The 461,373-nt window shown below is 41.7% G+C and carries 473 protein-coding genes, 11 tRNA genes, 2 other RNA genes, 3 pseudogenes, 1 riboswitch and 4 other annotated features (2 of these 494 cut by a window edge); of the genes and pseudogenes, 88 read left to right on the top strand and 401 right to left on the bottom strand.

Features of this window, described 5'->3' with window-relative positions; all coding sequences use genetic code 11:
- On the top strand, nt 1-786 hold the end of the coding sequence (locus GTO83_RS04320; protein WP_180871899.1) for a sucrose-specific PTS transporter subunit IIBC. The gene continues 1,122 nt to the left of window position 1, outside the view; 786 of the gene's 1,908 nt are visible here — the last part of the coding sequence; its start codon lies beyond the left edge, outside the window; it ends in the stop codon at nt 784-786.
- Between the two features lie 832 nt (nt 787-1,618).
- Here the strand turns inward: GTO83_RS04320 and GTO83_RS04315 are convergent.
- From GTO83_RS04315 to GTO83_RS04275, 9 genes are all read right to left on the bottom strand, one after another.
- Nucleotides 1,619-2,563 (bottom strand): linear amide C-N hydrolase, encoded by a 945-nt coding sequence (locus GTO83_RS04315; RefSeq protein WP_180871898.1) that lies wholly within the window; start codon nt 2,561-2,563, stop codon nt 1,619-1,621.
- A gap of 11 nt (nt 2,564-2,574) precedes the next feature.
- Nucleotides 2,575-2,946 (bottom strand): iron chaperone, encoded by a 372-nt coding sequence (locus GTO83_RS04310; protein ID WP_180871897.1) that lies wholly within the window; start codon nt 2,944-2,946, stop codon nt 2,575-2,577.
- Between the two features lie 148 nt (nt 2,947-3,094).
- The gene (gene frr, locus GTO83_RS04305) at nt 3,095-3,655 is read right to left on the bottom strand and encodes a ribosome recycling factor (RefSeq protein WP_180871896.1); all 561 of its coding nucleotides are present in this window, start codon (nt 3,653-3,655) and stop codon (nt 3,095-3,097) included.
- A 1-nt stretch (nt 3,656) separates the two neighbouring features.
- On the bottom strand, nt 3,657-4,382 hold the full coding sequence (gene pyrH / locus GTO83_RS04300) for a UMP kinase (RefSeq protein ID WP_180871895.1): 726 nt from the start codon (nt 4,380-4,382) through the stop codon (nt 3,657-3,659).
- A gap of 76 nt (nt 4,383-4,458) precedes the next feature.
- Entirely contained in the window at nt 4,459-5,334 is an 876-nt protein-coding gene (tsf, locus tag GTO83_RS04295) for a translation elongation factor Ts (RefSeq protein WP_180871894.1), read from the bottom strand.
- Between the two features lie 96 nt (nt 5,335-5,430).
- A complete protein-coding gene (gene rpsB / locus GTO83_RS04290; protein ID WP_180871893.1) occupies nt 5,431-6,210 on the bottom strand; it encodes a 30S ribosomal protein S2 in 780 nt (259 codons plus the stop codon).
- Nucleotides 6,211-6,380: 170 nt separating this feature from the next.
- The gene (locus tag GTO83_RS04285) at nt 6,381-7,379 is read right to left on the bottom strand and encodes a D-2-hydroxyacid dehydrogenase (protein WP_180871892.1); all 999 of its coding nucleotides are present in this window, start codon (nt 7,377-7,379) and stop codon (nt 6,381-6,383) included.
- Nucleotides 7,380-7,500: 121 nt separating this feature from the next.
- On the bottom strand, nt 7,501-7,773 hold the full coding sequence (locus GTO83_RS04280) for a GIY-YIG nuclease family protein (protein ID WP_180871891.1): 273 nt from the start codon (nt 7,771-7,773) through the stop codon (nt 7,501-7,503).
- Entirely contained in the window at nt 7,763-8,515 is a 753-nt protein-coding gene (locus GTO83_RS04275; protein WP_180871890.1) for a tRNA1(Val) (adenine(37)-N6)-methyltransferase, read from the bottom strand. Before GTO83_RS04275 ends, GTO83_RS04280 begins: the two co-directional genes overlap by 11 nt.
- A gap of 94 nt (nt 8,516-8,609) precedes the next feature.
- Between GTO83_RS04275 and GTO83_RS04270 the strand changes: the two genes are divergently transcribed.
- Nucleotides 8,610-9,248, top strand: coding sequence for a 1-acyl-sn-glycerol-3-phosphate acyltransferase (locus tag GTO83_RS04270; RefSeq protein ID WP_180871889.1), 639 nt, complete (start codon nt 8,610-8,612; stop codon nt 9,246-9,248).
- A 52-nt stretch (nt 9,249-9,300) separates the two neighbouring features.
- Here the strand turns inward: GTO83_RS04270 and GTO83_RS04265 are convergent, their stop codons facing one another.
- Together GTO83_RS04265 and GTO83_RS04260 are read right to left on the bottom strand one after the other, a co-directional pair.
- On the bottom strand, nt 9,301-9,528 hold the full coding sequence (locus GTO83_RS04265) for a YneF family protein (RefSeq protein WP_180871888.1): 228 nt from the start codon (nt 9,526-9,528) through the stop codon (nt 9,301-9,303).
- Nucleotides 9,529-9,595: 67 nt separating this feature from the next.
- Nucleotides 9,596-9,847, bottom strand: coding sequence for a DUF896 domain-containing protein (locus GTO83_RS04260; RefSeq protein WP_180871887.1), 252 nt, complete (start codon nt 9,845-9,847; stop codon nt 9,596-9,598).
- Nucleotides 9,848-9,984: 137 nt separating this feature from the next.
- On the opposite strand from GTO83_RS04260, the gene lexA reads away from it, so the two are divergent.
- Nucleotides 9,985-10,611, top strand: coding sequence for a transcriptional repressor LexA (lexA, locus tag GTO83_RS04255; protein ID WP_180871886.1), 627 nt, complete (start codon nt 9,985-9,987; stop codon nt 10,609-10,611).
- Nucleotides 10,612-10,931: 320 nt separating this feature from the next.
- Here the strand turns inward: lexA and GTO83_RS04250 are convergent, their stop codons facing one another.
- Nucleotides 10,932-12,086 (bottom strand): hydroxymethylglutaryl-CoA synthase, encoded by a 1,155-nt coding sequence (locus GTO83_RS04250; protein ID WP_180871885.1) that lies wholly within the window; start codon nt 12,084-12,086, stop codon nt 10,932-10,934.
- Between the two features lie 353 nt (nt 12,087-12,439).
- On the opposite strand from GTO83_RS04250, the gene GTO83_RS04245 reads away from it, so the two are divergent.
- Both GTO83_RS04245 and GTO83_RS04240 read left to right on the top strand, forming a co-directional pair.
- A complete protein-coding gene (locus tag GTO83_RS04245) occupies nt 12,440-13,072 on the top strand; it encodes a hypothetical protein (protein ID WP_180871884.1) in 633 nt (210 codons plus the stop codon).
- 143 nt (nt 13,073-13,215) lie between these two features.
- On the top strand, nt 13,216-13,761 hold the full coding sequence (locus GTO83_RS04240; RefSeq protein WP_180871883.1) for a hypothetical protein: 546 nt from the start codon (nt 13,216-13,218) through the stop codon (nt 13,759-13,761).
- A 107-nt stretch (nt 13,762-13,868) separates the two neighbouring features.
- Here GTO83_RS04240 and GTO83_RS04235 read toward each other — a convergent pair whose 3' ends face one another.
- The 48 genes from GTO83_RS04235 to GTO83_RS04005 all read right to left on the bottom strand — a co-directional run bounded on the left by GTO83_RS04235 (nt 13,869) and on the right by GTO83_RS04005 (nt 45,307).
- Nucleotides 13,869-15,152, bottom strand: coding sequence for a GH25 family lysozyme (locus GTO83_RS04235; protein WP_255463168.1), 1,284 nt, complete (start codon nt 15,150-15,152; stop codon nt 13,869-13,871).
- Nucleotides 15,133-15,393 carry a hypothetical protein gene (locus GTO83_RS04230; protein WP_255463167.1) on the bottom strand — a complete coding sequence of 87 codons (261 nt, stop codon included), beginning with the start codon at nt 15,391-15,393 and terminating at the stop codon, nt 15,133-15,135. The genes GTO83_RS04235 and GTO83_RS04230 overlap by 20 nt, the downstream gene beginning before the upstream one ends.
- Entirely contained in the window at nt 15,383-15,712 is a 330-nt protein-coding gene (locus GTO83_RS04225) for a hypothetical protein (protein WP_180871882.1), read from the bottom strand. The genes GTO83_RS04230 and GTO83_RS04225 overlap by 11 nt, the downstream gene beginning before the upstream one ends.
- On the bottom strand, nt 15,709-16,110 hold the full coding sequence (locus GTO83_RS04220) for a hypothetical protein (protein WP_180871881.1): 402 nt from the start codon (nt 16,108-16,110) through the stop codon (nt 15,709-15,711). Before GTO83_RS04220 ends, GTO83_RS04225 begins: the two co-directional genes overlap by 4 nt.
- A gap of 102 nt (nt 16,111-16,212) precedes the next feature.
- Nucleotides 16,213-16,464, bottom strand: a complete 252-nt coding sequence (locus GTO83_RS04215; RefSeq protein ID WP_180871880.1) for a hypothetical protein — start codon at nt 16,462-16,464, stop codon at nt 16,213-16,215.
- Between the two features lie 2 nt (nt 16,465-16,466).
- Entirely contained in the window at nt 16,467-16,829 is a 363-nt protein-coding gene (locus GTO83_RS04210; RefSeq protein ID WP_180871879.1) for a DUF2977 domain-containing protein, read from the bottom strand.
- The gene (locus tag GTO83_RS04205; protein ID WP_180871878.1) at nt 16,829-17,581 is read right to left on the bottom strand and encodes a hypothetical protein; all 753 of its coding nucleotides are present in this window, start codon (nt 17,579-17,581) and stop codon (nt 16,829-16,831) included. Before GTO83_RS04205 ends, GTO83_RS04210 begins: the two co-directional genes overlap by 1 nt.
- A gap of 53 nt (nt 17,582-17,634) precedes the next feature.
- Nucleotides 17,635-19,515 (bottom strand): BppU family phage baseplate upper protein, encoded by a 1,881-nt coding sequence (locus GTO83_RS04200; protein ID WP_180871877.1) that lies wholly within the window; start codon nt 19,513-19,515, stop codon nt 17,635-17,637.
- Entirely contained in the window at nt 19,516-19,869 is a 354-nt protein-coding gene (locus GTO83_RS04195) for a hypothetical protein (protein ID WP_180871876.1), read from the bottom strand.
- A gap of 3 nt (nt 19,870-19,872) precedes the next feature.
- A complete protein-coding gene (locus GTO83_RS04190; RefSeq protein WP_180871875.1) occupies nt 19,873-22,131 on the bottom strand; it encodes a phage tail protein in 2,259 nt (752 codons plus the stop codon).
- Entirely contained in the window at nt 22,131-22,895 is a 765-nt protein-coding gene (locus GTO83_RS04185; protein WP_255463166.1) for a phage tail protein, read from the bottom strand. Before GTO83_RS04185 ends, GTO83_RS04190 begins: the two co-directional genes overlap by 1 nt.
- Nucleotides 22,892-25,123, bottom strand: coding sequence for a tape measure protein (locus GTO83_RS04180; protein ID WP_180871874.1), 2,232 nt, complete (start codon nt 25,121-25,123; stop codon nt 22,892-22,894). Before GTO83_RS04180 ends, GTO83_RS04185 begins: the two co-directional genes overlap by 4 nt.
- On the bottom strand, nt 25,124-25,507 hold the full coding sequence (locus GTO83_RS04175; RefSeq protein ID WP_255463165.1) for a hypothetical protein: 384 nt from the start codon (nt 25,505-25,507) through the stop codon (nt 25,124-25,126).
- Between the two features lie 53 nt (nt 25,508-25,560).
- On the bottom strand, nt 25,561-25,932 hold the full coding sequence (locus tag GTO83_RS04170; protein WP_180871873.1) for a tail assembly chaperone: 372 nt from the start codon (nt 25,930-25,932) through the stop codon (nt 25,561-25,563).
- Complete coding sequence (locus GTO83_RS04165) at nt 25,929-26,543, bottom strand: phage tail tube protein (RefSeq protein WP_180871872.1); 615 nt, start codon at nt 26,541-26,543, stop codon at nt 25,929-25,931. Before GTO83_RS04165 ends, GTO83_RS04170 begins: the two co-directional genes overlap by 4 nt.
- Nucleotides 26,544-26,553: 10 nt before the next feature.
- On the bottom strand, nt 26,554-26,943 hold the full coding sequence (locus GTO83_RS04160) for a DUF3168 domain-containing protein (RefSeq protein WP_180871871.1): 390 nt from the start codon (nt 26,941-26,943) through the stop codon (nt 26,554-26,556).
- 10 nt (nt 26,944-26,953) lie between these two features.
- The gene (locus GTO83_RS04155) at nt 26,954-27,319 is read right to left on the bottom strand and encodes an HK97-gp10 family putative phage morphogenesis protein (protein WP_180871870.1); all 366 of its coding nucleotides are present in this window, start codon (nt 27,317-27,319) and stop codon (nt 26,954-26,956) included.
- Complete coding sequence (locus tag GTO83_RS04150) at nt 27,319-27,567, bottom strand: hypothetical protein (protein WP_255463164.1); 249 nt, start codon at nt 27,565-27,567, stop codon at nt 27,319-27,321. The genes GTO83_RS04155 and GTO83_RS04150 overlap by 1 nt, the downstream gene beginning before the upstream one ends.
- Nucleotides 27,545-27,979, bottom strand: a complete 435-nt coding sequence (locus GTO83_RS04145; protein ID WP_180871868.1) for a phage head-tail connector protein — start codon at nt 27,977-27,979, stop codon at nt 27,545-27,547. The genes GTO83_RS04150 and GTO83_RS04145 overlap by 23 nt, the downstream gene beginning before the upstream one ends.
- Complete coding sequence (locus tag GTO83_RS04140; protein ID WP_180871867.1) at nt 27,979-28,860, bottom strand: hypothetical protein; 882 nt, start codon at nt 28,858-28,860, stop codon at nt 27,979-27,981. Before GTO83_RS04140 ends, GTO83_RS04145 begins: the two co-directional genes overlap by 1 nt.
- A 13-nt stretch (nt 28,861-28,873) precedes the next feature.
- The gene (locus GTO83_RS04135; protein ID WP_180871866.1) at nt 28,874-29,506 is read right to left on the bottom strand and encodes a DUF4355 domain-containing protein; all 633 of its coding nucleotides are present in this window, start codon (nt 29,504-29,506) and stop codon (nt 28,874-28,876) included.
- Nucleotides 29,507-29,597: 91 nt separating this feature from the next.
- The gene (locus GTO83_RS04130; RefSeq protein WP_255463163.1) at nt 29,598-30,542 is read right to left on the bottom strand and encodes a minor capsid protein; all 945 of its coding nucleotides are present in this window, start codon (nt 30,540-30,542) and stop codon (nt 29,598-29,600) included.
- A complete protein-coding gene (locus GTO83_RS04125) occupies nt 30,469-31,917 on the bottom strand; it encodes a phage portal protein (RefSeq protein ID WP_255463162.1) in 1,449 nt (482 codons plus the stop codon). Before GTO83_RS04125 ends, GTO83_RS04130 begins: the two co-directional genes overlap by 74 nt.
- A gap of 12 nt (nt 31,918-31,929) precedes the next feature.
- Nucleotides 31,930-33,195 (bottom strand): PBSX family phage terminase large subunit, encoded by a 1,266-nt coding sequence (locus tag GTO83_RS04120; protein WP_180871865.1) that lies wholly within the window; start codon nt 33,193-33,195, stop codon nt 31,930-31,932.
- Nucleotides 33,182-33,604: a terminase small subunit gene (locus GTO83_RS04115; protein WP_180872114.1), complete on the bottom strand. Its 423-nt coding sequence runs from the start codon at nt 33,602-33,604 to the stop codon at nt 33,182-33,184. Before GTO83_RS04115 ends, GTO83_RS04120 begins: the two co-directional genes overlap by 14 nt.
- Nucleotides 33,605-33,776: 172 nt before the next feature.
- A complete protein-coding gene (locus tag GTO83_RS04110; protein ID WP_180871864.1) occupies nt 33,777-34,286 on the bottom strand; it encodes a hypothetical protein in 510 nt (169 codons plus the stop codon).
- Between the two features lie 130 nt (nt 34,287-34,416).
- The gene (locus GTO83_RS04105) at nt 34,417-34,944 is read right to left on the bottom strand and encodes a hypothetical protein (RefSeq protein WP_180871863.1); all 528 of its coding nucleotides are present in this window, start codon (nt 34,942-34,944) and stop codon (nt 34,417-34,419) included.
- A 24-nt stretch (nt 34,945-34,968) separates the two neighbouring features.
- Complete coding sequence (locus tag GTO83_RS04100) at nt 34,969-35,307, bottom strand: VRR-NUC domain-containing protein (RefSeq protein ID WP_180871862.1); 339 nt, start codon at nt 35,305-35,307, stop codon at nt 34,969-34,971.
- Entirely contained in the window at nt 35,300-35,611 is a 312-nt protein-coding gene (locus GTO83_RS04095) for a MazG-like family protein (RefSeq protein ID WP_180871861.1), read from the bottom strand. Before GTO83_RS04095 ends, GTO83_RS04100 begins: the two co-directional genes overlap by 8 nt.
- 6 nt (nt 35,612-35,617) lie before the next feature.
- Nucleotides 35,618-36,079 (bottom strand): class I SAM-dependent methyltransferase, encoded by a 462-nt coding sequence (locus tag GTO83_RS04090; protein WP_180871860.1) that lies wholly within the window; start codon nt 36,077-36,079, stop codon nt 35,618-35,620.
- Between the two features lie 196 nt (nt 36,080-36,275).
- Nucleotides 36,276-36,425 carry a hypothetical protein gene (locus GTO83_RS04085; protein WP_180871859.1) on the bottom strand — a complete coding sequence of 50 codons (150 nt, stop codon included), beginning with the start codon at nt 36,423-36,425 and terminating at the stop codon, nt 36,276-36,278.
- 11 nt (nt 36,426-36,436) lie between these two features.
- Nucleotides 36,437-36,706 (bottom strand): hypothetical protein, encoded by a 270-nt coding sequence (locus GTO83_RS04080; protein WP_180871858.1) that lies wholly within the window; start codon nt 36,704-36,706, stop codon nt 36,437-36,439.
- Nucleotides 36,699-36,905, bottom strand: a complete 207-nt coding sequence (locus GTO83_RS04075) for a hypothetical protein (protein WP_180871857.1) — start codon at nt 36,903-36,905, stop codon at nt 36,699-36,701. The genes GTO83_RS04080 and GTO83_RS04075 overlap by 8 nt, the downstream gene beginning before the upstream one ends.
- Before the next feature lie 5 nt (nt 36,906-36,910).
- Nucleotides 36,911-37,138, bottom strand: a complete 228-nt coding sequence (locus tag GTO83_RS04070) for a hypothetical protein (RefSeq protein ID WP_180871856.1) — start codon at nt 37,136-37,138, stop codon at nt 36,911-36,913.
- Nucleotides 37,138-37,377: a hypothetical protein gene (locus tag GTO83_RS04065; protein WP_180871855.1), complete on the bottom strand. Its 240-nt coding sequence runs from the start codon at nt 37,375-37,377 to the stop codon at nt 37,138-37,140. The genes GTO83_RS04070 and GTO83_RS04065 overlap by 1 nt, the downstream gene beginning before the upstream one ends.
- 2 nt (nt 37,378-37,379) lie before the next feature.
- Nucleotides 37,380-37,580: a hypothetical protein gene (locus tag GTO83_RS04060; protein WP_180871854.1), complete on the bottom strand. Its 201-nt coding sequence runs from the start codon at nt 37,578-37,580 to the stop codon at nt 37,380-37,382.
- 7 nt (nt 37,581-37,587) lie between these two features.
- A complete protein-coding gene (locus GTO83_RS04055; protein ID WP_180871853.1) occupies nt 37,588-37,965 on the bottom strand; it encodes a helix-turn-helix transcriptional regulator in 378 nt (125 codons plus the stop codon).
- Between the two features lie 276 nt (nt 37,966-38,241).
- Entirely contained in the window at nt 38,242-39,516 is a 1,275-nt protein-coding gene (locus GTO83_RS04050) for a VapE domain-containing protein (protein ID WP_255463161.1), read from the bottom strand.
- On the bottom strand, nt 39,509-40,300 hold the full coding sequence (locus GTO83_RS04045) for a bifunctional DNA primase/polymerase (protein WP_180871852.1): 792 nt from the start codon (nt 40,298-40,300) through the stop codon (nt 39,509-39,511). The genes GTO83_RS04050 and GTO83_RS04045 overlap by 8 nt, the downstream gene beginning before the upstream one ends.
- A 60-nt stretch (nt 40,301-40,360) precedes the next feature.
- Nucleotides 40,361-40,945, bottom strand: coding sequence for a DUF669 domain-containing protein (locus tag GTO83_RS04040; RefSeq protein ID WP_180871851.1), 585 nt, complete (start codon nt 40,943-40,945; stop codon nt 40,361-40,363).
- Complete coding sequence (locus tag GTO83_RS04035; RefSeq protein WP_180871850.1) at nt 40,945-41,475, bottom strand: sigma-70 family RNA polymerase sigma factor; 531 nt, start codon at nt 41,473-41,475, stop codon at nt 40,945-40,947. The genes GTO83_RS04040 and GTO83_RS04035 overlap by 1 nt, the downstream gene beginning before the upstream one ends.
- Entirely contained in the window at nt 41,475-42,161 is a 687-nt protein-coding gene (locus GTO83_RS04030) for an AAA family ATPase (protein WP_180871849.1), read from the bottom strand. Before GTO83_RS04030 ends, GTO83_RS04035 begins: the two co-directional genes overlap by 1 nt.
- Nucleotides 42,161-43,555: a DEAD/DEAH box helicase gene (locus GTO83_RS04025; RefSeq protein WP_180871848.1), complete on the bottom strand. Its 1,395-nt coding sequence runs from the start codon at nt 43,553-43,555 to the stop codon at nt 42,161-42,163. The genes GTO83_RS04030 and GTO83_RS04025 overlap by 1 nt, the downstream gene beginning before the upstream one ends.
- Nucleotides 43,555-44,034 (bottom strand): siphovirus Gp157 family protein, encoded by a 480-nt coding sequence (locus GTO83_RS04020; RefSeq protein WP_180871847.1) that lies wholly within the window; start codon nt 44,032-44,034, stop codon nt 43,555-43,557. Before GTO83_RS04020 ends, GTO83_RS04025 begins: the two co-directional genes overlap by 1 nt.
- A gap of 1 nt (nt 44,035) precedes the next feature.
- Nucleotides 44,036-44,233, bottom strand: a complete 198-nt coding sequence (locus GTO83_RS04015; RefSeq protein WP_180871846.1) for a hypothetical protein — start codon at nt 44,231-44,233, stop codon at nt 44,036-44,038.
- 68 nt (nt 44,234-44,301) lie between these two features.
- Nucleotides 44,302-44,433: a hypothetical protein gene (locus GTO83_RS10940; protein ID WP_255463160.1), complete on the bottom strand. Its 132-nt coding sequence runs from the start codon at nt 44,431-44,433 to the stop codon at nt 44,302-44,304.
- 156 nt (nt 44,434-44,589) lie between these two features.
- The gene (locus GTO83_RS04010) at nt 44,590-44,907 is read right to left on the bottom strand and encodes a hypothetical protein (RefSeq protein ID WP_180871845.1); all 318 of its coding nucleotides are present in this window, start codon (nt 44,905-44,907) and stop codon (nt 44,590-44,592) included.
- Nucleotides 44,908-45,115: 208 nt separating this feature from the next.
- Entirely contained in the window at nt 45,116-45,307 is a 192-nt protein-coding gene (locus GTO83_RS04005; protein ID WP_255463159.1) for a helix-turn-helix transcriptional regulator, read from the bottom strand.
- A gap of 161 nt (nt 45,308-45,468) precedes the next feature.
- Between GTO83_RS04005 and GTO83_RS04000 the strand changes: the two genes are divergently transcribed.
- The 4 genes from GTO83_RS04000 (at nt 45,469) to GTO83_RS03985 (ending at nt 48,663) form a co-directional block, all read left to right on the top strand.
- Complete coding sequence (locus GTO83_RS04000) at nt 45,469-46,080, top strand: LexA family transcriptional regulator (RefSeq protein ID WP_180871844.1); 612 nt, start codon at nt 45,469-45,471, stop codon at nt 46,078-46,080.
- A 149-nt stretch (nt 46,081-46,229) separates the two neighbouring features.
- The gene (locus GTO83_RS03995) at nt 46,230-46,574 is read left to right on the top strand and encodes a hypothetical protein (protein WP_370524339.1); all 345 of its coding nucleotides are present in this window, start codon (nt 46,230-46,232) and stop codon (nt 46,572-46,574) included.
- A 24-nt stretch (nt 46,575-46,598) separates the two neighbouring features.
- Entirely contained in the window at nt 46,599-47,477 is an 879-nt protein-coding gene (locus tag GTO83_RS11090; RefSeq protein WP_180871843.1) for a DUF5067 domain-containing protein, read from the top strand.
- Nucleotides 47,478-47,574: 97 nt separating this feature from the next.
- The gene (locus tag GTO83_RS03985; RefSeq protein WP_180871842.1) at nt 47,575-48,663 is read left to right on the top strand and encodes a tyrosine-type recombinase/integrase; all 1,089 of its coding nucleotides are present in this window, start codon (nt 47,575-47,577) and stop codon (nt 48,661-48,663) included.
- Nucleotides 48,664-48,837: 174 nt separating this feature from the next.
- On the opposite strand, the gene GTO83_RS03980 is transcribed toward GTO83_RS03985, so the two are convergent.
- The 8 genes from GTO83_RS03980 to GTO83_RS03945 form a co-directional block, all read right to left on the bottom strand.
- Nucleotides 48,838-48,926 (bottom strand) — tRNA-Ser (locus GTO83_RS03980).
- Nucleotides 48,927-49,010: 84 nt separating this feature from the next.
- Nucleotides 49,011-50,264 (bottom strand): chloride channel protein, encoded by a 1,254-nt coding sequence (locus tag GTO83_RS03975; protein ID WP_180871841.1) that lies wholly within the window; start codon nt 50,262-50,264, stop codon nt 49,011-49,013.
- Between the two features lie 69 nt (nt 50,265-50,333).
- Nucleotides 50,334-50,780 (bottom strand): GAF domain-containing protein, encoded by a 447-nt coding sequence (locus tag GTO83_RS03970; protein ID WP_180871840.1) that lies wholly within the window; start codon nt 50,778-50,780, stop codon nt 50,334-50,336.
- Between the two features lie 79 nt (nt 50,781-50,859).
- On the bottom strand, nt 50,860-52,500 hold the full coding sequence (locus GTO83_RS03965) for an FAD-dependent oxidoreductase (protein ID WP_180871839.1): 1,641 nt from the start codon (nt 52,498-52,500) through the stop codon (nt 50,860-50,862).
- A 19-nt stretch (nt 52,501-52,519) separates the two neighbouring features.
- The gene (ahpC, locus tag GTO83_RS03960; protein ID WP_180871838.1) at nt 52,520-53,083 is read right to left on the bottom strand and encodes an alkyl hydroperoxide reductase subunit C; all 564 of its coding nucleotides are present in this window, start codon (nt 53,081-53,083) and stop codon (nt 52,520-52,522) included.
- Between the two features lie 188 nt (nt 53,084-53,271).
- The gene (locus GTO83_RS03955) at nt 53,272-53,778 is read right to left on the bottom strand and encodes a dUTPase (RefSeq protein ID WP_180871837.1); all 507 of its coding nucleotides are present in this window, start codon (nt 53,776-53,778) and stop codon (nt 53,272-53,274) included.
- A complete protein-coding gene (locus tag GTO83_RS03950; RefSeq protein WP_180871836.1) occupies nt 53,778-54,812 on the bottom strand; it encodes a hypothetical protein in 1,035 nt (344 codons plus the stop codon). The genes GTO83_RS03955 and GTO83_RS03950 overlap by 1 nt, the downstream gene beginning before the upstream one ends.
- Nucleotides 54,805-55,683, bottom strand: a complete 879-nt coding sequence (locus tag GTO83_RS03945; protein ID WP_180871835.1) for an exonuclease SbcC — start codon at nt 55,681-55,683, stop codon at nt 54,805-54,807. The genes GTO83_RS03950 and GTO83_RS03945 overlap by 8 nt, the downstream gene beginning before the upstream one ends.
- A 190-nt stretch (nt 55,684-55,873) precedes the next feature.
- Here GTO83_RS03945 and GTO83_RS10930 point away from each other — a divergent pair, with 190 nt between their 5' ends.
- Nucleotides 55,874-55,999 carry a hypothetical protein gene (locus tag GTO83_RS10930; RefSeq protein ID WP_255463158.1) on the top strand — a complete coding sequence of 42 codons (126 nt, stop codon included), beginning with the start codon at nt 55,874-55,876 and terminating at the stop codon, nt 55,997-55,999.
- 232 nt (nt 56,000-56,231) lie between these two features.
- Here GTO83_RS10930 and glnA read toward each other — a convergent pair whose 3' ends face one another.
- A complete protein-coding gene (gene glnA, locus GTO83_RS03940; protein ID WP_180871834.1) occupies nt 56,232-57,572 on the bottom strand; it encodes a type I glutamate--ammonia ligase in 1,341 nt (446 codons plus the stop codon).
- Between the two features lie 139 nt (nt 57,573-57,711).
- On the bottom strand, nt 57,712-58,629 hold the full coding sequence (gene miaA / locus GTO83_RS03935; RefSeq protein ID WP_180871833.1) for a tRNA (adenosine(37)-N6)-dimethylallyltransferase MiaA: 918 nt from the start codon (nt 58,627-58,629) through the stop codon (nt 57,712-57,714).
- A 111-nt stretch (nt 58,630-58,740) separates the two neighbouring features.
- Here miaA and GTO83_RS03930 point away from each other — a divergent pair, with 111 nt between their 5' ends.
- The gene (locus tag GTO83_RS03930) at nt 58,741-58,917 is read left to right on the top strand and encodes a DUF3042 family protein (protein WP_180871832.1); all 177 of its coding nucleotides are present in this window, start codon (nt 58,741-58,743) and stop codon (nt 58,915-58,917) included.
- Between the two features lie 63 nt (nt 58,918-58,980).
- On the opposite strand, the gene GTO83_RS03925 is transcribed toward GTO83_RS03930, so the two are convergent.
- From GTO83_RS03925 to GTO83_RS03890, 8 genes are all read right to left on the bottom strand, one after another.
- Entirely contained in the window at nt 58,981-59,397 is a 417-nt protein-coding gene (locus GTO83_RS03925; RefSeq protein ID WP_180871831.1) for a rhodanese-like domain-containing protein, read from the bottom strand.
- A gap of 34 nt (nt 59,398-59,431) precedes the next feature.
- Nucleotides 59,432-60,403 (bottom strand): ROK family glucokinase, encoded by a 972-nt coding sequence (locus GTO83_RS03920; RefSeq protein WP_180871830.1) that lies wholly within the window; start codon nt 60,401-60,403, stop codon nt 59,432-59,434.
- Entirely contained in the window at nt 60,400-60,639 is a 240-nt protein-coding gene (locus GTO83_RS03915) for a YqgQ family protein (RefSeq protein ID WP_180871829.1), read from the bottom strand. The genes GTO83_RS03920 and GTO83_RS03915 overlap by 4 nt, the downstream gene beginning before the upstream one ends.
- Entirely contained in the window at nt 60,640-61,296 is a 657-nt protein-coding gene (locus tag GTO83_RS03910; protein WP_180871828.1) for a rhomboid family intramembrane serine protease, read from the bottom strand. It abuts the gene before it with no gap.
- A 10-nt stretch (nt 61,297-61,306) separates the two neighbouring features.
- Nucleotides 61,307-61,861, bottom strand: coding sequence for a 5-formyltetrahydrofolate cyclo-ligase (locus GTO83_RS03905; protein ID WP_180871827.1), 555 nt, complete (start codon nt 61,859-61,861; stop codon nt 61,307-61,309).
- Between the two features lie 129 nt (nt 61,862-61,990).
- Nucleotides 61,991-62,140, bottom strand: a complete 150-nt coding sequence (gene rpmG / locus GTO83_RS03900) for a 50S ribosomal protein L33 (RefSeq protein WP_180871826.1) — start codon at nt 62,138-62,140, stop codon at nt 61,991-61,993.
- A 709-nt stretch (nt 62,141-62,849) separates the two neighbouring features.
- Complete coding sequence (gene wecB / locus GTO83_RS03895; protein WP_180871825.1) at nt 62,850-63,983, bottom strand: non-hydrolyzing UDP-N-acetylglucosamine 2-epimerase; 1,134 nt, start codon at nt 63,981-63,983, stop codon at nt 62,850-62,852.
- Nucleotides 63,984-64,060: 77 nt separating this feature from the next.
- The gene (locus tag GTO83_RS03890) at nt 64,061-66,121 is read right to left on the bottom strand and encodes a penicillin-binding protein 2 (protein WP_180871824.1); all 2,061 of its coding nucleotides are present in this window, start codon (nt 66,119-66,121) and stop codon (nt 64,061-64,063) included.
- 260 nt (nt 66,122-66,381) lie between these two features.
- On the opposite strand from GTO83_RS03890, the gene GTO83_RS03885 reads away from it, so the two are divergent.
- On the top strand, nt 66,382-69,000 hold the full coding sequence (locus GTO83_RS03885; protein ID WP_255463157.1) for a YfhO family protein: 2,619 nt from the start codon (nt 66,382-66,384) through the stop codon (nt 68,998-69,000).
- 120 nt (nt 69,001-69,120) lie between these two features.
- Here the strand turns inward: GTO83_RS03885 and greA are convergent, their stop codons facing one another.
- The 7 genes from greA to GTO83_RS03850 all read right to left on the bottom strand — a co-directional run bounded on the left by greA (nt 69,121) and on the right by GTO83_RS03850 (nt 75,848).
- Nucleotides 69,121-69,597 (bottom strand): transcription elongation factor GreA, encoded by a 477-nt coding sequence (greA, locus tag GTO83_RS03880; protein ID WP_180871823.1) that lies wholly within the window; start codon nt 69,595-69,597, stop codon nt 69,121-69,123.
- Between the two features lie 75 nt (nt 69,598-69,672).
- Nucleotides 69,673-70,323, bottom strand: a complete 651-nt coding sequence (gene udk, locus GTO83_RS03875) for a uridine kinase (protein ID WP_180871822.1) — start codon at nt 70,321-70,323, stop codon at nt 69,673-69,675.
- 22 nt (nt 70,324-70,345) lie between these two features.
- Nucleotides 70,346-72,775 carry a phenylalanine--tRNA ligase subunit beta gene (gene pheT / locus GTO83_RS03870; RefSeq protein ID WP_180871821.1) on the bottom strand — a complete coding sequence of 810 codons (2,430 nt, stop codon included), beginning with the start codon at nt 72,773-72,775 and terminating at the stop codon, nt 70,346-70,348.
- A gap of 4 nt (nt 72,776-72,779) precedes the next feature.
- Complete coding sequence (locus GTO83_RS03865) at nt 72,780-73,826, bottom strand: phenylalanine--tRNA ligase subunit alpha (protein WP_180871820.1); 1,047 nt, start codon at nt 73,824-73,826, stop codon at nt 72,780-72,782.
- Between the two features lie 249 nt (nt 73,827-74,075).
- Nucleotides 74,076-74,441, bottom strand: a complete 366-nt coding sequence (locus tag GTO83_RS03860) for a helix-turn-helix domain-containing protein (protein ID WP_180871819.1) — start codon at nt 74,439-74,441, stop codon at nt 74,076-74,078.
- A 16-nt stretch (nt 74,442-74,457) separates the two neighbouring features.
- Complete coding sequence (locus tag GTO83_RS03855) at nt 74,458-74,964, bottom strand: HD domain-containing protein (RefSeq protein WP_180871818.1); 507 nt, start codon at nt 74,962-74,964, stop codon at nt 74,458-74,460.
- Between the two features lie 98 nt (nt 74,965-75,062).
- The gene (locus GTO83_RS03850) at nt 75,063-75,848 is read right to left on the bottom strand and encodes an RNA methyltransferase (protein WP_180871817.1); all 786 of its coding nucleotides are present in this window, start codon (nt 75,846-75,848) and stop codon (nt 75,063-75,065) included.
- Nucleotides 75,849-75,896: 48 nt separating this feature from the next.
- On the opposite strand from GTO83_RS03850, the gene GTO83_RS03845 reads away from it, so the two are divergent.
- The 3 genes from GTO83_RS03845 to GTO83_RS03835 all read left to right on the top strand — a co-directional run bounded on the left by GTO83_RS03845 (nt 75,897) and on the right by GTO83_RS03835 (nt 77,670).
- On the top strand, nt 75,897-76,169 hold the full coding sequence (locus tag GTO83_RS03845; protein ID WP_180871816.1) for an acylphosphatase: 273 nt from the start codon (nt 75,897-75,899) through the stop codon (nt 76,167-76,169).
- A gap of 82 nt (nt 76,170-76,251) precedes the next feature.
- Nucleotides 76,252-77,190, top strand: coding sequence for a membrane protein insertase YidC (gene yidC / locus GTO83_RS03840; protein WP_180871815.1), 939 nt, complete (start codon nt 76,252-76,254; stop codon nt 77,188-77,190).
- Nucleotides 77,191-77,259: 69 nt separating this feature from the next.
- Nucleotides 77,260-77,670, top strand: coding sequence for a peptide deformylase (locus tag GTO83_RS03835; RefSeq protein WP_180871814.1), 411 nt, complete (start codon nt 77,260-77,262; stop codon nt 77,668-77,670).
- A 51-nt stretch (nt 77,671-77,721) separates the two neighbouring features.
- Here the strand turns inward: GTO83_RS03835 and GTO83_RS03830 are convergent, their stop codons facing one another.
- The 25 genes from GTO83_RS03830 to GTO83_RS03710 form a co-directional block, all read right to left on the bottom strand.
- A complete protein-coding gene (locus tag GTO83_RS03830) occupies nt 77,722-79,227 on the bottom strand; it encodes a HAMP domain-containing histidine kinase (protein WP_180871813.1) in 1,506 nt (501 codons plus the stop codon).
- Between the two features lie 12 nt (nt 79,228-79,239).
- Nucleotides 79,240-79,926 carry a response regulator transcription factor gene (locus tag GTO83_RS03825; protein ID WP_180871812.1) on the bottom strand — a complete coding sequence of 229 codons (687 nt, stop codon included), beginning with the start codon at nt 79,924-79,926 and terminating at the stop codon, nt 79,240-79,242.
- 165 nt (nt 79,927-80,091) lie between these two features.
- Nucleotides 80,092-80,271 (bottom strand): 50S ribosomal protein L32, encoded by a 180-nt coding sequence (gene rpmF / locus GTO83_RS03820; protein ID WP_180871811.1) that lies wholly within the window; start codon nt 80,269-80,271, stop codon nt 80,092-80,094.
- Nucleotides 80,272-80,326: 55 nt separating this feature from the next.
- The gene (locus tag GTO83_RS03815; protein ID WP_180871810.1) at nt 80,327-80,881 is read right to left on the bottom strand and encodes a DUF177 domain-containing protein; all 555 of its coding nucleotides are present in this window, start codon (nt 80,879-80,881) and stop codon (nt 80,327-80,329) included.
- 52 nt (nt 80,882-80,933) lie between these two features.
- Nucleotides 80,934-82,076: a nucleotidyltransferase gene (locus GTO83_RS03810; protein WP_180871809.1), complete on the bottom strand. Its 1,143-nt coding sequence runs from the start codon at nt 82,074-82,076 to the stop codon at nt 80,934-80,936.
- 12 nt (nt 82,077-82,088) lie between these two features.
- Nucleotides 82,089-82,832, bottom strand: coding sequence for a class I SAM-dependent methyltransferase (locus GTO83_RS03805; protein ID WP_180871808.1), 744 nt, complete (start codon nt 82,830-82,832; stop codon nt 82,089-82,091).
- Nucleotides 82,832-83,188: a ribosome silencing factor gene (gene rsfS, locus GTO83_RS03800; protein WP_180871807.1), complete on the bottom strand. Its 357-nt coding sequence runs from the start codon at nt 83,186-83,188 to the stop codon at nt 82,832-82,834. Before rsfS ends, GTO83_RS03805 begins: the two co-directional genes overlap by 1 nt.
- Nucleotides 83,181-83,804: a bis(5'-nucleosyl)-tetraphosphatase (symmetrical) YqeK gene (gene yqeK / locus GTO83_RS03795; protein WP_180871806.1), complete on the bottom strand. Its 624-nt coding sequence runs from the start codon at nt 83,802-83,804 to the stop codon at nt 83,181-83,183. Before yqeK ends, rsfS begins: the two co-directional genes overlap by 8 nt.
- Entirely contained in the window at nt 83,797-84,429 is a 633-nt protein-coding gene (locus GTO83_RS03790; RefSeq protein WP_180871805.1) for a nicotinate-nucleotide adenylyltransferase, read from the bottom strand. The genes yqeK and GTO83_RS03790 overlap by 8 nt, the downstream gene beginning before the upstream one ends.
- An 11-nt stretch (nt 84,430-84,440) precedes the next feature.
- Nucleotides 84,441-84,752 (bottom strand): ribosome assembly RNA-binding protein YhbY, encoded by a 312-nt coding sequence (yhbY, locus tag GTO83_RS03785; RefSeq protein WP_180871804.1) that lies wholly within the window; start codon nt 84,750-84,752, stop codon nt 84,441-84,443.
- Between the two features lie 15 nt (nt 84,753-84,767).
- A complete protein-coding gene (yqeH, locus tag GTO83_RS03780) occupies nt 84,768-85,883 on the bottom strand; it encodes a ribosome biogenesis GTPase YqeH (protein ID WP_180871803.1) in 1,116 nt (371 codons plus the stop codon).
- Entirely contained in the window at nt 85,876-86,406 is a 531-nt protein-coding gene (locus GTO83_RS03775) for a YqeG family HAD IIIA-type phosphatase (RefSeq protein ID WP_180871802.1), read from the bottom strand. The genes yqeH and GTO83_RS03775 overlap by 8 nt, the downstream gene beginning before the upstream one ends.
- A gap of 159 nt (nt 86,407-86,565) precedes the next feature.
- Nucleotides 86,566-86,919, bottom strand: a complete 354-nt coding sequence (rplT, locus tag GTO83_RS03770) for a 50S ribosomal protein L20 (RefSeq protein WP_180871801.1) — start codon at nt 86,917-86,919, stop codon at nt 86,566-86,568.
- A 57-nt stretch (nt 86,920-86,976) separates the two neighbouring features.
- Entirely contained in the window at nt 86,977-87,174 is a 198-nt protein-coding gene (rpmI, locus tag GTO83_RS03765; RefSeq protein ID WP_180871800.1) for a 50S ribosomal protein L35, read from the bottom strand.
- Between the two features lie 21 nt (nt 87,175-87,195).
- Nucleotides 87,196-87,708, bottom strand: coding sequence for a translation initiation factor IF-3 (gene infC / locus GTO83_RS03760; protein ID WP_180871799.1), 513 nt, complete (start codon nt 87,706-87,708; stop codon nt 87,196-87,198).
- Nucleotides 87,709-87,751: 43 nt separating this feature from the next.
- Nucleotides 87,752-87,882: a sequence feature (ribosomal protein L20 leader region), on the bottom strand.
- A gap of 50 nt (nt 87,883-87,932) precedes the next feature.
- A complete protein-coding gene (gene dnaI, locus GTO83_RS03755) occupies nt 87,933-88,880 on the bottom strand; it encodes a primosomal protein DnaI (RefSeq protein ID WP_180871798.1) in 948 nt (315 codons plus the stop codon).
- 14 nt (nt 88,881-88,894) lie between these two features.
- The gene (locus GTO83_RS03750) at nt 88,895-90,268 is read right to left on the bottom strand and encodes a DnaD domain protein (protein ID WP_180871797.1); all 1,374 of its coding nucleotides are present in this window, start codon (nt 90,266-90,268) and stop codon (nt 88,895-88,897) included.
- On the bottom strand, nt 90,261-90,743 hold the full coding sequence (gene nrdR, locus GTO83_RS03745; RefSeq protein ID WP_180871796.1) for a transcriptional regulator NrdR: 483 nt from the start codon (nt 90,741-90,743) through the stop codon (nt 90,261-90,263). Before nrdR ends, GTO83_RS03750 begins: the two co-directional genes overlap by 8 nt.
- 54 nt (nt 90,744-90,797) lie before the next feature.
- Nucleotides 90,798-91,391 (bottom strand): dephospho-CoA kinase, encoded by a 594-nt coding sequence (coaE, locus tag GTO83_RS03740; RefSeq protein WP_180871795.1) that lies wholly within the window; start codon nt 91,389-91,391, stop codon nt 90,798-90,800.
- Complete coding sequence (mutM, locus tag GTO83_RS03735) at nt 91,384-92,223, bottom strand: bifunctional DNA-formamidopyrimidine glycosylase/DNA-(apurinic or apyrimidinic site) lyase (RefSeq protein WP_180871794.1); 840 nt, start codon at nt 92,221-92,223, stop codon at nt 91,384-91,386. Before mutM ends, coaE begins: the two co-directional genes overlap by 8 nt.
- Nucleotides 92,224-92,368: 145 nt before the next feature.
- Entirely contained in the window at nt 92,369-95,038 is a 2,670-nt protein-coding gene (polA, locus tag GTO83_RS03730) for a DNA polymerase I (RefSeq protein ID WP_180871793.1), read from the bottom strand.
- 136 nt (nt 95,039-95,174) lie between these two features.
- Nucleotides 95,175-95,894, bottom strand: coding sequence for a Bax inhibitor-1/YccA family protein (locus tag GTO83_RS03725; RefSeq protein ID WP_180871792.1), 720 nt, complete (start codon nt 95,892-95,894; stop codon nt 95,175-95,177).
- Nucleotides 95,895-96,079: 185 nt separating this feature from the next.
- Nucleotides 96,080-97,387 (bottom strand): UDP-N-acetylmuramate--L-alanine ligase, encoded by a 1,308-nt coding sequence (gene murC, locus GTO83_RS03720; protein WP_180871791.1) that lies wholly within the window; start codon nt 97,385-97,387, stop codon nt 96,080-96,082.
- Between the two features lie 13 nt (nt 97,388-97,400).
- Nucleotides 97,401-98,042 (bottom strand): YtpR family tRNA-binding protein, encoded by a 642-nt coding sequence (gene ytpR, locus GTO83_RS03715; RefSeq protein WP_180871790.1) that lies wholly within the window; start codon nt 98,040-98,042, stop codon nt 97,401-97,403.
- Between the two features lie 126 nt (nt 98,043-98,168).
- Nucleotides 98,169-98,492, bottom strand: a complete 324-nt coding sequence (locus GTO83_RS03710; RefSeq protein WP_180871789.1) for a thioredoxin family protein — start codon at nt 98,490-98,492, stop codon at nt 98,169-98,171.
- 156 nt (nt 98,493-98,648) lie between these two features.
- Here GTO83_RS03710 and GTO83_RS03705 point away from each other — a divergent pair, with 156 nt between their 5' ends.
- Nucleotides 98,649-98,984, top strand: a complete 336-nt coding sequence (locus GTO83_RS03705; RefSeq protein WP_180871788.1) for a hypothetical protein — start codon at nt 98,649-98,651, stop codon at nt 98,982-98,984.
- Nucleotides 98,985-99,190: 206 nt separating this feature from the next.
- Here the strand turns inward: GTO83_RS03705 and trmB are convergent, their stop codons facing one another.
- From trmB to GTO83_RS03690, 3 genes are read right to left on the bottom strand one after another with little or no spacing between them, the layout of a single operon-like run.
- Nucleotides 99,191-99,841, bottom strand: coding sequence for a tRNA (guanosine(46)-N7)-methyltransferase TrmB (gene trmB, locus GTO83_RS03700; protein WP_180871787.1), 651 nt, complete (start codon nt 99,839-99,841; stop codon nt 99,191-99,193).
- 15 nt (nt 99,842-99,856) lie between these two features.
- The gene (locus GTO83_RS03695) at nt 99,857-101,056 is read right to left on the bottom strand and encodes an ABC transporter permease (RefSeq protein WP_180871786.1); all 1,200 of its coding nucleotides are present in this window, start codon (nt 101,054-101,056) and stop codon (nt 99,857-99,859) included.
- On the bottom strand, nt 101,056-101,787 hold the full coding sequence (locus tag GTO83_RS03690) for an ABC transporter ATP-binding protein (RefSeq protein ID WP_180871785.1): 732 nt from the start codon (nt 101,785-101,787) through the stop codon (nt 101,056-101,058). The genes GTO83_RS03695 and GTO83_RS03690 overlap by 1 nt, the downstream gene beginning before the upstream one ends.
- 106 nt (nt 101,788-101,893) lie before the next feature.
- Between GTO83_RS03690 and GTO83_RS03685 the strand changes: the two genes are divergently transcribed.
- The gene (locus GTO83_RS03685) at nt 101,894-102,319 is read left to right on the top strand and encodes an HIT family protein (RefSeq protein ID WP_180871784.1); all 426 of its coding nucleotides are present in this window, start codon (nt 101,894-101,896) and stop codon (nt 102,317-102,319) included.
- Nucleotides 102,291-102,512, top strand: a complete 222-nt coding sequence (locus GTO83_RS03680) for a hypothetical protein (protein WP_219634237.1) — start codon at nt 102,291-102,293, stop codon at nt 102,510-102,512. Before GTO83_RS03685 ends, GTO83_RS03680 begins: the two co-directional genes overlap by 29 nt.
- 131 nt (nt 102,513-102,643) lie before the next feature.
- On the opposite strand, the gene GTO83_RS03675 is transcribed toward GTO83_RS03680, so the two are convergent.
- The 16 genes from GTO83_RS03675 to GTO83_RS03600 form a co-directional block, all read right to left on the bottom strand.
- Nucleotides 102,644-103,573, bottom strand: coding sequence for a peptidylprolyl isomerase (locus GTO83_RS03675; protein WP_180871782.1), 930 nt, complete (start codon nt 103,571-103,573; stop codon nt 102,644-102,646).
- An 87-nt stretch (nt 103,574-103,660) separates the two neighbouring features.
- Nucleotides 103,661-104,599 (bottom strand): 3'-5' exoribonuclease YhaM family protein, encoded by a 939-nt coding sequence (locus GTO83_RS03670; RefSeq protein WP_180871781.1) that lies wholly within the window; start codon nt 104,597-104,599, stop codon nt 103,661-103,663.
- Nucleotides 104,600-104,658: 59 nt separating this feature from the next.
- A complete protein-coding gene (locus GTO83_RS03665) occupies nt 104,659-105,018 on the bottom strand; it encodes a YlbF family regulator (RefSeq protein ID WP_180871780.1) in 360 nt (119 codons plus the stop codon).
- A 47-nt stretch (nt 105,019-105,065) separates the two neighbouring features.
- Nucleotides 105,066-107,159, bottom strand: a complete 2,094-nt coding sequence (locus GTO83_RS03660; RefSeq protein ID WP_180871779.1) for a PBP1A family penicillin-binding protein — start codon at nt 107,157-107,159, stop codon at nt 105,066-105,068.
- A 119-nt stretch (nt 107,160-107,278) separates the two neighbouring features.
- Nucleotides 107,279-108,967, bottom strand: coding sequence for an arginine--tRNA ligase (gene argS, locus GTO83_RS03655; RefSeq protein WP_180871778.1), 1,689 nt, complete (start codon nt 108,965-108,967; stop codon nt 107,279-107,281).
- 268 nt (nt 108,968-109,235) lie between these two features.
- Nucleotides 109,236-109,306 (bottom strand) — tRNA-Gly (locus tag GTO83_RS03650).
- Nucleotides 109,307-109,357: 51 nt separating this feature from the next.
- Nucleotides 109,358-109,681: a hypothetical protein gene (locus GTO83_RS03645; protein WP_180871777.1), complete on the bottom strand. Its 324-nt coding sequence runs from the start codon at nt 109,679-109,681 to the stop codon at nt 109,358-109,360.
- A 427-nt stretch (nt 109,682-110,108) separates the two neighbouring features.
- The gene (gene folP / locus GTO83_RS03640) at nt 110,109-111,269 is read right to left on the bottom strand and encodes a dihydropteroate synthase (protein WP_180871776.1); all 1,161 of its coding nucleotides are present in this window, start codon (nt 111,267-111,269) and stop codon (nt 110,109-110,111) included.
- Complete coding sequence (locus GTO83_RS03635) at nt 111,244-111,852, bottom strand: non-canonical purine NTP pyrophosphatase (protein WP_180871775.1); 609 nt, start codon at nt 111,850-111,852, stop codon at nt 111,244-111,246. Before GTO83_RS03635 ends, folP begins: the two co-directional genes overlap by 26 nt.
- On the bottom strand, nt 111,834-113,114 hold the full coding sequence (locus GTO83_RS03630; RefSeq protein WP_180871774.1) for a folylpolyglutamate synthase/dihydrofolate synthase family protein: 1,281 nt from the start codon (nt 113,112-113,114) through the stop codon (nt 111,834-111,836). Before GTO83_RS03630 ends, GTO83_RS03635 begins: the two co-directional genes overlap by 19 nt.
- Nucleotides 113,101-113,679: a GTP cyclohydrolase I FolE gene (gene folE / locus GTO83_RS03625; protein ID WP_180871773.1), complete on the bottom strand. Its 579-nt coding sequence runs from the start codon at nt 113,677-113,679 to the stop codon at nt 113,101-113,103. Before folE ends, GTO83_RS03630 begins: the two co-directional genes overlap by 14 nt.
- A complete protein-coding gene (gene folK, locus GTO83_RS03620) occupies nt 113,667-114,176 on the bottom strand; it encodes a 2-amino-4-hydroxy-6-hydroxymethyldihydropteridine diphosphokinase (protein WP_180871772.1) in 510 nt (169 codons plus the stop codon). The genes folE and folK overlap by 13 nt, the downstream gene beginning before the upstream one ends.
- A complete protein-coding gene (folB, locus tag GTO83_RS03615) occupies nt 114,169-114,531 on the bottom strand; it encodes a dihydroneopterin aldolase (RefSeq protein ID WP_180871771.1) in 363 nt (120 codons plus the stop codon). Before folB ends, folK begins: the two co-directional genes overlap by 8 nt.
- A gap of 18 nt (nt 114,532-114,549) precedes the next feature.
- A complete protein-coding gene (locus GTO83_RS03610) occupies nt 114,550-115,230 on the bottom strand; it encodes a CPBP family intramembrane glutamic endopeptidase (RefSeq protein ID WP_180871770.1) in 681 nt (226 codons plus the stop codon).
- Nucleotide 115,231: 1 nt separating this feature from the next.
- Entirely contained in the window at nt 115,232-116,251 is a 1,020-nt protein-coding gene (gene rbsR, locus GTO83_RS03605) for a ribose utilization transcriptional repressor RbsR (protein WP_180871769.1), read from the bottom strand.
- 60 nt (nt 116,252-116,311) lie between these two features.
- Complete coding sequence (locus tag GTO83_RS03600; protein WP_180871768.1) at nt 116,312-116,920, bottom strand: hypothetical protein; 609 nt, start codon at nt 116,918-116,920, stop codon at nt 116,312-116,314.
- A gap of 96 nt (nt 116,921-117,016) precedes the next feature.
- Between GTO83_RS03600 and GTO83_RS03595 the strand changes: the two genes are divergently transcribed.
- The gene (locus GTO83_RS03595) at nt 117,017-117,649 is read left to right on the top strand and encodes a deoxynucleoside kinase (protein ID WP_180871767.1); all 633 of its coding nucleotides are present in this window, start codon (nt 117,017-117,019) and stop codon (nt 117,647-117,649) included.
- Between the two features lie 155 nt (nt 117,650-117,804).
- Here the strand turns inward: GTO83_RS03595 and GTO83_RS03590 are convergent, their stop codons facing one another.
- The 4 genes from GTO83_RS03590 to pepV form a co-directional block, all read right to left on the bottom strand.
- Nucleotides 117,805-118,977, bottom strand: a complete 1,173-nt coding sequence (locus GTO83_RS03590) for a glycoside hydrolase family 73 protein (RefSeq protein ID WP_180871766.1) — start codon at nt 118,975-118,977, stop codon at nt 117,805-117,807.
- A 152-nt stretch (nt 118,978-119,129) separates the two neighbouring features.
- Nucleotides 119,130-120,518, bottom strand: coding sequence for a L,D-transpeptidase (locus GTO83_RS03585; protein ID WP_180871765.1), 1,389 nt, complete (start codon nt 120,516-120,518; stop codon nt 119,130-119,132).
- A gap of 161 nt (nt 120,519-120,679) precedes the next feature.
- Nucleotides 120,680-121,174 (bottom strand): universal stress protein, encoded by a 495-nt coding sequence (locus tag GTO83_RS03580; protein WP_180871764.1) that lies wholly within the window; start codon nt 121,172-121,174, stop codon nt 120,680-120,682.
- Nucleotides 121,175-121,223: 49 nt separating this feature from the next.
- Complete coding sequence (gene pepV / locus GTO83_RS03575) at nt 121,224-122,624, bottom strand: dipeptidase PepV (RefSeq protein WP_180871763.1); 1,401 nt, start codon at nt 122,622-122,624, stop codon at nt 121,224-121,226.
- Between the two features lie 132 nt (nt 122,625-122,756).
- On the opposite strand from pepV, the gene GTO83_RS03570 reads away from it, so the two are divergent.
- Both GTO83_RS03570 and GTO83_RS03565 read left to right on the top strand, forming a co-directional pair.
- Nucleotides 122,757-123,563: a Cof-type HAD-IIB family hydrolase gene (locus GTO83_RS03570; RefSeq protein WP_180871762.1), complete on the top strand. Its 807-nt coding sequence runs from the start codon at nt 122,757-122,759 to the stop codon at nt 123,561-123,563.
- 14 nt (nt 123,564-123,577) lie between these two features.
- Entirely contained in the window at nt 123,578-124,438 is an 861-nt protein-coding gene (locus tag GTO83_RS03565; RefSeq protein ID WP_180871761.1) for an NAD(P)H-hydrate dehydratase, read from the top strand.
- Between the two features lie 245 nt (nt 124,439-124,683).
- Here the strand turns inward: GTO83_RS03565 and GTO83_RS03560 are convergent, their stop codons facing one another.
- From GTO83_RS03560 to GTO83_RS03420, 29 genes are all read right to left on the bottom strand, one after another.
- A complete protein-coding gene (locus GTO83_RS03560; RefSeq protein WP_180871760.1) occupies nt 124,684-125,988 on the bottom strand; it encodes a pyrimidine-nucleoside phosphorylase in 1,305 nt (434 codons plus the stop codon).
- Nucleotides 125,989-126,481: 493 nt separating this feature from the next.
- Complete coding sequence (locus tag GTO83_RS03555; protein ID WP_255463156.1) at nt 126,482-128,119, bottom strand: polysaccharide biosynthesis protein; 1,638 nt, start codon at nt 128,117-128,119, stop codon at nt 126,482-126,484.
- 86 nt (nt 128,120-128,205) lie between these two features.
- Nucleotides 128,206-128,481, bottom strand: coding sequence for a type II toxin-antitoxin system HicB family antitoxin (locus GTO83_RS03550; RefSeq protein ID WP_180871759.1), 276 nt, complete (start codon nt 128,479-128,481; stop codon nt 128,206-128,208).
- Between the two features lie 65 nt (nt 128,482-128,546).
- On the bottom strand, nt 128,547-130,967 hold the full coding sequence (gene leuS, locus GTO83_RS03545; RefSeq protein WP_180871758.1) for a leucine--tRNA ligase: 2,421 nt from the start codon (nt 130,965-130,967) through the stop codon (nt 128,547-128,549).
- Between the two features lie 319 nt (nt 130,968-131,286).
- The gene (locus GTO83_RS03540) at nt 131,287-132,537 is read right to left on the bottom strand and encodes a glutamate-5-semialdehyde dehydrogenase (protein ID WP_305066894.1); all 1,251 of its coding nucleotides are present in this window, start codon (nt 132,535-132,537) and stop codon (nt 131,287-131,289) included.
- A gap of 5 nt (nt 132,538-132,542) precedes the next feature.
- On the bottom strand, nt 132,543-133,328 hold the full coding sequence (proB, locus tag GTO83_RS03535) for a glutamate 5-kinase (RefSeq protein WP_180871756.1): 786 nt from the start codon (nt 133,326-133,328) through the stop codon (nt 132,543-132,545).
- Nucleotides 133,329-133,473: 145 nt separating this feature from the next.
- Nucleotides 133,474-134,673 (bottom strand): FtsW/RodA/SpoVE family cell cycle protein, encoded by a 1,200-nt coding sequence (locus GTO83_RS03530; RefSeq protein WP_180871755.1) that lies wholly within the window; start codon nt 134,671-134,673, stop codon nt 133,474-133,476.
- An 18-nt stretch (nt 134,674-134,691) separates the two neighbouring features.
- Nucleotides 134,692-134,916, bottom strand: a complete 225-nt coding sequence (locus tag GTO83_RS03525; RefSeq protein WP_180871754.1) for a DUF2969 domain-containing protein — start codon at nt 134,914-134,916, stop codon at nt 134,692-134,694.
- Nucleotides 134,917-134,926: 10 nt separating this feature from the next.
- Complete coding sequence (yidD, locus tag GTO83_RS03520; protein ID WP_219634236.1) at nt 134,927-135,172, bottom strand: membrane protein insertion efficiency factor YidD; 246 nt, start codon at nt 135,170-135,172, stop codon at nt 134,927-134,929.
- Nucleotides 135,162-136,178, bottom strand: a complete 1,017-nt coding sequence (locus tag GTO83_RS03515; protein WP_180871752.1) for a rod shape-determining protein — start codon at nt 136,176-136,178, stop codon at nt 135,162-135,164. The genes yidD and GTO83_RS03515 overlap by 11 nt, the downstream gene beginning before the upstream one ends.
- A 110-nt stretch (nt 136,179-136,288) precedes the next feature.
- Entirely contained in the window at nt 136,289-137,512 is a 1,224-nt protein-coding gene (locus GTO83_RS03510) for a hypothetical protein (protein WP_180871751.1), read from the bottom strand.
- 28 nt (nt 137,513-137,540) lie between these two features.
- Nucleotides 137,541-137,771 (bottom strand): DUF1146 domain-containing protein, encoded by a 231-nt coding sequence (locus tag GTO83_RS03505; RefSeq protein WP_180871750.1) that lies wholly within the window; start codon nt 137,769-137,771, stop codon nt 137,541-137,543.
- A 62-nt stretch (nt 137,772-137,833) separates the two neighbouring features.
- Nucleotides 137,834-138,256: a F0F1 ATP synthase subunit epsilon gene (locus GTO83_RS03500; protein ID WP_180871749.1), complete on the bottom strand. Its 423-nt coding sequence runs from the start codon at nt 138,254-138,256 to the stop codon at nt 137,834-137,836.
- 11 nt (nt 138,257-138,267) lie between these two features.
- Entirely contained in the window at nt 138,268-139,686 is a 1,419-nt protein-coding gene (atpD, locus tag GTO83_RS03495) for a F0F1 ATP synthase subunit beta (RefSeq protein ID WP_180871748.1), read from the bottom strand.
- A 23-nt stretch (nt 139,687-139,709) separates the two neighbouring features.
- Nucleotides 139,710-140,630 carry a F0F1 ATP synthase subunit gamma gene (locus GTO83_RS03490; protein WP_180871747.1) on the bottom strand — a complete coding sequence of 307 codons (921 nt, stop codon included), beginning with the start codon at nt 140,628-140,630 and terminating at the stop codon, nt 139,710-139,712.
- Nucleotides 140,631-140,662: 32 nt separating this feature from the next.
- Nucleotides 140,663-142,201, bottom strand: coding sequence for a F0F1 ATP synthase subunit alpha (gene atpA / locus GTO83_RS03485; RefSeq protein WP_180871746.1), 1,539 nt, complete (start codon nt 142,199-142,201; stop codon nt 140,663-140,665).
- Between the two features lie 33 nt (nt 142,202-142,234).
- Nucleotides 142,235-142,777: an ATP synthase F1 subunit delta gene (gene atpH, locus GTO83_RS03480; protein WP_180871745.1), complete on the bottom strand. Its 543-nt coding sequence runs from the start codon at nt 142,775-142,777 to the stop codon at nt 142,235-142,237.
- Nucleotides 142,767-143,276, bottom strand: a complete 510-nt coding sequence (gene atpF / locus GTO83_RS03475; protein ID WP_180871744.1) for a F0F1 ATP synthase subunit B — start codon at nt 143,274-143,276, stop codon at nt 142,767-142,769. The genes atpH and atpF overlap by 11 nt, the downstream gene beginning before the upstream one ends.
- A 44-nt stretch (nt 143,277-143,320) precedes the next feature.
- On the bottom strand, nt 143,321-143,533 hold the full coding sequence (gene atpE, locus GTO83_RS03470; protein WP_180871743.1) for a F0F1 ATP synthase subunit C: 213 nt from the start codon (nt 143,531-143,533) through the stop codon (nt 143,321-143,323).
- 24 nt (nt 143,534-143,557) lie between these two features.
- Nucleotides 143,558-144,268, bottom strand: a complete 711-nt coding sequence (gene atpB / locus GTO83_RS03465) for a F0F1 ATP synthase subunit A (protein WP_180871742.1) — start codon at nt 144,266-144,268, stop codon at nt 143,558-143,560.
- 405 nt (nt 144,269-144,673) lie between these two features.
- Nucleotides 144,674-145,942 carry a uracil-xanthine permease family protein gene (locus GTO83_RS03460; protein WP_180871741.1) on the bottom strand — a complete coding sequence of 423 codons (1,269 nt, stop codon included), beginning with the start codon at nt 145,940-145,942 and terminating at the stop codon, nt 144,674-144,676.
- Between the two features lie 165 nt (nt 145,943-146,107).
- Nucleotides 146,108-146,881, bottom strand: coding sequence for a YibE/F family protein (locus GTO83_RS03455; protein ID WP_180871740.1), 774 nt, complete (start codon nt 146,879-146,881; stop codon nt 146,108-146,110).
- Nucleotides 146,878-147,990, bottom strand: a complete 1,113-nt coding sequence (locus tag GTO83_RS03450; protein WP_180871739.1) for a YibE/F family protein — start codon at nt 147,988-147,990, stop codon at nt 146,878-146,880. The genes GTO83_RS03455 and GTO83_RS03450 overlap by 4 nt, the downstream gene beginning before the upstream one ends.
- Before the next feature lie 414 nt (nt 147,991-148,404).
- On the bottom strand, nt 148,405-149,040 hold the full coding sequence (upp, locus tag GTO83_RS03445) for a uracil phosphoribosyltransferase (RefSeq protein WP_180871738.1): 636 nt from the start codon (nt 149,038-149,040) through the stop codon (nt 148,405-148,407).
- A gap of 85 nt (nt 149,041-149,125) precedes the next feature.
- Nucleotides 149,126-150,148, bottom strand: coding sequence for an L-threonylcarbamoyladenylate synthase (locus GTO83_RS03440; protein ID WP_180871737.1), 1,023 nt, complete (start codon nt 150,146-150,148; stop codon nt 149,126-149,128).
- 20 nt (nt 150,149-150,168) lie between these two features.
- On the bottom strand, nt 150,169-151,014 hold the full coding sequence (gene prmC / locus GTO83_RS03435; RefSeq protein WP_180871736.1) for a peptide chain release factor N(5)-glutamine methyltransferase: 846 nt from the start codon (nt 151,012-151,014) through the stop codon (nt 150,169-150,171).
- Nucleotides 151,007-152,089, bottom strand: a complete 1,083-nt coding sequence (prfA, locus tag GTO83_RS03430) for a peptide chain release factor 1 (protein ID WP_180872109.1) — start codon at nt 152,087-152,089, stop codon at nt 151,007-151,009. The genes prmC and prfA overlap by 8 nt, the downstream gene beginning before the upstream one ends.
- A gap of 5 nt (nt 152,090-152,094) precedes the next feature.
- Entirely contained in the window at nt 152,095-152,688 is a 594-nt protein-coding gene (locus tag GTO83_RS03425) for a thymidine kinase (RefSeq protein WP_180871735.1), read from the bottom strand.
- Between the two features lie 191 nt (nt 152,689-152,879).
- On the bottom strand, nt 152,880-154,589 hold the full coding sequence (locus tag GTO83_RS03420) for an IS1182 family transposase (protein ID WP_180871734.1): 1,710 nt from the start codon (nt 154,587-154,589) through the stop codon (nt 152,880-152,882).
- 371 nt (nt 154,590-154,960) lie between these two features.
- Here GTO83_RS03420 and GTO83_RS03415 point away from each other — a divergent pair, with 371 nt between their 5' ends.
- From GTO83_RS03415 to GTO83_RS03400, 4 genes are all read left to right on the top strand, one after another.
- Complete coding sequence (locus GTO83_RS03415) at nt 154,961-156,298, top strand: Mur ligase family protein (RefSeq protein ID WP_180871733.1); 1,338 nt, start codon at nt 154,961-154,963, stop codon at nt 156,296-156,298.
- Nucleotides 156,298-157,029: a type 1 glutamine amidotransferase gene (locus tag GTO83_RS03410; RefSeq protein WP_180871732.1), complete on the top strand. Its 732-nt coding sequence runs from the start codon at nt 156,298-156,300 to the stop codon at nt 157,027-157,029. Before GTO83_RS03415 ends, GTO83_RS03410 begins: the two co-directional genes overlap by 1 nt.
- Nucleotides 157,030-157,041: 12 nt before the next feature.
- Nucleotides 157,042-157,335 carry a hypothetical protein gene (locus tag GTO83_RS03405; RefSeq protein WP_180871731.1) on the top strand — a complete coding sequence of 98 codons (294 nt, stop codon included), beginning with the start codon at nt 157,042-157,044 and terminating at the stop codon, nt 157,333-157,335.
- 79 nt (nt 157,336-157,414) lie between these two features.
- Nucleotides 157,415-157,912 (top strand): DUF1440 domain-containing protein, encoded by a 498-nt coding sequence (locus GTO83_RS03400; protein WP_180871730.1) that lies wholly within the window; start codon nt 157,415-157,417, stop codon nt 157,910-157,912.
- Nucleotides 157,913-158,144: 232 nt separating this feature from the next.
- On the opposite strand, the gene GTO83_RS03395 is transcribed toward GTO83_RS03400, so the two are convergent.
- Genes GTO83_RS03395 through GTO83_RS03380 form a run of 4 tightly spaced genes read right to left on the bottom strand, consistent with a single transcriptional unit; the run spans nt 158,145 to nt 163,214 of the window.
- Complete coding sequence (locus GTO83_RS03395) at nt 158,145-159,179, bottom strand: serine hydrolase domain-containing protein (protein WP_370524335.1); 1,035 nt, start codon at nt 159,177-159,179, stop codon at nt 158,145-158,147.
- Nucleotides 159,180-159,190: 11 nt separating this feature from the next.
- Nucleotides 159,191-161,029 carry an ABC transporter ATP-binding protein gene (locus tag GTO83_RS03390; protein WP_180871729.1) on the bottom strand — a complete coding sequence of 613 codons (1,839 nt, stop codon included), beginning with the start codon at nt 161,027-161,029 and terminating at the stop codon, nt 159,191-159,193.
- Nucleotides 161,022-162,761: an ABC transporter ATP-binding protein gene (locus GTO83_RS03385; protein ID WP_180871728.1), complete on the bottom strand. Its 1,740-nt coding sequence runs from the start codon at nt 162,759-162,761 to the stop codon at nt 161,022-161,024. The genes GTO83_RS03390 and GTO83_RS03385 overlap by 8 nt, the downstream gene beginning before the upstream one ends.
- 3 nt (nt 162,762-162,764) lie before the next feature.
- A complete protein-coding gene (locus GTO83_RS03380) occupies nt 162,765-163,214 on the bottom strand; it encodes a MarR family winged helix-turn-helix transcriptional regulator (protein WP_180871727.1) in 450 nt (149 codons plus the stop codon).
- 207 nt (nt 163,215-163,421) lie between these two features.
- On the opposite strand from GTO83_RS03380, the gene GTO83_RS03375 reads away from it, so the two are divergent.
- A complete protein-coding gene (locus GTO83_RS03375; protein WP_180871726.1) occupies nt 163,422-164,708 on the top strand; it encodes an LCP family protein in 1,287 nt (428 codons plus the stop codon).
- Nucleotides 164,709-164,830: 122 nt separating this feature from the next.
- Nucleotides 164,831-166,579 (top strand): IS1182 family transposase, encoded by a 1,749-nt coding sequence (locus tag GTO83_RS03370; protein ID WP_180871725.1) that lies wholly within the window; start codon nt 164,831-164,833, stop codon nt 166,577-166,579.
- Here the strand turns inward: GTO83_RS03370 and thiI are convergent.
- The 3 genes from thiI to ezrA form a co-directional block, all read right to left on the bottom strand.
- On the bottom strand, nt 166,542-167,744 hold the full coding sequence (gene thiI, locus GTO83_RS03365) for a tRNA uracil 4-sulfurtransferase ThiI (protein WP_180872107.1): 1,203 nt from the start codon (nt 167,742-167,744) through the stop codon (nt 166,542-166,544). The two genes, GTO83_RS03370 and thiI, sit on opposite strands and share 38 nt — an antisense overlap.
- Before the next feature lie 46 nt (nt 167,745-167,790).
- Nucleotides 167,791-168,939: a cysteine desulfurase family protein gene (locus tag GTO83_RS03360; protein WP_180871724.1), complete on the bottom strand. Its 1,149-nt coding sequence runs from the start codon at nt 168,937-168,939 to the stop codon at nt 167,791-167,793.
- A gap of 161 nt (nt 168,940-169,100) precedes the next feature.
- The gene (gene ezrA, locus GTO83_RS03355; RefSeq protein ID WP_180871723.1) at nt 169,101-170,807 is read right to left on the bottom strand and encodes a septation ring formation regulator EzrA; all 1,707 of its coding nucleotides are present in this window, start codon (nt 170,805-170,807) and stop codon (nt 169,101-169,103) included.
- Between the two features lie 294 nt (nt 170,808-171,101).
- Between ezrA and rpsD the strand changes: the two genes are divergently transcribed.
- Entirely contained in the window at nt 171,102-171,710 is a 609-nt protein-coding gene (rpsD, locus tag GTO83_RS03350; protein ID WP_180871722.1) for a 30S ribosomal protein S4, read from the top strand.
- Between the two features lie 284 nt (nt 171,711-171,994).
- Here the strand turns inward: rpsD and GTO83_RS03345 are convergent, their stop codons facing one another.
- Together GTO83_RS03345 and thiD are read right to left on the bottom strand one after the other, a co-directional pair.
- The gene (locus GTO83_RS03345; RefSeq protein ID WP_180872106.1) at nt 171,995-172,363 is read right to left on the bottom strand and encodes a DUF1304 domain-containing protein; all 369 of its coding nucleotides are present in this window, start codon (nt 172,361-172,363) and stop codon (nt 171,995-171,997) included.
- Between the two features lie 10 nt (nt 172,364-172,373).
- Nucleotides 172,374-173,198: a bifunctional hydroxymethylpyrimidine kinase/phosphomethylpyrimidine kinase gene (thiD, locus tag GTO83_RS03340; protein ID WP_180871721.1), complete on the bottom strand. Its 825-nt coding sequence runs from the start codon at nt 173,196-173,198 to the stop codon at nt 172,374-172,376.
- A 164-nt stretch (nt 173,199-173,362) separates the two neighbouring features.
- On the opposite strand from thiD, the gene GTO83_RS03335 reads away from it, so the two are divergent.
- Both GTO83_RS03335 and GTO83_RS03330 read left to right on the top strand, forming a co-directional pair.
- On the top strand, nt 173,363-174,091 hold the full coding sequence (locus GTO83_RS03335; RefSeq protein ID WP_180871720.1) for a fructose permease: 729 nt from the start codon (nt 173,363-173,365) through the stop codon (nt 174,089-174,091).
- Between the two features lie 30 nt (nt 174,092-174,121).
- Complete coding sequence (locus GTO83_RS03330) at nt 174,122-174,529, top strand: VOC family protein (protein WP_180871719.1); 408 nt, start codon at nt 174,122-174,124, stop codon at nt 174,527-174,529.
- Between the two features lie 120 nt (nt 174,530-174,649).
- On the opposite strand, the gene GTO83_RS03325 is transcribed toward GTO83_RS03330, so the two are convergent.
- The 4 genes from GTO83_RS03325 to GTO83_RS03310 all read right to left on the bottom strand — a co-directional run bounded on the left by GTO83_RS03325 (nt 174,650) and on the right by GTO83_RS03310 (nt 178,271).
- Complete coding sequence (locus tag GTO83_RS03325; RefSeq protein WP_180871718.1) at nt 174,650-175,492, bottom strand: helix-turn-helix transcriptional regulator; 843 nt, start codon at nt 175,490-175,492, stop codon at nt 174,650-174,652.
- Nucleotides 175,493-175,790: 298 nt separating this feature from the next.
- On the bottom strand, nt 175,791-176,924 hold the full coding sequence (locus tag GTO83_RS03320) for a D-alanine--D-alanine ligase family protein (RefSeq protein ID WP_180871717.1): 1,134 nt from the start codon (nt 176,922-176,924) through the stop codon (nt 175,791-175,793).
- Between the two features lie 74 nt (nt 176,925-176,998).
- Complete coding sequence (locus tag GTO83_RS03315) at nt 176,999-177,961, bottom strand: DUF2785 domain-containing protein (protein WP_180871716.1); 963 nt, start codon at nt 177,959-177,961, stop codon at nt 176,999-177,001.
- A gap of 10 nt (nt 177,962-177,971) precedes the next feature.
- Nucleotides 177,972-178,271 (bottom strand): glycine cleavage system protein H, encoded by a 300-nt coding sequence (locus GTO83_RS03310; RefSeq protein ID WP_180871715.1) that lies wholly within the window; start codon nt 178,269-178,271, stop codon nt 177,972-177,974.
- A 111-nt stretch (nt 178,272-178,382) separates the two neighbouring features.
- On the opposite strand from GTO83_RS03310, the gene GTO83_RS03305 reads away from it, so the two are divergent.
- Nucleotides 178,383-179,006 (top strand): phosphatase PAP2 family protein, encoded by a 624-nt coding sequence (locus GTO83_RS03305; protein WP_180871714.1) that lies wholly within the window; start codon nt 178,383-178,385, stop codon nt 179,004-179,006.
- A 48-nt stretch (nt 179,007-179,054) separates the two neighbouring features.
- Here GTO83_RS03305 and metK read toward each other — a convergent pair whose 3' ends face one another.
- Nucleotides 179,055-180,242, bottom strand: a complete 1,188-nt coding sequence (metK, locus tag GTO83_RS03300; protein ID WP_219634242.1) for a methionine adenosyltransferase — start codon at nt 180,240-180,242, stop codon at nt 179,055-179,057.
- A riboswitch (SMK box riboswitch) is annotated at nt 180,237-180,334 on the bottom strand. Its footprint overlaps the gene before it by 6 nt.
- An 85-nt stretch (nt 180,335-180,419) precedes the next feature.
- On the opposite strand from metK, the gene GTO83_RS03295 reads away from it, so the two are divergent.
- On the top strand, nt 180,420-181,151 hold the full coding sequence (locus GTO83_RS03295) for a hypothetical protein (protein WP_180871712.1): 732 nt from the start codon (nt 180,420-180,422) through the stop codon (nt 181,149-181,151).
- Between the two features lie 599 nt (nt 181,152-181,750).
- On the opposite strand, the gene GTO83_RS03290 is transcribed toward GTO83_RS03295, so the two are convergent.
- Nucleotides 181,751-183,175: an MFS transporter gene (locus GTO83_RS03290; RefSeq protein WP_180871711.1), complete on the bottom strand. Its 1,425-nt coding sequence runs from the start codon at nt 183,173-183,175 to the stop codon at nt 181,751-181,753.
- A gap of 113 nt (nt 183,176-183,288) precedes the next feature.
- Here GTO83_RS03290 and GTO83_RS03285 point away from each other — a divergent pair, with 113 nt between their 5' ends.
- Nucleotides 183,289-183,756, top strand: a complete 468-nt coding sequence (locus GTO83_RS03285; RefSeq protein WP_180871710.1) for a Fur family transcriptional regulator — start codon at nt 183,289-183,291, stop codon at nt 183,754-183,756.
- Nucleotides 183,757-183,784: 28 nt separating this feature from the next.
- Nucleotides 183,785-183,973 carry a hypothetical protein gene (locus tag GTO83_RS03280; protein ID WP_180871709.1) on the top strand — a complete coding sequence of 63 codons (189 nt, stop codon included), beginning with the start codon at nt 183,785-183,787 and terminating at the stop codon, nt 183,971-183,973.
- 280 nt (nt 183,974-184,253) lie between these two features.
- On the opposite strand, the gene GTO83_RS03275 is transcribed toward GTO83_RS03280, so the two are convergent.
- From GTO83_RS03275 to GTO83_RS03185, 19 genes are all read right to left on the bottom strand, one after another.
- Complete coding sequence (locus tag GTO83_RS03275) at nt 184,254-184,673, bottom strand: Hsp20/alpha crystallin family protein (RefSeq protein ID WP_180872105.1); 420 nt, start codon at nt 184,671-184,673, stop codon at nt 184,254-184,256.
- A 309-nt stretch (nt 184,674-184,982) separates the two neighbouring features.
- Nucleotides 184,983-185,720, bottom strand: a complete 738-nt coding sequence (locus tag GTO83_RS03270) for a LysM peptidoglycan-binding domain-containing protein (protein WP_180871708.1) — start codon at nt 185,718-185,720, stop codon at nt 184,983-184,985.
- A 366-nt stretch (nt 185,721-186,086) separates the two neighbouring features.
- Nucleotides 186,087-187,841: an IS1182 family transposase gene (locus GTO83_RS03265; RefSeq protein ID WP_370524333.1), complete on the bottom strand. Its 1,755-nt coding sequence runs from the start codon at nt 187,839-187,841 to the stop codon at nt 186,087-186,089.
- 410 nt (nt 187,842-188,251) lie between these two features.
- On the bottom strand, nt 188,252-189,073 hold the full coding sequence (locus GTO83_RS03260; RefSeq protein WP_180871707.1) for an aldo/keto reductase: 822 nt from the start codon (nt 189,071-189,073) through the stop codon (nt 188,252-188,254).
- A 127-nt stretch (nt 189,074-189,200) separates the two neighbouring features.
- A complete protein-coding gene (locus GTO83_RS03255; RefSeq protein ID WP_180871706.1) occupies nt 189,201-190,529 on the bottom strand; it encodes a uracil-xanthine permease family protein in 1,329 nt (442 codons plus the stop codon).
- A 187-nt stretch (nt 190,530-190,716) separates the two neighbouring features.
- On the bottom strand, nt 190,717-191,298 hold the full coding sequence (nrdG, locus tag GTO83_RS03250; RefSeq protein ID WP_180871705.1) for an anaerobic ribonucleoside-triphosphate reductase activating protein: 582 nt from the start codon (nt 191,296-191,298) through the stop codon (nt 190,717-190,719).
- The gene (gene nrdD, locus GTO83_RS03245; RefSeq protein ID WP_180871704.1) at nt 191,243-193,441 is read right to left on the bottom strand and encodes an anaerobic ribonucleoside-triphosphate reductase; all 2,199 of its coding nucleotides are present in this window, start codon (nt 193,439-193,441) and stop codon (nt 191,243-191,245) included. The genes nrdG and nrdD overlap by 56 nt, the downstream gene beginning before the upstream one ends.
- Before the next feature lie 767 nt (nt 193,442-194,208).
- Nucleotides 194,209-195,150 (bottom strand): Dyp-type peroxidase, encoded by a 942-nt coding sequence (locus GTO83_RS03240; protein ID WP_180871703.1) that lies wholly within the window; start codon nt 195,148-195,150, stop codon nt 194,209-194,211.
- A gap of 408 nt (nt 195,151-195,558) precedes the next feature.
- The gene (locus GTO83_RS03235; protein WP_180871702.1) at nt 195,559-196,395 is read right to left on the bottom strand and encodes an amino acid ABC transporter substrate-binding protein; all 837 of its coding nucleotides are present in this window, start codon (nt 196,393-196,395) and stop codon (nt 195,559-195,561) included.
- 7 nt (nt 196,396-196,402) lie between these two features.
- Nucleotides 196,403-197,047, bottom strand: coding sequence for an amino acid ABC transporter ATP-binding protein (locus GTO83_RS03230; RefSeq protein WP_180871701.1), 645 nt, complete (start codon nt 197,045-197,047; stop codon nt 196,403-196,405).
- 15 nt (nt 197,048-197,062) lie between these two features.
- Nucleotides 197,063-197,710 (bottom strand): amino acid ABC transporter permease, encoded by a 648-nt coding sequence (locus GTO83_RS03225; RefSeq protein WP_180871700.1) that lies wholly within the window; start codon nt 197,708-197,710, stop codon nt 197,063-197,065.
- Nucleotides 197,711-197,801: 91 nt separating this feature from the next.
- Nucleotides 197,802-198,134: a binding site (T-box leader), on the bottom strand.
- A 71-nt stretch (nt 198,135-198,205) separates the two neighbouring features.
- Complete coding sequence (gene mreD / locus GTO83_RS03220; protein ID WP_180871699.1) at nt 198,206-198,739, bottom strand: rod shape-determining protein MreD; 534 nt, start codon at nt 198,737-198,739, stop codon at nt 198,206-198,208.
- Nucleotides 198,740-198,750: 11 nt separating this feature from the next.
- Nucleotides 198,751-199,602 (bottom strand): rod shape-determining protein MreC, encoded by an 852-nt coding sequence (gene mreC / locus GTO83_RS03215; RefSeq protein WP_180871698.1) that lies wholly within the window; start codon nt 199,600-199,602, stop codon nt 198,751-198,753.
- A 106-nt stretch (nt 199,603-199,708) separates the two neighbouring features.
- Nucleotides 199,709-200,719: a rod shape-determining protein gene (locus GTO83_RS03210; protein WP_180871697.1), complete on the bottom strand. Its 1,011-nt coding sequence runs from the start codon at nt 200,717-200,719 to the stop codon at nt 199,709-199,711.
- A 165-nt stretch (nt 200,720-200,884) separates the two neighbouring features.
- Nucleotides 200,885-201,526 (bottom strand): JAB domain-containing protein, encoded by a 642-nt coding sequence (locus GTO83_RS03205; protein WP_180871696.1) that lies wholly within the window; start codon nt 201,524-201,526, stop codon nt 200,885-200,887.
- A 51-nt stretch (nt 201,527-201,577) separates the two neighbouring features.
- Nucleotides 201,578-202,891: a folylpolyglutamate synthase/dihydrofolate synthase family protein gene (locus tag GTO83_RS03200; protein ID WP_180871695.1), complete on the bottom strand. Its 1,314-nt coding sequence runs from the start codon at nt 202,889-202,891 to the stop codon at nt 201,578-201,580.
- Nucleotides 202,892-202,966: 75 nt separating this feature from the next.
- Nucleotides 202,967-205,618: a valine--tRNA ligase gene (locus GTO83_RS03195; RefSeq protein ID WP_180871694.1), complete on the bottom strand. Its 2,652-nt coding sequence runs from the start codon at nt 205,616-205,618 to the stop codon at nt 202,967-202,969.
- 38 nt (nt 205,619-205,656) lie between these two features.
- Nucleotides 205,657-205,870 (bottom strand) — a binding site (T-box leader).
- A 119-nt stretch (nt 205,871-205,989) separates the two neighbouring features.
- Nucleotides 205,990-206,484: a thiol peroxidase gene (gene tpx, locus GTO83_RS03190; RefSeq protein WP_180871693.1), complete on the bottom strand. Its 495-nt coding sequence runs from the start codon at nt 206,482-206,484 to the stop codon at nt 205,990-205,992.
- Between the two features lie 144 nt (nt 206,485-206,628).
- Nucleotides 206,629-206,701, bottom strand: a tRNA-Gln gene (locus GTO83_RS03185).
- A gap of 126 nt (nt 206,702-206,827) precedes the next feature.
- Here GTO83_RS03185 and GTO83_RS03180 point away from each other — a divergent pair.
- The 5 genes from GTO83_RS03180 to GTO83_RS03160 all read left to right on the top strand — a co-directional run bounded on the left by GTO83_RS03180 (nt 206,828) and on the right by GTO83_RS03160 (nt 209,605).
- Nucleotides 206,828-207,157 carry a hypothetical protein gene (locus GTO83_RS03180; protein ID WP_180871692.1) on the top strand — a complete coding sequence of 110 codons (330 nt, stop codon included), beginning with the start codon at nt 206,828-206,830 and terminating at the stop codon, nt 207,155-207,157.
- Nucleotides 207,158-207,204: 47 nt separating this feature from the next.
- Nucleotides 207,205-207,277: transfer RNA gene (locus GTO83_RS03175), tRNA-Glu, on the top strand.
- Nucleotides 207,278-207,533: 256 nt separating this feature from the next.
- Complete coding sequence (locus tag GTO83_RS03170) at nt 207,534-208,373, top strand: hypothetical protein (protein ID WP_180871691.1); 840 nt, start codon at nt 207,534-207,536, stop codon at nt 208,371-208,373.
- Nucleotides 208,374-208,392: 19 nt separating this feature from the next.
- The gene (locus tag GTO83_RS03165) at nt 208,393-208,917 is read left to right on the top strand and encodes a hypothetical protein (protein ID WP_180871690.1); all 525 of its coding nucleotides are present in this window, start codon (nt 208,393-208,395) and stop codon (nt 208,915-208,917) included.
- Between the two features lie 277 nt (nt 208,918-209,194).
- Nucleotides 209,195-209,605 carry a hypothetical protein gene (locus tag GTO83_RS03160; protein ID WP_180871689.1) on the top strand — a complete coding sequence of 137 codons (411 nt, stop codon included), beginning with the start codon at nt 209,195-209,197 and terminating at the stop codon, nt 209,603-209,605.
- A 96-nt stretch (nt 209,606-209,701) separates the two neighbouring features.
- Here GTO83_RS03160 and GTO83_RS03155 read toward each other — a convergent pair whose 3' ends face one another.
- The 58 genes from GTO83_RS03155 to GTO83_RS02875 all read right to left on the bottom strand — a co-directional run bounded on the left by GTO83_RS03155 (nt 209,702) and on the right by GTO83_RS02875 (nt 247,538).
- Nucleotides 209,702-210,994, bottom strand: coding sequence for a GH25 family lysozyme (locus GTO83_RS03155; RefSeq protein WP_255463155.1), 1,293 nt, complete (start codon nt 210,992-210,994; stop codon nt 209,702-209,704).
- Nucleotides 210,972-211,226 carry a hypothetical protein gene (locus GTO83_RS03150; protein ID WP_255463154.1) on the bottom strand — a complete coding sequence of 85 codons (255 nt, stop codon included), beginning with the start codon at nt 211,224-211,226 and terminating at the stop codon, nt 210,972-210,974. Before GTO83_RS03150 ends, GTO83_RS03155 begins: the two co-directional genes overlap by 23 nt.
- A complete protein-coding gene (locus tag GTO83_RS03145; RefSeq protein ID WP_180871688.1) occupies nt 211,216-211,542 on the bottom strand; it encodes a hypothetical protein in 327 nt (108 codons plus the stop codon). The genes GTO83_RS03150 and GTO83_RS03145 overlap by 11 nt, the downstream gene beginning before the upstream one ends.
- A gap of 120 nt (nt 211,543-211,662) precedes the next feature.
- Nucleotides 211,663-211,914 (bottom strand): hypothetical protein, encoded by a 252-nt coding sequence (locus tag GTO83_RS03140; protein WP_180871687.1) that lies wholly within the window; start codon nt 211,912-211,914, stop codon nt 211,663-211,665.
- Between the two features lie 2 nt (nt 211,915-211,916).
- Nucleotides 211,917-212,279 carry a DUF2977 domain-containing protein gene (locus GTO83_RS03135; protein WP_180871686.1) on the bottom strand — a complete coding sequence of 121 codons (363 nt, stop codon included), beginning with the start codon at nt 212,277-212,279 and terminating at the stop codon, nt 211,917-211,919.
- The gene (locus GTO83_RS03130; RefSeq protein WP_180871685.1) at nt 212,279-213,085 is read right to left on the bottom strand and encodes a hypothetical protein; all 807 of its coding nucleotides are present in this window, start codon (nt 213,083-213,085) and stop codon (nt 212,279-212,281) included. Before GTO83_RS03130 ends, GTO83_RS03135 begins: the two co-directional genes overlap by 1 nt.
- The gene (locus GTO83_RS03125; RefSeq protein ID WP_180871684.1) at nt 213,085-215,022 is read right to left on the bottom strand and encodes a metallophosphoesterase; all 1,938 of its coding nucleotides are present in this window, start codon (nt 215,020-215,022) and stop codon (nt 213,085-213,087) included. Before GTO83_RS03125 ends, GTO83_RS03130 begins: the two co-directional genes overlap by 1 nt.
- Nucleotides 215,023-215,493: a hypothetical protein gene (locus GTO83_RS03120; protein ID WP_180871683.1), complete on the bottom strand. Its 471-nt coding sequence runs from the start codon at nt 215,491-215,493 to the stop codon at nt 215,023-215,025.
- Between the two features lie 11 nt (nt 215,494-215,504).
- Nucleotides 215,505-216,908, bottom strand: a complete 1,404-nt coding sequence (locus GTO83_RS03115) for a hypothetical protein (protein ID WP_180871682.1) — start codon at nt 216,906-216,908, stop codon at nt 215,505-215,507.
- Entirely contained in the window at nt 216,901-219,123 is a 2,223-nt protein-coding gene (locus GTO83_RS03110; protein ID WP_180871681.1) for a phage tail protein, read from the bottom strand. Before GTO83_RS03110 ends, GTO83_RS03115 begins: the two co-directional genes overlap by 8 nt.
- Entirely contained in the window at nt 219,120-220,028 is a 909-nt protein-coding gene (locus GTO83_RS03105; RefSeq protein WP_180871680.1) for a phage tail domain-containing protein, read from the bottom strand. Before GTO83_RS03105 ends, GTO83_RS03110 begins: the two co-directional genes overlap by 4 nt.
- Nucleotides 220,025-223,690: a tape measure protein gene (locus GTO83_RS03100; RefSeq protein ID WP_180871679.1), complete on the bottom strand. Its 3,666-nt coding sequence runs from the start codon at nt 223,688-223,690 to the stop codon at nt 220,025-220,027. The genes GTO83_RS03105 and GTO83_RS03100 overlap by 4 nt, the downstream gene beginning before the upstream one ends.
- Nucleotides 223,690-223,893 (bottom strand): hypothetical protein, encoded by a 204-nt coding sequence (locus GTO83_RS03095; RefSeq protein WP_180871678.1) that lies wholly within the window; start codon nt 223,891-223,893, stop codon nt 223,690-223,692. Before GTO83_RS03095 ends, GTO83_RS03100 begins: the two co-directional genes overlap by 1 nt.
- A 74-nt stretch (nt 223,894-223,967) precedes the next feature.
- Nucleotides 223,968-224,495 carry a tail assembly chaperone gene (locus GTO83_RS03090; protein ID WP_180871677.1) on the bottom strand — a complete coding sequence of 176 codons (528 nt, stop codon included), beginning with the start codon at nt 224,493-224,495 and terminating at the stop codon, nt 223,968-223,970.
- Nucleotides 224,496-224,513: 18 nt separating this feature from the next.
- Entirely contained in the window at nt 224,514-225,164 is a 651-nt protein-coding gene (locus GTO83_RS03085; protein ID WP_180871676.1) for a phage tail protein, read from the bottom strand.
- A 2-nt stretch (nt 225,165-225,166) separates the two neighbouring features.
- The gene (locus GTO83_RS03080; protein ID WP_180871675.1) at nt 225,167-225,565 is read right to left on the bottom strand and encodes a hypothetical protein; all 399 of its coding nucleotides are present in this window, start codon (nt 225,563-225,565) and stop codon (nt 225,167-225,169) included.
- Nucleotides 225,558-226,109 carry a hypothetical protein gene (locus GTO83_RS03075; RefSeq protein WP_180871674.1) on the bottom strand — a complete coding sequence of 184 codons (552 nt, stop codon included), beginning with the start codon at nt 226,107-226,109 and terminating at the stop codon, nt 225,558-225,560. The genes GTO83_RS03080 and GTO83_RS03075 overlap by 8 nt, the downstream gene beginning before the upstream one ends.
- The gene (locus GTO83_RS03070) at nt 226,102-226,395 is read right to left on the bottom strand and encodes a hypothetical protein (RefSeq protein WP_180871673.1); all 294 of its coding nucleotides are present in this window, start codon (nt 226,393-226,395) and stop codon (nt 226,102-226,104) included. Before GTO83_RS03070 ends, GTO83_RS03075 begins: the two co-directional genes overlap by 8 nt.
- A gap of 1 nt (nt 226,396) precedes the next feature.
- On the bottom strand, nt 226,397-226,765 hold the full coding sequence (locus GTO83_RS03065) for a phage head-tail connector protein (protein ID WP_180871672.1): 369 nt from the start codon (nt 226,763-226,765) through the stop codon (nt 226,397-226,399).
- A gap of 10 nt (nt 226,766-226,775) precedes the next feature.
- Nucleotides 226,776-227,867 carry a phage capsid protein gene (locus GTO83_RS03060; protein ID WP_180871671.1) on the bottom strand — a complete coding sequence of 364 codons (1,092 nt, stop codon included), beginning with the start codon at nt 227,865-227,867 and terminating at the stop codon, nt 226,776-226,778.
- A 17-nt stretch (nt 227,868-227,884) separates the two neighbouring features.
- The gene (locus GTO83_RS03055; protein ID WP_180871670.1) at nt 227,885-228,559 is read right to left on the bottom strand and encodes a DUF4355 domain-containing protein; all 675 of its coding nucleotides are present in this window, start codon (nt 228,557-228,559) and stop codon (nt 227,885-227,887) included.
- Nucleotides 228,560-228,698: 139 nt separating this feature from the next.
- On the bottom strand, nt 228,699-228,995 hold the full coding sequence (locus GTO83_RS03050; RefSeq protein WP_180871669.1) for a DUF6275 family protein: 297 nt from the start codon (nt 228,993-228,995) through the stop codon (nt 228,699-228,701).
- A 10-nt stretch (nt 228,996-229,005) separates the two neighbouring features.
- Complete coding sequence (locus tag GTO83_RS03045) at nt 229,006-229,926, bottom strand: minor capsid protein (protein WP_180871668.1); 921 nt, start codon at nt 229,924-229,926, stop codon at nt 229,006-229,008.
- A complete protein-coding gene (locus GTO83_RS03040) occupies nt 229,926-231,605 on the bottom strand; it encodes a phage portal protein (RefSeq protein WP_255463152.1) in 1,680 nt (559 codons plus the stop codon). Before GTO83_RS03040 ends, GTO83_RS03045 begins: the two co-directional genes overlap by 1 nt.
- Nucleotides 231,602-232,900 (bottom strand): PBSX family phage terminase large subunit, encoded by a 1,299-nt coding sequence (locus tag GTO83_RS03035; RefSeq protein WP_180871667.1) that lies wholly within the window; start codon nt 232,898-232,900, stop codon nt 231,602-231,604. Before GTO83_RS03035 ends, GTO83_RS03040 begins: the two co-directional genes overlap by 4 nt.
- Nucleotides 232,881-233,351: a hypothetical protein gene (locus tag GTO83_RS03030; RefSeq protein WP_180871666.1), complete on the bottom strand. Its 471-nt coding sequence runs from the start codon at nt 233,349-233,351 to the stop codon at nt 232,881-232,883. The genes GTO83_RS03035 and GTO83_RS03030 overlap by 20 nt, the downstream gene beginning before the upstream one ends.
- A 109-nt stretch (nt 233,352-233,460) precedes the next feature.
- Nucleotides 233,461-234,051, bottom strand: a complete 591-nt coding sequence (locus GTO83_RS03025; RefSeq protein WP_305066897.1) for a nuclease — start codon at nt 234,049-234,051, stop codon at nt 233,461-233,463.
- A gap of 153 nt (nt 234,052-234,204) precedes the next feature.
- Nucleotides 234,205-234,606 (bottom strand): hypothetical protein, encoded by a 402-nt coding sequence (locus GTO83_RS03020; protein ID WP_180871665.1) that lies wholly within the window; start codon nt 234,604-234,606, stop codon nt 234,205-234,207.
- Between the two features lie 14 nt (nt 234,607-234,620).
- Nucleotides 234,621-235,274: a phosphoadenosine phosphosulfate reductase family protein gene (locus GTO83_RS03015; RefSeq protein WP_180871664.1), complete on the bottom strand. Its 654-nt coding sequence runs from the start codon at nt 235,272-235,274 to the stop codon at nt 234,621-234,623.
- A gap of 184 nt (nt 235,275-235,458) precedes the next feature.
- Nucleotides 235,459-235,528 (bottom strand) — tRNA-Trp (locus GTO83_RS03010).
- Between the two features lie 836 nt (nt 235,529-236,364).
- Nucleotides 236,365-236,856: a hypothetical protein gene (locus GTO83_RS03005; protein ID WP_180871663.1), complete on the bottom strand. Its 492-nt coding sequence runs from the start codon at nt 236,854-236,856 to the stop codon at nt 236,365-236,367.
- A gap of 14 nt (nt 236,857-236,870) precedes the next feature.
- Nucleotides 236,871-237,407, bottom strand: a complete 537-nt coding sequence (locus tag GTO83_RS03000) for a hypothetical protein (protein WP_180871662.1) — start codon at nt 237,405-237,407, stop codon at nt 236,871-236,873.
- A gap of 7 nt (nt 237,408-237,414) precedes the next feature.
- A complete protein-coding gene (locus tag GTO83_RS02995; RefSeq protein WP_180871661.1) occupies nt 237,415-237,717 on the bottom strand; it encodes a hypothetical protein in 303 nt (100 codons plus the stop codon).
- Nucleotides 237,704-237,958, bottom strand: a complete 255-nt coding sequence (locus GTO83_RS02990; RefSeq protein ID WP_180871660.1) for a hypothetical protein — start codon at nt 237,956-237,958, stop codon at nt 237,704-237,706. Before GTO83_RS02990 ends, GTO83_RS02995 begins: the two co-directional genes overlap by 14 nt.
- Nucleotides 237,951-238,376 carry a hypothetical protein gene (locus tag GTO83_RS02985; protein ID WP_180871659.1) on the bottom strand — a complete coding sequence of 142 codons (426 nt, stop codon included), beginning with the start codon at nt 238,374-238,376 and terminating at the stop codon, nt 237,951-237,953. Before GTO83_RS02985 ends, GTO83_RS02990 begins: the two co-directional genes overlap by 8 nt.
- Before the next feature lie 158 nt (nt 238,377-238,534).
- Nucleotides 238,535-238,816 carry a hypothetical protein gene (locus GTO83_RS02980; RefSeq protein WP_180871658.1) on the bottom strand — a complete coding sequence of 94 codons (282 nt, stop codon included), beginning with the start codon at nt 238,814-238,816 and terminating at the stop codon, nt 238,535-238,537.
- Nucleotides 238,797-239,252, bottom strand: a complete 456-nt coding sequence (locus GTO83_RS02975; RefSeq protein ID WP_180871657.1) for a RusA family crossover junction endodeoxyribonuclease — start codon at nt 239,250-239,252, stop codon at nt 238,797-238,799. The genes GTO83_RS02980 and GTO83_RS02975 overlap by 20 nt, the downstream gene beginning before the upstream one ends.
- Complete coding sequence (locus tag GTO83_RS02970; protein WP_180871656.1) at nt 239,245-239,511, bottom strand: DUF6275 family protein; 267 nt, start codon at nt 239,509-239,511, stop codon at nt 239,245-239,247. The genes GTO83_RS02975 and GTO83_RS02970 overlap by 8 nt, the downstream gene beginning before the upstream one ends.
- A gap of 2 nt (nt 239,512-239,513) precedes the next feature.
- The gene (locus GTO83_RS10865; RefSeq protein WP_219634235.1) at nt 239,514-239,618 is read right to left on the bottom strand and encodes a PGDYG domain-containing protein; all 105 of its coding nucleotides are present in this window, start codon (nt 239,616-239,618) and stop codon (nt 239,514-239,516) included.
- A gap of 20 nt (nt 239,619-239,638) precedes the next feature.
- Nucleotides 239,639-240,058 (bottom strand): hypothetical protein, encoded by a 420-nt coding sequence (locus GTO83_RS02965; protein ID WP_180871655.1) that lies wholly within the window; start codon nt 240,056-240,058, stop codon nt 239,639-239,641.
- Nucleotides 240,051-240,233: a RusA family crossover junction endodeoxyribonuclease gene (locus GTO83_RS02960; RefSeq protein WP_180871654.1), complete on the bottom strand. Its 183-nt coding sequence runs from the start codon at nt 240,231-240,233 to the stop codon at nt 240,051-240,053. The genes GTO83_RS02965 and GTO83_RS02960 overlap by 8 nt, the downstream gene beginning before the upstream one ends.
- The gene (locus GTO83_RS02955; RefSeq protein WP_180871653.1) at nt 240,234-240,464 is read right to left on the bottom strand and encodes a hypothetical protein; all 231 of its coding nucleotides are present in this window, start codon (nt 240,462-240,464) and stop codon (nt 240,234-240,236) included.
- Nucleotides 240,465-240,697: 233 nt separating this feature from the next.
- Nucleotides 240,698-240,871: a hypothetical protein gene (locus tag GTO83_RS02950; RefSeq protein ID WP_180871652.1), complete on the bottom strand. Its 174-nt coding sequence runs from the start codon at nt 240,869-240,871 to the stop codon at nt 240,698-240,700.
- Entirely contained in the window at nt 240,871-241,179 is a 309-nt protein-coding gene (locus GTO83_RS02945; protein ID WP_180871651.1) for a hypothetical protein, read from the bottom strand. The genes GTO83_RS02950 and GTO83_RS02945 overlap by 1 nt, the downstream gene beginning before the upstream one ends.
- 23 nt (nt 241,180-241,202) lie before the next feature.
- Complete coding sequence (locus tag GTO83_RS02940; protein WP_180871650.1) at nt 241,203-241,706, bottom strand: hypothetical protein; 504 nt, start codon at nt 241,704-241,706, stop codon at nt 241,203-241,205.
- Nucleotides 241,706-241,930, bottom strand: coding sequence for a hypothetical protein (locus tag GTO83_RS02935; protein WP_180871649.1), 225 nt, complete (start codon nt 241,928-241,930; stop codon nt 241,706-241,708). Before GTO83_RS02935 ends, GTO83_RS02940 begins: the two co-directional genes overlap by 1 nt.
- A 2-nt stretch (nt 241,931-241,932) precedes the next feature.
- A complete protein-coding gene (locus tag GTO83_RS02930; RefSeq protein WP_180871648.1) occupies nt 241,933-242,103 on the bottom strand; it encodes a hypothetical protein in 171 nt (56 codons plus the stop codon).
- The gene (locus GTO83_RS02925) at nt 242,103-242,903 is read right to left on the bottom strand and encodes an ATP-binding protein (RefSeq protein ID WP_180871647.1); all 801 of its coding nucleotides are present in this window, start codon (nt 242,901-242,903) and stop codon (nt 242,103-242,105) included. The genes GTO83_RS02930 and GTO83_RS02925 overlap by 1 nt, the downstream gene beginning before the upstream one ends.
- A gap of 12 nt (nt 242,904-242,915) precedes the next feature.
- Nucleotides 242,916-243,794 carry a conserved phage C-terminal domain-containing protein gene (locus GTO83_RS10925; protein ID WP_180871646.1) on the bottom strand — a complete coding sequence of 293 codons (879 nt, stop codon included), beginning with the start codon at nt 243,792-243,794 and terminating at the stop codon, nt 242,916-242,918.
- An 11-nt stretch (nt 243,795-243,805) separates the two neighbouring features.
- Complete coding sequence (ssb, locus tag GTO83_RS02915) at nt 243,806-244,243, bottom strand: single-stranded DNA-binding protein (protein ID WP_180871645.1); 438 nt, start codon at nt 244,241-244,243, stop codon at nt 243,806-243,808.
- On the bottom strand, nt 244,236-244,919 hold the full coding sequence (locus GTO83_RS02910; RefSeq protein WP_180871644.1) for a putative HNHc nuclease: 684 nt from the start codon (nt 244,917-244,919) through the stop codon (nt 244,236-244,238). Before GTO83_RS02910 ends, ssb begins: the two co-directional genes overlap by 8 nt.
- Entirely contained in the window at nt 244,919-245,662 is a 744-nt protein-coding gene (locus GTO83_RS02905) for a DUF1071 domain-containing protein (RefSeq protein WP_180871643.1), read from the bottom strand. The genes GTO83_RS02910 and GTO83_RS02905 overlap by 1 nt, the downstream gene beginning before the upstream one ends.
- Nucleotides 245,663-246,154 (bottom strand): hypothetical protein, encoded by a 492-nt coding sequence (locus GTO83_RS02900; protein ID WP_180871642.1) that lies wholly within the window; start codon nt 246,152-246,154, stop codon nt 245,663-245,665. It abuts the gene before it with no gap.
- Nucleotides 246,155-246,168: 14 nt separating this feature from the next.
- Nucleotides 246,169-246,348: a hypothetical protein gene (locus tag GTO83_RS02895; RefSeq protein ID WP_180871641.1), complete on the bottom strand. Its 180-nt coding sequence runs from the start codon at nt 246,346-246,348 to the stop codon at nt 246,169-246,171.
- 112 nt (nt 246,349-246,460) lie between these two features.
- Nucleotides 246,461-246,622 (bottom strand): hypothetical protein, encoded by a 162-nt coding sequence (locus GTO83_RS02890; RefSeq protein ID WP_180871640.1) that lies wholly within the window; start codon nt 246,620-246,622, stop codon nt 246,461-246,463.
- Nucleotides 246,623-246,660: 38 nt separating this feature from the next.
- On the bottom strand, nt 246,661-246,888 hold the full coding sequence (locus GTO83_RS02885) for a hypothetical protein (RefSeq protein ID WP_180871639.1): 228 nt from the start codon (nt 246,886-246,888) through the stop codon (nt 246,661-246,663).
- A complete protein-coding gene (locus GTO83_RS02880) occupies nt 246,885-247,211 on the bottom strand; it encodes a DUF771 domain-containing protein (protein ID WP_180871638.1) in 327 nt (108 codons plus the stop codon). The genes GTO83_RS02885 and GTO83_RS02880 overlap by 4 nt, the downstream gene beginning before the upstream one ends.
- A gap of 117 nt (nt 247,212-247,328) precedes the next feature.
- Nucleotides 247,329-247,538, bottom strand: a complete 210-nt coding sequence (locus tag GTO83_RS02875) for a helix-turn-helix domain-containing protein (RefSeq protein ID WP_180871637.1) — start codon at nt 247,536-247,538, stop codon at nt 247,329-247,331.
- A 152-nt stretch (nt 247,539-247,690) separates the two neighbouring features.
- Between GTO83_RS02875 and GTO83_RS02870 the strand changes: the two genes are divergently transcribed.
- From GTO83_RS02870 to GTO83_RS02845, 6 genes are all read left to right on the top strand, one after another.
- Entirely contained in the window at nt 247,691-248,023 is a 333-nt protein-coding gene (locus GTO83_RS02870) for a helix-turn-helix domain-containing protein (protein ID WP_255463150.1), read from the top strand.
- Nucleotides 248,024-248,035: 12 nt separating this feature from the next.
- The gene (locus GTO83_RS02865; RefSeq protein ID WP_180871635.1) at nt 248,036-248,326 is read left to right on the top strand and encodes a hypothetical protein; all 291 of its coding nucleotides are present in this window, start codon (nt 248,036-248,038) and stop codon (nt 248,324-248,326) included.
- Nucleotides 248,326-248,721: a hypothetical protein gene (locus tag GTO83_RS02860; RefSeq protein ID WP_180871634.1), complete on the top strand. Its 396-nt coding sequence runs from the start codon at nt 248,326-248,328 to the stop codon at nt 248,719-248,721. The genes GTO83_RS02865 and GTO83_RS02860 overlap by 1 nt, the downstream gene beginning before the upstream one ends.
- A gap of 96 nt (nt 248,722-248,817) precedes the next feature.
- Nucleotides 248,818-249,444 carry an SHOCT domain-containing protein gene (locus tag GTO83_RS10920; protein ID WP_255463149.1) on the top strand — a complete coding sequence of 209 codons (627 nt, stop codon included), beginning with the start codon at nt 248,818-248,820 and terminating at the stop codon, nt 249,442-249,444.
- A 9-nt stretch (nt 249,445-249,453) separates the two neighbouring features.
- Nucleotides 249,454-250,023, top strand: a complete 570-nt coding sequence (locus tag GTO83_RS02850; RefSeq protein ID WP_180871633.1) for a hypothetical protein — start codon at nt 249,454-249,456, stop codon at nt 250,021-250,023.
- Nucleotides 250,024-250,109: 86 nt separating this feature from the next.
- Nucleotides 250,110-251,204, top strand: a complete 1,095-nt coding sequence (locus tag GTO83_RS02845) for a tyrosine-type recombinase/integrase (RefSeq protein ID WP_180871632.1) — start codon at nt 250,110-250,112, stop codon at nt 251,202-251,204.
- Between the two features lie 214 nt (nt 251,205-251,418).
- Here the strand turns inward: GTO83_RS02845 and GTO83_RS02840 are convergent, their stop codons facing one another.
- Nucleotides 251,419-251,820, bottom strand: coding sequence for a hypothetical protein (locus GTO83_RS02840; RefSeq protein WP_180871631.1), 402 nt, complete (start codon nt 251,818-251,820; stop codon nt 251,419-251,421).
- A gap of 376 nt (nt 251,821-252,196) precedes the next feature.
- On the opposite strand from GTO83_RS02840, the gene trpX reads away from it, so the two are divergent.
- Genes trpX through GTO83_RS02825 form a run of 3 tightly spaced genes read left to right on the top strand, consistent with a single transcriptional unit; the run spans nt 252,197 to nt 254,851 of the window.
- Nucleotides 252,197-253,195 carry a tryptophan ABC transporter substrate-binding protein gene (gene trpX, locus GTO83_RS02835; protein WP_180871630.1) on the top strand — a complete coding sequence of 333 codons (999 nt, stop codon included), beginning with the start codon at nt 252,197-252,199 and terminating at the stop codon, nt 253,193-253,195.
- Nucleotides 253,195-254,097 carry an ABC transporter permease gene (locus tag GTO83_RS02830; RefSeq protein ID WP_180871629.1) on the top strand — a complete coding sequence of 301 codons (903 nt, stop codon included), beginning with the start codon at nt 253,195-253,197 and terminating at the stop codon, nt 254,095-254,097. The genes trpX and GTO83_RS02830 overlap by 1 nt, the downstream gene beginning before the upstream one ends.
- Nucleotides 254,090-254,851 (top strand): ABC transporter ATP-binding protein, encoded by a 762-nt coding sequence (locus tag GTO83_RS02825; protein ID WP_180871628.1) that lies wholly within the window; start codon nt 254,090-254,092, stop codon nt 254,849-254,851. The genes GTO83_RS02830 and GTO83_RS02825 overlap by 8 nt, the downstream gene beginning before the upstream one ends.
- 293 nt (nt 254,852-255,144) lie before the next feature.
- Here the strand turns inward: GTO83_RS02825 and GTO83_RS02820 are convergent, their stop codons facing one another.
- Nucleotides 255,145-256,134 (bottom strand): D-2-hydroxyacid dehydrogenase, encoded by a 990-nt coding sequence (locus tag GTO83_RS02820; protein ID WP_180871627.1) that lies wholly within the window; start codon nt 256,132-256,134, stop codon nt 255,145-255,147.
- A 2-nt stretch (nt 256,135-256,136) separates the two neighbouring features.
- On the bottom strand, nt 256,137-257,288 hold the full coding sequence (locus tag GTO83_RS02815; protein WP_180871626.1) for an aminotransferase class I/II-fold pyridoxal phosphate-dependent enzyme: 1,152 nt from the start codon (nt 257,286-257,288) through the stop codon (nt 256,137-256,139).
- 278 nt (nt 257,289-257,566) lie between these two features.
- Here GTO83_RS02815 and GTO83_RS02810 point away from each other — a divergent pair, with 278 nt between their 5' ends.
- Nucleotides 257,567-258,625 (top strand): PTS sugar transporter subunit IIC, encoded by a 1,059-nt coding sequence (locus GTO83_RS02810; protein WP_180871625.1) that lies wholly within the window; start codon nt 257,567-257,569, stop codon nt 258,623-258,625.
- A 359-nt stretch (nt 258,626-258,984) separates the two neighbouring features.
- The gene (locus GTO83_RS02805; RefSeq protein WP_180871624.1) at nt 258,985-259,941 is read left to right on the top strand and encodes a ketopantoate reductase family protein; all 957 of its coding nucleotides are present in this window, start codon (nt 258,985-258,987) and stop codon (nt 259,939-259,941) included.
- 92 nt (nt 259,942-260,033) lie between these two features.
- On the opposite strand, the gene GTO83_RS02800 is transcribed toward GTO83_RS02805, so the two are convergent.
- The 5 genes from GTO83_RS02800 to GTO83_RS02780 form a co-directional block, all read right to left on the bottom strand.
- Nucleotides 260,034-260,510 (bottom strand): S-ribosylhomocysteine lyase, encoded by a 477-nt coding sequence (locus GTO83_RS02800; protein ID WP_180871623.1) that lies wholly within the window; start codon nt 260,508-260,510, stop codon nt 260,034-260,036.
- Nucleotides 260,511-260,632: 122 nt separating this feature from the next.
- Nucleotides 260,633-260,869 (bottom strand) — a binding site (T-box leader).
- 47 nt (nt 260,870-260,916) lie between these two features.
- On the bottom strand, nt 260,917-262,902 hold the full coding sequence (locus tag GTO83_RS02795) for a translation factor GTPase family protein (RefSeq protein WP_180871622.1): 1,986 nt from the start codon (nt 262,900-262,902) through the stop codon (nt 260,917-260,919).
- A 153-nt stretch (nt 262,903-263,055) separates the two neighbouring features.
- Nucleotides 263,056-263,128, bottom strand: a tRNA-Arg gene (locus GTO83_RS02790).
- A gap of 48 nt (nt 263,129-263,176) precedes the next feature.
- On the bottom strand, nt 263,177-264,481 hold the full coding sequence (locus tag GTO83_RS02785) for a DEAD/DEAH box helicase (RefSeq protein WP_180871621.1): 1,305 nt from the start codon (nt 264,479-264,481) through the stop codon (nt 263,177-263,179).
- Between the two features lie 10 nt (nt 264,482-264,491).
- Entirely contained in the window at nt 264,492-265,502 is a 1,011-nt protein-coding gene (locus tag GTO83_RS02780) for a Gfo/Idh/MocA family protein (RefSeq protein WP_180871620.1), read from the bottom strand.
- A 162-nt stretch (nt 265,503-265,664) separates the two neighbouring features.
- Between GTO83_RS02780 and GTO83_RS02775 the strand changes: the two genes are divergently transcribed.
- Both GTO83_RS02775 and GTO83_RS02770 read left to right on the top strand, forming a co-directional pair.
- On the top strand, nt 265,665-266,027 hold the full coding sequence (locus tag GTO83_RS02775; RefSeq protein ID WP_180872101.1) for a DUF4828 domain-containing protein: 363 nt from the start codon (nt 265,665-265,667) through the stop codon (nt 266,025-266,027).
- Nucleotides 266,028-266,390: 363 nt separating this feature from the next.
- Entirely contained in the window at nt 266,391-266,960 is a 570-nt protein-coding gene (locus GTO83_RS02770; RefSeq protein ID WP_180871619.1) for a TIGR00730 family Rossman fold protein, read from the top strand.
- 319 nt (nt 266,961-267,279) lie between these two features.
- On the opposite strand, the gene GTO83_RS02765 is transcribed toward GTO83_RS02770, so the two are convergent.
- The 3 genes from GTO83_RS02765 to GTO83_RS02755 all read right to left on the bottom strand — a co-directional run bounded on the left by GTO83_RS02765 (nt 267,280) and on the right by GTO83_RS02755 (nt 270,936).
- Nucleotides 267,280-268,170 (bottom strand): hypothetical protein, encoded by an 891-nt coding sequence (locus GTO83_RS02765; RefSeq protein ID WP_180871618.1) that lies wholly within the window; start codon nt 268,168-268,170, stop codon nt 267,280-267,282.
- 15 nt (nt 268,171-268,185) lie between these two features.
- Complete coding sequence (locus GTO83_RS02760) at nt 268,186-269,682, bottom strand: glutamate--cysteine ligase (protein ID WP_180871617.1); 1,497 nt, start codon at nt 269,680-269,682, stop codon at nt 268,186-268,188.
- A gap of 156 nt (nt 269,683-269,838) precedes the next feature.
- Entirely contained in the window at nt 269,839-270,936 is a 1,098-nt protein-coding gene (locus GTO83_RS02755; protein WP_180871616.1) for an endonuclease/exonuclease/phosphatase family protein, read from the bottom strand.
- Between the two features lie 129 nt (nt 270,937-271,065).
- Here GTO83_RS02755 and GTO83_RS02750 point away from each other — a divergent pair, with 129 nt between their 5' ends.
- The 5 genes from GTO83_RS02750 to GTO83_RS02730 all read left to right on the top strand — a co-directional run bounded on the left by GTO83_RS02750 (nt 271,066) and on the right by GTO83_RS02730 (nt 274,197).
- Nucleotides 271,066-271,524: a YueI family protein gene (locus GTO83_RS02750; protein ID WP_180871615.1), complete on the top strand. Its 459-nt coding sequence runs from the start codon at nt 271,066-271,068 to the stop codon at nt 271,522-271,524.
- Between the two features lie 25 nt (nt 271,525-271,549).
- Nucleotides 271,550-272,806 carry a replication-associated recombination protein A gene (locus GTO83_RS02745; RefSeq protein ID WP_255463190.1) on the top strand — a complete coding sequence of 419 codons (1,257 nt, stop codon included), beginning with the start codon at nt 271,550-271,552 and terminating at the stop codon, nt 272,804-272,806.
- Between the two features lie 105 nt (nt 272,807-272,911).
- Nucleotides 272,912-273,099: non-coding RNA, 6S RNA (gene ssrS, locus GTO83_RS02740), on the top strand.
- Between the two features lie 249 nt (nt 273,100-273,348).
- Nucleotides 273,349-273,636, top strand: coding sequence for a hypothetical protein (locus tag GTO83_RS02735; protein WP_180871614.1), 288 nt, complete (start codon nt 273,349-273,351; stop codon nt 273,634-273,636).
- 75 nt (nt 273,637-273,711) lie between these two features.
- Nucleotides 273,712-274,197, top strand: coding sequence for a universal stress protein (locus tag GTO83_RS02730; protein ID WP_180871613.1), 486 nt, complete (start codon nt 273,712-273,714; stop codon nt 274,195-274,197).
- 1 nt (nt 274,198) lies between these two features.
- On the opposite strand, the gene GTO83_RS02725 is transcribed toward GTO83_RS02730, so the two are convergent.
- A complete protein-coding gene (locus GTO83_RS02725; protein WP_180871612.1) occupies nt 274,199-275,911 on the bottom strand; it encodes an IS1182 family transposase in 1,713 nt (570 codons plus the stop codon).
- A 273-nt stretch (nt 275,912-276,184) separates the two neighbouring features.
- Nucleotides 276,185-278,581 carry a phosphoenolpyruvate synthase gene (gene ppsA, locus GTO83_RS02720; RefSeq protein ID WP_180871611.1) on the bottom strand — a complete coding sequence of 799 codons (2,397 nt, stop codon included), beginning with the start codon at nt 278,579-278,581 and terminating at the stop codon, nt 276,185-276,187.
- Nucleotides 278,582-278,787: 206 nt separating this feature from the next.
- Between ppsA and GTO83_RS02715 the strand changes: the two genes are divergently transcribed.
- From GTO83_RS02715 to GTO83_RS11080, 3 genes are all read left to right on the top strand, one after another.
- The gene (locus GTO83_RS02715; RefSeq protein ID WP_180871610.1) at nt 278,788-280,365 is read left to right on the top strand and encodes an amidohydrolase; all 1,578 of its coding nucleotides are present in this window, start codon (nt 278,788-278,790) and stop codon (nt 280,363-280,365) included.
- Nucleotides 280,366-280,650: 285 nt separating this feature from the next.
- A complete protein-coding gene (locus tag GTO83_RS11085) occupies nt 280,651-281,067 on the top strand; it encodes a hypothetical protein (protein ID WP_370524329.1) in 417 nt (138 codons plus the stop codon).
- Nucleotides 281,064-281,741 carry a hypothetical protein gene (locus GTO83_RS11080; protein ID WP_370524328.1) on the top strand — a complete coding sequence of 226 codons (678 nt, stop codon included), beginning with the start codon at nt 281,064-281,066 and terminating at the stop codon, nt 281,739-281,741. Before GTO83_RS11085 ends, GTO83_RS11080 begins: the two co-directional genes overlap by 4 nt.
- A gap of 157 nt (nt 281,742-281,898) precedes the next feature.
- Here GTO83_RS11080 and GTO83_RS02705 read toward each other — a convergent pair whose 3' ends face one another.
- Nucleotides 281,899-282,348, bottom strand: coding sequence for an Rrf2 family transcriptional regulator (locus GTO83_RS02705; protein WP_180871609.1), 450 nt, complete (start codon nt 282,346-282,348; stop codon nt 281,899-281,901).
- 329 nt (nt 282,349-282,677) lie between these two features.
- On the opposite strand from GTO83_RS02705, the gene GTO83_RS02700 reads away from it, so the two are divergent.
- The 4 genes from GTO83_RS02700 (at nt 282,678) to tsaD (ending at nt 286,874) form a co-directional block, all read left to right on the top strand.
- Nucleotides 282,678-284,114: an amino acid permease gene (locus GTO83_RS02700; protein ID WP_180871608.1), complete on the top strand. Its 1,437-nt coding sequence runs from the start codon at nt 282,678-282,680 to the stop codon at nt 284,112-284,114.
- A 457-nt stretch (nt 284,115-284,571) separates the two neighbouring features.
- On the top strand, nt 284,572-285,291 hold the full coding sequence (gene tsaB / locus GTO83_RS02695; RefSeq protein ID WP_180871607.1) for a tRNA (adenosine(37)-N6)-threonylcarbamoyltransferase complex dimerization subunit type 1 TsaB: 720 nt from the start codon (nt 284,572-284,574) through the stop codon (nt 285,289-285,291).
- On the top strand, nt 285,275-285,835 hold the full coding sequence (rimI, locus tag GTO83_RS02690) for a ribosomal protein S18-alanine N-acetyltransferase (protein ID WP_180871606.1): 561 nt from the start codon (nt 285,275-285,277) through the stop codon (nt 285,833-285,835). The genes tsaB and rimI overlap by 17 nt, the downstream gene beginning before the upstream one ends.
- Before the next feature lies 1 nt (nt 285,836).
- Nucleotides 285,837-286,874 (top strand): tRNA (adenosine(37)-N6)-threonylcarbamoyltransferase complex transferase subunit TsaD, encoded by a 1,038-nt coding sequence (gene tsaD, locus GTO83_RS02685; protein ID WP_180871605.1) that lies wholly within the window; start codon nt 285,837-285,839, stop codon nt 286,872-286,874.
- Nucleotides 286,875-287,371: 497 nt separating this feature from the next.
- Here the strand turns inward: tsaD and GTO83_RS02680 are convergent, their stop codons facing one another.
- From GTO83_RS02680 to trxB, 13 genes are all read right to left on the bottom strand, one after another.
- Complete coding sequence (locus GTO83_RS02680) at nt 287,372-288,325, bottom strand: L-lactate dehydrogenase (RefSeq protein WP_180871604.1); 954 nt, start codon at nt 288,323-288,325, stop codon at nt 287,372-287,374.
- Nucleotides 288,326-288,506: 181 nt separating this feature from the next.
- Complete coding sequence (gene galE, locus GTO83_RS02675; RefSeq protein ID WP_180871603.1) at nt 288,507-289,517, bottom strand: UDP-glucose 4-epimerase GalE; 1,011 nt, start codon at nt 289,515-289,517, stop codon at nt 288,507-288,509.
- Between the two features lie 144 nt (nt 289,518-289,661).
- On the bottom strand, nt 289,662-290,618 hold the full coding sequence (locus GTO83_RS02670; RefSeq protein ID WP_180871602.1) for a Ppx/GppA family phosphatase: 957 nt from the start codon (nt 290,616-290,618) through the stop codon (nt 289,662-289,664).
- Nucleotides 290,611-292,863, bottom strand: a complete 2,253-nt coding sequence (locus tag GTO83_RS02665) for an RNA degradosome polyphosphate kinase (protein WP_180871601.1) — start codon at nt 292,861-292,863, stop codon at nt 290,611-290,613. The genes GTO83_RS02670 and GTO83_RS02665 overlap by 8 nt, the downstream gene beginning before the upstream one ends.
- Before the next feature lies 1 nt (nt 292,864).
- Nucleotides 292,865-294,358 (bottom strand): exopolyphosphatase, encoded by a 1,494-nt coding sequence (locus tag GTO83_RS02660; RefSeq protein WP_370524327.1) that lies wholly within the window; start codon nt 294,356-294,358, stop codon nt 292,865-292,867.
- 298 nt (nt 294,359-294,656) lie between these two features.
- Nucleotides 294,657-295,664, bottom strand: a complete 1,008-nt coding sequence (locus GTO83_RS02655) for a LacI family DNA-binding transcriptional regulator (RefSeq protein ID WP_180871599.1) — start codon at nt 295,662-295,664, stop codon at nt 294,657-294,659.
- Between the two features lie 398 nt (nt 295,665-296,062).
- Nucleotides 296,063-297,406, bottom strand: a complete 1,344-nt coding sequence (locus tag GTO83_RS02650; RefSeq protein WP_180871598.1) for a gluconate:H+ symporter — start codon at nt 297,404-297,406, stop codon at nt 296,063-296,065.
- 12 nt (nt 297,407-297,418) lie between these two features.
- Complete coding sequence (locus GTO83_RS02645) at nt 297,419-298,948, bottom strand: gluconokinase (protein WP_180871597.1); 1,530 nt, start codon at nt 298,946-298,948, stop codon at nt 297,419-297,421.
- A gap of 438 nt (nt 298,949-299,386) precedes the next feature.
- The gene (locus GTO83_RS02640) at nt 299,387-299,593 is read right to left on the bottom strand and encodes a hypothetical protein (protein WP_180871596.1); all 207 of its coding nucleotides are present in this window, start codon (nt 299,591-299,593) and stop codon (nt 299,387-299,389) included.
- 8 nt (nt 299,594-299,601) lie between these two features.
- Entirely contained in the window at nt 299,602-300,237 is a 636-nt protein-coding gene (locus tag GTO83_RS02635; protein ID WP_180871595.1) for a YfbR-like 5'-deoxynucleotidase, read from the bottom strand.
- 85 nt (nt 300,238-300,322) lie between these two features.
- Entirely contained in the window at nt 300,323-302,035 is a 1,713-nt protein-coding gene (locus GTO83_RS02630) for a phospho-sugar mutase (protein WP_180871594.1), read from the bottom strand.
- 86 nt (nt 302,036-302,121) lie between these two features.
- On the bottom strand, nt 302,122-302,892 hold the full coding sequence (locus GTO83_RS02625) for an HAD family hydrolase (protein WP_180871593.1): 771 nt from the start codon (nt 302,890-302,892) through the stop codon (nt 302,122-302,124).
- A 203-nt stretch (nt 302,893-303,095) separates the two neighbouring features.
- A complete protein-coding gene (gene trxB / locus GTO83_RS02620) occupies nt 303,096-304,028 on the bottom strand; it encodes a thioredoxin-disulfide reductase (protein WP_180871592.1) in 933 nt (310 codons plus the stop codon).
- Nucleotides 304,029-304,192: 164 nt separating this feature from the next.
- Between trxB and GTO83_RS02615 the strand changes: the two genes are divergently transcribed.
- Entirely contained in the window at nt 304,193-305,047 is an 855-nt protein-coding gene (locus GTO83_RS02615; protein ID WP_180871591.1) for a hypothetical protein, read from the top strand.
- A 326-nt stretch (nt 305,048-305,373) separates the two neighbouring features.
- A pseudogene (locus GTO83_RS02610) lies at nt 305,374-306,278 on the top strand (metal ABC transporter solute-binding protein, Zn/Mn family).
- A gap of 43 nt (nt 306,279-306,321) precedes the next feature.
- Here the strand turns inward: GTO83_RS02610 and pnuC are convergent.
- Nucleotides 306,322-306,594, bottom strand: a pseudogene (gene pnuC / locus GTO83_RS02605) (nicotinamide riboside transporter PnuC); the annotation flags it as partial.
- A gap of 60 nt (nt 306,595-306,654) precedes the next feature.
- On the bottom strand, nt 306,655-307,512 hold the full coding sequence (gene map / locus GTO83_RS02600) for a type I methionyl aminopeptidase (protein WP_180871590.1): 858 nt from the start codon (nt 307,510-307,512) through the stop codon (nt 306,655-306,657).
- Between the two features lie 113 nt (nt 307,513-307,625).
- Here map and GTO83_RS02595 point away from each other — a divergent pair, with 113 nt between their 5' ends.
- Together GTO83_RS02595 and GTO83_RS02590 are read left to right on the top strand one after the other, a co-directional pair.
- Nucleotides 307,626-308,075, top strand: a complete 450-nt coding sequence (locus GTO83_RS02595) for a flavodoxin (protein WP_180871589.1) — start codon at nt 307,626-307,628, stop codon at nt 308,073-308,075.
- A gap of 12 nt (nt 308,076-308,087) precedes the next feature.
- Complete coding sequence (locus GTO83_RS02590) at nt 308,088-308,522, top strand: GtrA family protein (RefSeq protein WP_180871588.1); 435 nt, start codon at nt 308,088-308,090, stop codon at nt 308,520-308,522.
- A gap of 117 nt (nt 308,523-308,639) precedes the next feature.
- Here GTO83_RS02590 and wecB (GTO83_RS02585) read toward each other — a convergent pair whose 3' ends face one another.
- Nucleotides 308,640-309,761, bottom strand: a complete 1,122-nt coding sequence (wecB, locus tag GTO83_RS02585) for a non-hydrolyzing UDP-N-acetylglucosamine 2-epimerase (RefSeq protein ID WP_180871587.1) — start codon at nt 309,759-309,761, stop codon at nt 308,640-308,642.
- A gap of 23 nt (nt 309,762-309,784) precedes the next feature.
- Nucleotides 309,785-310,588, bottom strand: coding sequence for a triose-phosphate isomerase (gene tpiA / locus GTO83_RS02580; RefSeq protein ID WP_180871586.1), 804 nt, complete (start codon nt 310,586-310,588; stop codon nt 309,785-309,787).
- Between the two features lie 125 nt (nt 310,589-310,713).
- Here tpiA and GTO83_RS02575 point away from each other — a divergent pair, with 125 nt between their 5' ends.
- Nucleotides 310,714-311,400, top strand: a complete 687-nt coding sequence (locus tag GTO83_RS02575) for a matrixin family metalloprotease (protein WP_255463148.1) — start codon at nt 310,714-310,716, stop codon at nt 311,398-311,400.
- Between the two features lie 304 nt (nt 311,401-311,704).
- Here GTO83_RS02575 and GTO83_RS02570 read toward each other — a convergent pair whose 3' ends face one another.
- The 3 genes from GTO83_RS02570 to murI are packed head-to-tail and all read right to left on the bottom strand — an operon-like array spanning nt 311,705 to nt 313,617.
- Nucleotides 311,705-312,226: a metallophosphoesterase family protein gene (locus GTO83_RS02570; RefSeq protein ID WP_180871585.1), complete on the bottom strand. Its 522-nt coding sequence runs from the start codon at nt 312,224-312,226 to the stop codon at nt 311,705-311,707.
- Nucleotides 312,226-312,819: an XTP/dITP diphosphatase gene (locus GTO83_RS02565; protein WP_180871584.1), complete on the bottom strand. Its 594-nt coding sequence runs from the start codon at nt 312,817-312,819 to the stop codon at nt 312,226-312,228. The genes GTO83_RS02570 and GTO83_RS02565 overlap by 1 nt, the downstream gene beginning before the upstream one ends.
- On the bottom strand, nt 312,820-313,617 hold the full coding sequence (gene murI, locus GTO83_RS02560; protein ID WP_180871583.1) for a glutamate racemase: 798 nt from the start codon (nt 313,615-313,617) through the stop codon (nt 312,820-312,822).
- Between the two features lie 153 nt (nt 313,618-313,770).
- On the opposite strand from murI, the gene GTO83_RS02555 reads away from it, so the two are divergent.
- Complete coding sequence (locus tag GTO83_RS02555) at nt 313,771-314,427, top strand: YslB family protein (protein WP_180871582.1); 657 nt, start codon at nt 313,771-313,773, stop codon at nt 314,425-314,427.
- Between the two features lie 313 nt (nt 314,428-314,740).
- Here the strand turns inward: GTO83_RS02555 and GTO83_RS02550 are convergent, their stop codons facing one another.
- From GTO83_RS02550 to GTO83_RS02535, 4 genes are all read right to left on the bottom strand, one after another.
- The gene (locus GTO83_RS02550) at nt 314,741-315,451 is read right to left on the bottom strand and encodes an EAL domain-containing protein (protein ID WP_180871581.1); all 711 of its coding nucleotides are present in this window, start codon (nt 315,449-315,451) and stop codon (nt 314,741-314,743) included.
- 358 nt (nt 315,452-315,809) lie between these two features.
- On the bottom strand, nt 315,810-316,124 hold the full coding sequence (gene trxA / locus GTO83_RS02545; RefSeq protein WP_180871580.1) for a thioredoxin: 315 nt from the start codon (nt 316,122-316,124) through the stop codon (nt 315,810-315,812).
- Between the two features lie 102 nt (nt 316,125-316,226).
- Nucleotides 316,227-318,599 (bottom strand): endonuclease MutS2, encoded by a 2,373-nt coding sequence (locus GTO83_RS02540; RefSeq protein ID WP_180871579.1) that lies wholly within the window; start codon nt 318,597-318,599, stop codon nt 316,227-316,229.
- Nucleotides 318,600-318,620: 21 nt separating this feature from the next.
- Nucleotides 318,621-319,148: a CvpA family protein gene (locus GTO83_RS02535; RefSeq protein ID WP_180871578.1), complete on the bottom strand. Its 528-nt coding sequence runs from the start codon at nt 319,146-319,148 to the stop codon at nt 318,621-318,623.
- 65 nt (nt 319,149-319,213) lie between these two features.
- On the opposite strand from GTO83_RS02535, the gene rnhC reads away from it, so the two are divergent.
- Nucleotides 319,214-320,119 (top strand): ribonuclease HIII, encoded by a 906-nt coding sequence (rnhC, locus tag GTO83_RS02530; protein ID WP_180871577.1) that lies wholly within the window; start codon nt 319,214-319,216, stop codon nt 320,117-320,119.
- Nucleotides 320,120-320,185: 66 nt separating this feature from the next.
- On the opposite strand, the gene GTO83_RS02525 is transcribed toward rnhC, so the two are convergent.
- The 24 genes and pseudogenes from GTO83_RS02525 to GTO83_RS02420 all read right to left on the bottom strand — a co-directional run bounded on the left by GTO83_RS02525 (nt 320,186) and on the right by GTO83_RS02420 (nt 348,865).
- Nucleotides 320,186-320,497 (bottom strand): DUF1292 domain-containing protein, encoded by a 312-nt coding sequence (locus GTO83_RS02525; RefSeq protein ID WP_180871576.1) that lies wholly within the window; start codon nt 320,495-320,497, stop codon nt 320,186-320,188.
- 9 nt (nt 320,498-320,506) lie between these two features.
- A complete protein-coding gene (ruvX, locus tag GTO83_RS02520; protein ID WP_180871575.1) occupies nt 320,507-320,944 on the bottom strand; it encodes a Holliday junction resolvase RuvX in 438 nt (145 codons plus the stop codon).
- Nucleotides 320,944-321,204, bottom strand: coding sequence for an IreB family regulatory phosphoprotein (locus GTO83_RS02515; protein ID WP_180871574.1), 261 nt, complete (start codon nt 321,202-321,204; stop codon nt 320,944-320,946). Before GTO83_RS02515 ends, ruvX begins: the two co-directional genes overlap by 1 nt.
- A gap of 93 nt (nt 321,205-321,297) precedes the next feature.
- Nucleotides 321,298-321,429, bottom strand: a complete 132-nt coding sequence (locus GTO83_RS10915; RefSeq protein ID WP_255463147.1) for a hypothetical protein — start codon at nt 321,427-321,429, stop codon at nt 321,298-321,300.
- Between the two features lie 386 nt (nt 321,430-321,815).
- The gene (alaS, locus tag GTO83_RS02510) at nt 321,816-324,464 is read right to left on the bottom strand and encodes an alanine--tRNA ligase (RefSeq protein ID WP_180872098.1); all 2,649 of its coding nucleotides are present in this window, start codon (nt 324,462-324,464) and stop codon (nt 321,816-321,818) included.
- A 383-nt stretch (nt 324,465-324,847) separates the two neighbouring features.
- Entirely contained in the window at nt 324,848-326,230 is a 1,383-nt protein-coding gene (locus GTO83_RS02505; RefSeq protein ID WP_180871573.1) for a DEAD/DEAH box helicase, read from the bottom strand.
- 23 nt (nt 326,231-326,253) lie between these two features.
- Nucleotides 326,254-327,201: a bifunctional oligoribonuclease/PAP phosphatase NrnA gene (locus GTO83_RS02500; RefSeq protein ID WP_180871572.1), complete on the bottom strand. Its 948-nt coding sequence runs from the start codon at nt 327,199-327,201 to the stop codon at nt 326,254-326,256.
- A gap of 130 nt (nt 327,202-327,331) precedes the next feature.
- A complete protein-coding gene (gene yajC / locus GTO83_RS02495; RefSeq protein ID WP_180872097.1) occupies nt 327,332-327,736 on the bottom strand; it encodes a preprotein translocase subunit YajC in 405 nt (134 codons plus the stop codon).
- Nucleotides 327,737-327,817: 81 nt separating this feature from the next.
- The gene (locus GTO83_RS02490) at nt 327,818-328,732 is read right to left on the bottom strand and encodes a tRNA-guanine transglycosylase (protein ID WP_180871571.1); all 915 of its coding nucleotides are present in this window, start codon (nt 328,730-328,732) and stop codon (nt 327,818-327,820) included.
- Nucleotides 328,729-329,754, bottom strand: a complete 1,026-nt coding sequence (gene ruvB / locus GTO83_RS02485; protein ID WP_180871570.1) for a Holliday junction branch migration DNA helicase RuvB — start codon at nt 329,752-329,754, stop codon at nt 328,729-328,731. Before ruvB ends, GTO83_RS02490 begins: the two co-directional genes overlap by 4 nt.
- 24 nt (nt 329,755-329,778) lie before the next feature.
- Complete coding sequence (ruvA, locus tag GTO83_RS02480) at nt 329,779-330,381, bottom strand: Holliday junction branch migration protein RuvA (RefSeq protein ID WP_180871569.1); 603 nt, start codon at nt 330,379-330,381, stop codon at nt 329,779-329,781.
- A gap of 14 nt (nt 330,382-330,395) precedes the next feature.
- Entirely contained in the window at nt 330,396-332,372 is a 1,977-nt protein-coding gene (gene mutL / locus GTO83_RS02475) for a DNA mismatch repair endonuclease MutL (RefSeq protein WP_180871568.1), read from the bottom strand.
- A gap of 9 nt (nt 332,373-332,381) precedes the next feature.
- Entirely contained in the window at nt 332,382-334,949 is a 2,568-nt protein-coding gene (gene mutS, locus GTO83_RS02470) for a DNA mismatch repair protein MutS (RefSeq protein ID WP_180872096.1), read from the bottom strand.
- A 255-nt stretch (nt 334,950-335,204) separates the two neighbouring features.
- Entirely contained in the window at nt 335,205-336,758 is a 1,554-nt protein-coding gene (rny, locus tag GTO83_RS02465; protein ID WP_370524326.1) for a ribonuclease Y, read from the bottom strand.
- 404 nt (nt 336,759-337,162) lie between these two features.
- The gene (gene recA, locus GTO83_RS02460) at nt 337,163-338,233 is read right to left on the bottom strand and encodes a recombinase RecA (RefSeq protein WP_180871566.1); all 1,071 of its coding nucleotides are present in this window, start codon (nt 338,231-338,233) and stop codon (nt 337,163-337,165) included.
- Nucleotides 338,234-338,315: 82 nt separating this feature from the next.
- Nucleotides 338,316-339,566 (bottom strand): competence/damage-inducible protein A, encoded by a 1,251-nt coding sequence (locus tag GTO83_RS02455; RefSeq protein WP_180871565.1) that lies wholly within the window; start codon nt 339,564-339,566, stop codon nt 338,316-338,318.
- A gap of 299 nt (nt 339,567-339,865) precedes the next feature.
- The gene (gene pgsA / locus GTO83_RS02450; protein WP_180871564.1) at nt 339,866-340,450 is read right to left on the bottom strand and encodes a CDP-diacylglycerol--glycerol-3-phosphate 3-phosphatidyltransferase; all 585 of its coding nucleotides are present in this window, start codon (nt 340,448-340,450) and stop codon (nt 339,866-339,868) included.
- 24 nt (nt 340,451-340,474) lie between these two features.
- Complete coding sequence (locus GTO83_RS02445) at nt 340,475-341,569, bottom strand: RodZ family helix-turn-helix domain-containing protein (protein WP_180871563.1); 1,095 nt, start codon at nt 341,567-341,569, stop codon at nt 340,475-340,477.
- 93 nt (nt 341,570-341,662) lie between these two features.
- The gene (gene yfmH / locus GTO83_RS02440; RefSeq protein ID WP_180871562.1) at nt 341,663-342,940 is read right to left on the bottom strand and encodes an EF-P 5-aminopentanol modification-associated protein YfmH; all 1,278 of its coding nucleotides are present in this window, start codon (nt 342,938-342,940) and stop codon (nt 341,663-341,665) included.
- 1 nt (nt 342,941) lies between these two features.
- On the bottom strand, nt 342,942-344,189 hold the full coding sequence (gene yfmF / locus GTO83_RS02435; RefSeq protein WP_180871561.1) for an EF-P 5-aminopentanol modification-associated protein YfmF: 1,248 nt from the start codon (nt 344,187-344,189) through the stop codon (nt 342,942-342,944).
- A 206-nt stretch (nt 344,190-344,395) separates the two neighbouring features.
- Complete coding sequence (locus tag GTO83_RS02430) at nt 344,396-346,552, bottom strand: KxYKxGKxW signal peptide domain-containing protein (protein ID WP_180871560.1); 2,157 nt, start codon at nt 346,550-346,552, stop codon at nt 344,396-344,398.
- 126 nt (nt 346,553-346,678) lie between these two features.
- Nucleotides 346,679-347,335: a peptidoglycan amidohydrolase family protein gene (locus tag GTO83_RS02425; RefSeq protein WP_370524346.1), complete on the bottom strand. Its 657-nt coding sequence runs from the start codon at nt 347,333-347,335 to the stop codon at nt 346,679-346,681.
- Nucleotides 347,336-347,464: 129 nt separating this feature from the next.
- A pseudogene (locus GTO83_RS10910) lies at nt 347,465-347,572 on the bottom strand (hypothetical protein); the annotation flags it as partial.
- A 45-nt stretch (nt 347,573-347,617) separates the two neighbouring features.
- Nucleotides 347,618-348,865: a KxYKxGKxW signal peptide domain-containing protein gene (locus GTO83_RS02420; protein WP_180871558.1), complete on the bottom strand. Its 1,248-nt coding sequence runs from the start codon at nt 348,863-348,865 to the stop codon at nt 347,618-347,620.
- 279 nt (nt 348,866-349,144) lie between these two features.
- Here GTO83_RS02420 and GTO83_RS02415 point away from each other — a divergent pair, with 279 nt between their 5' ends.
- Together GTO83_RS02415 and GTO83_RS11075 are read left to right on the top strand one after the other, a co-directional pair.
- Nucleotides 349,145-350,302, top strand: coding sequence for an ISL3 family transposase (locus tag GTO83_RS02415; protein WP_180871557.1), 1,158 nt, complete (start codon nt 349,145-349,147; stop codon nt 350,300-350,302).
- A complete protein-coding gene (locus GTO83_RS11075) occupies nt 350,253-350,513 on the top strand; it encodes a transposase (protein WP_180871556.1) in 261 nt (86 codons plus the stop codon). Before GTO83_RS02415 ends, GTO83_RS11075 begins: the two co-directional genes overlap by 50 nt.
- Before the next feature lie 71 nt (nt 350,514-350,584).
- On the opposite strand, the gene GTO83_RS02405 is transcribed toward GTO83_RS11075, so the two are convergent.
- From GTO83_RS02405 to GTO83_RS02325, 17 genes are all read right to left on the bottom strand, one after another.
- Nucleotides 350,585-351,085 (bottom strand): hypothetical protein, encoded by a 501-nt coding sequence (locus GTO83_RS02405; protein ID WP_180871555.1) that lies wholly within the window; start codon nt 351,083-351,085, stop codon nt 350,585-350,587.
- A gap of 155 nt (nt 351,086-351,240) precedes the next feature.
- Nucleotides 351,241-354,189 carry an alkaline phosphatase family protein gene (locus tag GTO83_RS02400; RefSeq protein WP_180871554.1) on the bottom strand — a complete coding sequence of 983 codons (2,949 nt, stop codon included), beginning with the start codon at nt 354,187-354,189 and terminating at the stop codon, nt 351,241-351,243.
- Nucleotides 354,190-354,255: 66 nt separating this feature from the next.
- Nucleotides 354,256-355,236, bottom strand: coding sequence for a glycosyltransferase family 2 protein (locus tag GTO83_RS02395; protein WP_180872095.1), 981 nt, complete (start codon nt 355,234-355,236; stop codon nt 354,256-354,258).
- Between the two features lie 35 nt (nt 355,237-355,271).
- Nucleotides 355,272-357,302, bottom strand: a complete 2,031-nt coding sequence (locus GTO83_RS02390; RefSeq protein ID WP_180871553.1) for a hypothetical protein — start codon at nt 357,300-357,302, stop codon at nt 355,272-355,274.
- 19 nt (nt 357,303-357,321) lie between these two features.
- Nucleotides 357,322-358,605 (bottom strand): DUF6056 family protein, encoded by a 1,284-nt coding sequence (locus GTO83_RS02385; RefSeq protein WP_255463146.1) that lies wholly within the window; start codon nt 358,603-358,605, stop codon nt 357,322-357,324.
- A gap of 34 nt (nt 358,606-358,639) precedes the next feature.
- On the bottom strand, nt 358,640-360,220 hold the full coding sequence (locus tag GTO83_RS02380) for a peptide chain release factor 3 (RefSeq protein WP_180871551.1): 1,581 nt from the start codon (nt 360,218-360,220) through the stop codon (nt 358,640-358,642).
- Nucleotides 360,221-360,235: 15 nt separating this feature from the next.
- Nucleotides 360,236-361,954 carry a hypothetical protein gene (locus GTO83_RS02375; protein ID WP_180871550.1) on the bottom strand — a complete coding sequence of 573 codons (1,719 nt, stop codon included), beginning with the start codon at nt 361,952-361,954 and terminating at the stop codon, nt 360,236-360,238.
- A 22-nt stretch (nt 361,955-361,976) separates the two neighbouring features.
- On the bottom strand, nt 361,977-362,924 hold the full coding sequence (locus GTO83_RS02370; protein WP_180871549.1) for a glycosyltransferase family 2 protein: 948 nt from the start codon (nt 362,922-362,924) through the stop codon (nt 361,977-361,979).
- Nucleotides 362,917-364,752: a DUF6020 family protein gene (locus GTO83_RS02365; protein ID WP_180871548.1), complete on the bottom strand. Its 1,836-nt coding sequence runs from the start codon at nt 364,750-364,752 to the stop codon at nt 362,917-362,919. Before GTO83_RS02365 ends, GTO83_RS02370 begins: the two co-directional genes overlap by 8 nt.
- 649 nt (nt 364,753-365,401) lie before the next feature.
- The gene (locus GTO83_RS02360) at nt 365,402-365,788 is read right to left on the bottom strand and encodes a hypothetical protein (RefSeq protein ID WP_180871547.1); all 387 of its coding nucleotides are present in this window, start codon (nt 365,786-365,788) and stop codon (nt 365,402-365,404) included.
- A 201-nt stretch (nt 365,789-365,989) separates the two neighbouring features.
- Nucleotides 365,990-366,514 (bottom strand): acyltransferase family protein, encoded by a 525-nt coding sequence (locus tag GTO83_RS11070; RefSeq protein ID WP_180871546.1) that lies wholly within the window; start codon nt 366,512-366,514, stop codon nt 365,990-365,992.
- A gap of 22 nt (nt 366,515-366,536) precedes the next feature.
- Nucleotides 366,537-367,637, bottom strand: a complete 1,101-nt coding sequence (locus GTO83_RS02350; RefSeq protein ID WP_180871545.1) for an AI-2E family transporter — start codon at nt 367,635-367,637, stop codon at nt 366,537-366,539.
- Nucleotides 367,634-368,566 (bottom strand): glycosyltransferase family 2 protein, encoded by a 933-nt coding sequence (locus GTO83_RS02345; protein WP_180871544.1) that lies wholly within the window; start codon nt 368,564-368,566, stop codon nt 367,634-367,636. Before GTO83_RS02345 ends, GTO83_RS02350 begins: the two co-directional genes overlap by 4 nt.
- A 127-nt stretch (nt 368,567-368,693) precedes the next feature.
- Entirely contained in the window at nt 368,694-371,138 is a 2,445-nt protein-coding gene (locus tag GTO83_RS02340) for a GH25 family lysozyme (protein ID WP_180871543.1), read from the bottom strand.
- Between the two features lie 87 nt (nt 371,139-371,225).
- On the bottom strand, nt 371,226-373,481 hold the full coding sequence (locus tag GTO83_RS02335) for a peptidoglycan DD-metalloendopeptidase family protein (RefSeq protein ID WP_219634234.1): 2,256 nt from the start codon (nt 373,479-373,481) through the stop codon (nt 371,226-371,228).
- Nucleotides 373,482-373,727: 246 nt separating this feature from the next.
- On the bottom strand, nt 373,728-374,531 hold the full coding sequence (locus tag GTO83_RS02330; protein WP_180871542.1) for a hypothetical protein: 804 nt from the start codon (nt 374,529-374,531) through the stop codon (nt 373,728-373,730).
- A gap of 137 nt (nt 374,532-374,668) precedes the next feature.
- Nucleotides 374,669-375,364, bottom strand: coding sequence for a hypothetical protein (locus tag GTO83_RS02325; RefSeq protein WP_180871541.1), 696 nt, complete (start codon nt 375,362-375,364; stop codon nt 374,669-374,671).
- Between the two features lie 353 nt (nt 375,365-375,717).
- Here GTO83_RS02325 and GTO83_RS02320 point away from each other — a divergent pair, with 353 nt between their 5' ends.
- Nucleotides 375,718-376,293: a winged helix-turn-helix transcriptional regulator gene (locus GTO83_RS02320; protein WP_180871540.1), complete on the top strand. Its 576-nt coding sequence runs from the start codon at nt 375,718-375,720 to the stop codon at nt 376,291-376,293.
- Between the two features lie 148 nt (nt 376,294-376,441).
- Here GTO83_RS02320 and GTO83_RS02315 read toward each other — a convergent pair whose 3' ends face one another.
- From GTO83_RS02315 to GTO83_RS02280, 8 genes are all read right to left on the bottom strand, one after another.
- On the bottom strand, nt 376,442-377,860 hold the full coding sequence (locus GTO83_RS02315; protein WP_180871539.1) for a flippase: 1,419 nt from the start codon (nt 377,858-377,860) through the stop codon (nt 376,442-376,444).
- Between the two features lies 1 nt (nt 377,861).
- Nucleotides 377,862-378,983, bottom strand: a complete 1,122-nt coding sequence (gene glf / locus GTO83_RS02310; RefSeq protein WP_180871538.1) for a UDP-galactopyranose mutase — start codon at nt 378,981-378,983, stop codon at nt 377,862-377,864.
- Nucleotides 378,984-379,073: 90 nt separating this feature from the next.
- Complete coding sequence (locus GTO83_RS02305; RefSeq protein ID WP_180871537.1) at nt 379,074-379,940, bottom strand: beta-1,6-N-acetylglucosaminyltransferase; 867 nt, start codon at nt 379,938-379,940, stop codon at nt 379,074-379,076.
- A gap of 9 nt (nt 379,941-379,949) precedes the next feature.
- Nucleotides 379,950-380,960, bottom strand: a complete 1,011-nt coding sequence (locus GTO83_RS02300) for a glycosyltransferase (protein WP_180871536.1) — start codon at nt 380,958-380,960, stop codon at nt 379,950-379,952.
- A 52-nt stretch (nt 380,961-381,012) separates the two neighbouring features.
- Nucleotides 381,013-381,657, bottom strand: coding sequence for a YveK family protein (locus GTO83_RS02295; RefSeq protein ID WP_180871535.1), 645 nt, complete (start codon nt 381,655-381,657; stop codon nt 381,013-381,015).
- A complete protein-coding gene (locus GTO83_RS02290) occupies nt 381,638-382,843 on the bottom strand; it encodes a hypothetical protein (protein WP_180871534.1) in 1,206 nt (401 codons plus the stop codon). Before GTO83_RS02290 ends, GTO83_RS02295 begins: the two co-directional genes overlap by 20 nt.
- A 12-nt stretch (nt 382,844-382,855) precedes the next feature.
- Nucleotides 382,856-383,626, bottom strand: coding sequence for a DUF4422 domain-containing protein (locus GTO83_RS02285; protein WP_180871533.1), 771 nt, complete (start codon nt 383,624-383,626; stop codon nt 382,856-382,858).
- A gap of 11 nt (nt 383,627-383,637) precedes the next feature.
- A complete protein-coding gene (locus tag GTO83_RS02280) occupies nt 383,638-384,288 on the bottom strand; it encodes a sugar transferase (RefSeq protein WP_180871532.1) in 651 nt (216 codons plus the stop codon).
- 525 nt (nt 384,289-384,813) lie between these two features.
- On the opposite strand from GTO83_RS02280, the gene GTO83_RS02275 reads away from it, so the two are divergent.
- Nucleotides 384,814-385,089, top strand: coding sequence for a DUF2922 domain-containing protein (locus GTO83_RS02275; protein WP_180871531.1), 276 nt, complete (start codon nt 384,814-384,816; stop codon nt 385,087-385,089).
- Here the strand turns inward: GTO83_RS02275 and GTO83_RS02270 are convergent.
- Complete coding sequence (locus GTO83_RS02270) at nt 385,086-386,036, bottom strand: glycosyltransferase family 2 protein (RefSeq protein ID WP_180871530.1); 951 nt, start codon at nt 386,034-386,036, stop codon at nt 385,086-385,088. The genes GTO83_RS02275 and GTO83_RS02270 overlap by 4 nt on opposite strands.
- Before the next feature lie 237 nt (nt 386,037-386,273).
- Here GTO83_RS02270 and GTO83_RS02265 point away from each other — a divergent pair, with 237 nt between their 5' ends.
- Entirely contained in the window at nt 386,274-386,480 is a 207-nt protein-coding gene (locus GTO83_RS02265) for a hypothetical protein (protein ID WP_180871529.1), read from the top strand.
- A gap of 46 nt (nt 386,481-386,526) precedes the next feature.
- The gene (locus GTO83_RS02260) at nt 386,527-386,754 is read left to right on the top strand and encodes a DUF2922 domain-containing protein (protein WP_180871528.1); all 228 of its coding nucleotides are present in this window, start codon (nt 386,527-386,529) and stop codon (nt 386,752-386,754) included.
- Between the two features lie 96 nt (nt 386,755-386,850).
- Here the strand turns inward: GTO83_RS02260 and rfbB are convergent, their stop codons facing one another.
- From rfbB to murB, 8 genes are all read right to left on the bottom strand, one after another.
- Nucleotides 386,851-387,882, bottom strand: coding sequence for a dTDP-glucose 4,6-dehydratase (gene rfbB / locus GTO83_RS02255; RefSeq protein WP_180871527.1), 1,032 nt, complete (start codon nt 387,880-387,882; stop codon nt 386,851-386,853).
- A gap of 19 nt (nt 387,883-387,901) precedes the next feature.
- On the bottom strand, nt 387,902-388,702 hold the full coding sequence (recX, locus tag GTO83_RS02250; RefSeq protein WP_180871526.1) for a recombination regulator RecX: 801 nt from the start codon (nt 388,700-388,702) through the stop codon (nt 387,902-387,904).
- 113 nt (nt 388,703-388,815) lie between these two features.
- Nucleotides 388,816-389,646 (bottom strand): YihY/virulence factor BrkB family protein, encoded by an 831-nt coding sequence (locus tag GTO83_RS02245; RefSeq protein WP_180872093.1) that lies wholly within the window; start codon nt 389,644-389,646, stop codon nt 388,816-388,818.
- A 343-nt stretch (nt 389,647-389,989) separates the two neighbouring features.
- Nucleotides 389,990-391,810: a glutamine--fructose-6-phosphate transaminase (isomerizing) gene (glmS, locus tag GTO83_RS02240; RefSeq protein ID WP_180871525.1), complete on the bottom strand. Its 1,821-nt coding sequence runs from the start codon at nt 391,808-391,810 to the stop codon at nt 389,990-389,992.
- Nucleotides 391,811-392,314: 504 nt separating this feature from the next.
- Nucleotides 392,315-393,664 carry a phosphoglucosamine mutase gene (glmM, locus tag GTO83_RS02235; RefSeq protein ID WP_180871524.1) on the bottom strand — a complete coding sequence of 450 codons (1,350 nt, stop codon included), beginning with the start codon at nt 393,662-393,664 and terminating at the stop codon, nt 392,315-392,317.
- Nucleotides 393,665-393,676: 12 nt separating this feature from the next.
- The gene (locus tag GTO83_RS02230) at nt 393,677-394,525 is read right to left on the bottom strand and encodes a YbbR-like domain-containing protein (protein WP_255463145.1); all 849 of its coding nucleotides are present in this window, start codon (nt 394,523-394,525) and stop codon (nt 393,677-393,679) included.
- A complete protein-coding gene (cdaA, locus tag GTO83_RS02225) occupies nt 394,522-395,352 on the bottom strand; it encodes a diadenylate cyclase CdaA (RefSeq protein ID WP_180871523.1) in 831 nt (276 codons plus the stop codon). The genes GTO83_RS02230 and cdaA overlap by 4 nt, the downstream gene beginning before the upstream one ends.
- Before the next feature lie 68 nt (nt 395,353-395,420).
- Nucleotides 395,421-396,320, bottom strand: a complete 900-nt coding sequence (gene murB, locus GTO83_RS02220; RefSeq protein ID WP_180871522.1) for a UDP-N-acetylmuramate dehydrogenase — start codon at nt 396,318-396,320, stop codon at nt 395,421-395,423.
- Nucleotides 396,321-396,525: 205 nt separating this feature from the next.
- Between murB and GTO83_RS02215 the strand changes: the two genes are divergently transcribed.
- Nucleotides 396,526-397,062, top strand: coding sequence for a 3'-5' exonuclease (locus GTO83_RS02215; protein WP_180871521.1), 537 nt, complete (start codon nt 396,526-396,528; stop codon nt 397,060-397,062).
- Between the two features lie 220 nt (nt 397,063-397,282).
- On the opposite strand, the gene GTO83_RS02210 is transcribed toward GTO83_RS02215, so the two are convergent.
- From GTO83_RS02210 to GTO83_RS02195, 4 genes are read right to left on the bottom strand one after another with little or no spacing between them, the layout of a single operon-like run.
- Nucleotides 397,283-397,786 carry a GNAT family N-acetyltransferase gene (locus GTO83_RS02210; protein WP_180871520.1) on the bottom strand — a complete coding sequence of 168 codons (504 nt, stop codon included), beginning with the start codon at nt 397,784-397,786 and terminating at the stop codon, nt 397,283-397,285.
- The gene (gene tsaE, locus GTO83_RS02205) at nt 397,773-398,240 is read right to left on the bottom strand and encodes a tRNA (adenosine(37)-N6)-threonylcarbamoyltransferase complex ATPase subunit type 1 TsaE (protein ID WP_180871519.1); all 468 of its coding nucleotides are present in this window, start codon (nt 398,238-398,240) and stop codon (nt 397,773-397,775) included. Before tsaE ends, GTO83_RS02210 begins: the two co-directional genes overlap by 14 nt.
- Nucleotides 398,241-398,247: 7 nt before the next feature.
- Nucleotides 398,248-399,222 carry a phosphate acetyltransferase gene (gene pta, locus GTO83_RS02200; RefSeq protein WP_180871518.1) on the bottom strand — a complete coding sequence of 325 codons (975 nt, stop codon included), beginning with the start codon at nt 399,220-399,222 and terminating at the stop codon, nt 398,248-398,250.
- Nucleotides 399,223-399,239: 17 nt separating this feature from the next.
- Nucleotides 399,240-399,929: a uracil-DNA glycosylase gene (locus tag GTO83_RS02195; protein WP_180871517.1), complete on the bottom strand. Its 690-nt coding sequence runs from the start codon at nt 399,927-399,929 to the stop codon at nt 399,240-399,242.
- A 135-nt stretch (nt 399,930-400,064) separates the two neighbouring features.
- On the opposite strand from GTO83_RS02195, the gene GTO83_RS02190 reads away from it, so the two are divergent.
- Nucleotides 400,065-400,637 (top strand): LURP-one-related/scramblase family protein, encoded by a 573-nt coding sequence (locus GTO83_RS02190; protein ID WP_180871516.1) that lies wholly within the window; start codon nt 400,065-400,067, stop codon nt 400,635-400,637.
- Nucleotides 400,638-400,753: 116 nt separating this feature from the next.
- On the opposite strand, the gene smpB is transcribed toward GTO83_RS02190, so the two are convergent.
- From smpB to GTO83_RS02160, 6 genes are all read right to left on the bottom strand, one after another.
- Nucleotides 400,754-401,227 (bottom strand): SsrA-binding protein SmpB, encoded by a 474-nt coding sequence (gene smpB / locus GTO83_RS02185; RefSeq protein WP_180871515.1) that lies wholly within the window; start codon nt 401,225-401,227, stop codon nt 400,754-400,756.
- A gap of 26 nt (nt 401,228-401,253) precedes the next feature.
- The gene (gene rnr, locus GTO83_RS02180) at nt 401,254-403,620 is read right to left on the bottom strand and encodes a ribonuclease R (RefSeq protein ID WP_180871514.1); all 2,367 of its coding nucleotides are present in this window, start codon (nt 403,618-403,620) and stop codon (nt 401,254-401,256) included.
- A gap of 115 nt (nt 403,621-403,735) precedes the next feature.
- Complete coding sequence (gene secG, locus GTO83_RS02175) at nt 403,736-403,966, bottom strand: preprotein translocase subunit SecG (protein WP_180871513.1); 231 nt, start codon at nt 403,964-403,966, stop codon at nt 403,736-403,738.
- A gap of 86 nt (nt 403,967-404,052) precedes the next feature.
- Nucleotides 404,053-405,048 carry a LacI family DNA-binding transcriptional regulator gene (locus GTO83_RS02170; RefSeq protein ID WP_180871512.1) on the bottom strand — a complete coding sequence of 332 codons (996 nt, stop codon included), beginning with the start codon at nt 405,046-405,048 and terminating at the stop codon, nt 404,053-404,055.
- A gap of 332 nt (nt 405,049-405,380) precedes the next feature.
- Nucleotides 405,381-406,256 carry a fructokinase ScrK gene (scrK, locus tag GTO83_RS02165; RefSeq protein WP_180871511.1) on the bottom strand — a complete coding sequence of 292 codons (876 nt, stop codon included), beginning with the start codon at nt 406,254-406,256 and terminating at the stop codon, nt 405,381-405,383.
- A gap of 97 nt (nt 406,257-406,353) precedes the next feature.
- Nucleotides 406,354-407,712: a glucose-6-phosphate isomerase gene (locus GTO83_RS02160; RefSeq protein WP_180871510.1), complete on the bottom strand. Its 1,359-nt coding sequence runs from the start codon at nt 407,710-407,712 to the stop codon at nt 406,354-406,356.
- A gap of 352 nt (nt 407,713-408,064) precedes the next feature.
- Here GTO83_RS02160 and clpP point away from each other — a divergent pair, with 352 nt between their 5' ends.
- Together clpP and GTO83_RS02150 are read left to right on the top strand one after the other, a co-directional pair.
- A complete protein-coding gene (gene clpP / locus GTO83_RS02155; protein ID WP_180871509.1) occupies nt 408,065-408,655 on the top strand; it encodes an ATP-dependent Clp endopeptidase proteolytic subunit ClpP in 591 nt (196 codons plus the stop codon).
- A gap of 147 nt (nt 408,656-408,802) precedes the next feature.
- Nucleotides 408,803-410,530 (top strand): IS1182 family transposase, encoded by a 1,728-nt coding sequence (locus GTO83_RS02150; RefSeq protein ID WP_180871508.1) that lies wholly within the window; start codon nt 408,803-408,805, stop codon nt 410,528-410,530.
- Here the strand turns inward: GTO83_RS02150 and GTO83_RS02145 are convergent.
- From GTO83_RS02145 to tadA, 12 genes are all read right to left on the bottom strand, one after another.
- Complete coding sequence (locus GTO83_RS02145; RefSeq protein WP_180871507.1) at nt 410,488-411,813, bottom strand: NAD(P)/FAD-dependent oxidoreductase; 1,326 nt, start codon at nt 411,811-411,813, stop codon at nt 410,488-410,490. The genes GTO83_RS02150 and GTO83_RS02145 overlap by 43 nt on opposite strands.
- A 12-nt stretch (nt 411,814-411,825) precedes the next feature.
- Nucleotides 411,826-413,454 (bottom strand): hypothetical protein, encoded by a 1,629-nt coding sequence (locus GTO83_RS02140; RefSeq protein WP_180871506.1) that lies wholly within the window; start codon nt 413,452-413,454, stop codon nt 411,826-411,828.
- Nucleotides 413,455-413,630: 176 nt separating this feature from the next.
- The gene (gene galU, locus GTO83_RS02135) at nt 413,631-414,539 is read right to left on the bottom strand and encodes a UTP--glucose-1-phosphate uridylyltransferase GalU (RefSeq protein WP_180871505.1); all 909 of its coding nucleotides are present in this window, start codon (nt 414,537-414,539) and stop codon (nt 413,631-413,633) included.
- 55 nt (nt 414,540-414,594) lie between these two features.
- The gene (locus GTO83_RS02130; protein WP_180871504.1) at nt 414,595-415,611 is read right to left on the bottom strand and encodes an NAD(P)H-dependent glycerol-3-phosphate dehydrogenase; all 1,017 of its coding nucleotides are present in this window, start codon (nt 415,609-415,611) and stop codon (nt 414,595-414,597) included.
- A 109-nt stretch (nt 415,612-415,720) separates the two neighbouring features.
- A complete protein-coding gene (gene lgt, locus GTO83_RS02125; RefSeq protein ID WP_180871503.1) occupies nt 415,721-416,524 on the bottom strand; it encodes a prolipoprotein diacylglyceryl transferase in 804 nt (267 codons plus the stop codon).
- A complete protein-coding gene (gene hprK, locus GTO83_RS02120; protein ID WP_180871502.1) occupies nt 416,517-417,476 on the bottom strand; it encodes an HPr(Ser) kinase/phosphatase in 960 nt (319 codons plus the stop codon). The genes lgt and hprK overlap by 8 nt, the downstream gene beginning before the upstream one ends.
- Before the next feature lie 13 nt (nt 417,477-417,489).
- Nucleotides 417,490-417,843 (bottom strand): phage holin family protein, encoded by a 354-nt coding sequence (locus GTO83_RS02115; RefSeq protein WP_180871501.1) that lies wholly within the window; start codon nt 417,841-417,843, stop codon nt 417,490-417,492.
- Nucleotides 417,844-417,993: 150 nt separating this feature from the next.
- A complete protein-coding gene (locus GTO83_RS02110; RefSeq protein WP_180871500.1) occupies nt 417,994-418,308 on the bottom strand; it encodes a PspC domain-containing protein in 315 nt (104 codons plus the stop codon).
- Between the two features lie 75 nt (nt 418,309-418,383).
- Nucleotides 418,384-419,500 (bottom strand): peptide chain release factor 2 gene (gene prfB, locus GTO83_RS02105; protein ID WP_180871499.1). Its coding sequence is split into 2 segments (ribosomal slippage): nt 418,384-419,427 and nt 419,429-419,500, totalling 1,116 coding nucleotides; the frame shifts between segments, so codons are not numbered across the junction.
- Between the two features lie 91 nt (nt 419,501-419,591).
- Nucleotides 419,592-421,958 carry a preprotein translocase subunit SecA gene (secA, locus tag GTO83_RS02100; RefSeq protein ID WP_180871498.1) on the bottom strand — a complete coding sequence of 789 codons (2,367 nt, stop codon included), beginning with the start codon at nt 421,956-421,958 and terminating at the stop codon, nt 419,592-419,594.
- Nucleotides 421,959-422,229: 271 nt separating this feature from the next.
- Nucleotides 422,230-422,316, bottom strand: an RNA gene (gene ffs, locus GTO83_RS02095) — signal recognition particle sRNA small type.
- Nucleotides 422,317-422,380: 64 nt separating this feature from the next.
- On the bottom strand, nt 422,381-422,875 hold the full coding sequence (tadA, locus tag GTO83_RS02090) for a tRNA adenosine(34) deaminase TadA (RefSeq protein WP_180871497.1): 495 nt from the start codon (nt 422,873-422,875) through the stop codon (nt 422,381-422,383).
- A 255-nt stretch (nt 422,876-423,130) separates the two neighbouring features.
- Between tadA and nrdH the strand changes: the two genes are divergently transcribed.
- The 4 genes from nrdH (at nt 423,131) to abc-f (ending at nt 428,547) form a co-directional block, all read left to right on the top strand.
- Nucleotides 423,131-423,355 carry a glutaredoxin-like protein NrdH gene (gene nrdH, locus GTO83_RS02085; RefSeq protein ID WP_180871496.1) on the top strand — a complete coding sequence of 75 codons (225 nt, stop codon included), beginning with the start codon at nt 423,131-423,133 and terminating at the stop codon, nt 423,353-423,355.
- Nucleotides 423,356-423,535: 180 nt separating this feature from the next.
- A complete protein-coding gene (gene nrdE / locus GTO83_RS02080; protein ID WP_180871495.1) occupies nt 423,536-425,707 on the top strand; it encodes a class 1b ribonucleoside-diphosphate reductase subunit alpha in 2,172 nt (723 codons plus the stop codon).
- A gap of 89 nt (nt 425,708-425,796) precedes the next feature.
- Nucleotides 425,797-426,798 carry a class 1b ribonucleoside-diphosphate reductase subunit beta gene (gene nrdF / locus GTO83_RS02075; RefSeq protein ID WP_180871494.1) on the top strand — a complete coding sequence of 334 codons (1,002 nt, stop codon included), beginning with the start codon at nt 425,797-425,799 and terminating at the stop codon, nt 426,796-426,798.
- Between the two features lie 270 nt (nt 426,799-427,068).
- Entirely contained in the window at nt 427,069-428,547 is a 1,479-nt protein-coding gene (gene abc-f, locus GTO83_RS02070) for a ribosomal protection-like ABC-F family protein (protein WP_180871493.1), read from the top strand.
- Between the two features lie 140 nt (nt 428,548-428,687).
- Here abc-f and GTO83_RS02065 read toward each other — a convergent pair whose 3' ends face one another.
- Together GTO83_RS02065 and GTO83_RS02060 are read right to left on the bottom strand one after the other, a co-directional pair.
- Complete coding sequence (locus GTO83_RS02065; RefSeq protein WP_180871492.1) at nt 428,688-429,557, bottom strand: transporter substrate-binding domain-containing protein; 870 nt, start codon at nt 429,555-429,557, stop codon at nt 428,688-428,690.
- 79 nt (nt 429,558-429,636) lie between these two features.
- On the bottom strand, nt 429,637-430,314 hold the full coding sequence (locus GTO83_RS02060; RefSeq protein WP_180871491.1) for an amino acid ABC transporter permease: 678 nt from the start codon (nt 430,312-430,314) through the stop codon (nt 429,637-429,639).
- Between the two features lie 139 nt (nt 430,315-430,453).
- On the opposite strand from GTO83_RS02060, the gene GTO83_RS02055 reads away from it, so the two are divergent.
- Entirely contained in the window at nt 430,454-431,920 is a 1,467-nt protein-coding gene (locus tag GTO83_RS02055; RefSeq protein ID WP_180871490.1) for an amidase, read from the top strand.
- Nucleotides 431,921-431,994: 74 nt separating this feature from the next.
- Here GTO83_RS02055 and adhE read toward each other — a convergent pair whose 3' ends face one another.
- The gene (adhE, locus tag GTO83_RS02050) at nt 431,995-434,613 is read right to left on the bottom strand and encodes a bifunctional acetaldehyde-CoA/alcohol dehydrogenase (RefSeq protein ID WP_180871489.1); all 2,619 of its coding nucleotides are present in this window, start codon (nt 434,611-434,613) and stop codon (nt 431,995-431,997) included.
- A 410-nt stretch (nt 434,614-435,023) separates the two neighbouring features.
- Here adhE and brnQ point away from each other — a divergent pair, with 410 nt between their 5' ends.
- Nucleotides 435,024-436,370, top strand: coding sequence for a branched-chain amino acid transport system II carrier protein (gene brnQ, locus GTO83_RS02045; protein ID WP_180872091.1), 1,347 nt, complete (start codon nt 435,024-435,026; stop codon nt 436,368-436,370).
- Between the two features lie 41 nt (nt 436,371-436,411).
- Here brnQ and GTO83_RS02040 read toward each other — a convergent pair whose 3' ends face one another.
- From GTO83_RS02040 to menB, 26 genes are all read right to left on the bottom strand, one after another.
- A complete protein-coding gene (locus GTO83_RS02040; RefSeq protein WP_180871488.1) occupies nt 436,412-437,149 on the bottom strand; it encodes an NADPH-dependent oxidoreductase in 738 nt (245 codons plus the stop codon).
- Between the two features lie 57 nt (nt 437,150-437,206).
- On the bottom strand, nt 437,207-439,729 hold the full coding sequence (locus GTO83_RS02035; RefSeq protein ID WP_180871487.1) for a M1 family metallopeptidase: 2,523 nt from the start codon (nt 439,727-439,729) through the stop codon (nt 437,207-437,209).
- A gap of 24 nt (nt 439,730-439,753) precedes the next feature.
- Complete coding sequence (locus GTO83_RS02030; protein WP_180871486.1) at nt 439,754-440,635, bottom strand: alpha/beta hydrolase; 882 nt, start codon at nt 440,633-440,635, stop codon at nt 439,754-439,756.
- A gap of 16 nt (nt 440,636-440,651) precedes the next feature.
- On the bottom strand, nt 440,652-441,326 hold the full coding sequence (locus GTO83_RS02025; protein WP_180871485.1) for a 2,3-diphosphoglycerate-dependent phosphoglycerate mutase: 675 nt from the start codon (nt 441,324-441,326) through the stop codon (nt 440,652-440,654).
- A gap of 83 nt (nt 441,327-441,409) precedes the next feature.
- Complete coding sequence (locus GTO83_RS02020; RefSeq protein ID WP_180871484.1) at nt 441,410-442,363, bottom strand: AEC family transporter; 954 nt, start codon at nt 442,361-442,363, stop codon at nt 441,410-441,412.
- 172 nt (nt 442,364-442,535) lie between these two features.
- Nucleotides 442,536-443,510: a mannose-6-phosphate isomerase, class I gene (gene manA / locus GTO83_RS02015; RefSeq protein WP_180871483.1), complete on the bottom strand. Its 975-nt coding sequence runs from the start codon at nt 443,508-443,510 to the stop codon at nt 442,536-442,538.
- A gap of 17 nt (nt 443,511-443,527) precedes the next feature.
- The gene (locus tag GTO83_RS02010; protein ID WP_180871482.1) at nt 443,528-444,493 is read right to left on the bottom strand and encodes a beta-galactosidase small subunit; all 966 of its coding nucleotides are present in this window, start codon (nt 444,491-444,493) and stop codon (nt 443,528-443,530) included.
- Nucleotides 444,477-446,357 (bottom strand): glycoside hydrolase family 2 TIM barrel-domain containing protein, encoded by a 1,881-nt coding sequence (locus tag GTO83_RS02005; protein ID WP_180871481.1) that lies wholly within the window; start codon nt 446,355-446,357, stop codon nt 444,477-444,479. The genes GTO83_RS02010 and GTO83_RS02005 overlap by 17 nt, the downstream gene beginning before the upstream one ends.
- A 342-nt stretch (nt 446,358-446,699) precedes the next feature.
- Nucleotides 446,700-446,785: transfer RNA gene (locus tag GTO83_RS02000), tRNA-Leu, on the bottom strand.
- A 50-nt stretch (nt 446,786-446,835) separates the two neighbouring features.
- On the bottom strand, nt 446,836-447,303 hold the full coding sequence (locus GTO83_RS01995) for a SprT family protein (protein WP_180871480.1): 468 nt from the start codon (nt 447,301-447,303) through the stop codon (nt 446,836-446,838).
- The gene (locus tag GTO83_RS01990) at nt 447,296-449,464 is read right to left on the bottom strand and encodes a Tex family protein (protein ID WP_180871479.1); all 2,169 of its coding nucleotides are present in this window, start codon (nt 449,462-449,464) and stop codon (nt 447,296-447,298) included. Before GTO83_RS01990 ends, GTO83_RS01995 begins: the two co-directional genes overlap by 8 nt.
- Nucleotides 449,465-449,790: 326 nt before the next feature.
- Nucleotides 449,791-450,615 (bottom strand): ammonia-dependent NAD(+) synthetase, encoded by an 825-nt coding sequence (gene nadE, locus GTO83_RS01985; protein WP_180871478.1) that lies wholly within the window; start codon nt 450,613-450,615, stop codon nt 449,791-449,793.
- A complete protein-coding gene (locus tag GTO83_RS01980) occupies nt 450,608-452,089 on the bottom strand; it encodes a nicotinate phosphoribosyltransferase (RefSeq protein ID WP_180871477.1) in 1,482 nt (493 codons plus the stop codon). Before GTO83_RS01980 ends, nadE begins: the two co-directional genes overlap by 8 nt.
- An 18-nt stretch (nt 452,090-452,107) precedes the next feature.
- The gene (locus GTO83_RS01975; protein ID WP_180871476.1) at nt 452,108-452,809 is read right to left on the bottom strand and encodes a GntR family transcriptional regulator; all 702 of its coding nucleotides are present in this window, start codon (nt 452,807-452,809) and stop codon (nt 452,108-452,110) included.
- A 222-nt stretch (nt 452,810-453,031) separates the two neighbouring features.
- On the bottom strand, nt 453,032-453,739 hold the full coding sequence (locus GTO83_RS01970; protein WP_180871475.1) for an aspartate/glutamate racemase family protein: 708 nt from the start codon (nt 453,737-453,739) through the stop codon (nt 453,032-453,034).
- Nucleotides 453,740-453,787: 48 nt separating this feature from the next.
- Nucleotides 453,788-454,453, bottom strand: a complete 666-nt coding sequence (locus GTO83_RS01965; protein WP_180871474.1) for a hypothetical protein — start codon at nt 454,451-454,453, stop codon at nt 453,788-453,790.
- 54 nt (nt 454,454-454,507) lie between these two features.
- Nucleotides 454,508-454,579: transfer RNA gene (locus GTO83_RS01960), tRNA-Gln, on the bottom strand.
- 9 nt (nt 454,580-454,588) lie between these two features.
- A tRNA-Tyr gene (locus GTO83_RS01955) sits at nt 454,589-454,671 on the bottom strand.
- Between the two features lie 142 nt (nt 454,672-454,813).
- A tRNA-Gln gene (locus GTO83_RS01950) sits at nt 454,814-454,885 on the bottom strand.
- 9 nt (nt 454,886-454,894) lie between these two features.
- Nucleotides 454,895-454,977 (bottom strand) — tRNA-Tyr (locus GTO83_RS01945).
- Nucleotides 454,978-455,061: 84 nt separating this feature from the next.
- On the bottom strand, nt 455,062-455,904 hold the full coding sequence (locus GTO83_RS01940) for a metallophosphoesterase (protein ID WP_219634233.1): 843 nt from the start codon (nt 455,902-455,904) through the stop codon (nt 455,062-455,064).
- Nucleotides 455,901-456,542, bottom strand: a complete 642-nt coding sequence (locus tag GTO83_RS01935) for a DUF421 domain-containing protein (RefSeq protein ID WP_180871472.1) — start codon at nt 456,540-456,542, stop codon at nt 455,901-455,903. Before GTO83_RS01935 ends, GTO83_RS01940 begins: the two co-directional genes overlap by 4 nt.
- A complete protein-coding gene (locus GTO83_RS01930) occupies nt 456,542-456,991 on the bottom strand; it encodes a DUF3290 domain-containing protein (protein WP_180871471.1) in 450 nt (149 codons plus the stop codon). Before GTO83_RS01930 ends, GTO83_RS01935 begins: the two co-directional genes overlap by 1 nt.
- 87 nt (nt 456,992-457,078) lie before the next feature.
- Complete coding sequence (locus GTO83_RS01925; RefSeq protein WP_180871470.1) at nt 457,079-458,578, bottom strand: peptide MFS transporter; 1,500 nt, start codon at nt 458,576-458,578, stop codon at nt 457,079-457,081.
- Between the two features lie 371 nt (nt 458,579-458,949).
- Nucleotides 458,950-460,365 (bottom strand): o-succinylbenzoate--CoA ligase, encoded by a 1,416-nt coding sequence (locus GTO83_RS01920; protein ID WP_180871469.1) that lies wholly within the window; start codon nt 460,363-460,365, stop codon nt 458,950-458,952.
- Nucleotides 460,366-460,371: 6 nt separating this feature from the next.
- A complete protein-coding gene (menB, locus tag GTO83_RS01915) occupies nt 460,372-461,193 on the bottom strand; it encodes a 1,4-dihydroxy-2-naphthoyl-CoA synthase (protein ID WP_180871468.1) in 822 nt (273 codons plus the stop codon).
- 32 nt (nt 461,194-461,225) lie between these two features.
- Between menB and GTO83_RS01910 the strand changes: the two genes are divergently transcribed.
- Nucleotides 461,226-461,373, top strand: the beginning of a protein-coding gene (locus tag GTO83_RS01910; RefSeq protein ID WP_180871467.1) for a PaaI family thioesterase. 218 nt of this gene lie beyond the right edge of the window; 148 of the gene's 366 nt are visible here — the first part of the coding sequence; the start codon lies at nt 461,226-461,228; the stop codon falls past the right edge of the window.

The following is a 461,373-nucleotide window of genomic DNA, read 5'->3' as shown; positions in this document are numbered from 1 at the left end:
TTACTTGGGATTACGGAACCAGCCCTCTTCAGGGTTAACTTAAAATTGAAATTTCCATTCTTCTGTGCTTTAATCGGTTCCTGTGTTGCCGCAACTTTAGCTGGTCTCTTCCATGTTATTGCAGTCTCCATGGGTTCCGCTGGATTCATCGGTTTCCTTTCTATCGATGCTCATTCAATCCCGCTGTACTTGGCTTGTGAATTAGTAAGTTTTGCAATCGCCTTTACGGTTACCTACCTTTACGGAAAGTCACACAATGCATTAGTCAACCCAGCGGTTTCTTCTACCACTACAGTTACCGAAAAAGATTTGAATACTGCAGTAACGACTGAATCTGCTACCATCGCTAGTCCAGTTACTGGAACGGCTGAAGATTTAAGCCAAGTCAACGATGAAGTCTTCTCTCAAAAGATGATGGGTGACGGGGCTGCTGTTCTCCCTTCTGATGGAACAATTTATGCTCCAGTTAACGGGACCATCACGGTTGCTTACGAAACTAAACACGCTTATGGTTTAACTGCCGATAACGGTGCTGAAGTCCTAATCCACGTTGGCCTTGATACGGTTAACTTGAAGGGAGAACACTTTACTAGTGAAGTTTCCCAGGGACAGCAAGTCAAAGCTGGTGACAAACTTGGAACAATTGATCTTGACGCTGTTAAAGTTGCCGGTTACGATACCACAGTTATGGTCGTAATTACCAATTCAAATGACTACAAGGATGTTAAACGCCTTGCTGATGGCAAAGTAAATCATGGTGACCAATTGATTGAAGTAGCTAAATAACATCTTCTGCTAAAATATAACCTAAGATTGAGGTTGGGAAGAGACTTTTTGTTTCTTCCCGGCCTTTTTTGCATCTCCGAATGTTACTCAGTAACTAAGGTCCAAAAGCACGGCCTTAGCGGATAAGTGCGAACGAAAGGCCGATTCAATGAATCAACCTTCGTCCTTCTTATCCCAACCAGGCCGTCAAGGAGCTTTTTCCCCAACCTCTTTGTTACCCTAAAGATCGAGCTAAAGTCGTTCTAGGTTCAGGGACTTCGAGTTCGAATTAAAAATGACTTCCGCTATCTGAGCTTTGATAGTTTGCTTTAAGGTTGTGGAACTACGAGTTCGTGTATAGGAAATGAATTACACAGTTTGATATTCGGCGTTATCAATCCATTCAAGGTGGCCATCTAGATCACATTAATAAACGGGAGAATCCCATTACCCGTAAACTTTTATATTTTGCGGTTGGCAATATGGTTCGCTATCAACACACCTGTCCTAATCACATTGTCTATTATTATTACCTTAAAGAAAAACGACCTTATCCCAGACAGAATAAGGTCGCCATGGTCGCTTGTATGAATAAAGCCCTCAAATGTCTTTTATCCATGATTAAGCACCATATCAAATATAAATACCATTATCGGTATACGAACTCGAAGTCCCTTGTGAAGATATAAATATCTCACAATTTGATTATATCACATTGTCCTGATTTTTAAATCACTATTTGAATCAGGTATTTTTAGTATACTCTCATTTTTGATACTTAATCCTTGACTAATCGTAGGAAAGAGGCCGGGAAGAAACACACGTTTCTGCCCGGCCTCTCGGCCTCGCTTTTTTATTGGTAAACCCGCGCTGTCGTTTGTGTAGCTAATTCAGGGGTTAATTGGAGAGCAGTCATAGCTAACTGCGAGTAAGCTTGGAAATAGTAGGTTTTTGTTTCTGCAACCATAATTGATCGGTAAACTGAGAAAGTTGGCCGATGTCCCCGACTTTGAGGAACCGTTACTGTATCTAACAAATGGCTCGTTGTTGCAATCCCAGTATTTAAATTAGTTGGCTGATCCGCAAATTCTTTCATATAGGCCGCACGAACAAAGCGCGCGCTCGGAGAATAGGCACCTGGTGGGGTCTTTTTCCCACTTAAGCGCCCGGTTGTGACGTGAAAAGTATTTAAGGGGACACTCCCCGCTTCAAACTGCGGAGTAAAGGTAACATAATCTTCCATTTTGCGAAGTTGCGCCTCAAAATTTGGATGATTCGTCAAAACACCTAATGGATTTTCCCGTAATTTCAACGGTGATTGGCTCGGTTCAATTACCACCATCCGACCGGTCGCATCCATTACGGCAAAATGTTGTTCCGCGTGGCCAAATTTAACATCACTATAAGTATCAGTCATTAATTCGATTTCATCTAAATGCGCCGCGATATCCGCAATTGAGGCAAAACGGCCTAAGAGATAAAGGGCTAACTCAAACGCTGCTAATTGAACTTTATCAGCGTGTCGTTCCTCCGTTAATTGACCACCATGGTCAAAGGTTAGTTTTTGGACCATTAATCCTTTTTCATTAACCCCATCACTGACGTCCGTTCGTTTTAGGTTTGTAAAGCCACCCCCAACTAAAGCATAGCGATTCCGATAGGTCCGGTGATCATAAATCGTTTGCCATTCAAAATTGCGTGGGAGAAATAAGGGACTTACTCGTAAGGTATCCCAATCCATCGTCCGGCCAAAAATATGATAATGATCTTGCGTCACAATACCAATACTTGTACACATCTTAATTCCACCTACCGTAGCCAAAAAGTTGTTGTCGCTCGCTTTAATTCCAAAGTTCGATCAATGATCCTTCCTAATAGCTCATATGGAACTTCCGCTTCAAAATTAACTTGGAAGGTTTTTTTACCGTGCTTAAGTTTCAATGCATTAATTGTAGGTAAAAATTCTTCAAAAACCACTTTTTCGGGGCCCACCGAAAAATGTTGCTTCGCCACAAAAAAGCCAAGAATAAAAGTGTCATGGGCAGTAAACATTGGTTGATTCCATTTAATTTGACCAACCAAGGCTTCATGATATTCACTTACCCATTGCATTATTTGCCGAAACTTTTCACGATAAACCGGATTTTCGATTTCCTCAAGATAGCGCCCAATTTCATCCATTACCCAAACCCCATTTCACTTATCTCTAATAATTTTATCATGGTAAAGTTTTTCAAGACAAGTTTATCGTTTATTAATCTATAAGAAAAAGGTAGGTAGAAAACCCTTATGGCTCTCAACCTACCTTTTTTCATTACCAAACTGACTCCTAATTTGACATCAATTCTTTTTCTTTTTCAGCCGCAATCGCTTCAAGATTCTTAATACCATCATCGGTTTCCGTTTGGACTTTCTTTTCAAGGTCGTGGAATTCATCATCGTTGAAATCGCCGTCCTTGTTACCTTTCTTCAAGGCATCCATAGCCTCCCGGCGAACATTCCGAACAGCAACCTTCGCCTTTTCGGTTTCAGCCTTGACTTCTTTAACCAGCTCTTTCCGCCGCTCTTCTGTCAATTGTGGAACAATTAATCGAATAGCTGTCCCATCATTTTGAGGCGTTAAGCCAAGGTTTGATTGATAAATTGTTCGTTCGATCTCTTCAAGCAAAGTCTTATCATAAGGCGTTACTAAAAGTTGCCGTGCTTCTGGAATTGAAATTGAAGCTACTTGGTTCAATGGCGTCATTGCACCGTAATATTCGACTTGAACCGGGTTTAACAAACTAGCATTTGCTCGGCCAGCCCGAATATCAGCCAAGGTCCGCTTTAATGCTTCCCCTGACTTCGCCATTTTTTCTTTTGCTTCCGCTAAAATTTCTTTACCGGTCATATTAATCCCCCTCAATCGTCGTACCGATTGCTTCACCCTTAACAACCTTCAAAATGTTACCAGGAGTATTAAGGTTGAAAACAACCAGCGGAATATCATTGTCCATTGATAATGAACTTGCCGTTGAATCCATAACGTGAAGTTGTTTATTAATAATATCCATATGCGTCAAACGGTCAAACTTAACAGCTGATGCATCCTTGTTAGGATCAGCAGAGTAAACCCCATCGACCCCGTTCTTAGCCATTAGGATTGCATCGGCATTAATTTCGGCAGCCCGCAAAGCGGCGGTAGTATCAGTTGAGAAGTATGGACTTCCCGTACCACCAGCAAAAATTACAACGCGCCCCTTTTCAAAATGCCGAATAGCTTTCCGCCGAATATATGGTTCGGCAATTTGCCGCATTTCAATTGAAGTTTGTACCCGTATTGGAACGCCAAGTGATTCTAAAGCATCTTGTAAAGAAAGAGCATTCATTATAGTTGCCAACATTCCGATATAGTCAGCTTGAGCCCTTTCCATTCCAAGTTTTTCACCGGTAACACCACGCCACATGTTACCACCACCAACAACGATCCCAACTTGCACTCCAAGGTCGTGAACTTCTTTAAGTTCCTTGGCAACCGTCTTTAATTCGGGAGGGTTAATCCCAAAGCCTTGATCACCGGCTAATGCTTCCCCACTTAATTTAAGAATAATCCGTTGGTATTTGACTGATTCCGTCATAATTTACCTCCTGGTTTACTTGCAAAAAAGGACGCACCGCCCCTTTAGTACAGTACGCCCCTCTGACGATTACTAATTACTTATTTAATTGTTCACTGATTTCTTGGGCAAGGTTAGTTTCCTTCTTTTCAATTCCTTCACCAACTTCGTAACGGATGAAGGACTTCAACTTGCCACCCTTGGAAGCAACGTATTGAGCAACCGTTTGGTCTGGGTCCTTAACAAAGTCTTGATCAGCCAGACAAATTTGGGATAAGAACTTGTTTAAACGTCCCTCAACAATTTTTGGCACGATCTTTTCAGGCTTACCTTCGTTTAGCGTTTCTTCAGTAAAGATCTTCTTTTCGTGTTCAATCCGGTCAGCCGAAACGTCTTCCCGCGTCATGAATTCTGGGTTAACAGCAGCAACGTGCATTGCAACGTCCTTGGCCGTCGTTTCATCAGCGCCTTCCAGGACAACTAAAGCCGCAATCCGACCGCCTTGGTGTAAGTAAGCACCAAAGCTGTCGCCATCTTCCTTGTTAACGATCGCAAACCGCCGAAGGGAAACCTTTTCTCCAGTCTTTTGAGTGGTAGAAATCAAGTCATCCTTCAAAGTTCCGTTAGCAGTTTCCAATGCTAATGCAGCATCAACATCAGCTGGTTGCTTTTCAACAAGCAAATTGGCGATATCCTTCAAAGCAGCCTTGAATGGATCAGAAGCAGCCACAAAGTCAGTTTCAGAGTTCAATTCAACAATTGCTGCTGTATTCCCAACAACTTCAATATCAGTTAACCCTTCAGCAGCAATCCGGTCGCTCTTCTTAGCAGCCTTTGCGATCCCCTTTTCACGAAGAAAATCCATTGCCTTATCCATGTCACCATCACTAGCAACTAATGCCTTCTTGGCGTCCATAATTCCGGCACCAGACTTCTTCCGTAATTCCATAACTTGCTTTGCGCTAATTGCCATGAGTATCTCTCCTTAAATTTTTTAAATTTCAAAAAAGCTGTTTTGCACTCAGGCCATCCTGGTCTAACTGCAAAACAGCCCAAGCATTAACTATTTTTAGTTGTTGCCTTCAACACTGTCCTTAAGATCCTTCAAAGAATCTTCAGTAACTTCAGCGTCTTCTGCCGGTGCTTCTTCAGATTGAGCATCGTCTTGACCTTGCTTACCTTCAATTACGGCATCAGCAATCGTAGACGTAATCAAACGAACCGCACGGATAGCATCATCGTTTGATGGGATGATAACATCGATGTCATCTGGATCAGTGTTGGTATCTACCATCGCAACGATTGGAATGTTCAACTTTTGAGCTTCCTTAACAGCGATTTGTTCCTTGTGTGGGTCCACGATGTAAAGAACATCTGGGATCCGTGGCATATCTTCAATCCCGCCAAGGAACCGTTCAAGCTTTTCACGTTGCTTAGTCAAAACAGCAACTTCCTTCTTAGGAAGACGATCAAAAGTACCATCTTCAGCCATCTTCTTAAGTTGCTTCAAACGGCTAATCCGGGATTGAATCGTCTTCCAGTTGGTCAAAGTACCACCAAGCCAACGGTGGTTAACGAAGTATTGACCAGCCCGAACCGCTTCTTCTTCGATTGAATCTTGGGCTTGCTTCTTCGTACCAACAAAAAGAACAACCCCACCATTAGCGGCAACATCCTTAACGTAATTGTAAGCGTGGTCAATCATCTTAACCGTCTTTTGTAGGTCAATGATGTAAATCCCGTTCCGTTCAGTAAAGATGAATGGCTTCATCTTTGGGTTCCAACGACGGGTTTGGTGACCAAAGTGGACACCGGCTTCAAGCAATTGCTTCATGCTAACTACAGACATGAATAATACCTCCAAATAGTTTTTTTCCTCCCCGCCTCTCTTCTGATTGGGGTACCCATAGGCACTTCCTCAACCATCAAGACGAGTGTGAATTGTGCTTTTTGCACCGTTAATTAGTATACCGAAAAAGAAAAGGGAAGGCAAGCCCTTCCCTTTGAAATTATCTGAATTTAGTCAAAGCTAACTTCCTTTTCTGAGTTACCAGTTTGAATTAATTCAAGATTAGCATCAAAACTTTGCTTAACCATATTCATTACCGCAACATCAGTGTAGAAAGCCGTATGAGGGGAGATTAAAACATTTTCCCGGCTATCGAGATTCCAAAATTCTGGATAATCCATATTTTTTCCTGCCATGTCATGGTTGAAAACTTTAGTTTCATCTTCGAGAACATCTAAGGCTGCCCCAGCAACCTTACCCGAATCTAAAGCTTCAATTAAGGCAGTTTCATCAATCAGCGGTCCTCGAGAAGCATTGATGATATATACCCCATCGTTCATCTTCGCGAAGGCAGCTTGATCAAGCATGTGTTCCGTTTCTGGGAACAATGGAATATGCAAAGTAATTACCGTTGCTTGAGCATAAAGTTCGTCTAAGCTATCAACATAAAGGCCTTCCGCTTCTAGTTCTGGGTTATGGAATTTATCATAAGCAATCACTTTAGCCCCAAAACCTTTATAAATGTTAATTGCTACCCGGCCGATATGTCCAGTACCAATCACCCCAACCACTTGTTGGTTTAATTCATGAGAAATTTCTGGTGCCCACCGGTAATCATGCCGTTCAAACTTATGGAAGTATTCTTTCGTTCGACGTAAAAGATTCAATAACTGAGTAACCGAGAATTCTGCAATTGCTGCTGGTGAATATACTGGCACATTTGTTACCTTAATCTTGTTTGCTTTCACGGCAACAGGATTTAAGTTATCAACTCCGACATTGCGTAAGGATAGATAATGAATTCCATAACCTGCTAAGGTTGCCAAAACGTTATCAGTATATGGAGCCTGTTGGAATGCAACTACCCCATCAAATCCTTGCGCTAAGTTAACTGTTTCATCAAGGAGTAAGTCTTCAACAATCTTAACTTCAACTTCAGGATGTTCCACTTGCCATTTTGCAACATAAGGTTTTTCATCTTTGCGAATTCCATAAGCAATAATTTTCATCTTAGTTAGCCTCCAAGTTTTCATTCGATATCGACTAGCAACAGACACTCAATACGGTAATTCAACCGCTTTCAAAGAGTAATACAAATTATAGCATATTATCAAAATTTTCGGGAGAATTTTACCATGTCACACCGTGATCCTTAAGGAAAGCTTCCTTTTTTAAACGTGTTTGATGTTTAAAGTGATACTCCGCTGAGAGAGCATCATGCTTATTGGTGAACTTCTCTTGGTAAATTAACTTAAGTGGGTGGCGCTTTTTTACCCGGGTATACTTTGCTCCTTTATATGCTTGGTGCGTGGCGAACCGTTGGTCAACGTCATCCGTGAAGCCACAGTAAAAACTATTATCTGCACACAATAGAACATACATGAAATAAGCTTTAGTAACCATTTAGCATCGCCATCACTTTAGGAACGTATTCACCCTTCTCATTTGCAACCACAAGCGGTGGTACAATCTTTAAGCCACCTTTTTTACCGTCTTTAATCGCCTCAATCAAAACCATATTAGCATCCCGGCCAACTTTGGGATAAATCAGCTTGAGGCGCTTTGGTTCTAAACGCAAACTTGTCATTAAGCTTAAGATTTCCGTTAACCGCTCTGGACGGTGAACCAAATAGGCCTTCCCGTTCATTTTCAAAAGGCCACTCATTTTTTCAATTACTTCTTTTAAATTAAGAGCAATTTCATGCCGGGCCAAAGCTAAGTATTGATTTGGATTTTTTTCACTTTGGGGGTGGTCCTTAAAATAGGGTGGATTGCAAACCACAATGTCTGCCGAATCTTTCGGTAAATAATTATAGATTTTTTTTACATCAACGTTTAAAACTTGGTAACGTTCGGCTAAATCGTTTAGTTGAACACTCCGTCTCGCCATATCAGCCAAGCGGTCCTGCAATTCTACTTCTATGATCTGACCGCCAAGTTTACGGTTTAAGAAGAGCCCAATCGCTCCGTTACCAGCACAAAGGTCAACCGTTTGCAAATTATGTTTTCGGTTAGGTCGAACGAAATCAGCTAGTAAAACCGCATCCAGTGAGAAAGCGAAAACTTCCGAACTTTGGATAATTTGAATCCCTTGGGCGGAAAGTTGATCAATCCTTTCGTTTGCTTGCAATAGATCATCTGCCACGATATTTAATTCCTCCAACTACTTGCATAAATAAAATTCAATCTTCTATACTTAGTAATGTATTTACAGTAAATTTTTCATGTGAGGTTTGTCAATGCTTTATAGTTTTTTAGTCCATGTGGTGGGACCGTTTCTAAATTTAATTAATGGGCGACCAATCGTAGTCGGTAAAGAAAACCTACCAAAAGGAAACTACATTTTGGTAGCACCACACCGTTCCTGGATGGACCCGGTTTTATTATCCTTAGCAATTTATCCAAAGAAATTTGCTTTTATGGCAAAAGAAGAAATTTTCCAAAGCAAGTTTGCCAATTACTTTTTACGGAAACTAAATGCCTTCCCCGTTAACCGAGTTCATCCTGGTCCGTCAGCGGTTAAGACTCCGGTTCGAATTTTAAAACAAACGGATTTGGCAACAATCATTTTTCCTTCCGGTTCACGCTATTCCTCAAAACTCAAGGGTGGTGCGTTAGTAATCGCTAAACTTGCTGGGGTTCCCTTAGTTCCAGCTGTTTACCAAGGACCACTGAAATTTAAGCAACTTTTTCGACGGGAAAAACGAAAGATTGCGATTGGAAAACCAATTACGATTGATCGAAAGATGAAATTATCAGAAGAAAACATGGCTCAGATTAGCCAACAAATGCAAAGTGCTTTTGATAACTTGGATCAACAATTAGACCCAAACTATCACTATCAGATGCCTGAAAAGCCTGCTGATGATCATTTTTAAAATAAAAAAGCGACTGGAAAATCCAGCCGCTTTTTTATTTTGTAGTACTCCACTACTTTTTGTTAGCTTTCTTAGCTTGGTTCTTCATGGTTTGCATCATCTGGTGCAACTTCTTATCAGAAGGCTTTTGTCCCATTTGAAGCATCATCGTCCGTAACATATCTGCCGAAATTGGCGGATTGTTACGCAGGTAGTTTTCCATGTAACGGCGTGCCCCGAAGAAACCAATGGCAATTCCGACAATTAATGCCAGAATTACTAAGGCGATTGTAAGACCCACTTGTCTTTCCCCCTTTATTGTTATCATATCTATGTTACACAATCTAGAGGAATTTTAAAAGTGATTTTTAATCGTCACGCAAACCTTTTTTCCGTTGAACTTGACGGACCTTTTCTGGGGTTACCTCTTTTCCGTCTTTATCATAAATTCGCATCATCTCGATGTTAGACCGAAAAGCTTCGCGGAAATTAGCTAGATATTGATCCCGTAGCTTCTTACGTTCTGCTTTTTCAGCTGTAGTTAAACCAACCGTTTTGTTTTTATGGGCCAATTCGTTAATGCGTTTTAACAATTGGTCTTGTTCATTTGATTCAGTCATCGTATCAACTCCTTAGAGAACTGAATTTAGCATACTCAAATCAAGACTTAAATGCAAGTAGAAAAGTTCGAACGCATGTTTTACATTTAGAAAAAATCATGTTAAAATGGAAAAAATTATAACAAGGAGTAATCACTATGCCAAGAAATTCCGAGCCAAAACAGCTTGAAGTCCTTGCTTTTATTCATCAACAAGTAACCGAACAAGGATATCCACCAACGATCCGCGAAATTTGTGATGCCGTTGGTCTTTCATCAACTTCAACGGTCCACGGGCATATTAACCGATTGATTAAACGGGGGTATTTACAAAAAGACCCAGCCAAGCCACGGGCCTTAGAAATCACTCAGGATGGTTTAGTAGCCATTGGGATTAAGCCCCACCAACACGAAATCCCACTTTTGGGAGTTGTTGCAGCTGGTCAACCGATTTTAGCAATCGAAGAAGCAACGGATTACTACCCAGTTCCGCCAACCATTCAAGATAACGATGACTTGTTCATGTTAACCATTAAAGGTAACAGTATGATTAACATGGGGATCTTAAATGGTGATAAGGTGATTGTCCGACAACAAGAAACTGCCAATAATGGGGATGTTGTGATAGCGATGACGGCCGAAAACGAAGTAACTTGTAAGCGATTCTACAAAGAAGCTCGTTACTACCGCCTTGAACCTGAAAACGATGATATGGATCCAATTATTCTTGACGATGTACGAATCTTAGGTCGGGTGATTGGTTTATTCCGGGATAGTATTTTCTAGAATTTATTCGGCAAACAAAAGAAGAGGGGCCGGGAAGAAACGCACGTTTCTTCCCAGCCCCTCTTTCATCTCCGAATGTTACTCAGTAACTAAGGTCAAAGCAGTAGCTGAAATGGTAGTTGCTTTCCTAACGGTCGCACCAACCTATTCAGCCTTGCATGGGCTCACAAACGCCAAACCAGTTGGCTGGTTCGCTCCAAAGAACGGCCTTAGCGGATAAGTGCGAACGAAAGGTCGATTCTAATCAATCAATCTTCGTTCATCTTATCCCAACCAGGCCGTCAAGGAGCTTTTCCCCATCCTCATTCCTTGTTTTTGTTTTACTTCCGTTGATAAACCCGTTTATGATCCGTTTGCCCAGCTAGGACAAATTCGGCTGGATCATGTGAAACATCAAAAGTGATATCTTCGCTCTTCATTCCTAATTGTTGATTAAATAACTGCTCATACTCAGCTACCGAAACTTGCCGCCGTTGATCCAAAAACTTATCTGGATGATCAATAAAGTTTTCAAACCCGGCAACCAATGTTCCCGTATAAAATTCACCTTCAGCCCCAGAACCATAACTGAATAATCCTAACTGGTTACCAGCCGCTAATTGACCGTTATTCAATGCGGAAAGTAAACTTAAGTAAAGAGAACCTGTGTACAAATTACCAACTCGTCGACTATAAATTTGACTAGCTGCCAAGATGTTCCAATAGCGGCTGGCAACTTCATCTTCTCGGTCACCTAACTCACTGACAAGCGCCTTCCGTCCCATCTTCGTAAACGGTAAATGGAAGAGAAAACCTTCAAAATCAGCTAAAGTCCGCCCGGTTAGTTGCCGGTAACGTTGCCAGCAAGCTTGGAAAAAATCAATGTAAACCTGGGTTGAGAACTTACCGTCAACTAAGGCTTCTGTCCGGTATAATGGCCGCCAGAAGTCCATAATGTCCTTCGTCATCACTACGTTCGTATCCCCAAAGACCATTACCCGGGGGTTAGCCGTCACCATCATCGCAACCGCGCCCCCACCTTGGGTAACTTCACCACCTGTTTCTAGCCCATAACGGGCAATATCTGATCCGATTACCAAAACCCGTTCATTCGGATTAAGGGCAATTAACCCCTTTGCAAATTGAAGGCCAGCCGTTGCTGAGTAACAAGCTTCTTTTAATTCGACCGTCCGAACAAAATCATCCAAGTCTAAGAGGTGCTTGACGTAAACTGCACTTGCCTTTGAATTGTCAATCCCTGACTCGGTTGCAACAATCAAGGTACTAACCTGTGCCAATTCAGCTTTAGGAAATTTAGCTGCTGCTTGAGTTGCCAAAGTTACTATATCTTGGGTAGGAGGAATCACCGCTTGTTCACTTTGACCAATCCCAATCAAGTATTTATTGGGATCAACACCCCGCGCAACTGCTAAACCTTTTAAATCCAGAAAAAGAGATGTGGTCGCAAAACCAACCCGGTCAATACCAATCTTCAAAACTATCCCTCCAGATATTCTTATTTACTATAGTGTAATTATTTTATCTAGTTTGCTAGAATTTGTAAAACAGAACAATTTATAAGCGTTCCCTAACACTTTTATCATATAACGTATAAGGCCGATTAAGCGTCATCTCTCTAACGCTTAATCGGCCTTATAATTAATTATTTAAAGGAGAGTACAGGCATTAAGACCATTGATATATCAGCGTTTAAGCATGTTTTGTGTGCAGTCTGTGTGCATCGAGAAAATATGGTAATCTTTTTTCTAAAAAATATTAAAATACGCTTTACTAAACTAGAGTTTAGTGTTACTATAAACATGTAATCAAATGAAGGAGGAATTTAATCATGAAAAATGAATTGAAATACGGCGCAATGGTACTCGCGAAGGAAAACTTGAAGCAAAAGATGGGGGTATCCGAAATCATCTTGACAAAGCAAGATGTTGAGATGATGAGCTCTGATCTTAAGGAAGAGTTTGAAGCAACCGGTAAAGCAGTTGCCGATACTAAGGATACTGATCTCTTTATCTACGCATACGGAAACGAAAAGTTTGTCCCTGTATTTGATGTAATCGGAAGTGATGCACTTATCGAAGATTACGCAGAAGAAGTAATGTTTGATGAAGACGAGGAAGCGGAACTCAAGAAAGCACGTGATCTTTTCTGTCAAATTGCTAACGCTGCTAGCGAAAAAGCGATCCTCGATCTAGTAGCACCACTTACCAAGCCTTATTTTAAGGTTTCAGTGTCAACTAAAAACTATGTATTAATTACTGCAATTGTCAGTGAGATTAACGCAAAGTACCTTGGTTATCCAATGCAGTTCAAGGCGATTTACGATCAAGATGGCTACCCCAAGCTGATGGTAAATAACACGACAATTGAGCAGGCGATTGAAGATGGTTTGCTAAAGGGGCTTGACCTTGACTATCTTGAAAATCAAGAAGCTAAGTTCAATGAGCTGTCTTTAGCAAAATAAAAAAAGGCGCCAAGCAATGGCACCTTACCCCCACTGACGTAGGGAAGAATATAAAGGTTGCGTATTTCTGAAAACGCTATCCGCAACATCCCCACTGACGTGAGGAACTAAGACTAGTGTAAAACTTAATAGAGGGAAAATCAATGATAATTGATGTAAATAAAATTGAATGGACGCTAAACAATAGAAATATCACTGCCTACCGCATCTCAAAGGATTCTGGGGTATCTCAGCAGTTACTTGGGAACTATCGGAATGGAATGATCGAAGTCGAATCAATGAGCCTTAAAATGGCCGAGAAGCTTTCTAAGGTGGCTCAAAAGTACTTCTACGATGAAATGGGAAAAGCTATCCGCTTCATCGAAAGTGGGAGTGCTGATGGCGTCATGTTAAGTAAGATCTACCCCGTCAGGGAACTTCGTGCCATCGTGATTGACGACCTGCAATCATCCGAAGGCGAGCGTACGCTTACCGGGGATGATGAGGACTTAAAAGAAATTCTTAAGGACTTGGAATCATACGATACCGGGTTCGCTTACGTCCTTGAAACTGCTGACCCCGACTTTGAGCAGCATGTGGTACCTTTCGACTTTGACCACATGCAAGAATTAAGCCAAGAGTTCCACAGTCTCCCGTCACTACACAAGCTACTAAGTGGCACTGCCGATTTACTGCCAGACTTGAATTAAGCTCCTGCCCCGTGCCGGGGCTTTTTTTATGTATTAAAAAACACCTCCACCGAAGTGAGGGCGCTTAAACAACTATATTACTGTCAGTACAGTTATTATACCAGATTTTATTTAAAAGTTCCGTAGGCTTCCCGCGTGTTCGCGTTGCGTACTGCAATATAAGCATATTGGCCGTTGCCCCGTGGTTGCCTTACATAGACAAAGCCATTGTGGACCGAGTACGCATCGTACTTAACTACTAATCCGGGACCTGCATACATCAAAGAAGTTGAGTAAGGCTTGGCGCCGTAGCGCAGGTGAAGCCAGGTATTTGAAATGAAAGTACCGTCTTCTTTGTACCAAGTATCGCCTAAATTGTCCGTCCAAGTAGTCGCTTGGCTTTGCTTTGGTTGGGCGATTGGTTGCGTAATCTTGCTCGTGACCGAGTTACCCTTACCGTTATCAGCGACCCGGAGAACTTGACCAGGATAGATAGTGTCGTTGATCGTCTTGCCGTTAAGTTGTGCTAAGGCGTACATGTCCATATCGTGATCATGAGCAATCTTCCACCAACTATCACCGCTCTTGACCGTGTAAGTATGCGTGTCTTGGTGGATTTGCTTCCCGGCTTGGACGGCTGGTGTCGTCGTCACTGGTTTTTGCGAGTTACCACCACGATAACCATTTTTGGTGATATCAACGCCACCAGGTGCAAGTGAGATGTTACCGTCATAACCTCCTGCCCGGTAAGTCGATGTAAATTGGTAAATTGTAACGCCATCCATACTTGGAAAGACACCCCAGTACGGTTGCGACCGGACATTGTAATCTGGGTATGCAGCAATCCACCCCGAATTAGGAAACTGTCGAATGACTTCTTGCCAGTTGACATGTGCTAAAGTATAAGGCTTGTAAGAATAATACACTGGCGTATATCCAGCATCCTTGATTCTTTGCATACCATGGATGATGTTGCGGGTATTTGCTTCAATATCACCACTTGCACCGGCTTCATAGTCAAGTGCAACGATTGAGCCTTTTGGCGTTTGAATCCGTGGCAGGAAGTAATCCAGCATTTGATCAGTCCAGTAAATGCTTGACCCGGTCTGATCCCATAAGTACGTGTGCATCCGCAAACCGTTAGCAATCCCAGTCTTAACTTGATTTGCGTAAGTATATTGCGTGTAAAGACGTGCACCATTAAAACCACCAATTTGAGCAATCCCAAACTCGTCTTGATTATAAATCTTGGTGGCGACAAAGCCTTGATACTTTGACAAATCTACCCCATAGGAGCGCCCTTCGGCGAGCACAGTTTGTGGATTTTCTCCAGTAGCACCGGAAACTAAAAAGGCACCTGCCATCGCAAGTGCCCCGTAAGTTATAACTTTACTACTTAATTTGCTTTTCATTCTGCTTAGCTCCTTCACTTGTAGTTACCGTCCCATCGCCTTCGATGAATCCTGCTACGGAAAGCACAGCAAGGATGGTGTTAATAATTCCGGCTACTTGATCCCAGTGACCGTAAGAAAAGCCAAAAGCTAGCATGATTTGCTGAATTAGTACGATCAAAAGCGTACAGAAACTCGCAATCACCGTCTTATTTAGCGTCCCGTCAGCGTTTAGAAACTTCTTTTGCAAACTATTTTTCATCTTCAATATCTCCCCTTGATTTGAGTTCTTCTGTAAGTTTGGCAACTTGCCGATTTAGTGCATCAATGACGCTGTTTAGACTATCCACTTGTGATTTAAGCGATGAAACTTGCGCACTAAGCTCGGTATTTTGCTTTTTCAACTCTTCTCGCTCGTCCGTCAGTCGATCCAGTCTCTCAAAAAGGTCAGGCATGTGGTCAGCGTAAACTTCTTCCCGTTGGGTCCGATCATCGCGACGACTTTGCATGTAAGTGAAAAGCCCCGTAATGCCTCCGCCGGAAAGGAAAGTTACCACAAGTGTTGCAATCTGTGTTTTCACTCGCTTCGCCTCCCGTGTCCAGGAAAGTCAAGCGCTTGAAGTAAGATCCGGATAAAGACAAAGCATGATAGCACCGTCCCTATCCGTAGTCCTGGCCCAAAGTGCATATCTTGGATAAAAAAGGCGACAAAGTATGTTAGCCATAAGCCACCATAAATTGAAAGTAAAATTGCGTCCAAGTACCAGTGGTGAATATGACCAAGGCTAATCACAATGCCGACTACCCCTAAAATAATCAGTAGTACCGCCCAATTCACATTACCGAATGCGTGCATAAAGTGAACTACATGGTCGTGGGGGTCATCTTGGAGCATTTTCCGGTTGACAGCCAAGACCAACCCTGCAACTAGTGTTTCCAATGAATCAACCACTAGATTAAGATCTCGTCGTTTACACATTAATCCTCCTCTCCCCCTTTCAATAAGCCGCCCATAATAAAAGCCCAACCATCTGGCAGGGCCTCATTATGTATTGTGCGTTTCGGAGGCGACTAATTAAATTTATTGAGTTACCGTCTGTGGGTTAGTCTCAGCTGGGGATTGACTATCTTCACTCGTAGACTGGGAAGTAGAAGTTGAAGCCGATCCGCTTGCACTTGAAGTTGGATCTGCATAGTCCTTGCCCGTAATTAGCTTATAGCCTTCTTTAGTCAAAACGATATCCCCAAGCTTGACGTACGGAACTAAGTCAAAGCCTGGCATCCAAGCATACATCGACTTACAGAAATCGAACATTTGTCCATATGGATACATAATTAGTTACCTCCTTGTTCTTTTGCTAGCAATTGTGCTACTTGCATACCTAAAGATGATGCAATTTGGCTCATCTCTTGATCGGATTTCTTTAAGCTTTGAATTTCAGTGGTCAGGTTAGCTACCTGTGCTCCTAGCTGATTGATAACTTTCTGCCCACCTGTAATTCCAATTCCCGGGATTGATGGCTTAGGCGCTTCATACTGATCGTTGATGATCACCTTCCCGTCTTGGTAAAGATACTTTTCACTCGCGAAATTATCTTGGAATTCAGTTGGCAAGTCACCAGTATACTCGATCGTACCAGGCAGATCTCCTACGCTACAGTATCCTATAATCAAATTTCCATTAACGACTAATTTCATCACTTCACCCCCATAATCTTTGTAATATTAATTTTCTGGCTACTCTCGCCTAAGTGAGCCGTATCGTCGCTTGAAGAAAGAAGGGTTATCGCTCGATTTCTTGTAACTTGAGCAGTAGTGCCTGTGGGAAAGACAAGCTCGGCATCGTAGAAATCCGCAATCTTTAAAGTGGGGTCGTTATTTAAATTTAATGCGTTGATATTCACTTTGCTCAAGTTGCCGTATGCTAACCCGCAATTTTCGGTATCGGTAGTGTATCTGACTAAGATGGAGTTATATAAAGGTGAACCATTCGGTAAAAACAAATTGCTATTTAAAGTTGCAGGTTCATCTAGTTTTGAGAAGCCACTCCACAGAGTCACCAATCCGTCATACTTAATCCACGCTCCTGTCCCAGAGTCTGGAGCACCGCCAGTATGGAGAGTTCGCTTCCAGAAGTAGCCATTTAAGTTATCCATAAGATAGATCATGCGCCGACCGTCAGCTCCATCAATCACATCGACATTGCTGATCCATGTCGTAGGTGTATCGGCAGTTGCAGTTGCAGGATGATTGGTAAATCCAGACCCTTCGTAGTATCCCGGAGCCAACTTTAAAAGATCGGCATTCGCCACCCACTTACGCTTAGTAAAGAGTTGCTGATCGTGCGCATACATATCTGGTGTGGCAAAGCCGGCATTGTCAGTGTCAACTGGAAGATGGACTGACTGCTCATTTGACCCATACCCATTAGAGCCGATGTGCTCCAGCAACTTTCGCTCCAGTTCAGAAACTGATTTTTCAAGGCTTAATTTATTTTTCGTCATTAGTAACTCACACTCCTACTTTGACTATATCCGAAACCGTGGATGTGGGCTTTTCGATTTACCGTATCAACTTGCACGATCGCAAAGCCGTCTTCACTCGGCGTATCTACAAAGCGTGATTTGAAGTTGTTGTAGAAGACTGAGCACGCCACTTCCACGATCGATAACCCATTGTATGTGGTGATTTCGTCTTGGTGGGTATGCCCACAGAAGTATCCAACCAAGTTCCGTGTACCTTGCTTAGTAAAGTCTGCTTCCAAATTAAGTGGAAAGTTAGCTTCAGTCGAGTTCAATTCAACTTTAGATCCGTCACGAAAAGCGCATAGCAAGTCTGCTACGAGCGTTAAATTGTGATAGCCGATGGTATCATTGTTTTTGATACCATCATGCCAACCACCATTGGCATTGGCATTAAGGGGCGTATGGCCCATCACGACCACGTGGTAGTCGGCTGGGACATTGGCTAGAGCGACATTGTATAGCCAATTCATCTGCTCTTGGCGAACTGTATGCGTGCCCCAGCGGTCAAATTTTTGTGAACCGCTATTGTCTAAAACTCCTTCAGCGATATCGTTTGTATTGATTAGGATGAAGCGAATTTTCTTTTCTGGATAATCCTTGTAGAAGTAGATGCTGCCATTATCACGTGTTTCGCCGTTTAGCAGTTGATCAGTTCGATATGCTTTACGGAAGTAAGCGTCATGTAAATAATTATCTTGTGCCAAGAACCGATTTAGTTGATATTCCCTTCTGGTCGAGCCGTCATCATGATTACCAAGTCCGATAAAGCGGTCCGCTTTTCCATCGGTCACTTCGTCAAAAAAGACATTAGTCAGAGTTTGAATATCGTGCTTTACTCCATCTAAACTAGCCGTATCAGAGTTTGTGTTATCGCCATTCAAGACGATCAAGTCACTGACATCTGAAAAAGCTAAGGCGTTTTTGACGTGGTTTAAAGAGCGGTAAGCTTCGGGCTTAACTCGTGTGATTGTCTCCCAGTGAGTATCATTCATTTGTGTAAAAGTAAAGAGCCCGGATTGCAATTCTGACTTCACCCGTGCAATTTCAGGCTTGAAGTAGTCCTTCACAAAGCCACCAGAAATTGCTGATTCGTCAACGTTAATTGCGCCAAAATTATTAATTTTTTCATTTAATTTAGTTTCTGTATCACTAAGTTGCTGAGTAATCGTATTTTCGATAGCTTGTGCTTCCGCCTGCGTAAAAAGCCCCGCTTGCTTCTCCTTTTCAGTCAAAGCTTCAATTTGGCTTTGCAGATCCGTCAGTAAAGTTGTAACTTGCATTCCTTGTTTGTTCAAATCGGCAATTGTATCGGCGAACTGCTTCTTCAAGTCACTAAGAATTTGATCGAAGCTAGTCGACTTATCTTTAAAATCTTGTAAGGCTTGATCAAGCAAGTCTTCCAGCGGACTAATATAATCCCGTGGTACTAGCCCACCGATTACTTTATCCGCTAAAACTTCAAGATCAAATTCTAGCGTAGCGACTGACTTACCATCTTTTACGATACGAAAAAAAGCTTGCCGGTATGACCCAGCAATTGCAAAAGCTTGTGCTGGAAAGTCATAGCGAAATTTACCGCTTTGCGGGTCAATTGGCACGAAGCCATGGTTGTCAATTACTCGGTAATCGTCTGTAGAATGTTCCGGCAGCCACCCTTCGAAGTAAACGTTGCTCCCGGTTAAATCTAGTGGCGTACCATCTTCGTGCTTGATGTTTACAAAAACTTGACGCATCCCGGCCTCGTATTGCCGAGCTTGGACCCAGTTTTTAGTTCCCGAAAAATCAATTCGAAAGTTCTGTACGTCCTCAACTAGTGCCCGTCGGTCAGTACCAAGTACATAATTTAAAGTTTGCGACACCTATATCAGTCCTTTCCCTTCTAAGATTTTAGTTACAACCAATTCGATCGTTTCTGGATCCGTCCCGAGCACGATATGCTTAACCCGCTCACTCCAATCAGCAATTGCTTCTTGATTATCACTGATTCGCTTATCAAGATTTTTTTGTATTTTGTCTAGTGTAGCTACTTGTTTCTCTAAATTATCATTTTTGGTTTGCAACTTAAAAACCTTATCCTCAGCATCTTTAAGTCGCTGATAAACCTCTCCTTTAACATCATCAAATTGCCGAACCGCTTCTGCCATCGCTTCTCGGACATCCTTACCAGTTGCCGCAGTGGCGATGGTTTGGGCTAACTCATCCATTGTTGCCATTAATTAGCTACCTCCTTTCAGTGCGTCGACTTGTGCTTTCAATTTATTAAATTCATCGACTGATACATAGCCAGTCGGAATTTGATCTTTGATCACTTTCTGCAGTTGAGTCATATCAAATTTTAGTTGTGATACATCTTCGCCAGTTCCTGCGTCCACGACTACAGGATTTTGATTGACCGCAGTATTAGCTTGGACCGCTGCCATTTGATTAACTAAGACCCTTACTCGCTCGAAAGCCTGTTGATTCCGATTAACTTCAAGTTGGTAGTCAGTCAAGCCAATCTGCTTATCGCCAATTGTCAGTGTCGAAGCATGTGGTTTCAGCAGATCAATCTCCTTTTGTACTACTCGCAAGAGCTGATCTTTAGCGACATATGGATTGATAAACATATAGCGGTCGCCGACTTTAAAGTGATTAAAGTTGGGTAACCCGACTTCGATCGCCGTTAAAGACCAACTTTCTGGGATTCTTTGCGCTTGGATCCAAGATTTTGCCTGTTGAAGCAGAGTGTTTGGATCATCAACATTGTCAAATTCTACCGTCCCTTCGATGATACCAAATTCCTTTTGTAAGTCTGGAATATCTAGATAATCCTTACCGCCGTTGACATCAGCGATCGTCAGCTTCGGTCGTGCTGAATCCTTATTGCTTACCTCTTGACTTTTATCAGACGCTTGGCTTCCGTCCCCACCATTCTTAATCAGTTGTTGAGGATCAAGCCAAGTCCCGTCATTGATAAAGGACTTTTGCACTGCTTTATAAAAATCGGTTTTGGTAACCCCGACATGTAGGTGATCTAAGTCACGCCAGCCAATGATATCGCCGGTTTTGATTTGATCGCCTACATTTACTCGAATTTTACTTTGTGAACTAAAAGCTTCTTGATAGACGATATTAAAACCGTCACTGGAGTGAGTAACAACATAATTGCCTAAACCACCCATGTAGCCTTTAAAAGTAACTGTACCACCGTGAATGGCGTGAACTTCGCTCCCCGGATGGTCAACTGAACCAAAATCAAGTCCATCGTGGAAGCTATTAGTCCGATAACCACCGTCATTACCAAAGCGCTGAGCTTGCATAAACGACCCTTCGCCCACGTTAGGGAAAGGCCAAGCCCAAGAACCACTTTTACTACCAGCATGCGCCGGCTTATCCATTCGCTTGCTCCCAGTTGGACCCCAACCACCAAGACGGATATCAGACCGCCAATTTGAGTTGTTGAAAAGGGCAAGTAGTTGGTGGAAGCCTACTCGGATATTTTCATATCCCAATACTTTGTAGCTGTCAAAGGTAGGTTGCGTATACTGTAGCAAACCGATTGACGGGTGACCCGCTGCGGCGTTGCTATCCCAGTTATTCTGGATCGTTTCGTTGCCATTAGATTCGTGCTGAATTAAGCTTTTGATCCGGTCAATATCGTTTTGGGAAAGGTCAGTAATACCCATCATATAGGCGGCATTTTTGATAGCTTCTGTCCAGTCGCCCTTAACTGCCTGAGTTACACCGGTGGTTGAACCGCTATCACCATCAACCGTCACCGTTTTCGGTTCCAGTGTCTTGCCAAGTGGTACCAGTCGAGTAATCACCTTGGTTGGATCAATCTGGACACTCGCTGACTTCATATTTCGTGACAGTTGAATTGGGGTGTCATTCTTGTGGTCTCGGCCAATATCTTTGAGGTAGTCCAGATAGTTAGGGCCACCCGGCTTATAGGTTGTAACCACATAGCCACCCAAACTTTGCAGAAGCTTATCCTTGATGGCGTCCCGAGTCTTTGGATAGTCGATTTGCCGATAAGCGTCGTCTTTGCTATCTGTAACTGTGACATTGCGCACTTCAAATTTCTGGAACTTATCAACTTGAGAATTGTGGACTTCGATCAGATGCTTTAGAAAGTCAATTGGTTTCTCGCCAACCCCTTCATAGAAGCGTTGGACGCTATCTAAGAGGTAAGCTTCAATATCTTCAAAAATGTATTCCCGTCGAAATTCACCAGAAGATTCCATTGATTTCTTTGGTTTGATCGCTCGCCCACGAAAAATCAACTCTTTATCGTCGTACACTTCTACATGTGTGTGGAAGGTTTTGACGTTGTCAAAGAGTGGATTATTTTTAGCGACCACCAGAGTTAAATCATCAATATCCGATTCCTTTAAGGTAAGCTTGCCTTCGATGACGGTTCGGCCAACTCGCTGATCTAAAATAACAAACCCCGCCGTATCGGTGGGTTCGTTATATCCAATAATTCGATACATTAAATCAATTCCTCTCGCCGAAAGACAAACTTAATCGAGCCATTGCCTGAAACATGAAAGTTATTTGCTCCCTTCTCCATTACAATGCTCTTATCCTTGTAATTATCCGCCGTCAAATCAATCGTATTACCATCAGCCGTCAATTTAATGTTCCCGGTAATAATAAAGTTACTTAATACCGGTCGTGAACCAATATTCTGCACTTTAATATCTCGATCGCCGCTTACATCAAACTTAACTGGTTGCCAGATCCAGTGGGCAAATACCACATCGTCCCAGTAATCTTCGCCTTCATCATGGTTGGTGTAGGCGAAGGGATAAGCCGTAAAAGTAACCGTTGCCGTTAAGCAATTGGTTTCCGCATCATCTTCAACTTCCACACTTTTACACTTAGCATTCCAGTAGTAAGCCGAGTCATGTGTATCACGGAGTTGTCCATAACCCAATGGCATTAACTGTCGCTTAAGTTCTTCTTCATAGCCACTTCGGCTCCGATAATTTCGATTGATTAGCAGTAGCTTATACGTGATCTCTCGCATCCCAAAAAACCGCTCCTCACCGAGCATGGAGAAATCAAGTTCCCCTTGCATGTAAGGCACGGTTTCAGTAATTGTTTGTTCACTTGGCGTTGGGGCATTCCGATCTAAAAGCCAGTAGCCGGCGGTCATGGAATTAAAATCGCCAAACTGAAAGCCTTCATCCGGCAGATTAATTTCAATCCCCGCATCAGTTTTTGTCACTTCACGGAACTTATATTCCATCATGACCACCTCCCATTCAGCGCTACGTTCTGCCCAAGATTACGGTCATATGCGCCTGCTGTTGCACCAACTAAAGCGCCACTATCCATTACCATTGTGGTGTCCTTATTAGCGATCGCTTCAAGCAATTGAGCAATTCGATTCTGTTGAGCATTATTCTCAATCGTCATCGTCCCGGCAATTGTCGAGGTCATAGAGCTATTTAAATTGCTTAAGCCAGCCGCATAGCCATTTTGTGTATTTGCGACTAGACTTTGGATTCTACCGGCCATGGTCGAAACGTTATCTTGGACAATCCCGAATCCATCAGTCAGCCCGGCATTCAGTCCTTGCATGATTGCTTGACCAGCTGGGATTAAAAGCTTCCGGTCGTAGCTGATTGGCCCTTTGTGCCGCTTTATCCATCTGGCAATGTTGCCGACAAAGCTTTTAACGCTTTCCCAGGCAGATTTTAAACCATTTAAAAATGAGTTCATGATTGCGCGTCCGGCGCCACTTAGATCCACATGGACGACTGATTTTATAAATCCCATTCCAGCACTAAATACGCCTTTTATTGTTCCCCATACACTGGATACCACTGATCGTAAGCCGTTCATCATGCCATTCCAGAAAGCTCGTAAACTTGCCCCAATTGATCGGACGACACTAACGGTTCCGCCCCAAATCGTTGACACTACACTTCTTATAGCATTCCAAACAGTTGAAGCAACCGTTACTAACCCGTTCCAAGCGGCAGAAGCAGCACTAACAATTCCTTGCCATAAACCGCTAAAGAAAGCGGCAACCCCGTTCCAAGCGGCTTTAAAGGAAGCGACGATTGCACCGACTTGTTGCCCTAAGGCGTTCCAGATCTCCGTAAAAATTTGCACAATTGCATTATTCAAATTCTGCCAGAACTGTTGGAACCCTGTCAAAGCGCCTTTTAACCAGTTAATAAAGTTTGACCATAATTGACGACCAGTTTTGGTTTGAGTAAAGAAGTAAGCTAATGCAGCAACGACTGCTACAATCCCAACAATTAACCAAGTCATTGGACTTAGAGATTGTGCAATGTTCAAAGCAGTTTGAGCAGCGGCGGCAAGTTTTAAAGATTCAGCTAAATCATCTAAGCCCTTAACCGCAGTTTCTAAATCACTAGCTTTCTTGATCGTCTTAAAAACTTTAGAAGCTGTTTCTAATTGGCCGAAGATAGTAATTGCTCCTTTAATTACCTTCACTTGCCCGACAAAGGTTAAAATTCCAACTGTAAGCGGAGTTAGCCAATCTTTATTTTGATTAACAAAACCAATTAGTGACTTCAACCCGACCAAAATTACTTTCGTGGCATTCGTCACGATTGGTGCAATTACGGCAAAGGAAGCGTTGATTGCTACCTTCATGTTATCCAATACCTGCGCAATTGAGCCGAAACCAGCTTGTTGAAAACCTTGGTTTATTGCCGTTAGCATGTTAGCCATGTTTTTAACCACAGCGTTTTTCAAGTTAGCAAAAGAGGTTGCGATCCCTTGCGAGTTTTTTCGGGCTAAGGAAGCAAAACCGTTTACTCCGCCATTTAATTTAATAAAGCGATCATTCAGCTGGTCAACTGTAATTTGTCCACTTTGTAATGCAGAGTAAAGGTCTTGCTCCGCTGATTTACCTGTGAAGCCGAAAGAATTAGCAACTTTCCGTAAGGCAATCGGCATGGTTTCCATTAAAGTTCGGTATGACATTAAATCTACCTTACCGGTTGACAGCATTTGTGTATATTGCTGTAGCCCACGAGAGGTATCAGCCACCGATGCACCAGAAGCCAAGAAGGCATTGTTCAGAGCAATCGCCGATTTAGCGGCCTTATTGGCACCACCGGTTAATGGTCCAAGTTGTTGAGCAATTCCAGTAATTTCATCCAAAGATGTCGGCAAGCCGTCAATTCCCTTCTGGAGAATTTGCGACGATTTAGCCACATCCCGGGTAGAATATCCTAAGGCATTCATTACAACTGGATATTTGTTCAAGGTATCAAACCGGCTAATTGCTCCGCCAAGGGAATCTTTAATAACCCCAATCGCTTTGCCAGTCACTACTGCGGCGGCACCCATCATGGCACCACTTCTAATCATCCCACTGCTAGCTTGCTGATTAGCTTGCATAACCTTACTCAGAGAGTCCACGGCAGATTCCATAGTTTTGGTGAAGTTTTCATCAACCGCACTCAAAATCGCTTCCACGCTCATTGATTCTGCCATTTAATCACTCTCCTTTCGCCATGCGGTCATGTCAATCTTGCCAGCGGCTTTTAGTCGTTCAAATTCTTTGTAGCGCTCAAAGAAGGCCTTCGCCGCACTTTCGCGCTTGCTTACCTTTTCAGGAATCATGTAGTCATCCCCGAAAGTTTGCCGAATTTTCCGCTCGTACGCTTGTCGATCAAAAAATGCAGTAAATTTAGTATACTTTGGCTTCGGATTCTTATTGCCAACTGTAGCTTGTACGGTCTGATTTAGCCATGCTTGTGAGGCTAATTCCTCTTGACGCTGTAAATTTCGCAATTGATAAGCTTCGAGCCTTAGATAATATTCATCTAAAGTCATCCGCTTAATTTCATTCAAATCATTCATACCTAGATAAGCCATCGCCGTCAGTAGAATTTCCCGATAAAACTGAGCTGACGTTAGCTGTGGTCCATCTAGGCCTTGGTTTTTTTTACCGCTTTCTTGACTACTTTTAATTCTGCTTGTATAGAATTTGACTTCTTAAATTCAGTTTGAACTTCTTTGAAAAGCCGAGTTAAGTCAGTTTTACTATCATCTAAGTATTCATCAATGATCTTTCGTGAAGGGCGTTGCTTGTTATCCCATGCGGCACAATAGAGAACATCAGATAAAGCAGCCACACTCCCCATATCAATTTGTGGCGAAACTATCTTCATAGCCATCCCGAAGTTTGCTTTTTGGTCAGCGGTTAAATTAGCTTTGATACCATCAATTTTGTCAAGCTCTCGAATGAAAGCTACCCCGAAATTCAAATCGTATTCTGTACCATTAACTTTGATAATCATTGCCCGTTACCTCCAGCAGTATTCGTTTGAGTATCTTCAGCAACTTCACCAGTCCCGGCATCTTCATCAGACCAAGCCGCACCATTGCCATCAGTTCCGTCATTTTTGGCTTCGCTATCAATCTTGCCCACACCACGGAAAATGTAGGCGATTTGAGCTTCTTGTTCATTAGTCAGTGCAGTCCACCCACGGACTGGTCCGTAATTAATGTTGAAAGTCGTTTCTCGCTTAGAAGAATCATCAGCGTCGTTATCGGTGCTGTCGTCTGAAACAACCCCTCGCATATACCAAGCGAAGTATTTGCCGTTCTTCTTTCGCGTCCGATCAACAATCCACGCTTCCATTACATCCCCATCAAGAACTGAATCGTAAAGTTGATCAGCAATCTTTGACCAGTTATCAATGAAAGTGGTTTTTAATTCCGTCTCTGGATCAGCACCCTTGCTAACCTTCCCGGACTTAGTAGCGGTTGACTTATCATCGCGCTTAATCCCAAAAGTGGCCCCTTCTTGCCAAGGAAGCACTTGCGCATCAACCTTATTTGCTTCACTTAATTTTCGCAGCATCAAGATTCGATGAATCCCTTGCACTGCAACAATATTATCTGCCATGGTTTACCTCCTAACATAAATCGTAAGTAAGTGTCAGTACCCCGTGCATTAAGACGGTGTCTGGCACGCTTTGATCAACCAGGATTTGTTGCTGATTGGCACCCGGTCGACCTTGAAACCGAAAATGGGGCGTCAAAAAAAGGCCGCGCCCTAGTCGGCTCAGCCCGTTAATTATTTGTGCCACCAGATACCGGTTATCTCCACTTGCCCAGACATGAAGATCAATTGTAAAGTGACCCCCCAAACTATCTTTATAAGTAGCTGGGACTAAAGTCACATCACTAATTACCACAAAGGGATAATCAACCGGCTCGCTCTCCATCGGTAGGTGATCATAGACCCGATATCCAAGTTGCTGTGCTAGTTGATATAAGCGGTCAAAAAGTTCTTGATCCGGCATTTCTAGCACCTCACTTCATTAGTTTTCGCAGATCATTTACAAATTTTACCCGCTGATATGCGAAGGCGGGTTTGAGTGTTGGACGAGGACTCATAAAGCGAGTTCCGTATTCCAAGTAGGGGAAGTAATCCGTATGTGGAGCAACTGTGGCCGTTAAACCGGCTTGGCTAAAGGCCACATCGACGCTACGCTTAGTATCCCCCTTAGAATACCCAGCATTGTATGTGGAAGCCATATTTTGCATGGCTTGCGCCCTTAATTGGCGTCCATTGCGATCGACAATCTTACGCGCCGAATTAGCCATTAAGACCGGTCGCTTTCGCAAAGCGGCTAGTAATTCTTTATCACCAGTCATCCGAATGCTAATCTTTGTCATTAGCCTTCCCCCACAATCAAAGTGTTTCCTTTTAAAACTGCCCGGCTAGTCCGTAACCGGTACTTTGTCGGCTGATCGTCAATAGTCAGGTACGCCCAGCTTACAGTAACCGGCGATTGCAATCGAACCACTTTGGCTTGCTGGTCATACTTACCAAAGACTTCCACCGACCGATTAACCCCGATATCCGTCACATTGCCAAAGGTTGAGAATACCAGTGGGGTATCACCTTCGTATTTGTGGGTCATCGGGTTGTACTGCCGACTGGCCTCCGAATAAAAATTGATTTTGCTGGTCATTCGCACGACTATCACCACCGTAAGCATTAATAAAAGCGACGTGGCCAAGAGAATCAATGTCCTTCTGGTTGCGTCGCTTCCATTCATTTAAATCATCAAGAAAATCATCAAAATCATTACTATTAAAGGTGATTGATTCACCTTCTTGGCTGTATGACGCCATGCCCTCGTTCTTTAAGCGGTTAAAGCGCCGGATGCAGACTTCTAATTCAATAAAACGTAGCTCGTCCGGGACTGTTTCAGTTTGCAACTTAAAGTTAAGATTGCGCTCCGTGTTGGTGATGATTAAGTTGAGTAAATCATCTTGACCATTATCGTTAATGCGAAGCATTGTCTTAACTTCATCAAGCACTTCAGCCATTATTTACTAGCTACAGCTGGCTTGGTAATCGTTGCCGTCACAATCCCGTCAAGACGTTCCGCAATTAGCAAGTTAGCCAGTACAATCACAGTTTCAGCCGTCAAGTTTTCGTAGTTGGCAGTATGAGCTACCCCGATCAAACCAGTTTCATCAGTGGTCAAATCAAAAGCAGATCCCAAAGCACCGGAAATAGCAGCATAGTAGTAGTTGATGTTATCAGCGACTGTAGCTACTAACGTTCCTTGCTTGACAGCTGAAGTTAAGATCGTCGTGTTAAAGCCCATGAAGTTCTTCAAGTATTGGAGGCCAAAGGCCGTTTCAGTCGTCATTTGCTTGTCGCCAAGGTATTCGTAAAGGTCGAGTGGGTTCAAGAAAACAATTGTTTGAGTGTCGTAATCTTCCCACTTGACTGCCAATTGGCCCAAAGCGTTAGCTAAAGCCTTTTGTAACCCTTCGCCAGTTGCCGTAGTCTTATTGCTATCTGTCTTAGTGATGAAGTCAAAAAGTTCACCCTTGACATCCTTTTGCACTGCCCGAAGCAACTTATTATCAGTATCAATTACCGCTGGTTGCATCCCACCGGCAGATTGGATAGCTTCTGCCGTGGTAGCCTTCCGGTACTTCTTAAAATCAAGAGTTAAGGTGTTAGCTAACTTCCGGGTTACCTTGGAAAGCGGGATAACTTCACCTTCAGCGACCTTACCATCTGCCTTGGTAACTTCAGACTTGTAAACCTTGACTTGGGAGCCAGCCGTTAAAGGCTTCATCCGGGTAACGCCCATTACTTGAAGTAAAGTGCCAATCCCTTCGGAGAATTGTTCCACAAAGTCGATTGATTGAGGGACTAAATCAGTTGTTACAGTTAAATTATTTTCTGCCATTTTTATTTACCTCCTAGCGATAAAGGCCCATATTCTCACGGATAGCTTTAACCCGTTTGATTGGGTCAGAAATCTTATTAATTTCCGCCTTCGTCATTGCCGTTGCGGTCTTGCCACTATTCCGTGGAGTAGTACCTTTTAGCATTTCTTGTTTTGTGTCGTCACGAATTGCATTTACAAATGCTTCAATCGAATTGATATTCTTAACGGTTTTTTCAGTGTCACTAACAACCACCAGATCAATGATTTCATCTGGGACTTGCAAACCTTTTTCACGGAAGGCGTCACGAGTATCTTGGATATCATGTGTCCGTTGAAGTTCCGCTTCTAAAGCTTTAATTCGGTCATCTTTAGCTTGATCTTCATCAGATTCCTTACTTTGGCTTAGCAAATCCTTAATTGTAAGTTTGCCTGCCTTTAGGTCAGTGAGTTGTTGGCTTAAAGTTTCAACTTGCCCCCTGAGGTCTTCATTTTCAGTCTTTAAGCCCGCATTGTTTGCCGTCACTTTATCAATTCGCTTTTGAAACTTTTGTTTGAGACTTTCAACCGGATCATCCTTTGGTTGTTCTTCCGTCTTTGGATCCACATTTTCAGGTTGAACTCCTTCATTTTGTTCTGGTTGTAAGTCTTGATTTTCTTCAGCCATATTAGCCTCCTATATACTCGCATTTACTGGCTTGGGAGCCATTCTCGGGTCTTATTTAACGTCCACGACAAGCACGGAAACGGACGAAAATCTAGTAATCATCTGGTACCCACTCAACAATCCCGCAGCGGCAGTTGGGGTGAACGGGAATTAACGGTACTTTATCAATTGGCCAAACACCTTTGCCTTTGCCAAAGTCTTGTGCTCCAATCTCTTTGCAAGTTGGGCAGGCGCTAAGTTCTTCAATCCACTCGACATACTTAAACCCGTCTTTTTTGATTGCGTCCATCTGTACAGCTACCTGCACCCGGGCCGATTCTGTCCGAGCTAGCCGCTCTACGACATAACTTTGGTTAGTAACCGTAGTTTTAACTTGATCACGTAAGCGACGAGCCATCACTTGGACACCTTGGCCACTGATCAGCCCAGTCGCTAAAACTTGGTCTAATTTAGCCTTTAGTACATCTTGATTCGCCCATAGTCGTTGACTAAAGTTTGCCCCATTAGTTTGAGCCATGATAATCTTTGCCATCTTTGGGGATGTCCATTTAGAATGCTGAGCGCTATCCATCATAATCCCGGCTTGGCGGATAGCTTCTTTCTGGAAGTCACCAGCTAGCTTATCTCGTAGCGCCGCATCAACCTTCAAGTTAGCCCGAAGCATGTCCAGACCAACTTCTGATTTCAAGTGTTCCAAGCGGTTAATCCGCATGGTGGCATTGTAGACTTTCAAGCGCTGATTAATCTCTTTGGTGTAATCACTGTAAGTCACATGGTCCCCGGCTTTGCGCCGTTGTTCAGCTTCTTCCACGATTGTTTGGGCTTTGCCCTGGAAGGCTTGGACGTCCATCTTAGTAACTTGGTCAGCACCGACCCGATTAATTTCAACTTGAATTGTCGTATTAATATCAGCGATTGCCTGGTTGTAAAAAGCGGTTAGTCGCTTAGCGAAAAGCTCATCGTTAGCGAGATTCTGCTTGATCCACTCCTGCTCCTTCTTCTTCCTTAGTGTCCAGTACTGACTTGTTGCCATCATCTTCACCGTCCTTTAGGAAGTCAGGCATTGCATCTGCCGCTTCACGGGCTAGCCTTGTAGTTTCAGCTTGCTCATCTTGCATCTGCTTAATCTCTCGGTCGGGATCATCCACAATTGACAGCACTTTAAGCTGGGTCCGCTTAGATACGATATTAGAGAGAGTAGAAGCGGTTTGAGCTTCTTCGGATAGGTTATCTGGTAAGTTCCGCTTCATGTCAACCGCTAACCGTTGCCAAGCATCTTGATCATGCACTACAGTACCAACGCTAAAAATAATTCGGTACAGTTGCCGTAAGGAGTAGCGGAATTTACGTTCTTTTGTCGCCGCCATGTTACGCATTGAGAGAAGCTTATATTGCATCGCTACTCCCGATGAGTTGCTAGCAAAGGCTTCATCATTTAAATCCGGCACCATCGCCACTTGATGGATCATCTTAATTAGCCGATCAATCATGTGCTCTTGCATGGTGTCGCCGTCTGGCTTAGCGATAAAATCAATCACTGCGTCCTTAGCGCTAGCGTCCGGGCTATAAATCACTCGATTATTAACTAAATCAATGTCGGGTTTGCCGTCACCGTCATTATCGAGGTCTAGCCCAAGCATTTTAAGATAGGCTTGATCAAAGTATTCGACCTGGTTTGACTTCTGCGACATCACCTTATTTAAGGCGTCGATTAAAGTCTTGGCGTTGTCAAAAACCCCTTGGCGTTCGGTATTAGCGAAGAACTCCACCGCCGGAACTAGCCCATAAGGATTGGTTTGAGATTCTGATTCCAAGTCGCTACCCTTGAAATTATCCACGCCGTCAGCATAATAAACTGACCCACACCACATCCCACTGGTTACATCTTTCCAGTAACGTACAAAAGCTAGTGGCTCTTGAGCAACTGTATCGTCGTAAACCATAAAGGCTTCCATCGGTGAAGCGTAGGCAACCTTAGTTTCGGAATTTTCATTCTGGTAAGCAAAGGCAAAAGCTCGGCCGTAAACATCAACTTGCTTACTAATTTCATTCAATTTATCTTGAATAGAATTAGTGTCATTCCAATTTTGCAAGCCTTGATTTTCTTCGTCGGTTGAATCATTTAGTGTGATCTTAGCCGGGATCCCGGAGAAAAAGCCATTGTAAGTATCGACAATATAATGTGGCAAATTGACCACCAGTCGATTGTCTGGGCCAACTAAATTGGGTTGCTTATGCAAGATCTCGTGATCGCCTGTATACAGTCTCATGTTTTCAGCGTAATCCTTGCTGTACTGGATATTCCGCCGCATAAACGACAGCAAATCCGGCATCTCGATATGTTCGCCCTTCGGATATACAAAAACGTGTCCCGGCAAGATTTGCCCCTTACCATTAATTGTTTCCGTCAAACTTACACCTCCTTAAAAATAAAAGTTTTTCATCATTGTGGCTTTTGGTGAAGCCATACCGTTAATTTCACTTAAAGCATACCGGATTGCATCAATTTCGTGGTTATAAGCATCAACTGGTTCGTTGGTGTACTCACCACTTTGGCGATCCTTTTTATACGTGTAATTTTCCAGCTCCTCAATCGTCTTCACACACCGATCATCAACCACGATTCGATATTGTTGCATAAAGCCAAGCCCTTGAATAATACTGTCTTTGCCCTTTTTAGCAGGGCGAATCCGATAAATTCCGTCCCGCTTGATTTCGTCGATTGACTTGGGTTCAGCAGCATCAGCAGTAATAATTTCCTTGGCATAGCCCATTTGTTTGATGATTTGCGCAATATCTGAGTTCAACATGCCATGCTTAGCGTACTCCTCAACTACATAAATAATCTTACGTTCTTGATCGACTTTAACGTGCATAAAGGCCGTTTCATCGTTGGTATAACCAAAGTCCAAGCCAAAAAACGACGGTAGGCCTCGCAGTGTCGCTAGGTTTAACCGCCGTTTTTCAAAAGTTGGGAAGACCAGCTTATCTAAAGTCGCAAACTCACCCAAAGTGTAGATTTTGTAGTAAGCCGGATTGGTGATCTTCAAGTTTTCGATTGTCCTGATGTTATCTTCATCCAAAAACCGGTTGTCTTTGTATGTCGATTGATGGATGACCACTCGCTTCGGATCAACAACCACCCCATCATCGAACCACTGCTTGTAAGTCCAATTTAATTTAGAAACTGGATTGAACATACAGAACAATTGCCGTTTCTTATGTTTAGGCTCACGAAGTCGCAAGGTCAGCTGTGTGTAGTCGCCTTGATTAAATTGGGATGCTTCTTCCATCACCACGTCTGATAGTCCTTTAATGGATTTTATTTTTTCGGGATCATCCATCCCTTTAAAAAGAAAGGTAGCGCCATTGGGTAGTGTAATTGTCCGATCTGACTTATTGACCTTACAAAGTGGAAGGATGCGCCAAGTGCTCAAGCAATCGAGAACATCAGTAAAAATTGAATCCTTAATAGTTCGATCGACTTTTCGCAACCATAGCACTTTACGGGGATGCTTCCACTTCCCCAGTGCTTTTAGCACCACTTTTTGAACTACACCATGTGATTTACCAGAAGAAGCACCGCCATACCAGACTTCAACAAAATGATCATAGTCAAATAAGCTATCGAAAATTTGCCGATTAAAGACTTTCTGGGGCTTGGGGAAACTTAGATTAATCGTCGTCATCGTAATCACCGATCCCAATTTGAATGTCTAAATTACCGCTAACTTCCTTTTTGTCTGTCCATGCTGCATGGCGTTTCCCGATTAATTCCATCGCCTTAATCCGATCGGAAGTCTTGGCTGACATCTTAACTACATCGCCTTTATTGGTTAATTGTTCTTCGGTCGTTTCGCCCCGAGCAATTGCTGTTAGCCGTTGCATAACTTCTTTCATGGTCATAATCTTTTCAGACTCAATTTCAGCGTTACGTTTATCGATTTTTGCTTTGATGTCTGGTTTTGTTAAGTTTTCTTGACCAATTTTTCGAGCCGTCTTTTTGGAGTATCCAGCTTTGATTGCCGCTTGAGTGGCATTCCCAGAAATTAGGTACTCATCCACGAAGCGTTGCTGTTTTTGCGTTAATTTACTAATACCACTCACCCCCTTATGTAAAAAAAGCCCACACAAGGTGGACTGAAAAATAATAACAAGGAAAAATCTTCACTGGCCAGATATTAATCTAGCCTATAACCCGCCAAGGAATTGAACCTTGGCAAAGGCCAACCGGGTTACCACTGCTATCTCTTCACGTTACCATTTTAGGTTATTTCTCATCCTGCTCTCGTCCTGTTTTCATCCTGCTTTCCTCCTCTTTTAGAAAGCTCGGAATCAGCTCATCGCTGACTAGGAACTTATCTTTAACTGCGTCAATGGCATCCGCAAATTCAAGTCGAGCCAACCGATCGGCTTTTTGATAGCTGTCATTACCAGTTAGATTGATTAATCGTTGAATCATCCATACTTTAGAATGATTTACATATCGTTCAGTCAAAATTATTCGGCTTCGGGTTGAGCAAGCATTAATTGCCTGCTTAACCACAATTTCAGCCCGGTAATACTCGTCATTCTCGATAAGCCGATTTTCCGCTACATTACCTGGAGCCGAACCCCGAATGCCAGTAACATCGCCACTATCACCAGTCAGACCCATAATGACATTTGCCCGTCTCACAATCCGTGAGTAATTTCGGGGATGCTCAAAATCATCACAAAGGAAAAAATCACTTACTTGGTCAGCTACCCTTTGAGTATTAACTTTCGGAAACAATGTCATGATTACCACCCCGTTGCAATAAACATCAGAAAAAGTGACACCACCGAAAAATATTGAATGTCTGGACCAGAACTGGTCAGGGCTAACAGCATTAAAACCAGACACACTAGCGTAATTGCAATTCGCTTCCTCACATTAAACCTCCGTCTAATTTGTACCAAAGATACCGCTTAGCTTGCAGATGCTCATAGACAAGTGGCGGGTTGTTTCGAGTGGTAAGTAGATACTTCAACCGATCCGTCTTAATTCCCATCGCCTTAGCGGCTCTATGCGGTGTGTCATAAATCTTCTTCCTGCCACTTTGACTATCAACTACGATGATACGGGTGTAATCATGTTTGTAGCGTCGGCGTAGCTTAACTAAGTCTGGTCGCTGAGTAAAAAGATGTGAGATCGCACTCTCGCTACACTCTAGATTTTTAGCCAAAAATTTTATCCGCGTATCAATTGCCATTAACTTTTTGAGCCGGTTGATTTGACTTTCGTTATTCAGATCTCCAGTAGTCCCCTGGCGAACCCGTAAAATGATCTGATAGTCCGGATCATCAGCCGGTACTACATCTTCCAGCTTTAAGTCTTTAGCGCTGAAAACCCCGTATTCGGCTTCTAAATTATCAATCGCTTTTGACAGCGACAAATCAGCATTAAAATTCATCATCTCCACCTGCCTTTTAAGTAATTATTAATACCCATATCCCACCAATCCTTCCTTTATGATCTTCACGGCTTCTTCAGCGCTTCTGGCTATGCCATGGATGACACCATGCTGCTGGAGAAACTGGTGAAATTTAATCTGGTCTGGTCGGGGTTTACCTGTTTTGGTTTTAACTTCGATATAAAAAACTTGGTCATCTGACCATCTAAAGCCGTATAAATCAGCGTGACCTTTTGGTAGTCCAGTATCAAACCACCGCCCATCAGATAGCCGGACTTTCCCTACATTAGTCCGGAAAACGGTGCACTGGTGAGCAGATAGGGCGATCCGAATTTCGTTTTGAATTTTCGTTTCGGGGTTAGCCATGCAAATCGGTATCCTTTACAAAACTGCCATTGATGGTCTTACCTGTCCGGTCAGCAATTTCTTCGTAGGCCATGCTAAGGCAGTCAACTGGATCAATACCTAACTGGTGGCAGAAGATGCTAATTGTCACTAGCAGATCTCCGACGCTGTCTAAGAGGTCATCATGATGGTGCTTGTTATAAGCAGCCGATGTTTCACCAAGTTCTTCCACAATCTTAGAAAACTGAATATGAGGATCAGCGTCCAAAAGATTACGATCCTTAGCCCAATCCAATAATGCCTTGTGTAATTCTTCAAAATTCATTTTTATTTATTTTCCTTTCTTGATAAAAACTACCCACCGTGTCTTACCTCGCCGATCACCGTAGATTGGCTGTTGGCCAAACACCTTGATTACTTTGGAAAACGGGATCTGGTCGTCATTCCATTTGAAAACAAGCGTTCCAGTTGATTTAAGAACTCGCTGGCACTCATCAAATCCTTGTTTTAGGTCATCCTTCCATACCTTAGGATCAAGTACTCCATATTTGGCTCTTAGCCACGATTTAGGGCCGGCATGTAGTAAATGTGGTGGATCGAAAATCACGTTATCAAAAGTACAGTCAGCAAAGGGGAGTGAGCGAAAATCGGCTACGACATCTGGATCAACATCAATATGATGACCGCTGGGTAAGTCTTTCTTCTCTTGTCGAATATCACAGTAAGTTGTGTGTGGCTCGTGCTTGTCGTACCAAAACATGCGACTACCACAACAGACGTCCAAAATTTTCATATACAGTTACCGTCCCAAAGGCGATGATAAATTGTAGTAATCTCGGAAACTAACTCCGTGACCGTTAGCAATCCAGCAGATTAAATTACAATATGGATATAAGATAACGATGACTGCGGTAAAAACCCAAAAAATAACAAATATAGGTAAGGCGACAACGAGAGCAAAGATTGTTCTCACGTTAAGTTTCAACTTGTTATTCATCCTTCTGCACCTCCGCAATAATGGAATAATAAGCTCCTGCATCATCGGCACTAAAATTAATGTCAACGACTTTACCGCCATGGTTTACAACTTCAGCAACATATTTATTAACTTCATCCCAAAACGTTTTTACTTTAATCATTTAGTTCACCTCTAGTGAAGCTTTTTATTAACATCGATTAGTTGATAGTTCCCCTCAATGTCTATTTCAGCTTTCTTTAGGATTTGCTTAGCAATGTCCAGTGAGACATTGCTAAGATTTTCAAAATTAGTTTCAGTGCTTTTAGCCATTAAAAGAAGTTGCAGATACATTGCCGAAGCAACCGTTACTACATCTGTCCCTTCATACCGTTTGACTGCTTCGAAAATATCCATCGAGATTTTATCGATATTGTCGCCTTTAATATCAATCCTATTAATCATTTAGTTTCCTTCCACACATCGGACAATACTTAATCGGCATCGTAAAGCAATTCCCTGCGATTCCGTCATCACTAAACAGCATGACTGGTTGACCATTCTCGTAATTACATTGCACACTTTCGCCAGTCTCAAAAGCAACAGCATTGTATGGTGATTGACAGAAAGAGCAATCTTTGGTTGTTGTTTGATTGTTTTTCATAATTGCTACTCCATCCCACTTACTTTTAGAATTTCTTTAGCGATCTTTAAGGCGTCATGGCTAAGAACTTCGAAATCAACTTCGTTACCTTTAGCCATTAAGATAAGTTCTAAATACATTGCCGAAGCAACGGCAATTATATCTCCCCCGTCGTGCTTATTTACTGCTTCCGAAATATCCTCTAAAACTTCTTTGATTTCATCACTGTTAATAACATACATTTCTTTTTTCATTAGTTTTCCTCCATGTAGTCCTTGATTACCTTGAGTGCTGCTATTAATCCGGCCATCTCTTCAGCTTTAAAGATAGCTCCTAATCCTTGATAGAATTGCCATTTGCCATCTTCCTTTCTGATATCACCAAGATAGTAATCATCTTTAAAGAAGCCAACTTCATTTAAATCGCTTCCTTCGTAGTATCCTTGGGCTTGATATCCAAAAGGCAACTCCCGACTTAAAGCTTCAAGATTCATGATTAATTCTCCCTTTCGTGTAGTAATTCAATATCAATATCATCATCAGCCACGTCTAAGGCGAGCATAGCGTCATCTAACTCACGGTAGACATATTTCAAGTCATCCGGATCGCCATTAAACTCATCCTCGATGGTGTAATTAACCTCTTCAATCAGATAGTAGGCTTTACGTAATTTTGCTTTAGCTTCTTCAATTGTCATTTTTGATTCACTCCTCATTTAACTTACGACCACACCAGGGGCAGTTGGAGATTGGCGCCAAAAGTCCCCCTTTCACAAAAATTGAATCTGTCTCAATAACTAACCAATATTCACAATTTAAATATAAGATTTTCATCTTTGAGGTAGGTTCAAAAGCTACTTGGTGAAACGGTTCCCGACAAAGGTTGCATTTTTTAGATTCGATTCCCTGAAGATATGGAATGCTAACTCCGAAGAAGTCAGCAAGCTTTTTCCAAGTTGATAATTTAGGTTCTCGCTTTCCTGTTTCGTAACGGCTAATAGTATTGTTTCCAACCCTCAACTCGTCAGCGACTCGTTGCAGGGTCAAACCCCTTTCTTGCCTAAGCTGCTTAATTCGATTCATTTTTATTCCTCCCAGTGACAGTTAGTGACGGTTAATGACACTAAAAATTGCCTACTGTCATTGCTGTTTTTGCCTACATACCAACGTTTCGCTACCTTCTAATGACAGTAACCCCCGTTTTTCCGCCCAACTTTTTCGGCGCTGTTCTATATATACCTACTACTAAATATATTTTTTATTAATATTTACTGTCACTGTCATTATTTGAGGTTAAAACGCCTTTATATCGGCGTTTATTGTAATGACAGTAAGGGTGTTTTACCGTCATTACTGTCATTAACGTTCGAAACCACGTTTGGTTTCATTGTTAATAGTTCTTCGTGCTTTCCTAAACCCAAACCGATTAACCATAATATTGGTGATCTGATTGGCGACTTTTCGGTTTTTAACTAGGTCCACACCAGAAGCAACTGCTAAACTAAGCGCGTCATTTGAAATAAATTTCCGATTCTTAAATTGATTACTCAAAGCTTCATCAATCCGATCTTCCAACGCATCGGTGTACATAAAGTTGCGCCGGTGGTCATTTAACATCTGCTCCTGTTCAGGGGTTAAGACGAAACTGAATCCCTCTTGATACAATTGCATGGCTTCGCCCCAAAGCTGTTGCACGTATTCATCAGTTAAATCGGTAACTGGGTGATACTTCTGGGCGCTCTTGCTAACGTGGAGCGGTAAGAAGCGCCGTTCACCGGTTTTATCCTTCAAGTAATATAATTCGTTCGTAGTTCGAGCCATGACAAAATTTTTATCAAACCGCTCCGCTTGGTGACCATATGGTTTCCGGTATTCAAATTCCTGCAAAGTGACGAACTTTTTTAGCACTTCAAAACTAGCAGCGTTAGTAGCGGTCATTTCATCGTCATTAACAATTAAAGCTCGACGCATGACTGCGAAATCGTCTTTATTGTCAAAGGTTGAAAACTGATCGGTATAGTAGCCTAAGGGGGCAATTTTTTGGAGAAAGGAAGTCTTCCCTGCCCCTTGGCCACCGACTAAGTCCATCACAAAGTCGAACTTAGTTTTCGGGTTAAAGGCTTTCGCCACCGCTCCAGTAAAATAAACTTTTGTGGTTAAGTGGGTTACTTCGGAATCTTCAACACCTAGATAATCTGTCATAACATGCTTTAACCGCTCTTGGTGATCCCAACTCTGATACGCCTTTTTGAGATAGTCCTGAACTGGATTGTATTTGTGGCGCATAGCAATCACCACAATTGCACTCCGGATCTTCTGGTTATCAAACAGTACCCCATACTTTCCTTCGACGTATGAAGCGAGCTGATCGACATAAGCATCAATCAGTTGTCCCTTCTTAAACATCAATTCGGAATTACTTTTAACCACATCTGTTTCAGCGGTAAATTCATTAAAGCGAAAAGTTCCTGTTAATAGTGGATCCCGTTCCAAAATAATTTCCATGTTGACAATGCTTTTATTAACAATCTGACCATTTTTGTTAGTTTTGAGTCCCCAGTCATCAGCATCACTTAGCGCTTTTAACTCTTCCGCGGCTTCTTTATCAAAAGGCACCACTTTATCTTCACTCACTTACTTCACCTCGCCTTCGAATTTCTTTTTTAATCATTGAATTAACAGTTGTTACTACTTCGTTATCCGAAAGACTGTATTCAGTACGCTGATTAGCAATCCGGCACAGCTCTAACACCACTTCCGGCTCAACGCTCCGAAACAGTAGACCACCAGCAAAAGCTGCTAAAGCGTTATTCCTCCCGCCAGTTGGGCCTAAACCATTAGCGATCTGTTCAAACAGCTCAGTAGTTGTATTTCGCCCGGTTGGTCGGTACGTTTTAAGCTTTTGCTGGCTCATTGTCGGCTTGCTCTTAGCTTCGATCAACTGGATCAATTCTTCGCACGGTTCGATCATTGGCTTACGATTTAGCCATTGATAGACTTTATCATCAATTACACTCGGAGCTACCACCACATAATTATTGGGGTGGGCTTTAATATCGACCCCCGGTAGGAAGCCGATATTCTGGCTGATTCGTTCTGCTGGCTTCTTGAAAAAAAATTGGAACCCATCGTGGGCTGTTTTCTGGCACAAGGTATTAAACCACTCAGGATGATTTAATTGCTTAATGCTTGCCGTACCATCATCCCCGTCCTCGTGCCGGTCAACGTCGATTACAAAGAATTGGTCGGTTTTTAAAGCAATATTGGCAAATGGATGGTGATCCCAAAATTTTACGATTTCCGCTGGCGTTAAAGCCGGTTTATCGGCAAACTTAATCAGCGGCTTTTTGCCAATTGTCGGAATGACGCTGAATCCTTGCTCAGCGTACCGTTTGGCATAATTAACTAAATTTTCCATTCCAATTTCTCCTAACGGGCCTTCCACCCGCCCGGTGGTTAGGACACTGCCTGATTAGTTTTAGAACGGTAATTTTTCATCATCGACCGTCGTCGTATCGCCCATCGTTCCTTCAACCGCCTTTGCAATTTCTTCGTTGGTTTCAGCGATTGGCTTATTGATTTGTTCACCAGGGCCGAAGTCGTAGTTCCGGTAAGGGTTGTCGGGGTCTTTTTTGTTTTCAGAAACAGTAATCTTCATAGCTAAAGGCTTAGCTTCATACGGCTTAAAGGCCGTTACCAGCCGTTCATAGGCATCGGTCTCATTGTCTGGAAATTCGTTTGGCGTTAAGTGGAGACCAACTTCTGCTGCCACCTTGTCAATTGTCCGAATTGCCCGGTTGACTACAAAGTCTGGCATTGGTTTGCCGGCTTTAGTTGTCGTGGCTAGACTCAAGCGGATATACTCTTTGCGTCCAGCAAACTCACCTTTGATTACCTGCATCGTAAATTGCAGGCAATCCCACCCAGATTTAAACGTTGGGTGTTCTACCTTGTCCAAAATGACTTGGTATTCCCCTGCGGGAATGTCATCTGTCTTATTAACACTGTCCTTCTTTGCGTCCCAGTTCTTCATTGCGTTTTGATATGCACTTTGTAATCCCATTAGTAAATTCCTCCATGATTTAATAGTTCTTTGCGTAGTTTTTTGATTAAGCCTTGCTTAGCGTTATAAATTGACGCTTTAGTAACGCCGTTTTTATCAGCGATTTCGGTCTGCTTATAACCAATCGCTAATTCCTCGTAAAGTTGGCGTTGCTTAACTGTTAGGTTCGTCAGATAGGGCTTGATTATCTTTAACCGATAATCGTCAACATTGCGTTGGTCAGGCATTTTGAAAAAGGTCCACCGCTTATCTTCATCAGCGAAATGGATCTCATTTCGAAACCAACGATGATACATGTTGTAATCATTCCGATCCATCTGCCGAATTAAGCAATACCATTGATAATCAATTCGGTACTGCTTCCCACGACTATCGATAAAGTAGTATTGATCGCCGATCTGCTTGGTTGATACTTTAGCTTCAGCCCAAAGTTTTAAATTGTAATCAATTGGCTGATGAGTGTGATCAATGATCTGCTTAGGTGGCGGCCCTGGCGTCCAGTTTCGCCAGTAATAATACTTACTGGTCATTAATCAAACATCCCATCGCAAGATTCGAGTAATTGTCGGATCTTTGGATCGGTAATATCATCCGGCTTGTACTTTGCTCGTTTGTTTTCAACGGTCCGAGTATAGGTGTCCTTCCCAAACTTTTGGGTATGAATAACTACATCACAGTTACCGGCTACAATGTTATAAAACTTTGGCTTTAGCGCCGGTACTGGTTCACTTGTTCCAGCTGCAATATCGGTTTTGGTTTCTTCACGGCTTAACCAAACTACATTCACCTTTAGCGCTTTAAGTTCAAGCACTAGATTTTCAATGATGGTTTTCACCATGCTTGAACCTTTACCGTACGCTAACCGGCCATCACCAATAAACTTCTCGCCAGCATCCTCAGCTACTTGTTTTTCGACTGCTGATGCCAAGTCTTCAATCGTATCAATAACAATCGTTTGAAAAGTCGTTTCTGATAACGCCTTGATAAAGTCGTCAATCCGACCAATCACGTCTTTAACTGGCTTCCCATCTTCGCCAATCAACAGACTCTTATAAGGAATCCGACTTTGCTCGGCGTTATTGTCGGTGTTTAAATCGAATGAATGCGGGAAATAACTTGCGAAGAAAGTTTTCCCTGTCATTGGTTTGCCGTAGATGAAGAAATAATGTGGTTCAATCTTCGGCTTCCGTGGTTTGTCTTCTGGAAATGCAAACATTACCCATTACTCCTGTTCTTCCAACGGTAGTAGGCCCAGCCTGGTTTGTAACCATGTGCCTTACCGTAGGCTTGAAATTCCTTTAACGTCTTTAATTCGTACAGCTCTTTGTGCTGTACATTGTTTGATACTTCACTGTTAAGAATTGCTTCGACCATTTGCCGACGTTTCTTGACAGCTTCGTTCTCTTTAATTTCTTGTAAGTCCTCATTGACGACTACAAAATCTTTTTGCTTAGTGGTCAACTCCTGCCCACATAGCGGGCAATACTGATCGACCATGTCCTTGCGGTAGAAAGTCCCAAAGCAGTATGAGCATTGGACAATTGGCGGAATATCAATTCCGCCCCCTTTTGACTTTCGCTTATCCTTGGTGACGATCGCTTCTTGCCAATCATGTTTGGCGTTCGGTAAACCAAAGCGCTTGAAGTTGCCTACATGATCAATAATGATCGCGGTTTTGCCTTCTCGGGGGTTTAGACAACGCATCGAGAATTGCAAGTACAATGCCAGTGAACACGTTGGCCGAGCCATAATCACGCAATCAATATTTGGCAGGTCAACCCCTTCGGTAAAGAGATTGACATTTACCAGAATCATAATTTGCTGATCCCGGAAAGTTTGCACAATCCGATCGCGGGTTTCCGGGTTGGTTTCACCATCAACTTCCGCAGCGGTAATTCCCCTGGACCGAAACTGATCCATTACTCGCTTTGCGCTTTCAATTGAATGGCAGTAAACCACCGCTTGCTTGCCTTTAGCAAGTTTCGAGTATTGATCAACGATTTCGCCGTAAATCTTTTTATTCATGGCTTGGTCAATACTCTCGGCGGTATATTCGCCGCTTTGCCTCTTTAGCTTTGAATCATCAATCCCAGTCGGTCCAAAGTATTTAAACTGAGCTAAGAAGTGATGAGCCTGTAACCATTCAATCGTCTTACCCGGGATCAAATCATCTGCGATTTGGTCCATCTGGTCATGCCCCGTCCGAATCGGGGTGGCCGTAAAGTACAAGATAAATGCTTGTGGAAAGGCATCAATAATCTTCCGGTAAGACTTAGCCAAGCTATGGTGGGCTTCGTCAATCAGAATCAACTGTGGTTCGTTGATCTGATCAATATGCCGATTGAGTCTTTGAACCATCCCCATTTGCAGGTAGTTTGGATCCACCCCTTGCAATCCAAAGGTTTGCCGAGCTTGGTCAAGAACTTCTTTGCGGTGAATGATGAATAAAACATTATTCCCTTTAGCTGTTGTCCGCCGGGCGATTTCGGCCATGATGACCGTCTTGCCCGTACGAGGTGGCTGTTGGACAATAATTCGTTTGTTCCCCTGTCGCATCGAATTGGTGATGCGATTGATGGTTTCTAATTGATAATCACGTAATTGGAACATTATTTGATAACCACATTCCGATTCGGCTCCAGATGCGCCCCTGGCACTTCATCGCCCTCTTTTAAGCGGTCGTAAATCCCTTTCTTGTCGGGCTTAATTGTGACTTCCTCAGTCACAAGTTCGCTCGGCAACTTATCGACATCATCCACCACCGTGGACGCTTTGAAGTTCCTTGTTGATAACAGGTGATTATCCGTTTGAATTTTCTTAATCCCGGCATCGTCCATCACATCTGTGATGTACTGCTTGATCCACCTTAATTTATTTCGGCGGTAAGTCAGTTCGCCCCGGAACAACTTTTGCTTTTCTTCTAAAAATCCAATTTCGGACTTTAGTTGGTCAGCCCAAGTTGCCAGGTTTTCTAACTTGACTTCCCGGTCGTCCTTAATCGCTTTAAGGGAGTCGATTAAGGTTGTTGGATCCAAGTCATCCCGTTGGGATAACTGGCGGTAAATATCATTCAATTCAAATAAATTCATGTTAGATAACCCCCTTTGCAATTCCGGCTGCTCTTAGCATTTCTTGGCTAAAGGCATCAATCAATGCGTACTGCTCATTTAATCGCCGTTCGATCAATCGATCGTATTCCCCAACTTTTGTGTGTTCGAGAATGTGATTTTTCATATAAATTTCGTCCTGCCTTTTTTCAGACAGCCAATCATATAACTTCTGATTCATGTTAAAATTACCTCGTATATAGTTTTTATTTTTGGTTCTAAGCAGTTGCCGCTACTTAGAACCTTTTTTTATTGAAAACAATTGTCCATTACATAAACGAAACCGATCAGTGCCACTAAATTCCACCACCCATTATTTTCGGGAAGTTTGGTGATGGCGTAACCTGAAAGCATTAACAATGGTGGTTTTAACTTATTCATATTTAATTCCTCCTCGGAAAAGCGAACCTTACAATATCAACGGCGAATACCGCCGCCCAGACAAAACCTAATGTGTGCCACAAGTAGTTGTGACCCATCAACCAGCACCAGGTCATCAGTGATCCTAGTGCTGTATACATAATTGCTTTTACCACCTCATCCCCTCCAATCAATTTCATGCCGGTGCTCTAGCACCCAATCCACTGCAGCGGGGTCAAATCTAACTTTGACTCCTTTCCCGCCGTGCAGACCATAAACCCACTGTTTAAGGATCGGTTCTCGCTCTAGGAGAACATCTCTGATCCAAGCTTCGTTCTTCTGTCGTGGAAGGCGAGCTTTAAATTCCTTAGTGCTAAGGAACCGTAGCGGTTTCTGGGGCTTCTCTTCCACAGTGAGATATGGTTTCAGCATTTTTGCCGCTTCCTGCCTTTCCGCAGGAGTGGCGGACTTTAGGATTTCCAACAGAACTGACATTTTGATCACCTCCTATCTGACTGTTGGTCCTTTTTGAACCCAATTTGCTTAATTGGTTTAGCTTTTGGTTTGGGTTTCCGATAGTACGGGCTTTCAAAATGCCGAAAGCTTTTCATTGTGTTTCGTTGACCTGCATGGTCAATTTGAACACGTAGCTTATCTTGCATTTGTTCATCTCTCCTTTTGTACACTTCAAGTGTAGTTTACATTAAAAAAATATGATATTGTCAAAATCAATTCCAACAATATCTGCAAATTTTGCAGCGGAATTAATCCTAAAGTAGGATTTCCCGTTCTCAATTCTCATGAATGTCTGCACATTCATGTGCAGCTTATGAGCTACTTCTCGTTGAGTAAATCCTGCGCGAATTCGTGCCGCTTTGATTGTGTACTTTTGCATTCTTATTCCTCCTTCCCTTCGCTTGATGATTTTATTATTACACACTTGAAGTGTAGTTTCAACTACTTCAAGTATATTTTTTTAAATAAAATGTACAATTTCAGTACACTTGAGGTTCAATTTTTGGTACAATACTATATGTAGAAAGGAGGTGACTTTAAATGACGTTAGCAGAAAACATTAAACGCCTTCGTAAGGATCATGGTTATACGCAAAACGATTTAGCGAAGATTTTGAACGTATCTCCTAATTCTATTTCCGCCTGGGAAGTTGGGCGTAATAAGCCTTTGATGGACAAAGTGACGATCATGGCGAAACTTTTTGGAGTAAAAACTAGCGAAATTATCGGTGACGATATCTTAGCCGAAAACGTTACGCCGATTGTCAATTTTACTCGAATACCATTGCTTGGAGTGATAGCCTGCGGAGAACCTATCTTAGCAGAAGAAAATATCGATTCTTACGTTGATCAACCAACGGCTAATCTTCCTAAAGGTAATCTTTTCTACCTGCGAGCAAAAGGCGATAGTATGAAGCCCACAATCCCTAACGGCTCGCTCGTCCTTATCCGACAGCAGCCAGACGTAGAAAGCGGTGAAATAGCGGCAGTGCTCTTTACCGAAGACACAGAAGCGACCCTCAAACGGATCAAGAAAGTTGGGGAAACGATTATCTTGCTCCCTGATAATCCCGAGTATGAGCCGATGGTAGTTGACGATAGCCATCCTGCTCGGATATTAGGCAAAGCTGTACAAGTTACTTCAATTCTGTAACATACAAAAAAGCACTAGCCAAGGTGGTTAGTGGCTAGTGCTTAGTTTCGTCTTGTATCTGGACTTAATTATAGCATGAGTTCAGATACATTACATATTTACGTCCAAAAAACTGATCGACGTTAAAAGCTGCTATTTCGGAGGGTTTTATGAAAACTACAAAATTGGTTTTAGGAATTATTATGATTGTCTTAGGTGTAATTATTTTCTTCCAGTCTATGGTCGCTGGCTTAGGAAATGCAATTGCTGCTAATAACTCACATAGTGTTGCTTCTGGCGTAATGGTTGCCATTTTGTACATTGTAGTTGGGATTGTTTACCTAGCGACTCGAAAGAGCGAGAAGATGGGTGGCGATATTGCTGGATTAATCATTTCGATCATCGCTTGGTTAATGGGTGCCTTTTTACGAAGATTTACAAGTATGGGCGTGGCTCATTTTAATTATTGGGGCAATGTTCTTCATTTGGCACTACATGTCAAACTGCAAGAGTAACTAATTCTCTTTGGAGGAGATAATATGAAAAAGATACTATCGGGGATTGCCGTAATTGCGTGTAGTATTACTTTAGTTGGATGTGGCAATAATTCTTCTAAATCCCAAACTTCTAGTTCATCGAGCGTAACTAAAAAATCATCATCAGTGAAGCCAGATCCAAACGCTTCTGAACGAACGTGGACTTATAAGAATAATGTCTTTGATGCTGGTAACGAAACTTACAAATTTACCAAGTGGGAAGTCCGTGATTCAGTAGATCAAGGTAAGAAAGTTCTAGTTCTTTACTGTGATGTCACCAACAATTCAACAAAAGAGATGGATCCATCTAATGTCTATATGGTGGTTCATGCCCACCAGAAGAACTCTACTTCGGATCTAGAACTTGATCCCGGCATGGTCGCTTTAGATGAAAACGGCGATGATCCACTTCAGCAATACGAAGATGGCTTGAATAACAAGCTTCTGCCGGGAAAGACGGTTAAAGCAGTTATGATCTTTACTTTGGACAATACCAATCCAGTTCGGGTAACTTTTGAAAATCCGGATTTCAAAGTAATTGGATCCAAGACTTATAAAGTAAGCAAGAAAATTAGCAAAGCCGATCAAGCTCGTCTTAACAAGTCAAAGGCTACTGCTTCAAATTCAACGGCACAGAGCACGAAAGCCGCTTCTCAAAACAACGCAACTCAGCAAAGTAATACTAGTAATACCAGCAGCACTAGCCAAACTTATAGCTTTACCACTGCTGACGGTGAAAAGGTTTACGTCGCTCACCCGTCGCAAGGTGGCACAATTTATCAAACTGGTAATGATACTGGAAGTTTTGAAGGTGATCCAGATGTAATTGCTCAGACCCAGCAGATGCAAGAAAGCATTGCAAAAGCAAACGGCTGGGAATAAAAAAGCTCCCCACCTACGGTAAGGTGGAGAGCTAGGAGTTATATAGATTGGACCCCATATAACTCCTTCATTTTAGCATACATGGAGGGATAATAATATGGCACAAATTAAAAAGCGTAGTGGCTCTTGGCAAGCCCGAATCCAGTGGATGGATACAGACGGCAAGCGTCATTCCAAATCAAAAGCCGGGTTTAAGACCAAGCGCTTAGCCCAGATGTGGGCAACCGAGCAGGAGGCCAAATTAAATCAAGGGGTTAATATCGAGCGTGAGATCTCCTTATATGATTACTACGTCCACTGGGTTGATACTTATAAGGCACCTAAAGTATCTGATGTTTCGATGGTCCGATATCGGACAACTCAACAGAACATCTTAGATTTTTTTGGCAAGAAAGATATTAAGAAGATCACCCGGACAGAATATCAAGCCTTTATAAACTGGTATGGCGCCAACCACGCTCCCTCGTCAGTCCAAAAGATTAATGGCTTTATCCGGGCATGCGTGCAGTCAGCTATCCTTGACGACTACTTAATTAAGGACTTTACGCAAGGCGTGGCCCTAGTCGCCAATCAGAAGCGTGTCGTGGCAGTCGAGTATCTGAACCTTAGTGAGATTCAAAAACTGCTTACAGCTACCCGAGCAGGCTTAAATCCCCACTTTACTTCTCGCTACATGATTATTACGGCGATCTATACGGGGATGCGCTTGTCGGAGATTCAAGGCTTAACATGGAAGGATATCGACTTCTTACACCAAACTATCAATATCGATAAGTCGTGGGATGCGGTTAAGCACGAGTTCAAGCCGACTAAAAATCCTTCTTCGGTCCGTAAGATCAAGATCAATCCGCAGCTAATAAGTATTTTACGGCAACTGCGAGAAGCTACAAGTAGCACGATGGTCTACATTAACCAATATGGCACGATTCCTACCTCTGGGGCCGTCAATCGGACGCTACGAACGATCTTAGGGTCAGTCGGGATAACTAAACGTAACTTCCACTTCCACAGCCTTAGACACAGCCACGTGGCGCTTCTGCTCGCAAATGGAATTGATATCTACGCCATCAGCAAGCGACTAGGACACTCAAATATTAAGACTACGGCCAACACCTATGCTTATCTGATTGATGAATACAAGGACCAGACTGATAAGCAAATCATTAAAGCACTGGAGAACCTATAATCAGAAGCACCTCTCACGGGGTGCTTTTTTGTGTGCATTTTGTGTGCAGGCTTCGTAACTCTATATTGCTTTATAAGTCTTTTGAAATAAAAAGAAAAACCGCTAAACCCTTGATCTAATAAGGTTTAGCGATTTTTAAGTTACTCATCGTAACTCCATATTACTCATTTATAAAGGAGAGTACAGGATTTGAACCTGCGCGCCCATTCAACATGGGTTCGCCGGATTTCGAGTCCGGTGCATTACCACTCTGCCAACTCTCCATTAGATTGACTATTACAGTTTAGCATCTTCAAGAAGCGTTGGCAAGGTATCCTATAACAAAAGCTTCATAACCACTTTCTTAATTACTTTTGCATTTGCTTCGAAACCCAGATTGAAACAGCAACTGCTAATCCAAGCGGAAGCAAAGCTGAATATTGCATGTGGCAGACTTCAAAAATCATAAACAGGGCCATTAAGGGAGCTTGTTGTGAAGCTGCTAATAGTGAAACAGCTCCTAAGACAGCACATTGAGCCAGCGTTACCCCGGGGACGACCGCCATATAGACAACTCCAAGCAAAACACCGATACATGCTCCAATTGCAATTGATGGGGTTAGCGTTCCACCATATCCCCCACCTTTAATGGTCAAAAGCGTAACAATGGCTTTAGCGAAAAAACCAAAAACTAACCACAACAAGGCACCACTTAGTCCTGTTGAGCTGTTTGTATTCATCGCTAATTGAGCAAGACCCCGGCCATTTCCACAAACCGCTGGGAAAAACATTGCAACCAGGCCAGTTAAAAGCCCCACTAAACTAAGTTGCCAAAGAATTGCTTTCCCCTTAACCCGGTATTGACTAGCAAGTTTAATAAACTTTTTAAAGATTGTTCCTAAGAAACCATTCACGATTCCTAAAAGAATTGCCAAAGGAATAACAACTAGGCCATAGTGACGATTCCCAGTTAAATAATAAGGGACAAAGCCCTTCGTAATTGAACCAACCATCGTCGCAATTGATGACATTGTCACACTAACGGCAACCGACCGGGAATTGATTTTTTTGTAAAGTAACTCTAAACAAAACATAGTCCCAGTAATTGGGGAGATATAGACCCCGGCAAAACCGGCCCCAGCGGCAGCTGCAATTAGTAAGCGTCGGTCTTCCGGATCAATTGACCATCCATGTCGATCAAAGGAGCGACTCAAATTGTCGGCAATCATTGCCCCGGCCTGTCGTGGTGCTAATTCACGTCCGATAGATCCTCCGGTACTAACGTAGAAAATCTGGGTCATAACATGAATTGCCGTCCGCAAAACTGGCATTCGTTTCCCTTTAATTGAGGCGTTAATCCCAACCGGTTCCCAATTTCTTTGTAAGAAATACCAGACCACGGCACTAATAATTCCCCCGATAATCAACGAAACTAATCGCCGACTCGGTAAAGCATTCACCGCTACCGGCATCTGATTATTTTCAACAAAACCTAAAAAAAGGTGCTCCACTGTGTCCAGTAGCACCCCTAATAGCATTGACGAGCAACCAACAATTAAACCTAAACAAACTGTAATCACCGCTAAATTAATATCCTGGCGACGACTTGTATCATTCTCCATAATAAATCAGTATCCTTCAAAAAATTTCGCTTTTTATTTTAGCACCATTTTTTTGATGAACACTAAGGCTTAATTAAAAATTAATTTCGTAAGCCCTTCCAAACCAATTTGGTCAGCTTCGCTAAAACGGCTAAGTTTTGGACTATCAATATCTAGGACGCCCCAAAATCGACCATCCTTAAAGACCGGAACAACGATTTCAGAATTAGACGCTGCATCACAAGCGATATGGCCAGCAAACTCATGAACGTTGGGAACAACGATCGTCTTTTCTTGTTGAGCAGCCGTTCCACAAACCCCATTTCCAAGTTGAATGTGAACACAAGCCACCTGCCCTTGGAAAGGCGCCAGAATTAATTCACCGTCCTTCATCCGGTAAAAGCCCGCAAAGTTAACCTCTTCTAAAGAATTAAATAAGAGCGCTGCTAGATTAGCCGTAATCGCAACCCAGTCATCTTCACCGGTAATTAAAGCTTGTGCTTGTGCTTGCAGTAAATCATAATCAGTATCTGCCATTTTTCTCACCTCATGAACATTTTATCAGAATTAAAAAAGGATCCTAAGATTTTATCTTAGAAATCCTCCTACGCTAATCCTACTTTGCCTCTTCGGCTGCCGCAACCAGTTGTTCCAAAGTTTGGCTCCCGAAAATAACTGGGCCGCCATTAATCATCGTTGCGGGAACACTCATAATTTGACGTTCTTCACGAAGCTCCTTAAAGTGAGCTAGATCAATCATCGTAGCCGTAATTTTTGGATTAATTGAAGCCATCTTTTGACAAGCCGCGACCACATCTGGACAAAAATGACAGGTCAAAGAAACCCCAATTTCAAACTTAGTGGTTGGTAATTGCTTAATCCGAGCAACCAAATCTGGTGCAACTTCTTGTCCAGGACCAGCAACGTTGTACAAACCCAGGACTAATGAATTTAATTCATGTCCCGTTGGTACGCCTGCATATTGTAAACCAGTTGCTTTTCCATCAACCAGGAGCCGTAATTGCGGTGCAAAATCAAGATTAGCTGACGCATCAACCGTTACTTCCGATAAATGACTATCTAAACCTGCCAATTCTTGAACAAAGGCAATCAATTCCTGACTTAATTCGTCTCCCGTTGACAAAACTTGTAGCGTTGCATTCTTCGTTAACCGCGCAAAAATTGGACTTAACTGACTAACCAAATCAGGGGTAAACCACTTACCTGTGTGCTTGGTTGCACTTTTATCAACAACCGAACTCGTTTTCCCCACCGGCTTTGGTTTTGGCCGGTTAACCGGAATATGCAGTCGTTTCTTTTGTGCACTTACATATTCTTCAGCCTTAGTTGCGGCAGTTGCCCCATCTGCAGCCGCCGTAATAATTTGCCGGAGATCCTTGTCAATTACATCTCCAGCAGCGTAAACTCCCGGAAGGGCCGTTTCTCCATTTTGATTAACCTTTAGATAACCTTGGGGTGTTTTTTTCAAAGTTGCTGGTAATAAATCGGTTGCTGGCTTAGTTCCAACATAGACAAAGACGCCAAAGGTCTGATCACCTTCGTCGACATGATAAACGGTTTTCTCCTTAGTTTCATTATTAACCAAGGTCATCTCCGTTAAATATTGATCTCCACGAACCATTTCGATTTCGGTATGATACTTAACATCAACCTTTGGATTATCAAGTGCTCGAGCGGCTGTCAATGGCGGACACTGGAATTCGCCTTCTCGAACTAAGACTGTCACATGCTTGGCATACCGGGTTAAGAAATCAGCTTCTTCAGCCGCTGCATAACCGCCACCAACAACGAAGACTTCAAGTCCAGTAAAGAGTTCCCCATCACAGGTTGAACAATAAGCAATTCCTCGACCACGAAATTCATCTTCGCCAACAAAGCCGGCATGGCGAGGACTAGCTCCGGTCGCAATAATTACACTTCGGGTTTGATACTGATGGCCACTCTCGCCCGTTAAAGTTTTAACCTCTCCATCCAGATCAAACTTAACAATCCGATCTTTCTTAATCGCCACTCCAAAATCTTGAGTCTGTTGTTGCATTTGGTGCATTAACTTTGTCCCGTCAATTGCTGGAGCTGCTGGGTAATTATAAACCATCGCAGTGGTGGTAACTTGACCACCAACCGTATCAGCTTCTAAAACCAAAGTGTCCAAAGTTGCCCGGCCAGCATAAATTGCTGCTGAAAGTCCGGCAGGACCAGCACCAATAATAATTAAGTCATAGATTCGATCGGCCATGCTAACGTCCCCTTTTTTATTAGAGTTTCCCAACTAGGTCAAGGCTTGGCTTAATCGTATCATCACCCGGCTTCCAGTTTGCAGGGCAAACGCGGTCACCATGTTCACGAACAAATTGAGCTGCTTGTAAGGTCCGCAAAATTTCGTCAGCAGAACGACCAATTCCCATGTTATTAATCGTATATGATTGAATCTTCCCATCAGGGTCAACAATGAAGACGCCCCGGTATGCTTGACCAGCATCTTCATCTAAAACATCAAACATCCGTGCTAACTTGCCAGCTGGGTCCGCCAACATCGTGTATTGAATCCGGCCAATCTTATCGGAAGCTTCAGCCCAAGCCTTGTGAACAAATTCAGTATCTTCAGAAACAGAATAAATTTCAGCATCAGCATCTTTGAAAGCTTGGTAGTTATCTTGTAATGCTTCCAATTCAGTTGGGCAAACAAAGGAGAAATCAGCTGGGTAGAAGAAGAAGATACTCCACTTTCCTAATACATCAGCTTTTGAAACTTCGATCGTTTCCCCCGCTTGGTAGGCATTTACCTTAAAATCATCAATTTCACGATTCAAAAAGTTCATTATAAATTCCTCCTTGTTTAGAATCATTATTACTTACGGTTTTAATTTATCATTATTCCAAATCTATGTAAAGGCTTTACTACAAATGTTCACAAATATTAGGGAGATTCCCTATTATTGCCTGGCAGCTAATAAATAAAAAAACGGCTTAAGTTAGAATATTCTTCCTAGCCTAAACCGTTTCAAAACTATATTAAGTCATTCAATTTTGCTTGAGTTTCCATAATTACTGACGGATCAAGTTGATAGTCAACTAACCCCAACTTCAATAATAAGTGCCAAGCGTGTTTAAAATCAGCTTGCCGATGCGTGTAGTAGCTTTGCAAAAGCAGATTTTTTATTGCTAAAAATTCTTTATCAAAATCAGCCATTTTCGTAGCAGGCTTTGCTGCCTGAATTTTTTGCCATTGTTTTGCATCTAGAACCACTAAATGGGTCCACTTTAGCCGGGCACTAATAACTAAACACCAGTGAAGGGTCAGGGTGTAAGCTTGGGTTTGATCAAACCTAATTTTTTCACCAAAATGTAACTCGTATTGATTATCACTAACTTGATAGAGGTTACTCAACGCTTGATCCAAATTAATCATGGCGTGCTGTAAATGAGCACTTGGCCCGATCAAAAGATCCCGTTGTTCAAACATTTGATTATCTAGGTTAATTGAGGTTTGTAAGAGCTTAGTAATATTAAACATTAATCAGAAGCCTCTTCATCATCATTAACTGCACTAGCCGGTGCTTCTTCCTTAACTGGTTTAGCATCTGTTGCCGGAGTATGGCGGACCACTCGTTCGTCAGCGGCTGGAGTGTAACTAAAGTTATTGTCCATAATCGCCAGACTTTCCCGATTAATTAAGTACCAATCACGCACTAATGGGTAATGTAAAAGCACATCAAGGAAGGATAAATTCTCCTTTGGATCATTAACCATAAAGAACCATTGCTTACTGTAATCATCAGGATCATAGCAAAGGGTCATCGCTATTTGATCACCCAATTTAAGTTTTGCCCCATTATTCTTAGGCAAGCTTAGAAGAACCGTATCGGTTTCTGCTGTCTTAACAAAAAGCTTATCAATCACTGTTAGCGAAAGTTCTGGTGCTGCTAACTTAAAGTGGGCCTCGTTCTTTGTTGCTAAAATCCCTAAGTTAATCATGAAGTTCAATTTGGATTCCAATAAGTTAGCAAAAGTAACTAGTGGTTTAATAATCCCTTGCAATTCAAGGTCATTATGAGCACTAATTTCTTTAACAATTAGAAAATCAACCAATGCTTGATTGTTGAACTGAAGACTTTGATGAGCCAAATCGAGGTTAAAGAGCGGTTCATGGTCGGTTTGTTCACAGAAAAAAGCCCCCTCTTTCCCTCGTTTTTGTTCAAAACAGAAAGTATAATTGTTTTCGAAACTAGTTAAGCGCATTGCTAACCGGCGATGGAGTGGATCAGGCTTAACCTCTAGCCCTTCGACTCCTTCAAGTTCCAAAAGTCGCCCCATGAAGAGTAAGTAATAATCTTCGGGAGCGTAATGATGAGGGAACTTAACGTAAGCATCCGTTAGATCAAACTTAATTAAATCGCTCGCCGACGATAAAAGTTGATTAGCATCTGTCGTTGTCGCGAGCTGATTAAGTAATTGGACGTATTGTTCCCCCAGCTTAAGTCCAGTTGTGAGTGAAGCCGTTAAGCTAGTGACTTGATCAGTTGCGGTGGAAAGCATTTGCTTAGTCATGTGCAATCACCTGCTTTCCACCGTCAACCAAACTCTTCAAATAGTTGGCATACAGGTTATGATTTTGGACTTCAAAGTCTTCAAAACTTTCAAAAGTATCCACAATACTCTTCCGTTCATAACTTAAGATGGTATTTTCTTTGGAAAGCTCCAAGACCGCTTGGTTGTTTTCCTTAATCTTCCCAGCTGCTGTCCGGGCTTCTTCTTCTTGGTCTTCAAGCTTTGAGAGTTCACTAACAATCGCTTCCCGTGCCTCCCGGTTTTTACTTGATTCAAAGAGGCCATTCCGCGCACTTGCTTCTTTTAATTCCGCTTGAAGTTCTTCTTTCTTTGCTTCACGCTTAGCTTGCGAATCAATTAGATTTTGTAGACGATCATTTTCTTTGGAAAGTTGATCAATCTTTTCGCCATTAAAGCGCTTACCAGATTGGCTAAGTTCAAACGATTGTGCTAATTTTTTGTATTCGGTTTGATCAAAAATAAACCGAATATTCAAGACATCGAGTTCACCAAATTGCCGCCGGTCCCACCAGTTACCAAAGTAAATTCGAAAATGACCAAGTTGGTATTCTTCATAGTAAAAGAAAGGATATGCTTGACTAAGATAGTTAATCAACTTACTACTTAAGTAATTGCTTAAGTGATTTGTAATATCATCGACTAAGGTCATCACCCCAGTGTCATTTGCTTTTTCTTCCCGGTGTAAAATTTCAGCTGCGTACCGTTTTTGATCAAGTAAAGCATAAACCTTTTGATCTTCGTGCGCTTTAACTGCTTGATCTAATTCTTGTAAATAATTAACTTTTTGTTTAATCGATTGATTAATAATTTTGCTGATCGGTTGTGCACCGTTCTCAAATTTGCTTACCATCGGCAACATTCTCCTTAATTTGGTCTATCTTAATCTTACCGACTTTTTCTTAAATTTTAAAGGGTTGAATCGTTCCTTAACGACTTTTTTATCATTTTTATAAGGTAACATCACTTGTTCTTCAAATCTTTTGAACTATAATGAGAGTGTCAAGTAAGTTGACACTCCATATCAAAAGAGGCGAGTTTCGATGGCACTTAGTAAGCAAGAACGCAAAGAAATGGCTCGCAAGGCGATGGAAAAGCGTGGCAATCAAAAGCCAAACGGCTCAGGATTTGCCAAGATCGACGCAGACGCCGCCAAGTTAAATAAATAACGTTTTTAGTACCACAAAGAGGTTGGGAAAAAAGCTCCTTGACGGCCTGGTTGGGATAAGAAGGACGAAGGTTGATTCATTAGAATCGGCCTTTTGTTCGCACTTATCCACTAAGGCCGTGCTTTTTGACCTTAGTTACTGAGTAACATTCGGAGATGACAAGAGGGTGGGAAGAAACTTGAGTTTCTTCCCACCCTCTTTTAATATCTTTAATGCTACCTAGTCACATTCACTAGTATTTTTCCATGTATCGATCCCGTTCCCAGTTTGAAACATTCAACCGGTAAGCAGCATATTCCTTGGTTTTCGCCGTGATAAAGCTTTCAAAAAGATGTTCCCCCATGGCGCCCTTAATCACGTCATCTTGGGCCAAACTCTTTAAAGCGTTGTGTAAAGTATCAGGGAGGTCCTTGATTCCCTTTTCCTTACGTTGAGTCATTGTCATCTTGTAAATGTTTTCATCAACAGCTGGCATTGGTTGTAAGTTTCGCTTTAGGCCATCTAACCCAGCTGCAAGAATTGCGGCAATTGCTAAGTAGGGGTTGGCGGATGGATCAACTGACCGTAATTCAAGCCGGGTACTTAATCCCCGACTTCCTGGGATCCGAATCAATGGGGAACGATTTGAAGCTGACCAAGCAACATAAACCGGAGCTTCATAGCCTGGAACTAATCGTTTGTAGGAATTTACGATTGGGTTGCAGACAGCCGTTAAACTGCGGACATGGTCTAAAACCCCCGCCAAGAAATGATAAGCAGTCTGAGATAATTGTAACGAACCCTTTTCATCATAAAAAGCATTGCCAGCTTCAGTAAAGAGTGACATGTTCATGTGCATCCCCGAACCATTAACCCCAGAAAGTGGCTTTGGCATGAAGGTTGCATGTAAACCGTATTTCTTAGCAATCGTCTTTACTACCATCTTAAACATTTGGATGTTATCAGCAGCTTCGAGGGCATCAGCGTACTTAAAGTCAACTTCGTGCTGACCAGGAGCAACTTCGTGATGTGAAGCTTCAACTGAGAAGCCAAGCTTTTCAAGAGCAAGAACAATATCACGCCGGCAATCTTCACCACGATCAGCTGGTTCCATATCAAAGTAGTTTTCTTGGTCATTAACTTCCATTGTTGGCTTGCCAGTATCATCAGTCTTGAATAAGAAGAATTCTGGTTCTGGTCCAATGTTGAAACTCGTGAAGCCAGCTGCCTTCATTTCGGCCACAAGCCGCTTTAAATTATTCCGGGGATCACCAGCAAACGGCTCACCATCAATCGTATAAACACTGCAGATAACTTGCGCAACCTTGCCATGTTCTTTACCCCAAGGTGAAATCAACCATGTACTCATATCAGGGTAAAGATACATATCACTTTCTTCAATCCGGACAAAACCGTCAATTGAAGAGCCATCAAACATGATTTTGTTTTCGAGTAACTTATCAAGTTGGCTAATTGGTAAATCAACACTCTTGCTCATCCCAAACAAGTCCGTAAATATTAACCGTAAAAAGCGGACGTCTTCGGCCTTAATTAATTCACGTACTTCATCTTTGGTATATTCATGCCTCGTCATTTTGTATAGTTCCTTTCTGGCTAATCCAATCGTGTTTTCCTTTAGAATTTCTAAATTGGTATTAGTTTATCACCCTGGTTTTCCCTGTCAATTTTATCCGTAAATTCCAATGGACATTAGATCGTAAGCGGTTTAAACTTTACTTTTTTAACCATGCCTTAACTTGAGCTTCGATTTCTTCAGTTTGATTTTTTCCCTGTACGAGGTCAAACCAGTGGCAGTCCTCTTGGTTCCGAAACCATGTTAACTGTCGCTTAGCATAGTGGCGCGAATCAAGTTTAATTTTTTCAATTGCCTCATCAAGTGAACATTCTCCAGCAAAATACGGAAATAATTCTCGATAACCAATGCCTTTCCCAGCCGGTAATTTTTCACCTCCTTGGTCATATAACCATCTTGCTTCCGTTAACAATCCACGGGTCATCATCTGCTCCACACGTTGATTAATCCGCGCATATAATTTTTGCCGATCAGTTGTTAGGCCAACGATAAAGTAATCATCTTCTGCAATCGCTTGTGGTTGCTTTGAAAATAATTTTCCCGTCTTTTCGATCACTTCTAAAGCCCGGATGGTTCGCCGTAGATTTTGAACTGGAATTTTTTTTGCAGCTTCTGGATCACGTTGGTTTAGCTGATCCCAAACCGCTTGTTTTCCGATTCTTTCAGCTTGGTGAAGCCACTTTTTACGGATTCGCTTTGACTCTTGCTGATCATTTCCCAAAGCCAGCTCATTGGTCAAAGCATGCAGATAGAAGCCGGTGCCCCCAACGATAATCGGTAACTGACCTTTTTTTGAAATTGATTTGATCTTAGCTTTAGCTTCTTGTTTGAACTCTGCAACGGTGAATTGTTGATCAACATTTCGAATATCAATTAAATAATGTGGGATCCCAGCCTTTTCTACTGGAGTAACTTTTGCCGTCCCAATATCTAGCTTGCGGTAAACCTGCATCGAGTCACCAGAAATCACCGCTCCATTTAACCGTTGTGCAAGGTAAATTGAAAGTGCTGTTTTACCCACTGCAGTTGGACCAACAATCGCAAGTACTTTTGTCATTTAACTCAATAACACCTCTTTCATAAAACTTTCTTGCTTTTTGTGATTATAACTGGCAAAAATGATCTTAATCTTGCATAATAAAGACAGTAACAATAAGGAGGCAGACCAATGAAACAATTTTCAAAAGGTTTTTTAGTTGGAACCTTAGCGACCTTGGGAGCTTTAGCTAGTGGCGTTTTCACCTTTCATAAAACAGTTATAAAGCCAATTGAAGAAACGGAAGAGAAATTTGATACTAACCGTCGAGCTGCTGTTCGGAAAGGCCGCTCTTCTCATCAGTTCTAACTTTATTCAAATAAAAGCGACGCTGACTAAAAAGTCGTACTGACTTTATCGGCGTCGCTTTTTTTAATATTTTGACTTTTTCGTTTTACCAGTCCACTTTGAGTAGCCACCATCTAAAATATAGAGTTGCTTGTAACCCTGCTTAGCTAACCAAACAGCCGCTTGAGTACTCAAAGTCATCCCTTGATCGTATAAGTAAATCGGTAAATCTGCTCTTAGATCCCCCATTTGTTGCTTCATGTAAGCCAATGGCATGCTCCGTGCTCCAAGAATGTGGCCCTTATCAAAATCTTCTTTTGAGCGCACATCTAAGACTTGAGCACGGTGGGACCCCTTTTGAAAGGCTTTTTGGTCTAACATTGTGGCGTACTTTTTCCGCCGCCAACGATTCAAACCTGCGCTTCCTAACCAGATTATCAAAATAATAATGATGACAGCATCAAACATTAACAAGCCACTTGAAACCGATGCAACTACCATTTTTTAATCACACTCCACTAAAAATTGGATTAGCTTATGCAAACTGAGTAGCTAGAGAGGCAGCACCGATAACCCCAGCATCGTTACCAAGTTCTGCTAGCTTTAGCTTGGTTGAAGTCTTAACTGTTGCAAAAGCAAATTCTTCAAAGTACTTTTGTACCCGCTTCAACAAGAAATCCCCAGCGGCTGAAACTCCACCACCAATAACGACAAATTCTGGGTTCAAAGTGTCGGATAGGTTGGCAACTGCCAGACCAAGGTAGTAACAAACCTTATCGACAACTTGATTTGCTAAGTAATCATTTTGCTTAGCTAAGTCAAAGACAATCTTAGAAGTGATTTCATCTCCATCATCAATCATCTTTTTAAGTGGCGAGTTACCTTCATATTCTTCAGCAAGGTCTTGTGCCAAGTGAACAACCCCAGTTGCCGAAGCATATTGTTCAAGACAACCGCGCTTCCCACAGGTACAAAGGTAACCGTTGTTTGGTTCAACCGTGATGTGGCCAACTTCACCAGCCGCTCCACCAACACCGTGAAGGAGTTGCCGATTAGCAATCAAACCACCACCAACACCAGTACCAAGGGTAATGAAGGCAACGTCATCACCATCATTACCGGCGCCCTTCCAACGTTCACCAAGGCCAGCACAGTTTGCGTCATTGTCCAAAGCAAACTTTAAGCCAGTTCCAGCTTCGATTTGTTCTTTGACTGGTTGTAATGTCTTCCAGTTTAAGTTGTAGGCCCCAATCACCGTACCGGCTTTCCGGTCAACTGTTCCGGGAGTTCCCATCCCAATTCCGATAAATTGTTCCTTACTCATCTTGTACAAATCAATGTGGTGATTGATTGAATCAATAATGTCTGGCACAATGTGGGATCCTTCATCAAGAATGTTAGTCCGAATTGACCACTTTTCTTGGATTTCTCCTTCAGCTGTTAAAATTGCAAACTTAATTGTTGTCCCACCAAGGTCAACACCAATGAGTTTCTTGTTACTAGTCATTTTTTCCTTCTCTCCTGTGTTTCATATTTTTCTTCTTCTCGGTGCTCTTTATTAAGAACTAACTTAGCCTGAAGAAAAAGGTCTTTATCAATAACCCGAGCTTGGTAAAGATTATCAATTTCTAAGGCCATTAATTCAATGTCCCAAAGTCGCTTACCAACGTAGACAAAGACATTAAACTGTTTCAAGAGCTGTTGCACGTCATATAGGGTTCGTAACCTCGTTATTGGTCTCACCTAAAACCGCCCCAATCCGTAAAAAAGAAATCCTAAAACAATTAATATAGTGCCACTAAGCAACCGTTTTAGCAAGCTAATTTTCCCCAAACGTGGGGCACCAAGGGCGGCGGCGGCTAAAAAGCCGACTAAAAAACCGCCTAAATGAGCCGCTAAACCAACATGGGGCATAAAAATATCAAAAACGACATTTATAACCACCAAGATTAGAAACTGCCGCGCCATTAAACGAACTCCATTATTATTTCGGAATTCACTCCCTAAAAAGATAAAAGCACCAAATAAACCAAAAATCCCGGTACTAGCACCAGCTGCAATTGCGGTGGGATCGAAAGCAAAACTAGCTAAATTACCACCGAGTACACTTAAAATAAAGAGTCCCAATAACCGCCAATGGCCAAATAATTGCTCAACATAGTATCCAATCAGATACAAAGTTAGCCCATTCATTAAAATATGTTCCCAGCCAAGGTGAATGAAGCCCGCGGTAAAAAGTCGCCACCATTGGCTGTGAACAACTAGTGGCGGATAAAGCGCACCCCAACGTAATAAGTTATATGTCGTAAATCCACCAGTAACTAGCATCCCCAAGTAAATAATTACCATCACACTGATCAAGCAACATGTTACTGGAGCCTTTTGCCAAACTATTTTCACTATTTACCCCTCATTTATCCAAACAGGTCAAAACCTGTTGAACATCGATATCAAAGCTTTCATGCGGCCAAGCTTCTTCATCAGCAACCTGAGCCGATAAAGCAAGCGAAATCGTTTGTCCCTTATAACGGGCCAAGTAGCGATCGTAATAGCCACCCCCAAACCCCAAGCGATGACCGTTTGGGGTAAAAGCAACCCCAGGGACAATGATTAAATCAATATCAGTTGGCAAATAAACTTGCCCATTTACTGGTTCTTGTATTCCAAAAGCCGATTTTTCAAATTTAGTTGCTGAATTAAGTTCAACAAATTCCATTTGTCTTTTTGGCAAAGTTCGCGGTATCACCACAACTTTGCTTGCGGCTTGAGCAGCTTTGATTAGCGACATGGTATTGAGTTCAAAGCCTTGGCTCATGGTTACCGCAATCACTTTGGCCATTTGCCATGCCTTTTGCTGAGTTAATTTGGTGACTAAAGTTGCTTCTTGCCGAAGTTTATCTTCCGGTACTAAATTTTGTATTCGTGAGATAAACTGTTTACGGACTAATTTTTTATTTTCATTCATGTGCCAACCTCTTTTCACTTTACCAATTTCATAGTTAAAGTTATTGTGACAAAATTTTCAAAAAGGTTCAAGCACCATTACCAAAAAAGAAAGAGCCGGGAAAATCCCGGCTCTTTCACTTGAATCCCACTACTTAGTTTCGCGGTGTAAAGTAACCTTATGTTCCCGTGGGCAGTACTTCTTTAATTCCAGCCGATCGGGGTTGTTACGACGGTTCTTACTAGTTAAGTAATTCCGTTCGTGGCACTCAGTGCATTCCATAGTGATGTTTACACGCATTGGTTTTTGCCTCCAAACTTTTTATTTTAACGAGAATACGTTATACGTAACCCTAACTCGTACAACTATAGCATCAATTTCTGCTTTTGGCTAGTCTTTCCTTCGGATTTTCAAAGTAATTTTTACCGGTTTGGATACATGAAATGACCGTTAAAATCGCATCGTAATAGTTATCTGTTGGTAATCTATGAGCAAAAATATATTATTCGCAAGGATACAAATTACTGAATTTTGAAATCTGGTTCAAATTAATCACCACAAAGTCTGGAGCATCGAAGCTGGCCGATTGGCTATTACTAAGTGGATGACTGTTGAAAGATAATCTTAGGGTATCGCTTTAAAGGAGTAATTTTAGGCCTGATGAATATTAAACCAAATTGGACATTCATCAGAAATTTCCGGAAGAAAAACATTCGACGATTAAGAGGTTGGGAAAAAAGCTCCTTGACGGCCTGGTTGGGATAAGAAGGACGAAGGTTGATTCATTAGCATCGGCCTTTCGTTCGCACTTATTCGCTAAAGCCGTGCTTTGGAGCGAACTAGCCAACTGGTTTGGCGTTTGTGAGCCCATGCAAGGCTGAATCGGTTGGTGCGACCGTTAGGGAAGCAACTACCATTCAGCTACTGCTTGGACCTTAGTTACTGAGTAACATTCGGAGATAAAAGAGAGCAATCCATTTTTGATTCATGGTACTAAGTTCTCCCAAATTTATTTAAAATCAGCTGGCCGCGGCCCTTGACCAAAGTAAGCCCAAATTGCATCCAAAATCCGTTCACTAGCATGGCCATCTCCATATGGATTCTTCGCATTGGCCATTGCTTGATAGTGGTCAGGATTATTTAATAAATCAAACATCGCCGCGGTAACCGTCCTCCGTTCAGTTCCAACTAAGCGTAATGTTCCCGCAGTTACCCCTTCTGGCCGTTCAGTTGTATCCCGCAATACCAAGACTGGCTTCCCTAAGCTTGGCGCTTCTTCTTGGACTCCACCAGAATCTGTCATGATAAAGTACGACCGTTGAGCTAGGTTATGGAAGTCAACAACATTAAGGGGCTTGATTAAATGAATCTTGGGATCATTACCAAGAACATCATTTGCCACTGCTTGTACCCGCGGTGATAAGTGAACTGGATAAACCATTTCAACATCATCAACTTGATCAACAACAGCTTTCATCGCTTGGAAGACCTGCAGCATTGGTTCTCCTTGGTTTTCTCGGCGGTGCATCGTGACTAAAATCATCCGGTGATCACTTGTAATTTGTTCTAATACTGGGTGATGATATTCTTTGGTCACAGTTGATTGTAAGGCATCGATAGCTGTATTCCCGGTAATATAAATCCGGTCCTTAGGATGATTTTCTTTCAACAGATTTTGGCGACTAAGACTTGTTGGCGCGAAATACAGTTCACTTAAATCATCAGTCATTTGTCTATTTAATTCTTCAGGGAAAGGTGAATATTTTTGCCAAGTGCGGAGACCAGCTTCAACGTGCCCCACCGGAACTTGTTGGTAGAAACTGGCCAAGCCAGCCGTAAAGCTCGTCGTGGTATCCCCATGGACTAGTACTAAATCTGGTTTTTCAGTTGCGATAATTTTTTCCAAGTTTAATAGAACTCGTGACGTAATTTGACCAAGTGTCTGGTTTGGTTGCATGATGTCTAAATCATAATCTGGCTTAATTTTAAAAATCTTCAAAACCTGATCAAGCATTTCCCGGTGTTGGGCCGTTACTACCGTTGTGGTCTCAAAACGAACATCATTTTTTAATTTTAAAACTAACGGTGCCATTTTTATGGCTTCTGGCCGCGTCCCAAAAACGGTCATAATCTTATATTTCATTTTTCTCCTCCACAGATGAAAAAGCCTGGAAGAACAAGAATGTTTTCCCTGTTGCTTTTAATAATCAATTTTCAATTTTAATTGCTACTTGGCTTTCCTGCAACATACTTCCAATATGCCGCAAAGATTTCACGCGCCATAGTGATGTTTGCGCCACCATCATCGTTAGTTGAACCCGGAATTGATAAGGCCACCACAACTTGTGGATTATTCGATGGCGCATAGCCAGCAAAACTAAGGGTTGTGGTTTCATGACCTTCTGAAACTGTTTCCGCTGTCCCGGTCTTTCCCGAAATCGAAGGCGTAACATCCTTTAACTTCCCAGCCGTAACATAGGTATTTGTCCCGTGCGTAACTAAGTATAAACCTTGGTGAATCAGGTTAAAGTATGACTTTGGTGCATCGATTACGGATTGAACTTGCGGTTCCGTTTCAGATTGAACCTTCCCTAGAGAACCATCTGAATTTGTTTCCCGGATTTGCTTAACTACATATGGTAGTAATTTGTAACCACCGTTAGCAATCGTTGACATGTACTGGGCCAGCTGTATAACCGTGTAAGCATCGTAGTTCCCATAGGACAAGTCAAGCGCACTCCCAATGTGAGACTGGTCCGCAGCCCCTTTATATCCAACCGTTTCACCTGGTAAATCAATCCCCGTTTTAACCCCAAGGCCAAACATATTATAGTAATAACGCATTTTTGTAAAAATACTTGGTTTTAAAGTGATTTGGGTGTCATAGGAATATTTCATACCCCCGATTTTCATCAAAACTTGCATCATGTACGAGTTTGATGAAACTTCAAGGGCTTCCGGAGCTGTTAAGGCCATATTGGCACTCCCGGACTTATTAAACCAAGATGCCTTCACTGAAGTACCAGCAACCTTAATTGGTTTATCCGTTAAAACATTGTTTGACGGTGTAATCACTCCAGTCATCAAGCCAGCCATCAAGGTTGCTGGCTTAACAACTGATCCCAATACGATTGGGTGATTAATCGCCCCAATCTGATCCACCGTTTCTTTCCCCGTCTTCGGGTTCCGATCTATTCCGGCCATGGCATAAATTGCTCCAGTATTTGGATTCATAACGACTGCATAAACCCCTGAAGAATAGGCATTTCCGGCCGAACTATAGTTACTTTCCAAAATACTTTGAACTTTCTTTTGGAATTCGCCGTTAATGGTGAGGACTAAATTGTCCCCTTTCTTACCAGCATATTTAAGCTTCGTAGTAGTTTTATTCCCCGTCGTTGAAACTTCAGTTTGTGACTTTGAACCTGCTAATGTTGCTTGGAAAAGCTTTTCTAGGTACGAAGCCCCAACGTTATCATTTCGGGAATAACCTTGCGCCAATAGTTCATTTTGGGTATCACTCGGAAGCCCAGTAGTCGTAACGGTCCCAACTAAAGATTGAATATCTTTTCCTTGCGGGTAATTTCTGGTCCAAGCAGTCCCAATTTTAACCCCTGGCAATTCACTAAGGTGTTCTCCAACCTCAGAAAGCTCTTTTGCCGTTACACCAGTAGCTTTAATGTTAATGGTGGACAAGGAATAAGCCCCACTCATCGCCCCATAGATCATTGCTTTATTTTTTTCCGCTTCATCGAGGTGGAAAAATTTCGGGTGGTGATTTAAATACTTAACCGCGTCATCATAAGAACTCGTTGCTCCATTTTTGATGTGGGCTACTTTTTCAACCTTTTTTAAATGACTAGTATCTGCTAAGTAATAATCAATCTGGTTACGGTCTGTCAACCGCTCTGTATTTACCTTGATGTAATTACCTAGCCGATTAGCAACCTTGTACATATCAGCATCAGTAACCGTTGATCCCTTTGTATACGTGATTGCCTGGTGAGCCTGATTACCAACTAAAACTTTTCCAGTTGAATCATATATCATCCCTCGCTGAACATTATTCGTTTCAGTAGTGGTATCCGACTGTTTCACCAAAGCCTTATAGGAGGTACCATTTAAAACTTGTAAATAAAATAGCCGGATCCCTAGGGCTAATAATAATAAGGCAACAATCCAGAGTAATAGATTTAAACGAAAAGGAATGGCAGATTGAGAAGTTTGCCGTCTTTCATTTTCTCGATTAAAGATGCCTTTAAAACGTTTGAATAAATTCACAATCGATTCTCCTCGCAATTCGAATGCTGTTATTCTACCAAATTATTGACTACTTGTCCGCATTCAAAATTCCTCATTAACCACTCAATCTTACACTTTATTTTGTTTCAGAGGTAGTGATTTTAAGAAATTTTAATTTCGAGACTTAGTCACATTTTCGGTTTATAATTGTGATCAGCTTAAAACTTAATTGAAGGAGAAAATCAAAGTCAGTAAAATGACTTGATTATCGACAATCTTTTTCTGGAAGGACGGTTATTTTGAAAAAGTCTTTTTTCCACCGCCAATGGGATTTATTACTTTGTTTTAGTATTCCAATTATTATTATGGGAGCCTACTTTGCGAGTCGCAAAATGGCCCCCTTTGGCGCGAGTTCAATTTTAACAGTTGACCTTGGCCAACAATACGTTGATTTCTTTGCATACCTCCGGACGAGCCTCTTACATCACCCAAGTGGCTTGCTATATTCATTTAGTAAGGGACTAGGAGGTGAAATGTGGGGAACAAATGCCTATTACCTACTGAGTCCCCTCAATTTAATTTTACTTGCCTTTCCAAAGCAATGGTTAACCAGTGGTATTCTTTTGTTACTCTTACTAAAGTATGGCCTAGCTGGTTTAAGTTTTGGTTGGCTATTAAAGCGGGAAAGAATCCAAACTGGGATCCGTCTAATTGCCTTTAGTACTTCTTATGCTTTGATGGGTTGGATGATTGCTAACCAGTTAAATTTGCTCTGGCTTGATGTCTTATCTTTATTGCCGCTAGTCATCTATGGATTAATCAAAATCACTCGTCAAGAAAGTTGGTTGCCTTATCTCAGTTGGCTTACCTTACTAATAATCGATAATTATTACATGGCCTGGATGGTTTGCCTATTTACCATTCTTTTTTTCATTTGGCAACTTTCTCGTGTTCAGCTAAAAAAATCGAGAATTGGAAAAATCATTGCTACTTATCTTTTAACTTCGCTAGCAAGTGTTGGTCTAAGTGCTATTATTCTCCTGCCAACGGTAAGTGCTTTGCTAGACAGTAAAGGAACTTATACTGAGACCCAGATTAAATGGAAGTTTGAATATCAACCAATTAAAGAATTGGCAAAGTTAGTTCCTGGCGCTTTTAATTTTAACCAAATGCCGAGTGGACAAGCTAATATTTACGTGGGAATGATCGTTCTCTGCGGGGCCGGTTTATACTTTTTTGTAAATCAAGACCGATGGCCAAGTAAAGTAATCGCTGGCGGCATCATCGTTTTCTTGGTAGCTTCTTTTACCTTACAACCACTCGATTTACTCTGGCACCTCGGTCAATTTCCTGTTTGGTATCCGGCTCGTTTTTCATTTCTGCTCTCATTCTGGCTTGTCTGGCTAGCCGCCCTTACCCTTAAGCCAGGCCAGGAAATTAGAGCGTGGATTCTGCTAAGCTTCGCAGTGACGGCAATCATAATTACGATTATTAATTTACATCTAGCAAAGAATTTAAACTATATTAAGCCGTTGACAATTTATCTTGGCTTGGGCTTTACCATCGCTGCAATTATCTTTTTATATCTAGAACCCTTTCGCTTACCATTTTTCAATCTTGCCTTTGTTTGTCTGACAATTTTTGATGTTGGTTATAATGCAGTTAGTTCTTTGAATAACATTTCTTACGTTAGTCAAGCCCAATTTGCTGACTACACCTTACTACTTGATCAAGTTAGTGAACAAACTAAAAAGCATGACGCTGGCTTTTATCGGGTTGCCAAGGACTTTATGCGCACAAAAGATGATTCCTTCCAAGGTGATTTCTTCACGGGTGATAATTTTAGTTCAACTATGGAACCAGGCGTTTCAAAATTCGTCCAAGCTATTGGTCAACCAGGTGGTGACGGTTTTATTACTTATTCAAACGGAACTCCGGTCACGGATTCACTACTTGGCTTTAAATACTTTTGGCTTGCTCGCCACCAGGGTAAAGACAATCAAAATAATCAAGTCTTGCCACTAACGGCTTCGCGACCAGACTGGCGACGGCAAAAAACGGTTTTCCAAACCAAGCAAATTACAGTTAAGAAAAATAAGTGGGCCCTACCAATTGCTTTTGGCGCAAGTGACCAAGCTAAGAAATTAAAACTTTTAACCTTAGATCCCCTCGCTTATCAATCCCAACTTTATCAAACCCTTGCTGGTAAGAAAACCGACCAAAATCTATTCACAGTCCAAAACTTCGATCACGTTGAATTTGTCAATCTCTCTACGAGTGAACAGATCACTGGCGTTACGGTAAAACGTCAACAACTTCTCGCCCCGGCACAATTAATTTTAACCATTAAGCCGCAAACCAATGACCCCTACTACCTAACTTTAGGCGCAGCACTTAAAGACACGGCAAATATTACCATTAATGGGAATCCACTAAATCAATATGCAACTTATCAGAATACAATTGTAACAACCATCGCTGATCACGAAAAAGGAAAAACCGTTAAGATCACAATTAGTCTAAAAAAAGCGAGTCTATGGCTACAAAATGTAAGTCTGTATCGGCTAAATTCTAAAGCCTTTGAAGCTAGTGCTAAGCAACTTCAATCTGAACCCCTTAAGATCACAAACTGGTATCAAAACCAAATTAAGGGAATAATCCATCTTAAAAGATCACACCAACTAATCATGACAACGATACCATATGCTAAGGGTTGGCACGTTAAACTTGATGGACAAAAGATAACCCCAATCAAGATTGCTGGAACCCTAATGGCCATTCCAGCCACTCAAGGAACTCATCAATTAACAATGACCTATTGGCCACCACTCTTTAATCTCGGAATTATGATTAGTCTGCTCACCTTAGTAGGAGTTATTTTGGTATATCTTGGGCAACGAAAATCTGATCATCGCTGATTAACCTGTTCAAACCAGATCCAGTATAACTTAATTAAAATCTAAAAGGACCAAGAAGGAATTTGCATTTCTTCTTGGTCCTTTTAGATATCTCCGCATGTTATCAGAAAGCTCAACTTATTATTTAACTGATAAAATCTTAACCTTCATCGTCCCTGACGGAATTTCAACTTCGACTTCTTCACCGACTTTATGGCCCAAAAGACCTTTTGCCATTGGTGATTCGTTTGAAATTTTTCCATTCATCGGATCAGATTCGGATTCCCCGACAATCGTGTAAGTTTCAGGTTCCTCGTCAGGTAATTCTTGGAAAGTAATTTCCCGACCCATTGAAACTTCATCCTTGTCAACCGCATCATTATCAATAATGACCGCATATTGAAGCATGGTTTCAATTTGGCTAATCCGCCCTTCAACGAAGGCTTGTTCATCCTTTGCAGACTCGTATTCAGAGTTTTCAGAAAGGTCCCCATAACTCCGAGCAATTTTAATTCGGTTAATAACTTCTGGCCGCCGCTTTAGGCGAAGGTCTTCTAATTCTTGTTCAAGCTTATGCTTTCCTTCTTCCGTCATCGGGAAGCTCTTCTCTTCTGCCATTTTCTCAACATCCTTTCATCTAAATTATACTGTGAAACATTATCACGTTAGTAACTAGATTGCAACTTTATATTTTTATTTGATCGTCAAATGTCCTCGCTTAGCTAAAACATCGCGCACCTTAGTGGTTAAAATATCGATGGCGACATGGTTTTGACCACCTTCGGGAACAATGATATCAGCATAACGTTTCGTCGGTTCGATAAATTGGTGATACATTGGCTTAACCGTCTTTAAGTATTGGGAAATAATTGAATCCAACGTCCGACCACGTTCCTTCATATCCCGTTGAATTCGCCGCAAAATTCGAATATCATCATCGGCATCAACATATACCTTGATATCCATCAAGTCCCATAAGCGTTCATCATCAAGAATCAAAATTCCTTCCAAAATAATGACATCTTGGGGTTCAACATGAACTGTCCTAGCTGACCGCGTGTACTCTTTGTAGTCATAGACCGGCATTTCAATGGATTGATTATGCCGTAATGCATCCAACTGTTGAATCAACAAGTCAGTGTCAAAGGCAAGTGGATGGTCATAATTAACCGCTTTCCGTTCTTCCATTGTCATCATTGCCTGGTCATTGTAGTAAGTATCTTGATTGATAATTTGAATTGATTGTCCCTTCAAGTTATCATAAATTGCTTGTGAAACCGTGGTCTTACCGCTTCCGGAACCACCAGTCACCCCAATTACAATTGGCCGCTTATCATTGTCCATTATTTTCCTCTCATTCTATCTACTAACGAATTTCAGCATTAAGTGTTGCTTTTAAGTAATTAACAACCTTATCGAACGCCGCATTAACTTCTTCTTCTTTCAAAGTTGTATCATTAGCTTGATAAGTTAAGGTATAGGCTAATGACTTCTTGTTACCGGGTAAGTGGATCCCATGGTAAACATCAAAGAGGCGAACGTCCTTTAAGAAGGCGCCACCCTTCCTCTTAATTGCATCTACAATCTCTTGGTTGGTAATTTCTTGATCAACTAAGAGCGCAATGTCCCGCGTTACGGCTGGGTACTTACTAATGTGGACATAGTGCTTATCTCGCTTATCGGCGCTAAGCACAGCTTCTAAATTAAGCTCAAAGACGTAAGTTTCCGGAATCTTATATTTCTTAGCAAGGCTTGGGTGAACTTGGCCAACAAACCCAATTACCTTACCATCGAGAAGGATCTTTGCCGTCCGCCCAGGATGGAGTTCCGGCCGTGTCTTATCAGCGACGTATTCAACCTTACCAGCAACTGCCATGTTAGCAAGGTAAGTGTCAACAATCCCTTTAATCACGAAGAAATCAACTGGAGTCCTCTTAACTGCCCAATTTGGCGCGGTCATTGAACCCGTAACTGCCCCGGCAACGTGTTCTTCTTCCTTTGGCCGTTCGTTTCCATCTGGTAAGAAGACCCGGCCTTGTTCATAAAGGGCAACATCTTCAACCTTCCGCGCGTGATTGTAAGCAATATCAAGTAATAGTCCACTTACAATACTCATCCGGGTAGCAACGTGATCAGAACTCATTGGGTAATCTAGCATCATTGGTTCAGTTGGCTGAGGTTCAACTTCAAACCGCTTAGCTTGTTCAACTGTCGTTAATGAATATGAGATTGCTTGCGTTAAGCCAAGTCCTTCAAGCACATGCCGACTTGCCCGTAAACGTGTTTGCCGTTCATTTAACCCTCCGGCAGTCCGCGTCATTGATGGTAAGGTTGAAGGAATTTGATCATAACCATATAACCGTGCGATTTCTTCATACAGGTCAGCTGGTAATTCAATATCCCAACGCCGAGCTGGAACATCGACCTCTAATTGGTCTTGATCAAGGGAACGTACTTCAAAATCAAGGCGAACAAAGATTGATTCAATGTTGGCCATTGATAACGCTGTTCCCAAGACGTGGTTAACCCGCTTAACTGAAATCACAATCTTTCGATCCTGCACAACGGGCTTAGCAGCTACGATTTTGCCACTCACAACAGACCCCTCAGCTAATTGATTTAACCAGTATGCCGCCTCGTCTAAGGCTTGACTAACGGTTTCCGGATTAATCCCCCGTTCAAAACGCATTGAAGATTCAGAGTGTAAATCCAACCGCCGCGCCTGTTTCCGGACCATCACCGGATCAAAGATCCCTGCTTCTAAGGCAATTGACGTGGTTTGATCATCAACCATTGTAGCTTCACCACCCATGGTACCAGCAAGGGCAACGGCTTGATTAGCACTAGAAATGACGATGTCATGGGCCTTTAATTCCCGCGTCTCCCCGTCTAAAGTAACCAATTGTTCACCATCCTTGGCATGTCGAACGGTTAATTGATGATCTGGTAATTTGTTGTAGTCGAAGGCATGGAGGGGTTGGCCATACTTAAGTAAAATGTAATTAGTAATGTCAACCACGTTATTAATTGGCCGAATTCCTGCATTCCAAAGTTTAATTTGAAGCCACATTGGACTTTCAGCAACGTGTAAATTCTTAATTAGCCGCATTTCATAGGCAGGGGCAATCGCGGTATCATCAATTTTAACTGCTAATTGGCCTTCAATTTTTTCAGTAGTATCCTCTTCAACTTGGTGAGTTTTAAAGCCATTCGGTAAGTCATAAATTGCAGCGAGATCATTAACGTTTCCGAAGATACTTAGCATATCTCCCCGGTTAGGTGTTAAATCAGTATCGATAATGGTGTCATCCATCCCTAAGTATGGGTAAACATCATCCCCCGGCTTAGCATCGTCAGGTAAGAACCAAATTCCCGCTTCATAAGCCTTTGGCGCAATTTTTTCTGAAAAGCCGATTTCTTGTAAGGCACAAAGCATCCCGTTTGATTCAATCCCGCGAATCTTACCCCGCTTAATCTTAACGTTATCCTTAATCCGGGCCCCAACCAAGGCAACAATTACCTTTTTCCCAACTTGGACATTTGGTGCTCCACAAACAATTTGTAAAGTTTCATCATCACTAACCTTAACTTGGCAAACATTCAAATGATCGGAATCCGGATGGGGTTCAAGAGAAACAATTTCCCCGACAACAAGCTTTTTTAAACCATCCATTGGTGAGTAAACATCGTTAATATCAACCGAAGTCCGGGCCAGCTTTTCCGCTAAGTCTGCTGGTTTAATATGTTTTTCTTGCAGCGGCAAGTATTGATTTAACCATTGATATGATACTTTCATTTCTTTATCCTTTCTGGTTGAATTGGTTTAAGAAACGGACGTCATTTTGGTAGAAATCCCGAATATCTTCAACCCCGTACTTAATCATTGCAAATCGGTCTGGACCAAGCCCAAAGGCAAAGCCTCCATATTTATCTGGATCAACTCCGGACATCTTAAGGACGTTTGGATGAACCATCCCAGCACCGAGAACCTCAATCCAACCAGTGTGCTTACAAATGGCACACCCCTTCCCAAGGCAGTTGAAACAAGTAATATCAGCTTCCACTGATGGTTCTGTGAATGGAAAGTAACTTGGCCGTAGCCGAACTTCTAATTGATCACCAAAGAGGGTCTTAGCAACAACTTCCAAAGTTCCCTTTAAATCAGCCATCGTAACGTGTTCTCCCAAAACCAGTCCTTCGACTTGGTGGAATTGATGAGAGTGAGTGGCGTCATCGGTATCCCGCCGGTAAACTTTTCCTGGCGAAATCATCTTCAAAGGCCCCTTTGAAAAGTCATGCTTTTCCATCATCCGAGCCTGCATTGGTGAAGTTTGCGTTCGCATCAAAACGGATGGAGTGACATAGAAAGTATCCTGCATATCCCGGGCCGGATGATCCTTTGGGAGGTTCAAACGTTCAAAGTTATATTCCTCTTGTTCAACTTCATCTCCAACGGCGACTTCATAACCCATCCCAACAAACAAGTCTACTAATTGGTCAATAATTTGTTGGATCACATGAGGTTGGCCTTGAACAACTGGCTTCCCTGGTAAGGTGACATCAATAGCTTCTTTTGCTAGTTTTTCATTGAGCTGGGCAGCCGTTAATTCAGCCTTCTTGACTTCAATGGCCTTTGTTAATTCATCCCGAATCTCATTAGCAAATTTCCCCACCTTTGGCCGTTCTTCTTTACTGAGGTCTTTCATCCCCCGCAAAACAGCGGTTAGTGGTCCTTTTTTTCCAAGCATCTTAACCCGAATGTCATTAACTTTACTTAGCTCTTCGGTTTCGTTAATTTCTTGGATCCCTTGTTGGCGTAATTCTTCCAGCTTTTCTCTTAAGCCCATAATTTCCTCCTTTTAGGGTAGCAAAAAACCTCGTCCGGCAAGGGACGAGGTTTCGCGGTACCACCCTAGTTTATAGCAATGCTATACACTCAATGATTGATAACGGTAATCAACCGAGGATGATCCCGACTCCAGAAATGAAATTCACTTCATAAGCAGTACTCCACTTTCAGTCACTGGTGAAGTTTCCCTGAACAGCCATGGAAGTTACTAGTTTCCTTCAACGTCTTTAATTTACTGATCAATATTCTAACTAATCTTTTCCATTTGGTCAAGAGCTTCATCACACCATTTGTCTGACCAATTATGAACAGCGGCCATTACCGGTGATAATTCTTTTCCCCGTTGGGTCAAGGCATATTCGATCCGGCTTCCCCCCTTGTATGTCCGGCGTTCAACAATTCCTTCTTGTTCCAATTCCCTTAACCGTTCACAAAGGACTCGATCTGAGCACTTTTGAATGTGACCAGCTAAATCCTTAAAACGTTGGGTTTTTTCGTGAAGCAAGACTTCGATAATCATCCCATTCCATTTCTTCCCTAAGATTGAAAAAGTCTTCGTAAACTTTGGACAAAGACTAAAATCATCTTCTGTAGTCGTAACAGTCTTTAACATTTTCCGCTCCTCCCTTTTAATTTACCTTCGCTAGGCGATATTTTTTCATCCGTTGGTGAATTTTCTTTTTTAATGGGCTGAAAAATTCATGTTCAGCCTCGTAATCATCAACTAAAGAAACAATCAGACTTTCAGCATACTTTGGAACTGCCAAAGTGGCTCCAAACATGTGCTTTAAAATGATATCCCTTTCCTTTGAATTAAGCCGTGTTAGCTTTTCGGCATTTCGTAATGCTACCCGAGGGTGAATAAAAGCATGGGTGCCTAAATCAAATTTAGTTGTGCGCCAATCATAATAAAACAGGTCGTGCAATAACCCAGCGCGAGCCGTACTAACGTAATCTAAGTGAAGCCGCTTGGCGATTCGGTAACTATCATAAGAAACCGCAATCGAATGTTGCAGGCGGTCGGAGTGGTGATGTTGCGTATAATTCGCTAACTTTTGCACTGCTGGTTGTCGAAGTAAATCTGCAACAAGAGCCACGTATTCCTTATCGTTGCGCCATTCATTCCTTGCTTTCATGCACTAGACTGCCCCTTTTCTATTTAGTTATTGTTTATTTTACCTGATTTAAGTAAAAAAATAAAACCAAATTGCTTATTTTTAGTTAGTCTTAATTTTTACTCATCCAAGGCTTGTTGATTTAATTCAAACATCAAGATCCCGGCTGAAATAGCAACGTTAAGGGATTCTGCTTCCCCTTTCATTGGGATATACAAATTAGCGGTCGTTTGGGCTAACAATTCTTCCGCCATCCCATGACCCTCATTTCCCATTATTAAAGCAAAATTTCGACCTGGATTAACGGTTCGGAAATTCTTTGCCTTCGGGTTTAACTGAGTCCCATAAACTGGAATTTCTTGTACCTTAAAGTCTTGAATCCACTTCGTCAAATCTCCAGTATACAGCTTTAAGTGGAACTGACTTCCTTGCATGGAACGAACCACTTTAGGATTAAACAAGTCAGCTGATTTGTGGCTCACAATAACTCCGGCAAAACCAGCTGCATCAGCTGTTCGCACCATTGTTCCAACATTACCGGGATCTTGAACCCGGTCTAACATTAACCAAGCCCCTTTCAGATCGACTTGACCATTAAACCGTTGGTCGGGCAATTCCGCAACAGCGGCAATTCCTTGGGGAGTCACTGTATCCATCACGTGTTTTAAGATCATGGGGGTTACCTCATAGACCTGATCAAAGCGTGCTACAATATCTTCATGAGTGGCTAGTTCTTCAGCTGTACCAATTAGTTCAGTTAAGTGAATATCACTTTTTAATGCCTCTTCAACTAAATGCCAACCATCTAATAAGTAAGCATTAAATTTTTCCCGTCCCCGTTTGGTAGCTAGTTTTTTCCAATCCTTAACATGTTGATTTTTAATTGATGTTAGTTGTTCGCGCATATTATCACCTCAAGACCAATATTATACCATTTTTAAGGAGGAGTTTTGATGTTAAATTACTTGATCTTAGTATCTGGAAGAGTTCAGGGCGTTGGTTTTCGCTATTTCACTTGGCAACTCGCAAAAGACGCCGGCTTAATGGGAACAGTCAGGAATCTTGATGATGGTCGAGTTGAAATTGTTGCCCAAGGACCCGCAAAGGCACTACGCCAATTTCTCTTTTCCATTAAAGCTGGTCCTAGCCCATATGCCAAGGTTACCAAAGTTCAAGTTAAGGAACAAAATCTAGCTGACTTTTCCAGTTTTGAAATTACGAATTAGCTGTCTAGGTGGTATTTTGGCTAAAAATCGAGTATCATTATTTTTTAGTGACACAAAATAAAATAAAGGATGAAAAAAGTCAATGAAAAAATTAAAGCGCGGTGGGATTCTATTATCCCTAGCTAGCTTATTAGTTTTACTGTCCGGCTGTGTGCGAGTCAAAAACGGTAAGCCCTATGGAATGATTTACGATTACCTTGCAAAACCAATGCAACACTTTATGGAATTTATTGCTCAATATATGGGTGGTAGTTATGGATGGTCAATCGTCGTGATCGTAATCATCGTTCGAATGATTTTGTTACCCGTTATGATGAGTCAAATGAAGAAATCGACCTTGATGCAAGAACGGATGGCAATGGTTCAACCACAAATGCGGGCCTTGCAAGCACGCCAAAAGAAAGCTAAAACCCAAGAAGAACAAGCTGCAATTGTTCAAGAGATGATGTCTTTTTACAAGGATAACAACATCTCTATGACTGGGGGAATTGGCTGTTTACCATTGTTAATCCAATTACCAATCTTTACCGCCTTGTACAATGCAATCAGGTATTCCCCCGAACTCTCCAGTGCAACCTTTATGGGGATTCCACTTGGAAAGCCAAGTATCATTTTAGCGGTTCTTTCCTTCCTGGCTTACCTGGTTCAATCCTGGGTTTCAATGCTTGGGGTAGCAGAAGAACAAAAGAAACAAATGCGAGCGATGTTATTAATGAGCCCCATCATGATTGGCGGAATTTGTTTAACCTCCTCCGCTGGACTTGGGGTCTACTTCTTCATTGGGGGCCTCTTTGCGATCTTACAAACCATCTTAATTAACGCTTATCGGCCACGTTTGCGAAAACAAATCAAGCTTGAAATGGCTAATAAGCCGAAGAAGCCTGCTAAACCAATTATTGAAACAAAACAAGTTACCGAAGAAAAGCCAACGGCTGCCATCGAAGCCTTAAAGCAAACTAAACCATCCCAAAATAAAAGACCACGAAATGCTGGTAAGCAACATCACAAATCACAAAATTGATCATGTTAATTTTTAAGGAGCTGAGAGAAACTTTCTTTTCGGCCCCTTTTGTTTCATCTGGAGGAAAAAATGATTAAACCAATTAACAAAAATCTTCAAAGTTTAAAAGTTAAGAGTCAACCTGCCAGTATAGCTGATCGTCAAGTAGCTCAAGATTTACTTGATACTTTAGCTGCTCATCAAGTCGAATGCGTTGGCATGGCTGCTAACATGATTGGAATGCATAAACGGATCATCGCCGTTTCCCTCGGTCCAATCAATATTGCTATGTTAAATCCCAAAATTACGCAAAAAAGCCAGCCTTATCAAACTGAAGAGGGCTGTTTAAGCTTAACTGGTAAGCGTTCAACTACCCGATATCAAAAGATCACCGTCCATTACATTGATCTGACTGGTGAATCCCAAAGTTTAAATTTAACTAACTCCGCTGCTGAAATTGTTCAACACGAAATCGACCACTGTAATGGAATCATTATTTAAACCAAAAAAGCGAGTAAGAAAGTTGGAAAATTTCCCATTTCTTACTCGCTTTTATTTTTCACGTTCTTGGTTTTTCTCAGCATTATTATTTTTGTCATCAACAATCGGTAACGTTAAACGGAACAACGATCCTGATCCTAACTGGCTCTCAACGGTGATCGTTCCGTGGTAACCTTCAATTAACCGTTTAGCAATCGCAAGCCCAAGGCCGTTTCCACCTTTCTTCCGACTCCGCGCTTTGTCTACCCGATAGAAGCGATCAAAGACCTTCGATAATTCTTCTGGTGATATCCCCTCTCCAAAATCTTGGACACCAATTTCAACTGCTCGTAAATTTCGGGACAAGGAAAGGTGAATTTTCTTTCTTTCGCCAGAGTATTTTACGGCATTGTCACACAAAATTATCAAAATCTGTTCAAGATGATCCCGGTAAATTTTTACAACTTCATCATGACGCAAATCATCATCTAACATAAATTCAAAGTCCGGATGGATCATCTTAAAATTGTTGTAAACTTGATGAACCACATCGCGAACCGGAGTTGTAGCATCCCGAAAATTAAGTTCAACTTGCTCAGCCCTAGAAAGATCTAGCATTTCTTGAACCAAACTATTCATTCGTTTGGTCTCTGCAATCACAGCGGGGATGGACTCTTCCAAGACTTGTGGATCATCTTTTCCCCACCGCTGTAACATCTGCATGTGACCTTGAATAATTGCCACCGGCGTCCGTAATTCATGAGAGACATCTCCCACAAATTGTGATTGCTGGTCAATATAACGTTGCATCCGGTCTAACATTGCATTAAAAATCTGACTTAACTCTGCTAACTCATCATTGCGATTTAGTTCAGGAACTCGTTGATTCTTGGTAGGATCATCCCGAATTGCAACGATCGTCGATTGAATATCATCAAGTGGTCGTAAAATCAAGTAGGACAAACCATAACCCAACAAACCACTTGCGATCACAACCAAAGTAAGCGCCAAAATACTAATTAGTAACAGTCGGTTATATCTTTGATAATAATTCGTAAGATGATTTTCAATCTGCAAATAACCAACTACTTTCTTAGTTGATTTGCTATAGATGGGCGCCCGGCCAAGTAAAATCTTGTGTTTTTTTCCAGAAACTAGCTGAATTTGACTAGTTTTTACTTTTGCCGGTGCCCGGTAAAGCGTTCCAGTAGAAAAAACCAAATGATTTTGGCGATTATAAATTGCGACTTCAGTTCGAGGATTGATAATCTCTTGAATAATTGGTCCTTGAGAACTTTGCCGTACTTGATTTACCGTTTGTGATTCAATTCGTTTCTGTAGTAAGTGATTGATCTGTTGAGTAGTAATGTCATCACGATTTGTCGCACCCAGTTGGTGGCTAGTGGTAACCAAACTGTCATTTAAACTTTTCCGTTCTTGATTTAATAAATCCTGGGTAAAACTACTAAATAAAGCGGTAACCACAATTAACGAAATCAACAAAGACCCGATTGCTGTTCCAAGTGCCCATTTAACTTTAAGCGAAACAAACCTCGGCTTTGCCTGCTCTTTTTCCATATTAAGCCCCACTTACAAGCGAATTACATAACCAGTTCCCCGAACTGTTTGGATATAGCTCTTTTCACCAGGGCGGTCAATCTTATTTCTAAGATAACGAACATAAACGTCAACTACGTTAGTTTCAACTTTTGCGTCGTAGCCCCAAACCTTACTTAACAGTTCTTTCCGTGACATTACAACGTTTATATTTTCCATTAAAATTAATAATAGTTCATATTCCCGCTTGGTAAGGTTAATAACTTCATCGCCCCGCCGAACTACTCGATTTTCCTTTTCAATCGTTAAATCTTTGTAGTTAACTGTCGTTTGGTGACCACCATTTGCTCCGCCTTCAATATTAATTCGCCGTAGCAAGGCCCGTACCCGGGCAAGTAATTCTTCAATTGCAAATGGCTTAACAATGTAATCATCAGCTCCATGATCTAACCCAGAAACTCGATCAATAACTGAATCTCGAGCCGTCATAATGATAATTGGTGTATCCTTGACTTCACGGACCCGCCGAGCAACTTCAATCCCGTTTAATTCAGGAAGCATGAGGTCCAACAGAATAACATCAAAGTCTTGATTTAAAGCTGCTTCTAGCCCTGTTCGACCATCTAACTCAACATCGGTTTCATAACCATCATGCTTTAATTCTAGTTCAACAAACCGAGCAAGGTTTTCTTCATCTTCAATAATCAAAATCCGACTCATTTTTTCACCTTCACAAATCTAAAAATTTTTGACAATCCTACAATTATTCTATCATAAGTTATTAATTTTCCCTAGCAGTTGTCAAGAGTTTCTTAATATTCATTTAATTCAAAAAAAGACCCTCTTAGGTCCGGCGCCTAAAGAGAGTCTTTTCGTTAATTGGGATTAGTTGTTGGTATTAACAACTTGTTCACCATCGTAGTAACCACATGATGGACAAACCATGTGTGACTTACGAAGTTCACCACAGTTTGGGCATGGTGCCAAACCAGGAACAGTCAACTTAATGTGACCCCGACGGTTACGCTTCCGCGTCTTAGATGTCTTCCGTGCTGGTACAGCCATGTTTTACACCTCCTCAGTTTATGATATTTATCCACAATTGGTTTTTAACCGTTCGCTAATCTTCTTTGTCCTGATCAGGAAATAATTCTTTTAACTTAGCGAGCCGTGGATCAACAGAATTTACCTCCTCCTGATCGGTGGACCCTTCTTCTTTTACGTCCCAATCTTTTCCATTAGGCATCGAGGCCCCAGCCTTTTCTTCAGGAGTTAATACCCGACTTGGAATTTGTTCAATGATGTTCTCCATCACTGCTTCGTCAAACTTGATTGGTGTTTGGCCATCTGCAAGAACAAAAACTAAATCGTTCTCAGTATCATACCGGTCAAGATGGGCTGGATCACTAGTGTATGATTCAGTGAACGAGAAATCTAATCCTAACTCAACCGGTAATAAGGATCGTGTTGAAGGAACCGTTACCGTTGCCTTTATTTGCATAGCAACTGTTGCATCTCCACGATCATAAGTTACGAACCCATCAACCTGAACTGGACTAATTGCCAGGATCTGTTGTGGAAATCGCTTTTTCATTGCATTCTTTAAATCAAGGGTTCGTTGAAGATGCATTGGTTCATCTTCAAAACGACGAAGTTCACTTAATGTCCATTCCATCTTTTTCCTCCTAATGCAACGCGTTTAATTATACCCGGCGTTGCAATCCATGTCAATGTTTTTTGCTTGACAGGTCAATTAGTGGAGCGTGTTTCACATCTTGTTCAACGGCGGTAAAATTTTGATATAATTTTCCAGCTCGGTAATCCAAGGCTAGCAAATGGTCTTTCATCTCGGCATCGACCTTTGTAATCAAAGGATATTGCAATTGTTTTTTTACTTGATGAAGATATTCTCGGCCCCGATCATTAAAAGCTAAAACATGGTGATATGGTTGAGTATTTGTCATTTGTTCCGTAGTAATTTCCAAAGTCGTGTACAGACATAGACGGAGTAAACGGGCAAAAGTATAGCGCTTCGTCTTCGCTGCATGTAAAAATGATTGAAAATCCAATTCATGTTGAGCAGCTTCCTTTAAACGATACTCTAATCCTTCTGTCATTTGATAAATTTTTTGTAATTCACCTACTGGTGACTGAATTAAATGATTCCGCAAAATCGGATAAAGGACTTGCCAACTCGGGATGATCGTTAGCTTAGCAAGAGCTTGAGCTGTAACTTTAGGAACAACATTTTTAATCGACCGGCCAGTTTTGATGGCCGTCCGAATTCCACTTGCACTGGCCAAATAAAGACCTAAGGTTTGATCATGGTATCCTTTTCCTTGTCGTTTGATGGGGATCAAATTAATCGCCCAGTCATGTTCCTGGCAGGCTTTAAAATACGAGTAGGCTAAAATATCGTTTGGGTCCGTTAAACTGATACCGGTTTTTTCAACTAATGCTTCGTTAAACTGGGTGGCAAACGTCTCCCGATAGTCAGTAAAATCATCATGACGAAATTTTTTTTCAAAGGACCCTAATTTTTTAAAATTCCATTCCGGATGTTCAGCCCCAAAAACAACCTGTTTAATTTTGAGATCATTAAGTAACCGTAGAGCTCCCGTTGCAAATCGTTGTCCAGGTTGAACGGCATCAAAGACTGGTAATTCAACGACTAAATCAACCCCGTTTTCTAAGGCTAACTTGGCGCGCGTCCACTTATCAAGGATTGCCGGTTCACCACGTTGCGTAAAATTTCCACTCATTACCGCAACCACTACTTGGGCATTTGTTAGTTGCTGAGCGATTCGCAAATGATATTGATGGCCATTATGAAATGGATTATATTCAGTAATTAAACCAACTGCATCCAAACTTTGCTCCTCCTAGTTAGTGACAAACCAAAACCATCGCGTTGTATTAGGCTGAACTTTTTTACGACCAAAATCAGCCTTAACTTTAATTAAATCATCCTTAAATCCGGTATTTACCAAGGCCTGTTTTAGGGTTTCTAATTCATAGGCACGTTCAAAATGAGTTTCACCCACCCGATTATAAGTTTGATCCGCATTTTGAATAAAAAAAGCCAAATCATGAATTACTCCATGCGGAACTTCTTCATCTGCATAAGTAGTCCATAAAAAGGCCTTTGAATGATCTTCCGCTTCAAAATTATAGGTGTACCCAGGATAAACTTCGTCAGTTTGATATGGAGTGATTACATCAAAGAGAAATTTTCCGCCGGGCTTAAGATGAGCCTTGACAGCACGAAAAGTAGCTTCAACTGCTTCTAAATTAGGTAGATAGCATAAAGAATCGGCAAAACAAGTTACCGCATCATACACCGGTAACCCCTCTAATTTACGCATGTCTGTTTCAATAAGCTTGATATCAACACCTGCTACTTGGCGATGTTGATCAGCTAAAGTCAACATTTCAGGTGAAAAGTCAGCATCCGTTACTTGATAACCTTGTTGCGCAAGTAATACCGCAAGCCGCCCTGTTCCCCCAGCAAGATCAAGCATCTGGCTTCCTTCGGGGACTTCAGTTTCTACTAATCGCCGCCAATTATCATACATCTCAGGATCAAATAACTCATCGTATAATTGAGCAAAAGTTTGATAAATCATTAGTCAGTTAACCAATCATTCAAATTAACTAGTGGCGCATCTGACCATAGTTTTTCGAGATTGTAGAAGTGTCGGGTTTCTTCACGGAAAATGTGCACAACAACATCTCCCATATCAATCAAAATCCATTGGGCAGCATCTTTTCCTTCAACACTTCCAATTTCGATTTTATTTTCATGAGCCATTTCAATAATTGCATTTGAAATAGCTTGTACTTGACGATTAGAACCACCTGTCATCATAACAAAGTAATCCGCCATCGGGGTCAATTGATCTACTTGCATAGCAACAATATCTTCTGCCCGCCGCCCATCAGCTGCTTTAACAACTTTTTCAAGTAATGCTTTGCTATCCATTATTTTTAAGTTCCTTTCTATATTTCGGTACCCAGGCATTATAGGTTTCTAGTGTTTTGGGATAAATTGGCTTGCCGTTTTCCGCCAAATAAGTTAACGTTGCTTGAGTTTGAAAAGCTACTCCTAATCCAAGGTTAGTTTCTGTAAACTGCCGTGCCTTTTCAAGACCGGGAAAATCCCGACCTGGTTCAATATAATCTGCCATATATAAGACTTGAGCTAATGGGGTCATATAAGCTGCCCCCGTGGTATGTTCGCGAATAGCATCCAAAATTTCTTCATTTTGAACGCCAAGCTCATCTTTTACTAACTCGGCTCCAACAACACCATGCCAAATTGCATTGCCATAGTCTAAAAGTTCCTTCGATAACTTTTTAGCCTTAATTACCGCAATAAAATCTTCATCTGGCCGTTGTTTTGCATAATCATGACACAAGCCAGCCACACTTGCTGCTTCAAGATCAACGTCATACTTCTTAGCTAACTTGATGGCAGTTTGCTCAACCCGGAGAACATGATTAAACCGCGCTGGTTTAAGTGCTTCTTTTAACCGATTAATTAGTTCTATTCTGGTTAATGGTAAATAATGTTTTTGATACTTAATTTCTTTAGCCATGATATAAGTGATGCTCCTCAATATAATTTGCAACTGCGTCGGGAACCATATAACGAATTGAAGTTCCCATCTTTATCCGCTGGCGAATATCATTCGAAGAAAATTGAACTTCAGGAACATCAACCCAGATTACAGGATAATCACTCTCGTTTTTGGCCCCAGGACGGCGAACAGCAACAAAATTTACCATCTTGATTAGTTCGTTAATTCGGTGCCATTTAGGAAGATAATCAACCATGTCGCCACCAATAATAAAGTAGTAATCATTTTCCGGATGAGCTTCTTTTAGCTGCTTAATGGTATCATAGGTATAACTGACACCACCCCGTTGAATCTCCGCTAATTCGAGGCCAAATAATGAATTACCTTGAATCGCCAAACGGAGCATTGCCACTCGATCTTTAGCATCAATGGCTGCTTTTTTATCAACGTGCGGTGGAATGGCATCGGGCATAAAATCAACCCGGTTTAACCGTAAGGCGTGGCCAACTTGATCAGCAACCATTAAATGGGCATTATGAATGGGATTGAAAGTACCACCATATAGACCAATTCTCCGGCGCGAGTGAGTTTGAATCGGTTCAACTTGAACCTTGGGAATTGTTTCAAGCGTTACCTGACTCATACTAAAGCCTCCTAAATCTTGGCAACTTGAACTGATAAATCTTGAAATTCTGGTTTTTCTGCCGGTTTAAAGAGCACTAAAACTCGTCCAATCGTTTGTACAACTTGAATATCACTGTGTTCTTCAATATATTCTTTAACATCAACTACATCCACAGCCGTATTTTGTAACAAACTGACCTTAATTAATTCTCGCCGGTCCAAAGCACCATTTAGTTGTGCAACCCAAGTTGGAGTTAAACCATTTTTACCAACTGAGAACAGTGGCTGTAAATGATTTGCCTGTGCTCTTAGAAATCGTTTTTGCTTCCCACGTAATTCCATTTTCTTCCTCACTTTTTAAATCATTGCTTTCCGTAGTAAAACCGCAACTCCTTTGGGAGCCCATCCAGCTACCGTTACGTTTGCTGGAACGGTAATCCAACCAAGCCCTTCAAAGACCAGATCACTCTTTTGTCGCGTTTTAAATTCATACCGGACTAGTGGCGGAATTTGATCCTCATTTCCTGGATGCGGTGGCACTAAAAGATCACCTAAATGCCGTTGATAAAATTGATCAGCATTTTGATACTTGGTCCGGTGTAAGATCAAATTATTTTCAAAGTAAGCTACTACCCCGACTTTGGGCCCCTTCAAGTAATCAAACCGTCCAATCCCACCTAAGAAAATTGTTTGTTCATCACTTAGTTGATAAGTATGGGGTTTAATTTCTTTTTGGGGTGCCACCAACCGTAAATCTTCAGGTAGTAATACATAGGCCATTTGTTCTTGGTGAATGATTCCGGGCGTATCAACCAATTGATGCCCATCGTCCAACGGAATTTCAATCTTATCTAACGTTGTTCCTGGGAAGCGCGAAGTTGTGATTAAATCTTGCACTCCAGTCCGTTGCTTTATAATTTGGTTAATTAACGTCGACTTTCCAACATTAGTAACTCCAACAACATAGACGTCCCGATCACCCCGAAGAGTTTCGATTTCATCTAACAGATTATCAATTTGATGATTTTTCTTTGCTGAAACTAAAATGGTCTTCAGTGGTCGAATTCCCGCTTCATTAGCTTGTTGCCGTAACCAATCCGTTAACTTCCGTCGACGAAGTGACCTTGGTAATAAATCCTCCTTGTTACCAACCAATAAAACGGGATTATCACCAACAAACCGATGCAATCCAGGAATCAGACTACCATTAAAATCAAAAATATCAACAACATAAACAATTAAGGCATTCGCATCCCGAATCTGGTTTAAAAGGGCAAGAAAATCATCATCAGTTAGTGAAACTGGCGCAATTTCGTTGTAGTGTCGTAAGCGAAAACAACGTTGACAATATAAATCACCACTTTTTAGTCCCCGCTCTAGTGCTGATTTTGGTGTATATCCCAGACCGTTTTTATTTATCGTTTGAATTACACTACCACAGCCAATACAACGTAATTCTTCTTGGTCAGTCATCTAAATCCTCCTGCCAATCCATCGTTGGATATTTTTTCTTTAAGCTCCGTTTAACAAATGTTTCTAAAAAACGGTTAAACTTAGTATTCCACTTATCACTACTGATTAAGGGTTTCACCAAAATACACCTTACCCCTGCTTGATGCGAAGCTAAGACGTCGGTTAAGTATTGATCGCCAACCATGACTACATCATCCGGAGTTAAGTTCAACTGCTTGCAAGCCCGCTTAATCCCCGTTCCAAACGGTTTAAGTGCTCGTGAAACAAACGGCAATCCCAACGGAGCAACTGCCTTTTTAACCCGTTGGTAGCTATTGTTTGAAACTACCATCAGTGGAATCCCGGCTGCTTCAAGCTCTTCCATCCACTTTCTCAATTGTGGCGTTCCATTAGGATTATTCCAGGCAATCAAAGTGTTGTCTAAATCACTTAACACGGCCTTAATCCCAGCACGCTTCAACTCCGTTGGAGACACTTGATAAATTGTTTTTACCATCCAAGTCGGTTTGAATTTTTCTAACACAATTATTTCCTCACACAAAATTAACTAAACTTCATTATAACGGTCTACTTGTTCTGGTTCAAATTTTAACCTTGTAATTACCCTATTTAACTTTATTGTTAAAAAAAAGATTAGGGCAAGTTAGATAACCGTCCTAATCCAATTCATTTAATTTAAAGTTTAGTTTAAAGCCTTCTTAGCCTCTTCAACCAAAGCCTTAAAAGCATCGGCATCGTTAACTGCGAGATCGGCTAACATCTTCCGGTTGATATCAATGTTAGCTAACTTCAAACCATGCATCAACTTGGAGTAGCTAAGTCCGTTCATACGGGCACCAGCGTTAATCCGGGCAATCCATAATTCACGGAACTTACGCTTGTTAACCTTCCGGTCACGAAATGCGTAAGTGTAACCCTTCATAACTTGGTCCTTAGCAGTCTTAAAAAGACGGTGCTTTGAACCAGTGTAACCCTTAGCCAACTTCATAATGCGCTTCCGACGAGCGCGCGTAACTGTTCCACCCTTAACTCGCATAGTGGTAACCTCCTAAAATACTAGTTTTATTTTAATCGTGTAGGCTCGCTACTAATCTTACTTAGCAGGAAGCATCTTCTTGAAACGCTTTACGTTAGACTTATCCATCATGGATAAACCACGTAATTGACGACGTTGCTTCTTAGTCTTACCGTGGAAACGGTGGCTAGTAAATGAGTTACCACTCTTGAAACCACCCTTAGCAGTCCGCTTAAAACGCTTTGCAGCAGCGCGATTAGTCTTCATCTTTGGCATAATGAATTCCTACCTTCTTTGTTATTTTTTTGCCTTGTCGTTAAGGGGAGCAAGTGTTAAGAACATACTCCGCCCTTCCATCTTTGGCCGTTGCACAACCGTGGCGATGTCTTTAGTTTCATCAGCCATCTTCTCAATCATGTCACGACCGATATCCTTATGCGTAATTGCACGACCTCGGAAGCGAAGCGAGACTCGAACTTTGTCACCCTTTTCGATGAACTTCCGAACCCGCCCTAACTTCACGTTAAAATCATTCGTATCAATTGTGGGACTTAAGCGGATTTCCTTAACTGCAACAGTCTTTTGGTTCTTCCGCGCTTCCCGTTCTTTTTTTTGCATTTCAAAACGGTACTTCCCGTAGTCCATAATCCGAGCAACGGCTGGACGCGCTTTGGGAGCAACTAAAACTAAGTCAAGATCAGCAGCTTCTGCCATCCGCAAAGCTTCTTCTTTTGACTTAACTCCGAGTTGTTCACCATCTTGGTCAATTAACCGAACTTCCTTGGCCCGAATACCGTTATTGACAATCATTCCCTGAGCTATGGCAACACACCTCCGATATTTTTAGTGGAAAGAGCAAGCAAAAAAGCGGAGTGCACACCACCCCGCCGTAAAATGGTAATATTCCAACCATCATACTTCAACTCATCAGCCCGGCAACCTGTTTATTACCAAGGCGAGAAGCGGGTGCTTCTGCTTTTTTTCTTTCAACACTACATATACTATAAAAATTACCACTCCAAGTCAAGAACTTTTTATATTTTTCCTAACTTCTGTCGTAAATTGTCACCACCAACCGTAACTTCCCGGGATAAAAAGCGAATTCGTTCCATAATCCGTTTTGCCTTTAGTGGTTCTTGATCCCCTTTTACATCAACTGCCAAGTGTTTCTCAAGCTCAACCATTGTAAAATTAGAAGAGAAAAAGGTTGGTAATTCCATCTGCATCCGGTATTCCAAAATCACACCCAAAACTTCATCCCGGACCCAAGCTGACATCGCATCGGCACCAATATCATCGATCATTAAGATTGGAGCCTGTTTAATCCGATCCCGTTCCAAGTCAGTTGTATTTTTTCCAATTGAGCTCTTCATGCTAACCGCAAAAGTAGGAAAATGAATTAAAATTGATTGAATTCCGCGTTCCCTGGCGAGCCCATTGGCAATCGCACCAAGCAAAAAGGTTTTGCCGACCCCAAACTCACCGGTTAGATACATTCCTGGCATAAAGCTACTTGGTGAATAATCATGGACAAATCGCATGCCACGTTGAAAGGCAACGTTTCGATATTCAGAAGCATTTTCACCTTCTAGAAAAGCATTTTCAAAGGTCGCATTAGCAATAAACTTAGGCATAGCCAAAGTTTCAACTAAAGATCGTTGCTTTGCCGCTGCCCTTTGAGCGCGGAGTTGTTCAGTTGGAACATAAACAACATCAATTTGCCCAGCCGATATCGCTAACCGCGGAACATATCCAGGGGCGACACTTGCCTTGCCTTGTTTAACCAAGTCCCGGTCATGAACAAATTCGTATAACTTAGAGCTCCCTCGGTTAATGCTTTCTTGGTCAAGTTCATCTTGATGATTCCGAAGGAAGGATTGGACTTCCGGATCGGCAAAGACTGCTTTCATAATTTTACGATATGCCTCATCCCCACCTTGAGGGCTAATGATCCCATCCATCGTTTGATTAACTGATTCCATTTAAATCCCTCCTTTTAGTTGTGCTTATGATGTTTCTTCATATCAGCGAGCATTTTTTTCATTTCGGCAACCCGTTTAGGATCAACTTCGCCCCCTTTTTTTCCTTTAGTTGGATGGTCAGACTTCTTCGCCCATTCTGGTAGCTCTTCTTTGATCCGCGGTCGTTTATTACTGTAATTAGATGAATGGCGATTTTGTCGTTGATCAAAACGTTCTCGTTGTTTTTCCTGATGACTTTGTGCTTGCCGTAAAGCCTGAGCAGCTGAATTAATTCCTTTGGATTGCCAAGACGAAGCAATTGAAATTGCTAGGTTAGCAACCAGATTATCCATTCCTTGATCAACTAACAAATACCAAGTTAAAACATTCAATACGCTTCCTGGTAAGTTACTATTACGCCCAATTTCCATTAAAACTCGTTGCTCAGCCGGGGTGACAAACCCCCCTTTTTGTTCTTTAATTTGCTTAAGGAATGGAATCGGAGCCAATCGATCAGCTAGTTGAACCAGTTCGCGCATTGGTTGAGAAAAACCGGTTACGTCCTCATTGTCACTGACAACTTGAAGTTTGGTTTGAACTGGCTGACTAGCACGCTGGACCTCATTTTTAAAAGTTAATTTTCTAAAAGTATTAGTTGCAAGATCCGTTGCCCGGGCAGCCAAGTTAGCCAACTGAAGCTCATCAAAACCATATAACCGGTGCTCTGCCAAAATTAACTTTTGCGCCTCCCGTAATTGATCCTCTGGAACACCCAGACTGTCCGCTTGACGAAGGAAAAAATTAAAATCGAAATTCTCAGTTGGCACCGATAAAGAAGGCGTCTGATCAGTCGGCAATGATTGTCGCGCCTTAGTTATTGCCTGGTCATCTTTAGCTTGCGTACTTGGATCCGGTTTAAAAACAGTAAAGAAACTTTTCGTAACTTGTTTTAGTTGGCTAGGATCAAAAAAATTCTCCTTTGCCCGTTGAACCAAGTGATTAAATTCATTTGCCCCGACTTGTTGCAATAATAAAACAGATAACAAATCATCGTTAATTAATTCAACTGGGGTTAGTGGTGGTTGAACCTCAAAAACGAGGGTTACTCCTAATTCATCGCTTAATTGGTAAGTTTTTATCAACCCCAAACCTTCTAAGCGGTCAAGAGCCCGCGAAAAGGCAGGTAAACCAATGTTTAAACGAACTAGCAAAGTACTGACCAGTTGTCGTTTTGTTAAGACCGGGTTTGGTTTAACTAAGTCACTTAAAGCTAAAAAAAGCCCTAATGCATCAGCGCCAAGCAGGGGCTGATAGAAGGGCAAAAAAGATGTTTGCAAAAGCCCAACAAACTTCGGATTGGCACTAACTAAGTATCCCGTTTTAGGAGTTATCGGGGCACGTTCAATCATCATTGGTCTCCGTTTGATGATGTTGTTTATCCATGACCGATTTAAGTTCATTCATAAAGGTATCAACATCTTTAAATTGCCGATAAACGCTAGCAAAACGAATATAAGCGATCTGATCAACCTCTTGTAACTCATTCATCACAAATTCGCCAATCACCTGGCTTGAAACCTCATTTTCTCCAAGCCGCCGGACCCGGGATTCAACATTTGAAGCAATATCAGTTAATTTTTCCATACTAACGGGTCGCTTTTCTGCTGAACGTACTAAGCCATTCAAAACTTTTTGCCGGCTAAATTCTTGGCGGGTTCCATCCTTTTTAATTACCAAAAGTGGGGTCTCTTCATATCGTTCAAAGGTAGTAAAGCGAAAGCCGCAATTCATGCATTCGCGGCGCCGCCGGATAAAAGTCCCATCTTCGCTCGGACGACTGTCAACAACTCGCGAGCCGTTATGATGACAATGTGGACAAATCATCACTAACCTCCTAATTATTCCTTAACTCAATAGGTTCATTTTATTATAGCATTATTAAAGCCACTTAAACAGCCAATTATCAACTTGCAAGTAGGTATTCATTATCGATCCTTCATTATCGATCACCACATTCGCTAGCTCTTGTTTCTGCTCGAGCGGCCATTGGGCATTAATCCGAGCTTGTGCCGTTGCCTTATTATAATGATTGCGCGCCATTAATCGTTTTAATTGAGTTGCCGGCTTAACAGCAACAACCATTACGGCATCACACATGGTCTCGTATCCCCCTTCGAATAAGAGTGGAATATCTAAAACCACTAATTTCACTTGATTGGCCCTGGCCTTTTTTAAATCCACACAAAACTCTTGGTGAATAATTGGCCCTAAAGCTTGATTTAGCTTTGTTTCTGCTTGCGCATCGCCAAAGACCATTTCCCCCAATTTGGCTCGTAGCAAAGTCCCATCCGAAGCTAAAATTTGGGAACCAAAAGCCGCTACCAACCGCTTTAGGCCCAGTTGATGGGGTTCCACTACCCGGCGGGCAATTAAGTCACCATCAATAATTACCGCTCCTTTTTGCGCAAGATATTTTGACACCGTTGATTTACCGGTTGCAATCCCCCCAGTTAAGCCTAAAACCTTAGTCATCGGCTTTTACCAATGGTTGACAACGGGGACAGAAAGTCGTTCCTCGTTGGGCAACCTTAATCTTAACGAGCTTAGTTCCACACCGGTGGCATTTTTCACCGCCTCGGCCATAAACATCCAATTCATTTTGGAATTTTCCAGCATCCCCAAAAGCATTCTTAAAAGAGTGGACTGTTGTTCCATGATGTTCGGTTGCCCGGGCTAATTCATGAATGATGTTTTCACGTAACTTAGCAATTTTCGCTTCTGATACTTGGTTTGTGGGTTCTTCGGGATTGATCTGAGTTTCCCACAGGACTTCATCTGCATAAATATTTCCGAGACCGGCTACATGGGCTTGATTGAGTAAGAAAGGTTTAATCTTACTATGGGACTTTTTCATAATCTTTACTAAATAATCAAGTTTAAGATCTTCTTCAGTTGGTTCGGGACCAATCTTTGCCAAGCCGCCATACTGCATTTCTGTTCCGGTTTTAACCAAATGCATCCGTCCGAACTTACGGGTATCCCGATAGCCTAAATCAGTACCATCAGTAAAATGAAATAACACGTGAACATGCTTATCAATTGCAGTCCCCGTTTTTTGGTTAAAATAACTTCCTTCCATTCGCAAGTGCGAGATCATTGTTAAGTCATTTGAAAAACGAAAAAGTAAGTACTTTCCGCGCCGATCAATTCGTTCAATTGTTTGTCCAATCAAAGCTTCTTTAAAATTTTCAACTGAATTTTCAATCATTTTTGGATAATATATATCAATCCCGTTAACTTGCCGTCCCGCAGCAATCCGCATTAACCCCCGCCGAACAGTTTCTACTTCTGGTAATTCTGGCACAATCTCCGCCTACCTTTTGATTTATTTATATTTATTATAGTTAAAATTAGTCTTAGTTCTCAAGTATCTGGGCTGAAACTAAAAAGAGAATGGAAAAGTCCACCATACAAGGCTATGACTTTCCCATCCTCTAAACTTTTATTCACTAATCTAACTTTTTAAGATCATACCAAGTATCGCCCACCTTTTTCTCAACTTTCAAAGGTACTGCGAGCTCCATTGCTGAATCCATTACCTTTGGAACCAATTCAGCCAAGACTGGAATTTCTTCTTCTGGGGCTTCAAAGACCAATTCGTCGTGAATTTGTAGCAACATCTTAGCTTTAAGATGCTGTTTTGCCAACTCTTTTGGCATCTTAATCATCGCGATTTTAATGATATCAGCAGCACTACCCTGAATCGGCGTATTCATCGCCGTCCTTTCAGCAAAAGAACGTATATTAAAGCTCTTGGCATTAATATCTGGTAAATAACGCCGCCGGTGAGTAATTGTTTCAACATAGCCTTGTTTACGCGCAACTTCAACAATTTCCTTAACATATTTTGCTACGCCCGGAAATTCTTCAAAGTAAGCTTCAATAAAATCATGGGCTTGTTTCCGAGAAACGTGGATGTTTTGGGCTAATCCAAAATCAGAGATTCCGTAGACAATTCCAAAATTAACCGCCTTAGCTTGGCGCCGCATATTTGGGTCAACTTTTTCTCCTGGCAATAGGTGGAAAATCCGTCGAGCCGTGGCCGCATGAATATCTTCCCCATTAATAAAATCTTGTTGTAGGTTATGATCACCTGTTACATGGGCTAAGACCCGTAATTCCACTTGCGAGTAATCGGCAGAGAAAATCTTCCATCCTGGTTGACTAGGAACAAAAGCTTTCCGAATGCGCTTCCCTTCTTCAAGGCGTACTGGAATATTTTGGAGGTTTGGATCAACTGAAGAAAGTCGCCCAGTTGCCGTTAATGTTTGTAAATACCGGGTATGAATCTTACTGTCAGGATGAATAACCTTCAAAAGCCCAGTAATATAAGTTGACTGAAGTTTTGCGATTTGCCGATATTCCAGAATTTTTTCAATGATGGGGTGTTTACCTATTAATTTCTCTAAGACCGCTACCGAGGTCGAATAACCCGTCTTGGTTTTTTTGATTGGACGGAGTTTTAATTCATCAAATAAAATTACTCCTAGTTGTTTCGTCGAATTAATATTGAATTCTTGACCTGCATCTTGGTAAATTTCACTTTCAAGTTCGTTAAGACGCTCAACAAGTTTACTTCCCATTTCCTCAAGGGTCTTTGCATTAACCTTAATCCCTTGCATTTCCATGGATGCCAAGACGCGACTTAACGGCCGTTCAATTTCTTCATATAGTGGCCATTGCTCATTTACTTGAAGTTGATCAATTAACGGCTGACGAAGATTTTCAACTGCTTGAACTTTGGCGACTAAGTGCCGTAAGAATACTTGGTCATCTTCTGGAAGTTGCCGTTTTACCCCTTTGCCATACAAGTCTTCATCAGTGAGAATTTTCTGATAATCATGAGTGTGGGCAAGCTCTCCAACGTCATTAGCATTTAAAGTTGGATTCAATAGATAAGAAGCAAGTAATAAGTCAAAATCAATCCCGCTTAGCTCAATTTTTTGCCGATGTAACATTACAATTTGAGCTTTAGCATTAAACAGATCTTTTTTAACATGGTTATTTTCCAATAAGTCTTTAATTGGTCCCGTTGTTAATAAACTAGCATCCCGACTTGCGTACCATTGATCCCCATTACCAATCGCAAACCCTTTAATGGTCGCTAAATGATAGTTAGCTTCGGATTGTTCGATATGAATCGCCACCCGATCACCTAACTTAGCTAATGCCGATAGGTTTTCCTTAGTTAACACTTGAAATTTAACTTCGTCTTCTCCAGTTTGGGCAGGTAATTCTTCATCCCCAGTCCCCATTTTAGCCAAGAAGGATTTGAAATTTAGTTCTTGATATAAAGCAACTAAGGCATCCGTTTGTGGACCTTGATAAATTACATCAGCTAGTGAAATTGCGATTGGCGCATCTCGACGAATCCGAGCTAGATCTTGACATTGGTAAGCAATTGCTTTTTCATTAATCAGATTTTCTTTCCGCTTACTCTTCTTCATTTCATCTACATGAGCGTAAAGATTATCTAACGAACCGTATTCTTTAATCAAATTAATAGCTGTTTTTTCACCAATTTTCGTTACCCCAGGATAATTATCCGAAGTATCTCCCATTAAGGCTTTGACATCGATGAACTGAGTCGGAGTAACTCCTAACTTTTTAAGCATATAAGCTGGGGTAAAGTGTTCAGTTTGAGTAACTCCCTTTTTCGTAACTGCAACCGTAGTATGATCAGTTGCCAATTGGGTTAAGTCCCGATCCCCAGACACAATTAAAGTTTCGTACCCAGCTTCATCCCCTTGCTTGGCCAAAGTTCCAATAATATCATCAGCTTCATAGTCCTTTAATTCATAAGAATGCATCCCACAGGCTTCTACCAATTTCCGGACATAGGGGAATTGCTCACTCAATTCGCTAGGAGTCTTATCCCGGCCTCCCTTATAATCTTCAAACTTTTTCGTCCGAAAAGTTGTTTTACCGGTATCAAAGGCCACTAAGGCCGCATCAGGTTCAAAATTTGCCAGGATATGGTCCAACATTAATTTGAAACCATAAATAGCTGCCGTATGCAGGCCTTCTTGGTTAGTAAACCGTTCCATCTGCGTATGCATCGCAAAAAAGGCACGAAAAACAACACTATTTCCGTCAATTAAGAGTAATTTCTTTGGCATGTTAATAATCCTTTCCCGTCTTACTACTGCTTATTATTTTAACAGACCTGGTTTTCAAAATAAAAAAAGTGGGAAGAAATTTTTCTTTCCCACCCTCTTACATTTCTGAATTGTACACAGAAACTAAAACCGCAAATTAATCCCGGTTTGACATTCCAAAAATTTGAAGTAATTGAATAAAGAGGTTGATGAAATCAAGATAAAGTTGTAAAGCACCAACCACTGCTAAACCGCTCACTGAAGTTTGATTACCATATTGCAAGTACAAGTTCTTCATTTTCTGAGCATCCCATGCCGTAAGAACAACAAAGATAATCACGGCAATAAAGGAGAAGATGTAAGTGATCGCTGGACTTTGTAAGAACATATTAATAATCCAAGCAATTATTAAAGCAATTAAAGCTGCACTTGCTTGACTCCCGGCTCTTGAAAGGTCACGTTTAGTAACCGTTCCATAGATTGCCAAGTAAACAAAGATTGCGGCACTAGATAGAAAGGCAGCTGCAATATTAGCTCCCGTATAAGCTCCAGCAATTAAGGAAAATACAAAACCATAAATTACCGCTGTTACCATTAACATGATAAAGCTACCGACTGGATTTCGTTGGGCACTTGCACTAATCCCAAAAGTTAAGGCAATTGGGAGTAGTAGCATTAACCAAACCATCCCTGCATGCGCAGCAAAAAAGTTAACAACAACCACCCTAAAGGTTGTCATTGATAAATAAGCTGTAAGGGCCGATACTAACACTGCAAGGGCCATATTCCCGTACATCCGCGTTAAAAAACGGTTCAGCCCAACAGCATCAGTGTTTACTTCACGCCGTTGCGGTTCTTGCGAGAAAAGATTATTCAATTTTGTTCCTCCAATCAAGTTTGACTAACTTTGACGTTTACTATAGAAAATCTTAGCAAATCATTGATTCAAGTGCAAGAATCTTAAGCAATCCTTATCAAACTGAGGCTTTCCTCCCGCCACTAAAGTAACGGGTATCCAGCTTAATAATTATTAATGAATAATCTTGGTGTTTGGAAGTTCACCTATTTTTCCAGTAAAGCTTTAAATTGATCTTCGTACTTCTCGATATCACCAGCTCCCATGAAAACAAAGACCGCATTTTCATGGTTAAGAAGCTTTGTCATTGAATCAAGGTCAATTCCTTCACTGTTTGGCACAAGCTTTTCAAGGTCAGCACTTGAAATATTACCAGCGTTTTCCCGAATTGAACCAAAGATTGGAGTAACGTAAAGCTTGTCAGCAAGCGTCAGACTCTTCCCGAAATCAGTCAAATAAGCTTGAAGGCGTGAATAAGTATGTGGTTGGAAAATTGCCACTACTTCCCGTTCGGGATACTTTTGTCGGGCCGCATCCAAGGTCGCCTTAATTTCAGATGGGTGGTGAGCATAATCATCGATGATAATTTGACCATTAACATTACTTGCACTAAAGCGCCGCTTAACACCCGTAAAAGTAGCTAATTCCCGTTGAATTTCTTGCAAGTCAACCTTTTCAAAGTAAGCAACCGCAATCACCGCTAAGGCATTCAGCACACTGTGTTCCCCATATAAGTGAATTGTAAAGTCGCCTAACTTTTGCCCCTTAAAGTAAGCGGTGAAGTTAGAGCCTTCTGGCGTCCGTTCGATATTCTTAGCTTGGAAATCGTCTTGGTCACTTGTCCCATAGTAGTAGACTGGCACATCAACCTTGAGTTCCCGCAAACTAGGATCATCTCCCCAAGCAAAAATTGCCCGCTTGACTTGCTTTCCATAAGTTTCAAAAGAATCCTTAACATCGGCTAAATTCTTGAAAAAGTCAGGGTGATCAAAGTCAACATTGGTCATAATCGCATAGTCAGGATGGTAGGCCAAGAAGTGATCCCGGTATTCATCAGCTTCAAAGACAAAGAAACGGGCATCGGCTTGTCCATTCCCTTCGCCATCTCCAATCAAAAAGTTGGTAGTATCAACTCCCGACAAGACATGGGAGAGTAAGGCTGTCGTACTAGTCTTGCCGTGAGCCCCGGCGATCCCAATACTGGTATAACTAGCCACTAATTCTTCGACAGTTTCAGGATATGATTGAACAGTCAAACCTAGCTCCTTAGCCCGCACTACCTCTTCTTGGTCGTCTGGGAAAGCATTCCCCTTAACAATCGTCATCCCTGGCTTAATGTTAGTAGGATCAAAAGAATGAATTTGAATTCCCTTTGCTAAGAGTGGTCCTTGGGTAAAGGTTTCCTTCTCAATGTCTGATCCTTCGACTTCATTTCCAAGATCAAAAAGCACCTCAGCTAAGGCCGCCATCCCAGTCCCTTTGATGCCGACAAAATAATAATGTTTCTTTTCCATTTATTAACCCTTCCTACTTAAAAAGTTGGTTACCCTTTGTAAAGTCAAAGGCTGCACCTACTTCACCAAAATCAGCTGGTAAAATCAGTGCCCCTGGCTTTTGCGGCGCATTTTTGAGTTTTAATTCTCGGCCAGAACAAATCATCCCGTCACTTTCAACTCCAAGTAAGGCCCCCGGCCAAATAATTGATCCACTTGGCATCATTGTTCCAACATTGGCAACAACCACCTTAATCCCTTCTGCCATGTTTGGTGAACCACTAACAATTTGTTGTTTATGGTCGCCGAGATCAACTGTCGTAATGTGCAAATGATCAGACTTAGGATGATCAACCATCTTTTCAACAAAACCAATTTGAAAGTTAGGATACCGATTTGCGCTCAATTCATCGCGAAAGCCTGCTTTCATAAGTGCTCTATTCAGTTTGGCAATTTGATCATTATTTAAGTCAACGTTTCCGTTTACTCCAGTTTTTAATTCCGGCAAAATCTCACTAGCAGTTAAGAAGTTGTATCCAAGGAGACTCCCATCCTTGGCACCCTTAATTTGTACAATTTGGTCTTTTTGTGAAACAACATGGTCACCTGAACCCTTTGCGGTCATGACCACTAAAATATCGCCCAATTCCCCTGGGTTGTATCCTGCAACTAACATGGAATTTATTCCCTCACATTCTATTTAAATAAACTAAGTCTAAGTTTACCACACGAAACGGTTTCGGAATAAAAAAGGTGAAGAGAAAACTAATTTCTCCCCACCTTTTTCTTTAAAAAATAGAATTTAGGCGATTAAACCGTTTAAGAAAGTTTCAACTTGTTCCTTTGTTTTCCGATCTTTATTTACAAAGCGACCAATTTCTTTTCCATCTTCATAAACCACAAAACTAGGAATTCCCATAATTCCAAGATCAGCCGCAAGATCAATATTTTCATCCCGGTCAACCTTAATAAAAGTGTAATCAGCAAAATCAGCCTCAATTGATGGCATGGCTGGCTTAATGAAGTTACAGTCTGGGCACCAATCTGCCGTAAAGAAGAGCACATACTTGCCCTTTGCAACTTTTTGATTGAGTTCTGCTTGAGTCATTTTAGGTAAAGTTTCCATTATTTCCCCTCCTAGTTTTCTTACTAATTGTAAGTAATTATACACAGATTTTCATAAAAGTAAACCCGTTTGCTCAATCTCTTGAGCGATTATTTGGGACTAAATCAATCTTATGATACAATAATAATACTTTAAAAGAGAGAAGTGAGGTAAGTAATGGAAAGTTCCAATTCGCCAGTTAATCCCTGGTTAATACCAGTTACCTTAGGACTATCCGGTTTTGCTGGCTTCGTCGCTGGCAAGATCTTTGGGGATCGGAAATTAAACCCCAACTCAATTTTAAAAGCCATTATGAGTGATTTTAAAAAGGAAGGCCCTATTAGCGGGAGTTGGATTAATCACCAAGCAAAGCCATTTCAACGTTTTGCAATTCGCACCTCGGCTTATGAAGGTGGAATTACCCGCCAAGAAGACGACCAACTCACCACCTACCAGTTCTGGGCTGATGCCTACACTGGTTCAATTCTAGAAATGAAACGGGTTGCTAAATGAGGTCAGGAGAAAACCTCGCAATGACCTGCAAAAAATTAAGTAGAACGAAAAAAGCTCCGCTAAGCAATCGCCCTCCAGATAAGAGGGTGATTGCTGGTGGAGCTTTTTTTGCTTACGATAATTTAAAAGTTATATCAGCTACGTTCTAACTTTTATTAGTGGCCTTCGTTGAGTTTGCTCATCATCTTAATTTTTACTAGTTAGTCTTACTTTCGATCTGGAATATGAGCAGTTACCTTGTAAATTGGTTGCCCCAATTCACTGAATTTTTGTTCATATTCGGTTTCCACATTACCTTCATTTTCATCGGAATGGTGAAGATCCAACCAAACCCCATCAAATACCAAGCCATAGTTATTAAAACTGGTTAATGAGTATTCAAAAAAGCCTTGGTTATCAGTTTTAAGTTCGATCTTACCATGCGGTTTCAAAACGCGCTCATAGTTTGCTAAAAAGCTCTTGTAAGTAAGCCGTCGCTTTTCATGGCGCGTTTTTGGCCATGGATCAGAAAAATTGAGGTAAATTCGATCAATGGAGTGATCTTCAAAGAAGGTTTCTAACCCGGCACCGTTGGCCCGAATTAGTTGGAGGTTTGGTAACTCTTCAGGTAAAGCCTTCTTTAATGCAATGGCAGCGACCGTACTTTCAATTTCAAGACCAATAAAATTAATCTCTGGATGGGCTTTAGCCATCCCAATAATAAATTGGCCTTTTCCCATTCCAACTTCAAGTTGAATTGGTTGCGACTTTTCAAACCGACCTTGCCAATGGCCCTTGACGGTTTCACCATTCAAAACCATCTTTTCCGGGTGAGCTTCCATCAACGGTTCAGCCCATTTTTTGTGTTTAACCCGCATAAATTCGCTCCTTACTTATTTTATTCGTATTTTCAAATAATAACGGTTTAGTAGCCAAACTTCAACCATGGCTAAGATAAGATTTAACCCCTGGTGACTAAGTGAAAAATGGCCATGTCCAATTGAACTTGCCCCAATCACAATTAAAAGACCAACACAAATCATTATTTTCAACAATAATTTTTCAAAAGCTTGGTGTTGTTCGCTTGCTGAAACCGGGAATAGATGGGTGAAGGCAATTTGATCATATTGGTGGTAAAAAGGCATCAATTGGGTTGCAACCAAGTAAATAAACAATAACATTAAAGCCGTATTTAACCACGGTACCGTAACAAAATAAGTTACGATCATTGCCACTAGCGTCAAACGCATGACTAGATTTCCAACATCAACATTGCGGACAAAGCCATGACCATATAAATAACTCCATGGACCTTCACCCTTAGCTAGCCAATTTATTAAGCCACTTAACCACTGCCGCCGTTTCACTTTTCCTTGGACGCTTGGGACGTCAGTAAATAGGTTGAAGAAGCGGTAAACACTATCCATTCGTTGCATCTCGACTGCTGTTGCTAAACGCCAATTAATCTCAGTTTGCTGGCGGACCCGAAGTAAAGTTATACCTAAAAGGATTATAGCAACAATTAGGCCAACTAAGGGATACCAGATGGTAAGACCCCAAATCACCATGGGTTCAGTCCATTGCATAATTTTTGCAACCTGCGGCAATTTTTTTAGGCCAAAGCTAATTGTTTGCCGTGCTCGCAACAGCCATAAGGCCTTCGTCAATAATGCAACCAGAATGAAGTAAAATAAATCAACTTGATGATAAGCAACAACCCGCCAATAAAGTGGTAAGCAAACCGCTAAACCAGCTAAACTAATAATTCCAGCTCGCCAATAGCTATACCACCATGCTTGTTTAAAATATGGATTAAATTGACTTGTCTGAGGTAATAAAACGACTGGATCAGCTTTTTCAACTAAGGTAGCCAAACGCCCAATTTGACTCACCAAAACTAGCCAAATTACGATCAATGGCCGAACCCAAACTGCACCAGTGGTAACTTTAGGTAACCATTGGGCATAACTATAGGCCAAAGCACCAAACAAAAAGAAAAGGGCAATGACGAAATGATCATTAAAAACTAGTCGCCAATATTTTAGTAAGTGTGTCAAATGACTTTGCTTTCGGGTTTTAAACAAGGCGCTCATTACGCGTCCCCCCTTGCAATCGCTAGGTAAATATCATCTAAACTTGCGTTTGGATCAGTTGCTTGCGCCTTCAATTCAGCAAGAGTTCCCTTCGCTCGAACGTGACCATCATTTAATAAGACAAACCGATCACAGTATCGTTGCGCCGTATCCAAAACGTGAGTTGACATTAGGATTGCTGCTCCCGCTTCTTTACGTACTTGAATTAAGGCTAATAAATCCTTAACAGCTAGTGGATCCAACCCATAAAATGGTTCGTCAACGATAAAAAGCTTAGCATCCGTTAAGAAGGCCATGACAATCATAACCTTTTGCTTCATCCCCTTGGAAAAGTCTGCGGGAAACCAATCTAACTTATTAGCTAAACGGAAAGTTGTTAGTAGTTTCTTAGCCCGTTCCCAGGCAACTTTTTCATTAAGTTGATAAGCCTTAATCGTTAATTCTAAATGTTCACGGAGGGTTAATTCTGGGTATAAAATTGGAGTTTCTGGAACATAAGCAATTTGCTTTTTATATTTAATTGGTGATGTTGCCAGATCAATTCCATTTAAACTAATTTGACCACTAAACGGTTTTAGCAATCCAATTATATGGTTAATGGTCGTTGATTTACCAGCCCCATTTAAGCCAATTAAACCAACTAATTCACCAGCTGGGACATCAAAACTAACTTGATGAAGGACTGGTAATTGAGAGTAACCACCAGTTAGATTTTCAATTTTTAATGCCATATGAATTCCCTTCTAAAAAGTTCTAATATAAAATCAGTATACCACAATGAGTTGCGGTATACTGGTAGTATACTTATGTTAACTATAATAGAAACGAGGCGGAAATATGACTGATTGCATCTTTTGTAAGATTATTAATGGTGAAATTCCAAGTTACAAAATATATGAAGACGATGTCGTGTACGCATTTTTGGACATCTCCCAAGCCACTCCAGGTCACACGCTCGTAGTGCCAAAAAAACACGTTAAGGATATTTTTGAATATGATGAAGATCTTGCCGCAGCAGTTTTTGCCCGGATTCCAAAGATTGCACGGGCGGTTAAAGCATCAAACTCCGAAATTATTGGAATGAACATTTTAAATAACAATGGTAAGGCTGCTTATCAATCAGTCTTCCATTCCCATATTCACTTACTCCCACGTTACGCTGACGATAAGTTTAGCATGACTTTCATTAACAACGAGGAAGATTATGACGAAGCTAAATACAAAGCTGTTCAAGATGCCATTCGATCACAATTTAAAGACTAGATGGTATCAAGAAAAAGATGATCTCTTAAAATTAAGAACCGAATGGTGGACAGTTGTTCACGCTAAGAAGCAACTTACCCTTAATTTTAAGCAACTTCGCCAAACTAGTTCAGATGCACTTTCAGAATTAGAACCACTGCTTAAGAAGGCCGAGGTTTTTGGGCACCAAGCTCGTGAAAAATTGAGAAAATAACAAAAGACTGAGGAAAAATCTGGTTTTTTCCTCAGTCTTTATTTATCTCCCCATATTTCACGGAAATACGGTCAAAAAATTTCCCCAACAACTTCTTTGGGTATCACACCACAAGTTCTATTAAAGTGGTACTACTTTGAAGAACTAGATGAAGTTGTGGAAGCCGTACTTGATGAAGTACTAAGATAATCGTCTAGGATGTTCGAAAGATCCTTATCCTTAATCGAAACATTTCCTTTCTTCAATACTTTCGAGATGACCTTCTTCATGAATGAGGAGTCATTCATATTGTTTTCAACAATTTGGTTCTTCAAATCACTAATGTGGTTAGCCATCTTCCCCTTTGCAGGGTGCTTAATCATGTAGATTACTTGATAACCATTATCCGTCTTAACTGGTTCAGAGGTGTACTCGCCGGTCTTTAAGTTAAAGGCAGCCTTCTTGTATGCCGAGTCAACACTAGAGCTAGCGTTATCAAAGGCAGCAACTACCCCACCAGAATTCTTTGTTGAAGTATCCGTGGAGTACTTCTTGGCTAATTTCTTGAAGTAAGTTAGCTTGTTTCCATCGTGATTGTTCAATTTATCAATCACAGATTGAGCCGTATCCTTGGAACTAACCAAAATTTCAGCTGTTTGAACCTTTGGTTGGTAATTCTTCCATTGCTTTTGTAAAGCTTTATTACTAAAGGTTGAATAATGGCGAACCGCAGCTTGTAAAAGTAATTGGGAACGAATTTGATCCTTGAAACTCTTGGTCGTTAAGCCTTGTTGAGCTAAAACTGTGGAGAAAGAAGAACCGTACTGCGACTTGTAACTATTGTATTCCTTATTAACGTCTGAGTCAGAAACTTGCTTTCCATATTGCTTTTGCAAAACCTTATCCAAGATCATTTGTTGCAAAACAGCTTTCCCTTGGGAAGTTTGCTTCATGCTACTGTAATATTCACTTTGGGTAATCTTACCACCACTTGTCGTAGCGACGGCCTTATTCCCACATGCGGCCAGTGGAAGCATCAAAGTAAGTCCAGCCACCACGGCTAATAATTTTTTCTTCTTCAAACTCTTTACACTCCTTTAAAAACTTTACAATAAATGATACCACATTCTACTTAAACACTGATTATCGATCTGAATCTTAAGGTTTTTTTACTTTTCCGGTAGTTTCAACTTGTAAAATCGACGATTATCCATCGCAAATAGGCGCTCCGTAAATTCCCCAGGTTGAACCTTGGCTAAAGCTGATGTCATCATCAACAATGACGCGTCTAATTCATCAAGTTGGTGCAATAACTCCGCTTCCAAGATCTGAGGCCGAACTGGTGACCCATATTCTAACAAGCCATGATGAGCTAAAACTAAATGTCGCAAGGCTATCACTGCTTCAGATGAAGTTGAAATCTTTAATTCTTCACAAATTGCCGTAATTTCCCCATCAATAATTGAAATATGACCGAGTAATTTCCCTTCAACTGTATATTCCGTTGCAATCGGCCCGGATAATTCAATCGTCTTACCAAGATCATGTAAAATTGCGCCCGCATAAACTAATTGCTCATTAATTCCCGGATAAAGGGGAATAATCGCCTTTGCTAACCTTAAAATTGATAAAGTATGGTAGGCTAAGCCACCGACAAAAGCGTGATGGTTACTTTTAGCTGCCGGGCTGGAAAAGAAATCAGTTCCATGTTTACTAATTAAGCCATTAATGATTTGATGCCAAGTTGACTCCGTAATCGCTGTAAAAAATGGGCGAAGTGCGGTCTTGATTTCACGATCACTTTCTGGAGCACGGGGAACAAAATCATTTGGTGATAATTCGGGAATAAGTTTAACCCCTTGGATTTCAACTTGGGGTTTCCCTTGATAAGAACTACGTCGCCCCGTTAAATTTACCACTTTACCTGCTTCTAGGTCAGCAACCTGTTGATCAGTTGCATCCCAGAGATTACCGTTTAAGTCACCACTCTGATCTTGAAAGGTAAGCGCTAAGTATTGGCCCCCATTTTTAGTTGTTTTAGCTTGGGCACTTTTGATTAAACAGTTGACCTTAATTGGGTCGCCTTCATTAAATTCAGCTAATTGCATCCATCTTCTCCTTAAAAAAGCAACCCCATCCACAATGAGAAGGAGTTGCTAGCTTCAGTTTACTGTTGTGGCAAAATGTCCTTGTAAACTTCTTGAATTGGCTTAGTAATTACCTTATTTAATTCTTGCATCATGCTGTCAACCCGTCGTTCAACTTCCATTAAATCAATTACGGATTGCTTTGTGCTAACTTGTTTTGCAAGGTCTTGAACTTCTTTAATCTCGTCTTCAGAAAGCTCTTTCCCAGCCACTTGCTTTTGTTGGGCATTCATCTGGCTCTTTTGAAACTTCTTGAAGAGATCAAAAGTTGCTTGATCTTCCTTTAATTTATCAAAAGCAACAACCAAATCCTTGTATTCTTGCGTTTCCCGCATTTGGCGTTCAAGTTCATTTGCAGTATCGTAAATATTTACAACCATAATCGGCCTCCAAAAAATTTAATCATTAAACCTATTCTAACAAACCCCTACTGGAAAAGCGAACGAACATTATTCCAAGCTTGGTTCAATCGATCCTTAACGTTTTGGGCAAAATCACTCGCTTGTTGCAATAAATTCCCATTTGGGGTTTTTGTTTCACTAGTTGCCCGGGTTTGGGCATCCTTAACCTGGAATTTCGTTCCAGCTGTGTGTGGTAGTAAGTTATCCATTTCAGAACGATAAAGCGCGTAAATGTCGCGATTTTCCACGTCAGAAAGTTGTTGTGTCGCCGTCGTATCATCATAACCTTCCCATGTAGCAACTACCACATCTGGTGTATAACCAATAATCCATTTATCACGATCACTATCATTCGCTTTAATTCCAGAATTGGTTGTACCCGTTTTCCCGGCCAACGTATAACCTGACGGAGCCGCACTCTTCCCGGTCCCAAGTTTAAAAACATCCATCATCATACTCGTCATCTCGTTGGCAACTGACTGCTTAATAACCCGTTTTTGCGTTAAATGACCCTTACGCTTTACCTGATGACCACTAGCATCCACAATCTTGGTAATAAAGTGCGTCGTTGGTAATTTCCCACCAGAAGCAAAGACCGAGTATGCCCGAGCCATTTGCAGTGGGGAAACTCCCTTGGTTAAGCCTCCAAGCGCAAGAGCAAGGTTTTTATCCCCACTCTCGACTGGCAAACCAAATTGTTCTGCCATTTTGTAGCCAGTATTGACCCCAATCTTATTTAAAAGCCAAACCGCTGGTGCATTCAAACTTTCGTACAAGGCTTTATACATTGGGACTTCGCCACTATATTGATTGTCATAGTTCTTTGGTGTATAGCGATATTTGCCAGTTCCATAAGTAGTTTTTTCGTCTTGTAAAGTTGAATCATAAAAGTACCCATGTATCAAGGCAGGTGTGTAGACGGCAATTGGTTTAATTGTTGACCCTGGTTGCCGTCGCATCTGCGTTGCCCGGTTATATCCACGAAAGACGTGTTTTCCCCGCCCACCATATAAGGCAGTGACGCCACCGGTCTTCGGATTAACAGCAACCGAAGCAGCTTGCACCATACTTCCATCAGCGAGATTAGCTGGGAAATTTTCATCATCGTTAAAAACGGACTGCATTGCCTTTTGTTGCCCTTGATTTAAGGTTGTATAGATCTTATAACCATCATTCATGACCTCGGCTTCAGTAAGGCCATATTTATTAATCGCCTCCGCAATCACAGCGTCAAAATATGCCGGATAACGGTAAGTATTTGGCGATTGATAACCATTGTTCACCACTAAAGGAGTTGCTTGGTAGTGTTTAGCTTGTTGGTTCGTTAATTTATGGTTTTCGACCATTAACTCTAAAACCAAATTTCGCCGCGCTTTTGTGGCTTTCGGATGGTTCACCGGATCATACGTCCCCGGTGAAGTTAACATCCCCGCCAATGTTGCGGCTTCAGGAACCGTTAAGTCTTTGGCATCAGTATCAAAATACCGTTCCGCCGCATCCTGGATTCCCCAGACGCCGTGACCAAAATAGGCATTGTTAAGGTACATTGTCAGAATTTGATTCTTACTATATTGATTTTCAACTTCGACAGAAATAAAAATTTCTTTAGCTTTCCGGGAAAAAGTTTGTTCTTGACTTAAGAAAGCATTCTTCACTAATTGTTGGGTTAAAGTACTTCCACCACCAGAAATATAATCTCGCCCTAATACCTTGTTTTTTACCAAAAGAAAAGCAGCCCGACCAAGCCCTTTAACTGAAAAACCATGTTCGTGGTAGAAATTGCGATCTTCAGTTGAAAGAACCGCTGCCGTAACGTTAGGTGAAATTTCCTTTAATTTAACATAGGTCCCCTTTTGGGAATAAAGGCTCCCAGCTGAATTTCCATTTTGATCATAAACCATGGTTGGGTGTTCAAGGCGCGACTGGAGACTCCTAACATTTGCTGTTTTGGCAACAATCGTTAAGTAGATACTCATCAGTAAAAAAGCACTTAAGAAAATTACAATTAGCCACCGGGTTAACTGAAAACGATGCCAGAAATGGCGAAAGTTTTCGCGTAATGCTCTCCATAATCGTCTGAGCCATACTTCAAATTGTTTTTTTCGCTCTTCAAATTTCATTTAAGTGTTAACTCCAAAAAAATATCTTCAACTTCGCATTCTATCATAAGTTGAAGATATAAAAAAAGGAAGCCGAGGGAAAACTCAACTTCCTTAGCCAAATTTTAAGGTCTTTGGAATTACATTTCATCTGGTGCCTTAACCCCAAGTAAAGCTAATGCCGACTTCAAAACCTCGGCAACTGCTTGAACTAAGGCTAACCGCGCGAGCTTGCCCTCGTCATCAACCAAAATCCGCGTGTGAGCGTAGTATTGGTTAAAGTCCTTTGCTAATGCAAGGGCGTACTTAGCAACAATTGATGGATCGTAGTTTTCCGCAGCCCGTTGGATTGTTTCACCAAACTTCCCCAATTGCTTAAGGACCGGCCAAGCTGCTACCCCCACTTGGGAAAGATCAACATCATCAAAGCTTGGATTATTTTCTTTCCGGAGAATACTCATTGCCCGTGCTCGTGCATATTGTACATAAGGACCAGTTTCCCCTTCAAACTTAACAACGTCTTCAAGCCGGAAATCAACACTGTTCCGCCGGTCGTTCTTTAAATCATGGAAGACAACCGCTCCAATTCCGACCATCTTAGCAACCTCTTCGGGGTTCTTAAGCGATGGATTCTTTTGGGTAATTTGTTCCCGTGCCAACTTTACCGAGTCGTTCAAAACATCCTCGAGGGAGACCACGTTCCCCTTCCGGGTAGACATTTTCTTCCCACCGAAACTCATTAAACCAAACGAAATGTGTTCCAATTGATCCCACCAACTAAAGCCCATTTCCTTTAAAACGGCCTTCAATTGCTTGTAGTAGTTTTCTTGTTCGGCCCCAACAACATACAAGGACTTAACGTGCCCATACATCCGTTTCCGGAAAAGAGCCGTTGCTAAGTCACGGGTAATGTAAGTTGTCGTCCCGTTACTCTTAATGATCAGCGGTGGTACTAAGTTGTACTTATCAAGGTCAACAATTTGAGCTCCCCGGCTGAGCTTTAACAAGTTCTTGTCACGGAGTAATTGAATTGGTTCTTCCATCTTTTGTGCAGAGAAGGCTTCCCCATGGAAAGAATCAAAATGGACATCTAACATGTCGTAAACCCGTTGGAACCGCTCCAAAGAAATTTCTCGGAACCACTTCCAAAGGCGCCATGCTTCTTCGTCCCCATGTTCAAGCTTAGCAAACCAGTCCCGACCAGCTTCCGTATATTCTGGGTGTTCATCAGCTTCCGTATTAATCCGTACATAGTAATTTAATAAGGTATTAATTGGATCCTTCTTAACATCTTCTTCGTTCCCCCACATTTTGTAAGCCGCCATCAGCTTTCCAAATTGGGTACCCCAGTCACCAAGGTAGTCAATCCGAACAACCCGGTAGTTTTCCTTTTCAAGGATCCGGCCAATGGATTCACCAATCATTGTTGACCGTAAGTGTCCCATTGACATTGGCTTAGCGATGTTAGGCGATGAATAGTCAATCGTTACGTTTCCGTAGTGGCCCAAATCCTTAGAACCATAGTTTTCGGGATCAGCTAAAATGGCCTTTAAAATTTCAGCCCCAACCTTAGCTTTATTTAAGTAGAAGTTAATGTATGGACCAGCAACAACAACTTTTTCAAAGTTTGCTTGGTCAATCTTTTCAACTAATTCTTGGGCAATTGCTTGGGGAGCCTTATGAAGGGTTTTTGCCAAGAAGAAGGTTGGGAATGCATAGTCCCCATTCTTATTATCTTTTGGCCGTTCAACCTTATCCGCCAAGTCTTCCTCAGTCATATCTGGTAAGGCTAACTTTAATGCGTCAACGACTTGTTGCTTTTCATCCATAAATAAATCCTCCTTTATAACAAAAAATCTCTAGTCAGTATGTCTACTGATTAGAGACGAGATTTCCCGTGGTACCACTCTATTTGAACTTTCATTCCACTCATTCAAATGAATATTAAACTTTCCTTCAACTCCGCTTCGAAAACTCTCTTTATTCAGCTCCCACCAACCTGAACTCGCTTACAAAGGAAGACCTTTCTACTGTTGTTAAAGGTTTATAACATCAACAAATGTTATAAAAAAGAACACCGCAACGCGATGCTCGCAAAGCGGGTAACGAGAATCGAACTCGCGACTTAACCTTGGGAAGGTTATGTTTTACCACTGAACTATACCCGCGATCTAGGTGAACTAATCACCTTAGTTATGATAACATATCTCAGTTATTTGTCACTCTTTTTTTCCGTTTTTTTTTACAGTCTGCTTTTTCCGACTAGGCTTAGCCACTTTACTCCCCTTTTCTTTTTCTTCCTTAGCAGCTAATTCTTTATCTTCAGCAGTCCGCTCTACGGCCTTAACCATCTTGGCTTCATCCTTGCGGACAACCGCCCGGCCATTTAATTCGTTGACACTTGTCTTGTCGGCAGGATTGAAATCCTTAATAGAAATCATAATTGAATTTTCATATACCTTTTCAACAATCCCACCAAAATCATGTTCTAATGGGCCAAACTTTCCTGCCTTAACTTCATCGCCAATCTTATAAAACTTCATTCAGTTCACCTCATCCTACACTTGCTACAATAAAAGTTAGTTTACACGTTTTTGATAATTTTTCAAGCCACCCTCCCGATCCAACATGGTAAAATGAAAGAAAGTATCGAAGGGAAGGAAAACTATGATCTTAAGTACTGCTAGTTGGATCTTGGTAATTCTCATTATCCTGGTCTATCATCGAAGTCTCACCGCAAGTACTGAAAAAGAACTGTCTTTTTTTGGGAGTTTCACCCGGCTTCTACTGGCTTTAATTTTGAGTTTGCGAATTGCCGTTACAATCGTTACCTTTCCAATTTTTTTTGGGCTTCACCTTATCCAAATCATCCTTTTACTACTTACCATCGCGATTACCGAACTAAGTTTTCGGCGTTTACGTCTCACCTTTGGGAATCCTCGACTAGCCCGGACCTGTTTAATCGCAAACTCAATTTTTCTCCTCGTAATGCCCTGGTAATGCCCAGTAACTTGACTTGATTGTTTCAATCAATTTTACCAACTGTTGTGTCTCTTCGACATCATGGACGCGGAGCACCCGCCCACCAGCTAAAAACATCGCCGTTTCTGCGATTAGGGTTACTCCTAGTCGCTTTTCTTTTGGCAAACCAAATAGTTTTTGCCCAAAGCCCTTCCGGGAAATTGCCACCATGATTGGACGATGAAATTCATTTAACTCGGCAAGATTATTCATCATCGCAAAATCTTGGTAACCATCCGCTACCTTGGCATAACCAATTCCTTGATCTAAACAAATCCGTTCGCGATCAATGCCTGCTGCGGTCAATTCAGCAAGATTAGCCTTGAAGAATTTTTTCATCCCGTTGGTTAGATTTTCGTATTCATGGCCACGACTTGAATGCATAGTAACTAGACCGACCTTTGAATATTTGGCTAAGAGTTGCCGCTTTTCTATGGTTTCAAAGCCGTTAACATCATTAATAATATCAACTCCAGCCGCTAGCGCCCGCTCCATAACAGGTAACTTATAGGTATCGACAGCAATAGCGACCTGCGGATAACGATCCTGGATTAACTCAATCGCGGGAGCAATCCGTTGCCATTCTTCTTCTGGTGTAACCTCAACGAAGTGTCCTGGTTTCGTTGTTTGACCCCCTGGTTCAATAATGTCAGCACCTGCTGCCACCATTTTTTCAATTTGCTTAACCATTGCAGAATGACTATTAAAGCGGCCCCCATCATAAAAGGAATCCGGAGTTATATTTAAAATCCCATAGATCAAGGGGTGCTTAGTAAGATTGAAGTGAAAGCGTCCCGCTTGCCAGTATACTGCAATAGTTACCTCTAGATTTGCCAAATCAGCCAAAATTTGCTGATCATCAGCAAATTGTTTCCGTACCCGTTGAGTAAAAGTCGGCCAAGCCGAAATTGGTAAAACAAGGCCGAACGCTCCTCCTGCTAATTCAACGATAGCTAAATCAAACTGACTAAGTAGTAGCCTTACTTGCTTCTTTTTGTTACCCATTTCAGACCATATCAAAGGAAGCCAACCTTGCTTGTTTACAAGATTTGCCAAAATTTGAGTAGTTGGTTCCGATGATTGATTAAAATTCCACTTTTTTAAGTTCATTTTGTACTCCTTTCACTAAAGCCGCAACGGCTTTACTTCGATGATCAAACTTGACGAATTCAGGTGTTGGTAAGCTCCCTAAGACTTGGTCTAACCCAGCTGGTATCAGAATTTGGTCAAGGCCATGTCCAACCGGAGAGATATGTTTGGCAATCCGCCCCACTAAAACCCCTTGGTAAGTAGCGAGAGTGTAACCATTTCGAGCAAGTGCAATTACCGTTTGCATTTTAAAACCGCGACTCGGCTCGACCGCCCGGTTAATTAAGTCTTGATTGACAGCTTGAGTGCCATACTTGGCTTTTAACTGCCGGGCCGTTTGTACCCCTAGTTCATCTGGGCGACCTGCGAGTTCGATTCCCGAGTCATCCGCAATCACTAAGCGATCCGGTAAGAATTGACTAATAAATTCAGCTTTTTTACTTGCATTTGCTTGATAACTGGTTGTTCCTTCCGGTGGAAAAGTTAACTGTTTTCCAAGGGCTTCAACATAGGAAAGCCCCTGGGCACCGAAAAATTTTAGTTCTCGGGTTAGCTCACTAATTTTAAAGTCATTATTAGTTGCAATTACAAATTCGAGTTGCATTTGCTTAACCTCTTAAATTTTAAAACATCTTTAATCAAATAAAATGATCCCGTAACAACAATGATTGTTTGTTCGTCTGCTACTTGTTCAGCTTTTTTTAGAGCCACCCTAACATCTTGACATACAATTCCCTGTGGGAGAACTTGGTGGAGCACATCAGCTTCTAACGCTCGCTTTGGATTGTCAGGCGTAACTAGGTAAAAAGCCGTCCCACATTTTTGGTAATCTTTGACCATTTGACTAACATTTTTATCAGCTAAGAAGCCCAAAATAAAAGTAAACTTTCGGTTTGGAAATTGGCTTCTTAAAGCTGCAATTAGATGTTTAGCACCATCAGGATTGTGTGCGCCATCAATAATTTCAATCGGTTGCTGGTTAATTAGCTGAAAACGACCTGGAAGGTTAACTTGACTCAAAAAACTTTCAATCTCATTAGCAGTCCAGCTAATCGATAGTACTGCTAATGCTGCCAATGCCGTTTTTAGGTTAGCCAGTTGGTACTCTCCCAATAAGCCAAAATTGCTAATAACCGTTTGTCCTTTAAACTTAACCTTAACCCGATTTTTTGCAACCCACTCAGCTGGAAAGGTAGTTGCCGAAATCAGCGGTAGCTGAACTTCTCCTGCCCGTTGTTTCAAAACAGCTAAAGCTTCAGGAACTTGACCGGGAGCAATAATCGCAGCTTGACTACCGGTCTTAAAGATCCCCGCTTTTGCTTTGGCAATTGCCGTTAAGGTTGATCCTAAAATCCGAGTATGGTCTAAGGCGAGGTGGGTAATGACGGCCAGTTGAGGAGCAGAAATTGCATTAGTGGAATCATTTTCCCCTCCTAAGCCAACTTCAATCACTGCCCAATCAACCTTTTCGTCAGCAAAAACTTGTAAAGCAATGAGCGTCCACCATTCAAAGACGGTTAAATCAGTAGAAATGATCTCAGCTGGTAGTTTTTGACGAATAGTTTCATAAGCTTTAACGAATGCTTTTTTGGTTACCCACCGATTATTAATTTGGACTTGTTCTCGATCATCAAGCATTGCAGGACTAGCAAAATGACCAACTTTATATCCCTTAGTCATTAAAGCCTGAGTGATAATCTGCCCAGTTGAACCTTTTCCATTAGTTCCCGCTATGTGGATGATTTTGTATTGCCGATCTGGGTTACCAAGTACGACTAAGATCCGCCGTAAAAGGCCAACCCGATCATTTTCACCAGCCTTCATTAATGGTGAAAATTGGTTAATGATTGCTTCATAATTTGCCATTTTGGCCTCGTGATTGATGTAAAAATTCTTGCCGTAAAGTAAGGTCAGTCCTAAAAACCCCAGTAAACCGATCCGTATAAGTAAATTGCCCTGTCTTTTGGACACCCCGCATTTCCATACAGAGGTGTCGAGCAGCAACCGTAACTGCTACTCCGGCTGGAGCTAAAATCCGTGTTAATTCAGCCACTAGCTCCGTTGTGACCCGTTCTTGCATCCCCGGTTTCTTAGTCACAAAATCAACTAACCGCGGAATCTTACTTAAACCGATTACCTTACCGTTTTTTGGAACATAAGCAACATTAACTGTCCCAAAGAAGGGGAGTAAGTGGTGCTCACACATTGAATAAAAAGGAATTGCTTGAACTAAAACCATTTCCGGTTGATCATTTACTGAAAAAGTCTTATAGGTTGCCACCTCTTCGGGTTTCTTTCCTATAGAATTAAATACCTCAGCATACATCTTGGCCACCCGCTGGGGTGTTTCTTGTAAGCCTTCACGATTGGGATCTTCACCAATCGCTAGTAATAATTCATGCACTGCTTTCTCAATTCTCATCTGATCCATGGGTTAACATCCTCTTTTTCTCGAATTATCTTTAACCAATTGTGGTCCGGCGTTGTAGCTAACAAGTCAGTAAGTCTTCGGTGGAAATCATCTTCTGTAACAATTGTTAAAAGCGGTTCAATAACAAAGCGGCGATTCTTAATCTCGGGGTGGGGAATCTTTAAAGTCGCACTTCGATATTCTTCATTATTAAAATAGAGAATATCAAGGTCAATTGTCCGAGGACCCCAGTGAATTAACCGTCGCCGCCGGAGCGATCGTTCAATTACATGTAAATACTTCAATAGATCAGCAGCATTCAAGGAGGTTGTTAACTTCAAAGCAATATTATAAAAAGAACGTTGCTGTACCCCACCGACCGGTTCCGTTTCAAAAACCGGCGATATTGCGAGCAGTTGATTTTCTGGCCGTAATTGTAACATCTCCACCGCTCGTTGAAGATGTTGCATCCGGTCACCAATATTGCTTCCCAAACTAAGGTAGACCTGATTAAGCATTTTGTTTTTCAACCTCGATTTCAACATGATCAAAGATTCCATTAATTGGCACCGCATATTTCCGTATCCGGACTTTGATAGTTTGAATTTGGGAATATTTTGCTAAAACAGTGTCTGCAACTCGGTTTGCTAAACTTTCAATTAAATTATAGTTGTGAGTTTGGATAAATGCTTCCACCACTTGATAAACAGCCGCATAATTGACGGTTTCATTTAAGTCATCATGCAAAACTCGCTTTTCAATTGGAAAATTTAATTCAACATCCACTTCTAAACGTTGCCCCAACCTTTTTTCTTCTGGTAGTACTCCATTAAAGGTATGGAAAACCATATTCTTAATTCTAATCCAACCCATTCTTTCTTAATCCTCCACTTAAATTCCAAAATTTAACATTATTGCACTCATTGCTAACAAATTATTCAACCCATGAATCATAATCGAGCAAGAAAGTCGCCGTGTTTTTTGGTAAACAAAGGCTAAAATTACCCCCATCGCAAAATAAATCAAAAAACTAAGGGGATTGGTACTTGCATGCTCAGCTGAGAAAATTAGTCCTGAGATTAAAGTTGGCCACCAAAGCATCGATGAGTCAAAAAACATGTCAATGAAAATTCGTCGAAAAATTAATTCTTCGGTAATTGGACTAAGCACGACGGCACCAAATGCCATCGCATACATAATTGCTGATTGATGGCTCATCAATTTAATAATAATCTGATTATTGGCTGTTTGGGTTTGATGATAAATCAACTGGTTTAAAGTACCAAAAAGGAATTGGGCACAAAAGACGGCTAACCAACCACCCAAAACCCAATCAATTTTCATCTGCCTTGTCATCATCGGCTTTGAGCTCTTACCAAGTTGTTGGCTCACCCAGAGCGCCAAGCCCAGAAGAACTAAAAAGCTCACGAAATAGGCCCCAATCCAACTTAACTTATTTTCCTTACGGGCATAAATTAGGAAAATCGGTGGTAATTGAATAGCTAAGGCAAAAAAGATCATGATTACCACCCGTACCCAAAGGGGTTGCTGTTTTAAGTTTCTTTTGCTCATTTTAACCTTCAACCTGGGCAGTACTTGCCCGTTCAATCAAGTTAACCGGCATTTTGACTAATTGTTGACTTAACTTACCTTCTTTATCACTTAAACGTTTAAAAATCAGCTTTGCCGCTTCATTCCCTAATTGTTGAATTGGCTGGTGGATCGTCGTTAAAGCTGGAGTAACGTATTCATCTAAGTCAATGTCATCAAAACCAATAATTGAAATCTGACGTGGTACTTCAATATTACGTTCGGTTAGACCGCGGTAAAGGCCGATGGCTAATTCATCGTTAGCACAAAAAACCGCCGTTGGTTGCTTTGCCAAGACGGCTACGGTATTTTTATAGCCCCCCTGCTTAGTGAATTCCGTTTTTACAATATTAGTTTCATCAAAAGCCACCCCTGCTGTATTTAAGGCATTCTTAAAGCCCGCTAAGCGATTAAGTACGTTTTCAGTTGGCTGTTCCGGTAGGTACATCACTAGCTTCTTATGCCCCAATTTTAGAAGGTGTTCCGCTGCTAATTTTCCCCCTTGATAATCATCCACCGCAACTCGATCACCTTGACCATGGGCTTGGTTTTGATCAAACAAAAGGTAGGGGATCCCGTTTGGTTTTAGAATTTCATCGATCGTTTCGTTAGTAATAGTTGATGAAGCAATGATTAACCCATCAACCGACCGTTCTACTAACCGGCTTAGATAGTACCGTTCAAGTTCAACTTCGTGATTGGCACTGAACACCAGAGGCATGTACTCTTTTTCCCGACATACTTCTTGAATTCCCCGAGTAAAGGAAGAGAAGAAAGGATTACCAATATTGGGGACAAGAACCCCAATTGTCTTAGATGAATGTAAGATTAAATTTCGAGCATTAAAATCTGGAACATAATTTAATTCTGCTTTTAGCCGGTGAACCCGATCGCGAGTTTCTTCACTAAAACGGGCCCCCTTACCATTGAGAATTTGGGAAACTGTAGTAACTGAAACACCAGCTGCCTTGGCTAAATCTTTGATTGTCACTTTTTTTGCCATTTTCGCGTCCTCCTGGCTAATTTGGTAAACATTTTACCTTATTTTGCAGTAAAAGGCTAGTTAGACAGTCTGATGGAAAACGTCCTGAAAAACCTTGGCTGTCGTGGCCGCTTGACTACCCCGCATCCGCAAATAATCAATCTTGGCTAAGAGAATTTCGTACTCCCACAAAGAAGAAAGGTCGTGCTCATTATAGTAATGCAAGTTAATCTTAATTCCCTCAAAATCAGCAATCACACCTTCAAAGTCATCCCGTCCCTTATACTTATTAGTTCCGATCACAACCGGTAAGTGGTGATCATAGGCATCTTTAACTAACGTTAGTAAAATGGGGTGGTTTTGATAATCTTGGTTAGCTAGGTAAGCTTGGAGACCCCACAAATCAAAATAATTGTGTTCTTGGGCTACCTGACTCTTAAAGGAGACTGTCGTTAAATAATCAGTTTGACTGCGTACAGCATGAATACTACTCAAGCGGATGGCAGTGATTCCGTTTAATTTGGCATCCCAATCCAAAGTTAAAATCAAGGTGAAGGTTTGATCAGTGGCTAAAACAAAGCCCACATTAAAAGTATCGTTGTCCGCAAAGTTATAGACCTCGACTAGTGTCCCTTGTTGTTGACTAATCAAAAGCGCTTCTCTGATCTCGGTTTCATTCATTTCTAACATACAAAACCCTTTCTCATTCAAAAGTCAATCCTTTTGTCTATCTTTAGTTTGTAGTAAGATTATTAACGTTGCAAAAAAAATTAAAGAGGGGCAATTATGGTGATAATTACAGCTGGAATGATTGGTGTCGGTAAAACTACTTTAACAGGCAAAATTGCTAAACATTTAAACACTAAGGCCTTTTTTGAACCAGTGGGTGAAAACCCAGTGCTTCCATTGTACTATAAGAACCCAAAACAGTACGGGTTTCTGTTACAAATTTACTTCCTTAACAAACGTTTTTCAATGATCAAGCAAGCTTTGTCAAACGACAATAATGTTTTGGACCGTTCAATCTATGAGGATGCATTGTTTACTAAGGAAAACAACGCGGAAGGTAATATTTCGGATACTGAACTCCAAGTTTACTTACAATTACTCGATAACATGATGCAAGAACTAACTCGGCTTCCCAAAAAGGCACCTGACTTAATGGTTTATTCTGAAACCACCTTTGAAACCATCCTGTACCGGATCAAAAAGCGAGGCCGTGACTATGAACAAATCGATAATAATCCTGAACTAAAGGATTACTACTATAAAATGTGGTCTGCTTACAAAGATTGGTACCAGGATTACGATGCTAGTCCAAAAATGAAGATTGATCTTGACCAATATAATTTAGATGATCCCAAGAATGTTGAGATCGTTTTGGGGATGATTGACGATAAGTTGAAGAAAATTCGGTAACCCAACCCATAAAGATAATCATAGTTTACCAAGATCACTGATTTTTAACTGATCTTGGTAAACCAATAGACGAGGCTAGGAAGAAACTCTTTTTCCCGACCTCGTCTATTATTTATTCTACATAAATTTTTAGAAGCTTCTTTCTAACTCTCTAACTACCGCCACATTCGTCGAATTAATTCAAGGATTCCGACCGAACCGGCACCGCTAACCATGGGAAGAGTCCAGTCAGTTTTAACCGGTCCAACAGCTGAGGTGCCTGGTTTGTTTGGGTGATATTTTGTACTAGGTTGATTAACCTGAGCTTTATTAGATTTGCTCTGGTCTGATTCACCAGTCCGTTTGCCATAGTCATACTTTGTAAGCCCATAACCCTCAATAATCGCGTTTAACTTCCGGTTATAGTTGGGATCAGTCGCATACTTCCCCGTTAAGGCATAGGTTGCCTGGCGGTAAGTTGAAGCGAATTTACGGTGTACATTTACATAAAGTGGCTGGTTTAAGACGCTAGCGTAATCTTCTAAAGAAGCCATATCATTTGGATAATGACGGAAAGTCCCCATCACCTTTATATCTCGACCGTTTAAATGTTCTACCGTTGGTAAGCTCACCCCTTGACTTTGGAAAAAACCTTTAATCCCGAAATAATTATGATGTTGCCGAGCAAGGTCACTGGATCCAAAGTCACTTTCTAAAGCAGCCTGAGCAATCAAAACGGATGGATATAAATCATGCGCTGCCGCAATCTCCTGAGCAACCGGTGCTATTTTTTCAATAAAGGCTTGCCGGCTAGGCGTGGGAACCTGATTAAAATAATCCGTATTATCAGTTTGCACTTGAGCATCTTCTGGAACTGAAGGGGTTGTTTCTGGAGCGCTATCTCCAGCTCCCTCTGGTTCGTCAGTTACCGGAATTACGACTTTAGTTTTTGAAGCTGGTTGGCTCGGTTTAACATTGGTTACCCGATTGGAAACCGATCTATCTTTTTCTTGAAGGTCCTTTCCGAGATTGAAGCCTGCCTGGTATCCCGCTAAAGCAACTTCATCTTTATAATTAGGTTGCCACTGGTTTTTTAATCCGGCTTGAACTCCCTGCTTAAAGGCTTCTTGATAAATATTAGTTAGCAAAAAAAGCTCCTGATCAAAATCAGTCTGTACATCAAGAGGCATTTTAGCCCGCTCTGCCGGTGTTAATGGTGCTCTTTGTTGTTTAACAATGGCTTTAGCTAGTTGTTCCATATCCTCACTTAAAGGTGCTGCCTGCGCTGATAATGGATTTGCTAGGGTTGCCACCATGGTTAAGATCAAAAACGTTGTTCTTATTTTCATTTTTCTCCCCCTTATACTATATATATACGTAAAAAAGGCCGCAAAATTAGCAAAGAAGGGTAAATTAATAAATTTTATTAATTAATTACAAAAAAGCAGCTAGTAACCAAAGAAGCGTTAACTAACTGCTTAAGATTATTAATCAGATTTGTTCAGTAAATAATAACTGGTTCCTTAACACTCAACGCCTTAAAAGCCGTTCCGGCGTCGGCTGGATGCATGTTGACACAACCGTTTGAACCATCATTCAAGTAAGCACTTGAAGACCAGTTACGCCGCCAACTAGCATCATGGAATCCACATCCACTAAGGGTAAATGGTGACCAATAGGTAACTGGTGAAGCATATGGTTTCCCATTATCGCCAGTTCCCCGTAAAGTAGTATGCATCTGTTGATACATGATGTACCAAACTCCCTTTGGTGTATCATCCCCAGTACTATGCTTTCCAGTTACAACATCAGCCGAAGCAACTAATTTACCATCCCGGTAGAACCAAGCATGTTGATCGGCAATTGAAACCTCGGCATAGGTATTTCCCAAGCCATCATTTTGGGTAACCCCATAACCAATTCCTCGGGTATCGTAACCTTGTCCATAAATATCCGCTTTGGCATCAACTGAAGCTTGCTTCTTAACAATCGCATTACCAATCGTATCCGCAGCCCGGCTAGTCATGATCTTCCAGCCATAATCACCATCTGCCGCAGTGGTGATCACTTTACCGTCATGGGTCTTAAACTTAAATTTCTTTCCCAGCGTAGCTTGTTCAGCATTAATTTTTTGGATCACAGTTGCCGCTTTAATTGGAGTAAATTGATACTTACCATTTTGGTAAGTGGCTTCTTTAATTACATCCGTCGCCTTAACTTGATAATTATGACCAGCTACTTGGTACTTAACCGAACCATTGTTTAACTTTTTTAAGGCTTGCTTTTCTTTTTGGACCGTTGTACTTCGACTTGACAGCGGCTTTTTAACTTTAGCCGTTAGTCGAATCGTTGGCGCAAACTTTTCCTTAGCGAAATCCTTTAAGACTTGTTCTTGATCCAAAGCCGTTCCTTGTTTCGCCTCAATAACTGAAACTTTGTTATTATGCCAAACAGCTTTTGCATCCACTGGTAATTTTTTACCTTCATTTAGCTGTCCAAGCCGAAATTCCAAGGTTGCCTTCATATCGGCTTCCACTAATTTATTAGTGTTTTGGGGTGCTAAAACAAAGTTATATTGCTTATCACTTGGTAAAACAGAAGCCTGCTTAGCTAGCATTTGACTCACTTTTTGCTTTGCATCTTTCCCGTAAACCGGTTGGCTATCCTTACCATCAAAAACTAGGTGATTATTTAGGTAAACCCGGTTGGTTACCTTTGTTGCTTTTATCTTTTGGTAGGCTTGTTCTACAGTTAAACCACTAACCTTAATCCCATTAATTTTAACGTTCTGGTTAAAATGGGTGTGGTGATAATAGCCACTTCCTAAACCAACCAGGACAACTACTGCTAACCCAATTCCTAGCCACGTCCACAGTTGCTTTTTCTTCATTGCTCATCCCTCCAAGCCATCCGATAAAACTATTATTATTCTATCATGGACTTAGGGAATTGTAACCATTATGTAATATTTTACTTACTTAACTTTGACTCCAAAAAAACCCAAGTTCAGGAATTTCCTGATACTTGGGTCAATCTATCACAAAATCAAAATTATATTTCCGGATAAATTACTTGCTTAAGATCAACTGGCTTGTTCTCCTCATTGGTCTTTACTACGATGACATCACATGGTGCCTGCCGCACAATATAAGCTGTCGTTGAACCGATGATCATCCGACCAATAGTGTTTAAACCAGTTGCCCCAACTAAGATTAAATTAATTTGATGGTCAACTGGGTAAGTTTCCGTTAAAGCAACCTTAGCATTACCAACCATAACAGAGGTAACAATCTTTTCGACTCCTGCTTCTTCCGCTTGCTTCTTCATTTTCGCTAACAAAGCTTTCATCTTGTCGATTACCTTGTCATAAATTCCCTTATCGGAAATTCCAAAGGTAATCGCATTTGGATATGGTTCCCCATTTACAACACTTAGTAAATGTAAACATGCGTGATCTCGCTTTGCGATCGCAACTGACTTTTGAAACGCTAACTGTGATTGTTTTGAACCATCAATTCCAACTAAAATATTTTGATAGTCTGTCATGGCTTCCACCTCCGGAATATGTTTGTAATTTTATTTTACCACAAAAATATTAATCGGTAACTAAATCATTAATTGCTTGCATATAAATTGCCATCGACTTCAATAGATCATTGACTGGTTGATACTCATTAGCTTGATGCATCGTATTTGGCGTAGTAGGCATCAAGGCCCCAAAAGCAACTCCGCGTTTCATCAAGCGACCATAAGTTCCACCACCAACGACTTCTGGTCTAGCATTTTCATCCCCAGTTTGGTCAATATAAGCCTTCATCAAGGTCTTTACCAGTGGGTCATTTGCATCTACATAGTGTGGCACTTCAAACTTTTCATAGTGAACCGTCATCCCATGTTCCTTAGCAACCGGGAGTACTTTAGCTTGCAGGCCATCAGGGGTCACACCCTTTGGATAACGGAAGTTCATGTCAATTTGCCCACCCTTAGTATCATCAAAGCTCAAAAGTCCAACATTCATCGTAAGGTCGCCCATTACGTCATCCCGGTAAGCCCCCATGAAGTTGTTAAAACGAGTATCAAGATGTAAGAAATCGGCCACAAAGTCAACGAATTGCTTGGCTTGGCCACCAAGACTTAAGCTTTGCAAGAACTTAGCTAAGTATGTGGCAGCGTTGATCCCTTTTTCTGGTTCCATCCCATGGGCAGCTTTCCCAATTACTTGGAAATGAAGCCCATCAGCAGAAAGTTCACATTCTCCTTCAATCGGATTAGCATCCAAAAAGGCAGTGAACTTGGCAACGGCTTGTTCGTTATTAGCCGTTTCGACCACGGCATCAGCTTCCCGCGGAACCATGTTAAAACGCAAGCCAGCCTTAAAAGACCGTAATAAGTCATCCCCGTCATTACCACCTGGGTAATCTAAGAGTAAGGAAACTTGTCCTTTTTCCCCGTTAATCACTGGAAATTCAGCATCTGGTGAGAAGCCGTAAGTTGGTTCTGGTTCGACTTCAAAGTAACGCTTCATCCCGGTCCAATTACTTTCTTCATCAGTTCCAACAATAAAACGAACCTTCTTGTTTGGTTCCACGCCCATATCCTTCAAGGTTTTCATGGCATAGTAAGCTGCCATCCCAGGACCTTTATCATCAGAAACTCCCCGGCCTATTAAATTGCCATCCTTGATAATTGGATTAAAGGGATCCGAATTCCATCCATTCCCCGCTGGCATCACATCAAGATGGGCAAGGATAGCTAAGGTTTCATCTCCTTGACCCCATTCAGCGTACCCAACCAGGTTATCGATATTCTTCGTCTTAAAGCCATCTTGTTCTGCCATCTCCAAAAAGGCACTTAAAGCTTGTGCTGGCGCCGGGCCAAGGGGATATTCATCCGTCGCTTTACTATCATCCCGGACACTTGGAATTTTAACTAAGGAAATTAAATCATTTAAATAATTTTCCTTTTGTTCATTTGCTTTTGCTTGCCAGTCCGTCATTTTTTGGCCTCCCATTATTGTTTTTCATATTTAATGATACCATAATGATAACGGTAGTGGGACTTTAGTCGCTAGTCTCACTATTAAAGATTAATTTCACCGCTAACTTTAAATTAGCAGAAAGGAATACCTATGCCATTACCATTTAAAGCCGTCGCCTTTGATATGGACGGGACCTTTTTACGGGATGATAAAAGTTTTGATAAGGACCTTTTCAACCACTTATTTTCTGAATTAACTGCTAAAGACGTCCACGTGATCGTCGCAAGCGGAGACCCGTCCCAAGTATTGCTACCCTATTTTGATCAACCGAATGATTTAACCGTAGTTGCAGAAAACGGTGCTCAAATAATTGATCACGGCCAAGAAATCATTACTTCAACCCTCGATTACCAGCTGGCAACGGAAGTGGTTGCTTTTTTAACCAACCAATTAGATATTTGGCCAACCTTAGCTGGAAAAGAAATCGGCTACTTTCCACCGCACCAATCAGTTAAGTACTTAGAACATATGGCTTTTTATTATCCCAAACACCAGGTCTTACCCAAAATGCTTCCCCTTCCAGATGATGAATACTTCCAAATTTCTTTCTTAGTTGCGGATAATGAAGTTGCGGGAATTAAAGCCCAAATTGACGCTCATTTTGAAAAGCAATTAGTCGTCACCCCAAGTGGTAATGGTTCAATGGACCTCACTAAACCAGGAATTAATAAAGGTTGGGCACTCAATAAATTACTTAATCAATGGGGCTTAACTGGTAATGACCTGATTGCTTTTGGCGATGGTGGTAACGATATTAGTATGCTTAAACTCGCTAAATTTGCCTATGCGATGCCAAACGGGAGTGCCGCTGTGAAAGCAGTTGCAAACTATCATGTCCCAGTTGATAATAATCATGATGGGGTTCTTAAGATCCTCGCCCAATACTTAGAAGATTAGAAAGAAGTTTTTTCATGCAATCATTAAACGAAGAAATTCTCCAAACTGTTATTAAACCTCGCCCTCAAGAAAGTTTTAAGGGTACCTTTGGTAAAATCCTGTTAGTCGGCGGAAACCACCAATTTGGTGGAGCCATTATCATGGCTGCTACTGCCGCAGTCTATGCAGGAACTGGCCTAGTTACGGTAGCCTGCGACCCTCTTAACGCAACCGCCCTACACACCCAGCTCCCCGAAGCAATGGTGATTGATTTTAAAAACCAAGAAAAACTCGCCCAAATGGTAAGCCAAGTTAATACCGTTGTAATTGGTCCCGGGTTAGGCGAAGAAGCTGAGAGCCTAGCAGTTTTAAAAACCGTCTTTGCTAATACCATAGATGATCAAGTTGTCGTGATTGATGGTTCCGCCATTACCTTACTTGCTAAAGAAAAATTATCGCTACCAGCCGGAAGACTAGTCTTTACTCCGCACCAAATGGAGTGGCAACGGTTAAGCGGAATTAAAATTGCAGACCAAACTCCTGAAGCTAACAAGTCAGCGCAAGAAAAGCTAAACGGAATTGTCCTCGTGAAAAAACACCATACCGAAATTTATACACCTGATGGTGATTGGAAATTGCCAATCGGTTCGGCTGCCCAAGCTGTTGGCGGCATGGGTGATACCCTTGCTGGAATGATTGGCGGCTTTACCGCCCAATTCCGGAAAAACACTACTCAAGCTACCTTAGCGGCGACCTACGCTCACAGTGCCATCGCTGATGAGATTGCGATTAATCAATACGTCGTTTTACCTCGTCAAATCAGCCATGCTCTACCAGGCTTTATGAAAAAGGTTGCTAATAGCAACAAAGATCATCAGATTGGGTTTATGAATTAACAAAAGAGGATGGAAAAAAGCTCCTTGACGGCCTGGTTGGGATAAGAAGGACGAAGGTTGATTCATTAGAATCGACCTTTCGTTCGCACTTATCCACTAAGGCCGTGCTTTTTGACCTTAGTTACTGAGTAACATTCGGAGATAACAAAGAGGTCGGGAAGAAACACAAGTTTCTTCCCGACCTCGGCTTTTGATTACATAATTTAAGAAAATCTGTTGCCAACTTCTTCTATTCTTTCTAACAACTATTCTGGATCCACAATTTGGTGAATCAAGGTTGGTGCCTGAGCAGTTTCTTCAACCCTCAGACTAGCCCGTAAAAGAGCTTTAACTTCAGTTAGATCGTCTTGGTCGGTATGAATGGTAAAGACTGGTTCACCTTTAGCAACGGTTTCACCAATCTTTTTGTGGACTTCAATTCCGACCCCATAGTTTAATTGATCATCGGACTTCTGCCGTCCACCACCAAGAAGCATAGCCGCCACGCCAATTTCATCCGCCGTTAGTTGACTAATTACCCCACTCCGCGGAGCTGGAAAATCAACCTTTTGTTTAGCATGTGGCATTAAGGAATAGTCATCAACCACCCGGGGATCGCCTCCTTGGACTTCAATCATTGCCTTGAACTTTGCTAAGGCTGAACCATCTTCAATCGTTTGTTCAAGCATCTTTCGTCCCGCCGCAATGTCTGACGCTTTTTTGCCCATCACCACCATTTGACTCCCAAGAGTGAGCACCAGTTCAAGTAAGTCCGCTGGTCCCTTTCCCTTTAGGAGATCTAAGGTCTCTTCAATTTCAAGGGTGTTCCCGACTTTATGACCAAGCGGTTGGTTCATATCGGAAATGATAGCCTTACAATCAAGTCCTGCTTGGCGGCCAATTCGTACTAAGGCTTCGGCTAGCTTTACCGCATCGTCTTCAGCCTTCATAAAGGCCCCTGCGCCAGTCTTCACATCAATAATCAAAGCATCCGTTCCAGAAGCAATCTTCTTGCTCATAATGGAACTAGCAATCAAAGGAATTGAATCTACCGTGTCGGTTACGTCCCGTAAAGCATAGATATACTTATCCGCTGGTGCGATTTCACCAGTGGCTCCAACAATTGCTAAGCCGATTTGTTTAACCTGATCCTTAAACTCTTCTTCACTTAGGTCCACTTTAAAGCCCGGAATAGCTTCAAGCTTGTCTAAGGTTCCCCCAGTATGACCAAGACCTCGACCCGAAATCATTGGTACCGGGATTCCCAGAGCGGCTACCATCGCTGCTAAGGGAAGACTTGTCTTGTCGCCAACTCCACCAGTTGAGTGTTTATCAACCTTAATTCCAGGAATTGAACTTAAATCTAGATGGTCACCAGATTCCATCATTTTCATGGTCAAAGTTGTTTGTTCGCTGGTTGTCATTGACTGGAAATATATCGCCATTAGCAAAGCTGAAATTTGATAATCTGGAATCGTTTGATTGACAACTCCGTCCACAAAATATTGGATTTCCTCATCCGTAAGTTCTTGCCCTTGCCGCTTGTGATCAATAATGTCTACCATTCGCATCTTTGATCTCCTCCTTCAATTGTGTATCCGCTTACATTATTAAAATGATACCACAAAAGTTTGGTTTGCAAAAGGTAAAACGAAACACTTTAACTAGGATAAAATCCTCTCAACGGCTTGATTGGGAAAACAAAGGTTGACCCATTAGGAGTGCCCTTATCCGCTAAGGCCGTGATTTGGAGCGAACCAGCCAACTGGTTTGGCGTTTGTGAGCCCATGCAAGGCTGAAGCGGTTGGTGCGACCGCCAGGGAAGTAACTGCCATTCAGCTACTGCTTTGACCGTTGTTGCTGAGTAACATTTAGCGATGAAAAAAAGAAAAACAACCTTATCCAAAACTGAATAAGGTCGCAATGGTAGCTTGGATGGATAAGCCCCAGAAATGCTACTTTGCCATTGTCAAGCACCATGATCGATACCGTTATCGGCACCAGGGCTTAAGGCCCTTAGTTGAGGGTTAACCCTCTTCTTCAGACCTCACTACCTCCAGATCTTTAATTTACATGTAATTTTAACCGGAAGTAGTTAGCCCGCGCTTGGCCCATAATTTCATCAACTAAGCGGAAACGAAGCGCGAGATAACCAAAAACGCTAACCCCAACGATAACTCCTGGTATTAAGGCAAAAAAGGCAGTGTAACGGCCATATGGACTAACGAAAAGGTTAATTCCCATCATGACTGCTTTTACAGCCACAAACATAATTAATGAGTAAGCTAAGATTTGGTTGGTTGGCTTAGCCATCTGGTGGAAGCGAAGGCGAAATTCCATATTAAAAGAATGAAGAATTAAGTAGTTAATAACCATCATCGAAATTCCGGTTGCTAGTAAAGGCCCCATCCCCTTCAAGAAGAAAATCAATGGTGCCTGGATAATTAACTTGATCATTACCCCGATGGCTAAGAACTTCATCATCTTTTTGTTTTCTGAAATTCCTTGCATCATTGCCGCGCCAACCGTGTACAAACCAAACGGAATTGCCATGAAGGCCGCAAATTCCAAAATCGTTACCCCAGCCGCATCGTAACGATAGAAAACCGTATAAATTTGTTGAGCAACGGCAGCTAAACCTAAAGAAGCTGGAATCATAACAAAGTAGAACAACATGATTCCGTTTTCAATTTGGTCTCGCATACTCTTTTGATTGCTTTGAGCCCGTGCTGTGGCAAGAAGCGGAATCACCGTCGCTGCCATAGCGGAAGCTAAGGAAATAACAATCATGTACAACTTATTGGCGTTAAAAGCAAACAAGGCGTAGACTGCGTTAATTTGGTAACTGGTATAACCACCCATCATCGTCATCACCCGCTTAAAGGTGTATTGATCAATTAATTGAAAAATGGTAATCCCAGCTTCAATTACGATAAACGGAATTGCCTGGTAAATGATCTTAAAAATTAATTCCCGGGTCCGCACATCTTTGTCTTGCACTCCCTGGGTTGCTAATTGGTTCATCTCTCCTAAATGCTTTAGGTAAGCAAAGCCAAGCACCAAGATCGCTCCGATTGCCCCAACAAAGGCTGCAAAGGTTGATTGGGTAACCGCTGGCACCCAGTGAGTTGGGTGCATTTTCATAATGAAGTAGGTGGCCGCTAACATGTAGACCACCCGAAAAACCTGTTCAACAAATTGCGACATCGCTGACGGAGCCATCCAGTTATACCCTTGCAAAAACCCCCGGGTAATACTCATGGCCGGAATTACCAAGACCGCCCACGCTAAGGAGCGAATAACTGGCGTAACGTTGGGATCCCCATTATTCAAGAGATTTGCCCCAAAAAGCATGATGGTAGCACAAATAACCCCCATTGCCATTGAAACGTACATCCCCGACCGATATAAGCGTCGCCCAACTGAATACTCATTAATCCCATTGTAGTGGGCCACCAACTTTGAGATCGCTGATGGAATCCCCGCCGTTGCCACGACTAAAAATAAATTATAAATATTGTAACCTTGGGCATATAAGGCATTAGCTTGGGTACTATAAGCGCCTAACCAAGTTGTCCATGGAATAATGTAAAGCGCCCCGATAATTCGGGAAGTCACGCTCCCAGCCGTCATCCACGCCGAACCACTCAGCATTTTAGCCTTGGCATCGTTGGTCGACTTTTCCTGTTTATCTTCCGCCATTCCGGAGTCCTCTCTTCCATCTAATTAACTTTTCCATTTTAGCTTGAATCAAAGGTCGATGCAATTTCTTTTCTGTTAAGACCTAGTTAATATTCATCTAAATCAGTGGTAATCATTTCAACTTTGGCATTTGGATTCGTTAATTGGGCATTTAATTCTACCGGATTAGATGGTTGTGGCACCGGTTCATGATGGCTTTCCAAATCGATAATAATGATTGCCAAGCCAATTTGAGCTCGCATCAAGGCTTGATAGTAATCTTGATCAATAATATCCGCATCTGGCAAATCTGGAAAATGAATATTCGTCCCTTCCGCCCCTTTAGTAATTATTGCTGGGTAGGAAACTAAATTATGATCCATTAAATCTTCCTTTCTAGCACAAAAAAGAGGCTGGAAAACTCACATTAGGTTTTCCTCCAACCTCTTTACTTTACCACGATGTTAATGATTTTGTTTGGAATGACAATGACCTTCTTAATGTCCTTATCAGCAGTAAACTTTTGGACGTGTTCGTTCTTCAAGGCTTCATTCTTCACTGTACCTTGGTCAGCGTCCTTTGGCATCTTAAGCTTTGCCCGAACCTTTCCATTAACTTGCACGATCATTTCAACGTTAGCTTCGACTAACTTAGATTCATCATAAGTTGGCCATGTTTCGTAAGTGATTGTTCCTTCGCCACCGAGCTTTGCCCAGAGTTCTTCGGCAATATGGGGCATAATTGGAGAAATCATCTTAACTAAGCCTTGCATGTATTCAACTGGTAGGTCGTCAGCCTTGTAAGCGTCATTTACGAAGACCATCAGTTGCGAAATTGCCGTATTAAAGTGTAAGCGTTCGTAGTCTTCAGTGACCTTCTTGACCGTTTGGTTGTAAACCTTATCAAGTTTTCCATCGTTAACCGTTGAAACTCGATCCCGGAGATGGTTATTATCATCAATTAATAACCGCCATACCCGGTGAATCCACTTGTTAGCTCCGTGGAGTCCTTTCTCATCCCAAGGAACACTTTCTTCCAGTGGTCCCATGAACATTTCATATAGCCGTAAAGTATCAGCCCCATATTGCTCAACAATATCATCTGGGTTAACGACGTTTCCTTTAGACTTAGACATCTTTTCATGGTTAGAACCAAGAATCATCCCTTGGTTAACTAACTTCATAAATGGTTCAGGTGTTGGCACGAGACCAAGGTCGTAGAGGAACTTATGCCAGAAGCGGGCGTAAAGTAAGTGCAGAACAGCGTGTTCAGCACCCCCAACATAGAGGTCAACTGGTGACCAGTATTCCAAGGCTTCCTTAGAAGCAAAGGTTTGATCGTTCGTTGGATCTGTGTACCGTAGCCAGTACCATGATGAACCAGCCCATTGTGGCATCGTATTGGTATCCCGCAGACCGTGGCGACCATTTTCATCATAAACGTTAACCCAGTCCTCAATGTTGGCCAATGGGCTTTCTCCCGTTCCAGATGGCTTGATATCATCAGTGTCTGGCAAAGTCAATGGCAATTGATCTTCTGGAACTAAGGAAGTGGTCCCATCATCCCAGTGGATAACTGGAATTGGTTCTCCCCAGTAACGCTGCCGGGAGAAGATCCAGTCCCGTAACCGATAGTTAACCTTCTTAGTACCAGCATGGTGATCGGTTAACCAATCGATCATCTTAGCCTTGGCATCTTCAATATTTAACCCATCCAAGAAGTCTGAGTTAACGTGGGCCCCGTCTTCCGTGTAGGCCCCTTCTGCAAGGTCGCCCCCTTCAAGAACTCGTTTAACTGGTAAGTCAAACTTCTTGGCAAAGGCCCAGTCCCGATCATCATGCGCAGGTACCGCCATTACGGCCCCGGTCCCGTATGATGCAAGGACATAGTCTGAAACCCAAATTGGAACTTGTTCGCCGTTAACTGGGTTTATCGCGTAAGCCCCGGTGAAGACCCCGGTCTTATCCTTGTTAAGGTCTGTCCGTTCCAAATCAGACCGGCGAGATGTAGCTTCTTGGTAGGCCTTAACAGCTTCCTTTTGCTCGGGTGTCACAATTTCGTCAACCAAGTCCAATTCTGGAGCCAAGGTAACATAAGAAACCCCAAAAAGGGTGTCGGCCCGGGTAGTGAAGACTTCAATTTGCTTACCTTCATGCCCTGCAACCTTAAAGAAAACGGAAGCCCCAACAGAACGGCCGATCCAGTTTCGTTGCATTTCCTTAACGCTCTCTGGCCAATCAACGAGGTCCAGATCATCAATCAAATGGTCCGCATAAGCTGTAATCTTCAAAACCCATTGACGCATTGGCTTCCGGTAAACTGGGTAGCCACCCCGTTCAGTTTTCCCATCAACAACTTCTTCGTTGGCGACCACGGTACCACCCATGAAGTCAGGGGCCCAGTTAACCATAATTTCATCTTCGTAAGCGAGACCTTTTTTGTAAAGTTGTTCAAAAATCCATTGGGTCCACTTGTAATACTTTGGATCTGTCGTGTTAACTTCCCGATCCCAATCATAAGAGAAACCAAGAGATTGGATTTGATCCCGAAAGTGGTCAATATTTTGGTTGGTAAAGCCCTTTGGATTATGACCAGTCTTCAAAGCATATTGTTCAGCTGGTAAACCAAAGGCATCAAATCCCATTGGATGCAAGACATTATAACCTTGCATCCGCTTAAAACGGGCAATCGCATCCGTGGCGGTGTAGCCTTCAGGGTGCCCAACGTGGAGCCCTTGGCCTGATGGATAAGGGAACATATCGAGGGCGTAGTATTTCTTTTGCCCTGGCTTTAAAGTTGCCTTAAAGGTCTTGTTTTTCTTCCAGTATTTTTGCCACTTTTTTTCAATCTCAGAATGATCGTATCCCATGAGCTAGCTCCTTTTGTTTTTTATCGTTAAGAAATAAAAAAGTCCTGTGTTGAACTTCAACAACAGGACGAAATAATCCGCGGTACCACCCGTACTTCTACTATTCCTAGTAGCGCTTAAACCCTTAACGCGGACCAACGCAACTTACTACTTGCTTTCATAAGCTGACTATTTTGACCGAGTTCGATAAACTTAACTGCTGGGCTTACACTCTTCCCCAGTCGCTTTCCAGTTGGTGATTATCTACTACTGCCAAACGTTCTAACGATTGCTATTAATAATAGCAACCTTTAATCTTGTTCGCAAGCTTTTCACCAAATTATTTTCGAATTTGACCATTTCCGGTAATTTCGTACTTAATCGTCGTCAATTGGCCTAAACCCATTGGTCCCCGAGCATGTAGTTTTTGGGTACTAATCCCAATTTCAGCCCCAAAGCCAAATTGACCACCATCGGTAAAGCGAGTTGAAGCATTGACATAAACACAAGCTGAATCAACCCGCCGTTGGAAGACTTGACCCCGGCCCAATTCTGGAGTAATGATTGCTTCGGAGTGGTGAGTGGAGTGGCGATTGATGTGGGTAATTGCCTCATCCAGCGAATCCACTACCTTAACTGCCATAATTAGGTCGTTATATTCAGTATCCCAATCTTCAACGGTTGCTGGTTTCATTAAAGGAACGATTTGCCGGGCTCGCTCATCGCCACGTAATTCAACACCATGGTCTACTAAGGCTTGGGCAATTTCTGGTAAAATCTTAGCCGCTACCTCCTGGTGAATCAAGAGTTTTTCCGCTGCATTGCAAACCGATGGCCGTTGTACCTTCGCATTTACCACAATTGCTTTTGCCATTTCAAAATCTGCATGCCGGTCTAAATAAATGTGACAATTACCAGCACCAGTTTCAATCACTGGTACACTCGCCGTCTTAACAACCCGTTGAATCAAGCCCTGACCACCCCGGGGAATTAAGACATCAAGATAATCATTTAATTGCATTAAGGCATTGGCGCTATCATGACTGGTATCAGTGATTAATTGAACCGCATCCATTGGTAGCTGCTGATTCGCCAAAGCTTTCCGTAAGAGGTTAACCAAGCATTCGTTAGTTTGAATGGCTTCCTTGCCACCCCTTAAAATAACTGCATTACCGCTCTTAAAGGTCAAGGCAGTAGCATCTACAGAAACATTTGGTCGGGCTTCAAAGATAATTCCGATTACCCCTAGTGGTACCCGTCGTTGCATAATTTGCAGACCATCCAGCGTTACCCACCCCCGATCATATTGGGCGGTCGGATCGTTGAGTTGAGCAACATGTTCCAAACCTTGGGCCATGTCTTCAACTCGTTGATCGGTTAACTTTAACCGGTCAACAAACTTAGCAGGCATGGCCTTTGCATTTTCAAGGTCCACGGCGTTAGCTTTTAAAATTTCATCCTGCCTGTTCCGTAACAACTTTGCCATCGCTATGAGGGCTTGATTCTTATCCCCAGTTGATAATTGAGCAACCTGGGCAGCCGCTTGCTTTGCCTTCTGTCCCATCGTAGTTAAATCAACCATCATCATCATCCTTTCTAACCAAATTTAGTTCCGATTTTCTTTCCAGCAACAACATCCAAAATATGCGTGGGATTTTTACCGTTACAAAGGACCATTTGCTTACCAGCTTCCATCATTGCTTGGGCAGCCCGTAATTTGGTGACCATACCACCGGTACCGAGACCACTTTCACTCCCACCAGCTGCGGCTTTCATTGTCGGTGTTAATTCTTTAACTTCTGGAATTAACTTCGCATCAGCCACTTGATTTGGATTTTGATCGTAAAAACCATCAATATCAGATAAGACAATCAATAAATCAGCATTTAAATGCACTGCTACCATCGCAGATAATTCATCATTATCACTGAAAGTAGTGTGATGATCTAACTCATCAACCGCAACCGTATCGTTTTCGTTCACAACTGGAACCACGCCTTGAGATAACAAAACCTCAAAGGTATTCAAAACGTGCTGGCGGCTGATGGGGAAGGTTAACACATCCCGCGTTAACAATACTTGGGCAACTTTGGTTTGATAATCCAAGAATCGTTGAGAATAAATTCGCATTAATTCCATTTGCCCCATTGCTGCTAGTGCCTGTTGCTTAGCAATCTCGGTTGGTCGGGATGTATAACCAGCACTTGCTAAGCCAGCGCCAATCGCCCCTGAACTAACCAAGATTACTTCATGACCGTCATTGCATAGCGTCGATAAAGTATAGGCTAAGCGGTCAATAGTTCGCAGGTTAACTTTCCCATTTGGCAAAATTAAACTACTCGTCCCAATTTTTACTACAATTCGTTTCCTCTGTCGATTCATTCTTTAACCCCTTTAATAAGTTATCCTTACTTTACACGATATCATTTTAAGTTTAAAGGATTTTATTAGTTGTAAACTTTTTAAATAAAAAGCACTTCATCATTGCTAGCCAGTTTGGTTAACAGTGATGAAATGCTGATAGAAACTAATGAAATTCTCGATTCTTATTACTAAAAATATATGAGTGATGATGATACCTCATCGACATTACCATTCCAATCCCCAGTAAATTACCGATTAAAGAAGAACCCCCGGCAGAAATAAATGGGAGTGGAATCCCTGTTAATGGTAGTAATCCGATGTTCATTCCAATATTTTCAAAAACGTGGAAAAGAATCATCATAATGACCCCAGTTGCAATGTAAGCATAAAACTCGTTCTTCGTATCAAAAGTTACCCGAATCATTAAGTAAATCAACAGTAGATATAAGAGAATTAAAAGGACTCCACCGATAAAACCAAAGTTTTCACCAATCACCGTAAAAATCATATCAGATTCACGAACGGGCACATAAACTTTTGAATTACCAAATCCAGTCCCAGTAATCCCACCAGAGCCAACTGCTTTGATACTTTGCCAAAGCTGATAACCAGTATTGGAAGTGTCTTGGGCTGGGTGTAACCAGTTATCAACTCGATCAAATTGGTAAGCTTGAAAACCAACATGTTCTAGTACAAATCGCCCAGCATTACTTGTCACCATTGCCAAAGCACTCCCTCCAATTACAACCGCGATCGTAATCGCAGGGGTAAGAATCCGCCACGTAACTCCGGAAACCAGAACTAATCCCGAAAAAATAGCGACGAAAACCAATCCAGTCCCAAAGTCGTTCTGAAACTTTAAGGATATTAGCACTGGTAATAACCATAAGAACATTTTACCAATCAAGCGCCAGTCACTATCGACGGTATGACGACTATATTGGTTATTGTGAACAGTGATCACTCGCGCCATCATCAAAATATAAGCTGGCTTCATGATTTCCGACGGTTGAAAAGTAACTGAACCAATTGCAAACCAGGATTTTGCCCCCGTATTAACATAGTAAGAACGACTATAAAAGACAAGGATCGCATACATTAGAAATAATCCAAGCCAATATGCAATTGGCGCCACCTTCCATAGTTGTTCAGAGTCAAACTGCATGATAACAATGATCATGATTGTCCCAATTACATACCACGCTAATTGCATCAATACAGTTCGGGTAACATTAACTGTCGTTTTATCATGAGTTGCAGCAACATAGATGGCTGCCAACCCAATTAACGCTAAAAGGAGCACACAGAAAATTATCCCCCAATCAATCCGTGACTCGTTCTCATTTTCTTGCGAACGATGCATTTTTCTCGCTCCTTCAACTTAGCCTTGGTGCAAATGATACTGGGCGAGGATAGTCTCCAACCCTTCTTCTTGCGACCGAACAATAAATATTTGATCACTTCCCATTAATTGGGCTTTGAACTTGGTACCATCAGCAACTACTTCGCCAATTACCCGATCTTGAATTAGAATTTGTTCAACTAATTGGCCTGCCCGGTCAATATCTTTTACACTAACTGCAATCGTTTTTTCTTTCTTTGCCACTATTTCACCTTCACCATTCTTTTCTCTTTGGCCTTGGCCACCTTAAGGGGACCGGATCAACGCCACCTTGACTAAATGGTTGACATCGTAAGATCCGCCATAGGCCTAACCATACTCCTCGGAAGCCAAATCGTTGAACCGCTTGAATCATATAATCTGAGCAAGTGGGTTCAAAACGACAAACGCGGTAGGGCCGGCGGGCCGAAATCCCGCGTTGGTACCACCGCACTAGTTTAATCACTAGTTTACTTCCCATTCTTTTTCCGTTTCTTCTTACCGTCATCGTCGCCTTGCATCCGTTCGAGCATTTCACCGGCACCCTTGGCGACATTATCCAATGGATCTTGGGAAACAACCACTGGAACCTTAAGATAAGAACTAAATAACTGATCGACACCATGGAGCAAAGCTGTCCCACCAGTTAACATGACTCCTCGATCAATAATATCACTCGCAAGTTCTGGTGGTACTGTCTCGAGCACTGAAATTGCTGCCCGCACAATTTGATGTAGAGTGTCATGTAAGGCTTCTTCAACCTCATTTTGGTTAATTTCAATTTGTTTTGGCATCCCACTAGCAACATCTCGACCCCGCACAGCCATTGTCTTTGGTTCATCAACCTTCAAAGCCGTTCCAAGTTCAATTTTAATTTTTTCAGCTGTGTGTTCACCAACAACTAATCCATGCCGATCCTTAATAAAACTAGCAATATCCTGATTTAATTGGTCCCCAGCCATTCGAATCGATTGACTAGTAACAATATCACCAAGTGAGAGAACAGCAATATCACAGGTACCCCCACCCATGTCAATCACCATATTACCACTTGGCTTAAAGATATCGAGGCCAGCACCAATTGCGGCTACCTTTGGTTCATATTCTAGATAAACCTTACCCCCACCAGATTGTTCGGCTGCCTGCATAATTGCTTTCCGCTCAATCTCCGTAATATTAGTTGGTGCACAAATCATAATATTAGGCTTTGACACAAAACCTTTAACGCTTAACTTACCAATAAAGTAAGCCAACATTTCCTGGGTAATATCAAAATCAGAAATCACCCCATTCTTGAGGGGACGGATTGCTCGAATATTACTTGGCGTCCGTCCAACCATCCGATATGCTTCCGAACCAACTGCTAGAACCTTATTTGTTTGCGTATCAATGGCAACCACTGAAGGTTCATTCAATACAATTCCCTTCCCTTGCACATAAATTAATACGTTGGCCGTACCAAGGTCAATCCCGATATCCTTTGCCATGTTGTTTCTCCTTCCGAAACTATTCTAAATCGCTTGCTATTATACCACAATCAAGGATAAGTTTAGCTTTCTCATATGGTCTTTAAAAAAACACAATAAGTCAATCAAAATTAAAATTCAATTTTTATTTGGGCCCCAAGTGAAACCAAGTGATCAACAAGTTTTTTATCGAGTTCACCTAACAATTCTGCTTGATCTAACCAAGTTGTCTGTTTAACGGTTAAAGCTAGTGCTAACCCAACTAAACCAACCGTTGATTCATGATAAGTTAAGGTAGTTGGTAAACTATTAATTGGTCCATCTAACGTCATTCCACGGCCTTCTTGATAGTGAACTTGACTGCCTAACCAAGGACGAATTTCTTCTGCCAGTGTTTTTGAAAATTCAAATTGGGTTTGACCAAGTTGCCGAGCCTGCACTGCAAGAATTCCAATTTGAATCCGCAGATCAGCAATCGCCAGTAAATCCGGGTTAGGTTTGGTGGGGAGTAAGATTTGAGTACCAATTACCCGAATACCATTTCGCTGTGTAATAATCGTATTTCCCGCCGCTTCAAGATATTTAGTTACTGGTTGAAGATAATCCGCATAAGCTCCTAATGCAACCAAATCACCACCTGTTGCCGCTGCTAGCATCAAATAGAAGCCAGCTTGTAGTTGATCATTAATAATATACAAGTCTGCCCCATGAAGGTAGCTAACTCCTTGAATCCGCACGGTCGAGTTATTGGTACGATGAACTTTTGCTCCCATCTTATTCAATAATTCAACTAAGGAACTTACCACTGGTAAGTTAGGGACCCCATTCAGTACCGTAATTCCCCGCGTTAAAGTTGCAACCGTTAAAACATTAATAATACTTTCGACGGACCAAGAACTTACATCAAAAGCTTGTCCTTCAAGATGGTTAGCTGTGATCGTCAATTGAGTATCATTTTCTGTAACGGTCGCTCCCAATTGGTTAAAGATAATTTTTAATTCCGAAACCTGTTGGGCGATTTCGGGAGTTTTTATTAGGCTAACCTCACGGCACCGTGCTAAAACCGTCCCTACCATTTGAACTTCATTTGCAGTTAGTTCAACTGAAGTTAGGTGCCAGCCAGCATCGAGTTTCAAAATTTCTTCATGACGATTATAAGCAAGCTTCACCCCAATCTTTTGGAGGACTTTATTAGTTGCAACGATCTTCGGAGTTGATTGAACGTGATCAAGAATCACCGTCCCACTAGTTGCAAGAAGGCTTGCTGCTTGGCAAGCCAAAATCGTTAACTCATCACTAATTAATTCAATATTTCCCTTTAGTGGTGCTCCACCAATCACTTTTAACTTTGCCATTTTTATCCCTCTTATGTTCTTTTTTAAATTAACCCATCATTTTGAGTGCTCCATGAAGAACCGCAAAAAAGCCAATAAAGAAATTCGCACATCCTGTTCCCAACGCAATTGAAGTTAAGACAATCAACATCGGTAAAGACTGTGGTGGTTTGCGAAACATCTTATCAATTTTTAAGGAATTAATCGCCATAAAAGCAAGTCCAATAAAGCCGATTTGGACAAAAAGATTAATTATGGAAGCTGAACCAGTATATTGCATCTTGCTTCTCCTTCAAATTCTTTTATGTAAAAAGGCTGAGAAAAATCCCAGCCTTCAAGTAATTATTTGCCACTAGAAACCCGTAACCGGTTAATTGCCCGAGCAAGGTGAACTTCTGCCCGTGCTAATTCATCCGCATTATGAACTTGCTTAGCATGAGCGATTTGTTTTTCTGCTCGTTTCTTAGCACTTTGAGCACGAGCAACATCGATCGCATTGGCAAGCTCAGCGCTTCCAGCAACAACCGTTGCATTTTGCCCGTTGAAATCTATGAACCCACCATTCACGGCAATCACAGTATCCTCAGTATCATTACCATGTTTCAACCGTAACTCGTCAATTGCTAGAGAAGCAATAATCGGTTGGTGGTTTTTCATAAGTCCCATTTGACCTTCCGTTGTTTTCATAACAAGAAGGGTCGCCGGTTCATCATAGACGGTCCCATCAGGAGTGACAATCGTGACATTGAAAGTCGACTCAGCCATGGTCATCCCCCCTAAGCGTTATCAGCGGCGTCTTGCATCTTCTTAGCCTTGGCAACTACTTCATCGATTCCCCCGACAAGCCGGAAAGCTTCTTCAGGAAGATCATCGTACTTACCATCTAAGATTGCCTTGAAGTCCTTAACTGTTTCTTCAAGTGGAACGTATGCTCCAGGTTGACCAGTAAATTGTTCGGCAACACTGAAACTTTGGGAAAGGAAGTTTTGAATCCGTCGTGCCCGAGCCACGATGGTCTTTTCTTCATCGGATAATTCATCCATCCCTAAAATAGAAATAATGTCTTGCAATTCACGGTAACGTTGAAGCACGTGTTGAACCCCAGTAGCTACTTCATAGTGTTCCTTACCAACTATTTCTGGAGCAAGAGCCGTTGAAGTAGATGCCAATGGGTCCACGGCCGGGTAAATCCCAATTTGCGTTAACCGCCGTTCCAAGTTAGTCGTTGCGTCCAAGTGGGCGAAAGTCGTAGCTGGAGCAGGGTCGGTGTAGTCATCGGCAGGCACATAGACAGCTTGAATTGAAGTAATTGAACCCTTTTTAGTCGAAGTGATCCGTTCTTGCAATTGACCCATTTCAGTAGCCAAAGTTGGTTGATAACCAACGGCAGAAGGAATCCGACCAAGCAAGGCTGAAACTTCTGAACCGGCCTGCGTGAACCGGAAAATGTTGTCGATAAAGAGCAACACGTCTTGACCCTTAACATCACGGAAGTATTCCGCAATCGTTAACCCAGTTAAGGCAACTCGCATCCGGGCACCAGGTGGTTCGTTCATTTGTCCATAAACCATGGCCGTCTTTTCAAGAACCCCTGAGGCCTTCATTTCGTAGTACATATCGTTCCCTTCACGGGTCCGTTCGCCGACCCCAGTGAAGACAGAAATCCCATTGTGTCCTTGGGCAATGTTGTGGATCAATTCTTGGATAAGAACCGTCTTACCAACTCCGGCACCACCGAAGAGACCAATCTTACCACCCCGGACATATGGGGCAAGTAAGTCAATAACCTTAATCCCAGTTTCTAGGATTTCAGTTTGGGTACTTAATTCTTCATACTTTGGTGCGTCACGGTGAATTGGCATCCGCTTTGCATCTGGTCCAAAGGCTGGACCATCATCAACTGGTTCCCCTAAGACGTTAAACACCCGACCAAGGGTTTCGTCACCAACAGGCACACTAATAGCGGCTTCGGTGTTTTCAACCGTCATTCCCCGCGTTAACCCGTCAGTACCGTCCATGGCAATCGTCCGAACGACTCCGTCACCTAATTCAAGGGCAACTTCAACCGTCAAAGTCTTGTCATCTGCTTCTTGAATCTTTAAAGCCGTGTTAATTTCAGGAAGCTTTTCGTCTAAGGGAAATTCAACGTCAACAACTGGTCCAATGACTTGAACAACTTTACCAGTAGCGCTCATTTCATTTCCTCCAAAATCTCAAATTATTCTTGTGCTGTCATCCCACCGGTAATTTCGGTAATTTCGGTCGTAATGGCAGCTTGACGTGCCCGATTGTATTGTAACTGAAGCGTAGAGATAATATCATCTGCGTTATCAGAAGCTGAGCTCATTGCGTTTGCGCTTGAAGCATGTTCGCTAGTCTTAGCGTCCAAAATTGCTCCATAGATTAAACTCTCGGCAAACTGAGGAACTAATTTACTAATCAATTGTGGCAAGTCAGGCTCGAGGTCATATTCGGCCCCGATCACTTTTGATTCCGTGTTATCTTCTTCTAATGCTAATGATTCAGCTGAAATTGGCAATACCAAGTCAACCCGGTCGTGAGATACAATTCGGTTTACGTAGTGACTGTAGGCTAACAGAAGTTCATCGTAGATCCCATCAGCATACATTTGCACTGCGTTTTTAACAATATTGTGAGTTTCACGATAGGTTGGAACATCACTAATTCCAGTCGCTTCGAAGACAACGTTCATTCCGCGTTTCTTAAAGAACTCGGTCCCAGTTCGACCAACCGTTAAGAATACGGTGTTCTCTTTGGTTAAACCATTCTTCTTCATCTTATCGAGGGTAGCCTTGATAACATTACTATTATAAGAACCAACTAATCCTCGATCAGACGTAACAACTAAGATCCCAGTCTTTTTAACTGGGCGCTTGGTAAAGAGGCTTCCCAAATGATCTTTATCATCTGAAACCCCGTTCTTTAAGGTCGCTTTATGAGATTTAACCAAACTAACCAGGACTGACTTAACCTGATCAGCATAAACTTCATAGGTCTTAGTGTGGCCTTGAATTTGGTTGAGCTTAGCGGTGGAAACCATGTTCATCGCCGACGTAATTTGTCGGGTGTTCTTAGTTGACTCTAAACGCCGCTTAACTGCAGCTAATGAAGCTGGCACTAAATCTCACCGTCCTTTCTTAGCTTTTCCTCTTAGTCGTTAGCCTTTGCTTGATTATTAGCTTTTTTAGTCACTTGGAAACCAGCTGCAAATTCAGCAACTGCCTTTTCAAGTTGGTCACCTTCTGGTAGCTTACCAGTCTTCTTGATTTGATCGTACAAGTCTTGGTGGTTAGCGTGCATAAAGGCTGCTAATTCTTCTTCAAAACGCAATACATCTTCAACCGGAACCTTATCAAGGAAACTGTGTCCTAAAGCAAATAAGGTAACAACTTGTTGTTCAATTGGTTGACCAGCATGAAGGCCTTGCTTCAAAACTTCAACCGTCCGTTCACCACGTGCTAACTTAGCTTGCGTAGCGGCATCCAGATCAGAACCGAATTGAGCAAAGGAAGCCAATTCGTTGTAAGATGCAATATCCAAACGAAGGGTCCCAGAGACCTTCTTCATGGCCTTGATTTGAGCATCCCCACCAACCCGGGAAACAGAAGTCCCGGCATCAATGGCTGGCCGTTGACCAGCGTAGAATGAATCAGAGTTCAAGAAGATCTGACCGTCCGTAATGGAAATAACGTTCGTTGGGATATAAGCAGAAACGTCACCGGCTTGCGTTTGAATAATTGGCAAGGCCGTCATGGATCCGCCACCCATATCATCAGACAACCGCGCAGCCCGTTCAAGCAAACGAGAGTGGGTGTAGAAGATATCACCAGGGTAAGCTTCCCGACCAGGTGGCCGCCGAAGAATCAAGGAAAGTTCCCGGTAAGCATCGGCTTGTTTTGATAAGTCATCGTAGACAATCAAAACATCCCGGCCGTTGTACATAAATTCTTCCCCCATTGCAGCCCCAGCATATGGAGCGATGTACAGCAATGGAGCTGGGTTTGAGGCACTAGCTGAAACAACGATCGTGTAATCTAAAGCCCCAAACTTCCGCAAGGTTTCAACTTGTGCCCATACAGTTGATTCCTTTTGACCAATGGCAACGTAAACACAAATTACGTTTTGGTCCTTTTGATGAATAATCGTGTCAATGGCAATTGAAGTCTTCCCGGTCTTCCGGTCCCCAATGATCAATTCCCGTTGACCACGACCAATTGGAACCAAGGCATCAATAACCTTAATCCCAGTTTCCAACGGAACAGAAACACTCTTCCGTTGCATAACACCAGGAGCCTTTTTTTCAATTGGCCGCGTCTTCTCAGTCTGAATATCACCTAAGCCATCCAGCGGACGACCAAGGGGATCTACAACCCGACCAAGTAAAGCATCACCAACAGGAACTTCCATGATCCGGCCAGTCCGCTTTACCGTATCTCCTTCACGAATACCCGTAAAGTCCCCTAAAATAACGATCCCGACATCGTTACTTTCGAGGTTTTGGGCCATCCCGAAGACGCCATTACTAAATTCGAGCAACTCACCAGCCATGGCATTTTCCAAACCATCGGCCCGGGCAACCCCGTCCCCTACGTAGGTTACCGTTCCCGTTTCTTGAACGGAAATGTCATCTTGGTAGTTGGCGAGTTGCTTTTTGATGAGTGAACTGATTTCCTCAGTTTTAATGCTCATACAAATCTCACCTCTTCAAGTCCAATATTAATATTATTTAATAAGTAAACGACGAATCTGCTCAATCTTTGATTTCAAGCTCCCGTCAAGGGTCTTGTGTTCGGCAGTGACAATTACCCCACCTAAGATTGATTCATCAACCGTTTCATGCAAAACAATCTCTTTCGCTCCATAACGAGTTAAGAGGTTTTGCCTGAGTTGAGCGCGCCGTGGTTCATCAAGTTGCACCGCTGTAACTACGTCGGCATGAACCCGTTTATTTTGTTGATCGTACCGGCGTTCAAACTCATCAATAATTACGACCATGATATTCATCCGCCCGTAATCAAAAACCATTTGAATTAAATTTGAAACCAGTTGACTAGCATCTGACTTCAAAGCTTCAATTAATGACTTCTTTTGATCAAGACTTAGCTTAACTCCCGTAAGCATTTTTGCTAGATTGGGGTTAGCTTCAAAAACCGCCTTAATACTAGTGAGTTCTTCATGAACTGCATCGAGTTGGCCTTGTTCAGATGCTAACTCAAAAACAGCTTTGGCATAGCGGTCGGCAACTGTTCTTAGATCAAGACTCATGTTTTACCAACCCTTCAATATAAGAATCAATTAAGGCTTTTTGATCATCTGCATTTAACTGCTTCTTGATGAGCTTGGAAGCAATCTCAATAGATAGGTTTGCGACATCGTCCTTGGCGCCGCGCAATGCATCTTCACGAGCCTGCTTTGCATCTCTTTGGGCTTGTTCCTTCAAGTTTTGTGCGTCTGCTTGAGCAGTTGCAACAATTTGATCACCTTGTGTCTTTGCAGACTTTTTGGCTTGATCAACAATCTTAGCAGCTTCAGCTTGGGAACCTTCTAATTGAGCTTGACGCTTTGTAGCTAATTGTTCTGCTTCTTCACGAGACTTTTTCGCAGAATCAATGTCATTTGCAACCGTCTTAGCCCGCTTTTCCATCATTCCAGTAACTGGCTTCCAAACAAAATGCCAAACCAGTAAAGCGGTGATAATAAAGGAAATTAAATAAAAGAGCATATCCCCAACATATAAACTATTGGACTCTGCAATTACCAGCATCTATTGACACCTCCTTTACTAAATAATTCTAAATCAATTAGTAACTACTTGTTCATTACTAAGAACGCAATAACGATAGCAAGGATTGGCAAAGCTTCAATCAAACCAACCCCAACGAACATCGTCCCACGTAAAGTACCAGACATTTCTGGTTGACGAGCCATCCCGTCAATCGTGTGGCCGATAACCAAACCGTTACCAACACCAGCACCAACAGCCGCTAAACCAGCAGCGATACCTGCAGCAATTGCACCCATTGTATTTTCCTCCTTAAGAAGTGGTTATTCCTCAGTTACCTTCCGAGAAATATAAACCGTCGTTAATGTTACAAAGACATATGCTTGGATTGAACCGATGAAGACTGAGAAAGCTTGCCAGATCATTTCAAGTGGCAAACTGACAATCATTGTTGGTAATCCATGTGAAAAGGCCATTTGCGCCAAGAGCTTCAATAGCAATTCACCAGCAAAGATATTACCAAAGATCCGTAGACCCAGCGTTAAGAAATTACTAAATTCCTCTACTAGATTAATGGGAAGCATTAACACGCTCGGGGTGAGGTATTCTTTGAAGTAGGACTTGAAGCCCTTTTGCGAAATACCTGCAAAGTGCGTCAAGGTAATCACACACAGCGAGAACGTTAAGGTTACCACCGGATCAGCCGTAGGACTCTTGATCAATTCGTGACCATTCCAACCAATTTGTAGAATCAACCCTAATTGGTTTGCTACAAACAAGAAGACAAAAAGTACAAAAGCTAAAAAGCTATAATTGCCCACTTGGTCGGCTGGCATTTGGGACCGAACAATTCCATTAGTAAATTCGATTAACCATTCCAATACATTTTGTCCACCAGTTGGCTTCATTTGTAGATGCCGTGAAAGGCCAAATAAAATAAAAAAGGTTAGTGCAAATACCAATAACCCAGAAAGAATGTTAGTCCAATTAAAGGTCAAGCCAAAAAGCTCAAAAGTAAAAGCATCACCGCCCATTTACATCTCACCTCTTTTCCTTATAACATTCATAAGTTGTAATTTATTGCCATGACTAAAAAGCTTAGACACCTAAGTTACAGAAATTAATATAGCATTGTTTAAGAAAAAATTCAAAACCGTTTCCACCCTATGAAGGCGCCAACAAGCGCCTCTTGTTTCCTATTTAATCGTTTCCAGTTTTTTATCTTGTGAAGTACTATTCGATTTTTTAAGAATATTTAGCCATTTTATTCCTTTAACTATCAGAAATAATTTTTTGTAAATTTAATAGTTTTTTAACTTTTGCTTTAAATTCCAATTTAATTTTTTCTTAGCTAAAAAAAGCCACACCTAAATTATTCCAAGTCGAATAAAATAGTTTGTGACTTTTTGCATACAAACGACAAGTCTAAATAAATGTCGTTACTTTTCTTCACTCCGAGCCTCTTCAGGTAGAACAAGATTCAATATAATTCCGAGAATTGCAGCTACCGCTAAACCTGAAAATTCATATTGCCCAAGTTTTAAGTAGGCATTGCCAATCCCAACTACTAAGATCACGGAAGCAATCATCAAGTTCCGTTTCTTATCGAAATCAACATGCCGTTCAATCAATACCCGCAATCCTGATGAAGCAATTACTCCAAATAATAGGAAGGAAATCCCCCCAATTACTGGTGACGGAATGGATTCAATCAAAGCCGAAAGCTTACCAACAAAACTAAAGAAGATCGCAAAAGCAGCGGCCCCGGCAAGTACGTAGACCGATTGAACCTTCGTAATCGCTAGAACCCCAATGTTTTCACCGTATGAGGTAACCGGAGGACCACCAACAAATCCAGCAATGATGGAAGCTGTCCCATCTCCTGCTAGAGTATGATTTAAGCCGGGATCCTTAAAATAATTATTACCAGTTAATTCATCAAGAACCATAATATGCCCCAAGTGTTCTGTCATTGTCACGAAGGCAATTGGTGCCATACTTAGAATTGCTCCCCAGTAAAATTGCGGGTGATAGTTAACAAAGGGAATCTGGAAATTAGGTAAACTAAACCAGTGAGCTGCTTGTACTCCTGAAAAATCCACAATTCCAAAAGCACAAGCGATTAGATAGCCACCAACAATTCCTAATAGAATTGGAATCAATCCTAAGAAGCCCTTGAAAAACATATTAAAAATAATTGTAATCAAGAGGGTTAACAAGGCCACCAAGAAGAACTTTAGATCATACGTATTCCCATTCATCGTGGCATCCTTAGCTGCAGTTCCAGCCAGCGAAAGTCCAATTACCATTACGATTGGTCCGACAACGATTGGGGGAAGGACCTTATCAATCCAATCTGCGCCAATTGCTGAAACGATCAGAGAAACAATCAAGTAGACACATCCAACTGCAATTGTTCCTTGAGCAATTCCTGGATACCCCGTCGTTTTCATTAAAACGATCATTGGCACAATGAAAGAAAAACTCGATCCCATATAAGCCGGAATCTTATGCCGGGTAATCAAAATATACATTAGGGTCCCGACCCCGGAACTGAAGAGGGCGATCCCCGGGTTTAAGCCGACCAAGATTAGGACCAAAACAGTTGAACCAAACATTGAAAACATATGTTGCAATGACAGCCCAAACCACTGGCCTAAAGTTGGTCGTTCGTTAACTGCTAAAACGACATCACGTTTTTTTGCCATGTTTTCTCCTTCCAAAATAAAAAACGCCTTTTGATCCTAAGGACCCAAAGACGTTATTTTGGCAGGATACCAAAACTTACTTAACCTTTGGGGCCTCGCTGGACCCACATTAAAGGATTCGTGAACAATCGTTGTTATTCTACCGATTTTTTCTCCCACTGTCAATTATTCTGTACGGGTAAGGTTATTTTTTAGGTGATTTCGCCGGTAAATCACAACCAAGGCCGTGACTGGAACGGTCAAAATGACTGCCAAAAATGATATGAGAACCAAGGTTGCTTCGTGCACAAAAATCTTATTATTTAGGATTGTTCCTAATGAATAATGTAGGCCTAAAAACCAAATTAAAAGTGCTAATAAACCGCCAACAAAGCCAAAGAACAGGGTATTTAATGTTGTACCAATAATTTGTTTACCAATCGTCATTCCATTGTGAAAAAGGCGAACATTTGCGAGCTTAGGATGATTACTTAAAATTTCCGTCAATCCAGCAGCAACCGCCATTGCCGCTTCAGCAATGGCGCCTAATATTGATAAAAAGGCGGTCGCAATCGTAACATTTAGAAAAGAAACTCCCAGTGCCAAGGACATACCTTCTAGATCGTCACTATCTTCGAGGCTAAAGCCTTGGACCATCTCAAGATGTTCAATCCCATAAATAATCAAAAGGAGGCTAAAAGCAACAATGCAAGCAGTTAAAAAAGCTGGAATTGTGATGTTTAAATCGTCTTCCCCCATAAAGATAGTAATTGCTAACATGACCACTCCCAATACGGCCGCCACCCAAATTGCTGGCACCTGCAAAGCAATTAGCAAAAGGGCAAAGTACAAGAAACCAAAATTTAGGATCAAACTCAAAAAAGCTAACCAACCTTGTTTTCCCCCGACTAGAATCATTAATCCTAATAAAACAATTCCAAGCGCTGTAATTGAGCTCACTTTTGTCGCCTCCCTAATAAACTAGCCGCGAAGAAGCTTACTAACGGCACCGCCAAAACAATTCCAATCCCGGAAACCAAACTTTGAACCATGCCAAGACTCATATTCATGTTAAAAGTATAAAACATTGAATTACCATTTTTAAGGTACATTAATGCAGAAGTAAAAGTATCTGCCATAAAGATTAGAAACAAGACATTTACTAAGGGTCCCATAATTGAACGACCAACTTTGCGGCCCGAACTAAACAATTGGCCGAAACTAAGTGCCGGATCTAAGGTTTTTAGCTCAAAGAGGGTCGCAACAATATCTGATGATTCATCCATTACTGCTCCTAGCGAACCAATCAACGTTTCTGCTAAGAATAAAGGGCGTGGTACCTGCGTAACATACTGCATTGATTCATAGTAAACTCCCCGCTCATTCGTAATTTGTAAGATCAAATAACTGAGAAGAACCGCCACACTCGTGCCTAAAATTGTCGATGCTAAGGTCGCAATCATTTTTTTATTTAATCCTAAAACTAGCACTAAACTTAGCATTGCAAAAACCAAGGCCAAGCCAGCAAAAATCGCAAACGCATTCCATGATTGAAATTTCAAATCAACTTCAATTGCGATTATCAGTAAAATTGAATTGATAACGACTGAAAGCATCGCTAAGCCCCCAGCTTTTCCCAAAGTAAAGACTAGTAATCCCGTGACTAGCCAAAGCAACATGATTAGCGTTCGATCACGTTTCAAACCACTAATTGTTGCTTTTACATGATGACCCGGTTTTAAATTTAATTGACTTAGGAAAACTTGATTTCCAGTCCGGTATCTCTGCGTCAATCCCATTGAACGATAGTATTGATTTTGAACTGTTAGTTTTTTTCCGCGATGTTTCGTATTTAATAACTTCAATCGTAAACGCTGAGTAACTTCTTGATCACGATTTTCAAATTGGTCCTTAGTTTGATTAACTTGAATGGTTTTTGCCTGTTCAACCTGAGCGATTGGAGTTTGATAAAGGCGTTGATTATGACCCATAAAAAGCCAAAGTAAAACTCCACTCAACAAAAAAACCGCTAGCAATTTTTTATACTTAGCGGTCCATTGAAAATTCATCTTTTCTTCACCTCACTAATCAAAACTTCTTTAGTCTACTCCATCCTGATTTCGAATAGTGGGAACTTTACTAATTCTAAAGGGAACCTTATAAAAATAAAAGATTTATAAAAATAAAGCGAGGATGAGCAGAAACTCAAGTTTCTGCTCATCCTCGCTTTCATTTCCGAATGTTATTCAGCAACTACGGTCAAAGCAGTAGCCGAATGGCAGTTGCTTCCCTGGCGGTCGCAACAACCGATTTCGCCTTGCATGGGCTCACAAACGCCAAACCAGTTGGTTGGTTCGCTCCAAAGCACGGCCTTAGCGGATCAGGGCGAACGAAAATTTATGAATCAACCTTCGTTCTTCCTATCCCAACCAGGCCGTCAAGAAGCCTTTTTTTCTATCCTCTTTTAAATTTAATCAAATAGATTATTTAGTACCGAAAAGTCGATCCCCAGCGTCACCAAGACCTGGAACGATGTAACCATCTTCGTTAAGATGGTCATCAAGACCTGCTGTGTAAATATCAACATCTGGGAAGGCTTCTCGAACAGCCTTTACCCCTTCAGGAGCGGCAACCAAGCAAGCAAACTTCATGTTCTTTTCTGAACAGCCTCGCTTCTTTAAAGCATCAATTGCCATAATTGCTGAACCACCAGTTGCTAACATTGGGTCAACAATAAATAATTGCCGTTCTGAAATATCATTTGGCAACTTCACAAAATATTCGTGTGGCTTTAAAGTTTCTTCATCCCGGTACATCCCAATGAAACCAATCTTAGCCGCTGGGATTAATTCCGTCATCCCATCAACCATTCCTAGTCCTGCTCGTAGGATTGGTACAATCGCAACCTTTTTACCAGCTAATTCTTTTTTCGTTGTCTTGGCAATTGGTGTTTCAACTTCAACATCCTTAAGCGGCATAGAACGCGAAACTTCGTAGGCCATTAATGTTGATAGTTCCTTAACAGTTTCCCGAAATGCTTTCGTTCCAACATTTTTGTCCCGAATCATTGTTAACTTGTGTTGGATCAATGGGTGATCCAAAACTTCAAATTTACCCATGGTACACACTCCCTTTTGGTTTCTCAACCATTGTACCAAAAATTCTTGGCTTTTGACCCTTGAATTTACCTAAAAGCCAAGAATTTTATGCTTTAAAATCAAAGTGACAACCACCAGCCGATTTATTCAAGCGATTCATATATGCTGCCCCCAGGCCAGTTGCTACAAACCCTTGGGCAAGGATAATTTTAATTGCTGGTTGATTATCAAATTCTCGTAAACCATCAAATAACAAATGGGTAGCCGATTTTATATCATCACCGATTGAAAACAAGACTGCATTTGCTGGAAACTTAGTGGTCTTAAGGGTTGAATCTTTAGCCATGATTCCAACCTGCTCTGGTTGCTTAGCCACCCATTCACTAACCACTTGCCAATCAGTTGCGGGATCAACAACGTAAACCTGCGCATTTGGCGCATAGTGCTTATATTTCATTCCCGGTGCCTTAGGAATTTCGTTTGCTTTAACCTTCCGATGATTTAGTTCAATTGAACCAATTACGGCTTCAATATCGGCTTTGGTAACTGCTCCTGGTCGAAGAATCACTGGCTGGTCAGTAGAAAGATCTAAAACCGTTGATTCAACCCCAACTTTTGTTGGCCCATTATCCAAAATTCCGGCAATCTTACCATTTAGATCATGGTAGACATGTTGAGCCGTGGTTGGACTGGGTTTACCGGAGGTGTTGGCTGACGGGCCAACTAAGGGTACCCCAGCTGTTGAAATCAAATCAAGGGTTGGTTGACAAGCTGGAAAACGAAAAGCAACGGTCGTTAACCCTCCAGTAACCGTTTTTGAAAGTGACCCTGGCTTGATCTTAAGAATAATCGTTAATGAGCCTGGCCAAAATTTGGCCATTAAAGCGCGCGCCTGATCAGGGATTTCAGCCGCATATTGCTCAACCATTGTAACTGAAGAAACGTGCACAATTAAGGGATTATCACTCGGCCGTCCCTTAGCAGCATAGACTTGTTTAACCGCAGTTTCATTTGTCGCATCAGCCCCTAAACCATAAACTGTTTCAGTTGGAAAAGCAACCAACTTGCCAGCATTAATCGCCTCAGCGGCTTCTTTAATCTCATTCGTTGAAAAAATTTTAGTTTCCAAAAATTTCGCCTGCTCTTCCTCTATTTTAGACTTACCCGAATCATGCGCATTCGGTCTGCAACGTCATGTTTTGTTTCAATTTTGCCGCTTGCCACGGTTTGATCAAAAAGTTGTTGAATGGTTTGTTCTTGTCGATATCCAGTTTCCCCAAAAAGCTCCCCTTGAGGAGTCAAATGTTGCTGTAATTCTGTAAATAACCGCCGGTAAAAACCTAAGCCACCTTCCGAGGCAAATAAGGCCAGTGGTGGCTCATAGTCAATTACCGCTTTATCCATCTCACTGATCTCATCAACTCCAATATAAGGAGGATTCGTGACAATTAGATCGAACCGCTCTTCACCAAAGCCAGCAAAGAGATCACTTTCAACTTGGCGCAAGTTAGTCCCGTGTAAACGTTGATTTGTAAGGGCCACTCGTAAGGCATCTGTTGAAATATCAGAAAGGGTAACTTGCCACTTCGGCCTTTCCAGTGCCAAAGTAATCCCAATTACCCCACTCCCGGTTCCAAGATCCAATACTTTTAATGGTTTATCAGCTGGCATTGAATCAAGTACCCATTCAAGCAATTCTTCCGTTTCAGTTTCTGGAATTAGTACATCTCGATTAACCACAAAAACCCGGCCAAAAAATGGCGCTTTACCGACTACATATTGAGCCGGCTCAGCATTGGCGATTCGCTCCACCGCCCGGGTAAAACGAAAAGCCTCATCGGCTGGCATAAAATCACGATTATGCATTACTAAATCAGTAAATTTCCAATCATGAATCATCTCAAGAATGAATTGTGGTGTGCTTGGATCCATCCCCGCAGTTTTCAAAAAAGAAGAAGCCCACTGCTGGGCTTCAAAATAGGTCCACTTACTCATTCCGTAATTGCTCCAACTTTTTCGCTTGGTCAGCAATAATTAAGGCTTCGATAATTTCATCTAAATCGCCACCCATAATCTTGTCCAACTTATTTAAAGTTAAACCAATCCGGTGGTCGGTAACCCGGTTTTGCGGATAATTATAAGTTCGAATTCGTTCCGAACGATCCCCCGTTCCGATGGCATCTTTTCGTTTAGCATCGTAAGCAGATTGTTCTTTTTGTTGGTAGTAGTCGTAAACCCGAGCCTTTAAGATCCGCATTGCCTTTGCTCGGTTTTGCTGTTGTGACCGTTCATCTTGCATAGCAACCACAATTCCAGTTGGTAAGTGGGTCATCCGAACTGCTGAAGAGGTCTTGTTAATGTGTTGTCCACCAGCCCCAGAAGAGCGGTAAACATCAACCCGAATGTCCTTTGGGTCCAAATCAATTTCAACGTCCTCAGCTTCTGGCATTACCCCAACCGTTGCCGTTGAGGTGTGTACTCGCCCAGCTGATTCGGTAACTGGGACCCGTTGAACCCGATGAGCTCCATTTTCAAACTTTAGCTTTGAGTAAACATTGTCACCAGTGATCATCATCGCGATTTCTTTGAAACCACCAACTTCAGTTTCCGTCTTATCGATAATTTCTACCTTCCAGCCTTGCTTTTCAGCATACCGTAAGTACATGTTGTACAAATCACCAGCAAATAAGGAGGCTTCATCCCCACCAGCAGCTCCTCGAATTTCCATAATAATGTTCTTATCATCATTTGGATCTTTTGGAATTAAAAGAACTTCCAATTCTTTTTCAAGCTTTGCCTGACGGTCCTTACTTTCTGCAAGTTCTTCCTTGGTCATCTCGGTTAATTCAGGATCTGAAGTATCACGTAACAACTCTTCGTCATCCTTAATGGTTTGGGTGACATTTTGGTATTCATGATATTTTTCAACCGTTTCCCGTAAACTTCCTTCTTCTTTTGAAAGTTTCATAAATCGTTGACTATCAGCGATTACTTCGGGATCAGAAATTAACTCATTTAATTCGTCATAGCGATCAGCAACCGCTTGTAACTTATCAAAGATTTCTTCCATTTGCATTAGTTATCATTCTCCTGTCCTGTGGATAATGCGGGGTGAAAATAGTGATAGCGACAAACCGGGTAGTAGGACTCATTGCCCCCAATTTGGACCTGCTCGCCTTCATACACGGGTTTTCCATCATGAATCCGTAAATTCATAATTGCCTTGTGCTTGCAAAACCAGCAGATTGTCTTCATCTCTTCAATTTTATCAGCATTAATCAGCAAATACTTGGTTCCTTCAAATAACTCATTTTTAAAGTCATTCTTTAGCCCGTATGCCATAACTGGAATATCAAGCTCATCAACCACTTTTGTTAATTGCAAAACGTGTCGCTTTGTCAAAAACTGTGCCTCATCAACCAACACACAGTATAAAGGATGGTCAACTGCCTTCACCAATTCAAAAAGGTCAGTCTCTTTCATCACGGGCGTAACCCGCCGTTTTAAACCAATCCGGCTAGCAATGACTCCTTGTCCAGCGCGCGTATCAACGCCACTTGTCAATAGCTCAACCGGTTTCCCTTGTTCTTCATAGTTATGAGCAACTTTAAGGATATCAATCGACTTTCCTGAGTTCATTGCGCCATACTTAAAAAATAACTGTGCCAATTTTTTCACCCTTTTTACTGCATAGTGAACTTTATTATAGCGAAATTTTCCTAATTTTTAAACCATTCCCACCAAGGTCTTTTAGAAAAGAGCAATCTCCGAATAATTTATTTTCCATTCTTGAATAAAATACCCTTCATTGATGACTTTTCGAACAATCTTCTTGGAATTGCCATCAATCTTCGACCGTTTTACGGAAGTAATTCAGGAGGCTGAGGCTGGGAATTAACTATTAATTTTTGCCCCTCTAACATTAAAATCCGGACTATAATTTTTGCCTTGATCAAAAATTGTAGTCCGGATTTTCGATTATTTATGAAATTGGCCCTCCATCGGTTAATTAATTGTCCCAATTTCGTTATGTTTAATGTCATCAGGGCCAGGCCAATGTCATTTTCCACAGCCCGTTGACCACGCAAGTGAGTTCGGCGTATGCCAAAATCCCTCTTCATGTGACCAAAGACTGGCTCAACGTCGAACTTCCGTCGACGATAAATCGCCTTACCTTCGTCACTTGAGAGGGTCGCTTTCACTTTTGCTTTGTAATAATTCCAGGTCGGGTTAACCTTCATATAACGTTGCCGACCACCTGGTGTTTTCGTTAATTTATCCAATTGCGCTGACGGCTGGTGCTTATCTGCCCGATAGATTTTAAAATCACGTTTGAAACCATATTTATCGATTTGCTCACTATACCGATAAAAGCTAAAGCGAACCCCTAAATGATCAATATAGTAATCATCTTCGGCGTTATACTGCCAATTTTGTGAGTTAGTTGGGTCGTTTTTAAACTTGCGCTTCTGTTCCTTTTGATAAGTTGTATAGGGAATAATAGGTTGCTTTTCAAACTGATCAAGAATCGTTGTGTAATTGTATTCACTACCATAACCTGCATCAGCGACGATATGTTTAAAGAAGCCTAAGGCATGAAATTGCTTAAGAAATGGCACTAAAGTCCTTGTATCAGTTGGGTTTGAAAATAATCCGTAATCAAGAACAAATTGCTTATGAGTGGCAATTTGTAAGTTATAGCCAGGTTTCAATTCCCGATTCATCATCGGATCTTCTTTCATACACATAAAAGTCGCATCATGATCAGTCTTGGAGTAGCTATTGCGACCTTGGAAGATATCTTCGGCATGTTCATACTTTTGGGCACGAGGAATTAAGTCGTTGCTTAGCTGGTGGCGAAGTTTTTTTAGGAAACGACGACGCCGTTTCCTAACTGAACCACCTTTGATGATTTTGGGTTCTTGCTCAATCTCTTCATCTAATTTAGTGATTTGCTCTCCGAGTTCTTGTTCCATTGTTTTCATGCCTTCGGCAGAAGTGACCAGCTCTGGCGCCATTTCTTGCACCACTCGTTTTTCCACTAATTCCTCATAAATCTTACTTGTCTTTTCCCTTAACTTAGCGTGGTACTTTTCCACTGCACGACGCCAAGTAAATGAATATTTATTGGCATCAGCTTCGACCTTGGTTCCATCAATAAAAACTGCATCATTTTGAATTAGGCCGTGATCTGTTAAAGCCATGGTAAAGTAGACAAAAGCACGCTTGATCAGATTACTAGCGTGCTGACTGCTCCGAAAGTTATTGATGGTGTGGTAACTATAAGTATAGTCATGGGCTAACCAACGCATTGGTAGACTCTCATCCAACATCATTTCAATCTTTCTTCCAGAATAGGTTTGACGCGAGTAGGCAAACAAGAGGATCTTAAGCATAATTGCTGGATGCGATGCAGGGCGGCCAGTAGCCGCCACCGACTCTTCCAATAGAACCTCCTGTGGAATTGAGTCGACAAATGCACTAATTAGTCGCGCAATATGGTTCTTTGGTAAATCATAGTTATAGTTTAGTACGAATTCGGTTTGCCCTATGGTATAATTTTGATACATGGAAATCGCTCCTTTTTGTTTGTTTTCGTGATAATTACATCATATCAGGAGCAACTTCCTGTGTACATAAAAACCGGATGATGAATTGTTTAAGAAATTCATCATCCGGTTTTTACTTTGGACTAGGAGTTTTTTCCCAGCCTCACCCTCTTTGCATCTCCGAATGTTACTCAGTAACTAAGGTCAAAAAGCACGGCCTTAGCGGATAAGTGCGAACGAAAGGCCGATTCTAATGAATCAACCTTCGTTCTTCTTATCCCAACCAGGCCGTCAAGGAGCTTTTTTCCCAACCTCTTATCCCTTTACTTTTCTTTTGTTCTTGGAACGCTTATAATTTCTAAATATATAATTGCGAATTTAAGGAGGAGCTTATGACGCTCAAAAGTTCAATTGCTGAAGTAGCTGGTCGATCAAGTTACTGGTTTTTACACAAATTTTTCCATGGTGGGAGTTCGCTACCAGGAAAGATCACCCTTAAATTAGATCCTAATATTTTAAAAGCTTTTAGTAAAAAATACGATTTAGTTATTGTAACGGGAACCAATGGGAAAACCTTAACTACCGCTCTCAGTGTTCGCGTGCTTCGGGAAAAATACCCCCAAGTTTTAACTAACCCTACTGGTTCAAATATGGAACAAGGAATTGTCACTACTTTTATAACCGCCCCCCGGCCAAAGCAAAAAAGCCTAGCAATTCTTGAAGTGGATGAAGCTAACGTGGTTAAAGTCTGTCAATTTATTACCCCAATTGCTTTTGTAATTACTAATCTTTTCCGTGACCAAATGGACCGCTATGGTGAGATCTACACAACTTACGATAAAATTCTAGCGGGAGTTAAGCTAGCACCAAAGGCTACCATTATTACTAACGGGGATGAACAAATCTTCAATACGAAAGATTTACCAAACCCAACAATCTATTATGGTTTTAATCATGAGGCCAAGAGTGATTTCTTAGCGCCTGCTAACACGGATGGATTACTATGTCCAAAGTGCCAACACATTCTCCACTATCATCTTCGGACTTATGCAAACCTTGGTGATTACTTCTGCCCTCACTGCGGTTTTAAACGGCCTAAATTAACTTATAACGTTACTAAACTAACTAAGTTAACCCCAACTAGTTCAAGTTTTGAATTAGATGGCAAACCATATAAAATTGAAATTGGTGGTGTTTATAACATTTATAACGCGCTTGCTGCTTATGCCCTTGGCCGTTTCTTAGGAGTTGAACCAGCGCAAATTAAAAACGCTTTTGAATCTGACGAACGCGTATTTGGTCGGCAAGAAATAATTAATGTTGACGGTAAAGAGGTTACCCTCGTCCTAGTTAAAAATCCAGTCGGCTTAAACCAAGTACTTGATATGATCATGACTGATAGCGAACCATACAGTTTTGGATTCCTTTTAAACGCTAACTACGCGGATGGAATTGACACTAGTTGGATTTGGGACGGTAACTTTGAGGCCCTAAAGGGTCAATCAATCCCTTATTTCATGACCGGTGGAGAGCGCTACAAAGATATCACGACCCGCTTAACTATGGCTGGGATCAAATTAAACGCTACCGAACCTGATCTAACTAAAGTAATTGATCTAATTAAAAAAATGCCAACGAAGCATGTTTACTTATTAGCAACCTACACTGCTGTTTTACAACTGCGGAAGGAACTTGCTGATAAAAACTATATTCAAGGAGGGATGGACTAATGGCTAAGTACCATCTTCGTTTAGCTCATTTATATGGGAACCTTTTAAATACCTATGGTGATGAAGGAAATATCATCGCTTTAAAATATTATGCTCAACAAATGGATACTGACATTGAGGTTAAAGTCGTTAGCATTGAAGAAGAATTTAATGCTGATGATTATGACCTCGCCCTCTTTGGTGGTGGTCAAGACTATGAACAAATGGTTGTATCCAAAGACCTACCAAAGAAACAAGCCGAAATCAAGCGTTACATTGAAGCTAATAAACCAATGCTAGCCATTTGTGGTGGTTACCAACTCCTTGGTAAATATTATATCGGCGCAAACGGTGAAAAAATATCTGGTGTTGGAGCCCTTGACCACTACACATTAACGCAAAGTGAGCACCGAACTGATAGGGTAAACAACAGTCGCTTTATTGGGGACATTGTGATTAAAAACTCCGAAACCGGACAACTTTACCATGGTTTTGAAAACCATAACGGCCGGACATTCCTTGGTGAAAATGAACGTCCTCTTGGGATTGTTCAAGAAGGTCACGGTAATAATGGTGAAGATAAAACTGAAGGTGCTATTTATAAACACACCTACTGTTCATATTTCCATGGGCCAATCTTGACAAGAAATGGTGAATTAGCAAAAACAATGCTTTTAGAGGCCCTAAAAAATAAGTACCCCGATGCCGACTTTAGCCAACAAGCAGCCTTAAAGATTACCCCAACGTTCTAAGGAGGATTTTTTATGAATCTCTTTTCTACCCTAATGGTCGTAATTTTCTTTATTGAATCTTTTTGGGAAGTCCGTTTATACACTCGCCTAACTCAACAGGTTGCAAGTGTCCGAGACCACAGTGAACAAGATAGGGTTCAAAAAGTACTACGCCTTGAGCGAAGGTGGAACCTTTTTTCATGGGTAATCGTCCTTGCAGTTCTCTTCACTCCCGAAAGTGTTTTTCTTCCCCTTTCCTGTGTTCTCGTCTTATGCGAGACGATCGTAATCATGAAGCTTGATCGAGAAGATCAACGCTTAAAATAAGAATCAAAACCTTGGCATTTAATCCTGATGCGTGATAAATTTTATTTAAAAGTTTGAATTTAAGATTTGAGGTGTCCTTATGGCAAAAATCAATTATAAAGCCGCCCTCGTTGCTGGGCTCGCAGCCGGCTTTGTTTCGGGACTTGTTAAGTTAGGTTGGGAAAATTTAATGCCACCCCGAACTCCTGAACGAGATGCTACTAATCCACCACAAAAATTACTAGAACAACTTGGCGTACCCAAAAGCGTAACCCATTCAACTTATACTTATTCTGGTCATCAACTTCCTTGGGTAAGTTACTTAGTTCACTTTAGTTTTTCAAGTGGCTTTGGCGCCCTTTATAGTGTTGGTGGGCAATTACTTCCTTGGATCAAGGTTGGGCAAGGAATCCCATTTGGACTAGGCGTTTGGGAACTCTTCCACGTTGAACTAATGCCAAAACTAGGGACAGTACCAAGGGCAAAGGAACAGCCACTAGAAGAACACGTTTCTGAAATTCTTGGTCACGCCGTCTGGATGTGGTCAACTGATTTAATGGCTAACCAAATCTATCAACATTTGAACAATCAAAAGTAAATTTGACTAGCAAAAAAGCGGCCGGGAAGAAATTAATGTTTCTTCCCGACTTCTTTGTCATCTCCGAAGGTTACTTAGTAACTAAGGTCAAAGCAGTAGCTGAATGGCAGTTGCTTCCCTAACAGTCACTCCAACCGATTCAGCCTTGCATGGGCTCACAAACTCCAAACCAGTTGGCTGGTTTGCTCCAAATCACAGTCTTAGCAATATCCCTCCCCCTTTTTTAATCAATCTAGCTTTTCTCTTTTTCGTTCAAATACGAAGCAACAATCTGATCTCGTAATTCCAGAAAACGATCATTTTTTGCTGTCGGGTGAACCCGGTTGGTTAAAACAATCAAACCTTGATCCGTTTGTTGATCTAAAATCATAAAAGTCCCAGTAAAACCAGTATGCGAAATTACCGAATGGCGATCTTTGCCCCGGGACAAAAATAATTTCCAGCCAAAGCTCCGGTTATGCATCCCTTGCATCCGCGTTTGGTCATGAAAGAAACTTTGAATCATCGTTGTCGTTAATAATCCACCAAGGTTATTTTCCAACAATTCATAAGCGTATCGCTCTAATCCAGTCAAAGTTCCAAATAAACCGGCACTTCCACATTGCTCTTGCAAAACAAAGGCCTTGGGATCATGCACTGTTCCTCGGATTAATCCCCGTTTTTTAGATAACTCAGTAGGCACGGTTCCTTGGACTGGGGGATGATAGCTTAGCTCGTTAGTTAGGCCAAGCGGTTGGATAACCGTGTCGGTTACCAGTTCTTGAATTGGCTTACCAGTCACCTTTTCGGCAATTAATCCTACTAAGATTAATCCAAGATCGGTATAACAAATGTTTTTTGCTAAATTCTCCCCAAAAGATTCAGTATTTAAAATTGCCTGTAAAAGTTCGGCATGATTAAGCTCGTTTCGATGGGGAATATACCCCTCAATTGCTGCGGTATGAGTTAATAAATCTCGGATAGTTGCATTCTTTCCTTGCAGCTCTGGAAGGAAAGTTTTTACTTGATCATCCCAATTTAGTTTTCCAGCTTGGACTAACTGAGCAATCGCAGGAAGGGTGCCGATCACTTTCGTTAAAGAGGCTAGATCATAAAACATCCCCGGCCTTAGCGGTTCAAGTTCCGGTTTTATTTTTGCCCAACCTGTTTCAACCTTTAGACGTTGATTTCCTTCAAAAATCAAATATGAAAGTGCTGGAACCACTTTGTTAATCCGCATGTTAGTTAGTAATTTTAGCGTTTTTTGATACTTAGTTTGAATTTGCATTTTTCCTCGAATTAAGCCTTTTCAGTCATTTGACCTGAAAATTGGCTATTGTATAGGTCTGCGTAAAAACCGTTTTGCACCATTAATGAATCATGATCCCCAGTCTCAACAACTCGGCCATGGTTCAAAACAATAATTTGTTCTGCCTTTTGAATTGTCGATAGTCGGTGAGCAACCACAAAGCTAGTTCGACTTTCTTGCAACTTTCGCATCGCAGCTTGAATTTGAACTTCGGTCCGGGTATCAACTGAACTCGTAGCTTCATCCAAAATTAAAACTTCTGGATCTGCCAAGAAAGCCCGCGCAATTGTCAATAATTGGCGTTGCCCTTGCGAAATATTTGAAGCCGTTTCATCTAAAACTGTGTCGTAGCCATTTGGCAACTCGCGAATAAAGTTATCAGCCCGGGCCATCCGAGCAGCTTGGTAAACTTCTTCATCGGTTGCATCTTCACGGCCATACTTAATGTTTTCAAAGATTGTTCCCGTAAATAACCATGTTTCTTGCAATACCATCGCTAAATGTTGTCGTAATTCATGACGACTCATACTTCGAGTATCCCGGCCATCTAAGAAAATCTTACCGTTATTAACATCATAAAAGCGCTCTAACAGATTAATAATGGTGGTCTTACCAGCTCCAGTTGGCCCAACGATAGCCACCATTTCATTTCGTTTAGCCCGGAGATTAAAGTCTTGAATCAGTGGTGTCTTTGGATCATAAGCAAAATCAACGTGTTCAAATTCAATCATCGGTTGCGGTTGATTCTTAACTGGGGTTGTCGTCTTACTTTCATCCATTTCCGCTTCGTCCAAAACTGCAAAAATACGTTCCGCTGAAGCAATCGTTTGCTGGATTGTACTTGATAAGTTAGCAATCTGGGTTAAAGGGCGGGTAAATTGATTGACATACTGAATAAAAGCTTGCACATTTCCCAAAGTAATTTGGCCATGAATAACTTGAATTGTTCCCACTACAACAACTAGTAAGTAGCCCACATTATTAATAAAGTTCATCAAAGGAAAAATTAAAACTGAGAAAAACTGGGCTCGCCACGCCGCCCGGTAGTAATTCTCGTTATGTTCCGCAAATTTAGCAGCTTCATCTTGTTCATGGTTAAATGCTCGGATAATCGTTTGTCCTGCATAAACTTCTTCCACTTGAGCATTAATCTTTCCCAAAGCTGCTTGCTGGCGTTCAAACAGTTTTTGAGCAGTTGGTGCAACAAAGCCAACTACGATTGCCGAAAGCGGAATCGTGACTAGAGCAACAAGCGTTAACCGCCAGCTGATTAAAATCATCAATGTCAAAGCCCCAATAATCGTCAAAAGCGAAGTAATGATCTGAATAATCCCTTGCTGGAGAGCAGTCGCAATGTTATCCATATCATTAACCATCCGGCTCATGATTTCCCCATTACTCGTCGCATCATAGTACTTAACGGGCACCCGAGCGAGCTTTGCTTTGAAATCTCGTCGTAAATTAAAGACCGCCCGTTGCGAAACCCGGGTCATGATGATTTGCTGACCAAAACTAAAGAACCCGGACAGTAAGTAAAGGACTAACACAATCAAAGCAATACGACCGATTTTAGCAAAATCGATTGGGAAGGTCGTTAAATGCTGACCCATTTTTATCTCGGTATACCCCTTCATGATGCCTTGATAAATCGTGGTTGTCGCTTCCCCAAGAATTTTGGGAGCAATGATCGAGGTGATAACCGAAGCAATGGCCATCCCAATTGCAATCACCATCGCTAACCGCCACGGTCGTAGGTAAGTTAACAGCCGCTTCGTTGTCGGCCAAAAGTGATTAGCTTTTTCAGCTCCCCTCCGTTGCCGATTATGCATTGGTTGTTACCCCCTTTTGAATCTGTGACGCAATAATTTCTCGGTAAGTTTGATTATTGGCTTTTAGAGATTGGTGATCACCTTTCCCTAACAATTCCCCATCCTCAAGCACTAAAATTAGGTCCGCATCGGCAACTGTTGAGACCCGTTGGGCAACAATTACCTTAACGGCATCTTTTAGCTTTGAATCAGCTTTCAATGCTTGGCGTAGTTTTGCATCCGTCTTAAAATCAAGAGCTGAAAACGAGTCATCAAAGATGTAAATGCTTGCTGGTTTAATAATCGTTCGAGCAATCGCCAATCGTTGTCGTTGCCCGCCAGAGAAGTTGGCACCATCTTGTTCGACAATTGCATCCAAGCCCCCAGCTTCTTCAACAAAGTCCCGCGCTTGAGCAATTTCTAGGACATGCCAAATCTCTTCATCGCTTGCGTTTGGATAACCAAATTGCATATTTGAACGAATTGTTCCCGCAAACAGAACCGCCTTTTGCTGAGTGATTGACACTAAGGTGTGCAAATCATGTTGACTTAAGCGTTTAATTGGCATGCCATTAATCTTAATTTGGCCACTTTCAGGGTCAAATAGGCGTTCAATTAGGTTAACCAGGGTTGATTTTCCTGAGCCAGTCCCGCCGATAATTGCCAAGGTTTGCCCACTAGTAACCTCAAAATCACAATTATTTAAGGATAATTTTTCAGCTCCTTGATAGCGAAAATTGACGTGATTAAATTGCAGACTTGGTGCTTTTGACGTTAATCTAAGTTGCTCGCTTGGTTTTGGATCTTTTACCGCAACTTCATAATCAAGAACTTCATTAATTCGCCGAGCCGAAGCTACTCCCCGTGGAACAAACACAAAGACCATTGCTAACATCATAAATGAGAAGAGAATTTGGACAGCATATGTTAAAAAGGAGACCAAATTTCCCACTTGCATCGTCTGGTTTGCAATTAAATGGGCTCCATACCAAATAATTGCTACATTAGTAAGGCTTAAAATCAAAGTCATTGTTGGGAAAAGAAATGCTACCCAGGTAAAGGCTTTAATCCCCGTTTCTGTATAATCTTCATTAACAGTATTAAATCGATTTTGTTCCCGTTCATCCTGGTTGAAAGCCCGGATTACCCGGACTCCGGTTAACCCTTCCCGAAAAACCAGATTAATCCGGTCAGTCTTCTTTTGAATACTCCGAAAAAGTGGTACGGCTTTGCTCATTACAATCACAACCGTTACCGCTAATACTGGCAGACTAATTAAAAAAATCATGGTTAATTTTGATTCCCGATGATAAGCCAAAACAATCACTGCAATCATCATAATTGGTGATTGCAGCATCATCCGCAAAGTCTGGAACATCACCGTTTGAACTTGAACCACATCATTAGTTGAACGGGTAATTAAGGACGAATCACCTAATTCACTAATTTCCTTATTTGAAAATCGCATTACTTTATCAAAGACTTGTTTCCGCAATTTTCGACCAACGCTCATGGCTTGAGTTGAGGCAAAAAAGGTATTTAAGGCAGCGGCAACAAGCCCAACTAAAGAAACCAGTAACATCATGATCCCTTCGTGTTTGATATAGGCAAGGTCATGGTTAATTACCCCTTTATCAATCAAATCAGCCGTAATGGTTGGTAAATATAAATCACAAAAAACTTGTAGCAGTAAAAAAACAACCGCAAAAATCGTTGGCATAACTGCTAAATTTTTTCGAGCAATTTTTATCATGGCTTACTCCGCATTCTTCCCATAATAGTGTTCAAAATTCTTTGTCATTTGTAAAACCGCTCGGTTCATCGCAACCTTATCGGCATGGGATATTCCTTCCATCAAGTGTTCCACAAATACTTTGTGATCGGCTGCAATTTCACTCGCCCGTTTTTCACCTTTTTCAGTCAAAGAAACCCGCCAAATCCGCCGATCTTTTGGATCACGTTCACGATTAACGTAACCCTCTTCTTCCAAATTTGTTAAAGCATCCGTTAACGAACCTGGTCTTAGGTGGACAAACTTAGCCAATTCTTTTTGGGAAAGACCAGCTCCCCGATAATTAATCATCCCAATTATTCGATCCCGACCACGCATACCGATTGAATTTGTTCCTTGATGCTTGGCGTGAAAAAGCCGGCCAATTTTCATTCGTAAATTCCACCAATTTGTCAATAATTCTGTATCTTTCATCATCTCTCTCCTTTTAGTTAGATTTGTAATGATTCGTTATCTAACTGTTTTAGTATATCGAGTCATTCATAATTGTCAACAAATTTCCATTCCGAAATGCGAAGGAATTTTTACAACTTTTTTAAATCCTTAAATGTAAATTGACGCTTGAATATTGTTTTGATAACGTTAAGAGGTTAGCAATTTTATTTAACTGAGGTAAGCAAAATGAATGATGAACATGAAACACGGGAAGAATACCGAAGAGAACTAGAAAATCGGATTAATCAACGTGTTGCTGAAAATAATGCCAACCGTGGAGAGGGTAACAATTTACCACCGAAGCCACCCATCCACCGGCCTAATCGGGGAGATGGTTATAAATGGGTACGGCGGGTAATTTTACTCATTACACTCATTGTCCTTTGTTTCGCAGGATTCGAATATCACAAATTACAATCAACTGCAAAAGGAATTTTTGCGACTGGAGATGGAAAAGTCGATACTAAAATTAAAAATGGTGATCCTCTTTCTATCTTAGTGATGGGAACTGACGTTGGGGCCTTAAACCGAGGAAATACCGGTGGAAATACTGACACGATGGAAATCATCACCGTCAACCCAAAGCAAGAAAAAATCACGATGACCAGTTTGCCACGGGATACGTTAGTCCGAGTTAATACTGAAGATGGGGCAGATTATGTTAAGATTAACGCTGCTTATTCAATTGGAGGAGCTAAGCAATCAGTGAAACAAGTTAAAGAATTACTTGGCATCCCCATCGATTACTATGTCGTCGTTAATATGGGAGTGATGGAAAAAGTGGTTAACGCCGTTGGTGGGGTAACCGTTGATAATCCATTTGCCTTTACTTATGAAGGTCACCACTTTAAAAAAGGTAAACAACACTTAAACGGTAGTGAAGCCTTAAAGTACTCTCGGATGCGTTATGATGATCCTAATAACGATTATGGTCGGCAAAAGCGGGGCCAACAAGTTATCGAGAGTGTAATTAGTACCTTTAAGAAAAAGGGCTCCCTCACCGCAGCCAACAAGATCTTAGATGCAGTTGGCGATAGAATTCAAACTAACGTTCCAACGGACTCGATTGGGGCACTATATTCAAACTACCGGGTGGCGATGAACAGCGTTTCGACTTATCACTTCCAAGGTAAGAACGCAACCATTGATGGGGCATCATTCCAAATAGCTTCACCAAAAGAAATTAACCGTGTTTCAAAGTTAATCCGAACTGCGCTAGGGCTTAAAGTAAAGCATGTTTCGAACGCAGAAACAAGAATGTACAATGAGCAAACAGATTACGACGGTTACAATAACGTCAACTTTGTATTACCAAATAATGCTACTTATAACGTTCCGGGTAGTGGCACGAGCAAATCGAGTTTCAAATCAACCAGTTCATTTGGGACAAGTGATAGTTCAAATTTCATTTCAAATTCAACCACTACTAGCGGTTTGGGATTCGTAGGAAAGAGGCTGGGAAAAAACTCCTAGTCCAAAGTAAAAACCGGATGATGAATTTCTTAAACAATTCATCATCCGGTTTTTATGTACACAGGAAGTTGCTCCTGATATGATGTAATTATCACGAAAACAAACAAAAAGGAGCGATTTCCATGTATCAAAATTATACCATAGGGCAAACCGAATTCGTACTAAACTATAACTATGATTTACCAAAGAACCATATTGCGCGACTAATTAGTGCATTTGTCGACTCAATTCCACAGGAGGTTCTATTGGAAGAGTCGGTGGCGGCTACTGGCCGCCCTGCATCGCATCCAGCAATTATGCTTAAGATCCTCTTGTTTGCCTACTCGCGTCAAACCTATTCTGGAAGAAAGATTGAAATGATGTTGGATGAGAGTCTACCAATGCGTTGGTTAGCCCATGACTATACTTATAGTTACCACACCATCAATAACTTTCGGAGCAGTCAGCACGCTAGTAATCTGATCAAGCGTGCTTTTGTCTACTTTACCATGGCTTTAACAGATCACGGCCTAATTCAAAATGATGCAGTTTTTATTGATGGAACCAAGGTCGAAGCTGATGCCAATAAATATTCATTTACTTGGCGTCGTGCAGTGGAAAAGTACCACGCTAAGTTAAGGGAAAAGACAAGTAAGATTTATGAGGAATTAGTGGAAAAACGAGTGGTGCAAGAAATGGCGCCAGAGCTGGTCACTTCTGCCGAAGGCATGAAAACAATGGAACAAGAACTCGGAGAGCAAATCACTAAATTAGATGAAGAGATTGAGCAAGAACCCAAAATCATCAAAGGTGGTTCAGTTAGGAAACGGCGTCGTCGTTTCCTAAAAAAACTTCGCCACCAGCTAAGCAACGACTTAATTCCTCGTGCCCAAAAGTATGAACATGCCGAAGATATCTTCCAAGGTCGCAATAGCTACTCCAAGACTGATCATGATGCGACTTTTATGTGTATGAAAGAAGATCCGATGATGAATCGGGAATTGAAACCTGGCTATAACTTACAAATTGCCACTCATAAGCAATTTGTTCTTGATTACGGATTATTTTCAAACCCAACTGATACAAGGACTTTAGTGCCATTTCTTAAGCAATTTCATGCCTTAGGCTTCTTTAAACATATCGTCGCTGATGCAGGTTATGGTAGTGAATACAATTACACAACGATTCTTGATCAGTTTGAAAAGCAACCTATTATTCCCTATACAACTTATCAAAAGGAACAGAAGCGCAAGTTTAAAAACGACCCAACTAACTCACAAAATTGGCAGTATAACGCCGAAGATGATTACTATATTGATCATTTAGGGGTTCGTTTTAGCTTTTATCGGTATAGTGAGCAAATCGATAAATATGGTTTCAAACGTGATTTTAAAATCTATCGGGCAGATAAGCACCAGCCGTCAGCGCAATTGGATAAATTAACGAAAACACCAGGTGGTCGGCAACGTTATATGAAGGTTAACCCGACCTGGAATTATTACAAAGCAAAAGTGAAAGCGACCCTCTCAAGTGACGAAGGTAAGGCGATTTATCGTCGACGGAAGTTCGACGTTGAGCCAGTCTTTGGTCACATGAAGAGGGATTTTGGCATACGCCGAACTCACTTGCGTGGTCAACGGGCTGTGGAAAATGACATTGGCCTGGCCCTGATGACATTAAACATAACGAAATTGGGACAATTAATTAACCGATGGAGGGCCAATTTCATAAATAATCGAAAATCCGGACTACAATTTTTGATCAAGGCAAAAATTATAGTCCGGATTTTAATGTTAGAGGGGCAAAAATTAATAGTTAATTCCCAGCCTCTTTTTTTTTTTAATTCTCATCCAATTAAAGTAATTCTGCAAAAACATCTTCGTTCTGGTTAAGGAATTCTTGATCTGCGTGAATTTCTTCAATCTTGACGCCTTTCAGTGCCCGTTCCATTAGACCATCCACGTCAAGCCACCCTTCATATTTAGTGGCTTTTTCAAGGTTTGGCTTGGTCTTAGGAGAAGGTGGGGTAAAGACGGTACAACAGTCTTCGTATGGTAAGATTGACAAATTATAGGTATCAATATCTTCCGCAATCTTAATAATTTCAGTCTTATCATATGAAAGAACAGGCCTCAGTACTGGTAAATTCGTTACAGCTTCGATTGCTCGCATTGATTCCATCGTTTGGGATGCCACCTGACCAAGTGATTCCCCGTTGAAAATTGCGAGCCCCTTCCGGCGGTTAGCCAATTCAACTGCTAATCGTAGCATAAATCGCCGCTGAACCGTCATTAAGTAACCTTCTGGCACTTTTTCCTTCACTGTCTCTTGAATTTCTGTAAATGGCACTTGAATAAAACGAATACTTCCTGCATAACGAGCTAGTTTCCCCGTTAATTCCTTAGCCTTAGCAAGAGCTTGTTCACTCGTATACGGTGGACTATAGAAGTGAACCATTTCAAGCGAAACTCCACGTTTAAGAGCTAAGTACGCCGCAACTGGAGAATCAATGCCACCAGAGAGCATCATCATCCCCTTACCTGCTGTACCAACTGGTAAACCACCGGCCCCCTTAATAATTTCACTCATTAAGTAAATTCCATTTCCGCGAATTTCAACTCGAATTTCAATTGCCGGATTATGAACATCCACGGTTAATAAATCTGGAAACTGTTCCAATAAGTAACCCCCTAATTGGCGGTTCATCTCAAATGTTCCCATTTCAAAATTATGATCACTCCGCTTAGTTTCAACCTTAAAGGTAACCGGTTGGCTAACTTGCTTTTCAATTAACGTTTTAGCTGCTTCACACACGGCCCCAAAATTCTTATCAACTTTCAGCACTGGTGAAAAAGTTTGAATTCCAAAGACTTGTTTTAATCGCTTCATCACGGCTTCACTATCTGCGCCGTTTAAAATTACGTGCATCCGGTCTTGATTAGCATGAACTTTCACATCAGTAAAGTCATGTAATGCTTTACGAACGTTGGTTCCTAATCGACCAATAAAATTTTTCTTATTGTGGCCCTTGGTTGAAAGTTCTCCATAGCGAACCATAATTTCATCATAATGTAATTGTGCCACTAGCACACCTTCTTTCTTACTAATCTATAATTTTTTTAAAGCCAGCATACACTTTATCAAAAACTTGGTTGAACTGATCTGCTTCGGCAAGGGTATTTTGATCACCTAAACTAATTCGAACAGCACATTCCGCCAGCTTCGTTGGGACCTTCATTGCCGCAAGCGTACTTGCTTCCGCTTGCTTTTTGGAGGAGCAAGCACTAGTCGTTGAAAGATAAATCTCCCGCTCTTCAAAAGCATGAACAATCGTTTCACCGCGAACACCCTCAATTGCAAAGCAAAGTACGTGGGCGGCAAAGCCATCATCCAAACGTGAAAATAAGTGCACATGATCGAAAGTCTGAATATGCTTGGCAATCCGTTCCTTAATTGCTTTTTCATTTGCAACACTCGTTGTCTCTTTTTCCTTAACACGGCGAACTGCTCGGGCCATTGCTGCCATCCCGGCAACGTTTTCGGTTCCTGAACGAAGTCCTCGTTCTTGGCCACCACCGTTAATTAAAGGGGCTAACTGCCGTCCTTGCTTGACATAAACAAAACCCGTCCCCCGTGGGGCATGGAACTTATGACCAGAGAAAGTTGCAAAGTCAACCCGGTCAGAAAAGACAAGATCATCCAAACCTTTACCAATTGCTTGAACAGCATCAACCATAAAGTGAATCCGGGGATAATCCTTTAGAACTTCCCCAATTTCCTTAATCGGTTGAATTGTTCCAATTTCATTATTTACCGCCATAATTGATACCAAGATCGTATCTGGGCGCAAAGCCGCCTTTAGATCAGTAACGCTTACTCGTCCTTGGTCATCAACTGGTAAGTATGTTACATCAAATCCCAGCTCTTCTAGTTGAGCCATAGCATTACGAACCGCCGCATGTTCGACACTTGAGGTAATAATATGCTTCCCAAATCTATGTTTTGCGATTGCCGTTCCTTTTATGACCCAGTTATCCCCTTCTGAGCCACCAGAAGTAAAAATTATCTCACTTGGTAAAACGCCAAACAAGTTAGCAATTTGCCGCCGAGATTGTTCTAGTAAGTTCCAAGCTGGCTCCCCTAATTTGTGTAAACTAGATGGATTTCCCCAAATTTTTTCCGCAACTTGATCGTAAGTACTTAACACATCCGGCCAAATTTTGGTTGTGGCGCTATTATCAAAATAAATCAACAGGCCTATTCCTCCTTATTAAATTCTAAACCTTCGCTCACAACTAGTAGTGCATCTTGCTTCAGGTAGGTTGTAATTTGGTTCGACTCTAAACGCAAACTATTATACAAAAAAAGGGCAACAGAATAAACTATAAGTTCCTGTTACCCAATATTTTAGGCTTACTTTGGTTCTTCAACTTCTTGATAATAACTATCTTCGAGGCGTTTAAAGCTTCCCGGTTCAGCTTCTTCAACCGCCGTCCCTAAAGTTTCCAAACTTTCAGCGTACTTATACTCACTAAATAGAGTTTGTGCTTCTTCAATAGCTTTCTCAATTTCTTCGTGATCGACACTTAACCGATGCGCATACTGGATTAACCGTTCCGTCAACTCCGCACTATCACGTAAACTAGTCGTCCTTTCCCGTAAAGTTCCCAAATCAGACTGAACAACCAATAACTGTTTGGTAATTTCTTCCATATCAATTTGTGGTTGGTTCATTAATTGGGATAACTTCTTTACTTCGTTTGAAACTACAAAGAAGTAATCTAAATAGTCTTGCGGGATTCCCGGGAGATTAAGATTTTCAACCCGGCGTTTAGTTGTTTTCAAGTCAACAGCAAATCGTTGCAAAGCCCGTTGAGCTCGCGCTTCATCTTCCCGTAAGGTTGCAACACTTTGATTAATTTCTTGTTGTTGCTTTTCGATCGCCGTTAATTCATTTTCTGTTTTTTCAAGATGAGTTAAAACTTGACTTTCAATTGCTGAATGATCATTCAATCCAGCTTCATCAGTCTCAAGGGTCGACCGTTGTTGTCGTAACTGCTCGCTTAATCCTCGAGCATCAGCCATTTCATTATGATTAAGAGTATAGCTAATACTCAATTTGTCCAATTCATTAAGTAATTGGCGGTTTTGCGATTCGGCATGTTCCAAATGAGTCTTGGTTTTTGGAAACAGCTTTTTTACCTGAGGTCGGGCATCTAATTCTTTTTGCATCACATCATACAAGTGATCAATCGCTGGTGCTAGATGATCCACGGCTCCTTTCACTGGGCCAATCTCAAGCTCTGCTAATTTTTCTAAGGCAAATTTTTGCTCGCCACTAAGATCTCTAATTTGGTCAGGAAGGTTAGCCTCAGTAAAGTTGTAATTTTTCTTTTTTAATTCTTCATAACCACTTGATAATTCAGCTAATTGGTCCGGGAAGGTAGTATAAAGCGGCCGGTAAAGTTTGGGAACCGTCTTTAAGAGCGTTTCATAATTTTGGGTTTCCGTCCTTAGTTCATCTAAAATTTCTTGAGCTGCTTGATGATCACCTTGATTAGCTACCTCAGCAAAGTGCTCAAACTTCTTTTGTAAGTCAATCAATTGTTGATTTAACTTAACCTTACTTTCACCGTATGAAAAGCCTTCATCATCTAATTGCCGGCTAAATTGATTGTAAGTTTGTCGAAGCTTTGTTAGGGCTTCGGTTTGATTTTTAACTGATGCATCAAGTTTGTCCAAGGCGGTTTCAATTTTTTTAGTTTCGTCAAGCAAACTAGCTACTTCTTCTGCTAAAGTACTTACACTCCCTGCAATTGTAAAAAGCGCCGTTGTTTTGGCCTCTTGGCTAAGCAGTTCGATTTGATGCTGCGTTTTTTTTACGTTTGGAACAAGTTTTTTATCAAATTGTTGCCGCAAATCTGTGAACGTCTTTAACGATTCACCCATTAAGGTTTGAACCTTCTCCTTACTAAGCCGCTGATCAATTTTTTGTAATGGAATGGCCCGGATACTCTGACCATATGTAGATAACTTTTTCAAAGTTTGTCGTTGATAAACGAAAAGCCCCACAATTACTAACAGGGCAATCAGTAAAATTATTATTAATATTTGCACCATAAAAATCCCACCTATATTGATATCCTTGTTTTAGTATAGCATAACGTGATCAATAACGTTGGGATCTTTTGAAGCAAATTTTATTTTTACTTGACGATAATCTTCAACCCATTGTATGATAGTCATTGTGTAAAATAATGCAGCAGTGTGGAGCAAGCTCGTCAACAGACTAATGCCAAGATGGTGTTTCTAGTAACTCGGCTGCTAGGGTGAACGATCTAATTAGGCTGCACGAATGCCAACCACACAATCGGATTATTTTACTCCAATCAAATTTTTTGGAGGAATTTATTTATGTCACGTTACACTGGTCCAAGTTGGCGCTTATCTCGTCGCCTTGGTGTTTCACTTTCTGGTACTGGTAAGGAATTAGCTCGTCGTCCATACGCTCCCGGTGATCACGGGAACGATCGGCGCGGTAGCGTTTCTGAATACGGGATGCAACTTCGGGAAAAGCAAAAGTTGCGTTTCATGTACGGAATGACTGAACGCCAATTCAGTAATCTCTTCAAGCGGGCTGGTAAGATCAAGGAAGGTACTCACGGTACCAACTTCATGATCTTACTTGAACGGCGTTTGGATAATATGGTATACCGTCTTGGCTTGGCTACTACTCGCCGTCAAGCACGGCAATTAGTTAACCACGGTCACATCACTGTTGATGGTAAGCGGGTTGACATTCCATCATATGAAGTTAAGGTCGGCCAAGTCATCGCCGTTCGCGAAAAGTCCAAGAACTTGGAAATCATCAAGAACGCGGTTGACGCTGTTGTTGCTCGGCCATCATACGTTGAATTCGATGCCGACAAGTTAGAAGGTAAATTAACTCGCCTTCCAGCTCGTGAAGACATGAATGCTGATATCGACGAAGCGCTTGTCGTTGAATTTTACAACCGTCGGTAATTTATTACTGGTGGTTCTTCAAAGGATCTCAAAAGAATTCTCTTTGGGATCTTTTTTTACATAACTAAAGAGGTTTCCTCAAAAATTTGTTGGTATGCTCCCATTAGAGTAGACATGGAGATACAAAAATCCATATCTACTCTAATGGTTTTTTGTATGCCTAAACAAATAAAATTAAACAGCCAAGCACCGCTAGAATATCGGCGCTTAGCTGCTTAATCTGATTTGTATATTTAAATGTCTGCTTGACAGGGAAAAATGCATTATTTGCACTATCTCTTTCTCTACCCTAACCAAACCGCTAGGACTGCTCCTTCGGCGAGAACTGCTGGTAAAAGTTGCATAATCCAAACTTTCTTGCCCACCGTTAAACCTCCATAAAAAGCAACGACAATTATAAACAACAACAATAATGCCCAGACTTGAAGTTGGATTGTTCCGCCAAAAAGCCAAGTTGTTGCGATTATGAATAAACCTAACATACCGTTATAAATTCCTTGGTTAGCCATGGAAACTCGGGCCTCAGGTTGTTGAGTATAGTCATTACTAAGGCCAAATGCCTTTGCCTGTTGCTTTGGTGAAGCCCATATTTCAAGGACCATTATCCCTAGATGCTCAATGCCAACTATCCAAGCTAAAATCGTTGCTAACATCATTCTTAACTTACTCCTCGTTTTCTGAAACTAATTTCATTCCGGCCCAATGGTTAATTGGCCCATACTGATGACCCACCGTCAGTTCATTTTGAATCGCAGTGTGGACAAATTGATTAGCCTTGATCACTGCTTGCTTAACCCCGACTTTCTTTGCTAACTCGGCAGTAATGATTGCAGAATAGGTATCACCAGTCCCGTTAACCCGGTTAGTTGCTAGATAGTTTTGAGAAAGCCAAAATTCTTCACCATCAGCTAAACGAACAAAATCTCGAACCGGTTTAACTTGGCCTGGTTGGTGTTGTCCTTTAATAACGACATTTTGCGCTCCCATTTGTTGCAATTCTTTTGCCGCTTCAATAATTGCTTCATCATTTTCGAGTTCCCGTTCAGTTAACTTTTGGGCTTCAAAAAAATTAGGCGTTAAAACTGTTGCTAGCGGAACGATTCGCTTCCGGAAAAGTTCGAAAGCTGACTCAGCCAATAACATCGCTCCATGCTTCGTGATAATAACTGGATCAACAACTAAGGGGCCAAAATCGACCTTCTCGTATTGATCAGCCACCACGTTAATTACGTCATCATTAGCCAGCATTCCTGTTTTAGCTGCCTGAATTTTGAAGTCAGTAGCTAAAACTTCAAATTGTTTGGCAATAAAATCAACAGGCATTATCTGACTCGCATAAACTCCCTGTGAGTTGCCAGCAACTGCTGCCGTTAAAATGCCATGACCATATACCCTATCCGCAAAAAAAGCGTGTAAATCAGCTGGCATCCCAGCGCTTCCATCGGAATCATGGCCAGCAATTGTTAAGGCTTGCGTTGTGTACTTCATTTCTTTCCCTCCTTTTTAATCATATTTTAATTTTACCATGAATTAGTAAGGAGACCATAAGATTATTTTTTTAGAAACATCTGTCAAGCGGTTGACATACAATTTTTCCAGTTGTAAAATCAGTGATCGTAAAGTGAAGTTTTTCACCAAGGAGGAAAGAGAAGATGGAAGAAACACCAAAAGTGACACAACGGTCGATTTCAATGACCACGAGTATCGCTTACTTCGCCCTTTCAATTGTGATAAATTCGATGGGGAACGTTTTAACACTTGTGACAAGTTCACATATTCACCCACATTTTTTGGGTTCGGCTTATTGGACCGCTGCTGAAAACAATCTTGGTTTAGCAGTCCTTGGAAAGGATAATCCCCTTGCATTATTCTGGGCCTTTATGATTTTGGGGATGTTAACATCCGTTTTAAACGCAATTTTGATGAAAAAATGGGATTGGAAACGAATTGGTGGTAACTTTATTTTCATGTTACCATTCTCAATCTTTATCCAATGGTTCTCAAACATTTTTAATCAAATTATGCCCGATGCATATTCTCTACCAATGGTAATCCTATACGTCTTAATTAATTTCTTTGGGGTTGCTTTAATTGGGACCGCTATTTCAATCTACCAACGGGTTAACTTAGTTTTACACCCTGCAGATGATTTGTTCCAAATTTTGCGGTTCCGGTACTGCAAAGGAAATGCAACCATTTCAATGTGGATGTCTTACATTCCACCGACAATTTTCGCCTTGATTGCAATGCCAAAGATGGGCTTAGCAAACTTTGGTTTAGGAACCATCTTTGCCCTTCTTTTCCAAGGTGCAATTACGGGTTGGGCTGACAAGCACATTTTTGGCAAACTTACTCACCAGGCGCTCGACTTAGGAAACTAGTATAACTTATTTTGAAAGGAAGTAATTATTATGGCATTTAACAAAAGTCTAGCAGGATACTTTGACGATGTACAACACATTGGTATTCCAACCGATAATCTTCCAAAGACGATTGCTTTTTGGGAAAAACTCGGTTTCAAAATGATTGGTAACTTCGATACCGATGACCAAGGCAATCAAGTTGTCTTCATGAACATGGGCCACCTCACCCTCGAAATCTGGACTGGTGATGGTGCGGTTCACCAAACTGGTGCAATTAATCATATTTCCTTAAATACCATTGATGCTGATGCTGCTTATAAAGCTGCTAAGGATGCTGGATTTAAGATGAAGGAAAGCGAAGTTCAACACCTTGACTTCTGGGAAAAAGGAATCAAATTCTTTAACATTGAAGGGCCAAATAGTGAAACAATTGAATTTTGTGAAATTGTAAAGTAACGAAAAAAGGTTGGGAAAAAACTTCTCATTAACCTTAGTTTCTAATTAACATTTAGAGATACAGAAAAGCGACTGGGAAAGATTAATTTCTTCCCAGTCGCTTTTTCGCTTTAACTAAATTTACTTCAATTGGTCAATTTCATTTTCCAATGCTTCTGCATTTTCGGTTTGATCATTGATTAAAAGCAAACTCTTAGCAATTTCGTAGTTTTCAATTGCTGCTTGACGATCTTCTAGCATTACTTTGGATTTAGCAATTACTTGGTAATAGTCACTAAGCAAGAACATTGAAAGGTCTTCCCGGCAAATATCAATTCCTCGGTTAGCAATCTTAATTGCTTCGTTTGGTTGCTTCAACTTAAGGTAAAGGTCAGCAATATTCCGATAAATAATAATCCATTGCCGCTTACCACCAGTTAATTGTTTTTCGTCAATCAACGTAACCGCTCGTTGTAAGAACTTAAGAGCTCGCTCTTCATTACCGCGCTTTTCATAAGCCATTGCCATCCCAACCGTCGTCAGCGCCCAGTAAATATTAGCACTCATCGTTGAGAATTGCGTTAGGATCAATTCAAAATTAAAGATCGCTTCATCAACTTGATCAGTGGCAACTTGTAATACCCCAAGGAGGTAGTAATAACGTTGCTTATCGAAGTCATTTTGTAACTTCTTTACTTTAATCTTATTTAAGCGGTCAGTTGCATCATCGTAATGCTTTTGCACAATTAATAAACTAATCTCATCAAATTGAGAAGTCATTGAAACGTCATCATTTTCAATGATTTTATCAACCGGAATATCTAACCGGGCACAAATCGCCGTTAAGATGTTCATCTTAGGAATTCGGTTTTGCTTTTCCATTAAACTAATTGTAGCTTGGGTACAAATTCCCTCAGAAAGCGCCGTTTGAGACAATCCCCGCTTCCGCCGAATTTGCTTTAAAACGTCACCTTTTAAACGCATATAAATTCCTTCTCCCTATAATTTATTGCTAAAATAATACCTTACTTTTACTTCTTGCCAATACTTTACCACAAAATTAATTTCATTGAAAAAAATTAGCCTTAAAAAAATATAACATATTCTTTTTTAATAAGAAAGAGTTATTAATAAAAGTTATTTGTAAAGAAAATGAAATTTAAAATCTCTGCTTAGCACGAAAAAAATAGGTAAACATTCAGTTATCCACCGAATGTTTACCTATTTCTAATCATTTTTAACCTTTAAAAAAGCTTCCACTTTATTTTATTGATTAGTAAATTTAATGGTACCGCTTTTCTCCGACGTGTTCTTCACCCAGAGAAGTAAAGCTGTAACTAATTTCGTTATTCCGGTTAAACTCATCAATCCCTAATTGAATCAAGCGATCAATTAATTCTGAGTAATCAATTCCAGAAACCTTCCACATTTGTGGGTAAAGACTAATATTGGTAAACCCTGGCAAAGTATTTGGTTCGCCTAAGTATGGCACATCATTCTTATCAACTAAGAAATCTAAGCGCGCCATCCCCTTTAAATCAAGGGCCTTATAAGCCTTCAACGCCATCGAAGTGATTTCTTCCCGTAACTTATCCGATGTTGGTACTGGTAAATCAAAGACCACGGCCGATGCATCAACAAATTTATTGTTGTAGTCATAAAACTCATCAGAATCTGGTACCCGGATTCCTCCTAACTTGGAGGCAATTGGTTCTTCATTTCCTAAGATAGAAATTTCAATCTCCCGTGGATGATCCAAGCCTTGTTCAACTAAGACTTTAAAATCATAAGCAAAAGCATCTTTGAGGGCCACCTCATATTCTTCAGCCGAGGTAACCTTGTGGATTCCAACAGATGAACCTTGTTTAGCTGGCTTAACAAAAACCAAGCCGCCAAGTTCTTCTTCGATGCGGGACCAAGGGTAATCAGCCCGGTTGTCTGAAGTTAATAAGACGTATGGTGTATTACGAATTCCTGCGTGATCAAGAATCCGCTTTGTTAGGTCCTTATCAAAGGCCATTGCTGAACCGGCAATTCCTGTCCCAATATAAGGCTTCTTTAGTAAGCGGAAAAGACCCTGCACCGTTCCGTCTTCCCCGAGGTTCCCATGGATTACTGGGTAGAAGAAATCAATTTGACCTGCTGATTCTAACACCTTAATTGGGGCTAAAGGTGAATCCAGGTCCATCTTGGCATACGCTTCTTTTACAACTTGATCCTCAGGTTCACCATCAAAAATTCGTCGTGATGATTCGTCATCAATGAGAATGCCGTCCTTGGTAAACATGAAAAGCTTAACGTCGTACTTTTCCTTGTCCATTGCATCATAGATGTTGTGTGCTGAACGTTTGGAAACGTCGTGTTCCGAAGAATTACCCCCGAATAACAAAGCGACGTGAAGTTTGTCTTTTGCCATAACTATCTCCTTTATTCAATTATCATTTAAACCGTAACTCTTAGAATCTCCATTATAACACGACAGGAAATAATTTAGCTATTATTTTCTTGATTCATAATTGCGTCCGCAATTTCTGGTGGTAAAGTTTCATCCATTAACATAATTTGCAATAAATGGCGGTGATTAAACACCTGGTGCCAAGTGGCAGTTTTTTCCATGTTTAAAGTATCTAACTTTTTTCGCCATTCTTGTAGCTCATTAATAAAATAACGTCGGTATAAGGGATGAGTCTTTAAAGTCTGGTTGATAAATCCAGCTCCTTCGTCGGGTTCGCTCATTGTAAGTGGCGTCGTTAACTGTTCATAAGCCTTTAAATAACTTGCCATTAAAAATAATTTATCAGCTCGCTTTAAACGATCATCAGCACAAATTTCATTGCATAAACCCGCATAGGCAGCAAAAATTTGTACCCAGCCTGCCCCTTCTACAAAGCCCCGGGTGTCACGCTCTGCTAACATCGCCACTGCCAATCGGTTAATAAGACGCTTTACAACTTGAAGGTTAATTGGTTTTTTCTGCTTTCGAGCAGCATATAGAAGGTATCGAAAATACACTAATCCTAAGCTTCGTCCATAAACCGCTGGACTATTTCGCTCAGTTAAATGGTTATAAAAATATTTTGCTTGCAATAGGTTAACCGTTAACCATTGTAATTGTTCATTTGAAAGCCGATGATGTTCAACCGCCCAATTTATGAACCCAACCAACTGATGACGGAGATGAATCTTAGTAGTTTGTAAGGCTCCGGGGATGGCTTCGACTAATCCCTTCGCAAGCGGTCGATCATGATCAATAAGGTCATTATTAACCGTCAGTTGCAATTCAACCATAAATAATGGATCAAGCTCGTGATTTTCAAATTTTTCTCGTCGATGGCCCTTCAAATTTTTTGATAGTTGCGCCAATCGTTTTCCAAGATTCAAAAAGATTTCACCAGCTACTAATTGCTCATGCAAGGCTTTAATTTGTTGTTCAACTTCCGCTAATTCGTTCACTAGCCTATCCTCACTTTCCAAGGGTACTAAGTCTAACTAACCAGGAAACGGTTATTTGAGGAGGATTAATAATCCCGGTAAATGCTTCATTAGTAGCTACCACTTTCCCGTTAACTGGTGAATTTAGGGTGATCACCCAATTTTGACTTTCAATTGTTGCAAAAGGCATCCCCTTTGATAAGATTGCCCCCGGATTAGGTAAATCAACGAAATATAAGTCCCCCATTTTCTGAATGGATTGTCTTGTCAATCCAAGAGTAATGGTTTGACCAACTTGTTTCACCCACCACGGATTTTCGAGTTGCTGCATAATTTACCTCCTTGCTTATCAACTTTAGTTTACGAACTGAAGTAACTAATCGTCAAGCGCTAGTTAATAATGATACAATAAGCTAAATCATTCTATTCGGAGGTTGAGATTTTGAAAGCCTTTAGCAAACGAACTTTCTTTTTCTGGTTGCTTTTACTGTTTTTCCTTATTGATTGGCTATTGGTGGCCACTCATAACTCCTTCGTTTTAAATAGCGACCATACGATCCGAGAATTAGTTAATCTTTACCGTACAAGAAACCTGACCTTCTTTTTTTCAAACCTCACCAAACTTTTTAATTCCACCCCTTCAATCATCTGGGCACTTGCAATTGGTATCAGTTTAGTTTTAACTCAGAGATTTAAATTCACCATTTTGTATTGCTTGATTGTTCTTTCAGGAACCCTTTTAAATAAAGTCATCAAGCATATTGTTCTCCGTCCACGCCCACAAAGCGACGTTTTAATACACTATGCTGGTTACAGCTTTCCGAGTGGTCATTCCAGTGGGGTAGTTTTAATAATTGGTAGTACCTTGCTTTTCTTATGGGCCAGTCACCAATCCAAACAGTTAAAAATTTTCGAAACCAGCTTAATTATTGCCCTAATCCTGCTGATTGGTTTTTCCAGGATCTACGTCGGTGCTCACTACCCAAGTGATGTTCTTGGTGGTTGGTGTTTAGGGGCTATCGTTATCTTATTTTGGCAAAACATTTTTCAAAGGTTTAAGAAATAAAAAAAGTGATTGAAAGAGAAACAACATCTCTTATCAATCACTTCTTTATTAACCCAAGATTTGCTTTAAGGCATCAACCTTATCTAACTTTTCCCATGGCAAGTCAACATCCGTCCGGCCAAAGTGACCATAAGCTGCTGTTTGCTTGTAAATTGGTCGTTTCAAATCAAGCATTTGGATAATCCCAGCTGGCCGCAAATCAAAGACTTGGTTAACGGCATCGATTAATTCCGTTTCTCCCCGCGTACCAGTTCCATAAGTATCAATTGAAATCGATACTGGCTTAGCTACTCCAATGGCATAAGCAATTTGAATTTCTAACTTTTTAGCGTAACCAGCTGCTACAAGGTTCTTTGCAATGTATCGAGCGGCATAGGAAGCTGACCGGTCAACCTTTGTTGCATCCTTACCAGAAAAGGCACCTCCACCGTGGTGTGCAGCCCCACCGTAAGTATCAACAATAATTTTTCGTCCCGTCAAACCAGCATCACCTTGAGGACCACCGATTACGAAGCGACCAGTTGGATTAATGAAGTATTTAGTTTGATCATCTAATAATTCCGCTGGAATCACCTGCTTGATAATCTTTTCCTTCACATCATGGCGAATTTGTTCCAGTGTGGTAGCTGCATCATGCTGAGTACTTAAAACTACCGTGTCAACCCGTTTAGCTCGATCATTTTCATCGTATTCAACGGTAACTTCAGCTTTAGCATCTGGTCCAAGATAGCTAATTTCACCATCTTTCCGGGCCTTAGCAATTCTTTGCATCAAATGGTGACTCAACATCAATGGTAATGGCATGTATTCTGGCGTTTCGTCAGTTGCGTAACCGAACATTAATCCCTGGTCACCAGCACCGATTTTATCGAGAGGATCCGTTTTACCGTCCCGCGCTTCAAGAGCATCATCTACCCCTTGAGCAATATCAGGTGACTGTTCATCAAGTGAAACAATGACAGCACAATTATCGCCGTCAAAGCCATACTTCCCATTTGAATAGCCAATTTGCTTAATTGTCTTCCGGACAACCTTTTGAATATCAACATAAGCTGTTGTTGAAATTTCACCAAAAACTAAGACTAAGCCAGTAGTAACGGAAGTTTCAACCGCAACCCGTGCATCGGGATCTTTTGCTAACAAGGCATCCAAAATAGCATCTGATATTTGATCGGCTATCTTATCAGGATGACCTTCAGAAACTGATTCTGATGTAAATAGATGTTTTTTCATAATAATAATTCCCCCATACTTCAAACTTGAGTGTGCGGTTACAAGGCAGCGAGTGGAGATCCACCCTCCCATCGGGAATTTGCTTTATAACGTTGCTCATCTTAACATATTTTAAAGTTAGTATTCAATGGATATAAAATAAAAGTTATACTAGAGAAAATACTTTTTGGAGGAATTACTTTGGCAAAGTTTAATTTACAAGTCGCCAATTTAGACTTTACTAACTGGCAAAGCAACCTAGCAACAGCCGCAATTATTTTCATTAGTTGGTCATTTGCCCCGTTTAGCTATGCCGTTAGTGTTTCAGGAACCCACTTTAACACCCATATGGGGATGCTTTTTTTGTATGAGCTTTTATTAGCATTTAGCTTGGTACTCCAGTTAAATAACCATTTTCAATCGCAATTAGCTAATCTCTTAATCATAATAAGTGGCTTTTGCGTTGTCTTTGGTTTTGTCACTGCCCCTTTGGTAATGTTGCTCTTACTACTCCTCCCAATTTTCATGTTTTTAATGCAATTTTCGCAATTAAATTTGCAAAACGAGGCTGGTCTTTTAACCTTTGGAGCCTTATTGATGTTAACCATTCCAATCGGCAATGCCTATGCTAGTTTGCATTTTATTTCCTGGGAAATCGTTCTCTACTTACTACCAATTATGACTTCAACTTGGTGTTTCTTAACTCCTTTCTTTTTACCTCGTAGTAAAAAACGGAATTGGTTATTATTAGGTACCTTGCTTTTCTTGATAATCTCTCTCTTTACACACCCAATTAATCGATTAACCATTGTTGCGATTATTCTTACCCTTGGCTGGTGGCTTTTTACGCTAGATAAGCGGCTTGCAGAACCATCCTTAATTCTTACCAGTTTAGTTCAAATGTTAATTATTGTTTTAATTTATTGGAATTAAAAGCGACCATTATATAATCCGGATGCACACAATAATAAGAAGGTAGTAACGGAATCCATTAGCTTACGATAATTGGGTTGCTAATTAACTTGCTAGTGGCGTTGTTATTAATAGACAGCCATTTCCATCAAGATAATTTAGGATGATTTCCGGTTTCGGCAAAGCTTCTTAGCTACCTGATTAGGATAAAGAGAACGAAAGTAGATTCGTAAAAATCTAAGTAGCCAACTTACTTGGTGTTTACAAACCCATGCAAGGGCAAGTAGGATCATGCCACCTGTAGGGAAGACCGGATCCACTTGGTCACTGTCTTGGCCGTAGTTCCTGTGTCATCTTCAGAGTGGAATGCAAGCGAGACCGGGAAGAAACACGCTTTTCTTCCCGGTCTCGTTTTCATCTCCAAATGTTACTCAGTAACTAAGGTCAAAGCAGTTGGCTGGTTCGCTCTAAATCACGGTCTCAGTGGAATGTGCGAACGAAAGGCCGACTCTAATGAATCAATCTTCGTTTACTTATCCGAACCAAGCCGTCAGGGAAGGTGCCATCCTCTGCTCATACATCCGTAAAATTTGCTGAAGTTATTTTGGGGGATCTTTTTATTATTTCTGATTATTTTGAATTAAAAATGCTAGCAATAACCCAATTATTTCTATTCCAATCATTGCTGAGAAGACTAAATGATACCCCCTCAACGAAGCTAATCGAAGACTAACCCCTTCACTTAGTGCAGCTTGACTTACGCTAGTTAAAATCACAGTAGAAACCGCTACACCCGTTGAACCAAGGACTTGCCGAATGGTTGTGATCACCGCAGTACCATGAGGAACTAAATGATTTGGTAAAGCATTAGCACCAAGGGTTACAGCCGGCATCATCACAAAGGCATTTCCGCCCTCAATAATCATAGCCGCAAAAATCATAATCGCTAAATTAAGTTTAGTAAGGCTAAACGTCCCAATTACCCAGCCAAGAATGATCATGGCCATTCCTAAAAGCATGGTTGGCTTAAAGCCAATTTTATCAGCTAATTTCCCAGTTAGTGGATTTAAGATACTCAAAAATACCGCCCCTGGAACTAGAGCCATCCCGGAAACAAACGGACTCACATGTAAGATTCCTTGATAGTATAGTGGGAAAATAATTGTCGTAACAATTAAAGCAATGTAAGAAATCGAAGTCAGTAAAATTGCTAGATCATAATTAAATGTAAAGAGGACCCGCAACTCTAATAATGGGGTTGTTAATTTAAATTGCCGTCCAATAAAAACTGCCAACATAATCAAGCTTACAATTAAGATTACACCGTTCAATGACCAATTTACGTTCTTTTTCCCGATTTGATCGATCACTTCCATCAAACCAACTAGCCCGAGTAATAAAAAGACTGACAACCAATCTAAATGGGTTTCATGACGCGCCATGACATCCCGAATCAATCCCATTTGGGCGAAGATAATAATAACGGTAATCACGATCATAAAGAAGATAAAAAGGGCCTTCCAATTAAAGAATTTTAGGATAATCCCAGAAACAATTGGACCACAAGCAAGGGCTGAACCCATCACCAACCCTGCAACCCCCATGGTTGTTCCCCGCTCATCTTTTGGAGTAATTTCAAGTAAAACCGATTGGTAAGAAGGAAACAACACTCCAACCGCGAAGGCTTCCATTACTCGACCAATCATCATAAACCAAAATCCGTTTTCTCCAAGTTGGATTGGAGTAAAGACAATCATTAACGTACCAATGTCGAATAAAGCTAAAGCTAAGACAAACATGCGCTTAAAACTAAGGTTGTTTAATAGCCACGGCGAAATCGGCATACTAACACACATTACCAACATAAAGCCCGTTGTTAACCATTGAACAGTATCAGCAGAAATCCCAAAACTCCGCATTAGTGTAGGATATGCTGTTGATAAGGAAGATTGGCTAATCGACATTGTAAAGGTTCCAATTAATAACGTAAAAATAAACCAAAAACGGCTATAAGCTTTGCCGTTTTGATCAACTGAATTCTTCATTTTCTCGTCTCCTAGTTTAGAATTATTCTCAACAGTGATTATTATAAGTTTTCAAACCAATTATGTAAATGCTATAATAACAAAAAGGAACCGATTATAAGGGGGGGAATACAATGGCACAGGATGAATACCTACATGCACTAAAAATCTTACGGAACCATAAAGTCCGCTTAACACCTCAACGCAAAACCATTCTAAATTATCTAGTTAACCATCACACTCACCCAAGTGTCGAAATGATTTATGATGATTTAAAACAACATGATGACTCAATTAGTATTGCGACTGTTTATAATACCATTCGACTGCTACTTGATTACCATCTTGTAATCGAACTCAAAAACGGTGACGGCTCCACACATTACGATTACTTTGGCCAACCACATTATCACGTTGTCTGTGATAATTGCGGTAAAATCACCGATGTCTTTACTGATGAATTCACTGACTTGAGTACTAGTTTGGATGAAATTACCCGGCAACAAACTCACTACTTAGTGACTCGAAATGACATTGAAGTTCATGGCCTATGTCCAGAATGTCAAGCTAAATTGGGATTACTAGCTCAAGCTGAAAAATAGGATTTACTTTTTATACGGAGGAAATATTTTGATTACCAATGAACAACGCGCTCATGAAATCGCAATTGCTTTAATGGCCAAAAAAGCCGATCTTAACAACCCGATTGCCGCTTATCACGATTACATTAATTATCTCTTACCAATTTTAAAAGAATTCGATAAAGACTTTCCAATGGGGATTAAGGAACATTTGGATAATTCCAGTTCCGATCATTAAAATGTTTTCTCGCGATCAATCTAAAAGAAAAAAGGCTCCTCGACGGTCTGGTGGGGATAAGGATAACGTAGGCTGATGCGCAAAAATCGTTTTTGAGGCAAATCAGCTAATTTACTTGGTTTTACAAATCAAATAGGATCGTGCCACCTACACAGAAGGTTAGGTCCTCTTGGTACTGGCTTGCCGTAACTTTTGTGAAATATTTAGGAATTATAGCTAAAATAAAAAGGTTCAAGGTGAAAATTTTTCATCTTGAACCTTTTTAATAGTTTGTTATTTATTATTGAATTTCAATCCGCGTATTAGTTTGATCTTCAGTTGTTAACTTTGGCAAGGTAATGGTCAAGACGCCTGCATCGTACTTAGCACTAATTTGCTTTTGGTTAACGTCCGGTAACCGATATTGCCGGCTAAATTGACCATACCGCCGTTCTGAATGAAGTAAGTTTCCTTGATCATCCTTCACATCAGAATCTGCTTCGCGATGTCCTGTAACCGTTAAAACATTCCGATCATAATTCAAGTGAAGGTCTTTCTTGTCAAAGCCTGGCATATCAATTTTAACTTCATAGCCGTGGTCGTTTTCACTGATGTCAGTCTTCATTGACCCATTGGTAATTGTATCTGAATAGAAATTATCGTCAAACCAATTTAACATACTATCCATCAAATTATCCCGTCTTTGTAGTCCATTCATCATCATTCAGACTTCCTTTCTTTATTGATCCTTACACTTACTATTATCGTCAAAGGTCAAAAAAGGTCAAATTATTTGGTCTAAGTTTTAACCAATCTTGACCTTTTCTCGAATAATATATTGAAATTCTCAGGACTATCTCTTTTAACTAAGCATTTATATAAAAAATAACATTATTGAAATAAGACTTCTTTTTAAGCTATATATGATAAAAGTAACATAACAGCTAGTAAAAGCGACGATGGAAAAAAGGCCGTGAGGAAACAAAAGTTCTTCACGGCCCCTTCTTTATCAATTATTGTTTAACTAATTTTAGTACCAACCATGGCTTTCCCAGAAAGCTTGGGCGGCTACCCATGAACCATAACGATTTGCGACGTATTGGTTTGCTACGGCATCTTGGTTAGAAGCGGACAAATCACCATTTAAGTATGAAACACTTAATTGATATGCCCCGTAGTATTGACCGTTTTGAGCAGAGTAGTTACCACCAGATTCGCGTTGGACAATCCAAGCCTTTGCAGCGGCTTCACTTGAAGAAAGGTTACTTGAAGTCGTTGTAGAGGTGGTATTAGTAGAAGCAGCGTTTGTAGTAGCTGCAGAATTTACGTTACTGTTTGTCGTTGTAGTGCTTTGAACCTGTGGTTGTACTTGGCTGGTGGCGCTTGAAGCAGCAGTAGCCGTGTTAGCACTTGAAGCAACGGTAGCAGAGTCACTTGCACTTGAAGCTACAGCTGAACTTTGGACTGAAGCTGATGGTAATGTAGCTACTTGTTGAGCAGTTGCTGAAGTAACTTCCCCATCATCTTTGATTACTAATTTTTGGCCAACATAGATTAAGTTCTTGTTAGCAATGTTGTTGTTTTGAGCTAAGGTATCAACAAAGGTTAAGTCATGACCAAACTTTGCTGAAATACCAGAAAGCGTGTCGCCAGCTTGAACCGTGTAAACGGAGTCTGCGCTAGCTGTCGTTGCTGAAGTGATCGTTCCTAAGGCAACGGCCCCAGCAACTGCTGCAGTAACTTTTAATGCTTTCTTGTTAAATTTCATAGTATTTAAAACATCCTTTTCTTTTGTTTTGCTTAACTAAATCAACGGTATCTACTATACATGCATTGAATTACGTCGCAATTACTGAAGATTTTCAAATTTCGTTGATTTTGTAATACGCTGTAAAATAGCTTTGGAAAGGCCAAATTTTTCATTTCGGTCAAAAGTGCATACCAACGCGTTTTACTTTCTCCATGTTGCAACCAGAATACCTTCCATATAAATTATAATTTTCTGTAACAATCGCCAAGAAAAAAAGGCAATTTTCCTGGTTTTACTTTTAAAAGAAACGGGATTACCAAGTTTTCCACCCTTATTTTAACTTTCCTGTAACATTATTTGGTTTCTCGGGGGCTATTTTGATAATTAAAGAGCAACTCTAATTAAAATTGGTAGGACCATCAAAATTTGGAACGGTAAATAAAAAACAGAGAGAGGCTGGGAATTAACTATTAATTTTTGCCCCTCTAACATTAAAATCCGGACTATAATTTTTGCCTTGATCAAAAATTGTAGTCCGGATTTTCGATTATTTATGAAATTGGCCCTCCATCGGTTAATTAATTGTCCCAATTTCGTTATGTTTAATGTCATCAGGGCCAGGCCAATGTCATTTTCCACAGCCCGTTGACCACGCAAGTGAGTTCGGCGTATGCCAAAATCCCTCTTCATGTGACCAAAGACTGGCTCAACGTCGAACTTCCGTCGACGATAAATCGCCTTACCTTCGTCACTTGAGAGGGTCGCTTTCACTTTTGCTTTGTAATAATTCCAGGTCGGGTTAACCTTCATATAACGTTGCCGACCACCTGGTGTTTTCGTTAATTTATCCAATTGCGCTGACGGCTGGTGCTTATCTGCCCGATAGATTTTAAAATCACGTTTGAAACCATATTTATCGATTTGCTCACTATACCGATAAAAGCTAAAACGAACCCCTAAATGATCAATATAGTAATCATCTTCGGCGTTATACTGCCAATTTTGTGAGTTAGTTGGGTCGTTTTTAAACTTGCGCTTCTGTTCCTTTTGATAAGTTGTATAGGGAATAATAGGTTGCTTTTCAAACTGATCAAGAATCGTTGTGTAATTGTATTCACTACCATAACCTGCATCAGCGACGATATGTTTAAAGAAGCCTAAGGCATGAAATTGCTTAAGAAATGGCACTAAAGTCCTTGTATCAGTTGGGTTTGAAAATAATCCGTAATCAAGAACAAATTGCTTATGAGTGGCAATTTGTAAGTTATAGCCAGGTTTCAATTCCCGATTCATCATCGGATCTTCTTTCATACACATAAAAGTCGCATCATGATCAGTCTTGGAGTAGCTATTGCGACCTTGGAAGATATCTTCGGCATGTTCATACTTTTGGGCACGAGGAATTAAGTCGTTGCTTAGCTGGTGGCGAAGTTTTTTTAGGAAACGACGACGCCGTTTCCTAACTGAACCACCTTTGATGATTTTGGGTTCTTGCTCAATCTCTTCATCTAATTTAGTGATTTGCTCTCCGAGTTCTTGTTCCATTGTTTTCATGCCTTCGGCAGAAGTGACCAGCTCTGGCGCCATTTCTTGCACCACTCGTTTTTCCACTAATTCCTCATAAATCTTACTTGTCTTTTCCCTTAACTTAGCGTGGTACTTTTCCACTGCACGACGCCAAGTAAATGAATATTTATTGGCATCAGCTTCGACCTTGGTTCCATCAATAAAAACTGCATCATTTTGAATTAGGCCGTGATCTGTTAAAGCCATGGTAAAGTAGACAAAAGCACGCTTGATCAGATTACTAGCGTGCTGACTGCTCCGAAAGTTATTGATGGTGTGGTAACTATAAGTATAGTCATGGGCTAACCAACGCATTGGTAGACTCTCATCCAACATCATTTCAATCTTTCTTCCAGAATAGGTTTGACGCGAGTAGGCAAACAAGAGGATCTTAAGCATAATTGCTGGATGCGATGCAGGGCGGCCAGTAGCCGCCACCGACTCTTCCAATAGAACCTCCTGTGGAATTGAGTCGACAAATGCACTAATTAGTCGCGCAATATGGTTCTTTGGTAAATCATAGTTATAGTTTAGTACGAATTCGGTTTGCCCTATGGTATAATTTTGATACATGGAAATCGCTCCTTTTTGTTTGTTTTCGTGATAATTACATCATATCAGGAGCAACTTCCTGTGTACATAAAAACCGGATGATGAATTGTTTAAGAAATTCATCATCCGGTTTTTACTTTGGACTAGGAGTTTTTTCCCAGCCTCGCCTCTTTTTCATCTCCGAATGTTACTAAGTAACTAAGGTCAAAGCAGTAGCTGAATGGAAGTTGCTTCCCTAACGGTCGCACCAACCTATTCAGCCTTGCATGGGCTCACAAACGCCAAACCAGTTGGCTGGTTCGCTCCAAAGCACGGCCTTAGCGGATAAGTGCGAACGAAAGGCCGATTCTAATGAATCAACCTTCGTTCTTCTTATCCCAACCAGGCCGTCAAGAAGCTTTTTTCCCAACCTCTGAATTTGATCCTATTATTTAGTAATCTCTTTCCATCGCCATTGCACTTGGCCACCCTTCGAGGGATTTTCGCTGGTCTTGGGCACGCAACAATTGTCGCTCTTCGTTGCTTAAGGCAAAATCAAATAAATCAATATTTTCTTTTACATATTTAAGATGAGTGGCCTTAGGAATTACAACCACCCCTTCTTGAATTAAGAAACGGAGTGAGATTTGGGCAGGTGTTTTATGATATTGCTGGGCAAGGGTTGCTAAAACCTTGTTTTCCATAATTGTTTCCGCTGCTTGACCAAGCGGTGACCAAGCTTCATGCACCATCTGATGTTCAGTCAAGAATTGATGCATTTTTTGCTGTTGCCACATCAAATGGGTTTCAACTTGGTTAACCGCTGGCTTAACTGTTGCCTCATCAAGAACTTTCTGAAGCTGTTGATGATTGAAATTGCTTACCCCAATTGCCCGAATTTTCCCCTCTTTAACAGCATCTTCTAGAGCCACATACGAGTCAAGGTAATCAGGAATTGGCCAGTGGATTAAAACCATGTCGTAATAATCCATCTTACCTTCTAATAATGACTCATCAATCCCTGCCTTCGTCTCAGCGTATCCGCTTAAGGGCGTTTTGGTAGTAATGAAAAATTGATCACGACTAATTCCACTTTCCTTAACAGCTTGACCAACACCGGCTTCATTTCCATAATATTGAGCAGTATCAATTAGTCGGTAGCCGGCATTAATCGCTTGCTTAACAGCTTTTTTTGTATTAACACTTTCAATTTGATAGGTTCCAAATCCCAATACAGGCATCTGCATCCCATTATTTAAGGTAACTGTTTCCATTAATCTCTTTCCTTACTCTACCGTTTTCCTCAAAACCATTAAAAAAGAGGCTGAGCAACCTCAACCTCTAACATTTTAACCCATTACTCACTCTATGCTCAAATAATCCTCTCTTGGTTTTTACCATCTAGTAACGATCACGCGGCATTAATAGGTTTAAAATAATCGCACAAAGGGCAGCAATGGCAATTGGTGACCCTAACAAGTATTGAATTAATTGTGGAGCATTGTTGGTTACCTTACTTGGTAAAAGCACAATGGCTAAGGTCAAGATAATTGGTAACCCAATAATATAAAGATCACTTGATTCGGTTTTAATTCCCCGAATAACATTCAAACCATTCAACATGATCGTAACCGTAATAATAGCAAAAACCCCACCGATCACGGGAGCTGGGACAGCAGCTAAAAATGCCGATAACTTTGAGAAGAAGCCAAGAATAATAAACCAAATTCCAGCAGCAACAAAAACCCGTTTGGAAGCAACCCCAGTAATTGAAACTACACCGGCATTTGTGGAGTAACCCGTTACTGGCGTTGCCCCAGAAAGGGCAGCCACTAAACAAGACAAACCTTCACCAATAATCCCGCGATTCCATTGTTTTGGTGTAATTTCATGATTTGTAACTGCCCCCATTGCAAACCAAGTCCCCGTCGTTTCCGTCGTAATAATTGCATAAATAATGATAAACGTTAAAATAGCGGTTAAATTAAAGTGAACTCCCCAATGAAAAATCGTCCGTTGAGGAAGACCAAACCAAGTTGCCTTCGCTACCGATTGCCAATCAAACCGACCCATAGTAGCACTTAATAAGGTACCAACCAAAAGCGCAATGACGATTGAACCGGTCCGGAAAATCTTTTGGACTTTTGGAAAGCGAATACTAATTCCAACACAAATCAATAAAGTCAAAGCCGTCGCCGAAGCTAATTCCATATTTTGGTAAATATTACCGTTTGCCTCAAAAATATTGTCATTTAAGGCTGATGGAATCAATGATAATCCCACACAAGTGATAATCGTTCCCCCGACCACAGCTGGTACTAACTTATTGATAATCTTCTGGAAGGTACCACTTAAACCAAGTAAAACCATTAGGATTGCCCCAACAATTAACGCCCCAATTAAGGTTGCCATTCCATCCCCTTTGAGTCCACCACCGGCTAAAGCAATCCCCGCAGCTGCACCCAGCGGAACAAAAGATGGCCCTTGAGACATTGGCATCTTCATAAAGAAGACCGTTTGTAAGATTGTCCCAATCCCAGCTGCTAGGAAAGTTCCCTGTAATAATCCCTGGGAATCAATTGCTCCCATGGAGAGCATCCCCGCTAAAATAATTGGTGGCACATACACATCCATCGCTAGCACATGTTGTAATCCCAATAATGTCGCTTCGCTAGTTGGCACCTTATCATCAGGACCAATCATTAATCCGCTCTCTACTCGTGAATCCATTTTTACCTCCACAAAACCTTTTCTCTCTCTTGCCGATCGCTTAATCGCCTACATTCAACTACATAGACTACCGAACATTCGGCTTTTCATGTTTTGAATGTTATCACGAACTTTAGCAATTGTAAACACTATTTCAAATAAAAAATCCCGAACATTACTATTGTTCGGGATTAAAACACTTTACTTATTAACGAACTAAATTCTTCCAGATTGTAACTTGACCACTTTTTAGTGAGGCTGGAACATCAATAATCCGTTGGTTGGCACTTCCACGGAATTGTAAGGTTAAATCCTTTTGAGCCAATAAAAAGCGCCCATCAACTAAAATATCTAGTTGTTTTAGCAATGCTAACTTATCTGCTGTTTCCTTTTGGAGTTCTTCCCAAGTGTAACCTGTCCACGACCAGATATCTTTTTGGTGCCCAAATTCTTTACGAACGCGTTTAACTAACTGTAGACAAACCTGGGTATTCAAAAATGGTTCGCCACCAAGCAAGGTTAAACCTTGAACGTAGGATTGACTAAGGTCAGTAATGATTTGATCTTCGAGTTCTTGTGTATATGGCTGACCGTAATGAAAATTCTGTGCCGCCACGTTATAACAACCTGGACAATGGAAGGGGCAACCCGAGACATATAAACTACATCTGATCCCTTCGCCATCAACAAAATTAAATGGCTTGTAGTCTGCAATATATTGTTGTGAAAGTTGGTCAGCGCACCATTCTTTCGGCTTCGGATTGTTTGGCTTTCTCAAAGTTTGCGGCATGTTTTACCATCCCTTCTGTCATATTTTTTGCCCGGTGAATAATTTCTTCGTGACGGCCATGAACCATTGGTCGCTGTTGCGGATTACCTAAATAACCACAAGTTCGTTTGACCACATCACAAGTTGCTGGATCATGGTTGCCACATTGGGGACACTCGAATCCCCTAGCAGTGGCTTTAAATTCACCCTTAAAGCCACACTTAAAACATTGATCAATCGCTGTATTCGTTCCTAAATAACCAACATGGTCATAAGCCCAGTCCCAAACTGCTTCGAGTGCTTTTGGATTTTGACGCAAATTTGGATATTCGCAATAGTGAATAAACCCCCCCGCTGCATATTTAGGAAAAGCTTCTTCAAAACTTAGCTTTTCAAACGGGGTTGGGTGCTTACGAACATCATAATGGAAACTATTGGTATAGTATTCTTTATCTGTCACATCTGAAATGCGACCAAACCGTTTAATATCGGCTTGGCAGAAAGTATCGGTTAACGACTCAGCTGGGGTTGAGTAAAGACTAAAATGATATCCTTCTTCAGCTTCCCATTGGTGACAAGCCGCTGCCATCTGTTTAACAATTTTAACTACAAATTGATGAGCCGCTTCGTTTTGCTCCCAACTTGGGCCATAGAAGCTAGCCCCAACTTCATATAACCCAATGTAGCCAAGGGAAACCGTTGCCCGACTATTTTTAAAAACTTCATCAACACTGTCCGTTGGTTTTAGGCGTTTCCCAAATGCTCCATACATATATAGAAGGGGCGCATTTTCTGGTTTTGCTTCCTTGGTCCGCTTAATCCGGTAATCCAAAGCAATCTTTGCTAAATTAAGTCGTTCATCAAGAATTTCCCAAAATAGTTTTTGGTCACCTTTAGCTTCTAGGGCAATCCGGGGTAAATTTAAGGAAACTACCCCTAAATTCATCCGTCCAGAGTTAACTTCTTTCCCGTTTGCAGGATCATGCCACCCCTGTAAAAAACTCCGACAGCCCATCGGGGTCTTAAAACTTCCGGTAATCTTGATAATCTGATCATACATCAACAAATCTGGATACATCCGTTTCGTTGAGCATTCTAACGCCAACTGCTTAATATCATAATTAGGATCTCCAGGATTAAGGTTTAATCCTCGTTTCAAAGTAAAAATTAGTTTTGGAAAAATTGCCGTTCGGTGTTCTTTCCCCAGTCCTTTAATCCGAATTTGTAAAATTGCTTTTTGAATTGCGCGGGCAATCCAAGAAGTTCCCAAACCAAAGTTAATTGTGGTAAATGGCGTCTGACCTTGGGATGAGTATAAAGTATTAATTTCGTACTCTAAGGCTTGCATGGCATCATAAATGTCCTTTTGCGTTTTCCGGCGTGCATAAGCGATTTGCTTATCAGGTGCCACCCACTCTTTGGCATCCCGTAAATGCTTTTGATAATTTATTTTTGCATATGGTTCCAGAAGCTGATCAATCCGGTTAGCTGAGCACCCACCATATTGCAACGAAGCCACGTTCGCAATGATTTGCGACATTTGAGCAGTCGCCGTTTGAATTGATTTCGGTGAATCAACCCAAGCATTTCCGATCTTAAATCCATGAGCTAGCATCTCATCAAAATCAATTAAGCAACAATTTGTTTCCGGCGTAACAGGTGAGTAGTCAAGATCATGCCAATGGAGATCTCCCCGTAAATGGGCCTTAGCCACCACTTCGGGCAACATTTTTAACCCCAGTGCTCGACTGACAACGCCAGCTTCAAGGTCGCGTTGAGTATTAAAAACCTTTGAATCCTTATTGGCATTTTCATGGACAACCCGATCATTTTTCCCAAAAAGCGCTTTTAGTTTTACTTGAGGGTCGGTTGCCTTGGCAAAATTTTCTTCATCGCGTCGCCGATAATCACTATAAATTTTAGCCAAAGCGGGTTGATCATTTGTAATTAAAGTGGCTTTGATCTCGGCGGCAATTTGCTTGGTTTGGATAAGTTTTTGGCCTGAAAATTTCTTAATTAGGTTGGTAACTACTGCATTTTTAACCGTTTTGTTCGCATGAAGCTGATCAAGCACCCAGTTAATTTTGTAGGGGTAAAAGGGCGTCACGGTCTGATCACGCTTTTCAACTTGAACAGTTTTTAAGGTTTCAAGATCTGTTTGCATTTTCTTAGTCCTCACTTCAATCGATAATTAACAGTTTCCATAGTAGCCAAAATGACAATATATAGAAACTCTTGACTTCAAAAGCACTATATGTTGTGTATGAACTAATAGTTTGTAAACTATCCTAATTTCAAAATAATCAAATATCATTTGATATATTAATTAAGCAAGTGGTAACTTATCTTTATCAATGACTCTTATTTTTTATTAGTTTATTTAAACCGGTCTCAATTTTCACAATTTGCTCAATTGATAAACTAACGGACAACTAAAAATAATTTTTCTAAGCTGAAATTTTTATCATGTTTTAATCTGTAGGTTTTAAGAGTGACTACACGGACCACACAAAAAACGACCTTATCCAAAACTGAATAAGATCGTAATGGTAGCTTGGAAGGATAAGACCCTGAAATGCCGATTAGCCATTTTCAAGTATCATCCGTTATCGGTATCAAGACTCACAGTCCTTAGTTGAGGATTAACCCTCTTTTTTAATATCATCTTTTCCTGATTTTTTATTCTTATTTAGGTAATGTCTGGTGTACGCTTATTTTCGCCAACTTTTCTTTTGACTATTCATCTCTGTATGTTACTCAGAAACGGCGGTCAAAACAGCAACTGAATGGGCTTGCAAACGCCAAACAAGTTGGCTGGTTCGCGCCAAGCATGATTCTAATGAATCCACTTTCGTTCTTCTTATCCCATCTGGCCATCGAGGAATTTTTCCCCTCCTCTACTTAGCTTTACTGCTAGTTTAATTGGAAGAATTAAAATTCCCCTTCGGCAATTTGGTCAAGCAGTGGCCGGGAAGGAATGAAGAACAATTGACCACTCAAAATATCAGAGAAAGTCAATAAGAAATCGCTTTGATCAACCATATTTTGTAACATCATTTTGGTTACCGCCCAGTGACGAGAGTAACCAATGAAGTAAGTCCCAGTATTTCCAGAAGCCGGATCAGAATATGGTACATTCATCCGGACAATCTTTTGTTCTTCACCGTCGATTTCTGCCTTAGAAGTTACGTTGTGAGCATTCTTGAACTTTTCTTCGTCATCAAGTTCTAGGTCACTAAACTTCTCCCGACCAATAGCTTTTTCTTGTTCTTCGGTCTTCAAGTGGTTCCAGAAGTCCATGTTATGCCGCCACTTTTGTGCAAAGGCATATGAACCATTTTCAAAGGTCGGATCTTCATCCCCGATAATTGCGTAGTCGGCAGCATCTTCAATTTGTGGTGCTTCAGTCCCATCAATAAAACCGATAATTGCGCGACCTTCAAAGTAACGGAAACCCTTTGTTTCATCAACGACTGTCGTAATATCTTTTAAGAAGCGCCGGAATTGACTCATAGCTTCATATACCACAGCTTCGTCACTAGCCCGAATGTGGAAGAAAAGATCACCCTTAGAAGCTGGCATCTCATACTTTGGCCCCTTAACCGTTTGGTATGTTTCCAATTCCTTTGGTTTTGCTGAACCAGGGAATAGGTAGTCCCAAGCAGCACTACTAAAACCAAATGATCCCTTTAGATCGCCCTTTTCATCACGAATCCGTAAGGAACGCAAAATTGCTTGATAACGGTCAGCAAACTCACAAATTACTTCACGCTCCTTAGCTTGGTCCTTTCGATTTAATTCAAGTACCGTAAATTGAACATGTTGTCCAACATCTTTCCATACATCCTGAGCCTTATTTGGATCCATTGTCATGAGCAATTCCTCCTCAAATTTGATTTACAAGTACATTTTACCACAAAGCGTTTTCATAGCGATAAAAAGGGATCACTTAGTATCAAATTTTAAATAAAAAAGCCAGGAAGAAACGCGTTTCTTCCCGGCCTCCTTGCATCTCCGAATGTTACTCAGTAACTAAGGTCAAAGCAGTAGCTGAATGGCAGTTGCTTCCCTAACGGTCGCACCAACCGATTCAGCCTTGCATGGGCTCACAAACGCCAAACCAGTTGGCTGGTTCGCGCCAAATCACGGCCTTAGTGGATAAGTGCGAACGAAAGTTGATTCTAATGAATCAACCTTCGTCCTTCTTATCCCAACTAGGCCGTCAAGGAGCTTTTTCCCCAACCTCCATTTTTGGGATTAAGCCTTGCAAAAGCAGTTTACCTACTTACCAAGATAATTACTCGAAGTCCCGAACCATTTTTCGTTAATTTTTTTAAGTTGGCCGTTTCTTTGTAATCGTCCAAGGCCTTGATCGATCTTCTTCTTTAAGGTCTTATCCCCTTTCCTTAAACCAACGGCAAAATCATCCACTTCAAAGTTAGGATTAACAATGACTCTAAAGTCTTTTCGATTTTTCTGGTGCCGAATATAGTATTCTGCATAAACTTTATCCATCAAAAGCCCTTGAATCCGGTTAGCATTCAGATCAATAAAGGCATTTGGAAAGGTATCATACAGAACTGGCGTCTTTCCCTTAATAAAATTCTTTAATAATTTTGGTTGAGTATTTAACTCCGTTTGACCCGTCGAACCATTTTGAACCCCAAGGGTTTTTCCTTTCATATCAGCAAAGGTTTTAACCCCATAACTTTTCTTGGTAACTAAGACCTGTTGATTTTGGAGGTATGGTCGACTAAAAGCCACCTTTTTCGCTCGCTCTGGGGTAACTGAATAACCATTCCAAAGGAGATCAATGGTTCCATTGCGGAGTTCAGTTTCCTTCATTGACCAATCAATTGGTTGAAAATCAACTTTAATGCCATATTGCTTGAATACTGCACGAGCTAAATCAACATCATATCCCACAAGCTTACCACTTTTTTCCCGAAAGCCCATTGGAACAAAACTATCATCTAACCCTATTACAACTTTCTTTTGCCGCTCGATCTTTGACCAAGTATCCTGACTGTTTGCCCGTTGAACAACCGACTGACAACCAGCTAAGAAGATTACTGGAAGACAAAGAACGGCCAAAATTAGTAATTTAAACCGTTTCATCCTTAGCTTACCCCTTTTGATCTAATGCTGTAACCTTTAACAACTTATCCGCAATCTTTTCAGCAAAGTCCATATCGTGGGTAACTACTAGTTGAGTCATTCCCTGCTCTTTCAACTTCAAAAGTAAATCAGCTACTTCGTCCCGTAATTGAGGATCGAGGGCACTTGTTGGTTCATCATAACAAAGAATCTTTGGTTTCATCGCCAAGGCCCGGGCAATGGCAACCCGTTGTTTTTGACCACCAGATAGCTGGTACGGATAAAGATCGCTCTTTCCCTCTAGACCAAGTTCGGCTAATAATTCGCGGCCTACTTTTTCGGCAACTTTTTTACTTTCCTTGAGGACCATTTCTGGTGCTAAGGTAACATTTTCTAAGACTGAAAGGTGTGGAAAAAGATTAAAATCTTGGAATACAACTCCCATCACCGCATCACTTGCTTCCATTCCTTGGGGATCAAAAACGGCACCATCAATTAAAAATTCACCGCTATCTGCACTTTCCAATCCGGTAATGCACCGCAATAAGGTCGTTTTCCCAGCTCCGGAGGGGCCAACAATACACAAAATTTGGCCATCATTAACTGTAAAATTAACCCCGTTTAAAATTTGACGGCTGCCAAAGCTTTTCTTTAAATTCTTTATCTCTAACATTTTGCTACCTCCCAATTATTTGTAGTATGAGTAGCGATTTTCAACCTTCCGTAATAAGAAAGTACAAATTCCAATTAAGATCAGGTAAATTACCCCAACCATTAATAATGGTACTAAAGTAACATCACGAGCTGTTGCCACATTTCCGGCCCGTAGAAGATCGCCAAGTCCAATTACATATACCAAAGATGAATCCTTAACCAAGTTAATAACTTCATTTCCAATTGAAGGAATTACAATTTTAACAACTTGTGGAATCACAATCTTGCGTAAAGTTTGGGAGTAGCTTAACCGTAGCACCTTAGCCCCTTCATATTGACCAGGATCAATTGATTGGAACCCACCCCGGAAAATTTCTGCAAAATAAGCGCCATAATTAAGAATAAAGGCAAAGACCGCTGCTTCATAACGTGGAAAAACAATCCCGATAATTGGTAAACCATAGAAGACAAAAATTAATTGCAAAAGCAGTGGCGTTCCCCGCATCAACCAAACGTAAAGATCTAAAATCCATTTTAGCGGTTTAAATTTACTAATCAAACCAATACTAACTAAGATCCCGAGTGGTAATGATCCAATTAAAGTCCAAAAGAATAATGATAAGGTCAGTTTCGTTCCATCAAGTAATGATGGTAAAATTTCCGAAATGTAATTTAACGACATATTTGCTCCTCCTCGTCTTATATTAATTTTGTTAAACGCGAAGCGGCGATCAGTGCTGAGAATTAAAAAGGCGCCCCCTGAGCACTTAGCCTCAGGGGACGCTTCACCGTGGTTCCACCCCATTTTACGGTCATCTCACGATCACCGCCTCATTAAGTTCAAAATTTTTATGGAATCAAAAAACGCCCCCCGGTCAATCTGACCAGAGGGCGTCTCCGCGGTTCCACCTCATCATTACCAACTTTTCACAAAGCTAGCCTCAGCGAGTTCAACTTTAAACTCTGTGCTGTAACGGGCTTCCCCGGATCACCTTTGAAGTGATCAACTCACAGTTGTGATTCAAAGTAACCGACTACCTCATCCCACCACCTGAGGTTCTCTGCTTAATCAGCTAACTTTTACTAGTCCTGCTCTTCGTCGCTTATTTAATTGTCACTATCTTAACGAGCTTTTTTTATTTTGTCAATCACTTTTGATTAAAAAAATATGAGAAAACTAATTTTCACCTTTCGTTGCCCACTTAAATACTGCACTAATTGGCCAGTATAACACCACAAAATAAACCAAATTTAAGGCTAAGGTTGGAGTTAAAACATCCACCACAAAGTCAACAATTGACATCGTTGTTACCCCAACAATGTTATAGGCCAAATAGTTTAAGAATTCAAAGGCTGCCACATCAATAAAGAAAATTAAAATGGACGTTAAAAATGATGGATTAAACGAATGTGCTAGTACTCGCGTTAACCAAACAATCAAGGGATACAAAAAAATAAATAGACCTAAAATTCCGGAATAGTAAACATCCGCAACCACTCCTGCAATTACCGCAAAGAATGTTAACGGAATTTGAATGTCTCCCTTAAAAAAGTAAGCCATCACAAACCACAAAAGGGTTAGTTGTGAAACCATCGCATAAGGATAACTAAAAAAGAAACTCGCAAAGATTTTACTTAATGATCCATCAAGGAAAAACATAATAAAGAGGCCGATTGGGAAAAGATATCGAAGCCGTGAAAGTCGATACATTAACTCGCCCCCTAATTATCCGTTTTGGCAATCGAGACGACGTTTAAATTATTAAAATCAGCTGATGGCTTAATGTAAACCTTTTGGGCAAGGCCATAGTCATCCTTACCAACTCGGCTAACTTTACCAACATACAGACCTTTAGGAGTAATTCCTCCCATCCCGTTAGTATAAACCTTCGTCCCTTTACTAATTGAGGCCTTAGTTGTCACCTGGCCCATGACTAATTCATTCGTTTCAGATTGATAACCAGTGATGACTCCGTTGACCGTCTTACCATTTTTTCCATTAATTTCAATTGCAAAGCGGTTAGCCGCCTCGCTAGTATCACTTAATAATTCAATCTTACTATTCGTCTTATTAACTTCCTCCACCCGGCCAATCAGGCTACCAGCGGACATTACCGGCATATTTTTCCGAATTCCACTTGATTGCCCCTTATTAACAACTAATTGTTGTTGCCATGCAGATGGCGAACGCGTAATTACAGCAGCCGTAATTAATTCATAATCAGTCATTGAATTTTTCATATTCAATTCAGCCTTTAACTGCTTATTTTCTTTCGCCAAAACTTGGTCCCGAACTTTTGTCTGAGCCACTTCGGCGACTTGTTGTTTCAATTCTTTATTTTCATGGTAGGTGTTCAATAAATCATTGTAGTTAGTAAATGCATTTTGAACGGCATTCGCTGGGGAAGCGATGACATCATTTCCAAAGCCAATGATATCATTTCCAAACTGTTGAATTAGCGGTAGGGTTAGCCGATTGTTACGCAGGGTAACGGAACCACCCATTAACCCAAAGGCTACCACCAAAGCAACCACAATCATAACCAACCGTCGATTTGAAAAAAATTTCCGCATGCTTTAATTCTCCACTCTCACCATTGTAGTTAAGTAGATATACGAAGAGGATGTGCGAAAGTAACTTTTCAACACATCCCCCACGGTAGCGACTTAATTAAACTGGCTACTTTTTCTTCTTCATCACATCAATGCTCTTGAGTGATTCACCAGTCCCAATTGCAACACAATCCAATGGATCATTAGCAATAAAAACTGGAACCTTAGTGGCGTCTGCAATCACTTCTGGTAAGTGTTTTAATAATGCTCCCCCACCAGTGAGTACAATCCCGTGATCAATTACGTCGGCTGCAATTTCAGGTGAGGTTTCTTCCAATGTTCCTTTAATTGCCGCAATAATTTCGCTAACAACATCTTGAAGGGCCGTTGAAACATCAACTGCGGAAACTTCCATCGTCTTTGGAAGACCAGTAACTAAATCCCGTCCCCGGACTTCAGTCGTCCCCATGTCTTGTGCTGCTTCAACCGAGGCAGAACCGATATCCCACTTCAACTTTTCAGCCGTCCGTTCACCAATCAAAAGATTCTTTTGTTGCCGAACGAACTGGATAATTGCATCATTCATCTTATCACCAGCCATTCGAATTGAACGACTAGAAACAATTCCACCTAAGGAGATGGTAGCGACGTCGGTTGTTCCACCACCGATATCAACGACCATACTCCCAGTTGGATCCATCACTGGCAGACCGGCCCCAATTGCTGCTGCAAATGGTTCTTCGATGACATAAGCATCCCGTGCACCAGCAACTCGCGTAGCATCGATCACGGCCCGCTTTTCCACTTCTGTAATCCCACTTGGTACACAAACCATGACATATGGCTTACCAGCGTTCTTACCAAGGGCTTTTTCCATATAGTACTTCATCATTGCAACTGTCGTATCGTAATCGGCAATCACCCCATCCTTCATTGGACGAATCGCCGTGATACTTGCTGGTGTCCGCCCAATCATGTCTCGTGCGGCTTCACCAACAGAAATTACATCATTGGTCTTTGTGTTCCGTGCTACCACTGAAGGTTCACGAAGAACAATCCCTTTACCGTCAATGTAAACAATCGTATTGGCAGTCCCGAGATCGATCCCAATGTTCTTAGTTCCGATTCCTAATGGCACTCTGTTTCTTCCCTTCAATAATTTTAAAATTTACTCTTTCAATAACGTTGATATTATACCATACCTAACGCAATTTAACAGTTTATAATCTTACACCAAATTGGCTTAGAAAGATACCCGTCAAGGGGAGGTTTAAACTTTCTTAGCATATATTTAATCATTATCTTAGTCATTGTTTGGTACGTTAAGAAACAATTCATTTTCACGCCAGGAAAAATAATCGGTATTTCCAACAATAATAAAATCTAACAACGGAATCCCAACTAACCGCCCCGCTGCTTCAATGCGTTGGCAAAACCTTTTATCTGCTTCAGAGGGTTTGGGTACCCCCGTTGGATGATTATGAGCAAGGATCATCCCGCTCGCACAATTTTGAATCCCAATCCGCAAGATTTGGTCAGGATAAAGTGCACATTCACTAGTCCCACCGGCAAATAAAATTTGAAAATGAATTATCTCGTTATGCACATCCGTACAAATCAAAGCAACTTGTTCTTGTTCACAACCGGCAAAATGATCGATTAAATCTGGTCCAATAATTTGACTTGAATAGGCTTGCCCCCAATATTCCCGAGGACTCTTAATAATTAATTGACCGGCTTCAATTGCTGATAACATTGGCGATAAATGCTCTAAATCATGACTTGCCAGGTCATTTTTCTTTTTTTTCGATAATTTTCGGTAAGCGGCTGGTGTGGGCACCTGTTTAATCCACCACTGATATAGTTCTGGTTGATCATACAATGCACCTTTAATCAATGATCGGTATTTTAATTCTGCTTCCGGTCGATCTAAACGTGAAATCATTTAAAATTCCCCCTTTACTATATATATACGTAAAAAAAGGGGGAAAATTAGTTAGCTTTCTAAAAAATTTCGAATTTCTGAAATAAAGTAAAGCGAACCAGTCATAATAATCACGTCATTAGCTGACATATCTTGAGTAATTTGGCTTAAACCAAGTTGCCAACTAGTGACTTCTTTAACCGGATAACGGGTATTAATTTGCTCAATCAAAACGCCTAAGTCCGCACTTGGCCGTTTTGCACTCGGCCCTTTAAACTGAGTTAAGTAGAAGTGAACATTAGGCAAACTTGCCAATTCCCCTAACATCAATTCAGCTTGTTTATCAGCAAGAATTCCAATCAACAAATAAATATCATAGTTGCTTAGATCATCTTGAATAGTTTTTGTTAAGGCCTGAATTCCGGGTAAATTATGGGCGCCATCCAAAAGCATTAATGGTTCATCGTTTACAACCTCTAAGCGTCCTGGCCAGGTAACTTTCGCTAGGGCGCTTTTTAAAACACTGGGTTGAACGGTCAGGTGTTGGCGTCTTAAAAAAGTTAGTACCAGCTGGATTGCAATTGCAGCATTAGTAATTTGATACTCCCCGGCGAGGTTAAGGCGAACTTGAAAATTATGAAGGTCCGGGCTGTTAAATTTAATATGGGCAAATAAAGCGCCTGGATTTAAATTTTCAACCGTAAAATCATTTCCTAAAGTGATCAATTGACTTTTTTTAACCTCTGCCGTTGCCTTCACAACCGCCATCGCTGCGGGAACAAGTTGCCCCACAATCGTTGGCCGCTGTTTTTTTATAATGCCCGCCTTGTGTTCGGCAATTGCCGTTAAAGTATCACCAAGGATAGCCATATGATCATAACCAACTGTTACAATTACTGCTACTTCAGGAACAATCACGTTCGTTGAATCCCATTTTCCGCCAATTCCGACTTCTAAGATCACCACATCAGGCTGAGAGGCTTGAAAGTATAACATGGCAACTGCCAGATCAATTTCGAATTCCGTAGGACCACCTTCCGACAGTTCTTGATCAAGTGCTTGAACAACTGGTTCAACTTGCTGAACAAACTTGACCAAATCAGTATCACTAATTGGTTGACCATCAATGGCAATTCGCTCATTAAAGCGCGTGATAAAAGGCGAAGTGAAAGTTCCCACCGTTAAGCCACTCGACGTTAACATTGCTTGGGTCATCGCAACCACGGACCCTTTCCCGTTAGTTCCAGTAATGTGTAAGTATTTTAATCCCTGCTCTGGATGGCCAAGACGGGCCAAAAAAAGTTTCATCCGTTCTAAAGTTGGCCGTTTTTTAAACCGTGGTCGTCCGTGGATAAAGGCTAAAGCTGATTTATAATCCGTTACCATTTTTACCCCCTATGTAGGAAAAGGCTAGGTTCGCTCATGGCGTTAACCTAGCCCCATAAATCTAATCGAAATTGCTTAGGCTTCCGTTAATGACGTTAACCGTTCTTTAGCTGCGGCCAACTTTTGTTGCCATTCCGTTGCCTTTTGCCGTTCTTCTTCAACCACCGCTGCCGGGGCATTTTGAACGAACTTTTCGTTACCAAGCTTCTTTTCGGAACGTTGAACTTCTTGTTCCAACTTCTTGATTTCCTTTTCAACCTTGGCTTTTTCTTCTTCTAAATCAACCAACTCAGCCATTGGAATGTAGACCGTTGCCCCAGCTAAGATTCCGGACATAGACAGTTTTGGCGCTTCAACCGCTTCATCAATCATTAACTCTGCTGGGTGGCAGAAGCGATCGATGTAGTCACGGTTGGTTTCAAAAATGTGCTTGATTTCAGCGTTATCAACCTTAATCAACATCTTGACTGGCTTGGACATTGGCGCCCCAGCATCATTTCTGATTTGCCGAACCGCCTTAATTAAAGCAATCAAATCACCCATCTTAGTTTCAGCTTCCGAATTTGCCAATTCCGGATGTTCAACTGGATATTGTGCTACCATGATGGACTTACCTTCATGGGGCATTGCTTGCCAAAGCTTTTCAGTTACAAATGGCATAATTGGGTGCATCAACTTCAATATTTGGTCAAGCACATAACCTAAGATATTCTTGGTATCTGCTTGTTCTTCAGCCGTCCCATTGTTCAACTTTTCCTTGGTCATTTCAATGTACCAGTCACAGAAATCGTTCCAAATAAAGTTATATAGGGCACGACCAGCTTCCCCAAATTCGAACTTTTCAAATTGAGCACTGACTTGTTTGATCGTGGCGTTTAACCGACTCAAAATCCATTGGTCAGCTAAATCCCATTTATCAGCATTTGGTAGTTGTGGCGCATCCATTTCTCCAAGATTCATGATAACGTATCGACTAGCGTTCCAAATCTTGTTGATAAAGTTCCAGGCTGCATCCATCTTCTTGTATGAGAAACGGATATCTTGCCCCGGCGTTGAGCCAGTAATTAAGAACCACCGTAAAGCATCAACCCCATACTTTTTAACCACGTCCATTGGGTCAATTCCGTTACCAAGAGACTTAGACATCTTTCGCCCTTGTTCATCCCGGATTAACCCGTGTAACAGAACGTGCTTAAATGGAGCTTTACCAGTAAATTCGAGGGATTGGAAGATCATCCGGGAAACCCAGAAAAAGATAATATCGTAACCCGTAACTAAAGTATTTGTTGGGAAGTAACGTTTGAAGTCTTCCGCGTCAGTATTCGGCCAGCCCATTGTCGAAAATGGCCACAAAGCACTGGAGAACCAGGTGTCCAGGACATCCTTATCTTGTTCCCAATTTTCAATATCCTTTGGGGCTTCCATGCCAACGTACATTTCACCAGTTTGCTTATTGTACCAAGCTGGGATCCGGTGTCCCCACCAGAGTTGTCGGGAAATTACCCAATCATGAACGTTTTCCATCCATTGGGTAAAGGTATGTTCAAACCGTTCTGGAACAAAGTCAACCCGGTCGTCTGTCTTTTGGTTTGCTAAAGCTTGTTCGGCTAATGGCTTCATCTTTACAAACCATTGAGTCGAAAGCCGAGCTTCAACTTGAACTCCCGTCCGTTCGGAATGGCCAACAGCGTGCACAATTGACTTTTCCCGAAGCAAGTAACCTTCGGCTTTTAGGTCAGCAACAATGGCTTTCCGCGCATCAAACCGATCCATTCCTTCGTACTTACCAGCATTTTCATTCATTGAAGCATCTTCATTCATGGTGTTCAATTCTGGTAAGTTGTGGCGTTTACCGACCTTGAAGTCGTTTGGATCGTGAGCTGGGGTGATCTTAACCATCCCCGTCCCAAAGTCAGGGGTAACGTAATCGTCAGCGATAATTTCAACTTCCCGGTTAACAAGTGGAACCATGACTTTCTTACCAACTAAGTCCTTGTAGCGTTCATCACTTGGGTTAACCGCGATTGCTTCATCCCCAAACATTGTTTCTGGCCGGGTCGTCGCAATTTCAATGTAATCCTTCCCGTTAAAGGTTGTGCCATCCGTAAATGGGTACTTAACGTAGTAGAAGGCCCCTTGATCATCCTTGTGAATAACTTCAATGTCAGAAAGTGCCGTCCGAGCCTGTGGATCCCAGTTAATAATGTAGGTTCCCCGGTAAATTAACCCTTTCTTGTAAAGATCAACAAAAACCTTGCGAACCGCCTTGTTTAGACCTTCGTCAAGGGTAAAGCGTTCCCGGTCATAATCAACGGAGATCCCCATCTTGGCCCATTGCTTATGGATGATATCACCGTATTCGTCCTTCCAGTCCCAGACTTGTTGAACAAACTTTTCCCGACCTAAATCGTACCGGGAAACCCCTTGTTTACGTAACCGGGCTTCAACCTTAGCTTGAGTTGCAATTCCGGCATGATCCATCCCTGGTAACCACAAAACATCATAACCTTGCATCCGCTTTTGCCGGATAATCATATCTTGCAAGGTCGTATCCCAGGCATGGCCTAAGTGCAACTTTCCAGTAACATTTGGCGGTGGAATAACAATTGAATATGGATGGGCTTTCTTGTCGCCGGAAGGCTTAAAGAAACCATTATCAATCCACCATTGGTAACGACCGGCTTCAACGCTTGCCGGATCGAACTTGGTTGGCATATCTTTTACCATGAAAAAGCTCCTTTCAAATAAAAAAAGCCCCGTCCTAAACATAGGACGAGACTACTCGCGGTACCACCTAATTTGAGGTAATAAAATTACCCCCACTTGACCATTTGATAACGGTAAATGAACCGAACCCCTCTACTTAAGTTCAAGGAATTTGCTCCCAAGCTACCTTCTTAACCGAACCTGGAGTTCTTCACACTAGCTAAACTCTCTCTTAGCAGGACAAGTTAAAAAGCTCTTGATCTTCGCATAACGTAGCTTTATAATACGCTCCCCAAAAAGAAGCGTCAAGTTAAAAAGATAAGTTGGTAAGCAAGCTTCTGACGGTGCTACGAGATAAAAAAGGAGAACATCCTTTTCCAATCTCAAAGAATTTAAAGTAACTTCTTTAACTCAGCAATTGCGGTGGCATAATCTGGTTCCATCACAATTTCTGGGCAAATTTCGCGGTAAGTAATCTTACCTTCAGCATCAACAACCCAAACCGAACGAGCCAAAATTCCTTCATCAGGAATCAACAATTTCATTGCGTAACCGAATGATTCTTCATGATCGGAAACCAATTGCATATTCTTAACCCCTTCAGCAGCACACCAATTTTGTTGTTCTTCAATGGTGTTAGTTGAAACAGTTAAAAAGTTAGCCTCTTTATACTTATCAACTTCTTCATTAAACTTCTTCGTTTGAATGCTACAAACAGATGTATTTATGTTCGGAATTACACTAATTAAAGTTGGCTTACCAAATAAAAAGCGGGTCTTAATCTTTTCGCCATCCTTATCAAAAACCTTGAAGTGTGGCAATTCTTCCCCAATCGCAGGTGGATTCCCAACTAAGCTCCGAACTTCACCGTTTAATGTAACTTCCACGATATTTGCCTCCTTTGAATTGCTGATAACTATTAATATGCAATTAGTATACCAAAGGATTTGGGAAAGCTAAAGCTGAAGGCTCATCGAATTATAAGAAAAGGCACCAAACTGATAATAAAATCAATTTAGTGCCTTTTAGAATTGGGTATACTGGGCTCGAACCAGTAAATTACGGATTCAGAGTCCGCTGCCTTACCAATTTGGCGAATACCCAAAATTATTAAACTTTAACAACGTAAGTTATTATAGCCAAGTCATTCTCCTTACGCAAGAGCCTTACTCGCTTTTTTTCAAAAAATTGTTACAATAAAAAAGAGACATTTCGAGAGGGAGAATGATTATGGCTAGCAATTCGGATTCGATCTATTACGTATTATCAAAATTAAAAAAACATCCCGAATTAATTATTTCGCAACATCCACAGTATTCTAATGCAATCGTGATTACCTTTAATGATCAAATGAAGGTTGCCGATAGTGAATTTTATTTTCCAAAAAACAAGCTTCTGGTAAATCGCTTAGCACCCAGTTTTGTTGCTAAAAACGGTGATCTGCTTGACTACTTTTTCCAATTAACTGGTCAAAGCAATCCCGGCTATCACGACGTTTGGGTTACCACGAGCCACGTTACGAAGGCACAACAATACTTAATTGATCTCTCGTATGAATAACCTTGACAATATTCGTTAAAAAGAGTAAACTACCATTTGTAAATTATTGCCCGTTGGTCAAATTGGTTAAGACGTCGCCCTCTCAAGGCGGAGTTACGGGTTCGATCCCCGTACGGGTGATTTATGGTAGTTTATATCGTTTTATTGCGATTTTAAATCGTTGATTTAAAGGATTTTTGAACATTACCGATCATTACCAATTTTAAATTTGATGTACAAATGTTGTACAAACTTGTAAAGCTCCCCAAATCTGGGGAGCTTTTTTGATCCTAAGGATTGCTAAAATATTTTTCTCAGAAAATACTAAATTGTAGTTTACTAAACTGTAATTTAGTAGTACTATATACATGTAAACAAATGAAGGAGGAAATTAATCATGATGAAGGAATTGAAAGGATCAGAAAAGCAGATCAAATTCGCAGGTGACATTAGGAACTACGTCATCTTCCAAATGGAAAAATTGGACAACGAATATCTCGCCAAGTTAGTTATTAACTTTGTATCTCGGACGAGCAAAGCAAAGTTGATTATCGACACCTTCGTAGATAGCTTCTACGAAAAGGACGTCCAAGAAACTGTTAAGATGGCCTTCCATTGGGTGGACGAAGGCGAAAAGTTCACTCAAGCGGAAATTAAGTCAAAGATTAAGACTACTCACGTGCTTGAAAAGTACAGTGACGTAGAATTTGACGACAAGGGAGCTGCTAAGAAGGCCCAAGCCACCAAGAAGATTGAACGCACCCTCAACTACATGGAAAACGATGTAGAAGAAGGCTACATCTCAAATCGCTCAAAGGACATTTACCACGAAGCTTTGGCTGATCTTCACCGCTACGGTGTAGACACTAGCGCATACGAAGCAAAGTATGATGAATTAGTAGCAAAGCTTGAAGCCCAAGAAGAAAGCAAGGAAGAAGAGGAACAAGAACAAGTAGAAGTACAAGAACAAGAAGAAACTGAAAGTGAGGAAGAAGCAGAAGAACAACCAATTGAAAAAGAAGTAGCAGAAAAGGAAGTAGTTACCCTAGACACAGATGAATTCATCCCACAAATTGGTCAAGTTGTGACTGACGAGGGAAAGCAATATAAGGTAATTCAAGTCTATAGAAAATTTGTGCCAGTGGAAGTGCTGGAAGACTTCGATGAACTTGACCTGGCCATGGATAATCCTAATGGCTATACCTACTACGAATATAAGGCAAAACTAATTAAGTAAATACAAGGAGGAAAACATTATGATTAAGCAAGACCAAGCTTACGCTACCAACAACTTGATGGAAACCTTTATCGGTAAGGACGGCAAGGAACACACCGTCTACCTCGCCGTGAAAGTAACGGTTTACGGGGTGGCCCCGCAACCAACTGCCGACTTTGACGTCGTCCTCGCTGATGATCTCGATATTGAATATGCCCGGTTCTTCTTAGACCCCGTATTCAACACCGCTGGTGAAGTCGTTGATAGCAAAGCTGAAAGTGCCGAACTGTACAGTGAAGTTAGGAAGGAAGAAGAAGGCTACCGCTTCTTCTTTGGAGTTGGCAACTCATATGTCGACAACTCCATCTGGTACGATGGTGACCAAGATACAGAAGAGATCGCCGAAGAGCTGGCATTAGGTGCCAGCGGTGAAGGCGACTGGGAAGAAGCATATGTAAACTTGACCGATGATCTAGACTTTATTCAAGAAGTTCTCGATCAACGGCAAGATGTCCCAGAAACGCCATTCTACACCGAAGGCGATGGCCGCTTTCTGGAAAAATAAAAAAGGCGCCAAGCAATGGCACCTTACCCCCACTGACGTAGGGAAGAATATAAAGGTTGCGTATTTCTGAAAACGCTATCCGCAACACCCCCACTAACGTGAGGAATTGGCTTAATTATAGAAACGATTGGAGGAAATGTCAATGATAATTAATGTTAAACTTATCGATTGGCTTTTGAATAACGATAACATCAGTGGATACCGTATATCAAAAGATTCTGGTATCTCTCAGCAATCGCTGAGTAAGTATCGCACTGGCGAAACAGAAGTCGAAGCTATGTCACTTAAGATAGCCAAGAAGTTGTCTAAGGTGGCTGAAATGTACTTTAATAATCAAATTGATAAGGCGGCTCACTTTATCAAAAGTGAAACTGCTGATGGTGTCATGCTTAGCGAGGTCTTCACCGTCAGCGAACTCCGCTCAATTATCAGAGAGGACCTTGAAGCAGAAGAAAGTGAGCGGACTCTCATCGGAGATGATGAGGATTTAAAGACAATCCTTGATGATTTAGAAACCTACGAAACTAAGTATGCCTACGTCCTTGAGACCGCTGATCCAGAAGTTAAATTGTATGTGGTACCTTTCGACTTTGACCACATGCAAGAATTAAGCTTCAAGTTTAGTAGTCGTCCGTCACTATGCAAGCTACTAAGTGACACTGCCGACTTACTACCAGATTTAAATTAAGCTCCTGCCCCGTGCCGGGGCTTTTTATGTAAAAAAACACCCCCACCGAAGTGAGGGTGCAAGACTATAGCACAGTTATTATATCAGAAGAATTAGTTATTTAAAAGACCCGTAGGCTTCCCGGGTAGTGGCGTTCCGGACCGCAATATAAGCATAGTTGCCATTGCCACGTGGTTGCCGGACGTAGACAAAGCCGTCATGGACGGAGTAAGCATCATACTTAATTACTAAGCCCGGCCCGGCATACATGACCGTAGTCGAGTACGGTTTAGCACCATAGCGGAGATGGAGCCAAGTGTTAGATGTAAAAGTTCCGTCTTCTTTGTGCCAAGTGTCGCCTAAACTATCCGTCCAGATCTTAGCAGTTGGTTGCTTGACGGGTTGGGTAACCTTGTCGGAAACTGTATTACCCTTGCTCTTATCGGCTACCCGTAAGACTTGACCCGGATAGATTACGTCATTGATTGACTTGCCGTTAAGTTGGGCTAAGGCCGTCATATCCATGCCGTGATCGTGGGCAATCTTCCACCAGCTGTCACCGCTCTTGACGGTGTAGTTATGCGTGTCTTGGTGGATTTGCTTCCCGGCTTGGACGGCTGGGGTCGTCGTCACTGGTTTTTGCGAGTTACCACCACGATAACCATTTTTGGTTATATCAACGCCACCTGGTGCCAAGGAGATATTACCGTCATAACCTCCTGCCCGGTAAGTCGATGTAAATTGGTAAATTGTGACGCCATCCATGCTTGGAAAGACACCCCAGTATGGTTGCGACCGAACGTTGTAATCTGGGTAAGCGGCAATCCACCCCGAATTAGGGAATTGCCTTATAACTTCTTGCCAATTGACATGCGCTAAAGTATAAGGCTTGTAAGAATAATACACTGGCGTATATCCAGCATCCTTGATTCTTTGCATCCCATGGATGATGTTGCGGGTGTTTGCTTCAATATCACCACTTGCCCCGGCTTCGTAATCAAGGGCAACGATTGAGCCTTTTGGCGTTTGAATCCGTGGTAGGAAGTAGTCCAGCATTTGGTCAGTCCAGTAAATGCTTGACCCGGTCTGATCCCATAAGTACGTGTGCATCCGCAAGCCGTTAGCAATCCCTGTCTTAACTTGATTTGCGTAGGTATCTTGCGTGTAAAGACGTGCACCATTAAACCCACCAATTTGAGCAATCCCGAACTCGTCTTGATTGTAAATCTTGGTAGCGACAAAGCCTTGATACTTTGACAAATCCACCCCATAGGAGCGCCCTTCGGCGAGCACGGTTTGTGGGTTTTCTCCAGTAGCACCGGCAACTAAAAAGGCACCTGCCATCGCAAGTGCCCCGTAAGTCATCGTCTTTTTAATTAATTCCTTTTTACTTGCTTTGATGATCTTCATCTCCTTTCGGTGCTTCGACTTCGCCGTTGCCTTCGATAAACCCGGCCACAGAAGCCAGTGCTAGCAGGGTGTTAATTGCCCCTACTAGTTGATCCCAGTGACCGTAGCTAAAGCCAAAAGCAAGCATTACTTGTTGTACTAAGACAATCAATAAAGTAATAAAGCTTGCTAATACCGTTTTATTAAGCGTTCCATCGGCATTTAGGAACTTCTTCTTTAAGCTAACCTTCATCGCTATCATCTCCAATACTCATCTTTGCCTTAATAACCGCAATATCCCGCTCGTTGTTGTCTAAGCGCTTCGAGTGGGCGTCAAGACGCTGTTTCGTGGTCTTCCGGTCGCTTTGCAACTGCTCCAGCGTCATATTGACCCGGATCATAGTTTCTTTCAGCCCCTCCAGCGCTTCTTTAAGTTCCGCAAACTCGGTCTTAGTGCTCTCGTGTGCCGTAATCTTCACCCCCGAGCGAATCCAAGTCGCCGCTAAAGCGATCAAACTGACGATTGCGAGCCAGTCTGACCACGCTAACCCCAGTGGACGTGGTGCCATCTACCAACCTCCTTCTGCCGACCCCCTACCGCTTAAAGTATGTAAGCCGCCCATAATTAAAGCCCCACCGTAGTGAGGCTTCATTATGTACTGTGTGTTTCAGAGGCGACTAAAAAAATATTATTGAATTACAGCTTGTGAATCGGCAACTGCAGTTGATTGACTAGCTTCACTCGTAGATTGGGAAGTAGAAGTTGAAGTCGATCCGCTTACGCTTGAATCCGGATCAGCGTAATCCTTGCCCGTAATTAGCTTATAGCCTTCTTTAGTCAAAACGATATCCCCAAGCTTGACGTACGGAACCAAGTCAAAGCCCGGCATCCAAGCATACATCGACTTGCAGAAATCAAACATTTGTCCATATGGATACATAATTAGTTACCTCCTTGTTCTTTTGCAAGCAGTTGTGCTACTTGCATACCTAAAGATGATGCAGTTTGGCTCATCTCTTGATCGGATTTCTTTAAGCTTTGAATTTCAGTGGTCAGGTTAGCTACCTGTGCTCCTAGCTGATTGATAACTTTCTGCCCATCTGTAATTCCAATTTCCGGGATTGATGGCTTAGGCGCTTCATACTGATCGTTGATGATCACCTTCCCGTCTTGGTAAAGATACTTTTCACTCGCGAAATTATCTTGGAATCCAGTTGGCAAGTCACCAGTATACTCGATCGTACCAGGCAGATCTCCTACGCTACAGTATCCTATAATCAAATTTCCATTAACGACTAATTTCATCACTTCACCCCCATAATCTTTGTAATATTAATTTTCTGGCTACTCTCGCCTAAGTGAGCCGTATCGTCGCTTGAAGAAAGAAGGGTTATCGCTCGATTTCTTGTAACTTGAGCAGTAGTGCCTGTGGGAAAGACAAGCTCGGCTTCGTAGAAATCCGCAATCTTTAAAGTGGGGTCGTTATTTAAATTTAATGCGTTGATCGTCACTTTGTTCAAGTTGCCGTATGCTAGCCCGAAATCTTCAGTATCGGTAGTGTATTTGACTAAGATGGTGTTATATAAAGTTGCGCCACTCGATAGATATAAACTGCTACTTAAAGTTGCGGGTTCATCTAGTTTTGAGAAGCCACTCCACAGAGTCACCAATCCGTCATACTTAATCCACGCTCCTGTCCCAGAGTCTGGAGCACCGCCAGTATGGAGCGTTCGCTTCCAGAAGTAACCATTTAAGTTATCCATAAGATAGATCATGCGCCGACCGTCATCTCCATCAATCACATCGACATTGCTGATCCATGTCGTAGGTGTATCGGCAGTTGCAGTTGCAGGATGATTGGTAAAGCCAGACCCTTCGTAGTATCCGGGAGCCAACTTTAAAATATCGACATTTGCTACCCACTTTCTTTTAGTAAAAAGTTGCTGATCGTGCACATACATATCTGGTGTGGCAAAGCCGGCATTGTCAGTGTCAACTGGAAGATGGACTGACTGCTCATTTGACCCATACCCATTAGAGCCGATGTGCTCCAGCAGCTTTCGTTCTAGTTCAGAAACTGATTTTTCAAGGCTTAATTTATTTTTCGTCATTAGTAACTCACACTCCTACTTTGACTATATCCGAAACCGTGGATGTGGGCTTTTCGATTTTCCGTATCCACTTGCACGATCGCAAAGCCGTCTTCACTCGGCGTATCTACAAAGCGTGACTTGAAGTTGTCGTAAAAGACTGAGCATGCTACTTCCACGATCGATAATCCATTGTATGTGGTGATTTCGTCTTGGTGGGTATGCCCACAGAAGTATCCAACCAAGTTCCGTGGACCTTGCTTAGTAAAGTCTGCTTCCAAATTAAGTGGAAAGTTAGCTTCAGTCGAGTTCAATTCAACTTTAGATCCGTCACGAAAAGCGCATAGCAAGTCTGCTACGAGCGTTAAATTGTGATAGCCGATGGTATCATTGTTGTTGATACCATCATGCCAACCACCACTAGCGTTGGCATTAAGGGGCGTATGGCCCATCACAACCACGTGGTAGTCCACTGGGACATTGGCTAGAGCGACATTGTATAGCCAATTCATCTGCTCTTGGCGAACTGTATGCGTGCCCCAGCGGTCAAATTTTTGTGAACCGCTATTGTCTAAAACTCCTTCAGCGATATCGTTTGTATTGATTAGGATGAAGCGAATTTTCTTTTCTGGATAATCCTTGTAGAAGTAGATGCTGCCATTATCACGTGTTTCGCCGTTTAGCAGTTGATCAGTTCGATATGCTTTACGGAAGTAAGCGTCATGTAAATAATTATCTTGTGCCAAGAACCGATTTAGTTGATATTCCCTTCTGGTCGAGCCGTCATCATGATTACCAAGTCCGATAAAGCGGTCCGCTTTTCCATCGGTCACTTCGTCAAAAAAGACATTAGTCAGAGTTTGAATATCGTGCTTTACTCCATCTAAACTAGCCGTATCAGAGTTTGTGTTATCGCCATTCAAGACGATCAAGTCACTGACATCTGAAAAAGCTAAGGCGTTTTTGACGTGGTTTAAAGAGCGGTAAGCTTCGGGCTTAACTCGTGTGATTGTCTCCCAGTGAGTATCATTCATTTGTGTAAAAGTAAAGAGCCCGGATTGTAATTCTGACTTCACCCGTGAAATTTCAGGTTTGAAGTAGTCCTTCACAAAACCACCAGAAATTGCAGATTCGTCAACGTTGATTGCGCCAAAATTATTGATTTTTTCATCCAGCTTAGCTTCTGTATCACTAAGTTGCTGAGTAATCGTATTTTCGATAGCTTGTGCATCTGCTTTGGTAAAAAGCCCATCTTGCTGGATTTTAGTTTGTAGTTCAGTCAAAGCCGCCTTGACAGTTTCCATCATGGCATTTGTTGTTTGCCCTTGCGTATTTAATTTGTCAATTAAATCCGTGGCTTGCTTCTTGTAGTCATCAAGCACCGTCTGCAAAGCTTGAGCTTTAGCATCAAAGTCACCTTGTGCGGTAAGTAGAGCTTGCCGGATCTTTTCTTCATAGTTTGCTTTGAGCTGTTCAAGATCGCTAAGATAGTAATTGCTTGCCTTCCCGAGATAAGCGACGCCCTTATAGACTTTAAACCAAATATCTACTGATGTGACTTTCTGATCAGTTTCATCATCAATTAACCCAATCGAGCCGTAGAAAATCCCTTCTTGCGGGAACATTTGCTCGGGGAAGATATAAGTGACGTGGCCTGCGTAGTCAGTATCAGCAGTGGTCCCGGTGTAGGTAACCAATGCTGCATCATCAGCCATCACAATCTTGCCATCTTCATCAAAAGAGTAGTGGCCGACATTACCTTGAATAAATGGTTTCTTCCCCTTTACATTCATTAGCGAACCTTGTTGGTAAAAAGTTAATAGCATGGGGGCATTCCGGTCACCCATCCGGGCCTTAAAGTATTCAGTTAAATTAAAGACTTCATCACCTTCCTTGGCAATATCAAGTCCAATTCGGTAGTATTTCCGTTTATTTACATGGTTGATATGTTCTGCCATTTATTTTATCTCCTTTCCAGGTACCATAATCACCGATCCCGCTTGCTTAGGGGTATCAGTGATTAAAGCTTCATCTCCACTTGGACTTACGTCGTTAGGTACAGGATAATCTGTAATTTCTGTTGATCCATTGCTTGATTGTGGTGGCAAGTCGTCATCTACATAAGCTGGCTGACCGTCATAGATCAAGGCTTCCAGCTTCTTCAAGCGATTGTCGACATCAGTTAATTCGCTCGTAATTCGATTACTCAGCGTTTTATCCGCATCAGAAAAGGCCCGGGTTAAGTTGTCCCGAGCCTGTTGGATTGCTTTGTAGATATCTGTGACGTCAGCGGTGTGCTGATTGTCAAGTGCCGTAAATTCACCTTCGAGCTGACCGACTTCTTTTGATATTAACTGAAAGTTATCAATCAGTTGCTCCCGCAAGGTCTTCTCCGAATTAATCGAAAGGTCATTTGTGTGTAATTCCATTCCCTCACCTCCTAGCTAAATTGCTTGCGAATCACATCAGCCGCTGGGTGGCCGTAAGGATTGTACCAGCTGTGGCTATCATCGATGGTAAAGATCGAGTAACCCAGCCACCATGGTTGACCACCAAAGACTTTGTAGTAAGCGTCAAAGAGGTTAGCTGGCACACTGTAATCAAGATTATCTTTGCCTGTGACATCATCCCACGGCTGCTTAGCACCACTAGCGAAAGGTGGCACCCCAAGTTCACCAAAGAGGATTGGCTTACCCCACTTGTCAGCAAAGGCTTTAACTTCGCTAAAGATATCTTGGCCACGATTGTAGTAAGGCACCTTATGTAAGGCGGCCTGTAAGTCCTCGCTTGTCGGATTAAGCTTGTCCGTGAGCTCAAAGTAGGAAGCCACCCCGATAATATCCACGTACTGCCAGAAGCTCCGTCCAAGCGTCGTCTGGTAATTCCGGATCGTGGTGGCGTCCCAAGTAGCGTCGTACCACCAGTTAGTCCGATAGATGATCTTACCGTGATAAACTTCCCGGACAGCCTTGATTAAGTTAATCCAGTCGCTTTCGTGGTTTTCCATCTTAATCAGATTAGTACCAATGTAAATCCCCCAAGCGCCAGCGCTTTCAGCATACTTGGCCATACGTAAGATGATAGCCTTGTAAGCAGTCATAAAACTGCTAAAGTCGCTCGGCTCCCAAGCAGTTTCAACTACGCTCCCCGAAGCAATCCATGGATAAGGTTGGATAATTACTTTGTAGCCCTTTGCTACCAAGTAATCCACGTCCTTGGTCATGTTGTTCCAGTCATCATCAAGGACTACTGGATCCGAGCTGGTAGCATTATCAGCCCGGACAAGCAAGGAAGCCGTAATCGAGTTCAACTTCATATCACTAGCTTCCTTGTCCGTCTCAGCTGGGTCCATGCCACCCGAAGGCGAGATATTTCCACCCTTGATAAAGCTAACTGTCGTTGGTTGACTAGCAGGCTGAGAAGCGCTAGAAGATTGACTAGCAGATTGCGTTGCGGACTGGGCGGAGCCTTGACTTGAAGCGACAGAATCACTAGCTGATTGATTGTCACTTTGGCTAGCGGGTTGAGAAGTACTTTGAGGGGCAGAAGTTGCTTGGCTATCAGACGTAGATTTACTTTGGCTATTTAAAACACTTGTTACCACATCTAGCGCAATCTTTCGGACATACGGTTCAATCACTCGCATAATTCTCATTGCGTCCGCATCATCATATCGCTTGCCATCGGGTCCATACTCAAACTTGTATGTTTGCCCATTATCTGGTGAGCAGTATAAGCCAGGAATCCCGTTAGTCCCGATCATATACTTCAAAATAATCGGCGTAATATAAGCATTTCCGTTTGTCGGCGCAATTGGTTGTAAAATGTTATCTTCATCAGCCATTTGGCCAGGTCACCTCCTTACCATCTGTGTAATCTTTCCAAGCCCGCATTTGATCTTCCGTATACTTAGCCGTGATCGTAGCGGTATGTGTTTCCTTGTGCTCATTCGTAGCCGTGACCATATTAATTCCACTGACTTTGGAACTAGTCTTGATATTTTTCAATCCTTCCATAATTGCAACATTGACGTCTTTCATTGCCAACCCCGTATTATCGAAGGTCAAAGTCATATCAGCTCCCGGGTGAACTCGCTGATCACTACCATCAATCCCGACTAAAGTAACGTCAGTGTTTAATTTCATTCGTGGCACGACTGCTCGGAAAACTTCTCCAATTTGATAATTACCATCGTAGTTACCAGTGATTGAGAAGGTTACAGCCGGGTCATGCTGCACTGTTGAATCCACATATTGCTGGGCTTGAGTTTGATCGTAAATGCTGTCAAGCGTGATTGGTGGTCCCCAGTGCTCCTTGTAGTTCTTAATGCTTTCTTGATTTCGATAGGTAAAGTGGATTGAGTAATACTCTTCGGTCGTGGTGGTCGTTGTCGTAGAATCGCTTGAACTCCCACCAGATTGACCGTCCCCACCATTTTTAATCATCGCTTGTGGATCAAGCCAAGTTCCGTCATTAGAAAAAGCATGACTAAAGGCTTCTGGAAAACTATGACGAGTAATCCCGATATGCAAGTGATCCGTGTTCCGATAGCCAATAACATCGCCTGTCTTGACGATATCACCCACGTTTTTGATGATGTTTCCAGCACTTGCGAAGGCTTCCTGGTACTCCACATTCAGACCGCTAGAATCTTGAATTACGATATACCAACCAATCCCGCCAGAACCCCAAGCCCGGCTGATAGTTACCTTCCCACCATGGACGGCATGCACTTCGCTTCCCGGGTGGTCAATTGAACCGAAGTCAAGCCCGTCATGAAAGCTATTTGTCCGATAACCGCCATCATAGCCAAACTTTTGCGCTTGCATGAAAGTTCCTTCGCCCACGCTTGGAAAAGGCCAGCCCCAGCTATTATCAACCGCAGGTTTAACTTGAATTGGGTCTTTCGTAATTGGTGCGCCATGTGGTGACCAACCCGTTCGCCCGTTAATTTGATTTCGCCAGTTGGGAATATTCAGCAGGGCGACAAATTGTCCAATTGCCGTTTTGATGTTGGTGTATGGTTGCCGGGAGTAGTAATCGAAAGTTCCTTGCTTAAATTGCAAGATTCCGATTGCGTGTCCGTCACTTAATCCATCGTCACCACCGACAATCGTTTCATTTCCGCCCGATTCGAGCATTACTTGGGCTTTAACTAAATTGATATCAGCGTCTGACAAATGTTCACCGACTAAATCGGCAGCGTACTTCAAGACTGATACATAATCGCCATTTTTCATTTCCGCGCTTCCGGAAACACTCCCACCACTAACTGTAGTGGTTGTTTTCTGCATCTTCCCAGCGTAGACATCGCAACAATTAATAATATTAGTTGCATCGGTTTGGATATCAACATTTGTTAAGTTGTTCAGGTACCGCAACTGCCGCCCGTTGTTGACCTTCAAGTGGGCCAAGTCGTATATCTTCAAGACATAGTTATCCGGGACCCAGTACGCTTTAAAGCTTGCCAGATTTGAAGTAATCCAGTCATAGCAGCTTCCCGTTAGTTCGACATTGAGCTGGGGGAAGTCACCATGTAGTTCGTACTTAGTACTTTGCCGATTACCCTTAAAAAAGGAATCTAAGTAATAAGAAAGTGGGTGAAGATTAGTTTCCTCACTCGCTTTCTTAATTACCACCCCGGCTTGTTGATTATCATTACTATTAGAATCATCGCTTGCGCTATTTGAATCCGACGATTGCGGATTATCTTCAGTTGGTTGAACGGGGTCAATTCGCATGTTTTTGAGCCGGTCAATGATTGTGGCAGTCGCTGTCAATTTAACGATTGCCACTCCATTTTCATCAAGTCCCGGCTCCAGTTGCTGAATATCGTACCACTGCCCGTAATACCAGATCCCTCGTTTAGCTTGAGCAGTATTAAAGACGTCCTTGAACTTCTCCGTATAAGTTAAAGTCATCGAAATTTCATAGTTACTACTTAACTGAAAGTTGACATTTGCAGTGTCGTATAAGTCCTGTGAGCTAACTCGATATGCAGTATTACCATCAAGCGTTTCAATAAAGACAGTATCCCGCTTAATTCTTGTGTTAATCATGATAACCACCACATCGCAAATTCAAATTTCGCCGTGCCCGTAAAGTTTTGAATTTCAAAATCATTGGCCCCAATCTGTAAGGTGATTACCCCTGCGTTGGTAGCGAGTAAATCACCTTTGCCATTAAGAAGCGGATTAACACCATCAAGGACAAATTGACCGTTAAACGCATCCTTTCTCGTGAGAACATCGCCAGTCGTTTTATTGGTAATGCTTAAATTTCCAGTCGATGAGCCGTCTAAGGTGAGCTTGAAGGGGTGTCCCCGATAATCGGGGTCAATCATCACGTCCGAGAAGTTGTACACCTTAAATTTGCTTTCAGTGAAGCTATACTTAATCTCGCTATCCTCAATCATAGTTCGATTACCAATGGTCAGCGTATCGCCGTCATAGCTCATGGTGTCTTCAACGCTACGACTAAGACCGATTAGGTCAGTGAAAGTTACTTCACATAGCCAACGATCACCGTAGTAAGTTGGTGCCCCCAGCTTTGCCTTCACGTAATACATGCGACCGGGCCAACTTGAAAAACTAATCCAGTATGGATCCCGGGCCACTAGAAAGCGTTGTAGCTCATCGAAGGCCAGGAAACCATCTTTCTCATCAACTGGATCAGTGCACATGACTTCCATCTTAAATTCCCGAGTATCGTAGCTAGTCGAAAGCAGTTGTTGACCATCAGCGATACCAATCTTCTTAAAGCTATTAATTGGATTGGCTGGTTGTGGGTCTGGTGCCTGGTAACAGTACACTCCCGAACCGTTGATTTGATCAAACCAACTAGTCCATTTCTTACTATCTTCGGAAATTGAGAACTCGATTGGATTAAAGCCAAGTTGATTTTGATACTCCCCAAATTCGTACTTGTGGGGGCGATCGGTACGGGTAGAAAAGACTTGGATCAATGAATCTTACCTCCTAAACTCCACCGTTGAGCATTTTGCTTATTAACGGCTTTCCGAACATCATCTGTCATTAGAACTGGTTGCAAGTCAAAGTCACCAAACAATTGGACGAGTTGTTCTAGCAGTTCAATCATGCGGTCGAGCTTTGAATTACCACCTTGGCTAATTCCTCGTGACGTTGTCGGTTGAGCGCTAGCCGTTGTTTCAAATGCTTGCTCCATTAGTGGTTCAGCATTTACATCATACGGATTTAATACAAATTCGTGCCCTTCTGGATTATCGCCAAGGATTGCCCGGGTTAAGCCTAAGACTTCTCCCCCGTGTGCCATTCGACGAGCCCCAGTTGGACCCCAACCACCAAGCGTTAAATCAGACCGCCAAGTGGTATCGTTAAACATCGCTAAAAATTGATCGAAAGGACGCCAGATATTGCCATATCCAGCAACTGCATACTTTCGGAAGGTGCTATCGATAAATTGAAGAACCCCTTTTGAAGGGTGTCCGGCTTTGGCGTTGCTATCCCAGTTGTTTTGAGCACCTGACTTACCGCCAGATTCGTGTTGGATTACGTTCAAAATATGAGCAATGTCGCCACTGGAAACTTTGACGTGCATTTTAGCAGCGGCCAGGCGAACTAGGTCCGAGCTAACAGACCCGTTTTCCATTTGTGCCACTAATTTATCGACTTCCCGCTTGAACCAATCAGCAATTGGATTGGTTAGCTTATTCATCGTACCGTGAGCAACTTCGCCAAAGTTCTTTAAACCTCCATACATGCCACTAGTAGCGTTATCTAGTAATTGCTTTGTGGCTTGTACTGGGTGTTCCATGAACTTAATCATCATCTCAAACTTATCGCCAAACCAACTGGTGATATCGTCAAGTTTATCCATTGCCCAATCAACGGCTTTACCGACAATGCCACCGCTAGCAAAGTGTTGGCCACCAACAATTCCGCCAGTAGCATAATGATCAATTCCAGCGGCGTTCATAATCTCCCGGGTTTCTGGCCCAGAGTAAACACGGGCGCCTTCTGGCAAGTAACCTGTCCAATTGCGCTCTTGGCTCATAAATAACTCACCGGATGGCATTTGAACAAGTTCTTTCCAGTCGGGACCTTCACCGTCATTGATTACTGATAAGTGGCGGTGAACCACACCACCTTGAGCAAAATGAACTTTGCTTAACTTGCCAAGTGCATTATGACCAGTAAAGAAAGACCAAACCTTGTTAATGGCGCCAATTCCAGCGTTAATAACGCTAATAACGCCATTCATACCGGCTTGTGCGCCTGCTTTAATATCATTCCAAATTCCAATAAAGAAATTCTTCAATCCATTCCAAGCGCTCCGCCAAAGTCGATCAATCTTATTTAAGGAACTCGAAATGACTGACTTTACCGAGTTCATACCTCCGTGACCAGTATTTTTAATGCTGTGCCAAATGTTACTAAAGAACTTGCCGATCGCTTTCCAACCACGATCCCATGACTTTTCAATCGCCTTTTGACTGTTCTCGATTGTTTTGTGGGTATTATTCATCCCGTTTTGGGCGTACTTTTTAATATCCTTCCATCGATCTTGAACGGCCTTTTTGAGTTCTCGCTCGTACTTGTCACGTAATTTAGCAAGCTCTTTATAGTGCTTCTGGCGTTGCTTCTCGGCTTCTCTTTCCGCCTTCTGCTGTTCCTTAGCTTGATCTTTAAAGTAGTTCTGGACGCTCTTTTTGGCATTCTGGAAGCTCTTGACTAAAGACTTCTCCCAGCCAGCTTTCCCAGTAAAGACGTTTTTTAAGTCTTTACCAAGTTTGTTTACGGCATCGCGGAAAGTTTTACAGTGATTGTAGGCATAGACAATCCCAGCCACAAAAGCCGTAATAGCAACAACTGCAATTCCGATTGGATTCAGCGCTAAATCAACATTTAATGCTTTTTGGACTAAATCCCAAGCTAGAATCGTTCCCCGTACAACTTTAGCAGCAGTAGCAAATCCCAAAATAGCACCTTTAACTGCAATCATCGGACCCATAAAATCCCCAATCGCAAAAGATACTGCTTTGATCGCAGAACTTAAAAACTTTGCGCCTTCGGTCCCTTTTTGAAAGTGCTTGTCTAATCCGGTAACTTTGCCAATTTCCTTTAGTAAGTCTCCCAGAAAGTCAAAAACGGCTTTAAGAGCTTTGGCAAAGAGATTAGCCTCATCACCCATAAGTTGGAATGAAGCTCCCATGCCTTTAAAGACGCCTGGCGTCATTGCCTTAGCTAACTTACCAACTAAATCTAGAACAACTCTTAGCGGCTTGGTAACGTCACTTGTAAAAGTAATTGAAGCGTTAATACCATCAGAAATTACCTTCCCAGCGTTCTTAAATTCAGTTTGGGTCTTTGGATCAAGCAACCACTTGGAAATATTGGAGTATAGTGGATTCTTCATGTTGAAGAATGGCTTTTCAAACGCCCCGATTAATGCTGGTGTTTGCGTTCGGATTGTCCGTTGCATCCCCCACATGGATTGCATCATGTTGTCAGCGGCTTTACTGTATTTACCACTACCAAGTTGATTAAAGACTTCTTCAAGGTCTTTAGCGCTAATCTTTCCGGCCGAAGCCATTTTACGCATTCCCTTGACACTCGTATCGAAGTGTTTAGCCATCGCTTCATCAATCATCGGGAAGTACATCCCAATTTGATTCAGCTCACCTTGTGTGATTTTCCCAGTTGCCAAACCATGTACCATGTCCTGTTCGACTTGGCGCATTTGCTCACTAGTCAAACCAACAGCATCACCCATGTTAAGCATGGACTTGGTTAAGCTGTCAGATTCAGTCTTGCTTGAGTGTAAGTGATAGAATCCTTGCTCTAACTCATTAACTAAATCCCGGCTTTGACCAGTCTTAACCGCTAAGTCGTTAATAGTGTTGACCATTCCTTTAGCTTTGCCTGCATCATCAGTCAGCGTTAGCCAAGTTTGGTGCATTTTCTGCTGTTGGACGTCGTACTCCATACCAGCAGCGGCCATTTCCTTAATCCCGTTGGTGATGGAATAGACCCCATTTAGGATTGCGCCACCTAAAAAAGTACCGCTCATAACATTCTTCAAATCAGAAAACGAATGCTTTGCCCGGTCAACTTGCTCCTGGGTTTCCTTAAGCTTACTACCGAAATTGCCCTTTAAATTTAAGACCATTTCTTTCAGCTTCGGTACCTTAGTGACGTTAGATACAAATTCTTTTAAATCCGATAAGTTGCGAATCTTTAAGGCGACCTGATAAAGCTTAGGGACGTCGTTGATTTTCCTTTGAAGTTCAATCAATTCAGCGTCCTTGACCTTTACTTCAAAATTGGTCCCGTAAAGTTTCGGTACTTGTTTAAGCTTGTCCTCATAAAGATCAACGGCTTCTTTGGCGCTGTTTAAAGCTTGCTTAACGCCATCACGATAATCTTCAGCGGCTCGTTTCTGCTTTTGAAGATTTTCAAAAACGTTAGTTCCAGCTTCTTGCGCCTTCGTTGCCATCTCTTTCCATTTATCACCAGAAGTTGCAACTTCTTCGGCGGCTTTCATAGCAGCGTCTTTAGATTCGCTAGCCACGTTTTTAATTCGTTCCATTGGGCCCGTTGCTTCGTCCCGAACTCGCCAAGCAAAAATCTTTTCAACAACTGACACTAATTGTCACCTCCTTGCATTAATTCGATAAACTTCTGCTGAATTGGATTTAGTTTAGGCTGACTGCTTGTTTGCTGATCCTTGCCTAATTCTTCTGTAATTTCCTTGTTGCGCTTGAATAGCTTCTGGATTAGTTCGCCATAAGCATTAGCGTCAAGGCTTGTCGGAATCGTCGGCTGGGGTACTTGCTTGGCAATCAGCATTTGCTCCCGCTGGTCAGCCAAGTTTAAGTAGTAGCCCCGCCTTACCGCTTCAAACTCTTTAGGACTAAGCTCATCTAGTTCGTTAATTGAGAGTCCGATTCTTCGGGCTTCGGCGAGGAGTCGGGCTCGGCTAAGAGTTTCTTGACCTGTTCGATTTGATCCTGGATTTGTTCCAGTCCCATTTCCAGTTCGTCCTTCTTGTCCCCGTCTTCCATGCCATCGATCCGCTTTTGAATTAGATCCGCTGACTTGTTGAGATCCTTCAAGTATTTGGATAACTTCCGGGCTAAAAAACCGTCAGCCTTCAAAGCTTCAATGATGTTGGTGATTTCTTGGTCGGTCTTTTCATCATCAGTAAAGACGGTTTGTTCAAGCGCTTCAAACACTTTATTTTCTGCCGGTTGATTACGCTTAAACCAAGCCAAAGCGTGCCAGTGGAACTTGATAATCATATCCAAGTCACCGTCTAGGAGCTTGTCAATAAAATTGGAAAAGCCGTCCCGAGTATTGGTCTTTAAGTCTGGGTCATTCTTTAGTTGATTGTAGAAAGCATAATTAAGTTTTTCTTCGTAAACTTCGTTATTAATCGTTAAACTTGCCATGAATTAAATCCTCCTAAATTAGCTGTTTGCGCTAGAAGTTGATTGACCAGCTGCGGTAGATGGTGAACCGTTTGCCTTCAAGTAAGCTTCCAGTGGCGTTGGTTCTGGATCAATTGTGCCCCCAATATCCGTGTTGTGAGCAAATGCGGATAATTGAAGCCCTGTCGTGTAAAGTTCTTCGTCTAATTCTTCTTGCTTAAGCACTCCGTCAGTCGTGTTTCCATCGACGTTGTAAGTGATGTTGGCGTGATTTAAGTTATTGACCGCTTCTGTGTTTGGCACCCCGTTTGGATAGCACATCCCGAACTTAGCTGGAACCACAAAGGAACCCGGCTTAGCTGGATCGGCGACCTTTTGGTTAAAGTCAATCCGCCAAACGCCAACTTTAATGCCAAGCTTAACTGCCCGTTCCAAGCCAGCTTGAATCTTGTCTCCGATCTTTTTCCAGTAAGAGTCAACAACAAAGGTTTCTGCCCGAGAACCCGGAGCGTGGACAACCCCTTTCTTTAAGTTCGTGCTTGAAATTGTTGGTGCATTAGTGGTTGAAGTGGCGGCTTGTTGCCCCAGCATTTGAATTGGGTCTTCCTTCTTGTCCCAAGGGAACTTAATACCGTAAAGGATCAAATTAGCGTCTTGTAATTCAGACGTGTCAAAAGTAGTATCTGCCATTTTTATGCTCCTCTCTTAATTGAGTAGATTAGATAGTCAACTAAAAAGGCCAGCCTTAATACAGGCTGACCATTAATTTCATTTTGTAAGGTTCGCAGTGAGTAATCATTGTACTGTGACCACCATTCCTTACCTTGTACTTTCTGCAACCGATTAATCATATCTCGACCAATGGAATAAGCTTGCCCTGTCTTAGCGGGGTCAATATAAAGGTCAATTGCCAACGTGGCCTTGATTACTTCCTTGGTCCGTAATTGGTGTTGTTCCTGAACACTTGAAAGACTAATCGTGATGTATGGAAGGGCTGGTAAATGTTTGTGCCCTTCAAAGTAAGAAGGCACCGTAAGGTCTTTCAAGGCACTTTTAACGGTACTTAAAATATCTTCTTCTGGACTAGCCATTAATTGCCCTCCTCATTGCTTCTTCAAACTCTCCGTCAAGCTTCACCGCTACTTTCTCGCCACTTGGCTTCATAAACGGCTCGGCTTTCATCTTGCTATTACCAAATTCCACATCAACACCATAGTAGTGGACACCTTGAGCTTTGCCAGGCTGAAAGTGTCGTTGTCGCCCTTGCTTAGCGTGCTGACGGGCTTGTTCTGCCTGTTCAGTCGTTGCTAACGGAACAACGCTCACCTTTAGACCACCCTTGCTAAATTGCGGAGTAATACTCCCTTGCAAGGTACCAGTCGGAATATATCCCGATTTACTGTGGCCAACTTGACGACTTTCGATTTTCTGGGCTTCATCAACCTCATCGGCAGCGGCATTGCGGATAAACATTAAGCTATTCTCCTTAGCTCGCTGATATTCCCGCTGAAACTCCGCATAAGCTCCTTCAAAGCCAAGTGCTTCCATTTTCCTTGCAATAGCTTCAAGGCGCTTAAAATCGCTTAGACTGACCTCAAAATCAACTCTAGGTAATTGATCATAGTTATTAGCCATGGAAAATCACCTCATTCGTAATCAAAGTGAAGTCAGTCCGACAATTATGTTTGCTGGTATCTTGGACTTCGAAAATCTTGGATCCAATTTGAATTTGATTGGCTTGGTAATCACCATAGACTCGGACAATTAATGATCGGAAGGTCTTACCACTCGCAGTCGTGACCTTTGTTGACTGGACGTTAGCTTTAACTGGTGTTTTAACATCAGTCACCACTTGGTCCAGTGAATCATCATCATCGTTGACTTGGTTTTGAATCAAAGTTACTGATTGATCGTAGCGCATTTTACCACCCCACAATCTCGCCAGTATTCTTCTCCGCTTGTTGATCTACCCACCCTTGAATAGCGTCAAGATAATCCTTAATGCCATTCCCGTAGTTGATAGTCAATCCTTCTTCGGAAATTGACTTCATGCCTTCGTTGTGGAATCGATTAAACATGCCAAGCACCAACTCATCAACAATCCAGTTGAGTTCGCTTGGAAAATCGTCACCTTGATTTTCTTGGTCCACGTCTTTTTGAAGCTGTATATAGCCTTCGGAGTAGTTTGCAATCATTCGTTTGGCATTCTCAATGTAGACTTGAACCCGTTCAGTGTCGTCCTCGTCTAATTCAACGCCTAACAACCGCTTAATCCGTTCCAAGTCCGTCATTTAATCACCTCTAGTCAGATCCAGTAGAAGCCGTTGTAGTTTGTGCTGGCGTGATTGCTTCGGCAGAGGTTGTGAACTTAACAAATGGAATTAACTTAGGATCAGCGACCCGAGTCCAATACTTACCGTTTGCGAGTGCGTCCATACCAGGATAAGGCACTTGTTTATTATTGTTGGAAGGCATTGCATCATTTTGGAATGCTGATTCATTCCAAGACATACCAGCAGGAGCAAGGACAAAACGCCGGCGATTTACTAAGTAATCTACCCCGTGGAAGCGTAATTCATCCCGGCCAGTTGCCGCTGCATTATCTACTGGTAATTCTGACCAGCCAAAAGCACCAGAAGCGAACAAGTAAGATGTGTAAACCCCGCTCTTAACTGGAAGTGAATCATCAACAACGATTTTGACACCCTTAATCGTGTCACCAGGGTTCGGCGCTACAACTTGAGTTGGTAAGTTACCAGTATTAAGGATTACGTTAGTCTTTGGGTCCACCACGTTGGCGTTTTGAAGTTGTTCCAAAATATCGGAGTGTACTACGACCATTGTTAAATCACGGTAACGATCACCAAGTTGGAAACGCGCCTTGTTAAAGTTTTTAAGAGAGAAAGTCGAATCCGTTGAGCCCTTAGCGGTAGCGTCAAACTGATTATTTTTCTTCATAGTATCAGAAGCAAAAACGCCGTCTAAAGTCTTCAACATGATCTTTTCGTTAAAGTGACGCCAGTAATCAGCCACACTGTTAGAAGTTGCCGTCAGTGGGTCAGCGCCCGCTAATTCAGCGGCTAAGTCAGTTGCGGACCAAGCTTGATCAAAACCTAGCTTCCGAGCTTGTGATACTCCCGTAGCAATCGTGTTAAGGGTTAAGTCGTTTTCATCTGTTGCCACTTGAGCGTCAGTATCTGCTAGTGGCTTAAAGAAAGGCATGTTACCTAAGTAACCACCGGCAGTAAAGGCACTTGCAATTTGTGGCACGGCCTTGATTACGCCGGAAGTAAAGAATTGATCTTGTTCCACTGACCGTTGCGCCGTGTATTGTGCCCAACCTTCAGGGATTTGCATATCTGCTAACTTAGTAGCGGTTTGAATATCTGCCATTTATATACACCTCTTAATTAATGAATGTAGTAGCCCGTTGGTTGCGCTTGGGCAATCATCTGTTGGGCTTGTTCTGGATTACTTGCAATAATTTGTTGTTGCTTAGTGAGATTCCAGGCTTGCTTTGACCATGGATTATCACCAGTTACTTGAGTACCGTTCCCGGTATTTCCGATTCCCGTATGGTGACCAGCCATCAATTTATTAACGGCCTTTTGAGTTTCCGCCTTTACATAGTTATCAAGTAAAGCAAGATTTTGTTGAGTTTCCTCATCGTCTTTACCCATAATTAGCGGTAACATATCAGCGCTAATTCCCTTGTCCATCAGCATTGACTTGGTACTTAGTTCACGCTTCATCTTTACCAATTCGGCTTTATCAGCTTCCAACTTTTTCCGGCGGTCTTCCGCCTCAGCCTTAGCCCGTTCTTCGGCTGACATCTTAGTACGTGCAATTGCTTTTTGAATTGCATCTTTCTTTTCTTGCTCAGCTTTTTGGTTATTCGCTTGTATTTTTGCATCAGACTTAGCTTTCACTTTTGCAACCTTTTCAGCAATCAAAGAGTTAATAGCTTCTTGTTGTTCAGGTGTGAACTCTACTTTAGGCTTCTCTTCTTGCCCCTCGTTTTGAGTTGGCTGATTATCCTGTTCTTGTACAGGCTGTTGAGTTTGAACTTCATTTTCGTTTTCCATTATCAATACCTCCGTTTTACATCCGTCGATGAATTCCGTTTAACCTCCGTCGAGGAAACCCGTCCGCTCTTTTACGCCTGTCAGCACGTTTGAAGGCATGAAAAAAGAGGTTTTGCATTTTGAAAATGCTAAACCTCTTTTATTTGTATTCTTTTTTTACGAAGCTGTATTTATCAATGATGAAATGCAGTGGTTGATCATAATCGGGATCGTTAATTTCATTGTCCCAGTCATCCACACCGAATTCATCTTTTACAAACGCTTTATCGATGTAAGTTACTTCCCAATAATCATTACTACCGTCTGCACCAATCATGCACTTATTATTTCCAGCAATTTTTGAAAGCCAGACAATAAATAAATCACGAGTGTTAGGCAAACCTTCCATTTCTTTAACATAGCGTTCTGCCAATTTAACAAATTTTCCATTATCCATTAATTATCCCTCACAATCCTAAGTCTTCCAGTGCTTCCTTGACTGGTGTTTCAGCCGGAATGATGTTACATGCACAACGTGGGTGAAATGGTGGCACGTTAATACCGACTACAATGCTGTCGATTTTAACTTTTGTACCGTCCATTCCCTCGCAGAAACGGCAAACGTGAGTGTTATGACGTGATACGACCTTCGCTCGTGAGTAGCCTTTACTCCGATAGAATTTAGCAGTTTCTTTAATTTGTGTGGCCTTGCCTTCGGTCAGAAAGATTCGTTTAGCGTTTGCTTTGGCTTTTCGATAACTTTCTTCTGTCTGGCCTTTCCACTTCTTGACCTGGAGTGCTTCTTCACTTGCTTTTCCTAAGGAATGTGGATTCATATGATTCTGTACTTGGTAATCAATTACGTTGTCCAAGTCAATCGACAGACTTTGCATGTGCTTGAAAATTGTTGGCAAGTCATCATCAGCTTTACCCGCTTTGACGGCGGTCTTAAACAAAGCTTTGCGCCGTAACTGGGGGTTATAGCCTTTATACTGCCTTCCCTCAAGATTCATCACTCGCTGATAAATCTGGTCTTTCAGCACTGCTAACGCACCACCAATCATTAGTCCCATTTCTGCCACATTAGCCCGGCTATTTAGCTTGGCAAGGTCAGCGTTGGTGTAATTGGGCGAGTTATCAATTAAGGCGCTTAAAACGGCTCTCTGGTCTTCTGTGACTGTCTCCTCGCTTAGCTGACGTAAAACGTTCATGATCGCTTCCTTGTCAGTTTGATCAGCGGGTGCTTTCAAGTCCGTTGATAGGTAATAAGCCAAGTTACGCTCTTGATTACGCTGATACTCATCAATTAGACTTTCCAGCTCTTTGATCGCAGGGTCACTTGGACTGAATACCTTCCGCAGGCGGTTTAACCATTCTTGATCGTCCATTAGCTCTCATCCTCGTCTGGTGCTTCATTCGGTAACTTACCATTGCTGAAAATACGTCCAATTCCAAAGTCACCGCTTTGTTGCTGGGAATCAAGGTCTGCTCGGTGCTTCTCTTGGTCGTCTACCCGCTGTTGTTCAGCGTCTGCTGAAACTTCGGTGATTGGCTCTGCCATTTCTCGCATTGTTTCCGCACTGAAAAGATTGGTTGCTTGCAAGATTTGAATCAATTGAGCGGTGGCATCGTCATTCTTTGGCAAGTTTGGCATGAAGTTAGGACTAATCATTGCCACCACGTTATCCTCATTTTTGATCCCTGCCTTTAGGTCGGACTTAGCAATCCAGTAGTGGACAGTGGCACTTAAGCGGCCTTTCAGTGACTTCTTAAATAATGCTTCTTGAACTTTCCGTTCTTGATCGCTCCCCCACAACTTGTAACTCATTGCGACCCCGCTAGCATTACTTGCAAAGTTAGGGTCATTGACGTTCGGTGAGTTGGTGTACTTATGGATTTCGTTAATTAAGAAGTTCGTGTAAGTTGACCACCCAGTGGAATCGTATTGCTTAGTCAGGTATTGCAATGACGGCATGACAAGTTGCTTGCTTCCATCAACGCCAGTCCGCTCTAAATACGGCTTAAGCCAGTAAATCCGGTCATTAGTGTGGATAATTGGATGTGGCGGAATTTCGATAATTGGATTGCCCGACTTGTCTCGCATGATATTCCCATTATCATCCTGCTTATAAACCGGATCAGTTTTTCTGGCAAATTCTCCAGTTGCCACTAGTGCAGCAGAATTAAAGTCCTCTTGGAAATTAGCCATTGTAGAAACGGCCATATCAAGGGCATCTAGGTGGTCAAGTTCTGGCTCCCAGTCACCCATTCGCTCCTCGTTGTTGGCGTATTCCGTCAATGGTACCCGTCCAAAGAAAAGGGGAATTGATTCATCAAGCACGGCGTTATCTACTGGCGCATTGGAATTAGGTAAGCCACCGTCAGTGTGGAATTTGTATAAGAACTCATCCGTGTAAATCTCATACTGTTCGACCAGGTCTTCATTTAAAATCCCAGTTTGATAGTATCTGACCGCAAACAAAGGCTTAGCCTTAATTGAATCATCATAGACCACAAAAGCGGTTGTTGGATCAATCTTCGCTAAATTTAAGGTCGTGTCACCTTCGTTCGCAAAGACTAAGTCATAAGCTCGCCCAGTAATGGACAAGTCCTTCTTGATCATTTCATCAATGTAAGCTTCGTCACTGGATTGATTGTAGTCAGTCAGTAATTGCTCTAAGTCGTCTGCTAAGGATTGATTACTGTCTTCATCTGGTGTGACTTTGTATTGAATATCATTCCCCAGAAAATAACCAACTCGCAGATTAGTAATGTAGCGTGCAAAAGCGGACGAAATCCGATTGTGTGCTGAATGTGGATTCTTAGGCCCAGCCCACTTCTTAATTCGCCCTTTTGCTTCGTAGTAATCCATCAACTTGTTTAGACGCGGCACTTGAAAACTAACGTGATGATTCATGAACTTATAAGCAATTTCGAATAATCCAATTGGTGCTTCTTTCACTGCTTCAAAACGCTCACGCGGCATTTGATAGACCAGATTTGCTTCACCTTCAAAGCGAATGTGCTTCATATTTCTTCGTTTACTCAAATTTCTTCGTTTACTCAAATTTCAACCCCCATTTCTTGGGCAATGTGATATTGATCGTTCCAATCAACGCCAACGCTTCCGTCATAAGCGTCCATGTACTGGCGCATAGCATACCTGATAGCGTCCATTTCGTGATTGTTTTCGTCCTTAGGGCGATTTAAGGTATTCCCGATGGAATCACTGTCAAAGACGTAGTTATTAAACTCATTCCAGACGTTCTCACACTTTGGGTGGACATGAATCTTGTATTGCCAAAGCTGATCAATCCCGGCTTCAATCGGGGTCTTAGACACGCTCATAGCATTACTAATTCCTAAATCCACCAATTGTTGCGTTCGCTCTGGTGAAGCACTATCAGCATAGATAATCGCCCGCTGATAGCCGTTCTCTTTCAGCCAGTTAGCCGTTTCTGGTGTGGTCTGGTGGTAAGCGTACATCTCATCGTAAATCCAGATTTCCCGGTGCTGCTTATCTACGGCCATTGCCACAAAGGCAGTCGGATCACTCCCAAAGCCGTAGTCCAAGCCAAAGGCAGTTGCTCCACACTCGGTAATCTTTGCCATCGGGTCGAACTCAATCTGCTCTACGTTATTCTCAAATACCAAACCTTCACTCACGCCCCAGTCACCGTCAGCGGCGACCCTTGCCCGTCTTGGATTAGTCCGGTATAAATCTAGGTACCGTTTCCGGTCCTTGTCATCGAGCCACTCGTTACAGCGGAAAGTAGTGGTCTTAGAAAATACATCATCTTTCCGTGTTTCTGGGTCAAAGAAAGTCCGTTTAAGCCAGTGACGACCGTTCCACGGATTGAACGTGATGGTGATTTGCTTGAAAGCATCTGGTGCATCAATTCGCCCCCGAATACTTTCTTGGATCGTTTCCAGCTTGTCGGCACTTTCAATCTCATAGGCTTCTTCCACCCATACCCAAGCCAGATAACCTTGAGTTACGGTAATTGAAGTCAGTTTTAAGGCTTTATCAAGTCCCCGAAAGATAATCCGTTGTCCAGTTGGCAAGTAGATAATCTCTGGCATTGATGGATTGCATTTAAAAAGGCTATCCGCTCCATAATGGTGGATAGCCCAACATAAGTCAGCGTAGGTTGACTGACGATTAGTGTTTGAGTAACGCCGAATGACTAAAATGTTCGCCCACGGGTACTTCATTAGACGATAGATTAAGTTTAAAGCAGTCGTCTTGGATTTTTTGCTAGCCCGGCTTCCTTTAACGACCCGGTAGAAGTGTTTGTCGTGCCAGAAGTCGTAATAGCCACCACCCACGAGTGAATTTAGGCTATTCTTCTGCTCCGTCATTGTCCACCTCCGCATCTGGCTTTAAATCGTCAGTAAAGACAATCTTAGTAAGACTATCGTTTTCGCTCAATTGCTTAGTTTCAAACTTTAGCCTTTCTGTTTCAGCCTTCAAACGTTCAATCCGTGCCTTTGATAAATTGTTCTGTATTGCCTTAGTTTCTTGCTTCTCGATCTCATCTAGTAAGTAACGGCTCCATGCAGGATCGGGCTCAATACCGCTCCTTTTGTCACCATATACATACTTAGCAATGTTCAACTTAGCCTGGGCTTTCAACATGCCTTGCCACTGTTTCCTTTTTCTACGAAGGGACGGATCTTTGCGCTCGTAACCATTCCACGTTGTGTAGGCTATATCTACTAATGCTAAGGCATCTTTTAAGGTCAAGCCTGCCATAAGGTAATTTTTAACTTGCTCGTAGGTGTTTTCGTTTAATTTCTTATTTCCTGGCATAAACTCACGACCTAGCCTCCACTGTGACCTGTTGAAGCGTGTTTAGTCGCCCGGGTTCCTCGCCTTGTATTTGCAAAATCAAATAAATTAAGCTGTTGGCTCATCTAAATCACTCCTTTTCAAAATATCGTTTAACTTGATCGAAAGTGATAAATTCTTCATTCGCTGGAATGTTGGCTTTACGATAAAACGCCTTTTTAGTATCGTTATCGGGAAATACCACTTTCGTATAGAAATTAATAATGGTGTTGTCTTGATCTTTATGCCTAAAATCGGCTTTCTTTTGATTGAACTTTTCTAGACCTTCTTTGCCTTGCTTACCTTCAAAACTGGCAATTTCGGCAAGTTTGTCCTTCTCATCTTCTACTTCATCGTCTAAAGGCGTATCTCGCTTTCCAAGAACAGTTTCCGTTTCGCTATCAAAAGTAACTTCACCATCGAACATGAAGTCAATATCAGCCGGATCAAAGCCCATATCATCAAAGCTAATTCCGTCATCAGTCAAATCAGCTAAGGCGCCTAAATCCCAACTCCCTTGCATGGACGGATTGTTAAGTTGCACGTTAAGGGTCTTTTCCGTCTTCTCGTCTACGTCAATGATTGCTACGGGAACTTCATAATCTTTCTTACGGTAAATCTTGTCCGCCGCTGCTAATCGCTGATGACCACTCACTAGCACTCCGGTACGCTTATTCCAAATCAGCGGTGTTACTAGCCCGTGTTCACGAATTGCCTTAGTTAGCTTTTTTTAAATGACTGTCATCAATAATTCGCGGATTGTAATCAGCTAGTTTTATCTTATCTCTGGTAATCTTTCCGTACTCAAATTGTTGTAATTCCTTCGCCAATCAAACTACCCCCCAGAATGACCAGAACTAGCGTGTCCACCAACTTTGTATTTAGCCAGCCCTTTATGGACACGTCTACGATTTATTTTATTAATAATTTCATCAACTGGATCATCGTATTGGTAAAACATAGTTGAAAACTGCCTACCAAATCGTGATTTAGTCATAGCATCAATTTCAGCTTGCTTTCTAGAAATGCCTTTATTTTGTTTTTGATATTCGCTAACGATTTGTTTCTTCAAGCTCTTAATTCTAGGATCAGCGTTGGCATCAAGCACTGCCCGAAAATCTTTACCTTGTGCTTTGTATTTTTCCCTTAAGGCATACCTTCTCATCATGCGGCTATTTCTTTCATTAGATTTTCTAATCATCTCTTGTGCTTCTTTTGAATTTGGATCCCAATACACTTTTATTCAACTCCTTACCTGTAATTCTCGTACTGTAAAACGCCTGCTTCGGCTTCGGGAAAGAACTTAATTATTCGCTGATAGTCTTCTGGGTAAATTTTCTTAATCGCACTTAATTCTTTTCCAGCTAAGCTATGGAAGCTGAATCCTAACTCTTGATTAAACTTTGGATAAAGCAAGTGATTAAGCTCGATATATTTCTTCACGTCCTTATCCGACCAATACATAATTGGGAAAAAACGTCCTCGCTTCTCATTAATACTTCCCGTGTTTTTCAACATCGCACGGCGAACCATTGAATCGTTAATCTTCTCACCGCCACTAATCCAGTAAATACCCGTTTGACTGCGTAAGTAGTCGTATATCCACTTAATTTTCACCCGGGGAACTGAAAAATCGGGTTCCCGAAATGAACCGTAGCGATAGAAATCGGAAGTTTCAAAGTGGGGCACCCGAATAATCTTCGTATTGTAGTGGCGCTCGTACTTTCCCAAAGCTTCTTCTTGAAACTCTAAATTGGGCACCATGTACATAAAAAACGGTTGAACACGTTTAAAATACTTAAAGCAAAGGTCCATTGTTGCAATGCTGTCTTTTCCCATTGAAAAACTAATCAATACCGTATCAGTAATTTGTGCTTGTGTTTTGATTGCGGTTAGTAGGCTCATTTTTATGTCTAACTCTTCTTTTCTTTTTACGATGTAGCCTTTCAAAGTGATGTTCAGCTTGAATTAACATGTAGTGCTCGGCTCCAGTCACCAAGCCATAACTTTTTGTTTGTTTCATAACACAAAAAAAGTCCACATTGCTGTGGACCCACTATGCAGTTTATTTTATTTTGCCATTTGGCAACGCCTCGAGACGGGATCGAACCGTCATCACTGGTTTTGGAGACCAGCATTCTTCTTTGAACTATCAAGGCAAATCCAGTAGCAAAATATCTTGAGAGATCAACTTACAGTGTAATTAAGGAGTGCTACTGGAACATCGCTTGCAGGAGTCGAACCTACCCTGGAAATTTTTAACATTGAGAAACGTCGTGCGACGACATGGGCACCACCGAGCTTCCAGTTCCAACATAAAGCGATATTAAGTGGCGCGGGTGTTAATGATCGAAAGAAGAAGGATTTTTTCACCTTCCTTTGATTAAAATTGTATTTAAAGCACGCCACAGTCAACGGCGTCGAAGATTTGAACTTGTAACTTAACCGTTGGTATGTAAACCCGAGCTTCCCCGGGCTGAAACGAAGAACAGATTGATTTGATACTATTTCAGAAAGAAACAAATGAAATCCAGTTGCCCATTACGGGCAGGCCTTACAGAAGGGAGCGACCCTTGCAATCCATGGACAATAAATTGTGGTTTCAATGGTAAATTTTTTAAAGGAGTTAATTAATCAGATTGCCAATTCGCTTGCTGTAAGACATCAGGGGGCAACTATCAAAAAACTGAATTAGGGGGTTAAACCTTCTTCCTTTTTTAATTTTGCCCCAAAAAGCCAAGTGGGATACTTGAATTACTGTCAATCCGCTTTTGCCACCCCGATAAAGGTTGAAAAAAACATGAGGTGCCCACCTACGGGACTTGGCTTAAAAATCACGGTTGGGATCGAACCAACCTAGTGCCCAGCCGCACGTGATTTCTTAAAACCTAGATTTAAAGGAGTCTTCATCGAATTCGCTTTGCCAATTTCTTGACGATACCATTATATAAAGAAATCTACCCTAGTAGTGCCCTAGATTTGACCTACTTTTACCCTAGATTTGCCCTACTTTTGCCCTACTTTTTTGTTGGGTAAAATCTGGTATGACTTGATCGGATATATTGAGCATGCTTTTGATCTTGGCAATGACTTCGACAAATTCAAAAATCGCTCGATGGTCGGCGCTGCTGTAACTAGCGTTACCACTCAAGTTTAATTCGGCCATGACTTTGCTAATTACCCAGTGTTTGAGATACCGCTTATCTAAAATGACGTCACTTGGATAGTGACACGATTTAATCGCAATTTTAATGCCGTTATATGCCCGGTAATACTCATCGGCATTCAGCAGGCGCTCTTCTGCCGAATTACCTTTGGCACTTCCCCGAATCCCAGTAACGTCCCCTGACAAGCCAGTTAAGCCAAGCATGATATTTGCTTCACGCTCAATCTTAGCGTAGGTAACTTCTCCTAAACCGTCATGGAAGAAGAAAGCTCGTACTTCCCGAATCACTCTTTTTTCGTCAACCTTCTCGAACAATTCCAATTTCCTCACTCCCATCAATCAAAGCCCCCGTCTACGTAGTACCATAGTCTGCGCTTAACTTGATACCTATCTGAAATTGGCGGTGCACCGTGCCGTTTTTGTACCCGCATCTTTACTGCTGATCGACTAACTCCAATGTAGTTGCTTGCCTGTGCCATCGAATTGAAGAATTTAACCTTTTTCGCTTCTTGGTCAAACATCGCAATTTGAGATAACTGCGTGCGCTTAGATCGATAATGCTTGTGCAATCTAGTATTTTTTTCGATTAGCATTCTTGCTTGGGTATAAGTAATTCCAAAATTATTTCTAACTGCTTCGATAAATGGAAATTTACTGACAAATTCGTACACGTCTTGATTATCGATCCCCGGCAAATGGTACTCTTTAACGTTGCCTTGAAGCTTTTGTCGAAACTCCAGAACAACTTGAAAATCTGAGTCATCAACTGGCATCTCGTCATCCCAGTCACCCTTCCAGTAAATTGTTGGGTATTTTTTCTGTAATCGGTCCAAAGCGTCATTCAATTTATGGACCTCGTGTGCCCACCCCATACTTTCCTCACTCCTCGATTTTGTAATTAACGTCCTTTCTCTCAAATATGCCTTTGTGCCCTAGTAACGCCACCCTAAAGCGCCCCTTCATCGGGGTAACGAGTTCCACTGCTTGTCCGGTTACTCGCTGAAAATCATCAATCAGTGCTATCGCCTTGCGTACCTCATGCAATTGCCGATCGTCCTTGGTTGGGTACATATCGAACATGACAGCCAGGTCACTAATATAGTCATCAAAGTTCGGCATTGACGGATTATGGATAATAAACTTTTTGCCTTGCTTCTCAACCCTTCCTCTAACAAGCATCATCCTTGACCTCCTCACCACTAATTGGTGCCAGCCTACCCTTAGGTGCGTAGATTGTGCCACCGAATGCCTCAGCTACTCTCCTTGCTGGATCAAGGTAGTGGAAAATCATAGCCTCATCTAAGTTGTCAGTCACCACTAACTGATCTGGAACGATCTTCGCAGAAAACATGGTAGCGTGCCTCCCTGCATAGCTTTTTACCCAATTGTGGTCGCCAATCTTGACGTAGTAGATGTTACTCATTAGCTACCTCCTCAACTCCAGACCGCATAAGTGCTTCAAACCATCCGATCCCCTTAAAACGCAAGTCATTGCACAGTTGGTCCAATTCATCACGTGTGAATTTCTGCTTCAAACTATGATTTAACGCACAAGCAAACACACGGCCATGAATATCATACCTACAAGTTAGATACTGTGGACCGTTGTCTGAGTTAAGCCCTGGGATCCGGACACGATAAAGCCTGACACCCGACGCTTGCCACTCGTATAATAGCTGTTGAAGTTTCTTGAGCTTCTGGGGATCAGCCTCCTTATCAAAGCTGATCTTAAAGTCGCGGTGATCACTGGTCTCACGGAGTTTAATCTTGATCTTGTGTTCTCCTGCTGGTATTTCGTCACCAATCTTGTTCATGGCTGATATTAATTCTTCTGTTGTCATTTCAATTCCTCCACTTCAATTTCAATCCTCCAAAAGTTGTGCAATCATTACTATCACCAAAACCCCGATACCTACATTGGCTGGGTCAACTTTACATATGATCATCGTGATAATCACTGCTGTGACACAGATGATCCCAACGCATAAAGGTAGCTGCTTCATTTGCAATCTCCCATCCGCTGGTCAATCTTTAGCTCAACGGCTTTCAACTTGCCGTCAATGAAGTTAGCGAGTTCTTGAAATGAATTGATGTCCTCAGTGATAGCCGCCTTCTGGATCCAGTCTTTAACAGCTTGCCCAAAGCTCTGGTAGTAAAACTTCTGCCCAGCTGGTGTGCCGTCCTTCTGCAAGTGCCCTGACTTCTTAACCAAGATCACATTGCAATGATTGCTGGAAGTAATACACCACTTGTCATTAAGATCAATCTTCATCATCGTCATCCTCAACCTCCATCACAATTTCAACGCGTGGCTGGTCCGAGTAAAATTTTTCGGCCTCTAACTTGATAATGGCATTATCATCGGCCCACAGCACCCCCGTGAGCGCGTCTAGCGTGCTTTTGATGTAATTGTCCAAGTCTGGCTTTACGATCGGTCTATGGACGCCTGACAGCCTCCTAGCGTGCTCCACTTTTGACACACTCTTTTGGATTGGGCGGTAGAACCGCAGTTGCAACTTGATTGGCCCGGTAACTGGCGGTGCCGCCACATAGTAGCCGGCTTGATTGGCAAAGCAATCCCTAGCCTGCTCAGCAAGGGTCCGCTTGTACTGCTTGGCCTTGACTGGGTCGTAAGCATGGACATATGGCCGGCGCGTAAAGCGGGGCCGCATCTGGGCCACTGGTTCGACGGGAAATTTAAATACATACTCAGTCATTTTCGCCTCCGATCTTGTAGCACTTGTTAAGCTCTTTGTTGTACACGTCCAGGTACAACTCGCATTTGTCACCGTTATATGTTGCCTCGTAGTAATGATTATCATCAGGTAACGGCGTTGACAACAGTGCCTTGTGATTCTGTAACGTTTTGGCATACCACACGACAAACACATCATGATAATTAAGGTGATAACGCTCTGGATCTGCCATAACAGCCACTTTAAGCTTTGCAAAATCAATAAATTCTTCGTTAGTCATCATTATTCCTCTACTTTCTTGTAAGTTTTATTAAAAATTTCATCTTTGACCGCCCAATGTTCCCCATCAACTCCGGTTAAAATCCAATCACCTGGGTTGATAATCATCTTGCCTTCCAGCGTTGGAATTACATAACTATTAGGGCCCTCGTAAACGACTTGTGCACCCATCGTGGGCTTAAAACCGCTAATTTCGCCATCTGATAGATCCCCAAGCTTGTAATACCGTATTTTGTGCGGTAGTAATCAAGTCTGGCGTTATCAATCGGCATGAAGCACTCAGCTTTTACCGTCGCAGTTTTGCGATAGGTGCCAATTTCTGCGCCACTGTACACTCCCAGCAAACAGCGAGCCGCTTTGTCTATTACATCGATACCTTCACGTGCACTACAAATTCGCTCCGAGATTTTAATATCATTCCAGGGCTCAGGGCTGTAACCATCAATTTCCGGGTGCTCGCGTAAATCCATTGCTAGGTCCTCGAGCTCAGCGTCGATGTGACTAATTTCATGTATCAGATTTTCTACATACGCAAATTTACTATCCATCACAAATCCCCCTTGTACTTTGCCACTGCTGCTTAGCTAGCAATCCTAACTCTTGCTTGAACTTCTTAACTTTGATCGGGTCATATAGTTGCACTCCAAACTTAGTCCGCCTAGCACGTGGCCGGGCTTGCTGGACGGGTTTTAAGTCAAATCTTAAGTGATATTGTTTCTGCACTTACTTATCCAACCCCGTTAGCTTTAGGACTTGCTTAGCCGCATCTAACGCGGATTTGTTTAAATCTTCAAAATCGGTATTGGTATTCTTAGCCAGCAGAAGGACCAGGGTATACAGTGCTGAAGCAATCGTAATTATATCGGTCCCCTCATACTTTTTTAGCGTGTCTAAAACATCCATGATAATTCCTCGAATTTGATCGCCATCAATAAAAATTTTTTCTTTAGGCATTGTGCTCCTCCATAAATTGTTTAATTGTTTTAAGTGCTGCAATTAATCCGGCCATTTCTTCGGTCTTGATGAAGGCTTCTGACGACTTCACATTAAATCGCCATATATCATCTTCCTTTCTGATTAATTCTTTTAGCTAATTCGGCTAACGTTAATTTCCGACCTTCGTGTGGCATTAATTGCTTTTTACATACTGGGCATTTATCTAAAGCAATAGTGCCTTTAAATTTACCTTACACGAAAAGCAATGCCTTTACACCTTGATAGTGCTTCGTTTTACCAGTCTTAGGATCTTTAGCATCGTATTCATAGGCTACATTAGTAAGCACTAGGCAGCCGTTATCTTGACCACTTTCTCCCACAGGGACTGGCTTAAATGGATATTCATGGTATTCACACTCTTCCATCAGTAGTCCTCCTCGTTAAGATCATAGATCTCACCGCTTAGCTCCTCAATTGTCCTGCCGATCCAATCAAGGCGATCCCGCTCTAAGTTATTTAGCGAGTCCTTTAATTCCCACGAAGCATTATCAATGCCCTTGAAAGTGCTTGGAGCACCGGTAAAAACGCAATCGTGGGTGCCTTTCAGGATCTGATTACGCATCTCTTCCACTTGGTCTTTCATGTCGCTAGCTTGCTCTTGCATCTCAGCAATTTTTCCAGCCATTTCATACAATTGGTCCAGATACTGATTGATATATTCGCCTTTATTCATTGTCTTTACCTTCCTTTTGCTTTTTAAAATGGCATTTGGTTGTCTTTATGGCTTAGTTCATCTTTGTGTTTTTCTTCCCACTTTAATTGAGCTTCTACCTTAGCTAGCCTTTCCTCTTTAATCTTTTTAATTTTGTCATGCAATAGTTCAAGTTTTCGGTCGTAATCCGTAATTTCCCCAGTCAACTTATATGTGTCTGATGTTGGCCAGGCCAAGTTTTCTACCCAATTGGGATCCTCAATTTCTAACTGCCATAAGGGATTATCAAAATCAAATTCATCAATCCAAACTTTGTCCCAATTAATCACTGGTAGTTCTTTTTTTAATCTTTGGATATCTTTAGCGCTAAAAATAAATTGCGCTGGGCCACCGTCAAAGCAAATGTACGTTGGATCGCAAGCCGTGTATTGATCTTCCGGATAATCTCCTGGTAGATAATCGCCATCATCGTATAGGAGTGCCAAATACCCGTTATCACCGCTAAATAATTGCACTGTGTAACACGTATCTTCTCTTAAAGGTTCCATTAGTACCCCACCCCTTCGTAATCCTTGTCAGAAGCGTTGTGTAAGTCTTCTAAGCCTTCGTAAGCGTCCCTCAAGGCGTTATAAGCATAATCAAGGTGATCGTCTACATACTCAATGTCATCACTTGCTCCTGCTAGTACACCGTCTTTTAGTGCTCCTCGCATATCTTCTAAGTCGTCCATCGCCTTATTCATCGCCGTCTCAAAATCTTGGATTCCGTCCATGCTTAAGCCTCCTTTAATTCCACTTCGGTAAGTGGTACATCTTCAAACTGCAAGTAGCCATCTTGGCTTAAGTTACAAGTCCCGTCTTGGTAAGTACCGCTGCAGGTGTATTGATTCCCATGCCAAGTCACCAAGTGCCCGACTAGAAAGATCATTTTTTGATTAAGTGTCATTATCCTCGCCCCCGTACATCGCTTAGTTGATTAAAGTCGATCATGTAATCAGCTTCCTTTGGTATTAGCCGACTCAAGATCTTGCCATCATACATCCGCTCTAGCTCTTCTCGTGAATTGTTAGTGGTGATGATCATTGACCCCGTCCAAGAGTTTGTTTGCTGATTAAAGCGCGCATTTGCGACTTGATAGATTGCTTCTTGCAGGTCGAGAGCAACCCCTTTGTAGCCATCAGAATTTATCCGGCTGATAATGCCACCTTCGGTCCCGAAGTCATCTAGGATAACTACATCGGCCTTCTTCATCTGCTTGATTACACGGTCAATGCGATCTTCTGCATCACGCTTACTAAATTTAAGGCGGAAGAGATAAGCAAGCTCCGAAGTTGAAACAAACATTCCTGATTTTCCGGCTGCCATTAAACTTTGGAGCATTGCTAGGGCTAGTGAAGTCTTCCCTGTCCCGGGTTTGCCCCACATCACCACTGTGTGATTTGTCGTTGCTAGTTGCTTAGCAAGATTAAAGGCTTTAATCCCCACTTCACGCCCTAACTGCTGATTAGGCTGTAAATTAGGCTTCCAGTCTTTAAATTGGAACTTCAATGGTTGATTATTAGGCCATAAAGAAGCTTGATACAGCTCCTTTGCTTGCTGTTTTTGATACAGCTTCATAAAATCTTGGCTCTCGCGCTTTCTTCTAGCTTCACGCTCCTCGATAGTCTCTGTCTTGGAAGTATCAACTCCCTTTGCTTCCACCAGTTTTCTGATCTGATCCAAAGCGATATTTCCTGTCGAGTACATTTGCTCACCCCCTTAGAAAGGTACATCGCCATCATCTTGACTAAAGGTTGATGTTGATGTTGTTGGTTGTTCATTGCCCCAGAAGTCTTTGCTGTAGCGCTCCTCTTGGGCTTCTTTAAATGTTTTTTTGGGTGTTTCATTGAGATAACCTTCAAACTTTGTTCCAAAAAGGGTTTCCGGTCGCATGAAGCCCTTCTTTACGAACCAGTCATCATGCAATTTGTTATCAATCACTTTCTTGAAGTCGCTAACAGTGAAGCCCTCCTTCATTCGTGCATGAATCAAGCGTTTAGTTTTGTCGGTCTTTGCCTTGTAGTGTTTACCAGCCTTCTCGTTAAGGTAATCAACAATTTCCTTGACTTGGTCGGAGAAGGTATGGCCAGGCTGTGCCTGAGCTCCCCCTTTAGGGGGTAGGGGGTGTTCTTTTGTGTTAGTCTCTGAAGAAGTCTCTGAGTAGTCTCTGGTATTGGTCTGGCAAATCTTGCCAGTTTCTTTTGGCAACTTTTTCCTATTTGATTCGGCAGAATTTTCCTTACCCATTCGGCAAGAATTTCCGAATGCATTTGTTAGTTCTTCCAAACGGTCGTAATCAATCGTGTACCACTTCGTGCGGTCAAATTTTAATTTGTTGTAGTTTCCAGTTAATAGAATTCCTTCGTCTTCTAGATATTTGAGAATACTGCGAAGAGTTCTTTCAGAAATCCAATTGAACTGCTTGTGCCAATTTTTAATTGTGTTGTAAATCCATTTGTGACCGTCGTAATATTTTTCTGATCGTTCAATCCAGTAATGGATTTGTTGCAGCAGTAATGCACGGTCAGAACTTCCAAGCATTTCCGCAAGCTTTGGAAGAAATAAAATTGGGTAGTCATCCAATAACAATCTGCTCATTTAATTACCTCCTAGAAAGGCACATCATCTACACTTGGCGCTTGTTGGCCAAACACATTGTTGCTGTAATCTAAGCCTTGATTTTGTGGCTCAACTCCCGGTTGGTCATAGCCGCTTTCAGCATTGTCTTTCTTGGATTCCAGCAAGGCAAAGTTATCAACAACAACTTCCGTTACATATACTTTCTTACCATCTTTGTCTTGGTAGTTTCGTGTTTGCAGGTGTCCATCAATACCAATTAATGAACCTTTGTGAGTGAAGTTAGCGAGGTTTTCTGCTCCCTTCCGCCAGATCACGCAGTTAATGAAATCCGCTTCCCGATTACCATCTTTATCGCGGAATTGGCGATTGACGGCCAAAGCAAAACTCGCAACTGCTATCCCAGATTGGGTGTATTTAACTTCTAAGGCCTTAGTAGTTCGGCCAGTTAAAACTACTCGATTAATCATTAGCTTGTAACTCCTTTAATCTTTGTCTGGTTAAAATGTGGAATCTTAGTAAGTCCTCATCACTAAGCTTGATCGGCTTAATGTGGTACTTCTTACAAAAGTTATTGATCCCAATATTGTGCTGTTCTTGGTGGTGATTCCGGCAGAGCGTCATAAAGTACATTTTCCTCTCGTCTATGCGGTGGCGGTTCCGTCCTAGCCCTACCGCTTTAAAGTGAGCTAAATCGGCTCCATGATTGCCACAAATTACACATTGACGGTGTCTTAAGCAAAGTACCTGCCGTGGAAAGTCATCTGGTAAGCTATCCCAGATTTTGGTCTTGAAAGGAATGTCTTCCTCAAAGAGAAAATCAAGGATAACTAGAATCATGCGCTTCGCTGTCGTGACGGAGCAGTTTGATAGGCTAAACGGCGATTCACCGAAAGCCGTCTGCACCCGCCATTTGAACTCGTCTTCCCAGTAGTCGGGAGTGTCTCCCGTGTAACTACATAGGTCGTTAATTAGTGCCCAGATCTTCTTCCGTTGATCGGGGCTAATCTTCCTTTTATCAAGCACTGTCAGCTCGATAGACGGCTGTTCCCCCTCGCTTAGGTGATTTACCTGCGACAGATTTAAAACGTCGTCTAGCGTGACTGTGACGCTTTTACCAGCCACTTTATTCAACTTGCCAAGCATTAGGCTTCCTCAAACACGTCTTGTTGTTCTTGGTAGCCTGCTTCTCCTAGTAGGTCATTTGAGGCAGCAATGGCGATTTGCCATTGTTGCTCTTGAGTTGGCTTCTTGATCTTGTCAAGCTGTGCCGCTGCCCTACCCTTAACTGCTTTTTCGACTTCATCGGCTCCAATTCCCATGAGCCCAGTTAGCAAGCTGATGTTTTTGGAATATTGCTTTCTCCAAGCATCAATCTTGGCTTTTTTCGCATTAGCTTCTTGCTTCTTCTCGGCTTGCTTTTCGTCTTGCTGATTAAGATCGCCCATTGGGAGGTCTTCTCCTGCATAAAGGTTCAAGCCAAGCCCCGCCATCGCAAGTGCTTTTACTAAGCACCGTTGCTGGGTCTTGTTGATTTGCGCAATATTCGGATTTGGCACCGGCTGATTACGCATATCCATTACATATAGGCGCTCCGTGTATTCTTCACCTTCGATAGTGACGGTGACTTTAACTTCACACCCGGCAGGAGTGATACGGTAATCTAGCTTTTGACCCGTTGCATACCAGCGCCCATCTTTATCGGGGCGGTATTCGGGGTACTCTTCAATTGTTCGCTTGGCGTCTGGATAAGCTCGCTTAACCATTGCCCAAGCCCATGCCCATGAAACATATTTCAAGGCAGGGCCCTTATTCATCTTGATGGTTTCAACATGTCCTGAAACATCAATGTTTGATAAGGTTTCAAATACACTTTTCTTTTCTGCCATTTAAATTCCCCTTTCCCTAATTGTGACGGTCTTGTATCCGCCCTTCTTTCCTGTCAGTCCCGGGATAATTTCCCCAGTTTCCGTGAGCACTACTCGGCCATCGTCCAAGATTTGACTGGCCTTGTTGACTGCCCCTTCTTTTGGCTTACGGTCCACAAGCTCTTCCGGAAGGTGCTTAGCGATCTCTCGCTTATCGTCGGCAGATAATGCCTTCCAGTCGAACTTGTCACCCGCCGCCCTTAGGTGAGCGTTTCCGTAAGAAGTAGAAAAACTTGTCATATCGTAGCGATTTAGGAAGTCACCAAGCCGTTCCTTAATCACTTCCAATTCCTTCTCGTTCTTCTCAATCTTTTCATCCCAATACTTACGGGCAAATTCAATGTCTTTTTTCTTCCCGTAAGTCATTTGTTGAATGCGATTTTTAATTTTTTGTGCTTCCTTCATCTGGAAGTTGAACCATTCGGAATCAAACTCGTCTTTAGGTTCTGGCATTGATCTTCACCTCTTTAAACAGTCATCAACGAGCAAGCACTTGCTAGATCTTTTCTAATTCCTTCCAGCTCGATAAAAGCTAACTCGCCATACAGGCTTTCGATTTTTTTGATAGGAGTTTTCATTAGAACGTCAGTAATTGCTTTTTCTTGAATTTTCAGCAGTTTAATGTAATCTAGAATTTCGTCAGTCATGAATCTTCATCTCCCAATATGGTTCGCTCGTGCTTGAAAAACTTGCGCGCTTGTATTTCAGCAGTCCGTCTGGCAAGGCGTCGGAATAAATTTCTTCCGCCTTCATGGCTAATTAAGTAGCCAAGTCACGGACTGCAAGTAATTCTTGGCGGTGTTCTTCCAAAGATTGCCCCTTTTGGAGCATTGTGGCCGCGTTGTTCATATCGCGGTAAAGCTTGTATAGCTTGTCTATTAGGCGTTGTTCACGTTCTAATATTTCTGTTTTATCTTTCATGATGTATAATTAACCTCGTTAATATTTATTAATGCGCTCTAGTGATTGCTTTGGTCGGTATCACTGGAGCTTTTTTCGTCTGCAAAATCAGTAAAGGGGCGGAAAATTTCCAAGTCCCAGGGAGTAATCACTGCTACTAAATCCATTGCGATAAACGGAATCAATAGCATCATGGTCATCCCCATGATGTGGGTGTGGCCCATCAGCCACGCCCAAGTCATTACTGACCCGGCTTCGATGTACATAATGCTTTTTAAAAGTTTCATGCTAATTTCCCCTTCCAATTGATTTCTTGTCGGTGTGCTTCCATCCACTTGGAAGCCTCATATTCAAAAATTATCGTTCTTCTGATTCCTTCTTCTTTATGTGGAGCTAAGCACCATCCCCCTTCGTTGAAGTTCGTTTCGGGAAACTCATCAAAGATGAAGGTTCGCACCCACAACTTCGATTTGCCCCCACAATAGTTTTTTCGGAACTCATCGATTCCGATGGTCCTGCCCTTAAGTTGTTCTCTCGGCACTAAGCCGAGAGTTTTTATTTTGTTTTCAACGGCTTGCTCAATGAACTTGTCGCTGATTTGAAGTTCCATCTGCATCCCTCCTAACGTACATATCCGATCAAGTAGCCAACTACGAATGCCAAGCAAAGCAAGGCAATCGTTTTAATATTCATATCCTTCCTCCTTTTACATTCGTGGTCCATGTAGTTACTTGTTTACTATTTTCATAGTATTTAAAGCTAAAAAAATTTGGTCTGTTGTGACCTCCAATACTTTACTTAATTTCCAAATATAATCTGCGTTTGGCCGAGACTTTCCATTTTCCCAGTTAGCAACCGAGCCAAGCGAGCAATCTAGCCGTTTAGCTAATTCCATTTGGCTCATGCCTGCTTTCTTTCTAAAATCTCTTAAACTCATATTTCATTAATCCCCCCTAACTCTTTGTATATTTATATAATACTACATTCGTTGTAAATGTAAATAGTTTTGTACAACTTTTTTATGTATAATAGATTATAAATAAAGTATTGTACTATGATATAGACAAATCAATGAAAGGATCAATTATTATGATAGGTGATAAGCTAAGAGAACTCAGAGCAATTCATAGAATGTCGCAAACGGAATTGGCAAAATCTATACATGTTTCACAACAAGTAATAACTAAATGGGAGAATGGCAAATCAGAACCGTCTTCGGCTTATTTAAATGATATTGCAAACTTATTTAATGTTTCTACTGATTACTTATTAGGTAGAACTAGCGATCAAACACCAAATAAAGAACTTTCTAAAAATCAAAAGCTTGTTGCTTACTCCATTGACCCCGATATTTCGGACGAGGAACGAAAAGCGATTATCGAGATGGTCCAGGCAGCCAAGAAATTCAGAAGGCGGATTTAAGGCGGTGATCCTATGACCGACTTGGAACGAATCGAGGATAAATACCCTCAGCTAAAATTCTGGGGGATTGAAATTGAAAATCCACATTATCACGGGCATATTGAAGGTGATGATGTGTACATTAATCTATTGCAACCCGATTTTGATTGGCTAAAGACTGCACTTCACGAATGCGTCCACTATGACTTCGATCAAGGTGATCTAACAGATGGAACTAGTTTTGAAGTTAAAGTGGCAGAACGCTGGGCTGTTAATGAATCAAAACGGGCGTTTAATCAATTATTTGGGGGAAGTAATTACTAATGGATTCAGAAGATAGCATTGAACTTTTTCGACAGATTATCATCGCTTGTAATCAATTAACTATCAAAGGACCATCTGACGGTTTTGAGTTACTACATAGTTTAGAAAATAATGCCATTATTCAAGATTTAACAGAAAAATATGATAATGAAACCATCACTTATCAATTTGTTAGAGGCACGCAAGAGTTAATAGATTGCCGATTGCTTGATGGTAAGTATACCCCTACTAAATCTGGACCGTTATTCAAAATTGCCGGAGTAACAATGAACGGTAATGATTTCTTGATTCAAACTACTAAACCAAGTGTAAAGAAAAAAATTAACGACTTTGTTAAAACAACAGCCGTTAATATTACACCGTCTTTAATTATGCATTTCATTGGACTTCTTTAATTGACTTTGAAAAATTGTAAAAAGTGTTGCTTGATAACGATTTATTATACACGTCCAAGCGTGATTGACGTTAAAAGCTACTTGGGGGAATAAAAATTGTCAAAAGTATGTATTATTTGCGGAACGAAACAGAATTTTAAAAATGCAATGACGTTACCTTTCTATTCAACGTCTGATCATAGATATATTTGTGGCCATTGCCTACCAAAGATTTTCCCTGATGTAAAAGTTAAAGATACTAAGCTACAAGTCTTTGTTACTCATAGCCAAACTGCTAAAGATTGGTTGTTTAAACATACAAGCGTTGAAGCCAAATACTACTATGATCATGGTAAGCAATTGACTTATTCTGGATTTGATTCAGTCGAAGGTGAAGAATTTATCTGTCCTTATTGTGCTAGTCATGATGTATCACCAATTAGCGAGGATAAAAAGGCCTTCTCTTTCGGTAAAGCGGTCGGGGGTGCCCTTTTAACTGGTGGCGTTGGCGCATTAGCTGGTTTTGCTGGTAAGAAAACCGGCAAATTAGTTTGGGTATGCAATAACTGCCATAGCAAATTTACGGCTTACGGTAATCCTAATCAGAGTACTCAGGGAGATGCAGACGAGCAAAATAAAAATGACGCAGCAGAAGAAATTATGAAATATAAGAATCTCCTAGATAATGGCGCAATTACTCAAGAAGAATTTGAGGCTAAAAAGAAACAATTGTTGAAATTATAGGAGTTTATCATGAAAAAGATCATTGCTTTACTAACTTTTTTAATCGCTATTTTAATTTTACCTAGCACGGTATCTGCTAATTTAAAGCAAGATGCCATGCAAACTAATGATCCAAAAGTTCTGGTTAAATATCTAAAAACAACTAAAGCCGGGAAAACTTTAAATGTTACAAAGGCAGCTTATACTGACGATAATTATTTAGTTTTAACCATCAAGAAAAAGCCAAAAGTTGGTTCCTTAGCTCAACGTGTTAAATTTGCAAAGAACGTCCAAAAGGTTATGCAAGCAGTTCCAGAATCGAGTCGCAAAAGTGGTATTGCCTTCTATCAAGGCGATAAATATGGTTCTAATTTGATTATTGCCTTTAGCGCTGACAAAGTTGCTAACAGCAACTATGGATCAGTGGTTCAAAATTCATCTTTAGGAAATTTAAAAAAGGGAACCACTGCTTGTTATTTTGAACCACTCTTTGCCAAAGATGATGGTAACGAAGCTTTTAAATCCTCACCAGATACACAAGGCCCACAAAATGAAGATGGTGAAACCTTAATTGAAAGAATCCAAGATGTAACTGAATAAACAATTTTGAAGTCCGTCATAAATTGGCGGATTTAAAAATAAGTTTTATTGAACAAATGTTTTAATTATAGAAAGGAAATGAACACATGGCTAATTTTATGAAGCGTGGCGATAAGTGGCAAGCTCGAATATCTTGGCGTGACAATAATGGCAAGCTCCATCAGAAGTCTAAGTCGGGCTTTGCTACCAAACAGGAAGCCCGGCAGTATGCAATTAGGTTAGAATCACAAAAGGAAGATGGCGTACTCCTTGATAAAGAAGTATCTTTCAAAGACTATTTTCAAGAGTGGTTTAAAACGTATAAACAAGGCACTGTAAGCGATAATACTGCTCGTCACTACCATTTAACGGGTAAGTTAATTACTAAATATTTTGAGCAAGCAAGCCTCAAAAATATTAAGCGGACTGACTTCCAGAAGTTCATTAACTGGTATGGAGCAAACCATGCGCCTGAAAGTGTACGAAAAGTCAAAACAATTTGCCGTGCCTGCATTAGATCAGCAATCATTGATGGTTTAATCATTAAAGACTTTACTGCTGATGTGGAGCTAGTAGCCAACAAAAATAATATAACTGACGTTGAATATCTTTCGCTCAAGCAATTATCTAAGCTGACAAATTGCTTAATAAAACACCGCCAAACTGATAAGCCTACAATCTACATGATTTTAACGGGTATCTATACCGGGGCTCGCTTAAGTGAGGTTCAAGCTTTAACTTGGAATGACCTTGATCTAGCTCATAAAACCATCAAAATTAGCAAAGCGTGGGACAATCTACATGGTGGTGGATTTACTTCAACCAAGAATGAAAGCAGCAAGCGAACTATTCGAGTTAATCAAGAACTGCTATCTTTGCTCATGGAGTTAAAAGTTAATGGTAATACATTAATCTTTGAGGAAGATAGTCACAAAATCCCTGGTAGCTATCAAGTTAATCGTGACTTGCGAAAATTTCTTCTAACAATTGGATTAAAGAATACTAGCTATCATTTCCACTCACTTCGCCACTCTCACGTTGCTTATCTACTATCACAGGGAATTGATCTATATGCTATTAGTAAACGTTTAGGGCACTCAAACATGACAATCACGGGCAAAGTATACGCTTATCTGATTGATGAATATAAAGCGAGGATGGATGATGAAATTGAGAAAAAATTGGGCAAAATTCGAGCTTGATGTACAAAAGATGTACAAAGCATTACTGAATCATTGTTATATCAACTGTTCGAGCACTTTATTAATCCTCGTACGGGTGACTTATGGTGGTTTTGCCGTTGTAACAACCTTGAAGAAGGTTGTTACAACGGTTTTTTGTTTTTTCTATAACACTATGCGCATCAATTTTTGTTGAACATTTGCGGAACAAAAAATATAACTTTCACCCATGCAATTAATTAAATACCTCAATTAGTGAACCATCTTCCGCAAAAACACAGACATTTCCATTATTTTGTGGAACTTGTGGTTGGCATCCCCCGTCGGTAAAGTAACGAGCGGGTTCGCCCGCATACTGCACTTTCACCACTGGGCAATCATTCGTTGGTCCCGCTTGATAACCAATAATTTCCGGTTGTCCTGCTGGTACATCACCATCAAGAACCCCACGAATTAAGCAGGTTGGGGTGTGACCAACGACAATGGTTTTTCCAGTCTGATTATGAGCAAAGATCTGGGAAAGTTGGTTGTGATGACTTTCACCGTACCAATATTCTTCCCGAGCCCATAGAGCATATTCTCGAGAACCTGCTTGACCATTTAATGGAACTCCAGCATGGACAAAAATGTACTCCATCTCATCTCCCCCTGTTTGTCTTATTTTACCATTAGTCCACTTTTTCTTTGGTTATCTTTATTAATTTTTCTCATTACTTTTTAATTTAAACTTGACAGATTTTCCTAGCTCAGTTAACATTTAAATATCAAAACAAAGGAGTACGAAACCATGAATTACGCAAGTTTACAATTAAAGACTTGGTGGCAAAGCCGGTAATTCAGGTTACCCGTCTGACGGATGTAACCTGAAACTCTTTCAGATTGCGTCTGTACCGGCGGTGAAATTTTAGTGCCCGTACGGATCCTACGTACGGGCTTTTCTTTTGCTAGCGAGGGGGCCTGTACTAGGTCCCCTCGTTTTGATTTAATTGAAATACCATTGAGGAGGAGAAATAATGAAACGAATGTATTCCTTGATTGCCATTTTAGTGGTTTTTCTCGGGGTCGCTTTCTTTACCAATAATGGGGGTAATGGTTTGGGCCTTCACCAAATACCCAAAGTTGGGGCTTTAACCCTAATGCATCACCCCGCTCTGGATCAAATTTATAAGGGTTTCCGCGATGAATTAGCTAAAGAAGGCTACCATGACGGCAAAAACGTGACAATTGAATATCAAAACGCTAATGGTGATCAATCGAACCTTAAAACCATGGCTAACAAGTTGGTTAATGATAATTCCACGATCCTATTTGGAATTACCACCCCGGCTTCTCAAGCTTTAGCTAACACTACTTCAAAAACTCCAATTGTTTTAGGGGCCGTTACTGATCCCCAAGGAGCTGGCCTCGTAAAAAACAATCGTCACCCTGGTGGAAATATTACCGGGATCTCTGGCCAAGCCCCGGTTAAAGAACAATTACAGCTGGTTAAAGCGTTTATGCCCCATGCGAAAACCTTTGGGATCATTTACACTTCATCGGATCCATCCGCCGCTTCTGAACATGAAATCTTTGTTAAACAGGCAAAGAAAATGGGGATGAATTTAAAATCATACTCGATTTCTAATAGTAACGATCTAAATCAGGTTTCGCAGACAATGTTAAACGAAGTCGATGCTGTCATTGTTCCAACTGATAATACAATTGCTGGGGCAATGCAAACCTTGGTTAAAAATGCTGATGCCGTTAATAAACCGGTCTTCCCTGCCGTTGATACAATGGTAAAACAAGGTGGGGTAGCTACTTACAGTATTAACCAATACAAGATGGGCCAGGAAGGAGCCAAAGTGACCGCTGCTATTCTTCGGGGAGATAAAAAACCAGCCACTACTCCAATTGAATATATTCGCCATGGTGAACCCATCTTAAATCTCAAACAAGCAAAAAAACTGGGGTTAACTATTCCAAAAGATTTCCAACAAAAAGCTGAAAAATATGGAGAGGTGATTAAATAATGGCATTAGTAACTTCCGCAATTGGGCAAGGACTCCTCTGGGCTTTATTAGGGCTTGGGCTTTACCTCAGTTTTCGAATTCTAAATGTGACTGATATGACAGTTGAAGGAACTTTTCCCCTCGGGGCCGCAACCGCAGTGAGTTTAATCGTTCATGGAGTTAATCCATATTTAGCTTCGTTAGCTGCCTTTGGGGCCGGGATGGTTGCTGGCTTAATCACTGGTTTATTAACCACCAAGGGTAAAATTCCGAGTTTGCTAGCGGGGATTTTAACGATGACGGCCGCTTACTCGGTCAACTTAAGAATCATGGGAAATAAATCAAATCTTAGTTTATTAAGTCAACAAACCCTCTTCTCCAATCAGTTTCTTCGACAACTCCCGCAATACTTCGATAGTGTTGTGATGGGGATGGGGGTAATCTCAATCATTACCATTTGTCTAGTTTTATTTTTAAACACCGAATACGGGCAAGCCTTCATTGCTACCGGAGATAATCCAACAATGGCACGTTCCATGGGAATCTCAACCAACAAAATGGTAATCTTTGGCTTAATGGTTTCCAACGGTTTGGTTGGCCTATGTGGCGCTCTAGTTGCGCAAAGCAATGGTTATGCGGACATTAACATGGGAATTGGGACAATCGTGATCGCCCTTGCTTCAATCATCATTGGGGAAGTCGCTTTTGGTGAACTTACCCTAGGGCAACGGTTAGTGGCCGTTACTCTAGGGAGTATCGTTTACCGCTTATTATTACTTGCCGTTCTCCAACTCGGCTTCTCCGCTAACGATTTAAACCTACTTTCCTCAATCGTGCTCGCTCTTTGCATGATGCTACCGCAATTAGATAAAATTTTGAACATTAAAAAGCCAATTCTAAAGGGGGTCCAGACTAATGAATAAACCAATTTTAGAGCTCAAAAATGTCTCAACAATTGTTAATAAGGGAACTGCAAGTGAGACCACGATTCTAAAAAACTTAAATTTAACGATTAACCCTGGTGACTTCATCACCATCGTTGGGACCAACGGGGCCGGAAAATCAACCCTCTTCAATGTAATTGGCGGGACTTTGATTGCTGACCAAGGACAAGTTTTACACAATGGTCAAGATATTACTCATCAAAACGAAGTTACCCGGACTAGTTTCTTAAGTCGCGTTTTCCAAGACCCGAAGCTTGGGACTGCTCCCCGGATGACCGTCGCTGAAAATCTTCTGCTTGCTAAACGGCGGGGACAAGGACGACGCCTTGTTTTTAGGCGGTTAAAGCAACACTTCAGTGAATTTAAAATCCTTGCCGCTTCAATGAACAACGGCCTTGAAGACCGTCTTAACACAGCCACCGGTGCCCTTTCTGGTGGCCAACGGCAAGCGCTTAGTTTCTTAATGGCAACGTTAAAACGGCCTGACATTATTTTACTTGATGAACACACTGCTGCCCTAGATCCCCACACTAGTGAAACCTTAATGCAAGCAACCAATCAGCGCATCCAAGAAGATCACCTAACTGCTTTAATGATTACTCATCACATGGAAGATGCAATTAAGTATGGAAACCGGCTCTTAGTTTTAAAAGCCGGCCGTATCCTCGCCGATATAACTGGTAAAGAAAAAGCCCAACTAACCCCGGAAAAATTAACTGCATACTTTGAATAAGTAACGTTTATCAACCATCTAAAAAAGTTCTAAAAACATTTAAGCCACCAATCTAAAAGGTTGGAACGTAGCCAATCCAGATTTGAAAGAGGGTGGGAAGAAACTCAAGTTTCTTCCCACCCTCTTTGTCATCTCCGAATATTACTCAGTAACTAAGGTCAAAAAGCACGGCCTTAGCGGATAAGTGCGAACGAAAGGTCGATTCTAATGAATCAACCTTCGTCCTTCTTATCCCAACCAGGCCGTCAAGGAGCTTTTTTCCCAACCTCCTTCCTAGCCTCTCCTCTTTCTTTTTATTCCACTACCGGATAGTTAGGCCGCTTACCATCCAAAATTAACATCACATCATCAAGTCCCATCTCAACAATGTTCCGCATGGCTGTATCGGTATAGAAAGCACTGTGAGGTGAAATTAAGACGTTTGGCATCGCCCGTAAGATCTTATAATCTTCCGGAATTTCTTCTGGTTGAGCTTGCTTTTCAAAGAATTGACCTTCATCAGCTAAGGTATCTAAAGCCGCCCCGGCAATTTCGTGATTTTGGAGGGCAGCAATTAAGTCATCTGTTACTACTAATCCACCTCGGGCCATATTAATTAAATAAGCGGATGGCTTCATTTTCTTGAAAGCTTCAGCATTTAACATTGCTGATGTTTCGTTATTCAATGGTGTATGAATCGTTACAATGTCTGACTCTTTAAGAACCCGGTCTAAATCCGTGTAGGACAAATACGGTTCCAATTCAGCATGGTGAACCGGATCAACTGCAATTACTTTTGCACCTAAAGCTGAGTATAATTGGGCAGTTGCGCCTCCAATATGACCAGCCCCAATAATTCCTACCGTTAAATTGTAAATTTCGGTACTTTCTAATCCAGACCACCGAAAATCAAGCTGATCCATCCGATCATCATAGTACCCTAACTTACGAACCAATCGGAGTGCTTGAGTTAAGCCCATTTCAGCAATTGCTCGCGGTGAATAAGCCGGTACGTTAGTAACTATTAGCCCATTTTCCTTTGCTAATTTCAAGTCAATAAAGTCAAAACCAACCATTCGGGCCGTAATTTGTTTGATTCCAAACGATTTTAAAGTTGGATAAATTGAAGGATCCAACGGGATAGTTTGCTGAATATCAATCCCATCAAACCCCTTTGCCCAGCCCACCGTTTCTGGCGTTAATCGTTCGGCCACTGACTTAATTTCAACGTTGTGGGCTTTAGCATAAGCATCAATAAAGGGTTGTTCAACATCTAAAACGGCATACATAATAATCTTTTTCATGTTTACCACTCCAATTTTTTCATCCGCTTTACGGCTTCTTCTAAGACGGCTTGTTTTTGGGTTGCTGCAATCCGGACAAAGCCTTCACCAGCTTGACCAAAGGCCACACCAGGTACCACTAAAATCCCCGCTTCATTCAATAACTTATCAGCAAAACTCAAAGAATCCATTCCTGTTGCCTGGATGTTCGGGAATAGATAAATACTTCCCATTGACGGTGTTAATTTCAACCAGCTAACCTCTGCCAAAGCTTGGTTTAAATAAGCCAACCGCTTTTTAAATTCACTTACGACTGGAGCCGTTAATTCATCATAGTGTGCTAAGGCATAGAGGGCGGCATCTTGCGATGGCGTTGGGGCTGCGAAAGTAACTGCATCATTAACTTCGCCGGTCGCTTTGACCAGCCAATCTGGGCCAACCACATAGCCAATCCGCCAACCCGTCATGGCAAAATTCTTGGAAAAACCACTAACGATTACCGTATTTTCTGGCGCATAGGTTGCAGGTGAAACAAATTCAACACCTGGTTCCACGTAATCAGCGTAAATTTCATCACTTAAAATCATCAAATCATTTTCAATAGCAATTTTTGCCAACGCTTTTGCTTCCGCAACCGTTAATGCATTCCCCGTTGGATTATTTGGGGAATTAATGACAATCGCTTTTGTCTTTGGGGTCAACGCTTTTTTTATGGCAACAATGTCTAAGGCGAATCCCTTCGTCGCATCCGTTGCTACTTCAACAGGTACTCCCTGGGCTAATTTAACTTGGGCAATATATGGTGAAAAACTTGGTTCTAAAACAATGACCTCTTCACCTGGATTGAGAATTGCCTGTAAGACAAGGAACAGAGCATGTTCAGCCCCGACGGTTACCATCACTTGATTGGATTGGGTTGGCCGACTAAATCGTTGAGTATAAAAATCCGCAATTGCTGCTCGTAATTCCGGCTTGCCCATTGCAGCTGTATAATGGCTATCCCCCGCTTTAACAGCTGCAAAAGCTGCTTCAGTAATTGCAACTGGTGTTGGGAGATCTGGATCCCCAATTGATAAGTCAATCACATTATCCATTGTGGCGGCCTTCTCGCAAACATCCGCTAAAATATTTGGCGTTGGATTTTGATAAGCTTGATTTAAAAAGGTCTGATCCATATTAGTTCCTCCTTACAGAATCTAATCATTTTATAATTAAATATCATACACTCCTTAAATGTTTAATACAAGCAATTTGTAATTTTTATTCATAAGGAAGTTAAGTAAAATAAATCTGCTAAAAGATTGATTTTTTCTAATCAAGTCCGTTAAAATCTTGATGTATTCTAGCTTTTAAGTATAAATATCAAAAAATATTTATACTTTGTAAGCGAAAACAAACGAATATATATTTTCGGTAATAATTAAGATATTCTCATCTATTTGGAGGGAGTTTCATGCAAGAACTACGTAAATATTCAGTTAACGATTTCTGGAACAAGCTCATGTCAGCCGTTGCGATGGCAATCGTTGTCTCAGTTACCCCAAGTGCAATTGTTGGTCCCCTTTTTCAAGCTTTAGCTAACCACGGGCCGTTTTGGGCAACCTTAAATATGGTTACAAATATGGCTATGTATGCTGTTCCTGTCCTTTGCGGGGCCCTAGCAGCCGGTCAATTTGGCTTTTCAATGATTGAAAGAACCAGTGTCGCTCTTGCAACCTTAATTGGTTCTGGCGCAGTTGCCTATTCAGCTAAAGATGGTACCTATACCTTAATTGGGATGGGGGACCTAATTAACATCATCTTAATTACCGCGATTGCAATTAGTGTGATTTTTATCATCCGGCCATATGTAGGTAGCTGGTCAATTATCTGGGATCCAATCATTGGTGCCTGTGCAATCGGCGGGTTCGGAGTTTGGACCTATCCGTATGTTCACATGGTTACTACAACCGTTGGGGCTTTCTTAAACCAAGTGACAAAGCTCCAACCATTACCAATGTGTACCATTCTGGGGCTTTCCTTTGCAGTGATTATTGCTACCCCACTTTCTACTGTCGGTTTAGCCTATGCTTTTGGGATTGCCGGGATTGCCGGCGGGGCTGCTTCTGTCGGAATTACTGCTTGTTTCTTTACTGTCGCCTATGCGGTTTCAAAGGTTAACGGGAAAGGACTAGTTGTTGCAATGGCCTTTGGATCAGTCAAAATGATGCTGGCCAACTTTTTAAAGCATCCCCAAATGTTAATCCCAATTGCTATTTCTGGGGGGATCGCTGGGTTTATTGATTCGTTTGTCCAAATGAAGAATGGGGCTGCTTATGCTGGATTTGGTTTCCCCGTTGGTCCAATTAATGCTTTTACGTATCTATCAGGTAGCCCTCTGCATAACTTTTTGATTGTCGCTGGGATGTACTTTATCCTCCCGATCATCGTTGCTCTTCTGTCCTACCACTTATGTAAAGACGTCTTCCATATCGTCAATGAAGATGATTGGTACGTTAATTTAAATGCTTAGTTAAAAAATAATTAGACTTTTTTAATATTACTATTGACGAGCAAATTGCAATCTGTTAGGATATCAACAATCAATTCGACAAATTTTCTAAAGGCATTAGTAGTTTCTTAGTTAAGCTCAGCGAGGAACTGGTTGGTGAAAAGTTTCTTTAGCTAAAAAACGGAAAGGCCTTTAACTAAATGCTAGCTTTTCGAGGCTAGCTGGTAGCACCCATTATCGTGCAGCATATCGGAGCAAATCCCGTATGCCTAAGGGGCTAAATTAGCCTAAAGTGGGGTGGTACCACGCGGAAGCGTCCTCTGTTCAGTCGAACAGGGGGCGCTTTTTTTGTCGAAAATCTATGAAAGCAGGTATTAATTATGCACTACGGGATTATTGGAGCGGGGGCAATGGGCTACCGCTATGGAGTAATGCTTCAGGAGCATGTAGGTGTTAAGGTTGATTTTATCGAAACTTGGGAACCAAATTTGCAGGCTGTTAAATCTCAGGGTGGGGTTAAAGTTGCTCGTGATCATCAAAATCAAAGACTGATCCCAATTAATATTTATCGACCTGAAGAATATTCCGGTTCACCTGACGTCTGGATTATTTTCAAAAAACAAATGCAACTTGCCACCGAGCTTATGCGTTGCCAAAAAGCTGGATTATTCAAACCACATCAATACGTTTTTTCCGCAATGAATGGAATGGGACATTTTGAGAAAATTAGTCAATTCTTTGATTCCGATAAAATCATTTGTGGAACAGCCATGATTGCAACTAGGATGGACAAACCAGCAGATGTCGATTTCATGGGAAGTCTTGGAACCGAAGTCATGCACATGGCACCTTACAATAATCAAGCACCTAATCTAACAATGCAACAAATTTTCCAGGATTTTCAGTTAGCCCAACTTGGTCCAAAGTGGGCTACTGATTGGCAAGGTATGTGTATGTCAAAAGTTGTCTTTAACGCTGTATGCAATACTCTTTGTACAATGTTTGAAATACAAATGGGCGAATTCATTCAGTATCCTGGTGTCCGAGAAATGGCTAAGCAACTCTTTGATGAAGCCTTCGACGCCTGCGAACGAGCCGGAATTGAGTTGATTGAAACTCGCCAAGCCGAAGTTGATTCAGTAATCACCGTCTCAAAGGCTTATCAGTACCACTATCCATCAATGTATCAAGATTTTAGTAAGGGACGCCCAACTGAAGTTGACTACATTAATGGCTATATTGCAAAATTGGGGCGTCAAAATGACTATATTTGCCGAACTCATGAATTTGTTGTTCACGAAGTTCACCTCGCAGAGACAATGCGTCAATTTAAATAGCTAACAACACATAACTTTTATTGGAATTTGAGAAGGATTCCCACATACTAAAAATGAGGTCTGGAAACCCAAACCTCATTTACATATTAAGCTTAGTCAACCACGTGGCGTTCAAATGGTTGATCAGAAATCCCTTCACTTAAGATCTTCTTTGACCATTCCTTGGCAGAGAAGAGAGAGTGATCCCGGTAGTTTCCACAACTTTCGATTGTGGTTCCTTGAACATCTTTCCATTCAGTATGGTAAGCAATTTCTTCTAAAGATGACTTTAAAGCTTTAGCAACTTCCGTCGTTGAGTGTTCTCCCCAGGTAATTAAGTGGAAACCAGTCCGGCAACCAAATGGTGAACAATCAATCACCCCATCTAGCCGGTCACGCAATAATCCGGCTAATAGGTGTTCAATCGTGTGCAAGCCAGCCGTTGGAATGGCGTTTTCGTTTGGTTGAACTAATCGCAAATCATAATTACTAATTTCATCACCCTTTGGACCCTTTTCAACCGTAATTAACCGAACATAAGGGGCCTTAACCTTCGTGTGATCTAAAGTAAAACTTTCAACTTTTGCCATAAAGTATTTCCTCCTTAATTTAATAACTTTATTTTTGTTCACTAAATCAAATTCGTCAACTGTTTTCTCCAAAAGAAAGTAGTTTAAAATAAAGAACGTCCCGGAAACTGTAAATTAACAGTTCCCGGGACGTTACTTTGAAACGTGGTACCACCCAAGTTTAGAAATCCTTCACAGAATTTCACTTACTAAGCACAATCATGCTTAACCACTGATATCGGGTGGCAACCGCTAACGGCTAAAATCTTCACCGCTAGGATCCTCCAAGACCATCTTCGTGATGATTCTCCTTACTGGCTTTCACCATTCCAGCTCGCTATGAAGGTCGTCAAAACTACTCATCTTTTCTAAGTGTTATCTAATTTGATTGTCATCATCTTATAATTTTAGCTCTAAATTGTCAACCCTAATTTGGACCGAAATTTGCCATAACTTGTGGATAATAGTAGTCACAATGCATTGTTTGCGGAACTTGATCCCATTTAACCGGGTAACCTGCCCCATGGGCACAGAAAACTGAATCTGGCGTATTTGGCAAGTCGCTTACTGGATCATAAGCTTCTTTTTCGACAAGCGTTATTTGGTCTTCAGCAGGCCGAAAACCACCAAATTTAACAGTTAATTGCCCTTGACCATGAGTATATTGCCGAACAATTATTGGATAATCCTGCAGTTTAATCACAGGCGCCTCACCGGCTAGCCGTACTGGTACTTCGCCACTCGGTAGGTTTACTGGGAGCTTTAAACTTCCACCCATTTGTTGAATATCATTAAGGGCCCGACCCACCTGGCTCACCGGGATCACTAAACTAAATTGATACCAAGGTTCTAAAATTTGGGTCTGCCCTACTTGTTTAAGCATCATCAACCCTTGACGCACTGCTCGCCAAGTTGCTTCCCGAAAGTCACCACCACTGGTATGCTTAAGATTTCCCTTTCCCCCAACGAGAGTAATTTTAACATCGGTTAAAGGCGCCCCAATTAAGACCCCCCGGTGTTCTTTAGCCTGCAGAGCAGTCAAAATTTGGCTTTGCCATTGATGAGGTAAAACTTCTTCTCGACATTGACTCTCAATTTGGAGCCCACTTCCTGGCTGACCAGGTTCCAGCAAAAGATGAACTTCCGCATAATGCCGCAAGGGTTCAAAATGGCCAACCCCTTCAACCACTTTATTAATTGTTTCTCGATAAACAATTCCGGCAGGTTTTAAAGTAACTGTTAATCCAAACCGATTTTTCATTAAAGCTTTAATTACCTCAACTTGGACCGTTCCCATTAACTGAAGGGTAATTTGATTCAACGCTTGATTAACATTTAGATGCAAAAGTGGTTCTTCATCAGCTAGTTGCTCACAAGCATTCCGTAAGATTTGAAAATCATGATCTTGATTAGTCGTCACCGCATACTTAAGGACTGGTCTTAAACTCACTTGATCAACCTGGCTCTCGGTACCAATCACCTGACCTGGAAAAGTTTTTTGTGGACCAGCAATGGTAACTATTTCACCACGTTTAGCGACTCGTTTAACCTCATATTGCTGGCCATTGTAATGGCGAATTTGATCGATTTTTTCATTATTAAGGGTTGTCTTAACTTTCAGATCTCCTCCAATTACCCGGAGCCAAGTTAGACGCGTACCATTAGGTTCATGGGAGATTTTAAAAATACGAGCACCAAAGTTAGGCGTTGGTGCTAATGATGGTCCCCACTTAATAATCCCCGCTAGTAACTCTGGAATTCCAACCTGGTTTAGGGCTGCGCCAAAGTATATTGGCACAACTTTTCGTGATGCAACCAGCTTCCGGATAGCTTTTTGATCAACTTGTCCATTTGCCAAGTATTGGTCTAAAAGTTGCTCATCACCTTGCATAGCAATCAATTCTGGCGTATCTGCTGACCAAGCTTTAAGATCACTAGGTTGATTAAACGGTAAGCATTGACTGCCAAATTCGGTTTGAAATTCGGTAACCACTTGATCTGGGTGGGCTCCAATTTGATCGAGTTTATTAACAAAAATCATCGTAGGAATTTTCTTTGCTTTCAAAAGCGCCCATAATGTCCGAGTATGACTTTGAATCCCTTCAACTGCCGAAACTACCAACACCGCTAAATCAATTACATTGAGCACTCGTTCTACTGCTGGGGCAAAATCAACGTGCCCCGGAGTATCTAACAAAGTAATTTGATTGTCGCCCACCGTCAGCTCCGCCTGGTGATCAAAGATTGTGATTCCACGTTGCTTCTCAATTACATTTGGATCAAGAAAAGTACTTTGCTTGTCAACTCGTCCTAATTGACGAATTGTGCCGGCTTGATAAAGCATTCCTTCAGCTAAGGTTGTTTTACCAGCATCAACGTGAGCCATTAGCCCCACTACTAAGTGTTTTCCCATCGCAAGTCCCCCATTCATATTAAATCCGTCACTTATGGAGATTAAGGTCCATTATTACAATTCATCAAAAATCAAAAAACCGTCCAAACCCTCATGTTAAAGGATTTAGACGGTTTTTGAATATTCGACTGTTTTTCCAAAATTCCGCCAAAATGGTCCCACCCGGGGTCGAACCGGGATCAGCCGCTTAGGAGGCGGATGTACTATCCAATTATACTATGGAACCAAACTTCAACTTATTATCGCATTGATTTTAGTTCCTGTAAAGTTGGATTTACTTTTGTTTTTTGGCAGCAGCTTCCGCTTTTCGGCGGTGCTTTAACCGAATTCCTTTGTTTTTTCGGTTCTTCTTACGTACCTTTGCCTTGGCAAAAATCCGCTGCGAAGCTGAGTGAGCTTCATTTTGATCGTTGGTAGTCGAAGGTTTCTTTGCCTTTTGGAATTTTTCCTTTGCTAAACGCACCTTTGCTTCGTCTTCGGCAAGTAGTTCCCGCTCGGCAATTGCCATTGGGACTAATTGATAATCGGTTTTAGCCAAAAGCCGTCTTAAATCACGGAAATCGTGGTCATCCCCAAGGTTGATTACCAATCCTGGTTCACCTTGTCGCCCTGTTCGACCACTACGATGAATATATAGATTTGAGCTAGTTGGTAATTCAAAATTAACAACCGCCGGTAGCTTTGGAAGGTCAAGGCCTCGGGCAGCCACATCAGTCGTTAGCAAGAGCTTAATTTGATGTTTCCGAAACCCACGCATTACTGCTGCACGTTCCGTTTGGCGTTGCTTACCGCCTAAAGTAGCGCTGGAAATCCCAGCGTGTTTTAAACGACTCGCCGTGTAATGAAGAGTCTTAATACTAGAAAAGAACACCAAGGCCCTAAAATTTTTGGTTTTACTCAGTCGTTCCAACATCACTGCTTTTTGGCTCATCGTTCGGGCCTTTACTAAAGCATGTTTAACGGGCCCTTGACTATCATCGCTTTGTCGCACATCAATTTTTTCAATATGCCGCCCAAACAAATCATTTAGCTGATCAAATACTTTCCCATAGGTTGCCGAAAAGAATGCAAGTTGAGAATCAATGGGAGTTGTTCGTTCGATATCTTCAACTACCGCTTGGGTATCGTCCACTAGTAAATCATCTGCTTCATCAATTACTAGGGTTTTTAACTTTTTCAAGTTTAAATCCCGCTCATCGATTAAGTGGAGGATCCGACCTGGTGTTCCAACAATAATTTCTGGTTTGGTCTTCTTCAGTCGTTCTGACTGGCGACGAAGATTGGCTCCTCCCGTCAAGGATTGAACGTGCAAGTCTAACAATCGAGCCCAGTCCCGCATTACCCGGGTTGTTTGCATCGCTAATTCTTGGGATGGTTCCAAGACCAGAAGCTGGATTCCCGCATCCTTTTCTATGCGTGGTAGCAATGGCCATGTGAAAGCCAATGTCTTCCCAGAACCAGTGGGAGCAATTCCTAAGACTGATTTTCCTGCTGCTAAAGGCTCAGCAACTTCAGTTTGAATCGCAGTTAACTTCTTAAAACCCGTTTCTTGAAAATGTTGCGTGAATTTTTCTTCCACGGGAGCCTCCTTAACGATTTGTATCAGCTGGGAAAACAAAATCAGCAGATTGGCGAAGATCATACATCACTGCATTAACTTCCCGTGATAATGTTTGCCAATGCTTGTAAAGCTTTAACTGTTCTGTATCGTCGGGAGCTTCAAAAAGATCAGCGAAGTCATTTAATTCATCGACCATTGAATTTTCAAAGTATGGGGCTTCAATTGCATGAGCTTCCTTATTTTCGTCAAAGTAGGTTACCTTCGTAGTATCAAAAATACTGTCGAAGACTAACGTATCCTTAAGCCCATAGAATTCACTTACTAAGTGGGAATTTGCCGTCTTCCCGATATTCAAGGTAACTGAGAAACCATCATAAGTTAGGATTGCGACCCCTTTGGCATCAACCCCCGTCTTTGCCATCGTTGGGAAGTAGACCACGCTATTTGGCATCCCGTACATTGTAACTGCCCCATAGACAGCATAAACACCAAGGTCCATCAAAGCGCCGCCGGCAAATTCTTTCGTGAAAATGTTTGGATATGGCTTTTCATCAGCCAAGACCTTGTCGTAACGACTAGAGTACTTCATCACCGTAATTGTTGCCCCTTGGTGATGCTTCATCTTCGCAAATTGTTTTTGGGCCGCCTTAAATAAACCAGTATGAATATGCCGTGCGGCCTCAACTAAGCGAGCCTTAGGATGAGCTTGCAAAAGGGATTCAATTTGGCTAAATTCTTCTGGATTAACAAAAGCTGGCTTTTCCAAAATAATAAACTTATCATTTTCAATTGCTAAACGCACTTGTTCATAGTGCAAGCTATTTGGCGAAGCGATATAAACAACGTCAAAGTCACCTTCGTCAAAAAAGTCTTCCAAGCGATCATAAAAAGCAGTTGCTCCATATGGCTTTCCGAATTCTTCTGCACGTTGCATCGTCCGCGAATAAACCGTTGTTAATTGATAACGACCAGTTGTTTTTGCGGCATCAAGCATTTGATCGGTAATAATATGTGTTCCAATAATTCCTAATTTTAACATTGCTTTATGCTCCTTTAGCTTAATGCATTTATTTTACCACCCTGGCTAGTGGTCTTACCACTACCATGATTTATTATCTCTTTTTAATCAAAATGAAACTTTTTTCTGATAAGAAATGTGTATAATTGATGCAGTTAATAATATTAGGTTTTAGGTGATATGATGAAGAAAAAAGGATTGTTATTATTTGGTGCGGGGCTATTGGCTGGGATTTCAAGCTCTTTTGGTCTCAGCCATTCCAAAAAAAATTCTCCGGCGGTCTCCTTGCCACTTTTTTATGCTGGAACTTGGCAATATCATGATGATGAACGAAATCGTGACCATACCATTTCAATTAGTCCGGATTTACGATTAAAAGTCGATAATCATGAAATTAAGGCGACCGTTGAACAAATTAGCAACGAACACCTAATTTACCTTGATCGACTCGGTTACCATATTACAATTAAGGCGAATGAAAGTCGCCCGATTGCCCTCATTGATGAAACCGATGATGAGGTATATCATCTTAAGCCAATGCAATAATTTATTTTTAGAGAGGGTGGGAAGAAACTCAAGTTTCTTCCCACCCTCTTGTCATCTCCGAATGTTACTCAGTAACTGAGGTCAAAGCAGTAGCTGAATGGCAGTTGCTTCCCTGGCGGTCGCACCAACCGATTCAGCCTTGCATGGGCTCACAAACGCCAAACCAGTTGGCTGGTTCGCTCCAAAGCACGGCTTTAGCGGATAAGTGCGAACGAAAGGCCGATTCTAATGAATCAACCTTCGTCCTTCTTATCCCAACCAGGCCGTCAAGGAGCTTTTTTCTCATCCTCTTATTTGTTCACAACATACTATTCCAACTCAGTATGTTAGAATTGAGGCAATTGTCTTTTAGGAAGTGAAATTATGATTAAGCGAATTGCCGTTTTTTGTGGTGCTCAAGCAGGTAAGACCACTGATTATCAACAATTAGCCCAGCAACTCGGCCAAAAATTGGCCCAACAACAAATTGAACTTATTTATGGTGGCGGCGGCTACGGACTAATGGGAGCCCTGGCTAATGCTACCCTCGATGCTGGAGGACGAGTTACTGGGGTGATTACCGAAGAACTTCTTAGTCGTGGCGCTCAATTAAAACGCTTAGAGAAGCTTGAAGTAACTGCTAATATGGACAAACGTAAAGAGCGAATGATTAATCTAGCCGACGGTTTTATTGCCCTTCCAGGTGGTTTAGGCACTTTAGAAGAAATTAGCCAAGTGTCAGCATGGACAACAATTGGTGATAACCAAAAGCCGGTTGCCATTTATAATTATCGCCATTTTTATGATGATTTAGCAAACCTCTTAACAAAGATGAGTAATCAAGGATTTTTAGAAAATCAATATCTCAAGGCGGTTGCATTTGCTACTAGCTTAGATGAAATTCTAAGTTTTATGACTAATTACCAAGTACCACATTTTCGTACGTATGAATAACAAAGAATTAGTCAAACGAAAATTTTCTCAATGTTTTGGAAAGACGAATGGAGATTAATTCTTAGTGTTGAATAACAGTTACTTCCATTGAGTACACCAGCGTTCTCAAATTTGCATGTGTTTGCGGACGCTCAGTAAGTTGGCTAACTACCTTCAATCATGATCCTTATCGATAAGTCGAGGCTGAGAAGAAACTCGTGTTCCTTCCCAGCCTCGCTTGCATTTCGAATATTACTTAGCAACTACGATCAAAAAGCTCCACCAGAAAGCTTACGATGAAAAAGAAGCAAGCGGCGAGCAGCTTCTTTCTCATTCTTTTTTACTTTTGAGTTAACTGCGTCTCTTGATCAGCAATTGCCTGCCGGGCTACCTTGAGCTGGGCTTCTTCAAGAGGATACAGTTTCAACAGCAAATAATTTTGGACACCATTTTGGCCTATCATAACTGGAAAACTCACATACCCTCCGAATTGAGGTTGATTTACCGCTAAGGTAAAAACGGTCTGTCGATCTTCAAAAATCGCTTGGATTAGCACTAACGTTAGTCTAGTTGCAGTCAGTACCCCAGCTTGACCACGCTTAATGTAATAATTGGTTAAACGTGCATTAACAGTTACCTTATTTTGATCAAGCTTGTGCCCGCTAATTACCTGGTCGTTAAAACGACCATTGATTCTAAATGTTGACCAAGCTGGGACTAAACGCCCATCGTGTTGGCCATATACATAACCAGTTACATTACTTGGCGCTAGCTGAAGCGTTTCCCCAATCGCCAGTTTCAATGCTTGGGTATCACTCATCGTCCCGGTTCCGATAACTAGTTGGGGCGGTAACTGCCATTGTCGCTGAATAAAAGCTGTCATTGCTTCATTCGGTTGCATTAAATTAATTACAATTCCCCTAAAATTACTCTCGGTGATTTGATCTTGAACCTGATTAATTAACTCCACCTGGTTTTTAAGTTGCGGTTGGACTGAGTTTAGCTCACCACAAGCAACAACCAACACCTTCGTTTGAGCAAGACTACTCCACTCTTGGACGCGAACTTGTTTAAAAAAGGGGTAGGCAAGTTTTAAATCGTTTGCTACCGCTACTGCCCTATGCTCATCTGGATCAAGAATTATTAATTCGTCGACTTGGTGTTGGCTAACTAGGCTAGCGGCAACTGTTGCTCCAACCGTTGTTAGACCATAAATTGCAACTGTCCGCATTCTTTCACCTTCGTCTTAATTTAAATCTGGAAAAACCTGTTTAAGATAACCATCAGCTCCGTCAGGAAGATCGAAATCTTCGCCTGGGGCAACATGAACACTATTGCCACCAAACTCAAATTCAACATCATCATTAATCCACACTTGGATTCCTAAGAGGATTGCTGCCCGAATCAATCGTTGAACCGTTGGCGAATAACCCTTAGCAATTACACTCAACGTTTGACCAGACTGAATTAAATTTGAGAAGCGATCGTTAGCTACTTTCAGCCCAAATGATAAAAAGGCCCCTTGTTCTTTCTTTTCTTGAAGCTGACCAGCAAGGGTAAGGCTTGGATCTTCAATCCGCCGTTCCACGAACTTCAATGCCAGACGGTAATTTCTTGGGGCATCATAGTCTTCACAGAATTGTGCAAGTGCTTGGGTGAAATCCTCTGCTTCTTGGCGCATCCAATCAGTTTGCGTTAGTGGTTCTTGGAGCGCCACCTCGTTATTCCGTCGCTGAGCTGCCATAATTTGTTCTGCAGTATAATCCGGCTGTGGCGTTAACAGCAAATAGACCATCACTAGTTCTAAGAAATTAAGGGTATCTTCACTAATTCCAGCTGCCGCAAACGGATCAAGGTCAAACATCCGTAAGGAAATGAATTGAACTCCATCGGCAAGCGTTTGATCAATATCGTCAGTTTCGCCGCGCAAACTAACCGGAGCAAAAACTTCATGCGGATTTCGATAAGTTCCGTTAGCTAAGTAACCCTTTAAACTTTCAACATAAGTAGCTAACGAACTATAATTTAGCCGCTCATCGGGTAAGTTAGCATACCCATAGTCACTATTTCGAAAGCTCCGAACCTGATGGTCTACTTCTGGAAGGATAATTGCTTTGGCATCATCAGGAACTGGGCTTGCCCCAAACAAATAAGTAAACAACCATTCCCACATGATGTATCCTTGGGCCAGCTTGAAGTAAATGTAGTTTTTAAAAGCTGGTAAACTTGCATGTTCAGTCTTACCAAACCGGTTATACAATTCTTCAATCAACTCTTCTTGAAGTGAATATCCGACATGAACCCCAGCGGTTAAGAGCCGGCTTGCCCCGTATTTTTTAACCAAGTAGTGATTAAAGTCAACTGCTCCTGGTTTCGTCGTATGGTCACTCAAAAATTCTAAATCATGAAGATAAACTGGCGCCGGTGCCATTGAAAGGGGCCACAAACGTTCAGTTTCATGCAGTTGGTGGTCAATAATTTGTTGAAGAATCTCAAGTTGACGAACTGCCGCCTTGGATTCTTTCATAATAACGGCATTAAATTCCATTAAGTTATCGTTTACCCCACTGGTTAAATATGGATTAATTCCACGGCGGTCTAACGTTTTAGGGTAAGGAAACTGACTTGCCCGACCATTTGTCAAAACCCGGTGGGCTTCCATCCGAAGCCCAAATCGCCCTTCGTATAGTAATTTTTGCATTGCTGGCTCATGACAGGCAGCTTGTAATTTTTCTTTATCCATTTTGTTGTCACCCCTTTGGGAGGATTATTTAATAATTTTTGTCGACTTTCTCTTGAGATTCATCTTCTAACTTACCATTTTTTGTTTAATTTTCAATTGCATTTAAAACTATTCTATCGACTGATATCCGATAAATACCGATTTTCAAAGATTTTCTTAAGGAATTAATTGAAAAGTTAATTTTACTGGATTGTGGTCTGTTTCTTTAAAATTGGTTTGGATATTATGAGCTTTAGCTTGTACATTATCTGAGACAATAAAACCATCGACGACTGTCGTATACGTTTTTCCCGGGTGATATGATGTATCGGTCCCCCGAACCGTAGGTGTTGTCCAATAATTATCAGCCCGAACAATCTTAAATCCAGCTGGAAGATCTCGATTATTTAGTTTTGAAACCCACGCTGGAATCTTTTGATTAGTTTTAAAATGAGTCATGATCTTACTCCCTAAAGCATGGTTAAAATCACCGCCGACAATTACATAATCACCCTTTGCACGAGCTTGCTTCATGACGTGAGTTAACAGCTTTAATTGGGCAGCCCGCATTTTTCCACCTTTATCATATGCCGACATATGGGAGTTAATTAAAATTAACTTGTGCCCATTCTCAACCGGAAACGTCAAAACCGCAAAGGCCCGGTCGAGGTCAACAAATTTTTCGATAAAGTGGCTTGAAACTGGATATTGACGGCGCTCTGCTTTTTGTATTTGGTAACCAGCAAGCGTTAATAATCCCGACCGAACTTTTCCGTGCGGATTATTCAGGGGAACCGCTAAATAACCAGAATGGAAATTTAAAGCAAAGACGCTTGCTAAATTTGGAAATACCTGTTGGGCTCGTTGAACTTGATTTACATGAAATGATCGGGTTGAATTCGTATCAATTTCTTGAAATAAGGCGAAATCTGGATGTTGATTTTTAACAACCTTTAACGCATAATTTGTCGATCGGATTTCAGCGTGCTTACTTACGGCCGTCCCATATTTTCCACGCGTATGATGTCCATTTTTTGTTTCACCAGTGTCCATAAAGAAAGAATAGTGTCGACTATAAGCCCCAAAGCCAATATTATATGTCGTAGCTGTATATGATTTACCAACCTTTAACTCACTCTTTTGGGGATTTTTTACCGCCAAAATTTGATGGTCAGGAATTCGGTAGTAAGTTGCTTGTAAATAAACCACATATCCGGCAACAATTCCGGCCAAACATAAAATAATGATGCCCATTATTTTCCAAAATTTTTTCATTTCAACTCCCCCTCGTATTATTTCATACTTTACCACATCTCTAGCTAATAAAATAAGGGCTTCTTTTGGCTGAAATTCCCGAAAATGATACAATAAGAGCAAACTTTTTTAAAATGAAAGGATCTTAAAATGCCACAAGGTGAATCTAAATTAGAACAACATCTTAACGCAAGTTTGTATGGGGTCCCAGAACTCAAAGCGGTTGAAAAACGAAAATACTTAGGAACTTTCCGAGAACGAGTTTATTTAACGATCAAGGTCGCGCAACTCTCAATTGATTGGCTCCCAGTTTTCGAAAAAGAGATTGTCAAGAGCGCTGACCGGCTTGTTCTCATCAATGGTAACCTTGATGATCGGCTAATTCGCCCATATTTGCGGGTTGCCGCCCAGCATCAGGTTAATTTCACCCTAAAAACGGGATCAGAGTATCAAACAACACCTGAAAGCTTGGCAATCGTAATTACTGCTTCAACGGCCGTTAACCTAGCCGAGGTTGATATTGCCAAACTATACCCTAACAATGTTTCTCAAGCTGATCATCCGCATAAAAATTCGCTTTGGGATCGACTACACCATCGAAAGGAGTAATCTCTTGCAACCACTTGCTTTTCGTATGCGACCACGCTCATTAACTGAAGTTGTTGGCCAGCAACATCTTATTGGTCCTGGAAAAATTATTTGGCGCATGGTCCAGGCCCATATGCTTTCTTCAATGATTCTTTATGGCCCTCCGGGAACCGGTAAAACCAGCATTGCCAGTGCAATTGCTGGATCAACAAAATATGCTTTGCGAACCTTGAATGCTGCCACTGATACCAAAAAAGACCTACAAGTCGTCGCTGAAGAAGCCAAACTATCCGGTACGGTGATTCTTTTATTAGATGAAATCCACCGTCTCGATAAGACAAAGCAAGATTTTCTTTTACCCCACCTCGAAAATGGCCGCATTATCCTAATTGGGGCCACCACCGAAAATCCCTATATTACAATTAATCCGGCGATTCGATCACGAACCCAAATTTTTGAAGTTAAGCCTTTGACGACCAATGACATGATCCAGGCCATTGACCGGGCTGTTACTGATCGAGAACGTGGCCTAGGAAAGATGAACTTAGCCTTGACTGCGGAAGCCAAGCAACAATTAATCCTAACCGCTAACGGTGATTTACGCTCAGCTTTAAATGGTCTCGAATTGGCAGCTCGTTCAACTGCCCCAAGTGATGACGGCGTAATTCACCTTACTACCGCGGTAATCACTGATAGTCTCCAAAAACGTCAAATTGCTGGTGATAAAAATGGCGATGCTCATTATGACGTTATCTCAGCTTTTCAAAAATCAATTCGGGGAAGTGACACTGATGCTGCCCTTCATTACCTGGCTCGATTAATTGAAATGGGCGATCTACCAATCATTGCCCGCCGGCTCATGGTAATCGCTTATGAAGATGTTGGACTAGCTAATCCCCCTGCTTGCGAACGCACGGTGTTAGCAGTTCAAGCAGCTCAACAACTTGGTTTCCCAGAAGCACGGATCCCGCTTGCTAATGCCGTAATTGAACTTTGCCTCTCGCCAAAGTCAAATTCAGCCATTTCTGCAATTGATGCTGCTTCGGCACGGCTTGCTAAGGGAAATTATGGGACAATTCCCAATTGCCTTAAAGATGCCCATTATAAGGGAGCTACCAAACTCGGTCACGGGACTGAATACCGATATCCTCATGATTATCCCGAAGATTGGATTCGGCAACAATACTTACCGGATCAAATCAAGCAAGACCAATATTATCATCCTAAAACTAATGGTAAATTTGAAGTTGCCTATGGGCGTCAATACTTACAACTTCTTAAAGCTCAACGTGGTAAATCCTAGTTTGTTAGTCCACAGAATCAAGAAATTGACTCATTTTCTTAATCCCATCTCATGTAACCGTTTCAAGTATTGCCCGATTAATGTTCATGTGCTATGATAATGGCAGAAGTTCTGTTGTGTACGCATTGTCCATCTCGCAGGTTTGCCTTACAGTCTTATTACCTTGGGGTTAGTGTTAACCATTTTGCCGGCATGCCTTTTCACTTGGTAGCTGAACATTTGGCAACCGTACCCCACCTGTCTTACACGCAGGTCAACACTGTCGGACAACCAACGGCACGAACGGAGCTTGTACATAGTCATTCAGTAGGAATAAGCCTAACCGACAACTTAGGGAGAATAAGTTTGAACGAAGGTTGAGTCGTAAATTTTTTATTCGGCCTTGTCTTTGAAAGCCGTAGTTTTCGACCTGAGTTTCTGTGTAACATGTAGCGATATGGAAAAGAGCTTGGAAGAAATTTGCTTTTCCTCCAAGCTCTTTTTAATTAATTATTCTCTATAAAATGCCCTTACTGCAATTTAGGAGGAAGTGAGGAAGTACTTTGATAATTCGAATTTTAGTTTTTATCTGCGCCATGATTTTCTTAATTGAAACTAACTACTTTCGCACCCATCAAGAAAAAATGTATTTTGGAATGCCGATGAAACATCCGGAAAACGTTAAAACAACTAGTAAAATTTGGATGATTATTTTAGCGCTAATGACCATTTTAGCCTTAGTTGCTGCTTTTACAATGAATCTTGTTATTATTTTTACGACTTTGATTCTAGGCTGTATCTTAGAATTATTAATGGCAATTTCGGTTAGTTCAATTTTACTAAAACCATAACCTTCCTTTACGAATTGCCTAATCCGTTATAAAATATAAGTAAATAAGTAACTCATAAATAAGGGGGTAGTTCTTATGGCTATTCAACAATATCATCATATTTTAGTTCCCGTTGATGGTTCAAAGGAAGCTGAATTAGCTTTTAAGAAGGCGGTTGCCGTTGCTAAACGGAATGGGGCCGACACTGAATTACAATTACTTCACGTTGTTGACACCCGAGCTTTCCAAAACATTTCCAGTTTTGATAGTTCAATGGTTGAACAAGTTACCAAGACAGCCAAAAAGACCTTGGAACAATACATTGATTACGCAAAGCAACAAGGGGTTGAAAATGTTTCCTACACCATTGAATACGGTGCACCAAAGACCTTAATTGCCAAGGAAGTACCACAACAATCACATGCTGATTTGATTATGATTGGGGCAACTGGATTAAATGCCGTTGAACGGATCTTAATCGGTTCCGTTACGGAATTCGTTACCCGGACAGCTATTTGTGACGTCCTCGTTGTTCGGACGGACCTTGATAACAAGCCAATTAAAGTTGGAAAGAAAAAGTAAATTAAAACAATCTATTAAAAAAGAGAGGAGGCTGGGAATTAACTATTAATTTTTGCCCCTCTAACATTAAAATCCGGACTATAATTTTTGCCTTGATCAAAAATTGTAGTCCGGATTTTCGATTATTTATGAAATTGGCCCTCCATCGGTTAATTAATTGTCCCAATTTCGTTATGTTTAATGTCATCAGGGCCAGGCCAATGTCATTTTCCACAGCCCGTTGACCACGCAAGTGAGTTCGGCGTATGCCAAAATCCCTCTTCATGTGACCAAAGACTGGCTCAACGTCGAACTTCCGTCGACGATAAATCGCCTTACCTTCGTCACTTGAGAGGGTCGCTTTCACTTTTGCTTTGTAATAATTCCAGGTCGGGTTAACCTTCATATAACGTTGCCGACCACCTGGTGTTTTCGTTAATTTATCCAATTGCGCTGACGGCTGGTGCTTATCTGCCCGATAGATTTTAAAATCACGTTTGAAACCATATTTATCGATTTGCTCACTATACCGATAAAAGCTAAAACGAACCCCTAAATGATCAATATAGTAATCATCTTCGGCGTTATACTGCCAATTTTGTGAGTTAGTTGGGTCGTTTTTAAACTTGCGCTTCTGTTCCTTTTGATAAGTTGTATAGGGAATAATAGGTTGCTTTTCAAACTGATCAAGAATCGTTGTGTAATTGTATTCACTACCATAACCTGCATCAGCGACGATATGTTTAAAGAAGCCTAAGGCATGAAATTGCTTAAGAAATGGCACTAAAGTCCTTGTATCAGTTGGGTTTGAAAATAATCCGTAATCAAGAACAAATTGCTTATGAGTGGCAATTTGTAAGTTATAGCCAGGTTTCAATTCCCGATTCATCATCGGATCTTCTTTCATACACATAAAAGTCGCATCATGATCAGTCTTGGAGTAGCTATTGCGACCTTGGAAGATATCTTCGGCATGTTCATACTTTTGGGCACGAGGAATTAAGTCGTTGCTTAGCTGGTGGCGAAGTTTTTTTAGGAAACGACGACGCCGTTTCCTAACTGAACCACCTTTGATGATTTTGGGTTCTTGCTCAATCTCTTCATCTAATTTAGTGATTTGCTCTCCGAGTTCTTGTTCCATTGTTTTCATGCCTTCGGCAGAAGTGACCAGCTCTGGCGCCATTTCTTGCACCACTCGTTTTTCCACTAATTCCTCATAAATCTTACTTGTCTTTTCCCTTAACTTAGCGTGGTACTTTTCCACTGCACGACGCCAAGTAAATGAATATTTATTGGCATCAGCTTCGACCTTGGTTCCATCAATAAAAACTGCATCATTTTGAATTAGGCCGTGATCTGTTAAAGCCATGGTAAAGTAGACAAAAGCACGCTTGATCAGATTACTAGCGTGCTGACTGCTCCGAAAGTTATTGATGGTGTGGTAACTATAAGTATAGTCATGGGCTAACCAACGCATTGGTAGACTCTCATCCAACATCATTTCAATCTTTCTTCCAGAATAGGTTTGACGCGAGTAGGCAAACAAGAGGATCTTAAGCATAATTGCTGGATGCGATGCAGGGCGGCCAGTAGCCGCCACCGACTCTTCCAATAGAACCTCCTGTGGAATTGAGTCGACAAATGCACTAATTAGTCGCGCAATATGGTTCTTTGGTAAATCATAGTTATAGTTTAGTACGAATTCGGTTTGCCCTATGGTATAATTTTGATACATGGAAATCGCTCCTTTTTGTTTGTTTTCGTGATAATTACATCATATCAGGAGCAACTTCCTGAGGCTATGGACGACCTTAGCTCTATCTTTAGGGTAATAAAAAAGTCCAGGATGGTAAAATTCATCCTGAACTAATCTTAGGTTGTTTGTCATCTCCGAATGTTACTCAGTAACTAAGGTCGCACCAACCGCTTCAGCCTTGCATGGGCTCACAAACGCCAAACCAGTTAGCTGGTTCGCTCCAAAGCACGACCTTAGAGGAGCTTTTCTTCATTACCACTCATAATTCGTTGGGTCTTGGCGACCGCGACCGGTAGCTTTGTCAAGCACGATCCGCTGTTCAAAATGGGCAACATTACGCTTAGTTTGCTTTACCATGTCTGGGTTAACCGATACATAGTCAATTCCACTTTGAATCAAGAATTCAGTGAATTCAGGATATTCTGATGGAGCCTGACCACAAATTGAAACCGTCTTGCCATCCTTATGAGCAACCTTAATTAAGTGACGAATTGCCCGCTTAACAGCTAAGTTCCGTTCATCAAAGAGCCGCGATACTGTATCGTTATTCCGGTCACACCCCAGAATTAACATTGAAAGATCATTTGAACCAATGGAGTATCCATCGACATATTGATTAAATTGATCAGCTAAGATAATGTTCGATGGAATTTCAGCCATCATAAAGATCTTAAAGTCAGCACTCCGATGTAATCCTTCAGCCGCCATGATATCAGTAACCTTCTTAGCTTCATCAACCGTCCGTACAAATGGAATCATGACATTCAGATTCTTCAGGCCAAATTCGTTCCGAACCTTCTTAACGGCGCCAAGTTCGAGCTTAAAGGCTTCAACATACTTCGGATCGTAGTAACGAGAAGCCCCTCGCCAACCGAGTAAGTCAGCAGGTTCCACTGGTTCGTACTTTTCACCACCCTTTAAGTTCCGGTATTCACTGGACTTAAAATCGGATAAACGAAGGACCATTGGCCGTGGCGCAATTGTCCGGGCGACCTTAGCGATCCCTTCGGCTAGCATATTAACGACTTTCTCGGGTTCACCCTTTTCAATTAAGTAAAGTGGGTGTTCATGAATATAAGAAGTCCAGAGGAATTCTTCCCGCATCAAACCAATCCCATCAGCCGGCAAATCTGCATACTTATCAATTAATTCCGGGTCCCCCAGATTCATCATAACTTGCGTTGCGGTTGGGGCAAAGTATTCCGCCGCTACCGTAGTTCCAGCAGTAGTAGGCTTGGCTTCCTTTGGCTGCAAGCTATCAACGATGTCACCCTTATAAACGATCCCATTCTTCGCATCAACCGTGATCACATCACCAGTCTTAACAACGTCCATAACCGCAGTTCCCCGACTTTTGGTCCCAACGATACATGGAATTTGCATTTCCCGGGAAACAATCGCCGCGTGACAGGTCATTCCCCCATTGTTGGTAACAATGGCCTTGGCCTTCTTCATGGCCGGAACCCAATCAGGTGAGGTCATTAAGGTAACTAATACTTCACCTTCCTTGAAGTTATCGATATCATCAGGGCTCCCAATTACGTGAGCCTTCCCAGCAGCTAAACCGGGGCTAGCCGGTAACCCTTTTACAACAACTTCGGCATCCGCTACTGACATCTTTGGCGCCTCCTCAGCATTCTTCTTTTCCTTGTTCCGGCGAGACCAAACTGTTTCTGGCCGCGCCTGGACAATCCAAAGCTTATTTGTCCGTTCATCAAGGGCATATTCCATATCCATGTAGCAACCATAGTGGTCTTCAACCTTCTTAACGTAACCCGCTAATTCTTCAACTTGATCATCCGTCAAGACCGGCTTGTCCTTAATGTCAGCTGGAACATCTTCTTGTTCGACCCCACTACCTGGCTTCCGGATCAAACGAACTGGTTTCGTGGTAATTTCCCGATCAACTATCTTCAGCGTCTTCTTATCAACAACAAAGTGGTCGGGCGTAACCTTCCCGAGAACGATGTATTCACCTAAACCGTAAATCCCATCGATCACGATCTTTGAATCATCCCCATTAGTAACATCAACTGAGAACATAATCCCAGCTGCTTTGGAGAAAACCATCATTTGAACCGCTGCCGAAAGTGCAACTTTTTCATGCGGATACCCTTGCTTTTGCCGGTAGTAAGTTGCTCGATCAGTGAATAAGGAAGCGTAACATTCTTGGACTTTCTTAACAACATCCTTAGCCCCTTTAATATTTAGGTATGATTCTTGTTGCCCAGCAAAGGAGGCATCTGGCAAGTCTTCCGCAGTCGCACTTGACCGAATAGCAACAAATGGATCCTTTTCACCAACTTTTTGGCTTAATTCTTTATAGGCATCTTCAATTTCCTCCGCCAGGTAGTCCGGCATCTTGGCGTCGACAATAATTTGCCGAATCTTTGAACAAGTTGCGTGCAGTTCATCGGCATCTTCGTAATCCTTGATCCCCGCTAGTAATGCATTCACTTGATCATTAATCCCGGTTTCCTTCATGAAGCGCCGATACGCCGTGGCCGTTGTTGCAAACCCGTATGGTACCGGAACATCCATTGCAGACGTCATTTCACCAAGTGATGATGATTTTCCCCCAACAAGGTCAACGTCCTTGCGGCGAAGTTCATCAAACCATAAAACATTGGCATTTTCACGTTCAACCATGAGATAAACCTCCTTAATCAATGACAGCGTTTACATTATTATTTTAATTACTATCCATCATAAATGCAATTAACATTTTCTATATTTATGTATATTAGGCCTACAAATTATTAATTTCACAGCTTTATTTTCACCGGTTAACAACCAAGATGGTAGCGTTAACAACGCAATTGAGTTTATAATAAGACCATCAAAGGAGAATAATTATGACAACAACATTTACAAACGCAAAAATCTTTCTTGGGACTGACGAAACTAGTTTCGCTACCGCAATGACGATTGATCATGGCCAAATTACTTGGGTTGGTAATCAGGATGAAGTTACCGATCGAACAGCGATTGATCTTCATGGTCAAACTGTCTTACCTGGATTAATTGACTGCCACACTCACCCCAAATATATCGCTGATGCTTTACACGGGATTGCTTGTACTCCCCCAAAGGTTAATAGTATCGCCGAGTTAATTACGGCTTTAAAAAACGCCCCAACGTATGGTCAAGGCGAAGGGGTTTGGATTGAAGGCTGGGGCTTTGACGAAACAAAGTTAGCTGAACACCGCGCTCCAACAGTTGATGACTTAGATCAAGTTTCAACGACCCAACCGATCTTTCTTTACCGTTCTGACTGCCACTCTTCTGTCGGTAATTCAAAGGCACTTGAATTAGCTGGAATTGACGCAAACACGCCTGACCCCGTTGGAGGAAAAATCGGTCATTTCGAGGATGGCCGGCCAAATGGCTTTATGCGGGAAGTCGCAGCCAGTCAATTATTAATCCGGGCTAAGTCCGCCCAAAATTATCAAACTGATGTTAATAACCTTGTAAATTCTTCCCAGCATTATCTTGAAAATGGGATCATTGCCATTGGCGAAATGATGGGTCGGCTTCACCCATACGACTCGCTGAACTTATACCAAGATGCCGTCAAGGCTGGCTTCAAACCTCGGGCATCAATTTACTATGTTTTTGACGAACTAGGGGATGAAATTTTAGTTCCTGGTGATGACGATCAACTCCGAATTGCTGGTATCAAAGTCTTTATGGACGGTTCAATTTCTGGAGAGACAGCTGATAATAAATCCCCTTATCCTTCTGGCAAACGGGGAGTCTTATTAACTAACCGCCAAAAACTTGAACGTGCTGTTGAATATGCGCAAAAGCATCATCTCCAAATTGCTATTCATGCCATGGGAGATGCTGCTATCCAATTAGTTATCGACGTCACTAAAGATCTTCAGCCGTGGTTAACTGGTACTCCCTCCGTTCGGATTGAGCACGCTTCATTGTTAAGTGATCAAATTTTAAAACAAATGAATGATGCTTCCATGGAATACGGCTTAGCCACTCAGCCGATTTTCTTCTTTGCTGAAGATGAATCCTACCGAAGTTATCTCTCACCGCAACAATTTAAATTAGCTTACCGGCTAAAATCAATGTTAGCTACAAATGCTTTAACCGCCTTAAGTTCAGATGCCCCATGTACTCCATGGTACGAACCTGATAGCCCGTTTTATAGCATTTACGCTGCGGTCACACGGAAGACCGCAAACGGGGATCTCGTTAATCCTGAAGAAGCGATCACCGTTCCACAAGCGATCCTTGGTTATACGAAATGGGCTGCTCAATTAGGACAATTCACCCATAATGGAACCCTCGAAGTTGGTAAAGCCGCTGACTTTGTGATTCTAACGGCCGATCCATTTACTGTTCCTCATGAAGAACTTCAAAACATCCGAGCCAAAGAGACCTGGCTACGAGGGAAGAAAGTTTATCAACGATCGTAATAATAATGAAACCGGCAATTAAGTAACCGTAGGATTTAGTCCCTACCATTATCTTAATTGTCGGTTTTTTCTAATTATGAAATCGTCTTCAAGAAAAATATGACCGCAAGCTTGACTAACTTCTTGAGGCTACCACGACTCAAGTTTTCTCGGTCAGATCCTGCATAATCCAGCTTTACTAAAAATCACGCTCGCGATAAACTGACCGCCTTGAATCTAGATTACGCTTGCTCATACGCCGATCATGCTTATCATGATAAAATTATTTTGCTAAGGAAGAACCTTATGACTAAAAAAATTACGATTCGCTTCGCTGACATTGGGGACTACTTAAAAGTTTTTGCTTTCTTTGCGGTTGTCCTTCAATCAGTCCTAGCCTTTGCCCTTAAAACGCAACCTAACCATCCCCACCAAATTATCATTGGTCTACTATACAACCTAGCTAAGTACACTGCTCCTGCTTTCATTTTTGGGATCCTCTATACATCACTACGAACCCAACCCCAAATTCAGCTTCATCCTTACCGTTATCATCTTAACGGTGCTTGGCATAGTCTCTTTGTTCCAACAATCTGGTGGACTAGTATTTACTTATTGATCATCCCTCAGCTTCAGCAACACCATCATTACCACTCTGGGCTTAGCTTGCTCTGGCAATTTGTCAACGGAAACGCTGCCCCGCACCTTGGTACAATACGATGATGCTTCAGTTTATCATCTTGATGCCCTTTTTCTGGTGGCTAACTAAATCAGCAATTATTCACCCCAAACTCGTCACGATTACCACTGCCTTAGGCTACTTACTTTGGTTAGGAATCTATCAAATTGCAACCAAACGATCGTCAACTCATTGGTACCTCCTCGACCGCGTTTGTCTTTCATTTATGATTTATGGTGTCTATGGTGGCTTAGCTTGGCAGTTTGCTTCTCGCGTTAATTTGTGGCTAGTCAAATGGCGAAAAAAGTTAATCTTAGCAACTGGCTTAGTTTTAATTTGGACAAACAGGGAACTATTCCAATTTGGTTTCCCTGTTCGCCTTACTAATGCCCCTTATTACAAGCTATCAATGACTTGCTATTCCCTTTTGATTATCGCTTTAGTTGCCAACTTAAATTTATGGCAAACTACCCACCATCAGGATCATTCGCTAGCTAGCTTTCACTGGTTAGCAACCTATGCCTACCGGGCCTTTTTATCACATGTCTTCTGGTTATATTTTATTTGGCACGGAATGCTACTTTGGGGCCTTCCAACTAATCATCTTATTTTGGCAATTGTCCTAACTTGGTTAATCACTTGGGGATGGTCATACTTGAGTGCCTATCTAATCCACTTTAGCTGGACTAAAGTTAAATCAACAATCATTACTAATTAATAGCCAGGGATGGTTTTCGAGCTCACTCGTCTAGATGACGTTATCAGCCGGCAATTTTCTCTACCCAACGCACCCCTTTACCAACAAGCGGTTCCACAACCTTGAATGGTCCTGAATACAAAAGCGCCTCTAATAACGAGAAAGCAACGCAAAGCCCCTATTTCTTTGCTTCATCGCGTTCGACGTGCCGCGCAATATCCGCTTGTGTCTCATTGACTAACTGTTTAATCGTAATTTTAGCTAACCGCGCCTCAATCGCTTCTTGAAGTTGGTCAAAGTGTCCGGCTAGAACATTTGGAAACGCCACCCCAACGGAACAGGTTTGTGAAGTATTGTGATCAACCACTAATAGATCATGAGTCGGTTCACTTGCTCGATAAACATCAAGTGCCGTAATTTCATCTAGTGGGCGACAAAAATCAATTTGTGTACTCCCCCGTTGCGTTTTTAAAATCCCCACTTTGCTAAGTTGGCTAATCATTTGGCGAACTAAACTTGGGTTTGTATTTAAACTCGCCGCAATAATCGTACTTGGTAATTTTTCTCCCTCGTGAACTTTTAAATAAACGAGGATCTGGAGTAAGTCACTGAGTCGCGTATTTGCCATTTTAATTCTCCGTTCTTTATTGCTGATATTAGGATATCATTTACTTTTTGTAAGTATCAAGCAATCAAACCTTGAAAAATTAAGAATGTTAATTTTATTTACTTTCCCCTCAAATATTCATTTAATATTCGTGCGTTTTTCGCCTATCTGATCAACTGTTATTAAGAAAATAACTTTTAACAAGAAAGATGAAAACTTTGTCATTTGTAATTACTAATAATTATTTATTTTGAAAGCGATTGCTATAAATTTACTATGGTATACTTAGTTCAATAATTAACTTCTCATAACTTTGTCATTAATTATTAACTTTAGAAAGAAGGCTCTCCATGTTAAGCTCTGATGACCAAGGTCACATAAAACGTAGCCTCAAAACACGTCATTTAACCATGATCGCTCTCGGTGGTTCCATTGGAACTGGATTCTTAGTTGCCTCTGGATCAGCAATTTCAACGGCTGGTCCTGGTGGGGCCCTCCTTGTTTACGCCCTAATGGGAATTATGGTCTACTTTCTGATGACTAGTTTAGGAGAAATGGCAACTTACAGTCCAACGACGGGGTCCTTTGTTAAATATTCAAGTGACTATGTTGATCCTGCCCTGGGCTTTGCAATGGGTTGGAACTATTGGTTTAACTGGACCATCACGATTACCGTCGATGCCGTATCTTGTGGGGTTGTCCTAAACTTCTGGCTTCCCCACGTCCCCAGTTGGATTTTTACCATCGGGGTCTTTATTATCATCACGATCATTAATTGGTTGTCGGTCCGTTCCTATGGTGAAATGGAATATTGGCTATCCCTCATCAAAATCGTCACAATTGCCATCTTCATTATTGTCGGCTTAGCCATTATTGTTGGCATCATGGGTGGTCATTCTGCCGTTGGCCTTTCAAACTTTACTTACAAGCAAGCTCCATTTGTTGGTGGCTTTCCAAGTATGTTCGCTGTCTTTTTAGTTGCGGGAATGTCATTTCAAGGAACTGAAATGGTCGGCATTACCGCTGGTGAATCAGCTAATCCCCGCAAGGACGTTCCTAAATCAATTAAATCAACTTTCTGGCGGATCCTCGTCTTTTACTTACTTTCAATTTTTGTAATGGCTTGTATTTTACCATATACCGATAAAAACCTCTTGAGTCAAAACGTACAGGATATTTCAATGAGTCCGTTTACGATTGTTTTTGAACGAGCGGGCTTAGCGGCTGCCACCAGTGTAATGAACGCAGTAGTTTTTACCGCTCTGCTCTCAGCTGCCAATTCTGGGCTATACGCCTCAACCCGGATGCTTTATACCCAAGCCAAGGAAGGTTATGCTTGGTCGATTTTTGGCTACGTCAACAAACGAGGCATTCCAATTTATGCCATGATCGGAACCTTAACCATCTCCCTCTTAGTTTTCTTAACTCAGTTCTTGGGGAAAGAAGCTTACAACTACTTAATTGCCGCTTCCGGATTAAGTGGTTTCATTGCCTGGCTTGGGATCGCCATTGCCCATTATCGGTTTCGGCGGGCCTTTTTAGCTCAAGGTCACCAATTAAGTGAGCTGAAATACCAAGCTTTGCTCTTCCCGTTTGGACCAATTTTTGCCTTTATCCTGTGTCTAATTGCTGTGGGTGGCCAAAATATTGACGCCTTTATTCATTGGAACTGGGAAAGCATCTTAATCACCTATATGAGTGTTCCCCTCTTCGTGATTCTTTTCCTATATTATAAAATTAAATATAAGAGTCACTTAATTCCTTTAAATGCGGTTAAATTACGTTAGTCTAGTTTGTGGAAAGAAGGAATGGAAAAGGCCACCAATAAAGGCTAAGTTGCAGTGAACTAGCCAGGTTTCCTGTCGTTGGCGAACCCATGCGAAGTCAAGGAAGACAGGACCAACTACAATGAAGAAAATCTCCACGCTCTGCTAAGAAATCTCCCTCGAAATAAAAGTTACATCCTCGAACCTAACTAAAGTTGGTTTTCACAAGGTTTACTTTTATCGTCATAGGGTTTCTGGCAGAGCCTTTTTTACTAATCTAGCTTTTGGGGAAATCTTTCCAGATACCTTAGAACGGCCTTCTGTACTATGGTAAACAAGTCCTGTGAGCTTTAGTAGACTTGGTTGTTTTTCCCTTCCTCTGTATCTCCAAATATTACTCAAAAAATTTGTCATCCCACTCACCGGAATTAACATTGTGTTAAGATAGGAAGTTGTAACACGAAAGGATGGAATTAATATGAAGATTTTGGCACTTGATACTTCAAATCATCCCATGAGCGTCGCCCTAGTTGAAGATGATCAGTTAAAGGCAACCACGACGCTAAATACCGTTAGAAACCATAGCATTTACGTTCTCCCTACCATTGATGAATTAATGCGCCGGGTAAACTGGGAGCCAACTGATCTTGACCGAGTAGTAGTAGCTAAAGGCCCGGGTTCTTATACCGGGATCCGGATCGCCGTTACCACTGCTAAAACTTTAGCAATGACTTTAGGAATCGATTTAGTAGGGATCTCGAGTTTAGCAACCATTGCTGCTGGCATCGCACCGGTAACTGATACCTTATTAGTTCCTTTTTTTGATGCGCGCCGGGGTAACGTTTTTGCGGGAAGCTATCGTTACCAAAACGGTCAATTAACCAACATTTTACCCGATGGCCATTTCACCTTCGCGGAATTAATCGATCAGTTACCGAGCGATGGACCAGTCTACTTACTTGGCGAACTGACTAAAAAGCTTCAAGCCGCTGTTCCAAGTTTACCTGCCAATATTCAAGTTATTGAATCAGCGGCCATGGTTTCAACCTTTGCTTTAGCAAAACTTGGCGCTAAAGCCCAACCGGTTACCGATATTGATAACTTTATCCCAACCTACTTGCGGATTACCGAAGCCGAAGCTAACTGGCAAAAAGACCATCCTAATCAAGGACCGATTGAATATGTTAAAGAAGTTTAACAGCTGGTTAAAAGTTTACTTTGGGATGCAGTACGAAAACCACTTGCGGTTTACACCCCAGACAGTTGTAGTTAATCAACAACCATATCTAATTTCCCAAGTAAGCGAAGTTGAAGTTCCCGAACTCGTTGAGATTGAGCGAGTCATCTATCGCATTCCACCATGGGATGAAGCTGCTTTTTATTATGACTTACACCGGCCGAATTGTTTATATTTAGCAGTTAAAGACCATGATACTGTTTTAGCCTATGCGGGGATGGCGGTTAATTATGCGGCTAAAGATGCCCACCTAACAAACGTTGCGACCCACCCCGCTTTTCAACAACGCGGTTTAGCTTCCGCTCTTCTTCGGTCACTAATGCAAGTTGCAATTCGCCAACGCTTATTAACCATGAGTTTGGAAGTTCGGGTTAGTAACTTAACCGCCCAACATCTTTATGAGCACTTTGGCTTTAAAATTCAAGGCACCCGTCACCATTACTATATTGAGGACGGGGAAGATGCCTACACAATGGTAAGCGACTTAAAATTGAAAGGAAATTAACATGGTAGAACCAACCTATATTTTAGATTTTGAAAGTAGTTGTGATGAGACAAGTGTGGCGGTGATTGAAAATGGCACTAAAATCCTAAGTAACATCGTAGCCACGCAAATTGCTAGTCACCAACGGTTTGGCGGCGTTGTTCCTGAAGTTGCTAGTCGCCACCATATCGAACAAATTACCAAATGTACCAGGGAAGCCTTAACCGAAGCGGGCGTTACCTATGAGCAATTAGCTGGCGTCGCCGTAACGTACGGCCCTGGCCTTGTTGGTTCCCTTCTAATTGGCGTTACCGCTGCCAAGATTATCGCCTGGGCTCATCACTTACCGCTGATTCCAGTCAACCACATGGCTGGTCATATCTACGCCGCGCGCTATGTTGGTGAATTCACTTACCCAATGATGGCCCTTTTAGTCTCGGGTGGGCATACCGAACTCGTTTATATGAAAGCCGAGCACGAATATGAAATCATCGGTGAAACTCGCGATGATGCCGTTGGGGAAGCCTATGATAAGATTGGGCGAGTATTAGGGATTAATTATCCCGCGGGGAAAACCGTTGATGAATGGGCTCATCAAGGCCAGGATACCTTTAAATTCCCCCGGGCAATGGTCCAAGAAGATAACCTTGACTTCTCTTTCAGTGGTTTAAAATCCGCTTTCATTAATACCGTCCATAACGCTCATCAACGCGGCCAAGAACTTAACAAAAACGACCTAGCGGCAAGTTTTCAAGCTGCGGTTGTTGATATTCTGGGTGAAAAAACGATGCGGGCCCTTGATCAATATCCAGTAAAGCAACTGGTTCTTGCCGGGGGAGTGGCGGCTAACTCAGGCGTTCGGTCTCGACTGGAAAAGGATTTAGCAAAACTCCATCCAGAAGTTAAATTACTCCTCGCTCCCTTAAAGCTATGTGGTGATAATGCAGCAATGATTGGAGCGGCTGGATACGTAAATTACCAACATGGTGACCGGGCTGGTTGGGATTTAAACGCCGTTCCTGGCTTGTCATTTGACCGGACAACCGATCTGACCCAATAATTTTTAACTGACGTTAAAAAGGGATCGTCAACTTTAACAAGTAATTCAGCACCTTAAAAAGTATTCACAGCGAAGCAAGATTTACTATCCAAGTGATTGATGGTAAGTAGAAACTATTGATGCTTCGCTATCTAAAACACACTAGTCTCTAACGCAATCACTACTTTCGCTATTAAGATCGTCACCTAAGAAATCCTTAATGGCTCAACTTAACGGACTAATGGTAGATAAAATTCGTCACTTGATGATTAAATGAAAAAAGATCCTCGACGATCTGGTCGAGCTAAGCAGAACGCAAGTTGATTCATTAATTTCAGGCCACTGGGCTAGTGCGCCCAGTGGAAAGCAACTGCCATTCAGCTACGGCTTTGACCTTAGTTACTGAGTAACATTCGGAGATGAAAGAGAGGCCGAGAAGAAACGTGTATTTCTTCCCGGCCTCTTTCGTTGTGGATCTGAAAAATATTACAGAAAACTTAGGTCGTTACCCAACCCTCTTATTCAGCTTCATTAGCGGCCCGTTCTCGTTCTTTGGCTAACCGTTCTTTGATGTAATTTGCGGTTGTTTCTAGCTTGCTTTGCTCTTCAGGCGTTAAGTTAAGTTGCAGTTGCTTAACCACTCCCCGGCGCCCAACAACTGCCGGATATGATAAATATGTACCTAATTCTTCCCGGTAATTTGAAACCGGTAATTCCGTCATTGCATCGTTTAACATCGCTAAGGTAAGGCGAACAGCTGCCGTTGCAACCCCATAGTTGGTATACTTTTTCCCCTTGTAGACTGTATACCCACCTTGACGGGCTTTTTCTTCCATTTCATCAAGGTCGACTTTAACCTCTGGATTCTCCTTAAGGTAGGTTAAAAGTGGCTTTCCGAAGACCCGGACGGTTGACCAAGCGGTAAACTGTGAATTTCCATGTTCACCTAAGTTATACCCAACTACTGACCTCGAGTCTAACCCTAACGCCTCACCAACGGTTGCTCGCATCCGTGCGGAATCCAGCAAGGTCCCGGTCCCAACAACTTGGTTCTTTGGTAAACCAGTTGCTTCTTGATACATCGAAGTCATCACGTCACAAGGATTTGTGATTACGACCATATTGCCGTGGAAGCCATTTTCTCTTAATTTCTTCCCTACCAATGGGACCTGGGTGCGGGTAAACTTAAATTCGGCAAACCGATCGTGGTCTGGGGTGTCAACTAATTTTGATTTTCCAAGCGCTGAAACTACCACATCACAGTCAGCAACTTGTGACCAATCATTAACGAATAGGTTAGTGTGCGTTGGTAAGTTTGCCATCGCATCCCGCAAGTCCAAAGCATCAGAATTAACCTTCGCTTCATTGGTATCAAACAAAACTAAATCATCAACAAAGCCACCAGAAACTAAATAGTGAGCAACAGTGGCTCCAACATGGCCCATCCCAACAACGGCTACTTTTCTTGTCATATGTATCATCCTTTCAAGTTTAAACCTTCTAATTAAAATTAAATTAGAGATTTTTAATATGTGTATCATTAATATAACACCCTTCTAAATTTTGTCAATGGAAAACAAAAAAGCGATTAAAAAGAACCAAAAAGTTCTCTTTAGTCGCTAATTAAGCCGTCGAGCAGGTTCCTTCCGACCGCTAATATAAAGTTGCTTCCCCACGGTCATTGTAACCGGCTGGGTGCGTTGAGTGCCACTTCCATGCCGTGGCAATGATATCGTGAACATCATCATATTGCGGCTTCCAACCAAGGACTTCCCGGGCCTTGTCACTAGCAGCAACCAAGGAATCCGGATCCCCTGGACGCCGGGGAGCCATCTTGGCTGGGATTTCCTTCCCAGTAACTTCCCGGGCTGCCTCAAGCATTTGCTTGTTGGAGAAACCAGTCGATGAACCAAGATTGAAGGCGTTACTTTCGTTACCTTCTTGCAAGTACTTAATTGCCAAGATATGGGCGTCTGCCAGGTCCATAACGTGAACATAATCCCGGACGTTGGTTCCATCTGGCGTGTTGTAGTCATCACCAAAAATACTCAATTCATCCCGCTTTCCTTGCGCAACTTGCATGATAATTGGAACCAAATGGGTTTCTGGACCGTGGTCTTCCCCAATCGTACCATCGGGAGCAGCCCCAGCAACGTTGAAGTACCGTAAGGCAACAAATTTAATCCCGTATGCCTTATCAGCCCAGGCCATCATGTGTTCCATCATCAGCTTAGAAAGACCATATGGGTTAATTGGCTTTTGTGGATCGGTTTCCTTAATTGGCATGTGTTCGGGTATCCCGTAAGTTGCCGCTGTTGATGAGAAGACAATGTACTTAACCCCAAAGTCGTGCATTGCTTCAAGTAAAGTAATCATTCCACCAGTATTGTTATCAAAATACTTTAATGGCTTAGCCATTGATTCAGGGACAATTGAAAAGGCAGCGAAGTGAACAACCGCCGTAATATCTTCATTTGTAAAAATCCGATCCAAGAATTGCCGGTCCCGGATGTCACCGTAGTAGAACTTGGCTTCCTTAGCAATGGCTTTCCGATGCCCCGTTGAAAGGTTATCGGCGACAACCACGTCCTCTCCCTTTTCAACTAAGCGTTTTACCATATGAGAGCCGATGTAACCGGCACCCCCCGCAACAAGAATTGCCATAATTTGCACCCTTTCTTTTAACTAAAATTTTAGTAAACAAACTTTTCACGCTAAATTATATCACAATAAAGCGCTTGCAAACAAAAAATATCGCAAATCCTGAAAAATCGTTGGTTACATCAATAGCGACCAACGATTTTTTAATTAATTTAGTTTTTGAATTGCAGCTCCATCTAACTGATGATCGAGATATTCAAACAACAATCCTTCCCGCAATCCATTATTACTAAACATTACTTCTTGCATTGAAAGTTGCCGGAGTAAGGCCATTAATGGTAATAAGCCCCCCACAATGACATCCGCCCGCGCAGCGGCAATCCCGCGCATCTTGGTCCGTTCAATTTTATTTGCAGCCACCAAGCTGTGCATTAAGGCAAAGGCATCTTGGCTTTGCATCTTTAGACCATGGACCGGCTGAACATGCGTTGGCGAAGCGGCCAACTTCCAGCGGAATAACTTCGCCAATGCCCGGTTACTACCGCCAAGAGCAACCACCCGCGTATGTCGCGCCCGATTAAGCCAGCGTTGGCTCGTTAACACTTCATCCACCTTAACCACGGCATCATATAAATCAGCCGGGTTAATGACATCCCCCAAATTGTATCGTTGGGATAAAAGAACTGAGCCAATTGGTAAACTGATAACCTCTTCGGCTTGGCCTTCGTCCACTAAAATCAGTTCCATGCTGGCTCCACCAGTATCGATAATTAGGCCATTTTGAATCGGGAGGGTCCGAGAAACCCCAACGTAATCTAGATATGCTTCCCGTTCCCCAGAAATGACGTTAAACTCAATGCCAACTTCTTTTTTAACCCGTTCTAAAAATTCAGCTTGATTTGTTGCTTGGCGCACTGCGGCAGTTGCGACCGCAATTAAGCGGACATCTTTTAAAGCTTGCCATTCGGTCGCAAACTTTTTCAAGGCGGTAATTGTCCGTTCGATCGGTTCCGGCTTCAAAATCTTTTCCGGTCCCATATTTTCTGAAAGGCGGACAAATTCTTTTTCATACTTTACTAGTTGGTGCTTCCCATTCGCATAAATTTCGCTGATTTGTAAACGACAGGAGTTGGAACCAAGATCAATAATTGCCAGGTTAGTCATGCTTACTATCCTTTCCAGTGCTATCTAAGTGCAAGTTTGAAACGTGACGGGTTAAGGTTTCAAAGACGTTTGAGAGCCGCTTATGGTTCTTTTTTTCCCGGTTCAAATCACTAATGTGCTTTTGCGCCTGCTTAATGAAGTAAGCTTGGGAATCAAAACGCTTGCCTTCTGCAGTAACCTTTTCGTAAACCGTTCCTTTCAGAACCCGGGTTTTAACATTATCCCGCCACATATTCTCAAAGATCGCAATCGCTTGAGCTTTTGTGTCTTCTTCCGTTACCGGGTAAAGTTCTTCAACCCGCCGGTTTAAGTTCCGGGTCATCATATCCGCACTGGCTAGGTAAATTTCTTCGTGGCCTTCCCCTTCAAAGTAGTAAATCCGGGAGTGCTCAAGAAAGCGTCCTAAAATTGAATGTACTTCAATGTTTCCATTTAAGACTGGTAAATCATTTCGAAGACAAGTAATTCCCCGAATCAACAGACGGATCTTAACCCCCGCGGCGGCGGCTTCATAAAGGTGGGCAATAATTTGCTTATCGGAAAGTGAATTCATCTTCATGCTGATCCGCGCTGGGTTCCCCCGCTTGGCAATGGCAATTTGTTGATCAATTTTGGCATTGATAAAGTCCCGAATGCCGTCTGGAGAAGCATGGAGCTTATGAAAATACTTGGTCCGGGCAAACCCAGACAAAGCATTGAAAAGGTTGGTTAAATCCTCGCCTAGTTCATAATCACAGGTTAAAAGCCCCATATCCGTGTAGAAGTGGGCGGTCACGTCATTGTAGTTCCCGGTTCCCAGGTGCATATAACGCCGAATACCATCATCATCCCGCCGGATTACTAGTGCAATCTTACAGTGGGTCTTTAACCCGACTAATCCATAAATAACATGACATCCCATTTGTTCAAGTCGCCGGGCCCAGCGAACGTTATTTTGTTCATCAAAGCGGGCCTTAACTTCAACCAGAACAGTAACTTGCTTGCCTTGTTGAGCCGCTTGACCAAGGTACTTAATAATTGGTGAGTTCCCCGAAACCCGGTAAAGAGTCATCTTAATTGCCAATGTCTTGGGGTCCTCAGCGGCCTGATGAATAAAGTTAACCACTGATTGGAAATTATCGTATGGGTGTTGTAATAAGTGATCCTTTTCCCGGATAGCCGCGAAGATGTTGTGGTCCATGTCCAAAGCTGGGTCTTGGTAAGCTTGATATGATGGGTAACGTAAATCAGCATGGCCATCAACCATCCCACTTAACTTTTTTAAGAAGGTCAGGTCAACCGGCCCATTGACCCGGTAAACCCAGGCTTCATCAACCTTGAGACGATCAATCAAGTGATTTTCTAGCCAACTATCAAAGTCTTCTTCAATTTCTAGCCGCATCACACTCCCGTGTTCCCGGGCCCGCAATTGGTGTTGCACCGCCCGTAAGAGGTCGGACGTATCTTCTTCGGCCACGTCCAAGTCCATATCCCGCATAACCCGGTAAGTTCCGGTAGTTAAAACTTTGTAACCTGGGAAAAGCTTAGCGATAAATTCCTTTATCACGTCATCAATTAAGACAAAGACATTTCCCGTTGGCAACTTAAGCAAGCGTTTATAGATTTCTGGGACCCGGATCGTTGCAAATTTTTCTTCCGGCTTTTCGCCGTGTTCATGCATTGCTTGGCTGTTTTCGGTTACTTCTTGGTCCCCTTCAAGGACCTTCCGTGGCCGTGCTTCGACTTGCGAAAGGTCGCGGATTAACTTAACAGCAACATTCAAAGAATTGTTGGCAATAAACGGAAACGGCCGCGAAGAGTCATCAGCCATTGGGGTTAAAACTGGCATTAATTCGTCTTCAAAGTACCGACTAATGAAATCATATTCACGCTCATCAAGATCATTAACATGTTTGATATAAATTTTCTGCTTGGCTAATTCTGGCAATAAGTAATCATTGTAAACTTGATAGCGTTTTTCCACCATTTGGTGTTCCTTCTCGTTGACGGCCGCTAATTGTTCAGCTGGAGTCATCCCCGAAGCATCAGTCGTGGTAACGTTAAAAGCTGATAACTTGTGAAGGGACGCCACCCGCACCATGAAAAATTCATCAACATTACTTTGGGTGATACCAAGGAAGTTAGCCCGTTCAAGGAGTGGGTTCTCAGGAGCAACTGCTTCTTCGAGCACCCGGCCGTTAAAGTCAATCCAAGAAAGTTCCCGATTTACATAGTTACTTGGTTGGTAAAAATCAGTTTCGTTCATTTTACTTTGCTCCCTTCGCAATCAATTCCGGTTGCAAACCATAAACCTGGGTAAAAAGTTTGTTTTTCCGTAAGAAAGCCCACTTTTCCAAAACCAAATCGTCATTGGCCTTTGCCTTTATGAGCAAACGATCCCCCTTCAACTTCAGACTAATTTCCGAAATTTTTTGTTGCCGTGAATCATCCAGCGAATCTGCTACCCGTAAAATAGCAGCCAACTGAGCAATTGGTAACCGCAACCGACTCCGTAACTCCTTAAAGTGATGCTGATCGATTTCAGGTGCTTCTGAGGAATGGTACCGCGAAACTTCAGCAATGATCAAATTATCAACGTCAGAAATCCCGATTAATGGGTTAGCCTCTAGAATATAGGCTGAGTGGCGATAATGACCTTGCGGATTAATAAAGTTACCGATATCATCAACTTTACATGCTAATTCTAAGAGTAACCGGTAATGGTTATTCAACCGGTGAATTGGCTTTAAGGCATCAAATAGTTGCATCGCCACTTTAGTAACGAACTCTTTGTGGTAAACATCAATACCGTACCGTTGGGCCATCTTATCGGCAGCGCTCCGGACAAGGTCATTTACCGGTAATTTATTCGCATAGTCCGCTAACAAACCATCTGGTTGGTCTAAGCTCGTCACATAAAGCTTCCGGGCCTTCAATAATCGCATCGTTTGCCGCACAACTAAATAGCTTGGTAAGACCCAATCCACACTTTGTTCATCGACATCATATTGGTGAATAATGTACTGATCCGATGAAGAAAGAATCCGGCGGAAACGTTGCTTAAAGGAAGCCATATCAACCTGAGCAATTACGTTTGGGGCTTGGATATAACGTTGAGCTAAGGTTTCTACCCCTTGAACTAATAGAACCGGAGCTGGTTGCCCACTCAATTCAGGAACCAAGTATTCCAGTTTGGAACTAATGAAGTCGGTAATAATATCACTCGGGGTAGCCGTCGTTTGCCGGAGGTTTTCTGCTAATTGATTAATCCGGGCCTTGCCAAGGTCAATATCCCAACAGTTCATAAATTGTCCTTGATTAAAGTAGGATAAAGTACTGTTTGAAAGGCCAACGCAAAGCACATAACCAGTTAATTGTTGATCGCCTAATTCATGCTTAAAACGGGGCCATGTTTGGGCAAGAGTTTGCGCTAACAACTGGTTTTTGTTGAGCCACCGTAACTTCAAACCAACCCGAACTTCAATTTGATCGGCCACGTATTGGGCAGAAACATCGTCCAAATCGTCCAAATCGCCAAAACAAGCCACTTCTTTAACTGCGTATTCTTTTAATACTCGTTGAAACCCAACCAAGTTAGTAGTAATGGCGTCCATATTTTCCAAATAATTGGCCACCAACTCATCCCCAACCCGGAGCGCTCCGGACCTAACTTGTGTGACCACCTTTTGATTCTCGTCTTGAATGGTTAAGGTCAGGCGGTCCGGTCGTAATAGGATAATCCCGACATTTTTTTTGGTCACATCACTCAATCCCTTCTGAATTTTTGCTTAATAAATCTGCAATTTAAGGAGCGTTAATCAAATTTTAAGTAAAACAAATTTTCAGCTTATAAAATGATTGCGAACGCTACCATATCTAACTTAAGGATACCACGGATTTTATAATCACAAAAGAATTTCTCAGGGAAAGATTAACTAATTGTCATCACCCTTGTTTGTTATCCAAAGCAAAGGCAAAAATAACATTCTAATTTTCAAAAATCGCCAACAAGAACTGATGTGTAAATTACACTTTTCTCGTTGGCGATTATTTTTTATATTAAATTGACGGTGCCGGTACCATCTTAACCGGGATAAAACTTGGCCAAGATTGATCCGACCCAGTTTCAATTTGTTGGAGTAGTTTTTTGGCAGCCAATTGACCCATCGTTTCCATATCTTGTTGAACCAAAAAGATCCCCTCCCCGACAAAACGTGACCAGGCCCAGTCATCAAAACTAACGAGACCAACATCATCTGGAAATTGCCACTTTAGGATTTTAAAGACGTCCAAAAGATCAAACAAAATTGGTCCCATCAGTGAAACAATCACCGTTCTCCCCCGTAAACTTTGGACCCACTGCTTTATCTTTGGCGCTAAGTCGGTTACGGTATCACCCTTTTTAGTTGCGATATTAAGATAATTAAACCCAACTTGTTCAGCCGCTTTTTTTAATCCAGCAATCCGGGGGATTTGGCCGGAAGCTTCCGCATACCTAGCACTTACCGAAATAATATTTTGGTAGCCCTGCTCAGCCAAATATTTTCCTAAATCAAAGCAGGAAGTTTGATTAGTACTGGTTACTTTCCCCACCGTTGCCGGTTGATCAGGAATTTCCCGATCAACAACCACTAACGGAATTTTCTGGTCAATTGCCGTTTGAAATTGACTAAATTCTCCTGCACTGGGTTGGACGATAATTCCGTCCACTTGCTGAGTATATAGCCGATCCAACGCCCGGGCCTCATTTGTCACCGAGTCGTTGGTGTTCATTAATAAAACATCATAGCCCGCTGGTTGTAAAACATCATAAATTCCCTTTGCCAACAGTGAAGAAAAGGGATTGGCCATATTACCAACTAATAAACCAACTAAATGACTCTGACTTTGGCGTAATCTTCGGGCCGAAGCTGTTGGCGCATAATTTAACTCTTTAATGGTAGCAGCGATCCGTTCTTTGGTTTTCTTCCCCATCCGATCGTATCGTCCATTTAAATACCGAGAAACGGTCGTTACCGATACTCCCGCTACTTTCGCCACATCTTTAATTGTTACGTGTTGCCGCATTTACCTCTTCTCTCGCTTTCCAAACTAGTAACAATAATCATAACCCCAAGGAATTCCAAAAAACAAGATAAAAAGAAAATGAAGGTGGGAAAAAAGCTCCTCGACGGCCTGGTTGGGATAAGAAGAACGAAGGTTGATTCATTAGAATCGGCCTTTCGTTCGCACTTATCCGCTAAGGCCGTGCTTTGGAGCGAACCAGCCAACTGGTTTGGCGTTTGTGAGCCCATGCAAGGCTGAATCGGTTGGTGCGACCGTTAGGGAAGCAACTGCCATTCAGCTACTGCTTTGACCTTAGTTACTGAGTAACATTCGGAGATGAAAGAGGGGCTGGGAAGAAACGTGCGTTTCTTCCCAGCCCCTCTCTTTCTTTGATAATTTTGGCTGTTAGATGACTTTCGCTAAACAAACATTGCCATTACGAGAATCGTTGCTAACCCGGCTAGGGCGAGGACGCAAGTTAAAGTCGTCCAAGCAATGAAGTTTTCTTTTAGGGATAAACCAAAGTATTCCTTAATCATCCAGAAACCAGCGTCGTTAACGTGACCACCGAAAACTGAACCAGCCCCGACAGCGAGAACCATTAAGGCCGCCATCGTGGAATTGGCCCCAAATTGATGAGCCATTGGGGCAATCAAACCTGCAGCCGTCATCGCAGAGACGGTTGATGAACCCAGAGCAATCCGCAAAATAGCGGTGATTAACCAAGCGGCTACGATTGGAGACAAGCTGGTGTGGGCAAACAGTGCCGAAACATACTTGGAGATTCCACCATCTACCAAAACTTGTTTGAAGGCACCCCCACCACCGATGATTAGGAGCATCATGGCAATTTGCTTAACGGAAGTGACCATTGAGTTAGAAATTTCTTCCATCTGCTTGTTCCGCATCAAGCCCATTGTAAAGACGGCAAATAAGAGGGAAATCAACATTGCTGCATCAGGCGCCCCAATAAATTGAATTACTTCGTTCACAACGTTACCTTTTGGCAAAATGAAGGAACAAATCGTAGCGACTGCAATCAAAATAACCGGTAACATCGCCGTTAAAACAGAGATCCCAAAACCTGGTGTCTCTTCAAGCTTAAATTCCTTGTATTCCCCTAAGACCGAGATATCCATGTTCTTCCGGTAAACCTTTGGGTAGAACTTGTGTAAAAAGTAATTGTAAAGTGGACCAGCAACAATAATCGTCGGAATCGCTGCGATAATCCCGAGCAAGAGAACGTGACCTAAGTTAGCCCCTAAGATATCCGTAATTGCCGTTGGCGCCGGGTGTGGTGGTAAAAAGGCGTGAGTAACGTTCAAAGTTGCCGCCATTGGAATTCCTAAGTACATCAATGGCATATCCATTTCCCGCGCAATGATGAAGATGATCGGAAGGACAACGACCAACCCAACTTCAAAGAATAAAGCTAATCCAATGATGAAAGAAGCTAAAATAACGGCAACTTGAATCCAACGCCGCCCAAACTTTTCAATCAAAGTCGTTGCGATCCGGTAACCACCACCAGAATCAGAAACGAGTTGACCCAGCATGGAACCAAACCCAAAGATGACGGCTAAGTGACCTAGCTGGCCCCCAATCCCAGTTTCAATCGTGGTTGGAATTTTAGCAATTGGTATTTGAAGCATTAGGGCAATAATGAATGAAGTAACAACCAAGGAAACAAAGGTATTTAACTTCAACTTAATAATCATGAAAATTAAGAGGGCAACCCCAATTAAAACAATCAATAATGGCATCTTTTGATCCTCCTATGATTTTTGCTTTGCTTGTAGCTGAGCGACAACCGAATAAGCTGGCGACAATAATTCCTCGACTTGTTTAAAAAGTGGTAAATATTCTTGGTAAGTTGCAACTGCTTTTTGATCTGGCATGTAACTTTCAACTGGTCCCATGAAATTCTTTACGATTGCATAGTCATCAATGAGACCAAGGCTCTTCATCGCCATCGTGATTGCTCCTAGACAACCAGACTCAAACGATTCCGGAATATTAACGGTAACGTTTAAAATATCCGACATCATTTGTTTCCAAACGGCTGATTGAGCAAATCCACCGGTTGCCGTAACACTAGTTGGTTCGCCAATCAAATCACGAACCGCTGCAAAGACGGTCGCAATATTGAAGTTAATTCCTTCCATCACCGCGCGGAGCATATCCGCTCGGGTGTGGAGTGGAGTTAGTCCAAAGAAAGATCCCCGTGCATTTGCATCCCAAAGCGGTGCTCGTTCGCCACCAAGGAAGGGATGGAAGACCAATCCATGCGCTCCAGCCGGTGCACTAGCGATAACTTCATTAGCTAAGTCGTAAGCACTACCGCCATTTTGTTTAACAGCTGAGTTATCCACGAGGTGTTCAACTGCCCATTGGAAAACATCCCCACCATTATTAATCGGGCCACCAACGACATACATTCCTTCATCAATGGCATAACAGAATAGTCGCTCTTGCGGGTCAATCACCGGCTTGGTCGTTGCGACCCGGACCGCTGCTGAAGTCCCAATCGTAATTGCCACTGTGTCTGGTTTTAAGGCCCCTACCCCAAGATTTGATAAGGCCCCATCAAAAGCCCCGTAAACAAATGGCGTGTTGGCTGGAATCCCCATTTCTTGGGCCGCTGCTGGTACCAGGTCATGCGCTTGGCTGGTACCCTTTACAATTTCCGGAAGTTGTTCTTCGCTAACCCCAGCTAGTGCTAAGGCTTCTTCATCCCAGGTACTAGTTTGTAAATTAAACAGTCCCGTACATGAAGCAATTGAGATATCGACCTTAAAAGTTTGGAATAATTTCCAGAAAAGATAAGACTTGATATCTGCAATATACCTAGCCTTGGCCATTAAAGTTGGCTGGGTTTGTTTTAACCACATTAGTTTAACCAACGGTGACATCGGATGAATTGGGGTCCCAGTATGAGCAAACAAGGTTTTCGCTACCAATTGACGGCGTAGATCTTCAGCAACCCTGCTTGCCCTGGTATCGGCCCAAGTGATTGACCGCGTTAGTGGCTGGTGATTTTTGTCTAATAAAATCAAACTTTGGTTAGCGCTTGAAAATGATACCGCTAACAATTTTCCGGTTACCAAATCCGCTTTCTGAGATGCTTGCCTAATTACTTGTTTGACCGCGGTAACAATGGCTTCAGGATCTTGTTCAGCCATCCCGCTTGCATCCCGATAGAGGGTATAACCAGCTTTAAAACTCGCTATTACTTTTGCTTCTTGATTATAGAGAACTGCCTTTGTTGACGTTGTTCCCACATCGACTCCAATTAAGTAATCCATGTTTCTCTCCTCTTTTTGTAATCGCTTACGTTTATCGATACACCAAGTATTATCCACAAAGAACGCCTTATTGTCAACCCAATATCTAGGTTCGAAGGGAAACGTTTTCCTAAAACGGTTACAAAAAGTGCATAAGACTAGTCTTTTCTGACAATCAAATTTTTATCAAAAAATTTCCAACCAGGCCGTCAAGGAGTTTTTCCCCAACCTCAAGATCCATTCAGCTCCTACGCTGGTATGACCGATTAATAATTTTAGCTATAACAAAAAAGCTACTAATAAGGTTAAGTCATGGTCAGTTAGCCAGATTTACTGGCGTCGGCGAACCCATGTGAGGCCAAGAACGATCATGCCAACTGTAAGGCCGACAAAATCCCACTTGACTACATTCGAACCTTTAAATTAGTAGCTTTTGTAGTTTGTTTCCTAGGTTATTTACTATTTTTCTTGCTGTTCTTTTGCGACTTCTTTTTTCACTTGTTGGCGTAAGTTTGCCAAGTACCAAGCATGAGCCATCGTTGCGCCCAGAAAAATAATGAGTCCAATGATAAAAATCAACCAGGCCTTGACCATCATTGCCGCCCCGGCCGCAAAAATTCCCAGATTGCCAATCGCATTCAGGATGATCACTCCATCATATTTCACAAAATCACCTACTTTTGAATAATTTGGGTAGTGATAATCGCTAATTGTTGACTGTTCGAGGTAGCGTTATCCTTCAATAATTCTGGCAAAATCTTTTTCAAGAAATATTGGACACTGGCCATTTGTTTGAAGTTCATAATCGCTTCGAGGCTCGACTTATAGATATCCATGTAAACTGGTTCGGGATTTCCCTTTTGGATTTCGCCAAAGGATTCATACATCAAGTCAACTTTATCGGCAACTGATAGAATCTTTCCCTCTAGTGAATCGTCTTTTCCTTCACCTAGCCGCCGTTCATAGGCAGCTTGGTATTCGGCTGGTATTTCGGTTTGAATAAAGTTCTCCGTCAATGAACGATCCACTTTAGCTAACATTGACCGCAATTCTGGCGTTGCATACTTAACGGGCGTTTTAATATCACCAATAAACCGTTCCGTATAATCATGGTTAAGGGCCTTTTCATAAAGCGAACGCCAATCAATTTCATTTCCCGCTGCTTCTTCAATATCCCCTAACATTTGGGCCGCTTGCGTAACCTTAAAAGAATGTGCAGCAACATTATGCTGTTCAAACTTAAAATAACCCGGTGCCCGGTTAATCATTTCCAAATCACTGAGACTTTTTAAATATTCATGCATCCCCATTTATTCTTCCCCCATTACTTTTGGTTATAAGAAAGCCGTCTCAAACTAGGAATCCTAGCCAGACGGCTTTTTTAATTAATTTATTTTAGAATTCAGCTAAAGCCGCTTCAAAGTCAGCTAACTTTTGACTGGCTGCTTCTTCGGTAGTTGCGGAGGTTCCAATATAGTACTTCAACTTTGGTTCCGTTCCTGAAGGCCGGATTGCAATCCAAGTTTCGTCATCCAAAACGTAGCGTAAAACATTTGATGCTGGCATATCAAGTTTTTCAACTGTTCCATCGGCTAAAGTCTTGGTTCCCTTAGCTAGGTCTTCTAAGGCCACCACCTTATGACCAGCAAATTCCTTTGGTGATTCTTCCCGGAACTTCTTCATCAAGGCCTTGATTTTTGCCGGACCATCCACCCCGGCGTAGACATTAGCGATCGTCTTTTCCTTAAAGTAGCCATACTTCTTAAAGAGTTCTTGTACCCCATCGTAAAGCGTCATTTGCCGACTCCGGTAGTAAGCAGCCACTTCGGCTAACAACGTCAATGATTGGATGGCATCCTTATCCCGGACGAATGGCTTAACCAAGTACCCATAACTCTCTTCAAAGCCAAACATAAAGGTGTGATTGTGTTTCGTTTCGTACTGATGAATTTGATCAGCAATCCACTTAAATCCAGTTAAGACATTGATCATCTTAACCCCATAGCTTGCCGCAATCTTAGCAGCAAAGTTAGTTGAAACAATCGACTTAACTGCCGCAGCGTTTGCTGGCAAAGTACCAGCTTGCTTGTGCGCTTCCAGGATGTAAGCCAACATCAAAGAAGCAATTTGGTTACCCGTCAAAAGTTGGTATTCACCGTTTGGTTGCCGAACTGCACACCCTAACCGGTCAGCATCAGGGTCAGTCGCAATCAAAACATCCGCATCTACTTGCTTACCAAGGGCAATTGACCGGGTAAAGGCCTCCGCAAACTCAGGATTTGGATTCTTTAAACCAGGGAAGTCACCATTTGGTTGTGCTTCGGTTGGTTCAATCACAAAGTTAACAAACCCAGCTTGCCGCAAAGCGCGTTCCCCGAGCATCCGCCCTGTCCCACAAAGTGGGGAGAAGACAAACTTCATATCCCGGCCGTATTCCTTAGCAAGGTCATTATTAATCGTAACTGCCTTGGCTTCTTCAAGGTAAGCATGGTCAATATCTTCCCCCATCAAAGTTTCAAGGCCATTGTTTAACATCGTTTGTTCGTCAGCTAATTCGATGCCAAATACATCGTCAATTTGGCGAATATAAGTCGTCATTTGGTCAGATTCCTTGGGTGGTAATTGACCCCCGTCTTCCCCATAAATCTTGTAGCCATTGTATTCCTTAGGGTTGTGGGAAGCCGTAATCATAATCCCGGCGTAAGCGTGATTGTAACGAACGGCGAAGGACAATTCTGGTGTTGGCCGCACATTGTCATAGATAAAGACAGGAATTTGGTGGGCCCCAAGAACCCGCGCACAATCATGCGCAAATTCGGCAGAATGGTGCCGGGAATCAAAACCGATGGCAACCCCTCGTTGCTTTGTTTCATCCCCAAGTGATTCCATCAAAGCAGCTAAACCAGCCGTTGCTTGACGAACCGTATAAATGTTCATCCGGTTAGTCCCGGGCCCCATCAAGCCCCGCATTCCGGCCGTTCCGAAAGAAAGGGGACCATAGAAAGCATCTTCCTTTTCTTCGTCCGTCATTGTTGTTAATTTCTGCTTTAAATCAGCAGCCAAACGTGGCTCATTTGCCCAAGTTTGGTAAGTTTCCTTCCAACTCAAAGAAACATCTCCTATCTGAAAGTCGATTTATCAATTCTCACAATTCTTAGTATACCGCATGGTAATTTGTGTGAAAATACACGAAATTAAGATTGTTGAAGAAAATGCGCAATCCCATCGCTTTCATTATCCAAAAGAATTTTTTTGGCTACCGCTTTGAGGGCTGGTTTAGCATTGGCAACCGCCATTGGTATTCCCGCTGCCTTTAGCATTGGTAAATCATTTAAATCATCCCCAACCGCCAAAATTTGATGGCTGGGAATATTCTGATTTAGTAAATAATGAACTGCTTGAGCTTTATTAACCCCCGGAGCTGTGATAACTAGGTACCCATCGCCTGAATCTGCTAAGGTCAAATTTGGTAACTGTTCATGGATCAAGTTTTGAACTTGGTTAAATTTTATTGGATCCGGAATTTGAATTAAAAAGTCATCGATCGTAATTGTCGGTAATTGTGAAGCATATTGAACTTTAACGCCAGAATAATCAATTTCCATTTGAACTTGTGGGGTCCATTCGGTTGACCAGAATTTATTGTCGGCGACCCATTGGATTGGTAGTTTTAATTGCTGATGGACTAATTCAAATAATTGTTGCGCTAATTTGTCCGGGACCGGCTGATGTTGTAATCTTTCTAGCCGTTCATTTTGATATTGAAAGAGTACCGCTCCATTTAAGGCTAATTGCGGTCCCGTTAACTTTAACTCCGTAATTAAATCAACCATCTGACTCGGCATTCGGGCTGAGGCTAGCATAACTTGCCAATCACTCTGGCGAATTACTTTTCTAGTAAACTCCGAGAGCTCGCCTTTTTCGTTTAATAACGTATGGTCTAAATCACTAATCAAATATGGCATTTTTCTCACCCTAATCGCAGAAAATATAAGAAAAGAGTGAAATCAATGCCTAATCAACTTTAGATCCCACTCTCTTGTTATTAATGTTTTGAATAATTAATCTCGATAAGTAGCCACAAATTCGGTGGCGTCGGCGCAAGCTTGCTTTCTTCCGGCCGCTACGTCGGTCGTGCTTATCATCGCAAAACTTTTAACAAAGCTTGTTAGCCTTCTAAATACTTATACACTTGTTGGCCGGCGATAGCTCCATCACCAACAGCAGTGGCGACTTGGCGCAGGACTGTATTCCGAACATCACCAACGGCAAAGATTCCTGGTACCTTTGTCGCCATCTTTTCGTCCGTTTCAACCCAGCCCTTTTCGTTAAGAATACCAAGGTCCTTAAATGGTTCAGTCATCGGAAAAGTACCAACGTAGATAAAGACCCCATCAGCAGCAATTTCACCAGTTTCACCCGTTTGGTTATTTACGGTCTTGACTCCAGTTACCGCCATTTCATTCCCAACAATTTCCGTGACACTCGTGTTATAAACAAATTCCATCTTTGGATTCTTAAAGGCTTTATCTTGAACAATTGGTTGCGCCCGTAGCTTGTCACTCCGCACTAAGACCGTCACTTTAGCAGCAAGTTGGGTTAAAAAGGCCCCTTCTTCAACGGCAGAGTCGCCCCCACCGACAACAATCAGGTTCTTTCCCTTAAAGAACGCCCCATCACAAACCGCACAGTAGGAAATACCTCGGCCTGAAAATTCGCTTTCTCCGGGGACACCAAGCTTTCGCTGGCCAGAACCAGTTGCGATGACTAAGGCCTTTGCCGTAAAGGTTTCACCCATGTCAGTCGTAACTTGCTTTTCATCACCAATCAATTCAACCTTTTCAACGGCACCGTAGGCATAGTCAGCCCCAAATTGGGTTGCCCCTTCATACATTTGCTTAGCCAAATCTGGCCCTTGAACGGATTTAAAGCCAGTATAGTTTTCAATCTCAGCAGTATTGTTTAGATTACCACCGTAGATTCCTCGATCAAGCATTAAAACGGAAAGATCAGCCCGGGAAGCATACATAGCTGCCGTCATCCCACCAGGACCAGCGCCAATCACAATTACATCATAGTTGGTTTTCTTTTCTTCACTCATTCTGATGCGCTCCTTTAATTTCTCCAAGTATTATCGTAATGATACTTGCTTTTTATCTTTCTGTCCATCATCTTGCTTACTTTTAGTAGCTAAATTACTTTATCCTTGACCCACTATGTTATAATTATTAACAGAAATTTAAAATTTTGGAAGGAGAAGATGTGATGGTTACCCCAGGGCAATTTGGCAAATTAATTTTAACAGCTACCATCAGCGGTTGCTTAATGTCTTTTCCGCTTGTGGGGCAAGCTGATCCGATTACTCCCAATGAACCAATTACTAATACTGCCGTCAACGAGACAAATTCAAAGCAGGCCAATTATCAATCGGCAACAACCACCCAATCTACACCAAATGACGCGTCAGCCGATGTTTCCCCAGATGCTAATCCTGGCTCTCCCACGGTTGGCTTAGTAGTAATACCTAACGATCAGCCTTTTTCATCAGTGACTGATCAAATTGCATCATCACAAGTTTTAAGCCCTTCACCTTCCCCTTCAGGGTCATTAAATGAACAAGCTTCACCAGAAAAGCCAAAATGTTATCATCAACTTTTTACGTCACCACAATCTTTCCAACAGTGGCATCATGCTCCAGTAGACCAACTGCAAAGTAACTATGCTATACCTGTGACTAGGTCATCAATTTTAGAGGTAAACCAAGAGTCTCAACCCCAACTTAGTCAACCGCTAGCTAATTCACAACTGCAACCTAACCAAGGTGCCCAACAGGAAGTGACCGTCACGAAGACGACTCCATCTGAAATAATGCCAACTGACTATTCAGCGAAAACACAACACCTTGCATTCCCTTATCATCATCCACTGGTACTACCAACCGTTCAAGTCAAGCCAACCAAATCACTAGCAACCCATCTGAAATTAGATCCGGGACAAATAAATATTTTGGCTCGTGACTCAAAGATAATTCCAGTTATCATCGGAGCCTTGCTCTTACTAATTCTTTCTTGGGTTTTCAAAATTAACTTTCAACATAATAAATTAATGAAATTAAACTAAACAACGCGAGGCTACGGAGAAGAGCGATTATCTTCTTCGTAGCCTCGTTTGCTATATTCGCACTTCGATCCACAGCATCTTAATTGTAAACAAGATGGTTCAGCCAGCATCCAACTAAGAAAACTAATTTACCAATACGATTAACTACGGATCAGCGGGACTGTATTTTTCACTTCTTCTCATTGTTAATAAAACTATTTCGCGAATTAAACTGAATATCAAACAAATTTCAAATTTTAGCTTGCTTTTTTTCGAACTTCCATGTATATTCTTTCCGGATTAATAGTAATGATTACTATTTAACAAAAATTTAGGAGGAATTATCCATGTCTAAAAAAGTTATCCTTGGAGTAATTAGCCTTTTTGTTATTATCCTTGGAGCGGTATTTTACTTTTATCATCAGCCAAACAATGAGTCAAAACCATCGTCAATTCGGGTTGTTACGAGTCTGAATTTTTATGGTGAAGTTGCTACAGCAGTTGCTGGAAAACACGGGCAGGTTACTTCGATCATCAATAGTGCAGCAACCGACCCTCATGATTTCAAGGCTACGACGAAAGAAGCGAAAGAAGTTAGTCAAGCGAACGTGATCATTACCAACGGTCTTGGCTACGATGGCTGGCTGACTAAACTGGTTAAATCCGCTGGTAAGGAAAAACAACAAATTGTTGTTGGCACAACAGTAGCTCACAAGCAAATGGGGGCCAACGAACATATCTGGTACCAACCGCAAACCATGGCTAAACTTGCCAATGTCCTAGCACAACGCTTTGGCCAACTTGACCCGGCTCACAAAAAGGAATTTAAGCAAAATGCTCAAGTATACCAAAAAAAGCTCAAAAGTTGGACGCAACTATTCAAGCTAGCAAGCAACGTGTGCAAGTAACTAACAATCGCGTTGATGTCAGCGAACCGGTTTTCAACTATGCCTTAGCTAACCTTGGATACCAAATCAATAATTCTCACTTTGCCAAAGCAGTCGAAGATGGGACCGATCCTTCCCCAAAGGATATCCAAGAAATGAAAGCTGATATGCAAAACCATCGAATTGCTTTCTTTGTTAATAATCCTCAAGAAAGTAGTCCCGTTGTTAAAAATCTTCTTAAAACTGCAAAGCAAAATAACATTCCTGTTCTCAACATAACGGAAACCAAACCTGATGGTAAAACTTACGTCCAATGGATGCTAGATCAATATCAAGATTTGGAAAAGATTCAGGAAAAGGAATAGCTAACTGTAAGGGAGGTCGGGGCCACTTAGTTACTGTCTCGACCGTAATTCTTAAGTACATTTGAACTGTTAAAATTCCCCAGTAGATGATATTCGCTAAGTTAATCACAATCCAAAGCGACCAGTTTTCTTGGTACTTCAGAATGTAAAGAACTTGTACAATAAAACTAACCACAAAGTTAATTGAATCAAGGTATGGTAATTGTCCGTGGACCATCGCTAAAATCCACCACCCAATTGCCCAGGCAACAAATGCTCCAGCGAAAATTAGATTTCTAGTTTGTTTTGAGAAGCGTTTCGTAGCTTCATCATGTCCCTTAAACTTAAAAAGTTCTCCTGACGGTTTTACCCATCAAGAGAACTTCATTTTACTTAATTAAGCAAAGTGTTCCTTTACAACTTCATCGGCAATCTCAGCATAATGGTCTAAGAAGCCAGCATATTCATCGTCATAAAGATAATCTTTATCAGCTACTGGATCTTGGGAAGTCAAGATCTTTGGCCCGTCTTCCGTGATTACTAAGGTGTGTTCGTATTGGCAGGAAAGCCCACCATCAGCTGTCTTAGCTAGCCAACCACTTGGATCAGAAGTGTCAGCCTTCCAAGTTCCCGTGTTAATCATGGGTTCAACAGTGATCGTCATTCCCTTCCGTAACCGGATCCCATGACCAGCTTCACCATAGTGCGGAATCATTGGATCTTCGTGCATCGTGGGGCCGATTCCATGGCCAACAAATTCGCGCACATCACCATAGCCATTTTCGTCTTCTGTATAGTGTTGGATAACCGCACCAATGTCACCAACCCGGTTGCCAACTTTACATTGATCAATTCCCATGAAAAGGGACTTCTTGGTAACGTCCATTAGCTTTGCAACTTCTGGAGTTGCCTTGCCAACCACATAGGACCAACAAGAATCAGAGAAAGCGCCATCAAGGTTGACGACAGTGTCCACCTTAACCAAATCGCCTTCTTTTAAGATTAACTTTTTCCGGGGAAAACCGTGACAAATTTCATCGTTCACACTTACGCAAGTAGCGTACTTGTAACCTTCAAAGCCAATTTGCGCCGCAATAGCACCAGTAGCTTTAAAGTACTTCCGGGCAAATTCTTCAATGACCCAACTTGAAATGCCGGGCTTAATAATTTGGCGAATTCCAAGATGCATCCCTGCTAAAACGGCCCCGGATTTTTCCATCGCACGGATTTCTCGAGGTGACTTTAAACTAATCATTCCGTTCATTCTCCTTACATTAAAAAATCTCACTCTCCAGTATATCACCAGTTTGGAACTTAAGAGTGTGATATACTGTATTTTGATTATTATTGAGGAAATAGGTGAAAAAAATGACAAAAGCAGTTGTAGTTTACGCAACCATTACTGGAAATAATGAAGATGTTGCTGACTTAGTAACTGATGCATTAGAAAACCTTGGCGTCGAAGTTGACGAAAAAGAAATCACAATGGCCGATGTCGCTGATTTTAATGACGCTGACATCTGTGTGGTTTGTCCATATACTTATGACGAAGGGGCCTTACCAGAAGAAGGTTTAGATTTCTACGATGACTTGCGAGAAGCCGATCTAACGGGTAAGATTTACGGCGTTGCTGGCTCGGGTGATACTTTCTATGCTGACGATTACTGCCGGGCCGTTGACGACTTTGGTAAGGCTTTTGAAGATGCCAATGCCACGAAAGGGTCAGAAAACCTCCACATTGACTTAGCCCCAGAAGCCGACGATGTTAAGAAAATTGACGCTTTCGCTGCCGAACTCGTTAAGCAAGCTAAAAATTAAACGGAGGCGTTCATGCGAGCATTGTGGCAAAAGTATAAATCAATCCTTGCCTATCTATTCTGGGGTGTGGTTACCACCATTGTTAATTTGGCCTCATACCAATGGTTAAGTACTGGCTTGCACTGGAACTTTGAAGTTGCAACCGTCATCGCATGGTTCCTTTCAGTTTTAGTTGCCTACTTTACTAATAAGGTCTGGGTTTTTGGCTCCCATTACACGACGGTTAAAGCTTTCGTTGTTGAGTTAATCCAGTTTTTCTTCTACCGGGGATTAACCCTCCTCCTCGACATGTTGATCGTCTACATTGGGATTTCCTTGTTAGGTTTCCGATCACCGCTCGGCCAATTTATCGTTAAGATAATTGATAATATTCTCGTCGTCATTGCCAACTATGTCTTCTCAAAGTGGCTGATTTTCAAGTCCAATGAGAAAATGATGAAGAAATAAATCTTCAAGTCGACAAAAACAGCCTTGATAGATAAGTCAGCGGCTAGGAAGAAACTCATGTTTCTCCCTAGCCGCTTTGTTATTCCAAGCCCTCCTTCGAGCAAATTTCTCCCACTACTACTTAATGAACCGTTTCTTTAATTCCGCAACAATCCGTTCGGCCGCATGTCCATCCCCAAAAATATCGGCACTCTCACTCACCATGCTCCGATATAAATGCTTGTCATTTAACAAATCAAACATGGCTTGTTGAATACTAGTTGGGTCGGTCCCAACTATTTTCGTAGTTTGGGCAAATAAGGCCTCTGGTCGTTCTGTATTTTGTCGCAGTAATAAGACGGGGCGGTGGAAAACAGTGGCTTCTTCGACCGTTCCAGCTGAATCGGTGAGAATCAAATAACTCCGGGCCGCAGTATTAATAAAATCCCCCAGTGTCATTAGTGGCATTAAATGGATTCGCTGATGATTAGCCAATAGTTGTTCTGCTAGCGAAAAGCTTTGGGAATCAAGCGGTAGCGGACAAATTAACTCCACATCAGGATTAGTTTCGACAATATCCCGCATCGTTCGAAGAACCCTTTCCATTGGTAAACCGGTATTTTCTACCCGTCCCATGGTTAACAAAATTATCCGGCAATGATCTGGTAACCCAGCTAATAAGGCACTGGCGTATTTCGGATCGTATTCGTTTTGAACAACGTCAACGATCGGATTCCCCGTCACTACAATTTGTGTTTCTTCTTGATGCTCAAACAATAAGTTTTCTTTTGCGGCTTCAGTTGGCGCAAAGTAAAGATCGGTCAAAGCATCTGTTAGCTGACGGTGCATTTCGTCGGGAAAAGGTTCATGTTTGTCAAAAGTTCGTAAACCGGCCTCAATATGGGCAACTGGTAAGTGACAATAAAAGGCACTCAAACTAGCTGCTAAAGTCGCAATAGTATCGCCCAAAGTCAACATAATGTCAGGCTGAGCCGCGTTAACTACCGTCTGTAAATTATGCAACAAGCGACTTAATTCGTCCAACTGTCCCCGCTCATTTACTGGATCAACGTTAAGCTCAAAATCTGGTTTCAACCCAAAGTAATTCAAAACGGCATGAAGTTGCTGATACCTTTGGGAAGCCACCACTATAACCGGTTCAAAGTTAACTTGATCAGCTTGCATTGCCTTAATTACGGGGGCAAATTTAATTACTCCCGCCCGGGTACTGAGGGGGATCATCACTTTTAAACTTGCCATCTTCCCCCTCCTTTCAGGGTAAACTACTTCTTCTTGGTTTCGCTCACTTTTACTGCCTTCGGGGCATATAACTCAGCCACTCGATTTACCATGGTTAAGAAATTATCCGCATCCAAACTTGCCCGACCAATCAGAACCCCATCAATGTCCCGCTTGTCCATTATCTTTTGGATATTATCAGGGTTAACACTTCCCCCATATAAGATCCGGATCTTATCAGCCACTTCATAGGAATAAGTATCCGCGATACTTTGGCGAATTAACCGACAGCCTTCTTCTGCAAGTGTTGGATTAGCATGTTGACCAACCCCCACGGCCCAACTAGGTTCATAGGAAATGATCACGTTTTTAACTTGGTCGAAGGAAACCCCATGTAAAACGTTCATTAATTGGGCAAAAACGTAGTGAACTTCACCGTTAAATTCCTTTTGAACCATCGTTTCATCAGTACAAATAATCGGGGTCATGCCCGCTTGCAAAACAGCGGCAACTTTTTTTGCCACCAGGTCATTATCTTCGTGAAAAATCGTTCGCCGCTCAATATGCCCACACATTACATACTTAACCCCGGCCGCTGCCAAGGCACGGGGGCTTACTTCACCCGTGAAGGGTCCAGAAAATTGATCATAAGAATTCTGCGCAATAATCCCTAAATTAATCCCTTGTGTCTGTTGGACCATTGGGTATAAAGCCAAGAAGTGTGCCGCAATCCCACAAGTTAAAATTTCTTCACTTGGGAGCCGCCGTTTAACTTCCTCAACAAATTGTAGTGCATCATCGACCGTCTTATGCATTTTCCAGTTTGCTGCGATAAAAGGCTTTCGCATTTCAAACCCTCCATTTTCGATAAATTAATTTTAATTTTCATAGCTTAAGTGTATCATATTACTACTATCTATGAATCAATTTTGCAATCGTTTCCAGAAAATATCTAAGTTGGGAAGTGACGCCGATGCGGTTTCGACGACTAATTTCGCTCTTATTTTACCTAATCTTACTTGTTGGTGGAATGCATTTTTATCAAACTAATTTAAATTTTCAAACTCGAGTTAATATCGGAATTGCTGCTGTTAAAGATTATATCAATCGTTTCCAAGCAAGTTTTGATGATCCTTCGACCACTAAAACAACTAAACAAACCACCAAAGCTACCATAAAGACTGATAACGATACTAATGGCCGGTGGACGAGTCCTAAAGCAACGATCTACCTCGATTTTCAAAATCAGACCCTTGATAATGCGATGCGAGAAGCTATTAATGCTTGGAACGCGACGGGAGCATTTACCTTTCAAGTTGTAAATAATAAAAAAGCTGCTAATCTAATTGCGACAACAATGCAAAACAATCAAGATCAAGCGGCTGGTTTAACTGATATGTCAATTAACACTGCTACCGGTTATTTCATGGATGGCCACGTTTATTTAAACACGGCCTACCTTTTAAACCCAGAGTATGGTTATACTCATGAACGGATTGTTAACACGGCTGAACATGAGCTTGGTCATGCGATTGGTCTCAGTCATACCAATCAAATTTCGGTAATGCAACCAGCTGGTTCTAATTACGGGATTCAACAAATTGATATTACTGATGTCCAACAATTATACGCTAAAGCGCCAACTACAAGTACCAAGTAAACAACAGTTAATAATAATTAGCTGTAGGGGGAAATCCTCCCCACCGCCCTAAGCCGCAATTATCGTGCTCAGAGTTACTAAAAGGGGCTGGGAAGAAACGCACGCTTCTTCCCAGCCTCTCTTTCATCTCCGAATGTTACTCAGTAACTAAGGTCAAAAAGCACGGCCTTAGCGGATAAGTGCGAACGAAAGGTCGATTCTAATGAATCGACCTTCGTCCTTCTTATCCCAACAGGCCGTCAAGGAGCTTTTTTCCCAACCTCTTTTTCGGTTAATAGTTTAATTCCTTTCTAACAACTGTTCATTAAACTCTTTTTAAACTAAATTGTAATTCACTAACTGGTTGACACTGCCGATTATAATATTGAACTTCAAAGGTGGTTGGAGTAACTTCAACCGTTGCAAAAGTTCCCCCTAAACGAGTATATTCACCTCGTGGTTGACTGATACTTCCTGGATTAATGAATAAAGTCCCCTTAACAACTTCGCATCCCAATTGGTGGGTATGACCAAAGCCCATGATTAAAGCATGCTTCTCCCGTACAAGCATCAACAAAGGGGTTAAGCTAGTATTAACCTGATACTTATGACCGTGCGTAACTACCACTTTACCTTCTGGAAATTCTTCTTCTACAATGGTGGGATAAGTAATTCCCCAGTCCGTATTTCCAATCACAGTTTGGTAAGGTGTCATTACCGGATCATTACTTGGTAAATTTGAATCCCCACAGTGGAAAAAAGCGTCCACTTTCCCGTTAAAGTGGTCATAAATGGTTTGCAGAATTTGGGCATCCCCATGATTATCACTCACTAATAAGATTTTCATTAATCTTCCCACCAATCATTAAAGTTAGCCATGAATTGCCGTAAGGCGCGTCCCCGGTGGCTAATCGCATTCTTTTGATCATCCGTAAGGTTCCCCATTGAAGTACCAAGCTCGTCAACATAGAATAATGGATCATAACCAAACCCATGAGTCCCCGTCAATCTCATTAGGATGTGGCCCTGCACTTCACCGTCAGCTACTAATTTGGTGCCATCCGGTTTCATCCCAACAATCGTTGTGTGAAAGTGAGCCGTCCGCTTTTCTGGCGCAACGTCCGCTAACTCGCGAAGTAACTTAGTATTATTAGCCGCATCATCATGATCACCGGCATAGCGAGCTGACCGGACTCCGGGCGCCCCATTTAAGGCATCAACGACTAAACCTGAATCATCCGCTAATACGGGGAGCTTCAAGTGTTGACAAGCCGTCTGTGCTTTAATCGTGGCATTTTCTTCAAAAGTCATCCCATTTTCATCAATCTTAAACGGGGGAAAATCAGCTAAGGTCTTAACTTCAATCCCTTTTGGAGCTAACATTTCACTAAATTCCCGGGCCTTTCCCGGATTTTTAGTTGCAATTACAATTGTTGCCATCTATATCCCTCCTAATTTTAGTTGATGATAAGTCATTGGTGCCGGCGCAAGCCATTGATCAGCTCCTTGTTTTAAATCAGTAATTTCACCAGTCGTATACAGGGTTAATTCGCCCCCAGTTGGATTTAACTGATCTTGTTGCGTTAATTGTTTTTTTACGGTAGCAACAACTTCGACTGCCGGATCAACTAATGGAACTGCCCCTAGGGTTTGGTGAATTTCTGGGGCTAAGAATGGAAAATGAGTACATCCCAAAATTAAGGTATCCACCTTTGCCGTCTTAAAACTAGCTAGTTGTTCATCAACTGCCGCTTGAGCTTGCTTGGTCCCTGTTAAATGGTGTTCAACGATACTTACCAAGGGTTGAGTAGCCTTGGTAATCACTGTTGTAGCTGGGGATTGATGTTTAATCTCTTTTACATAAGCTCCGTCATTGATCGTTGCTGTCGTCGCAATGACCCCAATCCGGGCATGCTTTTGCTGAGCCAAAGCAGCTTTAACTCCCGGCACAATCATCCCAATCACCGGAATTGGAATGGCCGCTTGTAAATTAGGTAAGGCTGTTGCCGTGGCTGTATTGCACGCCACTACCATCATCTTAACATCTTGGGTGACTAAAAACTGGCCGATCGCAAGTGCTAACTGCTGAATATCACTTGGCGTCCGCGTTCCATAAGGAAAATGTCCTTGGTCACCTACAAAAACTAAGGATTCATGCGGAAGCTTTTCTTGTAGAATTCGAGCAACTGACAGGCCACCTAGGCCAGAATCCATTACTCCAATTGGTCGCTTATCCATTGTTTCACACTCTTTCGTTTTAATCGTTTTTTTACTTGAAACTACATTATTATCTTTTCCCATCACTTTTGCAAGTTTTCGTTAAATTCACTAGGTTTACGGCCAGCTTTTTTGTATAATAAAACCCGATTGACAAATAAGGAAGTAAACCAAATGACCCAAAAACTTTATGATCAACTCTCAAATAGTGTTCGGGGAATCAATGCGGCAACGATGCGCGACGTTTTGTTACCCCTAATTTTAGGGAACGAGACTAACGGAATTCTTTACTGGGTTGGTAAAGATCTTGCCCGACAATTCCCAGTTGCCTCAGTATCAGAGTTGGTCACTCTGACTCACCAACTTGGCCTTGGCAACTTAAAGTTAATTACCAAAAAAGATAATACTCGTACTTGGGAACTTAGTGGCCCGGTTGTTGAAGAACGGGTCGGCATCAAAAAAGAAAACACCTCTTTTACCCTGGAAGCTGGTTTTCTCGCAAAAGAAATTGAATTCCAGCTTAGCCGTTTAACCGAAGCTAAAGTAACTGAACTAAAAAAAGACCGGGTTACCATTACTACGGAAAGTGAAGCCGTCACTGATGAAGGTGAAGTTGAATTAGTTACCTTCATTAAGTTGGCCGACCAAACGCTAACTTCAGAAACTAATGCGGAGTCAACTGAGGCTCCGGAAAAAGTGCCGCATCACAAGTTAACCCGCAGTGAAAAACGCCAACAAAAAATCAAAGCACGGGCCGCCAAAAAAGCCGCCAAGCTGGCAGCTAAGCAAGCTAAACAACAAGCAAAAAAAGTTAAGAAAAAACTTTCTTGACGGCCTGGAAAGGCTAAATCATGAGGTTAGGTGTCAGTGTCAAGGGAGCGCAAAGGTTTATTTGATAGTAACCCATGACTCTGCAAAGGTCGCCCTATGCTAAACTCGTGATAAAAAGACCCACTCTTTACCGATAAGTAAACCGGAGAAAATTCGGAAAACGAATTCTACTCCGGCTTTTTCTTATCCCAGAGCGGTTGTAGCCACTTTAACTTTTTCCAATTGAATTACACCGTAACTTTTCCCGATTGAAATAGATTGACTTAAATCCAAAAAAAGTTCAGCGTAATTAACCCTGAACAAACCTTTCTTCTCATACAACTATTAGTTGACTTACCGGAAATGGCTTTTGCCAGTAGTAGCCTTGCTGGAGAACATAATCTTTTTTAACTAACTCAGCTGCAACTGCTTCCGTTTCGATGCCTTCAACCACAAATTCAATTTTGACCGATTGCGCAAACTTCGCCCACAAATCCAATATATTCTTAACCTGATCTGGTGAAAGCTTCTGAAAAGCAATTAAGGAAATCTTGGCCCGATCGATATAGGCTAAGTTTTGGGCAACCACTTGAAGCGAAAACTGTCCGCTTGAAACATCATCAAAGGAGATTTTATATCCAAGCTTCCGTAAACGCGCAATATAATCAGAAAATTGATCAAGTTGGTTATTCAATTCCGCTACTCGTTCGGTCACTTCAATCGTTAAGCGCGAGGAAACCGCTCGTAACCGCTTTAAATAGCACCAAGTATCTGAATAAGCCAATTGCCAAGGATCAATGTTTATTGCAAAATTTGCATTGCAACGTTGCGTTAAGCTAGTTAATTGATCAACCATCCAATCTTCAAGTTCCCTACGAACTAAAGCCTGGGTTTTTAAAGCTTGGAAAAATTGGACCGGGAAGCTTCCCGTCTGCTTGTCACGAAGCAAAATTTCATAATCATTAACTTGATGACCAAGGGCCTTATCAATCCGGCAGATGGGTTGGCAGTACAGCTCTAATTGATTATTAATCCGACTTCCCATGTGATACGCTCCCATTTCTTGATGACTAAGATTTTAGCAAATTTTACTTCTCTAAACGCACTCTGTTCATTTTTTGTAACAACTCAAAGTAAGCAAAGGTTGGTAGAATAATTTAAAAGATAAATTTGCTTAAAATCTCATTTTTTCCAGGGCTCAAGCAACCGATTGCATCTTCGAATTTAAATTGTCTTTATTATAAGTTATTTTAGTGGTTTTATGGAAAATAACAGCTTAACATTACAAATCAAATATAATAAATCGTGGTAGAAATTGATTTTAATCATCTTTACATATTCGTAGCGTATTAAAAATAATAAAAAGGAGTTACGTTGGTTCAACCTTCGTAACTCCCGCTTTTTTATAGGTATTGTTCTAACACTTGCTTTAATTGTTCTTTGCTGTGGTAACCAACTACTTGGTCAACTACCTTTCCATCCTTCTTAACCAGTAAAGTTGGGATACTCATAATCCGGAACTTTTGAGCCGTTTCGGGGTTAGCATCTACATCAAGTTTGTTAAAAGTAACTTGATCCCCCATTTCTTCAGATAATGCTTCTACTACTGGCGACTGCATCCGACAAGGACCACACCAAGTTGCCCAGAAATCAGTTAAGGTTACCCCGGTTTGCGTATCTTGTTCAAAAGTTTGATCAGTCGTAACTGCTACAGCCATGCGATTTTCCTCCTTTAAACAAATGGAACGTTTTATTTCTATATTCATAATTCTACCAAACTTGGCGAATAGTTCAAATGATCTGCCTACTTTTTGTAAGTCTTATTTAAAATAAACAATTGTGGCCCCATCCCCACCATTACTTGGTGATGCGTAAGAGAACGATTTAACCCGCCGATTGCTTCGTAAGTACTCTTGGGTCATCTTCCGTAGGGCCCCCGTTCCTTTACCATGAATGATTGTGACACTCGGTAAGTTATTTAACAGCGCGTGGTCAATAAAGTCTGAAAGCTCGCTTTGGGCTTGTTCATAACGATGCCCCCGTAAATCAAGGCGAGCCCCGGTCTTCCGGGTTTGAACTGTCCGGACCCGCATCCGCTTTGGAGCTTTGTCTTTTTGCTTTTGAAGTTGCTTTTTGGAAATCTTTTCCAGATCTGCTTCATCAATTTCCAGCTTCAAAATCCCAAGTTGCACTTCCCACTTGTGGTGACCTCGCTTGCTCATCAACTCCCCTTGCTGGCCATAAGACTTAACCAAGACGGCATCCCCAACGTGAAGGTCATGCTTAGCCTTAGCTCGTTGAAGGACCGAATTATGCTTCAAGCGTGGATTCTGGTGAAGGGCATTCAAAGCACCTTGAGCATCAATTAACTCGTGTTCTTTTACTGAGCGCCCTTGTTGCATTTCCAATTGCCGTAAATGGTGGATAATTTGATCCGCCTTCCGCTTAGCTTGGGAAACTTCGTGGTTCGCCTTCTTGCGGGCATCTTCATAGAGTTTATCCCGTTGCTCGTTGAAACGATCGAGTTTCTGGGTTAGTTCTGCATTTTTGGCTTCACTATCCGCCAAAGTCTTGGTTAAAGCTTCATTTTTCTCGCGAACTTCTTTCCGTTGCTCAACCAAATCCCCAATCATGGCATTAAGTTCTTGGCTATCATCCTCAACTAGGGATTCCGCCATTTGAATTACTGCTCGATCAAGGCCGAGGCGCTTAGCAATCGCAATCCCATTTGATTGTCCTGGGATTCCCAAAAGAAGCCGGTAAGTCGGCTTAAGGGTTTCTTGATCAAATTCCATTGAAGCGTTAATCGTTTGCTCCCGGTCGTAACCATAAACCTTTAGTTCCGGATAGTGGGTCGTAACCACCACTTCGGCACCGATCGTTCCAATCTGATCCAAAATCGCCATCGCTAAGGCGGCCCCTTCCTTTGGGTCCGTCCCAGCTCCCAATTCATCAAGGAGAACGAGCGATTTCGTAGTCATCGATTCGAGGATCTGTTTAACATTTTCCATGTGGCCAGAGAAGGTCGATAAGTTTTGTTCAAGCGATTGTTCATCCCCGATATCCGCAAAAATATTATCGAAGACTGCGACCTTCGAATTCTCGTTGGCGGTGATAAAGAGTCCTGCTTGGGCCATCAATTGAATCGTTCCAAGGGTCTTTAAAGTAATTGTCTTCCCACCAGTGTTGGGCCCTGTAATCACAATTGCCTGGTAATCTTTACCTAAGATAATATCGTTGGCAACCACTTGCTGCGGATCAATCAATGGGTGGCGAGCTTGGCGTAAGTAAACTTCCCCTTGATCATTCACAATTGGTAGACTCGCCTTAGTTGCCGCTGCCAGCTTCGCCTTGGCATTGATGAAGTCCAAGTGACCCAGAATCTTTTCATTATCCCCAATTTCTTGCCGATAAGGGGTAATTAATTTTGAAAGTTCCGCTAAGACGCGCCGCACTTCTTGGTGTTCTTCAATTTGCGCCGATCGCAACCGGTTATTTAATTCCATTGCACTTGCCGGTTCAATGTACAAAGTTTGCCCACTAGCTGATTGGTCGTGAACGATCCCGCCAAATTGATTCCGGTATTTCGCAATCACCGGAATCACATACCGGTCATCCCGAATAGTAATGATTGGCTCTGATAGATGCTTAGCCGCTTTTCCCCGCGTATAACGTTCCAAAGCTTGCCGAATTTCACCTTCGGTCTGCGTGATTAATTGCCGCAAACCGTGCAACTTTGAAGAGGCTTCATCAGTTACCCGGCCATCCGGATCAATTGCTACTAAAAGACGTTTAGTAATGTTAGGAATCGTTACCAAACGACCAACCGAGTTAGTGATTGTCCGGAGCTGGACCTTTTTTTCAGCTAACTGATCAAAGAAGTTTTGGACCGCCATACTAGCACGTAAAACTTGACCAATTTGGGCCAATTCCGTTCCATTTAAACTAGCCTGTACCTTTAACCGCTTTAATTGTGGGGTTACATCGGCTAAACTTGGCAGGGGAATTCCCCCTTCAAGTCGCAGGACATCGGCCCCATCTTCAGTCTCAGCTAACCAATGATTAATCGTTGTTAAATCGGTTGCTGGTGTCAGGGCTTGAACCTCCCGTTGCCCCGCTGCTGAAGCGAGATATGGAGTTAATTGCCCCTTAATTTTATTAAATTCAAGTGTGGCTAAAATCTTATCATTCATCAAATTTCTCCCCCTATCGTTCTACAGCCAATTAAAAACCGCCCGCGCTAAGCCCGGTGTTTTTTGGATCATCAACTGGGCAAGCCCTGATTCCGCCAATTGATTTTGCCACCAGGTACCTGGTAAGTATTGGAAAACCACAAGTAACATAAAGATAATCACATAACCCACTAAAAAGCTCAGAACCGCTCCGCTATAACGATTAACAGTACCAACTACTGGAACCTTCTTAATAAACCGCAGGCTCCGCATTAACCACCGGCCTAAAAAACTGGTTCCCCAAAAAATCACCATGAATGCCACACCATGGTAAAAGAAAGTATTCGTGCTGGTTGTGACTAGACTAGCGGAACTTGCAGCACTGCCATGGTTACCAATTGCCGGTAAGACACTCGCTAGCGCGTTTCCCAACGGTTCGGCCGCAAACCGGGCTAAAAACCAACCACAGAAATAGGTAGTGGTTGAAAGTAAAATTTGGACTAATCCCCGCTCCTTGCCGTTAATAAAGCAGCCTAAAAGGAGCACTAAAATCGCAGTTGTTAAAATCATAAGCGATCCTCTTTAAAAAATTTGGTAAGATTAATTATATACTCTCAATGTGAAAGGAAATTGAAATGCAAGCTGTTATCAAAGTTACCCCCGACCAATTAGATAAAATGGCTTCAACCTATCCTGCTAACCGCAAATTGCCAAATGGGGCGATTTTTGCTAGTAAGATTACCGGAGCAACCATTACTGGTTATAAATCTGGCAAGGTCCTCTTTCAAGGTCCACTCGCGGAAAAAGAAGCTGACCGTTGGGGAACAATCGTAACTTCTAATTCACCAAGTAAATCAGCTCCCGACCTGCCTCCCAATTTTGACCATTTAGCCGTTTTAGGTTCGGATGAAGTGGGAACTGGAGCTTACTTTGGCCCTTTGACGACCGCTGCCGTTTTTGTTCCAGCGGATCAAGTTGACGCACTCATTAAACGCGGGGTAAAAGATTCCAAAAAGCTAACTGACCCTAAAATTTTAGAACTAGCAAAGGCAATCGAAGAAAGCTGTCCTTACCATGTCTTAGACCTTGCCCCTCATGATTATAATCGGCTAATTAATCAATATAACCAGGCTCAACTAAAGGCCCTCTGTCATAACTTTGTCTTGTTAAAAGTGTTGGATAAAATTGCTCCCACTAAGCCGGATGCGATTCTAATTGACCAATTTGTCCAGGCTAGGACCTACTTTAACTATTTAAAAGGACAAGCGCGTATTTTAAGGGAGCGAGTTTATTTTAAAGAAAAAGGCGAAAGTTATCACGTCGCCGTTGCCGCCGCTTCAATCGTTGCCCGCGCCTATTCCCTAGCAACCATGAATCAGCTTTCTGATGAGGCTGGAATGACCTTACCAATCGGTGCTGGGAGTAAAGTTGACCAAGTAGCCATAAAACTTGCCAAAGCAGGTAAGGACCTTGATCACTTTGCCAAGCTCCACTTTGGCAATACGAACAAGGTTAAGCAAGCTCTTAAAAAAGCTAACTAAAAATTTAGGCTACCAATTAAGAGGAATTTTTAACCTCAGATTGGTAGCCTTTTTTAATAGCCAAAATTACAAGTTCAAGTTACCTTCATCGTCAATAAAGGTGTTCATTACTTCTTGAACCATATCCCATTCTTCATCACTTTCGATTGGAAGCAATTGAAGTTCTTCACTTTCATCTGCCGGTTCATTAAAAGCAAAGGCTTGGATATCAACTTCTTCGTCGTTTTCTTGGTCTAACGGGTAAAGGCAAATGTACCACTTACCAGTTTCCGGATTTTGAAACCGTATGGCTTCCTTGTACAGTTCTTCATTGCCCTTTTCATCAACGAGTGTAAATACTTCGCCGTCGTCTTGAATTGGTTTAATCTCTTCTGCCATTTTTCTTCCTCACAATCTGGCGGTTAATTTTCCCTTGCGGTCAAGGTAATTTTGTAAAATCAAGCTCGCCGCTAATTCATCAATGACTTTCTTTTGCTTCCGACGCGAAACATCGGCTTCTTCAACCAACATCCGATGAGCTTGAACCGTGGTTAAGCGTTCGTCTTGGTAGTCAACGGGTAAGGCGAACTTTTCTTCTAACATTGCCCCATAATGGCGAGCCGCTTCCACCCGGGGCCCTTCTGTATTATTCATATTTTTAGGCAAGCCAACCACAAAGCCAGCAATCTGCCGCCCCTTCATCAGTTCTGCTACTCGATCTAGGCCGAAGACTTCCTCATCTTCATTAATTGGAATAATTTCGATCCCTTGCGCTGTCCAGCCAAGGGGATCACTTTCCGCAATTCCAACCGTTTTTGAACCAACATCTAAGCCCATTAACCGCATTAGTGTTCACCATTCCGTTTTAAGTAATCCTTCACTAGCTCTTCGATAATTTCATCGCGTTCGTGTTGACGGATTAAATTACGGGCATTGTTAAGCCGTGGAATGTAAGCGGGATCCCCAGATAATAGATACCCCACGATTTGGTTAATTGGGTTGTAGCCTTTTTCTTCTAGAGCTTCGTATACAGTTTTCAACGTTTCTTTAACGTCTTTTTGATGCTTTTGACCAAAATCAAAAAACATTGTTTCATCGCTAGCCATTTTGGTCACCTCCACAAGTTTATCAATTACCTATTTTACATTATCCCGGCAAAAAGTACAATTTTCAGCCTTCAATTTGACTTAAGCAATTATTTAGAAAGCGATCACATTATTAACCATATTACCGGCGATGGTTTTAAAGACCGCGGTGATGATCATGAAACTAAGCTTATTCATTACTGGTTTATAGAAAATTAGCTTCCGTTCAGTTACTGCTTCGTTCAAATTTATCATCTAGAGATCGTAGTCTTCAGCCTACGTTTCTAGGTGAATTTCTGAACTATCGCGGATCCTCACTAAAACGTTACCAATACGTCGATAAGTATATATTATACTGGATCCAGCCCCTATTTTGGGGTTTTTATTATTTTTCTAATTAAAAAAAGCGGCTGGGAAGAAACCCGTGTTTCTTCCCAGCCCATATTTCATCTCCGAATGTTATTCAGTAACTACGGTCAAAAAGCACGGCCTTAGGGGATAAGTGCGAACGAAAGGTCGATTCTAATGAATCAACCTTCGTTCTTCTTATCCCAACCAGGCCGTCAAGGAGCTTTTTTTCCATCCTCCTTTTAACTTTTAAGTTAACCACTAGTAGTTATAAATCAGCCTTACTATTTCATCCATTCCTTTGCTTGGTCAATTGCAGTTTGCAAACCGGCTGGATTCTTACCACCAGCTTGGGCAAGGGTTGGCCGACCGCCACCACCACCGTTGATAGCTGGAGCAATCGCCTTAATCAAGTCGCCGGCCTTCAATTCCTTGCTCTTGGCATCACTTACAGCAACTAACAAGTTCGCCTTGTCGTCAACCGCTGTTCCAAGAACCAGTACATCAGACAAGTTCTTTTGCCGCCACTCGTCGGCCATTTGCCGTAATTGACCCATTCCAGCAACTTTAACCACCGCTGCAATCAAAGAACCCTTTGCCGTGGTTTCAACCTTATCAAAGGCAGCCCCAGCTTGTTGGGCAGCTACCTTAGCTTGTAAGGCCTCATTAGCCTTCTTCGTTTCCTTCAAGTCAGCTTGGATTTCAGCTAAGCGGTGTGGCACATCCTTAACTTGAGCAGCTTTAACTTCACTAGCCGCTTGGTCAAGTAAGTCAAGCCGTTCTTGCATAAATTTGAAGGCATCACTTGCCGTCACCGCTTCGATCCGCCGAACACCGGCACCAACCCCACCTTCAGAAACAATCTTAAAGAGGCCCAGTTCGTTAGTGTTCTTAACGTGGTCCCCACCACAAAATTCAGTGTTGAAGTCACCAATCTTAACAACCCGGACGGTGTCACCGTACTTGTCGGAGAAGAGCGCAATTGCCCCCATCTTCTTTGCAGATTCAATATCGGTTTCCACGGTCGTCACTGGAATTTCTTTCCAGATTTGTTCATTAACCATATCTTCAACCTTCTTCAGGTCTTCGGCCGTTACTTGACCAAAGTGATTAAAGTCAAACCGCAGATAGTGGGCTTCCACTAAAGAACCAGCTTGTTGTGTATGGCCACCAAGGACGTTCCGTAATGCTTGGTCTAACAAGTGAGTTGCCGTGTGGTTCTTTTCAATCTTCAAGTGCCGCGCCCGGTCAACGACTAACTTGTAACGAGCCCCAAGCTTCAATGGTTCACTTAGTTGTACCCGGTGTAAGTTTTGTTGGTTTGGTGCGTGTTGAACATCAACCACCCGGCCAACAACCTTGCCGTAATTATCAATGATGTCACCAGTATCAGCAACTTGACCACCCATTTCAGCGTAGAATGGCGTTTGGTCAAAAATTACTTCGACATCCTTTGCACTTGGATCAGCACTTTCGACATGTTGACCATCGCTCGCTAAACCGATCACCTTGGCATTTTCAACTTCAAGGTCTGTGTAACCAACATACTTACTTTCATCCTTAAAGTCGGTCCAGAGGTCAGTTTGAACCCCCATCCCGTTATCCATGTCCCGCGCATTCCGCGCCCGGTTTTGTTGTTCGGTCATAGCAGCTGCGAAGCCCTTATCATCAACCGTCAAGCCTTCGTCAGCGGCATATTCTTCGGTCAATTCCACCGGGAAACCATAAGTATCGTAAAGTTTGAAGGCCGTTTGCCCATCAATTTGCTTGGTGCCAGTAGTCTTAGCTTCTTCGATCACTTGGTTTAAGAGGCTTAAACCACCGTTCAAGGTTGCACTAAACCGGTCTTCTTCAGACTTAATGACCTTGGCAACATAATCGGCATTTTCAAGGACATCTGGGTAGTAGTCCTTCATAATTTCACCGACCGTCGGCACCATCTTAGCCAAGAATGGTTCATCGATGCCTAACTTCTTGCCGGCCACAACCGACCGCCGTAAGAGCCGGCGAATAACGTAACCCCGCCCCATGTTAGAAGGCAAAGCTCCATCATTAATGGCAAAGGTAATTGACCGAATGTGGTCAGCGATAATCTTAAATTGGATATCGTCAGTCTTGTTTTTACCGTACTTCTTACCATCACTGAAGCCCTCGACTTGCTTGATTAATGGCATAAAGAGATCGGTTTCGAAGTTGGTTGGGGCGTTTTCAAAAATGGAAACCACCCGTTCCAGTCCCATCCCCGTATCAATGTTCTTATGTGGCAATGGTTCATAAGTATCTTCTGGAGTATGGTTAAATTGAGAAAAAACAATGTTCCAGATTTCAAGGTACCGTTCGTTTTCACCGCCTGGGTAACTTTCGGGATCATCTTCGGGAAGGTTGTTAAATTCTTGCCCCCGGTCGTAGAAAATTTCCGTATCGGGACCAGAAGGACCTTGACCAATATCCCAGAAATTATCTTGATCTGGAATTAAGTGATCTTCTTTAACCCCGGCCTTCAACCAATCCTTCTTGGCCGCATCGTCCTTTGGATAGTAAGTGATGTAAAGGCGTTCCGGATCGAAGCCAAACCATTCATCACTAGTTAAAAGTTCCCAGGCCCAAGGAATAACATCATCCTTGAAGTAGTCCCCAACGGAGAAGTTCCCCAGCATTTCAAACATTGTGTGGTGCCGGGCTGTCTTCCCCACGTTTTCAATATCGTTGGTCCGAATGCTCTTTTGAGAAGAAGTCATCCGTGGATTCTTAGGAACAACTTGCCCGTCAAAGTACTTTTTCATCGTTGCCACCCCAGAGTTGATCCAAAGTAAGGTTGGATCATCAACTGGTACGAGGGAACGACTTGGCATTTCCGTGTGTCCGTGTTGGATAAAGAAGTCCAAATACATTCGCCGGACTTGAGCGCTGTTAAGCTTCTTTAGTTCTTTCACCATTCTCATCCTTTCTTATAAAACAAAATCCACCGTTGGAACAGAGACGCCAAGACGCGGTACCACTCTGCTTGCAACGATGGATTTCGTAGCCACTTTAAGCACATTATTATTTTTAAAACTGGGTAGCAACCTAAGCCCCAAATTACCACTTTTCATCTTTCCGTGGCTCGCTGAAAATTGTTCTAACTTAGGCCATGTCCCAAATACGCTAACATTATACAAAAGGCTCTAACTGAAATCAAGTTAATAAAAGGCTTTTCCAGGAAATCTGCGATGATAAGGACCACGTGGAAACCGGCAGTGACGGATTCAAGAATGAGTCCTTAACTGGAGCAAATTCCCCAGAAAAGCTAGCTTGCGCACTATGTCGCCTGATTAAATTATTCGCCCTGTTTTTGCCGGGCGCGCTCAATGCGGTGTTGCTTTTGACGAGCACGTTTGGCCTTCCGTTGTTTGTGCCGCATTTCTTGTTTAGCCTTTTGGCATTCATCCTCTTTAATCTTGGACTTAATCCGCTTCTTATAACCTGGCTTAACCTTTTTCTTCGTCTTTTTGACAAAACCCTTCAGACTGGGATCGAGGGCCGTTTTACGCCGATGATAGGATTGGCGCCGGTTTCGGTCGTAAGTCGTCTTTACGCGGCCATTTTGTAGTACCTTTGGAATAAATTTAATTCCTCGAGCTTCTAATTTAGCAACTAGGTCGTCTTCGGCTGGTGCGTAAAGGGTAATCGCCGTTCCTTTGAGGTTTCCTCGCCCGGTCCGACCAACCCGGTGAATAAAGTATTCCAGGTCCGTTGGAATGTCATCGTTAAGTACTAAGGAAACCCCATCGAGGTCAATTCCCCGTGCTGCCAAGTCAGTGGCGACAATGTATTGATAGTCCATATTGCGGACTTGGCGCATTGTCTTTTTCCGCTCCCGTGGTTCGAGGCCCCCATGAATCAAGGCAACCTTTAACCCCCGTTCCATTAGATAAGCATGGAGTTCTTCTGCCCGTTCCCGAGTATTAGCAAAAACCAGCGCTAAGAATGGTTCCCCAAGCGTTAAGAGCCGGTAAACTAAGTCGTTCTTATCTCGGCCCTTAGTGGACATTAACCAGTTTTCCACGTTTGGATTAATCACCGTTTCGGTTGGAATTTCTTCAATGACTGGGTTTTCCAGGTACTTCTTCAAGAATGGCCGTAATCCTTGGGGAATCGTCGCGGAGAAGACCATCATTTGTAATGCTTCCGGGAAATGCGCCGCTATTTGGTCAACAGGTTCCAAAAAGCCCATATCCAAAGTCATATCAGCTTCATCAATCACGAATTGGGTTGCCAAGTGGATATCTAAGGCTTGGGAATTAATTAAATCTAAAATCCGTCCCGGCGTCCCGATGACCAATTGAGGTTGTTTCCGGGAAAGTTGTTCCACTTGATGTTGCTTATCGGTTCCCCCAACATAGTTATGAATGGTAAAGGGGGTTGGCGCAAACTGGTTTAATTGCTTCGCCGCACTGTAGATTTGGTAAGCTAATTCCCGACTTGGCGTGGTAATTACCGCTTGAACTGTTTGATCTTCTGGATCGAGCTTGGAAAAGATTGGTAACAAGAAAGCGTGAGTTTTCCCACTCCCCGTTTGGGATTGACCAACGACACTCTTCCCTTGCAAAATCAACGGAATCACCTTCGCCTGGACTGGCGTTGGCTCGTGAAACTTTAAATCATCAATCGCTGGCATCAGCCATGGCGCTAAATTGAGTTCATTAAATTTAGGCATCATTGCCTCCTTTCAGTTACATTCGCTTACTTTTTAAAGTTTTTGGTTAAAGTTGTTAATTCTTGGATTACTTGGTTAATTTCGGCATGGTCAGCGGCTTGGGCCCCAGAAGCCAATGGATGACCGCCACCATTGTGGGCCTTAGCTAAGCCGTTAATTTCAGGACCTTTAGAACGAAGCCGGATCCGGTAATGGCCATCTCCTTGGACAACGAAGATCGCCCAGGCCAAAACATCACTAATTCGACCAGGAAGCGAAACAATTGCCGACGTCCCTGCTTCGGTAATCCCAAATTCATCTAGGGTGGCTTGTTCTAAGACTAAGTACCCAGCCCCATCCTTAATTTGGAGGTTTTGATAAACATAAGCTGACAACCGCGCGGCCGCCAAGGAAATTTCGTTTTCGCGTTGGTTAATGGCCGCTGCATCAGCTCCAGCAGCCATTAAAGCACCGGCAACTAACATCGTCCGCGCTGAAGTGGCTGGGTAAAGAAAGCGCCCAGTATCGCCAATAATCCCAGCATAAAGGGCATCCGCTGCCTTCTTAGGTAAGACTAGTTGCTTAGCAAAGTGTTGATAAAAGTCGTAGATCATTTCAGAAGTACTGGAAGCTTCTGGCCGGACCCACATTAAATCACCAAAGGGCTCGTCATTTGGATGGTGGTCAATCTTAATTAGGAGACTCCCGTTATCGAAGCGCCGGTCATCAACCCGCGGCGCATTGGCGGTATCAGTTACGATGACAAGGGCATTATTATAATCATCCCCATCGACCGTATCCATTGTTCCAATCCAATCAAGACTGGGGATATCTTTGCCAACAACGTATATTTCCTTGTAAGGGAAGGAAGCCTTTAGAATTTCAGCTAACCCCACTTGGGAACCAATGGCGTCCGGATCAGGGCGTTGATGGCGATGAATAATAATCTTCGAATACTTGTCAATCGCATTGTAAATCTCAGCTAATGTGTCCATGATGGCTTCCTTTCCAAAGTCTTATTTAATCAGTAACAATTCATTATAACAAAATTTTGGTTTGTCTGGGATATTTTCTGTTAAATTAAAAAGCTACCTTTCGCAACTCACGAAGGTAGCTCGATTTTGGTTATTTCTTTTCTTCCTTTGAGGCTTCGGCATCATCCTTAGCTGATTCATCAGCTTCAGCGACTTCTTCCTTTGGAGCTTCGGCTTCGTCGTTATCTGCCTTAGCTTCCTTTTCTTCAGTCGGCGTAGCACTAGCTGGTGCTTCGGTTGCGGCTTGGGATTCAACCCGTTGGATTGCGCCAAGGTCAAAAACTAAGTAGATCCCTTCGCAATCTAAGGTAACCGTCCGCTTTTGGTTGTCAACTTCAGAAACCACCCCATGAAGCCGGCCAATCGTAACCACGTGATCACCTGGCTTTAATTGACTCATCATAGCTTGATGCTTCTTTTGTTGTTTTTGTTGTGGGCGGATCATGAAGAAGTACATTAAAGCCACCATCAACACAATTAATAAAATACTAGACATTCCGTTGTTCAACTGTTTTCTTCCTTTCTATCATAAAACATTGCTAACAACAACGATACCAGAAAAGTCTTGAAAAGCAAACTACTTTCCGCTTTGTTTGATAATTTCTTTTACGTTATGGAGTAAGAGTAAGCGACTTGCTAATGGTTCTTTAGCATGTAACATTGCGTGCAAGCTTGCTCGCGTAAAGCCAGTGCAGGCCGGACAATTGCAACCAGCTTCAAGCGGACTGAACTGTCCCCCAAATGCTTGGTGCCGCAAGTTGACAACTTCACCATCAACCAAGGCCTTTCCGCCTAACCCCAGTTTAAGTGGCCAAGCTGACAAGATGTAGTCAATGCCGAGCTTTTGACTCAACTCAATTGTTGCTAGATTCGGAGCAACGACGGCCGTTGCAGTCCCCTTTGGTAACAGCTTTAAGGTTAACTCAAGGCTCCGTTGCCATTCCCTAAGTTCTGCAACTGGTGGCAAGTTAGTAATGAAAGCCCCAATATTATTGGGTAAAGCAGCGATACTTGCTTGGCGGAGCGCCTTCAAGCCGGCTCCCAAAACCGGCAAAAAAGTTACCGGAGCCTCCTGGTTCCATTCAATGTTGGCTTGCATTGCCCGTTCGAGATCGTCGACGGGGGCGTAATAATCTGGATTTTGAAACATTCCCACGGTAATTTCTGCCTTAGTAGCTGTTTGCCATTGTTGATAAGTTGCCGGAGTTAGGGTCAATTTTGCTTGATTCTGCGGATCTTGATAATGGATTCCCGTCTTCGCCAAGTTCTTTTTCACTTTGAAAACCGGAGTAAAGTCTCCCGCTAAGGTCATTAACTGACCTGACCAGTTAAGTAACGACTTTAACCCTCCGGCTTGGTTAATTAAGTTAAATCCCGGTTGGCGTTCGTAATCAACCAGCTTCACCGCTAAGGTTTGAACCCCAATGGCCTGCAATTGGGAACCTAAAACTGGTAGCCAGGCTGCTTGAAAGTATGGGACAAATTCAGTCATGCTTTACCTCCTTGGTCTGGAAAGGGAATTCCAAGATGTTCATAAGCCGCTGGAGTGACTAACCGTCCCCGCGGCGTCCGGGAAATAAAGCCGATCTGGAGGAGATATGGTTCGTAAACTTCTTCAATTGTCGCCGCTTCTTCCCCGATATTGGCCGCAATCGTTTTAACCCCAACTGGGCCACCACCATAATAGTTAATCATCGTAAGTAACATCTTCCGGTCGGTAGCGTCTAACCCTTTTTGATCCACGTCGAGCATTGTCAAGGCCCGGTCAACACTTGCTTCATCGATTTCATCTTTACCCGCAACTTGGGCAAAGTCTCGTACCCGTTTTAAAAGCCGGTTTGCAATCCGCGGGGTCCCTCGCGACCGCCAGGCTAAGGCTTTCGCTCCGGCTGCATTAATTGCCGTGGTAAAAATCCGGGCACTTCGATTAATGATCTGTTCAAGTTCGCTTGGTTGGTAGTAAGCTAAGCGTTCAATAATTCCAAACCGATCCCGTAGTGGTGCCGTCAATAACCCAACCCGGGTCGTTGCCCCCACCAAGGTAAATGGTGGTAATGGGAAATGCACCGGATGAGCGGTTGGACCTTCGCCGACGACAATATCGATGTAGTAGTCTTCCATTGCCGAGTACAGCATTTCTTCAACCACTTTCGGTAGCCGATGAATCTCATCAATAAACAAGACATCCCCCGGCTTCAATTCATTTAACAGAGCCACTAAGTCCCCCGGCTTTTCAATTGCTGGACCAGAAGTGGTCTTAATCCCCACTTCCATCTCATTGGCAATTACCATTGCTAACGTCGTTTTCCCTAAACCGGGTGGTCCATATAAGAGGACGTGGTCAAGGGCTTCTTCTCTAGCTTTAGCTGCCGCAATATAGACCTTCAGTTCGTCTTTAATCTTTTGTTGCCCAATGTAAGTCGCTAAGGTCTGCGGTCGGAGACTAACTTCTAATTGACCTTCGGCGTCATTTTCAACATCTGGTCCCATGACCCCATGTTCTTCGGTTGCCATTCTTTTCCCCCTAACTTAAAAATTCTAGTTCAGTAACTTCAAACCTTCCCGGAGATATTGATCGGTTGTTAGGGCGTCCTCACCTTGCAAAAGCTTCTTTTCAACTCGCTTTACGTCTCTTTCCGCATAGCCTAAGGCTTTCAAGGCCGCCAGGGCATCTTCTAAAGCTGGATTATCTGCCACTTTGGTTGCCTTAATCGTAAAGTCGAGTTCATTTGTTGGGAGGAGACTATCTACCTTATCTTGCAATTCAATAATAATCCGGGAAGCCGTCTTCTTACCAATCCCCGGGAACTTTGCGAGATAGTTAGCATTATTTTCCCGAATTGCTTGAATCAAAGCTTGGTGATCCGGATTAGCAAGGATTGCTAACCCACTCTTCGGCCCAATACCAGAAACACTGATAAGCTTTTCAAAGAGCTGCTTTTCATCGCCACTTTGAAACCCGAAGAGGGTAATGCTGTCATCTTTAACGGCTTGATAAACGTAAACGGTCACTAGCTTATCAGCATTCACTTCGTAGGCATACGGGTTTGCCACTGCTAGGCGAAAACCAACCCCATTGACCTCAACTACAATGTAGGTTGGCTTAACAATGGTGACATAACCTTTCAAATATTCGTACATTAACTTATTCCTTCCTAAAATTCATGATCGTCAAATTCCCCGGCATAGGGTTGATGACTATCCTGAATCCGCTTAAACATTTTTTCTAGATCTCGGTCGGTCAAATGAATCAATACGGGCCGCCCATGGGGACAATTAAAGGGATTTTCACAACTTGGCAATCGTTTTAACAAGGCTACCGCTTCTCGTTGATCAAGGTGGTGGTTAGCCTTAATTGCTCGTTTACAACTCATCATAATTGCCGTTTTCTCCCGAAAACTAGCTACCGTAATCCGACCATCCTTTAAGACCCAATCAATCATTTCCCGAATCGTTGCCTCTTCTTGCCCGGCCACAAACCAAGTTGGATGTTCTTGAATCAAAAAACTATTCTGACCAAAGGTACTCAAATGCAACCCAGCTCCAGCTAGGACTTCCAAATGTCGCCGAATCATGAGGGCATCCGTTAGGGAATAGTTTAAAACCAAGGGAGTTAAAAAGCTCTGTTGGTCAGCACTCACTTCCCCAATCTCTTTTCGGAAACGTTCATAATTAACCCGCTCTTGTGCTGCATGTTGGTCAAGAATATAGAGACCATCTGAAGCCTGCGCCAAGAGAAAAGTTCCCTGGAGTTGCCCGATATAAGTAAGATCCGGGAACCGCTTTTGGGCCGGTTCACCGGTATCTTCAATTGGTAAACTAACCTGTTCTGGCTGCGGAACTGAGGTTTCTTTTTTGGTGACCCCTAAACCCGCAAATGGTGGCATCGTTCCTTCAGCGCGGTAACGTTGATCAAAAGCCGCTACGACCGGACTTTCAAGGTCACTAATTTGGTGAATGATAATTGGGGCGGCCACTTCACTATCATTACCATCCGCCGCTGCTGGATTTTGTTGTTGAGCTTCTTTGGGGGGAGTGAGGTTTTCTTGGTAGGTAACTTGGGTTTCTTGAACCGCTGTTTGAGTCGGCATTACTTGTTTTGCCGCTACCAATTTTTGGGCGGTTTTCCCGACATCAGGAATCAAGTTTTCCTTGGCTAAACGTTCATAAATTGCCTTCGCAATCAAAGCCGATAATTGTTCCTCTTTACTTAAACGAACTTCGCGCTTAGCCGGGTGAACATTGACATCAACCAGGGCCGGGTCTAGTTCAATTTCTAGGACCGCAAAGGGGTACCGGCCAACCATTAGTTTGGAACCATACCCGGCAATAATAGCTTTATTCAAGGTAAAGTTACGGATATACCGATGATTAATCAAAAGGGTCTGGTATTTCCCGGACGACCGGGTAAGCTCTGGCAAAGAAACATAGCCACTAACCCTAAAATCATCGTCTGCTCCTGCTATTGCAACCATCTTCCGGGCCACTTGCACCCCATAAATGGCAGCGATCACTTGATGGAGATTGCCATTACCGGCTGATCGGAAAAGTTCCTTACCATTATTGGATAAGCTAATCGCGATCGTGGGATTTCCCAAAGCTAAGCGGTAAACAATATCGACAATATGCCCCAGTTCAGTCTTGGGGGACTTTAAATACTTGAGCCGGGCCGGCGTGTTGTAAAAGAGTTGGCTAACAGTCACGTCCGTTCCAGGACGAGAAGCTGCCGGACCTTCTTCGACCACCTTTCCCCCCTTAACGTGGTACAAATAGCCGTCTGCCCCAGCCACTGTGGTGATCAATTTCAAATCTGCTACCGAGGCAATACTTGGTAACGCTTCGCCCCGAAATCCCATCGTTGTTACCTTAAATAGTTGTAACTTTGAATTGATCTTACTGGTGGCATGGCGTTTGAAGGCAATCGGAACCTGGGACTTTTCAATCCCATCACCATCGTCAATTACCCGGATTTCGGCTAGACCGGCTTCTTGAATCAAAATATCGATCCGCCGACTATGGGCATCAATTGCATTTTCAACTAATTCTTTGACCACTGAAGCTGGTCGTTCAATGACTTCCCCGGCCGCAATTTGATTGGCTAATACCGTGGGAAGTTCCCGAATTTCAGCCATTTTGCTCACCTACCTTAACTTTCGTTGCCATTGATAAACTTGATTCATCACTTCCATTGGGGTCATCCCCATTAAGTCAAGGTCCTTCAACTGTTTCAATACGCGATTTGCCTTGGTATTTGAGGATTTATTTGTTGGCGCCGGACCAAAAAGATCCATTTGCCCGGAGGCTTCCGTTACTAATTGCGGTTCCGGAGTAGCAGAAACTGACGTTGGCACCGTTGCTTTTTTCCCCTCAAGTTTGGTCAAAATGGTGTCAGCCCGTTTTAATAAGGAATCCGGCAAGCCTGCTAGTTTGGCGACATGAATTCCGTATGACTTATCCGCTGGGCCGGCTTCGACCTGGTGTAAGAAGACTAATTCACCGTTTTCTTCACTCGCCCCAACGTGGACATTTTTTAACTGTGTCAACCGTTGATCAAGCGTCGTTAACTCATGATAGTGGGTAGAAAACAGGGTTTTCGCATGGACATGATCATGAACATATTCAATAATTGCTTGAGCCAAGGCCATCCCATCATAAGTTGCCGTTCCCCGACCAATTTCATCAAAGAGAATCAAAGAATTTGGAGTAGCGTGTTGAAGGGCGTTGTTGGCTTCCATCATTTCAACCATAAAGGTACTTTCTCCGGAAACCAGATCATCCGCCGCCCCAATTCGGGTAAAAATTTGGTCAAAAATTGGCAATAACGCTGAATCCGCGGGGACAAAACACCCAACCTGAGCCATCACCGCAATCAAGGCTAACTGCCGCATATAAGTACTCTTCCCAGACATGTTTGGCCCGGTAATCAGTAAAATCTCGGTATCAGGATCCATTACCACATCATTTGGAACATACTCTTGGTGGCCCAGGAACTTTTCCACGACTGGGTGACGACCCGCTTTAATCTTTAGTTCATGACCTTGATTTAATTTGGGCCGCACAAAGTGATAATCTTCGCTGACTACGGCAAAGGATTGTAAAACATCTAATTCTGCTAAACTAGCCGCTAGCTTTTGAAGTCGTCCGATCTGAGCTTTTACCTTATCCCTGACCGCTACGAAGAGGTCGTATTCCATGGAAGTTGACTTTTCCTGAGCTTCCATGATGATGGCTTCTTTCTCCTTTAATTCTGGCGTTGAGAACCGTTCCGCATTCACCAGTGTTTGTTTTCGTTCATAACGATCAGCCGGCAATTTAGCAATATTAGCCTTCGTAACTTCAATGTAGTATCCAAAGACATGGTTGTAACCAATCTTTAAGTTATTAATCCCAGTTGCTTCGCGTTCTTTTTTCTGGAGTTGGGCAATCCATTCCTTACCGTTATTCATCGCATCCCGGTAAGTATCAAGCTGGTCATTGTAACCCGCCTTAATTACCCCACCATCAGTAACCGAAACTGGCGCATCTTCAACAATTGCCTGGTCAATTAGATTGGCCACATCCGCTAAGGGATCTAGTTTGGCCAGCATCTGGTCAAATACGGGGGCTTCAAGGGTTTCCAAAACATACTTAATTTTGGGCACTTGGTTCAACGACGTTTTGAGTTGAATTAAGTCGCGACCATTGACACTGCCGTAAGCCACCCGGCCCGCTAGCCGTTCCAAATCATAGACCTTGGTTAATTCTTCTTGCAGGTTACTCCGCTCGAAGTAGTGATCCAAAAGGACCGCAACCTTATCTTGCCGTTCAGTAATTTCATCCAAGTTGATTAATGGCCGATCAAGCCAGCGTTTTAACAGTCGGCTTCCCATCGCGGTTTTGGTGGCATCAAGTAGCCATGCCAAGGTGCCTTGGCGCTTACCACTCCGCATATTAACCATTAATTCCAAATTTGCCTTGGAGTTATGGTCAATTTCCATGTAGGAATTTAATTCATAGGACTGCGCAACTTGCATGTGGGCCAAGGCCCGCTTTTGGGTGGTAAGCAGATAGGATACCAGCAGGGTCACCACTTGTTTTTCGCCAGCATCCGTTAATTCTTGGGTAAGGTAGGCAATTTCAGCTTGCGGTTCTTGCGTCGTTTGCTTTGATAAAAGTAAATTGCGCTTATTCAAAGTCGCCACCAAATCGGCTGGCAGGGCTTGTTCATAAACGATTTCTTTGGTTTGGAGATTAATTAATTCGTTTAAAACTGCGCCTTGATTAGCCAAAGTTGTAACCTTAAGCTCCCCGGTTGAAAGGTCAGCGTAGGCAAGCTTAAAACCATTTTCAACTGGTAGGACTGCCGTTAAGTAATTATTTGATTGAGCGGCGTCTCCTTTCAGATCCATCTTCGTCCCTGGGGTAATTAATCGCGTAACCGCCCGCTTAACCATCCCTTTAGCCTTTTTTGGATCTTCCATCTGTTCACAAATGGCAACTTTATACCCCTTATCAATTAAAATATCAACATAGTTTTCAACCGCCCGGTGGGGAACCCCACACATTGGGATCGGATTTGCAGAACTATGATTCCGGGTGGTTAAAGTCAATTCGAGTAATTGGGAACCCTTAATTGCATCATCGTTAAAAAGTTCGTAAAAATCTCCTAACCGATAAAACAAAAACGCATCTGGATACTGATCCTTTACCTTTTGGTATTGCGCCATCATGGGCGTCTGTTTTGCTTTTGCCAAAATTTTCCCCTTACCTTTTCTATTCTTTATGATTGCAATTTCAGTTCTGATAACATGTGGTGATCGCTTGGAATAAGCACTCAATCTCAACTAAATCCCCTACGTTGACGCGGTTCTAAGCTACATCCCAAGCAAACCTACCTTTATTAAATCAGCGTCAACGAGGGGGCGCGATGCCATACTCAGTTGACGCTGTCTCAAGCCGGTCTTCACCAGCACTACTTATTTATCCTACTTTGCATAATCGACCGCTCGGACTTCCCGAATAACGGTAACTTTGATATGACCAGGATACTCGAGTTGATCCTCGATCTCTTGTTTAACATCATGGGCTAAAGCCGCTGCTTGCCGATCATTAACCTTGTTTGGTTTTACGATCACCCGTAATTCCCGCCCAGCTTGGATGGCAAAACTATGATCAACTCCGCGATGGTCATTAGCAATCTTTTCTAATTGCTTTAACCGTTGGATGTATTGCTCGAGCGATTCACTCCGTGCTCCTGGCCGGGCACCAGAGATGGCATCTGCCGCTTGGACGAGCACAGCGATAATCGAAGTTGGTTCTACGTCACCATGGTGGGAAGCAATCGTATTGATCACAATTGGACTTTCCTTGTATTTCCGGGTTAATTCAACCCCAAGTTCAACGTGGGAACCATCAACTTCATGGTCAATTGCTTTCCCAATATCATGAAGTAAGCCGGCCCGTTTAGCCATCGTTACGTCTTGGCCGAGTTCAGCCGCCATAATCCCAGCTAGCTTGGCCACTTCAATCGAGTGTTGCAAAACATTTTGTCCGTAACTAGTTCGGTATTCCATTCGCCCGATCGTCTTCATGAGGTCCGGATGAACAGAATGCAAGCCTAGGTCAAAGACGGTTTGTTCGCCGACTTCCCGAAGGTGGTTATCCATGTCCTTTTGAGCCTTTTCAACTGCTTCTTCAATTCGGGCGGGATGAATCCGGCCATCTTGGATCAAATGTTCTAAGGCCATCTTAGCGATTTCCCGCCGGACCGGATCAAAACCGCTCAGCACTACGGCTTCTGGGGTATCATCAATAATTAAATCAATCCCCGTTAAAGTCTCCAAGGTCCGAATATTCCGGCCCTCCCGACCAATAATTCGGCCTTTCATCTCGTCATTCGGTAAGTTAACTACTGAAACCGTAGCTTCTGAAACCATATCGGCTGCTGAACGTTGGATGGCTTCGACAATCAAGGTTTTGGCCTTCCGATCAGCAACTAATTCTGCTTCCTGTTCGCTTTCCCGAATCATAGTTTCACGTTCAACCCGCAATTCATCTTTCAATTGACTCAAAATCTTCTCTCGTGCTTGGTCACGAGTTAAATTAGCAACTTCGGCTAACTTTTCTTGTTGAGCTTGTACCAATTGGGCTACTTGTTGTTGATCCTTTTGAATTTGCTCGTTTCGCTGTTCGACTTTACGTTCGCGAGAACTAATAGCATTTTCTCGATGTTCAAGGAGATTATCCTTACGATCCAAGGTTGTTTCCCGTTGGAGGAGTCTTTCTTCTTGCTTTTGAACTTCACTCCGCCGACTCTTTAACTCTTGTTCGACACTTTCACGGTAACGGTGACTTTCTTCCTTGGCTTCCAAGATTGCCTCTTTCTTGGCAGTCGCCGCATCCTTCTTAGCTTTTTCAATAATCTCCTCGGCGCTATTGTGCGCTTGTGTAATCTGCCGTTCCAAAATTGACTTTCGAATTACATAACCGACAATAATCCCGACAACAATAGCGATGACGGCGGTAAATAAGTTTGTCATACCCATTTCCCCCTCCAAATCAACTATTATTTCGTTATTGGTTTTTAAAATTTTTAACCGATACGTAAAATTTAACGTACAGATTTAATTTTATACGGGCAGAAATAAGGTGTCAACAGGCTAGCTCAGAAAGAAAATGAGAGGGCGGGAAGAAACTCAAATCACTTCCCACCCTCTCTTCATCTCCGCTTATTACTCAGAAACTACGGTCAAAGCAGTCGCTGAATGGTAGTTGCCTTCCTCGTCGGTTGCCCCAACGATTCAGCCTTACAGGGGCTCACAAACGTCAAACAAATTGGTTAGTTTGCTCCAAGGCTAATGCTAACAAATCAGCCTTCATTCTGCTTATTCCAACCAGGCCGTCGAGGAGCTATTCCCCCATCAGCATCAATTGCATCTAAAATTTAAGACTTAGTTGCTCCTGACCTTTTACTTTTGGAATCCGTTGCTTGATCCTTTGGTTCAGCAACTTCTTCTTCGCTTGGCTGATCCATGCCATAAGCAACCCGGACCTTCTTCATTAGGAGGTTCATTTCCGTTGGATGCTCAGTTAACCACTTTTTGGCGTTTTCTCGACCTTGACCAATCCGTTCTTCGCCGTAGGAATACCAAGCCCCACTCTTCTTAATCAAGTCCTTATCCGCCGCCATATCAAGCAATTCACCCATCTTAGAGATCCCTTGCCCGTACATGATGTCGACTTCGGCCTTTTTAAACGGTGGTGCAACCTTGTTCTTAACCACTTTAATCTTAGCGCGGTTCCCAATTATATCAGAACCGTCCTTGATTGGTTCTCCCCGCCGGATTTCAAGCCGCACCGTGGAGTAGAACTTCAAAGCCCGACCACCTGGTGTGGTTTCAGGGTTACCGAACATCACCCCAACCTTTTCCCGAATTTGGTTAATAAAGATGGCAATCGTCTTGGTCTTATTAATTGTCCCCGACAACTTCCGTAGGGCTTGGGACATTAGCCGGGCTTGCAAACCAACGTGCGCGTCCCCCATTTCGCCATCAATTTCTGCTCGCGGAACTAGGGCCGCCACGGAGTCAATAACCACAATATCGATGGCCCCACTAGAGATCAAGGCATCGGCAATTTGTAACCCTTGTTCCCCCGTATCTGGTTGGGAAAGCAAAAGATCGTCAATGTTAACTCCTAAGGCCTTGGCATATTCTGGATCCAAGGCATTTTCAGCATCAATGTAAGCTGCCGTCCCACCTTGTTGTTGGACTTCGGCAACCGCATGTAAGGCCACCGTCGTCTTCCCAGAACTTTCTGGACCGTACATTTCAATAATCCGGCCTCGCGGGTATCCTCCGACACCAAGTGCTTCATCAATTGCTAATGAACCACTTGAGACCGTAGCAATTTTCGTGTCTGCAGCGTCCCCCATCCGCATAATGGCACCCTTACCGAAACTCTTTTCAATCTTCTTCAGGGCGGTATCAAGGGCCGCTTTCCGTTCGTCAGCCACTTACTTCACTTCCTTTTCAAAATCCTAGCATTAATAATATCAGTTTTTTCGCTAAAAACCAAGTCTTTTTCGAACCCGCGTTCTAATTTTCTGCTTGTAGGCGATGATACAGGGCTAGTAAAACTTGGGCCACACTCTGATTTCGAATGGTTTGCCGTCCTAAAAGCCCGGTTAATTTTAATTGCCAGGCCTTGGTTGGGTAATTCTTTTGGGCAATTGCCACAAAAACCGTTCCGGCTGGGTGGCCTTCTAAGGCATCCGGACCAGCGACCCCCGTAAACGAAACCCCCAAGTCAGCATCCATGGCTTGTCGAGCGCCTTCGGCCATCGCCGTAGCCGTTTCTGCACTGACCACACCGTACTTTTGAATCGTTGTTGCTGGCACACCAACTAATTTTTCTTTCGCCCCGGCCGCATAGGTGACAAAGCCACCGTTAAAAACATTCGAGGCACCACTCACACTACAAAGGGTGCTTTGGAAAAGCCCCCCCGTTAAGCTTTCCGCTGCGGTAATTCGATACCCTTTTGCCCGTAAGAGGCGGACAACTTCACCTGCTAAATTTAATCCATCCCCGGTGCCAAAGTAATATTGTTTTTCCTGGGCAATAATTTTTGCTTCGGCTTGATCCAAAGTTTGTTTAGCAACTGTTGCCTCCATCCCGCTCACCTTTAAACGGACTTGAATTTCCGCTGGTTGAACATACGAAGTGGCAACAACCGGTGAATTTCCTAAGGTTGAAGTAATTTCATCCATCAAAAGGGATTCCGGTTGACCGACAAAGTGGAGGTTGCGCGTAATAATTGAGTTTGTAACTCGAAACTGCTTTTTTAGTTCCGGTAAAAGTGATTGCTTTACCATCGCTTTGAACTCACTTGGTGGGCCGGGAAGCACCACTGTGGTTACTTTGCCAGTCGTCACCATTGTCCCCAAGGCCAAACCAACCGGATTAGCTAAGGCTATTCCGTCAGCTAGATAATAGGCTTGGCGAATATTTTCTGGCGTCATCGTGACATGCCGCCGTTCAAAGTTAGCTTGGATGGTCGCCCAGTGATCTTCATCAAGGACCAATTCTTTTCCTAAAGCTTTGGCAACACTAGGCATTGTTTGATCATCATCAGTCGGCCCCAAGCCCCCACAAACAAAAACTAATTGGGCGCGTTTTTGGGCCGTCCGAACTGCCGCAATAATCCGTTCTGGTTCGTCATCAACTGTGGTTTGGTAATGGGCCACTAAATCTATCTGGCGGAGCTGATCCGCCAAGTAGGCAACGTTGGTATTCACGATTTGGCCCAGAATCAGTTCGTTGCCAACGGAAATAATCTCTACTTCCATAAAATATCCCCCTACTTTATATATACGTAATTTTTCCTGATTTCTTAGAAAAAAGCTTTTTAAATTTTGATGAGAAACTAATTTTACTTAGCTAGCACCTATTTTACTCGCTTTAAGCGAAAATGTTATAAAAAGGATAGCCAGAAACAAACATTTCTTGCTATCCTTTTTGAATATAATACAGAAACTCAAGTCAAAAACCATGGCCTTACGGATAAGTGTGAACGCAGACCAATTCTAGTAGCCTTCATCCTCCTCATCCCAGCTCGGTCATCGAGCAGATTTTCTGCCTATCTGATTTATTTAAACCCGTCACTAAAGATATCCTTACTCTTAATGAAGTAATCGGCCCCGGAGTAAACCGTGAAGAATAGGCAGATGTACAACATAATTTCCCCAAATGGGATGTGCGCATAAGCAAAGATGGCGTTGTGTAATAACAAGAAGATAATCGCAATGAACTGGGTGGTCGTCTTAATCTTTCCTGGCATCTTAGCGGCCATCACTTGACCGTTTTGTTCCACGATCAATAAGCGGAGCCCCGTTACGGAAAGTTCCCGCCAAATGATCACCACCGTTACCCAAGCGGGCACACTGCCACTAGCCGTTAAGACAATGAAGGCCGTCATCACTAGCAACTTGTCCGCAAGTGGATCGGCAAACTTCCCAAAGTTAGTAACTAAGTGGTCCCGCCGGGCAATCCGCCCATCTAAGTTATCAGTAATCGTAGCCGCGATAAAGAGGACCGTTGCCCAAACCTGAGCAACCGGTACTGTGGCCCCTAAAAAGCTAACGTCACCCCAACCAAGGGGTAAAACCATCAGTAATAAGAAAAATGGAATAATAATTAACCGCACGACGGTTAACTTATTTGGTAAATTCAAACTAACTCCTCCTCAAAAGCTCGCCTACCGACTAGTTGTGGTAGCAGTGTTATTCGTTGTCGTCGCAGTCGTCGTCCGTTGGTTGTTAGCCGTGGTCGTTGATTGCCCCGTCGTCGTTGTCCCGGTCGTCCGTTGACTCGTACTAGTAGTGGTAGTCCCAGTTGTTGTCCGCGTAGTTCCCGTAGTACCAGTAGTTGTTGCGGTTGAGGTCGAGCTTGAACTTGCTGACGCAGAACTCGTTTGGGTGGAACTAGAGCCAAAGTTAATCGTAATTACCCGGGTTGATGGATAACGATTGTTATTGGTAAAGTTTAGCGTTTGATTACCAAGCTTAATTGTTACCCCACTAGCACTACCAAGGGTAATAACGACTTTCTTAGCCGTCTTTGCAAGCGTAACCGAACCCGTTTGCTTGGCTTGCAATGTCTTGGCCAACCGGCTTGTGTTATCCACGTTAACGGAAGTGTAAAGTGCATTTGTTCCAGCCTTGACCGTCAAATCAGTACTCTTCTTTAAAGTTGCGGTCGTGTTGTAAACAACGCTGGTGGAAGTCCGGGAAGCTTCCGTTAACTTCAACTTAGATTCTTTTTGCTTGCTACTTGATGAAGAAGCCTTTTTCTTGCTAGAACGGCTCGATTCACCCGAAACAGAAACGGAGCTCGAATCAATCTTGGTTGCCGAATCCGCATGGTTCTTAATAATTGTTGTCACCCAAATGGCCCCTAAGATGATTACTACGATCGCCCCAACAATAACCGTGGGGATGTACTTCCGGGCCCGATCAAAGCCATCGGTCGTCACTTTATGGCTCCCCCGCCGGGTTTCAACCGCTTGGCTTAAATGTTCAGAGTACTCCGTCGTCTTGGTCTTAGGCAAGTAATCATCATAATCCTTCAAAAGTTCATTGCCATCAAGGCCGACCGTATCGGCGTATTGCTTAACAAAAGCTCGGACATAGAAATCCCCCGGCAATTCGTCAAACTTTTCGTCTTCAATCGCAATCAAGTAGCGCTTTTGAATCTTGGTAGCTTGTTGTAAATCATCGAGCGTATAGCCATTAGCGACCCGCGCATCTTTTAACTGTTGCCCAATTTGCAAGTGTTTTTCATTTTCACTCATGCTCTATCCTCAATTCTTTTTCCTAATAACCTAGGCAAGTATAGCACATTCTTTTTCCCAACGAATTTAAAGTTTTTATAATTTCTTTTGGAATTAATTAGCGTCAATTTCGTAGACCGTTAACCGGTCCGGTACCATAAAGTCCTTAGCAACTGCTTCAACCTCTTCCCAGGTCAAAGCCTTTAGCGTCCGAATTTCATCAAAAATCGTTAAACTCCCCATGTCCCGGGTCGCAAACCGGTTAACCACCGTTTCCGGCGAGTCTAAAGCACCAACTAGGCGACCTAAAATGCCGTTTTTTAACATCATAAATTGATCCTTCACCGCAGCCAGTTCCGCACTAGCGTTTTCCACTAACTGGCTAATAGCATCTCGAAAGGCGGCCTGTTGTTCGGTTTCAGTCGCAAACATGGCGAAGTTAAAGCCCCGGTTACTTTCAAAGTTGAAACTGAAAGAATCATCGATAATTCCCCGGTTGTACAAGTCTTGATAATGTCGTCCGGTATCATCAAAGAGGAGTTCCAACATTAATGAAATTGCCAATTGGCGCTTCAAGCGGACCTGGGGATCAGTTGTCGATTGCACGCCCCGTAACCCGACAATTACCTTTGGTCGGCTAACCGGCATCGTTAAGTGCCGGTAAGGTAAGATGTCTTTGCCAGTTGGATCTGCAACTTCGAAAGTTATGGCCTTTCCAGTTGGCGCTTTAAAAGCCTTTTGGGCTTGGTTAGCTTTGATCCACTGTAAAGTTTCTTCAGGATCTAAGTTCCCCGCCAGTTGAAGGGTCAAATATTCTGGTTGGTAATAGGCAACGTGGGCCGCATACAATAGCTCTGGGGTAATCTTTTGCAGTGATTCTTCGGTCCCGGCAATGTCGTCCGCTAAGGGATCGTGGGGATAAAGATTTCCCAACATGCCCATATAAAGCCGACTATCTGGATTGTCATTGTACATCCGAATTTCCTGGGAAATAATGCCAATTTCCTTTTGGACCGTTTGATCCGTAAAGTATGGGGTTTGGACAAAATCTAAAAGCACATCGAGATTTTCTTTGAAGTGCCCAGTCGTGGAGTAGAGGTAACTGGTCTGCGTAAAAGCGGTAAAAGCATTGGCATCAGCTCCTAAGGCCCCAAAGAGATCAAAGGCATCATGATCCGCCTTTTCAAATAACTTGTGTTCCAAGAAATGGGCCATCCCAGCCGGGATTGGCTGACCATCTGGTAACGACCGATCGACCGCCCCAAAATCGGTCGTCAACATGGCATAGGTCTTGTGAAACCCGGTCATCGGGATTAATCGGACCCGCAGGCCATTTTCGAGGGTGGTTTCATACACCGTTTGATTAAATTCGCTATAAGTTCGGGTTTCCATCTTAATTCTCCCCTTCAAGGAAATACCGGGCCGCTGGTTCGAGTTGTTGGGCTAAATCAACAATCTTTGCCGGCGTAACTGCTTGAATTGCTGTCGGATAATCACTTGGCTGCGCCTGGTGTAAAATTGTCCGCGCTAAAGCCCGTCCAAGTAGATAGTTTTCATCATCTTGGTTGGCATAGTACTGGTTAATTAAACCGGCTTTAACCTTAGCTACGGTTGTTTCATCGAAATCGCCATTTTGCAGTGCCACAATCTGTTGCTTAATTAATTTTTCAGCTTGATTTACCTGATCCGCTCCAATTCCCGCTGAAATAATTAAGTGGCCAGAAAAGGCCCGCAGACCACTACTTGCGGTGTAAGCCAAACTAGCTTTTTCGCGGACATTGACAAAAAGCTTAGAATAAGGGGTCCCACCCAAAATCCCGTTCATCACAATCGCGGGTCGGTAATCAGGCTCCCCAAAGTAAACCGGGAAAGTGTAAGCCAAATTGAGGTGTGCCTGTTGGATTGGTTGGTGTTCAACCAATTCCTTGAAAGCTTCTTTTGGTTGGTGATGGAACAGGGTGGCTGGTAAATGACTTTCCCGTGGTTGGAACGGTAGTTGTCGGAGGCTCGCCATGACCGTATCTACATCAACGTCCCCAATCACAAAAATATCTACCTGATCTTCATTTAACATCTGGTGGTAAGCAGCGACTGTTGCTTCATTAGTGACCACTTCAGCTTGTGGTAGCGTCCCTGAACTTGGGATTTCCATGACCGAGCCGGTTTGGTAATAAAGTTTTTCCAATTGGCGAACGGAATAAAATTGTTTGTCGTCCTCCCAAGATTTTAGGGTTGCTACCAGGTTAGCCTGTTGCCGTTGCCAAGTAGTTGGGTCAAATTGGTCGTTAACCATTAGGGGATGAAAAATCAATTCTCCCAGGGTAGCAATCATTTCGGTAAGGACGTGGGGGGCAAAGTGTTCATTTACAAAGGTTGCCTTTAACCGCAAAGTGTGAGCATGCCCAATCCGAGTAACATAACCACTGACGGCTGCTCCGTACAGGTTAGCCAAGTGACGGGAAAGTACCGTTTGCGTTGGATACTTTTCACTGCTAGTGACTAATAGGTTTGCTAATAGATTACGTACTACTGCATTTTCCCGCGTCTGCAAGGTTGTAAAGTTTACTAAGACCTTGGTTTGCTTAAATTGTTGTGTGGGGATAATGTGCACGTTTACCCCGTTAGCTAACTGAACATCCAATTAGAATTCCTCCCAATTACTAAGCATAAAGTATGTATCGTTTTAAAACCACTCTAACAATGATAACAAACCTTACCACTGAATACATACTTTTCTGAAAAATATTTGCCATTCAATTGTCAATCAACCCAAATCAATACAAAAAAGCCTTAAGACTAGGAAATCCTAATCTTAAGACTTTAAACTTAATAATTTAATTTAGTAACCTAGGCACGGCTCATGGCCCCGTCGTTCCGGGCATAGAAACGTTGACCATTATAGTAAATGTAACTATTTCGGGTTAAGGCACCAGTTGATTCGTCAAAGTGAACTAAGAGGCCATTAATGTGGGTGAAACCGTGAATCATTTTACCATCGGTACCATAGTAAACGATCCGGCCGTCCTTTAAGGTTACCCAACCCTTAAGCATGTGACCATCGCCTTGCTTAAAGTTGTACCAACCACCGTTGACGTATTGTTCCCCATAAACCATGTGGCCTTGGCTGTTGTAATCAACGACTCGACCATCTGGTAAGGTCGTAATGCCAGTAGCCATTGCCCCAGTTGTCTTGTTGAAGAAGTACCAGTACCCACCAAGGTACTTTTCACCATATTGCATTGCACCATTAGCATCGTAGTAAACTGTTCGACCATCATTCAACTTTTGGAAACCAGTTAAGTACTTACCATCGGCCGTTACCAACCGCCATGCACCATTAATGTATGCTTCATGAGTCTTCGTAGTATCAGTCTTGGTCATAACCCCATTCTTATCAATTGAGTAAGTTACTCCGTTGACCGTCTTCGTGGTGTTCTTTAATAAAGCACCAGTTACATCGTTAAAGTAGTAAGTCTTTCCATCAGGAAGGGTTTGCATGCCATGAACCATTCCGGTTACCTTACCAGTCTTAGCATCAAAGGCGTAGTAAACTACCCGACCATCCTTTAATGTAACCCAACCGGATTTAACGGCCCCAGTAACACTGTCAAGATCGAACCATGCCCCATCAATGTAGTTTTCACCATGAAGCATAGCCCCCTTGTCGTTGTAGTAAACTACCCGGCCATCCTTCAGGGTTTGCCAACCAGTAAGGTACTTACCATCAGCTGACTTCAACCGCCATGCACCGTTTTCGTAAACTTCATGAGCAGTCGCCTTAGTCATAACCCCATTCTTATCAATTGAATAAGTTACTCCGTTGACTGTCTTCGTGGTGTTCTTTAATAAAGCACCGGTTACATCATCAAAGTAGTAAGTCTTTCCATCAGGAAGAGTTTGCATCCCGTGGACCATCCCGGTTACCTTACCCGTCTTAGTATCAGAGGCGTAGTAAACTACCCGACCATCCTTTAAAGTAACCCAATCAGACTTTACGGCACCAGTAACATCATCAAGGTAGAACCAGGCATCACCAATATAAGCTTCACCATGTAACATGGCACCTTTTTCACTGTAGTAAACTACCCGGCCATCCTTCAGGGTTTGCCAACCAGTGAGGTACTTGCCTTCAGCCGTTACTAGCCGCCATGCACCATTAATATACTTTTCCTTTGGTTCTGCATTTGCAGCGGAAGAGTCAGCAGATGAATTAGCACTGCTGTTTGCCGAAGAGTTAGCACTGTTGTTTGCGGATGAATTTGCTGAAGCACTTTGAGCCGCAGATGCGGAAGCACTAGCACTAGCTGAAGCTGCTTCTTCAGCTGCCGCTAAAGCTTCCATCACATTGGTCTTAAGGTAAGCAACTTCATTGTGGTTACCCACCCCAAAGTTAATCGTCATGTTTAACTTGTAAACATCCTTGATGTCACTCGTGGTAACCGTCCAATCTTTTCCATTATTACTGGAAACAAAGGCATTGTTGCCATCAGCCAAACTTAATTGCTTAATCATTGAAGCAAGTGAAGCTGATTGATCATTCATCGAAATCGTTAAGGTTAATTGACCGTTTTGCTTAACTGCCTTCCCAGTATTTTTAAAGAAACCTGCCATTTCAGACGTTGCGCTGGTTTCATTACCATTAGAATCTGCCTTTTCAAAAGTTACACTTGGCGCTGCTGAGACAGCTGACGTACTAGTGGTAGTACTTGAATTAGCGTTTGTCCCTGAGGTTGCCGGCGCTACGCTAGAACTTGCACTAGATGATGCCGGTATTGCGCTTGAGCTAGCACTACTATTCGCTGAAGCGGCGGCGCTTGAATCACTAGCACTTGCGCTTGCAACTGCAGTTGTACTTGTTGATGCGGTTGCAGTGTTATCGGCAGCATTGGCGGCCACTTGGCCCCCCGCCATCAAACTAACCGCCGTAATCCCGGCAACTAACCATAATTTACCACTCTTGTACATCTTAAAATGACGCTTAATTTCTGGTGTTTGTTTACTCATGCGAAACTCCTTCAATTGATAATCAAAATTTTGCTTAACGGTTAAATTTTACCATTTATCGAAAACGCCTTCAATTATTTAGAAGGCAAAACAACCAATTTCCGCAGAAATTGATTGTTTGATAAACTACTTCCGGTATACATAGTAGTATGGCCGTTCATCATAATTCCAATAATAGTTATAATTCAAGTTTTGAACGGCAGTATTCTTTTGCCCATCCGTGTAGTAACAAGTCGAGATCATCTTGGCATCACTACCCGAACCAGTCATAATCCCCGTATGGCCAAATTCACCAGCACTGTAACCTTTCCGGCCCCAGATAATAACGTCACCAAGCCGGTGGTCATTTTCATAACCAGAGTTTTCATGAACTAAGTGGTAGCCATTTTGGATTAAGTAGCCGTGAAGGCTTTCTGTGTTGTAAAGGTAAGAATATGGTACTCCAGAGGCTTCATAAATGGCCCGGGTCACTGAACCAGAACAATCGGCCGTACCATCAGCTCCATCCCGAGAACCATACATTGAATAAGTGATCTTACCAACCCGATGGTAAAACCAGGAAATTAATCTGATCGTGTAACTATCCGTGATTTGAGCACCAGTTCCAGAATCAAAGAAGTATTCCTTACCACCAATCCAGACGTCACCCCGCGCAGCATCACCGGTTGATAGGTTAAAGTAGTATTCTTTCCCACCAAAGTTCTTCCACCCGTAAATCATGTGACCTTGGTTATCATAATAGACTAACCGACCATCGGTAAGCTTGGTGAAACCTTTGCTCATAGTACCCGTCGATTCGTTAAAATGGTACCAGTAACCATTGAGGTACATTTCACCGTGTTTCATTTGACCATTAGTTTGGTAGTATACATAACGGCCATCTGGTAGAGTAACAAAACCAGTCTTCATGGCACCAGTATTGGTATCAAAATCGTACCAAGCCCCATTAATGTAAGCTTCGCCATGCTTCATAACTGCAGTAGTTGGATCATAGTAAACAGTCCGACTATCACTAATCTTTTGCCAACCGGTCTTAACTTGGCCACTCTTAGCATCGTAAAGGTATCAGTTACCGTTGATGTAGTTTTCACCGTTAGTAAGTTGTAACCTCCCATTAACACTAACTTTAAAGGTTTGGTCGCCTAACTTAATAGTGGTGTCTTTAGTTAACTCACCATTTTCATTAAAGTACAGGAGTTGCTTTGTGGCTGGATTAAAGTAAACCGTGCTCTTCGCCTCGCCCTTCAACGCACCCGTAATGTTATCAAAGTTATAAAGGTGATCGTCCATTAATTGAGCACCATGGAGCATTCCTTGCCCAGAGCCGTCGGCCTTCAAATCATAGTAAACTTTCCGACCATCGGGTAAGGTTGTCCAACCAGACGCCATCTTTCCAGTTACCTTGTTAAAGAAATACCAGTGTCCGTTGATATAGTTTTCACCATAAAGCATTTCACCCTTACCATTATAATAAACGGTCCGACCATCCCTTAATTGGACAAAACCAGTTGCCATAGTTCCATCTTGGTTAAAGTAACGCCATGAATTATTGGCATAAGCTTCAGAGTCTTCAACTCGTGCTGGGCTAAAGTCATAAGTCTTACCGTTAATGGTTTGAAGACCTGTCTTTTCGGCCCCAGTGATCGGATCAAAGTAGTAGGCCTTGTTAGTGTTTGGCAAAGTTTGCATACCATGGAGCATTCCTTGCCCAGAAACAGAATTGGTTCCCTTTTTAACGTCATAGTAAACTTCTCGACCATCTGGAAGTTTAATCCAACCAGTTGCCACATCGCCATCTACTTTATTGAAGTAGTACCAATGATTGCCAATATACCTTTCACCATACTCCATCTGGTATGTACTCGGATTGTAGTAAGCTTCCCGGTTACCCGAAAGATTCCGCCAACCAGATAATTTATTACCATCGCTATCTTTAAGGTACCAGTGACCATTTTCGTAAGTTTCTGTTGGAGCTGCACTTGTTACTCGCTTAGTAATTGTCGTGGCTTGTTTTGAAGCTTGAACTTCTGTACTACTTACGGGAGTAATATTAACTGACTTCGTTTGAAGAGTTGCCCCAGCATTTACGTCGGTACTACTACTATTACTATTAGCTACCATTTGACTATTAGTACTTGCTGAAGCCACTGTCGTAGCTGCAACTTGATCATTAGTCGAGTTAGCAACCGTTACCGTATTTGTATCCGCTTGGGCCATCATTGTACTTCCGAAGAGAACGCCCAGGGCAGTGATACCGGCTAATAACCACTGTTTTTTTGCCTTATACATTTTAAAGTGCGTCTTTGATTCCATTCCTTCATATCTCCTTCACAAACAATTCATCACGCCTTTCATCTTACTCGTCACATAATTACTTTTCAATTGAAAAATTTAAGAAAACCTTAAAAACACAAAAAAAAGGAAGATTTCCTACATTTAGTGGAAATCTTCCTTTCAATTTTTGAGGGTCTACAATATTTGGTACTGATAGGAGTAAAATCCTAGCAGTACCAATTTTTGATTTAGGGGATTTTATGTATAAAAAAAGAAGACGGCTGTCCCCCGTCTCTTCAAAAAGAAAGGACCGTCTCCATGAATGAGTATATCAAAAATCTAACGGGATTAACAGACAACTTGATTAAATTTAGCCCCAAATTCAAGGATAGTGAGCGGATAAAGGTGATTCAAGCTGTCCCCAGCTCACAATCAGTTCACCATCAATTTAAACGAATGACGCACAATGAAGTTTATTTACGACAATCATATCCTTCAGCTTGTCCACATTGTGGGCGCTTAATGCGAAAGAATGGTTTTAAAACCGTTTATTTGAAAGGACTTGATATTGCGGGGTTGCCAACAATTCTAGTAGTTGAAAAGCAGAAATACATTTGTCCGCGACAAAAAGGATGTCCCGAATTAACTACTGACCTTGCACGAATTCACGGAATTGATAAGAATCATCAGATTCTTGATAAAGTGAAACAACAGGCGCTTCTGGCCCTAACAGAAAAACGCTCCGTTAAAGATATTTCTGCCAACCTGCACATTTCCGAAGGAACAGTAAATCGGCTTTTCCCCCAACTAGCCCCTCAGTTTAAGGCGAATTATAAATTTTTACCACCAGTAATTGCGTTTGATGACTTTAGTTCAGGTAAATTTGCCGCAACTCAAATGAGTATGGCACTGATGAACCCGCAAACACATGAATTACTGGATATTATTGAGTCAAGAAATAGCTACGCGCTTAGGAAGTATTTCTATCGGTATGACTTTCATGCCCGAGCCAAAGTCAAGCTTGTCATTGTCGACTTGTATCAGCCATATCGGACGATTGTCCGTGATCTATTTCCGAATGCCCTTATTGTCGCCGACCGATTTCATATCATTGCCCAAGCATACCGGGCAGTAAATCAAATCCGGATTCAAACGATGAAGGCGGTTAAGGAGTCTAACCCTGCTTTATCAAGAGCGCTTAAGCGTTATTGGCGCTATGTGCTAAAAGATCGGACAGATCTTGATTGGCAAAGTTTCCGGCGCTACCGCGTCTTTGGCGGTGCGCAGTTAACCGAAGTAGAATTAACTGATCGTTTAACAAATGCCAGTGAGGAACTTCTAGGAGCTTACAACTATTACCAAGCCTTACTTCACGCCATGCACAATCGTAATATTAAGAGCTTAGAGGCACTATTAACAGATAAAGTTGACTGCCTTACCACAACCTTTGCGCAAGACCCAAAGAACCTTACGTAACCATCAGAACGAAATTAAGCGTAGCTTTGAAACTTTCTACAGTAATGGGCCTCTCGAAGGAACTAATAACCTCATCAAAGTAATTAAACGTATCGCCTTTGGCTATCGAAGTTTCTACAACTTCCGTTTAAGAATTCTCTTAGTCGCCAAGAACCCGCATTTTAAGATTAAATTGAGGGACAAAAAAGGCCACCCGCGTCGGGCAGCCTAAACTAGACCAATTTAGCCTTAAAAATTCTATCAGTACCAGTTGACGAAGAGCCATTTTTGAATTCGCTTTATTTAGTTAGAGCTACTCGAGCTAGAGCGAATGATCGTAGCTTCGCTTGGCAAAGCACCAGACCAATCAGCGTAAGTCGTTTGGCCGTTCTTCGTTTGCCGATCCATCCCATCACTATCAACGTGGTGAGTTACACCATTTGCATCGGTCCAAGTAGCCACATCCCCTAAGCCAAGTTGACGGCTTGAGTCAACCGCTGATGAAGAACTCTTAGATGAGCTTGAGCTGTCATCATCAGTAGTTGCTTGGCTATTAGCATCGTTCTTGGAAGAAGTGTTACTACTATTACTATTAGAAGCAGAACTACTTTCAGAAGATTCTTTCTTTGCGTTGGAATCCTTGGTTGAATTCTTGTTTGCCTTAACACTCTTCTTTACAACCTTGCTAGAAGTCGTGTTGCTTGAAGAATCAGATGCTTTCTTAGAATTGCCACATCCAGCAACAAAAAACATCATTGCAACTAACATTACGACCGCAGCGAAACTCTTTTTAAAGTTTTTCATTGGTAATCTTTCTCCTAAGTCCTTAATAAATTTCAATCACTTTTCTTATGATCGTCACTACTTTAACAACTATTATACCAAAAGAAATCTCAGTAACAAGCATTAACCCAGATTCCCTTAAGATTTCTAAAAAAATTAAGCCCCTAAATCAAAAATTACTTCATCTTCCAATCCTTAACCAAATACTGCTTTCCCGCAGTTAAATCATATTGAATCAGCTGATAGTCATGATAAAGCTGTTTTTGTTTCTTGGTAAAGTGCTTTTGACTAATGATCTTGCCTTGGCGGGTAACAAATTGAGGATGAGGAGCGTAACTATTTGATTGCTCACCAGTCATATTCATCACTTCTGCCGGTAAATCATGCCAAGCATCAGTTAAGAAAGCTAAGTATGGAGTAACTTTGGAATTAGTTTGTTCAGCTACCATTGCCATAAATTCGTTTGGCGCCACAAACTTGGTATCCCTGGTTAAATTCTTAGCCCCTTGTTCTCTTGCCGCCTTATTTGAATAAATAAAGTAGTCGGTCTCGTGGAGCTTCTCGCCATCTTTAGCAAACGAATTAGCATAAATCCCAGGAAGATGATCACCATAAAAGACAACGGTAACTGGTTGTTTCAATTGATCAAGTTTGGTAATAAACTGTTTAACTTCTTGATCAGTATGGTGAATCCCGCCAACATAATCTTTCAATTGCGACACTGACGTTTGATTTGTGATTTTTATTTTATATTTGCTTGGTAAATCATAATAGTTACGATCAAATGGAAAATGGTTTTGCATCGATATCAAATTGATAAATTGACCATTCGGATGTAATTTAAGTTGATCTAATGTGTTCTCATATGCTGTTTGATCAGATAAATATGGGGAACGATCCAGCTTTTTTTGATGCTTAATTTTATATTTACTTCCTAAATACATAAACTTATTAAATTTAAATTTCTTATATACAGAAATACGACTATAAAAAGTACCTTCATATGGGTGAATTGCCGTTGACGTCTTAAAAAGTTGATTAAACGACCATGAATAACTCATTCCCGGTACTAATTGGGTATATGGAATTGTTAACATTGGCATAAAACTAGCAACTGGTAATCCTGTCAGGGTCATATATTCCATATTTGCTGTTCCCCCACCATATCCGGAACTAAGCATTAAACCACTGGTAGTTTGACTTTTAATTGCATCAATTCGTTTAATTGGATTCTTTGAAATCAATATATTAGGTACCCGACGAGGATCTGAAAAACTTTCGCTTAAATTAAAAATAATTGACTGTTTATGAAGTTCATTCGTTCGTTGCTTATTTATTTTCTTTGCTTCTTGTCGATAATGTTTTGCAACTTTCTCCATGGTTGCTCGATTATAATCTTTTGGTCGATTCATAATAGTAACATCTATATTATTTAAAAGTTGAACTAATGGTCCACTGTTTTGTACTCCTTCTAGTTGGTCGTAGAAAGCTGGATCATTGCCAAAAGCTTTCAAAAGCATGCCAATTCGATTACCAGGATGATTCCAGAAACAAGATGAACCAAAAATTAGTGAAATAATAACAATAACAATTAATCGTTTAAGTGGTCTTTGCTCTATCTTTACTTGATGTTTTCTTTCTAGATAAAAAATACCGAAAACTAAAGCAAAAATCAAAAGTATAGCTATTATTAAGACACCATCCGGTACCATCTTAAAAACGTCACCATAAGCCTGAAACATTTTTACTTCTGCAGGTAGAATCGGATCATTTCGTACTTCAATCTTGATCTGATTAGCGATCGTCCAAAAGATTTCTGCAAAAAGTGAAATGATTAAACTAACCCAGTAGCGATTTGTGATTGCAAGCAAACCACGATAAATTAACCATAAAAAGAAAGCATTAACAATGATCATGCCTTGGAGCCTTACAAATATCATTACAAGCATTGAAGCTTTAAATGTCGTTAATACACCTACAAAAGATAAATAGGCTACGCAATAAATTGTAAAGAGTGCAAAAAGTTGCCTTTGATACTTAACAATATATTTTTTTATGGCACTCTTTGCTTCGTCGAATGTTGTCGGAAATTGAACTTCACTAAAATTCTTTAGGTCAGTATTTAGAATGATATATTTCCACCCCAAACCAACGACGTAAGTAATAATTGTTATCCCAATAGCACATATAAGAACGTACTCAAAACGTAAAATTAGATCTCCTGGAAAATTGGTGATCAGCTTAGTCCAATAAGTACTAACTATAGGTAATGTAGAAATTATACTTAATGGTACAATTAGATTAGATAATTTTAAAGACAATCTAAATTTAATTTTTCTGTATAACTCAGTTAACCCAACAATAACAAAACCATTCCCTAAACTTGAAAAACGTGTTGCTGTTGATAGGTTCCAGTGAGCTAATGATGAAAACAATGGCATTCCTAGAGCCAATATAAAACCTACACCGAGAATGGTAATTGGGACTTTCTTACTACCAGTGCATTCGTGCAGATTTGCTCCAAGAAGAATAATTAATACGTAAATTAGAGCTGTATCTTGCCCACTAATTCCCCACAAATTTACATTAAAGATTGTTTGTGTTAAAAAAAGTAACTCAATAACCCAATTTATTTTAGTTTTAATTTCACTTGTTAATTCTTTTGTTAGGAAAATAATAAACGGAGTTATCAACAATGCAATGACTATATTAGATGCGCCTCGTAAGATAGGGAAAAACACAGTGATTAAATCCGAAAACTGAAAATGTTTTCCCCTCAGTAGGCCTCCCAATAAACTTAGGCTACCTACAAAAACTACTAATAACCAATTCTGTATAATCCAACCAGTTGGTTTTGACAATTTTTTATATTGTTGCCCTACTTCCAATAAAACCCAAATCTCCACCATATTTAAAATAGTGTGAATACCTTGTAAAATAACAATTTTTGTCAGGCCAATGCTATTACCGATATATGGTAATGAATCTTTACTCCAAAGAATTAAATTCGATATGTCATTACCGTAATTTATAAATGGTAATGAATTATTCCATAGAAGTAAATTAAACACGAACAAAACTATTAAAACCTGACTAAATGACCAACTAATAACCTTTTTAACCATGATGACTCCCATAATATTGAATTCTATGTAAAAACGGTTGGTAAAACCAACCGTTACCATAACTTACTATTTTGACTTATTATTAAACTTTGTCGTAAAAGTTTCTTCTTCAATGTTATATCGTGGACGCCGTTTAACTTCAGTAAACACCTTCCCTACATATTCACCGATAACACTTAAGGAAATTAATTGAATCCCTCCGAGAAGCCAAATTGAAACCATTAGAGAAGACCAACCCGAAACAACATGCCCAGCAAATTTTTGGTAAATCGTGTATAGCATTAGGAAGATACTAATGAACACGATAACAATGCCCATTCCTAATATCAAATGAATTGGAGCGATTGAAAAAGAGGTAATCCCATCTAAAGCAAAATGTAACATCTTACTAAGGGGATACTTAGATTTGCCCGCAAATCTCTCTTTTCGTGGATAATAGACCTTAGTGGATTTAAATCCAACTAAGGGTACCATCCCCCGTAAAAAGAGGTTCCGTTCCTTGTACTGTAATAAAGCTTCTGTAGCTCTTTTACTCAATAGCCGATAATCAGCTGAATCAGGAACAAGATTAACGCCCATCTTTCGCATTAAAGCGTAGTATGCTAAAGCCGTCCGTCGCTTAAAAGCAGTGTCAGTTTCTCGACTATTACGGACCCCATATACAACGTCATTACCTTTAAGATAAGCATCAACCATTTTCGGAATGGCATTCACATCATCCTGTAAGTCAGCATCAATGGTAATTAACATATCAGCATGCTTCACCGCCACTGTCATCCCCGCCAATAAGGCATTTTGATGACCATAATTTCGTGTAAACTTAATTCCGGTTACATATTCATATTTCTCAGTATAATTCTGGATTAATTGCCAAGTTTTATCCTTACTTCCATCGTTAACAAAGAGTAATTTACTATCTGAAGCAATCTTTCCAAGAGAAATAAGATTTTCTAGAATATTACCAAGTTCCTTAACTGTTTCAGGAAGGACTTCTTCCTCATTAAAACAAGGAATAATAATTGTTAATAAATTTTTCTTCTGTTTCATATCCAAATTATTTTTCCTTCCCTTCAACTCTGAGCCTATATAAGAAATGCTAGTAGCAAAATTCCCGCTAAGATTAAGATAAATACTAAGTAAATTGTAATTGGCTTAACCCTTTGTGATGAAATCATTGAAAATGTGAATGGTAAGTACGTATGCTTTACATTATTTATTTGAGCTTGTAAAACCCCAAGGTTATCAAGACTCTTAAAGACTGGTACTCGTTGCACTTTTGACGAGGTATTTTTCACCACCAAAGTGTACTTACCAGGGTTAAAGCGATTTGCTACATTTTCTTTTTGATTAACCATAACTTTTTTTCCATCTGGTTTTTCTAGCCACGCCTTAACTTTATGACGGTTCCACAATGCTAAATTAAAAGTATTCGCCCTATTCTTTAGATTAATCGTTTCCTTTAGTTCAACACCTGGATTTAACTGATATGCTTCCTGGCGGAAAAAATTTTGTCCTAAAACAACGGTACTTACACTAGTAGTTCTATTTTTTCCAAGTAATTGACCAGTTCCAATCGCCAACAATAACAAGCTTATACCAACCAATGTAACTTTTCCGCATCTTCTTATTGCTAGTTTTGAAAAATCAAATTCAGCAACTAACCTCAACCCGTTTGTCGCTAACATGATAGTCGGTAGCGTTACTATATAAGCATAACGTGGTTGTACTTCCCAGAATAAAATATGAAAAATAAAAATCCCAATCACATATAAGCTCATAAACAGAGTAAGGGGCTCCATTTTCACTTTCTTCTTTAAGCAAACACAACAGCTAATTAAAATTCCAATCCACATAATTAGATACGTTGCTTGAGAAATCGTATTTACCGGTTGACTCTTATTACCAAAAATATAATCTAAAATTAAATGGTATTTTTGAAGATAATTAAACTGGTGATCCTCAGCACCAACTGTTCCAAGCGACCACTGAACGTTAATTTTTTTTAGCCATAATTTAACAACACCAATTGGACCAAGTTGCTTAATATCTTGCTTAACCTGTGACCTAATAAATGCCTTTTTTTGATCAACTGTTACATGACCAGTAGCCACTTGATCCCAAGTACTAATCCCATTTTTTATAACCGTTCCATCAGTTGCATTACTATAGCCAATGTATACCCAATAAGTTAATGGAAAAATTTGGTCTCTTTCGGTAACAACTTGCTTTTTAATTAACGAATTTGTCGGCGAAAATATCCCAAAAAATATAACTAACACCGCTAATGATTTTGTCAGTCTAATTATTAGACTACTTCGTTCCTCAAATAATAGAGTTATTACTAAAGCAATCAGAGCAATTAAAAGATTTTCTTTCGACAAAGCAGCTAGGATAAGACTAATAGTCGTAGCAAATAGCCATGTATAGCTAATAATTCCACTTTGATGAGTATACTTCACAAAACAATATACACTCATCATTAAGAAAAACTGAGCAATTGGATCTGTATATAAGATTAAGGCAGTCACATACAATGGCAAAAAAAATGCCGCAAGTAGTATATAATAATCAGCTAACTTTTGGTTAACGATTTTTAATGCCTGGAAACCAAATAAAATAGCCAAGTCAGTTAAAGAAAATAAAAATAAATTGACCGCTACACCAACATTACTAATTCCAATAAAACTAGCTAATTTGATAAAACTAACCGTTATCAAAGTTGCAACTGTATTCTGCGGAGCCCAACTATAATATGGTGACCAGGTGAAAATATTATGAAGTAACGAACCAACTTGTAGTCGCATATCCATATCATCAACACCTTGTGCACCATAGGTAGTCCAAGATAAGTAAACTTGGAAAAGTAACTGTATTCCAAGAATAACCCAGAGAATTATCCTTTTTTTAACGCTTTTGTGTAAATTCTTTCCTAATTTAAAAACAAAATAGGTAAGAACAATCGTTGCCAGAATGTTAATTGAAATTGGATAGAATTTAGCTAACTTCCAAGGTTGTCTTACTCCCGGAAATAGTGCACTGTTAAGAGTAATTAATCCCGAAATTATTAGCAAAAGAATTAACAGAATTTTGTTGGCACAGTTTTTTATCTTCATTTCATTGATTTCTCCTAAGTTATTTTAAATAAACTGTTTTCTCAAATGCTGCATTATAAACATAATTTGGAAAAGCATTACTATCCTTACTTAATTCGATATAAGACCCTGCCATTGTATACTTATTACTTTGGTATTTGATTGCTGGTAGCTTAACTCTTTTATGATTTGAATGTTCAATTAGGACATACCTTTCGCTAAGTTGTCTATTAAAAGACAACGTACTAGGTAGCTTGTAAGTGAAGTAAACAAAAAAGAAAAATAGCATAGTAATGCTAATTAACCTTTCTACCCGTTGTCCACGATTTAACGATAATATCCTAAACATTCCAATGAAGGACAAAGTAAACGCTCCAAAATACGTCCTTCCAACATTCATTCCTTCAGGAGACAAACAAAGAACCGCACCAGTAGCAACACCAGCTATTATAAAAATCAATCCCAATTTAAAGTTAGGACTTTTCCTAAAATACCGATAGAAAATTAGAACAATAATAATCAATAAAATCAAAAATACAATGTTTAATGGCGTATTAATGAAATACAAAATCATTGATTTTAAGCTAGACTTAAACTTATCAAACGTACTCAACTGCAACCATTGTGAATCATACATTTCGGCTCTTTTTTTATCACCTGGTGAAAGCAATAGGCCTGAGAAACCTAATAATAGAAAACCAACACTCAATAGTTGTTGTTTATTAAGCTTTTTAGTTTCTAGCCAGTTTTTCAGAAGAATCAGAAGAGTAATCAAAATCACTCCACCAGAAGTATTTTGATTTCCAAAGCCCGCTAGAAAACCTAACCCACACAAACTAATCAAACTCAATAATCTTTTGCTACTTAAAGAAATAAATTTATCTAGATAAGCTAACATAATTGTTGTAGTTACTAAATAATTTCCTGCACCAGAACGCCATAAAACCACACTACCAAAATCTGGCACAAATAACATGAAAGCTGATAGTAAAAGTATAAATCGCCAAAAATTATACTTATCTTTTTCAAAAGTAAATGTTAATTTACAAAGATAATAGATATATATCGTAAATATCACTGTAACTAAGATACTCGATACTAGTTTTCCGTTTGATACTAAAATTCTAGTATAGATTTGTCCAAATAGACGACCGTTGCTTTCCAGATAATCTCCCCAAGCATTTTTAAAAATTTGAAGAAAAGAATTATTTGAAAACCAAAAATCATCTTGCATATAAGGCGTTAAATAACTACTAACAAAAGTTAATATCATTACAATAAACAAGCTCACAGTCTTCTTTATCTTGGAACTGTTAACCACCATTCTGTATTTCACCGATCCTAAAGTATTATCTTTTCTATAATTTCGCAGTCAACTTGATATCCGGATACTTCTGCTTAAACCAATTTTCGGCAAATTGATTTTCAAATAAGAAAAGGGGATCTCCATGAATATCCTTAACTAGCAGATTCCGTGAAGATGCCATCTTGGTATCCAATTGTTCTGGATCAATCCAACGAGCCGTCTTCTTACCAAGTGGTTCCATAATCACTTCCGAATTATACTCATTTTGCATCCGGAACTTAAAGACTTCAAATTGAAGTTGCCCAACTGCTCCCAAGATATAATCATTTGAGGTATAACTTTGGTAAAGTTGGACCGCCCCTTCTTGGACTAATTGATTAACCCCTTTATGGAAAGATTTTTGTTTCATCACGTTCTTAGCTGAAACCCGAACAAAGAGTTCTGGAGTAAACTGTGGTAACTTTTCAAACTTGATTGATTGTTTTCCAGTAAAGATTGAATCCCCGATTTGGAAGTTACCAGTATCATAAAGTCCTATAATGTCACCAGCGACCGCAGTTTCCACATTTTCCCGAGTATTAGCCATAAATTCTGTAACATTTGACAAGCGTAACGGTTTACCAGTCCGTTCAAGGGTTACATCCATTCCCCGAGTAAATTCACCTGAACAGATCCGAACAAAGGCGATCCGGTCCCGATGCTTAGGGTTCATATTAGCTTGAATCTTAAAGACAAATCCTGAGAATTCCGGGTCTAAAGGCTTAACGGCTTCGCCGTCCTCTTGTTTGTGAGGACTCGGGGCTGGTGCAAACTTCAAATACGTTTCTAAAAAGGTCTTTACCCCAAAATTAGTCAAAGCTGAACCAAAGAAGACTGGTGTTTGGTCACCGGCTGCAATCTTATCTTCATCAAATTCATTTCCGGCCATTTCAACTAATTCAATTCCATCAAGAGCGTCTTGCCATTCACCCTCACCAGCAATTGGATTATCACCATCAACCATCCCATCTTCACCCAATGGAAGGTACGGCTTTTCAGGATCTGTCGGATGAGTTAAAGCTACCCGGTGGTTAAAACGATCATAAACTCCTAAGAATTGCCGCCCCATCCCAATCGGCCAATCCATTGGGTAAGTTTCAATTCCTAGAGTTTCTTCAATTTCATTCATCAAGTCAAGCGGTTCACGGGCATCCCGGTCAAACTTGTTAATGAAAGTAAAAATCGGAATTCCCCGCATCTTACAAATTTGGAATAGCTTCCGGGTTTGGGGTTCAATCCCTTTTGCCCCATCAATCACCATGACAGCCGAATCCACTGCCATTAGCGTCCGGTAAGTGTCTTCAGAAAAATCTTCATGCCCTGGAGTATCCAAAATATTAATTCGTTTACCATCATAGTCAAATTGCATGACTGATGAAGTAACCGAGATCCCCCGTTTTTGTTCGATTTCCATCCAGTCAGACTTAGCAAAATTATTGCTTCCTCGTCCTTTAACAGTCCCAGCCTCACGGACAACACCACCAAACAGCAGTAATTGTTCAGTAATCGTTGTTTTCCCGGCATCCGGGTGTGAAATGATTGCGAAGGTACGTCGTTTGTTTACTGCCTTTTTTAGTTTAATTTCTTCTGCCATAAAAATTCCTTTCCCCTACCAAAAACTTTTAGTTACTAGATAGTTTAATTTCTGGCTAAGTGATGTATTTAAAATAATGACCCATATAAAAATAGCGCCTATAAACAATAAACCATCCAATATACTTGGGTGATAATAAACACTCACTTTCTGCCTTCCAGAGCTACTTAACATAAATTCTACTGTTCCACGTTTACTTTCTTGAGATTTAACGATTTTCCCGTTAACCTCTATTCTAGTTCGATTATATTTCATTACTGGAATGTCAATCTTGTCACCTTTTTTAGCTTCAAAAATAAAAACTATTCTGTTCTCATCTGAAAATCGAACTTTGGATTTTACCTTTCCATTAATAAGTAAGTGATCATTTTTAATATTTTTATAGTTATTATCCTTTGCTGCGAGTTTTGTAATGTAGTCTGTTGAGCCACTCGGAGATAAATAGTTGTTCATCTTATCATACTCCATGTTATTAATAACCATAAACATTGGCAATTGTTTATCTTTCTGGCTCCTTACTACATTCGTTGCTTGATTGTTTGAAATAACGCTGTAATAACCTTCTAAACTTTCTTTGTAGCTAAATAAGAACCCTAGAAATAGTATAACGGTTAATATAATCCCGTATTTTTTTATTTTTATAATTCTTGTTAACAGGAGTGATGCCGTTATACATAAGAAAAATACTGATACAATCAAAAAGCGAAATGAGTTCTGAAGAGGAGTAACTAAATTATATAAACCAGTTCTTTTTACTATTTCCCACGGAAAGAGGTTCGTTGCTGCCATAGTCGTAAAAACACCAACAACGTAAATCCATTTTTCGATTTGATTATTGATAACAATCCATCCCAAAACAAGAGATATAGAAATAACTAACCCTAATGAAGCATCATCAAAAATATTATGCCATGAGTTATGCCATAAAAATTCGATTGGATCTACATGGAACAAAAAATTAGGTGTACTTACTTTATGCCTAAAATCATTTTCAATAAACGGCATTAACTGCCAACCTACTAAAAGTAAAAATAATATTGCACTTTTAACACAAACTAAGAAAGTTCTTATATCAATCTTTTTTAATAAAAATAAGACGATAAAAATAAATGCCATAGTTGTGACAGTTAAATACAATGATAAAACGTGACTATATGCTATTAGTGCTAAGCCAATGGCTAATAACCTTCCCCCCTGCTTTTTTTCAGACGTTAACATTAGCTTATAAAATCCTAAGAAGGCAATTGGAATAAAAGTATAAGCGATAACTTCACCTATTTGGAACTTCATAAATTCCGTTATGTGTTTACCAGCAAAACCATAAATAAGAGCAAAAGCAATGCTTCTTACACGATCTCCCTTAGAGTATGATAGCATCGTAAAATAAGAAACTACCATAGTTACAAAAAAGATCACAATATAACCAACATAAAACGCAGTTACTGGTTTAGATATGAACCTTAAAAGTGCCCAAGGATACAAAAATACACTCGGATAGAACTCAAAAGATGCAATCCCCATTTTTCCAAATGTATGACTAGCAATAAAGGTCGGAGAACAACTCTTTAAATTTAGATAAACCTCATTTAACCTTTGCAAATGAAAGACACCATCATTGTAAACAAAAATTTTCCCCAATCTCATTACTGGGAAGAAGGTGAGTATGCTTATCGCTAAAAATATAAGCATTAAAGTGACATTGTATTTGTTTATCCTTCTACTTTTTAATTTCATTATTTATAACCTTTTCAAACTCTTACTTTGCCAATTCTTTCATCGCCTTCACTTCTTGAAGTCTAGACTCAAATTCCCTTCTCTCTTTTCTCTGAAGTGCATCTAACACTAAACCAGCATAAAGAGATATAATTCCTGCCAATACACAGAAGCCACATACAATTAAAGTTGGATAATTCAACACTTTACCTGTATGCAGATATGGAATCCATACATCCGGAATAAAAAACATAACTGCAAGAATAGTTAGTAATAAGCCTAAGATACTATAAAAAGGTAATGGCCTATAGTTTCGAAAAAGCGTCACGATTAGTCTAAGGACCTTAAAACCATCTGAATAAGTATTTAGCTTTGAACTACTCCCAACAGGACGATCCCGATATTCAATAATGTGATTCTTCATTGCCAAATTATTAACAATAGCAAAGATACTCATCTCAGTTTCAATTTCAAAGCCCTTCGAAAGCACTGGATAAGTCTTCACAAATTGATAACTGAATGCCCGATATCCAGTCATGATATCCCGAATGTCATTCTTAAAGAAAAAGTTAATGCTTCCCCGAACAAGCTTATTACCAATTCCGTGGAAAGGTCGCTTATTTTCTTCAAAATAACTTGAAGAGAGCCGATCACCAATTACCATGTCATAGTTTTGTTCATGGACATACTTTGCCATCTTTGGAATCTCATCGGCTGGATAAGTATCATCCCCGTCGATCATAATATAACATTCTGCGTCGATTTCTCGGAACATCCGTCGAATGACATTTCCTTTTCCTTGCGAGTATTCGTGACGGACAACTGCGCCAGCTTCTTTAGCAAGACTAACTGTATCGTCAGTGGAATTGTTATCATATACATAAACAACCGTCCCATCAATATCTTTAGTTGCGTTCAAACAATCCTTAACTACTTTTTGAATTGTTTTTGCTTCATTATAGCAAGGAATTAAAATTGCTAATCTATCCATTAATACTCTCCTTTCTACCTTTAAGCATAATCGTTAGCATTACTGGTCCCATGCAAATTAGTGGATAAACATACCTATACAGTACAATTGGCCCCAAAAATAATGTCCCAAATACCCCTAACAAGATGCTTGTAATAAAGACATACTCTCTATTTTTGGTAAGAATTTGCCAACCAATAAATAAAATAAAGAGGATAAAACTAAAAGCTGGACTCATTAGAAAAGAAATTATTGGAATCTTTTGATAAGGATAATCTCGTGTATACCAATCTAAAAACTTTGATCCTGCCGGGAATATCTTATTTCCCCAATTATTGATATGAAACCAATACGGATCTGTTGTATGCGGATAGGCCGTAACATACTCAATAAATTGATGTGGCCCATTAATTGTTTGCGGAAACCTATTGTCAGTTGGGGCATACCAAATACCAGCCGTTAGTTTGGCAAAGGCATCCACATATTTTGAAAAATTATTTAAACCGACTTTTACCCATAATTTAATGAATTCCAGCTTATTGCTTTCAAATTTCTTACTATTAAAAGTATCTTTATAAGGGTCTGAAATTGCTTGGACTCCAGATTTATAATATTGGTTTGAATTAGGAATATACTCTTTAATTAACCTCCGCTGATTATTAGTTAAAAGAACATTTTTCGATGATTCAACACTTGATAATTGCATAATTGGGACGCTCAACATTTCCGCTGAATGTCGTTCATACGGAACTCCCCTGAGCGCTTTAGTTACCGGTCCATTATATATACTAAATAAACTTGTAACAATTAGGCCTAGAATAAAAATTTGGCGACGATTCTTTTTTTCTAAAATTAGAGACAGAATAATACCAAAAAGAAAAATATAGATTCCTTGGCTCATAATAGCGGCACTAAGAAAGGCAAGCAACCCAAGGATAACCCAATAACTTTTTATACCCCAACGATTAATAATTTCATTTTTTAACAAAAAACTAATAACGAAAATATTTAAGAACGCTACATATAGAATATTTTTCGTAGCAGAAATTGCCATTAATGGGTTTTGTGGAACTAATGTAAAAAACAGTAATGTCAAAATATAAACTAATCCAGATACTCTTTTCTTTCTCATATACATTAAAATTAGTTCAAAAGAAAAAGCCAAGGTTAACATTTGAATTACGGTATATAATAATAAACCTATATGGTAACTGTGAAAGATTTCCTTACCAATCTTTAGGACAAATAAAACCAACAACAGTGAGTGAGCTAATGGTTGATGAAGGTCATAATTACCAGTTGCAACATGATATGCTAACTGGTAACCCGCATCATAGACATAATTTCCTGGAAAAGAAGCAATTAAAGTTGGTACCCAACAAATAAAAATTAGGATAAACTCAAAGATAGTGTATTTTTTTGGTTCTTTAGTGGCTAATTTTTCTAATGGATTTTGATTTAGTAAAATATTTAAATATTTCAGTCCCCATTGATAGAACAACGCTATCAATGTAAATAAAAGCGGTAAAGCTAATACTATTGTTACCCACGTCACTAAAGAATTTATTTTTACTGATCCAACAACATGTAAATTAAATCCAAAGACCCAACAAACTCCAATCAATAAGGAAATCGTGATATAGATCAAGATGTCATTTTTTGGGGGGATTGTAATTAATTTAAAACTCCCCATAAAAAAGATAATTAGAAGTAAAAATAACAAGGCCACGAAACCCGGACTATTTAAAAAATTACTTACTACTATTGATGTATTTTTTAATGCTAACGTTGAAAAACCTGCTAATAGTATACTTAAAAGAATTTTTGTTGATCTTTTTCTTAATAACATTAATCTACATTTCCTTATTTCTTCCAATTACAGCTTTACCACAAATAACACACCATGATAACCAATTAATTACGATACTAACAATAGACAGATGATACGGAACCAAACCTTATAAAAGTGATGCAACAAATAATGCTAACTGATTTTTAAAAAAGTAAGCAAACTAATCAATGATTACCAAACGTAAAACACTGAAACAGGTTTAAAATAGCATAAACTGCCCATGGATACAGAAAAAAGTTAGGATAAAATAGAAAATTGGTAACTCCTGTTCTCTGAAAGGTGAGAGTCGCTACAAAAGCAAAAACTACTCCTTCCTTTAAATTTCGATAAATCTCATCTACTTCTGAAGCTTGAAAACCCCAATCGTAATCTACTAAGGCCTGACCGTGTAGCCATTCTTGCAATACAAGAATAGTAATTATCATTAAATATACAATCAGTATATGAAGGTTAATTACTTATCATTATGGAAAGTTTTTTTGCTATGAAGTTTAATTTTCAAATCTTTAAATTATCCTAAATTTCTTCTGTTCTCGCTACATAAAACAACCAATTAAAAAAGACATTCACTTTTCCTGTATGTCATAAATAATATTGCGCTACTCCTCATGCAAAAATAAGGACCATTACATATATAACATGATTTTTAACTTTCATATTTTTTACCGAGAAATCTCGTTAGTCTATTATCCAAAAAATTGCTTAACCTATTAAATAACTGCCCAAAAATCAACTGATATCCAACTAAATCTATTAACGAGCAAATAACATAAACTAATAATGAGCCCAAAAGAACTACTATTAGATAGTTTACCGCTGTGGTATCAGCAAAGCTTCCATTAGGGAGCCATTCGTGCCATAAAAATACCCTAACAAATGAATTATCACTAATCAAATAGACTCCAAATGTTGTATGTGCAAAGATATTAACAACTCTTGAATGCCAATTAATGTTTTTGAAAATACAGAACATGACAGTAGCTGTAAATAAAGTAAACGGACCATAAATACCAGTTAATTTTTCAAGAATCAAATATTCGCCTCTTACACTTTTACTTACTAGACAAACTAATAATAAAAGTAAAATAAAGCCAGTGCAGTGCATGTCATCAAAAATCGATTGTCAAAGTACTGATTCTTATATTTTTTCAAGTAAGCAGCAATGAAATATGCTAAAATCATTCCTGTAAAATTCGAATAACCCCATTGGGCGGCACTAACATCGGGTTTACCATCAAAAATAGTAAGTAAATCTGGTATTAAGCCGTAAATTATACCCCCCAATTATTGTTGTGAATAATTGGTATCTAGTTAAGTTTTGAATTAGTAGATTGAGTAATGGCATTAGTATTAATAATACTAGGTATGCTTCTACAAACCAGTAACCACTCGGTTCCGGAAAGGGAAGTAACAAAGCCTTTAAACTTTCCGCTTGGAATGGAAGATGATTATCTCCCAATAAGAAAAAAAGATATAATATAAAACTATAAAATACCGTTTGTAATACTAGACTAATTGGTCTACGAAAATTAAACTTCTTTTCGCACAAAAAATAAGCGCCTATCAAAACAAATAGTGTTACTCCAATCGGACCTAAGAAAAGGAAAAATAAATTAACCTCCATAATATGCCCTTGAGCCGCATTTACATTAGTTATGTCCAAAGTCCCATGAGCACAAAAATGGCACAACACAATCATAAACATACTTATTATTCTCAGAAACTCAAATTCAGAATTCCTAACCTTACTGTTTTTCATTTAAAAACTCCATATTCACTATTTATTCTTCACGCTTCTCTAACCGATAAATCGTCCAAACATAATTGATCACCGTCTTTGCCACGGCATAAAATGGAATACATATAATCATCCCCGGAATTCCAGCGAGATTACCCGCAGCCATCAATAAGATAATGATGGTCAATGGGTGTATGTTTAACGTCTTCCCGATAATATTCGGATATATAATATTCCCATCAATTTGTTGGACAACAATCACAACAATGATTACCCACAGTATCTTTTGCGGAGCTACGGTTAAGGCAACTAACAAGGCAGGGGCAATTCCGATATAAGGGCCAATATACGGAATCATATTAGTAACTCCCGCAATTAAGCCTAAAACGGTTGCTAAAGGTTGACCAATAATCAAATAGCCGATGCTCGTAGCAACCGCCACAAACAGACACTCAATTGCTTGGCCTGAAATATAGGCGGACAAGGTAGCATTCATCTGTTGAAGTAGACTACCAACTTCATCCGCATGCTTCTTGGAAAGTAATCGTTGAATACTGGGAACGAAGCGATAGCCATCTTTTAACATATAGAAAAGCATTACCGGAACCGTTACTGCCACCACAACAATATTCGTCACCGTTCCAATTACAGTCCCCGCACTTGAAGTTAAGCCAGTCAATAGGACCTTTACATACTTATTTAGCTGGCCGCTATATTGTTGGTAAAGCTGTTCAAAATTAATATGTTTTAAACCAGGATGCTGAGATAATTGAACAAGAGCCTTTTGTGTTTCTTTTGTTGCGGTGGGTAACCACTTAATCAGTTGGGTTAGCTCATTAATTAATGATGGTACAAGGGCTGAAAAGGCCCCAACAATAATCAAAATAATTCCCAAAACAATCGTTAAACTAGCCAAACTTCGCGGAAAACGAAACTTTCCGATCCTAATCTTCAAGAGTAATTTCTGAATTGGGTTTAGCATGTAGTATAAGAATAACGAAATGATTAAGGGAACAATAATCGCCGATACAAAAACGACGATTGGATGGAAGACAAAATCAAGCTGTGAACAGATCCAAACAAAAGCCGCTAGGATTAACAATTCTAACGACCAATATAAAATTCGCGACTGATTTAGTTTCATTTTTTCTCCTTCACAATATAGATCGGCCGATGTTTAACTTGGAGGTAAATTCGACCAATGTATTTTCCAACAATCCCAATACAGAGAAGTTGAAGCCCCCCCAAGAACAGGATAATACAAGTTGTCGAAGCCCAACCGAAGATACTAGATGCTGGGTTTATTAACCGACGAATAATTACCCAAAGCATCCCTAAAACTGAAATAACAAAAGAAGTCGTTCCTAACCAAACAGCTAAAGAAAGCGGTGCTTGAGAAAAGTCAGAGATCCCGTCCATTGCGTAACGGAAAAGTTGCCACGTATTCCAATCAGTCTCACCTGCAACTCGTTCAACATTATGGTAATCAAGATATTTCGTCTTAAAACCGACCCAAGAAAAAATCCCCTTAGAGAAACGACTATATTCCTTCATTGAAAGTACGGCATTGACCATCTGGCGTGTCATCATTCGGTAATCACGCGCACCGGGAACAATATTAGTATTGGAAATTCGGTTAATGACCTTATAGAACTGGTCACTTAAAAAGGACTTAATTTTCGCTTCGCCAGTTCGATCAGTTCGCCGAGTTCCAATACAGTCATACTCCCCAGATTGGAGTTCCGCATACATCGTTGGTAAAAAAGATGGTGGATCCTGCAAATCAGCATCCATTACCACGACATAATCGCCAGTTGTTGCTTCTAGTCCAGCATACAAACCGGCCTCTTTCCCAAAATTTCGCGAAAACGAAACGTAATGAACACGCTCTGGATCTTGCTCATGGAGCTTCCGCATTTCGGCTAATGTCTCATCCTTTGAACCATCATTTACGAACCAATACTCAATTTCTAACTCTTTAATCTCACTGACCACTTTTTCAACCGCTGGGTAAAAAAGTGGTAAAGCCTCGGCTTCGTTGTAACATGGAACCACAATTGATAGTTTTTTCATAAAAGTTCCTCAATTAACATTCTAAAGACTACGTAATCCTTTTAATTTTATAACAGTTTTATCTCCATAAACAATAAAAGATCATAGAATTTAGCGTTTGTTTTGCTAAATTCTATGATCTTTGTTACTAATTCATTAAAGCACCAGTGATGTTGTTAAGATGGTAGGTTTTATTATCTAAAGTTAGGGTTCCATGAACCATTTTACCTTGATTATCATAGTAAACTTGACGACCATCAGATAATTTAACCCAACCAGTATGCATGTGACCATCCACTGGATCAAAGTAGTACCAAGCACCATCGATGTAGGCTTCACCATGTTTCATGATGTTTGTTTGCACGTCATAGTATACCTTCCGATTATCACTTACTGTTTGCCAACCATTCTTAAGTTGCGTGGTAGTAGCGTCATAAAGATACCAACCACCGTCAAAGTAGTTTTCACCATTCTTCAGAGTCACCTTTTTGAGTAATTTACCAGTGATATTATCAAAAGCATAAATTGTTGCATTAATTACATGGACTCCATGCAACATCCCAGAACCCGAGCCATCAGAATTAAGGTCATAGTACACTAATCGGCCGTCTGGTAAAGTAACCCAGCCAATTTCGAGTTTTCCGGTACTCTTATTAAAGAAATACCATTTGCCATTAAGAAAATTTTCGCCATAAAGCATTTCACCTTTACTATTATAGTAAACTAACCGACCATCGGGTAACTTCGTAAAACCTGTCCGCATTACTCCATCAGTCCCAAAGTAACGGAAATGACCACTTACGTAGCGTTCACCTGTATACATTGTCCCAGCTGAGGTATCAAAGTAGTACTTATGTCCATTAATCGTTTGCCAACCATAAACCATATGACCTTGAGCGTTATAGTAAACTGTCCGACCATCGCTAATCTTTGTAAAACCAGTTTGCATTACACCGTCATTACCAAAGCCGTACCAATAGCCATTTAAGTACATCTGGCCATGAATTGCTTGCTTTGTAATTGGATCAAAGTAATATGTCTTGCCATTTACGGTTTTCCAGCCTGAGGTCAAATCTCGACTAGCACTATTGTAGTAGTACGTGTTGCTATTAATCGTATTCAACCCATTTACTAATGTTGAGGTATCAACCGTTCCATTCGCTTGAATATGAACCCTACCAACATAAGTTCCATTACTTGAAGTTAAAAGTTTTCCAGTCGTTGGATCATAGTATTGAAGCGTCTTAGTTGCGGCATTGTACACTAACCCTGTCTGACGTTGACCAGTTGTTGGATCATAGTAGTAATTTGCCCCATTAACTGTAATTTGGCCCATTTCCCGAGCCCCAGTTGAAGTATTAAAGTAGTAGTGATACCCATTGATCGTTTGGTCACCATACTGCATTTGACCAGCTGCGTTGTAGTAGACTACCCGACCATCAGATAACTTCATAAAGCCCGTCTGCTTGACCCCATTATCGTATAGGTACCAATGACCGTTTTCATAGGCTTCTCCGCTCTTACTAAGGTTAGAAGAGAAGAGTCCCATATCAATGGAACCATCGTAAGAATTATTGTATTGGTCAGTGTACTGCCATGCACCATATCCAGAACCAAGCATCGCACTCTTCCAATAGGAGTAGTAGTATGCCGCAATCCAAGTCCGGCTCTTACCAACCGTTGAACTGACATTGTATTGCTTATCAAAGTAGTATCCAGTGTAAATAGCGTGATTTGTAAAGCCTAAGGAACTTAAAGTCGACCAGTAGGCAGCCAAGAGACTATTGACGTTGCTCAGCTTTACGGCATCATCTTCCACATCCGCAATCATTAAGGTATCCGTATCCAGGCCTAAGCTTTTTGCTTGATTTGCAAAGTATCGAGCTTCAGCTTGGGCTGCTGAAGTGGACGTGGAAACAAAGTAATCGTAAGCATAAACTTTTAAACCAGCAGCTTTAGCATTGTTAATTTGAGTTGCCGCATATGGATTAGTATAAGTCGTCCCTTGAGTTAACTTAACAATCACATACTTAACCCCTTGATTTTTAAGGTTAGTATAGGTTGCCGTACTCATTGCCCCTTGGTAAGATGATACGTCAATTGCATCAGCACTAGTACTATAGTTACTCTTTAAAGTAACACTTCCAGTTGAAGAACCACCCGTGTAAGTTTTTACTGCTGGACTACTCGTGGTACCAATCGTATTTGACACAACTTCACTACTTGAAGCCGAAGCAGATGCACTTGCCACTTTACTTTCAGCAAGTGCACTACTATTTACAGTCGTTGCACTTGCTAAACTGGCCTTCAAAGTCATTGCTGAAGTACTCTGGCCATTAGCACTTGAATTTGCTTGTTCCGTAGTAGCACTTTGACTATTTTCTGATGCACTAGCTGACGTCGCATTAGAATTACTAATCGATGCATTAGTAACTTGGGCATTTCCCTGAGTATCTGCCCTAACTTGACCAGGTTGACTAAAGATTAAAATACTTGCAGTCGTTAAAACTAGTCCTGAGATCGTAACGGCCTTTTTAACATTTTTTGCAAAATTCACTTGGTATTCTTGAATTAATTTACTTTTGTTCTTCAAAACTCTAACCTTTCTTCAAATTTATTTCCTTACTAAAAGAATACCGACCCTAAGCCGGTATTCTTAACGATATATTATTTTAGCTTATTAACCGTTATTCTTGATAATCGTTAATGGGTTTAACCAAGTACCATTATTCAAGAAGGAGCTTGCTAACGCAACACTTAAGTTCTTTTGTCTAGTAATCCCAATGTGTAAGTGAGCAGCATTCCGGTAACCAATCGTGTCACCAAGGCCAACCGTTTGGCCAACCTTAACAGCAATTTGGGAACGAGAACTGAAGGCTTCTTGGTAAACAACCATGTATTCACCAGTATCAACCGTTACGTACCAGTCAAGCCCAGCAATGTAACCAACACCAGTAACCGTCCCAGCATGAATTGCGTGAACCGTCGTACCGGGGTGGTCAATAGAACCAAAATCAAGCCCATCATGGAAACCGTTAAGACGGAATTCACCACCAGCGTTTACCCCAAAGAGTTGGGCGCCAGTAAAGCTTCCTTGCCCGTCAGCTGGGAATGGCCAACCCCAAGCTTCTTCAACCCCATTGTTGTCAAAGGTGTAGGTCTTGCCATCGATCTTGTGGGTACCAGTATACATTGCCCCAGTTGACGTATCGAAGTAATACGTATTATTGTTGATCGTTTGCCAACCGTATTGCATTTCACCTTTGGTGTTGTAGTATACTGTCCGTCCATCAGGTAATTTTGTGAATGAAGTTGCCATTGCACCAGTACTCCGGTTAAAGAAACGGAAGTGACCATCAATGTAATGTTCACCGTATTGCATTTCACCCTTGGTATTGTAGTATACGGTCCGTCCATCCGACAACTTAGTGAAACCAGTTGCCATTGCACCAGTACTTTGGTTAAAGAAACGGAAGTGACCATCAATGTATGCTTCGCCATGAACCATCGCAGCAGTTGATGGATCATAGTAAACAGTCCGGTTAGCTGAAATTGTTTGGAAGCCAGTTACGACCTTACCATCCTTTGTAAGGTACCAATTACCAGCAATATAATTTTCACCATCAGCAAGGTTTAGATAACCATTTGCATCAGTTGTTACGGAACCAACCTTACCATTCTTAACTAAAGCACCGTCTGTGCCAAAGTATTGTAACTTACCTGTACTAGAGTTGTAAGCAACCAAATTAGTTTTTTCAGCACCAGTAATATGGTCAAAATAGTAAGTATTATTTTCAACTTGGACAATCCCATGTTGCATTTGCCCTTGTGCATTATAATAAACTACCCGTCCGTCAGCTAACTTTGTAAAGGAAGTTGCCATCTTACCAGTACTCTTATCAAAATTGTACCAGTAACCATTGATATAATGTTCTCCATACTGCATTTGACCTTGGTTATTGTAATAAACGGTCCGACCATCAGGAAGCTTAGTGAAGGAAGTTGCCATTACACCAGTCTCATTATTAAAGTCATAAAAATGACCATTAATATACCTTTCACCCTTTACCATACTAGGGGCAAAGTAATAAGTCTTACCATTAACCTTCTTGAATCCGGTTTCTTCAGCACCAGTTTCATTATTGAAATAGTAGTAAGTACCATTTTGAGTCTTTTGCATCCCATGAAGCATTCCTTGACCAGAAACAGAGTTTGTTCCTTTCTTAACGTCATAGTAGACTTCACGGCCATCATTTAACTTCTTCCAACCAGTGGCAACATCACCATCAATAGTATTGAGGTAATACCATTTTCCATCAATTAATTGTTCACCGTATTGCATTTGGTTGTTTGTGGCGCTGTAGTACGCCAAACGGTTAGCGGAAAGGCTTTGCCAACCACTAAGATTTTGATGAGTAGTTACATTTTGAAGGTACCAGTGACCACCACTGTAGACTTCCTTAGTTTGGACAGCAGCTGATTCCACACTAGCACTTTGACTACTTTGAGTAGCACTTGAAGGTGTAGTAGTAGCTGATGATGTCGTAGCTACCGCTGCATTGACCTTCACTTGACTTGCGGAAGCTGAAGAAGCATTAGTTGCTTGAGAAGCTACCTGCAAAGTAACTTGGGCGCTTGAAGTTGCCGTTGATTGGCTTTGACTAGCTGAACTTGATACCGTAGCTTGACTAGCAACTGGCGCATTAGTACTTGCACTTTGCACAGCGGTACTAATGACGGTTGAATCATCGCTACTATTTGCGTTTCCGGTCGTGGTTGTAACCTTGTTAGCTTGGTTAGCAGTTGCAGTCGTATCGGCCTTAGCACCGTGTACTCCCGCAAAAAGGCTAGCTGCCGTGATTCCGGCAACTAACCAGAGCTTACCCTTCTTGTACATCTTAAAGTGACGTTTCATATCCTGACTCGGTTTACCCATGTCGTACTCCTTACGTAATAAATCTCTAAAATTGTTTAAGTTTGTTCAAAAAAATAATTTTCTCAATGTTCCTTGTAAATTTTATCATTCATCTCTTTTTCAATCAACGATCTTCTTAAGATGAAACATGATTGTTACATGAGAGTAAAGTTTTAGTTGAAAACTATTCATAATTTTTTTCAATTTTAATAACAAAAAGCCCGTTAAACCGCTTTTTCGCGGTTTAACGGGCCACAGAGCGTGGAATTAACGTTCATCGTGCATTTGGACATTATTGGCAAGTTGGTTGACATAATTACCAGCATTTTGTTGATTAGCTGTTTGAACCATGTTACCTACTTGGTATTGTTGCCATTGATTTTGGTGATAAACATAGACTGATGGATCAACCCCAGCCACATCTTTACCTTGAGCGTAGTAATTTACCCATTCGCCATTATCAGCAGTGCTACCGTAAACTTGGTAGTAAGTGTTGTTAGTACCATTTGGCAATGGTGCCAACACGCTACTTTCATTCATTGCCGTAACGGAAATTGGCCGTTCCGTAGTTGGCAAGGATTCGTTTGTAATTTCCTTACTGGTGTACCAAACATAAAGCCCAAACTTTTGATTTTGGCTAAGTTGGTCAGTGGCCAAAGTTACCTGCGGATCAGTCTTTTCCGGAGCTACAACCGTCTGATTTGACTTGCTAGCTTGAGTAGCCTTAGCGGTTTGCGAAGTAGCTGTAACTGCGAGGTTCGATTTTTGAATTGGATTAGAACTTGTAGTGTTAGCAACCAACCGATTCGTCGTTAACGTCTTAGTAGCAACGTTATAGCTTGCTGGGGCAACACTCGCTGCTGACTTCAATAAACTACCATCAGTGACGGTTGTAACATTCTCTTTGGTTTGACTACTTTGATGACGACTTTGTTTTTGACCGGTCGTCTTGCTTACCTTTGGTGTGGATGATGAGTTAGCTGCCTTTTTAGAGGTAGTCGCTTGCCCACATCCCGCTAATAATGCCGCAATAGCAACAGTTCCTAGCATAACCTTTAAGTTCTTCCGCATGATCATCATCCTCCTAACCGACTTTAACGAATTATCTCTTATGCCGTTAAAGTTTATGTAATATTTATTACTTATCTGTAACTATATTGTAACATAAACTTTGGAGGTTTGGTTAATGATCCGTAAAATTATTTAAATTAAATCCGATATGGCTTAAAGAGATAGCGCTCCACAAACTCTTCACATTCTTTAAGATCAACCTCTCCATAGACACGTTCGCTGAATTGGATCAGGATCGTTTTTATACGAATTTTTTCTAAACGTTCTAGCTTAGTACGTTCTGCCGAAGTTTCCGCCTCCCAAATAGAAGTACTGCCAAAGAGTTTAAGGCAATTATCCTTGAATTCAAGTTGTGTTTTACCAACTTCGACTGCTGTATCTAAGTGTCGGAGAAAAGTTGCCTTACTAACTTCAACTACTAACTTAATTGAGCCATCCCCAGTCTGATCTTTAAAGCACAAGATCATGCCAACTTGGGGATCGTAGTGAGTATCGATAACTAAATGACTCATATAGAAGATGGTATTTTCATTCTTTAACCCACCACTTGGAACTAAAGCATATTTTCCTCGAACTAATGCTTTTGAAACTTGGTTACTAGTTCCAGAGTAAAAAACATCGGTCATTAGCTGATGGATGTGATGCTTGGTAGCAAACTCATTAATTACCTCACGGACAGATTTTGCGTAAACAATCCCCGCTCCATTGGCTTTCATCACAAAAGTCTTGCCAGTTGCATAATGTGCTAAGAAAAGAACGTTTTCCCAACAAATTGGTTCATACGCTGTTTCTTTCCAACTTTGCTTTCGGATTCCATTTAAATTAAATAACATTACTCTTTCACCTCTTTTGAAAAAATTAATGGAAATATTTAATCATATCTTTAATTGATTATCAATATATATTTAAAAATTTGCCGCTAAATAGACTTATTGTTAATTAATTCAATTGTAATAAGCTAATCAATATAAGCGTTTTAAAATTGCAAATGCTAAACTTCAAGAAAATTCGGACAAACTACAGTGATTATTGTTAAACATAATCGTTATTAACTCCAAGGTGACAGCATTTCCATAACTTTAGCTGAAAAATCAATTTGTTTGAAATTTTCATATTTTTTCTAACTCACTTAAACTCATAAATTGTCTCCGGCCGGGATAAATACAAATAACAACGGAGAAATTTAATGAAAAAAATCAGTCAATTGAACAGTGAATATAATCGTTATTTAGCCGCCACTTTTACAGATAAACAACTCGAAGGAGCAATCTTTGGCGTCCTAAAACATGCAAATGTTTTACCAGGTCATCCCCATCGCGATGACTTAATTCAAGAATGTCGGTTAACTGTTGCCCAAGCGTCGATTGATTATGACCAATTATTTCAACCTAAAATCAACCGCTTCGCTTTCATTTACCAACGTTTACGCTGGCAAATAACTAATTTCTTTAACCGAGAAGAACGCTTACGCCAACACCAAGGATTAATTCTTGACGGTCCCACCCCAATTGAAGAAATTAACCATCCTGCTTTACAATATGATTTTGATTTTGAAAGCCGGACCGATTCCAAAAAATTGCTTCAGCGGCTTTATCAGGCCTGTGAATCTAAGCAAAAAGCATATCTAGATTTACTCATTAAAGACCCGGAATTAACAAATCGGGAAATTGCAAACATATTAGGTATAACTCCCCGTGCTGCTAATTATCGTTGGAAAAAAATTCAAAGAATTGCGAATCAGATGATAATTAAGCGAGCATAAATTAAAGGACACAACAAATGCCAATCATATGGTTTTGTTGCGTCCTTAATACATATCACATTATGATAAGCGATCACGTAAAGTAAAAACATTCTTGACATAACAATGGCTTTTAGCCATCATCCAAAAAAATAAAGAACGTTAACGACTATTTTCTTAAAATTTCCTGTGCTTGCTTAACAATTGGGGCTCTTAAGATAATAACCCCAACTGCGTAGATAATGACTCCAATGGCCCCCTGAAAGACCAGGTTAATAATGTTCATTGTCATCATCGCATTTATATGATAAACGATCCAAAACATAATGAATCCCGGCAGTAAGTAACGCCAAAGGTTCTTGAATAATACGCGTCGCCGAATTGTCGTCCGAACGCAGTACAGTTGAACTGCCGCCACTAAAAATTCAGCACAAACAGTAGCTAAAGCAGCCCCATTTGAAACATAACGTGGAATTAAAATAAAGTTCAATATGATATTTGAGATTGCCCCAACAGTTACAGATACCGTAAACTCATTCACCCGCTTAACTGGCATCAAGTACTGGGTTCCAATCACGTTACTCCAGGCAATAAAGAGAATCACCGGCGCTTCAATAAACATAATTTCGCCGGTTGGGACGTACTTACCACCCAAGAACCAAGGGGCAAACTTCTTGGAAATTGCCATTAAACCAAACATCATTGGGACTGCTAATGCAGTCACAAACTCAAATGAGTTGTAAAGGCTTTGCCGGACCCCTTTAACATCCCCTTTAGCAAACTTATTAGCCACATGTGGAAGCATCACGGTTCCCGTTGCCGTTACAATCGCTAAAACTAGCTTAACGATTTTATCAGCATAGTCAAATTGTCCTAAGGCGTCTTGAGCTCCCAGCCGACCCAACATTAATTTGTTAACCACCAAGTAAATTTGGGTCGTAATTGTTGGGATAAAAAGAATTAAAGCGGGATAAAAGTGTTGGAATGGTTTCCAAAAACGAGGACTCACCCATTGAATTGAATTCCTTAAGTAAGGCCAAAGGGTAATATTTCCGCCAACTTGAGCTAAACCAAGCAACAAAATATATTTCCATAAGTCTGATTCTTGTTTGACAACTACAAAAATTAAACAAATCGTTACTAGCTTAACGATGGTATTCCGGACAACCGTTTTCTTGAAATCTTCCATCCCCATAAAGTACCAAGAAACATCTAACCCGGCAGCAATAATCCAAAAAGTTTGCAGAAGGTAAAAAGTTCTGAAAGTGGTACTAAAGATAAAGATGATTACCAAATAAGCAAGCATCGAAAGGATAATTGTCCCAAGTTGGAGGGCTTCAACACCCCAGAAAATTCGTGATCGTTCTCGTTTATCATCACGATGGTAGGCCACTTCCCGGTTTCCGTAAAGCGTAATCCCCATTTGACCGATCAGGCAAAAAAAGGTCACCCAACCATTTGTATAGCTATTAATCCCGGATGCGTGGGGGCCCAATACCCGGGAAATATACGGAGTGGTGATTAAGGGCGCAAACATCAAAAGAATCTGATAGCCAGCATTATACAAATAATTTTTAATTACTTGCATCTTACTTTCCAAACTCCTTTGCCACCGTTACTAAGGCCGCATGCAAGACTTGATCCATATCATAGTAACGATATTGTCCGAGGCGACCACCAAAAATCACATTTGGTTTGGTTTCAGTGGCTAACTTAGCGTATTGTTTGTATAGACTATTGTTAGTCGCGTTGTTAACTGGATAATAAGGTTCGTCCCCCCGTTGCCAATCAGCCGGATATTCTTTAGTAATTACGGTTTTCCCTTGGTCACCCTTACCAAACTCAAAATGCTTGTGTTCAATGATCCGGGTATATGGGGTTTCCGCATCCGTATAGTTAACTACGGCATTTCCTTGATGGTTATCTTCATCTAAAACTTCAGTTTCAAAACGTAAGCTCCGGTATTGGAGTTCACCCAATTGGTAACCAAAGTATTGATCAATCATCCCAGTAAAGACAATCTTTGGAAATTCAACCTCGTATTCTGCCTGGTGATCAAAGTAATCCACGCCGGTCTCAACGTCAATCAGATCACTAGCAAGCATCTTTTCAACGATTTGGGTATACCCCCCAACCGGGATCCCCTGGTAGAGATCGTTGAAATAGTTGTTGTCATATGTCAACCGAACTGGTAACCGCCGAATAATAAAAGCTGGTAAGTCGGTGGCCTTTTGGCCCCATTGTTTTTCAGTATAACCCTTAACCAACTTTTCGTAGATGTCCCGGCCAATCAAAGAAATTGCTTGTTCTTCAAGGTTAGCCGGTTGCTTACCAGCCATTTCTTGCCGTTGTTCATCAATCTTAGCTTGTGCTTCGGCTGGGGTTTTAACCCCCCACATCTTACTAAAGGTGTTCATATTAAAGGGAAGATTGTAAATCTCACCCTTGTAGTTAGCAATTGGGGAGTTGGTATAGCGGTTAAACTCTGCAAATTGATTTACATAGTCCCAAATTTCTTTATTTGAGGTATGGAAAATATGTGCCCCATATTGGTGTACTTGAATTCCATATTCTTCCTTAGTATAGATGTTACCTGCGATGTGGTCCCGCTTTTCAATTACCTTAACGCGTTTGCCTCGTTTGGCGGCTTCGTAAGCAAAAGTGGCCCCAAAGAGACCGGCACCAACCACTAAATAGTCATATTTAGACATAATATTTCCTCTTTTACATAAATATCTATTCCTAAATAATAGGCTAAAGCCGAAAAAACTACAAGGGAATTCGCAAAGTGTTAGGGATTGTTAATTTTCCAATCCCTTAACTAACTTGTCAGAAATTCCAAACACAACCTTACGTGCCCAGAAATAATCACCTGCTTGAATTGGTCTTAAATCCGTCTCATCAAGGATTGCCGGTCGACTACCATGACGTTTTTCAAGAATAATATAGCGGTGAATATTTTGATCAATTCGCTGGTAATACTTCGGTATATTACATAACACCGTTGGTAACCAAAACTCATCTGCAAAGGCGCTAGTACTCAATAATTGTCTTAAACGTTTATTACTATCAAAATCTTTAATTACAAATTCAGCGACATCTCTTGGCAAATCAACCCAGTTAGCTCCAGAATATATTTGATCTTCAGCGTAACCTAGTTTTTTGAGCTTATTAACTCTTAAGATCATCTGAGCCATGATATTTAAGCGATGATAAATTTTTCCAAAAGTTGTCCGCCGGTTTAATTTATCATAAGGATAATAGTACTTAGCCCACCAAATAACTTTTTCACCAGTTTTTGACACTTTATTTGCTTGGAAGTATGAAAGATAGATTTTTGAACTATTTTCAAAAAAACGAGCAATTTCTGCTGGCTTCTTGGTTGGCCAGTCTTGTCCAGAAATTAGATGAAGATAAGTAATTGAAGGATCCTTAAGAGCTACCTTAAAAAGTTCGACAGCAACTTGACCTATACTCCAACCACCCCAACGAACATCAATTTTAGAAAAATAATAAACCCCTAATTTATCAAGTTCTTCAAGCTGAGAAGAGGTTACTGTCATCTTCGTATCAAGATGGATAAATACTTTAAAAGTTGGCACTAGTTCTTTTGCGAGCGCAATTATTTGTTCCGGTTGACGATGCGCAATTACTAAAACAGCTTGCATTTCTATCTCCTAAATCAACTCATTAATCTTCTTAATTGCAGTCTTAATTTGTTTACCATTCCTTAATCCTTCAGCAACTTTTTGAACCCGAGCCTTCATTTGTTCGTATTCTTCAAGTGAAAGTTGACTTAAACGGCTAGGCAATTCATCCAAACTATCAACAGCAATTCCAAGACCATTATCAACTAGGTATTTCGCAACTGCTGCTTTTTTCCAAATAACGATTGGTAAGCCAGTACTTAAGTACAACGATACCTTATGCGGACAGTTATACTGCATATACTCTCCGTAACTACCATCACATGTATCGGTCCGGCTCCCATCCCAAACTAAGCCAAAATTGGCCTCTAAATGCTTGGGTAATTCTTCCGGTGAATATACTCCCCTATAACTGACATCGCTTGGAAACGCTTCTAACGGATTTGGGCCAAACACTTCTAGTTGCATCTTACCTTTAAAATCAACTTTTTTAAGAAAAGTTGATTTTACTAAATTTCCAGCAAAACAAATTGATCGACGATATGGTTTCTGAATTTGTAATAATTGTGGATTTAAATAGTCAAACACCCCTAAAATTACCATTGGTGTTTCGACTTGATGACTAATTAAATAGTCTTTCATTGCTTGGCTATGGACAATTAGACCATCTGCTTCATTCAACCATTTAGCTTCATTTTTGGCATATTCATTTGTCTGAAAACGACGTAACGACTCAATATCATGAATAATAAAAATTAATTTTGCATTCGTCGTAGTTCGAATTGACTTAATCAGAGCATCCATCAAAACCGTTGAATACGCAGGAAATTGAAAATAAATTTCATCAATTTGCTGACCTTTAAAAAGACGGGGAATGTTCCAATACATATACTTAAACTTTTTTAGCTTGGATTCATAGTTAAAAGGAAGATCCCATATATCATAGTCTTCCTTTCCAAGAATTTTTTCAATATCAGTCCGTGCTTTTGGGCCAGCATCATTTGTGTGTAAGTCTTCTATTGACAACAATACCTTATGCATTTTCTCACCTTTTATATAATAATAAGCCACACTTTTCAGTATGGCCTATATGCTACTTGCTGTTTTTACGAATAAAGTCCTTAATTACAATTCCACCAAAGGAAATGATAATTCCGATTAAACCACCTAAAGCTACCCCAGCAACGAGATATTTTTTGGCATGAGGAGTTGTTTCGCTAGTTGCATCACCAACCGTTGCTTTTGATAAAGGAGTAACCGTCCCAATGCCAGCTTTAAGCTTTGGAAGTTCCTTTTGAGCCGCAACTGCCGTCACATTTGCAATTTCTGTAACATCTTTAGCAGAAGAACCTTTAATCTTAATATTCATAATTAATGATTGCTGATGGCTCTTAGCATTAATCATGCCATAAATATCATCGGTTGAATATGCTTTTTTTAACTTCTTAGGTAGTAAAGCGTGGGCTTTTTTGGCAACTGACTTACTTTGAACCAAATCCTCATAAGTAGGCATCAGATTTTGATCTGCCATCACTTGAGCATTTTGATCATTATTCTGGCTAACCGCCGCTTGGTAATTGTGCGAAATCATAATTTCACGTTCCGCTGTATAAGTAGTATGTTGACGGTGCTTAGCTAAAAAGCCAAAGACACCACCAAATAGGACTGCCAGTATAACGATTAAAGCAATACTCTTGGCAAACATCCGATTTAACTCTTTAACAGTGTACTCTTTCAAAACTTTTCTCCTTTATTTTTAAGCTACTTTGCTTAGCTAATAGAGCTAATAAAAATGGATCATAAGCAATATCAATTAATCTTTGTTCTAAAACCGCACTGATCATAATAATAACCATAATACTTGCAAGTGCGTAATCGTTACTTTGAATCGATTTCCAGCTCAATTTAGTCATAATTACTAGGGCAACAATTAAAGCAGTAATTCCAAAAATTATTAATAAACGTAAATAAGACGAATCAATGAAAAAATAATGATTCAAGTCTTTTGTCATTGGGCCGAGGCTTGCGCCCCACCCATTTTCATGAATTTTTTGACCAAATAAAGAGAGCGGATAGCGATCAAAAGCTACTCTTCCATAGAGTAATCGTCCAGAAATTAGGTGATTCAATTTTACTAGTATGTGGTTACCCGGCGTATAGAAATAAGCACTCCAAATTGTTAAGTAAGCCCCTAAAATTGGCAATGTCCAATAAAATCCAGCAACCAGACGCGATCCTAAATAACCAGCAGCTGCGCGCTTACCAATCCAAACAACTGGAATCGTTAAAACGATCGCTAATGCATCTAATCGTGCATCAGTAGTCACTGAAACAAAGATCGCAAGTAACAGGTAACTTAAGTAGTGATACCACTTTAGGCGTCGAAAAGCTAAATAACAATGCGCTAACACCAAGTACAAAACATGGGCCGCAAAATCGGTTGAATAAATAATTCCAAATGATTGCCGCACAGCATTGGTCGTATCACGAACAAAAACGATATTTCGAATGATTCCAAGTTCAGCGTTAATAAATATTCCTACTAATGAAATGGTACCTACTACCAGATAAAGGCGAATAATCTGACGAAAATTAACATTTCGCATCCCTAAAATTAAGGAACCCATGACAACAATCATAAAATCGTTTGACGATCGCCAAGTAATGAATAAGTAGGCTAAAACGATTAAATTAACACAAATCGTTTTAAAACTGTGTCGATCCAGAAAGAAAATCTTAAAGTAAATTAAGCCTAGGCCGACAAATAACCAACGGTGTAAAGTACTAGGGACAAAAAAGTCCGTGTACGTTGATGTTTGGAGAAACGAGACGGACAAAATCAGAATAAAAGTAACCTGGTAAAGAAATTCACCATTCAGTTTAAATTCCTCAATCCGATGCCATTTTTCAATTACCTTCCCCATCGCAAGTCCTCTCTAGTGCTCACCATGGCCAAAGATCTTACGTTTTAAGAACTTACCACCTTTTTTTAACCAATTAACTGGTTCCATGAACACGTAATTAATTTCTTTCACTTGATATTCTGAATGCGTTTCTAGCCAGGTGTCAAGCATTAACTCACTTAAAAAACCATATACCCTTTTTTCGTAAGGAGTGTAATTCGTAATATCAATCTTGGCTTCTACTTTATCAAGAACTTCAAACATCCAGGTACAGTACTCATCTAACGGTTGACGCTTCATCACAAACATGTTAAACATGTGGGCCCATGTTCGCTTTAAAACTTTTTGGAAAGCTGGGTAGTAATCTGGATATTCATCCTTGATAATTTTCCGCATGACATCCAATGGCTCATGTTCATGAACATGGTAGTAATGGGATTCATTGGTTTCGATATAGTAGTTTCGCCGCTTGGGAACCAAGACATCAGCGGATTGCAAATAGCCTTCAATCTCTGCTCGCGTTGCAACAGCGTTAACATCCTTTTTACCATTTAAACTAAAGTAACGCCGGTAATGAACCAAGCCCATAGCATCAAGGTTAGTTAAATTTTGCCATCCCCAGTAAATGGCCGTTAATTCATTATAGTTAGCATTTTTAGCTGAAATGTTCTTTCCCGTATTATCACCCTGGAAGGTATGGTTAACATCTGGATGAAGATCCTTTCCAACAAACACCGGTAAATATAAATCATCCTTTGGCATAGCATAGTTTTTATGCGTTGCCACTAAAATTTTAATGTTCACAATTTTCACCCTTAATAAGCACCAGTACTCTTAAAGATACTGATGATATTCTTAAAGATAATCTGCCAATCATACCAGTAAGAAGCATGATCAACGTAACTTAATTCAACATCACAACGTTCGGGGTAACCGATGTTACTTCGGCCACTCGCTTGCCAAAGCCCCATCGCTCCCGGTTTAACTGACAAGAACTTGTCAACTCGATCTTCATACCAACTAAGTTCATCTTTAACAATCGGACGTGGGCCCACTAAACTCATATCTCCTCGGATAATATTGATAAATTGTGGTATCTCATCAAGCGATGTCTTTCGGAGAATTCGTCCTAACCTAGTGATACGCGGATCTTCTTCAGGTTCAAGCTTATAGTTATTTGCAACGTACTTCTGATATAACTCCGGATTTTGATGTAAAATTTCATCCGCTCCAACAACCATGGACCGAAACTTATAGATTTTAAACGGTTGGTGGTTTAATCCAATCCGCGTCTGCTTAAAGAAGAGCGGACCCTTATTATCACCAAACTGATCCATTAAGTAAATTACCAGGAAAACCGGACTTAAAATTACTAGGGCAATTAGTGAAAGGATAACATCCGTGATCCGTTTTGCAAGCAAGTAACCTGCCGATTTTCTTTTGACTATTTTTTGGCTATTCACCATTCTTAGCCATCCTTTTCCTATACTGATATCGCAAAGAAAGCTTAACCGCTCTTTTTAATACGTTCTATCTTTTAGTTTTTAATTAGCGCTTCAAATTAATGTTGGAACTTTTCTTAATTAAGATATATTTTGAAAAGCCAAGATTCAACCAACAAAATCTATTCTATAATAACAGTTTTGTCCTGAGAACAAAAGGTTTGATTAATAACAGTTACCTTTCCTTAACCTTAACGCAACAAAAATGTTGTTTAAAAAGCGAGATTAAATTAATCTCAAGAGTTTAAATCTATTTTATCAGCATTAGTTAAACAAGATAATTAATTTTGCATTTTCACTTAATTTTTTCTGCTCTCAAATTGTTATTAAAAGGTGTAAAGCATGTGTACATCACTTACAAAACGATTTTCTCAAAAACCAGAGCCAACTGGCAAATCGCTGATGGCGTTTTAACTACCACAAACAACTTGCAGATTGCCTAATCAATTTTACGACTTAACTCTATTAGTAATTGGAGGAATTAATTAAATGAAAACATTAAACTTAACTTTCAAAGGCTCCCTTGGTAAGACCCACACTTTAAAGCTCAATTACGCCAGTGACGGTCTATCAAAAGAACAAGTTCAAGCGGCCATGGACAAGATTGCGGCGACTAAGCTCTTCGTTAAGGACGGTGAATTCTTGTACGCCGTACCGGTTAGTGCCAAGTACGTAACGGCAACTGAAGATGTAGTTATCGCAAAACAAATTAGCTTAATGATTAAGCGGACGCTCAATTTTGGGCGTCCGCTTTTTTACGTCTAAGAATTCGTTAATTTCCGTAAGCGAAAAATGAGTAAAGCCAAAGGTTCTGAAAAGCGGAATAGCTTCATCGTAATTTGATACCGACGATCCAAAGTTTTGGGATCAACCGGACTAGTCTTGATAATCGTTTTTGCCTGATCAAACAACTGCCGATTATAGTTTTTTGGACAATAGGTGCAGTAACGAAGCGCCCTAATTAACATATATACATTCATTTTTGGTGCAATTGTAGGATAGTTCTTTTTAAAAAATGAATACCGGTCATTGCTCGATTCGAACTGATCCGCTATTGTTTTAGAGCTCATATTTGTCATTATACTATCATTTCGAACTTCATAAAAATAAGTGGTAACCGGAGAATAAACTATTTTATCTGCCTCATCAAAAACATAATGTAACGTCCATGTGTCCTCAAACATTTTACCTTTTGGAAACGGATGTCTCTTTAAAAGATTAGTTTTGTATACTTTATCGCATAGATAGCCATCATTTATTAATAATTCCATTGCTTGTTCTTTAGATAGTTCCATCACTTGATTATAAATAACAGCTTTTGTCTCTTTTGCTTTATCATTAATGTCCATAAGTTTCATACAACAAATGTCAGCCTTGAACTTCTCTAAAATGCCTACCGCATATTCGCAATGTTCCTTTGCTACTGTATCATCACTATCAATAAAAACGGTATATTTTCCGCTAGCGTTTTCTATTCCAGAATTTCTTGCCATTGATACACCAGCATGGTTATTTCTTATAATCTTGATTCTTGAATCTTCACTTGCATATCGTTCACATATTTTTAATGAATCATCAGTTGAACCATCATCAACAAGAATAATTTCAAGATTTTGGTAGGTCTGATTCAAAATACTCTTTAAACAAGTATCTAAGTACTTGTGACGATTATAAATCGGCACCACAATACTAACTAAAGCTTGTTCTGTCATTTGGGAACCCCCGTCTTTAAAATAAACTGCCTTTATTATACTTTTCCAAGCTGATTGCGTCCATCTTCGTTATGGGTTTAGCACTAACTATCTACCACATCAATCTACATAAAATAAATATATTAATTTTAAATTTTCGTTTCCTTTTTTGCTTATTCAAATTGTTATTAAGAGTGTAAGGCATGTGCACATCACTTACGAAAATAATTTTCTCAAAACCAGAAAGGAACTACAACCATGCAAGCATCTTTTAAGGCCAACAAACTTCAACTCAACGGCACAAGCGAACTGCACCCTAACGGTTACCGGCGTAATTTCAACAACTTGATTGAAAAGCCAGAACCAACCGCAGTGCAATCCTTTGCCGAAGCAATCGCCAGTTTAACTGGCGAACAAATCGCTGATGGCGTTTTAACTACCGCAAACAACTTGCAGATTGCCTAATCAATTTTACGACTTAACTCTATTAATAATTGGAGGAATTAATTAAATGAAGACATTAAACTTAACTTTCAAAGGCTCCCTTGGTAAGACCCACACTTTGAAGCTCAATTACGCCAGTGACGGTCTATCAAAAGAACAAGTTCAAGCGGCCATGGACAAGATTGCGGCGACTAAGCTCTTCGTTAAGGACGGTGAATTCTTGTACGCCGTACCGGTTAGTGCCAAGTACGTAACGACAACTGAAGATGTGGTCATCGCTAAACAAGCAGCATAATCCTTGACCATCAAAATTATTCTATCCCCTCAAGTGGCCGCTTCAATGAAGCGACCACTTTTTACATATTCTGCCACAAATCACTAGAGGTTAATTTTACTGTCCCTGCTTGGCATACTTTGCTTCCACTGCAGCCTTTTGACTTTCCCACCAGTCCCGGTGGTCAGTGTACCAATCAATCGTATGCTTTAAACCAGTCTTGAAGTCGGTGAATTCGGGCTTCCAACCAAGTTCAGTCCGGAGCTTAGTAGCATCGATAGCATAACGAAGGTCGTGACCTGGCCGATCTTTAACGTGATCATAAGCGTCCTTTGGTTGCCCCATCATTTCCAGGATCATTTCTAGAACTGCCTTGTTGTTCTTTTCGCCGTCCGCCCCGATCAGGTAAGTTTCACCAATCTTACCCTTGGTTAAGATCGTCCATACGGCCCGGGAGTGGTCATTGGTGTGGATCCAGTCACGGACGTTCTTACCAGTCCCATAAAGTTTTGGCCGAATGCCGCTCAAAATGTTGGTAATTTGCCGGGGAATAAACTTTTCAATGTGTTGGTATGGGCCGTAGTTATTCGAACAATTTGAAATCGTTGCTCGTAAACCAAAGGACCGCACCCATGCCCGCACTAAAAGGTCGGAACTAGCTTTGGAAGAAGAATATGGGCTACTTGGCCGGTATGGGGAATCAGGGGTAAACTTTTCACCTTTCCCTTCCCCGTGACCTGGTAGGTCTTCTCTTAATGGTAAATCACCATAAACTTCATCCGTGGAGATATGGTGGAAACGGACATCGTATTTTCGACAAGCGTTGATTAAGACCGACGTCCCCACGATATTAGTCTGAATAAAGGGCGTTGGGTCAATTAAAGAGTTATCATTGTGACTTTCAGCCGCGTAGTGTACCACTGCATCGGCATCCTTCACCAAGGAGTCCACCAATTCCTTATCACAAATATCACCAACAACGAGCTTTACCCGATCTTCTGGCAAGCTCGCTAAGTTAGCCTTATTACCAGCATAAGTTAGTTTATCTAAAACCGTAACATGAACTTCAGGATGGTTGTTCACGACGTAGTGGACAAAATTCGAGCCAATAAAGCCGGCTCCCCCAGTAACAATAATATTTTTGAACACCTTTTTCCCCTCGAGATGATTACTCTTCTTCACTTCGCTGGTTAACCCAAGCCTCGATTTCATCATAATCAAAGCCCTTACGGAACAGGGCCTGTTTAACTTTCATTGTCAGTTCATATCCACTAGTCCGGCGCGCATAACGGGTCCAAATTTTCTCGCCTTCACGATCAAGTTGATCAGTGGTATCAACGGTTGGCTCCGCCGGAGTCGCCACGCGAGTAGCTTCCTTAGCGATATCGCCACCATAACCCTGGGTGATTAAACCTTGATAGACTTTTTCTTGTTGCCGTCGGGCGGGTTGTTTAGCATAGCGGCGGAAGAGTTTCTGCGCAAGTTTGGTAGCGTTTTCCAATTGTCGTTCCGGCGTGAATTGCTCCAAAGCAGCATCAATTTGAAGTTCGCCGACTCGTTTTGCCCGCAACTTTCGCCGGATCATCGTTGGCCCCTTTAATTCGGTATTCATCACCGTCCGCACATAAGCAGCCGCATAGGCTTGATCATCAAGAAGCTGGTTTGCCCGCAGTTGCTTTAAGACCGGTTCAATCTGTTCCGGGGGCACGTCTTCTTTCAGCAGTTTTTTGGTCACTTCAGCTTCTGTCCGCAACTGGTAAGACAAGAAGTCCAAGGCCTTCCCATAGGCTTGGGCAATTGCATCATCGGTGGTAATCTGAGCAACTTCTTCCTGTGTCAGTTCCATCCCCTTCATTAAGCGGTGCTTCACCAAGACGCTCTCCGCCACTGGAAAAGCATATTTACCATTTAAATAGATATTATAGCGACCTGGCCGTTTTTGGGCCGCAATTTTTGTAATTTGTGCCATGGTTCCTGTTGATCACTCCAATCGAAAAAGGCTGAAAAGAAAAGCTAAATTTCTTCCCAGCATCACCGTTTTCTTATTACCCAGAAATTCAAGCCGATAAAAAAGCTTTCTCCCTACTTTTCCTTGCGCTTTTGCCAAAAATACAAGCGTTCTTCAATTTTTCCTTCCACAATGTCCTGTAAGGTGGCATTAATCGTTGCCCCGACCATGACCAAGATTCCAGAAAGATCAAGCCAGATCATCAGCAAAATGAAGGCTCCAATTGTTTTATAAGAAGTAATGTTATGAGAAAAGAAGGCGCTATACAAGGAGAATATGCGGGAAACGCCCATCCAAGCTAAAGTAACTAATAAAGCTCCCACAGCGACAAAGCGTAACCGTACCCGGGCATTCGGAACGAAATAGTACAAAATCGTTAGGATAATAAAAAGCCCGCCAAAAGTGATCGGCCACCGTACCTGATTAAAGAAGTGAATGTATTCAGGATTGAAGTGGAGAATTCCTTGTAGCCCTTGCATGACTTGTTCCCCAATCCCGTAGGTAAAAGTTAAAACAAACATGAAGAGAATCAAAACTAAGAGCCAAACAAAAGAAACTACCCGATTAATAATTGGATTTTGATAACGGGCTACCCCATAGGCACGATTAACACTCCGCTGAAAGGCAGCGATCCCCTGACTAGTCGACCAAACTGCCACTAAGGCCCCCGTCGTTAAGACCCCCCCTGATCCCCGGGATAGGAAGTCATAGATAAAGGGCCGCAGGAATGAATAAATTGAAGGCGGAACTGCCGTTTGGAGGTAAGCTAAAACTGTCTTGGCATTTAATCCCAACATTGGCAACAGGTTTCCAATCACCAAAACCGCTGGAAAAATTGACAAGAGGGTGTAATACGCTAACACCGCGGCTGAGGTCGTCACTTCGGCCATCTGGAAATGCCGCATAAACAATTGAAATTCATGTTTTAGCTTCCGCTCGATTGGTCCGCCCTCCCTTCGTTAGATATGATTTTATTTTACCAGTTTCTAGAAGGCATGGAAAAACCAAATTTGAAGTTTGGGTTAACTTTAAGATAAAGAGGTTGGGAAAAAAGCTCCTTGACGGCCTGGTTGGGATAAGAAGAACGAAGGTTGATTCATTAGAATCGGCCTTTCGTTCGCACTTATCCGTTAAGGCCGTGCTTTTTGACCTTAGTTACTGAGTAACATTCGGAAATGACAAAGAGGCCGGGTAGAAACATAAGTTTCTTCCCGGCCTCAAGCTTAGGTTGGTTAACTTATTTAATTTTTATTGCACCGTAACACTCTTGGCCAAGTTCCGTGGCTTATCAACGTCCAGGCCCTTTCCAAGGCTAGTGTAGTAAGCCAACAATTGTGCTGGTACGACACTTAATAATGGTGAGATCATTTCATCAACGTCTGGCAAGATGATGGAGTCATCTTCTTTTGCCAAATGCCGCGAGGCGATCGTTAAAATGTTAGCCCCCCGAGCTGCCGTTTCTTCAAGGTTACTCCGGGTTAAACCAGCGGTCCGGGATTGCGTAATAATCCCAATTACCGGCGTATTCTTTTCAATTAAAGCAATCGTTCCGTGCTTTAATTCCCCCGATGCAAACCCTTCGGCTTGAACATAAGAAATTTCCTTCAACTTCAAGGCCGCTTCTAAAGAAACTGACCAGTCAAGTCCGCGACCGATGTAAAAGGCATTCCGGGGCTTAGATAAAGCATGGCTAGCAATGGCTTCAATTTCGTCCTTGCTGTCAACTAAAGCTTGCATCCCATTAGCTACCTTAGCTAATTCATCCTTGACATCAAATTTTTGTGCCGCTTCTAAACCGAGATATTCACCTAAGGCCTTAGCCAAGATCGCTTCCACGGCAACTTGAGCCGTGTAAGCCTTAGTTGAGGCGACGGCAATTTCTGGTCCCGCGTATAGTAACAAGGTATGGGTTGCTTCCCGTGAAAGGGTAGACTTGTCAACGTTCGTAATCGTCAAACTTGGCCACTTGTTTTCATTGACGTGAACCAAAACTTCCCGACTGTCTGCGGTTTCCCCACTTTGGGAAAGGAAGATAAAGAATGGCTTCTTGGAAAGCAATGGTTGTTCGTAAGCAAATTCGGAAGAAATGTGGACCGAAGTTGGAATTTGCGCAAAACGTTCAAACAACCGTGCCCCAACTAAACCGGCGTGGTAACTCGTCCCAGCCCCAATGATGTAAAGATGATCGGCTTCTTGCATTTGTGCCAACAGCTTTTCATCAATTTGTGGCTTGCCATTTGCGCCTAAGTACTCTTGAACTAAACGCCGCATAACGGCTGGTTGTTCGTCGATTTCCTTTAGCATGTAGAATGGATAAGCGCCCTTATCAGCGGCATTGGGATCCATATCAACTGTAAAGGTATCACGGTGCTTTTCTTCGTTATCAAAGCTTTCGATCGTAACATGATCTGGTTGCACAATCACCAATTCATGATCTTCAATTTCCATGAATTCATTGGTTTCGTTTAACATGGAAAGGGCATCGGAGCCAACCATATTGTAGCCCTTACCGATCCCGACTAGTAATGGACTCTTATTCTTGGCAACATACAAGGTGTCTGGTTGTTCCTTGTCCATTAAAGCAAAGGCGTAAGAAGAATCCCGAGAAATTAACCGCAAAACCTTCAATAAGGCGGCCTTCGTGTCCATATCATAGGCAGTGACAAACTTATCTACGAGTTGGACGATAACTTCCGTATCCGTTTGGCTCTTGAACTTAACGTCACTTAAGTATTCTTCTTTTAGATCTTTATAGTTTTCGATCACTCCATTGTGAACCAAGTAAAAACGTTTGTCAGCAGAGTATTGTGGGTGGGCATTAGCTTGGTTTGGTTCGCCATGGGTTGCCCACCGTGTATGACCAATCCCAGCCATTCCTTGAACTTCTGGCGTTAAAGCAGCTTCCAAATTTGTAATCCGACCAGCTCGCTTGATCAAGAAGTCTTTACCGGCTTGATCATTAACGTAAATTCCGGCTGAATCATAACCCCGGTATTCCAAGCGCTTTAAACCATCGATTAAAATTGAGACCGTCTTGTTTGTCCCCGTAACTCCAACAATTCCACACATAAGCTTTTCTTCCTTTACAAATTGGTATAGATAGGTTTTTTAACCATTTTAATAGTTTTCTTTCTAACTCCTAGTATATTAAAAGCTTTTTCAACGTTTGTCAAATTCCCTGATCAAAATTGGTATGGTTAAGTTCTAATTTTACTTCCCCCAGCTAATTTCTGCTGTAAATTAAGGAAATGGTGGTCAGCGACGCCAAGATAACAACCGAGCCACATTGAAGTTTCGAGCATTACTTCTTCTCAATGGGTAAAAAATTGTGATTTTGTGAATCGTTGGCTAAAGAAAGAGGTTGGGAAAAAAGCTCCTTGACGGCCTGGTTGGGATAAGAAGAACGAAGGTTGATTCATTAGAATCGGCCTTTCGTTCGCACTTATCCACTAAGGCCGTGCTTTTTGACCTTAGTTACTGAGTAACATCCGGAGATGACAAGAGGGTGGGAAGAAACTTGAGTTTCTTCCCACCCTCTCCTAATATGTCGTTGCGAGTTTTTCCCTACCGCTTCTACTTAAATTCTTCTTCGGCTACTTTGGCGATCTGAGAAACGTAATCGTGAACAAGTTCTTTCGTTGGGGCTTCAGCCATGATCCGAAGCAGGGGCTCAGTCCCACTTGGGCGGACAAGCACCCGACCATCGCCATTCATATCACCCTCAACTTTTGCGATAATGGCCTTTAAGTTTGCATTTTCCATTGCCGCTGCTTTATCGGCCACTTTAATGTTAACTAACTCTTGTGGATAAGTTGTCACATCGGCAGCTAATTCCTTTAAGGTCTTGCCAGTCGTTTTGACTACTTGGAGTAATTGAAGGGCGGTCAACATTCCATCCCCAGTCGTGTTGTGATCCAAGAAAATGATGTGGCCAGATTGTTCCCCACCCAGATTGTAGCCGTTCTTCAGCATTTCTTCAACTACGTAACGGTCCCCAACCTTGGTTTTCACACTCTTCATGCCATGAGCTTCTAAGGCCTTGTACATCCCCAAGTTACTCATCACCGTTGTGACCACAGTATCTTGCTTGAGGCGACCATTTTCTTCCATGTTTTTCCCACAGATGTACATGATCTTGTCTCCGTCGACCAGGTTTCCTTCGTGGTCAACCGCAATACACCGGTCGCCATCGCCATCAAAGGCAATGCCTAGATCAGCTTCGTTTTCCACTACGGCCTTTTGGAGACTTTCAGGATGAGTCGAACCACAGTTAAGATTAGTGTTTAACCCATCTGGTTGGTCATGAATCGGAATCAAATCAACGTTTACGTCCGCAAAAAGGTTAGCGATAAAACCGCTCGTCGCCCCGTTAGCAGCGTCAACAACGACTTTCAAGCCTTCAAGATCCGTTGAAATTGTTTGTTCCAAGAAGGAAGTATACTTCAATGCTCCTTCTTTGTAATCATCAACGATTCCTAAACCATCAGCGGCGGGCCGTGGTAAGGTATCTTCTTCGGCGTCCAAAAGTTGTTCAATTTCGTATTCGAGTTCATCGGAAAGCTTGAAACCATCGCTCCCGAAGTACTTAATCCCATTGTATTCAATTGGGTTGTGGGAAGCCGTAATCATCACGCCGGCATCGGCTTCTTGGGCCCGTACCAAGTAGGCAACCCCGGGGGTAGTAACCACCCCAAGTCGGAGCACTTCAATCCCTACTGAAAGAAGCCCCGCAATTAAGGCACTTTCTAACATTTCCCCAGAAATCCGGGTATCCCGGGAAACTAAGACTTGGGGCCGCTTCCGATCAGAGTGGCGGGTCAAAACATATCCACCGGCCCGTCCAACCCGAAAGGCTAATTCTGGACTTAATTCTTGGTTAGCGACTCCCCGAACTCCATCGGTTCCAAAATACTTTAACTTCATTCAAAAAAACTCCTAACTATTACTGCTGTCACTACTCGACTCAGAACTTGAACTTTTTTCTGACTGACTCGACTGTGATTGGCTTTCACTAGTTTTATTACTTGATGATTCACTACTACTGCTTGATGAAGAATTACTATCACTCTTACTTGCATTAATCGGTACGGTCACGCTAATTGTGCTTGGCATTACCACCACATTGACGGTTTGTCCCCGTCGATCAATTGCTTGTAAAGTAACTTGTTGTTGCAGGTCACTCGTGGCATTCTTTGGTACATTAACCACTGCAATTACTTTGGCAACCCGCTTAACTTCACTCTTAGCCCCCGTAATTTGGACAGTATTCAAGGAAGCTTTGGGGGTGCCAACTTTGTAATTCCCGTTAACGGTCTTGGCACTTAGCCGGACCTCAACTGGTAAGGCCGTCGTGATCCGTGGTTGAATCTTAACTTTGATAGTTGCTGGAATGATCCGCGCTCGCAATTCGGAATTCAACCCCGAAGTCTTAAGCTTAACGGTATGTTCTCCATTCCCCAGATTATTTAGGTTAGCATAAACTTTAAAATTTTGCGTATTCATCGTGGTAGTAACTAAGGCTGAAGGACCACTGATCTTGACTCTAACGTATTGGGGATAACCAGTAACCACATACTTTTGGCTATTTACCGTCAAATCTAGGGGCATCTTCATAGTTTCGGTCTTATTGGACATCAAAGCCGTTGAATTTCCGTTCCGGGTCGTTTGGTGCAAGAAACCATTTTTACTCCCGTTAACATACATAAATAGGGTTAAGGCAAAGATTAGAGAAATAATCCGATAGAACCACTTACTGTTAAAAAAGCCGGTTTGATCGTCTTTCACTTGCCCACCCCCTTTAAGCGGGTTAATAAGTCAGTAAACAAATTTTTGTTACTTTCTTCTTTCTTATAGAGTTGCGCCCGGAGGAACTTCAGATAATTCTTCTGGGTCATACTCCGCAACAATTCATTATCCTTGGTAATCGAAACTTCCCCAGTTTCTTCAGAAATCACAATCGTTAAAGCATCGGTCACTTCGGAAATCCCGACGGCGGCCCGGTGACGAGTCCCTAATTCTTTGGGAATTAACTTACTATCGGACAAGGGAAGGTAAGCTGCCGCCACGGCGATCCGGTTATTTTTAATGATCACCGCCCCATCGTGGAGTGGGGTGTTAGGGATAAAAGTGTTGATCAATAAGGCCCCAGTCACTTCAGCGTCCAATGGAATCCCAGTTTCGATATACTCTTCCAAGCCGGTTTCCATTTGAATTGAGATCAACGCACCAATCCGGCGCTTAGACATGTATTGGATTGCTTGGTCAAGTTGTTTGATCAATTCCTCTTCTTTTTCATTCGCTGCCCGGTTGCGGGTCAACATCGTCCCCCGGCCGAGGTGTTCTAATCCCCGCCGAATTTCTGGTTGGAAGATAATTACCATCGCAATTACCCCCCAGTTAATAACCTGGTCCATCACCCACGAAACGGTTGAGAGGCCAACGTACCAAGAAACCACCTTAATCACAATGATAATCAAGATTCCCTTGAACAGTTGGACCGCCCGGGTACCTTTTAAAAGGACCATTAACTCGTAGATTAACAACCAAATAACTAAAATATCGATTAAATTAATAAAATTTCGCCACGTGAGAAGTGTAGCGAGGACTTGCATTGAGCATCCCCCCGATCAAATTACGGGACCAATTATATCATTTTGATTCCCGCTTTGCTGACTTGTTTTTAGTCCCGACCAATAATCCGGACTTCCGTTTCCAGTTGCACCCCAAACTTTTCCTTTACGGTTGCTTGAACGTGACGGATGACGGCTTGATAATCACTAGCCGTCCCGTTGCCAATGTTAACGATAAAGCCAGCGTGTTTAGTAGAAACCTGAGCTCCACCAACAGTGTAACCTTGAAGACCCGAATCATGGATTAACTTACCAGCATAGTAACCCGTTGGCCGCTTAAAGACACTCCCACAAGAAGGTAATTCAAGGGGTTGTTTAGCCGCGCGTCGGGCATTTAGGTCATCCATTTCCGCCTTGATAGCATCAAAGTCTCCCGGGGTTAACTTGAAGTCAGCGGAAAGAACCACCATGTGGCCTTCTTGAACAGCACTGTGGCGGTAACCAAAAGCCAGTTCTTTGTTATTTAAAGTTTTAATTTCGCCGGCTGGTGTCATTACCGTAGCAGAGGCAACAACGTTCTTAGTTTCGCCACCATAAGCACCCGCGTTCATAAAGACAGCTCCACCAACACTTCCGGGAATTCCAGCTGCAAATTCAAGCCCACTTAGGCTAGCATCCCGCGCCGCAATCGTCACATCAATATAAGCCGCCCCAGCCTGAGCTGTTACGACATCATCATGTACCGTAATTTGTTTCATCTTCGTTAAGATTAAAGTCAAACCGGCAATTCCACCGTCCTTAACGATCAAATTACTTGCGTTTCCAAGCACCGTCAACGGAATTTGGTGTTCATGGACATAGGACACAATTGCTTTGACTTGATCAACTGTTTCCGGAAAGGCTAACCAATCCGCTGGTCCACCGGTCTTCGTATGCGTGTACTTAGAAAGTGGTTCGTCTTTTAAAAGCTTCAACCCAGTAAAGGTGTCCGCTGCTAATTCATAAGTCATTTTTAAAGTTCCTTTCAAACATCATTGGGCTTCACCCAAATCTTATAGCTAACTACTTTGGTTTTAGCTTGCGTTAGGGATAAATGGATCGTTATTTTTTATGGAACCCCAACCAACTCTCTCGATTATATCATTTTGCCAATAGTTTGCATCACAAAGACTGTGTGAATTATAATTTTGGCAAAGAAAACGGAGGAACCAAAAGATGAACTTTATCGCCATGGACTTTGAAACCGCCTCAGCTAAGCGGTACAGTGCCTGCTCATTAGCCCTTACTGTTGTTCGCAATAACCAAATCACCGACGAATTTTACACCCTCATTAATCCGCAAACACCATTTTTCTGGCGGAACATTCAAATTCACGGGATCCACGAGCAAGACGTCCAAGACGCCCCTACTTTTCCGGAGGTTTGGGAACACATTCAACCATTCTTTACCCCGGAAAAGTTAGTAATTGCCCACAATGCTACCTTTGACAATAGCGTTTTAAAGAACACCTTACAACACTACGGAATCACCCCCGCACACTATCTAACCTTGGATACGGTCAAAACTAGCCGGGCTTTTTATCCCCAACTAATGAACCATCGACTTAATACGGTCGCTGAAGCCTTACAAATTGATCTTCATCACCACCACAACGCCTTAGATGACGCCCAAGCGTGTGCAAATATTTTAATTCACCAAGTTCAACAATTTGGTCCAGCCCAGTTACAGCGATTTATTAAGGAAGTTAAGTAAGAAACTATCGTAGGAAAGAGAGGTTGGGAAAAAAGCTCCTTGACGGCCTGGTTGGGATAAGAAGGACGAAGGTTGATTCATTAGAATCGGCCCTTCGTTCGCACTTATCCGCTAAGGCCGTGCTTTTTGACCTTAGTTACTGAGTAACATTCGGAGATGAAAGCGAGGGTGGGAAGAAACTTGTGTTTCTTCCCACCCTCTCGCTTCTTGTCTTCTATAGCTACTTCTTGTAAACCATCCGATAAGCAGCAGCCAATTCACCATTTGCCATTGGTTCGTTTAGTTGACCCGTTGTTTTAAATCCCAAATCCTGGTAGAGCTTAATTGCCCACCGGTTTGTGGTAAAGACAGTTAACATTAGTTCATCAAGGGTACTGTAATTTTCGTACCAATACTGGCCTTCATCAACTAACAGCTTTCCAATCCCCTGGTGCCAATAATCCTTTGCAACGACAACACCTAACTCACCAGTCCCTGGTTGATCAGCGACATGCATAATCGTTAGTACCCCAACAATCTGTTCACCTAACCAGGCTAATAAGATCAAGCAATCATTTCGATCAGCAACGGAGGCAAGCCGAATCGCTTCTTCTTCAACCGTAATTTTATCTAATCCCGGAAGTAAAATTGCCTGGCTTTCGGTTGCTGTTTGCCGCAAAAAGGCTAATAATCCTTTGGCATCGTTTTTTTCAGCTAAACGCATTTCGATTTCATTTGTCGTCATGGAGCCATTTCTCAACTACCTTTTCAAAGTGTTCCCCATGGGGGATAATCTTGAGTTGTCGTTCATTTTCTTGGTCAGTTCGGGTAAAGCTAAGGGAAAGGTAGTCCGTTGGAAGCTCATCTTCAATAAATTGAGCCCACTCAACGACGCTAACTCCGTCTCCATCAAAGTATTCTTCCAAACCAAGGTCTTCAGCACCGCCAGCTTCCAAACGGTAAATATCCATGTGGTAAAGGGGTAGCCGACCAGACTGATACTCTCGAATAATGGTAAAGGTCGGACTCTTAATCATCTGGTTAATCCCTAAACCGGTAGCCAATCCCTTAGTAAAGGTGGTTTTACCGGCTCCGAGGTCCCCGTTTAAAACAAGGACATCCCCCGCCTGCAGAAAGGGCGCTAATTTTTGGCCGAGTTCAATGGTAGCTTGACGATTTGGTAAATTAACCTGCACCATGGTCACCCTACTTTACTTGGGCCGCCGTAATTACAGCAACCTTGTAGACGTCTTCTTCACTCGTCCCCCGAGAAAGGTCCGCAATTGGGGCGTTCAAACCTTGGAGGATTGGACCAACGGCTTCAAAACCACCAAACCGTTGAGCAATCTTGTAACCAATGTTCCCAGCTTCAAGACTTGGGAAGACAAAGACATTGGCATGCCCAGCCACCTTGGAGCCTGGGGCCTTCAAAGCCCCAACTTCTGGCACAAAGGCTGCATCGAATTGGAGTTCTCCGTCAACTGCTAAGTCTGGAGCTTGTTCATGAACGAGCTTCGTTGCTTCAGCTACCTTGGTAACCATGTCACCCTTGGCGGAACCCTTGGTAGAGAAGGAAAGCATCGCAACCTTTGGATCAATGCCAAAAAGCTTTGCCGTTTCAGCACTTTGCATGGCAACCGCGGCCATCGTTTCAGCATCTAATTCAATGTTAATGGCACAGTCAGCGAAAACGTAACGTTCCTCACCCTTTTGCATGATGAAGGCCCCAGAAATCCGCTTTTGACCTGGCTTAGTCTTAACAATTTGCAATGCTGGCCGAACCGTTGCCCCAGTTGAGTGAACTGCCCCAGAAACCATTCCGTCAACTTTCCCCATGTAAACTAGCATGGTCCCAAAATAGGAAACATCTTCCAATATCTTAGCGACTTCTTCTGGAGTATTTTTGCCCTTCCGCCGTTCAAGCAAGGAAGCATGCATTGCTTGTTTGTCACTTGCGGGATAAGTAGCTGGATCCAAAATTTCAATGCCACTTAAATCAAAACCATTGTCCGTAGCAACTTGATTTAATTTTGCTTCTGAACCAAGCAAAACGGGGTCAACCACGCCATCAGCCTTCAAACGTACCGCAGCCCCCATAATTCGCTTGTCGCTACCTTCTGGGAATACGATCCGGCGATTCTTACCCTTTAAATCTTGAGCTAACTTTCCAAAAATATCCATTTCGAAGACTCCTTTTCTTATTCACCATCAACGGTTGCTGGTAATTGCCAATCAATCGGCGTTTCCCCCATCGCTACTAGCGCTTGGTTCGTTTTTGAAAATGGTCGCGAACCAAAGAACCCCCGGTAAGCTGATAGAGGACTTGGATGGGCTGATCCCAAAACAATATTCGTTTCCAGATTAATCAATTGCTTCTTCTTTTGGGCCGCTTTGCCCCACAAAATAAAGACCACTGGTTGGGGCCGTTCAGATAACGCTACAATGGCAGCATCCGTTAATTTTTCCCAACCATGTCCTTGGTGAGAATAGGCTTGCCCAGCCCGAACAGTTAAGACCGAATTCAAAAGTAAAACTCCTTGTTCCGCCCATTTTTTAAGATAGCCATGCTTTACCGGCGGGTAGCCAAGATCATCCTGCAGTTCCTTATAAATATTTTGTAAGGATGGTGGGATTGCGACGCCCGGCAAAACTGAAAAACTTAAACCATGTGCTTGGTGAGGGCCATGGTACGGATCTTGCCCTAAAATCACCACTTTCACTTTCGAATAGGGTGTCCATTCAAAGGCAGTAAAAATATGATGCATTTCGGGATAAACCGTCTGCGTCTGGTACTCATTTAACAAAAAGTTATGAAGTTGTTGATAATAATCCGCTTCAAACTGGGGCTTTAGAATTGGCCACCAATCGTTATGAATTAATTGCTTCAAAATCATGCACCTCGTTTTTAATTTTAGCATATTTTGTAACCAGGCGGGAGAAAATATGAAATCGCTATCAATCCTGTTCAAATTCTCAATTCACTGATAAAATGAAGATGAATATTCGAAAGGGAGGAGTTACCTGTGCGAACCCTGTATATGCGCGATCGTACTACCGATCGACAACCGGCAACTGTTGTTCATGATGCTAATCATAATGCGATTTATCTGTTAGCCGGTAAGTGGGGAATTCGGCAAGACACCCTTTCGCTTTACAATATGCACGGTGATTTATTGGCTGAAGTAAAGCAACTTTCGCTCGGCCTCCTCCCCAAATTTGCTCTTTATGTTGATCAGCAACGAGTCGGCGTTGTTGGCAAGTCGCTTGGCTTTGTCCGAGAAGTCGTCTATATCCGGGGTCTCAACTGGGTGATCGTTGGTAATGCGCTAACTAACCACTACCGGGTCTTCAAAGGGAGTCGCCAGATCTTTGCCATGGAGCCCGCTAAAAACTCGGGTGCTTCCTACCTTGCGATCACCATTGGCGTCAAAAGTGAAGAACCCCTCGCCATCCTTGTAGCTTGTGTCTTAAACCACTGGGCAAAGCGGCCTGATCCGAAACCAATCTGGGACCGGTTTAAGTTCAAATCAATTTCACAACCCAACTTAGGTTTGGAAGCACCAATTAACATTAGTAATAAAATTATGAATAAGTAATTAGGGTCACCAACAAAGGTTTAGAATGTAATACTTAACCTTTATTGGTGACCCCTTTTTTACGTAACTTAAAATTTATCTAACTAGACCGAAGCGGTTTTCGCTTGACTACTTGCTTAATAATGCTTCATTACCCGTTCGATTTGGCGTTCTTGTTCCCGCCGTTTAATGTCATTACGCTTATCGTACTCGTGCTTCCCTTTGGCTACTCCAATTAAGACCTTAGCAAAACCGTGCTTTAAGTACATTTTAAGTGGCACAATGGTGATCCCTTTCATTGAGAGGGCTTCCCTTAATTTTTTCAATTCTTTTTTATGCAGGAGTAACTTCCGATTGCGGAGGGGATCATGATTAAAGACGTTCCCATTACTGTACTCAGTAATATGGACATTCATCAACCATAACTCACCATTATGAAACTGGGCATAGCCATCTTTTAACTGAACTCGTCGCTCCCGAACGGATTTAATTTCGGTTCCGGTTAAAACTAACCCGGCTTCATAGGTATCCGTAACCGCATAGTCGTGGCGGGCTTTTTTATTTTGGGCCACTAAATTGGCATCCAAAGCTGGTTTCTTTTTCTTTGCCATTTAAAACCCTCTTTTCTTTTGTCATTTTAGCGGTGACGCCGGCGTCGTTGGAATGGTTCCCGATCACCCTTATGCCGGGTCTGACCCCGATTAATCTGGTAGCTATTCCGGTCGCCATTGTCCCGCCGGCGATCTGAATTCCGGTGGTCATCCCGGTTGTGACGGTGACCATTATTTCGGCTACCACGGCCGCGACCACCCCGACGATCATCTTGACGTGGCGCTCGGAGTTTCGTTATTGGTGCATCTCCAGGATTAACCAATTCAAAGTCGACTTCTCGTTGATCCTTATCAACCCGAAGTAACTTTACCTTAACCGGTTGCCCAATTTGGAAGATATAATGATTGCGCCGGCCAACTAAGGCCATGTATTTTTCAAGATATTCATAGAAGTCATCTTGCATGACACTAATATGAATCAAGCCTTCAACCGTATTTTCAAGCGCCACAAAGAGGCCAAACTTCATAACAGAAGATACTACAGCATCGAAGGTTTCTCCAATGTGGTCTTCCATGTATTCAGCCTTCTTCATACTATCAACGTCCCGCTCGGTATCAATCCCCCGCCGTTCGGTCATCGAAGTATGCTCAGCAACTTCTTTTAAAACTCCATCATACTTAGCCTTAGCTTCAGCTCCCGTTCCATTTTCAGCATACCAGCGAATTAAACGATGGACCGTCGTATCTGGGTACCGCCGAATTGGGGAAGTAAAGTGGGTGTAGTACTTTGCCCCTAGACCAAAGTGACCGCGCTCTTCATCAGAATACTTAGCTTGTTGCATACTCCGCAACATCATTACTTGGACCATTTGTTCTTCTGGTGTGCCAGCAACGTCCTTCAAAACCTTTTGTAGCATCTTTGGCGAAACGTCGTTCAAACTCCCCTTCATTTGAATCCCAAAGACTGAGAGAAATTCCGCAAAGTTCTTAATCCGGTCCGCATCGGGAGTTTCATGGATCCGGTAAAGAAATGGCACGTGGAGTTTAAAGTAGTGTTCTGCCACCGTTTCATTAGCAGCTAACATAAAGGATTCAATCATCCGTTCTGATAGGCCCCGGTCCCGCAACTCAATATCGATTGGGTGGCCAAGATCATCCACGATAATTTTAGCTTCTGGGGCTTCAAAATCAATGGCTCCTCGTTGATGACGGTGCTTAAGTAAGATCCGGTGAAGTTCGGCCATTGTTTCAAACATTGGCACTAATTCCCGGTATTCTTGGCGCGTCTTTTCATCATGCGCTTCCAGAATCTTATTAACGGCCTTGTAAGTCATCCGCGCGTGCGAACGAATGACGGATGGAAAGATATCTTCCTTAACGATGTTCCCTTGGGGATCAATTTCCATTTCACAAGACATCGCCAACCGTTCTTCATTCGGGTTTAAAGAACAAATCCCGTTTGATAACCGTTTTGGCAACATCGGAACTACCCGGTCCGTTAAGTAAACCGAAGTCCCCCGACGGTAAGCTTCTTGATCCAATGGCGTACCCGGCTTAACGTAGTGGGAAACATCAGCGATGTGAACCCCAAGATGGTAGTTACCATTGTCTAATTTCCAAGCCACGACGGCATCGTCCAAGTCTTTCGATTCAATACTGTCGATCGTAACTAATGGTTGATCAGTTAGATCCCGACGCCCCACCTTTTCTTCAGGTAAAACGTGCAATGGAATGGCATTAGCTTGATCAAGGGCTTCCTTTGGAAACTCGTGCGGAACATCATGGGCATAGATGACTGATAAAATATCAATTCCCGGTTCATCCTTATCCCCAATCACTTCGGTGACCGCTCCCGTCAAAATTTCTGGAGATTCATCACTCGGATAGGCGGTAATCGTAGCGGTTACGACTTCATTATCTTGCGGATGCAGGCCTTGGTCCGTCACAAAGAAACGGAAGTTAGCCAATTTCTTATCTTTTAAGATAATTTCTCCGATAAAGTTACCCATCGTCAGGTTCTTAAACTCACCAACAACGTGTTCATAGTGATGTTCTAAGATCTCCGTAACTTCACCTTCTGGGCCTTGTTCCTTTGTTGGATCACCGGCTCGCAGAATCTTTACTTTGACCTCATCCCCCGTTAGAGCATGGGCGGTATGGTCAGGGTTAACGTAAACATCAGGGAGGGTTTCATCATAAGCAACGAAGCCAAAGCCCTTAGCATTTCCGTGGAAAACCCCAACAATTTCTTGTTGTTGGGGGACGAGCTTAAATTCCCCCTGGTCAGTTACTTCAACCAAATTTTCCCGTTCCATTTGGGCTAAGGCTTGGATTAAGGGCTTAAAATCATCGGCCGTTTCCTTTTTAATTAGGCGGCCGATTTTTTCGGCTGACAAACTAATCGTGGGATTAGTCCCCAAGACCTTTAAAATTTGTTCCTTTAATTCTGTCATTAAGTATTCCTCTCAATTATTTCATGTGCTGGAGAAAGCTAAATTGCAAAATAAAAGGCCATGGCACCTGCCACAGCCTCTTCAATCAGTATTACTTTTTGTTCGCCGCGGTCGTCTAATGTGACGTGGTGTAAATGATCGCCAAAGCCAAAATAAAGAAGATCGCCCCAACGATGGTTGTAACAATCTGCATGACAGCTTCAAAGCCCCGGGATTTCCGCCGGGAGAATAAATCTCCTGAACCACCAGTCAATGCAGACATTGCATCGTTATCAGTTTTCGCTGGCTGCATCATTACGCAGGCAATTAAGACAACGCAGTCGATCAAGAAGAGGGTTATTAACATTGTTATTCCTCCTATTTTCAACCACAACATATCTTTATGATCATAACATATTTCAACAGATTTGCCTACTTAGATCCCTGAAATCTTTATTTAGCGATCGCTTTAAGGGTCGTTCCCGTTTTTAGACTAACGGGTAGAACCGTTGTAGATGGGGTAAATTTACCATTAATTCGGTCAGCTAACAATTGAACCGCATAGGTCGCCATCTGTTTAATTGGCTGAACAATGGTTGCTAATTCAGGAACCAATTCTTGGGTTGCCTGAGCACCGTCATAACCAACGATTTGAAGTTGAGCTGGCACTTGGTAACCCCGTTGGCGAGCAATGCTTAAAATCCGCGCCGCATCTAAGTCGTTACTAGCAAAAATTCCATCAACGTTGGGATGCTCGTCAAACAAGCGGTTAAAAAGTTGATTTCGATCCGCCACGGTTTCGTTATTTTTAACGGTGTAGGTATAACTAACTAAACCCTTTTCCTTCATAGTGTCTTCAAAGGCCCGCTCCCGCTGATTGTCATGCCACTTAGAAGGATTAACACGATAAGTATGCACAATGTGTTGACATCCCCGCGCAATCAAAGCTTCCGTTGCCAACCGGGCTCCAGCGTAATTATCTGACGCTACCACTGGGATATCATTCCGTAAAAAGCGGTCTAAGGCAACCACCGGTAAATTGGCATGCTGGTATTCTTGAAGGTCGTTATTATGGGTGGCAATAATTAGGCCGTCGACTTGATGACCCATTAACTGTTGAAGATAACGTTCTTCTTTGGTTGAGTTATCTAAGGCATCACTGATTAAAACCTTATAACCACGTTGGAACAATGCATCTTCCAAGTACATCGTTAGCTCGCCAAAAAATGGATTAGCAACTGTCGGAACTAAAATTCCAATTAATTTTGTTTCTTGGGTATGCAATTGTTGGGCAATCACATTCGGATGATAATTCAAATCCGCCATGGCTTGTTCGACTTTTTGGATTGTTTTTTCACTTAAGGAACCCCGGCGATTAATCACCCGAGATACGGTGGTTTTGGAGACACCGGCACGCTCCGCCACATCTTCCAGTTTCAACTTCTTCATGGGCTTCTTCCCTTACTAAAATAATTAATTCCATTATACCATGCTCAATAAGGGGCGAGATGAAACATTTTAGCTCGTGTGAACACTAGAAAAGCCACCTTGCATGAGAAGCAGCCCACATTGCTAATCATCAAGATGGCTTTTAAATTTAATTGATTACGTAAGATATGGACTAAACATTGAACCTCGCTTGCTAGTCCCACCGTCCTAAGCAATACCCAATATAATCAAGTTCTACTTCTAGGAATCTGCACTCTAGCTAAGCGGAGAACTTTTAGTCCAGCTAAACAGTACTTTTTGCTTATTTATCACAGATTTCCTCGAAAAGCACCTTAATTTTCATATGCTCTCAAAGCCAAAGCAAAGTTACCAACCGTAGCGGAACCATTATTCTTAGCCAATGGCATTACGATGTACTTGTCAAGGTCGCCAACTTCAACGTAGCCGTTCAAGAGTTCCTTAAATTGGGCCCGAACCTTCTTCAAGAATTCTTCACTAACAACCCCACCACCAAAAATAATCTTGGCTGGCCGGAACATCAAGGTTGTGTCGAGCGCAGCTTGGGCGACATAGTAAGCCATAATATCCCAAACATGATCCGTCAAAGGCACATCTTGCCCCTTCTTACCAGTCCGCGCTTCAAAGGTTGGGCCTGAAACTAATCCTTCGAGGCAGTCACCGTGGAATGGGCAAATCCCTTTAAAGTCAAGGTCATCTGGGTGGCGCTTAAGCCGAATGTGCCCCATTTCAGTGTGGCCCATATCACCAACAAACTTACCATCAATGACCGCACCAGCACCAACCCCAGTTCCGATCGTGTAGTAAACCAGGGACTGCAACTTTTGGTTAAAGAGGGTTGATAAAACATATTCCCCAAATGCAGAACCATTGACATCAGTGGTCCAGTAAATTGGTAAGTTGAATTCCTTCTTTAATGTTCCAACAAAGTCAACATTTGACCAACCCGGCTTCGGGGTGTTCGTGATGTAACCATACTTTGGTGAATTATGACGGATTTCAATTGGTCCAAAGGAAGCCACCGAAATTGCCTTTAAATCTGGGAACTTCTTAAAGTAATCAATTGTCCTTTGCAAGGTTTCTTCTGGCGTCGTAGTTGGAAAATGAACACTATCCATAATCCGATAATCTTCGTTACCTACCGCACATACAAACTTCGTTCCACCTGCTTCAACACTACCTAATAACATGTCTATCGCTCCTTTTTAATGCATATTGTAACCGCTTAACATAGTCCTTGAAATTTAACCGCCCGGCCGCAACCAGGCGGTTAATCCTCAAACTTAACTATTTATTTTCAGCCATTTCCTTGCGAAGCCGATCGCCGACTTCTTCAAAACCAGGCTTTCCAAGCAAACCAAACATGTTGGTCTTGTAAGCTTCAACTCCTGGTTGGTTGAATGGGTTAATCCCGTTCAAGTAACCAGAAATAGCAATGGCAACTTCAAACCAGTAAATTAAGTAACCTAACGTAAAGGCATCTTCCTTATCAATGTGAACCGTCATTACTGGAACACCACCAGTCGTGTGAGCGGCAACAACGGCTTCATAAGCCTTCGTGTTAACCCAGTCCATGTTCTTACCTTGCAGATATTCAAGACCATCAAGGTTGGAGTCAGCCGTTGGAATTGTCATATCATGGTTTGGCGTATCTAACTTAACAACCGTTTCCATCAGATTCCGCCGACCTTCTTGGATGTATTGACCCAAGGAGTGGAGGTCCGTCGTAAAGTTAGCGCTTGATGGATAAATCCCCTTTTGGTCCTTCCCTTCGGATTCACCAGCTAATTGCTTCCACCATTCTGCAAACATCGTCATGTTTGGTTCGTAGTTTTCCAACAATTCAGTGGTGTAACCCTTCCGGTAAAGGATGTTACGATAAGCAGCGTATTGGTAAGCTTCATTCTTCGTTAAATCAGCATCTGTGTATGTGTCTTCAGCTGCCTTAGCTCCAGCCATCAATTGGTCAATATCTGCTCCAGAAGCCGCGATTGGCAAAAGTCCAACGGCCGTTAAAACAGAGTAACGACCACCAACACCGTCCGGAATAACAAAGGTCTCCCAACCAGCAGCGTCCGCTTCCGTCTTCAAGGCACCCCGCTTCCGGTCAGTTGTAGCGTAAATCCGCTTGTTAGCTTCGGCTTCACCATACTTCTTGATCAATAATTCCTTAAAGATCCGGAAAGCAATTGAAGGTTCCGTTGTCGTTCCGGACTTAGAAATAACGTTAACTGAGAAGTCCCGGTCGCCAATCAACTTGATCAAATCGTAAACGTAAGAACTGGAAAGGGAGTTCCCAGCAAATAGAACCAATGGGGCCTTCCGATCTTCTGCTGTTTCCGCTTGGTAGAAGCTCTTGTGTAAGAAGTCAATGGCCATCCGAGCTCCTAAGTATGAGCCCCCGATCCCGATAACAACTAAAACATCAGAATCAGATTGGATCTTCTTGGCAGCGGCCTTGATCCGGTCAAATTCTTCCTTATCATAATCCGTTGGTAAGTGCAACCAGTCACGGAAGTCAGCACCGGCACCCGTGCCTTGACGAAGTTGCTCGTCAGCAGCGTTTACCATGGCTTGCATTTCACCTAATTCGTTGGGTTGGACGAATTTCTTTAACGCAGAACTGTCAAATGATACGTGAGCCATTAATAAAACCTCTTTCTTCTACAAAATCATTTTTAACTATCTAGTAAAGATGATAGGCGTTTGTGAACTCGTTTTCAACAGTCAAATCCAAGCATCCTACCGAATAGTCTCGGCAAACCACTTCTTTGAAAATAATTGTAAGCGGTTTCCTTCATCAACGACTATAATATATCCCACTTTCCGCTTTATGTCAACCGGTTGAAATAGTAAATTTTGAAAGTTTATCAAAATTGGATTTTTCGCTAAAAAGAAAAAGTGAATAAATTATTTGACCTTTTTTGACCTATAGAGTAAACTGTTCATATCAGTTAGCAAAGCTTGCTAACTACTGCTAATTAAGGAGGCACATGGTATGAACTTAGTACCGACTGTCATTGAACAATCCTCACGTGGGGAACGTGCTTATGACATTTACTCACGGCTTCTTAAGGATCGGATCATTATGGTCTCTGGTCCAATTGAAGACAACATGGCAAACTCAATTGTTGCGCAATTACTATTCTTAGACGCGCAAGACTCAACCAAAGATATTTACATGTACATTAATTCTCCTGGTGGTGTAGTTACCTCTGGGATGGCAATTTACGACACGATGAACTTCATCAAGTCTGATGTTCAAACGATCGTGATCGGGATGGCCGCCTCAATGGCTAGTGTCCTCGTATCATCTGGAGCGAAGGGTAAGCGGTTTGGTTTACCACACTCAACAGTGATGATTCACCAACCTTCTGGTGGTGCTCAAGGACAACAAACTGAAATCCAAATTGCCGCTGAAGAAATCTTGAAGACCCGGAAGATGATTAACGAAATTTTGGCTAAGAATTCTGGTCAAAGTTTTGAAAAGGTTCAACAAGATACTGAACGTGACAATTACATGACCGCTCAAGAAGCCGTTGATTACGGTTTGCTTGACGGTATCATGGACAACAGTCAACTCAAGTAGAATGAGGCTGGGAAAAAACTCCTAGTCCAAAGTAAAAACCGGATGATGAATTTCTTAAACAATTCATCATCCGGTTTTTATGTACACAGGAAGTTGCTCCTGATATGATGTAATTATCACGAAAACAAACAAAAAGGAGCGATTTCCATGTATCAAAATTATACCATAGGGCAAACCGAATTCGTACTAAACTATAACTATGATTTACCAAAGAACCATATTGCGCGACTAATTAGTGCATTTGTCGACTCAATTCCACAGGAGGTTCTATTGGAAGAGTCGGTGGCGGCTACTGGCCGCCCTGCATCGCATCCAGCAATTATGCTTAAGATCCTCTTGTTTGCCTACTCGCGTCAAACCTATTCTGGAAGAAAGATTGAAATGATGTTGGATGAGAGTCTACCAATGCGTTGGTTAGCCCATGACTATACTTATAGTTACCACACCATCAATAACTTTCGGAGCAGTCAGCACGCTAGTAATCTGATCAAGCGTGCTTTTGTCTACTTTACCATGGCTTTAACAGATCACGGCCTAATTCAAAATGATGCAGTTTTTATTGATGGAACCAAGGTCGAAGCTGATGCCAATAAATATTCATTTACTTGGCGTCGTGCAGTGGAAAAGTACCACGCTAAGTTAAGGGAAAAGACAAGTAAGATTTATGAGGAATTAGTGGAAAAACGAGTGGTGCAAGAAATGGCGCCAGAGCTGGTCACTTCTGCCGAAGGCATGAAAACAATGGAACAAGAACTCGGAGAGCAAATCACTAAATTAGATGAAGAGATTGAGCAAGAACCCAAAATCATCAAAGGTGGTTCAGTTAGGAAACGGCGTCGTCGTTTCCTAAAAAAACTTCGCCACCAGCTAAGCAACGACTTAATTCCTCGTGCCCAAAAGTATGAACATGCCGAAGATATCTTCCAAGGTCGCAATAGCTACTCCAAGACTGATCATGATGCGACTTTTATGTGTATGAAAGAAGATCCGATGATGAATCGGGAATTGAAACCTGGCTATAACTTACAAATTGCCACTCATAAGCAATTTGTTCTTGATTACGGATTATTTTCAAACCCAACTGATACAAGGACTTTAGTGCCATTTCTTAAGCAATTTCATGCCTTAGGCTTCTTTAAACATATCGTCGCTGATGCAGGTTATGGTAGTGAATACAATTACACAACGATTCTTGATCAGTTTGAAAAGCAACCTATTATTCCCTATACAACTTATCAAAAGGAACAGAAGCGCAAGTTTAAAAACGACCCAACTAACTCACAAAATTGGCAGTATAACGCCGAAGATGATTACTATATTGATCATTTAGGGGTTCGTTTTAGCTTTTATCGGTATAGTGAGCAAATCGATAAATATGGTTTCAAACGTGATTTTAAAATCTATCGGGCAGATAAGCACCAGCCGTCAGCGCAATTGGATAAATTAACGAAAACACCAGGTGGTCGGCAACGTTATATGAAGGTTAACCCGACCTGGAATTATTACAAAGCAAAAGTGAAAGCGACCCTCTCAAGTGACGAAGGTAAGGCGATTTATCGTCGACGGAAGTTCGACGTTGAGCCAGTCTTTGGTCACATGAAGAGGGATTTTGGCATACGCCGAACTCACTTGCGTGGTCAACGGGCTGTGGAAAATGACATTGGCCTGGCCCTGATGACATTAAACATAACGAAATTGGGACAATTAATTAACCGATGGAGGGCCAATTTCATAAATAATCGAAAATCCGGACTACAATTTTTGATCAAGGCAAAAATTATAGTCCGGATTTTAATGTTAGAGGGGCAAAAATTAATAGTTAATTCCCAGCCTCATTTCAACCAATTGCCAACGTTATCACCTAACGCTGGGTAAATCCCAATCGCAACTTGTTGATACTGCTTGCGACTTATCTTAAGGCCAATCATTGGGATTAAGTAGTTTACTTCATCAGCAGCATGATCACCAACTGCACTGACGCCAACTAAGTGATCGTCATGATAAACAAGAGTTAATTCACTGGTTTGATCATTTTCTCCTGCCTTCAAGCTTCCGTATTTCAAGGATTGGTGGTGAATTTGATAGGCGGAATCTTCAATTACCTGGTCTGGATTAACGCCAGCTAAAGCAACCTCTGGAAAGCTAAAGGTTGCTTGCCCAATTACCGGGTATTTAATTGGTGCTTTTTCTTGTCCCATCAAGTAGTCAAAGAGATATTGCCCTTCAAATTCCGCAACCGGCGTTAATTTGGGCTCCGACCTCGATACAACATCCCCTACTGCATAGATTCCAGGGATATTAGTCATTAGATGTTCGTCAACGATAATCCCTTGGTGATCAATTTTAATTCCAACCCGTTCCAAGTGTAAGCGATCAAGATTAGGTCGTCGGCCAGTTGCGCCAATTACATAATCAGTAGGGAAAGAGCCATGATCAGTTTGGACAATGAAACCCCCGTCAGCCGTTTCGATTGCTTCCGGCGTCACGTTATATTCGAAACGAATCCCCCGTGCTTCCATTGCGGCAACTACTTTCTGGACATCTTGACTAGGGAAAGCTCTTAGTATCCGATTAGAATGAATCAACATCGTAACTTTAGCCCCAGCAGCGGCAACTAAGGTGGCTAATTCCATGGCAACAATTCCCCCACCAATAATGATAATTCGGGATGGTAAGTCCTTTAACGAGAGGACCTCAGTACTAGTGTGCAAGTATTCGTTACCAATAATTGGCAAGACAACGGGACTTTGTCCAGTGGCAATAATAATGCGCTCGCCCTCATAGTTAACGCCGTTTACCCTTACTATGTGTTTGTCCACCAAACTGGCATACCCACTTATTGTGTCATGGGTTCGTTCAATGTTTGCCTTGGTTTCAGCTGGCCAGGAATTAAAACGATGAAGTTTGGTTTGCATTAACTGATGCCAGTCAAGAACTGCAGGGTGGCTAATCCCCCGACCTACTAATTGTTGTGATTGGATAACCGCTCGAGCGGCTCCCGCTAAGAAAATTTTCGGTTCACAACCATAATTCGGACAAGTTCCCCCAAATTGATTTCCTTCAATTACCAACACCCGGTGGTCAGTCTTAGCTAGCAAATTGGATAGTTTGTAGGCAGCCGGCCCCGAACCAATCAAAATTTCGTCATAACGTATCATCTTAATTTCTCCTTACTTTACCGGCACATAGTGAACTTTAGTATCGTTAGTTGGATTATTAATTTTAACCGTCGTTTCAACAGGTAAATAGCCTTCAATTGCTGGAACCGCCAAGTTTTTAATCACTTGCGTTGGATCCTCAGGATCAGTTGGGTAGGGGAAAGGCTGACTTTCTGGTAAGGGCCGATCATCCTGGTCCACTGGAATTAGGCGGCCATTAGGCGTGTAGGTAACGGTTGTCGTTAGGGTTGGTTGATCAGCTGTCAAGGTTTGTCCCCCGGCTTGACGAAGGTTGGCATGGTAACCCGGAACCACTGGGGTCTTAATCACATCGAATTTAACCTCCCCCGTCCATTTTCCAATTTTAACTAGTTCGTGAGTAATTCGATCTAAATAAGCTGGACGTTTAAAGGTAACCTGTTGGTTAGTAACATTCCGGGTTGTCGGCCGTTTTCCATCCGTAAATTGATAGACAATCGTTTGCGAAGCTCCCCTTAAAAGCTCAGGTTTTCCCGGAACTTTATCAGCATCAAAAGTAGTTTTTAGCGCATGCTTAACCGTCACGACGTATGTTTGACCATCATTTTCCTGACTAAAGGTGGTCCCTGCTTGACTGGTAAAACCATCCCAAACTAGATCAAAGCCCCGTTTTGATAAGTCTTGCAAAACTTGCTTAGAACTGTAATTAATCGTTTGTCCATACTCACCAGAAATACTCTGACTAACGGAGGCCAATTCAGCATTATTTTGGTCTTGATCCATATAAAGCACGTGGATCGTTCCCATTGGCTGAGTTGGCAGGCCAGGGGCATAAATAACGGGCATGTCTTCACTAGGCTTAGCCGGAACGATTGGCGCTTGAGTGGTTGGATGATAATCAGGAACCAGGGGTAACTTTTGCACAATGGTTCGAGTCGCATCGGTTTTATCGGTCGTAAAAGGTTCCCCCGGAGCTAAAGGGTGTCCCCCAACGTCAGTCGGTACCACCTTTCCATTTGCGATGTACGTCACCACTGTTGCGATATCTGGTTGATCTGCAGTTACGTTAACTTCCGGTGTCTGCTTTTGATTAGCATGAAAACCTGGAATTACCTTCACTAATTGGGAAGCAAAGCGATAACTTCCTTGCCAATCTCCCACTTTTAAAGTTTCATGGGTAACTTGATCAATCACGATCGGCCGTTGAAAAACCTGCGGGGCCGTGATTATCCACGTCAAATCTTCGCGTTCATGATTCTGAAAATGAGCCACGATTGCAAGGGTTGCATCTTTAGTAAGCTGATAGCGATTACCTTGTTTATCACGATAAATTGCTCCCTGAAGGGGTCCATTGGGCTGGTCTGGATCTTGTAATTGATTAAACTCAATTTTACGTTGCTGATGATTTAGCAGGACGAAATACCTCTGACCATAATTATCTGCCGAGAATTTCCGACCCGTTTCTGTAGAGTACTCATCCTTATAAAGTTGGTAACCTTGTCGAATAAAATCCTGCAAGGCTAAACTAACCCGATAGTTAATCGTTGTTCCATATTCGCCTTCCAAGCGTGTAACCGCTAAAACTTGGTTATTATGATCATGATCCGCAAAGACGATTTCAACTTTGCCAATTGCATTTTCATCTTGATTTTGTTTTTTCATGCCAAGCCCCTCTTTCCCAGACAATCTCATTTTTATTATAACTTGGTAAATTTTACTGGACTAGCTTCTTGATTATTTTTTTGTAAATTAAAAAACGAGAGGCTGGGAAGGAACACGAGTTTCTTCCCAGCCTCTCTCCGAATGTTACTCAGTAACTAAGGTCAAAAAGGTCTCAATTACTTTTTCTTAGACTTATCTTCAGCAGCAAGCTTAGCACCCAATTTTTCAATGTAAGTCCGCAACTCATCTTTGGTTTGTGGGTGATTTAAACCATATTCAATGTTAGTTTGAAGCCAACCGAACTTGTTACCAGTATCGTAACGGTCACCCTTGTATTCGTGGGCAAAGACCCGTTGTGTCCGATTCAAGGTGTTAATCGCATCTGTTAATTGAATTTCGTTCCCCTTACCAGGTTTCGTCTTTTCCAAAACGTCAAAGATTTCTGGCGTAAAGACATACCGCCCAATAATTGCGAGGTCAGAAGGCGCATCCTTTGGATCTGGTTTTTCAACGAAACTCGTTACGTTATAAAGGCCTGGTTTAACTTCTTCACTTGGGTTAATAACCCCATACTTAGCCGTATCTTCATGTGGAACCCGCATAACAGCAAGCGTAGAAGCTCCCGTTTCTTCGTAGCTATCAATCAATTCCTTTGTCAATGGATTCCCATTGCCATTAATGTTATTAAGGTCATCCCCTAACATAACAACAAATGGTTCATCACCGATGAAAGCCCGGGCTGTCAAAACAGCATCCCCTAAGCCACGTGGGTGAGATTGCCGAATAAAGTAAATGTTGATGTCGGTAGTTTCTTCAACCAACTTTAACATTTCATCCTTATGCTTAGAACGTAAGTTGTCTTCCAATTCAGGGTTAGAATCAAAGTGATCTTCGATGGAGCGCTTATTCTTTCCATCAACGACCACAATATCTTCGATCCCAGACTTCCGGGCTTCTTCAACGATAAATTGGATTGTTGGCTTGTCAACAATTGGTAACATTTCCTTTGCCAATGCCTTCGTAGCAGGTAGGAAACGGGTGCCCAGCCCCGCGGCTGGAATAATAGCTTTACGTACTCGCTTCATAATGTCAATTAACCCTCCGTAAAAAAATATTGCATACGCTTTAATTCTACCATACTTATTCGACTTCGGAAGTAACTTCTCGATTCATTAATGTTCTTATCGCAGTTTTTACATCTTCACCTTGATAAAGAACCCGGTAAATTGCCTCCGTAATTGGCATCCGCACGTGTCGTTTTTGAGCTAATTCATAGGCAGCCTTGGTTGTATAAACCCCTTCGATAACCATTCCCATCTGGTCAATTACATCTTGGAGCGGCTTTCCTTGACCTAGCTGGTAACCGGCCCGCCAATTCCGAGAATTCTTACTCGTCGCGGTTACCACTAAATCGCCTACTCCGGAAAGGCCAATGAAAGTCATTGGGTTTGCTCCAAACGCCACCCCTAAACGCCGAATTTCAGCTAGCCCACGGGTAATTAGTGCCGCTCGAGCATTATCATGGTAGCCTAAACCTTGTAAAGCTCCAGCCCCAATGGAAATAATGTTCTTTAATGCTGCGCCAAATTCGGCACCAATGACATCATTATTGGTATATACCCGGAAATAATGATTACTAAATAGTTTTTGGACTAACTCAGCACTCAACAGATCTTCACTAGCAGCGGTTACCGCTGTCATATCGTGAATAGCTACACTTTCGGCATGACTTGGACCGGATAAGACCACAATCGCTTGCCGATTTGCGGTGGGAATTTCTTCGGCGATAATCTCGGAAGGACGCTTATAGCTATTTTGTTCCAACCCCTTCGTAGCGTGAGCAACTACTGGTTTAGCTCCAATTTTAGCTAAAATAGCCGCTAATTGGTGCGCTACTGATCGTAAGCCCTTAGTCGGAATAACAATTAATACTAGTGATGCACCTTCTACAGCTTCCGCCATGTCATTAGTCGCTTGTAAGTGCGGTTGATAAGTAAAATCGGGCATATATTTTTGATTCGTATGCTTTTGATTTAACTCCGCAACCTGATCTGCATCTCGCGACCATAACTTTACTTGATGACCATTTTCAACTAAAACATTCGCTAAGACACTGCCCCAAGAACCAGCACCTAATACTGCAACTTTTTTATTCATAATATCCTCCTTGTAAGATCTGAGGGTTAATAATTACGCTAATGAATCTAGGTAAAGCTAACTTCTACGCCGATCTTGCTTTTCCTGACAGAATTTTCGGTGAAAGCTTTTATTCCACATACCACCGTAACTTCTTCGTTCGGCGGCGATAGATAAAGATACAGATGGCCCCAATAAAGAAAATTAGGGACAACATTTGTGAGAAACGAATTGGGCCTAACATTAAACTATCTGTGCGCATTCCTTCGATAAAGAAACGCCCAAAGGAATACCAAATTAAATACGATAAGAATACTTCACCACGTTTAAAAAAGTGATGACGATGCCGTAATAACATCAAAATGATAAAACCAGTAAAATCCCAAACCGATTCATATAGAAAGGTCGGTACTCGGTAAGCACCCCCAATATCCATTTGATCAATAATCCACCCCGGGATATGCTGGTACTCCAAGGCCGCCCGGGTCGTAATCCGGCCAAAAGCTTCTTGATTAAAGAAATTTCCCCAACGGCCCATTCCTTGCGCCATAATTACAGTTGGTGAAACAATATCCAAAAATTGCCAAGGCGAAATTAAATGGCGATGACAATACCATAAAAGAACGGCTATGCCACCTAAGAGACTACCATAAATGGCAATTCCACCATCCCAAATTGCAATAATTCCATCAGGATGTTGCGAATAATACGGCCATTGAAAAATAACATAGTAAATTCGCGCACAAATAATCGCTACCGGCAAAGCATATAATAAAAAATCATAAAAGGTATCTTCGTCAATTCCCTGCCGTTTTCCTTCGCGAATTGACAATAGGAGGGCCAAAACTACTCCGGTAGCGATAATCACCCCATACCAGTGCACGGTTAGTGGTCCCCACTGTAACGCAATTGGATTAAGCGCACCCTTAATCATTTTTGGCTCCCTTATTATCAGCCGTAGAATTTTGTTTGATCAACCGGTTTAGGTTTTCATCAAAGGTCTTAGTAGCGTCATACCCCATTGTCTCGGCCCGGTAATTCATTGCCGCTGATTCAATAATAATGGCTAAGTTCCGCCCAGTTTTGACTGGAACTGAAACTTTTGGAACCTGCACGTCTAAGATTTCTTGCTTATCACCACGGTCACCAAGCCGATCGAATTGGGTATCTGGAGTCCAGATTTCCAAATGGACAATTAAGTCAATGGTATCTTCTGGCATTACTGCCCCCGAACCATAAAGGGTCATAACATTAATGATCCCAATGCCCCGAATTTCCATTAGGTGTTCTAGAATCATTGGGGCTGCTCCCACTAATGTTTGTTCATCCCGAGCATAAACTTCAACCCGATCATCAGCGACTAAACGGTGACCCCGCCGTACCAATTCTAGGGCGGTTTCACTCTTACCAACCCCAGAATCACCAGTAATTAGGACCCCAACCCCAGCAATATCAACAAGGACCCCGTGAATTGACTGACGCTTAGCCAAACGAGCAACTAAATATGAGGTCATATTCCCCAAAATCCGGGAGGAAGTTAACGGGGTTCCCAAAATTGGAATATGCGCTTTCGCCGCTGCTTCCTTTAGTTCACTCATAACCGGTAAGTCAGTCGATACCACGAAGCATGGCGTTGCCGGCATACACATCCGTTCCAAGTATTCCTTTCGCTTTTCATGCCCAATTTCTTTAGCAAAAGCAGTTTCAGTAATCCCAAGTAATTGGATTCGCATTGCTGGATAATGTTTAAAATACCCTGCGAATTCAAGGGATGGACGACAAATATCACTCGTCGTAATTGGTCGATCAAGGTAATCTTCTCCTTGAAGAACCGTTAAACGCACATTTTTGGCCAAATCAGCCACGGTTACTGAATCTTGCGGCATTATTTTGCTCCTTTTAATCTTGATAATGACTAGAAATAATGGTATTGAATAGCGACATAATCAGTGCTACTAAAATTGCACCCCAAATTGACGAAAAATGGAAGTATTGGGGGCCAATAAACCACGAGGTTAATTCTAACATCAAACCATTGAGAACGAAGCTAAATAAACCCAAAGTTAAGATGTTAATTGGTAATGATAAAATCCATAAAACTGGTCTAACGAGCACATTTAGAATTGACAAAATCAGACTCGCTAAAATCGCTGCCCCAAAGCTACTCAAATAAAATATTCCGGTTTGAGTAAACAGGCCAGCTAAGGCCACGAAAAGAATGGTGTTAATCAAAAGTTCTTTTAAAAATCGCACTTTATTTTCCCTTTTATAATTAATGATTATTACTTACTAAGCTACATTCTGATACTAGGTAATCTAGATAAGGACTCAGTCTTGAAACCGGCTATACCACCTCTTACGACTGATTGTCCTTCTTATCGGCTCATCTCGGGGAAGCGCCTTTTAAACATCATCCTTCTCCTCCACATCATGGAGTTCTTTACGTTCCCGATGTTGAGGTTGCGATGATGGAGTTTGACCCTTTAAAAAGCTAGCTAATGAGAAAGTATGAGGATCCGATGGCATCGCCAAGGCCATCATTAAGTAAATAATCGCCCCCGGTACCACATGCGTCAAAATCGTTAAAATTACATAGGTCCAACGTAAATAACTAGCCTTGATTCCATAGTACTGGGCAAAGCCACCGAGCACTCCTAACAAGCGCCGATCACTTGCTGAACGGGTTAACCGTTTACGTCTTTTACGCCGACTAGCCATAAAAATCCTCCTCCTTAACTGTCAAAATCTTTAAGAAATTACCTTAATCATAATATTTATGATAGAAAACCGCAATTAATCAGTTGTCTTTTTACTTAGTTTCCACTGTAAGTAGGCATTAATGAACGGGTCAAGGTTACCATCCATTACTCCCTGCACATCATGGGTTTCATACCCTGTTCGATTATCCTTAACCAAAGAATATGGGTGGAAAACATAAGACCGAATTTGGGACCCCCACCCAATCTCAGCTTGTTCACCTTCGATTTTGGCCCGTTCCTGCGCCTTCTTTTCTTCTTCTAATTCGTAAAGTTTTGACTTCAACATATTCATTGCCGTAACCCGATTTTGCAGTTGCGACCGTTCAGCTTGCGAAGAGGTTACAATCCCGGTTGGTAAGTGGGTTATCCGGACCGCCGATTCAGTCTTATTAATGTGTTGACCACCCGCCCCACTAGAACGGAAAGTATCGATCCTCAAGTCACTTGGATCAATATTAACCTCAACTTCTTCATCAAGTTCAGGCATAACATCAACCGAGGCAAAGGAAGTATGCCGACGATTAGCTGAATCAAACGGAGAAATCCGAACTAACCGGTGTACCCCTTTTTCTGGGTGTAAATAACCATACGCATTATGTCCTTTAATTAAGAGAGTAACGGATTTAATCCCCGCTTCTTCTCCCGCTTCATAACTGGCGATTTCAACCGTGAAGTGGTGTTGATCTGCCCAACGAGTATACATTCGCAGTAACATTTCGCCCCAATCCTGGGCTTCGGTACCACCAGCTCCAGGGTGAATTTCCAGAATGGCATCCTTAGCATCATACTTACCACTCAGCAATTGACTAAGCCGATACGCATCCAACGCTACTTGCGTCTGCTTAAGTTGGGTTTCCATTTCTGACTGTAACTCTGGATCATTTTCCATCATTAATAACTCAAGGGTATCTTGCAGATCATTTACCTGGTCCCGAAGGGTAGTAAATTGATCTCGCCGAGCTTTAAGTTCATTATTTTCACTAATTAACTTTTGTGCCGCCTTCTGGTCGTTCCAAAAGTCCGGTTGGGCCATTTTGTTTTCATTAATTGCGATGCTTTCATTTAAGGCATCTAAGTCAAAGAGACCTCCCGAAGCGCGCAATCATTGCTTGTATGGCTTCTAATTGTTTTTTAACTTCACTTAGTTCCATAAAATTCTGCTCCTTTAAAAGAAAACCGGGCGAACCGGATCGCAAAGTTCCCCTTGCGACTGGGGTTCCACCCGATCGTAATTCTTTATTTTTACCGTGTTACATTTTGGCGAATCTCAGACTTCATAAAGAGCCGAGTCGTTTCGTATTCAATGTCGGCAATCATTTGTTCGAACATGTGATAACCAGCGGTTTGGTACTCAACCAGTGGGTTTAACTGACCATACCCCCGCAAACCGACTGATTGCCGGAATTGATCCATTTCATCGATATGGTCGGTCCAATGAGAATCAACCACCCGGAGGATAACTACTTTTTCAAACTCAAGCATTTGCGCCGCATCATAAAGTTGGCGTTGTTTATCTTTGTAAACTCCTTCAGCTAAACTCATTAAGTAGTCCACAATTTGATTAGCATCCTTACCAACGAGATCCCGCATACTAATTTGATCTGGCTTTACCAAGACTTCCGTTGCAAAGTCAAGAATGCCTTGAAGTTGCCAATCTTCAGGATTACCAAGGGTGTGTTGGTCGACTTCCCGTTGAATAGTCCGCTTAACCATTGGCATTAAGACCCACTTCAAAGATTTCTTTTCGGTAATGACTTGTTGCCGTTCTTTATAGATGATTTCCCGTTGTTCCCGCATCACATCGTCATATTGCAAGACGTTCTTCCGGGAGTCGTAGTTGTTCCCTTCAACCCGTTTTTGCGCAGATTCAACTTGCCGAGTTAAGAAACGACTCTTGATCACCGCATCTTCACCTTCAACCTTCATCCGATCCAAGAAGGCCTTGATCCGATCACCACCGAACCGCTTCATTAAATCATCTTCAAGGGAAAGGTAGAACTGAGATAAACCAGGATCCCCTTGGCGACCAGAACGTCCCCGAAGTTGGTTATCAATCCGCCGGGATTCGTGGCGTTCCGTCCCAATAACGGCAAGACCGCCTAGTTCCTTAACACCAGGGCCAAGCTTAATATCAGTCCCCCGCCCAGCCATGTTGGTAGCAATTGTAACCGCCCCAACTTGACCAGCGTTCTTAACGATTTCTGCTTCCTTAGCGTGGTTCTTAGCATTCAAGACCACGTGAGGAATCTTTTCCTTATCCAACAAGTGGGAAAGATACTCCGAAGTTTCAACAGCAACCGTTCCGACAAGGACTGGTTGACCCTTTTCATGCAGCTTCTTAATCCGTCTTACCACGGCCGCGAACTTACTTTCCAAAGTTGGATAAAGCAGGTCTGGTTCATCCTTCCGCGCTACAGGCCGGTTAGTCGGAATGGTAATGGTTTCCATATTGTAAATTTCCCGAAATTCTTCCATTTCGGTTCGCGCCGTCCCGGTCATCCCAGCTAGCTTACTGTACATCCGGAAAAGGTTTTGGTAGGTAATATTGGCCATCGTCTTATTTTCTTCTTGAATTTCGACGTGTTCCTTAGCTTCAATTGCTTGGTGTAAACCATCAGAGAATCGCCGACCTTCCATTACCCGACCGGTAAAGGAATCAACGATCAAGACTTCACCATCGGAAACTACGTAGTCCTTGTCCTTAAGCATGATGTAGTTAGCCCGCAAGGCTTGATCCAAGTGGTGAGTTAAGGCGGTGTTATCAGGATCATAAAGGTTCTTTAAGTTAAAGTACTTTTCCGCTTTTTGGATCCCTTGGTCTGTCAAAGAAACGGTCTTGGATTCAAGGTCAATCTTGTAGTCGTCCTCGTTCTTTAATTTCTTTACAAACCGGTCAGTCTGTTGGTAAAGCTTTGAAGTCCCTGTCCCGGGACCAGAAATAATCAATGGCGTCCGGGCTTCATCGATTAAGATTGAGTCAACTTCATCAACGATGGCATAATTTAATCCCCGTTGAACTTGATCTTCTTGGTAAACCGCCATGTTATCACGAAGATAGTCAAATCCAATTTCACTGTTCGTGGAATACATGATGTCACACTTGTAGGCTTCCCGCTTCTCATCCGGCGTCTTTTCCGCACCGTTAACCCCGACAGAGCAACCTAACCAGTGATAAAGTTGTCCCATTTCTTCGGCGTCCCGTTGCGAAAGATATTCATTAACCGTAATAACGTGAACCCCTTTTCCACTTAGGGCATTTAAGTAAACCGGCATCGTAGCCGTTAAGGTCTTCCCTTCACCGGTTTTCATTTCGGCAATGTTCCCTTCATGGAGAACAATTCCCCCCATGATCTGCACGTGGAATGGGTAGAGACCTAAAACCCGTTTTGCTCCTTCACGGGCAACCGCGAAGGCTTCTGGTAAGATCTTGTCAAGGTCTTCTCCTTGTTCTTGCACACGCTTCTTAAATTCGGTTGTTTTAGCTTTTAATTGATCATCCGTTAGTTTCGCCATCTGATCGGCATAACTTTCAACCTTATTTGCGATTTTATTGATCCGCCGAAGTTCTCGCCGGTCACTTTCAATCCACTTTCTAAGTATGTTCGCCATTAATGCGTCCTGTCCTTCCCCAAATAAATTTGCCGGTGTAGGATTAAAATCCTAAAATACCCGGTATTTTTCCATTCTAATTTAAATTCACATTTTTAATTCTACCATGTTCAAGAAGTTTTTGAAAATGATTGCTTTCTTTCATAACGATGTTTTATTTATCTTAAGAAAATTAAAAAGAGGCTAAGAAGAAACACGAGTTTCTTCTTAGCCTCTTTTTTATCTCCGAATGTTACTCAGAAACGTCAGTCGAAAATCACGACCATTTCCTATGTACATAAAGCACAAGCCGGAGCATCCTTAGTGCTGCTACCTTCCGGTCCTGACACGATTCGCGAGTCCAACCTTGCTTTATGGCCTTACGGCACTTACTACTTTACCTTATCTATAGAAGAAATGCTAGTCAAAACTTAAATTATTTTTTAATTAGCGATTTCTTTTTGACGTTTACGCTCTGCTTTCCGCTTTTTCCGAATCATCCGAAAAAAATGACGGAGCATGTCACCACATTCAGTTGCCAAAACCCCACTTTTAACTTCAACTTGATGATTTAATCGCTCATCTTGAAGTAGATGATATAAAGAATCAACTGCTCCGGCTTTAGGATCAGGAGCCGCATAAATTACTCGCTTAATCCGTGAATTAATAATGGCCCCACTACACATAATGCAAGGCTCTAGTGTCACATAGAGATCGCAATCTTCAAGTCGCCAACTTCCCAAATTCTGACATGCCTCCATAATTGCAAGTACCTCGGCGTGATAAGTTGCGTCTTGAAATTTTTCACGCATATTATGGCCACGACCAATAATTTTTTCATCATGAACAACCACTGCTCCAATTGGAACCTCACCTAAAATTTCTGCTTGCTCTGCTTCTGCCATGGCGGCGCGCATATAATCGATTTCTGTCATCATTTTTAAATTTCACCCACTGTTTTTTATTCCGATTCAGTGTATAATGAATTTTCGTTGGGTGCCAACTTTAAATGACCTAAAATTCATTTTGAAAAAAATTTTGGCCCCTGTGAAAGCGAAATAAAAGCCGAATTAATACACCATATCTTGTATTTAGTTTTTATTTAACTACGAGATATGGTGTTTTTTGGATTGATTTTTCCCAAAAATCGGCTATACTTTAAAACATCAAATTCGTATTAGGGGGATTTAATTATGGTAACCGTTTTTTCAAAAAATAATTGCGTACAGTGCAAGATGACGAAGCGTTTCTTAGAACAGCACAACGTTAACTTCATAGAACACAACATTGATGAACAACCAGAATATATTAACTCATTAAAGGCTGAAGGTTTTAAGGCAACCCCAGTTGTTAAATTACCTGACGGTGTTGCTTTCACTGGTTTCCGGCCAGACATGCTTAAGAAGTTGGCTTTCTAGGGTCCCCCAGATAAATTGCTGGGGCGTGCCCCGGCAGCCCTACCATAGAGTAGTAGGCGCCTTTGCCTACGCTCTTTTTTGTGAGGTTTATCCTTAACTGGCCTCAAGGGGTGGAACTATCGAAACTTTATTCCACTTCTTTTCCTATATATATTATTAATAAATTGTACGGAGGAAAACATGGCACTTTCTGATATTGATATGACGCAAGTCAAGTACTTTGATTTAAATAATGAAATCAATTTGCCTAAGAATGGACAAATCCAATTAAATAAGGACAAAGAGGCCCTTGAAAACTTTCTAGAAGTTAACGTTTACCCCAACACCAAAAAATTTGGTTCCGTTGAAGAACGGTTAAACTGGTTGATTGATCACGACTATTTAGAAAAGGAATTCATTGAAAAGTACTCAATGACCTTCATCACTCGTTTGTATGACTACCTAAAAGGGATTAACTTCCATTTTCATTCCTTTATGGCGGCCTACAAGTTCTACGCCCAATATGCAATGCGGACAAACGATAAGGAGTACTACTTGGAAAACTACATTGACCGGGTAGCAATGAATGCTCTGTACTTAGCTGATGGGGATGAAGAGCTTGCCATGGATCTCGCTGACGAATTAATCCATCAACGCTACCAACCAGCTACCCCAACCTTCTTAAACGTTGGGCGGAAGCGCCGGGGAGAGTTTGTTTCCTGCTTTGAAATCCAAGCCACTGATAATATGAATACAATCGGCCGGACGATCAACTCTGCCCTCCAACTCTCTAAAATTGGTGGTGGAGTCGGCATTAACTTAACTAACCTCCGGGAAGCCGGCGCCCCAATCAAAAAAATTAAGGGTGCAGCCAGTGGCGTGGTACCAGTTATGAAATTATTGGAAGATGCTTTCTCATACTCCAATCAGCTTGGCCAACGGCAAGGAGCTGGTGTTGTTTACATTTCAGTTTTCCATCCTGATATTGTGGCATTTCTATCTGCCAAAAAAGAAAATGCGGATGAAAAAATTCGACTCAAGACCCTTTCCTTAGGGATTACGGTACCTGATAAGTTCTACGAATTAGTTGAAAAGGGTGAAAAAATGGCCCTCTTCAGCCCATATGATGTGGAACGAGTTTATGGTAAGCCATTCGCCTACGTTGATATCACCAAGGACTACGACAAATTAGTCGCTAATGATGAAATCACCAAAAAGTGGATTGATGCTCGGGAACTTGAAGACGAAATTTCAAAACTCCAACAAGAATCTGGTTACCCATACATTGTTAACATCGACACTGAAAACCGAAACAACCCCGTTAACGGGAAAATTATCATGAGTAACCTCTGTTCTGAAATTGCCCAAGTTCAAGCCCCTTCAGTTGTGGCTGATGATCAATCTTACGATATCTTAGGGACTGACGTTTCATGTAACCTTGGTTCCACCAACGTTGCTAACTTAATGGAAAGCCCCGACTTCGGACGGTCTGTCCGGGCAATGATGCGGGCATTGACCACAATCTCTGATGCGGAAAGTTTAACGGTGGTTCCTTCAATTCGGAAAGGAAATGACCTTTACCACTCAGTTGGACTCGGCGCAATGGGGCTTCACGGATTCTTAGCTAAGCACCATATCCAGTACGGGAGTCCAGTAGCAATTGAATTTACTAGTGTTTACTTTATGTTGCTAAACTACTGGACTTTGGTTGCTTCCAACGAATTGGCCCGCGAAAAGGGTGAAAGTTTCTACGAATTCGATAAGAGTACTTACGCTGATGGTTCATACTTTGACAAGTACCTCAACCAAGACTGGGGACCAAAGACACCTTTAGTAAAGCAGCTTTTTGATGGCTTCTTCATTCCTGGTCCCGATGACTGGGCAGCCTTGAAGGCCAAGGTTCAAAAAGATGGCCTTTACAATGCCTACCGGATGGCGGTTGCCCCAAATGGATCAACTTCTTACATTGGTGATTCGACTTCAAGCTTGCATCCAATCATCAATCGGATTGAAGAACGGCAAGAAAAGATGATTGGGAAGATCTACTACCCTGCCCCATATCTAAGCAACGACACCCTCCCATACTACAAGTCAGCATACGATACAGATATGCGGTCAGTTATTGATACCTATGCGGCGGCCCAAGAACACGTCGACCAATCCCTTTCAATGACCCTCTTCATGCGGTCAACCATTCCAGCAGGAATGTATGAATGGAAGAACGGGCGGACGGATAAAATGACTACCCGGGATCTAAACATCTTACGTCACTATGCTTACCAAAAAGGGATTAAGTCGATCTACTACATCCGGACCTTCACCGACGACAGTGGTGAAATTGGCGCTAACCAATGTGAATCCTGTGTAATTTAGGCGTTATTAATTAAAGTTTCACGATTAGCATGCTACAATTGAATAGTTATTTCTTAAATTTAAATTAAAAGGACCGAGGATAAATAAAAATGGCAATTGAAAACTATAAAGCAATCAATTGGAATCGGGTTTCCGATATGATTGATAAAGCAACTTGGGAAAAACTAACTGAACAATTCTGGTTAGATACCCGGATTCCAGTTTCTAACGATATGGACGACTGGCGCGAATTAGACGATGATCACCGGTGGGTTGTTGGTCACGTCTTTGGGGGCTTGACCCTATTGGATACACTCCAATCTGAAGCTGGCCTAACTGCTTTAAAGGAAGATGTTAAGACCCAACATGAAACGGCGGTTTTGAACAACATTCAATTTATGGAATCGGTTCACGCCAAATCATATTCAACGATTTTTTCCACGTTGAACACGCCCGATGAAATTGAAGAAATTTTCCACTGGTCAGACACTGAAGAATATCTTCAAAATAAGGCTATTAAGATTGGAAACCTCTATTTGGATCCAAACGAAGACCCATTAAAAAAGAAGATTGCCAATGTTTTCCTGGAAACTTTTCTCTTCTATTCTGGTTTTTACACCCCACTCTACTACCTTGGCCATAACAAATTAAACAACGTCGCTGAAATCATCAAGTTAATTCTCCGGGACGAATCAGTTCACGGAACCTACATTGGTTACAAGTTCCAAGTGGGTATGAAACAACTTAGCACCAAACGGCAACAAGAAATTAAGGATTGGATGTACGACTTTCTTTATGAACTTTATGATAACGAAGAAAAATACACCCAATTATTATACAATCAAGTTGGTTGGACCGATGACGTATTGACCTTTATCCGTTACAATGCCAACAAGGCCTTAATGAACTTAGGGCAAGATCCACTCTTCCCAGATACTGACGAAGACGTAAACCCTGTTGTAATGAATGGAATTTCTACCACCACATCCAACCATGACTTCTTTAGTCAAGTCGGAAATGGTTATCGGCTTGGAGCGGTTGAAGCAATGGCTGATAGTGATTATCACGTTGCTAGTCCTAACGACGGAAAAAACGCAGACGATAAAGAATAAACCATAATTAAAAGGAGGCTTCTGCCATTGTTGGACTAAAGCTAGACAATTTGCAATTGTTAGTCACTCGATTGGGTGACCACTTTGGCGTTGACTAGTTTAGTTTAACCTGAGAATTGCCTTGTTATCGAAGCCTTTTAAGATCCGATAAAGACCAAGAAGTATTAACTTCTTAGCTCTTCTCAAACGACTTAAAAAGTCCTTGCCAAGTGCAGGGGCTTTTTATTTTTCTCTCCTTCATCAAAGTGGCCACCAAGAAAGGAGTTCCTGATGTCAAACATTACTCTTCAGCACTTATCATTTGCCTATCCAGGCGAAGGGCCACTTTTTGACGATATTAACCTTATCATTGACGACCAATGGCGACTCGGTCTATTAGGTCGTAATGGGCGGGGAAAGACGACCCTCCTTAAATTAATTCAGGGTCAGCTTCACGGAAAAGGAAAAATTATCACTCACCAATCCTTTGCTAGTTATCCAATAAATATTCAGTCTCCCAATCTTCCAACAATTATGGCTATCCAAGAAATTGTGCCGATTGAAGAATGGCAAATTGCTAAAGAGTTAGCCAAGCTTAATACTCGAGCTGACATTCTTTGGCAACCCTTTAACACCCTCTCTGGTGGTGAACAGACAAAGGTTCAGTTAGCTTGTACTTTTGCCGACCCCATAAGTTTTGTCCTCTTAGATGAACCAACTAACCATTTAGACGCCCAAGCCCGCCAGACAGTAACTCAATATTTACATGCAAAAAAGCAAGGCTTTATCATCACTAGCCATGATCGTGGTTTCCTTGACCAAGTCATTGACCACGTTTTAGTAATTGAAGCTAAGCAACTTTATCTGCAACAAGGCAACTATTCAAATTATCGTGCCCAAAAAGATTTACGAGACCAAACCAATCAAGCTAATAATGAACAACTCAAAAAAGAAATTCGTCGCTTAAAAGCAACTGTTCAGGAAAAACAAACCTGGGCCAACAAGGCGGAAACTAAAAAAGACCACGCGGCCCATGGCGATCGTGGTTTTCTAGGGGCTAAAGCGGCCCGGATGATGAAAAGATCAATTAATCTTAATCATCGCCTAAATAACGAAATTAAGGCTAAAAAAGGCCTGTTAACAAATATTGAGCAGAGTTCAGAATTAACAATGAACTATCAGCCAGCTTCAACTCCCCAGCTCCTCACAGTTCATGATCTTAGCCTCAGAAACGAGGAGCAATCACCCCTTTTTAAACCTTTAAATTTCAATTTAGCACGCGACCATCAGTTAATTATTACCGGAGCAAACGGCATTGGAAAAACAACCTTGCTCAACTATCTTGCAAAGCAAATTACAAACCAGTCACCAAGTTTCGATTGTGATTTTCCAAGGCAATTAACCATCAGCTACCTCCACCAACAACTTAATTATGACCACCAAAAACTTGATGAGTATGCCAAAACCCACGGACTAGAAAAGGAAGCCCTTTTAAATTTGCTGTATAAGCTCGGCTTTCAGCGTAACACATTTCGCCACGCAACCGACGAGCTCAGTGCTGGTCAACAGCGTAAGCTCGCCCTCGCTACCTGTTTATTAACTCCGGCTAATCTTTATCTCTTAGATGAACCCTTTAACTACCTCGACACCTATAATCAAGACCAATTAGTTAACGTTCTTCAGACTGTCCATCCAAGTCTCATCATGGTCGAACATGATCCAACTATCATTCAGCAACTTGGCTTTCCAACAATTAATTTGGAGTACTAAGTTTAATTCGTGTCAAATTACACATACTTTCTGATTTTCTTTTAATATTAAGTTGATTGATTAGTAAAGTTAAAATAATTAAGCTATGATAAAAAGCCACCCAATCAAGAAAATGATTGAGTGGCTTTCATTATAAAACCCTAGTTTCGACCAGTGTATTTATCAGAAATCGTAAAGTGCTTGGAAATGTGAACCTTTGGCTTTTGCGTTACATCGGCACCATAGTACTTCATAGCGATCTTCTTGATCGTGCCGTTTTTGATTAACTTCTTCAGCGACTTGTTAATCTTCTTTTGTAAGTCCTTGTCGTTCTTGTTAATCAACATTCCTTCGCCAGCACCATCAAGGTTGGTAGTAAAGTACATGTTAGGTAAGATCTTTAACCCACTATTTGGTACAGCCTTCAAAGCTAATTTTTGTAAGTAGTAGTCATTCATAATTAAGTCAGTCTTACCGTTCTTAACATCTTTGAGGTAAACGTCGTTAGAAACGTTGTCGTAATTAACGAGTTGCGCACCAAGTTGTTGGGCTAGCCGTTGATAACCCGTTCCGGCTTCCCCAGCAGCTTTTTTGCCTTTAATATCAGCCCAGGAATTAATGCCGGAGTTATCACTAGCCCGGACAACAATGCTGTTAAAGGAGTGTTTAAATGGCGTCGTCATCAAGAATTGCTTTTTCCGGGCTGGAGAAATCGCATAGTCGTTGACTGCCAAATCAGCTTTACCAGACTTAACAGCAGCCAATTGACCGTCAACGTTATATTCCTTGAACTTAACCCTCATTCCAAGATCTTTGGCCACCGCGCGAACAACTTCGATATCATAACCAGTTAATTTCTTAGTCTTTGAATCATGATAAGAAGTTGGGTAAAGGGTCCCAGAAGTGGCAACCGTCAAAGTCTTCTTGTCACTTGCACGGTTTTGATTACCACAAGCAACTAAACCGCCAACAACTAATAAGGACATCGCGGCTAAAGCAATCACCTTAAACCGTCTAGATTTGAAAAGCATAATGGACAATACCTCCTAAATTTGTTAATTAAAGAATAACCTAATCGACAAAAAATGCAAGCGCTAACAAAGTGAAACATTACACTAAATTATGATTTAAATGACGTTCCAACAGATCCTGACCAAATGACATTAGGCAACAAACCAACCAGTAAATTACGGCAATAACAATATAAATGGTCATGTAGTCCTGATTAGCACCCGCTACAATTTTTGCCTGCATAAACATTTCAGAAATCGTAATCATTGCGACTAAAGAAGTTCCCTTAAATAAGTCTAGCAATACATTCCCTAATGACGGAATGGCGATCCGAAAAGCTTGGGGAAGCAGAATATGATAAACCACTCCAAGGTAGGAAAAGCCAAGTGAAAGGCCTGCATCCATTTGTCCCGGATCAATGGCAAGAAAAGCTGACCGATAATATTCAGCCACAAAGGCCGCTGGGACAATCGTTAAGGAAGTAATCGCGGCTGGTAAGGCATCTAGATTTAACCCAAAATAGGTTAGAAAGAGGACCACTAACATTGGCACACCCCGGAAAAAGGAAATATAAAAACGGGCAGGCCATTGTAAAAACTTTATTCGGCTAATCCGCATTAACATCAAGATAAAGCCCAAAATGTTTGCAAGGCTAAAACAGACTACTAACAAAAATAAGGACATTGGCAGACCACTTAAAATCGTTGGAATTGAGTCGAAAGCCAATTTAGCATCAAAAAAGCCTGGTATTGATAATCGAGTTAACAAATCCCCCATTTTTGATCCCTTCTCTTTACAAAATTAACAAATTAGTGATGATTCGTCTTTAATTTAACCACGATTGTTAAACGCTTACAAGTTAAAAGTGATATCATAAAAATAGTTCTTGTTCCCCGTGAAACATAGGAGGTTGCTGATGACAGAAAATTTATTATTACAACCAGCTATCAAGCTCGCCCAAATGATTAGGGCAACAGAGATTTCAAGTAGTGAATTAATCGATACCGTCTTTGCAATGATTGAAAAGCAAAATCCGCAATTAAACGCGGTGATTAGTGAACGACAAGCGGCAGCGAAAAAAGAAGCTACTCAATTACAAGATCATGGTCAACCATTTCTTGGTGTTCCCCTTTTGTTAAAGGGGCTTGGACAAGCTAAAGCAGGACTTCCATCAACCAATGGTAACCGCCTTTTTGGTAATACCATTGCCCAAAGCTCCAGCAATTTTACCAAAGCACTGGAAGCTGCCGGCTTCATCATTATCGGCCAGACTAACTATCCCGAATTTGGCTTTAAGAACGTTACGGACTCGAAAATGTACGGGAATGCCCATAATCCGTGGAACCTCGATTACTACCCTGGCGGTTCTTCCGGTGGGGCAGGAGCAGTAGTTGCCGCTGGTATGCTTCCCCTAGCTGCCGCAAGTGACGGTGGTGGTTCGATTCGAATCCCAGCTTCTTGGACGGGAACCATTGGCCTAAAACCAACCCGTGGCCGAATCGTAACGGGACCAGGTGATTGGCGATCTTGGCAAGGAGCAGCTGGTAACTTTGCGATTACCCGGTCAGTCACCGACACCGCCCAATTATTAGATTGTTTGCAAGCTCTTCAACCGGCCGCGGTTTTCCAAGTTCCACTGAATGAAAAAGGGTTTGTTAACCAATTAGCTACCAAGCCAAATTTAACGGTTGGTTACACCACTGTTTCGCCAGTCGGAACACCCGTTGACCAAGAAGCGATTGAAGCCGTTAAAGAAGCGGTCATATTCTTAGAAAGTCAAGGAATTAAAACCGAAGAAATTACTTGGCCAACTGATGGTAAACACCTCATGGATACTTATTACTTGATGAACGAAGGCGAAACCGCCGCCATGTTTGACCAAATTGAAGCTGGTTTAGGCCGGTCAATTACGAGTGACGATATGGAGCCATTAACTTGGGCCCTCTACCAAACCGGGACTCATGTTACTGCTAGTCAATACAGTCGCGCATTGAGTACTTGGGATTTTGCGGGTGAACAAATGGCTAAGTTCCATCAGAAGTACGATCTACTTTTGACCCCATCCACGGCAATGACGGCGCCGAAGATTGATGAGCCATTAAATACCGCAGCAGAAATTGATACCATGCTCCACATTACCGAATTAAGTCCAAAGGAGCAACAACAATTCATTTGGGACCAATGGTTAGCTGCCTTAACCCGGTCACCATTCACCCAGCAAGCTAACTTGACCGGTGAACCAGCAATTAGTCTTCCAACTCACGTAACGAAAACCGGCTTGCCAATTGGTATTCAATTTGTGGCTGGTAAAGGACAAGAAAGTCAGTTACTGCAAATCGCTAAACTTTTTGAAGATCATCATCAGTTTAAATTTTTACATTAGCAAAAAAGGTGCAATTGAGAAAATTCTCAACTGCACCTTTTTGATTTATGAGGACTGTTAGAGCATAAGATTAATTAATTAGTTTCGACCCCTTTACCATCGTACTCAGCAATCATGATCTTCTTAAGGTCGCTGATTAATGGTTCTTGTGGGTTAGCCGTTGTACATTGATCTTCGTAAGCCAAGGTAGCTAACTTGTCAACCACCTTGTCGAAGTGGGCCTTGTCAACCCCCCATGCCTTCAGACTAAGGGTTACCCCAACAGAGTGGGCTAATTCCTTAATCTTGTCACAAAGCTTATCGATCAATTCCTCGTTCGAGTCACCCGTTAAGCCAATCGTCCGCGCAATCGTTGCGTAATCGTCAGCAGCCCGGAAGGCTTCGTACTTTGGCCAAGTGCTGAACTTCTTAGGCAAGGTTGCGTTGAACTTGATAACGTGTGGCATCGTGATGGCAATACAGATTCCGTGGGTCAAACCAAACTCCCCACCAAGCTTGTGAGCAATTGAGTGGTTGATCCCAAGGAAGGCATTCCCAAAGGCCATCCCGGCTAAGGTTGAAGCGTTGTGCATTTCAGCCCGGGCTGTTTCATCTCCATTGTAAGAAGCCGTCAAGTTATTAAAGACCAACTTAATTGCTTGCAAGGAAAGTGGCCGGGTGTAGTCAGAAGCCATTGAAGATACGTAGGATTCAATAGCGTGACACAGAACATCCAATCCAGAAGCAGCAATGTTACCCTTTGGTACGGTATCAACGAATTGTGGATCGACAATAGCAACATCAGGTGTCAAAGCATAGTCAGCTAATGGGTACTTAACGTGCGTTTCGGAGTCCGTGATAACTGCAAATGGTGTTACTTCAGAACCAGTCCCAGAGGTCGTTGGGATCGCAACCATTTGAGCCTTCTTTGGCTTATCGAACCGGTAAGCCCGCTTCCGAATATTCAAGAACTTTTGCTTTGCACCGAAGAAGGAAGCATTTTCGTTTTCGTAGAACATCCACATCCCCTTAGCAGCATCCAATGGTGAACCCCCACCAAGAGCAATGATTGTATCAGGCTTAAAGGACTTCATTAAAGCGACCCCTTTTTGAACCGTATTTGTACTTGGGTCTGCTTCAACATCAGAGAAGACTAAGTATTGTACATCATTTTGCCGTAACTTCAATTGGTCAACAACAACGTCAACGTAGCCGTGAGCGTAGATTGATGGTCCAGTAACGATGAAGACCCGGTTAATGTTTGGCATGTCCTTGAGGTAACGAACAGAGTCCCGTTCGAAGTAAATCCGTGGTAATTTAATCCATTGCATGTTATTCCGCCTCTTGGCAATTGTCTTAATGTTGAGCAAGTCGTAGTCAGTAACGTTATGGGAAATGGAGTTTTCACCCCATGAACCAGTCCCTAAGGTCAAAGATGGCGTCATCCGGTTGTAGATGTTACCAATCCCCCCAAGGCCAGATGGTGAGTTAACAATAACCCGGGAAGCCTTCATTTCAACCCCGTATTCACGAGCAAGATCCATATCAGTAGTTTGGATAGCAGCCGTGTGTCCTAGCCCACCGTAGTTAAGAAGGGCACTACACTTAGCAAAGGCATCTTCCTTACTTTCGGCCCGGTAAACAGAAAGTACTGGACTTAATTTTTCACCAGAAAGAAGCTCCTTTGGACCAATTTCGTTGATTTCAACTGCTAAGACTTGGGTATCTTCAGGAACCTTAATGTCAGCCATTTTAGCAATCTTCATAGCAGACATCCCGGCAATTGGACCATTAACACCACCGGTCTTTTCGTTGAACATCGTCTTTCGTAACTTAGCGTGTTCTTTCTTTGGGACAAAGTATACTCGGTTGGCTTCTAAGCCGGCCTTAACTTCTTCGTAAATGTCTTTGTCAATTACGGCACTGTTTTCAGTAGCACAGATCATCCCGTTATCGAAAGTCTTGGAAAGTACAATATCATTAATTGCTCGGGCAAGGTTAGCACTTTTTTCAATGTAAACTGGACCGTTACCAGGACCAACCCCTAAGGCTGGTTTACCAGTAGAGTAAGCAGCCTTAACCATTCCGGGGCCACCCGTAGCAAGGGTGCAGGCAATTCCGGGGTTGTTAATCAAAGCAGTACTAGTTTCCCGGCTTGGTTCGTCAATCCATTGAATGGCACCTTCTGGCGCACCAGCAGCGATAGCCGCGTCCCGAACAATCTTAGCAGCATGACGGGAACATTCCAAAGCTTGGGGGTGGAATGAGAAGATAATTGGGTTCCGCGTCTTCATCGCAATGATGGCCTTAAACAACGTGGTTGACGTTGGGTTGGTAACTGGAGTAATCCCGGCTAAAACCCCGAGTGGTTCAGCAACCGTGATCAACTCATCTGCCTTGTCATCCTTAATAACACCAACAGTGTGATCCTTACGAATGTTGTGCCAAATTTCTTCAGTGGCAAACATATTCTTAATTGCCTTATCTTCAACGACTCCCCGGCCAGTTTCCTTAACCGCTTCAATCGCTAATTCCATGTGCTTGTCTTGCCCAGCTTCAACCATTTGGTGAGTAATGTAGTCAACCTTCTTTTGGTCAAAGCCTTGCATAATATCGAGGGCTTCGTGAGCTTTTTTAACTAGCTTGTCAACCATCGCTTCCGCGCGAGCCTTCTTATCAACTTCAGGGGTTTGAGCTTCATTCTGCTTAGCCATTCTAAACAGTCCTCCTTGAACTCTTAAATCATTTGTATCTTGTTTACGGTTATAAGTTTACGGGAGTAATGTGAAAAAGTCAACAAACTTTTCGGCTTGTTTTATTGGGTTTTACTCTATTGTTAAACGTTTGCTTGTGAAACTATTATCATTATCGTTTTGAACTAGCCCGTTTTAAAGATAATGGAAACGGATACAAATGATGTGTAAATAATTCGCTAACTGCTTTTACTTGGCGCTAAAAAAATATTGGTCTAGTTTTGAGGAGAATTGGTTGGTCCACGTTGAATTGCAGTTCGGTTGTTGTTTCTTCCTTGATTAACCCATTTGGGCTAAAACTAGGAACGCTTAATAGTATGGTATAATGTTTGATTGTGTGAAAATCGAAATTAAACTTTGAAAGGAATACGATCAACGTGACAAAATTACGCTCAAAAGATTATCTAATCCTTGGTTCGCTCTTTTTTGGGATGCTTTTCGGCGCTGGCAATTTAATTTTTCCCATTCATCTTGGCCAATTAGCTGGTCAACATTGGCTCGTAGCGGCTGGAGGATTTTTACTTTCCGGAGTCCTCTTACCATTTTTAGCCTTGTTAGCCTTGGCTTTAACTCGTTCGACCGGGATTGATGGCCTGGCCAAGCCACTTGGTAAATGGCCGGCATTAATCTTTCTAATTGTCGTTCAAACTACCCTGGGACCTTTGTTTGCGACCCCACGAACGGCAACCGTTTCATATGCGATCGGCATCGCCCCACATATTCAAGCCCATAATCAAAGGCTGGTGCTACTGATATACACCGCCCTCTTCTTTACTTTGAGTTACTTAGCAATGGTTAATGCGAGTAAGATTACCGATTGGATTGGAAAATATCTTAATCCGCTCTTCTTGTGTCTGTTAGCAATCATCTTTATCTTGGCCTTCATTCACCCCATGGGTTCCGCCAAAACCGCGACTTTTACTGCAACCTACCAGAATCGTGCCTTTTCAAATGGCTTTTTAGAAGGATATAACACCATGGATGGCCTTGGTGCCTCCATCTTTGGGGTAGCCATTATTACCACCCTCCGTGAAATGGGGGTTCAAGACCGTAAAACAGAAGCCCTCGCTACCATCCGCAGCGGTCTGATTGGAATAAGCGGGATCGCCATCATTTACGTCGGTTTAATTTGGCTAGGAGCAACAAGTCGGCATCACTTTAGCTTGGCAGCGAATGGCGGCACCACCCTGGCTCAAGTTGCTCATTTTTATCTTGGTACCGGCGGAGATATATTATTAGCTTTATTAACTATTCTCGCCTGCATTACGACTGGAATGGGACTGGTATCGGCCTTTTCGCAAGATTTTCACCGGCTTTTCCCTAAAGTTTCTTATCAGAACTTCCTCCGCCTTTCGTGTGGGATCTCATTTTTAATTGCTAATTTAGGTCTTAATTCAATCATTAAGTGGTCACTACCAATTTTGGTTTTTCTTTACCCATTAATGATTGCCTTGATCTTGCTCGGAATTGTTTCGCCACACTTTAAGCAGCAAGTTCTTTTATATCGCTTGACCACTTGTTTAACCTTAATCCCAGCTTGCTTTGATCTAGTAAAAGCCTTACCACCGGTACTTTCGCAGACTAGCTGGGCACAAATGCTAATTGATTTTGCCAACCACTATTTACCCCTTTATCCAATTGGGTTTGCCTGGTTGCCATTCACTTTGACCGGCTTAATCTTGAGTTGGTTAATCGTTAAATTACCTATTTCTAAATAAAATGGAGTTTTCCAACTACTTTGATTGGGAAACTCCATTTTTTATTTAACAAGTTCAAATCCTTGTTTCTTAACAAATTGAGCCACTTTTGGCCGGCGTAATTCAGCAAAAAAAGTTGCCTGAGTTTGGGTCCAAGTCGTATCTTTTTGATGGCTTGAACGATGTAAATAATACTGGTGGACCGCTTGATCATAATCTTTAAGCTCGGTAAAACCGGTTCTAGGATATTGATCGACGGCAGTAAATTGGTTGAGTGGCAACCGGGGCTTGACTTCGTTCTTCACCGTTGGTATCCCAATCGTCATCCCAAAGAGTGGTACTGTTAATGCTGGCAAATTCAATAACTCTGCAACACGCGCCAGGTTATTCCGAATGCCACCGATATAGCAAATTCCTAACCCCATTGATTCCGCCATTAAGGCCATATTTTGAGCGGCAATCGTGGTATCAACCGTCGCTACTAAAAAAGATTCCAAGTTCTTCAAAGGGGCTAAGCTTTGATGATTCGCCTTTAAAATTTGCGCTTGCCGGTTCAGGTCAGCAACAAAAACAAAGAAACCACCACTCTTTTTCACATAAGCGGCACTTTGCGAAATTTCGGCAAGTTCATTGCGAACCAATTGATCCTTAATATCCAGGATAGTAAAGGCTTGAACAAAATTTGAGGAAGAACCAGATTGAGCAGCTTGGAACAGCTTTGTTTTTACTTCATCACTCAACGACGTAGCTTCAAAATCACGTACCGAAACGTGGTGTTGCATTTGATTTAATAAATCCATTTACGTTTTTTCCTTTCAAAAAAGGCGCGGAAACCAGTTTTCCGTGCCATTTTATATTTACTTCGAAATCATCCTTGTCACGGCTTCATTGACCGCTTGAGCCTCAGCTTGAACTAAGGCTACCTTGGTCTCAACGACTTTAACATCCATTTGAATTTCCCGGGTTAAGCCAGGCGTATTGACTTTGGGCTCAAAAAAGGCCTTAAATTCAGCAAGACGCGCTGGGGTATGGAAGATGGCAGAAGTAACCGTAATAAAGGTTGCAAATTCCATGTCGCCACCGACCGTTGCATCTAGCCAGTCCCATTCGTCACGAATCCAATCCCAGGCCGCTTGTTGACCAGCTGGGGTGGCAAGTAAGCCCCGGTACCAAGCCCGAAGATCTTGCGGTTTAATGGTCTTGGCATCTTCAAAACGATCAATTAACTTACCAATCAAGGTTGCATCCTTAGTCTTAGTTAAGGCAAAGCAAAGGTCTTGCTTGTAACTAGGATCACTCGTTTGCTGATAGTCAGCTAATAATTGGTCAAAGAGTTCACCAGAGCCAAAGTTAACCACTTCATTTTGCAAGACTAAAGCCCGTACGTCTGCTGGCAATTTAGCTGCTGAATGTTGTTCAAACAAGGCGTGAGCGGCGGCAATTGCGGCCGAATCTTCCGCGTAGAGGGCAGCTGACAAAATCGTTGGCCGCATTAGTTCAGCATCAAAATCATCATTTATTTGTTTTTCCCAACCTAACCGCTTAGTTTGATCAGCACTCAAGGTTGCAAAATATTGCTTTAAGTTAGTTTCACTTGGTGTGTTTGGTTCGATAAAGTCCCGCAATTCACTTGCGATTCGATAAAGAGCATCATTAACGATGGCTGACTGGCTAGCCTTAAACTTGCCAAGTAAACCAACTAAATCAGCGTAGCTAATTTGGTGAGCTTCCGCTAGGAGACGGAGGTCTTGTAAGAGTTGTAATTGCGTAATATGGTCTAGTTCGTTTAAGTGATTTAGGATATCATCAAGCAATTCGGGAGCATACTTAACAATTAAGTGGGAATTATTTCCATCATTCAACCGTAAAGGTTTCCCAGCGGCTTGCCGGAGGCTTTGGTAATCACCAAGGTCTAAATCCGCCTTCTCCATCAACTTAGGAGCTTTAAAGTTAGCATTCAGTGGAATTGGCCATAAGCGATTTTGATCCTGGCCATCCCCAATAAAGAATTGCTTTTGATGTAACGTAAGGTGTCCATCAACCACTTTGGCTTCCACGACTGGATAACCAGGTTGATTCAACCAGGCCTTCATAATCGCTCCAATATTCATTACAGAAGCTTCACCAAGGGCCTGCCAAAGATCATCCCCCTTGGCGTTGCCGTACTGATGAGCCGTAAAATAGTTTTTGAGGCCTGCTCGTAAGGCGTCATCCCCAATTAAGGACCGCACCATTACCAAAAGGCGGCTTCCTTTGGCATAAACAATCGCCCCGTCAAAAATGGCATCGATTTCCCGGGGATCCTCGACATCAACGTGAACAGATTGGACCCCATCAGTAGCATCCCGCTGTAAGGCCATTGGCGCTTCGGAAGTTTGGAAGAGTTCCCAAATATGCCAGTCTGGTTGTAAAGCATCCACCGAAAGGTATTCCATCATATTAGCAAAAGATTCATTTAACCAAAGATCATCCCACCAGTTCATCGTTACTAAATCTCCAAACCATTGGTGGGCCAATTCGTGGGTAATCACGGTCGCAACAACACGCTTGGTATCCAGCGCGGTATTATCAGGATCCAAAAGCAAATAAGCTTCCCGATAAGTTACTAAGCCCCAGTTTTCCATTGCTCCTGCAGAGAAGTCTGGGAGAGCTAATTGCCATGAGTGTGGCAATGGGTACTTGGTTTGATAGAAGTCCTCGTAAAATTCAATTGCCCGTTTAGCAATATCAAGGGCAAAATCAAGTTCTTTTGCTTGATGGGCCTTGGTCGCAAAGACACCAACTTGGACCCCACTCTTAGTCGTGGTTAATTTCTTTTGCATTTCCCCAAAGGCAAAGGCAACCAAGTAAGTTGACATTTTGACCGTTTCTTGGAAGTAGTGCACCCCATTAGTAACGTGATCCTCTGGCATATTGGCAATAATTGTTTCGCCTGGATGTTCATCAAATTTAATTGCCAAACTAAAGGTTGCCTTAGCGGCAGGTTCATCCACACAAGGAAAGGCTTGCCGGGCAAAAGTCGTTTCAAACTGGGTCCCAACTAATTGTTTCCGTTCCCCAGCCACATCGTAGTATGAAGGATAGATTCCCATCATGGTGTCCGTCAGCGGTGCTTGGTAGTCAATCGTTAACGTAACTGGCCCTTGCTTAGCCAGTTTAATTTCAATGGTTTCCCTTGCTTGGTTTAATTCAAATGGAACTGGTTGTCCATCAACTAATACTTGGCTAACTTGGAGAAATTTTTGATTGACCGCAATTTCAGTTTCTTTGGCTTTTCCAACAATCGTGGTTGTCCCCTTGATCGTTTTTGCTTTCCGATTAATGTCAATCAACAAGTCGTAATGTTCGGGAACAAATGATGCTAATAAACGTTTTGCCATTTAATCAATTTCCTTTCGTAATCTTTATTTTTCGGTTTTGGAAGGATGGACTTGCCCTTGGATAAAGTCCGCTGCCAGATCATAAACCGCTGGACTCCAGAAGTTAGTTTCATGGTCAGCTCCTTTAACCCGGACCGCAGTGACGTCAACACCAGCGTCCGCTAGGGCACGTGCCATATCTTCCATTTGATGATACGGGACCACCCGGTCAGCATCCCCATGGAAAAGTAAGAATGGTGGATAAGCTTGCCCGGCCTTAATTTGATAAAGCGGACTCATTTCTTTTTTCAAATCAGGCCACTTTTTTTGATCCTTTCCAAACAAACAATATTGTAATAAATCAGATCCAGGGACTTGGCTACTATATTTAAAGACATCTTCAACATCAGTTGGCGCAAAACAAGCAATTACCGCATTAACTGCATCTGATTCTTCTGGATAAGCCGCCGTCCGGTAACGTTTATCGTTTCCCGTCAAACCAGTCAAAAGCGCAGCGTTGCCACCAGATGAGGTCCCCCATAAAACCACCCGATCAGGATCAATCGCATACTTAGCCGCATGGGCCCGCAAAAAGCGAATCGCCGTTTTAACGTCTTCTAAAAAAGCCGGGAAAGGGTGACCTTCAATTGAGTTTCGGTGTTGGATCGTTGCCACCACCATTCCTTGGTGGACATAACGAACCAGTTGCGGGATTTCTTCCCCTAAGGTTGGTCGTTGCCAAGAACTTCCTTGAACAAAGACTAATAATGGACGTTGCTTGAGTTCCCGGACCCGATACCGTTGTAACCACGGCACTAGGAGGGATAGTTTCAAAGCCTCCCCATCAACAGCGGCGTAAGTAACATTTTCAATCAACCGCACTTGCCCCGTTAAATTAGGATTAGCGGTAATTTCTTTGATTTCCATTTGGTTACCTCTTTTTCTAATTAGCAATGATTTCTTTTTGGATAATCTTGAGGCGATCATCTAACCGATAAATAATTGGTTGAGCATTGGGAACTTCAACTTGATTAATTTGATCATCTGGAATGCCTTCGAGGTACTTAATTAAGGCTCGTAACGAACTTCCGTGAGCAACCACCAACTGATTCTCGTGATTTAACAACCGGGGAGCAATTGCATCTTCCCAGTAAGGAAGTAACCGTTTCTCAGTCATTGCTAGACTTTCAGCCAAAGGTACCTGAACACCTAAGCGATCATAACGTCGGTCATGTTGCGGTTGACTTAACCGCGGTGGCACTGCTGAATACCCCCGCCGCCAAGCTTTAAATTGCTTTTCACCAACTCGGGCTTTAACTTCATCCTTATGTTGACCGCTAAGGGCCCCATAATGGCGTTCATTTAAGCGCCAAGTTTTATAGATTGGCAGATATAATTGATCTTGAGCGGCTAAAATTAAGTTTGCCGTAATAATTGCCCGTTGCATATACGAAGTATGAACGGCCGTATATTGATAACCGCGTTTAGCAAGTATTTGACCGACTTTTTTCGCTTGGGCCACCCCTTTTGCCGTTAACGGTGAATCCGTCCACCCGGTAAAAATATTATCTAAATTCGCCTGGCTTTGACCATGGCGAACGACAACTAAAATTGGCATTGTTCACCTTCTCTCTCACCTTTCTTATCTTATCACGATCAATTAACTTAGAATATTAATTCCGGAGCATTTTTAGTAAATAATTATCTAATGACAGTCTTAACCAGAACCATCAAAATTGGAATGACGATAATTGAAAGGACTGTCGTTTCTGTTACCATTACCGCGGCATACTCAGAATCAGCATGATAAAGTTTGGAAACAACTGGGGCATTCGTCATCACCGGCATCGCTGCTTGAATAATAAAGACTTGTTTCATCAAGGCTGGCATACTGCTTGGTAAAACCAATAAGGCCATTAAAGCTGGCGCGATTAAGAAACGACCAAGTAAAATTCCCCAGGCATCCCGCGTGAACCGGATCCGACTTAAGCCAGCGTTAGAAATCGCAATTCCAATGAAAATCATTGATAACGGAATGGTTAATCCCCCTAGATAACCACAAGTCTGCATAATAAATTTCGGTAAATGAATATGCAAAACCACCAAAATTACGGCCACAATAAACCCAAGGAGGGGCGGAGAAAATAATTTTCCCAACGCTTGTCTAAAATTAATCTTGGCCATTCCAGTACCATCTTTTTGAATCAGCCAGACACCGAGCGTCCAAAAGAAAGTTGTATTGGCCATGTAGTAAACCAATACATAAGGAATCGATGGTGTTCCAAAGAGGGCGAGATTAATCGGTAGACCGATAAAAACGGTATTCGAATTAAAAAACATCGATGAAAAAAGCCCCAAGTGACTTTGCCGAATTGCCAAAGCCCGGGCAATCGCTAAGGACAAAGCAAACAAGATTACCATCGAAATTACCGGGTATCGTAAATCTGGTAACAAAACGTGTAATTCATTCGCTGAAAACTGCTTGGTAATTGTAGAAATCATATAAGCAGGCAAAGCCACCTGAGTAACTAAGCGGGAAATAATCTTCGGTGAAACCGGACTAAACCATTGATGCTCATTGGCAATAAAGCCAACCAAGACCATCATCAAAATGACGCTAACTCCCGAAAGCGCTGCTAAAAATACTGCTAACATCTTTTTCCTCTCTTTTTATGTAATCCTTCTTAATTTTAGGCTGATTTACTCAAGTTGACTACAATATATGAGAAGAAAATTAGAAAAATTAAACTTATAAGCAACCTCTCAGCTAGCCCGCCAAAGATAAAAAAGGAAGCTGGGAATTTCTTCCAACTTCCTCTAGATCAATCTAATATTTTCCCTCATTCGGGTAAGAAATAATTACGACCATCTTGCCATGCCAGGTCCAATTTTGAACATTATTTGGCAAGATAAAGTGAGTTCCCCGTTTCAAATTATAAGTTTGGTCGCCAACCGTAATTTGACCATCGCCAGCAACAACTGAGCACAAAGTAAATGGCCCTTCATCGCGAGTTTGTGGTAAATCACCAAAAATCGTTAATTTTTTGACCGTAAAGTATGGTGAATCGGGAGCGGTCACCAAGGTGGTAATCGTTGAATTTGCTACCTGTTCCGTCTTTTGGTGAAGCTTTGGCAACTTGAATGGAACCGTAATGACATCCTTAGCTGGGCCAAGGTGTAATTCCCGCTTATTTCCTTGGTCATCCGTCCGATCATAGTCATAAAGTCGATAAGTAACGTCAGAACTTTGCTGGGTTTCAAGAACTTCAATTCCTTCGGTTAAGGCATGGATCGTCCCACTAGGAACATAGACAAAGTCGCCGGTTTTAACCGTTAACTTACCAAGAAGTTGATTCCATTTCTCTTCATCGATTAATTTTTCTAACTCTTCCTTGGTCTTAGCCTTGTGACCATAAATCAGATAAGCACCCGGTTTGGCCTTCAAGACATACCAACACTCGGTCTTTCCCAACTCATTTTCATGCGCCATCGCATAGTCATCAGCTGGGTGCACTTGGACGGAAAGCTTTCCATTAGCATCTAAAATCTTGGTTAATAAGGGGAAGCGATCGCCAGTTGGGTGGCCAAACAAAATCGGTTGGTCATGAAAAAGATCAGCAAGATTTTGACCCGCAAATTGGCCATTGGTAACCACACTTACCCCATGAGGGTGACCTGAAATTGCCCAACATTCACCAATCTTACCCTCGGGAATATCATAGCCAAAATCAGTTTTCAAATTTCGACCACCCCAAATTTTTTCATGGAAAACAGGTTTTAAAAATAATGGTTCTTGCTTCATTGATCTTGCCTTCTCTTTTATGCTTCTGGTAACTTAATTTCAAATCGAACTTCGTGATCTTCTTCAGCGGAAATGTGGTAAGCTGGTTCAACACCAGCGCCCCAGCTATCAATCCCACCAACACCCCGTACAGCCCCGGCAATCACGAGGACTGTCCGTCGTGCTGGCGGAAGTTCTTCGTGGTGGGTGGCATTTTCGAGTTCTTCACTGGTATATGGTAAGGCGCTGAAGGCAAAGTCATGCTTATTAGCCTTAAATAGCAAACTAAAAGGTTCCTTATCTGGGTCAGCATTATTTTGGGTTGACGCCCGGGTAAGCTTAACCCACTTTGTTGCCATGTGCATCCCATTTTCTTGCGGTACCAAGTACTTCGTAACTGGTAAGCCAGTAACTTCATAAGTCCCTGGTTTGCCCCCGGCCATCCGGTCAGGATAAGTTTCACCAGAAAGGCCTTCATATTCAAACTTAGTAGCTTGTGTTGGCATAATGAACCGCATCCCAAAGACTGGCAATTGGGGTAACCCAACTTGGCCGTGGTACTTAGCAACAACTTTAATTGTCCCGTCAGCCTTCACCTTGTAGCTTACCTTAACGGTGGTTGCTGGAATTGTTAAGGTTTGGTAAGTGTAACTAAGCTTAACTTGCTTGGCATATTCGGCATTGCTAAATTGATTAGTCGTTGGCGCAATTGGTAAGTGCTTAAACCTGTGGCCATCAACTTTTAAAGTGATCTTAGTGCATGGCAAAGCATAGTCAGCAGCTAACCATTGGGCCGACTTAATGTTAAAACCATTTCCCCGGTCATTATCAGTTGTTGCCCGCCAGAAAGTCGGCTTTGGTTCCCGGTACAACCATTCTTTTCCGGCAACTTTTAATGATTCTAAACCACCCCGTTCATAGGAAAACAGGTAAGCAAAATTTTCCCCTTGAAGTCCAAGAGTGCCATCACCGTAAATTACGTGGAGCTTATTTTGGTAATCCATAATAATACTTAACCTCCTGCATTGCTGGCTTTGGTGTCCGATCTGCAAACATAATCCCGTCACCAGAGAATTCATAATCTGAATGGCGATCATCAAAGTCCCCACCATAACGGAGTACTTCTTCACCAGTTACCGGATCCTTTACAAAAATGGCTTGGTCAATGAAGTCCCAAATAAAGCCACCGGCATATTGTGGGTATTTCTTCATCAATTTAATGTACGAACCCATCCCACCAACGGAGTTCCCCATTGAGTGCATGTATTCGCATTCAAGGAATGGTTTATCGGCATGCTTTAAGTACTTTTCTACCCCTTTTGGTGGTAAGTACATCCAACTTTCAACATCAGAAATTTGGCCTCGATAAGCTTCGTTACGGCAAACGCCTTCATAGTGAGTTAACCGACTATCATCATGATCCTTGTAGAACTTGTTCATTGCCGCAATATCATCGGCAGCATATGATTCATTCCCTAATGACCAGAATAAGATGGCTGGGTGATTCTTGAAAGTTTCAAAGTTAGTCTGAGCCCGGTCAAGCACTGCTGGTAACCAAAGTTTCAAGGAACCTGGAACGTTATATGATGGTTCGACAGCTCCTGATTTTTGCCAAGTACCATGACTTTCAAGATTATTTTCAGCCATCATATAAATCCCGTTTTGATCACAAAGTTGGTACCATTCCAACCGATCTGGATAGTGACAAGTCCGAACAGCGTTAATGTTATTTGCCTTGAAAGTAGTAATATCTTGCTTCATATCCGCCATCGTAATTGTCCGCCCACTGTGAGCATCCCATTCATGGCGGTTAACCCCGTTAATAATCAAACGGTGGTTATTAAGCATGATTACGTGATCTTGATTAATTTCAATCCGGCGGAAGCCAAAATCATATGGCACAACTTCCAAAAGGGTACCACTTTGGTTGTAAACCTTAATGGTTAAATGATAGAGGTAGGGATCATCCGTATCCCACAGGTGGACCCGTTCAAAGTTAGTTGGACGAATCGTTGTGGTATCGTTAACTTCATATTTTTCATGGATTAAAGTTTGGTGATCAGCATCAGCCACATCAACCGTTAAATAACCAGCCTCTTTAGTTTCTAGCTTTAATTTCATTGCTAATTGACCACCAACAAAATCGTCATTAACGGTTGGCATCAAATGCAAGTCCTCGACATGAATCTTTGGTTGGGCAATTAATGAAACACTCCGGAAAATTCCAGAGAAACGGAACATATCTTGATCTTCCAACCATGATGCTGAAGAATGCTTGAAAACTTCAACCACGATAACATTGTCTTCATCTTTCAAATAAGGAGTTAAATTAAATTCACTCGGGGTAAAACTATCTTCGGCATAGCCAACAAAGTGACCGTTAAGCCAAAGATAAAGGGCTCGTTCAACTCCTTCAAACCGAACCCGAATCTGTTTGCCCTTTAAACCTGGAGCTAAATTAAACTTTTTCCGATAAATACCAACAGAATTGTCCGTTGCTTGACTGAAAGAGCCAGTTTGTAAGTCTTCCGCCTCAAGGGTCCCAGCAGGCCGCCGGAAGATTTTTCCTTCCCATGGATACCAAGTATTGATGTAGTGAATTTGCGCATAATCACTCATTTCAATTTCGCTTGGTACCGTAATTTGGTCTGTAAAGCCTTCAAAATCGCTTTGCCAAAAGTTAGCTGGCCGAACCTGGGGATTTTCGGCAAAAATAAAATCCCATTGACCATCTAAGGATTGAACCAAACTACTTTTACCATCTAAGACTTCTTCCGCCGTCGCATAAGCTTGGTGATCACTGTGAGCCGGGAGCTGATTAATCCGGTAAACAACTGGATCATCCAACCATTTAAGTTCTGCTTCCATCGGAAAACCTCCTTAAACTAAATGCCGGTTTTTACTAAACGTTTACTCATATAGTATAGCGCTTTCACAAATTAATATTAAGGGTTGACTTTCACGATTTGTTCAATTCTTTTGAAAAAAATATAAATAGGAAAGGATGGAAAATGGTTTTCTCAACGGTCTGGTTGGATTGTTCAGAGCAAGCCAGCCAACTTCTTTAGCGTTTGTGAGCCCATACAAGGCTGGTGCGACCAGCGGGAAGTAACACCATTTGGCTACTGCTTTGACCGTAATTGCTGAGTAACATTAAAAGATACAAAAAAGAGCTAGGAAGAAATCAAATTTCTTCCTAGCTCTTAGTAGTGCGGCAAAGAGGATTCGAACCTCCACGGTCTAAAACGACCACAAGATCCTTAATCTTGCGCGTCTGCCAATTCCGCCACTGCCGCGTCAACAGGTAATATAATATCAAGTAAATACCTGTTTGACAACCCCTTTTTTAAATCTTTTCGATTTTTTTGATTAAAAACTTACCGCCACATTTGGCGCAAATATAACGATCAGTGTTAAACCGGCGTTTTCGCCGAATTATTACCCCACAATGTTGACATTGATACTCAATAATTCGCTGGGGTTTTGCTACCCGCGTTCGACTAGTCGCCGGGGCATAACGCGATCCTCCTACCGCTACTAATAAACGTTTAAAATCAGCATCGCGGTGGCGATAGCCTCTTCTAGCTAAGTGTAAATGATAGTGGCATAGTTCATGTAAAACAACCCGCTTTAAGTTGGCCATATCAAATTCTTCATACATCAAGGGGTTAATATCAATATGATGGTCTTGTAAATGATAACGGCCACCCGTTGTCCTTAAACGGCGGTTAAAAATGATCGGGTGGTTAAGAGGCTTCCCAAAAGCCGCTAAGGACCATTGTTGAGCTAAATGCTGGAGTTCTTCATTAGTCATTTTGCGGTCCTAACATTGTCAGTTGAATCCGTTGTCGCTTTAAGTCCACAGATTGAACCCAAACGGTCACAATATCCCCCACAGCCACAATTTGACGAGGATCATTAACAAACCTCTTGGTCAACCGCGAAACATGAACTAAACCATCGTGTTTAACCCCGATGTCAACAAAAGCGCCAAAATCTACTACGTTACGGACGGTTCCTTGTAGTTCCATCCCCGGTTTTAGATCTTCAACTTTTAAGACATCCTGTCGTAACAATGGTGACGGCATCGTATCGCGGAGGTCCCGTCCCGGTTTCATGAGATCATTAATCACATCGGTAATCGTTGGCAGACCCGCTATTTCAGTAACAAATTGTTGTTTATCTAACTTTTTTAGTCGCCGATTAGCCTCAGCCGTTCCTAAGTCATCCGGTTGAATTTGAGCGGCTGTAAGTAATTGACTTGCCAAAGCATAACTTTCTGGGTGGACATCAGTATTATCTAGTGGGTTTTCCCCACCAATAATCCGCAAGAACCCGGCTGCTTGTTCATAAGCCTTTGGTCCTAGCCGGCTGACCTTTAACAATTGTTTTCGATCGGTATAAGCACCGTTCTCATCTCGGTACTTAACAATATTTTTAGCAATCATTCCCGACAGTCCAGAAATATGCGTCAAAAGTTGGTAACTAGCCGTATTTAAATTAACTCCAACCCGGTTAACAGCCCGTTCAACAATTGTACTAAGTTCAGCCTCAAGTTCTTTTTCTGGTAAATCATGTTGGTATTGTCCAACCCCAATTGCTTGCGGATCAATTTTCACTAATTCCGCTAACGGATCTTGTAGTCGTCGACCAATACTAATCGCACTTCGCTTTTCAACCGTCAAATCTGGAAACTCATCTCTGGCTTCCTTACTTGCTGAATAAACTGAAGCCCCGGCTTCGTTTACAATCACATAGTAAACCGACCGGCTAAGTTTCTTCAATTCATTCGCCACAAATTGTTCTGATTCCCGACTTGCAGTTCCGTTTCCAATCGCTATCATTTCAACATGATACTTTTCAATCAAGTCCCTTAATTGTTGCCCGGCAACAGCACGTTTCGCTTCTGGCGCTGGCGCATGCGGATAAATAACTGCGGTTTGTAATAACTTACCGTGTTGATCAAGAACGGCCAGCTTGCATCCAGTCCGATAAGCTGGGTCAAAGCCTAATACCACCCGTCCCTTTAATGGCGCTTGCATTAATAGATGGTACAAGTTTTCACCAAAGACCTGGATCGCTTGGTCACTAGCAGCTTCCGTTAATTGCCGCCGAATTTCTCGCTCCGTGGCCGGTAACAAGAAGCGTTTATATGCATCCATCGCTGCTTTTTCAACTAACTTTGCCGATGGACTCGTTGTATGATCTTGAATTAGTCTAAATTTAAAATAGTTTTTAATCGTTGCTTCATCGAGAAGTAATTTTACCCGGAGAACCTTTTCTTTTTCTCCCCGGTTAATCGCCAAGGTCCGGTATGAAGTCATTTCAGCAACCGGGATCTTAAAATCATAGTACTGTTGGTAGACGCCCATTTCATCAAGTGCTTGTCCATCCTTTTTTACAGTTGTTTCAATTTCACCATGATCTTGGGCATAGCTTCTAAGCCAAGCTCGCGCAGTACTCATTTCACTAATGGCTTCAGCTAAAATTTCATGAGCACCAGCTAAAGCTACTTCGACATCTGGGACATCGTCATTCAAATATTTAGCTGCTTCTTCAGTTGGTGCCGTCATCGAGTAGGTTAATAACCAATTAGCCAGTGGCATTAGACCATGTTTCTTTGCGACTTGCGCCTTTGTTTGCCGTTTCTGTTTAAATGGTAAGTACAAGTCTTCAACCGTTGCTAAATCTTGGGCTTCGTTAATTTTCTTTTCCAAAGCTGGCGTTAACTTTGCGGCTTCCTTAATTGCCTTAATCACCGTCTGCTTCCGGGCAAAAAGCTCACTCTCCTTATGATAAGTCGTTTGGATTTTTTGAAGGGCGACTTCATCAAGCGTCCCCGTCCGTTCCTTCCGATAACGAGCAATAAAGGGAATCGTATTCCCTTCATCCATTAATTGGAGAGCAGTTTTAACTTGCCAGGCTTTATATTTTGATAGATTATTTGCAACTTGATTTATGACTGTTTGTTCCATACTTCCCCCTTAAGATTAGTCCATGGCAGCAATTTTGATGCTAGATTTGGTTTAATTTTATTGTCGGCGACAACACGGTAGAAGCGCTAGCCAAAATTTCTAAATCACATCGTTTTTGGCAATCTTCCGCGTAATCTAGCTTCCAAAAATTCATCGCCAAGTTAAGCTGACCGCCCTAAGATTATCTAAGACTTAGGCGATAAGCGTTAAAGGCTACACAATTCTAGATTATATCTAGCGCAATCCGGCTCTGCTGTACTTTGGATAAGTGTAGAGCTTAATGCTCGTTTTATTCTTATCCGCGCCTCAAACCTAGGAAAACCTTTTTACTTCCACCAATCATCACTTGGCGTAACTGGCAGATGACGTTTATGGCCGGTACGTTGATACCAAGCTTCAATCTTTTCGGCCACTGCTTGGTCAACTGACTTTCCTTCCAAATAGTCATCAATATTTTGGTAAGTTACCCCCAAGGCCTGTTCATCGGGTAAAGCGGGACGATCTTCTTCCAAATCAGCCGTTGGGGTCTTTTCATACAGATGAGCAGGAGCATTTAACCTTTCAAGCAACGCTCGACCTTGTCGCTTATCCAAACCAGTCAAGGGAGTTAAATCGGCCCCACCATCCCCAAACTTAGTATAAAAACCAGTTACTGCTTCTGCAGCGTGATCAGTTCCAACAACTGCACCGTGATGAGCACCCGCAATGGCGTACTGGACAATCATCCGTTCCCGGGCCTTAATGTTACCCTTGTTAAAATCAGAAATCGTCTCACCAGCGGTTGCTAATGCCCTCATCATCGCGTCAGTCGCTGGTTTAATATTTACGCGATCTGTTTGATCAGGATGGATAAAATCATTAATTGCACTCATTGCGTCCGCTTCATCCGCTTGCTCACCATATGGTAACCGAACGGCAATGAAACGATAATTGCTATCCCCCGTTTTATCTCGCAAGCCCTCCACTGCAAGTTGCGAAAGCCGTCCGGCTAACGATGAATCTTGACCACCGGAAATTCCCAAGATTAAAGTTTTCATACCGGTTTTCAACAAATAATCTTGAATAAACTTAACTCGTTGATCAATTTCAGTTTGCGGATCAATTTGGGGTTTGACCCCTAAAGTAGCAATAATTTCACTTTGTTTAGTCATTTTTGCTTTCCTTCCCAAGCTTATCTACATAATCGTGAATTCTGGCAATCAAAGCCATCTTATTGTCATAACATTTTTGTGAAAGATCAACCGGGTAAACTTCTGGATTTAAATCCCGTTTATATTCTTCCCATAGCCGGTCTAGCCGTTCTTTATGAGCATGCTTAATCTCATCCAAACTTGGTTCATCATAAACTAATTCACCATTCACAAAAATATTTTGTAAGAGTGGTCGGGCAACGAAGTCCTTAACCGTCTTATGCAAGAAGGTAAATTGAGGATCAAACATGTATAAGGAATCCAGTTGTCGTGGATCCTCATCGAACAATGTCACATAATCCCCTTCACTCTTTCCATCACTCCGGTCAGTAATCCGCCAAACTTGGTGCTTACCAGGAGTTGAAACCTTCGTGATATTATTTGAGAGCTTCATTGTATCAACCATTTCACCATTTTCATTTTCAACAGAAACTAGTTTATAAACTGCCCCAAGGGTTGGTTGATCATAAGAAGTAATTAATTTGGTTCCAATTCCCCAAGCATCAATTTTAGCCCCTTGCATCTTAAGATTTTGGATGGTTTTTTCATCTAAATCATTTGAAGCATAGATCTTAGCCTTTGGGAAGCCAGCATCATCAAGCATTTGCCGAATTTTCTTTGAAAGGTACGCCATGTCACCGCTATCAATCCGGACCCCTTGGAAGTTAATCCGGTCACCAAATTCCTTGGCAACTCGGATTGCCGTTGGGACCCCACTTCTAAGGGTATCAAAGGTATCAACTAGGAAGACGCAATCCCGGTGCGTTTCAGCATAAGCTTTGAAAGCCTGGTATTCATCCCGGTATGTTTGAACTAAAGCATGCGCATGAGTTCCCGAAATTGGAATGCCAAAGAGTTTTCCAGCCCGTACGTTACTAGTTGCGTCAAAGCCCCCGATATAAGCCGCCCGGGTTCCCCAGAGGGCAGCATCAAATTCTTGCGCCCGCCGGGTCCCAAATTCCATAATTAGTTGATCACCGACGACTGACTTAATTCGGGAAGCCTTTGTTGCAATCATAATTTGAAAATTAATAATATTTAAGATTGCCGTTTCAACTAAAGTCGTTTCAAGTAAATTTCCTTCGACCTGAACAATTGGTTCGTGATTAAAGACTAACTCCCCTTCAACCACACTCCGGACGGTTCCTTGGAACTTAAAATTAGCCAAGTAATCTAAAAAGTCCTGATCAAACATCCCCGTTGACCTGAGATAAGCAATATCACTTGGCGTGAAGTGAAGTTGCTTTAAATACTCAATAATCCGGCTTAGTCCGGCAAAGACAGCATAGCCATTCTTAAATGGCATCTTGCGGAAAAATGCTTCAAAAACCGCTTTCCGGTCGCCGATCCCCTGTTGCCAATATGTCTGCATCATCGTCAGTTCATAAGCATCTGTATGCAAGGTTAAACTGTCATCGGGATTTAAGTATTCCATAATTTAAAAGCTCCCTTTTTATTTTTCCAGGATAAATTCAAAGCGGTTTCCAACATACTGTGAGTGAACATATTCAAATGGTCGCCCATCTTGCAAGTAAGAAACTTGATTCATTCGTAGTAACGCATCACCCCGGCGAATCCCAAGGTATTCAGCAATTCGCTCCGTTGCGCTAATTGCTGAAACCGCTTGGGTCGCATGACCTGGGTAGAGATGGGCCTTATCGGCCAAAGCTTTAAAGAAAGAAGTCGTAATTTCTTCCTTAGTAAAACCCTCAATTAGGTTTGCCGGGACCGTGGCTGCTTCATAGCAAATTGGAACATCATTACCATAACGAATTCGCTCCATCCGCAGGACCCGTTCATTTGGCTTTAATTGTAAAGTTTCGGTTTCATTTTGAGAAGGAAAAGTCAAATGGTAAGAAATCGTCTTACTAGATGGTTCTTTCCCTAACGTATGCATCAATTCTGTAAAACTCGTTACCCCCGCCATCTTCTCTTGTACTTTACGGTTGGCAACGTAAGTTCCGGCTCCCACTCGTCGTTCAAGGATTCCATCGTCAACTAAAGTTTGAATTGCTTGGCGCAAAGTCATTCGACTAACCCCAAATTGAGCAGCCAGTTCTCGTTCTGCTGGAATCTTTTCACCAATTTGCCATTTTCCCGCTTCGATATTTTCCCGTAATTCATTATGAATTTGAATATATACCGGTGATCCCATTTTGTCCGCTCCTCTCGTCTCTACATCCATGTATTACGTAATATTTTAACACTTCAACAATTGGGCTACCAATTTTTTTGGTTGGGCAAAATTATTTAAAAGTTATGAGAAAATTACCTTTACTTTGAGAGCAAAAAAGCGGGTGGAAAGAAACTTGCATTTCCCCACCCGCTCTGAATTTTACAAAAAATATGGTCAAGTAGCATGACCGCGCTCCTAAGCTTACTGCTTTTGCTTTTTTGCCAAATCAATTGTGCGATCAACAATAATTGACTGGGAATCCGCAACCGGATACTCAGTTTCAGGATTCATCTCTTCGGCATAAGAAAGCTCCGTGCATCCAAGCACCACAATGTCGGCCCCCATATCTTCCACCATTGTTTGAACTAAATGATGATACTTCTGACCGTCCGAATGACCAGCAATCTTAATATCATCGTAGATTAACGATTCAGTTTCATCAATTATTGCTTGAGTTGGTTTAATAACCTCATACCCCGCCTTTTCAAGGTATCCATCGTATAAGCCTGATTTAATTGTGCCCGGGGTTGCCAGTAAACCAACCTTCTTTGCGGACGGCTTGATCCGGGAAATTTCCTTTACCGTCTCATCAATCATATTTAAAATTGGAATTTCAGTGGCTGCTTGTAATTCATCAAAGAAATAGTGCGCTGTGTTACAAATTAAAACAAAAAAGTCAGGCTTTAACAGACTTTGTTGCTTAATATCTTCGATCAGTGCTGGCCGAGGATCAGCCTTGGTGTGATCAAGAATCCAAGTCGTCCGATCCGGAACGGTCGCATGGTTAACAACAATGTAATCATAATAATCTTGATCGGAATGAGTTGGCGTCCGTTGATCCAAAATCCGAACATAACTCTCAGTGGCCAACGTTCCCATTCCGCCTAAAACTGTGAAAAAATGTTTCATTCTATTACCCCATTCCATAAAGAATCACTTGCTAATAATAACATATTTTTATTTTGGTAGCCGATAACTTACCGGGTCAAAAGTTACTAATTGTCTTAACCAACTGAGAGTCGCTTCATCAGGGGCCTGGTTAATTGGAAAAGTAAATGGTGCGAATAGCGCTTGAATTGTCGCCCACTTTAGTTGACCATCTTGTTCCAATTGGGTAACTAATTGCTGGGCTAATTGCTGACTTTGATGACTTTGCTGTCCCTTTAACAAGGTTAAAGTAGCAGCTTGATGAGCAAATTGAAGCGCCAAAAGATGGTTCAATTCGCTTAAGTTTGGCAGATGTTTTAAATATACCCGCTTAGCCAACGGAATTGCTGGAACTTCACGTTTTAAAAACTTTGCCATCACTGGCCAAGTCAAACTTACTTGGGCCCAAAATTGCCATGGTACCCGACTACTTGCATTTACAATGACCGACTGCAAAGCTTGACCAACTTCCCCGTTCGCTAAAATTCCTGGCGTTAACTCCTGTAAGAAACGCTGATTGGTCTCCCGAAATTCCTTTGGTAAAGAATGCTTTGTTGTTAAAGCGTACCGCACCAAAAGAAAATCAGCTGCTTGTTCACTATCAATTACCCGACTTTGGCTCTGCTTTTTGCTCTTAAAATTATCCCGTTGATGAACCAGTTTACTTGCTTTTGCATATTGCCCTTGTTTTACCATCTTAATTTCCCCTTTGATGCAAAAAAGCCGCCACCGAAGTGACGACTTTGACAGTTGGGCTAGCTGGATTCGAACCAGCGCATGACGGTACCAAAAACCGTTGCCTTACCGCTTGGCTATAGCCCAATAATGAAATGGAGGAGAGTGGATTCGAACCACCGAACCCGAAGGAACGGTTTTACAGACCGTCGCGTTTAACCAGACTTCGCTACTCCTCCAAGAGGTTAACCGTTTCAATTAAACAATCAACGTATATTATAATACACAATTTAACTGCTAATTGCAAGTATTAATTTTAAACTTTTTGGAGAATTTTGTTAATTAAATAAAAAATCGCCACCGCAGTGACGACTTTAACAGTTGGGCTAGCTGGATTCGAACCAGCGCATGACGGTACCAAAAACCGTTGCCTTACCGCTTGGCTATAGCCCAATAATGAGATGGAGGAGAGTGGATTCGAACCACCGAACCCGAAGGAACGGTTTTACAGACCGTCGCGTTTAACCAGACTTCGCTACTCCTCCGGAAATCAATTGCTTCCTCTGAACAATCAACGAATATTATATTACACAAACTACCGGTTGATTGCAAGACCTAATTGTAAAAAATTAAAGTTCCCAAACAATTAATCGTTTCTCCCACTGAGCCATAAAGGTTGGCATTTGCCATTCACGATAGCGCCGTTTTACCCCAACAGCTGCATTATAATAATTTACTCCACCAACTTTCAACACTGGTGGTTGACCATGGAGGTGCCCAAAAACAACTCGTTTCACGATCGCTGAAGTAGCTAGCTTTTCGCCAAAGCGTTGGCTCCCTAACATCGCCCAAAGCATATTCCAAAATTCAATTTGACGAGCGCGGTTAAACTGAGATGGCATTGGTGGTACTAACTCGACTGTTGGAACAAAATGAGTTAATAAAATCACCTTTTTCTTGTCTTGACTTGCTGCTTGGAGTTGTTCATCAAGATCATTTATTTGGCGCGCTAAGCGAGCTTGATCCGTTTCTCGTTGGGGGATCCCCCCATCGATCCAGTAAACTCTTTTCCAATGAGCCACCTTCACTCGGTCAACCTGGTAGGGTGAAAACGTATAGTCATACCATCCATTAATACCAATCAAGCGCCAGTCAGTTTGTGGAACATCAAAGTAAGAATTGTGGAAATATAGCGGATCCGCTAACTTTTCAAGCGACTCTTCTCTAATTCCACTAATTAGATCGTGGTTCCCTGCTAAATAACGAATTTTTATAAGTCCCCCTACCCGCTGTTGGAGTTCATGAACGTAAGCTTGTGTTCTTTGAAAATTATTAAAGAGATCACCTAAATGATAATATTGATCAATTCGGTGACTTACTAACCAATCCGCTTGTTGATTAACCGCCCAATGAGGGTCAATTTGATTTACATCAAGATGGTTATCACTACTAATCGCTATCCGCATAATCATTTTCCCTCATAACTTGTCAAAATCAGTTTGCCATCTAAAAACTCCCCCAAAAATACCTGACTAACCGACTCAAAGCCCCCTTCATCAAGCTGTTTTTTTAGCCAAGGATGATCATGGTGGATCAACTCTAAGACGTCTTCATTAACTTGTCCATCACTAATTAAGGGAAAGCGAATGTTTTGATCATCATTTTCAATTACCGTTAACTGGCCATTTTGTTCAAATAGACAGTTTTTAATCTTGGAAACTGAGAAAATCCCTTGCATCCGCAATCTGAACATTAAATCATTAGCTGATATTCCAGCCTGCATACAATTTTCAACAATTACTTGGCCGTTTTTTACAACCTGAACTGGACGCCCATCAATTAACCGTTTAACTTTACGATTATGATCCCGCAAAAATTTGATAATAAAAACCACTAAGGTCCAAAGAATTAAAACAATTAGAAATTGCAAAATACTAATTGCCGGATTATAAATTACTCCCCCAACAATTCCCCCAAGAACATAGTTTTGAAGTTGGTCAAGAGCAGTTGTTGGCGCTAAATTACTCTTGCCAAAGAGATTAATTTGGACAATCAACGTTAATAACCCGAGTCCAAATTTAACAAACAATTGCCAATAATCTAATTGCATTAATCTTTCACCTCAACTTGGTGGTTAATTACGTGAACTTTTTTTAAAGTATAAGTTTTATTGTCACTGCTAAAAGTAACTTGATAATTTTCCTTTTGTGGCCTTACCCTGACGATCATGCCATTTACGATAGTCGTCGAATTAACTAAAATTTGATTAGGCTTAACTCCTTCATCTAAGGCTACTGACCGAATGAAAGGTATCATTTGTGTGGTACGTGCCACCTGATCGTTTAGCGTCATAAATTTTTCTCCTTCGATCCCCGTCAACAATAACAAGCAAAGCAGGGCAATAATTCCTAAGTCACGATATCTTGTTTTTAACCGATTCTTAAGGTAACCAACCATAAAGCCAACCACCGCTAAAAAAGCGAAAAGAATTAAAATTGTTAATACTAATTGTTGGTTCTGTTGATTGGTTTCAAGATAATGCAAAGTGTAAAAATCCATCCAACGCTCCATTTTCAAATTTAAAACTACTTACTAAAAAAGAGGAAGGGTTTCCCCATCCTCTTCATTATTCAATATTAAATTTTATTAGTCAATTCCGCCCATCAGGTTGTGAATCTTCTTAACCATGAAGAACATGATCACCCCGAAGACTACACTAACGGTCCCGATAATTAAGAAGTATGGGATTTCTGTTGCGGATGAATAGTATTTAACAATTTGAGCATTGACGGCTTGACCAGCAGAGTCAGCCAAGAACCACATACTCATCATTTGAGATTGGAAAGCCTTCGGTGCTAACTTCGTCGTCACTGAAAGTCCAATTGGTGAAATTAACATTTCGGCAATTTCAACAATGAACCAGGAACCAACTAACCACAATGGACTAACCCGACCAGCGGTTGTTCCATGAATAATTCCTGGTAAGGCCATCCACATGTAAGAAAGCCCGGCAATAACCATCCCAGCCGCAAACTTCCCTGGCGCACTTGGTTGATATTTCCACTTTGACCATAGCCAAACGAAGAATGGGGTTAAGATCATGATGAACAAGGGATTCAAAGTCTGGAAGTTAGCCGCTGCAAAATGCCAACCCCCAATGTGTAAGATCGTCCGTTGTTCCGCAAACAGTGCTAAGACAACCGAGCCAGATTCTTCAATTCCCCAGAAAATTGCGGCTGCAATAAATAGTGGAATATAAGCAACTACCCGGGAACGTTCAACCTTCGTAACTTTCTTGGAGTTTAACATCATAATAAAGTAAATGATTGGTAAAGCAATCGCAATGATCGTAATGATGTTAATAACGTTGGTGATGTTTAATTGGCCCATCGCTGCAAGTAGTCCTAAGACAACAGCTAAAACAATTACTCCAACAACCGTCCAAGTTATAATTGGCTTTAGACCTTCCCGATCGATTGGGTCGTTTGGATAAAGACTGTCCTTTGAAAGGTACTTTTTACCATCAAGCCAGTATTGGATCAAACCAAAGAACATTCCAATGGCTGCCAAGGAGAAGCCGGCATGGAAATTCATCGTCGAACCAAATAAGTGGAAACCAAAACCATTAGCAGCCCACGGAACCGCCCATGGAGCAACTGCCGCCCCTAAGTTAATCCCAAAGACGAACATACTGAATCCGGCATCCCGGCGTTTATCACCTTCGTTATAAAGGCTCCCAACCATATCAGAGACGTTTGGCTTTAAGAGCCCCGTCCCAGCAACGATTAAGGCAATCGAAGCATAAAGAGCTGGTAAACCGAATGGTAGGGAAAGGGCAATATGTCCAAACATGATTAAAACCCCACCAATGAAGACCGTCTTTCGAGCACCCCAGACCCGATCAGAAAGCCAACCACCAACAACCCCTGATAGATAAACAAGGGAACCGTAAATTGACATGATCGAAGCTGCAGTAGCTTGATTCATGCCAAGACCACCTTGGCTTACCGCATAGTACATATAGAAGAGTAAGATGGCCCGCATCCCGTAGTAACTAAACCGTTCCCACATTTCGGTGAAAAACAGCGTCGATAGTCCCCGGGGTTGACCGAAGAATGATGCATCCATCGATTTTTGTTTCTCCATTAATTTTCCTCCAAATTGGATATATTCATTGCTTTTAATGAAAGAGATGAGAAATATTGTGTTAAAGTCATCATCGTTTTTTAATAAAAGTGTAATTAATTATACTCTCAGAAATAGAAATCGTCAAATTTAAAAAACGTTTTACGCCTTGATATCATTAGGATCAATTATCCTATTTTGTTTCAAAATTTATTTATACTTCTCATTATGAACTGAAAATTTCTCATTCCTTTGTTTCATAAAGTCAGTCTAAATGTTAGATTTAATTTTATAAGTCGACTGGCATAAAATAACTAAAAAATGCTGAAAGACAATCCTCTCTTCTCGGTTTTTCTTATCCTACAGAACCGGTTAAAAGCTTTCTTACCACCTCACTTTTTAAATTTTGCCTGTAATTTGAAACGTTGTAACTTACCGCTTGCATTCCGGGGTAATTGCTTAACCCCATATATCTCTTTTGGAACTTTATAGTGGGCTAATTTTTCCCTTCCAAATCGAATTAAACCTTCAGGATCAACGTTGCCAACAACGAAGGCGACTGGTGTTTGACCCCAGATTGAATCTGGTTTACCAACTACTGCAACTTCTTTAACCCCGGGGTACTGTTGTAAGACGGTTTCAACTTCTTGGGGAAAGATATTTTCACCCCCAGAAATGATCATTTCGTCTTTCCGGCCCGCAACAAAAAGAAAGCCTGCTTCATTTAGATGACCAACATCCCCAGTAAGGAACCACCCATCTTTAAACTTCGTTGCAAACTTTTGCGGTTGATTTAAATAGCCCGGCGTTAGCGCTGGCGTTTTAATCGCAATTTCATTAGTTTTTGGCATAATCTTAAGTTGCGTCGTAAATAATGGTTTCCCGACAGAGCCAATTTGTTCTTCAGCATCTTTAGCACTTAAAGCAATTACTTGCGAACAAGTTTCTGTCATCCCGTAACATTGGACGACTTGTAACTTGGCATTTTGGCAAGCCTTTAGTGTTGCAAGATCAATTGTCCCCCCACCAAGGAGAATCAACCGAAAATGATTATTATAGGTTCGTTTACTCTGCCGCCGTTGGGCTAACATTCTTTTTAACATGTAGGGCACCGCTGAAATTATTGTAACTGGTTCAGTTACCAAAACATTTTCAACGGCTTGCGGCTCAAAATGCGTCATTAAACGCACTGTCATCCCATAAACTAAACCGCGCATTAAAATCGAAAAGCCACTAATATGAAATAACGGGGTAACGCATAACCACTCTTCATTTTCTACCAAACCGAGATTAAGGCTAGACGCAATTGCTGAAGTATAATGGTTACCAAAGGTTTGGAGGACTCCTTTGGGACGCCCCGTAGTCCCTGACGTATACATAATACTTGCCACTTTATCAAAATTAAATTCAGCGATTAAATTTGCTTTAGCTGAAGGACGTTTTAAAACCTTTGCAAATGATTGGTAACGGTGGTCAAAATCTTCGCGCATTAAAACGTCATCCACGATCACCAAGTCTAAATCACTATCATCAACTTGAAACCTTAATTCTTGGGTTGATAAGCGCCAGTTTAACCATACAATCGTTTTCCCAATTGATATTAGAGCAAGCGCCAACCGGTAACCTTGGATGTTATTTGTCGTCATCAAGCCAACTCGCTCTTTTGCAGTTAAATTTACCAAATGACTAGCATCAGCCTTAATTTTTGCGAGAAGAGTTGCGAAATCATAACTTATTTGACCATCGCTGACGGCAATTCGATGCGGATTTAACTCGGCCTGTTTGATTAACCAATTTTGTGTTTTCATTATTTTTTATGGGAAAGTTGGAAATTGACCAAAGTCAGGCTTCCGTTTTTCATTAAAGGCATCCCGACCCTCTTTACCTTCATCAGTAGTGTAGAACAACATTGTGGCATCGCCACCCAATTGTTGCAGACCGGCCAAACCGTCAGTATCAGCGTTCATTGCGGCTTTAATTAACCGAATAGCAGTTGGAGACTTTTGTAAGATTTCGTTAGCCCATTCCAAAGTTGCATTTTCTACTTGATCAAGCGGAACAACCCGATTAATCCAATTCATTTGAAGAGCTTCTTCAGCTGTGTAGAAGTGATTTAAGAACCAGACTTCCTTAGCCCGTTTGTGGCCAATTACCCGCGCTAAATAACCTGAACCATATCCAGCATCAAACGACCCCACCTTCGGGCCAGTTTGACCAAACTTTGCGTTATCAGCAGCGACTGTTAGATCACACACAAGCTGGAGAATATTACCGCCCCCAACTGACCAACCCTTAACCATCGCAATTACCGGCTTTGGTATAATACGAATGAGGTGTTGGAGATCCAATACATTTAAGCGTGCAATATGGTCGGGACCAACATAGCCCCCGTTTCCCCGTACTGATTGGTCACCGCCGGATGAAAAGGCCTTATCTCCAGCTCCAGTTAAGATAATTACTCCAATTGAACGGTCATCCCGACAAATCGTAAATGCTTCAATCATTTCAGCAACCGTCACCGGTGTGAATGCATTTAATTTTTCTGGCCGATTCATCGTAATCTTGGCAATTTTACCAGCTCGTTCGAAGATAATTTCTGAAAAATCCTTTACCTTTTCCCACTTTACGTCTGCCATTTTTAAACTCCTTTCAAAGTGAGGTCCTAAAATTGAATTTACTTGAAAACCTAGGAATTGAAATTCAAAAGCTCTCAAAAACAAATACTATCGTATCACTTCCAGTCACTAAAAAGATACTCCAACCACTCGGATTTGTACATGGCGGCATCAATGCTGTTCTTGCTGAAACCGCCGCTT

The organism is Lactobacillus sp. 3B(2020) (assembly GCF_013487845.1).
Classification (GTDB): domain Bacteria; phylum Bacillota; class Bacilli; order Lactobacillales; family Lactobacillaceae; genus Limosilactobacillus; species Limosilactobacillus alvi.
Note: the sequence above shows the minus strand (reverse complement) of the source record. Positions and strands in the feature narration are given on the sequence as shown.

What these genes read in the sequence shown, in the direction of transcription:
- GTO83_RS04315 (WP_180871898.1), bottom strand. Translation starts at nt 2,563, where the DNA reads ATGTGTACAAGTATTGGTATTGTGACGCAAGATCATTATCATATTTTT.
- GTO83_RS04310 (WP_180871897.1), bottom strand. Translation starts at nt 2,946, where the DNA reads ATGGATGAAATTGGGCGCTATCTTGAGGAAATCGAAAATCCGGTTTAT.
- frr (WP_180871896.1), bottom strand. Translation starts at nt 3,655, where the DNA reads ATGACCGGTAAAGAAATTTTAGCGGAAGCAAAAGAAAAAATGGCGAAG.
- pyrH (WP_180871895.1), bottom strand. Translation starts at nt 4,382, where the DNA reads ATGACGGAATCAGTCAAATACCAACGGATTATTCTTAAATTAAGTGGG.
- tsf (WP_180871894.1), bottom strand. Translation starts at nt 5,334, where the DNA reads ATGGCAATTAGCGCAAAGCAAGTTATGGAATTACGGAAGAAGTCTGGT.
- rpsB (WP_180871893.1), bottom strand. Translation starts at nt 6,210, where the DNA reads ATGTCTGTAGTTAGCATGAAGCAATTGCTTGAAGCCGGTGTCCACTTT.
- GTO83_RS04285 (WP_180871892.1), bottom strand. Translation starts at nt 7,379, where the DNA reads ATGAAAATTATTGCTTATGGAATTCGCAAAGATGAAAAACCTTATGTT.
- GTO83_RS04280 (WP_180871891.1), bottom strand. Translation starts at nt 7,773, where the DNA reads ATGGTTACTAAAGCTTATTTCATGTATGTTCTATTGTGTGCAGATAAT.
- GTO83_RS04270 (WP_180871889.1), top strand. Translation starts at nt 8,610, where the DNA reads ATGCTTTATAGTTTTTTAGTCCATGTGGTGGGACCGTTTCTAAATTTA.
- GTO83_RS04260 (WP_180871887.1), bottom strand. Translation starts at nt 9,847, where the DNA reads ATGACTGAATCAAATGAACAAGACCAATTGTTAAAACGCATTAACGAA.
- lexA (WP_180871886.1), top strand. Translation starts at nt 9,985, where the DNA reads ATGCCAAGAAATTCCGAGCCAAAACAGCTTGAAGTCCTTGCTTTTATT.
- GTO83_RS04245 (WP_180871884.1), top strand. Translation starts at nt 12,440, where the DNA reads ATGAAAAATGAATTGAAATACGGCGCAATGGTACTCGCGAAGGAAAAC.
- GTO83_RS04240 (WP_180871883.1), top strand. Translation starts at nt 13,216, where the DNA reads ATGATAATTGATGTAAATAAAATTGAATGGACGCTAAACAATAGAAAT.
- GTO83_RS04235 (WP_255463168.1), bottom strand. Translation starts at nt 15,152, where the DNA reads ATGAAAAGCAAATTAAGTAGTAAAGTTATAACTTACGGGGCACTTGCG.
- GTO83_RS04230 (WP_255463167.1), bottom strand. Translation starts at nt 15,393, where the DNA reads ATGAAAAATAGTTTGCAAAAGAAGTTTCTAAACGCTGACGGGACGCTA.
- GTO83_RS04220 (WP_180871881.1), bottom strand. Translation starts at nt 16,110, where the DNA reads ATGTGTAAACGACGAGATCTTAATCTAGTGGTTGATTCATTGGAAACA.
- GTO83_RS04215 (WP_180871880.1), bottom strand. Translation starts at nt 16,464, where the DNA reads ATGTATCCATATGGACAAATGTTCGATTTCTGTAAGTCGATGTATGCT.
- GTO83_RS04210 (WP_180871879.1), bottom strand. Translation starts at nt 16,829, where the DNA reads ATGAAATTAGTCGTTAATGGAAATTTGATTATAGGATACTGTAGCGTA.
- GTO83_RS04195 (WP_180871876.1), bottom strand. Translation starts at nt 19,869, where the DNA reads ATGGCAACAATGGATGAGTTAGCCCAAACCATCGCCACTGCGGCAACT.
- GTO83_RS04190 (WP_180871875.1), bottom strand. Translation starts at nt 22,131, where the DNA reads ATGTATCGAATTATTGGATATAACGAACCCACCGATACGGCGGGGTTT.
- GTO83_RS04185 (WP_255463166.1), bottom strand. Translation starts at nt 22,895, where the DNA reads ATGATGGAATATAAGTTCCGTGAAGTGACAAAAACTGATGCGGGGATT.
- GTO83_RS04180 (WP_180871874.1), bottom strand. Translation starts at nt 25,123, where the DNA reads ATGGCAGAATCAATGAGCGTGGAAGCGATTTTGAGTGCGGTTGATGAA.
- GTO83_RS04175 (WP_255463165.1), bottom strand. Translation starts at nt 25,507, where the DNA reads ATGGCTTATCTAGGTATGAATGATTTGAATGAAATTAAGCGGATGACT.
- GTO83_RS04170 (WP_180871873.1), bottom strand. Translation starts at nt 25,932, where the DNA reads ATGATTATCAAAGTTAATGGTACAGAATACGATTTGAATTTCGGGGTA.
- GTO83_RS04165 (WP_180871872.1), bottom strand. Translation starts at nt 26,543, where the DNA reads ATGGCAGATAATATTGTTGCAGTGCAAGGGATTCATCGAATCTTGATG.
- GTO83_RS04160 (WP_180871871.1), bottom strand. Translation starts at nt 26,943, where the DNA reads ATGCCGGATCAAGAACTTTTTGACCGCTTATATCAACTAGCACAGCAA.
- GTO83_RS04155 (WP_180871870.1), bottom strand. Translation starts at nt 27,319, where the DNA reads ATGACAAAGATTAGCATTCGGATGACTGGTGATAAAGAATTACTAGCC.
- GTO83_RS04150 (WP_255463164.1), bottom strand. Translation starts at nt 27,567, where the DNA reads ATGACCCACAAATACGAAGGTGATACCCCACTGGTATTCTCAACCTTT.
- GTO83_RS04145 (WP_180871868.1), bottom strand. Translation starts at nt 27,979, where the DNA reads ATGGCTGAAGTGCTTGATGAAGTTAAGACAATGCTTCGCATTAACGAT.
- GTO83_RS04140 (WP_180871867.1), bottom strand. Translation starts at nt 28,860, where the DNA reads ATGGCAGAAAATAATTTAACTGTAACAACTGATTTAGTCCCTCAATCA.
- GTO83_RS04135 (WP_180871866.1), bottom strand. Translation starts at nt 29,506, where the DNA reads ATGGCTGAAGAAAATCAAGACTTACAACCAGAACAAAATGAAGGAGTT.
- GTO83_RS04130 (WP_255463163.1), bottom strand. Translation starts at nt 30,542, where the DNA reads ATGATGGCAACAAGTCAGTACTGGACACTAAGGAAGAAGAAGGAGCAG.
- GTO83_RS04120 (WP_180871865.1), bottom strand. Translation starts at nt 33,195, where the DNA reads ATGACGACGATTAATCTAAGTTTCCCCAAGCCCCAGAAAGTCTTTAAT.
- GTO83_RS04110 (WP_180871864.1), bottom strand. Translation starts at nt 34,286, where the DNA reads ATGACATTGTTTCCGAAAGTTAATACTCAAAGGGTAGCTGACCAAGTA.
- GTO83_RS04105 (WP_180871863.1), bottom strand. Translation starts at nt 34,944, where the DNA reads ATGATGAATTTTAATGCTGATTTGTCGCTGTCAAAAGCGATTGATAAT.
- GTO83_RS04100 (WP_180871862.1), bottom strand. Translation starts at nt 35,307, where the DNA reads ATGGCTAACCCCGAAACGAAAATTCAAAACGAAATTCGGATCGCCCTA.
- GTO83_RS04095 (WP_180871861.1), bottom strand. Translation starts at nt 35,611, where the DNA reads ATGAATTTTGAAGAATTACACAAGGCATTATTGGATTGGGCTAAGGAT.
- GTO83_RS04090 (WP_180871860.1), bottom strand. Translation starts at nt 36,079, where the DNA reads ATGAAAATTTTGGACGTCTGTTGTGGTAGTCGCATGTTTTGGTACGAC.
- GTO83_RS04085 (WP_180871859.1), bottom strand. Translation starts at nt 36,425, where the DNA reads ATGATTAAAGTAAAAACGTTTTGGGATGAAGTTAATAAATATGTTGCT.
- GTO83_RS04080 (WP_180871858.1), bottom strand. Translation starts at nt 36,706, where the DNA reads ATGATTAATAGGATTGATATTAAAGGCGACAATATCGATAAAATCTCG.
- GTO83_RS04075 (WP_180871857.1), bottom strand. Translation starts at nt 36,905, where the DNA reads ATGAAAAACAATCAAACAACAACCAAAGATTGCTCTTTCTGTCAATCA.
- GTO83_RS04070 (WP_180871856.1), bottom strand. Translation starts at nt 37,138, where the DNA reads ATGAAAAAAGAAATGTATGTTATTAACAGTGATGAAATCAAAGAAGTT.
- GTO83_RS04065 (WP_180871855.1), bottom strand. Translation starts at nt 37,377, where the DNA reads ATGAATCTTGAAGCTTTAAGTCGGGAGTTGCCTTTTGGATATCAAGCC.
- GTO83_RS04060 (WP_180871854.1), bottom strand. Translation starts at nt 37,580, where the DNA reads ATGACAATTGAAGAAGCTAAAGCAAAATTACGTAAAGCCTACTATCTG.
- GTO83_RS04055 (WP_180871853.1), bottom strand. Translation starts at nt 37,965, where the DNA reads ATGAATCGAATTAAGCAGCTTAGGCAAGAAAGGGGTTTGACCCTGCAA.
- GTO83_RS04045 (WP_180871852.1), bottom strand. Translation starts at nt 40,300, where the DNA reads ATGGAAAATTTAGTTAATTATGCCAAACGGTACGCTGAGCAAGGATTC.
- GTO83_RS04040 (WP_180871851.1), bottom strand. Translation starts at nt 40,945, where the DNA reads ATGGGATTACAAAGTGCATATCAAAACGCAATGAAGAACTGGGACGCA.
- GTO83_RS04035 (WP_180871850.1), bottom strand. Translation starts at nt 41,475, where the DNA reads ATGACCAGTAAGTATTATTACTGGCGAAACTGGACGCCAGGGCCGCCA.
- GTO83_RS04030 (WP_180871849.1), bottom strand. Translation starts at nt 42,161, where the DNA reads ATGTTTGCATTTCCAGAAGACAAACCACGGAAGCCGAAGATTGAACCA.
- GTO83_RS04025 (WP_180871848.1), bottom strand. Translation starts at nt 43,555, where the DNA reads ATGTTCCAATTACGTGATTATCAATTAGAAACCATCAATCGCATCACC.
- GTO83_RS04020 (WP_180871847.1), bottom strand. Translation starts at nt 44,034, where the DNA reads ATGAATTTATTTGAATTGAATGATATTTACCGCCAGTTATCCCAACGG.
- GTO83_RS04015 (WP_180871846.1), bottom strand. Translation starts at nt 44,233, where the DNA reads ATGAATCAGAAGTTATATGATTGGCTGTCTGAAAAAAGGCAGGACGAA.
- GTO83_RS10940 (WP_255463160.1), bottom strand. Translation starts at nt 44,433, where the DNA reads ATGAATAAGTTAAAACCACCATTGTTAATGCTTTCAGGTTACGCCATC.
- GTO83_RS04010 (WP_180871845.1), bottom strand. Translation starts at nt 44,907, where the DNA reads ATGTCAGTTCTGTTGGAAATCCTAAAGTCCGCCACTCCTGCGGAAAGG.
- GTO83_RS04005 (WP_255463159.1), bottom strand. Translation starts at nt 45,307, where the DNA reads ATGCAAAAGTACACAATCAAAGCGGCACGAATTCGCGCAGGATTTACT.
- GTO83_RS04000 (WP_180871844.1), top strand. Translation starts at nt 45,469, where the DNA reads ATGACGTTAGCAGAAAACATTAAACGCCTTCGTAAGGATCATGGTTAT.
- GTO83_RS03995 (WP_370524339.1), top strand. Translation starts at nt 46,230, where the DNA reads ATGAAAACTACAAAATTGGTTTTAGGAATTATTATGATTGTCTTAGGT.
- GTO83_RS11090 (WP_180871843.1), top strand. Translation starts at nt 46,599, where the DNA reads ATGAAAAAGATACTATCGGGGATTGCCGTAATTGCGTGTAGTATTACT.
- GTO83_RS03985 (WP_180871842.1), top strand. Translation starts at nt 47,575, where the DNA reads ATGGCACAAATTAAAAAGCGTAGTGGCTCTTGGCAAGCCCGAATCCAG.
- GTO83_RS03975 (WP_180871841.1), bottom strand. Translation starts at nt 50,264, where the DNA reads ATGGAGAATGATACAAGTCGTCGCCAGGATATTAATTTAGCGGTGATT.
- GTO83_RS03970 (WP_180871840.1), bottom strand. Translation starts at nt 50,780, where the DNA reads ATGGCAGATACTGATTATGATTTACTGCAAGCACAAGCACAAGCTTTA.
- GTO83_RS03965 (WP_180871839.1), bottom strand. Translation starts at nt 52,500, where the DNA reads ATGGCCGATCGAATCTATGACTTAATTATTATTGGTGCTGGTCCTGCC.
- ahpC (WP_180871838.1), bottom strand. Translation starts at nt 53,083, where the DNA reads ATGAACTTTTTGAATCGTGAAATTGATGATTTTAAGGTAAATGCCTAC.
- GTO83_RS03955 (WP_180871837.1), bottom strand. Translation starts at nt 53,778, where the DNA reads ATGTTTAATATTACTAAGCTCTTACAAACCTCAATTAACCTAGATAAT.
- GTO83_RS03950 (WP_180871836.1), bottom strand. Translation starts at nt 54,812, where the DNA reads ATGACTAAGCAAATGCTTTCCACCGCAACTGATCAAGTCACTAGCTTA.
- GTO83_RS03945 (WP_180871835.1), bottom strand. Translation starts at nt 55,683, where the DNA reads ATGGTAAGCAAATTTGAGAACGGTGCACAACCGATCAGCAAAATTATT.
- GTO83_RS10930 (WP_255463158.1), top strand. Translation starts at nt 55,874, where the DNA reads ATGGCACTTAGTAAGCAAGAACGCAAAGAAATGGCTCGCAAGGCGATG.
- glnA (WP_180871834.1), bottom strand. Translation starts at nt 57,572, where the DNA reads ATGACGAGGCATGAATATACCAAAGATGAAGTACGTGAATTAATTAAG.
- miaA (WP_180871833.1), bottom strand. Translation starts at nt 58,629, where the DNA reads ATGACAAAAGTACTTGCGATTGTTGGTCCAACTGCAGTGGGTAAAACA.
- GTO83_RS03930 (WP_180871832.1), top strand. Translation starts at nt 58,741, where the DNA reads ATGAAACAATTTTCAAAAGGTTTTTTAGTTGGAACCTTAGCGACCTTG.
- GTO83_RS03925 (WP_180871831.1), bottom strand. Translation starts at nt 59,397, where the DNA reads ATGGTAGTTGCATCGGTTTCAAGTGGCTTGTTAATGTTTGATGCTGTC.
- GTO83_RS03920 (WP_180871830.1), bottom strand. Translation starts at nt 60,403, where the DNA reads ATGACTAGTAACAAGAAACTCATTGGTGTTGACCTTGGTGGGACAACA.
- GTO83_RS03905 (WP_180871827.1), bottom strand. Translation starts at nt 61,861, where the DNA reads ATGAATGAAAATAAAAAATTAGTCCGTAAACAGTTTATCTCACGAATA.
- rpmG (WP_180871826.1), bottom strand. Translation starts at nt 62,140, where the DNA reads ATGCGTGTAAACATCACTATGGAATGCACTGAGTGCCACGAACGGAAT.
- wecB (WP_180871825.1), bottom strand. Translation starts at nt 63,983, where the DNA reads ATGAAATATAAGATTATGACCGTTTTTGGGACGCGGCCAGAAGCCATA.
- greA (WP_180871823.1), bottom strand. Translation starts at nt 69,597, where the DNA reads ATGGCAGAAGAGAAGAGCTTCCCGATGACGGAAGAAGGAAAGCATAAG.
- udk (WP_180871822.1), bottom strand. Translation starts at nt 70,323, where the DNA reads ATGGACAATGATAAGCGGCCAATTGTAATTGGGGTGACTGGTGGTTCC.
- pheT (WP_180871821.1), bottom strand. Translation starts at nt 72,775, where the DNA reads ATGAAAGTATCATATCAATGGTTAAATCAATACTTGCCGCTGCAAGAA.
- GTO83_RS03865 (WP_180871820.1), bottom strand. Translation starts at nt 73,826, where the DNA reads ATGGGCTTAAGAGAAAAGCTGGAAGAATTACGCCAACAAGGGATCCAA.
- GTO83_RS03860 (WP_180871819.1), bottom strand. Translation starts at nt 74,441, where the DNA reads ATGTTAAAGACTGTTACGACTACAGAAGATGATTTTAGTCTTTGTCCA.
- GTO83_RS03855 (WP_180871818.1), bottom strand. Translation starts at nt 74,964, where the DNA reads ATGAAAGCAAGGAATGAATGGCGCAACGATAAGGAATACGTGGCTCTT.
- GTO83_RS03850 (WP_180871817.1), bottom strand. Translation starts at nt 75,848, where the DNA reads ATGCGCGAACAACTAACATCAATTAAAAATCAACATGTTAAGGATTGG.
- GTO83_RS03845 (WP_180871816.1), top strand. Translation starts at nt 75,897, where the DNA reads ATGTTAAATTACTTGATCTTAGTATCTGGAAGAGTTCAGGGCGTTGGT.
- yidC (WP_180871815.1), top strand. Translation starts at nt 76,252, where the DNA reads ATGAAAAAATTAAAGCGCGGTGGGATTCTATTATCCCTAGCTAGCTTA.
- GTO83_RS03835 (WP_180871814.1), top strand. Translation starts at nt 77,260, where the DNA reads ATGATTAAACCAATTAACAAAAATCTTCAAAGTTTAAAAGTTAAGAGT.
- GTO83_RS03830 (WP_180871813.1), bottom strand. Translation starts at nt 79,227, where the DNA reads ATGGAAAAAGAGCAGGCAAAGCCGAGGTTTGTTTCGCTTAAAGTTAAA.
- GTO83_RS03825 (WP_180871812.1), bottom strand. Translation starts at nt 79,926, where the DNA reads ATGAGTCGGATTTTGATTATTGAAGATGAAGAAAACCTTGCTCGGTTT.
- rpmF (WP_180871811.1), bottom strand. Translation starts at nt 80,271, where the DNA reads ATGGCTGTACCAGCACGGAAGACATCTAAGACGCGGAAGCGTAACCGT.
- GTO83_RS03815 (WP_180871810.1), bottom strand. Translation starts at nt 80,881, where the DNA reads ATGGAATGGACATTAAGTGAACTTCGTCGTTTTGAAGATGAACCAATG.
- GTO83_RS03805 (WP_180871808.1), bottom strand. Translation starts at nt 82,832, where the DNA reads ATGATTTATCAAACTTTTGCTCAATTATACGATGAGTTATTTGATCCT.
- rsfS (WP_180871807.1), bottom strand. Translation starts at nt 83,188, where the DNA reads ATGGATAGCAAAGCATTACTTGAAAAAGTTGTTAAAGCAGCTGATGGG.
- yqeK (WP_180871806.1), bottom strand. Translation starts at nt 83,804, where the DNA reads ATGGCTAAAGAAATTAAGTATCAAAAACATTATTTACCATTAACCAGA.
- GTO83_RS03790 (WP_180871805.1), bottom strand. Translation starts at nt 84,429, where the DNA reads ATGAGTCAGGTAACGCTTGAAACAATTCCCAAGGTTCAAGTTGAACCG.
- yhbY (WP_180871804.1), bottom strand. Translation starts at nt 84,752, where the DNA reads ATGGAATTACGTGGGAAGCAAAAACGATTTCTAAGAGCACAGGCAAAT.
- yqeH (WP_180871803.1), bottom strand. Translation starts at nt 85,883, where the DNA reads ATGACTGACCAAGAAGAATTACGTTGTATTGGCTGTGGTAGTGTAATT.
- rplT (WP_180871801.1), bottom strand. Translation starts at nt 86,919, where the DNA reads ATGCGAGTTAAGGGTGGAACAGTTACGCGCGCTCGTCGGAAGCGCATT.
- rpmI (WP_180871800.1), bottom strand. Translation starts at nt 87,174, where the DNA reads ATGCCAAAGATGAAGACTAATCGCGCTGCTGCAAAGCGTTTTAAGCGG.
- infC (WP_180871799.1), bottom strand. Translation starts at nt 87,708, where the DNA reads ATGATTGTCAATAACGGTATTCGGGCCAAGGAAGTTCGGTTAATTGAC.
- dnaI (WP_180871798.1), bottom strand. Translation starts at nt 88,880, where the DNA reads ATGGAATCAGTTAATCAAACGATGGATGGGATCATTAGCCCTCAAGGT.
- GTO83_RS03750 (WP_180871797.1), bottom strand. Translation starts at nt 90,268, where the DNA reads ATGATTGAACGTGCCCCGATAACTCCTAAAACGGGATACTTAGTTAGT.
- nrdR (WP_180871796.1), bottom strand. Translation starts at nt 90,743, where the DNA reads ATGATTTGTCCACATTGTCATCATAACGGCTCGCGAGTTGTTGACAGT.
- coaE (WP_180871795.1), bottom strand. Translation starts at nt 91,391, where the DNA reads ATGACTAAGGTTTTAGGCTTAACTGGGGGGATTGCAACCGGTAAATCA.
- polA (WP_180871793.1), bottom strand. Translation starts at nt 95,038, where the DNA reads ATGCCAAAGAAATTACTCTTAATTGACGGAAATAGTGTTGTTTTTCGT.
- murC (WP_180871791.1), bottom strand. Translation starts at nt 97,387, where the DNA reads ATGGAAAAGAAACATTATTATTTTGTCGGCATCAAAGGGACTGGGATG.
- ytpR (WP_180871790.1), bottom strand. Translation starts at nt 98,042, where the DNA reads ATGTTAGTTGCAGGATACAACCCAGGGGAATTGGGCGATATTTTAGTG.
- GTO83_RS03710 (WP_180871789.1), bottom strand. Translation starts at nt 98,492, where the DNA reads ATGGAAACTTTACCTAAAATGACTCAAGCAGAACTCAATCAAAAAGTT.
- GTO83_RS03705 (WP_180871788.1), top strand. Translation starts at nt 98,649, where the DNA reads ATGGAAAGTTCCAATTCGCCAGTTAATCCCTGGTTAATACCAGTTACC.
- trmB (WP_180871787.1), bottom strand. Translation starts at nt 99,841, where the DNA reads ATGCGGGTTAAACACAAAAAATGGGCTGAACCGTTGATGGAAGCTCAC.
- GTO83_RS03695 (WP_180871786.1), bottom strand. Translation starts at nt 101,056, where the DNA reads ATGAGCGCCTTGTTTAAAACCCGAAAGCAAAGTCATTTGACACACTTA.
- GTO83_RS03690 (WP_180871785.1), bottom strand. Translation starts at nt 101,787, where the DNA reads ATGGCATTAAAAATTGAAAATCTAACTGGTGGTTACTCTCAATTACCA.
- GTO83_RS03685 (WP_180871784.1), top strand. Translation starts at nt 101,894, where the DNA reads ATGACTGATTGCATCTTTTGTAAGATTATTAATGGTGAAATTCCAAGT.
- GTO83_RS03680 (WP_219634237.1), top strand. Translation starts at nt 102,291, where the DNA reads ATGCCATTCGATCACAATTTAAAGACTAGATGGTATCAAGAAAAAGAT.
- GTO83_RS03670 (WP_180871781.1), bottom strand. Translation starts at nt 104,599, where the DNA reads ATGCAATTAGCTGAATTTAATGAAGGCGACCCAATTAAGGTCAACTGT.
- GTO83_RS03665 (WP_180871780.1), bottom strand. Translation starts at nt 105,018, where the DNA reads ATGGTTGTAAATATTTACGATACTGCAAATGAACTTGAACGCCAAATG.
- GTO83_RS03660 (WP_180871779.1), bottom strand. Translation starts at nt 107,159, where the DNA reads ATGAAATTTGAAGAGCGAAAAAAACAATTTGAAGTATGGCTCAGACGA.
- argS (WP_180871778.1), bottom strand. Translation starts at nt 108,967, where the DNA reads ATGGATGAAAAGCAACAAGTCGTTGACGCATTAAAGTTAGCCTTACCA.
- GTO83_RS03645 (WP_180871777.1), bottom strand. Translation starts at nt 109,681, where the DNA reads ATGAAGTTTTATAAGATTGGCGATGAAGTTAAGGCAGGAAAGTTTGGC.
- folP (WP_180871776.1), bottom strand. Translation starts at nt 111,269, where the DNA reads ATGAACTTAAAAAAGTGGAATTTTAATCAATCATCGGAACCAACTACT.
- GTO83_RS03635 (WP_180871775.1), bottom strand. Translation starts at nt 111,852, where the DNA reads ATGCAACTCGAATTTGTAATTGCAACTAATAATGACTTTAAAATTAGT.
- GTO83_RS03630 (WP_180871774.1), bottom strand. Translation starts at nt 113,114, where the DNA reads ATGGCAAATTATGAAGCAATCATTAACCAATTTTCACCATTAATGAAG.
- folE (WP_180871773.1), bottom strand. Translation starts at nt 113,679, where the DNA reads ATGGATCAGATGAGAATTGAGAAAGCAGTGCATGAATTATTACTAGCG.
- folK (WP_180871772.1), bottom strand. Translation starts at nt 114,176, where the DNA reads ATGCTTAATCAGGTCTACCTTAGTTTGGGAAGCAATATTGGTGACCGG.
- folB (WP_180871771.1), bottom strand. Translation starts at nt 114,531, where the DNA reads ATGGGTTGGATTAGAATTAAGAATATGGTTTTCCATACCTTTAATGGA.
- GTO83_RS03610 (WP_180871770.1), bottom strand. Translation starts at nt 115,230, where the DNA reads ATGAGCAAAAGAAACTTAAAACAGCAACCCCTTTGGGTACGGGTGGTA.
- rbsR (WP_180871769.1), bottom strand. Translation starts at nt 116,251, where the DNA reads ATGGCAAAAAAAGTGACAATCAAAGATTTAGCCAAGGCAGCTGGTGTT.
- GTO83_RS03600 (WP_180871768.1), bottom strand. Translation starts at nt 116,920, where the DNA reads ATGTTAGAAATGAATGAAACCGAGATCAGAGAAGCGCTTTTGATTAGT.
- GTO83_RS03595 (WP_180871767.1), top strand. Translation starts at nt 117,017, where the DNA reads ATGGTGATAATTACAGCTGGAATGATTGGTGTCGGTAAAACTACTTTA.
- GTO83_RS03590 (WP_180871766.1), bottom strand. Translation starts at nt 118,977, where the DNA reads ATGAAAATAAGAACAACGTTTTTGATCTTAACCATGGTGGCAACCCTA.
- GTO83_RS03585 (WP_180871765.1), bottom strand. Translation starts at nt 120,518, where the DNA reads ATGAAGAAAAAGCAACTGTGGACGTGGCTAGGAATTGGGTTAGCAGTA.
- GTO83_RS03580 (WP_180871764.1), bottom strand. Translation starts at nt 121,174, where the DNA reads ATGACAGACTATCAAAATATTTTAGTTGGAATTGATGGTTCAAAACAA.
- pepV (WP_180871763.1), bottom strand. Translation starts at nt 122,624, where the DNA reads ATGACGGACTGGCAAGCAAAAGCAAATGAACAAAAGGAAAATTATTTA.
- GTO83_RS03570 (WP_180871762.1), top strand. Translation starts at nt 122,757, where the DNA reads ATGCCATTACCATTTAAAGCCGTCGCCTTTGATATGGACGGGACCTTT.
- GTO83_RS03565 (WP_180871761.1), top strand. Translation starts at nt 123,578, where the DNA reads ATGCAATCATTAAACGAAGAAATTCTCCAAACTGTTATTAAACCTCGC.
- GTO83_RS03560 (WP_180871760.1), bottom strand. Translation starts at nt 125,988, where the DNA reads ATGCGAATGGTAGACATTATTGATCACAAGCGGCAAGGGCAAGAACTT.
- GTO83_RS03555 (WP_255463156.1), bottom strand. Translation starts at nt 128,119, where the DNA reads ATGGCGGAAGATAAACAGGAAAAGTCGACCAACGATGCCAAGGCTAAA.
- GTO83_RS03550 (WP_180871759.1), bottom strand. Translation starts at nt 128,481, where the DNA reads ATGGATCATAATTTAGTTTCCTACCCAGCAATAATTACTAAAGGGGCG.
- leuS (WP_180871758.1), bottom strand. Translation starts at nt 130,967, where the DNA reads ATGGGATACGATCATTCTGAGATTGAAAAAAAGTGGCAAAAATACTGG.
- GTO83_RS03540 (WP_305066894.1), bottom strand. Translation starts at nt 132,537, where the DNA reads ATGATGATGATGGTTGATTTAACTACGATGGGACAGAAGGCAAAGCAA.
- proB (WP_180871756.1), bottom strand. Translation starts at nt 133,328, where the DNA reads ATGAATCGACAGAGGAAACGAATTGTAGTAAAAATTGGGACGAGTAGT.
- GTO83_RS03530 (WP_180871755.1), bottom strand. Translation starts at nt 134,673, where the DNA reads ATGCATCGTTCGCAAGAAAATGAGAACGAGTCACGGATTGATTGGGGG.
- yidD (WP_219634236.1), bottom strand. Translation starts at nt 135,172, where the DNA reads ATGGGAAGTAAACTAGTGATTAAACTAGTGCGGTGGTACCAACGCGGG.
- GTO83_RS03515 (WP_180871752.1), bottom strand. Translation starts at nt 136,178, where the DNA reads ATGGCAAAGGATATCGGGATTGACCTTGGTACGGCCAACGTATTAATT.
- GTO83_RS03510 (WP_180871751.1), bottom strand. Translation starts at nt 137,512, where the DNA reads ATGGCAAAGTTAAAAGTGATTGGTGGAGCACCACTAAAGGGAAATATT.
- GTO83_RS03505 (WP_180871750.1), bottom strand. Translation starts at nt 137,771, where the DNA reads ATGCAATATACTGGTTCAGCTTCCATAATTAATCTTTTTGTCCAAATC.
- GTO83_RS03500 (WP_180871749.1), bottom strand. Translation starts at nt 138,256, where the DNA reads ATGGCTGAGTCGACTTTCAATGTCACGATTGTCACTCCTGATGGGACC.
- atpD (WP_180871748.1), bottom strand. Translation starts at nt 139,686, where the DNA reads ATGAGCGCTACTGGTAAAGTTGTTCAAGTCATTGGACCAGTTGTTGAC.
- atpA (WP_180871746.1), bottom strand. Translation starts at nt 142,201, where the DNA reads ATGAGCATTAAAACTGAGGAAATCAGTTCACTCATCAAAAAGCAACTC.
- atpH (WP_180871745.1), bottom strand. Translation starts at nt 142,777, where the DNA reads ATGAGTCTTGATCTAAGAACAGTTGCCGACCGCTATGCCAAAGCTGTT.
- atpF (WP_180871744.1), bottom strand. Translation starts at nt 143,276, where the DNA reads ATGCTGGTAATTGCAGAGTCCAATAGTTTATATGTTGGGGATATGCTC.
- atpE (WP_180871743.1), bottom strand. Translation starts at nt 143,533, where the DNA reads ATGGGTGCAATTGCTGCAGGTATCGCTGCTGGTTTAGCGGCTGTTGGT.
- atpB (WP_180871742.1), bottom strand. Translation starts at nt 144,268, where the DNA reads ATGGGCGGTGATGCTTTTACTTTTGAGCTTTTTGGCTTGACCTTTAAT.
- GTO83_RS03460 (WP_180871741.1), bottom strand. Translation starts at nt 145,942, where the DNA reads ATGGCAAAAAAACGTGATGTCGTTTTAGCAGTTAACGAACGACCAACT.
- GTO83_RS03450 (WP_180871739.1), bottom strand. Translation starts at nt 147,990, where the DNA reads ATGAATTTTCAATGGACCGCTAAGTATAAAAAATTGCTAGCGGTTTTT.
- upp (WP_180871738.1), bottom strand. Translation starts at nt 149,040, where the DNA reads ATGGGTAAATTTGAAGTTTTGGATCACCCATTGATCCAACACAAGTTA.
- prmC (WP_180871736.1), bottom strand. Translation starts at nt 151,014, where the DNA reads ATGAGTAAGTGGACCTATTTTGAAGCCCAGCAGTGGGCTTCTTCTTTT.
- prfA (WP_180872109.1), bottom strand. Translation starts at nt 152,089, where the DNA reads ATGGAAGAAATCTTTGATAAGTTACAAGCGGTTGCTGATCGCTATGAC.
- GTO83_RS03420 (WP_180871734.1), bottom strand. Translation starts at nt 154,589, where the DNA reads ATGTATCAAAATTATACCATAGGGCAAACCGAATTCGTACTAAACTAT.
- GTO83_RS03415 (WP_180871733.1), top strand. Translation starts at nt 154,961, where the DNA reads ATGACGCTCAAAAGTTCAATTGCTGAAGTAGCTGGTCGATCAAGTTAC.
- GTO83_RS03410 (WP_180871732.1), top strand. Translation starts at nt 156,298, where the DNA reads ATGGCTAAGTACCATCTTCGTTTAGCTCATTTATATGGGAACCTTTTA.
- GTO83_RS03405 (WP_180871731.1), top strand. Translation starts at nt 157,042, where the DNA reads ATGAATCTCTTTTCTACCCTAATGGTCGTAATTTTCTTTATTGAATCT.
- GTO83_RS03400 (WP_180871730.1), top strand. Translation starts at nt 157,415, where the DNA reads ATGGCAAAAATCAATTATAAAGCCGCCCTCGTTGCTGGGCTCGCAGCC.
- GTO83_RS03395 (WP_370524335.1), bottom strand. Translation starts at nt 159,179, where the DNA reads ATGCAAATTCAAACTAAGTATCAAAAAACGCTAAAATTACTAACTAAC.
- GTO83_RS03390 (WP_180871729.1), bottom strand. Translation starts at nt 161,029, where the DNA reads ATGCATAATCGGCAACGGAGGGGAGCTGAAAAAGCTAATCACTTTTGG.
- GTO83_RS03385 (WP_180871728.1), bottom strand. Translation starts at nt 162,761, where the DNA reads ATGATAAAAATTGCTCGAAAAAATTTAGCAGTTATGCCAACGATTTTT.
- GTO83_RS03380 (WP_180871727.1), bottom strand. Translation starts at nt 163,214, where the DNA reads ATGAAAGATACAGAATTATTGACAAATTGGTGGAATTTACGAATGAAA.
- GTO83_RS03375 (WP_180871726.1), top strand. Translation starts at nt 163,422, where the DNA reads ATGAATGATGAACATGAAACACGGGAAGAATACCGAAGAGAACTAGAA.
- GTO83_RS03370 (WP_180871725.1), top strand. Translation starts at nt 164,831, where the DNA reads ATGTATCAAAATTATACCATAGGGCAAACCGAATTCGTACTAAACTAT.
- thiI (WP_180872107.1), bottom strand. Translation starts at nt 167,744, where the DNA reads ATGGTTCGCTATGGAGAACTTTCAACCAAGGGCCACAATAAGAAAAAT.
- ezrA (WP_180871723.1), bottom strand. Translation starts at nt 170,807, where the DNA reads ATGGTGCAAATATTAATAATAATTTTACTGATTGCCCTGTTAGTAATT.
- rpsD (WP_180871722.1), top strand. Translation starts at nt 171,102, where the DNA reads ATGTCACGTTACACTGGTCCAAGTTGGCGCTTATCTCGTCGCCTTGGT.
- GTO83_RS03345 (WP_180872106.1), bottom strand. Translation starts at nt 172,363, where the DNA reads ATGTTAGCAACGATTTTAGCTTGGATAGTTGGCATTGAGCATCTAGGG.
- thiD (WP_180871721.1), bottom strand. Translation starts at nt 173,198, where the DNA reads ATGAAGTACACAACGCAAGCCTTAACAATTGCTGGCCATGATTCCGAT.
- GTO83_RS03335 (WP_180871720.1), top strand. Translation starts at nt 173,363, where the DNA reads ATGGAAGAAACACCAAAAGTGACACAACGGTCGATTTCAATGACCACG.
- GTO83_RS03330 (WP_180871719.1), top strand. Translation starts at nt 174,122, where the DNA reads ATGGCATTTAACAAAAGTCTAGCAGGATACTTTGACGATGTACAACAC.
- GTO83_RS03325 (WP_180871718.1), bottom strand. Translation starts at nt 175,492, where the DNA reads ATGCGTTTAAAAGGTGACGTTTTAAAGCAAATTCGGCGGAAGCGGGGA.
- GTO83_RS03320 (WP_180871717.1), bottom strand. Translation starts at nt 176,924, where the DNA reads ATGGCAAAAGACAAACTTCACGTCGCTTTGTTATTCGGGGGTAATTCT.
- GTO83_RS03310 (WP_180871715.1), bottom strand. Translation starts at nt 178,271, where the DNA reads ATGCAGCAACTCGAAAATCCGTGGTGGGTGAAACAAGTTGGTCAAACC.
- GTO83_RS03290 (WP_180871711.1), bottom strand. Translation starts at nt 183,175, where the DNA reads ATGAAGAATTCAGTTGATCAAAACGGCAAAGCTTATAGCCGTTTTTGG.
- GTO83_RS03285 (WP_180871710.1), top strand. Translation starts at nt 183,289, where the DNA reads ATGGCACAGGATGAATACCTACATGCACTAAAAATCTTACGGAACCAT.
- GTO83_RS03275 (WP_180872105.1), bottom strand. Translation starts at nt 184,673, where the DNA reads ATGATGAATGGACTACAAAGACGGGATAATTTGATGGATAGTATGTTA.
- GTO83_RS03270 (WP_180871708.1), bottom strand. Translation starts at nt 185,720, where the DNA reads ATGAAATTTAACAAGAAAGCATTAAAAGTTACTGCAGCAGTTGCTGGG.
- GTO83_RS03265 (WP_370524333.1), bottom strand. Translation starts at nt 187,841, where the DNA reads ATGTATCAAAATTATACCATAGGGCAAACCGAATTCGTACTAAACTAT.
- GTO83_RS03260 (WP_180871707.1), bottom strand. Translation starts at nt 189,073, where the DNA reads ATGGAAACAGTTACCTTAAATAATGGGATGCAGATGCCTGTATTGGGA.
- GTO83_RS03255 (WP_180871706.1), bottom strand. Translation starts at nt 190,529, where the DNA reads ATGGATTCACGAGTAGAGAGCGGATTAATGATTGGTCCTGATGATAAG.
- nrdG (WP_180871705.1), bottom strand. Translation starts at nt 191,298, where the DNA reads ATGCCGCAAACTTTGAGAAAGCCAAACAATCCGAAGCCGAAAGAATGG.
- nrdD (WP_180871704.1), bottom strand. Translation starts at nt 193,441, where the DNA reads ATGCAAACAGATCTTGAAACCTTAAAAACTGTTCAAGTTGAAAAGCGT.
- GTO83_RS03240 (WP_180871703.1), bottom strand. Translation starts at nt 195,150, where the DNA reads ATGACAATGGATCCAAATAAGGCTCAGGATGTATGGAAAGATGTTGGA.
- GTO83_RS03235 (WP_180871702.1), bottom strand. Translation starts at nt 196,395, where the DNA reads ATGAAACGGTTTAAATTACTAATTTTGGCCGTTCTTTGTCTTCCAGTA.
- GTO83_RS03230 (WP_180871701.1), bottom strand. Translation starts at nt 197,047, where the DNA reads ATGTTAGAGATAAAGAATTTAAAGAAAAGCTTTGGCAGCCGTCAAATT.
- GTO83_RS03225 (WP_180871700.1), bottom strand. Translation starts at nt 197,710, where the DNA reads ATGTCGTTAAATTACATTTCGGAAATTTTACCATCATTACTTGATGGA.
- mreD (WP_180871699.1), bottom strand. Translation starts at nt 198,739, where the DNA reads ATGTATCGACTTTCACGGCTTCGATATCTTTTCCCAATCGGCCTCTTT.
- mreC (WP_180871698.1), bottom strand. Translation starts at nt 199,602, where the DNA reads ATGCGGAAATTTTTTTCAAATCGACGGTTGGTTATGATTGTGGTTGCT.
- GTO83_RS03205 (WP_180871696.1), bottom strand. Translation starts at nt 201,526, where the DNA reads ATGATTTCACGTTTAGATCGACCGGAAGCAGAATTAAAATACCGATCA.
- GTO83_RS03200 (WP_180871695.1), bottom strand. Translation starts at nt 202,891, where the DNA reads ATGGTAACGGATTATAAATCAGCTTTAGCCTTTATCCACGGACGACCA.
- GTO83_RS03195 (WP_180871694.1), bottom strand. Translation starts at nt 205,618, where the DNA reads ATGGTAAAAGATATGCCAACCAAGTTCGATCCGGCAAGCGTTGAAGCC.
- GTO83_RS03180 (WP_180871692.1), top strand. Translation starts at nt 206,828, where the DNA reads ATGGCTAGCAATTCGGATTCGATCTATTACGTATTATCAAAATTAAAA.
- GTO83_RS03170 (WP_180871691.1), top strand. Translation starts at nt 207,534, where the DNA reads ATGATGAAGGAATTGAAAGGATCAGAAAAGCAGATCAAATTCGCAGGT.
- GTO83_RS03165 (WP_180871690.1), top strand. Translation starts at nt 208,393, where the DNA reads ATGATTAAGCAAGACCAAGCTTACGCTACCAACAACTTGATGGAAACC.
- GTO83_RS03160 (WP_180871689.1), top strand. Translation starts at nt 209,195, where the DNA reads ATGTCACTTAAGATAGCCAAGAAGTTGTCTAAGGTGGCTGAAATGTAC.
- GTO83_RS03155 (WP_255463155.1), bottom strand. Translation starts at nt 210,994, where the DNA reads ATGAAGATCATCAAAGCAAGTAAAAAGGAATTAATTAAAAAGACGATG.
- GTO83_RS03150 (WP_255463154.1), bottom strand. Translation starts at nt 211,226, where the DNA reads ATGAAGGTTAGCTTAAAGAAGAAGTTCCTAAATGCCGATGGAACGCTT.
- GTO83_RS03145 (WP_180871688.1), bottom strand. Translation starts at nt 211,542, where the DNA reads ATGGCACCACGTCCACTGGGGTTAGCGTGGTCAGACTGGCTCGCAATC.
- GTO83_RS03140 (WP_180871687.1), bottom strand. Translation starts at nt 211,914, where the DNA reads ATGTATCCATATGGACAAATGTTTGATTTCTGCAAGTCGATGTATGCT.
- GTO83_RS03135 (WP_180871686.1), bottom strand. Translation starts at nt 212,279, where the DNA reads ATGAAATTAGTCGTTAATGGAAATTTGATTATAGGATACTGTAGCGTA.
- GTO83_RS03130 (WP_180871685.1), bottom strand. Translation starts at nt 213,085, where the DNA reads ATGACGAAAAATAAATTAAGCCTTGAAAAATCAGTTTCTGAACTAGAA.
- GTO83_RS03125 (WP_180871684.1), bottom strand. Translation starts at nt 215,022, where the DNA reads ATGGCAGAACATATCAACCATGTAAATAAACGGAAATACTACCGAATT.
- GTO83_RS03120 (WP_180871683.1), bottom strand. Translation starts at nt 215,493, where the DNA reads ATGGAATTACACACAAATGACCTTTCGATTAATTCGGAGAAGACCTTG.
- GTO83_RS03115 (WP_180871682.1), bottom strand. Translation starts at nt 216,908, where the DNA reads ATGGCTGATGAAGATAACATTTTACAACCAATTGCGCCGACAAACGGA.
- GTO83_RS03110 (WP_180871681.1), bottom strand. Translation starts at nt 219,123, where the DNA reads ATGATTAACACAAGAATTAAGCGGGATACTGTCTTTATTGAAACGCTT.
- GTO83_RS03095 (WP_180871678.1), bottom strand. Translation starts at nt 223,893, where the DNA reads ATGCTGATTGCCAAGCAAGTACCCCAGCCGACGATTCCGACAAGCCTT.
- GTO83_RS03090 (WP_180871677.1), bottom strand. Translation starts at nt 224,495, where the DNA reads ATGGCAAGTTTAACGATTAATAACGAAGTTTACGAAGAAAAACTTAAT.
- GTO83_RS03085 (WP_180871676.1), bottom strand. Translation starts at nt 225,164, where the DNA reads ATGGCAGATACTACTTTTGACACGTCTGAATTACAAGACGCTAATTTG.
- GTO83_RS03080 (WP_180871675.1), bottom strand. Translation starts at nt 225,565, where the DNA reads ATGGCTAGTCCAGAAGAAGATATTTTAAGTACCGTTAAAAGTGCCTTG.
- GTO83_RS03075 (WP_180871674.1), bottom strand. Translation starts at nt 226,109, where the DNA reads ATGGCTAATAACTATGATCAATTACCTAGAGTTGATTTTGAGGTCAGT.
- GTO83_RS03070 (WP_180871673.1), bottom strand. Translation starts at nt 226,395, where the DNA reads ATGCGCTACGATCAATCAGTAACTTTGATTCAAAACCAAGTCAACGAT.
- GTO83_RS03065 (WP_180871672.1), bottom strand. Translation starts at nt 226,765, where the DNA reads ATGACGGACTTGGAACGGATTAAGCGGTTGTTAGGCGTTGAATTAGAC.
- GTO83_RS03060 (WP_180871671.1), bottom strand. Translation starts at nt 227,867, where the DNA reads ATGGCAGATATTCAAACCGCTACTAAGTTAGCAGATATGCAAATCCCT.
- GTO83_RS03055 (WP_180871670.1), bottom strand. Translation starts at nt 228,559, where the DNA reads ATGGAAAACGAAAATGAAGTTCAAACTCAACAGCCTGTACAAGAACAG.
- GTO83_RS03050 (WP_180871669.1), bottom strand. Translation starts at nt 228,995, where the DNA reads ATGGATAATGGAAAATTTGTTAAATTGGCAGAACGCTATGTTAAAGAA.
- GTO83_RS03045 (WP_180871668.1), bottom strand. Translation starts at nt 229,926, where the DNA reads ATGGACGATCAAGAATGGTTAAACCGCCTGCGGAAGGTATTCAGTCCA.
- GTO83_RS03035 (WP_180871667.1), bottom strand. Translation starts at nt 232,900, where the DNA reads ATGACGGAGCAGAAGAATAGCCTAAATTCACTCGTGGGTGGTGGCTAT.
- GTO83_RS03030 (WP_180871666.1), bottom strand. Translation starts at nt 233,351, where the DNA reads ATGCCAGGAAATAAGAAATTAAACGAAAACACCTACGAGCAAGTTAAA.
- GTO83_RS03015 (WP_180871664.1), bottom strand. Translation starts at nt 235,274, where the DNA reads ATGAGCCTACTAACCGCAATCAAAACACAAGCACAAATTACTGATACG.
- GTO83_RS03000 (WP_180871662.1), bottom strand. Translation starts at nt 237,407, where the DNA reads ATGGGGTGGGCACACGAGGTCCATAAATTGAATGACGCTTTGGACCGA.
- GTO83_RS02995 (WP_180871661.1), bottom strand. Translation starts at nt 237,717, where the DNA reads ATGATGCTTGTTAGAGGAAGGGTTGAGAAGCAAGGCAAAAAGTTTATT.
- GTO83_RS02990 (WP_180871660.1), bottom strand. Translation starts at nt 237,958, where the DNA reads ATGAGTAACATCTACTACGTCAAGATTGGCGACCACAATTGGGTAAAA.
- GTO83_RS02985 (WP_180871659.1), bottom strand. Translation starts at nt 238,376, where the DNA reads ATGACAACAGAAGAATTAATATCAGCCATGAACAAGATTGGTGACGAA.
- GTO83_RS02980 (WP_180871658.1), bottom strand. Translation starts at nt 238,816, where the DNA reads ATGACGATGATGAAGATTGATCTTAATGACAAGTGGTGTATTACTTCC.
- GTO83_RS02975 (WP_180871657.1), bottom strand. Translation starts at nt 239,252, where the DNA reads ATGACTGAGTATGTATTTAAATTTCCCGTCGAACCAGTGGCCCAGATG.
- GTO83_RS02970 (WP_180871656.1), bottom strand. Translation starts at nt 239,511, where the DNA reads ATGACTAACGAAGAATTTATTGATTTTGCAAAGCTTAAAGTGGCTGTT.
- GTO83_RS10865 (WP_219634235.1), bottom strand. Translation starts at nt 239,618, where the DNA reads ATGATTATCAACCCAGGTGATTGGATTTTAACCGGAGTTGATGGGGAA.
- GTO83_RS02965 (WP_180871655.1), bottom strand. Translation starts at nt 240,058, where the DNA reads ATGGATAGTAAATTTGCGTATGTAGAAAATCTGATACATGAAATTAGT.
- GTO83_RS02955 (WP_180871653.1), bottom strand. Translation starts at nt 240,464, where the DNA reads ATGCCTAAAGAAAAAATTTTTATTGATGGCGATCAAATTCGAGGAATT.
- GTO83_RS02950 (WP_180871652.1), bottom strand. Translation starts at nt 240,871, where the DNA reads ATGGAAGAGTGTGAATACCATGAATATCCATTTAAGCCAGTCCCTGTG.
- GTO83_RS02945 (WP_180871651.1), bottom strand. Translation starts at nt 241,179, where the DNA reads ATGAATAAAGGCGAATATATCAATCAGTATCTGGACCAATTGTATGAA.
- GTO83_RS02940 (WP_180871650.1), bottom strand. Translation starts at nt 241,706, where the DNA reads ATGGAACCTTTAAGAGAAGATACGTGTTACACAGTGCAATTATTTAGC.
- GTO83_RS02935 (WP_180871649.1), bottom strand. Translation starts at nt 241,930, where the DNA reads ATGGACGGAATCCAAGATTTTGAGACGGCGATGAATAAGGCGATGGAC.
- GTO83_RS02930 (WP_180871648.1), bottom strand. Translation starts at nt 242,103, where the DNA reads ATGACACTTAATCAAAAAATGATCTTTCTAGTCGGGCACTTGGTGACT.
- GTO83_RS02925 (WP_180871647.1), bottom strand. Translation starts at nt 242,903, where the DNA reads ATGTACTCGACAGGAAATATCGCTTTGGATCAGATCAGAAAACTGGTG.
- GTO83_RS10925 (WP_180871646.1), bottom strand. Translation starts at nt 243,794, where the DNA reads ATGAGCAGATTGTTATTGGATGACTACCCAATTTTATTTCTTCCAAAG.
- ssb (WP_180871645.1), bottom strand. Translation starts at nt 244,243, where the DNA reads ATGATTAATCGAGTAGTTTTAACTGGCCGAACTACTAAGGCCTTAGAA.
- GTO83_RS02910 (WP_180871644.1), bottom strand. Translation starts at nt 244,919, where the DNA reads ATGCTTGGCAAGTTGAATAAAGTGGCTGGTAAAAGCGTCACAGTCACG.
- GTO83_RS02905 (WP_180871643.1), bottom strand. Translation starts at nt 245,662, where the DNA reads ATGGCAGAAAAGAAAAGTGTATTTGAAACCTTATCAAACATTGATGTT.
- GTO83_RS02900 (WP_180871642.1), bottom strand. Translation starts at nt 246,154, where the DNA reads ATGCCAGAACCTAAAGACGAGTTTGATTCCGAATGGTTCAACTTCCAG.
- GTO83_RS02895 (WP_180871641.1), bottom strand. Translation starts at nt 246,348, where the DNA reads ATGACTGACGAAATTCTAGATTACATTAAACTGCTGAAAATTCAAGAA.
- GTO83_RS02890 (WP_180871640.1), bottom strand. Translation starts at nt 246,622, where the DNA reads ATGAAAGATAAAACAGAAATATTAGAACGTGAACAACGCCTAATAGAC.
- GTO83_RS02885 (WP_180871639.1), bottom strand. Translation starts at nt 246,888, where the DNA reads ATGAAACTTTTAAAAAGCATTATGTACATCGAAGCCGGGTCAGTAATG.
- GTO83_RS02880 (WP_180871638.1), bottom strand. Translation starts at nt 247,211, where the DNA reads ATGGAACTTCAAATCAGCGACAAGTTCATTGAGCAAGCCGTTGAAAAC.
- GTO83_RS02875 (WP_180871637.1), bottom strand. Translation starts at nt 247,538, where the DNA reads ATGAGTTTAAGAGATTTTAGAAAGAAAGCAGGCATGAGCCAAATGGAA.
- GTO83_RS02870 (WP_255463150.1), top strand. Translation starts at nt 247,691, where the DNA reads ATGATAGGTGATAAGCTAAGAGAACTCAGAGCAATTCATAGAATGTCG.
- GTO83_RS02865 (WP_180871635.1), top strand. Translation starts at nt 248,036, where the DNA reads ATGACCGACTTGGAACGAATCGAGGATAAATACCCTCAGCTAAAATTC.
- GTO83_RS02860 (WP_180871634.1), top strand. Translation starts at nt 248,326, where the DNA reads ATGGATTCAGAAGATAGCATTGAACTTTTTCGACAGATTATCATCGCT.
- GTO83_RS02850 (WP_180871633.1), top strand. Translation starts at nt 249,454, where the DNA reads ATGAAAAAGATCATTGCTTTACTAACTTTTTTAATCGCTATTTTAATT.
- GTO83_RS02845 (WP_180871632.1), top strand. Translation starts at nt 250,110, where the DNA reads ATGGCTAATTTTATGAAGCGTGGCGATAAGTGGCAAGCTCGAATATCT.
- GTO83_RS02840 (WP_180871631.1), bottom strand. Translation starts at nt 251,820, where the DNA reads ATGGAGTACATTTTTGTCCATGCTGGAGTTCCATTAAATGGTCAAGCA.
- trpX (WP_180871630.1), top strand. Translation starts at nt 252,197, where the DNA reads ATGAAACGAATGTATTCCTTGATTGCCATTTTAGTGGTTTTTCTCGGG.
- GTO83_RS02830 (WP_180871629.1), top strand. Translation starts at nt 253,195, where the DNA reads ATGGCATTAGTAACTTCCGCAATTGGGCAAGGACTCCTCTGGGCTTTA.
- GTO83_RS02825 (WP_180871628.1), top strand. Translation starts at nt 254,090, where the DNA reads ATGAATAAACCAATTTTAGAGCTCAAAAATGTCTCAACAATTGTTAAT.
- GTO83_RS02820 (WP_180871627.1), bottom strand. Translation starts at nt 256,134, where the DNA reads ATGAAAAAGATTATTATGTATGCCGTTTTAGATGTTGAACAACCCTTT.
- GTO83_RS02815 (WP_180871626.1), bottom strand. Translation starts at nt 257,288, where the DNA reads ATGGATCAGACCTTTTTAAATCAAGCTTATCAAAATCCAACGCCAAAT.
- GTO83_RS02810 (WP_180871625.1), top strand. Translation starts at nt 257,567, where the DNA reads ATGCAAGAACTACGTAAATATTCAGTTAACGATTTCTGGAACAAGCTC.
- GTO83_RS02805 (WP_180871624.1), top strand. Translation starts at nt 258,985, where the DNA reads ATGCACTACGGGATTATTGGAGCGGGGGCAATGGGCTACCGCTATGGA.
- GTO83_RS02800 (WP_180871623.1), bottom strand. Translation starts at nt 260,510, where the DNA reads ATGGCAAAAGTTGAAAGTTTTACTTTAGATCACACGAAGGTTAAGGCC.
- GTO83_RS02795 (WP_180871622.1), bottom strand. Translation starts at nt 262,902, where the DNA reads ATGGGAAAACACTTAGTAGTGGGGCTAATGGCTCACGTTGATGCTGGT.
- GTO83_RS02780 (WP_180871620.1), bottom strand. Translation starts at nt 265,502, where the DNA reads ATGTTAAAATTAGGAATTATTGGAACACATATTATTACCGATCAAATG.
- GTO83_RS02775 (WP_180872101.1), top strand. Translation starts at nt 265,665, where the DNA reads ATGAAGAAAAAAGGATTGTTATTATTTGGTGCGGGGCTATTGGCTGGG.
- GTO83_RS02770 (WP_180871619.1), top strand. Translation starts at nt 266,391, where the DNA reads ATGATTAAGCGAATTGCCGTTTTTTGTGGTGCTCAAGCAGGTAAGACC.
- GTO83_RS02765 (WP_180871618.1), bottom strand. Translation starts at nt 268,170, where the DNA reads ATGCGGACAGTTGCAATTTATGGTCTAACAACGGTTGGAGCAACAGTT.
- GTO83_RS02760 (WP_180871617.1), bottom strand. Translation starts at nt 269,682, where the DNA reads ATGGATAAAGAAAAATTACAAGCTGCCTGTCATGAGCCAGCAATGCAA.
- GTO83_RS02755 (WP_180871616.1), bottom strand. Translation starts at nt 270,936, where the DNA reads ATGAAAAAATTTTGGAAAATAATGGGCATCATTATTTTATGTTTGGCC.
- GTO83_RS02750 (WP_180871615.1), top strand. Translation starts at nt 271,066, where the DNA reads ATGCCACAAGGTGAATCTAAATTAGAACAACATCTTAACGCAAGTTTG.
- GTO83_RS02745 (WP_255463190.1), top strand. Translation starts at nt 271,550, where the DNA reads ATGCGACCACGCTCATTAACTGAAGTTGTTGGCCAGCAACATCTTATT.
- GTO83_RS02730 (WP_180871613.1), top strand. Translation starts at nt 273,712, where the DNA reads ATGGCTATTCAACAATATCATCATATTTTAGTTCCCGTTGATGGTTCA.
- GTO83_RS02725 (WP_180871612.1), bottom strand. Translation starts at nt 275,911, where the DNA reads ATGTATCAAAATTATACCATAGGGCAAACCGAATTCGTACTAAACTAT.
- ppsA (WP_180871611.1), bottom strand. Translation starts at nt 278,581, where the DNA reads ATGGTTGAACGTGAAAATGCCAATGTTTTATGGTTTGATGAACTTCGC.
- GTO83_RS02715 (WP_180871610.1), top strand. Translation starts at nt 278,788, where the DNA reads ATGACAACAACATTTACAAACGCAAAAATCTTTCTTGGGACTGACGAA.
- GTO83_RS11085 (WP_370524329.1), top strand. Translation starts at nt 280,651, where the DNA reads ATGACTAAAAAAATTACGATTCGCTTCGCTGACATTGGGGACTACTTA.
- GTO83_RS11080 (WP_370524328.1), top strand. Translation starts at nt 281,064, where the DNA reads ATGATGCTTCAGTTTATCATCTTGATGCCCTTTTTCTGGTGGCTAACT.
- GTO83_RS02705 (WP_180871609.1), bottom strand. Translation starts at nt 282,348, where the DNA reads ATGGCAAATACGCGACTCAGTGACTTACTCCAGATCCTCGTTTATTTA.
- GTO83_RS02700 (WP_180871608.1), top strand. Translation starts at nt 282,678, where the DNA reads ATGTTAAGCTCTGATGACCAAGGTCACATAAAACGTAGCCTCAAAACA.
- tsaB (WP_180871607.1), top strand. Translation starts at nt 284,572, where the DNA reads ATGAAGATTTTGGCACTTGATACTTCAAATCATCCCATGAGCGTCGCC.
- rimI (WP_180871606.1), top strand. Translation starts at nt 285,275, where the DNA reads ATGTTAAAGAAGTTTAACAGCTGGTTAAAAGTTTACTTTGGGATGCAG.
- tsaD (WP_180871605.1), top strand. Translation starts at nt 285,837, where the DNA reads ATGGTAGAACCAACCTATATTTTAGATTTTGAAAGTAGTTGTGATGAG.
- GTO83_RS02680 (WP_180871604.1), bottom strand. Translation starts at nt 288,325, where the DNA reads ATGACAAGAAAAGTAGCCGTTGTTGGGATGGGCCATGTTGGAGCCACT.
- galE (WP_180871603.1), bottom strand. Translation starts at nt 289,517, where the DNA reads ATGGCAATTCTTGTTGCGGGGGGTGCCGGTTACATCGGCTCTCATATG.
- GTO83_RS02670 (WP_180871602.1), bottom strand. Translation starts at nt 290,618, where the DNA reads ATGACTAACCTGGCAATTATTGATCTTGGTTCCAACTCCTGTCGTTTA.
- GTO83_RS02665 (WP_180871601.1), bottom strand. Translation starts at nt 292,863, where the DNA reads ATGAACGAAACTGATTTTTACCAACCAAGTAACTATGTAAATCGGGAA.
- GTO83_RS02655 (WP_180871599.1), bottom strand. Translation starts at nt 295,664, where the DNA reads ATGCGGCAACACGTAACAATTAAAGATGTGGCGAAAGTAGCGGGAGTA.
- GTO83_RS02650 (WP_180871598.1), bottom strand. Translation starts at nt 297,406, where the DNA reads ATGCCATTATTGATTGTTTTAATTGGGGTTGCCCTCTTAATTTTCATG.
- GTO83_RS02645 (WP_180871597.1), bottom strand. Translation starts at nt 298,948, where the DNA reads ATGGATTACTTAATTGGAGTCGATGTGGGAACAACGTCAACAAAGGCA.
- GTO83_RS02635 (WP_180871595.1), bottom strand. Translation starts at nt 300,237, where the DNA reads ATGGGGATGCATGAATATTTAAAAAGTCTCAGTGATTTGGAAATGATT.
- GTO83_RS02625 (WP_180871593.1), bottom strand. Translation starts at nt 302,892, where the DNA reads ATGCCATATTTGATTAGTGATTTAGACCATACGTTATTAAACGAAAAA.
- trxB (WP_180871592.1), bottom strand. Translation starts at nt 304,028, where the DNA reads ATGAGTGAAGAAAAGAAAACCAACTATGATGTAATTGTGATTGGCGCT.
- GTO83_RS02615 (WP_180871591.1), top strand. Translation starts at nt 304,193, where the DNA reads ATGGTTACCCCAGGGCAATTTGGCAAATTAATTTTAACAGCTACCATC.
- map (WP_180871590.1), bottom strand. Translation starts at nt 307,512, where the DNA reads ATGATTAGTTTAAAGTCACCTCGAGAAATCCGTGCGATGGAAAAATCC.
- GTO83_RS02595 (WP_180871589.1), top strand. Translation starts at nt 307,626, where the DNA reads ATGACAAAAGCAGTTGTAGTTTACGCAACCATTACTGGAAATAATGAA.
- GTO83_RS02590 (WP_180871588.1), top strand. Translation starts at nt 308,088, where the DNA reads ATGCGAGCATTGTGGCAAAAGTATAAATCAATCCTTGCCTATCTATTC.
- wecB (WP_180871587.1), bottom strand. Translation starts at nt 309,761, where the DNA reads ATGGCAAGTTTAAAAGTGATGATCCCCCTCAGTACCCGGGCGGGAGTA.
- tpiA (WP_180871586.1), bottom strand. Translation starts at nt 310,588, where the DNA reads ATGCGAAAGCCTTTTATCGCAGCAAACTGGAAAATGCATAAGACGGTC.
- GTO83_RS02575 (WP_255463148.1), top strand. Translation starts at nt 310,714, where the DNA reads ATGCGGTTTCGACGACTAATTTCGCTCTTATTTTACCTAATCTTACTT.
- GTO83_RS02570 (WP_180871585.1), bottom strand. Translation starts at nt 312,226, where the DNA reads ATGAAAATCTTATTAGTGAGTGATAATCATGGGGATGCCCAAATTCTG.
- GTO83_RS02565 (WP_180871584.1), bottom strand. Translation starts at nt 312,819, where the DNA reads ATGGCAACAATTGTAATTGCAACTAAAAATCCGGGAAAGGCCCGGGAA.
- murI (WP_180871583.1), bottom strand. Translation starts at nt 313,617, where the DNA reads ATGGATAAGCGACCAATTGGAGTAATGGATTCTGGCCTAGGTGGCCTG.
- GTO83_RS02555 (WP_180871582.1), top strand. Translation starts at nt 313,771, where the DNA reads ATGACCCAAAAACTTTATGATCAACTCTCAAATAGTGTTCGGGGAATC.
- GTO83_RS02550 (WP_180871581.1), bottom strand. Translation starts at nt 315,451, where the DNA reads ATGGGAAGTCGGATTAATAATCAATTAGAGCTGTACTGCCAACCCATC.
- trxA (WP_180871580.1), bottom strand. Translation starts at nt 316,124, where the DNA reads ATGGCTGTAGCAGTTACGACTGATCAAACTTTTGAACAAGATACGCAA.
- GTO83_RS02540 (WP_180871579.1), bottom strand. Translation starts at nt 318,599, where the DNA reads ATGAATGATAAGATTTTAGCCACACTTGAATTTAATAAAATTAAGGGG.
- GTO83_RS02535 (WP_180871578.1), bottom strand. Translation starts at nt 319,148, where the DNA reads ATGATTTTAACAACTGCGATTTTAGTGCTCCTTTTAGGCTGCTTTATT.
- rnhC (WP_180871577.1), top strand. Translation starts at nt 319,214, where the DNA reads ATGCAAGCTGTTATCAAAGTTACCCCCGACCAATTAGATAAAATGGCT.
- GTO83_RS02525 (WP_180871576.1), bottom strand. Translation starts at nt 320,497, where the DNA reads ATGGCAGAAGAGATTAAACCAATTCAAGACGACGGCGAAGTATTTACA.
- ruvX (WP_180871575.1), bottom strand. Translation starts at nt 320,944, where the DNA reads ATGCGGTTAATGGGCTTAGATGTTGGTTCAAAAACGGTTGGAATTGCG.
- GTO83_RS02515 (WP_180871574.1), bottom strand. Translation starts at nt 321,204, where the DNA reads ATGGCTAGCGATGAAACAATGTTTTTTGATTTTGGTCAAAAGCATCAA.
- GTO83_RS02505 (WP_180871573.1), bottom strand. Translation starts at nt 326,230, where the DNA reads ATGATGCCTAAATTTAATGAACTCAATTTAGCGCCATGGCTGATGCCA.
- GTO83_RS02500 (WP_180871572.1), bottom strand. Translation starts at nt 327,201, where the DNA reads ATGGACACATTAGCTGAGATTTACAATGCGATTGACAAGTATTCGAAG.
- yajC (WP_180872097.1), bottom strand. Translation starts at nt 327,736, where the DNA reads ATGTCTAGTATTTTATTAATTGTGTTGATGGTGGCTTTAATGTACTTC.
- GTO83_RS02490 (WP_180871571.1), bottom strand. Translation starts at nt 328,732, where the DNA reads ATGACTGAATTTGTCCCATACTTTCAAGCAGCCTGGCTACCAGTTTTA.
- ruvB (WP_180871570.1), bottom strand. Translation starts at nt 329,754, where the DNA reads ATGGCAACCGAAGAACATGGGGTCATGGGACCAGATGTTGAAAATGAC.
- ruvA (WP_180871569.1), bottom strand. Translation starts at nt 330,381, where the DNA reads ATGTACGAATATTTGAAAGGTTATGTCACCATTGTTAAGCCAACCTAC.
- mutL (WP_180871568.1), bottom strand. Translation starts at nt 332,372, where the DNA reads ATGGCTGAAATTCGGGAACTTCCCACGGTATTAGCCAATCAAATTGCG.
- mutS (WP_180872096.1), bottom strand. Translation starts at nt 334,949, where the DNA reads ATGATGGCGCAATACCAAAAGGTAAAGGATCAGTATCCAGATGCGTTT.
- rny (WP_370524326.1), bottom strand. Translation starts at nt 336,758, where the DNA reads ATGACAAACTTATTTACCGCCGTCATCGCTATTGTTGTCGGGATTATT.
- GTO83_RS02455 (WP_180871565.1), bottom strand. Translation starts at nt 339,566, where the DNA reads ATGGAAGTAGAGATTATTTCCGTTGGCAACGAACTGATTCTGGGCCAA.
- GTO83_RS02445 (WP_180871563.1), bottom strand. Translation starts at nt 341,569, where the DNA reads ATGAGTGAAAATGAAAAACACTTGCAAATTGGGCAACAGTTAAAAGAT.
- yfmH (WP_180871562.1), bottom strand. Translation starts at nt 342,940, where the DNA reads ATGGAAACCCGAACTTATAGCGAATTTAATCAAACGGTGTATGAAACC.
- GTO83_RS02430 (WP_180871560.1), bottom strand. Translation starts at nt 346,552, where the DNA reads ATGAGTAAACAAACACCAGAAATTAAGCGTCATTTTAAGATGTACAAG.
- GTO83_RS02425 (WP_370524346.1), bottom strand. Translation starts at nt 347,335, where the DNA reads ATGAGCAAAGGTTTCACCAAGCTTACCGATGGTCGGTTAGTCTATTAT.
- GTO83_RS02420 (WP_180871558.1), bottom strand. Translation starts at nt 348,865, where the DNA reads ATGGAATCAAAGACGCACTTTAAAATGTATAAGGCAAAAAAACAGTGG.
- GTO83_RS02415 (WP_180871557.1), top strand. Translation starts at nt 349,145, where the DNA reads ATGAATGAGTATATCAAAAATCTAACGGGATTAACAGACAACTTGATT.
- GTO83_RS02405 (WP_180871555.1), bottom strand. Translation starts at nt 351,085, where the DNA reads ATGAAAAACTTTAAAAAGAGTTTCGCTGCGGTCGTAATGTTAGTTGCA.
- GTO83_RS02400 (WP_180871554.1), bottom strand. Translation starts at nt 354,189, where the DNA reads ATGGTTAAAAAGGTTATTAGTTGGTCATTTAGTCAGGTTTTAATAGTT.
- GTO83_RS02395 (WP_180872095.1), bottom strand. Translation starts at nt 355,236, where the DNA reads ATGAAACAGAAGAAAAATTTATTAACAATTATTATTCCTTGTTTTAAT.
- GTO83_RS02390 (WP_180871553.1), bottom strand. Translation starts at nt 357,302, where the DNA reads ATGAAGATAAAAAACTGTGCCAACAAAATTCTGTTAATTCTTTTGCTA.
- GTO83_RS02385 (WP_255463146.1), bottom strand. Translation starts at nt 358,605, where the DNA reads ATGGTGGTTAACAGTTCCAAGATAAAGAAGACTGTGAGCTTGTTTATT.
- GTO83_RS02380 (WP_180871551.1), bottom strand. Translation starts at nt 360,220, where the DNA reads ATGGCAGAAGAAATTAAACTAAAAAAGGCAGTAAACAAACGACGTACC.
- GTO83_RS02375 (WP_180871550.1), bottom strand. Translation starts at nt 361,954, where the DNA reads ATGAAATTAAAAAGTAGAAGGATAAACAAATACAATGTCACTTTAATG.
- GTO83_RS02370 (WP_180871549.1), bottom strand. Translation starts at nt 362,924, where the DNA reads ATGGATAGATTAGCAATTTTAATTCCTTGCTATAATGAAGCAAAAACA.
- GTO83_RS02365 (WP_180871548.1), bottom strand. Translation starts at nt 364,752, where the DNA reads ATGTTATTAAGAAAAAGATCAACAAAAATTCTTTTAAGTATACTATTA.
- GTO83_RS11070 (WP_180871546.1), bottom strand. Translation starts at nt 366,514, where the DNA reads ATGAAAAACAGTAAGGTTAGGAATTCTGAATTTGAGTTTCTGAGAATA.
- GTO83_RS02350 (WP_180871545.1), bottom strand. Translation starts at nt 367,637, where the DNA reads ATGAAACTAAATCAGTCGCGAATTTTATATTGGTCGTTAGAATTGTTA.
- GTO83_RS02345 (WP_180871544.1), bottom strand. Translation starts at nt 368,566, where the DNA reads ATGAAAAAACTATCAATTGTGGTTCCATGTTACAACGAAGCCGAGGCT.
- GTO83_RS02335 (WP_219634234.1), bottom strand. Translation starts at nt 373,481, where the DNA reads ATGGGTAAACCGAGTCAGGATATGAAACGTCACTTTAAGATGTACAAG.
- GTO83_RS02330 (WP_180871542.1), bottom strand. Translation starts at nt 374,531, where the DNA reads ATGCGGAAGAACTTAAAGGTTATGCTAGGAACTGTTGCTATTGCGGCA.
- GTO83_RS02325 (WP_180871541.1), bottom strand. Translation starts at nt 375,364, where the DNA reads ATGTTATTTAATTTAAATGGAATCCGAAAGCAAAGTTGGAAAGAAACA.
- GTO83_RS02320 (WP_180871540.1), top strand. Translation starts at nt 375,718, where the DNA reads ATGAAAAAAATCAGTCAATTGAACAGTGAATATAATCGTTATTTAGCC.
- GTO83_RS02315 (WP_180871539.1), bottom strand. Translation starts at nt 377,860, where the DNA reads ATGCAAGTAATTAAAAATTATTTGTATAATGCTGGCTATCAGATTCTT.
- glf (WP_180871538.1), bottom strand. Translation starts at nt 378,983, where the DNA reads ATGTCTAAATATGACTATTTAGTGGTTGGTGCCGGTCTCTTTGGGGCC.
- GTO83_RS02305 (WP_180871537.1), bottom strand. Translation starts at nt 379,940, where the DNA reads ATGCAAGCTGTTTTAGTAATTGCGCATCGTCAACCGGAACAAATAATT.
- GTO83_RS02300 (WP_180871536.1), bottom strand. Translation starts at nt 380,960, where the DNA reads ATGCATAAGGTATTGTTGTCAATAGAAGACTTACACACAAATGATGCT.
- GTO83_RS02290 (WP_180871534.1), bottom strand. Translation starts at nt 382,843, where the DNA reads ATGGGGAAGGTAATTGAAAAATGGCATCGGATTGAGGAATTTAAACTG.
- GTO83_RS02280 (WP_180871532.1), bottom strand. Translation starts at nt 384,288, where the DNA reads ATGGTGAATAGCCAAAAAATAGTCAAAAGAAAATCGGCAGGTTACTTG.
- GTO83_RS02275 (WP_180871531.1), top strand. Translation starts at nt 384,814, where the DNA reads ATGAAAACATTAAACTTAACTTTCAAAGGCTCCCTTGGTAAGACCCAC.
- GTO83_RS02270 (WP_180871530.1), bottom strand. Translation starts at nt 386,036, where the DNA reads ATGACAGAACAAGCTTTAGTTAGTATTGTGGTGCCGATTTATAATCGT.
- GTO83_RS02265 (WP_180871529.1), top strand. Translation starts at nt 386,274, where the DNA reads ATGCAAGCATCTTTTAAGGCCAACAAACTTCAACTCAACGGCACAAGC.
- GTO83_RS02260 (WP_180871528.1), top strand. Translation starts at nt 386,527, where the DNA reads ATGAAGACATTAAACTTAACTTTCAAAGGCTCCCTTGGTAAGACCCAC.
- recX (WP_180871526.1), bottom strand. Translation starts at nt 388,702, where the DNA reads ATGGCACAAATTACAAAAATTGCGGCCCAAAAACGGCCAGGTCGCTAT.
- GTO83_RS02245 (WP_180872093.1), bottom strand. Translation starts at nt 389,646, where the DNA reads ATGCGGCATTTCCAGATGGCCGAAGTGACGACCTCAGCCGCGGTGTTA.
- glmS (WP_180871525.1), bottom strand. Translation starts at nt 391,810, where the DNA reads ATGTGTGGAATTGTTGGAGTTACGGGGACAAACAAGACGGTCTCAATT.
- glmM (WP_180871524.1), bottom strand. Translation starts at nt 393,664, where the DNA reads ATGAAGTTAAAGTATTTTGGAACCGATGGAGTTCGGGGAGTCGCTAAC.
- cdaA (WP_180871523.1), bottom strand. Translation starts at nt 395,352, where the DNA reads ATGCAAGTCCTCGCTACACTTCTCACGTGGCGAAATTTTATTAATTTA.
- murB (WP_180871522.1), bottom strand. Translation starts at nt 396,320, where the DNA reads ATGACTTATGAATTAGCAGCGGACACCTTTACTGGGTTGAAGCTTTTA.
- GTO83_RS02215 (WP_180871521.1), top strand. Translation starts at nt 396,526, where the DNA reads ATGAACTTTATCGCCATGGACTTTGAAACCGCCTCAGCTAAGCGGTAC.
- GTO83_RS02210 (WP_180871520.1), bottom strand. Translation starts at nt 397,786, where the DNA reads ATGACGACAAATGAAATCGAAATGCGTTTAGCTGAAAAAAACGATGCC.
- tsaE (WP_180871519.1), bottom strand. Translation starts at nt 398,240, where the DNA reads ATGGTGCAGGTTAATTTACCAAATCGTCAAGCTACCATTGAACTCGGC.
- pta (WP_180871518.1), bottom strand. Translation starts at nt 399,222, where the DNA reads ATGGATATTTTTGGAAAGTTAGCTCAAGATTTAAAGGGTAAGAATCGC.
- smpB (WP_180871515.1), bottom strand. Translation starts at nt 401,227, where the DNA reads ATGGCAAAGAAAAAGAAACCAGCTTTGGATGCCAATTTAGTGGCCCAA.
- rnr (WP_180871514.1), bottom strand. Translation starts at nt 403,620, where the DNA reads ATGACAGAATTAAAGGAACAAATTTTAAAGGTCTTGGGGACTAATCCC.
- secG (WP_180871513.1), bottom strand. Translation starts at nt 403,966, where the DNA reads ATGTTAATAACCCTCTTCTTGATCGACTGCGTTGTCTTAATTGCCTGC.
- GTO83_RS02170 (WP_180871512.1), bottom strand. Translation starts at nt 405,048, where the DNA reads ATGAAGAAGTTGAAACTGGAAGATGTGGCGGAGCGTGCCGGTGTCTCC.
- scrK (WP_180871511.1), bottom strand. Translation starts at nt 406,256, where the DNA reads ATGTTATTAGGTAGTGTTGAAGCAGGTGGAACGAAGTTTGTATGTGCG.
- GTO83_RS02160 (WP_180871510.1), bottom strand. Translation starts at nt 407,712, where the DNA reads ATGGCTCACGTATCATTTGACAGTTCTGCGTTAAAGAAATTCGTCCAA.
- clpP (WP_180871509.1), top strand. Translation starts at nt 408,065, where the DNA reads ATGAACTTAGTACCGACTGTCATTGAACAATCCTCACGTGGGGAACGT.
- GTO83_RS02150 (WP_180871508.1), top strand. Translation starts at nt 408,803, where the DNA reads ATGTATCAAAATTATACCATAGGGCAAACCGAATTCGTACTAAACTAT.
- GTO83_RS02145 (WP_180871507.1), bottom strand. Translation starts at nt 411,813, where the DNA reads ATGATACGTTATGACGAAATTTTGATTGGTTCGGGGCCGGCTGCCTAC.
- GTO83_RS02140 (WP_180871506.1), bottom strand. Translation starts at nt 413,454, where the DNA reads ATGAAAAAACAAAATCAAGATGAAAATGCAATTGGCAAAGTTGAAATC.
- galU (WP_180871505.1), bottom strand. Translation starts at nt 414,539, where the DNA reads ATGAAGCGAGTACGTAAAGCTATTATTCCAGCCGCGGGGCTGGGCACC.
- GTO83_RS02130 (WP_180871504.1), bottom strand. Translation starts at nt 415,611, where the DNA reads ATGAATAAAAAAGTTGCAGTATTAGGTGCTGGTTCTTGGGGCAGTGTC.
- lgt (WP_180871503.1), bottom strand. Translation starts at nt 416,524, where the DNA reads ATGATTAAGGGTGCGCTTAATCCAATTGCGTTACAGTGGGGACCACTA.
- hprK (WP_180871502.1), bottom strand. Translation starts at nt 417,476, where the DNA reads ATGCCGCAAGATTCAGTAACCGTGGCTGATTTGGCCAAAAATGTGCGT.
- GTO83_RS02110 (WP_180871500.1), bottom strand. Translation starts at nt 418,308, where the DNA reads ATGGCTAGTCGGCGTAAAAGACGTAAACGGTTAACCCGTTCAGCAAGT.
- secA (WP_180871498.1), bottom strand. Translation starts at nt 421,958, where the DNA reads ATGGCGAACATACTTAGAAAGTGGATTGAAAGTGACCGGCGAGAACTT.
- tadA (WP_180871497.1), bottom strand. Translation starts at nt 422,875, where the DNA reads ATGATGACAGAAATCGATTATATGCGCGCCGCCATGGCAGAAGCAGAG.
- nrdH (WP_180871496.1), top strand. Translation starts at nt 423,131, where the DNA reads ATGGTAACCGTTTTTTCAAAAAATAATTGCGTACAGTGCAAGATGACG.
- nrdE (WP_180871495.1), top strand. Translation starts at nt 423,536, where the DNA reads ATGGCACTTTCTGATATTGATATGACGCAAGTCAAGTACTTTGATTTA.
- nrdF (WP_180871494.1), top strand. Translation starts at nt 425,797, where the DNA reads ATGGCAATTGAAAACTATAAAGCAATCAATTGGAATCGGGTTTCCGAT.
- abc-f (WP_180871493.1), top strand. Translation starts at nt 427,069, where the DNA reads ATGTCAAACATTACTCTTCAGCACTTATCATTTGCCTATCCAGGCGAA.
- GTO83_RS02065 (WP_180871492.1), bottom strand. Translation starts at nt 429,557, where the DNA reads ATGCTTTTCAAATCTAGACGGTTTAAGGTGATTGCTTTAGCCGCGATG.
- GTO83_RS02060 (WP_180871491.1), bottom strand. Translation starts at nt 430,314, where the DNA reads ATGGGGGATTTGTTAACTCGATTATCAATACCAGGCTTTTTTGATGCT.
- GTO83_RS02055 (WP_180871490.1), top strand. Translation starts at nt 430,454, where the DNA reads ATGACAGAAAATTTATTATTACAACCAGCTATCAAGCTCGCCCAAATG.
- adhE (WP_180871489.1), bottom strand. Translation starts at nt 434,613, where the DNA reads ATGGCTAAGCAGAATGAAGCTCAAACCCCTGAAGTTGATAAGAAGGCT.
- GTO83_RS02040 (WP_180871488.1), bottom strand. Translation starts at nt 437,149, where the DNA reads ATGGATTTATTAAATCAAATGCAACACCACGTTTCGGTACGTGATTTT.
- GTO83_RS02035 (WP_180871487.1), bottom strand. Translation starts at nt 439,729, where the DNA reads ATGGCAAAACGTTTATTAGCATCATTTGTTCCCGAACATTACGACTTG.
- GTO83_RS02030 (WP_180871486.1), bottom strand. Translation starts at nt 440,635, where the DNA reads ATGGAAATCAAAGAAATTACCGCTAATCCTAATTTAACGGGGCAAGTG.
- GTO83_RS02025 (WP_180871485.1), bottom strand. Translation starts at nt 441,326, where the DNA reads ATGCCAATTTTAGTTGTCGTTCGCCATGGTCAAAGCCAGGCGAATTTA.
- GTO83_RS02020 (WP_180871484.1), bottom strand. Translation starts at nt 442,363, where the DNA reads ATGTTAGCAGTATTTTTAGCAGCGCTTTCGGGAGTTAGCGTCATTTTG.
- manA (WP_180871483.1), bottom strand. Translation starts at nt 443,510, where the DNA reads ATGAAGCAAGAACCATTATTTTTAAAACCTGTTTTCCATGAAAAAATT.
- GTO83_RS02010 (WP_180871482.1), bottom strand. Translation starts at nt 444,493, where the DNA reads ATGGATTACCAAAATAAGCTCCACGTAATTTACGGTGATGGCACTCTT.
- GTO83_RS02005 (WP_180871481.1), bottom strand. Translation starts at nt 446,357, where the DNA reads ATGGAAGCAGAACTTAAATGGTTGGATGATCCAGTTGTTTACCGGATT.
- GTO83_RS01995 (WP_180871480.1), bottom strand. Translation starts at nt 447,303, where the DNA reads ATGACTAATGAAGAACTCCAGCATTTAGCTCAACAATGGTCCTTAGCG.
- GTO83_RS01990 (WP_180871479.1), bottom strand. Translation starts at nt 449,464, where the DNA reads ATGGAACAAACAGTCATAAATCAAGTTGCAAATAATCTATCAAAATAT.
- nadE (WP_180871478.1), bottom strand. Translation starts at nt 450,615, where the DNA reads ATGACTAAACAAAGTGAAATTATTGCTACTTTAGGGGTCAAACCCCAA.
- GTO83_RS01980 (WP_180871477.1), bottom strand. Translation starts at nt 452,089, where the DNA reads ATGGAATACTTAAATCCCGATGACAGTTTAACCTTGCATACAGATGCT.
- GTO83_RS01975 (WP_180871476.1), bottom strand. Translation starts at nt 452,809, where the DNA reads ATGGGATCACCGGTATATATTCAAATTCATAATGAATTACGGGAAAAT.
- GTO83_RS01970 (WP_180871475.1), bottom strand. Translation starts at nt 453,739, where the DNA reads ATGAAACATTTTTTCACAGTTTTAGGCGGAATGGGAACGTTGGCCACT.
- GTO83_RS01965 (WP_180871474.1), bottom strand. Translation starts at nt 454,453, where the DNA reads ATGGTAAAACAAGGGCAATATGCAAAAGCAAGTAAACTGGTTCATCAA.
- GTO83_RS01940 (WP_219634233.1), bottom strand. Translation starts at nt 455,904, where the DNA reads ATGATTATGCGGATAGCGATTAGTAGTGATAACCATCTTGATGTAAAT.
- GTO83_RS01935 (WP_180871472.1), bottom strand. Translation starts at nt 456,542, where the DNA reads ATGCAATTAGATTATTGGCAATTGTTTGTTAAATTTGGACTCGGGTTA.
- GTO83_RS01930 (WP_180871471.1), bottom strand. Translation starts at nt 456,991, where the DNA reads ATGGATTTTTACACTTTGCATTATCTTGAAACCAATCAACAGAACCAA.
- GTO83_RS01925 (WP_180871470.1), bottom strand. Translation starts at nt 458,578, where the DNA reads ATGGAGAAACAAAAATCGATGGATGCATCATTCTTCGGTCAACCCCGG.
- GTO83_RS01920 (WP_180871469.1), bottom strand. Translation starts at nt 460,365, where the DNA reads ATGAAAACACAAAATTGGTTAATCAAACAGGCCGAGTTAAATCCGCAT.
- menB (WP_180871468.1), bottom strand. Translation starts at nt 461,193, where the DNA reads ATGGCAGACGTAAAGTGGGAAAAGGTAAAGGATTTTTCAGAAATTATC.